This is a genomic window from Streptomyces noursei ATCC 11455, from assembly GCF_001704275.1.
Taxonomy (GTDB): domain Bacteria; phylum Actinomycetota; class Actinomycetes; order Streptomycetales; family Streptomycetaceae; genus Streptomyces; species Streptomyces noursei.
Genome location: NZ_CP011533.1, coordinates 6036298 through 6496520, shown reverse-complemented (window position 1 = coordinate 6496520; position 460223 = coordinate 6036298). Strand labels below are relative to the sequence as shown.

The 460223-nt window shown below is 72.4% G+C and carries 388 protein-coding genes, 10 tRNA genes, 4 pseudogenes and 1 riboswitch (1 of these 403 running past the window's edge); of the genes and pseudogenes, 180 read left to right on the top strand and 222 right to left on the bottom strand.

Annotated features, from left to right (window positions below; genetic code table 11):
* Nucleotides 1-35: 35 nt before the first annotated feature.
* Nucleotides 36-950, bottom strand: a complete 915-nt coding sequence (gene chsH3, locus SNOUR_RS27570) for an enoyl-CoA hydratase ChsH3 (RefSeq protein ID WP_067352153.1) — start codon at nucleotides 948-950, stop codon at nucleotides 36-38.
* Nucleotides 951-1332: 382 nt separating this feature from the next.
* Here chsH3 and SNOUR_RS48505 point away from each other — a divergent pair, with 382 nt between their 5' ends.
* The 3 genes from SNOUR_RS48505 (at nucleotide 1333) to SNOUR_RS27560 (ending at nucleotide 3759) form a co-directional block, all read left to right on the top strand.
* Nucleotides 1333-1785 carry a hypothetical protein gene (locus SNOUR_RS48505; protein ID WP_312633921.1) on the top strand — a complete coding sequence of 151 codons (453 nt, stop codon included), beginning with the start codon at nucleotides 1333-1335 and terminating at the stop codon, nucleotides 1783-1785.
* A gap of 91 nt (nucleotides 1786-1876) precedes the next feature.
* A complete protein-coding gene (locus tag SNOUR_RS27565; RefSeq protein WP_067352150.1) occupies nucleotides 1877-3157 on the top strand; it encodes a sensor histidine kinase in 1281 nt (426 codons plus the stop codon).
* Nucleotides 3154-3759, top strand: a complete 606-nt coding sequence (locus tag SNOUR_RS27560) for a response regulator transcription factor (RefSeq protein WP_039637015.1) — start codon at nucleotides 3154-3156, stop codon at nucleotides 3757-3759. The genes SNOUR_RS27565 and SNOUR_RS27560 overlap by 4 nt, the downstream gene beginning before the upstream one ends.
* 44 nt (nucleotides 3760-3803) lie before the next feature.
* On the opposite strand, the gene SNOUR_RS27555 is transcribed toward SNOUR_RS27560, so the two are convergent.
* The 3 genes from SNOUR_RS27555 to SNOUR_RS27545 all read right to left on the bottom strand — a co-directional run bounded on the left by SNOUR_RS27555 (nucleotide 3804) and on the right by SNOUR_RS27545 (nucleotide 8901).
* The gene (locus SNOUR_RS27555) at nucleotides 3804-5249 is read right to left on the bottom strand and encodes an MFS transporter (protein WP_174717902.1); all 1446 of its coding nucleotides are present in this window, start codon (nucleotides 5247-5249) and stop codon (nucleotides 3804-3806) included.
* A gap of 211 nt (nucleotides 5250-5460) precedes the next feature.
* Complete coding sequence (locus SNOUR_RS27550) at nucleotides 5461-6651, bottom strand: lipid-transfer protein (protein WP_067352148.1); 1191 nt, start codon at nucleotides 6649-6651, stop codon at nucleotides 5461-5463.
* A gap of 39 nt (nucleotides 6652-6690) precedes the next feature.
* On the bottom strand, nucleotides 6691-8901 hold the full coding sequence (locus SNOUR_RS27545) for an acyl-CoA dehydrogenase family protein (RefSeq protein ID WP_067352145.1): 2211 nt from the start codon (nucleotides 8899-8901) through the stop codon (nucleotides 6691-6693).
* 744 nt (nucleotides 8902-9645) lie between these two features.
* Here SNOUR_RS27545 and SNOUR_RS27540 point away from each other — a divergent pair.
* From SNOUR_RS27540 to SNOUR_RS27525, 4 genes are all read left to right on the top strand, one after another.
* Nucleotides 9646-10305, top strand: a complete 660-nt coding sequence (locus SNOUR_RS27540) for a class I SAM-dependent methyltransferase (RefSeq protein WP_067352143.1) — start codon at nucleotides 9646-9648, stop codon at nucleotides 10303-10305.
* A 19-nt stretch (nucleotides 10306-10324) separates the two neighbouring features.
* Nucleotides 10325-11236 (top strand): N-acetylmuramoyl-L-alanine amidase, encoded by a 912-nt coding sequence (locus SNOUR_RS27535; protein WP_067352141.1) that lies wholly within the window; start codon nucleotides 10325-10327, stop codon nucleotides 11234-11236.
* Nucleotides 11237-11424: 188 nt separating this feature from the next.
* Nucleotides 11425-12231, top strand: a complete 807-nt coding sequence (locus SNOUR_RS27530; protein ID WP_067352139.1) for a DUF5336 domain-containing protein — start codon at nucleotides 11425-11427, stop codon at nucleotides 12229-12231.
* 171 nt (nucleotides 12232-12402) lie between these two features.
* The gene (locus SNOUR_RS27525; RefSeq protein ID WP_067352136.1) at nucleotides 12403-13413 is read left to right on the top strand and encodes an LLM class F420-dependent oxidoreductase; all 1011 of its coding nucleotides are present in this window, start codon (nucleotides 12403-12405) and stop codon (nucleotides 13411-13413) included.
* Between the two features lie 334 nt (nucleotides 13414-13747).
* Here the strand turns inward: SNOUR_RS27525 and SNOUR_RS27520 are convergent, their stop codons facing one another.
* Nucleotides 13748-14551 (bottom strand): maleylpyruvate isomerase family mycothiol-dependent enzyme, encoded by an 804-nt coding sequence (locus SNOUR_RS27520; protein ID WP_067352134.1) that lies wholly within the window; start codon nucleotides 14549-14551, stop codon nucleotides 13748-13750.
* Nucleotides 14552-15140: 589 nt separating this feature from the next.
* Here SNOUR_RS27520 and SNOUR_RS48500 point away from each other — a divergent pair.
* Complete coding sequence (locus SNOUR_RS48500) at nucleotides 15141-15272, top strand: hypothetical protein (protein WP_312633913.1); 132 nt, start codon at nucleotides 15141-15143, stop codon at nucleotides 15270-15272.
* A gap of 52 nt (nucleotides 15273-15324) precedes the next feature.
* On the opposite strand, the gene SNOUR_RS27515 is transcribed toward SNOUR_RS48500, so the two are convergent.
* The 4 genes from SNOUR_RS27515 to SNOUR_RS27500 all read right to left on the bottom strand — a co-directional run bounded on the left by SNOUR_RS27515 (nucleotide 15325) and on the right by SNOUR_RS27500 (nucleotide 19385).
* A complete protein-coding gene (locus SNOUR_RS27515; RefSeq protein WP_079142920.1) occupies nucleotides 15325-15897 on the bottom strand; it encodes a hypothetical protein in 573 nt (190 codons plus the stop codon).
* Nucleotides 15898-16036: 139 nt separating this feature from the next.
* The gene (locus tag SNOUR_RS27510) at nucleotides 16037-17107 is read right to left on the bottom strand and encodes a prenyltransferase/squalene oxidase repeat-containing protein (RefSeq protein ID WP_067352131.1); all 1071 of its coding nucleotides are present in this window, start codon (nucleotides 17105-17107) and stop codon (nucleotides 16037-16039) included.
* Nucleotides 17104-17946, bottom strand: a complete 843-nt coding sequence (locus SNOUR_RS27505) for a class I SAM-dependent methyltransferase (protein WP_067352128.1) — start codon at nucleotides 17944-17946, stop codon at nucleotides 17104-17106. The genes SNOUR_RS27510 and SNOUR_RS27505 overlap by 4 nt, the downstream gene beginning before the upstream one ends.
* Before the next feature lie 77 nt (nucleotides 17947-18023).
* Nucleotides 18024-19385: a glycosyltransferase family 4 protein gene (locus tag SNOUR_RS27500; RefSeq protein ID WP_067352125.1), complete on the bottom strand. Its 1362-nt coding sequence runs from the start codon at nucleotides 19383-19385 to the stop codon at nucleotides 18024-18026.
* Between the two features lie 240 nt (nucleotides 19386-19625).
* Between SNOUR_RS27500 and SNOUR_RS27495 the strand changes: the two genes are divergently transcribed.
* Nucleotides 19626-20318, top strand: a complete 693-nt coding sequence (locus SNOUR_RS27495; protein WP_067352123.1) for a TetR family transcriptional regulator — start codon at nucleotides 19626-19628, stop codon at nucleotides 20316-20318.
* 506 nt (nucleotides 20319-20824) lie between these two features.
* Here SNOUR_RS27495 and SNOUR_RS43385 read toward each other — a convergent pair.
* Entirely contained in the window at nucleotides 20825-21151 is a 327-nt protein-coding gene (locus SNOUR_RS43385; protein ID WP_079142918.1) for a hypothetical protein, read from the bottom strand.
* A gap of 191 nt (nucleotides 21152-21342) precedes the next feature.
* Between SNOUR_RS43385 and SNOUR_RS46405 the strand changes: the two genes are divergently transcribed.
* Entirely contained in the window at nucleotides 21343-22605 is a 1263-nt protein-coding gene (locus SNOUR_RS46405) for a helix-turn-helix domain-containing protein (protein WP_159425929.1), read from the top strand.
* A 106-nt stretch (nucleotides 22606-22711) separates the two neighbouring features.
* Here SNOUR_RS46405 and SNOUR_RS27485 read toward each other — a convergent pair whose 3' ends face one another.
* Both SNOUR_RS27485 and SNOUR_RS27480 read right to left on the bottom strand, forming a co-directional pair.
* Nucleotides 22712-22945 carry a ferredoxin gene (locus SNOUR_RS27485; protein ID WP_067352113.1) on the bottom strand — a complete coding sequence of 78 codons (234 nt, stop codon included), beginning with the start codon at nucleotides 22943-22945 and terminating at the stop codon, nucleotides 22712-22714.
* Nucleotides 22945-24396, bottom strand: coding sequence for an aldehyde dehydrogenase (locus tag SNOUR_RS27480; protein ID WP_067352110.1), 1452 nt, complete (start codon nucleotides 24394-24396; stop codon nucleotides 22945-22947). Before SNOUR_RS27480 ends, SNOUR_RS27485 begins: the two co-directional genes overlap by 1 nt.
* 219 nt (nucleotides 24397-24615) lie before the next feature.
* Here SNOUR_RS27480 and SNOUR_RS27475 point away from each other — a divergent pair, with 219 nt between their 5' ends.
* The 6 genes from SNOUR_RS27475 (at nucleotide 24616) to SNOUR_RS27450 (ending at nucleotide 31975) form a co-directional block, all read left to right on the top strand.
* A complete protein-coding gene (locus SNOUR_RS27475; RefSeq protein ID WP_067352108.1) occupies nucleotides 24616-25683 on the top strand; it encodes a Strvi_7410 family MBL fold metallo-hydrolase in 1068 nt (355 codons plus the stop codon).
* Nucleotides 25684-26144: 461 nt separating this feature from the next.
* A complete protein-coding gene (locus tag SNOUR_RS27470) occupies nucleotides 26145-27494 on the top strand; it encodes an SCO2321 family membrane protein (RefSeq protein ID WP_079143565.1) in 1350 nt (449 codons plus the stop codon).
* Nucleotides 27491-28189, top strand: coding sequence for an SCO2322 family protein (locus tag SNOUR_RS44780; RefSeq protein WP_067352106.1), 699 nt, complete (start codon nucleotides 27491-27493; stop codon nucleotides 28187-28189). Before SNOUR_RS27470 ends, SNOUR_RS44780 begins: the two co-directional genes overlap by 4 nt.
* Nucleotides 28186-29415 (top strand): energy-coupling factor transporter transmembrane component T, encoded by a 1230-nt coding sequence (locus SNOUR_RS27460; protein ID WP_099055861.1) that lies wholly within the window; start codon nucleotides 28186-28188, stop codon nucleotides 29413-29415. The genes SNOUR_RS44780 and SNOUR_RS27460 overlap by 4 nt, the downstream gene beginning before the upstream one ends.
* Nucleotides 29412-31040: an ABC transporter ATP-binding protein gene (locus SNOUR_RS27455; RefSeq protein ID WP_067352099.1), complete on the top strand. Its 1629-nt coding sequence runs from the start codon at nucleotides 29412-29414 to the stop codon at nucleotides 31038-31040. The genes SNOUR_RS27460 and SNOUR_RS27455 overlap by 4 nt, the downstream gene beginning before the upstream one ends.
* Nucleotides 31037-31975, top strand: coding sequence for an ECF transporter S component (locus tag SNOUR_RS27450; protein WP_067352095.1), 939 nt, complete (start codon nucleotides 31037-31039; stop codon nucleotides 31973-31975). Before SNOUR_RS27455 ends, SNOUR_RS27450 begins: the two co-directional genes overlap by 4 nt.
* Nucleotides 31976-32006: 31 nt before the next feature.
* On the opposite strand, the gene SNOUR_RS27445 is transcribed toward SNOUR_RS27450, so the two are convergent.
* Together SNOUR_RS27445 and SNOUR_RS27440 are read right to left on the bottom strand one after the other, a co-directional pair.
* Nucleotides 32007-33293, bottom strand: a complete 1287-nt coding sequence (locus tag SNOUR_RS27445; protein WP_067358858.1) for a hypothetical protein — start codon at nucleotides 33291-33293, stop codon at nucleotides 32007-32009.
* 178 nt (nucleotides 33294-33471) lie between these two features.
* Complete coding sequence (locus SNOUR_RS27440) at nucleotides 33472-34641, bottom strand: steroid 3-ketoacyl-CoA thiolase (RefSeq protein ID WP_067352091.1); 1170 nt, start codon at nucleotides 34639-34641, stop codon at nucleotides 33472-33474.
* Nucleotides 34642-34920: 279 nt separating this feature from the next.
* On the opposite strand from SNOUR_RS27440, the gene SNOUR_RS27435 reads away from it, so the two are divergent.
* Nucleotides 34921-36153, top strand: coding sequence for a cytochrome P450 (locus SNOUR_RS27435; protein WP_067352088.1), 1233 nt, complete (start codon nucleotides 34921-34923; stop codon nucleotides 36151-36153).
* Here the strand turns inward: SNOUR_RS27435 and SNOUR_RS27430 are convergent.
* Nucleotides 36125-36499: a hypothetical protein gene (locus tag SNOUR_RS27430; protein ID WP_067352085.1), complete on the bottom strand. Its 375-nt coding sequence runs from the start codon at nucleotides 36497-36499 to the stop codon at nucleotides 36125-36127. The two genes, SNOUR_RS27435 and SNOUR_RS27430, sit on opposite strands and share 29 nt — an antisense overlap.
* 10 nt (nucleotides 36500-36509) lie before the next feature.
* Nucleotides 36510-38183 carry an aa3-type cytochrome oxidase subunit I gene (gene ctaD / locus SNOUR_RS27425; RefSeq protein ID WP_067352082.1) on the bottom strand — a complete coding sequence of 558 codons (1674 nt, stop codon included), beginning with the start codon at nucleotides 38181-38183 and terminating at the stop codon, nucleotides 36510-36512.
* A gap of 127 nt (nucleotides 38184-38310) precedes the next feature.
* Here ctaD and SNOUR_RS27420 point away from each other — a divergent pair, with 127 nt between their 5' ends.
* The 4 genes from SNOUR_RS27420 to SNOUR_RS27405 all read left to right on the top strand — a co-directional run bounded on the left by SNOUR_RS27420 (nucleotide 38311) and on the right by SNOUR_RS27405 (nucleotide 43169).
* Entirely contained in the window at nucleotides 38311-38850 is a 540-nt protein-coding gene (locus SNOUR_RS27420; RefSeq protein ID WP_067352080.1) for an RNA polymerase sigma factor, read from the top strand.
* Entirely contained in the window at nucleotides 38843-39877 is a 1035-nt protein-coding gene (locus tag SNOUR_RS27415; RefSeq protein WP_067352077.1) for a CU044_5270 family protein, read from the top strand. The genes SNOUR_RS27420 and SNOUR_RS27415 overlap by 8 nt, the downstream gene beginning before the upstream one ends.
* Before the next feature lie 493 nt (nucleotides 39878-40370).
* Nucleotides 40371-41852: a glycine betaine/L-proline transporter ProP gene (proP, locus tag SNOUR_RS27410; protein WP_174717901.1), complete on the top strand. Its 1482-nt coding sequence runs from the start codon at nucleotides 40371-40373 to the stop codon at nucleotides 41850-41852.
* A gap of 177 nt (nucleotides 41853-42029) precedes the next feature.
* Nucleotides 42030-43169, top strand: a complete 1140-nt coding sequence (locus SNOUR_RS27405; protein WP_067352074.1) for a DUF2330 domain-containing protein — start codon at nucleotides 42030-42032, stop codon at nucleotides 43167-43169.
* Between the two features lie 9 nt (nucleotides 43170-43178).
* On the opposite strand, the gene SNOUR_RS27400 is transcribed toward SNOUR_RS27405, so the two are convergent.
* From SNOUR_RS27400 to SNOUR_RS27385, 3 genes are all read right to left on the bottom strand, one after another.
* A complete protein-coding gene (locus SNOUR_RS27400) occupies nucleotides 43179-44102 on the bottom strand; it encodes an MBL fold metallo-hydrolase (protein ID WP_067352071.1) in 924 nt (307 codons plus the stop codon).
* 769 nt (nucleotides 44103-44871) lie between these two features.
* Nucleotides 44872-44943: transfer RNA gene (locus SNOUR_RS27390), tRNA-Gly, on the bottom strand.
* Between the two features lie 169 nt (nucleotides 44944-45112).
* Nucleotides 45113-45550, bottom strand: coding sequence for a MerR family transcriptional regulator (locus SNOUR_RS27385; RefSeq protein WP_067352067.1), 438 nt, complete (start codon nucleotides 45548-45550; stop codon nucleotides 45113-45115).
* A gap of 49 nt (nucleotides 45551-45599) precedes the next feature.
* Between SNOUR_RS27385 and SNOUR_RS27380 the strand changes: the two genes are divergently transcribed.
* From SNOUR_RS27380 to SNOUR_RS27370, 3 genes are all read left to right on the top strand, one after another.
* Nucleotides 45600-46484 (top strand): NAD(P)-dependent oxidoreductase, encoded by an 885-nt coding sequence (locus SNOUR_RS27380; RefSeq protein ID WP_067352064.1) that lies wholly within the window; start codon nucleotides 45600-45602, stop codon nucleotides 46482-46484.
* 246 nt (nucleotides 46485-46730) lie between these two features.
* Nucleotides 46731-47060 carry an antibiotic biosynthesis monooxygenase family protein gene (locus SNOUR_RS27375; protein WP_312633895.1) on the top strand — a complete coding sequence of 110 codons (330 nt, stop codon included), beginning with the start codon at nucleotides 46731-46733 and terminating at the stop codon, nucleotides 47058-47060.
* 127 nt (nucleotides 47061-47187) lie between these two features.
* Nucleotides 47188-47763, top strand: coding sequence for a GNAT family N-acetyltransferase (locus tag SNOUR_RS27370; RefSeq protein WP_067352062.1), 576 nt, complete (start codon nucleotides 47188-47190; stop codon nucleotides 47761-47763).
* On the opposite strand, the gene SNOUR_RS27365 is transcribed toward SNOUR_RS27370, so the two are convergent.
* Nucleotides 47753-49846 (bottom strand): MDR family MFS transporter, encoded by a 2094-nt coding sequence (locus SNOUR_RS27365; protein ID WP_067352059.1) that lies wholly within the window; start codon nucleotides 49844-49846, stop codon nucleotides 47753-47755. The two genes, SNOUR_RS27370 and SNOUR_RS27365, sit on opposite strands and share 11 nt — an antisense overlap.
* A 687-nt stretch (nucleotides 49847-50533) precedes the next feature.
* On the opposite strand from SNOUR_RS27365, the gene SNOUR_RS27360 reads away from it, so the two are divergent.
* From SNOUR_RS27360 to SNOUR_RS27335, 6 genes are all read left to right on the top strand, one after another.
* Entirely contained in the window at nucleotides 50534-51262 is a 729-nt protein-coding gene (locus SNOUR_RS27360; protein WP_079142916.1) for a peptidoglycan-binding protein, read from the top strand.
* Between the two features lie 314 nt (nucleotides 51263-51576).
* Complete coding sequence (locus SNOUR_RS27355) at nucleotides 51577-52239, top strand: HAD-IA family hydrolase (protein WP_067352057.1); 663 nt, start codon at nucleotides 51577-51579, stop codon at nucleotides 52237-52239.
* Nucleotides 52240-52580: 341 nt separating this feature from the next.
* A complete protein-coding gene (locus SNOUR_RS27350) occupies nucleotides 52581-53225 on the top strand; it encodes an HNH endonuclease family protein (RefSeq protein ID WP_067352054.1) in 645 nt (214 codons plus the stop codon).
* A 277-nt stretch (nucleotides 53226-53502) separates the two neighbouring features.
* Nucleotides 53503-55431, top strand: a complete 1929-nt coding sequence (locus tag SNOUR_RS27345) for an FAD/NAD(P)-binding protein (protein WP_067352052.1) — start codon at nucleotides 53503-53505, stop codon at nucleotides 55429-55431.
* 123 nt (nucleotides 55432-55554) lie between these two features.
* The gene (locus SNOUR_RS27340) at nucleotides 55555-56019 is read left to right on the top strand and encodes a DoxX family protein (RefSeq protein ID WP_067352049.1); all 465 of its coding nucleotides are present in this window, start codon (nucleotides 55555-55557) and stop codon (nucleotides 56017-56019) included.
* Between the two features lie 151 nt (nucleotides 56020-56170).
* The gene (locus tag SNOUR_RS27335) at nucleotides 56171-56809 is read left to right on the top strand and encodes a DedA family protein (RefSeq protein WP_067352047.1); all 639 of its coding nucleotides are present in this window, start codon (nucleotides 56171-56173) and stop codon (nucleotides 56807-56809) included.
* Nucleotides 56810-56825: 16 nt separating this feature from the next.
* Here the strand turns inward: SNOUR_RS27335 and SNOUR_RS27330 are convergent, their stop codons facing one another.
* Entirely contained in the window at nucleotides 56826-57779 is a 954-nt protein-coding gene (locus tag SNOUR_RS27330) for a universal stress protein (protein WP_067352044.1), read from the bottom strand.
* Nucleotides 57780-58037: 258 nt separating this feature from the next.
* Between SNOUR_RS27330 and SNOUR_RS27325 the strand changes: the two genes are divergently transcribed.
* Nucleotides 58038-59201 (top strand): methyltransferase, encoded by a 1164-nt coding sequence (locus SNOUR_RS27325; RefSeq protein WP_067352042.1) that lies wholly within the window; start codon nucleotides 58038-58040, stop codon nucleotides 59199-59201.
* Between the two features lie 183 nt (nucleotides 59202-59384).
* On the opposite strand, the gene SNOUR_RS27320 is transcribed toward SNOUR_RS27325, so the two are convergent.
* Nucleotides 59385-59969: a TetR/AcrR family transcriptional regulator gene (locus SNOUR_RS27320; RefSeq protein WP_167739072.1), complete on the bottom strand. Its 585-nt coding sequence runs from the start codon at nucleotides 59967-59969 to the stop codon at nucleotides 59385-59387.
* A gap of 106 nt (nucleotides 59970-60075) precedes the next feature.
* Between SNOUR_RS27320 and SNOUR_RS27315 the strand changes: the two genes are divergently transcribed.
* From SNOUR_RS27315 to nicT, 4 genes are all read left to right on the top strand, one after another.
* Nucleotides 60076-60732, top strand: a complete 657-nt coding sequence (locus SNOUR_RS27315) for a nucleoside/nucleotide kinase family protein (protein ID WP_067352037.1) — start codon at nucleotides 60076-60078, stop codon at nucleotides 60730-60732.
* A gap of 125 nt (nucleotides 60733-60857) precedes the next feature.
* Nucleotides 60858-61553, top strand: a complete 696-nt coding sequence (locus SNOUR_RS27310) for a MarR family winged helix-turn-helix transcriptional regulator (protein ID WP_079142915.1) — start codon at nucleotides 60858-60860, stop codon at nucleotides 61551-61553.
* Nucleotides 61550-62401, top strand: coding sequence for an alpha/beta fold hydrolase (locus SNOUR_RS27305; RefSeq protein ID WP_067352034.1), 852 nt, complete (start codon nucleotides 61550-61552; stop codon nucleotides 62399-62401). Before SNOUR_RS27310 ends, SNOUR_RS27305 begins: the two co-directional genes overlap by 4 nt.
* 68 nt (nucleotides 62402-62469) lie before the next feature.
* A riboswitch (cobalamin riboswitch) is annotated at nucleotides 62470-62683 on the top strand.
* Nucleotides 62684-62714: 31 nt separating this feature from the next.
* Entirely contained in the window at nucleotides 62715-63929 is a 1215-nt protein-coding gene (gene nicT / locus SNOUR_RS27300) for a Nickel transporter NicT (protein ID WP_312633878.1), read from the top strand.
* A 111-nt stretch (nucleotides 63930-64040) separates the two neighbouring features.
* Here nicT and SNOUR_RS27295 read toward each other — a convergent pair whose 3' ends face one another.
* The gene (locus SNOUR_RS27295) at nucleotides 64041-64541 is read right to left on the bottom strand and encodes a VOC family protein (RefSeq protein WP_067352032.1); all 501 of its coding nucleotides are present in this window, start codon (nucleotides 64539-64541) and stop codon (nucleotides 64041-64043) included.
* Between the two features lie 232 nt (nucleotides 64542-64773).
* On the opposite strand from SNOUR_RS27295, the gene SNOUR_RS27290 reads away from it, so the two are divergent.
* The 3 genes from SNOUR_RS27290 (at nucleotide 64774) to SNOUR_RS46400 (ending at nucleotide 66890) form a co-directional block, all read left to right on the top strand.
* Nucleotides 64774-65205: a GNAT family N-acetyltransferase gene (locus SNOUR_RS27290; protein ID WP_067352029.1), complete on the top strand. Its 432-nt coding sequence runs from the start codon at nucleotides 64774-64776 to the stop codon at nucleotides 65203-65205.
* On the top strand, nucleotides 65202-66251 hold the full coding sequence (locus SNOUR_RS27285) for a D-alanine--D-alanine ligase family protein (protein ID WP_079142914.1): 1050 nt from the start codon (nucleotides 65202-65204) through the stop codon (nucleotides 66249-66251). The genes SNOUR_RS27290 and SNOUR_RS27285 overlap by 4 nt, the downstream gene beginning before the upstream one ends.
* Before the next feature lie 462 nt (nucleotides 66252-66713).
* A complete protein-coding gene (locus tag SNOUR_RS46400) occupies nucleotides 66714-66890 on the top strand; it encodes a hypothetical protein (protein WP_159425928.1) in 177 nt (58 codons plus the stop codon).
* A gap of 678 nt (nucleotides 66891-67568) precedes the next feature.
* On the opposite strand, the gene SNOUR_RS43380 is transcribed toward SNOUR_RS46400, so the two are convergent.
* The 4 genes from SNOUR_RS43380 to SNOUR_RS27265 form a co-directional block, all read right to left on the bottom strand.
* A complete protein-coding gene (locus tag SNOUR_RS43380; protein ID WP_079142913.1) occupies nucleotides 67569-69242 on the bottom strand; it encodes a caspase, EACC1-associated type in 1674 nt (557 codons plus the stop codon).
* Complete coding sequence (locus tag SNOUR_RS49285; RefSeq protein WP_376738550.1) at nucleotides 69239-69604, bottom strand: effector-associated constant component EACC1; 366 nt, start codon at nucleotides 69602-69604, stop codon at nucleotides 69239-69241. Before SNOUR_RS49285 ends, SNOUR_RS43380 begins: the two co-directional genes overlap by 4 nt.
* A 450-nt stretch (nucleotides 69605-70054) precedes the next feature.
* Nucleotides 70055-70872, bottom strand: a protein-coding gene (locus tag SNOUR_RS43370) for an IS5 family transposase (RefSeq protein WP_162494992.1) whose coding sequence is annotated in 2 segments (ribosomal slippage) — nucleotides 70055-70521 and nucleotides 70521-70872 — 819 coding nt in all. Because the reading frame shifts where the segments join, the coding sequence is not laid out codon by codon here.
* Nucleotides 70873-71064: 192 nt separating this feature from the next.
* Nucleotides 71065-71136 (bottom strand) — tRNA-Val (locus SNOUR_RS27265).
* Between the two features lie 186 nt (nucleotides 71137-71322).
* Between SNOUR_RS27265 and SNOUR_RS27260 the strand changes: the two genes are divergently transcribed.
* The 6 genes from SNOUR_RS27260 (at nucleotide 71323) to SNOUR_RS43365 (ending at nucleotide 77407) form a co-directional block, all read left to right on the top strand.
* Nucleotides 71323-72732 (top strand): hypothetical protein, encoded by a 1410-nt coding sequence (locus SNOUR_RS27260; protein ID WP_067352024.1) that lies wholly within the window; start codon nucleotides 71323-71325, stop codon nucleotides 72730-72732.
* A 224-nt stretch (nucleotides 72733-72956) separates the two neighbouring features.
* Entirely contained in the window at nucleotides 72957-73757 is an 801-nt protein-coding gene (locus SNOUR_RS27255; protein ID WP_079142911.1) for a DUF4383 domain-containing protein, read from the top strand.
* A 217-nt stretch (nucleotides 73758-73974) separates the two neighbouring features.
* Nucleotides 73975-74679, top strand: coding sequence for a FadR/GntR family transcriptional regulator (locus tag SNOUR_RS27250; RefSeq protein ID WP_067352019.1), 705 nt, complete (start codon nucleotides 73975-73977; stop codon nucleotides 74677-74679).
* Nucleotides 74680-74806: 127 nt separating this feature from the next.
* On the top strand, nucleotides 74807-75967 hold the full coding sequence (gene dgoD / locus SNOUR_RS27245) for a galactonate dehydratase (RefSeq protein WP_067352017.1): 1161 nt from the start codon (nucleotides 74807-74809) through the stop codon (nucleotides 75965-75967).
* 179 nt (nucleotides 75968-76146) lie between these two features.
* Nucleotides 76147-77070, top strand: a complete 924-nt coding sequence (locus SNOUR_RS27240; RefSeq protein ID WP_067358845.1) for a sugar kinase — start codon at nucleotides 76147-76149, stop codon at nucleotides 77068-77070.
* Between the two features lie 82 nt (nucleotides 77071-77152).
* Entirely contained in the window at nucleotides 77153-77407 is a 255-nt protein-coding gene (locus SNOUR_RS43365) for an FmdB family zinc ribbon protein (RefSeq protein WP_079142909.1), read from the top strand.
* A gap of 36 nt (nucleotides 77408-77443) precedes the next feature.
* Here SNOUR_RS43365 and SNOUR_RS27235 read toward each other — a convergent pair whose 3' ends face one another.
* The 4 genes from SNOUR_RS27235 to SNOUR_RS27220 all read right to left on the bottom strand — a co-directional run bounded on the left by SNOUR_RS27235 (nucleotide 77444) and on the right by SNOUR_RS27220 (nucleotide 82784).
* Entirely contained in the window at nucleotides 77444-78103 is a 660-nt protein-coding gene (locus SNOUR_RS27235) for an O-methyltransferase (RefSeq protein WP_067352015.1), read from the bottom strand.
* Between the two features lie 49 nt (nucleotides 78104-78152).
* Nucleotides 78153-79028: an HAD family hydrolase gene (locus SNOUR_RS27230; protein WP_312633866.1), complete on the bottom strand. Its 876-nt coding sequence runs from the start codon at nucleotides 79026-79028 to the stop codon at nucleotides 78153-78155.
* Nucleotides 79028-81541 (bottom strand): phosphoribosyltransferase, encoded by a 2514-nt coding sequence (locus SNOUR_RS27225; protein ID WP_067358842.1) that lies wholly within the window; start codon nucleotides 81539-81541, stop codon nucleotides 79028-79030. Before SNOUR_RS27225 ends, SNOUR_RS27230 begins: the two co-directional genes overlap by 1 nt.
* Before the next feature lie 70 nt (nucleotides 81542-81611).
* A complete protein-coding gene (locus tag SNOUR_RS27220; RefSeq protein ID WP_067352010.1) occupies nucleotides 81612-82784 on the bottom strand; it encodes an HpcH/HpaI aldolase/citrate lyase family protein in 1173 nt (390 codons plus the stop codon).
* A gap of 207 nt (nucleotides 82785-82991) precedes the next feature.
* Here SNOUR_RS27220 and SNOUR_RS27215 point away from each other — a divergent pair, with 207 nt between their 5' ends.
* Nucleotides 82992-84155, top strand: coding sequence for a TerD family protein (locus SNOUR_RS27215; RefSeq protein ID WP_067352008.1), 1164 nt, complete (start codon nucleotides 82992-82994; stop codon nucleotides 84153-84155).
* A 34-nt stretch (nucleotides 84156-84189) separates the two neighbouring features.
* Here the strand turns inward: SNOUR_RS27215 and SNOUR_RS27210 are convergent, their stop codons facing one another.
* The 6 genes from SNOUR_RS27210 to SNOUR_RS27185 all read right to left on the bottom strand — a co-directional run bounded on the left by SNOUR_RS27210 (nucleotide 84190) and on the right by SNOUR_RS27185 (nucleotide 88846).
* A complete protein-coding gene (locus tag SNOUR_RS27210; protein ID WP_067358841.1) occupies nucleotides 84190-84927 on the bottom strand; it encodes a TerD family protein in 738 nt (245 codons plus the stop codon).
* Nucleotides 84928-85027: 100 nt separating this feature from the next.
* Entirely contained in the window at nucleotides 85028-86179 is a 1152-nt protein-coding gene (locus SNOUR_RS27205) for a DUF475 domain-containing protein (protein ID WP_067352005.1), read from the bottom strand.
* Between the two features lie 208 nt (nucleotides 86180-86387).
* Nucleotides 86388-86963: a TerD family protein gene (locus SNOUR_RS27200; protein WP_067352003.1), complete on the bottom strand. Its 576-nt coding sequence runs from the start codon at nucleotides 86961-86963 to the stop codon at nucleotides 86388-86390.
* 115 nt (nucleotides 86964-87078) lie between these two features.
* Nucleotides 87079-87654 carry a TerD family protein gene (locus tag SNOUR_RS27195; RefSeq protein ID WP_039636901.1) on the bottom strand — a complete coding sequence of 192 codons (576 nt, stop codon included), beginning with the start codon at nucleotides 87652-87654 and terminating at the stop codon, nucleotides 87079-87081.
* A 161-nt stretch (nucleotides 87655-87815) separates the two neighbouring features.
* The gene (locus SNOUR_RS27190) at nucleotides 87816-88274 is read right to left on the bottom strand and encodes a peroxiredoxin (protein ID WP_067352000.1); all 459 of its coding nucleotides are present in this window, start codon (nucleotides 88272-88274) and stop codon (nucleotides 87816-87818) included.
* A gap of 149 nt (nucleotides 88275-88423) precedes the next feature.
* Nucleotides 88424-88846, bottom strand: coding sequence for a DUF3052 domain-containing protein (locus SNOUR_RS27185; protein ID WP_067351997.1), 423 nt, complete (start codon nucleotides 88844-88846; stop codon nucleotides 88424-88426).
* A gap of 517 nt (nucleotides 88847-89363) precedes the next feature.
* Between SNOUR_RS27185 and aceE the strand changes: the two genes are divergently transcribed.
* Entirely contained in the window at nucleotides 89364-92111 is a 2748-nt protein-coding gene (gene aceE, locus SNOUR_RS27180) for a pyruvate dehydrogenase (acetyl-transferring), homodimeric type (RefSeq protein ID WP_067351995.1), read from the top strand.
* Between the two features lie 98 nt (nucleotides 92112-92209).
* Here the strand turns inward: aceE and SNOUR_RS27175 are convergent, their stop codons facing one another.
* Nucleotides 92210-92632, bottom strand: a complete 423-nt coding sequence (locus SNOUR_RS27175) for a peptidase inhibitor family I36 protein (RefSeq protein WP_067351993.1) — start codon at nucleotides 92630-92632, stop codon at nucleotides 92210-92212.
* 567 nt (nucleotides 92633-93199) lie between these two features.
* A complete protein-coding gene (locus tag SNOUR_RS27170) occupies nucleotides 93200-94801 on the bottom strand; it encodes an MFS transporter (RefSeq protein ID WP_067351990.1) in 1602 nt (533 codons plus the stop codon).
* 115 nt (nucleotides 94802-94916) lie between these two features.
* Between SNOUR_RS27170 and SNOUR_RS27165 the strand changes: the two genes are divergently transcribed.
* The 7 genes from SNOUR_RS27165 to SNOUR_RS27135 all read left to right on the top strand — a co-directional run bounded on the left by SNOUR_RS27165 (nucleotide 94917) and on the right by SNOUR_RS27135 (nucleotide 103070).
* Nucleotides 94917-95615: a TetR family transcriptional regulator gene (locus SNOUR_RS27165; protein ID WP_067351987.1), complete on the top strand. Its 699-nt coding sequence runs from the start codon at nucleotides 94917-94919 to the stop codon at nucleotides 95613-95615.
* Between the two features lie 172 nt (nucleotides 95616-95787).
* The gene (locus SNOUR_RS27160) at nucleotides 95788-97002 is read left to right on the top strand and encodes an alpha/beta hydrolase (RefSeq protein ID WP_067351984.1); all 1215 of its coding nucleotides are present in this window, start codon (nucleotides 95788-95790) and stop codon (nucleotides 97000-97002) included.
* A gap of 200 nt (nucleotides 97003-97202) precedes the next feature.
* Nucleotides 97203-98081 (top strand): DUF4429 domain-containing protein, encoded by an 879-nt coding sequence (locus SNOUR_RS27155; RefSeq protein ID WP_067351982.1) that lies wholly within the window; start codon nucleotides 97203-97205, stop codon nucleotides 98079-98081.
* 143 nt (nucleotides 98082-98224) lie between these two features.
* A complete protein-coding gene (locus SNOUR_RS27150; RefSeq protein ID WP_067351981.1) occupies nucleotides 98225-99640 on the top strand; it encodes a sensor histidine kinase in 1416 nt (471 codons plus the stop codon).
* On the top strand, nucleotides 99637-100317 hold the full coding sequence (locus tag SNOUR_RS27145) for a response regulator (protein ID WP_067351978.1): 681 nt from the start codon (nucleotides 99637-99639) through the stop codon (nucleotides 100315-100317). The genes SNOUR_RS27150 and SNOUR_RS27145 overlap by 4 nt, the downstream gene beginning before the upstream one ends.
* Nucleotides 100318-100535: 218 nt before the next feature.
* Nucleotides 100536-101702: an alpha/beta hydrolase gene (locus SNOUR_RS27140; RefSeq protein ID WP_067351977.1), complete on the top strand. Its 1167-nt coding sequence runs from the start codon at nucleotides 100536-100538 to the stop codon at nucleotides 101700-101702.
* Between the two features lie 45 nt (nucleotides 101703-101747).
* Entirely contained in the window at nucleotides 101748-103070 is a 1323-nt protein-coding gene (locus SNOUR_RS27135; RefSeq protein ID WP_312633856.1) for an acyltransferase family protein, read from the top strand.
* A 78-nt stretch (nucleotides 103071-103148) separates the two neighbouring features.
* Here the strand turns inward: SNOUR_RS27135 and SNOUR_RS27130 are convergent, their stop codons facing one another.
* Together SNOUR_RS27130 and SNOUR_RS27125 are read right to left on the bottom strand one after the other, a co-directional pair.
* On the bottom strand, nucleotides 103149-104171 hold the full coding sequence (locus tag SNOUR_RS27130; protein ID WP_067351974.1) for an aldo/keto reductase: 1023 nt from the start codon (nucleotides 104169-104171) through the stop codon (nucleotides 103149-103151).
* A gap of 5 nt (nucleotides 104172-104176) precedes the next feature.
* Entirely contained in the window at nucleotides 104177-104692 is a 516-nt protein-coding gene (locus tag SNOUR_RS27125; RefSeq protein WP_067351972.1) for a MerR family transcriptional regulator, read from the bottom strand.
* A gap of 186 nt (nucleotides 104693-104878) precedes the next feature.
* Here SNOUR_RS27125 and SNOUR_RS27120 point away from each other — a divergent pair, with 186 nt between their 5' ends.
* Nucleotides 104879-105700 carry a serine hydrolase domain-containing protein gene (locus tag SNOUR_RS27120; RefSeq protein ID WP_067351970.1) on the top strand — a complete coding sequence of 274 codons (822 nt, stop codon included), beginning with the start codon at nucleotides 104879-104881 and terminating at the stop codon, nucleotides 105698-105700.
* A 43-nt stretch (nucleotides 105701-105743) separates the two neighbouring features.
* Here SNOUR_RS27120 and SNOUR_RS27115 read toward each other — a convergent pair whose 3' ends face one another.
* A complete protein-coding gene (locus SNOUR_RS27115) occupies nucleotides 105744-106415 on the bottom strand; it encodes a pirin family protein (protein WP_174717900.1) in 672 nt (223 codons plus the stop codon).
* A 58-nt stretch (nucleotides 106416-106473) separates the two neighbouring features.
* On the opposite strand from SNOUR_RS27115, the gene SNOUR_RS27110 reads away from it, so the two are divergent.
* From SNOUR_RS27110 to SNOUR_RS27090, 5 genes are all read left to right on the top strand, one after another.
* Nucleotides 106474-107658 (top strand): PucR family transcriptional regulator, encoded by a 1185-nt coding sequence (locus tag SNOUR_RS27110; RefSeq protein WP_067351966.1) that lies wholly within the window; start codon nucleotides 106474-106476, stop codon nucleotides 107656-107658.
* A gap of 88 nt (nucleotides 107659-107746) precedes the next feature.
* Nucleotides 107747-108703, top strand: a complete 957-nt coding sequence (locus SNOUR_RS27105; RefSeq protein WP_067351964.1) for an ACP S-malonyltransferase — start codon at nucleotides 107747-107749, stop codon at nucleotides 108701-108703.
* A gap of 12 nt (nucleotides 108704-108715) precedes the next feature.
* Nucleotides 108716-109762 (top strand): ketoacyl-ACP synthase III, encoded by a 1047-nt coding sequence (locus SNOUR_RS27100; RefSeq protein ID WP_067351961.1) that lies wholly within the window; start codon nucleotides 108716-108718, stop codon nucleotides 109760-109762.
* Nucleotides 109763-109871: 109 nt separating this feature from the next.
* Entirely contained in the window at nucleotides 109872-110120 is a 249-nt protein-coding gene (locus SNOUR_RS27095; protein ID WP_067351959.1) for an acyl carrier protein, read from the top strand.
* 76 nt (nucleotides 110121-110196) lie between these two features.
* Complete coding sequence (locus SNOUR_RS27090; RefSeq protein WP_067351957.1) at nucleotides 110197-111483, top strand: beta-ketoacyl-[acyl-carrier-protein] synthase family protein; 1287 nt, start codon at nucleotides 110197-110199, stop codon at nucleotides 111481-111483.
* A gap of 99 nt (nucleotides 111484-111582) precedes the next feature.
* Here SNOUR_RS27090 and SNOUR_RS27085 read toward each other — a convergent pair whose 3' ends face one another.
* Nucleotides 111583-112473, bottom strand: a complete 891-nt coding sequence (locus tag SNOUR_RS27085) for an NAD(P)-dependent oxidoreductase (protein ID WP_067351954.1) — start codon at nucleotides 112471-112473, stop codon at nucleotides 111583-111585.
* Between the two features lie 99 nt (nucleotides 112474-112572).
* The gene (locus SNOUR_RS27080; RefSeq protein ID WP_018088059.1) at nucleotides 112573-113067 is read right to left on the bottom strand and encodes a DUF3145 domain-containing protein; all 495 of its coding nucleotides are present in this window, start codon (nucleotides 113065-113067) and stop codon (nucleotides 112573-112575) included.
* 325 nt (nucleotides 113068-113392) lie between these two features.
* On the opposite strand from SNOUR_RS27080, the gene SNOUR_RS27075 reads away from it, so the two are divergent.
* A complete protein-coding gene (locus SNOUR_RS27075) occupies nucleotides 113393-114331 on the top strand; it encodes an SGNH/GDSL hydrolase family protein (RefSeq protein WP_079142907.1) in 939 nt (312 codons plus the stop codon).
* Between the two features lie 199 nt (nucleotides 114332-114530).
* Entirely contained in the window at nucleotides 114531-115232 is a 702-nt protein-coding gene (locus tag SNOUR_RS27070) for a DUF4097 family beta strand repeat-containing protein (protein WP_067351952.1), read from the top strand.
* On the opposite strand, the gene SNOUR_RS27065 is transcribed toward SNOUR_RS27070, so the two are convergent.
* Nucleotides 115219-117774, bottom strand: coding sequence for a beta-glucosidase family protein (locus SNOUR_RS27065; RefSeq protein ID WP_079142906.1), 2556 nt, complete (start codon nucleotides 117772-117774; stop codon nucleotides 115219-115221). The two genes, SNOUR_RS27070 and SNOUR_RS27065, sit on opposite strands and share 14 nt — an antisense overlap.
* Before the next feature lie 259 nt (nucleotides 117775-118033).
* Here SNOUR_RS27065 and SNOUR_RS27060 point away from each other — a divergent pair, with 259 nt between their 5' ends.
* Both SNOUR_RS27060 and SNOUR_RS43360 read left to right on the top strand, forming a co-directional pair.
* Entirely contained in the window at nucleotides 118034-118597 is a 564-nt protein-coding gene (locus tag SNOUR_RS27060; protein ID WP_079143557.1) for a TetR/AcrR family transcriptional regulator, read from the top strand.
* 105 nt (nucleotides 118598-118702) lie between these two features.
* Nucleotides 118703-120109, top strand: coding sequence for a nitrilase-related carbon-nitrogen hydrolase (locus SNOUR_RS43360; RefSeq protein ID WP_079142905.1), 1407 nt, complete (start codon nucleotides 118703-118705; stop codon nucleotides 120107-120109).
* 176 nt (nucleotides 120110-120285) lie between these two features.
* On the opposite strand, the gene rbsK is transcribed toward SNOUR_RS43360, so the two are convergent.
* From rbsK to SNOUR_RS27015, 7 genes and pseudogenes are all read right to left on the bottom strand, one after another.
* Nucleotides 120286-121197, bottom strand: a complete 912-nt coding sequence (gene rbsK / locus SNOUR_RS27050) for a ribokinase (protein WP_067351948.1) — start codon at nucleotides 121195-121197, stop codon at nucleotides 120286-120288.
* Between the two features lie 131 nt (nucleotides 121198-121328).
* Nucleotides 121329-123250: pseudogene (locus SNOUR_RS48490) on the bottom strand (ABC transporter permease/substrate-binding protein).
* Nucleotides 123240-124877: a sugar ABC transporter ATP-binding protein gene (locus tag SNOUR_RS27035; protein WP_067351940.1), complete on the bottom strand. Its 1638-nt coding sequence runs from the start codon at nucleotides 124875-124877 to the stop codon at nucleotides 123240-123242. Before SNOUR_RS27035 ends, SNOUR_RS48490 begins: the two are co-directional and overlap by 11 nt.
* Nucleotides 124878-125019: 142 nt before the next feature.
* On the bottom strand, nucleotides 125020-126021 hold the full coding sequence (locus tag SNOUR_RS27030) for a LacI family DNA-binding transcriptional regulator (RefSeq protein WP_067351938.1): 1002 nt from the start codon (nucleotides 126019-126021) through the stop codon (nucleotides 125020-125022).
* Nucleotides 126022-126274: 253 nt separating this feature from the next.
* Nucleotides 126275-126703 (bottom strand): organic hydroperoxide resistance protein, encoded by a 429-nt coding sequence (locus SNOUR_RS27025; protein ID WP_039636830.1) that lies wholly within the window; start codon nucleotides 126701-126703, stop codon nucleotides 126275-126277.
* A gap of 98 nt (nucleotides 126704-126801) precedes the next feature.
* A pseudogene (locus SNOUR_RS27020) lies at nucleotides 126802-127265 on the bottom strand (ankyrin repeat domain-containing protein).
* A gap of 156 nt (nucleotides 127266-127421) precedes the next feature.
* A complete protein-coding gene (locus SNOUR_RS27015; RefSeq protein WP_067351935.1) occupies nucleotides 127422-128444 on the bottom strand; it encodes an NADP-dependent oxidoreductase in 1023 nt (340 codons plus the stop codon).
* A gap of 88 nt (nucleotides 128445-128532) precedes the next feature.
* On the opposite strand from SNOUR_RS27015, the gene SNOUR_RS27010 reads away from it, so the two are divergent.
* Nucleotides 128533-129021 (top strand): MarR family winged helix-turn-helix transcriptional regulator, encoded by a 489-nt coding sequence (locus SNOUR_RS27010; RefSeq protein WP_067351932.1) that lies wholly within the window; start codon nucleotides 128533-128535, stop codon nucleotides 129019-129021.
* Between the two features lie 160 nt (nucleotides 129022-129181).
* Nucleotides 129182-129805: a mycothiol-dependent nitroreductase Rv2466c family protein gene (locus tag SNOUR_RS27005; RefSeq protein ID WP_067351929.1), complete on the top strand. Its 624-nt coding sequence runs from the start codon at nucleotides 129182-129184 to the stop codon at nucleotides 129803-129805.
* Between the two features lie 2 nt (nucleotides 129806-129807).
* Here SNOUR_RS27005 and SNOUR_RS27000 read toward each other — a convergent pair whose 3' ends face one another.
* Nucleotides 129808-131424 (bottom strand): MFS transporter, encoded by a 1617-nt coding sequence (locus SNOUR_RS27000; protein WP_067351928.1) that lies wholly within the window; start codon nucleotides 131422-131424, stop codon nucleotides 129808-129810.
* 179 nt (nucleotides 131425-131603) lie between these two features.
* On the opposite strand from SNOUR_RS27000, the gene SNOUR_RS26995 reads away from it, so the two are divergent.
* Entirely contained in the window at nucleotides 131604-132599 is a 996-nt protein-coding gene (locus SNOUR_RS26995; RefSeq protein ID WP_067351925.1) for a TetR/AcrR family transcriptional regulator, read from the top strand.
* Between the two features lie 291 nt (nucleotides 132600-132890).
* Here the strand turns inward: SNOUR_RS26995 and SNOUR_RS26990 are convergent, their stop codons facing one another.
* Together SNOUR_RS26990 and SNOUR_RS47255 are read right to left on the bottom strand one after the other, a co-directional pair.
* Nucleotides 132891-134195 carry a PucR family transcriptional regulator gene (locus SNOUR_RS26990; RefSeq protein WP_067351923.1) on the bottom strand — a complete coding sequence of 435 codons (1305 nt, stop codon included), beginning with the start codon at nucleotides 134193-134195 and terminating at the stop codon, nucleotides 132891-132893.
* Between the two features lie 11 nt (nucleotides 134196-134206).
* A complete protein-coding gene (locus tag SNOUR_RS47255) occupies nucleotides 134207-134353 on the bottom strand; it encodes a hypothetical protein (protein WP_167739071.1) in 147 nt (48 codons plus the stop codon).
* A gap of 329 nt (nucleotides 134354-134682) precedes the next feature.
* Here SNOUR_RS47255 and pgfA point away from each other — a divergent pair, with 329 nt between their 5' ends.
* The 11 genes and pseudogenes from pgfA to SNOUR_RS26935 all read left to right on the top strand — a co-directional run bounded on the left by pgfA (nucleotide 134683) and on the right by SNOUR_RS26935 (nucleotide 149686).
* Entirely contained in the window at nucleotides 134683-135705 is a 1023-nt protein-coding gene (pgfA, locus tag SNOUR_RS26985; RefSeq protein ID WP_079142904.1) for a cell envelope lipid trafficking protein PgfA, read from the top strand.
* Nucleotides 135706-135951: 246 nt separating this feature from the next.
* Nucleotides 135952-137133: a glycosyltransferase family 4 protein gene (locus tag SNOUR_RS26980; protein ID WP_067351920.1), complete on the top strand. Its 1182-nt coding sequence runs from the start codon at nucleotides 135952-135954 to the stop codon at nucleotides 137131-137133.
* A gap of 7 nt (nucleotides 137134-137140) precedes the next feature.
* Nucleotides 137141-137866, top strand: coding sequence for a class I SAM-dependent methyltransferase (locus tag SNOUR_RS26975; RefSeq protein ID WP_067351919.1), 726 nt, complete (start codon nucleotides 137141-137143; stop codon nucleotides 137864-137866).
* On the top strand, nucleotides 137863-142299 hold the full coding sequence (locus SNOUR_RS26970) for an alpha-(1->3)-arabinofuranosyltransferase domain-containing protein (RefSeq protein ID WP_079142903.1): 4437 nt from the start codon (nucleotides 137863-137865) through the stop codon (nucleotides 142297-142299). The genes SNOUR_RS26975 and SNOUR_RS26970 overlap by 4 nt, the downstream gene beginning before the upstream one ends.
* Complete coding sequence (locus tag SNOUR_RS26965; protein WP_376738549.1) at nucleotides 142296-144032, top strand: condensation protein; 1737 nt, start codon at nucleotides 142296-142298, stop codon at nucleotides 144030-144032. The genes SNOUR_RS26970 and SNOUR_RS26965 overlap by 4 nt, the downstream gene beginning before the upstream one ends.
* Nucleotides 144029-144808, top strand: coding sequence for a class I SAM-dependent methyltransferase (locus SNOUR_RS26960; RefSeq protein WP_079142902.1), 780 nt, complete (start codon nucleotides 144029-144031; stop codon nucleotides 144806-144808). Before SNOUR_RS26965 ends, SNOUR_RS26960 begins: the two co-directional genes overlap by 4 nt.
* A 318-nt stretch (nucleotides 144809-145126) precedes the next feature.
* Nucleotides 145127-146251, top strand: coding sequence for a DMT family transporter (locus tag SNOUR_RS26955; RefSeq protein ID WP_067351914.1), 1125 nt, complete (start codon nucleotides 145127-145129; stop codon nucleotides 146249-146251).
* Nucleotides 146252-146350: 99 nt separating this feature from the next.
* Nucleotides 146351-146545: pseudogene (locus tag SNOUR_RS26950) on the top strand (Trm112 family protein); the annotation flags it as partial.
* Nucleotides 146546-146748: 203 nt separating this feature from the next.
* A complete protein-coding gene (locus tag SNOUR_RS26945; protein WP_067358830.1) occupies nucleotides 146749-147606 on the top strand; it encodes an FkbM family methyltransferase in 858 nt (285 codons plus the stop codon).
* Entirely contained in the window at nucleotides 147590-148204 is a 615-nt protein-coding gene (locus SNOUR_RS26940) for a hypothetical protein (protein WP_067351911.1), read from the top strand. Before SNOUR_RS26945 ends, SNOUR_RS26940 begins: the two co-directional genes overlap by 17 nt.
* A gap of 450 nt (nucleotides 148205-148654) precedes the next feature.
* Nucleotides 148655-149686 carry a rod shape-determining protein gene (locus SNOUR_RS26935; RefSeq protein ID WP_039636803.1) on the top strand — a complete coding sequence of 344 codons (1032 nt, stop codon included), beginning with the start codon at nucleotides 148655-148657 and terminating at the stop codon, nucleotides 149684-149686.
* Nucleotides 149687-149846: 160 nt separating this feature from the next.
* Here SNOUR_RS26935 and SNOUR_RS26930 read toward each other — a convergent pair whose 3' ends face one another.
* Both SNOUR_RS26930 and trxA read right to left on the bottom strand, forming a co-directional pair.
* Nucleotides 149847-150443, bottom strand: coding sequence for a histidine phosphatase family protein (locus SNOUR_RS26930; protein WP_067351910.1), 597 nt, complete (start codon nucleotides 150441-150443; stop codon nucleotides 149847-149849).
* Nucleotides 150444-150465: 22 nt separating this feature from the next.
* The gene (gene trxA, locus SNOUR_RS26925; protein WP_067351907.1) at nucleotides 150466-150870 is read right to left on the bottom strand and encodes a thioredoxin; all 405 of its coding nucleotides are present in this window, start codon (nucleotides 150868-150870) and stop codon (nucleotides 150466-150468) included.
* 547 nt (nucleotides 150871-151417) lie between these two features.
* On the opposite strand from trxA, the gene SNOUR_RS26920 reads away from it, so the two are divergent.
* The 6 genes from SNOUR_RS26920 to SNOUR_RS26895 all read left to right on the top strand — a co-directional run bounded on the left by SNOUR_RS26920 (nucleotide 151418) and on the right by SNOUR_RS26895 (nucleotide 158479).
* Complete coding sequence (locus SNOUR_RS26920; RefSeq protein WP_067351904.1) at nucleotides 151418-152209, top strand: oxygen-binding di-iron domain-containing protein; 792 nt, start codon at nucleotides 151418-151420, stop codon at nucleotides 152207-152209.
* 167 nt (nucleotides 152210-152376) lie between these two features.
* Nucleotides 152377-153252 carry a glycosyltransferase family 2 protein gene (locus tag SNOUR_RS26915; RefSeq protein WP_067351901.1) on the top strand — a complete coding sequence of 292 codons (876 nt, stop codon included), beginning with the start codon at nucleotides 152377-152379 and terminating at the stop codon, nucleotides 153250-153252.
* 180 nt (nucleotides 153253-153432) lie between these two features.
* Nucleotides 153433-155124, top strand: coding sequence for a nucleic acid/nucleotide deaminase domain-containing protein (locus SNOUR_RS47610; protein WP_067351897.1), 1692 nt, complete (start codon nucleotides 153433-153435; stop codon nucleotides 155122-155124).
* Nucleotides 155125-155192: 68 nt separating this feature from the next.
* Nucleotides 155193-155822: an SUKH-4 family immunity protein gene (locus SNOUR_RS26905; protein ID WP_067351894.1), complete on the top strand. Its 630-nt coding sequence runs from the start codon at nucleotides 155193-155195 to the stop codon at nucleotides 155820-155822.
* 12 nt (nucleotides 155823-155834) lie between these two features.
* Complete coding sequence (locus SNOUR_RS26900; protein ID WP_067351891.1) at nucleotides 155835-156665, top strand: nucleic acid/nucleotide deaminase domain-containing protein; 831 nt, start codon at nucleotides 155835-155837, stop codon at nucleotides 156663-156665.
* A gap of 23 nt (nucleotides 156666-156688) precedes the next feature.
* Nucleotides 156689-158479: a WD40 repeat domain-containing protein gene (locus SNOUR_RS26895; protein ID WP_067351888.1), complete on the top strand. Its 1791-nt coding sequence runs from the start codon at nucleotides 156689-156691 to the stop codon at nucleotides 158477-158479.
* A 370-nt stretch (nucleotides 158480-158849) separates the two neighbouring features.
* On the opposite strand, the gene SNOUR_RS26890 is transcribed toward SNOUR_RS26895, so the two are convergent.
* From SNOUR_RS26890 to SNOUR_RS26880, 3 genes are all read right to left on the bottom strand, one after another.
* Nucleotides 158850-158926: transfer RNA gene (locus SNOUR_RS26890), tRNA-Ile, on the bottom strand.
* A 179-nt stretch (nucleotides 158927-159105) separates the two neighbouring features.
* A tRNA-Asn gene (locus SNOUR_RS26885) sits at nucleotides 159106-159178 on the bottom strand.
* 5 nt (nucleotides 159179-159183) lie between these two features.
* Nucleotides 159184-159256 (bottom strand) — tRNA-Asn (locus tag SNOUR_RS26880).
* Nucleotides 159257-159471: 215 nt separating this feature from the next.
* Here SNOUR_RS26880 and SNOUR_RS26875 point away from each other — a divergent pair.
* Together SNOUR_RS26875 and SNOUR_RS26870 are read left to right on the top strand one after the other, a co-directional pair.
* The gene (locus SNOUR_RS26875; protein WP_039636661.1) at nucleotides 159472-159771 is read left to right on the top strand and encodes a hypothetical protein; all 300 of its coding nucleotides are present in this window, start codon (nucleotides 159472-159474) and stop codon (nucleotides 159769-159771) included.
* Nucleotides 159772-159838: 67 nt separating this feature from the next.
* Nucleotides 159839-161308 carry an FGGY family carbohydrate kinase gene (locus tag SNOUR_RS26870; protein WP_067351885.1) on the top strand — a complete coding sequence of 490 codons (1470 nt, stop codon included), beginning with the start codon at nucleotides 159839-159841 and terminating at the stop codon, nucleotides 161306-161308.
* A gap of 22 nt (nucleotides 161309-161330) precedes the next feature.
* Here SNOUR_RS26870 and SNOUR_RS26865 read toward each other — a convergent pair whose 3' ends face one another.
* From SNOUR_RS26865 to SNOUR_RS26840, 6 genes are all read right to left on the bottom strand, one after another.
* The gene (locus SNOUR_RS26865; protein ID WP_312633827.1) at nucleotides 161331-162530 is read right to left on the bottom strand and encodes an RNA polymerase sigma factor; all 1200 of its coding nucleotides are present in this window, start codon (nucleotides 162528-162530) and stop codon (nucleotides 161331-161333) included.
* Nucleotides 162531-162842: 312 nt separating this feature from the next.
* The gene (gene dnaG, locus SNOUR_RS26860; protein WP_067351883.1) at nucleotides 162843-164759 is read right to left on the bottom strand and encodes a DNA primase; all 1917 of its coding nucleotides are present in this window, start codon (nucleotides 164757-164759) and stop codon (nucleotides 162843-162845) included.
* Nucleotides 164760-164834: 75 nt separating this feature from the next.
* On the bottom strand, nucleotides 164835-165869 hold the full coding sequence (locus SNOUR_RS26855) for a pyridoxal-phosphate dependent enzyme (RefSeq protein WP_067351881.1): 1035 nt from the start codon (nucleotides 165867-165869) through the stop codon (nucleotides 164835-164837).
* A gap of 9 nt (nucleotides 165870-165878) precedes the next feature.
* Nucleotides 165879-167141, bottom strand: a complete 1263-nt coding sequence (locus SNOUR_RS26850; protein WP_067351879.1) for an NAD(P)/FAD-dependent oxidoreductase — start codon at nucleotides 167139-167141, stop codon at nucleotides 165879-165881.
* A 209-nt stretch (nucleotides 167142-167350) separates the two neighbouring features.
* The gene (locus SNOUR_RS26845) at nucleotides 167351-168685 is read right to left on the bottom strand and encodes a deoxyguanosinetriphosphate triphosphohydrolase (protein ID WP_067351876.1); all 1335 of its coding nucleotides are present in this window, start codon (nucleotides 168683-168685) and stop codon (nucleotides 167351-167353) included.
* Between the two features lie 137 nt (nucleotides 168686-168822).
* Nucleotides 168823-169890, bottom strand: coding sequence for a sirohydrochlorin chelatase (locus tag SNOUR_RS26840; RefSeq protein ID WP_079142901.1), 1068 nt, complete (start codon nucleotides 169888-169890; stop codon nucleotides 168823-168825).
* Between the two features lie 161 nt (nucleotides 169891-170051).
* On the opposite strand from SNOUR_RS26840, the gene SNOUR_RS26835 reads away from it, so the two are divergent.
* Nucleotides 170052-172304 carry a molybdopterin oxidoreductase family protein gene (locus SNOUR_RS26835; protein WP_067351875.1) on the top strand — a complete coding sequence of 751 codons (2253 nt, stop codon included), beginning with the start codon at nucleotides 170052-170054 and terminating at the stop codon, nucleotides 172302-172304.
* A gap of 19 nt (nucleotides 172305-172323) precedes the next feature.
* Here the strand turns inward: SNOUR_RS26835 and SNOUR_RS26830 are convergent, their stop codons facing one another.
* The 3 genes from SNOUR_RS26830 to SNOUR_RS46395 all read right to left on the bottom strand — a co-directional run bounded on the left by SNOUR_RS26830 (nucleotide 172324) and on the right by SNOUR_RS46395 (nucleotide 174031).
* A complete protein-coding gene (locus SNOUR_RS26830; protein WP_067351872.1) occupies nucleotides 172324-173334 on the bottom strand; it encodes an adenosine deaminase in 1011 nt (336 codons plus the stop codon).
* A gap of 107 nt (nucleotides 173335-173441) precedes the next feature.
* The gene (locus tag SNOUR_RS26825; RefSeq protein ID WP_067351871.1) at nucleotides 173442-173897 is read right to left on the bottom strand and encodes a gamma-glutamylcyclotransferase family protein; all 456 of its coding nucleotides are present in this window, start codon (nucleotides 173895-173897) and stop codon (nucleotides 173442-173444) included.
* Nucleotides 173894-174031, bottom strand: coding sequence for a hypothetical protein (locus SNOUR_RS46395; RefSeq protein ID WP_159425927.1), 138 nt, complete (start codon nucleotides 174029-174031; stop codon nucleotides 173894-173896). Before SNOUR_RS46395 ends, SNOUR_RS26825 begins: the two co-directional genes overlap by 4 nt.
* Nucleotides 174032-174147: 116 nt before the next feature.
* Between SNOUR_RS46395 and SNOUR_RS26820 the strand changes: the two genes are divergently transcribed.
* On the top strand, nucleotides 174148-174840 hold the full coding sequence (locus SNOUR_RS26820; protein ID WP_067351869.1) for a SanA/YdcF family protein: 693 nt from the start codon (nucleotides 174148-174150) through the stop codon (nucleotides 174838-174840).
* A 38-nt stretch (nucleotides 174841-174878) separates the two neighbouring features.
* On the opposite strand, the gene SNOUR_RS26815 is transcribed toward SNOUR_RS26820, so the two are convergent.
* Together SNOUR_RS26815 and cutA are read right to left on the bottom strand one after the other, a co-directional pair.
* On the bottom strand, nucleotides 174879-175820 hold the full coding sequence (locus tag SNOUR_RS26815; protein WP_099055726.1) for a trypsin-like serine peptidase: 942 nt from the start codon (nucleotides 175818-175820) through the stop codon (nucleotides 174879-174881).
* 208 nt (nucleotides 175821-176028) lie between these two features.
* A complete protein-coding gene (cutA, locus tag SNOUR_RS26810) occupies nucleotides 176029-176403 on the bottom strand; it encodes a divalent-cation tolerance protein CutA (RefSeq protein WP_174717899.1) in 375 nt (124 codons plus the stop codon).
* Between the two features lie 314 nt (nucleotides 176404-176717).
* Between cutA and SNOUR_RS26805 the strand changes: the two genes are divergently transcribed.
* From SNOUR_RS26805 to SNOUR_RS26795, 3 genes are all read left to right on the top strand, one after another.
* Entirely contained in the window at nucleotides 176718-177083 is a 366-nt protein-coding gene (locus SNOUR_RS26805; protein ID WP_067351867.1) for a cupin domain-containing protein, read from the top strand.
* A gap of 262 nt (nucleotides 177084-177345) precedes the next feature.
* Nucleotides 177346-178143 carry a class I SAM-dependent methyltransferase gene (locus tag SNOUR_RS26800; RefSeq protein WP_067351865.1) on the top strand — a complete coding sequence of 266 codons (798 nt, stop codon included), beginning with the start codon at nucleotides 177346-177348 and terminating at the stop codon, nucleotides 178141-178143.
* A 286-nt stretch (nucleotides 178144-178429) separates the two neighbouring features.
* Nucleotides 178430-179620 (top strand): IS110 family RNA-guided transposase, encoded by a 1191-nt coding sequence (locus SNOUR_RS26795; RefSeq protein WP_067343972.1) that lies wholly within the window; start codon nucleotides 178430-178432, stop codon nucleotides 179618-179620.
* Here the strand turns inward: SNOUR_RS26795 and SNOUR_RS26790 are convergent.
* On the bottom strand, nucleotides 179608-180417 hold the full coding sequence (locus tag SNOUR_RS26790) for a sulfite exporter TauE/SafE family protein (RefSeq protein WP_067351862.1): 810 nt from the start codon (nucleotides 180415-180417) through the stop codon (nucleotides 179608-179610). The two genes, SNOUR_RS26795 and SNOUR_RS26790, sit on opposite strands and share 13 nt — an antisense overlap.
* 105 nt (nucleotides 180418-180522) lie before the next feature.
* Between SNOUR_RS26790 and SNOUR_RS26785 the strand changes: the two genes are divergently transcribed.
* A complete protein-coding gene (locus SNOUR_RS26785) occupies nucleotides 180523-181557 on the top strand; it encodes an aldo/keto reductase (RefSeq protein ID WP_079142900.1) in 1035 nt (344 codons plus the stop codon).
* A 56-nt stretch (nucleotides 181558-181613) separates the two neighbouring features.
* On the top strand, nucleotides 181614-181925 hold the full coding sequence (locus SNOUR_RS26780; protein WP_312633817.1) for an SUKH-4 family immunity protein: 312 nt from the start codon (nucleotides 181614-181616) through the stop codon (nucleotides 181923-181925).
* 56 nt (nucleotides 181926-181981) lie between these two features.
* Here SNOUR_RS26780 and SNOUR_RS26775 read toward each other — a convergent pair whose 3' ends face one another.
* Nucleotides 181982-182284, bottom strand: a complete 303-nt coding sequence (locus SNOUR_RS26775) for a hypothetical protein (RefSeq protein ID WP_067358825.1) — start codon at nucleotides 182282-182284, stop codon at nucleotides 181982-181984.
* Between the two features lie 212 nt (nucleotides 182285-182496).
* On the opposite strand from SNOUR_RS26775, the gene SNOUR_RS26770 reads away from it, so the two are divergent.
* From SNOUR_RS26770 to SNOUR_RS26755, 4 genes are all read left to right on the top strand, one after another.
* Entirely contained in the window at nucleotides 182497-183327 is an 831-nt protein-coding gene (locus tag SNOUR_RS26770; protein ID WP_067351857.1) for a helix-turn-helix domain-containing protein, read from the top strand.
* Nucleotides 183324-183545, top strand: coding sequence for a DUF397 domain-containing protein (locus SNOUR_RS26765; protein ID WP_067351855.1), 222 nt, complete (start codon nucleotides 183324-183326; stop codon nucleotides 183543-183545). The genes SNOUR_RS26770 and SNOUR_RS26765 overlap by 4 nt, the downstream gene beginning before the upstream one ends.
* A 23-nt stretch (nucleotides 183546-183568) precedes the next feature.
* A complete protein-coding gene (locus tag SNOUR_RS26760) occupies nucleotides 183569-184759 on the top strand; it encodes a M20 metallopeptidase family protein (RefSeq protein WP_067351852.1) in 1191 nt (396 codons plus the stop codon).
* Between the two features lie 238 nt (nucleotides 184760-184997).
* Nucleotides 184998-185717 (top strand): hypothetical protein, encoded by a 720-nt coding sequence (locus SNOUR_RS26755; RefSeq protein WP_067351850.1) that lies wholly within the window; start codon nucleotides 184998-185000, stop codon nucleotides 185715-185717.
* A gap of 105 nt (nucleotides 185718-185822) precedes the next feature.
* Here SNOUR_RS26755 and SNOUR_RS26750 read toward each other — a convergent pair whose 3' ends face one another.
* Genes SNOUR_RS26750 through SNOUR_RS26740 form a run of 3 tightly spaced genes read right to left on the bottom strand, consistent with a single transcriptional unit; the run spans nucleotide 185823 to nucleotide 187955 of the window.
* Complete coding sequence (locus SNOUR_RS26750; protein ID WP_067351847.1) at nucleotides 185823-186314, bottom strand: hypothetical protein; 492 nt, start codon at nucleotides 186312-186314, stop codon at nucleotides 185823-185825.
* Nucleotides 186315-186354: 40 nt separating this feature from the next.
* On the bottom strand, nucleotides 186355-187620 hold the full coding sequence (locus SNOUR_RS26745) for a putative T7SS-secreted protein (protein ID WP_067351845.1): 1266 nt from the start codon (nucleotides 187618-187620) through the stop codon (nucleotides 186355-186357).
* A gap of 17 nt (nucleotides 187621-187637) precedes the next feature.
* Nucleotides 187638-187955, bottom strand: coding sequence for a hypothetical protein (locus tag SNOUR_RS26740; RefSeq protein ID WP_067351843.1), 318 nt, complete (start codon nucleotides 187953-187955; stop codon nucleotides 187638-187640).
* A gap of 366 nt (nucleotides 187956-188321) precedes the next feature.
* Between SNOUR_RS26740 and SNOUR_RS26735 the strand changes: the two genes are divergently transcribed.
* A complete protein-coding gene (locus SNOUR_RS26735; RefSeq protein WP_067351840.1) occupies nucleotides 188322-190307 on the top strand; it encodes a glycoside hydrolase in 1986 nt (661 codons plus the stop codon).
* A 36-nt stretch (nucleotides 190308-190343) separates the two neighbouring features.
* On the opposite strand, the gene SNOUR_RS26730 is transcribed toward SNOUR_RS26735, so the two are convergent.
* Both SNOUR_RS26730 and SNOUR_RS26725 read right to left on the bottom strand, forming a co-directional pair.
* A complete protein-coding gene (locus SNOUR_RS26730) occupies nucleotides 190344-191009 on the bottom strand; it encodes a response regulator transcription factor (RefSeq protein ID WP_067351838.1) in 666 nt (221 codons plus the stop codon).
* A 35-nt stretch (nucleotides 191010-191044) separates the two neighbouring features.
* Nucleotides 191045-192418 (bottom strand): sensor histidine kinase, encoded by a 1374-nt coding sequence (locus SNOUR_RS26725; RefSeq protein ID WP_079142899.1) that lies wholly within the window; start codon nucleotides 192416-192418, stop codon nucleotides 191045-191047.
* A gap of 217 nt (nucleotides 192419-192635) precedes the next feature.
* On the opposite strand from SNOUR_RS26725, the gene SNOUR_RS26720 reads away from it, so the two are divergent.
* The 5 genes from SNOUR_RS26720 (at nucleotide 192636) to SNOUR_RS26700 (ending at nucleotide 199918) form a co-directional block, all read left to right on the top strand.
* Entirely contained in the window at nucleotides 192636-193868 is a 1233-nt protein-coding gene (locus tag SNOUR_RS26720) for an NAD(P)/FAD-dependent oxidoreductase (protein ID WP_067358822.1), read from the top strand.
* Nucleotides 193868-196498: a nitrite reductase large subunit NirB gene (gene nirB, locus SNOUR_RS26715; protein WP_067351836.1), complete on the top strand. Its 2631-nt coding sequence runs from the start codon at nucleotides 193868-193870 to the stop codon at nucleotides 196496-196498. Before SNOUR_RS26720 ends, nirB begins: the two co-directional genes overlap by 1 nt.
* Nucleotides 196495-196851 carry a nitrite reductase small subunit NirD gene (gene nirD, locus SNOUR_RS26710; protein ID WP_067351833.1) on the top strand — a complete coding sequence of 119 codons (357 nt, stop codon included), beginning with the start codon at nucleotides 196495-196497 and terminating at the stop codon, nucleotides 196849-196851. The genes nirB and nirD overlap by 4 nt, the downstream gene beginning before the upstream one ends.
* Nucleotides 196852-196891: 40 nt before the next feature.
* Nucleotides 196892-197830, top strand: coding sequence for an oxidoreductase (locus SNOUR_RS26705; RefSeq protein ID WP_067351830.1), 939 nt, complete (start codon nucleotides 196892-196894; stop codon nucleotides 197828-197830).
* A 201-nt stretch (nucleotides 197831-198031) separates the two neighbouring features.
* Nucleotides 198032-199918, top strand: coding sequence for an APC family permease (locus tag SNOUR_RS26700; RefSeq protein ID WP_067351828.1), 1887 nt, complete (start codon nucleotides 198032-198034; stop codon nucleotides 199916-199918).
* A 241-nt stretch (nucleotides 199919-200159) separates the two neighbouring features.
* On the opposite strand, the gene SNOUR_RS26695 is transcribed toward SNOUR_RS26700, so the two are convergent.
* Entirely contained in the window at nucleotides 200160-200735 is a 576-nt protein-coding gene (locus SNOUR_RS26695; protein ID WP_312633809.1) for a hypothetical protein, read from the bottom strand.
* Between the two features lie 304 nt (nucleotides 200736-201039).
* Here SNOUR_RS26695 and SNOUR_RS26690 point away from each other — a divergent pair, with 304 nt between their 5' ends.
* From SNOUR_RS26690 to SNOUR_RS26675, 4 genes are all read left to right on the top strand, one after another.
* Entirely contained in the window at nucleotides 201040-202287 is a 1248-nt protein-coding gene (locus tag SNOUR_RS26690; RefSeq protein WP_174717898.1) for an ABC transporter substrate-binding protein, read from the top strand.
* Entirely contained in the window at nucleotides 202284-203207 is a 924-nt protein-coding gene (locus SNOUR_RS26685; RefSeq protein ID WP_067351826.1) for a carbohydrate ABC transporter permease, read from the top strand. Before SNOUR_RS26690 ends, SNOUR_RS26685 begins: the two co-directional genes overlap by 4 nt.
* A gap of 6 nt (nucleotides 203208-203213) precedes the next feature.
* A complete protein-coding gene (locus SNOUR_RS26680; protein WP_067351822.1) occupies nucleotides 203214-204050 on the top strand; it encodes a carbohydrate ABC transporter permease in 837 nt (278 codons plus the stop codon).
* 302 nt (nucleotides 204051-204352) lie between these two features.
* Entirely contained in the window at nucleotides 204353-205300 is a 948-nt protein-coding gene (locus tag SNOUR_RS26675) for a TauD/TfdA dioxygenase family protein (RefSeq protein ID WP_067351820.1), read from the top strand.
* 23 nt (nucleotides 205301-205323) lie between these two features.
* Here SNOUR_RS26675 and SNOUR_RS26670 read toward each other — a convergent pair whose 3' ends face one another.
* The 9 genes from SNOUR_RS26670 to SNOUR_RS26630 form a co-directional block, all read right to left on the bottom strand.
* The gene (locus SNOUR_RS26670; RefSeq protein WP_067351818.1) at nucleotides 205324-206163 is read right to left on the bottom strand and encodes an ArsR/SmtB family transcription factor; all 840 of its coding nucleotides are present in this window, start codon (nucleotides 206161-206163) and stop codon (nucleotides 205324-205326) included.
* Between the two features lie 494 nt (nucleotides 206164-206657).
* Nucleotides 206658-208223 carry an MFS transporter gene (locus SNOUR_RS26660; RefSeq protein WP_159425926.1) on the bottom strand — a complete coding sequence of 522 codons (1566 nt, stop codon included), beginning with the start codon at nucleotides 208221-208223 and terminating at the stop codon, nucleotides 206658-206660.
* Between the two features lie 89 nt (nucleotides 208224-208312).
* Nucleotides 208313-209080 carry an SDR family NAD(P)-dependent oxidoreductase gene (locus tag SNOUR_RS26655; protein ID WP_067351813.1) on the bottom strand — a complete coding sequence of 256 codons (768 nt, stop codon included), beginning with the start codon at nucleotides 209078-209080 and terminating at the stop codon, nucleotides 208313-208315.
* A 111-nt stretch (nucleotides 209081-209191) separates the two neighbouring features.
* On the bottom strand, nucleotides 209192-210079 hold the full coding sequence (locus tag SNOUR_RS26650) for a helix-turn-helix transcriptional regulator (RefSeq protein WP_067351811.1): 888 nt from the start codon (nucleotides 210077-210079) through the stop codon (nucleotides 209192-209194).
* Nucleotides 210080-210217: 138 nt separating this feature from the next.
* On the bottom strand, nucleotides 210218-210430 hold the full coding sequence (locus tag SNOUR_RS26645; protein WP_067351809.1) for a tyrosine-type recombinase/integrase: 213 nt from the start codon (nucleotides 210428-210430) through the stop codon (nucleotides 210218-210220).
* Nucleotides 210431-210590: 160 nt separating this feature from the next.
* The gene (locus SNOUR_RS26640) at nucleotides 210591-211700 is read right to left on the bottom strand and encodes a radical SAM protein (RefSeq protein ID WP_067351806.1); all 1110 of its coding nucleotides are present in this window, start codon (nucleotides 211698-211700) and stop codon (nucleotides 210591-210593) included.
* 55 nt (nucleotides 211701-211755) lie between these two features.
* Complete coding sequence (locus tag SNOUR_RS26635) at nucleotides 211756-212292, bottom strand: class IV adenylate cyclase (RefSeq protein WP_067351803.1); 537 nt, start codon at nucleotides 212290-212292, stop codon at nucleotides 211756-211758.
* Between the two features lie 274 nt (nucleotides 212293-212566).
* The gene (locus tag SNOUR_RS46390) at nucleotides 212567-212803 is read right to left on the bottom strand and encodes a hypothetical protein (RefSeq protein ID WP_159425925.1); all 237 of its coding nucleotides are present in this window, start codon (nucleotides 212801-212803) and stop codon (nucleotides 212567-212569) included.
* A gap of 56 nt (nucleotides 212804-212859) precedes the next feature.
* Nucleotides 212860-213168, bottom strand: coding sequence for a hypothetical protein (locus SNOUR_RS26630; RefSeq protein WP_159425924.1), 309 nt, complete (start codon nucleotides 213166-213168; stop codon nucleotides 212860-212862).
* 167 nt (nucleotides 213169-213335) lie between these two features.
* Between SNOUR_RS26630 and SNOUR_RS26625 the strand changes: the two genes are divergently transcribed.
* Together SNOUR_RS26625 and SNOUR_RS26620 are read left to right on the top strand one after the other, a co-directional pair.
* A complete protein-coding gene (locus tag SNOUR_RS26625) occupies nucleotides 213336-214598 on the top strand; it encodes an NsdA family TPR-like regulatory protein (RefSeq protein ID WP_067351797.1) in 1263 nt (420 codons plus the stop codon).
* Nucleotides 214599-214608: 10 nt separating this feature from the next.
* The gene (locus SNOUR_RS26620) at nucleotides 214609-215175 is read left to right on the top strand and encodes a GNAT family N-acetyltransferase (RefSeq protein WP_067351794.1); all 567 of its coding nucleotides are present in this window, start codon (nucleotides 214609-214611) and stop codon (nucleotides 215173-215175) included.
* Nucleotides 215176-215383: 208 nt separating this feature from the next.
* Here SNOUR_RS26620 and ppdK read toward each other — a convergent pair whose 3' ends face one another.
* The 3 genes from ppdK to SNOUR_RS26605 form a co-directional block, all read right to left on the bottom strand.
* Nucleotides 215384-218119 (bottom strand): pyruvate, phosphate dikinase, encoded by a 2736-nt coding sequence (gene ppdK, locus SNOUR_RS26615; RefSeq protein WP_079142895.1) that lies wholly within the window; start codon nucleotides 218117-218119, stop codon nucleotides 215384-215386.
* Nucleotides 218120-218809: 690 nt separating this feature from the next.
* Nucleotides 218810-219031 carry a hypothetical protein gene (locus SNOUR_RS46385; protein ID WP_067351789.1) on the bottom strand — a complete coding sequence of 74 codons (222 nt, stop codon included), beginning with the start codon at nucleotides 219029-219031 and terminating at the stop codon, nucleotides 218810-218812.
* Between the two features lie 271 nt (nucleotides 219032-219302).
* The gene (locus SNOUR_RS26605) at nucleotides 219303-220775 is read right to left on the bottom strand and encodes an MFS transporter (RefSeq protein ID WP_376738594.1); all 1473 of its coding nucleotides are present in this window, start codon (nucleotides 220773-220775) and stop codon (nucleotides 219303-219305) included.
* Between the two features lie 102 nt (nucleotides 220776-220877).
* Here SNOUR_RS26605 and SNOUR_RS26600 point away from each other — a divergent pair, with 102 nt between their 5' ends.
* Entirely contained in the window at nucleotides 220878-221900 is a 1023-nt protein-coding gene (locus tag SNOUR_RS26600; protein ID WP_312633797.1) for a helix-turn-helix transcriptional regulator, read from the top strand.
* Here SNOUR_RS26600 and dusB read toward each other — a convergent pair.
* Nucleotides 221846-222982: a tRNA dihydrouridine synthase DusB gene (gene dusB / locus SNOUR_RS26595; RefSeq protein ID WP_067351786.1), complete on the bottom strand. Its 1137-nt coding sequence runs from the start codon at nucleotides 222980-222982 to the stop codon at nucleotides 221846-221848. The genes SNOUR_RS26600 and dusB overlap by 55 nt on opposite strands.
* Nucleotides 222983-223047: 65 nt before the next feature.
* Here dusB and SNOUR_RS26590 point away from each other — a divergent pair, with 65 nt between their 5' ends.
* Complete coding sequence (locus SNOUR_RS26590; protein WP_067351782.1) at nucleotides 223048-224505, top strand: MFS transporter; 1458 nt, start codon at nucleotides 223048-223050, stop codon at nucleotides 224503-224505.
* A gap of 12 nt (nucleotides 224506-224517) precedes the next feature.
* Here SNOUR_RS26590 and SNOUR_RS26585 read toward each other — a convergent pair whose 3' ends face one another.
* Nucleotides 224518-225447, bottom strand: a complete 930-nt coding sequence (locus SNOUR_RS26585; protein ID WP_079142894.1) for a helix-turn-helix transcriptional regulator — start codon at nucleotides 225445-225447, stop codon at nucleotides 224518-224520.
* 100 nt (nucleotides 225448-225547) lie between these two features.
* On the opposite strand from SNOUR_RS26585, the gene SNOUR_RS26580 reads away from it, so the two are divergent.
* From SNOUR_RS26580 to SNOUR_RS26570, 3 genes are all read left to right on the top strand, one after another.
* Nucleotides 225548-227011 carry an MFS transporter gene (locus SNOUR_RS26580; protein ID WP_099055725.1) on the top strand — a complete coding sequence of 488 codons (1464 nt, stop codon included), beginning with the start codon at nucleotides 225548-225550 and terminating at the stop codon, nucleotides 227009-227011.
* A gap of 167 nt (nucleotides 227012-227178) precedes the next feature.
* Entirely contained in the window at nucleotides 227179-228189 is a 1011-nt protein-coding gene (locus tag SNOUR_RS26575) for an aldo/keto reductase (RefSeq protein ID WP_067351780.1), read from the top strand.
* A 695-nt stretch (nucleotides 228190-228884) separates the two neighbouring features.
* Nucleotides 228885-229466 (top strand): TetR/AcrR family transcriptional regulator, encoded by a 582-nt coding sequence (locus SNOUR_RS26570; protein WP_067351778.1) that lies wholly within the window; start codon nucleotides 228885-228887, stop codon nucleotides 229464-229466.
* Nucleotides 229467-229619: 153 nt separating this feature from the next.
* Here the strand turns inward: SNOUR_RS26570 and SNOUR_RS26565 are convergent, their stop codons facing one another.
* Nucleotides 229620-231002, bottom strand: coding sequence for a glycine--tRNA ligase (locus SNOUR_RS26565; RefSeq protein ID WP_039636567.1), 1383 nt, complete (start codon nucleotides 231000-231002; stop codon nucleotides 229620-229622).
* A 221-nt stretch (nucleotides 231003-231223) separates the two neighbouring features.
* On the opposite strand from SNOUR_RS26565, the gene SNOUR_RS26560 reads away from it, so the two are divergent.
* The 4 genes from SNOUR_RS26560 (at nucleotide 231224) to SNOUR_RS26545 (ending at nucleotide 234642) form a co-directional block, all read left to right on the top strand.
* Nucleotides 231224-232186 carry a metal ABC transporter substrate-binding protein gene (locus SNOUR_RS26560; protein ID WP_067351776.1) on the top strand — a complete coding sequence of 321 codons (963 nt, stop codon included), beginning with the start codon at nucleotides 231224-231226 and terminating at the stop codon, nucleotides 232184-232186.
* 94 nt (nucleotides 232187-232280) lie between these two features.
* Nucleotides 232281-233096, top strand: a complete 816-nt coding sequence (locus SNOUR_RS26555; RefSeq protein WP_067358811.1) for a metal ABC transporter ATP-binding protein — start codon at nucleotides 232281-232283, stop codon at nucleotides 233094-233096.
* Between the two features lie 12 nt (nucleotides 233097-233108).
* The gene (locus SNOUR_RS26550) at nucleotides 233109-233993 is read left to right on the top strand and encodes a metal ABC transporter permease (protein ID WP_067351774.1); all 885 of its coding nucleotides are present in this window, start codon (nucleotides 233109-233111) and stop codon (nucleotides 233991-233993) included.
* Nucleotides 233994-234192: 199 nt separating this feature from the next.
* Nucleotides 234193-234642 carry a Fur family transcriptional regulator gene (locus tag SNOUR_RS26545; RefSeq protein ID WP_067351772.1) on the top strand — a complete coding sequence of 150 codons (450 nt, stop codon included), beginning with the start codon at nucleotides 234193-234195 and terminating at the stop codon, nucleotides 234640-234642.
* Between the two features lie 90 nt (nucleotides 234643-234732).
* Here SNOUR_RS26545 and SNOUR_RS26540 read toward each other — a convergent pair whose 3' ends face one another.
* The 4 genes from SNOUR_RS26540 to SNOUR_RS26525 form a co-directional block, all read right to left on the bottom strand.
* Complete coding sequence (locus SNOUR_RS26540; protein WP_067351770.1) at nucleotides 234733-235551, bottom strand: isoprenyl transferase; 819 nt, start codon at nucleotides 235549-235551, stop codon at nucleotides 234733-234735.
* A gap of 77 nt (nucleotides 235552-235628) precedes the next feature.
* Complete coding sequence (gene recO / locus SNOUR_RS26535; protein WP_067351767.1) at nucleotides 235629-236375, bottom strand: DNA repair protein RecO; 747 nt, start codon at nucleotides 236373-236375, stop codon at nucleotides 235629-235631.
* A gap of 67 nt (nucleotides 236376-236442) precedes the next feature.
* Entirely contained in the window at nucleotides 236443-236661 is a 219-nt protein-coding gene (locus SNOUR_RS26530; RefSeq protein ID WP_067358809.1) for a hypothetical protein, read from the bottom strand.
* 8 nt (nucleotides 236662-236669) lie between these two features.
* Nucleotides 236670-236864: a hypothetical protein gene (locus SNOUR_RS26525; protein ID WP_067351764.1), complete on the bottom strand. Its 195-nt coding sequence runs from the start codon at nucleotides 236862-236864 to the stop codon at nucleotides 236670-236672.
* 119 nt (nucleotides 236865-236983) lie between these two features.
* Here SNOUR_RS26525 and SNOUR_RS26520 point away from each other — a divergent pair, with 119 nt between their 5' ends.
* The 8 genes from SNOUR_RS26520 (at nucleotide 236984) to SNOUR_RS26485 (ending at nucleotide 243812) form a co-directional block, all read left to right on the top strand.
* Complete coding sequence (locus SNOUR_RS26520; RefSeq protein WP_067351762.1) at nucleotides 236984-237817, top strand: helix-turn-helix domain-containing protein; 834 nt, start codon at nucleotides 236984-236986, stop codon at nucleotides 237815-237817.
* Nucleotides 237799-238068: a DUF397 domain-containing protein gene (locus tag SNOUR_RS26515; protein WP_067351759.1), complete on the top strand. Its 270-nt coding sequence runs from the start codon at nucleotides 237799-237801 to the stop codon at nucleotides 238066-238068. The genes SNOUR_RS26520 and SNOUR_RS26515 overlap by 19 nt, the downstream gene beginning before the upstream one ends.
* Before the next feature lie 254 nt (nucleotides 238069-238322).
* A complete protein-coding gene (locus tag SNOUR_RS26510; protein WP_067351756.1) occupies nucleotides 238323-239849 on the top strand; it encodes an ATP-binding protein in 1527 nt (508 codons plus the stop codon).
* Complete coding sequence (locus SNOUR_RS26505; protein WP_067351754.1) at nucleotides 239846-240274, top strand: roadblock/LC7 domain-containing protein; 429 nt, start codon at nucleotides 239846-239848, stop codon at nucleotides 240272-240274. Before SNOUR_RS26510 ends, SNOUR_RS26505 begins: the two co-directional genes overlap by 4 nt.
* On the top strand, nucleotides 240271-240633 hold the full coding sequence (locus SNOUR_RS26500) for a DUF742 domain-containing protein (protein ID WP_039636542.1): 363 nt from the start codon (nucleotides 240271-240273) through the stop codon (nucleotides 240631-240633). Before SNOUR_RS26505 ends, SNOUR_RS26500 begins: the two co-directional genes overlap by 4 nt.
* 22 nt (nucleotides 240634-240655) lie before the next feature.
* Nucleotides 240656-241234, top strand: coding sequence for a GTP-binding protein (locus SNOUR_RS26495; RefSeq protein WP_079142893.1), 579 nt, complete (start codon nucleotides 240656-240658; stop codon nucleotides 241232-241234).
* Nucleotides 241231-242664 carry a cytochrome P450 gene (locus SNOUR_RS26490; protein ID WP_067351748.1) on the top strand — a complete coding sequence of 478 codons (1434 nt, stop codon included), beginning with the start codon at nucleotides 241231-241233 and terminating at the stop codon, nucleotides 242662-242664. The genes SNOUR_RS26495 and SNOUR_RS26490 overlap by 4 nt, the downstream gene beginning before the upstream one ends.
* A complete protein-coding gene (locus SNOUR_RS26485) occupies nucleotides 242586-243812 on the top strand; it encodes a cytochrome P450 family protein (RefSeq protein WP_067351745.1) in 1227 nt (408 codons plus the stop codon). The genes SNOUR_RS26490 and SNOUR_RS26485 overlap by 79 nt, the downstream gene beginning before the upstream one ends.
* Nucleotides 243813-243996: 184 nt before the next feature.
* Here the strand turns inward: SNOUR_RS26485 and SNOUR_RS26480 are convergent, their stop codons facing one another.
* Nucleotides 243997-244716, bottom strand: a complete 720-nt coding sequence (locus SNOUR_RS26480) for a TerB family tellurite resistance protein (RefSeq protein ID WP_067351742.1) — start codon at nucleotides 244714-244716, stop codon at nucleotides 243997-243999.
* A gap of 272 nt (nucleotides 244717-244988) precedes the next feature.
* On the bottom strand, nucleotides 244989-246746 hold the full coding sequence (gene leuA, locus SNOUR_RS26475) for a 2-isopropylmalate synthase (RefSeq protein WP_067351739.1): 1758 nt from the start codon (nucleotides 246744-246746) through the stop codon (nucleotides 244989-244991).
* Nucleotides 246747-247050: 304 nt separating this feature from the next.
* Here leuA and SNOUR_RS26470 point away from each other — a divergent pair, with 304 nt between their 5' ends.
* The 3 genes from SNOUR_RS26470 (at nucleotide 247051) to SNOUR_RS26460 (ending at nucleotide 250008) form a co-directional block, all read left to right on the top strand.
* Nucleotides 247051-248130, top strand: coding sequence for a M4 family metallopeptidase (locus SNOUR_RS26470; protein WP_312633779.1), 1080 nt, complete (start codon nucleotides 247051-247053; stop codon nucleotides 248128-248130).
* 67 nt (nucleotides 248131-248197) lie between these two features.
* Nucleotides 248198-248464, top strand: coding sequence for a protealysin inhibitor emfourin (locus SNOUR_RS26465; RefSeq protein WP_067351734.1), 267 nt, complete (start codon nucleotides 248198-248200; stop codon nucleotides 248462-248464).
* A 134-nt stretch (nucleotides 248465-248598) separates the two neighbouring features.
* The gene (locus SNOUR_RS26460) at nucleotides 248599-250008 is read left to right on the top strand and encodes a GH1 family beta-glucosidase (RefSeq protein ID WP_067351731.1); all 1410 of its coding nucleotides are present in this window, start codon (nucleotides 248599-248601) and stop codon (nucleotides 250006-250008) included.
* 597 nt (nucleotides 250009-250605) lie between these two features.
* Here the strand turns inward: SNOUR_RS26460 and era are convergent.
* The 6 genes from era to SNOUR_RS26430 form a co-directional block, all read right to left on the bottom strand.
* The gene (gene era / locus SNOUR_RS26455) at nucleotides 250606-251544 is read right to left on the bottom strand and encodes a GTPase Era (protein WP_067358807.1); all 939 of its coding nucleotides are present in this window, start codon (nucleotides 251542-251544) and stop codon (nucleotides 250606-250608) included.
* A 107-nt stretch (nucleotides 251545-251651) separates the two neighbouring features.
* Complete coding sequence (locus SNOUR_RS26450) at nucleotides 251652-252014, bottom strand: cytidine deaminase-like protein (RefSeq protein ID WP_067358805.1); 363 nt, start codon at nucleotides 252012-252014, stop codon at nucleotides 251652-251654.
* A 749-nt stretch (nucleotides 252015-252763) separates the two neighbouring features.
* Entirely contained in the window at nucleotides 252764-254083 is a 1320-nt protein-coding gene (locus SNOUR_RS26445) for a hemolysin family protein (RefSeq protein ID WP_067358803.1), read from the bottom strand.
* A gap of 11 nt (nucleotides 254084-254094) precedes the next feature.
* Complete coding sequence (gene ybeY / locus SNOUR_RS26440) at nucleotides 254095-254592, bottom strand: rRNA maturation RNase YbeY (RefSeq protein ID WP_067351728.1); 498 nt, start codon at nucleotides 254590-254592, stop codon at nucleotides 254095-254097.
* A 39-nt stretch (nucleotides 254593-254631) separates the two neighbouring features.
* On the bottom strand, nucleotides 254632-255633 hold the full coding sequence (locus tag SNOUR_RS26435; RefSeq protein ID WP_067351726.1) for a PhoH family protein: 1002 nt from the start codon (nucleotides 255631-255633) through the stop codon (nucleotides 254632-254634).
* A 196-nt stretch (nucleotides 255634-255829) separates the two neighbouring features.
* Nucleotides 255830-257023 carry a carbohydrate kinase family protein gene (locus SNOUR_RS26430; protein WP_067351723.1) on the bottom strand — a complete coding sequence of 398 codons (1194 nt, stop codon included), beginning with the start codon at nucleotides 257021-257023 and terminating at the stop codon, nucleotides 255830-255832.
* 67 nt (nucleotides 257024-257090) lie between these two features.
* Here SNOUR_RS26430 and SNOUR_RS26425 point away from each other — a divergent pair, with 67 nt between their 5' ends.
* A complete protein-coding gene (locus SNOUR_RS26425; RefSeq protein ID WP_067351721.1) occupies nucleotides 257091-258440 on the top strand; it encodes a family 4 glycosyl hydrolase in 1350 nt (449 codons plus the stop codon).
* A 114-nt stretch (nucleotides 258441-258554) separates the two neighbouring features.
* Here the strand turns inward: SNOUR_RS26425 and SNOUR_RS26420 are convergent, their stop codons facing one another.
* The 3 genes from SNOUR_RS26420 to SNOUR_RS26410 form a co-directional block, all read right to left on the bottom strand.
* A complete protein-coding gene (locus SNOUR_RS26420) occupies nucleotides 258555-259184 on the bottom strand; it encodes an MBL fold metallo-hydrolase (RefSeq protein ID WP_067351718.1) in 630 nt (209 codons plus the stop codon).
* A complete protein-coding gene (locus SNOUR_RS26415; protein ID WP_067351716.1) occupies nucleotides 259184-260269 on the bottom strand; it encodes an S-(hydroxymethyl)mycothiol dehydrogenase in 1086 nt (361 codons plus the stop codon). The genes SNOUR_RS26420 and SNOUR_RS26415 overlap by 1 nt, the downstream gene beginning before the upstream one ends.
* A gap of 120 nt (nucleotides 260270-260389) precedes the next feature.
* Nucleotides 260390-261697, bottom strand: a complete 1308-nt coding sequence (locus SNOUR_RS26410) for an enolase C-terminal domain-like protein (RefSeq protein WP_067351714.1) — start codon at nucleotides 261695-261697, stop codon at nucleotides 260390-260392.
* A 215-nt stretch (nucleotides 261698-261912) separates the two neighbouring features.
* Between SNOUR_RS26410 and SNOUR_RS26405 the strand changes: the two genes are divergently transcribed.
* Nucleotides 261913-262707 (top strand): HAD family acid phosphatase, encoded by a 795-nt coding sequence (locus SNOUR_RS26405; RefSeq protein ID WP_039636511.1) that lies wholly within the window; start codon nucleotides 261913-261915, stop codon nucleotides 262705-262707.
* A gap of 41 nt (nucleotides 262708-262748) precedes the next feature.
* Here the strand turns inward: SNOUR_RS26405 and SNOUR_RS26400 are convergent, their stop codons facing one another.
* Nucleotides 262749-263654, bottom strand: coding sequence for a ribonuclease Z (locus SNOUR_RS26400; RefSeq protein ID WP_067351711.1), 906 nt, complete (start codon nucleotides 263652-263654; stop codon nucleotides 262749-262751).
* A gap of 6 nt (nucleotides 263655-263660) precedes the next feature.
* Nucleotides 263661-264020: a histidine triad nucleotide-binding protein gene (locus SNOUR_RS26395; protein WP_039636506.1), complete on the bottom strand. Its 360-nt coding sequence runs from the start codon at nucleotides 264018-264020 to the stop codon at nucleotides 263661-263663.
* Between the two features lie 212 nt (nucleotides 264021-264232).
* Here SNOUR_RS26395 and SNOUR_RS26390 point away from each other — a divergent pair, with 212 nt between their 5' ends.
* On the top strand, nucleotides 264233-264664 hold the full coding sequence (locus tag SNOUR_RS26390) for an OsmC family protein (protein WP_067351708.1): 432 nt from the start codon (nucleotides 264233-264235) through the stop codon (nucleotides 264662-264664).
* 128 nt (nucleotides 264665-264792) lie between these two features.
* Here SNOUR_RS26390 and SNOUR_RS26385 read toward each other — a convergent pair whose 3' ends face one another.
* The 4 genes from SNOUR_RS26385 to hrcA form a co-directional block, all read right to left on the bottom strand.
* On the bottom strand, nucleotides 264793-265536 hold the full coding sequence (locus tag SNOUR_RS26385) for a 16S rRNA (uracil(1498)-N(3))-methyltransferase (RefSeq protein WP_067351706.1): 744 nt from the start codon (nucleotides 265534-265536) through the stop codon (nucleotides 264793-264795).
* Entirely contained in the window at nucleotides 265533-266633 is a 1101-nt protein-coding gene (locus SNOUR_RS26380; protein WP_067351703.1) for a nitronate monooxygenase, read from the bottom strand. Before SNOUR_RS26380 ends, SNOUR_RS26385 begins: the two co-directional genes overlap by 4 nt.
* A 144-nt stretch (nucleotides 266634-266777) precedes the next feature.
* The gene (dnaJ, locus tag SNOUR_RS26375; RefSeq protein ID WP_067351700.1) at nucleotides 266778-267914 is read right to left on the bottom strand and encodes a molecular chaperone DnaJ; all 1137 of its coding nucleotides are present in this window, start codon (nucleotides 267912-267914) and stop codon (nucleotides 266778-266780) included.
* A complete protein-coding gene (hrcA, locus tag SNOUR_RS26370) occupies nucleotides 267915-268931 on the bottom strand; it encodes a heat-inducible transcriptional repressor HrcA (RefSeq protein ID WP_067351697.1) in 1017 nt (338 codons plus the stop codon).
* Nucleotides 268932-269344: 413 nt separating this feature from the next.
* On the opposite strand from hrcA, the gene SNOUR_RS26365 reads away from it, so the two are divergent.
* The 3 genes from SNOUR_RS26365 to SNOUR_RS26355 all read left to right on the top strand — a co-directional run bounded on the left by SNOUR_RS26365 (nucleotide 269345) and on the right by SNOUR_RS26355 (nucleotide 271374).
* Nucleotides 269345-270079, top strand: a complete 735-nt coding sequence (locus SNOUR_RS26365) for an MBL fold metallo-hydrolase (RefSeq protein WP_067351694.1) — start codon at nucleotides 269345-269347, stop codon at nucleotides 270077-270079.
* 81 nt (nucleotides 270080-270160) lie between these two features.
* Entirely contained in the window at nucleotides 270161-271003 is an 843-nt protein-coding gene (locus tag SNOUR_RS26360) for a DUF3097 domain-containing protein (RefSeq protein WP_067351691.1), read from the top strand.
* A 95-nt stretch (nucleotides 271004-271098) separates the two neighbouring features.
* Nucleotides 271099-271374: a DUF1876 domain-containing protein gene (locus SNOUR_RS26355; RefSeq protein ID WP_067351688.1), complete on the top strand. Its 276-nt coding sequence runs from the start codon at nucleotides 271099-271101 to the stop codon at nucleotides 271372-271374.
* 80 nt (nucleotides 271375-271454) lie between these two features.
* Here the strand turns inward: SNOUR_RS26355 and hemW are convergent, their stop codons facing one another.
* From hemW to lepA, 4 genes are all read right to left on the bottom strand, one after another.
* Nucleotides 271455-272687 (bottom strand): radical SAM family heme chaperone HemW, encoded by a 1233-nt coding sequence (gene hemW, locus SNOUR_RS26350; protein ID WP_067358801.1) that lies wholly within the window; start codon nucleotides 272685-272687, stop codon nucleotides 271455-271457.
* Between the two features lie 215 nt (nucleotides 272688-272902).
* The gene (locus SNOUR_RS26345; RefSeq protein WP_067351685.1) at nucleotides 272903-275029 is read right to left on the bottom strand and encodes a SpoIIE family protein phosphatase; all 2127 of its coding nucleotides are present in this window, start codon (nucleotides 275027-275029) and stop codon (nucleotides 272903-272905) included.
* Between the two features lie 276 nt (nucleotides 275030-275305).
* Nucleotides 275306-277195 (bottom strand): AMP-dependent synthetase/ligase, encoded by a 1890-nt coding sequence (locus SNOUR_RS26340; protein ID WP_067351683.1) that lies wholly within the window; start codon nucleotides 277193-277195, stop codon nucleotides 275306-275308.
* Between the two features lie 304 nt (nucleotides 277196-277499).
* Complete coding sequence (gene lepA, locus SNOUR_RS26335; protein ID WP_079142892.1) at nucleotides 277500-279374, bottom strand: translation elongation factor 4; 1875 nt, start codon at nucleotides 279372-279374, stop codon at nucleotides 277500-277502.
* Between the two features lie 338 nt (nucleotides 279375-279712).
* On the opposite strand from lepA, the gene rpsT reads away from it, so the two are divergent.
* Nucleotides 279713-279979 carry a 30S ribosomal protein S20 gene (rpsT, locus tag SNOUR_RS26330; RefSeq protein WP_039636481.1) on the top strand — a complete coding sequence of 89 codons (267 nt, stop codon included), beginning with the start codon at nucleotides 279713-279715 and terminating at the stop codon, nucleotides 279977-279979.
* A gap of 363 nt (nucleotides 279980-280342) precedes the next feature.
* Nucleotides 280343-281341 (top strand): hypothetical protein, encoded by a 999-nt coding sequence (locus SNOUR_RS26325; protein ID WP_312633757.1) that lies wholly within the window; start codon nucleotides 280343-280345, stop codon nucleotides 281339-281341.
* A gap of 125 nt (nucleotides 281342-281466) precedes the next feature.
* On the opposite strand, the gene holA is transcribed toward SNOUR_RS26325, so the two are convergent.
* Nucleotides 281467-282450: a DNA polymerase III subunit delta gene (gene holA, locus SNOUR_RS26320; RefSeq protein WP_067358797.1), complete on the bottom strand. Its 984-nt coding sequence runs from the start codon at nucleotides 282448-282450 to the stop codon at nucleotides 281467-281469.
* A 269-nt stretch (nucleotides 282451-282719) separates the two neighbouring features.
* Here holA and SNOUR_RS26315 point away from each other — a divergent pair, with 269 nt between their 5' ends.
* Nucleotides 282720-282974, top strand: coding sequence for a hypothetical protein (locus SNOUR_RS26315; RefSeq protein WP_067358795.1), 255 nt, complete (start codon nucleotides 282720-282722; stop codon nucleotides 282972-282974).
* A gap of 81 nt (nucleotides 282975-283055) precedes the next feature.
* Here the strand turns inward: SNOUR_RS26315 and SNOUR_RS26310 are convergent, their stop codons facing one another.
* The 8 genes from SNOUR_RS26310 to SNOUR_RS26275 form a co-directional block, all read right to left on the bottom strand.
* Nucleotides 283056-283829: an arylamine N-acetyltransferase family protein gene (locus SNOUR_RS26310; RefSeq protein WP_067351678.1), complete on the bottom strand. Its 774-nt coding sequence runs from the start codon at nucleotides 283827-283829 to the stop codon at nucleotides 283056-283058.
* Nucleotides 283830-283857: 28 nt separating this feature from the next.
* Nucleotides 283858-286851, bottom strand: a complete 2994-nt coding sequence (locus SNOUR_RS26305) for a ComEC/Rec2 family competence protein (RefSeq protein ID WP_079142889.1) — start codon at nucleotides 286849-286851, stop codon at nucleotides 283858-283860.
* Nucleotides 286848-287576, bottom strand: coding sequence for a ComEA family DNA-binding protein (locus SNOUR_RS48485; RefSeq protein WP_312633754.1), 729 nt, complete (start codon nucleotides 287574-287576; stop codon nucleotides 286848-286850). Before SNOUR_RS48485 ends, SNOUR_RS26305 begins: the two co-directional genes overlap by 4 nt.
* 679 nt (nucleotides 287577-288255) lie before the next feature.
* Nucleotides 288256-289101, bottom strand: coding sequence for a DegV family protein (locus SNOUR_RS26295; protein WP_067351675.1), 846 nt, complete (start codon nucleotides 289099-289101; stop codon nucleotides 288256-288258).
* Between the two features lie 242 nt (nucleotides 289102-289343).
* Nucleotides 289344-290123, bottom strand: coding sequence for a hypothetical protein (locus tag SNOUR_RS26290; protein WP_067351673.1), 780 nt, complete (start codon nucleotides 290121-290123; stop codon nucleotides 289344-289346).
* Between the two features lie 273 nt (nucleotides 290124-290396).
* Nucleotides 290397-293294: a leucine--tRNA ligase gene (locus SNOUR_RS26285; RefSeq protein ID WP_067351670.1), complete on the bottom strand. Its 2898-nt coding sequence runs from the start codon at nucleotides 293292-293294 to the stop codon at nucleotides 290397-290399.
* Nucleotides 293295-293616: 322 nt separating this feature from the next.
* Entirely contained in the window at nucleotides 293617-295575 is a 1959-nt protein-coding gene (locus tag SNOUR_RS26280; RefSeq protein ID WP_067351668.1) for a S53 family peptidase, read from the bottom strand.
* A 346-nt stretch (nucleotides 295576-295921) separates the two neighbouring features.
* Nucleotides 295922-295994: transfer RNA gene (locus tag SNOUR_RS26275), tRNA-Ala, on the bottom strand.
* Nucleotides 295995-296210: 216 nt separating this feature from the next.
* Here SNOUR_RS26275 and SNOUR_RS26270 point away from each other — a divergent pair.
* Nucleotides 296211-297548 carry a glycosyltransferase 87 family protein gene (locus tag SNOUR_RS26270; RefSeq protein ID WP_067351665.1) on the top strand — a complete coding sequence of 446 codons (1338 nt, stop codon included), beginning with the start codon at nucleotides 296211-296213 and terminating at the stop codon, nucleotides 297546-297548.
* 336 nt (nucleotides 297549-297884) lie between these two features.
* On the opposite strand, the gene SNOUR_RS26265 is transcribed toward SNOUR_RS26270, so the two are convergent.
* The 8 genes from SNOUR_RS26265 to SNOUR_RS47235 form a co-directional block, all read right to left on the bottom strand.
* Nucleotides 297885-298118, bottom strand: a complete 234-nt coding sequence (locus SNOUR_RS26265; protein WP_018538025.1) for a hypothetical protein — start codon at nucleotides 298116-298118, stop codon at nucleotides 297885-297887.
* Nucleotides 298119-299112: 994 nt separating this feature from the next.
* Nucleotides 299113-299185 (bottom strand) — tRNA-Ala (locus tag SNOUR_RS26260).
* A gap of 114 nt (nucleotides 299186-299299) precedes the next feature.
* Complete coding sequence (locus SNOUR_RS26255) at nucleotides 299300-299953, bottom strand: histidine phosphatase family protein (RefSeq protein WP_067358792.1); 654 nt, start codon at nucleotides 299951-299953, stop codon at nucleotides 299300-299302.
* The gene (gene rsfS / locus SNOUR_RS26250; protein ID WP_039636466.1) at nucleotides 299950-300384 is read right to left on the bottom strand and encodes a ribosome silencing factor; all 435 of its coding nucleotides are present in this window, start codon (nucleotides 300382-300384) and stop codon (nucleotides 299950-299952) included. Before rsfS ends, SNOUR_RS26255 begins: the two co-directional genes overlap by 4 nt.
* 208 nt (nucleotides 300385-300592) lie before the next feature.
* The gene (locus SNOUR_RS26245) at nucleotides 300593-302425 is read right to left on the bottom strand and encodes an LCP family protein (RefSeq protein WP_067351663.1); all 1833 of its coding nucleotides are present in this window, start codon (nucleotides 302423-302425) and stop codon (nucleotides 300593-300595) included.
* A gap of 24 nt (nucleotides 302426-302449) precedes the next feature.
* Nucleotides 302450-303061 (bottom strand): nicotinate-nucleotide adenylyltransferase, encoded by a 612-nt coding sequence (gene nadD, locus SNOUR_RS26240; RefSeq protein ID WP_067351660.1) that lies wholly within the window; start codon nucleotides 303059-303061, stop codon nucleotides 302450-302452.
* 52 nt (nucleotides 303062-303113) lie between these two features.
* Nucleotides 303114-303275, bottom strand: a complete 162-nt coding sequence (locus tag SNOUR_RS47240; RefSeq protein WP_039636459.1) for a hypothetical protein — start codon at nucleotides 303273-303275, stop codon at nucleotides 303114-303116.
* A gap of 132 nt (nucleotides 303276-303407) precedes the next feature.
* Nucleotides 303408-303557: a hypothetical protein gene (locus SNOUR_RS47235; RefSeq protein ID WP_167739070.1), complete on the bottom strand. Its 150-nt coding sequence runs from the start codon at nucleotides 303555-303557 to the stop codon at nucleotides 303408-303410.
* A 130-nt stretch (nucleotides 303558-303687) separates the two neighbouring features.
* On the opposite strand from SNOUR_RS47235, the gene SNOUR_RS26235 reads away from it, so the two are divergent.
* A complete protein-coding gene (locus tag SNOUR_RS26235) occupies nucleotides 303688-304782 on the top strand; it encodes a M48 family metallopeptidase (protein WP_067351657.1) in 1095 nt (364 codons plus the stop codon).
* On the opposite strand, the gene SNOUR_RS26230 is transcribed toward SNOUR_RS26235, so the two are convergent.
* The 5 genes from SNOUR_RS26230 to proB all read right to left on the bottom strand — a co-directional run bounded on the left by SNOUR_RS26230 (nucleotide 304745) and on the right by proB (nucleotide 309907).
* On the bottom strand, nucleotides 304745-305869 hold the full coding sequence (locus tag SNOUR_RS26230) for an SCO2583 family membrane protein (protein ID WP_067351655.1): 1125 nt from the start codon (nucleotides 305867-305869) through the stop codon (nucleotides 304745-304747). The two genes, SNOUR_RS26235 and SNOUR_RS26230, sit on opposite strands and share 38 nt — an antisense overlap.
* Nucleotides 305870-305928: 59 nt before the next feature.
* Nucleotides 305929-306567, bottom strand: a complete 639-nt coding sequence (locus SNOUR_RS26225) for an SCO2584 family spore wall biosynthesis protein (protein WP_067351652.1) — start codon at nucleotides 306565-306567, stop codon at nucleotides 305929-305931.
* Nucleotides 306568-306653: 86 nt separating this feature from the next.
* Nucleotides 306654-307922 (bottom strand): glutamate-5-semialdehyde dehydrogenase, encoded by a 1269-nt coding sequence (locus SNOUR_RS26220; RefSeq protein WP_067351649.1) that lies wholly within the window; start codon nucleotides 307920-307922, stop codon nucleotides 306654-306656.
* 138 nt (nucleotides 307923-308060) lie between these two features.
* Nucleotides 308061-308549: a DUF8830 family protein gene (locus tag SNOUR_RS26215; protein WP_067351646.1), complete on the bottom strand. Its 489-nt coding sequence runs from the start codon at nucleotides 308547-308549 to the stop codon at nucleotides 308061-308063.
* Between the two features lie 233 nt (nucleotides 308550-308782).
* A complete protein-coding gene (gene proB / locus SNOUR_RS26210; protein WP_258017839.1) occupies nucleotides 308783-309907 on the bottom strand; it encodes a glutamate 5-kinase in 1125 nt (374 codons plus the stop codon).
* A gap of 387 nt (nucleotides 309908-310294) precedes the next feature.
* On the opposite strand from proB, the gene SNOUR_RS26205 reads away from it, so the two are divergent.
* Entirely contained in the window at nucleotides 310295-312382 is a 2088-nt protein-coding gene (locus SNOUR_RS26205) for a hypothetical protein (protein ID WP_067351643.1), read from the top strand.
* A gap of 125 nt (nucleotides 312383-312507) precedes the next feature.
* Here SNOUR_RS26205 and obgE read toward each other — a convergent pair whose 3' ends face one another.
* The 7 genes from obgE to SNOUR_RS26170 form a co-directional block, all read right to left on the bottom strand.
* Nucleotides 312508-313944 carry a GTPase ObgE gene (gene obgE, locus SNOUR_RS26200; protein WP_067351641.1) on the bottom strand — a complete coding sequence of 479 codons (1437 nt, stop codon included), beginning with the start codon at nucleotides 313942-313944 and terminating at the stop codon, nucleotides 312508-312510.
* A gap of 181 nt (nucleotides 313945-314125) precedes the next feature.
* The gene (gene rpmA / locus SNOUR_RS26195) at nucleotides 314126-314383 is read right to left on the bottom strand and encodes a 50S ribosomal protein L27 (RefSeq protein ID WP_039636444.1); all 258 of its coding nucleotides are present in this window, start codon (nucleotides 314381-314383) and stop codon (nucleotides 314126-314128) included.
* Nucleotides 314384-314397: 14 nt separating this feature from the next.
* Complete coding sequence (gene rplU / locus SNOUR_RS26190) at nucleotides 314398-314718, bottom strand: 50S ribosomal protein L21 (RefSeq protein WP_067351638.1); 321 nt, start codon at nucleotides 314716-314718, stop codon at nucleotides 314398-314400.
* Between the two features lie 299 nt (nucleotides 314719-315017).
* The gene (locus tag SNOUR_RS26185; protein ID WP_067351635.1) at nucleotides 315018-318797 is read right to left on the bottom strand and encodes an Rne/Rng family ribonuclease; all 3780 of its coding nucleotides are present in this window, start codon (nucleotides 318795-318797) and stop codon (nucleotides 315018-315020) included.
* A 215-nt stretch (nucleotides 318798-319012) separates the two neighbouring features.
* Entirely contained in the window at nucleotides 319013-319816 is an 804-nt protein-coding gene (locus SNOUR_RS26180) for a TIGR03936 family radical SAM-associated protein (RefSeq protein ID WP_067351632.1), read from the bottom strand.
* 407 nt (nucleotides 319817-320223) lie between these two features.
* Entirely contained in the window at nucleotides 320224-322146 is a 1923-nt protein-coding gene (locus SNOUR_RS26175; protein ID WP_067351629.1) for a TIGR03960 family B12-binding radical SAM protein, read from the bottom strand.
* A 127-nt stretch (nucleotides 322147-322273) separates the two neighbouring features.
* The gene (locus tag SNOUR_RS26170) at nucleotides 322274-323872 is read right to left on the bottom strand and encodes a CYTH and CHAD domain-containing protein (protein WP_067351627.1); all 1599 of its coding nucleotides are present in this window, start codon (nucleotides 323870-323872) and stop codon (nucleotides 322274-322276) included.
* 154 nt (nucleotides 323873-324026) lie between these two features.
* Between SNOUR_RS26170 and SNOUR_RS26165 the strand changes: the two genes are divergently transcribed.
* Nucleotides 324027-324530, top strand: coding sequence for an ATP-binding protein (locus SNOUR_RS26165; RefSeq protein ID WP_067351625.1), 504 nt, complete (start codon nucleotides 324027-324029; stop codon nucleotides 324528-324530).
* A gap of 21 nt (nucleotides 324531-324551) precedes the next feature.
* Here the strand turns inward: SNOUR_RS26165 and SNOUR_RS26160 are convergent, their stop codons facing one another.
* The 9 genes from SNOUR_RS26160 to SNOUR_RS26120 form a co-directional block, all read right to left on the bottom strand.
* Nucleotides 324552-325766, bottom strand: a complete 1215-nt coding sequence (locus SNOUR_RS26160; protein ID WP_067351622.1) for an FtsW/RodA/SpoVE family cell cycle protein — start codon at nucleotides 325764-325766, stop codon at nucleotides 324552-324554.
* Nucleotides 325763-327904, bottom strand: a complete 2142-nt coding sequence (mrdA, locus tag SNOUR_RS26155) for a penicillin-binding protein 2 (RefSeq protein WP_067351620.1) — start codon at nucleotides 327902-327904, stop codon at nucleotides 325763-325765. Before mrdA ends, SNOUR_RS26160 begins: the two co-directional genes overlap by 4 nt.
* Nucleotides 327901-328641: a rod shape-determining protein MreD gene (gene mreD / locus SNOUR_RS26150; RefSeq protein ID WP_067351617.1), complete on the bottom strand. Its 741-nt coding sequence runs from the start codon at nucleotides 328639-328641 to the stop codon at nucleotides 327901-327903. Before mreD ends, mrdA begins: the two co-directional genes overlap by 4 nt.
* A gap of 3 nt (nucleotides 328642-328644) precedes the next feature.
* On the bottom strand, nucleotides 328645-329574 hold the full coding sequence (gene mreC / locus SNOUR_RS26145) for a rod shape-determining protein MreC (protein WP_039636424.1): 930 nt from the start codon (nucleotides 329572-329574) through the stop codon (nucleotides 328645-328647).
* 238 nt (nucleotides 329575-329812) lie between these two features.
* Entirely contained in the window at nucleotides 329813-330832 is a 1020-nt protein-coding gene (locus tag SNOUR_RS26140) for a rod shape-determining protein (RefSeq protein ID WP_003985182.1), read from the bottom strand.
* A gap of 297 nt (nucleotides 330833-331129) precedes the next feature.
* The gene (gene ndk, locus SNOUR_RS26135; RefSeq protein WP_067351614.1) at nucleotides 331130-331543 is read right to left on the bottom strand and encodes a nucleoside-diphosphate kinase; all 414 of its coding nucleotides are present in this window, start codon (nucleotides 331541-331543) and stop codon (nucleotides 331130-331132) included.
* A gap of 310 nt (nucleotides 331544-331853) precedes the next feature.
* Nucleotides 331854-332198, bottom strand: coding sequence for a DUF4233 domain-containing protein (locus SNOUR_RS26130; RefSeq protein WP_067351611.1), 345 nt, complete (start codon nucleotides 332196-332198; stop codon nucleotides 331854-331856).
* A gap of 2 nt (nucleotides 332199-332200) precedes the next feature.
* Entirely contained in the window at nucleotides 332201-333727 is a 1527-nt protein-coding gene (gene folC, locus SNOUR_RS26125; protein WP_067351609.1) for a bifunctional tetrahydrofolate synthase/dihydrofolate synthase, read from the bottom strand.
* A gap of 90 nt (nucleotides 333728-333817) precedes the next feature.
* Nucleotides 333818-335266 carry a peptidoglycan D,D-transpeptidase FtsI family protein gene (locus SNOUR_RS26120; RefSeq protein WP_067351606.1) on the bottom strand — a complete coding sequence of 483 codons (1449 nt, stop codon included), beginning with the start codon at nucleotides 335264-335266 and terminating at the stop codon, nucleotides 333818-333820.
* 277 nt (nucleotides 335267-335543) lie between these two features.
* On the opposite strand from SNOUR_RS26120, the gene SNOUR_RS26115 reads away from it, so the two are divergent.
* Nucleotides 335544-336755 (top strand): hypothetical protein, encoded by a 1212-nt coding sequence (locus SNOUR_RS26115; protein WP_067351603.1) that lies wholly within the window; start codon nucleotides 335544-335546, stop codon nucleotides 336753-336755.
* Here the strand turns inward: SNOUR_RS26115 and SNOUR_RS26110 are convergent.
* Nucleotides 336721-339366 (bottom strand): valine--tRNA ligase, encoded by a 2646-nt coding sequence (locus SNOUR_RS26110; RefSeq protein WP_067351601.1) that lies wholly within the window; start codon nucleotides 339364-339366, stop codon nucleotides 336721-336723. The two genes, SNOUR_RS26115 and SNOUR_RS26110, sit on opposite strands and share 35 nt — an antisense overlap.
* A 170-nt stretch (nucleotides 339367-339536) precedes the next feature.
* Here SNOUR_RS26110 and SNOUR_RS26105 point away from each other — a divergent pair, with 170 nt between their 5' ends.
* Nucleotides 339537-340511 carry a hypothetical protein gene (locus tag SNOUR_RS26105; protein WP_067351598.1) on the top strand — a complete coding sequence of 325 codons (975 nt, stop codon included), beginning with the start codon at nucleotides 339537-339539 and terminating at the stop codon, nucleotides 340509-340511.
* Between the two features lie 79 nt (nucleotides 340512-340590).
* Here SNOUR_RS26105 and clpX read toward each other — a convergent pair whose 3' ends face one another.
* From clpX to SNOUR_RS26080, 5 genes are all read right to left on the bottom strand, one after another.
* The gene (gene clpX / locus SNOUR_RS26100; RefSeq protein ID WP_016574019.1) at nucleotides 340591-341874 is read right to left on the bottom strand and encodes an ATP-dependent Clp protease ATP-binding subunit ClpX; all 1284 of its coding nucleotides are present in this window, start codon (nucleotides 341872-341874) and stop codon (nucleotides 340591-340593) included.
* Nucleotides 341875-342035: 161 nt separating this feature from the next.
* On the bottom strand, nucleotides 342036-342710 hold the full coding sequence (locus SNOUR_RS26095; RefSeq protein ID WP_067351595.1) for an ATP-dependent Clp protease proteolytic subunit: 675 nt from the start codon (nucleotides 342708-342710) through the stop codon (nucleotides 342036-342038).
* A gap of 65 nt (nucleotides 342711-342775) precedes the next feature.
* A complete protein-coding gene (locus SNOUR_RS26090; RefSeq protein ID WP_174717975.1) occupies nucleotides 342776-343378 on the bottom strand; it encodes an ATP-dependent Clp protease proteolytic subunit in 603 nt (200 codons plus the stop codon).
* A 298-nt stretch (nucleotides 343379-343676) separates the two neighbouring features.
* The gene (gene tig / locus SNOUR_RS26085; RefSeq protein WP_067351591.1) at nucleotides 343677-345074 is read right to left on the bottom strand and encodes a trigger factor; all 1398 of its coding nucleotides are present in this window, start codon (nucleotides 345072-345074) and stop codon (nucleotides 343677-343679) included.
* Nucleotides 345075-345274: 200 nt separating this feature from the next.
* A tRNA-Pro gene (locus tag SNOUR_RS26080) sits at nucleotides 345275-345351 on the bottom strand.
* Nucleotides 345352-345486: 135 nt separating this feature from the next.
* Between SNOUR_RS26080 and SNOUR_RS26075 the strand changes: the two genes are divergently transcribed.
* Nucleotides 345487-345557 (top strand) — tRNA-Gly (locus SNOUR_RS26075).
* 756 nt (nucleotides 345558-346313) lie between these two features.
* On the top strand, nucleotides 346314-346694 hold the full coding sequence (locus tag SNOUR_RS26070) for an arsenate reductase family protein (RefSeq protein WP_067351588.1): 381 nt from the start codon (nucleotides 346314-346316) through the stop codon (nucleotides 346692-346694).
* A 40-nt stretch (nucleotides 346695-346734) separates the two neighbouring features.
* Here the strand turns inward: SNOUR_RS26070 and SNOUR_RS26065 are convergent, their stop codons facing one another.
* A complete protein-coding gene (locus SNOUR_RS26065; RefSeq protein ID WP_067351586.1) occupies nucleotides 346735-346929 on the bottom strand; it encodes a hypothetical protein in 195 nt (64 codons plus the stop codon).
* A gap of 383 nt (nucleotides 346930-347312) precedes the next feature.
* On the opposite strand from SNOUR_RS26065, the gene SNOUR_RS26060 reads away from it, so the two are divergent.
* Complete coding sequence (locus tag SNOUR_RS26060) at nucleotides 347313-348515, top strand: cation:proton antiporter (RefSeq protein ID WP_067351583.1); 1203 nt, start codon at nucleotides 347313-347315, stop codon at nucleotides 348513-348515.
* Here the strand turns inward: SNOUR_RS26060 and SNOUR_RS26055 are convergent.
* Nucleotides 348499-349605, bottom strand: a complete 1107-nt coding sequence (locus SNOUR_RS26055) for a PP2C family protein-serine/threonine phosphatase (protein WP_229921387.1) — start codon at nucleotides 349603-349605, stop codon at nucleotides 348499-348501. The genes SNOUR_RS26060 and SNOUR_RS26055 overlap by 17 nt on opposite strands.
* 166 nt (nucleotides 349606-349771) lie before the next feature.
* Between SNOUR_RS26055 and SNOUR_RS26050 the strand changes: the two genes are divergently transcribed.
* Nucleotides 349772-351001 carry a GNAT family N-acetyltransferase gene (locus SNOUR_RS26050; protein WP_067351578.1) on the top strand — a complete coding sequence of 410 codons (1230 nt, stop codon included), beginning with the start codon at nucleotides 349772-349774 and terminating at the stop codon, nucleotides 350999-351001.
* A gap of 28 nt (nucleotides 351002-351029) precedes the next feature.
* On the opposite strand, the gene SNOUR_RS26045 is transcribed toward SNOUR_RS26050, so the two are convergent.
* A complete protein-coding gene (locus SNOUR_RS26045; protein ID WP_067351576.1) occupies nucleotides 351030-351851 on the bottom strand; it encodes an Fpg/Nei family DNA glycosylase in 822 nt (273 codons plus the stop codon).
* 154 nt (nucleotides 351852-352005) lie between these two features.
* Complete coding sequence (locus SNOUR_RS26040; protein WP_067351574.1) at nucleotides 352006-352494, bottom strand: ribose-5-phosphate isomerase; 489 nt, start codon at nucleotides 352492-352494, stop codon at nucleotides 352006-352008.
* A 186-nt stretch (nucleotides 352495-352680) separates the two neighbouring features.
* On the opposite strand from SNOUR_RS26040, the gene SNOUR_RS26035 reads away from it, so the two are divergent.
* On the top strand, nucleotides 352681-354147 hold the full coding sequence (locus tag SNOUR_RS26035) for an amino acid permease (RefSeq protein WP_067351571.1): 1467 nt from the start codon (nucleotides 352681-352683) through the stop codon (nucleotides 354145-354147).
* Between the two features lie 78 nt (nucleotides 354148-354225).
* Here the strand turns inward: SNOUR_RS26035 and SNOUR_RS26030 are convergent, their stop codons facing one another.
* Complete coding sequence (locus SNOUR_RS26030) at nucleotides 354226-354825, bottom strand: biotin transporter BioY (protein ID WP_067351569.1); 600 nt, start codon at nucleotides 354823-354825, stop codon at nucleotides 354226-354228.
* Nucleotides 354826-355165: 340 nt separating this feature from the next.
* Here SNOUR_RS26030 and SNOUR_RS26025 point away from each other — a divergent pair, with 340 nt between their 5' ends.
* The 3 genes from SNOUR_RS26025 to SNOUR_RS26015 all read left to right on the top strand — a co-directional run bounded on the left by SNOUR_RS26025 (nucleotide 355166) and on the right by SNOUR_RS26015 (nucleotide 359116).
* Nucleotides 355166-356575, top strand: a complete 1410-nt coding sequence (locus tag SNOUR_RS26025; protein ID WP_067351567.1) for an amino acid permease — start codon at nucleotides 355166-355168, stop codon at nucleotides 356573-356575.
* Between the two features lie 287 nt (nucleotides 356576-356862).
* The gene (locus tag SNOUR_RS26020; RefSeq protein ID WP_067351564.1) at nucleotides 356863-358284 is read left to right on the top strand and encodes an amino acid permease; all 1422 of its coding nucleotides are present in this window, start codon (nucleotides 356863-356865) and stop codon (nucleotides 358282-358284) included.
* A gap of 190 nt (nucleotides 358285-358474) precedes the next feature.
* Nucleotides 358475-359116, top strand: coding sequence for a superoxide dismutase (locus tag SNOUR_RS26015; RefSeq protein WP_067351561.1), 642 nt, complete (start codon nucleotides 358475-358477; stop codon nucleotides 359114-359116).
* Nucleotides 359117-359245: 129 nt separating this feature from the next.
* Here SNOUR_RS26015 and SNOUR_RS26010 read toward each other — a convergent pair whose 3' ends face one another.
* Nucleotides 359246-359941, bottom strand: coding sequence for a DsbA family protein (locus SNOUR_RS26010; RefSeq protein WP_067351559.1), 696 nt, complete (start codon nucleotides 359939-359941; stop codon nucleotides 359246-359248).
* Between the two features lie 114 nt (nucleotides 359942-360055).
* Between SNOUR_RS26010 and pepN (SNOUR_RS26005) the strand changes: the two genes are divergently transcribed.
* From pepN (SNOUR_RS26005) to SNOUR_RS25995, 3 genes are all read left to right on the top strand, one after another.
* Entirely contained in the window at nucleotides 360056-362692 is a 2637-nt protein-coding gene (pepN, locus tag SNOUR_RS26005) for an aminopeptidase N (RefSeq protein ID WP_067351556.1), read from the top strand.
* 124 nt (nucleotides 362693-362816) lie between these two features.
* Entirely contained in the window at nucleotides 362817-363842 is a 1026-nt protein-coding gene (locus tag SNOUR_RS26000; RefSeq protein ID WP_067351553.1) for a hypothetical protein, read from the top strand.
* A 200-nt stretch (nucleotides 363843-364042) separates the two neighbouring features.
* The gene (locus tag SNOUR_RS25995; protein WP_067351551.1) at nucleotides 364043-365074 is read left to right on the top strand and encodes an aspartate-semialdehyde dehydrogenase; all 1032 of its coding nucleotides are present in this window, start codon (nucleotides 364043-364045) and stop codon (nucleotides 365072-365074) included.
* Between the two features lie 87 nt (nucleotides 365075-365161).
* Here SNOUR_RS25995 and SNOUR_RS25990 read toward each other — a convergent pair whose 3' ends face one another.
* Nucleotides 365162-365683, bottom strand: a complete 522-nt coding sequence (locus SNOUR_RS25990) for a DUF1203 domain-containing protein (protein ID WP_067351548.1) — start codon at nucleotides 365681-365683, stop codon at nucleotides 365162-365164.
* A gap of 122 nt (nucleotides 365684-365805) precedes the next feature.
* Between SNOUR_RS25990 and pepN (SNOUR_RS25985) the strand changes: the two genes are divergently transcribed.
* Nucleotides 365806-368385 (top strand): aminopeptidase N, encoded by a 2580-nt coding sequence (pepN, locus tag SNOUR_RS25985; RefSeq protein ID WP_067351546.1) that lies wholly within the window; start codon nucleotides 365806-365808, stop codon nucleotides 368383-368385.
* Nucleotides 368386-368633: 248 nt separating this feature from the next.
* Here pepN (SNOUR_RS25985) and alc read toward each other — a convergent pair whose 3' ends face one another.
* The 7 genes from alc to SNOUR_RS25950 all read right to left on the bottom strand — a co-directional run bounded on the left by alc (nucleotide 368634) and on the right by SNOUR_RS25950 (nucleotide 376215).
* A complete protein-coding gene (gene alc, locus SNOUR_RS25980) occupies nucleotides 368634-369779 on the bottom strand; it encodes an allantoicase (protein WP_067351544.1) in 1146 nt (381 codons plus the stop codon).
* A 96-nt stretch (nucleotides 369780-369875) separates the two neighbouring features.
* A complete protein-coding gene (locus SNOUR_RS25975) occupies nucleotides 369876-370850 on the bottom strand; it encodes a LysR family transcriptional regulator (RefSeq protein WP_067351541.1) in 975 nt (324 codons plus the stop codon).
* Nucleotides 370851-370885: 35 nt separating this feature from the next.
* Entirely contained in the window at nucleotides 370886-371824 is a 939-nt protein-coding gene (locus SNOUR_RS25970; protein WP_312633713.1) for a DMT family transporter, read from the bottom strand.
* Between the two features lie 124 nt (nucleotides 371825-371948).
* Nucleotides 371949-372923, bottom strand: coding sequence for an acyl-ACP desaturase (locus tag SNOUR_RS25965; protein ID WP_067351537.1), 975 nt, complete (start codon nucleotides 372921-372923; stop codon nucleotides 371949-371951).
* A gap of 315 nt (nucleotides 372924-373238) precedes the next feature.
* Entirely contained in the window at nucleotides 373239-373487 is a 249-nt protein-coding gene (locus SNOUR_RS25960; protein WP_067358787.1) for a hypothetical protein, read from the bottom strand.
* Between the two features lie 289 nt (nucleotides 373488-373776).
* Nucleotides 373777-375948 carry a 4-alpha-glucanotransferase gene (gene malQ / locus SNOUR_RS25955; RefSeq protein WP_067351535.1) on the bottom strand — a complete coding sequence of 724 codons (2172 nt, stop codon included), beginning with the start codon at nucleotides 375946-375948 and terminating at the stop codon, nucleotides 373777-373779.
* A gap of 6 nt (nucleotides 375949-375954) precedes the next feature.
* Nucleotides 375955-376215 carry a hypothetical protein gene (locus tag SNOUR_RS25950; RefSeq protein ID WP_067351532.1) on the bottom strand — a complete coding sequence of 87 codons (261 nt, stop codon included), beginning with the start codon at nucleotides 376213-376215 and terminating at the stop codon, nucleotides 375955-375957.
* A 569-nt stretch (nucleotides 376216-376784) separates the two neighbouring features.
* On the opposite strand from SNOUR_RS25950, the gene SNOUR_RS25945 reads away from it, so the two are divergent.
* A complete protein-coding gene (locus tag SNOUR_RS25945) occupies nucleotides 376785-379745 on the top strand; it encodes a beta-N-acetylglucosaminidase domain-containing protein (protein WP_067351530.1) in 2961 nt (986 codons plus the stop codon).
* 88 nt (nucleotides 379746-379833) lie between these two features.
* On the opposite strand, the gene SNOUR_RS25940 is transcribed toward SNOUR_RS25945, so the two are convergent.
* Complete coding sequence (locus SNOUR_RS25940) at nucleotides 379834-380370, bottom strand: HNH endonuclease (protein WP_006605595.1); 537 nt, start codon at nucleotides 380368-380370, stop codon at nucleotides 379834-379836.
* A gap of 290 nt (nucleotides 380371-380660) precedes the next feature.
* On the opposite strand from SNOUR_RS25940, the gene SNOUR_RS25935 reads away from it, so the two are divergent.
* The 8 genes from SNOUR_RS25935 (at nucleotide 380661) to SNOUR_RS25900 (ending at nucleotide 389348) form a co-directional block, all read left to right on the top strand.
* The gene (locus SNOUR_RS25935; RefSeq protein ID WP_067351528.1) at nucleotides 380661-381749 is read left to right on the top strand and encodes a mechanosensitive ion channel family protein; all 1089 of its coding nucleotides are present in this window, start codon (nucleotides 380661-380663) and stop codon (nucleotides 381747-381749) included.
* 144 nt (nucleotides 381750-381893) lie between these two features.
* Nucleotides 381894-382232, top strand: a complete 339-nt coding sequence (locus tag SNOUR_RS25930) for a hypothetical protein (protein WP_067351525.1) — start codon at nucleotides 381894-381896, stop codon at nucleotides 382230-382232.
* A 344-nt stretch (nucleotides 382233-382576) separates the two neighbouring features.
* The gene (locus SNOUR_RS25925; protein ID WP_067358785.1) at nucleotides 382577-383713 is read left to right on the top strand and encodes an ROK family transcriptional regulator; all 1137 of its coding nucleotides are present in this window, start codon (nucleotides 382577-382579) and stop codon (nucleotides 383711-383713) included.
* A 69-nt stretch (nucleotides 383714-383782) separates the two neighbouring features.
* Nucleotides 383783-385159, top strand: coding sequence for an ABC transporter substrate-binding protein (locus SNOUR_RS25920; RefSeq protein ID WP_079142886.1), 1377 nt, complete (start codon nucleotides 383783-383785; stop codon nucleotides 385157-385159).
* A gap of 11 nt (nucleotides 385160-385170) precedes the next feature.
* Nucleotides 385171-386127 carry a carbohydrate ABC transporter permease gene (locus SNOUR_RS25915; protein ID WP_067351523.1) on the top strand — a complete coding sequence of 319 codons (957 nt, stop codon included), beginning with the start codon at nucleotides 385171-385173 and terminating at the stop codon, nucleotides 386125-386127.
* Between the two features lie 26 nt (nucleotides 386128-386153).
* Nucleotides 386154-387059 carry a carbohydrate ABC transporter permease gene (locus SNOUR_RS25910; RefSeq protein WP_067358782.1) on the top strand — a complete coding sequence of 302 codons (906 nt, stop codon included), beginning with the start codon at nucleotides 386154-386156 and terminating at the stop codon, nucleotides 387057-387059.
* A 46-nt stretch (nucleotides 387060-387105) separates the two neighbouring features.
* The gene (locus tag SNOUR_RS25905) at nucleotides 387106-388365 is read left to right on the top strand and encodes a 6-phospho-beta-glucosidase (protein WP_067358780.1); all 1260 of its coding nucleotides are present in this window, start codon (nucleotides 387106-387108) and stop codon (nucleotides 388363-388365) included.
* A complete protein-coding gene (locus SNOUR_RS25900) occupies nucleotides 388356-389348 on the top strand; it encodes an N-acetylglucosamine kinase (protein WP_067351520.1) in 993 nt (330 codons plus the stop codon). Before SNOUR_RS25905 ends, SNOUR_RS25900 begins: the two co-directional genes overlap by 10 nt.
* 17 nt (nucleotides 389349-389365) lie before the next feature.
* Here the strand turns inward: SNOUR_RS25900 and SNOUR_RS25895 are convergent, their stop codons facing one another.
* Complete coding sequence (locus tag SNOUR_RS25895; RefSeq protein ID WP_067351519.1) at nucleotides 389366-389671, bottom strand: hypothetical protein; 306 nt, start codon at nucleotides 389669-389671, stop codon at nucleotides 389366-389368.
* Nucleotides 389672-389923: 252 nt separating this feature from the next.
* On the bottom strand, nucleotides 389924-390616 hold the full coding sequence (locus SNOUR_RS25890; RefSeq protein WP_067351516.1) for a FadR/GntR family transcriptional regulator: 693 nt from the start codon (nucleotides 390614-390616) through the stop codon (nucleotides 389924-389926).
* Between the two features lie 371 nt (nucleotides 390617-390987).
* On the opposite strand from SNOUR_RS25890, the gene SNOUR_RS25885 reads away from it, so the two are divergent.
* The 11 genes from SNOUR_RS25885 to SNOUR_RS25830 all read left to right on the top strand — a co-directional run bounded on the left by SNOUR_RS25885 (nucleotide 390988) and on the right by SNOUR_RS25830 (nucleotide 409583).
* Complete coding sequence (locus SNOUR_RS25885; RefSeq protein WP_079142885.1) at nucleotides 390988-392436, top strand: GlnX family signal transduction membrane protein; 1449 nt, start codon at nucleotides 390988-390990, stop codon at nucleotides 392434-392436.
* A 14-nt stretch (nucleotides 392437-392450) separates the two neighbouring features.
* Nucleotides 392451-393458 carry a glutamate ABC transporter substrate-binding protein gene (locus SNOUR_RS25880; RefSeq protein WP_067351514.1) on the top strand — a complete coding sequence of 336 codons (1008 nt, stop codon included), beginning with the start codon at nucleotides 392451-392453 and terminating at the stop codon, nucleotides 393456-393458.
* Between the two features lie 149 nt (nucleotides 393459-393607).
* Complete coding sequence (locus tag SNOUR_RS25875; protein ID WP_067351512.1) at nucleotides 393608-394912, top strand: hypothetical protein; 1305 nt, start codon at nucleotides 393608-393610, stop codon at nucleotides 394910-394912.
* Nucleotides 394909-397521 carry a serine/threonine-protein kinase gene (locus SNOUR_RS25865; RefSeq protein ID WP_079142884.1) on the top strand — a complete coding sequence of 871 codons (2613 nt, stop codon included), beginning with the start codon at nucleotides 394909-394911 and terminating at the stop codon, nucleotides 397519-397521. The genes SNOUR_RS25875 and SNOUR_RS25865 overlap by 4 nt, the downstream gene beginning before the upstream one ends.
* 1 nt (nucleotide 397522) lies before the next feature.
* On the top strand, nucleotides 397523-398899 hold the full coding sequence (locus SNOUR_RS25860; protein ID WP_067351504.1) for a PP2C family protein-serine/threonine phosphatase: 1377 nt from the start codon (nucleotides 397523-397525) through the stop codon (nucleotides 398897-398899).
* A gap of 123 nt (nucleotides 398900-399022) precedes the next feature.
* Complete coding sequence (locus SNOUR_RS25855) at nucleotides 399023-399877, top strand: hypothetical protein (RefSeq protein WP_067351502.1); 855 nt, start codon at nucleotides 399023-399025, stop codon at nucleotides 399875-399877.
* Between the two features lie 44 nt (nucleotides 399878-399921).
* Complete coding sequence (locus tag SNOUR_RS25850; protein ID WP_067351499.1) at nucleotides 399922-401487, top strand: FHA domain-containing protein; 1566 nt, start codon at nucleotides 399922-399924, stop codon at nucleotides 401485-401487.
* A 122-nt stretch (nucleotides 401488-401609) separates the two neighbouring features.
* Nucleotides 401610-402014 carry a globin gene (locus SNOUR_RS25845; RefSeq protein ID WP_067351498.1) on the top strand — a complete coding sequence of 135 codons (405 nt, stop codon included), beginning with the start codon at nucleotides 401610-401612 and terminating at the stop codon, nucleotides 402012-402014.
* A 197-nt stretch (nucleotides 402015-402211) separates the two neighbouring features.
* A complete protein-coding gene (locus SNOUR_RS25840) occupies nucleotides 402212-405631 on the top strand; it encodes an ABC transporter permease (RefSeq protein WP_067351495.1) in 3420 nt (1139 codons plus the stop codon).
* A 24-nt stretch (nucleotides 405632-405655) separates the two neighbouring features.
* On the top strand, nucleotides 405656-408421 hold the full coding sequence (locus SNOUR_RS25835) for an FtsX-like permease family protein (protein ID WP_067351492.1): 2766 nt from the start codon (nucleotides 405656-405658) through the stop codon (nucleotides 408419-408421).
* 100 nt (nucleotides 408422-408521) lie between these two features.
* Entirely contained in the window at nucleotides 408522-409583 is a 1062-nt protein-coding gene (locus SNOUR_RS25830) for an ABC transporter ATP-binding protein (RefSeq protein ID WP_079142883.1), read from the top strand.
* Between the two features lie 40 nt (nucleotides 409584-409623).
* On the opposite strand, the gene SNOUR_RS25825 is transcribed toward SNOUR_RS25830, so the two are convergent.
* The 7 genes from SNOUR_RS25825 to SNOUR_RS25795 form a co-directional block, all read right to left on the bottom strand.
* Entirely contained in the window at nucleotides 409624-410499 is an 876-nt protein-coding gene (locus SNOUR_RS25825) for a DUF8010 domain-containing protein (protein WP_067351490.1), read from the bottom strand.
* A complete protein-coding gene (locus SNOUR_RS25820) occupies nucleotides 410496-410930 on the bottom strand; it encodes an acyl-CoA thioesterase (protein WP_067351487.1) in 435 nt (144 codons plus the stop codon). Before SNOUR_RS25820 ends, SNOUR_RS25825 begins: the two co-directional genes overlap by 4 nt.
* Before the next feature lie 5 nt (nucleotides 410931-410935).
* Nucleotides 410936-412600, bottom strand: a complete 1665-nt coding sequence (ettA, locus tag SNOUR_RS25815; RefSeq protein WP_067351485.1) for an energy-dependent translational throttle protein EttA — start codon at nucleotides 412598-412600, stop codon at nucleotides 410936-410938.
* 287 nt (nucleotides 412601-412887) lie between these two features.
* The gene (locus SNOUR_RS25810; RefSeq protein ID WP_067351482.1) at nucleotides 412888-414291 is read right to left on the bottom strand and encodes a Cys-Gln thioester bond-forming surface protein; all 1404 of its coding nucleotides are present in this window, start codon (nucleotides 414289-414291) and stop codon (nucleotides 412888-412890) included.
* Between the two features lie 232 nt (nucleotides 414292-414523).
* Nucleotides 414524-415069, bottom strand: a complete 546-nt coding sequence (locus SNOUR_RS25805; RefSeq protein WP_067351477.1) for a single-stranded DNA-binding protein — start codon at nucleotides 415067-415069, stop codon at nucleotides 414524-414526.
* Nucleotides 415070-415582: 513 nt separating this feature from the next.
* Nucleotides 415583-417433 carry a GTPase gene (locus tag SNOUR_RS25800; RefSeq protein ID WP_167739069.1) on the bottom strand — a complete coding sequence of 617 codons (1851 nt, stop codon included), beginning with the start codon at nucleotides 417431-417433 and terminating at the stop codon, nucleotides 415583-415585.
* A gap of 386 nt (nucleotides 417434-417819) precedes the next feature.
* Complete coding sequence (locus tag SNOUR_RS25795; RefSeq protein WP_312636061.1) at nucleotides 417820-419601, bottom strand: dynamin family protein; 1782 nt, start codon at nucleotides 419599-419601, stop codon at nucleotides 417820-417822.
* A 311-nt stretch (nucleotides 419602-419912) separates the two neighbouring features.
* Between SNOUR_RS25795 and SNOUR_RS25790 the strand changes: the two genes are divergently transcribed.
* Nucleotides 419913-419988 (top strand) — tRNA-Arg (locus SNOUR_RS25790).
* 182 nt (nucleotides 419989-420170) lie between these two features.
* Here the strand turns inward: SNOUR_RS25790 and SNOUR_RS25785 are convergent.
* From SNOUR_RS25785 to SNOUR_RS25695, 19 genes are all read right to left on the bottom strand, one after another.
* Nucleotides 420171-421361 carry an HNH endonuclease gene (locus SNOUR_RS25785; protein WP_312633685.1) on the bottom strand — a complete coding sequence of 397 codons (1191 nt, stop codon included), beginning with the start codon at nucleotides 421359-421361 and terminating at the stop codon, nucleotides 420171-420173.
* Nucleotides 421362-421455: 94 nt separating this feature from the next.
* Nucleotides 421456-422838, bottom strand: a complete 1383-nt coding sequence (locus SNOUR_RS25780; RefSeq protein WP_067351471.1) for a tyrosine-type recombinase/integrase — start codon at nucleotides 422836-422838, stop codon at nucleotides 421456-421458.
* A complete protein-coding gene (locus tag SNOUR_RS25775; protein ID WP_067351468.1) occupies nucleotides 422838-423041 on the bottom strand; it encodes a helix-turn-helix transcriptional regulator in 204 nt (67 codons plus the stop codon). The genes SNOUR_RS25780 and SNOUR_RS25775 overlap by 1 nt, the downstream gene beginning before the upstream one ends.
* Nucleotides 423042-423393: 352 nt before the next feature.
* Nucleotides 423394-425376, bottom strand: coding sequence for a YfjI family protein (locus SNOUR_RS25770; RefSeq protein WP_079142882.1), 1983 nt, complete (start codon nucleotides 425374-425376; stop codon nucleotides 423394-423396).
* 86 nt (nucleotides 425377-425462) lie between these two features.
* On the bottom strand, nucleotides 425463-425780 hold the full coding sequence (locus SNOUR_RS25765) for a hypothetical protein (protein WP_099055724.1): 318 nt from the start codon (nucleotides 425778-425780) through the stop codon (nucleotides 425463-425465).
* On the bottom strand, nucleotides 425777-426388 hold the full coding sequence (locus SNOUR_RS25760) for a hypothetical protein (RefSeq protein ID WP_067351465.1): 612 nt from the start codon (nucleotides 426386-426388) through the stop codon (nucleotides 425777-425779). The genes SNOUR_RS25765 and SNOUR_RS25760 overlap by 4 nt, the downstream gene beginning before the upstream one ends.
* 9 nt (nucleotides 426389-426397) lie before the next feature.
* On the bottom strand, nucleotides 426398-426586 hold the full coding sequence (locus SNOUR_RS25755) for a hypothetical protein (RefSeq protein ID WP_067358767.1): 189 nt from the start codon (nucleotides 426584-426586) through the stop codon (nucleotides 426398-426400).
* A 47-nt stretch (nucleotides 426587-426633) separates the two neighbouring features.
* On the bottom strand, nucleotides 426634-426885 hold the full coding sequence (locus tag SNOUR_RS25750) for a hypothetical protein (protein ID WP_067351462.1): 252 nt from the start codon (nucleotides 426883-426885) through the stop codon (nucleotides 426634-426636).
* A gap of 140 nt (nucleotides 426886-427025) precedes the next feature.
* Nucleotides 427026-429287 (bottom strand): FtsK/SpoIIIE domain-containing protein, encoded by a 2262-nt coding sequence (locus tag SNOUR_RS25745; RefSeq protein ID WP_067351459.1) that lies wholly within the window; start codon nucleotides 429285-429287, stop codon nucleotides 427026-427028.
* A 76-nt stretch (nucleotides 429288-429363) separates the two neighbouring features.
* The gene (locus tag SNOUR_RS25740) at nucleotides 429364-429699 is read right to left on the bottom strand and encodes a hypothetical protein (protein ID WP_067351455.1); all 336 of its coding nucleotides are present in this window, start codon (nucleotides 429697-429699) and stop codon (nucleotides 429364-429366) included.
* The gene (locus SNOUR_RS25735) at nucleotides 429696-430772 is read right to left on the bottom strand and encodes a DUF2637 domain-containing protein (protein WP_067358765.1); all 1077 of its coding nucleotides are present in this window, start codon (nucleotides 430770-430772) and stop codon (nucleotides 429696-429698) included. Before SNOUR_RS25735 ends, SNOUR_RS25740 begins: the two co-directional genes overlap by 4 nt.
* 14 nt (nucleotides 430773-430786) lie before the next feature.
* Nucleotides 430787-431449, bottom strand: a complete 663-nt coding sequence (locus SNOUR_RS25730; RefSeq protein ID WP_067351452.1) for a GGDEF domain-containing protein — start codon at nucleotides 431447-431449, stop codon at nucleotides 430787-430789.
* A 4-nt stretch (nucleotides 431450-431453) separates the two neighbouring features.
* Nucleotides 431454-431771, bottom strand: a complete 318-nt coding sequence (locus SNOUR_RS25725) for a hypothetical protein (protein ID WP_067351449.1) — start codon at nucleotides 431769-431771, stop codon at nucleotides 431454-431456.
* Complete coding sequence (locus SNOUR_RS25720; RefSeq protein ID WP_067351447.1) at nucleotides 431759-432373, bottom strand: hypothetical protein; 615 nt, start codon at nucleotides 432371-432373, stop codon at nucleotides 431759-431761. Before SNOUR_RS25720 ends, SNOUR_RS25725 begins: the two co-directional genes overlap by 13 nt.
* Nucleotides 432370-432696: a hypothetical protein gene (locus tag SNOUR_RS25715; RefSeq protein WP_312633679.1), complete on the bottom strand. Its 327-nt coding sequence runs from the start codon at nucleotides 432694-432696 to the stop codon at nucleotides 432370-432372. The genes SNOUR_RS25720 and SNOUR_RS25715 overlap by 4 nt, the downstream gene beginning before the upstream one ends.
* A 19-nt stretch (nucleotides 432697-432715) precedes the next feature.
* Nucleotides 432716-433234, bottom strand: coding sequence for a GNAT family N-acetyltransferase (locus SNOUR_RS25710; protein WP_067351445.1), 519 nt, complete (start codon nucleotides 433232-433234; stop codon nucleotides 432716-432718).
* Nucleotides 433231-434487 (bottom strand): IS256 family transposase, encoded by a 1257-nt coding sequence (locus tag SNOUR_RS25705; RefSeq protein ID WP_079142881.1) that lies wholly within the window; start codon nucleotides 434485-434487, stop codon nucleotides 433231-433233. The genes SNOUR_RS25710 and SNOUR_RS25705 overlap by 4 nt, the downstream gene beginning before the upstream one ends.
* A gap of 216 nt (nucleotides 434488-434703) precedes the next feature.
* Complete coding sequence (locus SNOUR_RS25700) at nucleotides 434704-434886, bottom strand: hypothetical protein (RefSeq protein ID WP_067351439.1); 183 nt, start codon at nucleotides 434884-434886, stop codon at nucleotides 434704-434706.
* Between the two features lie 136 nt (nucleotides 434887-435022).
* Nucleotides 435023-435202: a hypothetical protein gene (locus tag SNOUR_RS25695; protein WP_067351436.1), complete on the bottom strand. Its 180-nt coding sequence runs from the start codon at nucleotides 435200-435202 to the stop codon at nucleotides 435023-435025.
* Between the two features lie 452 nt (nucleotides 435203-435654).
* Here SNOUR_RS25695 and SNOUR_RS25690 point away from each other — a divergent pair.
* Nucleotides 435655-436424: pseudogene (locus SNOUR_RS25690) on the top strand (helix-turn-helix domain-containing protein).
* A complete protein-coding gene (locus SNOUR_RS25685; protein ID WP_067351433.1) occupies nucleotides 436421-436894 on the top strand; it encodes an NUDIX hydrolase in 474 nt (157 codons plus the stop codon). Before SNOUR_RS25690 ends, SNOUR_RS25685 begins: the two are co-directional and overlap by 4 nt.
* Here the strand turns inward: SNOUR_RS25685 and SNOUR_RS25680 are convergent.
* The 4 genes from SNOUR_RS25680 to SNOUR_RS43345 form a co-directional block, all read right to left on the bottom strand.
* Entirely contained in the window at nucleotides 436882-437451 is a 570-nt protein-coding gene (locus SNOUR_RS25680; protein WP_067351430.1) for an HD domain-containing protein, read from the bottom strand. The two genes, SNOUR_RS25685 and SNOUR_RS25680, sit on opposite strands and share 13 nt — an antisense overlap.
* Nucleotides 437452-437461: 10 nt before the next feature.
* Complete coding sequence (locus tag SNOUR_RS25675) at nucleotides 437462-437908, bottom strand: GntR family transcriptional regulator (RefSeq protein ID WP_067351427.1); 447 nt, start codon at nucleotides 437906-437908, stop codon at nucleotides 437462-437464.
* Between the two features lie 217 nt (nucleotides 437909-438125).
* A complete protein-coding gene (locus tag SNOUR_RS46380; protein ID WP_159425923.1) occupies nucleotides 438126-439259 on the bottom strand; it encodes a TRM11 family methyltransferase in 1134 nt (377 codons plus the stop codon).
* A gap of 38 nt (nucleotides 439260-439297) precedes the next feature.
* Nucleotides 439298-441895: an ATP-binding protein gene (locus tag SNOUR_RS43345; RefSeq protein ID WP_159425922.1), complete on the bottom strand. Its 2598-nt coding sequence runs from the start codon at nucleotides 441893-441895 to the stop codon at nucleotides 439298-439300.
* Between the two features lie 1217 nt (nucleotides 441896-443112).
* On the opposite strand from SNOUR_RS43345, the gene SNOUR_RS25665 reads away from it, so the two are divergent.
* On the top strand, nucleotides 443113-444324 hold the full coding sequence (locus SNOUR_RS25665) for a sensor histidine kinase (RefSeq protein ID WP_067351422.1): 1212 nt from the start codon (nucleotides 443113-443115) through the stop codon (nucleotides 444322-444324).
* Here the strand turns inward: SNOUR_RS25665 and SNOUR_RS25660 are convergent.
* From SNOUR_RS25660 to SNOUR_RS25615, 10 genes are all read right to left on the bottom strand, one after another.
* Nucleotides 444279-445043 (bottom strand): class I SAM-dependent methyltransferase, encoded by a 765-nt coding sequence (locus tag SNOUR_RS25660; protein ID WP_067351419.1) that lies wholly within the window; start codon nucleotides 445041-445043, stop codon nucleotides 444279-444281. The genes SNOUR_RS25665 and SNOUR_RS25660 overlap by 46 nt on opposite strands.
* 68 nt (nucleotides 445044-445111) lie before the next feature.
* A complete protein-coding gene (locus SNOUR_RS25655) occupies nucleotides 445112-445789 on the bottom strand; it encodes a response regulator (RefSeq protein ID WP_067351416.1) in 678 nt (225 codons plus the stop codon).
* A gap of 134 nt (nucleotides 445790-445923) precedes the next feature.
* Nucleotides 445924-446325 (bottom strand): hypothetical protein, encoded by a 402-nt coding sequence (locus SNOUR_RS46375; protein WP_159425921.1) that lies wholly within the window; start codon nucleotides 446323-446325, stop codon nucleotides 445924-445926.
* An 11-nt stretch (nucleotides 446326-446336) separates the two neighbouring features.
* On the bottom strand, nucleotides 446337-447371 hold the full coding sequence (locus SNOUR_RS25645) for an LLM class flavin-dependent oxidoreductase (RefSeq protein WP_099055722.1): 1035 nt from the start codon (nucleotides 447369-447371) through the stop codon (nucleotides 446337-446339).
* A 23-nt stretch (nucleotides 447372-447394) separates the two neighbouring features.
* Nucleotides 447395-449242 carry an ABC transporter ATP-binding protein gene (locus SNOUR_RS25640; protein WP_067351407.1) on the bottom strand — a complete coding sequence of 616 codons (1848 nt, stop codon included), beginning with the start codon at nucleotides 449240-449242 and terminating at the stop codon, nucleotides 447395-447397.
* The gene (locus SNOUR_RS25635; protein WP_312633665.1) at nucleotides 449235-452438 is read right to left on the bottom strand and encodes a lantibiotic dehydratase; all 3204 of its coding nucleotides are present in this window, start codon (nucleotides 452436-452438) and stop codon (nucleotides 449235-449237) included. Before SNOUR_RS25635 ends, SNOUR_RS25640 begins: the two co-directional genes overlap by 8 nt.
* Nucleotides 452435-453688: a lanthionine synthetase LanC family protein gene (locus SNOUR_RS25630; protein WP_067351404.1), complete on the bottom strand. Its 1254-nt coding sequence runs from the start codon at nucleotides 453686-453688 to the stop codon at nucleotides 452435-452437. The genes SNOUR_RS25635 and SNOUR_RS25630 overlap by 4 nt, the downstream gene beginning before the upstream one ends.
* An 89-nt stretch (nucleotides 453689-453777) precedes the next feature.
* Complete coding sequence (locus tag SNOUR_RS46370) at nucleotides 453778-453960, bottom strand: hypothetical protein (RefSeq protein WP_067351401.1); 183 nt, start codon at nucleotides 453958-453960, stop codon at nucleotides 453778-453780.
* A 191-nt stretch (nucleotides 453961-454151) separates the two neighbouring features.
* Complete coding sequence (locus tag SNOUR_RS25620) at nucleotides 454152-454712, bottom strand: LURP-one-related family protein (protein WP_312633661.1); 561 nt, start codon at nucleotides 454710-454712, stop codon at nucleotides 454152-454154.
* 235 nt (nucleotides 454713-454947) lie between these two features.
* Nucleotides 454948-456339, bottom strand: coding sequence for an FAD-dependent monooxygenase (locus SNOUR_RS25615; RefSeq protein WP_079142876.1), 1392 nt, complete (start codon nucleotides 456337-456339; stop codon nucleotides 454948-454950).
* Between the two features lie 99 nt (nucleotides 456340-456438).
* On the opposite strand from SNOUR_RS25615, the gene SNOUR_RS25610 reads away from it, so the two are divergent.
* Complete coding sequence (locus SNOUR_RS25610) at nucleotides 456439-457188, top strand: TetR/AcrR family transcriptional regulator (RefSeq protein WP_312633659.1); 750 nt, start codon at nucleotides 456439-456441, stop codon at nucleotides 457186-457188.
* Nucleotides 457189-457233: 45 nt separating this feature from the next.
* Here SNOUR_RS25610 and SNOUR_RS25605 read toward each other — a convergent pair whose 3' ends face one another.
* Complete coding sequence (locus tag SNOUR_RS25605) at nucleotides 457234-458409, bottom strand: rod shape-determining protein (protein ID WP_067351393.1); 1176 nt, start codon at nucleotides 458407-458409, stop codon at nucleotides 457234-457236.
* Between the two features lie 163 nt (nucleotides 458410-458572).
* Nucleotides 458573-460223 carry the 3' portion of an FUSC family protein gene (locus SNOUR_RS25600; protein ID WP_067351390.1) on the bottom strand. 416 nt of this gene lie beyond the right edge of the window, so the window shows 1651 of its 2067 coding nt (coding positions 417-2067); its start codon lies beyond the right edge, outside the window; the stop codon is at nucleotides 458573-458575.

Below are 460223 nucleotides of genomic sequence, written 5' to 3'. Positions count from 1 at the left end.
CGTCGGGGCTGTCGCGGCCTGACGGCCGCTCGCCTTCAAGCGCCGGACGGGCCTGTCGTGCCGTGCTCGACCACCGTGTCCGCCAGTACCGGCGCGTCGTCCCGCTCGGCCGCGGTGACCGAGACCCGGATGCGACCGCCCGCGCCCGCCTCCGCCGGCTCCCGCCACATGCGGATCCGCAGCGTCTCCCCCGGGAACACCACCCCCGCGAACCGTGTGGTGTACGACCGCACCCGGGAGACGTCCCCGTCCAGCGCGGTGTCCACCACCGCCTTGAGCGTCACGCCGTACGAGCACAGGCCGTGCAGGATCGGCCGGTCGAACCCGGCGAGCGCGGCGAACTCGGGGTCGGCGTGCAGCGGGTTCCAGTCGCCGGAGAGGCGGTACAGCAGCGCCTGGTCCGCGCGGACCAGGCGTTCGGTGGTCAGGTCGGGTGCCCGGTCGGGCAGTTCGCCGCGGACCGAGGGGCCCCGCTCGCCGCCGAAGCCGCCCTCGCCGCGGACGAAGATCCGGGTGTCGCAGGTCCACAACGGCCCGTCGTCGTCGGCCACTTCGGAGCGCAGCACGATCACGGCCGCCTTGCCCTTGTCGTAGACGGCCGGGACGGTGGAGGTCTGGGTGGCGCGGCCGTTCACGGGGAGGGCGCGGTGCACGGTGACGGTCTGCCCGCCGTGCAGGACGGCCGCCAGGTCGACGTCGATGCCGGGCGCGGAGAGTCCGCCGGCCAGCGCCATGCCGCCGCCGGCGACGGTGGCGAAGCTGGGGAGCACGTGCAGCGCGCTCTCCAGGGTGTAGCGGAGTTCGTCGGGGTCGGTGGCGGCGTGCGGCCGCTCCGGGGTGGCCGCACCGGCGCCGATGCCGAGGTGGTAGAGCTGGACGTCCTTGTGGTCCCAGGCGAGTTCGGTGGTCCGCGGCTCGGCGGAGGTGGCCTTGGCGGCGTCGATGGGCATGGGGCTGCTTGCTCCTTCACCACGGCGTGAGACCCCGGCCCGGCCGTCCGCACCGTCGGCCGCGCCGGGGTCGTATCGGGTCGGCGGGCCCGCGCTCCTCGGCGCACTCCGCCGGCACCCGGCGCACTGCACTTCTAGAACGCGTTCTAGCCGATGGCAGTCATGTATAGCCGATACGGGCGAGACCCGGAAGACCCCTGACGGCATGTCAGATGACGGTGGCCGCCGCCCGCCCACGACCTCGTCCGGCCGCGCCCCGCCCCGCCTTTCGGCCCCCGACCGCACCGTTCGGCCCACCGACCCATGACATTTGTCAGGGCCCTTCCCCCACATTCGCATCTGCCGCCGCGACGGCGACTCTCCGTAACGTCTGAGGCAGTGGGTGACGAGGTCGCCCCACCCGTACGGCGCGGACCTCTCGCGGCCGGACGGCACCGACCACCGGCGCGCGGAGCTGCGTCGGCACCACGGGGAGGCAGATGTGACAGGGACGGCGAGCAGGGTGCGGGGGCCCGGCGCGGCACCGGCCGCGGGCCGGGCGGGCGCCGCGGTGGCGTTCACCGGCGTCACCCGGAGCTACGGCGCGGTGCGGGCCGTGGACGGGCTGGAGGGACCGCGGCCGGATCGCGGCCGACGGCAGCGGGGCGGGGATCAAGCGACGGGCCGGCAGCGCACGGGTCTCCTTCGACCTCGCCGGCGCGCGGACCGAAGCGCTGGCCGGACTGCCCAGGGCGGCGCACCGGGACCGACCACGGTGGCGATACCGGCCGCCTGGCTGGCACTCTTCGGCGGTTACGCGGTGTACGCCTACCGCCGGGCCGCGCGGACGCTGTGACGAGCGGCACGAGCGGCACGAGCGGCGGCGGGGCGGCGGATGCCGTCGGCGCCACGAGCAGGGGAGAGCACGGTATGAGGCGAGGAACGACATGATGCGGACAGGACGACGGCGGGAGCGGGACGGCGCGCCCGACTGCGGGCCGGAACAGCGGCCGGGCCCGGCGTCGAAGCGGCCGGACGAGCGCGAGCCCAGGGGCCCCGGCCGGGGCGCCTTCCTGCCCTGGCTGCTGATGGGACTGGGCGCGTTCTCCAACATCATCCAGGGCAGGTCCGGCAACCCCTGGCTGGCCGGCGCCGGGCTCCTCGCCTTCAACTCCCTCTATCTCACCGTCGTCTTCGCCGCCTTCAGCCCCCGGCTGCGCGACACCCGCTACCCGGTCTACGCCCTGGCCGCGCTGACCGCCGTCACCGTCGCCATCGCGCTCGGCTTCGGCGGCAACTGGTTCCTGTTCTTCCCCCTGCTGTCGCTGGCCTCCGGCACGGTGCGGGCGCTGCGCGGCAAGCCGCTCGCGATCTGGCTGATCACGCTCAGCGGATCGGCCGGCATCCTGTCCGGCTGGTCGGACGCGGGCGCCGCGGGCGCGTTCGGCATCGGCTACGGCACGTTCCTGTCCGGGATGGTGACGTCCACCGTCCTCAGCCTCTTCGACACCGTCCAGGAACTGCGCGCCACCCGCCAGGAACTGGCCCGCAGCGCGGTGGAGAAGGAGCGGCTGCGGTTCTCCCGCGACCTGCACGACCTGCTGGGCCACACCCTGTCCGTGGTGGTGGTCAAGGCCGAGGCGGTCCGCCGGCTGGCGCCGCGCGACCTCGAAGCGGCGCTGGCCCAGGCCGCCGACATCGAGGCGGTGGGCCGGCAGGCGCTGACCGAGGTGCGCGAGGCGGTCACCGGCTACCGCCAGGGCAGCCTGGCGACCGAACTGGACCGGGCCCGTTCGGCGTTGGACGGCGCCGGGATCGAGCCGGTGGTGCGGCAGTCCGGGCCGCCGCTGCCGCCGCAGGCTGCGGCGCTGCTGGGCTGGGTGGTCCGCGAGGGCGTCACCAACGCCGTCCGGCACAGCGGCGCCACCCGCTGCGAGATCACGGTGCACGCGGACGACGACCGGGTGCGGTTGACGATCACGGACGACGGCCGCGCTCCCGTAAGCTCCGGTGCGTCCTCCGCGGACGAGGCCGCCGGGGCCCTCGCACCGCCCGACGCCACCACCGGGCCGGTGGGCGGCACGGGCCTGAAGGGGCTGACCGAGCGGCTGGCCGCGGCGGGCGGCACACTGCGCAGCGGCCCCGACGGGCCGCGCGGCTTCCGCGTCACCGCCGAACTCCCGGTGGGCGCGGGCGATCTGGCGGATACGGAGGAACTGTCCAGGTGATCAGGCTGCTGCTGGCCGAGGACCAGCGGATGATGATGGGCGCGCTGGCGCTGCTGCTCGGCCTCGAGGACGACATGGAGGTGGTGGCGCAGGTCCCGGCGGGCGACCAGATCGTCGCGTCCGCGCTGGAGACCCGCCCGGACGTCGCGCTCCTGGACATCGAACTCCCCGGGCGCAGCGGCCTGGACGCCGCCGCCGACCTGCGCGACGCGCTGCCCTCGTGCAAGGTGCTGATTGTGACCACGTTCGGGCGGCCCGGCTATCTGCGCCGCGCCATGGAGGCCGGGGCGTCCGGCTTCCTGGTGAAGGACGGGCCGGTGGAGGACCTGGCGGCGGCGATCCGCCGGGTGCTGGCCGGTGAGCGGGTGATCGACCCCGGCCTGGCCGCCGCGGCCCTGAGCGCCGGCCCCAACCCGCTGACCCCGCGCGAGCGCGATGTCCTCACCGCCGCCGTGGACGGCGCGACGGTCTCCGACATCGCCGCCAAGTTGCACCTTTCGCAGGCCACGGTCCGCAACTACCTCTCGGCCGCCATCGGCAAGACCGGCGCCCGCAACCGCATCGAGGCGGTACGGGCGGCCCGGCGCAACGGCTGGCTGTAGCGCGGGACCGGCGGGGCGCCCCGGCCGCGGCCGGGGCGCCCCGCTCAGCCGTGCGCGGTGTCGCTGCGCCGCCGCGGCAGCGCGAGGAGCATCAGCGCGATGCTGCCGGCCAGCACCGCCGCGCCGACCAGGAAGGCCGTGCCGTAGCCGCTCGCCAGCGCCGCGCGGCCGGAGCCCGAGGCGATCCGGGAGGCCGCGACGGTGGAGAGCACCGACAGGCCCAGCGCGCCGCCCATCTGCCGCGAGGTGTTGATCAGGCCGGAGACCAGCCCCTGGTCGTCCGGGTCGGCACCGGAGGTGGCGATGGCGGCGATCGGCGTCGCGGTCAGCCCGGCGCCCAGCGCCATCAGCACGCCCGGGCCGAGGATCGACCCGAGATACGTCCCGTCGACCGCCATCGTGCTCTGCCACGCCATCCCGGCCAGCGAGAGCACCGCCCCGCCGACCGCCAGCGTCTTGGCGCCGAGCCGGTGCATCAGCCGGGGCGCGGTCTTCGACCCCAGCACGATGCACAGCGAGTGCGGGATGAAGGAGAGACCGGCCTGCAGCGGCGTGTAGGACAGGACGTTCTGCGTGTAGAGGGACAGGAAGTACCACATGGAGAACATCGCGGCGCCGGACAGCACCATCGCCGCGTTGGCCGAGGAGACCGACCGCAGCCGGAACAGCCCCAGCGGCATCAACGGCGCCTTGGTACGCGCCTCGACGGCGACGAAGACCGCGACCACCACCAGCCCCGCGACCAGCGGCAGCAGCGCCGAAGCCGACCCCCAGCCGTGCGTCTCGGTCTGCACGATGCCGTACGCCACCAGGCCGAGCCCGCCGGTGACCAGCAGCGCACCGGGCACGTCCAGCCGCCGCGCGGCGCCCTGCCGGCTCTCGGTGAGCCACAGCGCGGCACCGGCCAACACCAGCGCGCCCACCGGGACGTTGATCAGCAGCACCCACCGCCACGACAGGTACTCGGTCAGCACCCCGCCGACCAGGCCGCCCACCGCGCCACCGCCCGCGCCGACCGCCGTCCACGTCGCGATGGCCCGCGTACGGGCCGGGCCGGCCGGGAACGACGTGGTCAGGATGGTGAGGGTGGCCGGGGAGAGCACCGCGGCCCCCACGCCCTGGATGGTGCGGGCGGCGATCAGCTGCCAGGGCTCCCGGGCGACCCCGCCGGCCGCGCTCGCGATGGTGAACAGCGCCAGCCCGACGAGGAAGATCCGCTTGCGGCCGAAGATGTCGGCGGCCCGGCCACCGAGCAGCATGAAGCCCGCGAAGGTGATCACGTAGGCGTTGACGATCCACTGCAGGCCCAGCTCGGACAGGCCCAGCCCGGAACGCATGGCGGGCAGTGCCACGTTCACGACGGAGACGTCCAGCACGACCAGGAACTGTCCGGCGCAGACCAGCAGCATCACCAGCCAGGCCGGCGCGGCCCTCCGGCGCACGGACGCGGACAGCGTGGAGGAGGTGGCTATCGGGGGCATGCGGACCATGCTCGCACCCGACGCTCGCCTCCCGCATCGGGATATCGGTGCATTCGCCGGCCGCTCGGGCCTAGGGCCGGAGGCGTAGGGCCGGGGCGGGCGGGGCGGGCGGGCCTTAGGGGGCGGGGGCGGGGGTCCCCTAGGGGTCGGGTGGGCCCCCGGGGAACCAACTACCCGCCTACGGGCGGTGGTTAACGCGCGATGCCGCCCCTCACCGTCGTCACGTGCGCAGCAGGGTCACCACCGCCGCGCCGCCCAGGCCGATGTTGTGGGCGAGGCCGACGCGGGCGCCGGGGACCTGGCGCTCGCCGGCCGTGCCACGCAGCTGCCAGACCAGCTCGGCCGCCTGGGCCAGCCCGGTCGCGCCCAGCGGATGCCCCTTGGAGATCAGCCCGCCGGACGGGTTGACCACCCAGCGCCCGCCGTAGGTCGTGGCACCGTCGGCGACCAGCTTCCCCGACTCGCCCTCCGCGCACATACCCAGCGCCTCGTAGGTCAGCAGCTCGTTGATCGAGAAGCAGTCGTGCAGCTCGATCACGTCGACGTCCTCGATGCCCAGACCGCTGGCCTCGTAGGCGCGGCGGGCCGCGGCCCGGCTCATCGGCGCGCCCACCACGTCGATGCAGGAGCCGGCGGCGAAGCTCTCCTCGGTGTCCGTGGTCATGGCCTGCCCGGCGATCTCCACCGCGCGCTCCGCCAGCCCGTGCGCGCGGACGAAGCGCTCCGAGACGACCACCGCCGCCGCGGCGCCGTCGGAGGTCGGCGAGCACTGGAGCTTGGTGAGCGGGCGGTGCACGGTGCGGGCGGCGAGGATCTCCTCGACGGTGTACACGTCCCGGAACTGGGCGTACGGGTTGTGCGCGGAGTGCCGGTGATTCTTGGCGCCGACCATGGCCAGCTGCTCGGCGGTCGTCCCGTGGCGCGCCATGTGTTCGCGGGCCGCGTTGCCGAAGATCTGTGCGGTGGGCGGGGTCATCTCGAAGCCGTGGGCCGCGGCCATCACCCCGTAGTGCCGGGCGACCGGCGAGGACGAGAAGTCACCCTCCGCGCCGGCGCCCAGCGCGCCGCGCTTCATCTTCTCGAAGCCCAGCGCCAGGACGCAGTCGTTGAGGCCCGAAGCGACGAACTGACGGGCCATCATCAGCGCGGTGGACCCGGTGGCGCAGTTGTTGTTGACGTTGTAGACGGGGACGCCGGTGAGTCCCAGTTCGTAGACGGCGCGCTGGCCGGCCGTGGACGCCTGGTAGCAGTAGCCGACCGGCACCTGCTCGACCACGTCGTAGCCGATGCCGGCGTCGGCGAGCGCCGCGCCGCCCGCCTCCTTCGCCATGTCCCAGTACTGCCAGTCGCGGGTCTCCGGTTTCTCGAACCGGGTCATCCCGACGCCGATGATGTACGCCGTGCCGGCCATGCGGATCCTCCTGGGCCAGATGACGGATACGGATGCAGGTCAGATGAGGGGGCGGGGTTCGGGGTCGCGGGGCAGGCCGAGGAGGCGTTCCGCGACGACGTTGAGCTGCACCTGGGTCGTGCCGCCGGCGATGGTCAGGCAGCGCGACATGAGGAAGCCGTGCAGCGCGGGGGCGCCGGGGCCCTCGCGGACCGCGCCGGCCGGGCCGAGGACTTCCAGGGCCAGCTCTGCGACCTTCTGCTGGTGGGCGGTCTGCACCAGCTTGCGGATGCTGGCGCCGGCGCCCGGCTCCAGGCCCGACACCCGCTGGAGCGTGGTGCGCAGTCCGATGCAGCCGAGCGCGTGCGCCTCGGCGACCAGCGCCCCGACCCGGGCGCGGACCGCGCCGTCCAGTTCGGCGGTGCGGGCGACGAGCGCCTCCAGGCCGGTGTCGAAGGCCATCTGGTCGGCCATGTGGACGCGTTCGTTGCCGAGGGTGGTGCGGGCGACCCGCCAGCCGTCGTCGACCGCGCCGACCACCGCGTCCGCCGGCAGCAGCACGTCGTCGAAGTAGACCTCGTTGAAGAGGGCGTCGCCGGTGATCTCCCTCAGAGGCCGGACGTCGATGCCGGGTGTCGACATGTCGATGACGAAGAAGGTCAGGCCGCGGTGCTTGGGCGCGTCCGGGTCGGTGCGGGCGAGCAGGATGCCGTGGTCGGCGGTCCGCGCCGCCGAGGTCCACACCTTCTGGCCGTTGATCCGCCAGCCGCCGTCCGCGGTCCGCTCCGCGCGGGTGCGCAGCGACGCCAGGTCCGAACCGGCCTCCGGCTCGGAGAAGAGCTGGCACCACAGCAGGTCGCCGCGGAGCGTCGGCGGCAGGTACCGCTCCTGTTGGGCGGCCGTGCCGTGCGCGAGGAGCGCGGGCACCACCCAGGTGGCGATACCCAGTTCACCGATCCGGACGCCGGCGGCGGCCATCTCCTGCTGGATGGCGAGCTGTTCGACCGGGCCCGCGCCCAGTCCGTACGGGGCGGGCAGATGCGGTGCGGCGTATCCGGTGGGGGCCAGGGCGCGGCGGGCGGCGGGTTCCGCGGCGGAGCCGCCGAGGTGGCGCGTCCGGTCGCGCACCGGGGCGAGGGCGGCGCGCGCCCGGTCCCGGAACTCCTCGGCTTCGGCGGGGAGTTCCAGCCGCAGTGCGCGGCGGGCGCCGTCCGCGGCATACCGGGCGGCGCGCAGCCGGTGGGCGTCGCCGCCGCCGAGCAGCTGGCGGGCGGTGATGGCACGGCGCAGGTGGAGATGGGCGTCGTGCTCCCAGGTGAAGCCGATGCCGCCGAGGATCTGGATGCAGTCCTTGGCGCAGCCGACGGCGGCGTCCAGGGCGGCCGCGGTGGCCAGCGCGGCGACCAGACCGCGCACCTCGGGCGGTGCGCCGTCGGCCCGGGCCGCGTCCCAGACCAGGGCACGGGCCTGCTCGCAGCGGACGAGCATCTCGGCGCAGAGGTGCTTGACCCCCTGGAACTGGCCGATCGGGCGACCGAACTGCTCGCGGACGGCGGCGTGTTCGGCGGCGGTGCGCAGCGCCCAGGCGGCGGTTCCGCAGCCTTCCGCGGCGAGCAGCACCCCGGCGAGGTCCCGGACCAGCGCGCCGTCGAGCGTCAGCCGCCGGTCGGCGGACACCGTCGCCCCGTCCGCGCGGACCTCGGCGGTCGGCCTGGTCGGGTCGGCGCTGTCGTGGACGCGGACGGCGAGGTCGGCGGCGTCCACCGCCAGCCACACCGTCCCGGTCGCGGCCTCCGCGGCCAGCACGATCAGGTCGGCGTCGCCGCCGGCCAGGACGGGCGGCGCGGTGCCGTCGAGGAGGTGGCCGTCGGCTCCTTCGACCGCGGTGAGGGAGCCGCTGCCGAGGGCGACGGCGGCGATCCGCTCGCCGGTGGCCAGCGCCCGGACGAGGTGCCGGGGCGCGCCGCCGCGGTGCAGCAGTGCGGCGGCGAGAACGGTGGGCAGGTAGGGGCCGGGCAGCGCGGCGCGGCCGAACTCCTCCAGGACGACGGCGAGGTCGAGCAGATCGCCGCCGCCCCCGCCGTCGGCCTCCGGGAGGTGGAGGCCGAGGAGCCCCTGTGCGGCGAGCCCGTCCCAGTGGGCGGGGCGGCCGGTCCGTGCGGGCGGGGCGTCGAGCAGCTTGCGCACGTCTTCGGGCGGTACGGCGCGTGCGGCCCAGCCACGCGCCGCCTCCGCGAGGTCACGATGGTCCTGCGTGATTCCGATCCCCATGGCGGGCAGAGTAGAACACGTTTCAATCTGACGGAAGGTCAGCCGAGCGGTGGGTGCCGGGCCGCAGCGGCGCGGCGTGACGCGGCACAGGCGCGCCACCGCCCCGGCGCGGCGCCCCCGACGGCCGACGGGAATCGACCGCCTCCGGCACGGACCGGAAACGCACGGCGAATTCGTGCGGCCCGCTCGCCATTCCCCGCGCCCGCTCCGCACGGCGGTTTATCCGCGCGCCTTTATCCCGCACCGTTTCGGGACGCCGCCGGCTTTCCTTCCCGATCCGGTCCCGCCACCCGTGCCGATGCGCGTTCCGGTGTGCGTTCCGGTGCGTGTTCCGGTGCGTGTTCCGGTGTGCGTTCCTTCCGTTCCGCGGACGCCGGAATGCACGGAATTCACGGATGCCGGGAACCGCCGTCCGCTATTGGGAACGGACGACCGCGGAAGCGGCGGGGACAGGAGAAGGCCCCCGGCGGGCGCCCCGGACACACCGGCACCCGGGAACCGGCAAACCGGAAGCCGGAACCGCCGGGCCGGACCCCAGAACCCAGAACCCAGAACCCAGAACCGGGAACCCGGAACCGGGAACCGGGAACCGGGAACCGGGAACCGGGAACCGGGAACCGGGAAAACGAACCCCCGTTCCGATATCGCACCCGCCGTACGGCACGATCCCTACGGCACGATCCGCACGGCCCGATGCGCGCGGCCCGTTCCCCGTACACACCCCGTCCCACCAGGAGGAAGCCCATGACCGCTCCCACGGCCCCGACCGCCCCCCGGCCGGAGATCCTCGTCGCGTTCGAGGCGGCGAAGGGCTTCATGCCGGTGGACGAGGGGCTCGCCCTGTACGCGGCGGCCGGCGAGGCGGCGGCGCTGGGGCTGCCGCTGGTGGAGATCGGCAGCTACTGCGGCCGTTCCACGCTGCTGCTGGCCGAGGCGGCGCGCGCCGCCGGCGTGATGGCCGTCACCGTGGACCACCACCGGGGCAGCGAGGAGCAGCAGCCGGGCTGGGAGTACCACGATCCGGAGGTGGTCGATCCGGTCGTCGGCCGGATGGACACCCTGCCCGCCTTCCGCCGCACCCTGCACGCCGCGGGCCTGGAGGACCGGGTGATCGCCCTGGTGGGCCGTTCGCCGCAGATCGCGGCCCTGTGGCAGGCGCCGGCCGGCCTGGTCTTCATCGACGGCGGCCACACCGACGAGCACGCCACCGCGGACTACGAGGGCTGGGCCCCGCGGGTCGCGGAGGGCGGGCTGCTGGTGATCCACGACGTCTTCCCGGATCCGGCGGACGGCGGCCAGGCCCCGTACCGCATCTACCGCCGGGCCCTGGAGTCCGGCGCGTTCACCGAGGTTTCCGTCCACCGTTCGCTGCGCGTCCTGCGGCGCACGGGGGCCAAAATCTGAGGCGGCTACCATCGCGCAGGTGTCGAACGGCAGCGCTTTCCCCCCGACCCGCCGCTCACGCGGCCCCCTGCTGATCGTGTTGGCGGTGGTGGTGGCCGTCGGGGTCGGCGGCTGGCTGCTCTGGCGGCCACCGGGCGGCGGCCTCTTCCCCGCCGGCGGCGCGGCCTCCGGGTCGCCGTCCGCGGACGGCGACGGGGCCGGCGACGACGCCCCCACGGCGGGTGCCGACCACCCGACCCCGGCCCCGGCCGGCGGTCCGCGCCTCAAGGGCAGGACCGTGCTCCTGGACCCCGGCCACAACCCGCGCAACCGGGACCACACCCGGGAGATCGCCCGGCCCGTCGACATCGGCAACGACCGCAAGGAGTGCGACACCACCGGCACCGCCACCGACGACGGCTACGCCGAGGCGGAGTTCACGCTGGACGTGGCCCGGCGGGCCCGGGCGCTGCTCCGGGCGGAGGGCGCCCGGGTCGTCCTCACCCAGGACGGCGACCGGCCGTACGGGCCGTGCGTGGACGGGCGGGCGGCGGCGGGGAACGCGGCGCACGCCGACGCCGCGGTCTCCGTGCACGCCGACGGCTCGGTCGCCGGCAACCGCGGCTTCCACGTCATCCTCCCGGCGCGGGTCACCGCCGGCGCGGCCGACACCTCACGGATCGTGGGGCCGTCGCGGGAGCTGGGCGAGCGGCTGGCCGACCGGTTCGCGGCGGTTACCGGAAGTGCACGTTCCAATTACGTCGGCCACGGGACCGGGCTCGACGTCCGCTCCGATCTCGGCGGGCTCAACCTCTCCACGGTGCCGAAGGTGTTCATCGAGTGCGGCAATATGCGCGATCCGAAGGACGCCGCGCAATTGACCGACGCACAGTGGCGGGAGAAAGCGGCCCGGGGGATCACGGAGGGCATTACGGACTTCTTGACGCGCTGAACACACTCCCGACCAGCCGAACGGACTTCCGGCCGAGGGCCCTACCGATACCCGGGGCGGCCCACAGGATTCGACGATAGGTTCCCTTTACGATGGGGGACCATCGCCGTGCCTCGCACCGCGCCAGCGACAGCGTCGACGCCCTCACGAAGTCGACCAGGAACACGAAACCGACAAAGGACCTTTACGTGAACATCCGCTCCCTCAGTCGAGGCGACGGCGTGGTGATCGGAGCAGCGGTGCTGCTGTTGATCGCCTCGTTCCTCAGTCTCTACGCGTACGGCGACACGAACGCCTGGCAATCGCTGCACCTGCTGATGAGCGTCTACCTGGCCGGCGTCATCGCCGCCGGCCTGATCGTCACGGCGCGGGCGCTGCCGCAGCCCCGGAAGGTCGCCGGGCTGGAGCTCGGGCAGTTCGGAGTGGCGCTGTCCGTGTTCGCCGCCTGGACCGCGTTCTGGGCGATCATCGACAGCCACGGCGCGGGCGCCGGCCTGATCCTCGGCCTGATCGCCGCGCTGGTCCAGGCGGCCGCCGCGGTGGCCACCCCGCTCGTCCCGGCGCTGAAGGTCGCCCTGGTCGGCGCGCCCCGCCCGCAGGTCCCCGGCCCGTACGGCAACGCCGGCGCCACCCAGGGCTACGGCTACCCGGGCGCCCAGCAGCAGGGCGGCTACGGCTACCCCGGCGGGCAGCAGCAGTCCGGCCAGAGCTACGGCGGCCAGCAGGCCCCGGCCGGGGACTCCGGCGCCACGGCCGGCGGCGCGGCGGGTGCCACCCCGGCGGCCGGCGGCCCGGCGGACTTCGCCCCGTTCTGGTTCGCGGTGCCGGTGGCCCGCCCGCTCTACAGCGAGGAGGGCTCGCCGTCGCCGATCGCCGAACTGGCGCCCGGCACCTGGTACCTCGCGGTGGAGCAGCGCGGCGCGGCGCTGATCGCGCAGACCCAGGACGGTCGGCGCGGCATCCTCCAGGACACCACCGGCATCCAGCGCGGCTGACGCAGCCGGCACCCCGCGGTCCTGTCGCGGCCTTAAGGGCCGGCCCGGCCCCTCGCCCTCCGGCGGGGGGCCGTTGCCATGTCCGCGACGGCGCCGTACAGTGCGGCGGACCAGCGAACTGACGCATCGTCACCTACGGGCGGGCAACCGGACGTCGGAGAGAGGCGGGTCATGCGACTCGGTCTGGCACTCGGCTACTGGGGCCGCGGCCCCGACCCCCGGCACCTCGAACTCGCCCGCGAGGCCGAGCGGCTGGGCTACGACTCGGTGTGGACCGCGGAGGCGTGGGGCTCCGACGCGTTCACCGCCCTCACCTGGATCGCCGCGCACACCTCCCGGATCAAACTGGGCACCGGCATCGCCCAGATGGCCGCCCGCACCCCCACCGCCACCGCGATGCACGCGCTCACCCTCGACCACCTCTCCGGCGGGCGGATGCTGCTGGGGCTGGGACTGTCCGGGCCGCAGGTCGTCGAGGGCTGGTACGGGCGGCCGTTCCCCAAGAGCCCGCTGACCGCCACCCGGGAATACGTGGACGTCATCCGCCAAGTGCTGCGCCGGCAGGGCCCGGTGGCGTCGGACGGCACCTTCCACCCCCACCCCTACCAGGGCCCGGACGGCACCGGCCTCGGCAAACCGCTGAAGCCCATCACCCACCCCCTACGGGCCGACCTGCCGGTCCTGTTGGGCGCGGAGGGACCGCGGAACATCGCCCAGACCACCGAGATCGCGGACGGCTGGCTGCCGCTGTACTGGTCGCCCACCCGCACCGAGGTCTACACGAAGTCGCTGGCGGGCGCCCCGGACGGCTTCCTGATCGCCCCCATGGCGCGCGCCATGGTCTGCGACGACATCGCCGAGGGGCTGCTGCCGGTCAAGGCGATGCTCGGCTTCTACATCGGCGGGATGGGACACGCGGCCAAGAACTTCCACGCGGACCTGATGGCGCGGATGGGGTTCGAGGAGGAGGCCCGGCGGGTCCAGCGGCTCTTCCTCGAAGGCCGCCGGGACGAGGCGGTGCTGGCCGTGCCGGACGCCTTCGCCGACGAGATCTCGCTGGTCGGCCCGCGGGAACGGATCGCGGAACGGCTGGAGTTGTGGCGCGCGGGGCCGGTCACCGACCTGCTGGTGACCGCCCCCGACCCGCGGACGCTGCGGGTGCTGGCGGAACTGAGCGCCTAGGGCGCTTCTGATGGATCTCCGTGGAAGAAGGAGCGGCGCCTGGTGCGTGCGATCGCAAGGCGCCGGGATGTCTTCATAGCGGAGCTATGGGGACATCCCGGCAACGCCGCATGGGGGTCCCCCGCGCCCTTTAGGCGTGGGGGAGTGCGTGCCAGGCGCCGCGACGCCGCGGAGATCCATCAGAAGCGCCCTAGGGGCGGGCCGCTTCCCACGTCGTCGGCGTTCCCGCCGTGGGGGTTCGCCTGGTGCGCCTGCGGCGCGGGGCCGCTGCGCGGGGCTGTTGGGTGCGGTGACGGGCCGGAGGGGTTGGGGCCGACATCGGTGGGGCGGTGGTTCAGGAGAAGGAGGCGTAGGTCAGCCAGCGGTCGAACAGGGGGCGGTCGCCCAGCACCTCGATGCGGTCGTCGTCGAGGGAACGCCGGCGGTAGAGGGCCAGCAGCAGGTCGGTGAGCGGGCCGCGGAGGGCGACCGCGGCCTTCTCGTGGGCGCGGCGGTGGGTGAGCCGCTCGCCCGTCAGGTCCAGCACCCACTCGGCGTGCAGGGCGGGCGGGGCGTCGGTGGCGTGCAGGTGGAGCGTCCGGCCGGGTCCGAACAGGCCCTCGGCGCGGTCCGCCCAGCGCTCCGCCGCCGTCGGCAGCGCGCACAGTTCCAGCCACTCGTCCAGGCAGTCGGCGGCGACCTCCGGCGGGACCTCGTAGGCGGCGCCGGAGGTGAGCGCGGCGTCGGCGCGGTGGATCACCGTCTCGTGGACCATCCGGCGGGCCCAGAACCCGGCCCGGTGGTCCGACGCCCAGGACCAGACGGCGGTGTCCGGGCCGGCCTCGCGGAGCGCCGCCACGGTGCGCTCGGCGCCCTCCGCCAGCCAGGCGTCGAGCGCCTCGGGGGTGTCGTCGTCCGGCCCGCCGGCGCCCGGGATCGTCGTCGGGTCGATCACGTCGGTGGCGCGGGTGGCGACCAGCTCACCGGCCCAGCGGTGCGCGCCGCCGACGTGCCGGGCGAGGTCGGCCAGGGTCCAGTCGGGACAGGTCGGCACGGTCGCGGAGAGATCGGCGTGGCGGACGGATGCCCGGAACTTCGCTGTCTCCGCGAGCAGTTGGGCGCAGTATTCCTCGTGGGTGAGGGAGCCTTGGAGCGACATACGCCGCACAGTAGTGCGCCGTCGCCCGGTTCCACCCCCTATTTGCGGGGGGACCGTGAACATGGAGACCCTAAAGTGGGCCGACGGGGGGGTGGGGCCGAGGTGGGGGCCGGAGCGACGAGGAACAGCGTGAGCGGCGGGGTGTTCCTCGACACGGTGATCCAGGGCCGGCACGTCACCGTCCAACTGCCCGCGCCGGTCGTGCCCGCGCTCTCCGGGCTCCCCTCCCCGTCCGCCACGTTCACCGGACGCGACGGTGAACTGCGCACCGTTCTGGCGTCGCTCGCCCCGGACGGCGTCGGCCCGGGAGCGGTCCCGGTCGCCTCGATCTCCGGTCTGGCCGGGGTCGGCAAGACGGAACTCGCGGTGCACGCCGCGGCGACGGCACGCGCGCGGGGCTGGTTCCCCGGCGGGGTCCTCTTCGCGGAGCTGCACGGCTACGACGAGGCGCGGCGGGTGACCCCCGACACGGCGCTGGGGCGTCTGCTGCGCTCACTGGGCGTGCGGGACGAGCACGTCCCGGCGGACGAGGCCGAGCGGGCCCGTCTGTATGTGTCGGTGCTCGCGGCCTTCGCCGAACAGGGGCGGCGTGTCCTGGTGGTGCTGGACGACCTCCCGGGTCGGCGACCGCCCGGACGACGCGTTGCGGGTCGTGGAACTGTGCGGCCGGCTGCCGCTGGCCGGCTTCCGCACCGCCCGCCGGTCCGCCGTCCTCGGCTGACCTCCCCCCGTCACACCTGCCCCACCCAGGAGTTCCACCGTCGGCACCCCCGTCAGCCGCCCAGTTGGGACGTCGTGGGCACCTGGTCCTTCACCTCGGCGCCGTTCTTCTTCCCGACGTCCTTGACGTTGTTGATGACGTTCTGGAACTGGTCGACGTCGGCGGTGCCGGCCTCGCCCTTGCGGAGCTTGGTGCCGAGGTTCTTCAGCGATTCGATGCCGCTGTTGAGCGGGGCCAGCGCCTTGGAGAGCGTCGGGTCGCCCTCGGCGTTGCGCACCGCGGCCTTGAGCCGGTTGTAGGTGAAGACCCCGGCCAGGCCCGCCTTGACCAGCGCGGTCTTGCGGTGCTTGGCGCCCTTGTTGAAGCCCCCGGCCTTGTACGGCTTGATGATCCACTGGTAGGTGGCGCCGGCCGCCAGCCCGGCGTTGGTCACGAAGCGGGTCTTGGCGAACTTCTGCTTCTCCAGCGAGCTGGTGGGGCTGGGGGAGCCGCCGGCCTCGCCCTCGTTCTTCTTCGAACCGCCGCAGGCGACGGCGCCCAGGGTCAGGGCGCAGGCCAACAGCAGCGCGACGACGCCCCTGCGCAGGGCGGCGCGGTCTCGGACGGGGGGCTGCGGAACGGTCACGGCGCGCCTCCGGCGGGCTCGGATCGGCTGGGGAACATCGTCCGCAGCCTGACCCGCCCGCCGGAGGGCCGCCACCGGGCAACGGCCAGATGGGGGTGGCCCGTACGCCGGGCCGGTGGGCGGATGTCCCCGGGGGCGACTACCGGCAGCAGTCCGGCGCCAGCCCGGTCGGCAGCCGCTCGCCGCCGAAGACCGAGGTGGTGGCCTCGTCACCGCCGAGCGCGGCCACCGCCAGCAGCACCGAACCGGCGGTCCACGACGTCAGCTCCCGCGGCCAGACCGTCTTGTCCTCGAAGACGTAGCCGGTCCAGTACATGCCGTTGTCGGCGCGCAGGTGCTGGATCCACTTGAGGATCGTCACGGCCCGGTCGGACTCCCCCATCGCCCACAGCGCCAGCGCCAGTTCCGCGCTCTCGCCGCCGGTGACCCAGGGGTTGGGCACCACGCAGCGCACGCCCAGACCGGGGACGACGAAGCGGTCCCAGTCCGCGTCGATCCGCTCCTGGGCCGCCGCGCCGCGCACCGCGCCGCCCAGCACCGGGTAGTACCAGTCCATGGAGTAGCGGGACTTGTCGAGGAACCGCTCGGGGTGGTGGCGTATCGCGTGGCCGAGGCGGCCGACGGCCAGTTCCCAGTCGGGCTGCGGCTCCTCGCGCTGCTCGGCCATCGCCAGGGCGCAGCGCAGCGCCTGGTAGACGGAGGACGAGCCGGTCAGCAGGGCGTCGCGGACGGGCGTGCCGTCGTCCTCCCGTTTCCAGCCGATCTCGCCGCCGGGCTGCTGGAGTTCCAGGACGAACTCGATCGCCGCGTGGACCGCCGGCCACATCCGGTCCAGGAAGGTCTCGTCCCCGGTGGACAGGTAGTGGTGCCAGGCCCCGACCGCCAGGTACGCGCAGAAGTTAGTCTCCCGGCCGCGGTCGGTGGGGGCGTTCGGGTCGCCGTCGGCGTAGGCGGCGTACCAGGAACCGTCCGGGTTCTGGTGCCGGACCAGCCAGTCGTAGGCGGCCTCGGCGCGCTCGTGCTCGCCGGCCGCGTCCAGTGCCATGGCGGCCTCGGTGTGGTCCCACGGGTCGAGGTGGTGGCCGCGGAACCACGGGATGGCGCCGTCCGTGCGCTGGGTCGCCAGGATGCCCTCGACCGTGCGGGCGGCCTGTTCGGCGGTGAGCACCCCCGGCAGGACGAGCCGTTCGGTGCGCCCGGGACTCGTCACTTGGCGGCCCCGCGGGCGGTGGCGGGCTTGGCGGCGGTCTTGGTCGCGGTGCGGGTGCGCTTGGCGGCCGGCTTGGCGGCGGCCGTCGTCTCCGGCGCGGTCTCCGTCTCCGCCTCCGCCTCGGGCAGGTGCGGCTTGGTGGCGTAGGCGACGAAGCTCTTGCCGATGAGCGGGTTGAGGGCCTGTTCGGCGAGGCGGGTGGCCAGCGGCTTCTTCATGATGTCCCAGACCAGCAGCTTGTGGTACGCCTTCACCGGCAGCGCCTGGTCGTTGTCCACGCCGAAGGCGCACTTCAGCCACCAGTAGGGGCTGTGCAGCCCGTGCGCGTGGTGGGTGCCGTACGGCTCCAGGCCGGCTTCCCGCATCTTGCCCAGGAGTTCGTCGCCGCGGTAGATGCGGATGTGGCCGCCCTCGACCTCGTGGTAGGCGTCGCTGAGCGCCCAGCAGACCTTCTCCGGGCCGTAGCGCGGGACGGTGACCGCGATCCGGCCGCCGGGGCGCAGCACCCGGACCATCTCGGCGAGCACGCCCTTGTCGTCCGGGATGTGCTCCATCACCTCGGAGATGATCACGACGTCGAAGCTCGCGTCGGGGAACGGCAGCGCCAGTGCGTCGCCCTCCATGGCCACCGCGGAGGCGCCCGCCGGGGCCTCGCCGGCCTCCTTCATCGCGGCGAACCACTTGGCGACCTCGCGGATCTCCTCGCCGTTCCGGTCCAGGGCGACGACCTGCGCGCCGCGCCGGTAACACTCGAAGGCGTGCCGGCCGGCGCCACAGCCCAGGTCGAGTACGCGGTCGCCGGGAGCGAGCGGGAATCGGGAAAAGTCGACGGTCAGCACGGCGTTTACGCTTTCGTCCGGCGGTCAGGGGCGGGGTGAGGTGCGGCGTGGGCGGTGGGAGGGCGGCATGGTGGGGGTCACCGGCGGCCGGCGACCGGCGAAGCGGCGGACCGACCCGCCTGGCGGGCGATGGCCTCGCGGTAGCGCTCGGCGGTGCCGATGGCGGCCTGCCGCCAGGTGAAGCGGGCCAGCACCCGCTCCCGGCCGGCCGCGCCCAGCCGGCGGCGGAGCGCCTGGTCGCCCAGCAGCCGGAGCAGGCCGGTGGCGAGCGCCCCGGCGTCGCCCGGCGGCACCGCGAGGCAGGTCTCGCCGTCCGGTCCGGCGACTTCGGGGATGGCGCCGCCGGTGGTGGCCAGCAGCGGTGTGCCGGTGGCCATCGCCTCGGCCGCGGGCAGCGAGAAGCCTTCGTAGAGGGAGGGCACACAGGCGATCTGGGCGCCGCGCACCAGGTCGACGAGTTCGGCGTCGCTGATGCCCTTGACGAACTCGATGGCGTCGGACAGTCCGAGGCGTTCGATGGCGGCGGCGACCGGCCCGTCGTCGGCCCGCTTGCCGACCACGACCAGGTGGGCGTCGGGGTTCTCGGTGCGCACCTTGGCCAGCGCCTCGACGAGGTGGATCAGCCCCTTGAGGGGGACGTCCGCGCTGGAGGTGGTGACGATCCGGCCGGGCACCTCCGGGACGGACGGGTCCGGCGAGAAGAGGTCGGTGTCGGCGCCGATGTGCACGACATGGATCCGGTCGGTCCGTACGCCGAGGTCGTCGACGATCTCCTGGCGGGAGGAGCCGGAGACGGTGAGCACCGACGGCAGCCGGCGGGCCACCCGCTTCTGCATGCGGGTGAAGCCGTACCAGCGGCGAACCGAGGCGCGGCGCTTCCAGTCCTGCGCGGCGGCCAGGTCCAGTCGCCGGTCGACGGTGATGGGGTGGTGGATCGTGGTGACCAGCGGGGCGCCGAGCGCGGTCGGGCCGCCGAGCAGGCCGTAGCCGAGGGTCTGGTTGTCGTGGACGACGTCGAACTGTCCGCGGCGGGCGGCCAGATGGCGCCGGGCGCGCAGGGAGAAGGTCAGCGGTTCGGGGAAGCCGCCGGTCCACATCGTGGCGACTTCGAGGCCGTCGATCCAGTCGCGGAACTCGTCGCGCCCGGGGGTGCGGAACGGGTCGGGCTGGCGGTAGAGGTCGAGGCTGGGCAGTTCGGTCAGCGTCACGCCCTCGTCCAGGACGGGGTAGGGCTGGGCGCCGATCACCTCGACGGTGTGGCCGAGGCGGGCCAGTTCGCGGGAGAGGTGGCGGACGTAGACGCCCTGACCGCCGCAGAACGGGTTCCCCTTGTACGTGAGCATGGCGATCCGCAGGGGACGCTCGGGGTCCGTCGGGGCGGAGGCCGAGGGGGTCTCCGCCGGGCGGGGCGCGGCTGCCTGGACGGCCTCTGCGGTCACGCACGGCCCCCTTCTCACTGGACTTTCGCCGGAGCGTAACCGCTGGCGGTAATCTAGAACAAGTTTCAGAACTGAAAAGCTACTGATCAGTTCACCGAGTTTCGAATCTACCGGCCGGGAACGGAGCGAAAAGAGCCGCACCAGGTGATTCGCACCACGACAGGACCCCTGCCATGCTGTGCCGATCACACACCACCGGCACTCACCGCATCGCGGACGGAAAGCCACGGAATGGGACACATGACTACGGAATCCAAGGCGGCCGGGCCGGCGCTTCCGGCGAGTCCTCCCCTGACCGAGCGTCAGGAGGCCCGGCGCCGCCGCATCCTGCACACCAGCGCCAAGCTGGCCAGCCGCGGCGGCTTCGACGCCGTCCAGATGCGCGAGGTGGCCGAATGCTCCGGAGTCGCGCTCGGCACCCTCTACCGCTACTTCCCGTCCAAGGTGCACCTGCTCGTCGCCACCATGCAGGACCAGCTCCAGCACATGCACGAGACGCTGCGCAAGCGCCCCCCGTCGGAGGAGGACCCCGGCGCCCGGGTCGCCCAGACGCTGATGCGGGCCTTCCGCGCCCTGCAGCGCGAACCGCACCTGGCCGACGCGATGGTGCGCGCGCTGACCTTCGCCGACCGGTCCGTCAGCCCCGAGGTGGACACCGTCTCCCGCCTGACCACCGCGATCATCCTCGACGCCATGGCCCCGCCCCTCGCCCACGCCCCTTCGAAGGGGCCGGCGCGCCCCTCCGCCCCGCCCACCCCCGAACAGCTCTCCGCGGTCCGGGTCATCGAGCACACCTGGCACTCGGCGCTGATCACCTGGCTGTCCGGACGCGCCTCGATCGCCCAGGTGAAGATCGACATCGAAACCGTCTGCCGCCTGATCGACCTGACGACCCCGGACCGGACGCAGGACCGCCGCCCTCCCTCCACATAACCTCCCCCGCACCCGGGCAATCGACCCACAAGGGGCCCTCCGGCCCCCTACGGGTCCGGAGTCACCGCACGTCTACCGTGGGTCGGTCCGGTTCACCATCGGGGGACGCCTGCCGCTTCGGCGAACGCTCACCGAAGCGGAGTCTGCCGGGCTACTCCTCAGGCGTCACCTGCCGCCCCCTCTCACGGCACAGGGCACACGGCTCCTTACACGGGGGCACCGGATCACCGGGAAGCACGAAGATGACACCTTCGCCCGTCGCCACCAACGGCGGCCTCTGCTCCTGCGGCCTCAACTCGGCCCGCTCGGTCATGACTTCGCCTTCCGCTGGTGCGGGTGGCGGCGCAGCTCTACGTTGCAGTCGCTCACCCACGACAGATTCCCGACGGCCCGAGCGCCCTCTCTCTGCCTGGCAAGCGCCAGGCGGACGTCACACCCGGCAACCGGCTCAGGTTCCGGCGCCGGAAGCGGGTCCGGCAGGTGAACGGGGCGGCACCTGCGGGGCATCAGCTCACCGCCTCCGCACCGTGAATCCAGCGCGGCCCGGCGTCGATGCCGTGCACCGCGAGCCACAGTGCCCGCCGCCCGCGCCGCAACGGTCGTTCCCGTCGGCGCCACTCCTCGTGCGTGAGGACGTACGGGCGGATCAGGGGTGCGTCCTCGCCGCGCAGCAGCGTCCACTCGGGCCGCCGGACCGACGCGCGAGGTGGTACAGGGATCGGGGCGCCCTCACGCCTCGCAGCGGACGGCGCGCCTGCCGCACGGTGGCAGCCCCGGGCGGGCAACTGCGCCCTCATCAGCAGTTCACACAGCCACGCGCCATGTTTGCGCATGTCGTCAACCTCCAGCGGTTGGCAGCCATGCCCCGGGCCGTCGCCACGGTCGCAGGGGCCTTCTGCGCCGCCCACCCTTCCGCCGTGGCCGTGCGATCGTAAGTCGGCCATGGGTCACCCATCATGGGTGTGTGCGTGGTGCCGGGAAGTAGCATGAGCGATAACCATCATTCGGCTACCGGGAGTTGGCCATGAAGCCATCAACTGCGCTCCCCTCAGAGGTACTAGCCCGGAGTGATGTCCGGGAATCCATTGAGGCACATGACTTTGGCCGGCTCTTTCACCTCGTTCGAAAATGGGCCGGGATCAGCTACAACCGAATCGGGGAAGCATGCGATATCAAGTCTTCCCGCATCAGCGAGCTCGCGCGGGGCGAGGGTTCGATTACCACACTAACGAAAATCGAAAAGATAGCCGATGCCCTTCGCATCCCAGGCTGCATGCTGAGACTCGCATCCAGGCCATGGGAGTCGATGACGAGAATCGCTGATGCGCATACCGACCACGCCGCACCGCGACGGGTCTCCATTTCGGATGAAGCGCAGGGCGATGAATACGTGGAGGCGATTCGCGAAACCTCGCAACGGCTGATCGCTCTTGACAATGAACTCAACGGGTTACCGATTGCAGACATGGCGGCGCGCTCGTTTAAAGCAGTGTATCGCCGCCTCGGCTGCGGTGACCCCGAACCGAGGTGCGAGCGAGATATTCAGGCTGCGGCCGCAGAACTTGCGGAGGTCGCCGGATGGGCCCTGTTCGACGCGGAGAAATACGAGGCTGCACGACGATTCAATCAAGAGGCCCTATTTCTAGCGCGAATGTCTGGGGATCGGGCTATTGAACTCCTGATTCTGCAGAACATGAGTATGCAGTCCGGGTGGCAAGGGCGATCACGGGAAGAGGCGGCTATCGCCCGGTCGGTTCTTGACCAGCGGAACCTGTCGCCACGCGTTGAAGCGATCTTCAGGATGCGCGAAGCCAGGGGCCTATTCACTTCAGGTCGAACGACCGAGGCCATGAAGACATTCGACCGGGCGCGTTCCCTTCTCCAAGATGGCGCGAGAAGCAGCGACCCTTTCTGGGCCTGGTGGATCAGCACCGATGAAATCAACGGGCATCTGGCTCTCGTACTCCAAAACTCGGGCGACTGGAGATCCGCCATCCCGCTGCTCCAGGAAAACCTGTACAGTCAACGTCGCCCACGGGTCGGCTACCAGGGAATCTATTCCGCGCGCCTCCTCGCCTCCTTCCTGAAGGAGAAGGCGTGGCTGGAAGCGGGCGAATTGCTGGAGTCCATCATTCCGACTGTTTCTGAAATTGGTTCGATGCGCACGTTGAATCTGTTGAGGGGAACTGTCGCGTTCGGGGAAGGGTTGGCTGACGTTCCTGAGAGTCTTCAGGATGTCCTCCACGGAGTGAGTCAGGCCATGCAAGAGGATCCGTACACGCTGTGAGCGCAGGAACCAGCTGAGCCCGTCGCCCGAACATGACACCTGCGACGGCTGCGTTCTCCAGCGTGGGCCCGCAAGGGGCCCACGCGCCCCCTACGGGACCCGCCGCTCACTCCTCCGGTGGGAACACCGCCTCCCCGGTCTCCAGCGCGGTGATCGTGATCGCCTCCACCGGGCACCCCTCGGCCGCCGCCAGTACCCCGTCCGCGGCCTCGGTCTCCGGCTCCACGGGGTGCGACTGTCGCGCCGCGTCCAGCCGGAACCGCTCCGGCGCGGTCCCCGCGCACAGCCCCGACCCGATGCAGACGCCCCGGTCCACCGCCACCCGCCAGCGCTCCGTCATCAGGCACCCGCCGGCAGGTGGATCATCTTGTGCTCCAGGTACTCGCCGAACCCCTCGGGCCCGAACTCCCGCCCGATGCCGGAGTTCTTGTAGCCGCCGAACGGCCCGAGCATGTCGATGCTGAAGGTGTTCACCGAGTACGTCCCGGTCCGCACCCGTCGCGCGATGTCGATGCCGCGCTCGACGTCCGCCGTCCACACCGACCCCGACAGCCCGTACTCCGAGTCGTCGGCGATCCGCACCGCCTCCTCCTCGTCCCCGTACGGCAGCAGGCAGATCACCGGCCCGAAGATCTCCTCCCGCGCGATCCGCATCCCGTTGTCGACCCCGCCGAAGAGCGTCGGCTCGACGTACCAGCCGGTCGACCGCCCCTTCGGCCGGCCGCCGCCGGTCAGCACCTCGGCGCCTTCCTTCTGCCCCAACGCGATGTAGTCCAGCGAGCGCTGCTGCTGGCGACGGGCGACCAGCGGCCCGACCTCCGTGGCCGGATCCAGCGGGTCGCCGACGGTCAACGCGCCCGCCGCCGCGGCGAACCGCTCGGCGATCTCGTCGTAACGGCTGCGCGGGGCGAGGATCCGGGTCTGCGCCACGCACGCCTGCCCGTTGATCATCCAGGCGAACGGCACGATCCCGGCGACCGCCGCGTCCAGATCCGCGTCCGGCAGGATCACCGCCGCCGACTTGCCGCCCAACTCCAGCGTCACCCGCGTGAGGTTGCGGGCCGCCACCTCCATGACCCGCTTGCCGGCCGCCACCGACCCGGTGAACGACACCTTGTCCACGCCCGGGTGCCCGACCAGGTACTCGCTGACCTCCCGGTCGGCCGGCAGGATCGACAGCACCCCCTCCGGCAGCCCCGCCTCCGTCACGATCTCCGCGAGCAGATAGGCGTCCAGCGGGGTCTCCGGCGAGACCTTCAGCACCACCGAGCACCCGGCCAGCAGCGCCGGCGCGAGCTTGGCGGCGGCGGTGAACTGCGGGACGTTCCACGGCACGACGGCCGCGACCACCCCCACCGGCTCCCGCCGCACCAGCAGCGGCCCCAGCACCCCGGCCCGCCGCTCCTCGAACGGGAACTCCCGCGCCACCGTGAGCGCCGCGTCCCACGCCATCATCGCGGCCAGCGACTGCACCATCACGCCCGAGGTGACCGGCGTCCCGTTCTGCGCGCCGATGACCCGCGCGAACTCCTCGCTGCGCACCGCGAACGCGTCCTTGATCCGGCTCACCACCGCGATCCGCTCGTCCAACGGGGCGTTCGCCCACACCCCCGACTCGAAGGACGCCCGGGCGGCGGCCACCGCCCGGTCCACATCGGCCCGCGCGGCGTGCGGCACCCGCCCGATGACCTGCTCGCTGTGCGGCGAGACGACCTCAATCGTTTCCGAGCCGGCCGGGTCGACCAACTCACCGCCTATATAGAGCTTTCCGTGCTCGACGAGGTCGCTCACAGCTGCCGCCTCCCGACGGTCTCGACGGATTGCGCTCCGGACGGCAGATTTCTGACACTCCATCAGAATCGCCATCAGAACTGATACCAGTTCCCTCCCACGGAGTCCACGCCCCCTACTCGAATCCCAACTCCCCGTCCACCGCGAGCCGTTCCCCTGGCACTGAAACTCGTTCTAGTTATAGTTGAGGCGACAACGGCGCAGGAGGGGGCGGGACCCATGGCACCGCAGGTGATCGACCACAAGGGCGGGGTGTGGAGCATCGCCGTCCCCATCCCGGACAACCCGCTCGGCCACACCCTCGTCCACCTCCTGGAGACCGACCGCGGCCCGGTCCTCGTCGACACCGGCTGGGACGACCCGGACTCCTGGGACACCCTCACCGCCGGCATCACCGCCTGCGGCTTCACCCCGGCCGACGTCCACGGCGTGGTGATCACCCACCACCACCCCGACCATCACGGGCTCTCCGCCGCGGTGCGGGAGACCTCCGGCGCCTGGATCGCCATGCACGCCGCCGACGCCGCGATGGTCCGGCGCGCCCGCGCGGCACGGCCCGGCCAGTGGCTCGACTACCTGCTGGTCAAACTCACCGCGGCCGGGGCACCGGAGGACCACCTGGAGCCGCTCCGGGCCGCCCGCGCCGGCCGACGCGGGCGGAAGGCGCCCGCCCGACGGGCCGCGCTGCCCGACCGCGGGATCGAGCCCGGCGCCCTCCTCGACCTCCCCGGCCGTCGCGTCCGCGCCATCTGGACACCGGGCCACACGCCCGGCCACGTCTGCCTCCACCTGGAGGAGGCGCACCCCGCCCACCAGGACGCCCGACCCGCCACCTTCGGCCGGCTCTTCTCCGGCGACCACCTGCTCCCCGGCATCACCCCGCACATCGGCCTGTACGAGGACCCCGACGACGTCGCCCCCGACCTGCACGACCGGGGCGACCCGCTCGGCGACTACCTCGACTCCCTCGAACGCATCGCCCGCCTGGCACCGGCCGAGGTGCTGCCGGCCCACCAGCACGCCTTCCCGGACGCCGCCGGCCGCGTCCGCGAGCTGATCGCCCACCACGAGGACCGACTCAGCGACCTCCGCACCCTGCTCCGCGAACCGCTCACCGCCTGGCAGCTCGCCGCCGCCATGCAGTGGAACCGCCCCTGGGACCAGATCCCCGCCGCCTCCCGCAACATCGCCGTCTCCGAGGCCGAGGCCCACCTCCGCCACCTGGTCAAACGCGGCCACGCGGAGCCGGTCCCCGGCTCGCACCCCGTCCGTTACGTGGCGGTATAGCCGGGATTCCCGTAACGGCCCTGTGGTCCCACCCGCCGGGAGAGGCCGCACAGGCCCGCTCCCGACCCCATCGCGGGAAGCCGGCGAAGCGCCGGCGATAAGGTGTGCGGGACAATTTCATCCGTACCCGATCGGGGAAAGCCGGTGTAAATCCGGCGCTGACCCTCCCCCAGGCCCTCGGCTTCGTTCGAGCCCGGGGCCCCCTTTCCGTGAGCACGGCCACCCGCACACCACGGCCGGACGAGCCGGAGCACCCGATGGGGCACGACCAAGGCTCCCGCCACCGGATCCACCGCCCCCGCGGCCGGCCGGTGCGCGGCACCGTCGAGGTATGCGGAGCTGAGCCCGGTGCCACCGCGCCGCACGCCGCACGGGCGGCGCGGCCGGTCGCCCGAGCGCGGCTCGGCTTCGTACCCCGCCGCGAACCGACCGACCCGAGAGGCACCCACCCGATGGCCCGCATGGCCCCCACGGCTCCCCTGACCCCCGCGCCGCAGCCGCAGCCGCACTCCGCCGCTCCCCGGGCGCGCCGCGCCGCCAGGACGCTGGCCGCCGTGGCGACCGCCGCCGTACTGGCCGGCGCCGCGGCCCCCGCCGCGTACGCCGACGGCCCGGCGGCCCCGACGCAACCGAAGCAGCAGAAGCTGCCGAAGGGGCTGTACGGCACCACGGACCCGCAGTACGACGGCGTGTGGCGGCAGTCGCTGGCGCTGCTGGCGCAGCACACGGTCGGGGTGCGCCCGGCGGCGACCGCGGTGGACTGGCTGGCGGGGCAGCAGTGCGCCGACGGCGCGTTCGCGGCGTACCGGGCCGACCCGGGCAAGGGATGCGACGCCCACACGATGCGGGACACCAACCAGACGGCCGCCGCGATCCAGGCACTGGCCGCGCTCGGCGGGCACGGCGACGCGGTGCAGAAGGCCGTGACGTGGCTGAAGTCCGTCCAGCACGCGGACGGCGGCTGGAGCTCGATGCCCGCGGGGCCGGGCGGCGAGGCGAGCGACGCCAACTCCACGGCCGTGGTGATCGGGGCGCTCGCCGCGACGGGCGCGAAGCCGGAGTCGGTGACGGCGAAGGGCGGCAAGTCGCCGTACGACGCGCTGCTGGGCTTCCGGCTGGGGTGCGACGCGAAGGAGGCGGAGCGCGGGGCGTTCACCTTCCAGCTGAAGAACCCGGCGCCGAACGCCGACGCGACCGCGGCCGCGGTCACCGGCGCGCTGGGCAAGGGCTTCGTCGTGGCACCGGCGGGCAAGGACGCCGACCGGCCGAACACGGCCCCGGACTGTGCGAAGGGCGAGGTGCGGGGTTCCGGCGCGGAGGCCCGGACGGCGGCCGCGGACGCCGGCGCCGGCTGGCTCGTCGGGCAGTTGGACGCCAACGGCCAGCACCTGCGGTCCGCGATGCCGGGCGCCGAGCAGCAGCCGGACGTCGGCAACACCGCGGACACGGTGGTCGCACTGGCCGCCGGTGGGCACGGTGCGGACGCCCGGAAGCCGCTGGCGTGGCTGGAGAAGAACGCCGCGGGCTGGGCGAAGCAGAGCGGCCCGGCCGCGTACGCCCAGTTGGTCTTCGCCGCGCACGCCACCGGCACCGACCCGCGGGCCTTCGGCGGCACCGACCTGGTGGCCGCGCTGAACGCCACCGGGCCCGAGCCGGCCGGCAGCGGTGCGCCGTCCGCGCAGAAGGACGCCGCGGACGGGAAGGACGACGGCGGCATCGGGATGTGGTGGGTGATCGGCGTCGGGCTCGCCTTCGGTGCCGGCATCGGCTTCCTGATCAGCGGTCGCAACAAGAACAAGAACGCGCTGTGAGGGTGCTGCGGCAGGGGCGGACCCGGCGGGTCGCCGGGCCGCTGCTGCTGGCGGGGGTGGTGGCCGGTCTGGGTGCCGGGCCCGCGCAGGCGCAGGAGTACCGGTACTGGTCGTTCTGGGACGGCAGGCCGGCCACGGCCGGCGGCGCGGGCGCCTCGTGGGGGTACGCCACGGAGGGGCCCGGCACCGCGCGGCCGGCGGACGGCGGCGTCGTCGGGTTCCGCTTCACGGTGAGCACGGACTCCGCGAAGGCGGCCGGTCCGCGCACCGCCCCGGACTTCGCCGCGCTCTGCGAGCGGACACCGACCAAGCCCGGCAGCAAGCGGGTCGGCGTGGTGATCGACTTCGGTACTGCGGCGGACGCGCCGCCCGACGAGCGTCCGCCGGCGGGCCGGACGGCCTGTGCGCAGGTGCCGACGGACGCCTCGGCGGGCGAGGCGCTGGCCGCGGTCGCCAAGCCGCTGCGGTACGACGCCAATGCGCTGCTGTGCGGGATCGCCGGCTATCCGCGGTCGGGCTGTGCGGAGCAGGTGGACGGCGGCGGGACGGCGGCGGCGAAGCCGACGCCCGGTGCCACCGGCGCCGCGGGCGGGGACGACGGCGGTGGGCCGTCGGCCGGGCTGATCGGCGGGATCGCCGCCGTGGTGGTGCTGGGCGCGGCCGGCGCGTGGCAGGCGCGCCGGCGGCGCGGATGAGCGCCCCGCACGCCACCCGCAGTACCGCGTTGCACGCCGGCGCCTGGTGGGTGTGGGCGCTCGGTCTGGCGACCGCGGCGTCCCGGACCACCAATCCGCTGCTGCTGGGGCTGTTGATCGGGGTGGCCGGCTATGTCGTGGCGGTGCGCCGGACGGATGCGCCGTGGGCGCGGTCGTACGGCGCGTTCGTCCGGCTCGGTCTGCTGGTGCTGGCCATCCGGTTGGTCTTCGCGTTCGTGCTGGGCTCGCCGATCCCGGGTACCCACACCCTGGTGACGCTGCCCGAACTCCCGCTGCCCGACTGGGCGAAGGGGGTCCGGGTGGGCGGCCGGGTCACCGCGGAGGGGATGCTCTTCGCGCTGTACGACGGGCTGAAGCTGGCCACCCTGCTGATCTGTGTGGGGGCCGCGAACGCGCTGGCCAATCCGGCCCGGTTGCTGAAGTCGCTGCCCGGCGCGCTGTACGAGGCGGGGGTGGCGGTGGTGGTCGCGATGACGTTCGCGCCGCATCTGGTGGCGGACGTGCAGCGGCTGCGGGCGGCCCGTCGGCTGCGCGGCCGTCCGGACCGCGGGGCGAAGGCGCTGCTGCAGGTCGGGCTGCCGGTGTTGGAGGGCGCGTTGGAGCGGTCGGTGGCGCTGGCCGCGGCCATGGACGCCCGCGGCTACGGGCGGACCGCTCAGGTGCCGCCCGCCGTGCGGCGGTTGACGTCGGTGTTGACCCTGGGCGGGCTGCTCGGGGTGTGCGCGGGTACGTACGGGCTGTTGGGCGACTCCGGGGGCGGCTACGGGCTGCCGCTGCTGGCGGTCGGTCTGGGGGCGGCGATGGCCGGACTGTGGCTGGGGGGCCGCCGATCGGTCCGGACCCGCTACCGGCCGGAGCCGTGGGGAGTGCGGGCCTGGTTGGTGTCGGGGTCGGGGGTCGCGGTCGCGGCGTTGATGATCGCGGCGAACGGCTACGCGCCGGAGGCTCTGCATCCGCCGGCGGTGCCGCTGACGGCGCCGGTGCTGCCGCTGTGGCCGGCGTTGTCGCTGTTGGTGGGGCTGGTGCCGGCGGTGGTGGCGCCGGTGCCCGCGCGGGCCGGGGGCGGCGCGGGGGCCGGCCGGTCCGCCCGGTCGTCCTCCCCCACCCGGTCCGCCTCGTCCGCCTCGTCTGCTTCGTCTGCTTCGTCTGCTTCGTCCGCCCGTCCCTCCGCTTCCGATCCGTTCACGAAGGAGCCCACCCAGTGATCCGCTTCGAGCAGGTCTCGGTCACCTATGCGGACGCCGTCGAGCCGGCCGTCCAGGGGGTCGACCTGACCGTGCCCGAGGGGGAGTTGTGCCTCCTCGTCGGCCCGTCCGGGGTCGGCAAGTCGACCCTGCTGAACGCGGTGTGCGGGCTGGTGCCGCACTTCACCGGCGGCACCCTGCACGGCCGGGTGACCGTCGACGGGCGGGACACCCGCACCCATCCGCCGCGTGAACTGGCCGATGTGGTCGGCACGGTGGGCCAGGACCCGTTGGCGCACTTCGTCACCGACACCGTCGAGGACGAGTTGGCCTACGGCATGGAGTCGCTGGGGCTGGCCCCGGACGTGATGCGCCGCCGGGTCGAGGAGACCTTGGACCTGCTGGGCCTGGCCGACCTGCGGGACCGGGCGATCGGCACGCTGTCGGGCGGGCAGATGCAGCGGGTGGCGATCGGCTCGGTGCTGACCGCCCACCCCAAGGTGCTGGTGCTGGACGAGCCGACGTCGGCGCTGGACCCGGCGGCCGCGGAGGAGGTGCTGGCGGTGCTGCAGCGGCTGGTCCACGACCTGGGGACGACGGTGCTGATGGCCGAGCACCGTCTGGAGCGGGTGGTGCAGTACGCGGACCAGGTGATCCTGCTGCCGGGGCCGGGCGCGGCCCCGGTGATGGGTGAGCCGGCCGGCATGATGGCCGCTTCCCCGGTCCGGCCGCCGGTGGTCGAGCTGGGTCGGCTGGCCGGCTGGTCGCCGTTGCCGCTGTCGGTGCGCGACGCCCGTCGGAAGGCGGCCCCGCTGCGGGAACGGTTGTCGGCGGCGGCCGCGCCGTCGCCCGGCCCGGCGGCGGCGCCGGCGGCGGACACGGAGCCGGTCGCCACGGTCGCGGGGCTGGGCGTCCACCGGGACCGGACGCCGGTCCTGCACGGGGTCGGGCTGACCGTCCGGCCGGGCGAGACGGTCGCGCTGATGGGCCGCAACGGGGCGGGCAAGTCCACGTTGCTGCGGGCGTTGGTGGGGATGCACCAGCCGTCGGCGGGGTCGGTGCGGGTCGGTGGTGCCGTTCCGCACCGGACCCGGCCGCGGGATCTGCTGCGCCGGGTCGGGCTGGTGCCGCAGGAGCCGCGGGACCTGCTGTCCGCGGACACCGTGGACGCGGAGTGTGCCGCGGCGGACCGGGACGCGGGCGCGCCCGCCGGGACGTGCCGGGAGGTGGTGGCGCGTCTGCTGCCGGGGGTGCGGGGTGCGGCGCATCCGCGGGACCTGTCCGAGGGGCAGCGGCTGGCGCTGGCGCTGGCGGTGGTGCTGACCGCCCGGCCGCCGTTGCTGCTGCTGGACGAACCCACCCGGGGCCTGGACTACGCGGCCAAGGCGCGGCTGGTCGAGGTGGTGCGCGGGCTGGCCGCCGAGGGACAGGCGTGCGTGTTGGCCACGCACGACGTGGAGCTGGCCGCCGAACTGGCGCACCGGGTGGTGATCCTGGCGGACGGGGAGGTCGTCGCGGACGGCCCGACCGAGGACGTGGTGGTCTCCTCCCCCGCGTTCGCCCCGCAGGTCGCCAAGGTGCTGGCGCCGCTGCCGTGGCTGACCGTCGGGCAGGTCGCCCGCTCCCTGGAAGGGGCCTCGGCGTGACGGCTTCGGCCCCGCGGGTGCGGGCGGTGCGGCTGGGCCCGCGGGCGGTGGCCGCGCTGTGCCTGGTGTCGGCGGTCGGTGTGGTGGCGTTCGGCTGGCCGTTGTTGGCCGGTCCTGGTTCCGGGTTGGCGCATTCGCAGGACGCTCCGTGGTTGTTCGCCGCGCTGCTGCCGCTGTTGCTCGCGGTGGTGGTGGCGACCATCTCGGACACGCCCTCGGCGCCGGCCGCGGGGACCCGCGGTCTGGACGCCAAGGCGATCGCGATGCTCGGGGTGCTGGCCGCGGCGGGGGCCGCGCTGCGCCCGCTCGGCGCGGGGACCGCGGGCATCGAGCCGATGTTCTTCCTGATGGTGTTGTCGGGGCGGGTGTTGGGCCCCGGCTTCGGTTTCGTGCTGGGGTCGGTGGCGATGTTCGCCTCGGCGCTGCTGACCGGCGGGGTCGGGCCGTGGATGCCGTTCCAGATGTTGTCGATGGGATGGGTGTCGATGGGGGCGGGGCTGCTGCCGGGCGCCCTGGAGACCCCTGCCGGGCATGGGGGTACCCCCGCTCGGACGAAGTGGGGAGTGGGAGCGGGGTCGCGAGCGCGGGGGCTGCGCGGCCGCCGCGAGTTGGTGCTGCTGGCCGGGTACGGGGCGGTGGCGTCGGTGGGCTACGGATTGGTGATGAACCTCCAGGGCTGGCCGTACATCGGGGGGCTGGCGTCGGGCGTGTCGTTCGTGCCGGGTGATCCGCTCTCCGCCAACCTGACGCGCTTCCTGGCGTACTGCCTGGCCACGTCGCTGGGGTGGGACCTGCCGCGGGCGGTGGTCACCGTCGTGCTCACCCTGACGCTGGGCGGCGCGGTGTTGAAGGCGTTGCGTCGGGCGACCCGGCGGGCGGCGTTCGAGGCGCCGGTGACGTTCGCGGACGAGGCCGGGCGGCCGGGCGGGTCCTGACGGCCCCGGGCGGCGGCCCGGCCGGGGCGCGTCAGCCGAGCGCGGGCAGGGTGCGGGATATCTCGGGCTGCGAACGCCGGAACGAGGTGCTGTGGTCGGCGTCGGCGCCCTGGTCGACGACCCGGGGCGCGGCGCCGTGGCCGCGCAGGTCCCGGGCGCAGGTGCGGGTGTTGGCCAGGGGGACGTCGCGGTCGCCGGTGGCGGTGTAGAGGGTGATGCGGACGCCCGGGGCGGGCCGCCAGTCGCAGGTGCGGTCGTTGACCCGGAGGGCGTCGCGCAGGGCGCCGGTGGGGTGGTGGAGCTTGTCGAGCCAGGCGTCGGTCAGCAGGTCCTCGATGCGGTCGGGCAGCTTGCCGGCGATGTCCCCGGCGGGGTGGTCGCCGTCGAAGAGGGCCTCGACGCGGTCGGCGTAGGGGGCGCGGAACACCTGCGCCGGGTGGTCGTAGAGCGGGTGCAGACGGTTCTGGGCGGTGAGGAAGAAGGCCAGGTAGAAGACGGCGGAGCGGGGGCCGACGCGGCCGTCGAACATGCCGGGGAGTTCGCTGCCGAGGAGGTCGTAGGGGCCCGCGACGGGTGCCAGCGTGCCGAGCCGGAAGCCGGGGGCGGCGCCGTCGGTGAGCGCGCGGCCCAGCGCCATGGCGACCTGGCCGCCCTGGGAGAAGCCGGTGACGGACACCGTGCGGCCGAGGTGCGCGCCGAGCCCGGGGGCGGCGGTGCGCGCGGCCCGGAGCAGGTCGAGGGAGGCCGTCGTGGCGGACCGGGCGTCCATGTACGGGTGGCGGCCGGGGCCGGTGCCGAGGCCGAGGTAGTCGGGGGCGAGGGCGGCCCGGCCGGCCGCGGCGTACACCGCCGTCGCCGTGCGGTCGGGGCCGTCGGCGACCGAGGGGGCGTAGCCGCGGTAGGCGAGGGTGCCATGGGCGTGGACCACCGGGGGCAGGGGGCGGCGGCCGGTGCCGAGGGGGAGGACGAGCAGGCCGGAGGCGGTGGTGGGGCGGCCGTCGGGGGTGCGGGTGCGGTAGGTGAGGCGGTGGAGGGTGACGTCGTGCCGGACCGTGCCGGCGTCCAGGCCGGCCTGTCGTGCCTGGGCGATGAGGGTGGCGCGGTCGCGGGTGCCGAGGGGCGTGACGGAGAGCAGGGTGCCGCGTGCGTCGGGGGTCGGCCCGGTGGTGTCGGCGGCGGGGTGCCGTGCGGTGGCCGCCGCCGGGTGCGCGGCGGTCGGCGGGGCCGCCAGGGCGGGGGCGGCGGGGAGCGCCGCCAGCAGCACGGCGGCGCCGGCCGCGGCGAGGCGGAGTGCGGGGCGTGAGGTGGGTCGCTTCATGGGCATGACGCTACGGGGATCCGGCCGGCCGCGACATGAGGGTTTGCCCCCAACTCCCCTGGGGTTTCCCTCAGTTTGAGCATCGAGGGCCGGCCGGGGCGCCCGACCGCCCCCCGGTGCCCGACCCCCGGCACCCGCCAGGTCGTGTCCGTCCGCGACGCCCCGCCCGCCCCGGTCCCTACAGCCGCTGGATGATCGTCGCGGTGGCCAGCGCCCCGCCCGCGCACATCGTGATCAGGGCGAACTCCTTGTCGCGGCGCTCCAGTTCGTGCAGGGCGGTGGTCAGCAGGCGGGCGCCGGTGGCGCCGACGGGGTGACCGAGGGCGATGGCGCCGCCGTTGACGTTGACCTTCTCCAGATCCTGGTCGAAGACCCGGGCCCAAGAGAGCACGACGGAGGCGAACGCCTCGTTGATCTCGACCAGGTCGATGTCCTTGAGGGACATGCCGGCCTTGCCGAGTACGGCCCGGGTGGCGTCGATCGGCCCGTCGAGGTGGAAGTGCGGGTCGGAGCCGACGAGCGCCTGGGCGACGATGCGGGCCCGGGGCCTGAGCTTGAGGGCGCGCGCCATCCGTTTGGACGCCCACAGCAGCGCGGCGGCGCCGTCGGAGATCTGCGAGGAGTTGCCGGCGGTGTGGACCGCGGTGGGCATCACCGACTTGAGCCGGCCCAGCGCCTCCATGCTGGTGTCCCGCAGCCCCTCGTCGCGGTCGACCAGTCGCCACATCCCCTGGCCGGCGGCCTGCTCGTCCTCGGTGGTGGGGACCTGGACGGCGAAGGTCTCCCGCTTGAAGCGTTCCTCGGCCCAGGCGGCGGCGGCCCGTTCCTGGGAGAGCAGGCCGAGCGCGTCGACGTTCTCGCGGGTCAGGCCGCGGTGGCGGGCGATCCGTTCGGCGGCCTCGAACTGGTTGGGGAGGTCCACGTTCCACTCGTCGGGCCAGGGCTTGCCGGGGCCGTGCTTGGAGCCGCTGCCGAGCGGGACGCGGGACATCGCCTCGACGCCGCAGCCGATGCCGATGTCGATCACGCCGCCGGCGATCATGTTGGCGACCATGTGGTTGGCCTGTTGGGAGGAGCCGCACTGGCAGTCCACGGTGGTGGCGGCGGTCTCGTAGGGCAGGCCCATGGCGAGCCAGGCGTTGCGGGCGGGGTTCATGGACTGTTCGCCGGCGTGGGTGACGGTGCCGCCGACGATCTGTTCGACGCAGTCGGGCTGGATGCCCGTACGGGCGAGGAGTTCGCGGTACGTCTCGCCCAGGAGGTAGGCGGGGTGGAGGTTGGCGAGCGCGCCCTGGCGCTTGCCGATCGGGGTGCGTACGGCTTCGACGATGACGGGTTCCGCGGCCATGACTCAACTCGTCCTCTCCTCGCGTCCGCGGACGTCCCGGCGCCCACGGAGGGAAGAACTAGTACGCGTTCTAGTTCTGCGCACAGTCTTATGAGCCGTCCGGTGCGGCGCAAGAGGGCTGCAGGCCCTTGTGCGCAAGAGGTGTTGCCGTGACCCTTGCCACTTGGAGAGCTCGTCACTACCTTCACCGCGACCTGCATCTGATGGCCCGTCAGACACCCGATGGTGGGACGCCGGTGCCGTCAGGGCGTCCCACGCCAGCTGGACCAGGAGTCGCCGATGCACTGCCCCGCGCTGCCCGAAGGGTTCGACTTCACCGACCCCGACGTCTACCAGTCCCGGGTCCCGCTCCCGGAGTTCGCACGGCTGCGCCGGACCGCGCCGGTGTGGTGGAACGCCCAGCCGCACGGCATCGCCGGCTTCGACGACGACGGCTACTGGGTCGTCACCCGCCACCAGGACGTCAAGGAGGTCTCCACCAGGCCGGAGGTCTTCTCGGCCAATCTGAACACCTCGATCATCCGGTTCAACCAGGGCATCTCCCGCGACCAGATCGAGGTCCAGAAGCTGATCATGCTGAACATGGACCCGCCGGAGCACACCCGGGTCCGCCAGATCGTGCAGCGCGGCTTCACCCCGCGGGCCATCCGCGCCCTGGAGGACGCCCTGCGCCGGCGGGCCGAGCGGATCGTCGAGGAGGCCCGGGACAGGGGCTCCGGCGACTTCGTCACCGACATCGCCTGCGAGCTGCCCCTCCAGGCGATCGCCGAACTCATCGGCGTCCCGCAGGAGGACCGGGCCCGGATCTTCGACTGGTCGAACAAGATGATCGCCTACGACGACCCGGAACTGGCCATCACCGAGGAAGTCGGCGCCAACGCGGCGGTGGAGCTGATCTCGTACGCGATGAACCTCGCCGCGGCCCGCAAGGAGTGCCCGGCCAAGGACATCGTCAGCCGGCTGGTGGCCGCCGAGCACGAAGGGAACCTCGGCTCCGACGAGTTCGGGTTCTTCGTGCTGCTGCTGGCGGTGGCCGGCAACGAGACCACCCGCAACGCCATCACCCACGGCATGCACGCCTTCCTCACCCACCCCGACCAGTGGGAGCTCTACAAGCGCGAGCGCCCGGGGACCGCGGCCGAGGAGATCGTGCGGTGGGCGACCCCGGTGGTCTCCTTCCAGCGCACCGCCACCCAGGACACCGAACTGGGCGGCGCACACATCAAGAAGGGCCAACGGGTCGGGATCTTCTACTCCTCCGCCAACCACGACCCTTCGGTCTTCGACCGCCCCGAGGTCTTCGACATCACCCGCGATCCCAACCCCCACCTGGGCTTCGGCGGTGGCGGCCCGCACTTCTGCCTCGGCAAGTCGCTGGCCGTGCTGGAGATCGACCTGATCTTCAACGCCATCGCGGACGCCGTGCCCGGGATCCATCTGGCCGGCGACCCGCGGCGGCTGCGCTCCGCCTGGCTCAACGGGGTCAAGGAACTCCGGGTGCACTACCGCTGAGGGAGAGCACCGCCAGGGTGAGCACCTCCAGGGCGCCGACACCCAGCAGCGCGGCCACCATGCGGCGGCGCAGCGTGCGGTAGACGCCCTCGTACTCGGCCCGCAGCGACGCGCTGCGGGCCGCGACGCGCTCCAGATAGGAGCGGGAGACCTCGCGCCGCTCCCGGCAGTAGTGCCGGAGGACGTCCTCCCGTTGGGAGTCGGTGAGCCAGGGCAGCCGGGCGCAGAATTCCTCCGCCTGGCCGCGGGCCCGCTCCCGCTCCGCCTCCCACAGCAGATAGCCCTCGATGTCGTTGATCGCCTCCGCCATCCGAAGGTCCTCTCCCCCGCCGGTCCGCTCGGTCATGGGCCTTCCCTCAGTGCTCGATCGCGGCCGCGATGTCGGGGTGGTGCAGGTCGAACGCCGGGGATTCGGTGCGAATGCGCGGCAAGGACGTGAAGTTGTGCCGCGGCGGCGGACAGGACGTCGCCCACTCCAGCGAACGGCCCCAGCCCCACGGGTCGTCCACGCCGACCTTCTGGCCGTACTTGGCGGTCTTCCAGACGTTGTAGAGGAACGGCAGGATCGACATGCCCAGCAGGAACGAGAAAATGGACGAGACGGTGTTCAGCGTGGTGAAGCCGTCGGCGGCGAGATAGTCGGGAATGCGGCGCATCATCCCCTCGGCGCCCAGCCAGTGCTGGACCAGGAACGTGCCGTGGAAGCCGACGAACAGCGTCCAGAAGGTGATCTTTCCCAGCCGCTCGTCGAGCACCTTGCCGGTGAACTTCGGCCACCAGAAGTGGAAGCCGGCGAACATCGCGAAGACGACCGTACCGAAGACCACGTAGTGGAAGTGGGCCACCACGAAGTACGAGTCGGAGATGTGGAAGTCCGTCGGCGGCGACGCCAGGATGACGCCGGTCAGACCACCGAAGACGAAGGTGATCAGGAAGCCGATCGCCCAGAGCATCGGCGTCTCGAAGGACAGCGAGCCCTTCCACATCGTGCCGATCCAGTTGAAGAACTTCACACCGGTCGGAACGGCGATCAGGAACGTCATGAAGGAGAAGAACGGCAACAGCACGCCGCCCGTCACATACATGTGGTGGGCCCACACCGTCACCGAAAGACCGGCAATGGAAACCGTCGCGGCGATCAGACCGATGTAACCGAACATCGGCTTCCGGGAGAAGACCGGAATGACCTCGGAAATGATGCCGAAGAACGGCAGGGCGATGATGTACACCTCCGGATGCCCGAAGAACCAGAAGAGGTGTTGCCAGAGCAGTGCGCCACCATTGGCGGCGTCGAAGACATGCGCACCGAATTTACGGTCCGCCTCCAGGGCGAACAGCGCGGCGGCCAGCACCGGGAAGGCGAGCAGGACCAGCACACCGGTCAGCAGCACGTTCCAGGTGAAGATCGGCATCCGGAACATCGTCATGCCAGGGGCACGCATGCAGATGATGGTGGTGATGAAGTTGACCGAACCGAGGATCGTACCGAAGCCGGAGAAGGCCAGACCCATGATCCACATGTCCGCGCCGGCACCCGGCGAATGCACGGCGTCGGACAGCGGCACATATCCGAACCAACCGAAGTCCGCCGCCCCTTGAGGGGTCAGGAAACCGCCCACCGCGATCAGCGAGCCGAAGAGGTAGAGCCAGTAGGCGAACATGTTCAGCCGCGGGAACGCCACGTCGGGCGCGCCGATCTGCAGCGGCATGATCCAGTTCGCGAAACCGGCGAACAGCGGCGTCGCGAACATCAGCAGCATGATCGTGCCGTGCATCGTGAACGCCTGGTTGAACTGCTCGTTCGACATCAACTGATGGCCGGGCCGGGCCAGTTCGGCGCGCATCAGCAGCGCCAGCAGTCCACCGACGCAGAAGAAGCCGAAGGCGGTCACCAGATAGAGCGTGCCGATGGTCTTGTGGTCGGTGGTCGTCAGCCACTTCACCGGGTTCCGCGGCACGGCGGGCCGCGCCACGGCGGCCCGCCGCGCGGTGGGCCCGGCCGCCGGGGAGGACGTTGCGGGGAGCTTCATGCCCCGTAGGTGTCCGCCTTCCCGCGCATCGTCACGGGTGACGGGTGCGAAACGGCCCACCGGGAGGGTGGGATGTGTCACGCGGGAGGGGTGTGACGATCGGGGCGATGCCGGACACAGGGGTTTCATGAGCACGGACGACGCCTTCGCCGAGGCATATCGCGCGCACTACTGGGCGGTCAGCCGCTTCGTGGCGCGGCGGTTGGACGCCCCGGCCCACGAGGTCGAGGAGGTGGTGGCGGACGTCTTCTCCATAGCGTGGCGGCGGCGCGCCGAGCTCCCCGACGCGCCGCTGCCCTGGCTGTACGGGGTGGCCCGGAACTGCCTGGCCAACACGGTGCGCGGGCTCGGCCGCTACCGGCGGCTGCTGCACCGGCTCGGCAACCACGAGGCGGCGCACGGCCGGCAGACCGTTGCGAGCCCGGACGCCGAGCGGCCCGGCTCCTGGGTGCACGAGGCGCTGGACCGGCTGCCCGCCGGCGACCAGGAGGTGCTGCGGCTGACCGCCTGGGAGGAACTGACCGTCGAGGAGCTGGCGGTGGTCCTCGGCTGCGGCCGGAGCGCGGCGGCCATGCGGCTGCACCGGGCCCGGCGCCGGCTGCGCGCGGAGATCGACCGTACCCGGACCACTGTGTCCGTTCGAGGAGGAGGCGACGGCCATGCGTGACGAACTGGAGCTGCTGCGGGCGGCCAACCCGGTGCCCGCCGACGACGGCCGCTGGCGGGACCGCCCGTTGGACGCCACCGCGCAGCGCGCCCTCAACCGCCTGCTGCACAGCACCCGCACCCGGCGGGCCCGCCGCCGTCTGGTGCTGCGCGCCGAGGCGGCCGTGCTGGCCCTGGTCGCGGTGCTCGCCTTCACCCTGACCGACGCCGGCAGCAGCCCGGCCGTCGCGGCGCCGTCCGCGCTCGTCCCGCACGCCGGCCGCCCCGTACCCTCGCTGGACGGGCTGGCCCGCGTCGCGGAGGCCCTGGCCCGCGCGGCCGGCCCCCAGGACGGACCGCGCCGCGGCAGCCACCTGCAGAGCTGGAGCCTGTCCATGGGGACCGGCCCGGACACGGCGTCCCCGGTGACCGTCCCCGAGGAGCGCATCACCCGGTGGAACGCCGACGGCAGCGGCTCCGAACTGGTCGTGGCCACCGACCCGCAGCACCCGGGCCGCCCGGTCATCCACGACGACGACGGCCGCTGGCGGACCGTCAGCGACGGGAAGGTGCTGCACCGCGCGACCTATCCGGCGGGGTCGGGCGCGCGGCACGACGGGCTCGCCGCCCGGACGAAGCCGCCCACCGACCCCACGGCGCTGCGGGCGCTGCTCGCCTCCCTCTACGGCGCGGCGGACGGTGCCGGCAAGGACGCCGGCGCGGCGGCCGTCCCGCAACTGCTGATGGCGCTCTCCTCGTTCCGGCAGGAGTGGACGCCGGGGCCGCGGGAGACGGCGGCGATCGTACGGATGCTGGCGGACACCAAGGGCCTGCGGCCGGTCGGCGCGGTCACCGACCGACTGGGCCGGCGCGGGCAGGCGTTCGTGCACGACGGGCCCGACGGCGCGATGGACGCCACCCGCCAGATGGTGATCCTCGATCCGCGCACCGGCCAACTCCTCGGCACGGAGATCACCTTCACCAGGGACCTGCCCGACTTCCGGATCACCGCGGGCGAGGTGATGTCGTATGAGGCGTGGATGCCGTGAGACGTCCACCGGGAGGCGCCGGCCACGCGGCGCGTGCGGCGGGGCGGCCGCGCCCGCCCGGTGACCGCCCGAGTGGCGGGGCCCGGTCCCATGGCCGATCCTGGAGGGACGCGACGATCCTTCGGCGCGGTGGTGCGGGTGCACCGCCGCGCCGTTTCCGTATACCGCGCCCCGGACTCCGGCCCGCCCCTCCCCCTCTGCCCTTTCCGTGTGCGAACGAACACGCCCCGAATCCACTCCCCCGCGTGACGCGGGCCACAAGAAACCCCTCGGTTGCGGTCGATCCCCGCGAGATGGATCACAAACAAGGGCCGGGAGAAAAAGTTCGCGGATGCATGTTTGCCCAGCGAGGAGAGGGTAGGCGGACGACTGTGCAGTCACTTGCACACTGTCCGTGATGACCCGGTCTGCCCGTATGGTCGTCCTTTGCCCCGTCGCGCCACGGCGGGGCAGGTCCTTGTAGTCGTCCCAGAGAGCGCAGGCGAGCGAACACGTGCCGACGCAGTCCCCCCTCGCACCCGGGTCCCGTACGGGCGACGGCGGAATCGCCGGCGCCGCCACCGGGCCGCAGCAGACGGCCCCCCGGCCGCAGACACCGGGCGAGGTGACGGTCGTCGACCCCGCGATGGTCAAGCGCGCGGTATCGGCGGCCGCCCTCGGCAACGCGATGGAGTGGTTCGACTTCGGCGTCTACAGCTACATCGCGGTCACCCTCGGCCATGTCTTCTTCCCGTCCGGGAACCCGACCGCGCAGCTGCTCTCGACCTTCGGCGCGTTCGCCGCGGCCTTCCTGGTCCGCCCGCTCGGCGGCATGTTCTTCGGCCCGCTCGGCGACCGCATCGGCCGCCAGAAGGTCCTCGCCATCACCATGATCATGATGGCCGTGGGCACCTTCGCCATCGGCCTGATCCCGTCGTACGCCTCGATCGGCGTCGGCGCGCCCATCCTGCTGCTGGCCGCCCGCCTGGTGCAAGGCTTCTCCACCGGCGGCGAGTACGGCGGCGCCTCCACCTTCATCGCCGAGTACGCGCCCGACAAGAAGCGCGGATTCCTCGGCAGCTGGCTGGAGTTCGGCACCCTCGCCGGCTACGTCGGCGGCGCCGGCCTGGTCACGCTGATGACCGCGCTGCTGTCCACCGAGGACCTCCACTCCTGGGGCTGGCGGATCCCGTTCCTGATCGCCGGTCCGATGGGCATCATCGGCCTCTACCTGCGGATGCGGCTCGAAGAGACCCCGGCCTTCGCCCAGTTGGAGAAGGAGGCGCACGCCAAGGAGAAGGAGCGCCGCGCGGCCGAGAAGCGGATCGGCATCCGCGAGATGGTCTTCGGTCAGTGGCGGGCGATGCTGCTGTGCATCGGCCTGGTCCTGGTCTTCAACGTCACCGACTACATGCTGCTGTCGTACATGCCGAGTTACCTCACCTCGGAGCTCAAGTACGACGAGACGCACGGGCTGTTGGTCGTGCTCGGCGTGATGGTCGTGATGATGGGCGTGCAGCCGTTCGCGGGCAAGCTGTCCGACCGGTTCGGTCGCCGCCCGGTCATCGGCGCCGGCTGCGTGGGCTTCCTGGTCCTGTCCGTCCCCGCACTGCTGCTGATCCGGCAGGGCTCGCTGATCGCCATCGCCCTGGGCATGGGCGCGCTCGGCCTGCTGCTGGTGTGCTTCACCGCGGCGATGCCCTCCGCACTGCCCGCGCTCTTCCCGACCAAGGTGCGCTACGGCTCGCTGTCGATCGGCTTCAACATCTCGGTGTCGCTCTTCGGCGGCACGACGCCGCTGGTGGTCACCGCCCTGATCGGCGCGACCGGCAACAAGATGATGCCCGCCTACTACATGATGGCGGCGGCCGTGATCGGCGGCATCGCGGTGCTGCTGATGTCGGAGAGCGCCCGCAAGCCGCTGCCCGGCTCCCCGCCGGCGGTGGAGACCGAGGCCGAGGCCCGGCAGCTCCGCGCGGCGGCCGCGGCGCGCTGACCCGCCCCGCACCCGCACCACGACCCGCGCACGGCCGGTCGTCGGACCTTAACCAAGGGCCCGGCGGCCGGCCGTCGCCGTACCGAATGGCGGTACAAGGGGAACCGGTGACACCGCTCGCCCCGTCTGTGACCCTGGCGATCGCGGGGATCGCCGGGCACGGAACGGGGGACCACCATGCGGGTGGCGGCAGACGCGACGACGGGGACGGCGGCCGCGGCCGGGCGGCGACGGGCGCTGTGCGTCGTCCTGCTCCTCCTGGCGGTACAGCTGGTCTGGCTCGCCCGCCCCGCCTACGCCTGTGGCTGCGGGGCGATGGTGCACGGCCCGAACACCACGATCGGGGTGCACCACGAGACGTCGGTGGTGCGCTGGGACGGCGCCACCGAGCAGATCTCCATGAGCCTGTCGGTCCACGGCACCGCCCCGGACGCCGCCTGGATCATGCCCGTCCCGCACCGCGCCACCGTGCGACTGGGCGATCCCGAACTCGCCGACGAGCTGAGCCGGATCACCGAGCCGGTCACCGAATACCGGCACTACTTCTGGCCGCGCGCCGGCGACTGGCCCTTCAAGTCGGACTTCGGCGGCGCCGGCGACGCGGCCGCCCCGCCCGCCGACTCGTCGGTCGGCGTCGTCGGCCGTGAGCGGCTGGGCCCCTTCGACGTCGCCCGGCTGACCGCCACCGACCCCGACGCGCTGCGCGGCTGGCTCGCCGCCAACGGCTTCAAGCTCCCGCCCGCGCTGGCCACCGCCCTCCGCCCCTATGTGGACCGGCGCTGGGAATACGTGGCGGTCCGGCTCGCCCCCGCCGACCACGGCACCCGCCTCACCGGCACCCTCGACCCGCTCCTTCTCTCCTTCGCCTCCGACCACCCCGTCTACCCCATGCGGCTCTCCCGCCTCGCCACCACCCCGCAGGAGCTGAGCCTCTACCTCCTGGCACCCCACCGGATGGCGCCGCGCAGCGCCATCGGCGGGGCACCTCCGCACGTCGTCTACGCGGGCCGGATCCATCCACAGGACGCCGTCCGCGCCTTCGCCGGCCCCGCCCCGACCTTCCTCACCGCGCTCGACCAGAGCTTCCCCCAGCCCCAACGCATCGACGACGACCACGAGTTCCGCCGTACGGCCGCGGACACCCCGTACCACCGGGTGCGCTACGCCTACTCCCTCCTCCAGGTGGGCGGCATCCCCCTCTGGATCCCCACCGTGGGCGGCGGCACCCTGCTCCTCCTCATGGCCGCCGCGGCCCTGACCGCCGGCCGACGCCGGCCGACGGCCACCCCGGCACCGCCGCCCGCGCCCCCGGTGTGAGCCGCGCGACTACGCCAGGTCCGCCATCCCCCTGACGAGTTCCAGGACCTCCAGGGGCTCCAGGGCGCCGGCGTCGGCGTAGGCGCCCGCGGTCGCCGTGAAGAGCCGCTCGGGGTGGGCCAGGCCCCCGGCGAACTCGGCATGGACGCGGGCTGCCGCCTCGTCGAGCGACAGGCCGCCCTTCGCATGGGCGGTGGCCGCCTCCTGCACCCGCGTCAGACCGTCCCGGAACGCGATCACCTCACCACGCTCCATGAGCGCGCCGTGCCCGGGGACGAACACCTCGGCGCCGGTGGCCAGCAGCGTGTCGACGGACTGCACGCACGCCGCCAGCGACCCCGACCAGACGATCATGTGGCCGCCCTGGAACAGGGCGTCGCCGGCGAAGACGATCCCGTCGCCCGGGACCCACAGCGCGACGTCCCCGGCGCTGTGCCCCGGCCCGAGGTCGATGAGTTCCACCGTGACGTCGCCCACCCGCCTCTCCTCCCGCCCGGTGAAGGTGCGCGTGGGCCCGACCACGGTGATGCCGGAGAAGTCGAAGTCCCCGAAGTGCCGCGCGGCGTAGCGGCTCGTGCTGTCCGTGCCCCGCGCGCGAGAGAGCTGGGTGAGCTGCTCGGGGGTGATCTCATGGCACAGATGCTCCGCGGAGGCCGCGGACGTGATGATCTCGCGCCCGGGGAGCAACTGGTTCCCCCACGTGTGGTCCCCGTTCTGGTGCGAGACGACCACCGTCTCGATCCGGGAGCCGGACGTCGCCCGATCGATCTCCCGCAGCATGGTGCGGGTGGCGTCCAACGTGAACTGCGTGTCGAACAACAGCGCGACACCCTGCGACGACACCACGCCGGCGTTGCTGACCCCCCAGTTCGTGGAGTCCCGTACCCATGCCCAGGTGGTGGCGGAAAGCGAACGGAGTGCAGCGTTCATCATCAAGGTTCTTTCTCCTACGCAAGGTGGTCCACCTCGTACGCTGCCACAGCCCCCCACCGAACGGCCCACCGTCCCCACCCGGAAACGACACCCCGCCCACGCCACCGGACGGATCCCCGCGCACTACGGGGCCCGCGTAGGACCGGACTGCGGCTTCCCGGGAGGCTCCGGGTCGGCCACCCTGAACTTCGCCACGAAGGCGGCCAGGACGTCAGCGGTGAGGTGCCAGGCCATCGCATCTCCAAGCGCCGCTCGCATCGTCTGGCACTGGAACAGCCCAGCTGAACGCCCTGAGTTGTCGTGATCTGGCATCGCGACGGCGATTCGGACCATGAGCCACGCGGCCCAGATCGTCACCGACGACATGCCGTTTCCGGTGGACTCGGTTACACAAAAAGCCGCCTGTCGTGGCGTGCTTGACGTTCAAGAGTCCCCGATGCGGCACGAAACATCCGCCCCGGCACCCGTCCACCTGCCATTTCGTCCATGCCCTATCCAGAAAGTCAAAGTTTGGCCGACGGTTTTGTACACATACGGTGCGTGACGGAGTCCCCTTAGCGAGTGCTGTACTGATTCCATGACTCCGAAAACGAGCGCCACGACAAGACAGCGTCCACAGTTCGAACTCCGCTGGGGAGGGCTGCACTTAACCATCCAGCGCCTGCCGGTGTGGCTGATCACCTTGGTCACCACGGCTACCGGAACAGGGGCCGCCTGGTGGACCAGTCGTTAGACGACAGAACCAGGCTCGACAGTCCTTGCAGGCCGGCGACCCCGGCCGGAGTCGAACCGGCAACCACCCGACCGGCAGTCGGGCGCTCTCCCACTGAGCTACGGGGCCAAGCGCTCAACTCCCGCGCGTCACCCCGGAAGACACCGGGGCGCGCGGGAGGACCCGGGCGGACGCGGCGCTCACGCCTCCACGTCGGACACTGGAGTCCGTGGCGTGGGACCCGCCTTCATCTGCACGAGCCTGGCGCCTTCACGGTGTTGGGCGTCCCGGGTACTGATCAAATGAGTGGAGAACGCTCCCGACCTGGGACGATGGAAACGGGCTCCGGATCAGCATCATCAAAGGGCGGATGGCTCTCACTGCCCGTTCGCCCGGCCGCATCGATGTAGTCGACAAGAGCGTCGCGGGATCGAGCAAGGCGTTCCATCTGCTCGTCCAGTCGCTGCAGCCGTGACCGCATCGCAGCGAGCCACTCGGGACACCCGGGCAGCTGCGGGGCCTCTCCGACCGCACAGGGCAGCACGTACGCGATGTCCTCGGAGGACAGACCGGCACCCAGCAGATGCCGGATCTGCCTGACCCGCAGCACGGCGCGCTCGTCGTATTCGCGGTAGCCGTTCGCGCCGCGGTCCGCCTCCAGCAGGCCCTGGGCCTCGTAGTAGCGCAATTGATGGGTGTTGACGCCCGTCCGGCGCCCCAGTTCCCCGATCCGCATCAAAACCTCGCTTGACCTTCACACCGGTATCAACGTTGACGATGCCACCATGAACAACACAACCGAAACACCCGTGACCATCATCGGCCTTGGACGGATGGGCCAGGCACTCGCCAGCGCGTTCCTCGAAGCCGGGCACCCCACCACCGTATGGAACCGTACGGCCTCCAAGGCCGACCAGTTGGTGGCCGACGGTGCCCTGCTGGCGCCAACGGTGGGCGACGCACTCAAGGCGGGTTCCCTGACGATCGTCTGCGTCACCGACTACCAGGCCATGCACGCTCTGCTCGGAGCGGACGACATCGAGCTGGACGGCATGACGTTGGTGAACCTGACCTCGGGTGACTCGGCCCAGGCCCGGGAGGCCGCCCAATGGGCCGAGCAGCGCGGCGCCCGTTACCTGGACGGCGCCATCATGGCGATCCCGCTGGCGATCGGGACCGCTGAGGCGGTGATTCTGCACAGCGGGCCGCAGGCGGACTTCGAGGCACACAAGACAACACTCGACGCGCTCGGCACCGTCACCTACCTTGGTGCGGATCACGGGCTGGCGTCCCTGTACGACGTGGCGGGGCTGGCCATGATGTGGAGCGTCCTGAACGCTTGGCTCCAGGGCGCGGCCCTGCTCAGGACGGCCGGTGTGGACGCCGCGACGTATGCGCCGTTCGCGCAGCGGATGGCCACCGGGGTGGCCGAATGGCTGCCGGGGCATGCCGAACAGATCGACCGTGGCTCCTTCCCTGCCGAGGTGGCGTCCTTGGAAACCCACGTCCGGGCGATGGCTCACCTGATCGAGGAGAGCGAGGCGGTGGGTGTCAATGCCGAACTGCCGAAGTTGATCAAGGAGATGGCCGACCGCGCGATCGCCGCCGGACACGGCGGGGAGCAGTATCCCGTGCTGATCGAAGAGTTCGGCAAACCCCGCGACAACTGATCGATCCCGACACCGGGATCTCCCGCGCTCCACGTTCGGATCCCAGCCCGAGCGGCCCACGTCCGCGAAGCTTCCCGCCGGCTCCCGGCCCTTCGCCCTGATCAGCGCCTCGCGCTTCTCCCGCTGAGCCTCGGGGCTGGCCCGGGAATCGTCCTCACGACGCTTTGACCGTCCGATGTAGGAGACTGCACGCACTTGGTCCAGATGACGACGCCAGTCAGGCGTCCGGTTCGTGAGAGGTGTCATGTGCCCAGCGTGGTAAAGATCAATGTGCTGACCGTGCCGGCCGAGCAGCGCGAGGTGTTGGAGAAGCGCTTCGCGTCGCGCGCCGGAACGGTTGATTCGTCGGACGGCTTCGAGTGGTTCGAGCTGCTGCGCCCCGTGGAAGGGACCGACCAGTACCTCGTCTACACCCGGTGGCGTGACGAGGAGTCGTTCCAGGCGTGGATGGAGGGGCCGATGAAGGCCGCGCACCAGCACGGCGGCGAGGGCGGCGAGCGGCCGAAGCCGGCCGCCAGCGGGTCGACGCTGTGGTCCTTCGAGGTCGTGCAGCAGGCCGCGCCCAAGCAGGGCTGACCGCGTCGGCGCACGGCAGGGGTCCCGTCCGTATGCGGCGGGGCCCTTTGCGTGGGGCGGCGGGGTCCGGGTGGGTGAGCGGAAAAGCGGTTGCCCGCGGGGTCGGTGTCGTCGTGACAATGCCGGCATGAGCGATACCACCGCCCCGCCCTGGACGATCACCGCCGAGTCGGTCGACACGCCGGTCGCGCGGGCCCTGTTCCGCGAGTACTACACCGAGGTCGCCGACCGTTATTTCGCGCTGTACGAGGGGCGCCGCGCGAGGCCGGAGGAGATCGACCAGGGCGTGGCCGAGCACCGGGGTGCGGAGCTGATGCCGCCGCGCGGGGTGCTGCTGGTGGCCCGGCACGGCGGCGAGCCGGCCGGTTGCGCCGGGGTCCGGCTGTTGGACGTCCGGACCGCCGAGCTGAAGCAGGTGTTCGTCCGGCCCGGCGCGCGCGGTCTGGGCGTCGCGAGCGGGTTGTTGGCGGCCGCGGAGGCCGCGGCGGTGCGGCTGGGCGCGGAACGGATCCGGCTGGACACCCGGCTGGACCTGACGGAGGCCCTCGCCCTCTACCGGCGGCGCGGTTACGTCGAGATCGCCCCCTACCACTCGGACAGCCCCTACGCGGAGATCTTCTTCGAGAAGCGACTGGCGGGGCCGCGGCGGGCGGGAGCCGGCGACGGGCGACCCAACGGGGCCCGGCCTACGGTCACTTGGTGAGGTCCGGCGGCCGCGACGAGCGCGGCGTGGTGTGGGTCGGGGTGCGCGGCACCGGCGGCCGGGCGTCGCCGTTGTGCGGTTCCTCCTCGTCCGAGCCGCACAGCTCCGCCGTCAGCTCCTGGACGAGTTCGGTCAGGTCGGTGGGCCGGTCCTTGGTCCACCAGTCGCCCAGCAGCTCCGCCAGCGACTCCTGGCGGGCCGCCGAGAGTTGTTCCGCGGCCTCCTTCCCGCGGTCGGTGAGCAGCAGCATCAGCCCCTCGCGGGCGGCCAGGCCGCGCTCCTCGATCTGCCGGACGCCCTCGGCGACCACGCCGAGCGGCACCCGGCTGCGCTCCGCGAGCAGCGCGGGTTCCACCGAGCCGTAGCGGTGGGTGCGCAACACCAGCCAGCTCGCGGCCGGTTTGAGGTCCAGGCCGGCGCGCGCGGTGATCCGCTGGTAGATGTCCTTGCGGCCCTCCATGCTGCCGAGTTTGGACAGCGCGCGGGCGACCTCCTCGCGGGAGGACCGCTCGACGGGGTTGGAGCAGAGGACCTCGCTGGTGTCGGGGGCGGTGACGCTGCCGCGCAGCGGCTCCTCGCGGAGGAACCAGGCCAGGGCGAAGGCGACGAGGACGACCGGGACGGCGTAGAGGAAGACGTCGGTGATGGAGGAGGAGTAGGCGCCGAGGACGCCGGCGGCCTGCGAGGGCGGCAGTTGGGCGATCGTCCGCGGGTCCTGGGCGACCTTCGCCGGGGAGATGCCGGGCGGCAGCGACGCGCCGGCGAGGACGTCGGCGATCCGCGGGCCGAGCCGGTTCGCGAAGATCGTGCCGAAGACGGAGACGCCGAACGAGGCGCCGATGGAACGGAAGAAGGTGGCGCCCGACGTGGCCACCCCGAGGTCCCGGTAGGGGACGGCGTTCTGCACGATGAGCACCAGGACCTGCATGACCAGGCCGAGCCCGAAGCCGAACACGAAGAAGTAGGTGCTCATCAGGGCGACGCCGCTGGACGGGTCGAGCTGGTGCAGGAGCAGCAGGCCGAGGGCGACCACGGCGGTGCCGGCGATCGGGAAGACCTTGTAGCGGCCGGTGCGGGAGACGATCTGCCCGGAGGCGGTCGAGGAGAGCAGCATGCCGAACACCATCGGCAGCATGTGCACGCCGGACATGGTCGGCGAGACCCGCTGGACGACCTGGAGGAACGTCGGCAGGTACGTCATCGAGCCGAACATCGCGAAGCCGATGACGAAGCCGATGACCGAGCAGAGGGTGAAGGTGCGCGAGGTGAACAGGCGCAGCGGGATGACCGGTTCCGCGGCCCGGCGCTCGACGAGGACGAAGGCGACGAGCAGCACGACGCCGAGTCCGGCGAGCAGGGCGGTCTGCCAGGAGGCCCACGGGTAGCTGACGCCGCCGAGCGAGGTCATCAGGACCAGACAGGTGGCGACCGCGGCGATCAGCGCGGTGCCCAGGTAGTCGATGCGGTGCGGGGTGCGGTGGACCGGTATGTGCAGCACGGCGGCGATGACGGCGAGCGCGACGGCGCCGATGGGGAGGTTGATGTAGAAGACCCAGCGCCAGCTGAGGTGGTCCACGAACAGCCCGCCGAGCAGCGGCCCCAGGACGCTGGCGCCACCGAACACGGCTCCGAACAGCCCCTGGTACTTGCCGCGTTCGCGGGGCGGCACGATGTCCCCGACGATCGCCATCGACAGCACGATCAGGCCGCCGCCGCCCAGGCCCTGGAGCGCCCGGAAGCCGATCAGCTCGCCCATGTTCCGCGCGAGACCGCAGAGCACCGAGCCGATCAGGAAGATCACGATGGCGGCCTGGAACAGCTTCTTGCGGCCGTACTGGTCGCCGAGCTTGCCCCACAGGGGCGTCGCCGCCGTGGACGCCAACAGATAGGCGGTCACCACCCAGGAGAGGTGGTTGAGGCCGCCGAGGTCGCTGACGATGGTGGGCAGCGCGGTGGCGACGATGGTCTGGTCGAGTGCCGCGATGAGCAGGCCGAGCAGCAGCGCGCCGATCGCGACCAGGACCGTCCGCCGGGACCGGTCCTCGCCGGGAAGAACGGCAGGAGCGCCGGTGTGCTGCGCCATGAGCGTCGTCTCCCTCGTGTCCGGCACGTACGTGCTCGCGTCCGGCACGTACGCGCGTCGCCGGCCGTCCGTGCGGGTGCCGTGCGGCGGGCCGTACAGCTGTCCGCGGTGACCTCGGGCCTTCCCTCCATCGTGGGCGGTCGCGCCCGATCCGGCCCGCCGAGCGGGCCTGGCCACACCGGGGGCGGGTGGGAGACGTGGGGCGGATCTCGTGGAGCGCCTGCGGGGACGGCGGGCGCTCTGCATAATCGGCTGCCGGTTCGCGCCTCCAGAGAGGGGACCTTCGTGACGGCAGCACCCACCTGCCCGCACTGCTTCGCCCCGGTACGCGGGGACGGCCGGCCGACCTGCCTGTGCGCGGCGGCCGAGGCGGAGGACTTTGATCCGCTGCGCTTACGGCCGTACGTCGCCCTGCCGGACCGGGTCGCCGGGCCGGACGAGGGCGGGGAGGGGGGCACCGCTCCTTGCGCGGGCCCCGGCGCGGGCCCCGATCCCGGCCCCGGCGGCGAGCAGGACCGGCTGGGCTCGCTGGACTCGCTGGACTCGCTGGAGGACTTACCGGGCGTGGACGCCGCGGTCCACAGATTCTCCCGTCCCGCCGGACCGACATCCAGGACCTTCCATACGTCCGGTCCCCTTTCCGGTCCCTTATCCGATCCCTTATCGGGTCCCTTATCGGGTCCCTTGATGGAGGGCGAGACGTCCGCCTCGTTCCCGGAGGGCGCGACGTCCGGCCCGTTCCCGGGGGACGCGGCATCCGGCCCGTTCCCGGAGGACACGGCGTCCGGCCCGTTGCCGCGGGTCGCGGCGTCCGACGGGAGCGGCCCTCCCGCGGGGCGCCGCCGGACCCGGTCCGCCCTCCTGACCGCCGCCGGCACCGCCGTGACCGCCGTGACCGCCGCGGCGATCGTGGTCGGCACGGGGCTGCTCCCGGACGGCGACCGCGACCGTGCGGCGCCCCCGGACCGCGGCACCAGCGCCCCCACCACGGCCGTCCCCACCACCGCCGCCCCCGCCAGCCCCACGCCGACCCCCGTCCGCCCCTCCCCCGCCACCTCGCGCTCCAGGGCGCCCGGCACCCTCCCCCACCCCTCCCGGTCACCGGCCCCTCCCCTGCCGCCCCCGGTACGGGCGTCCGGCAGCGTCGCTGTCCCCTCGGCCGACGCCTCCCCCAGTACGGCCCCCACCGGGCCGATCGTGCTCCGCGAAGGCTCCAGCGGTCCGGAGGTGCTGGAGCTCCAGGGGCGACTGCGGCAGTTGGCGATCTATACGGGGGCGGTGGACGGCCAGTACGGCGCGGAAGTACGGGACGCGGTGGCGCGCTACCAGCGGACCTACGGGGTGCACGACGACCCCGACGGCGTCTACGGGGCCGCGACCCGGGCGTCCCTGGAGGCGCGCACCCAGCAGCCGTGAGCCCGCCGCCTCCGCAGATGCACCACGCACCGGTGGCGGGTGCGCCACGCACCGCCGGCAGGCGCGCCACGGGCGGTCGCGGGTGCACCGCGGGGCGACATGGTCGGACATGTCAGCCCGAGCGTGACGAATGCCATGCCGATCCGAGGGGTCCGTCGGTTGTCGCCGCCCGCCCCCGTTTTGTATCGTGAAAAAACAAAGTGGTTCCGCCCGCACTCCCTGACCGGCGGGCGGGACCGCTTGTGTACTCCTTGTGCACTCCCCTCACGTCCTGGCAGTCCCGCTGCCGGCCCACCGCGCCCAGGAGCCCGCCGATGACGGCCACCACCACGCTCATAGCCCGCGCCCTGCTGCTGGACATGGACAGCACCATCGTGAACTCCGAGGCCGTCGTGGAGCGCTGCTGGCGGCGCTGGGCGGCCGAGCAGGGGCTGCCGGCGGTGGACGTCCTCGAGGTCGTCCACGGGCGACAGGGCTGGGCCACCATGGCGGCGCTGCTGCCGGACCGCCCGATGGAGCAGAACCTGGCGGACAACCGCCGGATGCTGGAGCAGGAGACCGCCGACGTCGAGGGCGTGGTCCCGGTACCCGGCGCGCCCGCGTTCATGGCCGCCCTCGCCCGACTCCCGCACGCCCTGGTGACCTCGGCCGACATCGCGCTGGCCGAGGCCCGCATGGGGGCGGCCGGGCTGCCCATGCCGGACGTGCGGATCACCGCGGAGAGCGTGAGCGCCAGCAAGCCGGACCCCGAGGGCTTCCTCAAGGGCGCCGCCGAGCTGGGCTTCGCCCCCGAGGACTGCCTGGTCTTCGAGGACTCCGAGGCGGGCATCGAGGCCGGCCGGGCCGCCGGCATGCGGGTCGTGGGGGTCGGCGACCGCGCCGCCCGGTTCGCACCCACCGCCCACGTCCGCGACCTCACGCAGATCCGCGTCGAGGGCCTGGTGGACGGCGGGATCGCCGTCCGGATCACGGCCTGAACGGCCCGAACGGCCCGAACGACTCAGGCAGCCCGAACGACTTGAGCAGCCCGCACAGCCCGACCCCCGGGGCCCGTCCGACCGACCGCGGTCGAACGGGCCCCACCCTTTTCCCTGCGGGCGCCGAACCGTACCGGCCCGCATGAGCAGCTATGTGACGCACCATCACCAGCCGTTCCCCATACGACCGTTGGCGCCCCATCTCCAGGGGCGCCACCACCCCCTTGAAGTGACGCGAGCATGCCGCCGCACTGTTACCCGGTGCCCATGTGCCGGCAACCCCACGAACCCACCATGGGCCCGACCGCACGCCGACTTCCCCCCACTTCAAGGGAGTTCCGATGGCACTGGGCTACGCGCGTCGCGTGTCCCTCGTCGCGGCCACGGCCGCCGCCCTGACCAGCACGCTCGTCCTGAGCGGCCAGACCGCCGAGGCCGCCCCGCCCGCACCGCCCGGCGCGGCCACCGCGCGGACGTACCTGGCGCAGATCAAGGAGCAGCCCGAGGGTCCGCAGGACGGCTACAGCCGCGCCAAGTTCCCGCACTGGATCGACCAGGGCCACAACTGCAACACCCGCGAGGTGGTGCTCAAGCGCGACGGCAGGAACGTCCAGCAGGACGGCGACTGCGCCGCGGTGAGCGGCACCTGGGTCTCCGCCTACGACGGGGCGACCTGGACCCAGGCGTCCGATCTGGACATCGACCACGTCGTCCCGCTGTCCGAGGCGTGGAAGTCCGGTGCCGCGCAGTGGACCACCGCGCGCCGCCAGGCGTTCGCCAACGACCTGACGCATTCTCAACTGATCGCCGTCACGGACAACGTCAACCAGGCCAAGGGCGACAAGGACCCGGCGGAGTGGCTGCCGCCGAAGGCGTCGTACCACTGCGAGTACGCCCGGATGTGGGTGTGGGTGAAGCACGCCTACGGGCTGACCGCGGACAGGGCGGAGAAGGCCGCGCTGAAGAAGATCCTCGACGGCTGCTGAGGTCCGGGCCGGACGGGCGGACCCACCCTCGGGGCGTGACCGATATGGGCAGATTCCCTGCCGTATGCGGCTGTTGCCGGTGAAAGCCGGGTGCGGTGTGGTTCGCCGCCACCGACACCCCGCCCACCTGCGAATTCCGCGGAATCTTTGCCCACCCGGGTGCCGCACCGGCGCCTCGGGCGGTGATGATGGGGCGCACATTTGCCGTCGTCCGCCCCATGATGGCCGGCGCGCCCTCCCGCGCGCCGGCCGTCCGCCGCCCCAGGGAGAGCAGCTCTTGGCCGCCGCCCACCCCGTCGACCGCTCCACCCGCCCCGCCGCCCGTCTCGCCGTCGTCGGCGCGGGACCGCGCGGGACGAGCGTCCTGGAGCGGATCTGCGCCTCGGCCGCCGGGCTGGCGCCGGGTACCCGGCTGACCGTGTACGTCATCGACCCCGCGCCGCCCGGCGCCGGCCGGGTGTGGCGCCCCGATCAGCCCGCCGACCTGCTCATGAACACCGTGGCGTCGCAGGTCACCCTGTTCACCGACGACAGCGTGGAGTGCGCGGGCCCGATCCGCACCGGGCCGAGCCTCCACGACTGGGCGGGCCGCGACGTCGGACCGGACGACTATCCGGGGCGCGCGCTGTACGGCCGCTATCTGGAGTGGGTGTTCCGGCGCACGGTGCGGACCGCGCCGGAGGCGGTGACCGTGGTGACGCACCGGGCCCGCGCGGTGCGGCTGACGCAGGCCCCCGACGGCACCCAGGAGCTCGCCCTCGACGACGGCCGGACGCTGACCGGCCTGGGCGCGGTGGTCCTGGCCCAGGGCCATCTGCCGACCCTCCCGGACGCCGGACAGCGGGAGTTGGCCGGCTACGCCGCCGCCCACGGGCTGCACTACCTGCCGCCCGCCAATCCGGCCGACCTCACCGCCGAGCTGGCCGCGCTGCCCGCGGGCCGGCCGGTCCTGCTGCGCGGCCTCGGCCTGAACTTCTTCGACCACCTGGCGCTGCTGACCGCCGGCCGCGGCGGCCGCTTCGTCCCCGGCCCCGACGGCGCCCTGACGTACCGGCCGTCGGGCCTCGAGCCCCGGCTGTACGCGGGCTCCCGGCGCGGTATCCCATACCAGGCGCGGGGCGACAACGCCAAGGGCCCGCACGGCCGCCATCTGCCGCTGCTGCTCACCCCGGACGTGATCGCGGCGTTCCGCAAGCGGGCGGACTCCGGGGATCCGCCGGACTTCCTGGCCGAGGTGTGGCCGCTGGTCGCCAAGGAGGTGGAGGCGGTCTACTACGAGGCACTGTTGGCGCGCCGGGCCGCCGCCCCGGGCGGCCCGTCCGGCGTGGAGCGGGAACGCTTCCGGGAACGCTTCCTGGCCAGCGCGCACCGCAGTCCGCAGGAGGCCGCGAGCCTCGACGCCGTCGGCCTGGCGCCCGCCGACCGCTGGGACTGGGACGCCGTCGCCCACCCGTATCCGGACCTGCCGTTCGCCGACCGGGCGGCGTTCCGCGCCTGGCTGCTGGACCATCTGCGGGCGGACGTCGCACACGCCCGGCTGGGCAACGTGGCCGGCCCGGTGAAGGCGGCCCTGGACGTGCTGCGGGACCTGCGGAACGAGCTGCGGCAGATCGTCGACCACGGCGGGCTGGCGGGCGCCTCCCGCCGCGACCACCTGGACCGCTGGTACACCCCGCTGAACGCGTTCCTGTCGATCGGGCCGCCGCGCCGCCGGACGGCGGAGATGGCGGCGCTCGTCGAGGCCGGCGTGCTGGAGGTGGTCGGCCCCCGTATGGAGGTCCGGACGGGGGCCGGGGACGGGGCGGCGCCCGGTTTCACGGCGCACTCCCCGGCCGTCCCGGGGTCGGGGATCACCGCGGAGGCCCTGATAGAGGCCCGACTCCCGGAACCGGACCTGCGGCGCACCGGGGACGCGCTGTTGGCCCGGCTCCTGGAGGACGGCGGCTGCCGGCCGCACACCGTGGACGGATACGAGACCGGCGGCCTGGACGTGACGCCGAGTCCGTACCACGTCATCGAGGCGGACGGCCGACCGCATCCGCGGCGGTTCGCGGTGGGGGTGCCGACGGAAGGGGTGCACTGGGTGACAGCGGCGGGGGCCCGCCCAGGGGTGGGGTCGATCACATTGGCCGACACGGACGCGGTGGCGCGGGCGGCACTGCGTGCCGTGGGGGCCATGCCGCACCCCATTGGTTCGGACCAATAGCCCCCCTATTCCCAGAATGTTGAACTTGCAAGTACTAGTTAGGGGGGCCTAATCTACAAGACTCCGGTGGGCGCGCCCGTCCCCCGCGCCCGCTCGTCCCCCCAAGACCTAGGAGTCACCGCAATGTCCGCTCCCCTGAACTCCCTCACCCAGCGCAACACCCCGCACGTCCTGGCGCTGTTCCGCGTCGTCGTCGGCCTGCTCTTCGCCTGCCACGGGGCGTCCTCGCTGTTCGGCATCCTCGGTGGCGCGATGGGCACCGGCCACACCGTCCCGACCGGCACCTGGCCCGGCTGGTACGCCGCGGTCATACAGCTGGCCGGTGGCGTCCTGGTGCTGCTGGGCCTGGGCACCCGCGCGGCGGCGTTCGTCAGCTCCGGCTCGATGGCCTACGCCTACTTCTCGATGCACCAGCCCAACGCGCTGTGGCCGATCCAGAACGGCGGCGAGGCGGCCGCCCTGTTCTGCTGGGCCTTCCTGCTGATCGTCTTCACCGGCCCCGGCTCCTGGGCGCTGGACCGGCTCTTCTTCGGCGGCGCGGAGCGCGCGCAGGCGCCCACCGTCGAGCGCGCGCCGAGCACCGTCTGACGCACGGCAGCAACGAGCGACCACGGGCCGGGGCGGGCGCAACCGCCCCGGCCCGTGGTGTCTTTTCGGCCAGGCGTACGCTGTATGGCCGTAGTGCCGCCCCTGCCGCGCCGAGCGACGTCGCGGCGGGGTCCGGACCGGGAGCAAGACGTTGGTGGAGAGCCTGGGGTCGCTGAGCGGCACCCCGTGGGTGTATGTGATCGTCGGCCTCTCGGTCGTCCTCGACGTCTTCGTCCCGATCCTGCCGAGCGGCATCCTGGTGATCACCGCGGCCACCACGGCCGCCGGATCCGGCCCCACCGCCGACGTCGCCGCCACCGTCCACAGCGGGAACCAGCTGGCCGAAATGGCCTCCCTGGTGCTCTGCGCCGCCACCGCGTCCGTCCTCGGCGACCTGGTCGCCTACCGGCTGGCCTGGCGCGGCGGGGACCGCTTCGACCGGGCCATCGGCCGCTCCCGGCGACTGACCGCGGCCCAGCAGCGGCTGGGCGCGGCACTCACCCGGGGCGGCGGCGGCATCGTCGTCCTGGCCCGCTTCGCGCCCGCCGGACGCTCCGTGGTCAGCCTGGGCGCCGGCGTGGCCCACCGGGCGGCCCGCGAGTTCCTCCCCTGGTCGGCGCTGGCCGGCCTGGTGTGGGCCGCGTACAGCGTCAGCCTGGGCTACTTCGGCGGGCACTGGCTCGGCGCGTCCTGGGTGAGCACCGCCCTCTCCGTCCTCGCGCTGTTCGTCGCCGGCTCGGTGGCCGTCTACCTCGTCCGGCGTCCGGAACGGGAGACCGCCGCGCGCTGACCGGGAACCGCCCGCGTCACTCCCCGGCCGCGCCCTCGGAACCGTTGCCCTCGGCCCCGCCGCTCCCGGCGGGGCCGTTCTCGTCCCGGGTCTCCGGCACCACGGCGATCGGGCAGATCGCGTGCAGCAGGACCGCGTGCGCCACCGAGCCCAGCCGCGGCCCGATCGGCAGCCGGCGCCGGTGCCGCGCCACCACGACCAGGTCGCTGCCGCCGGATGCCGCCACCAACTGCCCGGCGGCGTCCCCGGCGCGCAGCTGCACCGCCACCTCCACCCCCGGATACCGGACGCGGTACGGCGCGAGCGCGTCCACCAACTGGAGGCCGAGCGCGTCCTCGTACTCCTGCTGCGTGGACTCGTAGACCGCCGCGTACTCGAAGGCCGGCGGCAGCAGCATCGGCCAGGCGTAGCCGGAGACGACCTGGAGGCGGGCGCCGCGCCGGGCGGCCTCGGCGAAGGCGAAGCCGATCGCGGCGGGCTCGTCGGAGGACGCGTCCACGCCCAGCGTCACCTGTCGGACGGCCGGCGGCACCAGCTCGCCGTCCGGGCCCCGCTCGGCGCCGGCACGGTCCGGGCGCGGCACCACCACGACCGGGCAGGCGGACCGGGCGGCGCAGGCCAGGCCGTTGGAGCCGAGCAGCAGGCTGGCGAACCCGCCCCGGCCGCGCGACCCCAGGACGAGCAGCTGGCCCTCGGCGCCGAGCGCCGGCAGCTCGGTGTCGGCCAGCCCGCTCAGCCCGCGGAACGCCACCTCCGGCAGCTCCGCGAGGAAGGGCCGGCCCCGGAGGTCGGCCAGCACCGGGTCGCCGCCCTGCTCGCCGGCCGCGGCGCGCTCGGCGGTGGCGTACGGCCAGACGTGCACCACCTGGAGCGGCGCCGACCGCCCCCGGGCCGCGCCCGCCGCCCAGCGCAACGCCCGCTCGCTGTCCGGCGATCCGTCCACGCCGACGATGACCGGCAAGGTGCCCATACACGCCTCCACCCATGAGTCCGTACACGCTTGCGCATACGACCGTTTTGCCCCGATGCATCGCCACGTGTTCAGATCCAGTGCGAATTAACCGCACTGGACAGCTTTTGGTCGACTCCCTCCATCCTGTCGCGGAGCCGGTGGCGGAGACAGGGACAAAGGTCCCGCCCCGGGCACGGAGTAGAGTCGAACGTCCCCACCTCCCCCCCTCCCGCCCCGGAGGCGCGGGTCCGAACCACTGACGCGAGGCACACTGCGGTGAACCACCCCCCGGTCGTCGAATGGACCGAGGACGAGCAGGTCCGTACCGCCCGTTGGCATTCCGAGAACGGCGCCCGGCCACCCCGCCGGATCGTCGTCGCGGACGACCGCACCCGGGCCGACGAGGCGTACCGACTCGCCTGCGAGGGCACCGCGCTCCTGTGGCGCGGCGACTTCCACAACGCCCGCCAGCTGTTGACCGCGCTGGCCCGCAGGGTGGACCGCCGCCCGCGCAAGGCGCCGCCCGCCGACGTCACCCAGGCGTTCCACCTGCACCGCGCCGCCCAGAACCAGCGCGCCCGGATCCTCGGCATGCTGCTGATCCCGCTGGACGCGGACCTGGCCGTCCCGTTGCCGCGCGCCCCCGACGTCCGCGAGGCATGCGCCCGGGCATACGGTCCGCCGGAGGGGGCGGAGCCGCCCGCCGGCGCCTCCGGGGACACCGCCACCCTGATCTCCCTACGGGAGCTGCTCGGCGTGATCGGCGCCGACGAATGGCGCCGCAAGGGCGTACAGATCCCGGCCCTGGGCGGCGACCGGATCCATCCGCACTACGGCGTCTTCTCCCCGGCCCGCGGCGAGTACGTCGACCTGGTCGCCGAGGCCCCGCTGCCCGGCCGCGACCTGGCGTTCGACATCGGTACCGGCACCGGCGTCCTGGCATCGGTGCTGGCCCGTCGCGGCGTGCGGCAGATCGTGGCCACCGACCAGGACCCGCGCGCCCTGGCCTGCGCCCGCGAGAACACCGCGCGACTGGGCGTCGCCGACCGGGTGGAGATCGTCGCGGCCGACCTGTTCCCGGCCGGCCGCGCCCCGCTCGTCGTCTGCAACCCCCCGTGGGTGCCCGCCAAGCCGACCTCTCCCGTGGAGCACGCGGTCTACGACCCCGGCAACCGGATGCTGCACGGCTTCCTGACCGGTCTGGCCGACCATCTGACCCCGGGCGGCGAGGGCTGGCTCATCCTCTCCGACCTGGCCGAACACCTCGGCCTGCGGTCACGCGCCGAACTCCTCGACGCCTTCGCCCGGGGCGGCCTCACCGTCCTCGACCGGCTCGACATCGCCCCCCGGCACCCACGCGCCCAGGACACCTCCGACCCGCTCCACGTGGCCCGCGCCGCGGAGGTCACGTCCCTGTGGCGGCTGGGCACGGCGGACTGAACGAGGACGGGGCGGCCGGGCGTACCCCACGGGCGGCCGACGGAAAGTATCGGAAGCACACCGCCCGGGGCGCCCCGTGCCGGGCCTCCCCTGCCGCCCCGTCGCCCCGTTTTCTCGTCGCCCCGTTTTCTCGTTCTTCTCGCCTTCTCGAACGGGCCCCACGGTCGTCTCCTCGAACAGGCCCTACGGCCGCAGCCCGGCGCAGACGGTGCGCACATAGCGGTGCCAGTCACCGGCGCCGTTGCGGATCACCGCGGCCAGTCCGCACACCGCCATCACCACGTCCTCCACCTCGGCGTCCGCCCGGACCGACCCCTCCTCCTTGCCGCGGGCGAGGAGTTGGGCGGCGACCCCCTCGGCGCGCTCCCGGCCCTCGCCGGCCGGTTCGGTGGAGCCGAACGCCGCCTCGATCGCCGCGGAGAGCCCGCGCTCGGCGTCGAGCACCTCCCCGATGTGCGTGAGATAGGCGGCCAGCCCCTCGGCGGCGGTCGGGCACGCCAGGCAGCGGCTGCGCCCGAACTCCACGATCTCCGCCTGCCGTTGCTCCCCCACGGCGGCGATCAGCGCGGCCCGATTGGGGAAGTGCCGGTAGACCGTCCCGATCCCGACGCCCGCGGCACGTGCGATCTCGGGCATCTGTGCCTCGTCGCCGTGCGCCCGCAGCATCTCCCGTGCGGCGTCCAGCACCCGGCCGCGATTGCGCTCGGCGTCGGCGCGCGGCCGGCGCTGCGGGGCAGGAGAGCTGGCGGAGGCGGCGGTACGGGGCACACCGCCGATGCTACTGGCCGCACACCGGGCGGAATCGGACGACGTCCGGCGGGCCGGGCCGGTTGCCCGGCGCCGACCCCGCCCCATCAGGCACGATGGACCCATCATGAACCTCGACGACCTCGCGGCCCGGGCCCGCCGGCTCGCCGCTTCCGCGACGCCCGGCCGGCGCCGGCTGCTCGGCATCGCCGGGCCTCCGGGCGCCGGCAAGTCCACCCTCGCCGCCTGGCTGGCGGCGGAGCTGACCGGCCAGGCGGCGCTCGTCCCGATGGACGGCTTCCACCTCGCCGAGACGGAGTTGCGCCGCCTGGGCCGCACGGACCGCAAGGGGGCGCCGGACACCTTCGACCCGGCCGGTTACGCGGCCCTGCTGTCCCGCCTGCGCTCCCCCGAACCCGGCACACCCGTCTACGCCCCCGCGTTCGACCGCCGCATCGAGGAGCCGGTCGCCGGCAGCATCCCGGTGGCCCCGCACATCCCGCTCGTCATCACCGAGGGCAACTACCTCCTGCTGCACTCCGACCCCTGGGCGCGGATCCGCGAACTGCTCGACGAGGTCTGGTTCATGGAACTGGACGGCCAGGAGCGGGTGCGGCGGCTGATCGCCCGCCACGAGCGGTTCGGCCGCCTGCGCATCGACGCCGAGGATTTCGTCCGCACCTCCGACGAGGCCAACGCCCGCCTCGTGGCGGCCACCCGCCCCCGGGCCGACCTCGTCGTGACCTTCACCGAGGACGAGGCCCCGCCCCGGACGGACGACTGACCCGCCCGGACCCCACCGCCGCCGGTCCCGACGCGACCCCAACTCGGCTCCGCGCCGCACCCCTTCTCCTCGGCCGGGTATCAACACCCCTTCCAAAATGACATCATGGATGTCATCATGACAGCATGAGTGTCATCGAGGGGGATGCCGGCCATGGCGCCGGCCAGGGCATCGGCGCGGATTCCGATGCCGTCGACACCCGACGGACCGCCGACCCGCCGGCGGCGACCGAGGAGCTGTTGCACGACGTCATCCGGCGGCTGTGGCCGCTGCACCGGACGATCGTGCGCGCCGTGGAGCGGGAACTGGAAGGCACCGGCATGACCGCCGGCGAGCACGCCCTGCTCGACGCACTGCGCACCCACGGGCCGCGCACCGTCCCGCAGTTGGCGCGCTCCCTGGGCCTGGACCGACAGCCGGTGCAGCGCTGGGTGAACCACGCGGCGGATCTGGGCCTGGTCGTGACGGCCCCCAATCCCGCGCACCGCCGCTCGTCGCTGATCCGGCTCACCGACGAGGGCACCGAGGTGATGCGCGGGATACAGGACGCCGAGGCGGCGGAACTCCGCCGCGGGCTGGCCGACCTGTCGCCCGGGGAGGTCCGCACGGCGCTGCGGGTCCTGGATCGGCTCGGCGAGGAATTCCGGCACTTGGCGGACGGCTCGCGCGTTCCCCCGGAGGAAAGCGGCAATCCCGAAATGCCGGACGCCGCCGACCAGGAGGACGCACAGGCCGCGATACCGCCCGCACACGGGCACCGACCGCCGGCGCCCGCCCGACCAGCCGACCGCCCGACGCAGACAGAAGGCCCCGCAGCATGACCCACGACTTCCAGGCATGGTCCGAGATCGACAACGGCACCGTGCCGATCGCCGACGACGGCGAGCTGTTCTACGAGACGGCCGGCTCGGGACCTGCGGTGGTGCTGCTGCACGGCGGCATGCTCGACCAGCACATGTGGGACGAGCAGTTCTCCTGGCTGGTCAACTCCGGCCTGCGGGTGGTCCGTTACGACTCCCGCGGCCACGGCCTCTCCTCCACGGTGACGGGCGACTGGGCCAACCACGACGACCTGGCGGCCCTGCTGGACGCGCTCGACATACCGCGCGCCGTCCTCGTCGGCCTCTCGCACGGCTCCCGGGTCGCGCTGGACACCGCGCTCGCCCACCCGGACCGGGTCTCGGCCCTCTTCCTCGCCGCCCCCGGGGTCAGCGGTCGCCCCTTCACCGACCCCTTCGTCCTGGAGCACATCCGGGGGCAGGTCGCCGCGATCGGTGCACCGGACGGCGCGGAGCGCTATGTGGAGCACTTCCTCCGGATGTGGGTGGACGGGCCGTACCGCGCGCCGTCCGCCGTGCACCCCGGCTTCCGGGAGCGGATGCGTGCCTCCGCGAGCGCCAATGTCGAGGTGCACGCCGACGGTGTGGGCGCCGGCATGCCCCTGGAGGTCGGCGCCGCGGACCGCCTGGCCGAGATCAAGGTGCCGACCACCGTCCTCGACGGCGACCTCGACTCCACCGACATATCCGCCAACGCCCACGCCATAGCGCTACAGGTCCCCGGCGCCCGCCGCATCCGCGTCCCCGCCGCGGGCCATATGGTGAACCTGGAGAACACCCCGCTCTTCGACCAGGAATTGCACGCCTTCCTGTCGTCCCTGGCCCTCTGAGACGGCCCGTCCCGCCCCGGGCGAGGGCCCGGGGCGCCACCGGGCCGGCCCGCTGCCCTCGGCGCCCGCTAGAGTGACCGGGCCGTGGTGATCGGGAAGACCGGTGCAGGACCTTGTGTCCCAGGCCGGCGCGGCCCTCGCCACTGTGATCGGGGAGTTTCCACCCCTCTCCGTACGCGCCCGGTGCGCGTACGGCGCCACTGACCGCAGCCTGCGGCCGGGAAGGCGGGGCGGACGCGTGCACCCGTAAGCCAGGAGACCGGCCACGGCATCTCACGAACTGATCCACGAGGTGCTGGAGCGTGATGGCCGAATGGCCCTGTCCACGAATACCCCGGGAAATTCCCCCTCCCCCCGCGACGCGTCCCTCGGCGGCATATCCGGATCCACCGGTTCCTTCCGCTGGCAGCGTCGGGACACCGTCCGCACGGCCGGGCTGATGACCGTGATCGCCGTGCTGCACATCGTCGCCTTCGGCGTGCTGTTCCTGCTGGTCGTGCCGGGCCACTACACGGTCGGCAGCCAGGTGTTCGGTGCCGGCCTCGGCATCACCGCGTACACCCTGGGCATGCGGCACGCCTTCGACGCCGACCACATCGCGGCGATCGACAACACCACCCGCAAGCTGATGGCCGACGGCAAACGGCCGGTCTCGGTGGGCTTCTGGTTCGCCCTCGGCCACTCCAGCGTGGTCGTCGTGATGGCCGCGCTGGTGGCGGGCGGCGCCCAGCTCGCCGGCACGCTGATGAACGACAACTCCCGTACACACCAGGTGCTCGGCCTCGTCGGCACGACCGTCTCCGGCACCTTCCTCTACCTCATCGCCGCCCTCAACCTCATCGCCCTGGTCGGCATCCTGAAGGTCTTCCGGGCGATGCGGGCGGGCGCGTACGACGAGCAGGAGCTGGAGCGGCACCTGGATTCCCGGGGCTTCATGAACCGGATCCTGGGCCGTCTCACCAAGTCCATCAGCCGGCCCGGCCAGATGTTCCCGCTCGGTTTCCTCTTCGGCCTCGGCTTCGACACCGCGACCGAGGTGACGCTGATGGTGATGGCGGGCAGCGGTGCCGCGGCGGGCCTGCCCTGGTACGCGATCCTGTGCCTGCCGCTGCTGTTCGCCGCCGGGATGAGCCTGTTCGACACCCTGGACGGCACGTTCATGAACTTCGCCTACCAGTGGGCGTTCTCCAACCCGGTGCGCAAGGTCTACTACAACCTCACCATCACGGGCCTGTCGATCGCGGTCGCGTTCCTCATCGGCACCATCGAGCTGGTGACCGTCCTGCACGACAAGTTCGGGCTGGACGACCCGCTGACGGCCGGGATCTCCTCCCTCGACCTGGACAACGTGGGCTTCATCATCGTCGGCCTGTTCGTCGTGGTGTGGGCCGCGGCGCTGGCGTACTGGCGCCTGGGCGGCGTCGAGAAGCGCTGGACCGCCCGCACGGCGAACGCCCGGCCCGCCGACGACACCGTCCCGGCACCCCGCACCGGGGACACCGACACCCCGTCCCCCGACACCCCCTGAGCACCACCGCCCGTGGGATGCGGCCTCCCCCTCCCCCTTAACAAGGGACGGAGGGAAAGGCCGCACTCCACGGGCAGCACGCACACCGACAGCGCTCGTCCGCGCGACGCCTCAGGTGGCCGAGCCGGCCGCCGCTCCGGTCAGCAGGTCCGGGCCCCAGCGCTCCAGCGCCGCCGCCAGGTCGAGCGGCCGCAGCCGGTCCGCCACCTCCGCCCCCGGCCAGTCCTCCCGCGGCACCCGCCACATCACCTCGAACTCGTTGCCGTCCGGGTCCCGCGCGTAGAGCGACTTGGAGACCAGGTGGTCGCTGGTCCCCACCAGCGCGCCCCGCTCCCGCAGCCGTTCCGCGATCACCGAGAGATCGCCCAGCGTCCCGACCTCCCAGGCCAGGTGGTACAGCCCGATCCGGCCGCCCTCCGGCCCGGGCGCGTCCGGCCCCACCGCGAACAGCCCCAGATCGTGGTCGTTGTGCGAATCGGGCGCGCTCAGAAAGGCCGCCCGCCCCGGAATCTCCACGTCGACCGTGAATCCCAGCACCTCGGTGTAGAACGCCACCGACCGCGCCACCTCACGGATGTACAGCACCGCGTGATTGAGCCGCCGTACGGACATCGATCCTCCATTCCTTACCTCAACTCGTCCCCCGCCGTGTGTCTGCCGGTGCGCACGCAATTTACTTGAAACTTCAAGTCACCAGTCACGATACACCCCTCCCCTGGACCACCAAAGCCCCCCATTCACCACCAAACGACAGCCTCCCGACACTCACCCCACCCCAAAGCCATCACTTTTGTTTTCCAAGCACCTACTTGGAAAACAAAAGCAACATCACTACGATCCCACCATGACCACAACCAGGGAAGATGGATACGAACTGTCCACGGACCCGGACCGGCTCGACGTCGACCTGGTCCACCACTGGCTCTCCACGGACGCGTTCTGGGCGCTCGGCCGCAGCCGGGAGACCGTCGAACAGGCCGCCCGCGCCTCCGTCAACTTCGCCGTCCACACCCCCGACGGCTCCCAGGTCGCCTACGCCCGGGTCGTCACCGACCGGGCGACCTTCGCCTGGCTGTGCGACGTCTACGTCGCACCCGAGCACCGCGGCAGGGGTCTCGGCACATGGCTGGCCGGCGCCGTGCGCGACCACCTCGCCCCCTACCGGCTCAAGCGCGTACTGCTCACCACGTCGGACGCCCACGAGATCTACGCCCGGGCCGGCTTCGTCCCCTTCCCCACCCCCGAAAACCTGATGATCCTGGACCCGGCGGCATGAACGACCCGGGCAAGCGCGTGGTGGTCCTGTGCGGCGGAGAGAGCGCGGAACGCGACGTCTCCCACGCCTCGGGCCGGTCGGTGGCCCGAGCCCTGCTGGAGCGCGGACACGAGGTGACACTGATCGACCCGGCCGCCGCCGTGCCGGTCGTGGCCGGACCGCTGCGCCCCGGCGACGACGTCAAGGAGTGCGCGGTCGGCACGACTCCGCCGCCGCGCGCGGACCGGCCACGATTGCGGCGGCGGATGCACGCGGCGCTGACCGGCGGCCCGGTCCTGGAGCTGCTGCGGGACGCGGAGCTGGTCTTCCTCGCGCTGCATGGCGGCTGGGGCGAGGACGGCCACGTCCAGGCGCTGCTGGAGATGGCGGGCCTGCGGTTCACCGGTGCCGACAGCGCCGCGTGCGCGGCGGCCTGGCACAAACACCGGGCCCGGGCGGTGCTGGCCGCCGCGGGCCTGCCGGTGACCGAGGGAGCGCTGTGGCGCCCCGGGACCGACGAGGTGCCACCGGACGTGCGGCGCCTGCTGGCCCACGGCCCGGTGGTGACCAAGCCGGTCGCGGACGGCTCCAGCGTCTCCGTCCACCGGGTCGAGTCGCTCCCCCACCTGGCGCAAGTCGCCGCCGACGTACCCGCCGACGAGGAGCTCCTGGTGGAACCGTTCCTCCCGGGGCGGGAGTTCACCGTGGCCGTCGTCGGAAGCCGACCGCTCCCCGTGGTCGAGATCGAGCTGACGACTCCGTTGTTCGACTACGCGGCCAAGTACCAACCGGGCGGCGCCAGCGAGATCTGCCCGGCCCGGGTACCGGCCGACTTCGCCCACCGCCTACAGGAGATGGCCCTCCGCGCCCACCAGGCCCTCGGCTTCGGCGCGCACGCCTACTCGCGCACCGACTTCCGCTGCGACGCCCACGGCGAACCCCACTGCATCGAAGTCAACGCCCTCCCCGGCCTGACGCCGACCAGCCTCCTCCCCCTCGCAGCAACCGGCGCCGCCTGGACCTACCCCGACCTGATCCACCAGCTCATGTACCTCACACAATCCTGAACCCCACCCCCGCGCCCCCTCCCCACCCCTGCCCCTGCCCCTGCCCCTGCCCCTGCCCCTGCCCCTGCCCCGACGACCGTCACCAGCACCGAGATTCACCAACCCGCCATCCTTCAACCGACGTTGAGACCGGCCGACGACGTCCACTAACAGGGCCCGCCGCACTCCACAACGGGACCGGACCGCCGCGCAAGACACCCGCACCGCACACGCCCGGGCGTTCCCGGACAACCGGACAAGGCGCCGGCCGGCGCCGGCCCGAGTCGCCTGCCCGGCTGCGCCCCGGGGTTCGGCTGCCCACCGGTCCGGACGAGCAGGGCTGATGCCGCCCTGGCCGCAAACGGCCCGCAGCGCCGGCGCAGCGTTGGAGTGACATGGCCGCCCGCCTGAGGTGGTTCGGGCGATGAGGGGAAGGATGGCGAAAGATTCTGCCGATGAATGCCTTGACGAGCGGAGGTCCCCATGAAGCGCCTGCCCGCGCTCGCTACCGCGGTAGCGGCCTCAGTACTGATCATCCTCGGAGCCGGCACCGCCAGCGCCGACGGGAAGCCCGACAACGGATCCACCCGGATCGGAACCGCCCCGATCACCGAAGGTCTGCAAAAAATCGTGAGCGGCTCGTTCCTTCTGGACATGTGAGCCCCTCAGGGACAGGTCCATAGAGCCATCACCCCGCGCCCAGCCGGGCGCGACGCCCCCGTGCATGCCCGCCCAAGGGCGAGGACGGGGGCGCAGTCGTTTGCGGTACCACGGCGTTCCGTAAACCACGGCCGGACGGATCCCCACACCTCGCCCGCGGGGCCGGTCCGATGCGACCAAGGGGATCCCTGCCGCTCGGCCTGCCGATGCCCTCCGAGGGCATGTGGGCCCACAACCGACTCCGCCAACCGGCTCCGACCAACCGACTCCGGCCAACCGGCTCCGGCCAACCGGCTCCGATCATGGAAACGGCCCCTCACTCAGTGGAGTGGGGGGCCGCTGACCTCATGGTTTATCCGTGTGGGCACAGACGGATTTGAACCGCCGACATCTGCTTTGCAAGTCTGGGGGGTGGCCTCCAGGACATTTGCGGTGGTCACACCACGGGCCGTCTTCTCCGGCCCTCAACGCAGTCTCTGCACTGCCATCCACCCCCGTTGACCGTGACTGACCGCCCGATCTGGCACGCGTCGAACACCGCTTCAGGAGTGCGCGCCAGTGCCCACTGTCAGACCGCGCGGAGCCGTCTGTTTGACGTCGGCCCTTGTGCCGGACTCCATCGAGATGTGCTGACATCCAGCACCGTTGACGTCGAGTGTGGGCATCCGTCTCGCTGCGTCACTCCACATCACTCCACCGGTTACGGTGCTGCTTCACACACTCCAGGTCGATGGTGTGCTGAGGGTGCGTATTCAGAACGCCCACCTCCTCGCCGGCCCGGATGACGTTGAGATCGTCATTAAGGACGATGGCACCGGCATCCAACATCACATGACAGTTTGGGCAGAGGCAGAGCACATTGCCAGCTGTGTCCGGACCGTTGTGCGGACTTTCCAGAGCCTGAAGGTGTGCGCCTTCGCTGTAACTCCCGCCAGGCACTTCGATACGCACACTGCAGATCTGGCATCGGTTATCGTGCAATTCCTTGACCTGGCGATGCGTGGCATTGCTATGAACGATTCGCTGCACAGTGGCAGCAACTCGTTCGGACTGATCGATGCCTCTCGATTTTTTTCGCGCGGTTACGCGCTCAATCTTGGACTCCATCAAATCGCCAAGGACGCCCTGTTGTTTCATCTCCGGGAGCGGAGTGCCCTCGCACGCTTCTAGCCGAAACTGCCAAATCAAGAAACCATCGAGGCTGGTCTTGCTGCCGTAGCTGGTCACGCGGTAGAGGCCATCGTACCGATAGCCCTTACTGGGCGCATAGGGTGAGGCGCTCTGCCAGCCGCGGATAACCCGGACTGGAAACCCTTCGAGGTAACTGGTCACCAGGGCCGCGTTGCCGGAGTCGTCCAGGGATTGATCTCTGATCTGGTTCCCGGCCTGATCTTGTCCGCCGTGACCGGTGTAGATGATGACATCACCATGGTCCTCGTCATCTTTGTAGCCACCGGAGAGGACGATGGACTCGGCGCCGGTCTTTCTGGTTCCACAGATTCCGGCCTGTAGCGGGCGATGCACCCCCGCATCGTGTGCCTGACGCCGCGTGCTGAATCGGTGCCCGGCCTGAATATTAATCAGAGGTGCGTCGACTTGGCGGCTCTTGGTCAGCATCAGGCTTCCCGCGGCATTGATTGCGCGACGCTGAGGGCGAGGAAGTCCACGCTCAAGGAGGCGAAGATCCACCTCCCGGAAGACCTCATCCAACGTGAGCGATACTTTGTACTCTTCGTCCTTGAACGATTCGTTGTACTCTTCGCTGCGCAGCGCCCTTAACAGGGCATCAGTGAAGGCTGTGTATTTCGCGCCCGCCGGCGCGTAGGAGGTGCCATTCGCCGGCGCCGAGGTCATCGTGTAGGTGCCAGCGATGTCGATCTGCCCGGATATCACTCCGTTGGGACCCGACATCGCCTCGACCGCGCGACCTGAAAAACAGCAATCCAAAACGAGTACCCGAATTACTGCCGGGCTGGCCGCGATCTCCTCCCGGAGGAAATCGAAGGGGAGCGCCGTCCAGCGCAATTGATCGGGCTTCGTGGAGGACAAGGAGAGGTACAGTCTGCCGCGCTCATCGACCAGCCCATGCCCGCTGTAATACACAAAGAGCACGTCCGTGGCTTCCGAGTTTCGTGCGAGGGCTTGGCCGATCTCTGACGTCGCTGCGGGATCCTTGAGAAGGGTGCAGCGCTCAGCAGCGAGGGATCCGGTTGTTGAGCTGGTGAGCGCCGCATGAAGGCCCTCTAGGTTGTTTGAAACGGCCGGCATGGAGGGCAACCCACCCGCCTCCGAGAACGTGCTGGCACCGATCAACACAGCTCGCGAACGGGCCGGGTCGGGGAAACGGGTCACGCCCCTTCCTCCGCCCGAAGTATTCGCTCTATGTCTCTCGCTAGCGCTTGGGCGTCGACCCGCTTGGCATCGACTTCAACGCTCCGCCCATCACGTGCAGTTACTGTCAACTTGACATCCGAACGACGCTGCGAGATCCATGCGGTCAATGAGCTCGTCAACGCCACTCCGATCCCGCCGGAGCCAAGAACTACTGTGAGCGCATCGACTAGCCCGCCCATCTCGTCGGCGCCAACTGGCGCGTGTTCCAGCCGGACCCGCCCGCGCAAGGCATCGTCCCACTGCAACCAAGCCAGCAGGGAGCGCAGTTCGTCAGCTCCGTTGTCAGTACGGATCCACAGCTGTTGAGAGTCTGGATTCACCACAGACGTATCTTGCCGGGTATGGATTGAACGCGCATCAACTTGCACATAGGGCGTCCGAAATGCGCAGCGCTGATGACTCTAGGTTGTTAAGCGCATGCGAGCCGTATTTCCGGGGGGGCTCGGCAGGTCTAGGGAGCTTCGGCGCCCGCTGAGGCTGGTCGCTTGCAGAGCTTCCCCGCCGACTACCCGTGGGCAGGCAACAACATCGCCCTACAGATTGGCAACGCCATGCCTCCGCTGCTGGCCGTGCACGTCCTCGCGGCAGCCCTCGGACGACCCAACCACCCGAAGACACCGCGATCGCCTCGGACCTACGTCTGCAGACGCGCTCCGGCAGCGACCATCTCCTTACCTTCAGCCAGCGGCACGCACCGCGTGACGGACTCCCGAGGCAGCTCACACTTGATGACGCCATGGACCCAACGCCGTGAGGCTCCCTTAGAGGTCCTAACAAAGGCGTCGGACATGTCTGTAGGTGATGAGACATGTGGCGAGCCCGAGGAAGGCTTCATGGATGTCGTCCCGTCGCTCCCACCGGATGCGCAGGCGACGGAAGCCGTGCAGCCAGGCGATCGTTCGTTCGACGACATACCGGAAGATGCCCAGGCCGGAGCCGTGTGGCTCGCCTCGTCTCGCGATCACGGGACGGATTCCGCGCTGCCACAGCAGGCGCCGGTACTTGTCGTGGTCGTAGCCGCGGTCGGCGAACAGCGCGTCGGGCCGGTGCCGGGGCCGGCCGACAACCCCGGCGACGGCGGGGATCTTGTCGAGCAGGGGCAGGAGCTGGGTGACGTCGTTGCGGTTGCCGCCAGTCAGCGACACCGCGAGCGGGATGCCCTGGGCATCGGTGACGACGTGGTGCTTACTGCCCGGCCGTGCGCGATCGACCGGGCTGGGACCGCTTTTGGGCCCCTGCGGGCCGCCCGCACATGGGAGGAGTCGATCACCGCCCGCGACCAGTCCAGCTTCTTCGCCGACCGCAGCTTCTTCAACAGCAGCACATGCAGCTGATCCCACACCCCGGCCTCGTTCCACGCGGCCAGCCGCCGCCAGCAGGTCATACCCGAACCGAAGCCCAGCTCCTGCGGCAGGAACTCCCACTGGATGCCGGTGTGCAGCACGAAAAGGATCCCGCACAACGCCTGCCGGTCCGGCACCCTCGGCCGCCCCTCGACCAGCTTCGGCCCCGGCTTGGGCAGCAACGGCTCGATCAGGGCCCACAGTTCATCCGACACGATCCACGGCCGCGACTGACGTTTACCCACGACCAGACCAACGACCGGATAGACCAACAGTCACATGATCAACCACTTCTGTTAGGACCTCTTAGGGGAACTCTCACCCTGCTCATGGCTATCGATTAGGTGTAGTGGCCCGTCCGCGGCGGAAGACGACCAAGGCCCAGGAGCCCGATTCCACATCGGGTGACCTGGGCCTTTGTATTTCTACGCAAGAAGTGGGCACAGACGGATTTGAACCGCCGACATCTGCTTTGTAAGAGCAGCGCTCTACCGCTGAGCTATGCGCCCTGGCCGAGCCGACAGACTACCTTGCCCTGGGGTCGGGACCGCAAACCCGGGCCAGGGGGCGGGCGAGCGTGCGGCGGGTGGTCGCCGGGCAGGGTGGGGCGGGCGTGAACTCACCGGTCGGGATGTTCGTTGGGCCGGGTGGGAGAATGTCAGCCGGTCCTGGGGCGATCCGATCGGGAGAGGGATGTGACGGCGACACACATGCAGCCGCAGCCGCGGCCGTCCGGGCAGGGGAGCCGTCGTCGCACCCGCGGTGGCCGGTTCGGCCGAGCGGTGCGGGAGACGGTGGGGCTCGTCCTGGTGCCGTTGCCGCTGCTGGTGGCGGTGGCGCCGATGGCGTTCGCCGGGGGCGGCACCCGGCGCTGGTTCGGGCGCGGGGAGAGCCAGCGGGCCGATGCCCAGGCCGCGAAGGACGCCGCCGCGGCGGCGTTCTACGAGCTCGACACCGCCCATCGCGACCTGCGGATCTCGGTGGAGACGATCACCGCCGTCGACGACTCCCAGCGGGCCCGGCAGGCCGCGGTGGAGTACGAGAGCTTCGGGCAGCGGATCGACCAGGTCAGCCAGGGGTACATCACCGCCGTCGACTCGCATGATCTTGACCGGGACGACATCGACGGCGCCGCGCTCGCGCGGGCGCGGGCCGATCTGACCCGGGCGCGGGAGGAGCTGGAGCGGGTCCGCGGGGAGCTGGACTGGTTCGCACAGAGCCTCGCACCGCTGCTGGAGAACGCCGAGACCCAGCTGGCACGGGTGGCCCCGGCCGTGGAGCAGGCCCGGCAGGCGCTGCTGGCGGCGAGCAACGGGCTGGACGCGGTCCGGGCGCAGGGCCTGCGGGCGGACGACCTCGCGGCCCGGCTGGCGGCGCTCGGCCCGGAGCTGACCCGGCTGAACCAAGGGGCCGCGCAGCACGGCGTACCGGACACGATCCGGCGCGCGGAGGAGGTGCAGCGGCAGGCCGGGGCGATCCGGTCGGAGGCCGAGCGGCTGCCGGCGACGGCCGCGGAGATCGACAAGCGGCTGGTGTCGCTGCGCACCCGCGCGGAGGCGATCACCACCCGCGCCCAGCAGGTCGCCCCCGTCCTCAGCGAGTTGCGGCGGCGCTACAGCGCGGCGTGCTGGCAGGACCTCCAGAAGGTGCCGGAGCAGGCGGTGGACTCCGTCGAGCAGGCCCGGACGGCGCTGCAGGAGGCCGGGCAGGCCCGCGCGGAGCAGCGCTGGGCGGACGCCACCAGCCGGCTGGCGACCGTACGGGCGCTGCTCAACACCACCGACGAGGCGGTGTCGGCGGCCGGCGACCGGCTGCGGCGGCTGGACGCGGTGGCGGCCGACCGGCAGCAGGAGGTCGAGCGGACCCGCTTCGCGCTCCGGGACGCGCAGCGGCTGGCGATGGCCGGGCGCAGCACGCCCGACCCCCGGCACGCCGGGCCGCTGGACGAGGCGGTGGCGCGGTTGGACCGCGCGGTCGCGGGCCTGGAGGGGCGGCATCCGGACTGGTGGCACTTCCTGACCGAGACCGAGGCGGTACGGGAGACGGCGGCGCGGGTGGTGCAGGAGATCCGCGACCAGCGGGGCGGGGCGACGAGCGGCCGCTGAGGCCGGCGGTCTGCGGACTACGGGTTGCCGACTGCGGACTGCGGTCTCCGGAGGCCACCGGTCCGTCGCCGGGCCGCCGCCCGGCCCCTGTCCAGGGCCTTCGCCTTCCTTCTCCCCTCCCCTCCCCTCTCGTTCCGCAATGGCATGAAATGTCCCCTTGGCGGATGCTGGAGTCCTGGAGTGAGTACGGCCCAGGCTGCTCATCTGCGCGAAGGAGGCCGGACATGGCTGCTACCGGTGCAACCGACCACGTGCTGCACGGGCCCGCTAACCCCCTCCGCCGGTTCAAGCGGCGGCGCACCCAGTTCAACGAGCATCTGCCCGTGGACCACCGGCTGAGCCGGGTCTACCGCGCCGGTGCGGGACTGATGGGGCTGGTGCTGGTCGCGTTCGGCATCCTCGGCCTGACCCATCACATCGGGTTCTTCGACACCGGCGGCTCGACCGTGGCGGGGCTGAACACCAACGGCTCGCTCAGCGTACTCTCGATCGTCGTCGGCGCGATCCTCATCGCCGGCATGGTGATCGGCGGGAACTTCGCCTCCACCCTGAACATCGTGCTCGGCGGGCTCTTCCTGCTGAGCGGGTTCGTGAACCTGGCGCTGCTGCAGACCGACGCCAACTTCCTCGCCTTCAAGATCCAGAATGTTCTGTTCAGCTTCGTGGTGGGAGTGCTCCTGCTGGTGTTCGGGATGTACGGGCGGGTCAGCGGCGGACTGTCGCACGACAACCCCTACTGGCGCGCCCGGCACCCGGAGGAAGCCGAACGCTTCGAGCGCGGCGAGCTGCACCCGGTGTCCGGGATGACGGCCGGCCGGCAGTCGGCGCGGGTGCGGATGCAGGGCGCCTGGCACGGCGGGACCGGCTCGCTCGGCCCGGGCACCAGCCGCACCGGCCCGCACCCCCGGCACGCCGCCGCCCGCGTCGAGAAGGGCCCGGGCGCGCTCACCGCGGACACCGGGACGGAGAAGAAGGGCGCGGGCCCCGGCGGCGCGCCCCCGGCCGGCAGCGCCGAGGAGCTGTGAGCCGAGGCGCTGTGAGCCGAGGAGCTGTGAGGGGACGACGGGAACGGAACGGCAAGCAGTGGTGAGTCGGACGGCGGGATTTCAGGGCGCACCGAGGCGGGGTCGAGTGCTCGGTACGCCCTGACGGCTGTGGGGCGGGCCGACCGGCGACCGACGGGAGCACCGACCGGCACGCGGAGTACGGGTTCCCGGGAGTACCGGGCATGTGGGAGCGACCATGGGGCAGTTGGGCAATCCGGCGTCGCAGGCGGGGCACGGGCCGCACGGAGCGGCCGTCGAGGCGCTCGCCAAGCGGATCTTCGAGGGCAGCTACGGCGAGGGCGACGTCCTGGCCCTGCCGGAGGTGATGGCGGAGCTGGACGTCAGCCAGACCGTGCTGCGCGAGGCGGTGAAGGTGCTGACCACCAAGGGCCTGCTCGCCACCCGCCAGAACCACGGCACCTATGTGCGGCCCCGGGAGGAGTGGAACCTCCTCGACTCCGACGTGCTGCGCTGGAAGCTGGCGGCCGGCGCCTCGTCCGACTTCTTCGCCGACATGCTCGAACTCCGCCGGTCCATCGAGCCCGCGGCGGCCGCCCTGGCCGCCGAGCGCCGTACCGACGACGACCTGGACGCCCTGAACGCCGCGTTGACCGCGATGTCGGCGACCGAGGAGGATCCCGTGCTGCTCGTGCGCGCCGACGCCTCCTTCCACACCGCGATGCTGCTCGCCTCCAACAACCGCTTCTACGCGCAGATGCACCGGGTGATCGTGCCCGTGATCATCCAGCGCGGCCGGCAGGTGTACGCCTCCGGCGACGCCTTCGAGCATCCGTACGGCGTCCATGCGGCGGTGGCCGAGGCCGTCCGGGACCGGGACCTGGACGGGGCGTACATGGCGATGCTGGAGCTGCTCGACAAGTCGGCGCGCGAGCATCCGTAGCGCGGGACCGGGGCAAGGGCGGTCGGCGAGGGGCCGGGGACGCCGGGCGAGGGTAGAGGCGAGTCGTAGGGAGGGGCGGGCGCCTCTCCTCGACGGACACCCGCGACGGAAGGACGGTCCCCGCGCCATGGCCGGATCCCCGGAGATCACCCGCATCGAGACCTTCCTCGCCCCGCCGCGCTGGCTGTTCGTCCGGGTGGAGACCGACGACGGCGTCGTGGGCTGGGGCGAGCCGGTGGTCGAGGGGCGGGCCGAGCCGGTCCGGGCGGCCGTGGCGGTGCTGGCGGAACACCTCCTCGGGCAGGATCCGGCGCGCATCGAGGACCACTGGCAGGTGATGACCAAGGGGGGCTTCTACCGGGGCGGCCCGGTGCTCTCCTCCGCCGTCGCCGGCCTGGACCAGGCGCTGTGGGACATCAAGGGGAAGCGCTGCGGGCTCCCCGTCCACCAGTTGCTGGGCGGGCCGGTGCGCGATCGGGTGCGGGCCTATGCCTGGGTCGGTGGCGACGAGCCGGCGGAGATCCGGGACGCACTGGCCGCGCAGATCGAGGCAGGCTTCACCGCCGTGAAGATGAACGGCTGCGGGCGGATGTCCCCGCTGGCGACCCGGGCGGAGGTGCGCGCCTGCCTGCGGCGCGCCGAGACCGCCCGTGAAGTCCTCGGCGACGAGCGGGACTTCGCCCTCGATTTCCATGGCCGCGTCTCCCCCTCCAATGCCCGCAGGCTGCTGCCGTTGCTGGCGGAGTACGCGCCGCTGTTCGCCGAGGAGCCCGTCCTCCCCGAGCAGGCGGAGGCCCTCCCCGGCCTCGTCGCCGCGTCCGGCGTTCCGCTCGCACTCGGTGAACGTCTCTACACCCGCCGTGAGTTCCTGGCTCCGCTCCAGGCCGGGGTCGCGGTGGTGCAACCCGACGTCTCGCACGCCGGCGGGATCTCCGAACTGCGCCGGATCGCCGCCCTGGCGGAGACCTACGGGGCCCATCTCGCCCCGCACTGCCCGCTCGGCCCGGTCGCCCTCGCCGCCAGCCTCCAAGTGGCGTTCACCACCCCGAACTTCCTCATCCAGGAGCAGTCCCTGGGCATCCACTACCACCGGGGCGCCGAGCTGCTGGACTACGTCGTGGACTCCGCGCCGTTCCGCTTCGACCGCGGCGCGCTGCTGCGGACCGACCGGCCGGGGCTCGGGGTGGAGGTGGACGAGGCGGCCGTCCGGGCGGCGGACGCGGCGGGCGGCCACACCTGGCGGAACCCGGTCTGGCGGCACGAGGACGGCGCGTTCGCCGAATGGTGACGGGCGCCCGGACGGCGGCGATACGGGGCGACGCCGTCCGTCGGCGCGCCGCGTGGCAGGGTGGCGCCGACGCACCGTTCGCACGCCCCAGGGGAGGACACGTGGACGCCACCGCACAGGACGGCACCGGGACACCGGACGGGCCCGCCGGACCCGACGTGCTCACCTTCGGGGAGACCATGGTGGCGCTGCGCGGCGACGGCCCTTTGAAGCTCGGCGGCACCCTGCGGGTCTCGGTCGCCGGCGCGGAGAGCAACGTCGCGATCGGCCTGGCCCGGCTCGGCCATCGCGTGCACTGGACCGGTGCGGTCGGCGCGGACGAGGCGGGGGAACTGGTGCTGCGGACGCTGCGGGCCGAGGGCGTCGAGGTGTCCGGCGCCACCCGGGACGACACGGCGCCGACCGGTCTGCTGCTCTTCGAGCCGCGGCTGCCGGAGGTCACCCGGGTGCACTACTACCGCACCGGCTCGGCCGGTTCCCGGCCCGCACCGGCCGCCGTGGAGCGGGTCTTCGCCACCGCACCGCCGCGGGTGCTGCACCTGACCGGCATCACCCCGGCGCTGGGCCCCGCGGCACGCGCGATGGCCGGGCACGCCCTCCGACTGGCCCGCCGGCACTCCACGCTGGTCTGCCTGGACGTCAATTTCCGGGCCCGGCTGTGGACCGCGGACGAGGCCGCCGAGGTGCTGCGCGGCTGGCTGCCCTCCGTGGACGTGCTGATCGCCTCCGGCGACGAGCTGCCGCTGTGTCTGCCGGGGCCGGCCGGCGACCCCGCCGAGGACGCCGCCCGGCTGCTGGCCCTGGGCGTCCGCGAGGTGGTGCTGACGCACGGCGCGGACGGCGCGACGGCGTTCACCGGCGCGGACGGCCCGCACCACCAACCCGCCGTCCCCGTCCGGGCGGTGGACCCGGTGGGCGCCGGCGACGCCTTCGTGGCGGGGTACCTCTCGGCGCTGCTGGACGGCGCGGACCTCGCCGGGCGGCTGGCGCGGGCGGCCACCACCGGCGCGTTCGCCGCCGCCTCCCGGGGCGACTGGGAAGGCGCGCCGACCCGCGCGGAGCTGTCCCTGCTGGGCGCGCCGCCGGGCACCGTGGTGCGCTGACCGCGGGCGCGGCGGGGCCCGGCCGGCGGCCCGGACCCGACGGGCGCCCCCGCGCCGCGGCCGTGCCCCGTAATCTGTGGCCATGCCCCGTTACGAATACCGCTGCCGCCCCTGTGGGACCACCTTCGAGCTGAACCGGCCGATGGCCGAGTCGTCCGCCCCGGCCGCCTGCCCGGAGGGCCACCAGGACACCGTGAAGCTGCTCTCCACCGTCGCCGTGATGGGGTCTCCCCTGGTCGAGCGAAGCCGAGCCCTTGGGGAAGGGACCGCGGCCGCGCCGGCCGCCCCGCGCGCAGGAGGCGGCGGAGGCTGCTGCGGGGGCGGCTGCTGCGGCTGACCGCGGCCTTGCCGACCCTGACCCGTCGGACAGGCCCTAGCGTTTGCGGGCCAGCGTCACCCCGTCGGCCACGGTGAGCAGCACGGCCTCCATGCGCGTGTCCGCCAGGACGTGGTCGTTGAACTCCCGGATCGCCAGGGCCGATCCGGTGGCCGCGGGGTCGACGACCGCGCCGTGGAACAGGACGTTGTCCGCGACCAGCAGGCCGCCGGGCCGCAGCCGCAGCACCAGCTCCTCCCAGTACGCGATGTAGCCGCTCTTGTCGGCGTCGAGGTAGACCAGGTCGATGTGCGGCTCGGCCGGCATCGCCCGGAGGGTCTCCAGCGCGGGCGCGATCCGCAGCCGGATCCGGTCCGCGACGCCGGCCTTCGCCCAGGCGTCCCGGCCGTGGGCGGTCCACTCCTCGGAGACGTCGCAGGCGGTCAGCGTCCCGCCTTCGGGCAGCGCCCGGGCCATGGCCAGGGTCGCGAAGCCGGTGAACGTGCCCACCTCGACGACGTGCCGGGCCCCGGTCAGACGGACCAGGAAGGCCAGCAGCGACGCCTGTTCGGGTGCCGACAGCATCCCGGCCGCCTCGGGGAACCGCTCGCGGGTGAGGTCGGCGAGGTCCTGCAGTACGGGGTCCAGCGGTGGGTTGTGCGCCAACACGTAGTCGTACAGCTCCGGGGTGATCGGTGCGCTCTTGGGCTCTGCCATGGGCTCTCCTCCCAGTCGCGGGCAGCCTATTGCGGGCACCCGCGGGGTGTCACCAGGCTCGCCCCGGGGCCGTGACGCCGTCCAGGAAGGCGCGGGCGATCATCTCGCCGGCGGCCACTCCCCGTTCGTCGAGCGCGGTGACGTGCGGGGCCCGCCAGCCGGTGTCGGCCAGTTCGCCGTGGCCCGGGCGCCAGCCGCGGTCCGCGGCCAGCAGCAGGTCGGTGTCGAGCAGCGAGTCGCCGGCCGCGAGGATCCCGGTGGCGCCGGTGCGGCGGGCCACCTCGGCCACCGCGGCGCTCTTGGTGAGCGGCCGGGGAACGGCGTAGATCTTGCGGCCCTGGAGGGACACCGTCCAGCCGCGCGGTTCGGCCCAGGCGGCCAGGTCCTTCACCCAGGTCTCCGGGAGCAGGGACCGTTCCACGACGAGGTAGGCGAAGAGGTCCTCGGCGGTCCGCTCGCTGCGCAGCCAGGCCGGGTCAGCGGTGCGGACCAGGTGCGCGCGGATCTCGTCGAGCGGCGCGCACTGGGCGGCGAGCCGGGCGGCGACGGTGCGCTGCCAGTCCGGGTCGGACTCGCCCCGGACGAGCAGATGGCCGCCGTTGGCGCAGACCGCGAACTCCGGCGGCGGGCCGGGGAGGTGGATGCGCCGGTACTGCTCGCGGGTGCGGGTGGTGGCCGGTACGAAGGTGGTGCGCCGGGCCAGTTCGGTGAGCAGCGCGGCGGCCGTCTCGGTCAGGTAGGAGAGCGGCCGACCCTCGTAGAGCTCGACGCACAGCAGCCGGGGGGCCGCGGCGTCGGGGCCGGTGAGGTACAGCGCGGCGGCCGAGTAGATCAGGGTGCGGTCGAGGTCGCTGGCGACCAAAAGAGGGGCAGCGCGCAGCGCTTCCGGGGAAGGGTGGTGGTGGGCGAGGGGCCGGCCGGTCATCAGCAGGCCACCGCCTTGCCGTCGGCGCCGGTGGCCCCGCGGGTGAACCGGGGGTGGATCAATCCGACGCAGGTGTACGGGAGTTCGTCGACCTCCTCGACGGGCACGCCGCGCTGTTCGGCCAGCAGGCGGACGTGGTCGAGGTCGCTGCCGGCGCCGCGCCGGGCGAGGATCCGCCAGGGCACCCGGCGCAGCAGGACCCGGGTGGTCTCGCCGACGCCGGGCTTGACGAGGTTGATGTCGTGGATGCCGTACTCCTGACTGATCCGCTCGACGGCCGCCCAGCCCGCCCAGGTCGGGGTGCGGTCGGCGGCGGCCAGTTTCCGCACGTCGTCGGCGACCGCGTCAGCGACCTCGGTGAAGCGGGCGGCGACGGTGTCCAGGAACTCCGCCGACAGGTCGGCGCCGGCCAGTTCGCGGTAGAACTTGGCGCCGTGGAAGTCGTCCGGTCCGACCAGGTCGGCGCGGAGGACGGTGCGCGAGACCAGCCCGGAGACGGTGGAGTTCAGGCAGGCGGACGGGATGAGGAAGTCGTCCCGGGTGCCGTAGGTCGTCACGCAGCCGCCGGGGTCGGCGAGCACCGCGATCCGCGGGTCGAAGCCGGGACGCCCGGCGGAGCCGGGATACGCCGTGGAGCCGGGATACTCGGTGAAGTCGGCCAGCGCGCCGGCGAGTTCGCGGGTGATCGCGCCCTTGCCCGTCCAGCCGTCCACGAACACCACGTCCGCCGGGTCGTGGTGGGCGGCCAGCCAGCGCAGGGCGGTGGTGTCGATGCCCCGGCCGCGGACGATGGAGACGGCGTAGTGCGGCAGGTCCAGGCCGCGGGTGTGCGCGGCCCAGCGGCGCATCAGGATGCCGACGGGGGTGCCGGCCCGGGCCAGTGAGACCAGGACCGGGCGGGGGCCCCGCTCGGCGAGGACGGTCTCGGTGACCGTCCCGACGGCGCGGGCGATCCGGCCGGCGGAGGCGTCCAGCGCGGCGTGGAACAGCTCCTGGTACTCCTCGCTGGGCTGGTACTCGACCGGCAGCGACTCGGCGTAGTGGGCGCCGCCGCGCTGGATCGCCTCCTCGCGCTCCTCGGTGGGAGCCTCCAACGTGACGTCGGACAGGTCCTGGAGCAGCCAGCCGACCTCCTCGGGGGCGTAGGAGGAGAACGCCGGGCCGCGCAGCGGGCCTGGGAGCGAGTCGCGCAGCGGGCCGGGGAGCGCGCCGCGCGGGGTGTGGGCGGGGACGACGGCCAGCAGCAGCCGGTCGGTGTGGCCGGCGAGCCGGTCCAGGAGGCCGCCGGGGGCGTGCAGTTCGGGCCGGTCGCCGGCGGAGTCGACGACCGCGACGACGGCGTCGAAGCGGCGCCGCGGGTCGCCGCCGGGGGCGACGTTGTAGGCGTAGCGCTCCCCCGGGCCGTCCGCCGGGCGGTCGTGGGCGGGGAACGCCAGCCGGGTGCGGATGGCGTAGCCGGGGTCGTCCACGGCGAGCACCGGCGAGCGGGTGGTGGTCGAGAAGCGGACGGTCGCGCCGGTCCCGCCGACGTGCGCGTCCAGGGCTCCGGCCAGGCGCAGCGGGGCGTACATCAGCTCCTCGTTGCCGAGGACGAGGATGCGGCGGGCGGTGCCGAGGTGCCCGGCGAGCCGCTCGGCCATGGCGGGCAGATGCTCCTCCAGGAGCGCGCGGTGGGCCGGGGTGAAGCCGTGCCGTCCGCCGTCGGGCAGTCCGGCGGGCCAGCCGAGGTCGACGCGCACCGCCTGCGGGGGCGCGGCCGCGTCGCTCCCGGGGAGCGCGGACGGTGCCTCGTGGGCGGCGACCAGTTCCCGGCCGCGCTCCAGGACGTCGTCGGGCAGGTGGACGCCGCCGGCGGCCAGCGCGACCAGGTCCACGCGGGCGCCCAGTTCGGCGGCGAACTCCGCCAGTCGTGCGCGGTCGGCGGCGGAGCGCATGTCCACCAGGGCGACGACGACGTACCGCGTCCGCGGATAGCGGGCGTGCAGCGCCCGGATGGTGTTCAGCACCGTCCGCCCGGTGGAGAACTCGTCGTCGACGAGGACCAGGGGGCCGTCGCCGGCGAGCAGGGTGCGGTCCTCGGGGAGCAGCAGGTGCGAGGTGGCGTGGCTGTGCTCCTCCTCGAAGCCGGCGGCGTGCGGGACGCCCGGGACCGGGCGGCGGGTGGAGTGCAGGTACGGCGCGAGCGCCAGCCCGTCGGCGACCGAGTGGCCCAGCCCGGTCGCGGTCTCGGCGTAGCCGAGGACGACGGCGCGGGCGGCGTCGGCGTCGCCGAGCAGCGCGCGCACCCGACGGCCCAGCCCGACGCCGGCGCCGTGCACCACGTCCGGGCGCTGCGGTACGTGCTTGCCGAGCACGTTGGAGACCAGCAGGTGGGCGCGCCTGGGGTTGCGCCGCAGCGCCAGCCCGAGCAGCTCCGGCAGCTCGTCCCCGCCGCTCAGCGCGACTCCGAGCCGTCCGGCGACCCACTCTCCCGTCCACACCACGTGCTGCGTCTCCTCCGTCGTTGCGTCCATGCCGTCGTTCATGTCGTCGCTCTTGCCTGTCGTGCTCGCTGTCGTGCTCGGCGCTGGTCCCACGGGGTGTTCAGGCCGGTTGGAGGCTCGCGGTGAGCAGTTCCACGAAGCCGATGTCCTCGCGGGCCACGCCGAACACCTCGGCGCGCAGCAGCGTCCGCTCGGCCCAGGCGCGGTGCGGCTTCACCTCGTTCATCTTGTTGGTGTACGAGGAGCGCAGCACCCCGCCGTCGCCGCGCTCCGGCCGCAGGATGTCGGTGGCGTCGCTGTACTCCTCGTGGCTGACGACCGACAGGGCGTGCACCGGGGCGACGTGCGAGGGGTGGATGCAGGTCTTGCCCGTCAGGCCGTTGGCGCGGTCCAGTTCGATCTCGCGCAGCAGGCCGTCCATGGCGTGCTCGATCAGGCTGGTGCGGAGCTCCTCGGCCGACCCCAGGAACGGGCTGCGTCGCAGCTGCGGCTTGAACATCCGCTCGTGCAGCCGGAAGTACTCCCACACCGGGCCGGTGACCGTGAAGCCGGTGCCGTCCGCGCGGCCGAGGACGTTCACCACGTCGGCGATCACGGAGGCGACGATCTGGACGTCGTAGGCCGTCATGTCGGGGGCCCGGCGCAGGCCGTAGGCGGAGCAGAAGTCGGTGACGCCCAGGCGCAGGGCGAGCACCCGGTCGCGGTAGCCGCCGACGGTGCGGGCGATGCCCTGCAGCGTCGCGGCGCGGCTCTCCAGATGGAGCAGCTGCGGGGACTCCAGGACCGGCATCGCGAACAGCCGCCGCCCGCAGGCGGATTCGGCGGCGGCCAGCGCCTCCAGGAAGGGCACGCCGCGCTCGGCGGTGAACTTGGGAAGTACGAATCCGGACAGCCTGCGCACGGCCGGCCCCAGGCGGCCCACCAGGTCCGGGATCTGGGCCGGTTCGCGGACGCGGATGAAGAGCAGCGGCAGATCCTCGCCACGGTCGGCGGCCTCGTCGAGCAGGGCGAACTGCCGGACGAGGTTCTCCTCGCCGGCCGCCACGTCGCCATCACCTATGGAGTCTTCGAGGCAGAGCACCATGGACGTGACGCCGAGGGCGACCTGCTTGCGGATGTCGGCGGCGAGCCGGGGGCGGGTGGCGGGGCTGTAGAGCGTGGCACCGAGGGCGGCCGCGAGCGTACGGGCCGAGGAGTCGGCGGTGAACTCCACCGGCTCCTTATGGAACAGCGTCTTCCGAACATCGGGCGGAAGATGCCCAAAGTGCCGCATACGACTCCCCGTATTGAAGCGGGACCCGGGCACCCCCGCCGTGTCCCGCTGTCTGGATCCAGCCGGTAATCGTACGTGCGCGGGGGTGTCGAAAGTTCCCGCCGGGACGAAAATCTCGCCATCCTCGGGTGGCGGCCGGGTGTCCGGGAAGCACCGTGCCCGGCCCCCACGTTGTGACCGTCAGCAGAGGGAAGGCAGGATTGCCGCATGACGCACGCGATGCTGAAGGGGTCGAACGTCCCCCTCGACGCCACGGCCGTCCGGGCCGTTCTGCGCTGGACGCCGGGCGCCGGCGTCCCCGATGTCGACGCCTCGGCCCTGCTGGTGGGACCGGACGGACGCGTGCGCTCCGACGAGGACTTCATCTTCTACAACCAGCCGCGGCACCCCAGCGGCCTGGTCCGGCACCTGCCCAAGACCCACCGGGCCGACGCGCTGACCGACACCATCGAGGCGGAGCTGACGGCGCTCGACCCCTCGGTGGCGCGGGTGGTGCTCGCCGCCTCCTCGGACGGCGGCCCGTTCGCCGGCGTGCCGGACCTGCGGGTGCTGCTGTACGACGCGGCGGCGCCGGACGGCGAGCCGCTGGCGGTCTTCGACGTGGCGCCCGAGACGGGCGAGGAGACCGCACTGATCTGCGGGGAGCTGTACCGCCGCGGCGACAGCTGGAAGTTCCGGGCACTCGGCCAGGGCTACGAGAGCGGACTGGTCGGCCTGGCCACGGAGTTCGGCATCTCGGTGGACGAGAACGACGCGTCCGGCGCCGACCCGGCCACGGACGCGCCCGAGGCCCCCGGGCCGGTCACCACGGAGCCGCCCGCCGCCCGCCCCCCGTCCGCGGACTCCCCGTCCCCAGAGGCGTCCGCCGCGGACCCGCAGGGCGAGGCCCCCACCGCCGCCGTGGCGCGCCCCGTGGACGGCGCCCCGCCCGTCGCCGCGCCGGGCCCCGCACCGTCCGGCCCGGTTTCCCCGCCGCCCGGCGCCTGGCCCGAGGAGGCGACCGCGCCGCCCGTCGGCGGCCCGCACGCGGATCCGGCGGCGGTCACCCAGCACGTACCGGACCGGATGCCGGAGCCCTTCTCCGCCGCCCCGCTGCCGCCCGCGCCCACCGGCGGCTACGGCTACCCGGCCAACGTCCCGCCCCCGCCGGCCCAGCCCCCGGCCCAGCCCGCCTACGGCTACCCGGGCCCGCCGCCGCAGCAGCCGCTCTACCCGCAGCAACCGCCCGCCTACGGCTATCCCCAGCAGGCGCCGCAGCCCGCCCCGACGTATGGATACCAAGTACCGCAGCAACCGCCGCAGCCGCAGCCGTTCGTGCCCGATCCGTCGTTCGTCCTGCCGCCCCAGGGGCCGCAGTTCCAGCGCCGCTGACGCACCGACGGAAGCGGCCGGGTCCGCCGGGTCCTCAGACCTTCGACTTGTAGCCCCGGCCCCACTGGAGCCCCCAGCCGTAGAGCCGGTCGAGCTCGGCCTGGAAGCCGTAGACGTACTTCACCTCGCGGCGCACCGACAGGCCGTCCTTGCCGTTCTCCAGCATGAAGACGGCGCAGGAGCGGGCCTGCGGCGCCCGCTCGTCCAGCTTGAGCTCCACCCGCGGGCCGGTGCTCGGGTAGAGCGTGATCACCGCGTGCGTGCGGTCGAACGCCGGGGTCCCGTCGTAGATGTAGACGAAGATCAGCAGCCGCTTGATCTCGTCGCGGTGGTCGAGGTTGATGTACAGCGTCTCGCCGGAGCCGGAGCCGAACCGGTCGTCGCCGCTGAGCTTGACGAACGGCGGGGCGTTGAGGTCGCCGAGGAAGTCGCCCAGCGGCTGCACCACGCCCTTGCTGCCGTCCTGGAGCTCGTACATGCAGGCCAGGTCCAGGTCCACGTTGACCACGGCCGGGCCCTGGGCCTGCACGATCTCCGGTTTGAACAGCCTGCTCGGGTTCCGCAGCAGGCTCGCGGAACGCTGCCCGCCCCGCTCGCCGAAGTCCGAGGTCCGCATCTGCCAGCTCAGATTGACCCGCAGATGGCCGTTGGCCGCCCCCTGCTTCGTCAGCGAGACGACCGGGTTCCGCTTCGTCAGCTCGACGACGTACGACGCGCCACCGCCGTCGAACTTCGGCGCGTTGCCACGCCACAAGTTCCCCAGGAACGACACCTTGCCCACCCCATAGTTCGGTCCAGGACCACCTACGGGGCGGCCGGTGGGTGTCTCCCCATGGCCGCCCCGCAGAAAGCGTTCCTCAATCAGAGGCCCGTCACACTCCGGATGTCACTTCCGACTGTGCCGACGACTCCGCGCCCGGCTTGCCCTCGCGCCGGTTGCGCAGCACCGACGAGCCGAAGGAGAGCGCGATCAGGACCACGCCGATCAGGCCGGTGATGACCTCGCTGATCTCGTAGCGGATCGTGACGAGCAGGATGACGCCCAGCGCGCCGATGGCGTAGTGCGCGCCGTGCTCCAGGTAGACGTAGTCGTCGAGGGTGCCCTTGCGGACCAGGAAGACGGTCAGCGAGCGGATGTACATCGCGCCGATGCCCAGACCCAGGGCCATCTCGAAGATGTCGTTGGTGATGGCGAACGCGCCGATGACGCCGTCGAAGGAGAACGAGGCGTCGATGACCTCCAGGTAGAGGAACATGAAGAACGCGGCCTTGCCGGCCAGGCCCACCGCGGCGCCGGTCCCGTTGCCCTTCTTCTCCGCCGCGGCCGGCTTGGCGCCGTCCTCGGCCACCTCGCCGTCGGCCTCGTCCTCGTCCTCCAGCCGGCCCTCGAAGTAGCCGGAGATCCCGCCGACGACGAGGTAGGTGATCAGGCCCGCGATGCCGGAGAGCAGGACCGTGACGGTCTTGTCGCCGCCGCCGTGCGCGACGTGCGGCGCCAACGTGACGGCGCTCACCAGCAGGACGACCAGGGCGACGATGACGGAGAGGGTGTCGAGCTTGCCGATCCGGGCGAGCGGCTTCTCGATCCACGACAGCCACTTGTAGTCGCGGTCCTCGAAGATGAAGTCGAGGAAGATCATCAACAGGAAGACGCCGCCGAAGGCCGCGATGGCCGGGTGGGCGCTGGTGACCAGTTCCTCGTAGTGCGCCTTGTCGTTGACGGCGAGTTGGACCGCCTCGATCGGCCCCATCTTCGCGGTGATCGCGACGATGACGACCGGGAAGACCAGCCGCATGCCGAACACCGCGATGAGGATGCCGACGGTGAGGAAGATCTTCTGCCAGAAGGCGTTCATCTTGCGCAGGATGCCCGCGTTGATGACCGCGTTGTCGAAGGAGAGCGAGATCTCCAGGATGGACAGGATCCCGACGATCGCGAGCCCCTGCCACCCCCAGAGGACGCCGGCCAGGCCGAGGCCGACCACCGTGACGGCGAACGACCAGCCAAAGGTTTTCAGGAGCACTGCCTACCCAATCCTTCTGTGTGGGTCCCCCCGCGCCAGTGCGGGGCGCTTTGCGAAACGTTGACCCGAAGTGTAGAGCGCGAAGTTTGCGGACGGGGCGGTCGGCCCCTGCCCGGCCGGAGAGCCGCAGGTCGGAGCCCAGGTCAGCTGAGGCACGCGCCCCACGGAGCGCGCGGCGCGGCGGCGGACCGCGCCGCGCGCACGGCGCTCACGAGACGTCGACCCCGAAGTCCAGGGCGATCCCGCGCAGTCCGGAGGCGTACCCCTGGCCGACCGCGCGGAACTTCCACTCGCCGTTGCGGCGGTAGACCTCGCCGAAGATCATCGCGGTTTCTCCGGCGGCGTCCTCGCTGAGGTCGTAGCGGGCGAGTTCGCTGCCGTCGGCCTGGTCGACGATGCGGATGAAGGCGTTGCCGACCTGGCCGAAGCTCTGGCCGCGCAGATCGGCCTCGTGGATCGAGACCGGGAAGACGATGGCCTCCACCTGCTCGGGGACCTGGGTGAGGTCGACCAGGATCGTCTCGTCGTCGCCCTCCCCCTCGCCGGTGAGGTTGTCACCGGTGTGCTCGACGGAGCCCTCGGGACTCTTGAGGTTGTTGTAGAAGACGAAGTACTCGTCCCCCAGCACCCGGCCCGACCGGCACAGCAGCGCGCTGGCGTCGAGGTCGAACGGCGCTCCCGTGGTGGACCGCGCGTCCCAGCCGAGGCCGACCGTGATCCGGGTGAGATGCGGGGCGGCCTTGGACAGGGAGACGTTGCCCCCCTTGGCGAGTGTGACGCCCATGGTGTTCGTTTCCTCCCCGGTGTCGGTACGGGGCGCGGCTCACGCCCCGAAACGCGTCCGGCGCCGCACTCCCCGGGCAGGGGCGTACGGCGCCGGACGCGGTTGCGCCGTGCGGTCAGACGTTGACGCCGAAGTCCTGCGCAATGCCGCGCAGGCCCGAGGCGTAGCCCTGACCGATGGCGCGGAACTTCCACTCCGCGCCGTTGCGGTACAGCTCACCGAAGACCATGGCGGTCTCGGTCGAGGCGTCCTCGCTCAGGTCGTAGCGCGCCAGCTCCTTGCCGTCGGCCTGGTTGACCACGCGGATGTAGGCGTTGCGGACCTGGCCGAAGCTCTGCTGGCGGGTCTCGGCGTCGTAGATCGACACCGGGAACACGATCTTGCTGACGTCGGCGGGGACACCGGCGAGGTTCACCTTGATGGCCTCGTCGTCGCCCTCGCCCTCACCGGTGGTGTTGTCACCGGTGTGCTCGACCGAACCGCACGGGCTCTTGAGGTTGTTGAAGAACACGAAGTTCTGGTCGTTGGCGACCTTGCCCTGGTCATTCGTCAGCAGGGCGCTGGCGTCCAGGTCGAAGTCCGTACCGGTGGTGGTACGCGCGTCCCAGCCCAGACCGACGAGAACGGCGGTCAGATTGGGGGCTTCCTTCGTCAGCGAGACGTTGCCGCCCTTGCTGAGGCTGACTCCCACGAGTCCTCCCGTAGATTCGAGGGGTACGTCAAGATGTGCGCCCCCATCGTGCATGGCATCGGATCAACGATTTGATCCTAGTGACCGGTTCCCGCCGAATGCAGAAATCGCACATGGATCTTGACGGATGTCCGGCGCCGCGCCCTGCGTGACGAAAGGACTCAGAGGGTTTCGAGGGCCTTGACGTAGTCGTTGAGGTCGCGTGCGTCGGGCAGGCCGTTGACGACCGTCCAGCGCACCACGCCCTCCTTGTCGATGACGAAGGTGCCGCGGACCGCGCAGCCCTTCTCCTCGTCGAAGACGCCGTAGGCGGTGGACGCCGCGCCGTGCGGCCAGAAGTCCGACAGCAGCGGGTACTCCAGGCCCTCCTGCTCGGCGAAGATCCGCAGCGAGAACGGCGAGTCGTTGGAGACCGCCAGCAGCTGCACGTCGTCGTTGACGAACTTCGGCAGCTCGTCGCGGAGCGCGCACAGCTCACCGGTGCACACGCCGGTGAAGGCGAAGGGGTAGAAGAGCAGGACGACGTTCTTCTCGCCGCGGAAGTCGGAGAGCTTCACCAGCTCGCCGTGCTGGTTCTTCAGCTCGAAATCCGGAGCCTTGGTGCCGACCTCGATCGCCATGGGACTTCCTTCCCGCGTCACTCTCAACTGGACGCGACCACCCTACGCGCCCGCCTATACGGCCGGTGCACCGCGCCTGAACTGCGCCGAGCCCCTTCCGGAACGCTTCCGGAAGGGGCTCGGCGAGGACGTCGGGTGACGCGGCAGGGTCAGCGCTTGGGCGAGACCAGCCGGCTGCCCGTCCAGTCCTTGCCCGCGTTGATGCTCCGGGTCTGGGACAGGCCCGCGGTCTGCGCCGCGTCGTTGATGTCGCTCGGCTCGATGTAGCCGTCACGCCCCGTCTTGGGCGTCAGCAGCCAGATCATGCCGCCCTCTTCGAGCAGGCCGATGGCGTCCACCAGCGCGTCCGTGAGATCGCCATCGTCGTCCCGGAACCACAGGAGGACGACGTCGGCGACATCGTCGTAATCCTCGTCCACAAGGTCCTGGCCGATGACGGACTCAATGCCTTCGCGGAGCTCCTGCTCGACGTCGTCGTCGTAGCCGATCTCCTGGACCACCTGTCCGGGCTCGAACCCCAGCTTGGTGGCAGGGTTGGTCCGCTCCTCCGCGTGGTCCGCGGTCGCGCTCACGGATTGCCTCCTGTCATGTTTCGGAAAATACTCGGGGACCCCGCGCGTGCGCGGAGCATTGGGCGTAGTCCACACGTGCCGGGCGGATCGCGCAAGTACCCGGCGATCGAGACCGCCGAAACGGTGACGATCGACGGGCCCACCGTCGCGGCCCGACCCTCACCAGGACACCATGAAGTGATACGCACCACAGCATTGTGCCGGGTATATGGGGTACGCGGAAAGGAATGGCCCCCGCGCAGGGTATCGGAGCATCCGCGCTCCCCCACCGGCCGCTGCGCGGCCGCACGCCGGGGCGTTTCGAGATGGGCGTATGGTTGCGATTTGGCCGACCACACGAATCGGCCCTCTCAGCGCCCTCTCCCAGCGGGTGGTTACCCATCGGTAGAGGTGACGTATCCCAGTGGCTCGGTACACGATGGAAGACGGCGCGACACAAGGCCCAGACAACATTCGTTCCCGTGCGCAGCGGCAGCAGCAGGCGCAGCACGACACGAACCGAACACGAAGGAACAGCGTGGCTTCCGGATCCGATCGAAACCCGATCATCATTGGCGGCCTTCCCAGCCAGGTCCCGGACTTCGATCCCGAAGAGACCCAGGAATGGCTCGACTCGCTCGACGCGGCCGTCGACGAGCGAGGCCGGGAACGCGCCCGCTACCTCATGCTCCGGCTGATCGAACGCGCCCGCGAACGGCGTGTGGCCGTGCCCGAGATGCGGAGCACGGACTACGTCAACACCATCGCGACCAAGGACGAGCCGTTCTTCCCGGGCAACGAGGAGATCGAGCGCAAGGTCCTCAACGCGACCCGGTGGAACGCCGCCGTCATGGTCTCGCGCGCCCAGCGCCCGGGCATCGGCGTCGGCGGCCACATCGCCACCTTCGCCTCCTCCGCCTCGCTGTACGACGTGGGCTTCAACCACTTCTTCCGCGGCAAGGACGAGGGCGACGGCGGCGACCAGGTCTTCTTCCAGGGCCACGCCTCCCCCGGCATCTACGCCCGCGCCTACCTGCTGGACCGCCTCAGCGAGGCCCAGCTGGACGCCTTCCGCCAGGAGAAGTCCAAGGCACCCAACGGCCTCTCCAGCTACCCGCACCCGCGGCTGATGCCGGACTTCTGGGAGTTCCCGACCGTCTCGATGGGCCTCGGCCCGCTCGGCGCGATCTACCAGGCCCGGATGAACCGCTACATGGAGGCCCGCGGCATCGCCGACACCTCCAAGTCGCATGTCTGGGCGTTCCTCGGCGACGGCGAGATGGACGAGCCCGAGTCGCTCGGCCAGCTGTCCATCGCCGCCCGCGAGGGCCTGGACAACCTGACCTTCGTCGTCAACTGCAACCTCCAGCGGCTGGACGGCCCGGTCCGCGGCAACGGCAAGATCATGCAGGAGCTGGAGTCGCAGTTCCGAGGCGCCGGCTGGAACGTCATCAAGCTGGTGTGGGACCGCAGCTGGGACCCGCTGCTGGCGCAGGACCGCGACGGGATCCTGGTCAACAAGCTCAACACCACCCCCGACGGCCAGTTCCAGACCTACGCCACCGAGACCGGCGCGTACATCCGCCAGCACTTCTTCGGTGACGACCACCGACTGCGCGCGATGGTCGAGAACATGACCGACGACCAGATCCTGCACCTGGGTCGCGGCGGCCACGACCACCGGAAGATCTACGCGGCGTACGCGGCGGCCAAGGCCCACAAGGGCCAGCCGACCGTGATCCTGGCGCAGACCGTCAAGGGCTGGACCCTCGGCCCGAACTTCGAGGGCCGCAACGCCACGCACCAGATGAAGAAGCTGACGGTCGAGGACCTCAAGCGCTTCCGCGACCGGCTGCACCTGCCGATCCCGGACAAGGACCTGGAGGACGGCCTGCCGCCGTACTACCACCCGGGTGAGAAGTCCGAAGAGATCCAGTACATGCACGACCGCCGCAAGGGGCTGGGCGGCTACGTGCCGACCCGTGTCGTGCGCGCCAAGCCGCTGGCGCTGCCCGGCGACAAGGCGTACGCCACCGCCAAGAAGGGCTCCGGGACGCAGAAGATCGCCACGACCATGGCGTTCGTCCGCATCCTGAAGGACCTGATGCGGGACAAGGAGATCGGCAAGCGCTTCGTGCCGATCGCGCCGGACGAGTACCGCACCTTCGGCATGGACGCGTTCTTCCCGTCGGCCAAGATCTACAACCCGCTGGGCCAGAGCTACGAGTCGGTGGACCGCGAACTCCTGCTGGCCTACAAGGAGTCGCCGACCGGCCAGATGCTGCACGACGGCATCACCGAGGCGGGCTGCACCGCGTCGCTGATCGCGGCCGGCTCCGCGTACGCCACCCACGGCGAGCCGCTGATCCCGGTCTACGTCTTCTACTCGATGTTCGGGTTCCAGCGGACCGGCGACCAGTTCTGGCAGATGGCCGACCAGCTCTCGCGCGGCTTCGTGCTCGGTGCGACCGCCGGCCGCACCACCCTGACCGGTGAGGGTCTGCAGCACGCCGACGGCCACTCCCAGCTGCTGGCCTCGACCAACCCGGCCTGTGTCGCCTACGACCCGGCCTACGGCTACGAGATCGCGCACATCGTCAAGGACGGTCTGCGGCGGATGTACGGCGAGACCGCCGACGGCCGGCCGGGCGAGGACGTCTTCTACTACCTGACCGTCTACAACGAGCCGATCGTGCACCCGGCCGAGCCGGAGGACGTCGACGTCGAGGGCATCCTCAAGGGTCTGCACCGGATCAAGCCGGGCGGGAAGGGCGAGCACGCGGCCCAGATCCTCGCCTCGGGCGTCGCGGTGCCGTGGGCCCTGGAGGCCCAGCAGATCCTCGCGGACGAGTGGAACGTCAAGGCCGACGTGTGGTCGGCGACGTCCTGGAACGAGCTGCGCCGCGAGGCGGTGGAGGTCGAGGAGCACAACCTGCTCCACCCGGAGGAGGAGCAGCGCGTCCCGTACGTGACGCAGAAGCTCCAGGGCGCCGAGGGCCCGACGCTCGCGGTCTCGGACTGGATGCGTTCCGTCCCGGACCAGATCGCGCGCTGGGTGCCGGGCACCTACCAGTCGCTGGGCGCCGACGGCTTCGGCTTCGCGGACACCCGCGGCGCCGCCCGCCGCTTCTTCCACATCGACACCCAGTCGATCGTGCTCGGCGTGCTCACCGAGCTGGCCAAGGAGGGCAAGGTCGACCGCTCGCTGCTCAAGCAGGCCATCGACCGCTACCAGCTCCTGGACGTGTCGGCCGCCGACGCGGGTGAGGCCGGCGGCGACGCCTGACCTTCCCGCGGCCGTCCGCCGCACCCTCTCCCCCGCGCCCCCCGACCGGCGAAGCCCGCCGGTCGGGGGGCGCGGTGCGTCCGCCGCGGACGACCGGCTCAGTGCTCCCACAGCTTGAACGCCCTTACCTGGTAGGGGGATCGGGGCACCCAACTGCCGCCGCCCGGGTAGGTGTCGAACTCGCCGGTCTCGGCGCAGACGGCGCTCTGGTAGGTGGTGACCGGGCGGCCGGTGCGATTGGCCAGCGAGGCGGCGGTCATCCCCTTGGGGAGGGTCACGCAGCTCTCGATGTCGGTGCCGGACAGCTCGTAGGTCTGCCGCCGGCCGCCGAACTCCGTGCCCGGCCAGAGGCACAGTTGACCGGCCGCGCAGTTGCCTGCGGCGGTCCGGGCGTGGCCGCCGCCGGCCCCGTGGGCGGTCGGGGCGCCCAGGGCGGACGGCGTGAGCAGGGCCGCGGCCAGTGCAGCGAGGCCGGTGACGAGCGCGGTGCTGCGGAACGTGCGGGACGCGTGGATGCGCATAGGAGTCTCTCCCCCGTGTCGTGGCCGTGGCGGGCCGCGCGGTCTCGGCGCGGGCCACGGCGGTGGCGTCCGCTGCGGGCGGGGTGCCCGCGGCGGGTTCGGGATCGAGCGTGCGGCGGAGCGGGGGCGTCCGCCAAGGCCGTGGCGGCTCCTCCACCCGGATCAGGTATGGGGATGACCCGTCGGGGGTGAATCGGCGGGCCGCGAAGCGGAGTTGACGCGTCGCGGGCGGCCGGGACGGAGTGCGGAAACCGTTCCTCGCGGGCGCGGCAAGGAAGTCGAGCGGGCCGCTCGCCCAGGAGGCGGGGACGGGGGGCGGTGGTTCCCGGCTGGCTTCATCCGGATGAGGGATACGCCGTGCGGACCGGTGGCCAACTGCCGTCTGGAGTACGGCGATTGCCGGCGGACGCGGGAGGAGAGCGGCGGGTTGACGCGGGGGGGGGGTGGGGGCCGGGCCCGTGTTCGCCCCCGTACGCGCGACGGCGCGCGGCCGACCGAGGGGTGTCTCGGCCGGCCGCGCGCCGTGGGGCGGACCGGGTGACGCCGCGGGCGTCGGTACGACGACGGTCAGATGTGGCCGACGCCGGCGCCAGCCTCGGCGTTCTCGCCGCGCTTGGTGAAGAGCGCGACGGCGGCGGCGAGCACCGCCACCCCGCAGGCGACCGTGAAGGCCAGGCCCATGCCGGAGACGAAGGTGTCGTGGGCGACCGCGGTGATCTTCTCGGCGTACGGCTTCGGGGTGCCCTTCGGCACCGGCGCGAGGCCCGCCGAGACGGCGTCGGACGCCATGGAGAGCTGCTCGGGCCGCAGCGGCGGGAGGCCGGCGCCCTGCCACTTGCCCGGAAGGTCATGGTCGACGCGGGACGCCATCACCGCGCCGAGCACGGCGGTACCGAGGCTGCCGCCGACCTGCATCGCGGCCTGCTGGAGACCGCCGGCGACGCCGGAGAGCTCCAGCGGGGCGTTGCCCACGATGACCTCGGTGGCGCCGACCATGACGGGCGCGAGGCCCAGGCCGAGCAGGGCGAACCAGACGGACATCGGGCCGGTGGTGGTGCCGGCGTCCAGCCCGGACATGCCGTACATCGCGACGGCGGTGACGACCATGCCACCGACCAGCGGGATGCGCGGGCCGAACCTGGTGATCAGCGCGCCGGCGAGCGGCGAGCCGACGATCATCATGCCGGTCAGCGGGAGGAGGTGCAGTCCGCTGTCGACGGGGGACATGCCGTGGACGTTCTGGAGGTAGAACGTCACGAAGAACAGGCCGCCCATGAAGGCGAAGGCCATCAGGACCATCAGGATCGTGCCCGCGGTCAGCGGCACGGAGCGGAACATCCGCAGCGGGATGAGCGGCTCGCGCACCCGGCTCTCCAGGACCGCGAAGAGCCCGAAGAGGACGACCGAGCCGATCAGGAAGCCCCAGGTCGTCATGGAGCCCCAGCCCCACTCCGTCGCCTTGATCAGCGGCCAGATCAGGCAGAACATCGCGCCGGACAGCAGCACGATGCCGGGGATGTCGAAGGAGCGGGGGGCGTTCTCCGCGCGGTGGTCCTTGAGGATCACCAGGCCGAGGACCAGGGCCAGCGCGCCGACCGGCACGTTGATGAAGAAGACGGACTGCCAGCTGACGTGCTCGACCAGCAGTCCGCCGACTATCGGGCCGCCGGCGGTGGAGGCACCGATGACCATGCCCCAGACGCCGAGGGCCATGTTCAGCTTCTCGGCGGGGAACGTGGCGCGCAGCAGGCCCAGCGCGGCGGGCATCAGCAGCGCGCCGAACAGCCCCTGCAGCACGCGGAAGACGATGACCAGCGCGACCTGGCCGGAGAACCCGATGGCGGCGGAGGCGACGGCGAAGCCGGTGATGCCGATCAGGAAGGTCTGGCGGTGGCCGAAGCGGTCACCGAGCTTGCCGGCCGTGATCAGCGAGACGGCCAGGGCGAGCATGTAGCCGTTGGTGATCCACTGCACGTCGGCGAGCGACGCGTCCAGATCCTGCTTGATGGCCGGGTTGGCGATGGCGACGATCGTGCTGTCGAGCGCCACCATCATCACGCCGATGGCGACGGAGAACAGCGTCAACCAGGGATGGCCCCGCAGCCCCTTGCGAGGCTCCGGTACGGGAAGTTCCGGTGCGACGTGGGCAACCGGGGTCTGAGAGCTCATGATTCGAGGCTAATGTCAGCTACTGACAGTTGACAAAGTAATTCATGAGTCGGTAACTGTCATTTAGCTCACAGGTATCCTGAGCAGCGAGAATTCCACGGAAAGGCGGCGCAGGATGGCGGACCCGACGCCGCAGACGACTCCCCCCGGCGGGCTGCGCGAACGCAAGAAGCAGCGCACCCGCGACGCCCTGATCCGCGCGGCGCTGGAGCTGTTCACGGAGCAGGGCTACGAGGCCACGACGATCGACGAGATCGCCGAGGCCGTGGACGTCTCGCAGCGCACCTTCTTCCGGTACTTCAGCAACAAGCAGGAAGTGACCTTCGCCGTCCAGGACATGGTCGAGGCGCGCTTCCTGGAGGAGCTTCGGGCCCGGCCGGCGGACGAGCCGCCGCTGCCCGCCCTGCGCGGCGCGGTACTGACCGCCTGGGACGAGATCGGCAACGCCATCGCGTCGGTGATCCCGGTGGATCTGTACATGCGCACGTTCCAGATGATCGAGTCGACTCCGGCGCTGGTCGCCGCGCATCTGCGGCGCTTCACCGAACTGGAGGAGCAGATCGCCCAGTTGATCGCCCGGCGGGAGGGGCTGGACGTGGACGTCGACCCGCGCCCGAGGGTGCTGGTCGCGGCGTTCGGCGGCGTGATGCGGGTGGCCGGGAAGGTGTGGGGCGAGGGCCACGACTGCAGCGTGGCGGCGATCCGCGAGGTGACCCAGTCCTATCTGGACCACATCGGACCGGCGATCGAGACCGACTGGCGGGGGAAGGGGACCCCTCGCGCCGGGCATGAACACGCCCACGACCAGGCGTAACACCCCCCGTCCGGTGCGTGATCGGTTCACGCCTCAATGAGATCGGGCCTGCACAACCGAGCATCGAACAACGATGCAATGTGTCCGTTTTGACACAAATACCCTGCACGAAACGTGAGATGGCTCACGGGGGCCCACGGGCACCCTCCCGCGTCTCCTAGGGTGGCCCGCGGTGACTTCTTTCCCGGGCCTCGGTCCCTCCTCCGGTTTCCTGCAGTCCACAGTCTGGCGTGCCGCGCTCGCCCTGCTGGTGGTGTTCGTGATGCTCGCCATCACGGGCTGGACGGCCATCAGAAGCACCAAGGAGGACGCCAACCCCCTGGCCACCGCGAAGAACGCCTGGCGGCACGCCACGTTCCACGGACGGCCGCTGCCCGACCCCGACGCCGCACCGGCTACCGTCCGCGCCTTCTTCGCCTCCCTCGACCGGGCCGAGCGCGCGCAGCTGGCGCACCGCTACCCGCTGGTCGTCGGCAACATGGGCGGCGCCCCCGTCACGCTCCGGTACCGCGCCAACCAGATGGCGATCGACGACGCCCGCGTGATCGAGAAGCGACGCATGGACGACCACCGGCTCACGCCCGTCGGCCGCCAGGAGGCGAGCCGGCTGATGCACCGCCTCGAATCCCTGATGAGCCCGGGCCGCCAGATCCTGGCGTTCGACCCGGCGGGCGACGGCCGGGCCGCGGAGGTCTTCGGCGACCTCGCCACCGCCGACCGGGTCTCCGTGGTGGTGCCCGGCGTGGACACCAACCTCTCGACCTTCGAGCGCACCGCCAAGGCGACGGCCGCCCCCGTGGGCATGGCGAAGTCCCTGTACGAAGCCGAGCGGGCGGCCCGCCCCGGCGCCCGTACGGCGGTGATCGCCTGGGCCGACTACACCACGCCGTCCGGACTGGGCGTCGAGGCGGCCACCGGGCAGCTCGCCCGGGCCGGGGCCGTCCGCCTGCGCTCCCTGGTGGACGCGCTGCCGTCCACCGACTCCGTCTCGCTGTTCTGCCACAGCTACGGGTCCGTGGTGTGCGGGGTCGCGGCCCGGGACCTCCCCGACGACGTCACCGACATCGCGGTGGCCGGCAGCCCCGGCATGCGGGCCGGAAACCTGTCGGGCCTGGGCACGCACGCCCGGGTCTGGGCGATGCGGGACGCCGACGACTGGATCCAGGACGTGCCGTACCTGGAGGTCGGCGGGCTCGGCCACGGTGCCGACCCGGTCGATCCGTCGTTCGGCGCCCGGATCCTCTCCGCCCAGGGCGCGGCCGGCCACGCCGGCTACTTCGCGCCCGGCACCCAGAGCCTGCACAACTTCGCCCTGGTCGGGGTGGGCGACCTCGGGTCGGTGGACTGCGCCGCCAGCGACCCCCGCTGCAGCGCGGACCTGGCCTGACGGCCGGCCGCGCCACCGCCGGCGCCCGCGGGTACGGCCCGGCGCCCGGGGACGGGCCGTACCCGCGGGAACCGCACCCGCGCCGGGTGACGTGAACAGGGCAAGGGTGACGACCGGGCGACCGGGAGCCCTTTTGACACGCGTAGCGCCGGTGTCCGGAAGGGGGACGGGCGGGCAACCACCCGCATACGATGAGCCGCATGGGTGATGTGCTAGTCGGTTTTCACGCCGCCTGGGAGTTCGACTCGGACTCCGTACTCATCCGCTTCGAACGGGGGATCCGCAGGCCGAGGCTGTTCCAGGCGCTCGGCGAGCGACGCATTCCGTACGAGGCGCTGAGATCCGTCGAGGTCTCCGCGGGCAGGCGCGGCACGGTGGTGCTGCGCGCCGTGCCGCGGCAGGGTGCCGACCCCCTGATGGAGGCGGCGAACGGACAGCTCAGGGAGGACGCCGACCCCTACCGGCTGGTACTGCCGGCCGACCGCGAGACGCTGGCCTCGTACTACGCCGACGAGCTGCGCGCGGCGCTGGGCCCCGCCGCCGAGGAACCGGCCGAGCGGCACCTGGTGGCCGCGCCCCCGCCCCCGCTGCACTTCAAGGCGTACGACGGCAAGGCGTCCTTCGACGGCCGGTCGGTGGTCTTCCGCTGGTTCTGGACGGGCGCGTCGTCGGCGAAGTGGAAGAGCGGCGACCAGACCTTCGCGATCGGCGAGCTGGCCGGGGTGGAGTGGCGATCGCCGGAGATCCTCAACGGCTATCTGCGGCTGCTGGAGCGGGACGCCCCCGAGCGGCCTTCGGGCGAGGCGGACCAGGACCCGACCGCGGTGGTCTTCGGGCTCGGCTACGGGCCGGTCCACGAGTCCCTGCCGTTCGCGGCCTCCGTCCTCCAGGCCGTGCGGGCCGCCGAGCCCGCGCCGGACGGGCCGGAGCGGGCACCGGTGCGGCGCGCCGGCAGCACCGGCCGGGACCCGGCCGACATCGCCGACCGGATCCGGCACCTCGGCGAGCTGCACGAGGCGGGACTGCTGACGGACGTCGAATTCAGCACGAAGAAGGCGGAGTTGCTGGCGGAGCTGTGAGCGGCGGGTGCTCCCCCGGCGGCCGGCCCGCGGCACCGACGCACCGACGCACCGACGCCGGGCGTCATACCGTGGTACGGGGCCGAAGCCCGCACCACGGTATGACGCCCGGCCGCGTGCGGTCCGCTTACATTGATCCCGCGATGTCCAAACGATCTCTCTCCCCCGAAGACGGGCCGACCGGCGGCGACGGGCGCCGGCCGACCCGCGAGTCCGCGCTGCGCGTCGCCCGCCGGGTGGCCGGGGCCGCGCGGCCCGCGCTGCGGGTGCTCGCCACCGAACTCGGCACCCCGAACCGCCCCGGCACCCCGCTGTTCGGCAGCGTCCAGCGCCGCTGGGTGCGCAACCTGCCGTACGCGGTGGCGTTCCTGTTCGCGGTGTCCCTGCTGCCGTCGGGGGTCAATGTCCTCCACAACGACTACGGCATGGCCGGCAGCCTCGCCGGCGCGCTGGCGACCGCGCAGAGCGTCCCGCTGCTGCTCGCGGTGACCCGGCCGCTGCAGGCGTGGTGGGTGATGTTCGGGGCGGACGTCGTGTGCGCGGGGGTGCTGACCGGCGTCGACGGTGTCGCGGGCCGCCCGTGGCCCTGGCCGCCCACGGTGATCGTCGGCTATCTCGCGCTGATGCTGGCGCTGTCGGTGCGCGAGCGGCGGCGCACCCTGATCGCGGTCTGGCTCACGACCGGGGTGACGGGGATCCTCTTCGAGGCGGTCGCGCCCGACCGCAGCGAGAGCTCCTGGGTGCTGATGTTCGTGCTGTCCGGCGTGGTGCTGCTGCTCGGCGCCGCCCTGCGGGAACGAGGCGACGCCCAGCGGAAGTTGCTGGAACAGGAGACCATCAGCGAAGCCGAGCGGGCCCGCCGCACCCTGCTGGAGGAGCGCGCCCGCATCGCCCGCGAGCTGCACGACGTCGTCGCCCACCACATGTCGGTGATCACGGTCCAGGCCGACAGCGCCCCGTACCGCATCAGCGGGATACCCCGGGAGGCCCAGGAGGAGTTCGGGGCGATCGCGGCGAGCGCCCGCGAGTCGCTGGCCGAGATGCGCCGTCTGCTCGGGGTGCTGCGCAGCGAGGAGACCGAGCGGCAGGACGCCCCGGAGAAGGCCCCGCAGCCCGGGATCGGCCAGCTGCCGAAGCTGGTCGAGGCGACCGTACGGGCCGGTGTGCCGGTCGAGTTGGTGCTGCCCGAGGAGCCGGTGGCGCTCGAACCGGCGGTGGACCTGTCGGCGTACCGCATCGTCCAGGAGGCGCTGGCCAACGTGGTGCGGCACGCTCCGGGCGCATCGACGCGGGTGTCGGTGACGGTGACCGCCGACCGCGCGCGGCTGACGGTGCTGGTGGTCAACGAGCCGCCGGCCCCGCCGGTGTCCGCGCCGCTGGAGACCAGCGGCACCGGGCACGGCCTGGTGGGAATGCGGGAGCGGGTGCGCCTGGTGGATGGCACGCTGGACACCGGCCCGCTGCCCGACGGCGGCTTCCGGGTCGCCGCCCAACTCCCGCTCTCCGCACCGCGCACCCCGCCCGACCCCCTCTCCACGAAGGACTCCGACGCCCCATGACGACCCGCGTGATCATCGTCGACGACCAGGCCATGGTGCGGGCGGGTTTCGCCGCGCTGCTCGCCGCGCAGAGCGACATCGACGTGGTGGGCGACGCTGCGGACGGCGCCGAGGGCGTCCGGCTGAGCCGGCAGGTGCACCCCGACGTGGTGCTGATGGACGTCCGGATGCCGGAGATGGACGGGCTGGAGGCGGCGCGTCAGCTGCTCCACCCGCCGATCGGGGTCACCCACCGCCCGAAGGTGCTGATGCTGACCACCTTCGACGTCGACGACTACGTCTACGAGGCGCTGCGGGCGGGCGCGTCCGGTTTCCTGCTCAAGGACGCGCCGCCGGCCGACCTGATCTCCGCGGTCCGGGTGGTGGCGGCCGGGGAAGCGCTGCTCGCGCCGTCGGTGACCCGCCGGCTGATCGCCGACTTCGCCCGCCAGCGGCCGGCGCCCCGTACGGACCGCACCGCGCTGCGGCTCAACGGCCTCACCCCGCGCGAGACGGAGGTGCTGGAGCTGATCGCCCGCGGTCTGTCCAATCAGGAGATCGCCGAGCGGCTGATCCTCGCCGAGCAGACCGTGAAGACCCATATCGGCCGGGTGCTGGCCAAGTTGGAGCTGCGCGACCGCGCCCAGGCGGTGATCTTCGCCTATGAGTCGGGGCTGGTCTCACCCGGCGAGCGGTGAGCGGATACCGCCGTTTCGGGTTGTCCCCACCCGGTCTTCGGGGTAGCCCCACCCTCCCTGAGGGGGCAACCCCCGGCTCCTCCTCCCGGGGTACGACCGCCGGTCGGGACCCCCTACCCCGGTATCACCCGGGAGTTGGCTCCGCGGTGTGACGCCGCGTCACGCACCGGCTTTCTACCTTTCCCTCCGCCACACCGCTGGAAGAGGGAGAGACCACCATGACCGTGCTGCGGAACGCCGCCCGACGCGGCAAGCGGACGCTCGCCGCCGCCGTCCTCGCGCTGGCCGTCGTCGCGGGGACCGGCGGCTGGGCGGCCGGTTCCGCGCAGACCGCGGTCACCGGCCCGGCCCCCGGCGCCGCCGCCTGGCGCGCCGACCACGCGCTCGGGGTGCGCCTGCCGGATCCGGCGAGCGCCTCCCCCGCCGACGTCGCCCGGTTCTTCGCCGGCCTGACCGACGCCCAGCGGCAGGCGCTCGCCGCCCGGCACCCGCTGACCGTCGGCAACCTCGACGGCGCACCGGTCGCCCTGCGGTACGAGGCCAACGCCCGCGCCCTGCGCGCGGAACGGGACCGCGAGCTGGCCCGCGCCACCGACCCGGCGGGCACCCTCCAGGACCACCGGCAGGCCAGGAAGACGGCCGAGCGCTACACCGCGCTGCTCGCGCCCGGCCGCCGGATCCTCGCCTTCGACCCGCGCGGACGCGGCCAAGTGGCGGAAGTACACGGCGACTTGGCGACCGCGCAGCGCGTCGCGGTGATCGTGCCGGGCTCGGACATCGACCTGACCACGTTCGACCGCGCCACCGACCCGTACGGCACGCCGACCGGGATGGCCGCCTCGCTGCGCCGGCAGATGGCCGCCGAGGCGCCCGGCATCCGGACGGCGGTGATCGCCTGGGTCGGGTACACCACCCCGGTCGGCCTCGGCCCGGACGCCGTCACCGGCCGGCTCGCCGAGGCCGGCGCGCCCCGGCTGACCCGCTTCCTCGCCGGCCTGGCCGCCACCGGGACCCCCGCCCCGGCCGTGCTGTGCCACAGCTACGGGTCGGTGGTCTGCGGACTCGCCGTCCCGCACACCGGCCGCGGCCAGCTCGCCGACCTCGTCGTCTTCGGCTCCCCCGGGATGCGCCGGGACAGCACCGCGGAGCTGCACACCACGGCCCGGGTCTGGGCGGCGCGGGACGCCTCGGACTGGATCGGCGACGTCCCGAACGTCGAGCTGTTCGGCCTGGGGCACGGCACTGACCCCACCGATCCGGCGTTCGGCGCCCGCCGGGTGCCCGCCGAGCGCGCCCAGGGCCACACCGGCTACCTCGCCCCCGGCACCGACTCCCTCCGCAACTTCGCCGCGATCACGCTGGGGCGCTACGCCGACGTGCGCTAGGTCGTGTCGTCACCTTCCCGTCGTCGCCCGAAGGACCTCTCTCACATGACCGTCAAGAACCACCCCACCCGCACCGGTCCCACCGCCACCGCGCACCGGCCGCCCGCCGGACGGGCCGCCGGCCCCACTGCCCCGGTCCGCGCCCTCCGCGCCGTCCGTGCCAGGGCCGGCGCCGCCGTGCGCGCCGTCGACGCCCGCACCCCGGCCGACCGCGACCGGGCCATCGACGGACTGCGCGCCCTCGCCCTGCTCGCCGTCCCCACCGGGCACTGGCTGCTCGGCGGCTTCACCCGGGACGCCGACGGCGCGCTGCACAACGCCAGCCCGCTGACCGCGCTCGGCTTCCTCGCCCCGGCGAGCTGGCTGCTGCAGATGCTCGGCATCTTCTTCCTGGTGGGCGGCCACGCCTCGGTGCTGTCCCTGCGGCGGACCGCCGCGCGGGGCGGCTCGACCACCCGGTGGCTGGGCGGCCGGATCGCCCGCCTGGGCCGCCCGGTGCTGGGCGTGACCGCCGTCTGGGCCACGCTGATCCCGCTGCTGCACGGTCTGGGCGTGCCCACCGCGACGCTGCGCACGGGGGCGACGCTGGTCATCCAACCGCTGTGGTTCGTCGGCATCTACGCGGTGGTCACCGCGCTCACCCCGTACTGCACCGCCGCCGCGCGGCGCCTGGGCCTGTGGAGCGCGGCGCCGCTGCTGGCGTCGGTCGCCGCCGTGGACTTCCTGCGCTACGGGCCGTTCGCCGCGGCCATGCCGTCCTGGCTGAGCCTGCTCAACCTGCTGCCCGGCTGGCTGTTCGCCTACCAACTCGGCGTCTGCTGGGGCGAACGGCGGCTCGGCCGGCGCGCCGCCTGGGGCCTGCTGCTGGGCGGCACCGCGCTGTTCGCCGCGCTGCTGGTGTTCTTCCACTACCCGGCGAGCATGGTGGGCGTCCCCGGCCAGGACCGCACCAACTCCCATCCGCCGTCGCTGCTGGTCCTGGCGCTGGCCGCGGCCCAGTCCGGGGCGGCGGTGCTGCTCCGGGACAGGCTGGCCGGGCTGCTGCGGCGGCCCGCCCTGTGGTCGCCGGTGGTCGTGATCAACCTGTCCGCGATGACGATCCTGTGCTGGCACCAGACGGCGATGTTCGCGGCGGCCGTGCCGGCGTCCTTCGCGGGCGCCGTACCGGGTCTGACCACCGCGCCGGACGCGGTCGCCTGGATCCCGGAGCGGCTGGCCTGGATGCCGGTCCTCGCCGTCCTGCTGGTCCTCATCGGGGCGGTCACCCGCCGCTTCGAGGCGCCCTGGGCGGGCGTCGGGCGGACCCTGCGGACGAGTGCCGCGGTGCTGGCGGCGGCCTTCGCGGCCTTCGCGCTGGGCTATGCGTAGCCGGTGCGGGCACCGGGGCGCCACGGCGGGTGGACGACACCTGCCCCGGCGCCCCGCGGCGCCTCCGCCGGCCGGCGGCTACTCCCGCCCGGCCGAGGTGAACCGCATGTCGGCGTAGCGGTCGCCGGCCACCTTGCCCGCGATCGGCTCCAGCAGCGCCAGTTCCTCCGCGGCCAGCCGGATCCGGGTCGCGCCGACGTTCTCCTCGACCCGGCCGCGCCTGCGGGTGCCGGGGATCGGGACGACCGCCAGCCCGCGCGCGTCGGCCTGCTGCTGCACCCAGGCGAGCGCGATCTGGCCGAGCGTCGCGCCGTGCGCGTCGGCGACCGTGCGGACCGGCTCCAGGAGGGCCGCGTTGGCCGCCGCGTTGTCGCCGGTGAAGCGGGGCTGCTGGCGGCGGAAGTCGTCGGCGGCCAGCTCCGTGTCGGCGTGGACGAAGGAGCCGGTCAGGAAGCCGCGACCGAGCGGCGAGTACGGGACGAGGGCGACGCCGAGTTCGGCGGCGACCGGGACCACGCCCGACTCGAAGTCACGGCTGAAGAGCGACCACTCGGACTGGACCGCGGCGATCGGATGCACGGCCTGGGCGGCGCGGAGCTCGGAACCGGTCACCTCGCTCAGGCCCAGGTACTTCACCTTGCCCTCGGCGACCAGCTCGGCCATCGCGCCGACCGTCTCCTCGATGGGGACGTCCACGGCGCGGCGGTGCATGTAGTAGAGGTCGATCTGCTCGACGCCGAGGCGCCGGAGGCTGGCCTCGACGGCCTGGCGGATGTAGGGGCGGTCGTTGCGGATGACGCGCCTGGTGGGGTCCTTCGGGTCCTGGCCCAGCGCGAACTTGGTGGCCAGGACGACCTCGTCGCGGTGCGCCTGGACGAAGGGGGCGATGAACTTCTCGTTCTCCCCGTCGCCGTAGACGTCGGCGGTGTCGTAGAGCGTGATGCCCAGTTCCAGGGCGCGCTCCAGGGTGGCCCGCGCCTCACCGACGTCCTCGGTGGGGCCGTAGGCCCAGCTCATCCCCATGCAGCCCAGGCCCTGGACCCCGACCAGCGGGCCGCCGGTGCCCAGCTGGACGGTGCCGATCTTCGTGTCGTTCGCCATGGAATTCAGCACCTCTCGGACGCCCGTCGGGCGTCGGCGTAGATATCGATCTTGTAGTCGAGAACGGCCAGCGTGCTCTGCAGGTCGGCGATCCGCTGCCGCACGTCCTCGCGGTGCCGGGTGAGCAGTTCCTCACGCTCGGGGAAGGTGCTCTCGCCCTCCCGCACCAACTCCGCGTACCGGACCATGTCCGCCACCGGCATGCCGGTCAGCCGCAGCCTGGAGACCAGGTCCAGCCAGTCCAGATCGCGGTTGGTGAAGCGCCGCTGACCGGTGTGCGTCCGGTCCACGTGCGGCATCAGGCCGATCCGCTCGTACCAGCGCAGGGTGTGGGCGCTGAGGCCGGTGTGCTCGGCCACCTCGCTGATCGTGTACCGGTCCTGGCCGGCCGGCCGCGGGTGGGGGGCGCGCGGGGTCGCGCAGCCCGCGGGCGTGGCCGGCCGCGGCCGGGTGCGCACCACCCTCGGCAGTCCCTCCACGACCGTGCCGCCGGTCACCGTTTCGCTCTGCGTCACCGTCATGCCGTGTCTTCCCCCACTCGCTTCCCGGGCACGCGCCCGGGATGTCATCGCGCCGCCGGTCGTTCCGCCGGGCGCCTGCCGACTTCCTCAACGCTAGAGAGTTGGAGTGCACTCCAAGCAAGCACCGGCCGCGGGCGGTCTTGACCGGAATTTGAAGGCCCAGGGACACCCCGTAGGCTCGGGGCCATGCAGAGCCTGGGGATGATCGAGAACTGGCCGGTGCCCACCGCCGCGGCCGCCGTCGTACGCGCCGACGGCTCGGTCGCCGGATCGTACGGCCCGCTGGAGCACCGCTTCCCGCTGGCGTCCGTCACCAAGCCGCTGGCCGCCTACGCCGCGCTGGTCGCCATCGAGGAGGGCGCCGTCGAGCTGGACGAGCCGGCCGGCCCGGAGGGGTCGACGGTCCGTCATCTGCTCGCCCACACCTCGGGCCTGGCGTTCGACGAGGCGCGCCCGATGGCCGCCCCGGGCACCCGCCGGATCTACTCCAACGCCGGCTTCGAGGTGCTCGGCGACCACCTCGCCAAGGCCACCGACATCCCGTTCCCGCAGTATCTGCACGAGGCGGTGCTGGCCCCGCTGGGGATGACGTCGACCGAGCTGGCCGGCTCGCCGGCCAAGGACGGCGTCTCCACCGTCGCGGACCTGATCCGCTTCGCGGCCGAACTCCAGGCGCCGCGGCTGCTGGCGTCGCAGACCCTCGCCGAGGCGACGCGGGTGGTCTTCCCGGGCCTGGCCGGGGTGCTGCCGGGCTACGGCCACCAGAAGCCCAACGACTGGGGGCTGGGCTTCGAGATCCGAGACGGCAAGGCGCCGCACTGGACGGGCGCGGCCTCCTCGCCGGGCACGTTCGGTCACTTCGGGCAGTCCGGGACGTTCCTGTGGGTGGACCCGGCGGTCGGGGCGGCCTGTGTCGCGCTGACCGACCGGGACTTCGGCCCGTGGGCCGTCGAGGCGTGGCCGGTGCTGACCGACGCGGTCCTGGCCGAGCTGGCCGGGCGGCGCTGAGTCCCGGCTGCCGACCACCGGTGCCCGGAGCCGGCGCGCGGGCTCACCCGTACACCGGCTCCGTCCCCATCTCCCACACCAGGCACTCGGCCCCCTCCGGCGCCACCAGCTCCAGCCCGTGCTCCTCACCGATCCGCGCCGCGTCCCCGGCCACCAGGTGCTCGGCCCCCAGCCGCACCTCGCCCCGTACGACATGGACGTAGACCCGCGCGGCATCCGGGACGGCGGTGCGCCCGCCCGCCCCGAGGCGGCACACCCGCAGCGCGGCGCCGGCCCGCGGCAGACGGTGCGGCACACCGTCGGCGATCTCCCGCACCACCTCGTACTCCGGCTCGCCACCGGGGGCGAGCGGCGTCAGCCACATCTGGACGAAGCGCAGCGGTGCCGTGCCGTCGTTGCGCTCGACGTGCCGGACGCCGCCGGCGGAGCTGAGCCGCGCCAGGTCACCGGGGCGTACGGTCGTGGCATGCCCGGTCGAATCGCGGTGGGTCAACTCGCCCTCGACGACCCAGGTGACGATCTCGGTGTCCCGGTGGGGGTGCTCGTCGAACCCGGCGCCGGGCACCAGGCGCTCCTCGTTGCAGGCGACCAGCGCGCCGAAGCGCAGGTTGTCCGGGTCGAAGTGGGGCCCGAAGGAGAACGCGTGCCGCGACTCGATCCCGGCGTCCGCGTCGCCGCCCCGATAGCGTTCCTCGCCCCTGCGCACCTGAATCATCGGGCCACCGTAGCCCCACCGCTCCACCCCCTCATCCCGATAGGGCAGGCTTGGTCCCGTGTCTGAACCCGCATCGCGCGACGCGCACCCGCACTCCGCGACCCTCCGGCGGCTGGAGAACTCCTCCGGCAAGCTGGCCGCCGCGGCGATCTCCCGCATGGACGCCACGCTGCCGTGGTACCGCGCGATGCCTCCGGAGAACCGTTCCTGGATCGGCCTGGTGGCGCAGGCCGGCATCGCCGCGTTCACCGAGTGGTTCCGGCACCCGGAGACACCGCAGGCGATCAGCACCGACGTCTTCGGTACGGCGCCGCGCGAGCTGACCCGGGCGATCACCCTGCGGCAGACGGTGGAGATGGTCCGCACCACGATCGAGGTGATGGAGTCCGCGATCGACGACGTCGCGGCACCGGGCGACGAGTCCGTGCTGCGCGAGGCGCTCCTGGTCTACGCCCGGGAGATCGCCTTCGCCACCGCCCAGGTCTACGCGCAGGCCGCCGAGGCGCGCGGCGCCTGGGACGCCCGCCTGGAGTCCCTGGTGGTCAACGCGGTGCTCTCGGGGGAGGCCGACGAGGGCGCGGTCTCCCGGGCCGCGGCCCTCGGCTGGAACGCGCCGGAGCATGTGTGCGTGGTGCTGGGCACCGCCCCGGACGGCGACAGCGAGCTGACCGTCGAGGCGATCCGGCGGGCCGCCCGGCACGCCAAGCTCCAGGTGCTGACCGGCGTGCTGGGCAGCCGGCTGGTGGTGATCGCGGGCGGTTCGGACAATCCGCTCAAGGCCGCCAAGGCGCTGATCGGGCCGTTCGCCGCCGGTCCCGTGGTGGCCGGCCCGGTCGTCTCCGACCTGCTCGCCGCGACCCGCTCGGCGCAGGCCGCGGCGGCCGGCCTGCGGGCCTGCGCGGCCTGGCCGGACGCCCCCCGGCCGGTGCTCGCGGACGACCTGCTGCCGGAGCGCGCGATGGCCTCGGACCCGGTCGCGCGGGAGCAGCTGGTGGAGGAGATCTACAGACCGCTCGAAGAAGCGGGGTCGGCGCTACTGGAGACGCTGAGCGTCTATCTGGAGCAGGCGAGCAGTCTGGAGGGCGCCGCCCGGATGCTGTTCGTCCACCCCAACACCGTGCGCTATCGGCTCCGTCGTGTGACGGACGTCACCGGCTGGTCACCGTCCGATGTGCGCTCCGCATTCACGCTGCGTATCGCCCTGATTCTGGGGCGTCTCGCTGGCGGCGAGGCGCAACCCTAGACTTTGTCGAACACCAACAATTCCCCCGATGGTTCTTCGTCCCTGTCCCCACGGGCGGGCGGGACCTCCCACAAGAGAGAGTGTGAGGGTGCTCGTACTCGTCGCTCCCGGCCAAGGCGCTCAGACGCCCGGCTTCCTGATCCCCTGGCTCGACCTCCCCGAAGTCGAGGACCGGCTCCGCGAATGGTCCGAGGCCATCGACTTGGACCTCGTCCACTACGGCACCAAGGCAACCGAAGACGAGATCCGCGACACCGCGGTGGCGCAGCCCCTGCTGGTGGCGTCGGCCCTGATCTCCGCGCGGCAGCTGTTCCCGACGCCCGAGGCGCTCGCCGGACAGGTCGGCGCGGCGGCCGGCCACAGCGTCGGTGAGCTCGCCGCCGCGGCCCTGACCGGCACCCTCACGGACGCCGAGGCGATGGCCCTGGTGCGCCGTCGCGGGCTGGCGATGGCCGAGGCCGCCGCCGTCACCGAGACCGGTATGGCCGCGCTGCTGGGCGGCGCCGAGGACGTCGTCCTGCCGCACCTGGAGAAGCTCGGCCTGACCCCGGCGAACGTGAACGGCGCCGGGCAGATCGTCGCCGCGGGCACCGCCGAGCAGATCGCCGCGCTGGTCGCCGATAAGCCGGAGGGCACCCGACGGGTCGTGCCGCTGAAGGTGGCCGGCGCGTTCCATACTCACCACATGGCACCTGCCGTCTCGGCCCTGGAAGCCGCGGTCACCGAGCTGTCCCCGGCCGACCCGCGCACCCGTTACGTCTCCAACAGGGACGGCCAGGTGGTCACTTCCGGCCAGGGCCTGGTGCGGCGGATGGTCGGCCAGGTGGCCAACCCCGTGCGCTGGGACCTGTGCATGGAGACCTTCAAGGAGCTCGGGGTCACCGCGCTCGTCGAGGCCGCGCCCGGCGGCACCCTCACGGGTCTGGCCAAGCGCGCCCTGCCCGGGGTGAAGACGCTCGCCCTGAAGACGCCCGACGACCTCGACGCGGCCCGTGAGCTGATCGCCACCGCAGCGGACGCCGCCCCCGCAGCATCGGCCGAATAGGAGTCGTAGCGCATGACCTCGAAGATCAAGCCCTCCAAGGGCGCCCCGTACGCGCGGATCATGGGCGTCGGCGGCTACCGCCCGACCCGTGTCGTGCCCAACGAGGAGATCCTCAAGCACATCGACTCGTCCGACGAGTGGATCCGCTCCCGGTCGGGCATCGCCACGCGCCACTGGGCGGGCCCGGACGAGAGCGTGGCGACCATGGCGGTCGAGGCGTCCGGCAAGGCCATCGCCGACGCCGGGATCGCGCCCGAGCAGATCGGCGCGGTGGTCGTCTCCACCGTCTCGCACTTCAAGCAGACCCCGGCCATCGCGACCGAGATCGCGCACCTCGTCGGCGCGGGCAAGCCGGCCGCGTTCGACATCTCCGCGGGGTGCGCCGGCTTCGGCTACGGACTGACCCTGGCCAAGGGAATGGTCGTCGAGGGCTCGGCGGAGTACGTCCTGGTGATCGGCGTCGAGCGGCTCTCGGACCTGACGGACCTTGAGGACCGCGCGACGGCCTTCCTGTTCGGCGACGGCGCCGGCGCGGTCATCGTCGGCCCGGCCAAGGAGCCGGCGATCGGCCCGACGGTGTGGGGCTCGGAGGGCGACAAGTCCGAGACCATCAAGCAGACCCTCTCCTGGGACGTGTACCGCACCACCCCGAAGCCCGGCGGCGACGGGCCCGAGGAGCGTCCCACGCCCGAGGCGATCCGCTACCCCGCGATCACCCAGGAGGGCCAGGCGGTCTTCCGGTGGGCGGTGTTCGAGATGGCGAAGGTCGCCCAGCAGGCGCTGGACGCGGCCGGAGTCAGCCCGGACGACCTGGACGTCTTCATTCCGCACCAGGCCAACATGCGGATCATCGACTCGATGGTGAAGACTCTGAAGCTGCCGGAGAGCGTCACGGTCGCCCGTGACGTGGAGACCACCGGCAACACCTCGGCCGCCTCGATTCCGCTCGCCATGGAGCGGCTGTTGGCGACCGGGCAGGCCAAGAGCGGGGACACCGCGCTGGTCATCGGCTTCGGGGCGGGTCTCGTGTACGCCGCGACGGTCGTTACTCTCCCCTAGGCAAGATCTGCGCAGTCCGGCACCGAGCACGACGTGCCGGCCACTGCGCGGGCCTTCACCGCTTCACTGTCAGATCAAGCAGTTTCCCGCTATACGAAGGAGCGCCATCATGGCCGCCACGAAGGAAGAGATCGTCGACGGTCTCGCTGAGATCGTCAACGAGATCGCCGGTATCCCCACCGAGGACGTCAAGGTGGACAAGTCCTTCACCGACGACCTGGACGTCGACTCGCTGTCCATGGTCGAGGTCGTCGTCGCCGCCGAAGAGCGCTTCGACGTGAAGATCCCGGACGACGACGTCAAGAACCTCAAGACCGTCGGCGACGCGACCGACTACATCCTCAAGCACCAGTCCTGATCTGGCGCAGCGCATGTCGCCACCCCGCGGTGGCGCCGTCGATTCAGACACCTCTACCCGTGGAGTAAGAATTCCCGTGAACGCGACCAATCGCACCGTGGTCGTCACCGGTATCGGCGCAACCACACCGCTGGGTGGCGACAGCGCTTCGACCTGGGAGGGCATGCTCGCCGGCCGGTCCGGCGTAAGCCCCCTGGAGCAGGAATGGGCAGCCGACCTGCCGGTCAAGATCGCCGCGCAGGCGGCGGTGGACCCCGGCGAGATCCTGCCCCGTCCGCAGGCCCGCCGACTGGACCGCTCGGCGCAGTTCGCGCTGATCGCGGCCCGTGAGGCATGGGCGGACGCCGGCTTCACGGCCAAGGCCGGCGAGCCGGACACCGCCGCCGGGCCGGCGGGTTCGGTCAACCCCGACCGCCTGGGCACCGTCATCGCCTCCGGCATCGGCGGCGTGACCACGCTCCTGGGCCAGTACGACGTCCTTCGCGAGAAGGGCGTCCGGCGGGTCTCCCCGCACACCGTCCCGATGCTGATGCCCAACGGCCCGTCGGCCAACGTCGGCCTGGACGTCAACGCCCGCGCCGGTGTGCACACCCCGGTGAGCGCCTGCGCCTCCGGCTCCGAGGCCATCGGCTACGCCATCGAGATGATCCGTACGGGCCGCGCCGACATCGTCGTCGCGGGCGGCACGGAGGCGGCCATCCACCCGCTGCCGATCGCCGCGTTCGGCAACATGATGGCGATGTCGAAGAACAACGAGGACCCGCAGGGCGCCTCCCGTCCGTTCGACACCGAGCGCAACGGCTTCGTCCTCGGTGAGGGCGCCGGCGTGATCGTCCTGGAGTCGGCCGAGCACGCCGCCAAGCGCGGCGCGCGGGTCTACGCCGAGGCGGTCGGCCAGGGCATCTCCGCCGACAGCCACGACATCGTGCAGCCGGAGCCGTCCGGCAACGGCATCGCGCACGCGCTGCAGAACCTCCTCGACAACAGCGACCTCGACCCGTCCGAGATCGTGCACGTCAACGCGCACGCCACCTCGACACCGCAGGGCGACCTGGCGGAGCTGAAGGCGCTGCACAAGGTCTTCGGCGACGACGTGCGGCACATGGCGGTCTCCGCCACCAAGTCGATGACCGGCCACCTCCTGGGCGGCGCGGGCGGCGTGGAGACGGTCGCCACCATCCTGGCGCTGTACCACCGGACGGCCCCGCCGACCATCAACGTCGAGAACCTCGACCCCGAGGTGGAAGCGGACATCGTCCGCGACGAGACCCGCGCACTGCCGGCCGAGGGCCGGATCGCGGCGCTGAACGACTCGTTCGGCTTCGGCGGCCACAACGTGGTCCTCGCCTTCCGCACGATCTGAGGCACCGCCGGCGGCCGACGGCCGCCGCGCAGCAGTCACCACGAGGGCCCGCCCGGTCAGGACGACCGGGCGGGCCCTCGTGCTGCCGCCGACGGCCGGTCAGTCGTCGAAACTGGCGAAGTACGCCGCCGCGCCGTCCTCGCCGCCGTGGCCCTGCTTCTCGGCGCGGCGGAACCGCTCCCCGGCGGCGGCCGCCAGGTCCGTGTGGACGCCGGCCGCCTCGGCGGCCTCGGTGATCAGCCGGATGTCCTTGCGCGCCGCGGAGACCGTGAAGCTGGGCGCGAGGTCACCGGTCAGGATCAGCTCCGACTTCATCCGCAGATACGGCATGTCGAGCGAGCCGCCGGCGACCGCGTCCAGGAATTCCCGCGGGTCGACGCCCAGCCCCTTGGCGAGCCCCAGGGTTTCACCGGTACCGCTGATGACGGTCATCACCCAGCTGTTGACGACGAGTTTGAGTCGACTGGCGGCCCCGCCCGCGGCGTCGTCACCGACCCACTGGGTGCGGCCGCCGACGATGTCGAAATACCGCCCGGCGCGTTCGCGCAGGTCCGGGTCCCCGGCGGCGAGGACGATCAACTTCCCTTTCTCGGCGGGCTCCTTGGTGCCCAGTACGGGGGCGTCCACGATCCGCAGGTCCCGTTCGGCGGCGAAGCGGACGAGCGGTTCGAGTGCCTCGGGCCCGACGGTGCTCATCTGGAGCCAGAGGGCACCGGGCGCGAGGTCGGGGGCTGCCCGGCGCATGGCGTCGAGGACGGCGGAGCCGTCGAGCAGCATGGTGAGGACCGCGTCGGCGCCGTCCACCGCCTCGCCCGGGGTGTCGGTGACCCGGACCCCGTCGGCGGCCAACGGCTCGGCCTTGGCGCGGGTGCGGTTCCAGGCCCGGACGTCCAGCCCGGCGCGGGCGAGGTTGCGGGCCATCGCCGTGCCCATGATCCCGGTGCCGAGTACGGCGACCGAAGGGGTGTCAGAGGTGTTGTTGTCGGCCATGGCGGCACGCTAAGGCTTGGAGTGGACTCCAAGTCAAGCGTGCGCCGTGTGTCGCACGACGGACCCCGCACAAGGCTCCGTGCGGGCGCGTGCGGGGCCTCAGACGACCTGGTGGAGCCAGCGGACGGGGGCGCCCTCGCCGGCGTACCGGAAGGGCTCCAGCTCGTCGTCCCAGGGCTTGCCGAGCAGCTTGGCGACCTCGGCGGCGAGTTCGGTCTCACCGCGCGCGGAGCGGGCGACGGCGGCGCGCAGCCGGTCCTCGGGGATGAGGATGTCGCCGTGGATGCCGGTGACGGCGTGGAAGATGCCCAGGTCCGGGGTGGAGCTGTAGCGCTCGCCCTCGGCGGTGGAGCAGGGCTCGGCGGTCACCTCGAAGCGGAGCAGGTGCCAGCCGCGCAGCGCGGAGGCGAGCTTGGAGGCGGTGCCGGCCTCGCCCTGCCAGGAGAACTCCGCTCTCCAGGTGCCGGGCGACGCCGGCTGGCGGATCCAGTCGAGGTTGACGCGCACCCCGAGGACGCCCGCCACCGCCCATTCGACGTGCGGGCACAGCGCTCGTGGAGCGGAGTGGACGTACAGGACTCCACGTGTCGTCACCGGGACCTCCCGTGCGGATCGAGGTTCGCCTTCCCCAGCGGCCTCGTGCCCGTTCCGGTCGCGGCCGGGACAGCTGTCGACATTCTGCCCCAGTGATCACTTCGGCACCAGCATGCGAGGTGACCTACAGTAAACACCACTAGGCGGAATTTGCCGCAAAAGGGACAGGAAATGACGTGTTGTAATTTGTCTGTGCCGACTGCACATGCCACTTCGGGTCACCGCCCGGCAGGCACGGGGCCAAGCTACCGCGCGGCGCCGGACCGGAAGTGACGTACCGTCGGTACCCGAAGAGATATCACTCGCACGCCGGAGGGGACAGGGGATGACGACGATCGATCGGCCCGTTCGCCCTCGGCGTCACCGCCTCGCGGCCCGCGCCGCCGTGGCCCTCGCCACCACTTCGGCGCTGCTGGCCACCGTCACCGCCTGTGGTGCCGACTCCACCCCGCACGGCCGCGGCGCCGCCAAACCCACCGCGAAGCCCACCCCCGCCTGGCGGACGGACCCCGCCTCGATCGCGGCGCTCGGCGACTCCATCACCGTCGGCTTCGACGCCTGCACGGTGCTCTCCGACTGCCCCGAGGTCTCCTGGTCCACCGGTACCAGCCCCAAGGTCGACAGCCTGGCCCACCGGCTGCTGAAGAAGAACCCGGCCGCGCACAGCTGGAACTACGCCCGGACCGGCGCCCTGATGAGCGACCTGCCGCAGCAGATCACCGCTGCGGCGGCCCGCAGGCCGGAGTTGGTCACGGTCTTGATCGGCGCCAACGACGCCTGCCGCAGCGACGTGGGGGCGATGACCTCCGCGGCGGACTTCCGGGCCGGCTTCGAGCGGTCCATGAAGACCCTGCGGCACAGCCTGCCGCGCACCCAGGTGTACGTCGCGGCGGTGCCGGACCTGCTGCGACTGTGGTCCGAGGGGCGCAAGAACCCGCTCGGGAAACAGGTCTGGAAGCTGGGCATCTGCGGATCGATGCTGCGGGACCCGGACGACCTGACGAAGCCGGCACAGGACCGGCGGGCGCTGGTACGGGACCGGGTGATGGCGTACAACAAGGCGTTGGCGGAGGTCTGCACCAAGGACACGCTGTGCCGCTTCGACCGCTCCGTCTTCGACTACCGCTTCACCGGGCAGCAGTTGAGCACCTGGGACTGGTTCCATCCGGGGCTGCACGGCCAGCAGCAGTTGGCGGAGCTGGCGTTCCGGACGATCACGCGCAAGGAAAACCCCCTGAAGGGTGAGGCGGCTTCCGGCAGCTGAGGCGACCGGGTCCCGGATGCGACGTCAGGGAACCCCCTAAGGGCACGGCGGTGCGGGTCATACCGTGCGGGGACCTGGAAGGTCATACCGTGCGGCGACGTCCGCGGGCCGAGGGGCGGGGATGATGATGACCAAGCGGTTCGGCCGGGTACGGCCGTTCCGTACCGCACCGTCACCACTTCCTCGGGGGAATCTCGCCATGGCCCGTCTCCGTGCCGCCCATCTCGTCCTGCCCTGCGTGGCATTGACCCTGCTGACGACCGGCTGCTCCCTGGTCTGGACCGGCTCGCTCAAGTCCGCCCAGCAGACGTACGGCGTCGACGGCACGATCAGCGCGCTCTCGGCCACGACCCACGGCGGCGACATCGAGATCGTTCCGGTGGAGGCCGGCGTCCCGGTCAAGGTGACGGAGAAGTACAAGTACGACGAGGCCAAGCCGCAGACCACACACACCGTCAAGAACGGTCGGCTGACGCTGGACTCCGAGGACTGCCCCTCGGGCCGCCACTGCGAGGTGGGCTACCGCGTCCTGCTGCCGCGCAACGCCTCGGTGGACCTGCACACCAGCGGCGGCGACGTCACCGTCCGCGGCGCCTCCGGCGGGATCACCGCGGAAACCAGCGGCGGCGACATCACCATCGAGGACACCAAGACCCGTACGGCGAAGGTGAAGACCAGCGGCGGCGACGTGGAGATGTCGCTCGGCGCGGTGCCCGACGAGGTGTCCGGCCGGACCAGCGGGGGCAACGTCACGATCCGGGTGCCCAAGGGCACCTACGCCGTCGACGCGGGCACCAGCGGCGGCAGCCGCAAGGTGTCCGTCACGACGGACGAGGGCTCGGCCCACAAAATATCCGCGCAGTCGAGCGGCGGTGACGTCTCGGTGCTCAGCCAGCAGTGATCCGCGCGGTCAGCCGGATGTCGGCGCTGCTGTGGGCCGCCTCGACGGAGTAGGTGCCCGGGATCCGGCGCCAGCCGCCGTCCGGTTCCGACCAGACCTCGAAGGCGCGCCCCGGCAGCGGGATCTCGATCTCCGCGCTCTCGCCGGGGCCCGCCTCGACGGTGCCGAAGCCCACCAGCCAGTGGGCCGGGCGCTCCGGTGCGCCGGAGGTGTCACCGGCCGGCGCGAGGTAGATCTGGACGACCTCGCGTCCGGGGCGGTCGCCGGCGTTGCGCAGCCGGACCCGTACGGAGTCGGGGGTGGTGTCCAGCGACTCGTACTCCCAGCGGGTGTAGCCGAGGCCGTGGCCGAAGGGGTACGCGGGGGCGGTGGTGCCGCGCTGCCAGGCGCGGTAGCCGATGAACACCCCCTCCGTGTAGGGGAGCGCGCCGTCGGTGGGCGTGACGGTGGTGACCGGGGCGTCGGCGAGGCGCGCCGGCCAGGTGGTGGGGAGCCGGCCGCCCGGTTCGTGGTCGCCGAGCAGGACGTCGGCCAGCGCGGTCCCGGCCTCCTGGCCGGGGAACCAGCTCAGCAGCACCGCGGGGACCTCATCACGCCAGGGCAGTTCCACCGGGGAACCGGAGTTGACCACCACGACGGTACGGGAGTTGGCGGCGGCGACCCGGGCGACCAGTTCGTCCTGCCGGCCCGGCAGCCGAAGGTCGGTGCGGTCGAACCCCTCCGATTCGACCTCCTCGGTGGTCGCGACGACGACGATCGCGGCATCCGCGCCGGTCGCCGCGCGGACCGCCTCCGCGATCTCGGCGTCCCCGTCGAGCTGCGGCTCCAGGTGGCCGAGGACGAAGTTCAGGGCGTCCAGGCCCCCGCCCAGGCCGAGGCTGTGCGGGACGAACCGCAGGGTGAGCGCGAGTTCCTGATCGGCGGCCAGTTCGGTGGTGACCCGGTGCTCGGGGGGATTCAGGAATGCCTCGAAGGGGTCGGTGCCTTCCGGCGCGGCACCGTCGCCGTCGAAGAGGACGCTCTCCCCGAGGGTCAGCCGGAGCCGTCCGGCGCCGACCAGCGCCAGGGTGTGCGGGCCGGTGATCCGCGGGACGAAGCTGCCGGTGAGTTCGACGGCGTGCAGTTCCTGGCGGGTCACGCCGTCGGGGAAGCTGTCGAGCACCTGGACCTTGCCGTCGAACTGCGGTGTCTCGGCGAGCAGTCGGCCGTCGGCGGCGAGGTAGCGGGCGCGCAGGGTGAAACCGTCGCGGGCGTGCGGGGTGCGGGTGCGCGGGTCGGCGCCGGTCGCGAAGACGACCTCGACGTCGTCGGGGAGCGCGGCGCGCAGACCCGCGAGCGGCGAGACGATCCGCGCGGGGAAGACGGTGGCGGAACCGCCGCCCAGCACCCGGGCGTCGCGGGCGGCCGCGCCGATGACGGCGACCCGGCGCAGCGCGGCGGGGTCGAGCGGCAGGACCGGGAGCGCGCCGTCGGCGGGCGCCTCGCCCACCGGCTCGTTGCGCAGCAGGACGACGGCGCGGCGGGCCAGCTCGCGGGCGACGGCCCGGCCGTCGATGCGCCGGGGAGCGTCGGCCGGGGCGGCGGGCGGCACCCCGTCCAGACAGCCGGTCCGGGCGGCCAGCAGCAGCACCCGGCGGACCGCGGTGTCCACCTCCGACTCGGCGATCTCCCCCGCGCGCACGGCCGCCGCCAGCGGTGCGCCGAAGACCGTGCGGGGCCCCGGCATCGCCACGTCCAGTCCACCGCGCAGGGCCCGGACGGTGTTCCGGGCCGCGGTCCAGTCGGAGACGTTGCAGCCGTCGAAGCCCCATGCGCCGCGCAGGACTTCGGTGACGAGGTGGTGGTGTTCGGTCATCGTCGAGCCGTTGACCTGGTTGTAGGCGGTCATGATCCCCCAGGGGCGGGCCTGGGTGACGATGTGCTCGAAGGGCGCGAGATAGAGCTCGTGCAGCGGGCGCGGCGCGATGCGGTTGTCGACCGTGAAGCGGTCGGTCTCGGCGTCGTTGCCGACGAAGTGCTTGACGGTGGTGCCGACGCCGCCCTCCTGTACACCCCGTACATAGCCCGCGCCGATCACGCCGGTCAGGAGCGGGTCCTCGGAGTAGCACTCGAAGTGCCGGCCGCCCAGCGGCGAACGGTGCAGGTTGACGGTCGGCGCCAGCAGGACGTGCACGCCCTTGCGGCGGGCCTCCTGGGCGAGCAACCGGCCGGCCCGGCGGGCCAGTTCGGGGTCCCAGGTGGCGGCCAGGGCGGTGGGGCTGGGCAGCGCCACGGACGGATCCGCCGCGCTCCAGTGCCGACCCCGGACGCCGATCGGCCCGTCCGACATCACCAGCGACCGCAGTCCGATCGCGGGCACCGCCGGCAGGCTCCACATGTCCTGCCCCGAGAGCAGCCGGACCTTGGTGTCCAGGTCGAGCGCGCCGAGCGCCCGCTCCACCGCATCGGTGTAGTCGTGGGAGGCCGCTGCGGTGCCGGCCTTCGCGCCGGGGGCGGTACGGGGGCCGGGCTCGGCGGGGCGGGCGTGCGGCTGATCGGTCATGTGCGGCGCTCCCTCGTGTGGACGTGCGGACCCCCGGGCCGAATTCTCACCCTCATACCGGACGGAAGGTAGGTATCGTTGCCTCTCCGTTATCCACCTTCGCCGATGGCGCGTCGGGGGCTCCGGCGGAGCGGGCCAGGAGGGTTACGCTCGGCCGGTGAGTGCGGAAGAGCGGAGCGCGGCCCGGGGTTCCCGGCGGGCCGGCGGCGGCCGGGAGGCGCAGCGCACGGGGCGACGGGCGGTGATTCTGGAGGCCGCCATGGAGCTCATCGCCGAGCGCGGCTACCGCCGGACCTCACTCGCCGCCGTCGCCGAGCGGGCCGGGCTGACGCAGCAGGGACTGCTGCACCACTTCCCGACGAAGGAACTGCTGCTGATCGGCGTGCTGGAGGCGCGTGACCGCTGGGACGCCGCCGCGGCGGCCTCCGGCTCCTGGCGCACCGGCACCCTCGCCCAGCTCGTCGAGTACAACGCCACCCGCCCCGGCATCGTCCAGGCGTACACCGTGCTCTCTGCCGACAGTGTCACCGAGGACCACCCCGCGCGCGACTTCTTCGAGGCCCGCTTCCGCGCCGTGCGCGAGGCGCTGGCCGCCGCGCTGCGGGCCGAGTTCGGCGATGCCCTGCCCGGCGGCCTGACCCCGGAGCGGGCGGCCCCGCTCCTGGTCGCGGTGATGGACGGGCTCCAACTGCAGTGGCTGCTGGACCCCGGACAGGTGGACATGCCCGCGTCGTTCCGCGACTTCCTGGCCCTGCTCGGAAGCGGGGCGGCGGGGGAAGCGGAGTCGGGCCCGGGGGCGGGCGAAGGGGACCGTGAGGAGTAGGGCGCGGCGCCCGGGCCGGCGCTGCGCGGGGCGTCGGGAGCCGGCGGGGCGGGAGTTGTCCACAGGCCGGCACGGGCCGGCTGCGGGAGCGGGCATCATGAGGCAATGATCATTGCTGCCGCACAATTCCCCTCCGTACCGGGCGATATCGCCGGCAACGCCGCGCGGATGGCCGGGCTGGTCACCGAGGCCGCCGAGCGCGGCGCCGGGCTGGTGGTCTTCGCCGAGCTGGCACTGACCCACTACGACCTCGCCGTGATAGCCGCCGATCCGGCGGGGCTCTCCGTGCTGCCGGACGACCCCCGGCTGACGCCGATACGGGAGGCGTGCCGCGCGACCGGCGTCGCCGCGGTGGTCAACGGCCCCGGGCGCGGCACCGGGGACGACGCGCGGCCCACCATCGCCAGCTTCGTGTACGGACCCGACGGCGACCTGCTCACCCGCTACGACAAGCGGCACCTGTTCGAGACGGAGAACGCCGTGTTCGCGCCGGGCAGCGCGCACGGCCGGTTCTCCCTCGGCGGGATCCGCTTCGCGCTCGCCACCTGCTTCGACAATTCCTTCCCCGAGGTGCCGAAGCAGGCCGCGGCGGACGGCTGCCGGGTGTATCTGTCCAGCGCCTTCCACGGCGACGCCGAACGGGTGGCGCGGTACGGCGAGTTGGCCCGCGCGCACGGGCTGCACGTCCTGCTGGCCAACGGCATCGGGGTCGGCAGCCCCGGCCCGGCCGCCGGGCTCAGCGGCTGCTGGCTGCCGTCCGGCGAACCGGTGGCGACGGCGTCCGCCGGGCCGGACGGGGCCGGTGCCGAGCTGGCGCTGAGCGACGTCCGGGACGCGATCACGCTGATGGCCGACCCCGCGGTGGCCGCGGTGCCGGTCCGGGAGTGCGGGGAGCCGCTGGTGGACGTGCGCACCGCGGCGCCCGGTCTGCTGGCGGACGGGAGCACGGCCACGGACGGGGCGGGCCCGGACGGCGCATCGACCCATCTGCGGGAAGGGGTGCTGCGGCGGCTGCTGGCCGCACAGGAGGCGCTGCCAGCGGGGTTGCGGCTCCGATTCGTGGAGGGGTACCGCCCGCCGGCCCTCCAGCGCCGCTACTTCACGCGGTACGGGGACGAACTGCGCGCCGCCCACCCCGACTGGGACGACGCCCGGGTCCACCGCGCCGCCAGCCGCTTCGTGTCCCCGCCGGAGATCGCCCCGCACAGCGCCGGCGGTGCGGTGGACCTCACGCTGGTCACCGCGGACGGCGGAAATGTCGACATGGGGACACCGCTCGACGCGTCCCCGGAGGAGAGCGGCGGCGCCTGCTACACCTCCGCGCCGGACCTGACGCCCGAGGCCCGCGCCCACCGCCGGATCCTGTCCGCCGCGCTGCGCGGGGCGGGCCTGGTCAACTACCCGACCGAGTGGTGGCACTGGTCCTACGGCGACCGCTACTGGGCGCTGGCGACCGGCGCCGAGCACGCGCCGTACGGGCCCCGGGAGCTCGCCGCGGGGGCCGAGCGGTGAGCTGCGGACGGGGCCGACCGGGCAGGGCGGCGCGGCGGGCAACTGCCGTACCGCGCCGTCCGGTTGGCTCCGTCCACTCCCGCTGGGCCGGTGCGGTCCCGCGGCCGGCGCGGCAGCCCGGCCCGCTCGGACCGTGCGGACCGCGCGGACCGTTCGGATCGTTTGTGCTCCGCCGGTTACGGCAGCTGCGGCAGCTGTGCCAGTTCCTCGGCGGTGGGGTACGACGGCTGGGCGCCCGGCTTGGTGACGGCCGCGGCGCCGACGCGTACCGCGAAGCGGGCCGCCTCGGGGAGGGTGGCGCCGCCCGCCAGTCGGGTGGCCAGGGCGCCGGTGAAGGCGTCGCCGGCGCCGGTGGTGTCCACCGCCTCGACCCGCACGCCCGGCACGGCCGTCGTCCCGGAGTCGTCCAGCACCAGCGCGCCGTCGCCGCCGAGCGTCACCACGACCGAGCGGGCGCCCCGCTCGCGCAGCGCCGCCGCCCAGTCGGCGGGGCTGCCGTCGGCGCGGCCGGACAGCGCTCGGGCCTCGTGCTCGTTGACCACCAGCGGGTCGGCCACGGCCAGCAGTTCACGGTCGAGGTCCTCGGGCGCCGGGGAGGGGTTGAGGACGACACGGGTGCCGGCCTCCTCGGCCGCGGCCGCGGCCGCCCGCACGGTCTCCAGCGGAATCTCCAACTGGAGGGAGACCACCGCGGAGGCCGCGATGACGCCCTTGGCGGCGGCCACGTCGTCCGGGGTGAGGGCGGCGTTGGCGCCCGGCGAGACGACGATGCTGTTGTCGCCGTCCGGGTCGACGATGATCATCGCGGTGCCGGTGCGGGCGTGCTCGTCCACGATGACGGGCGCGACGTCGGTTCCCGCCGAACGCTGGGCGGCCAGCAGCAGCTCGCCGTAGGCGTCGCCGCCGACCCGGGCCAGCAGGGCGGTGCGCCCGCCGAGCCGGGCCGCCGCGGCGGCCTGGTTGGCGCCCTTGCCGCCGGCCGACTCCATCAGGTCCGTGCCGAGCACGGTCTCCCCCGCGCCGGGCCGCCGGGCCACCCGCACGGTCAGGTCCGCGTTGGCCGAGCCGACCACCAGGACGTCGTACATGCGCCGTTCCTCTTCTCTGTCCGGGCGTCGTTCTCTCGTGTCCATACGCCGCGTTGCCTTCTCTTCCTGCTTGTCGCCGCCCGGCGGGCACCGGTGGCGGTGGTCCGCCCCGGTGCCGCCCGGCGGTGCCGTCAGCCGCCGAACGCGGCGGCGTTGGCCGCCGTCACCAGCACCACCGGCACCTTGACCGTCCGCGGCAGTTTCTCTCCGCGGGCCGCCTTCAGCGCCCATTCCACGGCCTGCTTGCCGAGCAGTTCGGGTTGCTGGGCGACGGTGGCGGTGAGGGTGCCGGCGCGGACGGCCCGGACCCCGTCCGGGGTCCCGTCGAACGCCACCACCTTCACGTCCTTGCCGGAGCGGGCGCCCAGCGCCTTGGAGGCGCCGAGTGCCATCTCGTCGTTGGCGGCGAACACCCCGGCGATGTCGCGGTGCGCCTGGAGCATATTGGACATCACGTCCATGCCCTTGGTCCGGTCGAAGTCGGCGGGCTGCCGGGCGACGACCTCGATGCCGGGGTATCGTCTGATGCCCTCCTCGAAGCCCCGGCCGCGTTCGCGGGCGGCGGAGGTGCCGGGCTGGCCTTCGAGGAAGGCCACCTTGCCCTTGCCGCCGAGCGCCTCGGCGAGGGTCCTGGCGGCGAGCCGGCCGCCGGCGACGTTGTCGGAGGCGATGGTCGAGCCGACCTGTCCGCCGTTGACGCCGCGGTCGATGGAGATCACCGGCACCTTGGCCCGGTTGGCGACGCCGACGGCGGGGACGGCGGCGTCGGCGTCCACCGGGTTGATGATGGCCGCCTTCACCTGCTGGCTGGTGAAGGTCTCCATCTGGTTGATCTGCTGCATGGGGTCGTTCTGCGCGTCGGTGATGTTGATGTGCAGCCCGCGGGCGTCCGCCTCGGCCTGCGCGCCCTTCTTGATACCGACGAAGAACGGGTTGTTCATCGTGGACAGGGCCAGACCGAGGTCGGTGTTGCCCCCGCGGTCGCAGCCGGTCAGGGCGAGGGCGCCGACCGCGAGGGCCGCGCCGAGCAGTGCCGTGCGCCGCCTCATCGCGTGCTCCTGCGCCGCAGGGTGTCCAGGAGGACGGCGAGCGCGATCACCAGACCGGTGGCGACCTGCTGCCAGAAGGCCGAGACGCTCAGCAGGTTGAGGCCGTTGCGCAGCACGGCGAGGATCAGCGCGCCGATCAGCGTGCCGGACGCCTTGCCGGAGCCGCCGGAGAGGCTGGCCCCGCCAATGACGACGGCGGCGATGGCGTCGAGTTCGTAGCCACTGGCGGCCTGCGGCTGCGCGGAGGTGAGCCGGGCCGCCAGCACGATGCCGGCGACGGCGGCGAACAGCCCGGACAGCGCGTAGATCACGAGCTTGCGGCGCTTGACGTCGATGCCGGAGAGGCGGGCCGCCTCCTCGTTGCCGCCGATCGCGAACATCGCGCGGCCGGAGTACGTTCGGGCCAGGATCAGCGCGGCGATCAGCCCCATCGCGATCATGACGAGGACGGGGACCGGCAGCCAGTCGCCCAGGGTGTCGCCGAGCCCGTTGACCGCGTCGGGGAAGGGGATCGGCGAGCCACCGGAGATGACCAGGGCCAGGCCGCGGCCGACGGACAGCATCGCCAGGGTGGCGATGAAGGCCGGCAGCCGTCCGTAGGCGACCAGGGCGCCGGAGAGCAGGCCGGCGAGCGCGCCGACCGCGAGGCCCAGCGGCACCGCGAGCCAGACCGGCAGTCCCTGATCGGTGGCGGCCCACGCGACGACGGTGGCCGAGAGTGCGGCGACCGAGCCGACGGACAGATCGATGCCGGCCGAGACGATCACGAAGGTGACGCCGAAGGCCAGGATCGCGGTGACCGACGCCTGGACGCCGACATTGAGGAGGTTCTGGCCGTTGAGGAAGTCCCGGGAGAGCACGGCCATCACCGCGACCAGGGCGATCAGGCCGCCGAGCGGGCCGTTGCGCAGCACGGCCCGGGAGAACCACGGCCCGAAGCCGTCCGGGGCGGTGTCCCCGCCCGCCGCCCGTGGGGCGGCTGCCGTCTTCACCTCAGCGGACATCGGAGCCCTCCATCGCGCTCTCGTCGGTGTGCGTGCCGTCGGAGGCGGCGTGCGGGGACCGCAGCGCCAGCTCCATCACGGCGTCCTGGGTGGCCTGCCCGGCCGGCAGTTCGCCGGTCAGCCGGCCCTGTGCCATCACCAGCACCCGGTCGCTCATGCCGAGCACCTCGGGCAGATCGCTGGAGATCATCAGCACCCCGCAGCCGGCGGCCGTCAGCTCGTTGACGAGCTGGTAGATCTCGACCTTGGCGCCGACGTCGATGCCGCGCGTCGGTTCGTCCAGGATCAGCAGCCGGGTCTTCGCCAGCAGCCACTTGCCGATGACGATCTTCTGCTGGTTGCCGCCGGAGAGGGTGCGGGCGTGCTGCCCCAGACCGCTCATCCGGACCTTCAACCGCCCGGCGACGTCGGCCGCTTCGCGCCGCTGGCCGCGCCGGTCGACCAGCCCGCCGCGGGTGTCCCGGTCGAGCCGGGCCAGCGTCAGGTTGTCCTGGAGCGAGGCGTCCAGGACCAGGCCCTGGCCCTTGCGGTCCTCGGGCACCAGCCCCAGCCCGGCCCGCATCGCGGCCCGGACGTCGCCGCTGGCCAGCCGCTCGCCGGCCACCTCGACGGTGCCGGCGTCGTAGCGGTCCACGCCGAAGACCGCCCGGGCGACCTCGGTGCGGCCGGCGCCGACCAGTCCGGCCAGGCCCACCACCTCGCCGGCCCGGACGTCGAAGTCGATGCCCTCGAAGACCGGCCGGGCCGCGCCGCCGCCGGTGCCCTTGGCGCCGTGCCGGGTCAGGCCCCGTACGCGCAGCAGCGGCGCGCCCGGCTCGTCGGGGCGGCGGCGGGGGTACTGCTCGGCGATGTCCCGGCCGACCATCAGCCGGATCAGCGCGTCCTCGCCGGTGCCGGCGGGCACCTCGTCGACCGAGCGGCCGTCGCGCAGCACGGTGACCCGGTCGCCGAGGGCGCCGATCTCGTCGAGGTGGTGGGTGATGAAGATGATGCCGACGCCGGCTTCGCGCAGTTCGCGGACGATGCCGAAGAGGGTCTCCACCTCTTCGGAGGTGAGCACCGCGGTCGGCTCGTCCATGATCAGCACGCGGGCGTCCAGGCTGAGCGCCTTGGCGATCTCCACCATCTGGAGCCGGGCGATGCCGAGTTCGGCGACCGGGGTGTTCGGGGAGACGTCGAGGCGCACCCGGCGCAGCAGGTCGGCGGCGCGGGCGCGCATGGTCTTCCGGTCGATCAGGCCGAGCGCGGTACGAGGTTGGCGGCCCAGGAAGATGTTCTCGGCGACGGTCAGCCCGGGGACGAGGTTGAACTCCTGGTAGATGGTGGCGATGCCGAGCCGTTCGGCGTCCTGCGCGGAGCGGATCTGCACCTCGCGGAGCCCGTCGGGCGCACCGGCCGGGCCGCCGCGGACGAGGATGCGGCCGGCGTCCGGGCGGTGGGCGCCGGAGAGCATCTTGATCAGGGTGCTCTTGCCCGCGCCGTTCTCGCCGAGCAGCACGTGCACCTCGCCGGCGCGCAGGCTCAGATCGACGCCGTCCAGCGCACGGACGCCGGGGAACGCCTTGGTCACCCCCTCGACGCGCAGCAGTTCGCGGCCGTCCGGTACGTCGTCGTTGACGCCGGTCATGCGCTGCCCCTCTCTCCTCGGTGTCTTCCTCGGCTGGCGGGTGGTCTGCGGGCGGTGCGCCCGCGCCGGGTCCCGACGGGCGGGCCGGGCGGGGCGGATCGGGCCGGTCCGGGCGCGGGGCCGGTGCGGCGGGCGGGTGCGGTCAGCGGGCCGGCGCCTCGCCGCAGGAGCGGCGCGGCACCAACCGGGCGGGCAGCAGCACGGATGCGGCGGGGCGGCCCTCGATCCGCTCCAGCAGGGTCCGCACGGCGGCCCGCCCGAGGTCGCGGGTGGGCTGGGAGATGGCGGTCAGCGGCGGGTCGGTGTGCGCGAACCACGGCACGTCGTCGTAGACCACCAGCGCCATGTCGTCGGGGACCCGCAGGCCGCGGGCGCGGAGTTCGTCCATCGCGCCGAGCGCCATCAGGTTGTCGGTGGCCAGCACGGCGTCCGGCGGTTCGGGGAGGTCCAGGAAGTCGCTCATCATCCGGCGTCCGCCGCTGGGTTGGAGGTCGGGGGTGGCGCCGACCCGCTCGTCGGGGAGCGCGATGCCGTGGTCGGCAAGGGCGTCGCGGAAGAGTTCCAGGCGTTCGTCGCCGGTGGGGGTGCCGGCCGGGGCGACGATGATCGCGGGGCGGCGGCGGCCGAGCGCGGCGAGGTGGGCGGCGAGGTCGGTGAGCGCGGCCCGGCCGTCGGCGCGGACGCAGGGCGCGTCGATGCCGGGGACGGCGCGGTCCAGCAGGACGAGCGGGGTGCCGGAGGCGACGACCTCGCGGAGCATCGCCGAGCCGGTGCCGGCCGAGCTGACCACCAGGCCGTCGATCCGGCGGTCGAGCAGGGTGCGGATGTAGTCGTCCTGCTGGGCGGGGCGTTCGCCGGCGTTGCCGATGACGAGGCTGTAGCCGAGGCCGCGGGCGGCGTCCTCGACGGCGTCGGCCAGCTCGGTGAAGAACGGGTTGGTGAGGTCGCTGATCACCAGGCCGAGCGCGCCGGTCCGGGCGGTGCGCAGGGCGCGGGCGACGCTGTTGGGGCGGTAGCCCAGTTCCCGTACGGCGGCGAGGACCCGTTCGCGGGTCTCGGCGACCGGGCTGTTGCCGTTGAGGACCCGGGAGACGGTGGCGACGGAGACCCCCGCCCGCTCCGCCACATCCTTGATGTTCGCCATGGCTCCGTTGCCACCCTGCCTCGTGTAATCGATTACGTGTGCCGCGCGAGGGCTACGAAATCGATTACACGGGTGATGCGTCAAGGCTCTGCGCAAGAATGTTGCCTGCGTCACAGCGGGCGCCGGGCTGGACCGCTGCCGGTGGCGGGGGAACGGCGGAGGGCCGCACCCCGGGTGGGATGCGGCCCTCGGTTGCCCGGTGCCGGGCGCGGCCCGTCAGGCCGCCCCGGTTCCTCCGGCCGCGTCGGCCGGGTCAGGCGACGGTCAGCGTGACCTCGATGTTGCCGCGGGTGGCGTGGGAGTACGGGCACACCTGGTGCGCCTTCTCCACGAGCTCCTTGGCGGTGGCCGCGTCGACGGTGGGGATCGACGCGATGATCTCGACCGCGAGGCCGAAGGCGCCGTCCGGGGTCTTGCCGATGCCGACCTTGGCGGTCACCCGGGAGCCGGTGACGTCGGCGTTCTCCCGACGGGCGACGACGCTGAGCGCGCCCTGGAAGCAGGCGCTGTAACCCGCCGCGAAGAGCTGCTCCGGGTTGGTGCCGGCGCCGCTGCCGCCCTGCTCCTTGGGCGGGTTGACGACGACGTCGAGCTTGCCGTCGTCGCTGGCGACGCGGCCGTCGCGGCCGTTCTCGGCGGTGGCGACGGCGGTGTAGACGACGTCGACGGTCTGGATGGACATACCGAATCCTCCTGTGGTTCGCCGCGACTCGCGCCCACGCATCGCGACGGCTTGCCGCCGAGCCTAACGGGCCGGGGCACCAGGGCGGGAGGCGAGTCTCACACTGCGGAGACCTCCGTCGCGGCGACCGGGCCGGACGGAGCCCGGGTGGGAACGGCGCCGGCCGCCCGGAGCAGGGCGGCCGTTTCCGGGTGCGGACCGGCCGGCGCCCGGTCCAGCGGTGCGAGGCCCGTGCCGTGGTCCTCGCGGAGCCGGGGATCGGCGCCGTGCGCGAGGAGTTCGCGCACCGCCGCCGTACGACCCCCGCAGGACGCGGCGCACAGCGGCGTGCCCTCGCTGCCGTGTCCGCTCTCGGCGTCGGGCGGCGCACCCGCCGCCGGCAGCACGCGGACGGTGTCGGCGGCACCGTGCACGGACGCCGCGTACAGCGGGGTGGTGCCGTCGGCGTCGGCCACCGCCGGATCGGCTCCGGCCCGCAGCGGCGCCGCCACCGGGCGGCCCCCCGCAACGCCGCTGCCGCGACAAGGCGGTTGGCGAGCTTCTTGCGCTGCCGGTTGTTCATGGGCGCGACACCACGGCCACGGGCCGGTGGGCGGGCGCCCGTGGGGGCGGGGCGGCCCACCGGGCACCGAGCCGAGGCCCGGTGCCCGGGGTCCGGGGTCCGGCCGCGGACGCGCCGGCCGGCCACCCCGCTCCCCCCCCCCCCGCGGTCCGGGCCTCAGTCCGCCAGGCTCACGATCATCTTCCCGGTGTTGGCGCCGCGGAGCATGCCGAGGAACGCCTCGACGCCGTTCTCGATGCCGGAGACCTTGGTCTCGGAGTACTTCAGCTCACCGGAACGGATCCAGCCGGAGACCTCCTCGACGAACTGCGGCTGGAGCGCCTGGTGGTCGCTCACCAGCAGGCCCTCCAGCCGGAGGCGCTTGCCGATCACCAGGGCCAGATTGCGCGGGGCGGGGCTCGGCTCGGTGGCGTTGTACATCGAGATCATGCCGCAAATGGCCGCCCGGCCATGGACGTTGAGCGTGCTGATGGCGGCTTCGAGGTGGTCGCCGCCGACGTTGTCGAAGTAGACGTCGATGCCGTCGGGGGCGGCGGCCTTGAGCTGCTCGGTGACGTCGCCGTTCTTGTAGTTGAAGGCGGCGTCGAAGCCGTACTCCTCGGTGAGCAGGCGGACCTTCTCGTCGGAGCCGGCGGAGCCGATGACCCGGGAGGCGCCCTTGAGGCGGGCGATCTGCCCGACCTGGCTGCCCACCGCACCGGCCGCGCCGGAGACGAAGACGGCGTCGCCCTCCTTGAACTCGGCGACCGCCAGCAGGCCCGCGTACGCGGTCAGGCCCGGCATGCCGAGGACGCCGAGGTAGGCGGTGAGCGGGGCGAGCGAGGCGTCCACCTTCGCGACCCGGTCGGCGCCGAGGACGGCGTGCGAGCGCCAGCCGAGGCCGTGCAGGACGTGGTCGCCGACGGCGAAGCCCTCGGCACGCGAGGCGAGGATCTCGCCGACCGCGCCGCCGTCCATCGGCTGGTCCAGCTGGAAGGGCGGGACGTAGGACTTCACGTCGTTCATCCGGCCGCGCATGTACGGGTCGACGGAGAAGTGGAGGTTCTTGACGAGGATCTGGCCGTCGGCGAGCTCGGGCAGCGCGGCCTCGCGCAGCGCGAAGTCGTCGGGGGTGGGCCAGCCCTCCGGGCGGGCGACGAGGTGCCATTCGCGACTGGTCGTCGGCAGCGGTGCGGACATGAGCGTGAACCTCCAAATGCTTCAGTTACTGAAACAATAATGCACCTGAATATTTCATACTGTCAAGCAATTGGGTATCCTGGTGTGTATGACAGCGCGCCCAGACCCTCTGACCGTCGAGGTGGTCGACCTCATCGGCACCGTCGTCGCCCGCTACCACGAGGAGTACGAGCGCGCCGCGGCCGAGCACTCCCTCACGGGTGCCCAGGCCCGGCTGCTGCGCCTGCTGGCGATGGAGCCGATGCCGATGCGCAAGCTCGCGCAGTGCCTGAAGTGCGAGCCGTCCAACGTCACCGGCATCGTGGACCGCCTGGAGTCCCGCGGCCTGGTGGAGCGCCGCCCCGACCCGACCGACCGCCGGGTCAAGCTGGCCGTCCCCACCGACGAGGGCCGAGCGACGGCCGACCGGCTGCGCACGTCGCTGGACTTCGCCCGCCAGCCGCTCGGCCGGTTGACGGTCGCCGAGCGCACCCTGCTCAAGCAGCTGCTCCAGCGGATGCTGGGCGTCGAACCGGAAGTGCCGGAGGCGCCCGGGACGGGTCGGGAAGCCGGGGAGCGCCGCCGAAGCGAGGGGTGAGGAGCCGTCCCGGGTCGAGGGGCGGGCGGGGCCGGGGAACGGCGCCTGCGGAGTGCGCGCGGCACCGGCCGGCGCCCGCGGCGGATGACCGAATTGGCCCAGGCACAGCGCGGCCGAGTGTCCCAGATGGACGGGCCGGTGACGCCTTAACCTGGACCGCATGACGCACCAGAACCCCAGCCGCCCCACCGTCGACTTCTACTTCGACCCCATCTGCCCGTTCGCCTGGATCACCTCCCGCTGGATCCTGGAGGTGGAGAGCCTCCGGGACATCGACCTGCGGTTCCGGGTGATGAGCCTGTCCGTGCTCAACGAGGGCCGCGAGGACCTCCCCGAGAAGTACCGCGAACTGCTGGACGCCGGCTGGGGCCCGGTGCGGGTGTGCATCGCCGCCGCCCAGGAGCACGGGGAAGAGGTGCTGCGCGACCTGTACACCGCGCTCGGCACCCGGATCCACAAGGAGGGCCGGGAGGACACCGCGGCCGTCATCGAGGAGGCGCTCGCCGAGGTCGGGCTGCCCACCGAGCTGGCCCGCGCCGCCGAGCAGGACACCTACGACGACGCGCTGCGCAAGAGCCACCACGAGGGCATGGACCCGGTCGGCGAGGACGTCGGCACGCCCACGATCCACATCGACGGGGTGGCGTTCTTCGGCCCCGTCCTGATGGCGATCCCCCGGGGCGAGGACGCGGTGCGGATCTTCGACGGGGTCCGCCTGCTCGCCGGCTACGACCGGTTCTTCGAGCTCAAGCGGACCCGTACCGGGGAATTCGACTTCAGCTGACGTCAGTTGACGGCGGCGGGTGCGGCGGCCCGGTGGGTGCCGTCCGCCGCCGTACCCGTCTCCCCGCCCTCGTCCGTCGGCGTGCGCAGACCGCGCAGCAGCACCACCGCCAGGACCGCGGCCGCGGCCATCACGCCCGCGGCGCACAGGGCGGCGGCGTGCAGCCCGTGCATGAAGGCGTCCCGGGCGGCGGACACCAGGGCATGGCCGACCCGGTCCGGGAGGTGGGCGGCGACCTCCAGGGCGCCGGCCAGGGTCTCGTGTGCCGCGTCGGCGGCCCCCTTCGGGAGGCCGGCGGGCAGCGCGCCCTCGATGTCGTCGCCGTAGACCGCGCTCCCGATGGTGCCGAGGATCGCCATGCCCAGGGCGCCGCCCAGTTCGGTGCCCGACTCCAGGACCGCCGAGGCGGAACCGGCGCGCTCGGGCGGGGCGGCGCCGAGGGCCAGTTCGTTGCCGAGCGACATCACCGCCACCAGACCGCTGGCGTAGACCGCGGCGCCGCCCAGGACGAACCACAGCGGCGAGGACGCCTCCAGCCGGGACAGCCAGAGGAAGCCGCCGGCCGCGAGGACGAAGCCGGCGGCGACCAGGTAGGCGCGGTCCAGGCGCCGGGCGAGCGCGGCGGACAGCGGCGCGATCGCGCCGACGGCGAGGGACGGCACCATGTGCCACAGCGCGGCCCGCAACGGGCTCATGCCCCGTATGGTCTGGAGGTACTGGGTCAAGAACACGGCACAGCCGACGACCGTGAACATCGCCAGCAGGTTCATCAGGACCGAGCCGCTGAACCCACGGTGCCGCAGGAGCTCCAGGTCGAGCATCGGATGGCGGGCGGTGCGCTGCCGCAGGACGAAGGCCGCGGCCGCCAGCACGCCGACGACCAGGGCGGCGACCGGCAGCACGGCCACGCCGTTCCGGGCGATCTCCTTGACGCCGTAGACGACCGGCAGCATCGCCGCCAGGGAGAGCACCGACCCCAGGAGGTCGAAGCGGCCGGCGGCGGGGTTCTTGAACTCCGGGAGCAGCAGCGGGCCGCAGATCAGCAGCAGTGCCATCGCGGGGGTGTTGACCAGGAAGACCGAGCCCCACCAGAAGTGCTCCAGCAGCGCCCCGCTGAGCACCGGGCCGATGGCGATGCCGCCGGTCACCGCCGCCGACCAGATGGCGACGGCCTTGCCGCGCTGCCGCTCGTCGGGGAAGAGGTTGCGGATCATGGCGAGGGTGGACGGCATCAGGGTGGCGCCGCCGACGCCGAGCAACGCCCGTGCGGCGATGAGCATTTCGGCACTCTGCGCGTATGCGGCCAGGCAGGAGGCGAGGCCGAAGAGCACGGCGCCGGTCAGCAGCAGCCGGCGGCGGCCGATGCGGTCGCCGAGCGCACCCATGGTGATCAGCAGGCCGGCGAGGACGAAGCCGTAGACGTCGAGGATCCACAGCTGTTGGACGGCGCTGGGCTCCAGTTGGGCCGACAGGAACGGCACGGCGAAATAGAGGACCGAGACGTCCATCGAGACGAGCAGACAGGGCAGCAGGAGGACGACCAGGGCGATCCACTCCCGGCGGCCCGCCTTCGGCACGGGCGCACCCGGCACCGTGGAGGTATACGCAGTAAACGACATGGCGGACAGCGTAGGCACCCGGGGTTTACGACACAAACACCTTGCGGCACTTGGGGATTGGGGTTCGTCACACTAGTGCACCTCGGTGAGGACGAGGGTGCCCGCGGCGCCGCTGCTACGCTCGACGGCGCGGAAAACCCGGGGAGAACCCCTCGGTGCACTAGTACGGAGGTCGTCGCGTGAACCAGTCCGCACCACCGCCCTACCGACAGATCGCGGACGCCGTCCGGGCCCGCGTCGACGCCGGCGAACTGGCCCCCGGCGACCGGGTGCCGTCGACCCGGCGGATCACCCAGGAGTGGGGCGTGGCGATGGCGACCGCCACCAAGGCGCTCGCCGCGCTGCGCCAGGAGGGCGTCGTCCGGGTCGTACCGGGAGTGGGGACGGTGGTCGCCGCACGGGGCAACCAGGGCAGCGCTCCTGACGGCCGGTCATCCGGGACGGAGGCGGCCCCCGGGGGCGCGTCGCGGGGACGGTCCGCGCGGGAGGGCGACGGGGCGCTGACGCGCGAGCGGATCGTCCGGGCCGGGATCGAGGTCGCCGACGGAGAGGGACTGCGGGCCCTTTCCATGCGCCGGGTGGCGGCGGAGTTCGGGGTCTCCTCGATGGCGCTCTACCGCCATGTCGGCGGCAAGGACGAGCTGGTGATGCAGATGGCGGACGCCGCGTTCGCCGAGGTGCGACTGCCGGAACCGGCGCCGACCGGCTGGCGGGACCGGATGGAGGCGGGCGCCCGGCTCCAGTGGGCGCTCTACCGGCGGCACCCCTGGCTCGCCCAGTATCTGTCGATCAGCCGGCCGCAGCCGATGCCGCGGGCGATGGCGGTCATCGAGTGGACCATGGCGCGGGTCGAGGGGATGGACCCGACGACGCTGCTGCACATGTCGGTGACGCTGCTGAACCACGTGCGCGCCACCGCCGCGGTGTTCGAGGACGACCTGGAGGCCGAGCAGCACACCGGGATGGACCGGGACCAGTGGATGGCCGCCATGGAACCGGCCTACGAGCGCATCCTGCGATCCGGTGGGTATCCGATGTACGCGGGGGTGGACGGGCTGGAATCGGACGCGGTGACCCTGGACACCCTCTTCGAGTTCGGGCTCGCGCGGCTGCTGGACGGGATGGGGCTGCTGGTGGAGGGGCGGCGGGGGGAGGGCGGGGGGCCTAGGGGGTGACCTAGGGGGTGGGCGAACACATCCCGTAGGGGATGCGGACGCCCCCTTCGGGGCCACAACGCGGCGCGGTGGGGAGGTATTCCGGCGGGACGCGGCGGAGAAGTACGCCGACGGAACACGGCCGCAAGGCGCTCCGACGGCACGCGGCCGGGGCATTCCGACGGAGCGCAGCCGGGAGGTGCGCCGGCGGAGCGCAGCCGGGGCATTCCCACGGAATGCAGCCGGGAGGTGCACCGGCGGGGCGCGGCGCGGCGGGAAGGTACGCCGGCAGTCCCCCGCCCCGGTCCGCCGTCAGCCGAGTTTTCCGCGTAACCGCTGGGCGCGCAGGACCAGTTCGAGTTCAAAGCGGCGGTCGGGGTCCTCGACGTCGTCGCCCCACAGTTCGCGGATCTGGCGGAGGCGGTAGCGGACGGTCTGCGGGTGGACGCCGAGGCGGGCGGCGATCTCGGGGGCACCGCCGCGGGTCTCCAGCCAGGCGAGCAGGGTCTCGGCGAGCCGCCGGCCATGGGAGGGGCCGCAGTGCTCCAGCGGGGCGAGGCGGCGGCGGGTGAGGTCCTCGATCAGTTCACCGGGCGGCAGCAGCACCAGCGCCTCGGTGTGCTCGGTGCATCGCAGCAGCTCACCGGCGGGCAGCAGTCCGCGCTCCATCAGGTCGACCGCGGAGGCCGCCCAGCGCAGCGACTTCCCGGCGTCCAGCAGCGGCACGGCGGGCCCGATGGCGCCCGACCAGCCTGCCGCGGCGCGGGAGAGCAGTTCGCTGCGGCCGGGGGCGTCCGGGTCCGGCACCACCAGGCGGGGCCGTTCGCACTCCATGTCGAGCAGGATGCCGTCCGCCACCGCGGGCGCCACCGCCTCCCGGTCCGGGCGCAACAGCACCGCCACCGCGACCCGTTCGGGCAGCGGCCAGCCGACCAACCGGGCCCGTTCGGCGAGCAGCGGACGGGGATCCCCCGGTTCCGTCGCGGGGGCGGGGAGGGGCGGGTCGCCGGGATCCGGGACGCTCGGCAGGGCGCCGTCCCGGTGGCGGCGACGGCCGTCCCGGGTCGCCGGATCCGGGTCCGCGAACAGCTGGTCCATCAGGCGGCGCTGCATCCGCAGCCGCTCGCCGGCCTGACGGGCCGCGGCCTCCGCGTAGCCGCGGACGGACTCGGCGACCAGCCCGTCGAGGTACTCGAAGCCGGACTCGGCCAGTTCGTACATCGCGGGGGCGGGGATGGCGACCTCCTGGCCGATCTCCGCCAGTCGCCGCCAGGCCAGGCGCACGCCCAGCCGGTAGATCGCCTGGAGGACGTCCAGGCTGCGGCCCTGGATCACCTCGCCGCGGCCGAACTCCTGGAAGACGCGCGGGTGGACGTGCGGCCGGTCCAGGCCGGCGGTGAGGTGCCCGACGAACTGCTCCAGGGACTGCCGGATGCCGACCAGGGCCCGCGGCTCCCCCGACCCGTCGGGGATCAAAGGGAGTTGGGGGTACTCCCGGCGGATCTCCCGGAAGATCTCCTGCGCCAGCGCGGGCACTTCCTCCAGCGCCAGGGCGGCGAACCGGTGCACCTGATAGGGCGGCACCTCCCGCCACGCAGAGCGGACCGCGGTCACCACTGCGGCGGCCCTTACGCGCCGGGCCGGCCGAAGGTCACCAGCGGTACGTTCGGCTGCTCGGGCGTGGCCTCCAGGGCGGCGACGATGCCCAGTGCGGCGCCCACGGCCAGGGCGGCGGCGGCCAGGGCGGTCAGCGCGGCGGCGAGCGTGCGGTGCATGGCGCGGCGATCCCTTCGTCGGCAGCCGGTACCGGGAGAGCGGCGCGAGCGGTACCGGGAGAGCGGAACAGAGGAGCACGTCGGCAGGCGTACGGCCGCGGGGCGGACGGCCCTGCGGCCCCGCGGCCCGCAGGGCCCAACGGCTCGGGAGACCGGCGGCGGTGCCGCGTTCCCACCGCGCGGCGCCGCTTCGGTCGTGGTGCCTGCCGAGTGTGGAAGGGCATTGACGCGCTGTCAAGGGTTCGCTTACGTTCCCGGCCCATGGCGCCGCGTCGCGGCGCCGCACGTGCACCAGGGCGTGTTCCCCCACCGCTTCCAGGAGTGCTCGTATGCGTCAATCCAGATATCCCGGCTCTTCCGCCGCCGACTCCGATTCCCCCTCTCCCTCCCCCGTACCCCGCACCGCCTCGCCGCTCTCCCTGGCGCTCCTCGGCGCCGGCGTGTTCCTGCTGGTGCTGGCCCCGCTGCTGATCTGGTACGTGACGCCGCGGGCCGCGGTCACCCCCGTCGACGTGGACGTCACCACGGTCTTCACCGGCACCGGCAGCTACTTCGACACCGACGCGCTGACCACCCGGGACGGGCAGCGGATCACCATCACCCGGCACGTGCTGGGCGACGTCGCGGCCAGCGAGCAGAGCGGGCGGGCGGTCTGGGACGTGTCCACGGCGGTCGACACCCCGCGGACGCTGCCCCTTAAGGACCCGCGCAGGGCGTTCCAGTGGACCACCGGCCGCTGGGTCACCGACCGGCGCAGCAACGCCCCGGTGCACTGCTGCGGGGAGAGTCCCACCCGCTTCGACGGGGACGCCTACCTGAAGTTCCCTTTCTCGGTGGAGAAGAAGACCTACCGCTGGTGGGACGACACCCTCGGCGCGGCCGTCCCGCTCCGCTTCGCCGGCACCACGCAACTGCGGGGGATCACCGGCTACCGCTTCACCGGGACCGTGCCGGCCACCCGGACCGGCACCCGGCAGGTCCCCGGGCGGCTGGTCGGCCGCCCGGGGCAGGGCCAGATCCAGGCCGAGGAGTGGTACGCCAACACCGGGATCGAGCTGGTCGTCGAGGAGCGCACCGGGCGGATCGTCGACGCGTCGATCTCGCCGGTCAAGACGCTGCGGGCACCCGGCGCCCGGCGGGACGCGGTCGTGCTGCTGCGGGCCCGGAACCTGGCGTTCACGCCCGCCACCCGCCGGGCGCAGATCGCCCTGGCGCGGGCCGACAGCGGGAAGTTGGCCCTGGTCGGACGGACGCTGCCGACCGCCGCCGGCGCGGCCGGCGGGGTGCTCGCGGTGGCCGGCGGGGTGCTGGTGGCCCGCGGGCGGCGCGGTGGCCGATTCTCAGCGGCGTGAGGACGCAACGGGCGGGAGCGGAGCGGATTTTGTCACCCCGGTGAGTAGCCGCGGGCCCGCCCCGGCGCGAACACTGTGCCTCCCACCGGGAACACGCCCCCGCACGCCCCGTACCGACCGTCCCCCGCCCGCTCGCACACCCACCCGTCCCCGTACGTCTCCGCACGACCCGCACGACCCGCACGACTCAGCACGCAGTACGTCCCCCACCGCAGGTACCGCACCCTGAGACGAGTTGGATCGCACATGCCCCAGCATGTCCCCCCCTCCCCTCCGCTACCCGCCGCGTCCCCGGCACCGCCGGCACCCCGTGCACCGGCCGCGGCCGCCGCTCCGGCCGCCGGCGCCGCCCCGCTCCCCCGCCGGATCGTGTTCCTGGCCCGCCGCGACCTGGGCAACCCCGCCGCCGGCGGCTCCGAACTGCTGGTGGACCGGATCGCCGACGGGCTCACCGCCCACGGCCACCAGGTCACCCTGCTGTGCGGCGGACCGGCCTCCGACCGCGGCTACCGGGTCGTCTCGGCGGGCGGCGACGCCGGCCACTTCCTGCGCGTCCCCCGCCAGGTGGCGCGCCGGGCCGGCGGCTGCGACCTGCTGGTCGAGGTCTGCAACGGCATGCCCTACCTCGCGCCGCTGTGGCACCGCGGCCCGACGCTGTGCCTGGTCAACCACGTCCACACCGACCTGTGGCGGATGCGCTACCCGGCGCCCGCCGCCCGGCTCGGCCGCCGCCTGGAGCGCTGGGCGCTGGCCGGCACCCACCGCGGCAACCTGATGGTCGCGGTGTCCGACTCGACCGCCGCCGCCCTTCAGGAACTCGGCGTCGCGCCCGACCGGATCCGGCTCGTCCACAACGGCGTGGAGGAACCCGGTCCGCTCGTCCCCGAGGCCCCCGAGCCGCTGTTCCTGGCCATGGGCCGGCTCGTCGAGTACAAGCGGATCGATCTGCTGCTGCGGCTGTGGGAACGGGTCCGTCCGGTCACCGGCGGCCGGCTGGTGATCGTCGGCGACGGCCCGGAGCGCGCCCGGCTGACCGCGCTGGCCGGCCCCGGCGTCACCTTCACCGGCCGGATCTCCGAACAACGCAAACACCAACTGCTTTGCTCGGCCTGGCTGTTGCTGCACCCCTCCCTCGTCGAGGGCTGGGGCCTGGTGGTGATGGAGGCCGCCGCGCGCCGCACCCCCACCATCGGCTTCGACGTCCCCGGCCTGCGGGACTCCGTCGAGGACGGCACCACCGGACTGCTGGCTCGCGGCGAGAGCGCCTTCGCCGCGCACTGGTGCACCCTGGGCCTGAGCGCCCGCCGGCGGCACGCGCTGGGCGCCGCGGCGGCCGACCGCGCCGCCCGCTTCAGATGGAGCCGGACCGTCCGCAGCTTCCGGGCGGTCGCCGCGGAGGCGTACCTGCGGCCGCTCCCCGGGCGGTGACCGCCCCGTGCGCGACCCCTCGCTGCGCAGGTCCCTGGCCCTCTTCCGGGCCTTCCTGAACGAACCGACCGACCCCGAACACTGCTACCGGCTGCTCGCCCGGGACGCCGCCGACCAGGTCGAACGCCATATCCCGCTGCACGGCGCGGTGGTCGCCGACGTCGGCGGCGGCAGCGGCCACTTCACCGAGGAGTTCCGCCGCCGCGGCGCCCACGGCTACCTCTTCGAACCCGACCCCGCCGAACTCACCGCCCGCGGCCGGACCCCCGACGGCGCGGTGCTCGCCGACGGCTACCTGCTGCCGCTCGCCGACGGCACCGCCGACGTCTGCTTCTCCTCCAACGTCCTGGAGCACGTCGCCGACCCGCAGACCTTCCTCAGCGAACTGGTGCGGGTCACCCGCCCCGGCGGCCTGATCTACGTGGCGTTCACCAACTGGCTCTCCCCCTGGGGCGGCCACGAGACCGCCCCCTGGCACTACCTCGGCGCCGAACGGGCCCGCCGCCGCTACCACCGGCGCACCGGCCGCCCCGCCAAGCACACCCTGGGCGAGAACCTCTTCGCCGTGCACGTCGGCCGCACCCTGCGGCAGGTCCGGGCCCGGGACGACGTCGCGGTGGTCACCGCCCGCTCCCGCTACGCGCCGTTCCTCGCCGAGACCATCCCCCGCCTCCCCGGCGTCCGCGAGATCGCCACCTGGAACCTCCTCCTCATCCTCCGGCGGTTGCCATGACCCAGACGCTGAAGATGTCCCCGTCCCCCGGAGCGCCCGACGCCGGCGGCACCCCGGCCACCGCCCCCGCGCCACCGCCCGACACGCCCCGGCGCCGGCGCTGGCTGCTGGCGTTCTGGGCCGCCGTGCTGGTCGCGTTCCTGGCACCCTCGCCGGGGAAGATGACGTTCGAGACCAAGCTGGGGGTGGCCGCCGCCCCCGGGCGGTTCCTCGCCGACCTCGGCCACATGTGGCACGACCGGGCCGGCTTCGGCGGCCTCGCCGACCAGTACATCGGCTACGCCTTCCCCTCCCTCCCGTATTACGGCGCGGCCCACGTCGTCCACCTGCCCGTCTGGCTCGCCGAACGGCTGTGGATGTCGCTGATCGTCACCACCGCCTTCTGGGGCGCCCTGCGGCTCGCCGAACGGTTCCGCGCCGGCACCCCGCCGACCCGGCTCCTGGGCGCCGCCTGCTACGCCCTGTGGCCCGCCTTCACCCTCGTCATCGGCTCCACGTCCGCCGCCGCGCTGCCCGGCGCGGTGCTGCCCTGGGTGCTGCTGCCGCTCACCGACCCGCGACGGGGCCCCCGCACCGCGGCGACCCGTTCGGCCCTGCTGATCCCCTGCATGGGCGGCGTCAACGCGGCCTCCACCCTGGCCTCCCTGCTGCCCGCGCTGCTGTATCTGCTCTCCCGTACGGGACCGCGCCGCCGCGCCCTGCTCACCTGGTGGCTGCCGGGCGTCGCGCTGGCCACCGCCTGGTGGGCGATCCCGCTGCTCCTCCTGGGCCTGCACGGCGAGAACTTCATGCCGTTCATCGAACAGGCCGACACCACCACCGGCACCATGTCCGCCACCGAACTGCTGCGCGGCGCCGGCAACTGGGTCGGCTACCTCAACTTCGGCAAACCCTGGCTGCCCGCCGGCTGGACCCTGACCGGGAACGCCGTCGCCGTCGCCGGCTCGGCCCTGGCCGCCGCCCTGGGCCTGGCCGGCCTGGCCCGCCGCGACCTGCCCGAACGCCGCTGGCTGCTGCTCACCGTGCTGACCGTCGCCCTGATCACCCTGGCCGGCTACGGCGGCACCCTCGGCGGCCCCCTGCACGGCCCGTGGCAGGACTGGCTGAACGGCTGGCTGCGCCCGTTCCGCAACATCTACAAGTTCACCCCCGGCCTCGGACTGGCCCTCGCCCTGGGCCTGACCCACCTGCTGGCCGCCGTCCGGTGGACGGGCACCGGGCGGCGCGCCACCCGCCCGGCCGCCGCCCGCCGACTGCCCGCCGCCGTCGCCGCGCTGCTGGTCCTGCCGGCCCTCGCCCTGCCGTACCTCAACGGCAACGTCCTCCAGCCCGGCGCCTTCACCCAACTCCCCACCTACTGGCGGCAGACCGCCGACTGGCTCAAGGACCACACCCACGGCAGCCGCTCCCTGGTCGTCCCCGCCACCGCACACGGCCTGTTCACCTGGGGCTCCCCCATCGACGACCCCCTCGACGTACTCGCCCGATCCCCCTGGGCGCAGCGCGACTTCGTGCCCTTCGGGACCCCCGGCTCGCGCCGCGCCCTGGACGCCGTCGAACAGGCGCTGCTCACCGGTGCCGAGGTCCCCGGCCTGCGCGACTACCTGCACCGGGCCGGCATCCACGACGTCGTCGTCCGCAACGACCTCGACCCCGACCAGATCGGCTACGTCCCCCCGCAGACCGTCGAACGCACCCTGGAGGCGTCCGGCTACCGCAAGGCCGCCGCCTTCGGCCCGCTCACCACCGGCGGCCGGATCCCCGCCGAAGCCCCCCTCCAGGTGCAGGGCCTCTACCCGCGCCAACGCTCCGTCGAGGTCTACCGACCGCAGGGCGTCCCCGAACCGGGCCCCGTCACCGCCCCCGCCGCCGCGGACACCGCCCAGCTCAGCGGCGGGCCGGAAGCCCTCCTCCAGCTCTCCGCCGACCCCGCGCTGCGCAACCGTGCCACCGTCCTGTCCGGCGACCGCCACCCCGGCCTCGGCACCCCGCCGCTCCAGCTCACCGCCGACGGGCTGCGCCGCGCCGACACCCGCTTCGGCCTGGTCAACAGCAACACCTCGTACACCTACACCGCCGACGAGACCAACCTCCCCGGCAGCCTCCAGGACCCCGGCCGCCCACCGCGGCAGATCCTCCCGACCTCCGGCATCGACCACCAGACCACCGCGGTGCTCCGCGGCGCCGCCTCCGTCACCGCCTCCTCCAGCGGCAACTGGCTCTTCCACCTGCCGCAGTACGACCCGGTCAACGCCTTCGACGGCAACCCCGACACCGCCTGGGCGGAGGGCAGCGCCGGCAACCCCGTCGGCCAGTGGATCCGCATCGCCTTCACCAACCCCACCACCATTCCCGCGAGCCTCTCCGTCACCCCGCTGCGCGGCGACGGACTCCGCGCCGCCCCCACCGCCGTCCGCGTCCAGACCGACCGCGGCAGCGCCGACAGCACCCTCCGCCCCGACGGCTCCCGCCAGCAGATCAAGGCGCCCCCGGGCAGGGCGGCCTGGCTCCAACTCACCATCCGCGGCTCGCAGAACCCGCGCGCCGGCCTCTCCGGCGCCGGCTTCACCGAGATCTCCATCCCCGGCGTCCAGGTCACCCGGCTGCTCCAACTCCCCACCGACGCCACCCGATCCGACTCCCCCTCCCAGGTCATCTCCCTCCACCGCGGCAGCGACCCCGGCGGCCTCTCCCCCGTCTCCGCCGAGATCGGCCTGCACCGCCAGTTCAGCACCGGCCGCACCGCCCCCTACACCGTCTCCGGCACCGCGCTCGCCGTCCCCGGCACCGCCCTCGACCGGCTCCTGGACAAGGTCGCCCCCGAACAGAAGGACCGCATCACCGCCACCGCCGACTCCACCAGCTTCGGCTTCGGCCAGTCCCTCAGCCCCCGCAACCTCGTCGACGGCGACCTGACGACGGCCTGGATCGCCGGCGACAAACCCACCCTCCACCTGCGCTGGCCCGGCAAGAAGAAGATCGACCAGATCGTGCTGGCCGCCGCCGGCGGCATCTCCACCCGCCCCGAGCAGATCCAGCTCGACTCCCCCTACGGCGCGGCCACCGCCGGCGTCGACGAGAACGGCCTGGCCCGCTTCGACCCGATCACCACCGACCGCCTCGACATCACCATCAGCAAGGTCAAGGAACTCACCCTCAGCAACCCCGTCGCCGGCCAGGCCCTGCAACTCCCCGTCGGCCTCAGCGAGGTCTACATCCCCGCCCTCGACGCCTACCGCACCCCGCGCCCGGCCCCCAACAAGCGCTTCGCCCTCCCCTGCGGCCAGGGCCCGGCGCTCGCCGTCGACGGCATCCTGTACGCCAGCCGGGCCAGCGGCTCGATCCGCGACCTCACCGACCGCCGCCCCATCGACGTGCAGCTCTGCGGTCCCGCCGTCACCGACGGTCGGCTGCTGCTGCGCGCCGGCCAGCACCGCGTGGAGGCCGGCGACCAGGGCCCGTTGGCGATCACGGACGTGACATTGGGCCGAGGACCGGCGGCCGCGGCCATGTCGCCCTCGGTGAACACCCGGTCGTCCGCCGACGCCCGGTCGTCCGCCGACGCGCGCTCGTCCGCCGGACCGCGGTCCTCCACCGACGTCCGGCCTCCTGCCGACGCGCGGTCCACCGACACCCCCGACACGGCACGGACCCCCGACAGCGCACGGGCCGTCGCGGCCGAAGACTGGACCGGCGACCACCGCACCGTCACCATCGGCGCCGGCCCGGCCGCCTACCTCCAACTCCACGAGAACGCCAACGACGGCTGGCACGCCACCCTCGACGGCCGGGAACTCGCCCCGCTCCGCGTGGACGGCTGGCAACAGGCGTTCCTCGTCCCGGCCGGCGCCGGCGGCACCGTCACGCTCTCCTACGCCCCGGCCACCTCCTACGACACGGGCCTCGTCGCCGGCGCGCTGGGCATCGTCGCGCTCCTCGCCTCCGCCCTGATCCGCCGCACCCGCCCCACCCCGGGCACCCCGCCCGCCGCGCCGCCGCAACCGCCCGCCCCGTCCTGGGTCCTGGGCACGCTGGCCCTGACCGCGGTGGTGGCCCTGGCGGCCGGGCCGTACGCGCTGATCGTCGCGCCGCTGGCCCTGGTGGCCCGCCTCCGGCCGCGAGCACTGGTACCGCTGGCCGGCACCGCGATGCTCGCGGCCGGCATCACCGCCGCCGTCGGCGCGGGCCACCCCGCCGCCGACCACGAGGGCGCCTTCAGCGGGCTCGCCCAGGCCCTGGCCCTGCTGGCACTCGCGGCAGCCGTCGTCACCCTGCCGACGCCCGCACCCGACACCTCCGCCACGGCCGACGCCCCACCACCGGACGTTGTCGCCCCACCGCCCGACGCTGCCGTCCCACCACCGGACGCCGGCACGGTACCCCCGGCCACCAGCCGGCCCCCTGCCACCAGCCAGGAGGACACCTCACGATGACCGCCCTGGAACCAGCCCGACCGGTCCAACCGGTCCAACCGGCTCAACCGGCTCAACCGGCTCAACCGGCTCAAGACGACCCGCCGAGGAGTCGGGGCGTCCACCCCCGCACCACCGCACCCGCCCGTCCTCACCACCCCGCGCGCATCCCGTTCCCCCTGGTGGACGAGATCTCCCGGCACTGCCTGGAGGACGACGAACCGGAGACCGTCCACATAGAGGTGCACCTCCCCGGCCGACTCGACCACGAACGGCTGCGCACCGCGTTCCACCAAGCCCTCGCCCGCCATCCGCGCGTCCTGATGCGCCAGGTGCCGACCCGCTGGTGGCACCGCCACTACACCTGGCAGCTCACTTCGGCCCCGGACGTGGACGCGGTCGTCTTCCCGCCGCCGGGCCCCGACGCCCTCGCCCATGCCCGGGCCCGTGCGCTCACCGACTGCCCTCCCCTGGACGCCTCGCCCCCCGTCCGCCTGGAGGTCATCGAGCCCGCGCACGCCGCCCCCGTCGACGACCGTCGACCAGCGGCCCCCTCCGCCGGCACCGTGCTGCTGCTCACCCTCCACCACACCGCCCTGGACGGCCCGGCCTGCCTCCGCATCCTGGCCACCGCCGCCGAACTGTACGCCGGGTCCACAGGCCCGGCCGGGTCAACAGAACCGGCGGGCCGTACAAGCCCATCCGGGCCGGCAGATCCGCCCGAGCCGCCCACCCATCCCACCCATCCCACTCACCCCACCCATCCACCTCACCCACCTCATCCGCCCTATCCACCGCAACTGCCTGGCCGCTCCCGCCCGGGACTCCTCACCCGCCCGGCCCGCCTCGCCCCCGACCACTCCACGCCACCCACCAACCCGACGACCAGCAGCACCAGCAGCACCAGCGGCAGCGGCAACGGCAACGGCAACGGCATGCTCCTCACCGAACTCTCCGTCCCCACCCGCCCCCCACACCCCACCGGCGAACGGCCCCCCTACACCGTCAACGACCAACTCCTGGTCGCCACCTACCTGATGGCCGCCCGCTGGAACCAGCTCCACGACCGCCCCGCCGCCCCCGTCGTCATCACCATGCCCATCGACGACCGCTCGCGAGGCCCCCACATGCCCATCGGCAACGGCACCCGCCTCGCCGCCGTCCCCTTCCCGTCCACCACACCACCCCTCACGCCACACACCAGCCCGGGCGTTGCTCCCCGCACCACCTCGACCCCCACCCCCCTCACCCGTCTCCTGCACCACACATCCGCCCATACCCGGGCCCTGAAGTCGACCACTCCCCGTTCCCCGCTCGGCCTGCCCGCCGCCGTGCTGGCCTCCCTCCCCCTCCCCGTCGGGCCCCGTCGAGCCCTCACCCGTGCCCTCCGCTCCCTCGCCGCCCCCTGGACGCCCACCACCCTCCTCTCCAACATCGGCCGCGTCCCGTACCCCCTGGACTTCGGCGAAACGGGCGGCCGGGCGACCGCGGTGTGGTTCTCCGCGCCGGCCCGGATGCCCCGCGGTCTGAGCATCACCACCGCCGCCACCTGCGACGGGGACCGCATCCACCTCGCCCTCCGCTGGTCCCGCGCCCTCCTCGACGAGGCCGCCGCCACCCGCCTGCTCGACCTCTTCCGCTCCTCCCTCGCCGCCACCGCCTGGCCCCCGACCGCCGCACCCGCCACCCGGCCCCCGGGAACCGCCCCCGCGCCAGGCCCCGTCCCCCCGGCGGAAGAAGGCGGCACCCCATGACCACCACCCCCCTTCGGAGCTTCTACGAGAACCCCGCGGTGCCGGTCGCGTCCGGCGACGCCCGCAGCCGACGACAGGCCCGGCTCCTGGCGCGCGCCCTCGGCCCCGTACACGCCGGCGCGCCGCCCGCCACCGTCCTGGACATCGGCTGCGGCGACGGCACCGCGGCGGCCACCGCCGCCGACGTCCTCACAGGTCACCGCGTCATCGGCGTCGACTGGTCCCAGGACGCCCTCCGCCGCGCCGCCACCCACATCGGACACGTCGTACGCGGCGAACTCACCGACGGCGGGCTCCCGTTCGCCACCGGCTCGGCCGACGCCGTCCTCTTCAGCGAGGTCATCGAGCACCTCGTCGACCCCGACGCCGCCCTCGACGAACTCCGCCGCGTGCTACGCCCGGGCGGCCATCTGCTGCTCTCCACCCCGAACCTCGCCGCCTGGTACAACCGCGGCCTCCTGCTGGCCGGTGTCCAGCCCGTCTTCTCGGAGGTCAGCCTGCGCGCCATCCACGGCCGCCCCGGCAGCCAGGTCGTCGGCCATCTGCGCCTCTACACCGCCCGCGCGCTCCGCGCCTTCCTCACCGCCTCCGGCTTCGATGTCATCCGCATCGCCGGCGCCCCATACCACGACGTCCCCCGCCCGCTCCGCCCCTTCGACCGCGCCGCCTGCCACGCCCCCTCCCTCGCCTCCATCCTCCTGGCCCACGCCCGCCCCCACCCCACTCACCACAACCACCCCCTCCACCCCACCCACCCCGCCCGCCACACTCTGTAACGAACCCGGGAACAAAACTACACTCCGTAATCGTTGCCGAAATAGCAAGGAAGGAGGCCCCCGCAAGGCACACCCACCGGCCCCACCCCGGAACCACCACCACCCAAACCAAAGAACAACCCGAGCCACCAAAGAACAGCCACAGAACAGCCACCGAAGACCACCCGAGCCACCCCAGCCACAGGGAGCCACCAAAGACCGTCCAAGCCACCCGAGAAAGCGAGCCATCCGAGCAAGCAAGCCGGCCCGGCGCAAGCGAGCCGCCCCAGCAAGCCAGTCACCCCGGACACGCGAGTCCCCCGAGAAGGAGGTAGGCCCATGCTCTGGTGGGGCGTGGCGTCCGCACTGCTCGCCAACGTCCTCTACAGCACCGGCTTCGTCCTGGAGAAACGCGCACTCGCCACCCTCCCCGCCCTCAGCACCCACCGCCCCGCCCGCCTCATACGCCATCTCCTCAGCAGCCCCCTGTGGCTCGGCGGCTCACTCGCCCTGGCCGCGGGCTTCGCCGCCCAACTCGCCGTCTACCGCACCCTCCCCATAGCCGCCGCCCAGGGCATCTTCATCTCGGGGCTGGTCCTGCTCCTGCTCATGTCCTCTGCGCTGCTCGGCGAGCGCACCAGCGGCCGGGAGCGGCAGGGCATAGCGGCGATCCTGATGGCACTCGTACTGGTCGTCGCCTCCCTCCGGAACGACGACGCCCGGGCCATCGCCCGCACCGCCCCGCCCGCGACGCTGCTCACGATCGCCGTACCGTCCCTGGCCGCGGGACTGCTGCTGTACCGCTCGGCGGAGCTGCGCGCCCGCCGCCGCCACCGTCGGCCAACCGCCGGCGTCCCCTACGGGGTGGCCGTCGGGCTCCTCTACGGCGTCAGCTCGCTGGCCATCAAGGGCGTCTCCGGCCTGCTCGACTTCCACGACCTCCGGGCCGCCGCGTTGGCTGTCCTCCGCTCGCCCTACCCGTACCTGCTCCTCGTCACCGGGGCCGCCGGCCTGGTCCTGTCCCAGACCGCCCTGCAACGCTGCCGAGCCTCGGTGATCGTGCCCGTCTGCACCACGGTGACGTGCGTCTTCACCGTCGCCTGCGGCACCGTGGCGTTCGGCGAACCGCTGCCCGGCGACCCCCTCCGCCTGGCACTGCGCCTGGGCGGCACGACCGTGGCCCTCACGGTCCTCCTGGCGCTCCCACGCCACGAAGCACCCCCGCCGCCCCACCGCGACGCACCCACTCCGCCGCAACGCCACCCACCCGCACTTCCGCGCAGCGAGACATCCGCACCCTCCGCACCGGGAGCACCCCACAAACCCGAGCCGGCGACGACCGCGCCCCCGCCGACAGCCCCAAGGGTTGCGACTACAGCTCACCGAACCCCTCAACCACCCGTGACCACAAGCAACATGACCTACCCGACGAAGGGACTGATCAATGGCGAGGCCGAGCGATGAGCCGAGCGAAGCGATGAGCCACGCGATGAGCCACGCGCGATGCGCGATAACCAAGTCGAGCGTGGGGGAGTCGAGTGTCGAGCGTGGAGGGAGTGGATCGTGAAGCCTGACGATGCGCTGTTGAAGATTCTGGCGTGCCCGATCGACAAGGGGCCCCTGGTGCTCTTGGCCTCCGAGGAAGCGCTCTACAACCCGCGGCTGCGTCGGCGCTATCCGATCCTCGACGGGATTCCCCAGTTGCTCCCGTCCTCCGGGGAGCAGGTATCGGAAGACGAACACGAACGCGCAATACGCGAGAGCAAGGACAGGAACGAGATCGAGGGCGAGCTCGCGGACGAGATCGAGGAGGTGGGGACGACGGAGTCAGGAACGGAGGCAGGAGCGGGAACGGGAACGGGAAGGGCGCCAGGTGGAGCCGCGGGAGGAGCGGCAGGAGTCACAGAGCCCGGGCCGGAGAGGGTGGCGTCCGGGTGGGGGCCCGGGGCGGGGGCCGGGTCATGACGTTCGCGGCGCGGGTGGGGCCCTGGCTGCCGGGGCGCATGGTGTCGGCACTGGCGGCCGGGCTCTACCCACGGTTCGAACCGGAACTGGGGCGACTGCCCGACTTCTGCCCGGCAGGTGGTACGGCCGTGGACGTCGGAGGGTGGTACGGCCCATGGACCCGGCGCCTGGCACGCCGCGCGGACCGGGTCGTCACCATCGAGCCCGTCCCCCACCTGGCTCGCCTGCTCGCCTCGACCACGCCGGCGCACGTGGACGTCGTATCCGCCGCGGCCGCCGACCACGCCGGTTGCGCCACGCTCTGGCTCCCTCCGGACGGCCGCGGCGACCGCGGGGTCTCCTCACTCGTACGCCGTGAGGTGCACTCCGCCACCCTGGACGTCCCCTGCCTCCCCCTGGACGCGCTGCGCCTCACCGCCGTCACCCTCATCAAGATCGATGTGGACGGCGGCGAGCTTGCGGTACTACGCGGCGCGGCACGCACCATCGAGCGCGAACTTCCGGCCCTCTTCGTGGAGTTGGAGACCCGCATCCAACCGCTGGCGCCCGTCCTGGAGTGGACGGCCGCCCGTGGATATCGCGGCTGGGTACTGCCACACGACCGCTGGCTGCCGCTGGTCGACTTCGATCTGTCCGCCCATCAGTCCCGTACCTCCTACGTCGCCGAACACGGTCTGCTGCGCCGCTCCCTCGCCCCGCACCGCCGCTACGTCAATTCCGTGCTCTTCCTCCCCGACGGCGTCCGCCCCGGTCCCGCGCACGCCGCGGGTCCCACGCGCACCGCGCCGACTGCCGCCTCCGCACCTCCCACGGCCGTCATCCACGACCATGTCCATCATGAGCCCCGCCACTGACAATGCCCCGCCCGCCGGCTCCGGCGCCCCCTCCGACCTGCCCGGACCCCTCGCCTTCCAGCTCGTACTGCTGCGTCGAATGGCAGACCACCAGCCCGTCCTCGTCGAGAACGCCCTCCGCCAACTACGGGCCACCCGTGCCCAGATGCGCGAGGCCAACCGTCGCTGGCAGGCCCGGATGCACGGCCCACGGGCGCGCGCCGGCGTCCAGCCGTACCGTGCACTGCTCGGTACGCCGGAGGCCGTCGCCACCCGCCGCATCGGCGACCTGACCTGCGAGGCACTGACCTGGCCGATCCCCCTCTGGCCGGACCTGCGGTTCGAGGTGCTCACCGCGCCCGGGGGCGGCGTCTGGAACGCCTGGCTCGTACGCGCACCCGGCGCCCCCGGACCCGACATCCGGACGACCGCGGACCTCGCCCCCTGGTCCTGCACGGTCGACGAGGTCGCCCGCGCCTTTCCCCCGGCTCGCCCGATGGAGGGCAGCGCCCCCACCCGCTGGCGCCTGGCCTGCAGCGCCCCCGGACCGGACGGTGCACCCCAGGACGTGGTCGCGGAGTTCACCTGGGGCCTTTTCCAACGGCGAGTGGAGGGGTGAGCGAAAGCGAGAAGCAGGAGCGGGAGAGGAGAGGAGAGGAGAGGGGAAGGGAAGAGGGGCGGGAGGATCAACGAGATGAACTCGATGGCTGACCGAGGGCCCGAACTGACGCCTCGTAGAGGACCGGCCGCAACATCCGCCCCCGAAGGCTGACATGCAGTCAGACTTCCTGAACTCGACCTCGGGCTCGGGATCGGGATCGGGATCGACCTCGGGCTCGGGATCGGCCTCAGGTACTCCGACCCGCGCCTGACTACCGGTCAAGCCCCCGCCCCGCCCCTCACCCCAACGCCGCCCCTCCCCCGTCCTCGTCCCCCGAGCGGACGCGCTCAGCGGGCGGGGCCCAGTGGGGGCTCGGAGGATGGCGCACGAGCGCTCACGTGCGGGCGCTCGTGCCCAGTACCGGCCCGCCGGGGACGTTCGCACCGGCCCATCGGGGAGGAATCCACCATGACCATCAGCCTCGCCCAACTGCGCCGCTGCTCGGCCGCCGTCGACCTCGGCGCGGCCCGGACCAGGGTGTATGTCAAGAACCAGGGGCTGGTCGTCGACGAGCCGACCGTCGCCGCGGTCAACACCCGCACCGGGTCGATGCTGGCCGTGGGCGCCCAGGCCGAGGTGATGGACGGCCGCACGCCGGACTACATCCGCGTGGTCCGGCCGGTCTCCAACGGGACGGTCGTGGACATCGACCTGGCCCAGCGCCTGCTGCGCCACCTGGTCGGCGACAAGCTGCGCAAGACATGGCGGCGGCGGCCCTCGATGCGGGCCGCGGTCTGCCTCCCGTACGGCAGTGAGCCGCTGGCGCAGCGGGCCGCCGTGGAGACGCTGACCGGGTTGGGCGCCCGTCGGGTGGAGCTGGTCGACACGCTGGTCGCCGCGGCCGTCGGTTGCGGGCTCCCGGTGGAGCAGCCGGAAGCGACCATGATCGTGGTGTGCGGTGCGGGGACCACCCAGGTCGCGGTGCTCTCGCTCGGCTCGATCGTGGCCGCCGAGACCGTCCCCGTGGGCGGCAACGCCATCGACCACGCGGTGATCCAGCACCTTCGGCTGCACCACGAGCTGATGCTGCCGAACCAGTCGGTGCGTCCGCTGCACCTGATGCTGTCCGGTGACGGGGAGCTGACGCCGGGCTCCACCGAGGTGCACGGGCGGGACGTGGTCAGCGGGCTGGCCCGGTCCGTGCATGTGGACACCGAGCGGGTGCGGCGCGCCATCATCACCCCGCTGACGGCGATTCTCGACGGCATCAGTGCGGTGCTCCGCCGCTGCCCGCCGGACCTCGTGGCCGACCTCGGCGAGCGCGGCATCATGCTGGCGGGCGGCAGCGCGCTGATCCCGGGCCTGGAGCCGATGATCCACGAGGCCACGTCGATGCCGGTGCACATCGCGGACCAGCCCAGCACCTGCGCGGTGCAGGGGCTGGGCGCGATGATCGAGGGCAAGGTGCAGCCCCTGCACCTCGACCCGATGGCCCCCTGACCAGGTGGCCCCGACGGCCCGGTGACCCGACGCCCCCTGACGAGGTGACCCGATGGCCCGGTGACCCGACGGCACCACCCGACCAAGTGACCCAACGACCCAACGGCCCAACGGCCCAGTGGCCCGGTCGGCCCGATGGCCCCCAGGGGCGCCCGGCCGCCTACAGGCTCCGGGCGTTCCAGGCGATCACCGCGGGCCGGTCGTGCTCGGTGCCCAGGACGCCGACCGTGCCGGTGCCGAAGGTGAACAGGCCGCCCGAGGCAGCCGGGAGTCCCAGCCGGCGGGCGGTCAGTACGCGCAGGAAGTGCGCATGCGCCACCAGCGCCACATCGCCCTCGTCGACCTCGAGATGGGGCGCGATCAGCGCCAGTACGCGGTCGGCGCGCGCCCCGACCTCCTCGGGTGACTCTCCGGGGTGCTCGGCCGGCCCCGGCGCGACCCCGTCGTCGAAGAGGTACCAGTCGGGTCTGCTGCGGTGGATCTCGGCGGTGGTGATCCCCTCGTCCCCGCCGTAGTCCCATTCCCGCAGGTCATCGAGGATGTGCGGGGACGGGAGCCCGGCCAGTTCGGCGGTGCGCAGCGCCCGCGTCATCGGGCTGGCGTAGACCCGCGCGATCTTCCGCGCCGACAGCAGCGGCCGGAGTGCGCGGGCCTGCTCCTCGCCGTTGGCGGTGAGGGGGAGGTCGGTCCAGCTGGTGTGCCGGCCGTCGCGGCTCCACTCGGTCTCGCCGTGCCGGACCAGCAGGAGCTCGCTCATGCCGCGATCTCGCTTCGCTCGCTCACGCGCCCTGCGCCTGCTCTCCGCCGCCGTTCTGCGCCTGCTGCTCCTGGTCCTCGGCGACCGAGGCGCGGACCTCGTCCATGTCGAGGGCACGGGCCTGGCCGATGACGTCCTCCAGAGCGGCCTCGGGGAGCGCCCCGGGCTGGGCGAACACCGCGATGTTCTGCCGGACGATCATCAGGGTGGGGATGGAGCGGATGTCGAAGGCGGCGGCGAGTTCGGGCTGCTTCTCCGTGTTGACCTTGGCGAAGAGCAGGTCGCCGTGCTTCTCGGACGACCGCTCGAAGACCGGCCCGAACTGCTTGCAGGGGCCGCACCATTCGGCCCAGAAGTCGATCAGGACGAAATCGTTGCCGGAGACGATCTCGTCGAAGTTTTCCTTGGTGAGCTCCACGGTGCTCATACGCGCTTCCCTGCTTCCGGTTCGTCGAGGCTTCGGCGGGTGGACGCTTCGGCCTCCGGGGCGGCTGTGGTGTGCGGCTGGTGTCCGCTGTTCGGTCGGGTTCGGTGTTTCGGTTGGGTTCGGTGTTTCGGTTGGGTTCGGCGTGCGGCGCACCGGCGGCCTGCCGGGCGCCGGCGGACGGCCCGCCCGGTGCCCGACTCCCGTCACAGCTTCCCTCACGGCTTCCGTAACAGGACCAACCCGCACGGTATTCCGCATTTCCGCGATTCCGCGATTCCGCGATTCCGCGCACCGGACCGCCCGGCTCCCCTGCCCACATCGCGCCGTCCTAGACATGCCGTGGCCCAGATCACCCCCTACGGGAGCGGGGCGGACAGCCATGACGGTCGCCCCAACCGGCGCGGCCGTGCGGGCTGCTGTCGCACCCCGACCGGCGCGGCCGTGACGGCTGCCGTGTCGACCGTCGGCACCGCGAACCGTGTCGCGCCCCGTCTACCCGCCCGCCCTACGATGGACGGGGGGCCGCCCGGAAGGAGGCGTCGGCCCTATGGAGACACGCGTCGACGAGATCGCCGATGGGATCTACCGGATCTCCACCTACGTTCCCGACGTGGCCGCGCCGGCCGGCTTCACGTTCAACCAGTTCCTCATCGACGCGGAGGAGCCGCTGCTGTTCCACACGGGCATGCGGCATCTCTTCCCCGCGGTCTCGGAGGCGGTGGGAAGGGTGGTTCCGGTGGCGGAGCTGCGTTGGCTGGCGTTCGGACACGTGGAGGCCGACGAGTGCGGGGCGATGAACGAGTTCCTGGCCGCGGCCCCGCGCGCCGAGGTGGCCCACGGGCTCCAGGGGTGTCTGGTCTCGCTCAACGATCTCGCCGACCGGCCGCCGCGCCCGTTGGCGCACGGCGAGACGCTGGACCTGGGTGGCAAGGAGCTGCTGCGCCGCCGGGTGATGCACCTCAACACCCCGCATGTGCCGCACAATTGGGAGGCGCGGGTGCTGTTCGAGGAGACCACCGGCACGCTGCTGTGCGGTGATCTGTTCACTCATCTGGGCAACGGCCCGCCGATCACCGAACGCGACCTGGTCGGGCCGGCGCTGGACGCGGAGGAGATGTTCCGCCAGACGTCCTGTCTGACGGCGGCGGTGGAGACCATGCGTTCCCTGGCCCGGCTCTCGCCCCGGACGCTGGCCGTGATGCACGGGTCGTCGTACGACGGGGACGGCGCGGCGGCGCTGCGCGCGCTGGCCGACGGCTATCAGGAGCGGTTCGGCCCGGAGCTGGCGTTCGCCGCCCGGCCGAGTGCCCTGGCCGGCGCCAACGCCCCACAGGGCTGACCGCGTCCGCGCCGCCGAACCGGGGGCGCGGACCGCCGATCGGACCGTTCGCCGGCGCCCCGGGGCGGGTTGCGACGGGATGTCGCGGGGCCTGCGTCGTGGTGCGCGGTGGTCTGTTGCGGCGGCTAGCATCGCTGAAGAGACCGCCAAGAACGGAGTGTTCATCTGTGCGTCAGCTGCGCCTGGGCGTCGCCATCTTGACCATGGGAAACCGCCCCACCGAACTGCAGGACCTGCTGGATTCGGTGGCGAAGCAGGATCTCCCCGCGACGCACATCGTGGTCGTCGGCAACGGCTCGCCGCTGCCGACGCTGCCCGACGGCGTCACCGGTGTGTCGCTGACCGAGAACCTGGGTGTCTCCGGTGGCCGGAACGTCGCCCTGGACGAGCTGCGCAAGCTCGGCGACCTGGACCTGGTGGTCGATCTGGACGACGACGGGCTGCTGATCAGCACGGACGTCTTCAGTCGGCTCGCCGAACTCTACGCGGAGGACCCGAAGTTGGGGATCGTCAGCTTCCGCATCGCCGACGAACTGGGCCGCACCCAGCGCCGCCACGTGCCGCGTCTGCGGGTCGGCGATCCGCAGCGGGGCGGGCTGGTCACCACGTTCCTCGGCGGCGGGCACGCACTGTCCGTGCCGATGCTGGACCGGATCGGCGGCTGGCCGGACGAGTTCTTCTACGCCCATGAGGAGACCGACCTGGCCTGGCGGGCGCTGGACGACGGCTGGCGCATCCGTTACGCCCCGGAGGTCGTGCTGCAGCACCCGTACACCTCGCCGACCCGGCACGCGGTCTACCACCGGATGGTCGCCCGGAACCGCGTCTGGCTCGCGAAGCGCCATCTGCCGGCCGTGCTGGTCCCCGTCTATCTGGGGGTGTGGGCGGCGCTGACGGCCGTCCGCGGCCGCTCGGCGGCGGGCATGCGGGCCTGGGCCGCGGGCTTCGCCGAGGGGGTGCGCACCCCGTGCGGCCGACGCCGGCCGATGCGCTGGCGCACGGTGTGGCGGATGACCCGGCTGGGACGTCCGCCGGTCATCTAGGGCGCTTCTGACGCTGGCCCAGCGCCCGGTCACCGCGGAAGCGGAACGCTCCGCGGCGTCTTTGCCGCCCCCTTTAAGGAACCGTCAGCTTTCTGAAAGCGTCTTCCGGCACGAACTTTACGAACCGGTGGGGAACTGCTCGATCCGACGAGTGGGGACGGCAGTTAGGGGCGTGTTCGCGTGGGCGTGGTACTTCCGGGTTGGGCCGACGAGATACTCGACATCATCGGCGTCTCGTGGCCGAATGTGGACGAGGACGACTATCGCGCGATGGCGGACTCCTTGAGGGGATTCGCGGACGACATCGAGCACGGGGCGAACCAGGCGCATCAGGTGATCGAGAGCCTGGTGGGCACGGCGGGGGGTTCGCTGGGGGTGGCGGCCCTCAACGCCCACTGGGGCAAGGTCAACGGCAAGCACCTGAAGGGGCTCGCGGAGTGCGGGCGCATGGCGGGGACCGCCATGGACGTCGTCGCCGGCCTCGTCGAGGGCGCCAAGATCGCGGCCATCGCGCAACTCGCCATCCTGGCCGCGGAGGTGATCGCGGCCCAGGCGGCGGCGCCGTTCACCTTCGGCCTGTCCGAAGTGGGGGCGCTGGCGGGTACGCAAGCGACCCGGATCGCCGTGAAAAGGATCATCAAGGAGGTCTGCGAGCAGGTCGTCGAGCAGGTCGTCAGCGTCGCGCTGTCGCCGATCGAGGAGGCGCTCGGGGCGATGGTCGGCGACCTGGTGGTCCAGGTGGGGGCCAATGCCCTCGGGGTGCAGAAGGGCATCGACGTCGGCCATGCGGCCCAGGCCGGCAAGGAGGCCGGGAAGTCCGCGGCCGGTGCGATGCAGTTGCTCAGCGCCGGCGGGGAAGGCGGCAGCGGAGGCGGTGGGGGCGGCGGGGGCGGCGGCTTCACCTTCGATCCGGACGCCCACGACAGTGTGGTCACCGGCCTGCAGAGCGCCGGCGGCACCTTCCGCAGCGGGGCCGGCGGCAAGCTCGGGCGGGCCAAGAGCCATCACGGTCGGACCCGCGGCAAGGACGCCATCGCCAACGCCGCCGCCCCGATGATCGACAAGGCGCTGGAGGGGCTGGAGACCGGCGTCAAGCGGACGGCGGACCATCTCGACGACAAGATGGTCAACGGCGTCAAGAAGATGAAGCTGAACCATCGTGAGAACGACGAAGGTATCGCGACCGACCTCAAGAACATCGGCAAGAATTCGCACGGCAATGCGCCGATGTACAACGTCAGCGACAAGGGGAAGGTCACCCGTCTCACCACCGAAGGGCACAAGGACCTCACCGCCGAGGACCGGAAGCGGCTCAAGCCGATCGGGCTTCTGAGCGACGACCACGTCCCGCGACGGGAGGCCGGCAAATATCCGCTGCCGCCGGCGGACGAGCGCAAGCGGAAGCCCTCCCAGCAGGTTGGCTTCGGCAGTACGGACCTGTCGCAGGCCACCCAGCTGGCGCGGCACGCCAACACCGGCGCGGGCAGTAAGCAGGGAGATTACGGTCGGGTCAGCAAGGGGAAATTCTCCAGTCGGAACTACGCCGCGGCACGGTATGGCAAACGCGGCGCCGACGATGAATTCGTGCTCGTCGGCCGCAGTAAATGGCCGGGAATGCACTCCGAACGTCAGGTCGGCATCCCGTTCCTGGACTCCGGAAAATCGAAGGGCATGTCCGAGCTCTATACCGAGCGCGAGCCCTGCACCACCGGGCCCGGCACCAGGGACTGCAGCGCCTGGATGTCGCACCATCTCCCGAGCGACGTCAAGGTTTCGCACACCGTCGAGTACGGCGACACCGCGGAGTCCAAGAAGAAGGGAAACGACGAAATGGAGAAGTATCTCAACGGCATTAATCGGCGCAAGAAGTAGCGATTGACGCAGAGAAGTCGCCTCCGATAAGATCACCGGATTCCCGCACCTTACCGACAGGACAGAAGATGCCCCAGCTCACCGACCGGTCGATGATGGAGTCGGTATTCCCTCCGGAAAAACTCGTCACGCTGGAGGAAGAGAAGCTGCCGGCGGAAATCGATGTGGCCACGCGTGCGCTGCTGACCACCACGGGCCTGCCGGACGACCGGAGTTCCTTTTTCGTGCTCGACGGCGGCCTCTTCGCCGGGGAAACCCCCGACCGGTTCCGTCGGTGCGCGCAGCTCAGTCATTTCTCCGAGTACCACGACATGCCGGAGGGCTGGGCACAGTGGCTGGTGCTGGGTGAGATCCACTACGACGTGGTGGTGCTGGACCCGGTCTCCGGTGCCGTCCACGCCCTGCCGGACGGGGAGTTCACGGCCCGTCCGCTGAATCAGAGCCTGGACTCCTTCCTCTATTTCCTCTATCTCCTCGAACTGGAGCGCCCCGGCTACGACGCCACGGTGTCGGAGGACCTGCCCGACCCCGAGGCGCTGGCGGAGTCCCTCCGGGAGCGCATGCGGAACGCCGACCCGCTGCCGTTCGAAGGGGTGGAGCCCGTCTGGTCGGAGGAGGCCGACTGGGAGGCCGAGGACGCCGGGCCCGTTCCGACGTGGGACGGTGTCCTCTCAGACGTATACGAGACGGTGGGTTAGGCGGAGTCGTCCATGACAGTGCCCGAGGGTGAACTGCGGAAGTTCGGACCGGAGGCGACCGGCGATCCGTTGGCGGTCCCGGAGAGCGTCCGCCGGCTGGTGCAGGTCGCCGTCCCGTGGACGGTCGGCCCCTATTTCTCCACCTCCCCCGACGACCCCGTCGTGCTGGACGCCTATGCGGAGTCCGTCGGGACGGCGGTGGCACGCGAGGAGCAGCGGCAGTGGGCGCGCCTGGGCACCGACCGGGGCCACGAGCTCTGCGCCGCCCCCGGGGGCGAGGTGCGGGCGGTGCTGCTCGGCTACCAGGAGCCGCCCCGGTTCGTGAGCTCCTCGCCCGAGCAGTTCGCCCAGTGCCTGCTCGAACTGGACCGGGCGTTGCGCGTCATCCTCGGCACCGACCAGCCGGAGGCCGCCGCGGAGGCGTTCGCCGCGGCGGAGCGGCAGCTGCGCGCCACGGACCCGGCGGCCTTCGCCGACCGGGAGAACTGGTGGCCGCTGGTCCTCGACGACATCCGGGACACCGCCGGCACGGAGTGGTACGCGGCCTTCGAGTACGTCGGCGACGACGGCGAGAAGCAGGTGGTGACCCGCGCCGGCGGCATCGCCCTGCACCCCGAGGAGAGCCTGTGGTCCGCGCTGCGCGGCGCGGGCGTCGAGCCGTCCCAGGTGACGCGGATCCACACGGAGTTGGAGGCGTGCTTCCTGCCCGGCCACTACTGCTCGCTGTGGCTGGCCCAGATGTTCCCGGACGCCGAGTTGACCCACAACTTCCCCTACGGCGAGAGCGCCGAGTCCCGGGCAGAGGGGATCCGCCTCCTTCGCGAGGCGGCCGCCCAGCAGTGACAGCGGCAGGGGGAGAACCGCCGATGACGACCACCGCACACCCTGAGAAGGCGCCCGAGACGGCGGCCTGGCCGGCGCTGGACGACCGCCACGCGGCGGCCGGTCGGGCCCTGCTCGACTGGGCCGCCGCGGCCGACGGCGAGCGGTCGCGGCTCTGCCTGGTCCGCGGCGGCCGGACCAGCGGCAAGAGCCATCTGCTCGCCTGGTTCCTCGCCGGGGCGGGCGCCGACCGGCGGACCACCGTCCACGCCACGGTCCCCGCCGCCGGGCTCATCGCCGACTCCGTCGCCTGGGAGCTGGGCCGCCAGCTCGGCTACGGCCCGCTGCCCCCGCACCGCCTCCTGGACCGTGTCGCCGCCGACGCCCGTCCGCTGCTGCTGCTCCTGCCCGATCTGCACCTCGCCGGCCGCGGACCGGCCGACCACGCCCCGGCGGACCCCGGCACGCTCGTCGACGAGCTCCTCGTCCCGCTCCTGGGGCTCCCGCACGTGCGCGCCGTCGCCGAGACCGGCACCACCGCCCTCCTCGACGACACGGACCCCCACGTCATCGACCTCGGCGAGGCCCCCTGGCCCGACGCCGCGCCCCCGCCCGCCGCGTCCGAGGCGGCCCCGGACGCGGACGCCGCGGCCCTGCTCGCCGCCGTCCCGCGCACCGCCGACGGCAGGGCGCGGTGGGACGAGGCGCCGCCGGCCGCCCGCGAGCACGTCCTCGACGCCGTGCTCGGCACCGAGGACGGCGGCACCGCGGCGGGCTCCCTGCTCGCCGACCCCGGCTTCCTCCTCCACGGCTCCGCCACGGCCATCACCGCGGCACTCCGCGATCCGGCCACCGTCGCCCCCGCGGGCCTGCGCGCCATCTGGGACCGCGCCGCGCCCCACCTGTCCGGTTCCGCGGACGACGACCTCGCCCGCGCCGCCGTCCTGCACGCCGCGGCCCTGGCCACCAGCGCCCCCCTCACCGAATACCTGCGCCCGCTGGCCGAACGGCATCTGTGGACCGCGGTCTGGGCGCACCACGACGTCCCGGCGGCCGCCCACTGCCACCTCCCGCAACGGGACGGCTCCCTGCTCGTCGCGGACGCCCTGGGCCGGCTCCACCGCCACGACGCGGGCACCGGCGAGCGCACCGGTGTGGTGCCCACCCCCGCGGGGCTCCGCCCCTTCGGCCTCGCCGCCGCCGACCCGGAGGCGGTGCTGCTGTTCGACGGCAGCGGGCCGCTCTTCCCCCTCACCCCCGACGAGGAGGGCCCGGCCGGCACCGTACTGGGGCACATCGCCGCCCACCACGGCACCGCGGCGCTCGGCTCCGCGCCCTCCCGGCCCACCGCGCTCGGCGCCGACGGCCGGTCGACGACGGCCGTCGTCGGCGACGCCGGCGGAGCCGTCCACGTGTGGCCCCTGACCGCCTACCGGCCCCTGCCGCACTCCCACCGCCTGCACGACGTCCCCGTCACCGCCGTCACCTGCCTGCGGCTGCCCGACGACGACCTCACCCTCGTCTTCAGCGCCGCCCTCGACGGCTCGATCCGCCTGTGGGAGACCTCCGGGGAACCGATGGCGGGCCCGGTGGAGCGGCGCCCGGCCCTCGTCACGGCCCTCGCCGCCGCCGACACCCCCGCCGGCCCGCTCCTGGCCGCCGCCTGGAACGACGCCGAGCTGCACCTCTGGCACCTCACCAGCGGGACCGTCCGCACCCTGCCGCTGCTGTACCGCTGCAACGCCCTGACGCTCTCCCCCACCGGCCGTCTGACCCTCAGCGGCCCCGACGGCCTGCACACCCTGCAACTCGCCCTCGACCGCCTCTGGAACTGAGCGCACCCGCCCCACGGACGGCCCGGGGACGGCCATCGGCCCGCCCCCGGGCCTCGGTTCCCGCGCGAGGGGTCGACGAGCCGCGCAACTCCGGGCCCCCGGCGACCAGTTCCCGCACCGGCGCCGGCGGCTGCGCGCAGGACGACGCCACGCGCGATGCTTCGGGGCCCCTCGCCGGCCTTGGCGTCGCCACACACGCTTCGACCGCGCCGCGGGCTCCGCGCCCCGGTGCGGCCCCGTGTGCGTCCCTCGTACGGCCCTGTGCGGCCGTGGAGCTTTTTCGGGGCCGGAACGACGAGGGCCGCCACCCGGAGGTGGCGGCCCTGCTGCCGTGATGTGGCTGGTCAGACGCTCTTGCACTGGCCTGCCGTGGTGGGGCGGGTGGGACTCGAACCCACGGCCGACGGATTATGAGTCCGCTGCTCTAACCGGCTGAGCTACCGCCCCTCACGGCGCGTCGCGCACATTTGTGCGCGCCGTCTGCCGCAGCATAGCCGCTCATACGATCTGCTGCCCGTGCGGGCTGCCGTCCGGCGACCTTGCACGCCCAAGAGGACTTCGATCACCCCGGGTTCGGTTCCCGGACATAAGAAAAAGGACCCCTTCCGGGGTCCTCGTTCCCTCTGCTCCCCCGACTGGACTCGAACCAGTAACCCTCCGGTTAACAGCCGAATGCTCTGCCAATTGAGCTACAGGGGATTGAGCTCCCCCGACTGGACTCGAACCAGTAACCTGCCGGTTAACAGCCGGCTGCTCTGCCAATTGAGCTACAGGGGATTGCTCTGCTTGCCTCGAATGCATCGCTGTCCGGGGCTCCGGACGGCGGGCGCTCGCTGCGACACATACATTAGCGCAAGCAGGGGGGTGCTCCGCCAATCGGTATCCCCGGAGGTCGCCACGGCCGGCTCCGGGGCCGGCGGGCAGGTGCCCAGCCCGGCGTCCGGTGCCGGCCGGCACCGGACGGGATCGAGCGGCAAGGGAAAGGTGGAGCGATGCGCTACCGGCTCACGTTCATCGCGGGACTGGCGGTGGGATACGTGCTCGGCACCCGGGCCGGGCGGGAGCGGTACGAGCAGCTCCGCAAGAGTGCCCAGCGGATCGCGCAGAATCCCGCCGTCCGCAACACCGCGGAGTCGGCCGCGCTGGGCGGGCGGCAGGCCGCGTCGAAGGCGTTCGCCGCGGTGTCCGACAAGGTCGGGGACCGGCTGCCGGGCCCGGTGGCCGAGCGGGTGCGGTCGTTGCGGGAGCAGCGCGCGGCCGACGAGGACGACTGGGGCACCAGCAATACATGAGCCCGGGGTCCCGGCGGGCAAACCCTGACTCTCTCCCCATGGCGCTCATGGGGCATCATCTGGGGCCATGGGGATAGTCGCCGGGTTGGACAGTTCGTCCGAGAGCACACGGATCGTCGTCTGCGATGCGGACACGGGTGCCGTCATCAGGCAGGGGTACGCGCCGCACCCCGTCGAGAAGGGGCCCGAGGTCGATCCGCAGGCGTGGCTGATGTCGCTCGGCGAGGCCGCCGGGAACGGGCTGCTGGAGGGCGTCCAGGCGATCGGTGTGGCGGCGCAGCAGCACGGGCTGGTGGCGCTGGACGCCGACGGGAATCCGGTGCGGCCGGCGCTGGTGGGCAACGACAAGCGGGCGCAGAGCGCAGCGGCGGACCTGGTGGACGCGCTGGGCGGGCGGGCGGCCTGGGCGCAGGCCGTCGGGTCGGTGCCGCAGGCGCAGCACGCGGTGACCAAGCTGCGGTGGCTGGCGCGCACCGAGCCGGCGAACGCGGCCCGGGTCGCGGAGGTCATGACGCCGCACGACTGGCTGGCCTGGCAGTTGCTGGGCCGGCCGGCGCGGCGCACGACGGACCGGGGCGGGGCCTCGGCGACCGGCTACTGGTCGGCGGCGACCGGCACGTACCGGCCGGATCTGGTGGAGCTGGCGCTGGGGCATCAGGTGCGGCTGCCGGAGGTGCTGGGGCCGTCGGGGACGGCGGGTTTCACGCCGGAGGGGCTGCTGATCTCGGCCGGGACCGGCGAGACCATGGCCGCCGCCTTCGGGCTGGGGGTCGGGGTGGGCGACGCGGTGGTGTCGCTGGGAGCCTCGGGGTCGGTGTTCGCCATCCACGACGAGGCGCCGGCGGACCCGTCCGGGACGATCACGTCGTTCGCCGACGCGACCGGGCGGCATCTGCCGGTGGTGCACACCACCAACGCGGTGCGGGTGCTGCGCGGTACCGCGGAGATGCTGGGGACGGATCTTGCGGGGCTCTCGGAGCTGGCGCTGCAGTCGTCGCCGGGCGCGTACGGGATGGTGCTGCTGCCGTATCTGGAGGGCGAGCGGACGCCGCATCTGCCGCACACCGCGGGGTCGTTGCACGGGATGCGGCGGGAGAGCATGAAGCCGGAGCATCTGGCGCGGGCGGCCGTGGAGGGCATGCTGTGCGGGCTCGCGGACGCGCTGGACGTGCTGCGGGCCCGGGGGGTGGCGGTGCGCCGGGTGTTCCTGCTGGGGGCGGCGGCGGAGCTGGGTGCGGTACAGGTGGCCGCGCCGGGGTTGTTCGGGGCGCAGGTCGTGGTGCCGCAGCCGGCCGAGTACGCGGCGCTGGGCGCGGCGCGGCAGGCGGCGTGGGCGTGGCAGGTGGCGCACGGGACGGCCGTCCCGGCCGCCGGTGGGGACGGCGGTGCGGGGTATCCGGAGCCGCCGCGGTGGCCGGCCGCGGCGAGCCAGGTCTTCGAACCGGGCGAGGAGCTGCCGGTGTGGCAGGCCGTGCGGCAGCAGTACGCGGCGGTGCGGGACGAGGCCCATCCGGGGGCGTTCCAGCGGGAGGGGTGAGTCGCAGGCGACCGGCCCGGCCTCAGTCGAGGTAGCCGCGGAGCTGGTCGACGAAGGCGTGGTCGCGGAGTTTTCCGAGGGTCTTGGATTCGATCTGCCGGATGCGTTCGCGGGTGACGCCGAAGATCCGGCCTATCTCCTCCAGGGTGCGGGGGCGGCCGTCGGCGAGGCCGTAGCGGAGCTGGACGACCTTGCGTTCGCGTTCGCCGAGGGTGGACAGGACCGCGTCGAGGTGTTCGCGGAGCAGCAGGAACGCGGCGGATTCCACGGGTGAGGCGGCGTCGCCGTCCTCGATGAGGTCGCCGAGGGCGACGTCGTCCTCCTCGCCGACGGGGGCGTGCAGCGAGACCGGTTCCCGGGCCAGCCGCAGGACGTCGGTGACGCGTTCCGGGGTGAGGCCGAGGTGGGCGGCCACCTCATCGGGGGTGGGTTCGTAGCCGCGTTCCTGGAGCATCCTGCGCTGGACCCGGACGACGCGGTTGATCAGTTCGACGACGTGGACCGGGACGCGGATGGTGCGGGCCTGGTCGGCGAGAGCGCGGGACATCGCCTGGCGGATCCACCAGGTCGCGTAGGTGGAGAACTTGTAGCCGCGGGCGTAGTCGAACTTCTCGACGGCGCGGATCAGTCCGAGGTTGCCCTCCTGGACGAGGTCGAGCATGGTCAGGCCGCGGCCGACGTAGCGTTTGGCGACGGAGACCACCAGCCGCAGGTTGGACTCGATCAGGCGGCGTTTGGCGATCCGGCCGCGGACCACCAACGTGTCGAGGTCGTGGGCGAGTTGGGAGTCGAGGTCGGGGGTGCGGGTGAGTTTCTCCTCGGCGAAGAGGCCGGCTTCGACGCGGCGGGCCAGGTCGACTTCCTCGGCGGCGGTGAGCAGCGGGATCCGGCCGATCTCGCGGAGGTACTGGCGGAAGAGGTCGGAGGAGGGGCCGCCGGTGTCCGGGCGGGGCGCGGGGTCCGCGGTGTCTGCGGTGTCTGTGGGGTCTGCGGTGTCCGTGGGGTCTGCGGTGTCTGTCGTGTCGGTCGCGTCGGTCGGGTCCGGGGCGTCGGTCGGGTCCGGGGCGTCGGGGTGCTCCGGGGGGATCTCCGCGGCCAGAAGTTCGGCGGCGGGGGGTTCGGCCTGCTGCGGCACCGTGACCGGCACGGTCAGCAGGCCGGTATCGGGCGGGGCGGCCGGTGCGCCGCCGGCAGGTGCGGCGGGGAGGGTCCGGGTCTGCACGGGGGCGACCTCCAGGTGATCGCGGCTGGGGCGGCACGAGGACCGGGCGGAGGCGGCCGAGCCGCCGGGGCCGCCGCACGGTCACCCGCGGCGGCGCGGGGCTCACGGCCCGCACGGCGGCGCGTACGGGCGGATGTGCCGCGCTCCGGGGACTTACGGCACCGCTCCTCAGTGTGGAGTACGACACATGTCCGCCACGAGGGGCGTGCGAGCACTTTTTGAGTCCGGTCCGTGACCGAATGGCTACCCGGAGGTGGTGGAGGGGGGCGGCGGGGTTCCCGGGGCGGGTGGGGCGGTCGTACGGAGTGGGGCTCAGAGGGCGGCGGCGCCGCGTTCGCGGAGGGACTGGCCGTACTGCTGGAGGACCCAGAGTTCGTTCTGGACGGCGGCGAGTTGCTGGGGGTCGGCGCGCGGGCCCAGGCGCTGGAGGGTGCCGCGGATCTCCGTGACGCGTTGGTTGACGGCGGCGAGGCGGACGGCGACCAACTGGACGCCGGCGTACGCCTCGTCGGGGTCGCGGCGGGTGTGCAGCGGTTCCACGGCCAGCTCGGTGACCATGGCGCGGACGGTGTCGTCGGGTGCGGCGTCGCGCACCCGGGCCAGATAGTCGCCGTCGGCGGATCCGGCGGAGGCGCCGCCGGCCTCCTCGATGCACTGCCGGACGACGGCGTACGGGGGTGCGGTGAACTCGTCGGCGCCGTAGGCGTCGAAGGCCGGGGAGACCAGGTCGGGGCGCTGGAGGGCGAGCTTGAGGAGTTCGCGCTCGACGCGGTGGGCGGGGCTGCGGAGGTTGAGGGCGGGGCCGCCGGCGCCGGGCGCGGGGCGCTGCGGCTCGGCGGCGGGGGGTGCGTCGCGGCGCTGCGGGCGGCCCTGGCCGGGGGCGCCGTCGCGGCCGCGCTCGCGGGCCCAGCGGGCGAGCTGGGCGACCCGGCGGACGACGAACTGGGTGTCCAGGATGCCGAGCATGCCGGCCAGCTGGACGGCGGACTCGTGCTGGATGGCGCTGTTCTTGATGCGGGCGACGATGGGGGCGGCCTCGTCGAGGGCGGCGGCCCGGCCGACGGGGGTGTCGAGGTTGTGCCGGGAGACGACCTGGCGGAGCGCGAACTCGAAGAGCGGGGTGCGGGACTCGACGAGGTCGGCGACGGCCTGGTCGCCCTTGGCGAGCCGCAGGTCGCAGGGGTCCATGCCGCCGGGGGTGATGGCGATGGAGGTCTCGGCGGCGAACTTCTGGTCGTCCTCGAAGGCGCGCAGGGCGGCCTTCTGGCCGGCGGCGTCGCCGTCGAAGGTGAAGACCACCTCGGAGCCGGAGTTGTCCATCAGCAGCCGGCGGAGGATCTTGATGTGGCCCTCGCCGAAGGCGGTGCCGCAGGTGGCGATGGCGGTGGTGATCCCGGCGAGGTGGCAGGCCATGACGTCGGTGTAGCCCTCGACGACCACCGCGCGGCTGCTCTTGGCGATCTCCTTCTTGGCGAGGTCGATGCCGTAGAGGACCTGGGACTTGCGGTAGAGGGGGGTCTCGGGGGTGTTGAGGTACTTGGGGCCGTTGTCGTCGTCGCGGAGCTTGCGGGCGCCGAAGCCGACGACCTCGCCGGCGATGTCGCGGATGGGCCACATCAGGCGGCCGCGGAAGCGGTCGATGGGGCCGCGGCGGCCTTCCTGGGAGAGGCCGGAGAGGACCAGTTCCTTGTCGGTGAAGCCACGGCCGCGGAGGTAGCGGGTGAGGTGGTCCCAGCCGGCGGGGCTGTAGCCGACGCCGAAGTGCTGGGCGGCGTCCTGGGCGAAGCCTCGCTCGGCGAGGAACCGCCGGGCGATCTCCGCCTCGGGGCTCTCCAGCTGGTCGGTGTAGTACTGGGCGGCGGCCTTGTGGGCCTCGACGAGGCGGGTGCGCTCGCCCTGCTGGCGGCCGGGGGTGTAGCCGCCCTCCTCGTAGCGGAGGGTGATGCCGGCCTGGGCGGCGAGGCGCTCGATGGTCTCGGCGAAGGAGAGGTGGTCGATCTTCATGACGAAGTCGACGGTGTCGCCGCCCTCTTGGCAGCCGAAGCAGTGGTAGAGACCCTTGGCGGGGCTCACGTGGAAGGACGGGGACTTCTCGTCGTGGAAGGGGCACAGGCCCTTGAGGTTGCCGCCGCCGGCGTTACGGAGCTGGAGATACTCGGACACGACGGCGTCGATCGGGACCGCGTCCCGTACCGCCTTCACATCGTCATCGTTGATCCTGCCTGCCACGGGTGAATTCTACGGTGGGGGTCGGACAGTCCCCGGCGGGCGAGTCCCACCGGGGACGGGGCGGCGGTTCCGGGCTCAGCCGAGCAGTTCCCGGAAGCGGTCCACGCCGATGTTGCCGCCGGAGACGATCACGCCGGTGCGGGTCGGCCGGGAGTCCCCCGCGGGCCGTCCGGGTGCCGGCGGAGGGCCCAGGCGGCCGGCGAGCAGGGCCGCGAGGGCGCTGGCGCCGCTGGGCTCGATGACGATCTTGAGGCGTTCGAAGGCGAAGGCCATGGCGGCGCGGATCTCGTCGTCGGTGACCAGGACCACGGAGTCGACCAGGCGTCGGTTGATCGCAAAGGTCAGCTCGCCGGGGGTCTCGACGGCCTGGCCGTCGGCGATGGTGCGGGGCACGGGGACGGCGACGCGGTGGCCGGCGGCCAGGGAGCGGCGGGTGTCGTCGCCGGCCTCCGGCTCGACGCCGATCATGCGGATACCGGGGGCCAGGGCGGTCGCGGCGGTGGCGGCGCCGGCCATCAGTCCGCCGCCGCCGACGGGCACCAGGAGGACGTCGAGCGGGCCGGTCTCCTCCAGGAGCTCCAGGGCGGTGGTGCCCTGTCCGGCGATGATGTGCGGGTGGTCGTACGGGGGGACGACGGTCAGGCTGCGCTCCTCGGAGATCCGGCGGCTGATGGCCTCGCGGTCCTCGGTGTAGCGGTCGTAGGTGACGATCTCGGCGCCGTAGCCGGCGGTGGCGTCCCGTTTGGAGCGCGGCGCGTCGACGGGCATCACGATGACGGCGCGGGTGCCGCGTTCCCGGGCGGCGAGGGCGAGGGCCTGGGCGTGGTTGCCCGAGGAGTGGGCGACGACCCCACGGGCGAGCTGCTCGGGGGTGAGGTGGGAGAGGGCGTGGTAGGCGCCGCGGAACTTGAAGGCGCCGGCCCGCTGGAAGTTCTCGCACTTGAGGAACGCCCGGGTGCCGGTCCGCGCGTCGAGGGTGCGGGAGCGCAGCACGGGGGTGCGGTGGGCCACGCCGGAGAGCCGGCGGGCGGCGTCCCGGACGTCGTCGAGGGTGACGCCCGGGGTGCCGCTGCCGTCGGAGCTGGTGGGGCTCGTGTGGCCAGGGGTCATACCAGCACGTTACGGGAGCAACGAGTCCAGCGGAATGGTGGGATCGGCCAGCCGCTCGGGGGCCAACGGGACGCCGGCGCGGATGAGTTGCTGGATCTGTTCGGCGACGTCCCAGACGTTGACGTTCATGCCGGCCAGGACGCGCCCCTCGCTGAGCCAGAAGGCGATGAACTCCCGCTTGCCGACGTCGCCGCGGCAGACGACCTGGTCGTAGGAGCCGGGCGGGGCGTAGCCGGAGTACTCCATGCCGAGGTCGTACTGGTCGGAGAAGAAGTACGGGACGCGGTCGTAGCTGACGTCCTGGCCGAGCATGGCGCGGGCGGCGGCCGGGCCGCCGTTGAGGGCGTTGGCCCAGTGCTCGACGCGCAGGCGGGTGTCCAGGAGGGGATGGTCGGCGGCGGCCGCGTCGCCGGCGGCGTAGATGTACGGGTCGGAGGTGCGCAGCGCGGCGTCCACGGCGATCCCGCCGCCGTCGGCGCGGTCGACGACGTCGAGGCCGGCCTGTTCGGCGAGGGCGGTGCGGGGGGCGGCACCGATGGCGGCGAGCACGTCGTGGGCGGGGTGCTCCTCGCCGTCGTCGGTGCGGACCGAGATCACCATGCCGTCCTGGCCGACGATCTCGGTGAGGCGGGCGCCGAAGTGGAAGCGGACGCCGTGGTCGCGGTGCAGGTCGGCGAAGAGCGCGCCGAGTTCGGGCCCGAGAATGCCGTGCAGGGGGGTCGGGTCGGGCCCGACGATGGTGACCTCGGCGCCGTAGGAGCGGGCCGCGGCGGCGACTTCGAGGCCGATCCAGCCGGTGCCGGCGATGACCAGGTGGCCGTTCTCGCGGCCCAGGGAGGCCAGTACGCCGCGCAGTCGTTCGGCGTGGGCGAGGCGGCGCAGGTGGTGCACGCCGGCCAGGCCGGTGCCGGGGATGTCCAGGCGGCGGGGTTCGGCGCCGGTGGCCAGCAGCAGCTTGTCGTAGGCGATGAGGGTGCCGTCGCCCAGGCGGACGGTCCGGCCCGCGGGGTCCAGGTGGACGGCGGGCTGGCCCAGGTGGAGCTCGATCCGGGCCTGGGCGTAGAAGGCGGGTTCGTGGACGAAGACGCTGTCCCGTTCCTCCTTGCCGAGCAGGTACCCCTTGGAGAGCGGGGGGCGCTCGTAGGGGTGGTCGCGTTCGTCACAGATGAGGATGACCCGGCCGGTGAACCCTTCCCCGCGGAGCGTCTCCGCGGCCTTGGCTCCGGCCAGGCCACCCCCGACGATGACGAACGTCTGGTGCGTGTCGACCACTTGCTTCCTCCTCGTTGCGGTGCCGTACGTCCGCGTCCGCGTCCGTGAACGCCCCCGTTGGTGCCCCCCGTTGGTACCCCCGTTTCCCCTCGCTCCCTTGATGTGTTCGACGGATTTCGGGTTCCCGTGCGTTCGTGCGGGGACGAGCGTCCCGCACGGAGTGTGAGGGGGGAAGAGGGGCAGCCCCCCTAGGGTCACCCTGGGTTGCCCTAACCGTTACCAGGGGGACGTGTGAGGCGGGCGTGAAGAGTACGCGCGGAGGCGTCGGTGAGCGCGGCGATCTGGTCGATCACGGCGCGCATCCGGGCCCCGTCGTCGGGGGCCGCGTCGAACAGCGAACGGAACTGTGGATCAAGGCCGTCGGGGGCCCGGGCGAGCAGCGCCTCGGCGAGTTCGGCGATCACCACGCGCTGGTCGGCGCGGAGCGCCTCCTGGTCCGGGCGCTGTATCACGTAGCGGTCGGCGACGGCCTTGAGAACGGCGCATTCCAGGCGGGTTTCGGCCGGAACCACCAGCTCCGCCGCGTACCGCGTGAGCCGCCCGCTGCCGTGGCGGGCCCGCGTCGCGCCCTCGGCGGCCAGGCAGAAACGGCCGATGAGTTGGCTGGTGGCGTCCTTGAGGCGGGCCTGGGCGAGCGCCGAGCCGTCGTAGCCGTGCGGCCACCACACCTGCTCCAGGAGGCGGTCCAGGGCGGCGGCGAGGTCCGCCTCGTCGGCGCCGGGGGCGTAGCGCTCCGCGGCGACCGCGAAGATCTCGGCGCGTTCGGGGTCGGCGAGCAGGACGTTGGGGTCCAGGTGGCCGGCGTGGAGCCCGTCCTCGACGTCGTGCACCGAGTAGGCGACGTCGTCGGCCCAGTCCATGACCTGCGCCTCGAAACTGCGCCGGCCGGACGGGGCGCCCTGTCGGAACCACGCGAACACCGGCAGGTCGTCGGCGTAGACACCGAATTTCACGGCGGCCGGTCCGTCGGGGTGCGCGCCGCGCGGCCAGGGGTACTTGGTGGCGGCGTCCAGGGCGGCGCGGGTGAGGTTGAGGCCGACGCTGACCGGGGCGCCGTCCGGTGCGGGCACGAACCGTTTGGGTTCCAGGCGGGCCAGGAGGCGCAGCGACTGGGCGTTGCCCTCGAAGCCGCCGCAGGGCGCGGCGACCTCGTTGAGGGCCTGTTCGCCGTTGTGCCCGAAGGGCGGGTGGCCGAGGTCGTGCGCCAGGCAGGCGGCCTCGACCAGGTCCGGGTCGCAGCCGAGGGCGGCGCCCAGTTCGCGGCCCACCTGGGCGCACTCCAGGGAGTGCGTCAACCGGGTGCGGGGGCTGGCGTCCCACGCCTGGGTGGCGCTGCCGGGGGTGACGACCTGGGTCTTGCCGGCGAGCCGGCGCAGTGCGGCGGAGTGCAGGACCCGGGCGCGGTCGCGTTGGAAGGCGGTGCGCCCGGGGCGTTTGTCCGGTTCGGGGACCCAGCGTTCGGTGTCCGCCGCGGTGTAACCGGGGAGTGCCGCGTGCGGATCCTGGCCGGGGCTGGGAGGAGTTGCCCGTGTTGTGCCCGTCATACCGCGACGGTAGCCGCCCTCGGGGCCTGTCCGGTGGATCAGGGTCGGGGCAGGCCGCGACGTCCGGTGCGGTGCCTCGCGCGGCGCCGGGGCGGCCTGGGCGGGGTTCCTCCCCCGCCCTTCGGCCGCGGGAGGAGCTATCGGGACGGTGCGGCAACGCGGCGAGGCGCCGTACCGGACGCCGCGGTCCCGGCCGTGATCCGCGTCCGCCGGGCAGGCCCCGAGCTCTCCGTGCGGGATCCGGTGCGGGCGCTCAGCGCCTGGTCGTAGCGGTGCAGTACGAGGCGGGCCAGCGCCGGGTGGTCGCCCAGGGGGGCGGCGGCGGGGCCGGGGGCGAGCGCCGCGCAGCGGTCGGCGAAGCGGCCGGGGGCGGCGAAGCAGGCGGCGACGGCGATGTCGTGGGGGTGGTGACCGCGGTCGGCCAGTGCGCGGACGGCGTCGGGGACGGTCGGGGCGGCGGCAATCCGGGAGGGGCGACGCGAAGCGTCTCCGTCCGGGGCGGTGGCGGGCGACGGGTGGGCGTAGGCGGGCAGTACGGGGACGCCGCCGAGGCGGGCGGAGAGCAGGTGGGCGGTGCGGGCGGTGTCCAGGGCGGAGCGGGGGGCGCGGGAGCCGGCGGCGGCCAGGACGACGGCGGGGCGGCCGGTGTCGTGGGGGCGGGCGGGGAAGCCGGCCTCCAGGAGGCGGCCGTGCAGTGCCTCCGCCAGGAGGGCGTGCGGGCCCAGCGGGGCCGCTATCAGGCCGCTGAGGTGCGGGGCGGCGGCGAGCGCGGCGGGCAGGTCGTGGGTGACGTGGTGGCCGCGGCCGAAGAGCAGCGGCACCAGGACGACCTCGCCGATGCCTTCGTCGCGCAGCCCGGCGAGGGTGTCGGCGAGCAGCGGCCGGTCGAGTTCGATGTGGCCGAGGCGGACGGGGAGGTCGGGGCGGAGCGCGCGGATCCCGGCGAGGAGGGCCCGCACGGTGGGGGCGGCCCCGGGGTGGCGGCTGCCGTGCGCGACGGCCACGAGGGCGGGGGGTGGTGCCGCGGGGCGGCGGCGGGCGTGCAGCCGGACGGTGCGGAGCCGGTTGCTGAGTTCGGCGGCGATCTCGGCGGCGAGGCCGGCGGCGCCCACGGGTGCGCGGGGCGCGGGGTGCGGGCCGGGTACCTGCGGGGAGGTGGCGGGGCTCGGTTCCGGTGCGGGCTGGTTCGCTTTCGACGCCGTCATGGGCCGAGGCTGGCAGCCGGTCGTTGCGGTTCCGTTTCCCGCCGGGTAACTCCGTGTACCGCGGCCCTGCTGCCGGCCTCCCGGCCCGTGGGAGGACTCCGCCGCGCGCCGGAAACCGGGGGGACCCGCCGGCGTAACACGCCCGTTCCACGCTGACCGGCATGACTGCCGCCGACACCGCCACGGTCGAGACACACTGCCCCTACTGCGCCCTTCAGTGCGGCATGGGGCTGCGGCCCACCACCGGGATGGACGGTCCGGCCGTGGAGGTCGTGGAGCGCCCTGACTTCCCCGTCAACCGGGGCGCGCTGTGCGGCAAGGGGCGGACCGCGTCCGAACTGCTCGCGCCCGGGGCGCGGTTGCTCTCCCCTCTGGTACGCGACCGGGACACCGGGGAGCTGGTGCCGGCCGGTTGGGACACCGCCCTGGACCGGGTCGCGGAGGGGCTGCGGCGGGCCGGGGCGGTGTACGGGCGGGACGCGGTCGGGGTGTTCGGCGGTGGCGGGCTGACCAACGAGAAGGCGTATGCGCTGGGGAAGTTCGCCCGGGTGGTGCTGGGCACCTCGCAGATCGACTACAACGGCCGGTTCTGCATGTCGTCGGCCGCGGCGGCGCAGGGCCGCGCGTTCGGGCTGGACCGGGGGCTGCCGTTCCCGCTGGCCGATGTGGCGCGTACCGGGTGCGTGCTGCTGGTCGGCTCCAACCTGGCGGAGACCATGCCGCCGGCGCTGCGCTACCTGACCGAGCTGAAGGAGAACGGCGGTCGGCTGATCGTCGTCGATCCGCGCCGGACCCGCACCGCCGAGCAGGCCGATCTGCATCTGGCGCCGCGTCCGGGCACGGACCTGGCGCTGGCGTTGGGGCTGCTGCACCTGGTGGTCGCCGAGGGGCGGGTGGACGAGGAGTTCGTCGCCGGGCGCACCAGCGGCTGGCCGGCGGCGCGGGCCGCCGCGATGGCGCACTGGCCGGAACTGGTCGAGCGCCTCACGGGCATACCGGTGCCGCAACTCCGCGAGGCCGTGCGGATGTTCTGCGACGCGCCGTCCTCGATGGTGCTGACCGCGCGCGGCCCGGAACAGCAGGCGAAGGGCACCGACACGGTAGGGGCGTGGATCAACCTGTGCCTGGCCACCGGGCGGGCGGGCCGGGAGCTGTCCGGTTACGGCTGCCTGACCGGTCAGGGCAACGGTCAGGGCGGCCGGGAACACGGCCAGAAGGCGGACCAGTTGCCGGGCTACCGGCGGCTGGACGATCCGGCGGCCCGCCGCCACGTGGCGGCGGTGTGGGGCGTGGACCCCGATGCGCTCCCCGGGCCGGGCCGCAGCGCCTACGAGCTCCTGGACGCGCTGGGCGGGGACGTCCGGGCGCTGCTGCTGATGGGGTCCAACCCGGTGGTGTCGGCGCCGCACGCCGCCCATGTGGAGGAGCGGATCCGGGCGTTGGACTTCCTGGCGGTGGCGGACGTGGTGCTGTCCGAGACGGCGGCGCTGGCGGACGTGGTGCTGCCCGTCGCCCAGTGGGCGGAGGAGACCGGGACGACGACCAACCTGGAGGGCCGGGTGCTGCTGCGCCGCCGGGCCCTGGACCCGCCGCCCGGGGTCCGCACGGACCTGGCGGTGCTCGGCGGGCTGGCGGCGCGCCTGGGGCACCCGGTGGGCTTCCCGACCGAGCCGGCGGAGGTCTTCGAGGAGCTGCGGCGCGCGTCGGCGGGCGGTCCGGCGGACTACTCGGGCATCACCTACGCCCGACTCGCGGCGGGGGACGGGGTGTTCTGGCCGTGCCCGGCGGAACGGGCGGACGCGGCGGGGACGGCGACCACGCCGGAGGCCGCGGCGCGGGCCGGCGCGCAGGTCACGCCATCGGCCACCGCGGCGGCCGCCCCGGAGGCCGCGGCGCGGGCCGCGACGGGGGCGCAGGCGGCCTGCGGGGACCCGGTCGGACTCCCGGTCCACCCCGGCACGCCCCGGCTCTTCCTGGAGCGGTTCGCGACGCCCGACGGCCGGGCGCGGTTCGTGCCCGTCACGCACCGCCCGGCGGACGAGGAGACCGACGCCGGGTATCCGGTGGTGCTGACGACGGGGCGGGTGCTGGCCCAGTACCAGTCGGGGGCGCAGACCCGCCGGGTGGCCGCGCTGAACGCCGCCGAGCCCAGCCCCTACGTCGAGCTCCACCCGCGGCTGGCGGACCGGCTCGGCGTCGCCGACGGCGAGCCGGTCGCGGTGGTCTCCCGGCGCGGCCGGGCGGTGGCGCCGGCCCGGGTGAGCCCGGCGATCCGCCCGGACACGGTGTTCATGCCGTTCCACTGGCCGGGCGAGGGCCGTGCCAACAGCCTCACCAACCCGGCGCTCGACCCGGTGTCCCGGATGCCGGAGTTCAAGGTGTGCGCCGTACGGATCGAGCGGCTGGAGCGGTAGCGGCGTACGGGTGCGCCGGTCAGCAGGCGTCCAGTTCCTTCAGGTAGGCGGCGCGGGTCTCCTCGTCGAGGAAGGACGCCAGGAAGGAGTTGCGGGCGAGCGTCCGCAGCGTCGCGTCGTCCAGGCCGAGGGCGTCCCGCACGGCGGTGAAGTTGTCGTCGGCGTACCCGCCGAAGTAGGCCGGGTCGTCGGAGTTGACGGTGACCAGCAGCCCGGCGTCCAGCATGGCGGGCAGCGGGTGGTCGGCGAGGTCGTCGACCACCCGGAGCCGGACGTTGGACAGCGGGCAGACGGTGAGCGGGATCCGGTCGGCCACCAGGCGGGCGACCAGGCGCTCGTCCTCCATGCAGCGCACCCCGTGGTCGACCCGGTCCACGCCCAGGAGGTCCAGCGCCTCCCACACGTATGCCGCCGGGCCCTCCTCGCCCGCGTGGGCCACGCACTTGAGGCCGGCCTCCCGGGCCAGTGCGAAGACCTCCTGGAACTTCGACGGCGGGTGGCCGACCTCGGCCGAGTCCAGGCCGACGGCGGTGATCCGGTCCAGGTAGGGGCGGGCCGCCTCGAAGGTCGCCAGGGCCGACTCGGCGCTCTCGTCGCGCAGGAAGCACATGATCAGCCGGGTGGTGATGCCGTACGCCTCCGGGGCGGCGTCCAGGGCCCGGGCCAGGCCGCGGATGACCGTGCCGAGGGGGACGCCGCGGGAGGTGTGCGCCTGCGGGTCGAAGAAGATCTCGGCGTGCCGTACGCCCTGCTCCTTGGCGCGCGCCAGGTAGGCGTGCGCGAGGTCGGCGAAGTCGTCCTCGGTGCGCAGCACCTCCATCAGCGCGTAGTAGAGGTTCAGGAAGGACTGCAGGTCGCTGAAGGAGTAGGCGCGGCGGAGCTCGTCCTCGGTGGCGTAGGGCAGCGTGACGGCGTTGCGTTCGGCGAGCGTGAAGGCCAGGCCGGGCTCCAGGGTGCCCTCGATGTGGAGGTGCAGTTCGGCCTTGGGGAGGGGGCGGTGGGCGGGGGCGCTCGCGGGGGTGGAGGGCACGGGGTCACACCTGTTCTGCTGTGCTGCCGGACGGGTTCCTGCTCGGGCCGTGCGAAGCGACGTGCGCCTTACTGGACGAGTCGCCCGTACGGGACGAGTCGTCCAGGTTATCCGGGGGACCTGCGGGCGGCGCGGCCGGTCCACTCTCCGCAGGCGATCGGCGTGCCGGCGGCCCGCAGGCGGCTGGCGAGCGGTTCGGCCGCCAGGTAGACCCAGGCTCGGACGGTCCTGCCGTCCGGGCAGACCGCCTCGGTGGCCACCCGCTCGTAGAGGTTGCCGGCGCCCGCCGGGGAACCCGGGGTGTAGCCCTCCAGCCGGTCCAGCGCGGCGCGGACGGCGTCGTAGTCGGCGTCGCGGGGGCGGACCAGCGCGCCGTGCACCACCGCGTCGGCGGGCCCGGCGGTGGCGTACGGGTATCCGGGGCCCTCGTAGAGCAGCGCGCCGGCGATCCGGGCCGGTTCCTCGGCGGCGGTCCGGCCGCGCAGGGTGCGGGCGTAGTTGGCCTCGCCCGGGCGCAGCGTTCCGTAGACGAAGAACGGCAGGCGCTCGGCCTCGGTGGTCATCGCGGGCCCTCCACGGCTGGTGTGGGTGTGGTGTCGCCGACGCGGACGTCGGCGCGGGCGGTGTCGTCGACGGTGGTGTCGCCCCAGGCGGGGCGTCCCCCTGCGGCGGCATGTCCCGCTGTGACGTTGTCCACGGCGCTCCCCCACTGCAACCATGCCAGCCCACGCCACGTCGGAGCTTGCGACATCGATCACGTGAACGGTTTCCGGCGCGCCGGGCGACGGGCACCAGGGGAACGGGGGGCACGATATGCGGGGGCTGCGGGCGCGTCTCGGGTGGATACGGCGCGTGCGGCTGCCGCGGAGCCGGCGCGGGCAGCGCCGGGCGTTCCAGGTGCTCGTGGCGCTGACGGTCCTCGCGCTGCTGCCGGCGACCTGGCTGAACGCCACCGCCGGCCCGCGGGTCCGCACGGTCGCCGATGTGCCGGCCGCCCCGGTGGCGGTGGTGTTCGGCGCGGGCCTGTGGAACGGCGAACCGTCGCCGTACCTGGCCCATCGGCTGGACGCCGCCATCCGGCTCTACCAGGGCGGCCGGGTGCGCGCCGTCCTGGTCACCGGCGACAACAGCCGCCATGACTACGACGAGCCGGACGCGATGCGCGGCTATCTGGTGCGGCACGGCGTCCCGGCCCACAAGATCGTCAGCGACTATGCGGGCTTCGACACCTGGGACTCCTGCACACGCGCCCATCGGATCTTCGGGGTGGACCGGGCGGTGCTGGTCAGCCAGGGATTCCACATCCGGCGGGCGCTGGCGCTGTGCACGGCGGCCGGGATCGACGCGTACGGCGTGGGGGTCGCCGCCGACCACGACGTGACCTGGGCGTACGGCGGGGTGCGGGAGATCTTCGCGGCGGGCAAGGCGACCGCGGAGGCGGTGCTGCGGCCCGATCCGCACTTCCTCGGCCCCAAGGAGAAGGGCCTGACGGCGGCGCTCCGTTAGGGCGCCGCCACCCGGCCCTCCTCGGTGGCGCGGGGCCGCTATCCGCTCGTCCCGCTCGCCCCTTCCTGCTGGGCCTGGGTTGCGCGGTCGTAGAGGTCGAGGATCTCCTTCCCGAAGTACGGGCTGTAGGAGGTCCGGTCGCTGTGCGGGCCGCTGGGGCCGCCGCCGTTGACGCCGCCGATGACGCCGATGACCTGGCCGGTGTGGGTCTGCGGGTCGATGTTGGTGAGCCAGGGGCCGCCCGAGGTGCCGCCGTAGAACCCGTTGCACTCCATGCGGAGTTGGCGGGTGCCCGCCAGGCGCGCGGTGGTGGCGGAGCAGCGCACGGCCCGGTCCTGCGGGTCGCTGCGGACGGTGGGGTAGCCGATGACGCTCACCTGGTTGCGGTAACCGGGCGTCGCGGTCAGGACGTTGCCGCCGGTGACGTCCTCGATGTGCCGGCCGGAGTCGTCCGGGGCGACGGTGGCGAAGGCGAAGTCGAGGTCGGCACCGCTGCCGGTGGTGCCGCGGTCGGCGTAGGCGAAGCTGTCCTCGATGGCCCACACCCCGTAGGGCTGGGTGTCCACCCCCGACTGGTACTGGGGGACGAACGCGGCGCGCGCTCCCGGGTTGCAGTGCCCGGCGGTGAGGAGCAGGTTGCCGCGCGGGCTGTGCACCACACTGGCGGTGCAGTGGTGCTCGCGGGCCTCCCCGTCCACCGAGAACAGCACGCCGACGGACGGGATGCCGTCGAAGTGCTCGGCGGTCGGCGCGAGTTGGTTGGACGCGGCGGGCCGCCCGGTACCGCGCACGGGCGGGGCCGCCTCGGCCATCCGCCGCGGGGTCCAGAACGCCTTGGCGTCCTTGTTGGTCCAGGTGGCGCGGGGTTGGGACTCGTGGGTGAAGGTGGACTGGGTGCCGTGGGCACCGGGGTCGGTCTCGGCCGCGTGGCTCACCGGGGCGGTGGCGAGGCCGAAGGCCATGCCCAGGGCGATGGTCACCGCCCTGCTCCGCCGGCGCGTCCGGACGTCGGCCCGGTGCCGCCCGCGGGGCGGTCTCGGCGCATCGGCCGCGCCCGGCCCGTCAGTTGCCCGCGGCCCGTCACCTGTCCTCGACACGTCGGTCGCCCTCCGCGGATCGGCCGCCTTCAACTCGCCGGCCGCCCCCGTCACGTCGACCACCCCCGGCACGTCAGCTGTCCTCGGCACGTCAGCTCGTCTCCTCTGCGACCCAGGCGAGGTATCCGGCGCCACCGTGGGTGACCGGGGTCGCGATGATCTCCGGGGTCTCGTAGTCGTGCGCGTCGAGGAGGTACGCCTCCAGCGCCGCGTAGCGCGCGCTCGCCGTCTTGAACAGCACCTGCCACTCCTGGTTGGTCTCCACGGCGCCGTCCCAGCGGAACACCGAGGTCACCGGCGCGCTGATCTGGGCGCAGGCGGCGAGCCGGCCCTCGATGGCCCCGCGGGCCAGCCGCTCCGCCTTCTGCTCGCTGTCGGTGGTCGTCATCACGGTCAGGAACCGCGCCGGGGGCCCGTCCGGGTCGGACACGGCGGAGGGTTCGTTCAACGCGGTGGGGTCGGCCACGGTTACACAGCCTTCGCGGTCGGTGTGGGGGTGGGACTGGTGGGTCGCACGATTCGGCCTCCGGCCCGTCGATCTATCAATCTTTCGATCAAGGGATCGCCTCGCATCGTACGGACCGTGGAGATCAACTAGCGCACGGCGGGCCGCCTGTTACCGGCAAGCACCCGGACGTCCCAATTGCGTCCCGGATCCACCGGCACCGCCACGGAACGTCCCGGTTGCGCCGTGCGGGCCACGGAGAACGATGGAAGGGGAAGCCCGGCCGTCGGTCCAGGCGCGGAAGCCGGCCGGTCCGCATCCGAAAGGCGAGCGCGATGGTGAACCTCGAAACCCTCGTCCGCGACCAGCTCGACGACGCCAGGGCCTCCGCACACGGGCGCAGCGCCCATCTGTTCGTCCACGACGGGCCGCTGCGGCAGACCGTGATCGCGCTGCTCGCGGGCACCGCGCTGGACGAGCACAACACGCCGCCGGCGGCGAGCCTTCAGATCCTGCGCGGCCGGGTCCGGCTGACCGGCCAGGGCGGCGGCCAGGAGCTGGTCGCCGGCGATGTCACGGCGATCCCGCACGCGCGGCACGGCCTGCAGGCGATCGAGGACTCCGTGATGCTGTTGACGGCCGTCACGGAGGTGCCCGAGCGGGCACGGGGCGTCACGGTGGGCGCGGCGGCCCGCACCTGACGACGGCCTCCACGACGATCTCCACAGCAAGATTTCGACCCTTCACGTTTTTCCGAATGTTCCGTACCATCGATTCATGAGCAGCCTGAAGCGACCCGTTCCATCGAACCGACCGGACCCGCCGAACCGACCGGACCCGCCGAGCAGGCCGGATACACCGAACCGACCCGATCCACCGAACCGGCCTGATCCGCCGAGTCCGCAGCAGCCACCGAGTCCGCGGCGTCGGCACGACCCGCCGGCGCCCCGTGCCCGGCGCGCCGTGCAGTTGACCGGGGCGAGGGAGACCCTGCTCGCGACGCTCTACGGCCGCGCCCTCGACTGCCGCGCGCCGCGGCCGATCCTCGGCGACCGGCTGGCCGTCGACGCCGTGCGGCAGCTCGACTACGACTTCGGGAGACTGCGGGTGGGCCCCGGCGCCGCGACCGCGGTCGCCCTCCGCGCCCGGCAGTTGGACCGCTGGACGGCCCGCTTCCTCACCGACCACCCGGACGCGACGGTGCTGCACCTCGGCTGCGGCCTCGACACCCGGGTCCAGCGCCTCGCCCCCGGCCCCGGGGTGCGGTGGTTCGACGTCGACTTCCCCGAGGTCATCGACCTCAGGGCGCAGCTCTTCACCCCGCCGCCGGGATACACCGCCGTCCCCTCGTCCGTCACCGACCCGTCCTGGGTGACCGACGTCCCCGCGGACCGACCCACCCTCGTCGTGGCCGAGGGTCTGCTGATGTACCTCACCGAGCGGGACGGCACCGCGCTGCTCCGCCGGCTGATGGCGCACGCACCCGGCGGCGGGCTGGCGTTCGACTTCCTCAGCCGCTTCGCGGTCCGCGCGGCGCGCCTCAACACCGTCATCGTCATGACCGGATCGACGCTCCACTGGGGCGGCGGCCCCGCGGACATCGCCCGGCTGCACCCCGGGCTGGAGATCGTCGAGACCTTCAGCTCCCTGGAGATACCGGACATCGCCGGGATCCCCGCGCGCTATCGGACCGTGGCCCGACTCGCAGCCCTGATACCCGGCGTCCGGGAGATGTCCCGGCTCTACGACTGCCGCTTCTGAGCGCCTCGTTGCCCCGCGCTGCGGGCTGCGGGCCGCGGGCCTCCGCGCCCTCTCAGGCGGCCTTACGTTGTTGGGCGGGTTGATCGAGCCATTCGTAGGGTTGGGTCGCCCAGGGGTGCTGGGTGTGGCTATCAGGCGGCTGCCGTCCGTGGCTGAACTCGCTTCGCCGCCCGGCACCCCACGACGACCAGGCCGCTGATTGGGAAGTGCGAACGAGTCGCTGTGTAAGGCAATGCCGGCGAGGTCGTCTGTGGTACGCACTGCAACGACGACCGTCTGGAGCATGATGAGCCGGGTATGGGCCGGGATCGACAGCGGCAAGACCCACCACCATTGCGTCGTCCTGGACGCCGACGGCGCCAAGCTGCTGTCGCGCCGGGTGGCCAACGACGAGCCGGAGCTCCTCCAGCTCCTTGCAGACGTCCTCGGACTCGCGGACGACGCAACGTGGGCGGTGGACATGGCCGACGGCGGTGCCGCACTGCTGATTGCACTGCTGGTCAACCACGATCAGGAACTGCTCTACATCCCCGGCCGCGCGGTCAACCGGGCCGCCGACGGCTACCGAGGCGAAGGCAAGACCGACGCCCGCGACGCGCTCGTCATCGCCGACCAGGCCCGCGTCCGCCGTGACCTGAAGCCCATACGTCCCAGCGACGAGATCACCGCGGAGCTGAAGCTGTTCACCGCGCGCCGCACCGACCTCGCATGCGACCGTAACCGGTCGATCAACCGCTTGCGTGCCACGCTGACCAGCATGTTTCCCGCACTGGAACGCGCGCTGGATCTGACCACCAAGGGGCCGCTGGTGCTGCTGACGGGCTATCAGACCCCGCTGGCAATCCGTCGCGTGGGCCTGACCCGTCTCACCAAGTGGCTGAGCGTCCGCAACGTTCGCAATGCGGAGTCCCTGGCCACCGCTGCGGTCAGAGCCGCCGAGCGGCAGCACACCGCCGTCCCCGGCGAAGCGGCCATCGCCTCGCTGGTGGGTGCGCTGGTCGAGGAGGTGATGGCCCTCAACGAGAAGATCGCGGACGTCGACAAGCTCATCGAGGGCCGGTTTCGCCGCCACGAACTCGCCGAAGTGATCACCAGCATGCCGGGAATTGGCTCCCTGCTGGGCGCAGAATTCCTGGCCGCCGTGGGCAGCGACATGGCATCCTTCGCCACCCCGGACCGGCTGGCCGCCTTCGCCGGCCTGGCTCCCGCCCCGCACGACTCCGGGAAGTCCCACGGCAACCTGCACCGACCGCAGCAGTACCACCGCGGCCTCCAGCGGGTCTTCTACACCTCCGCGCTGATCAGCATCCGCAGCGACCCGAACTCGCGCCGCTTTTACGACCGCAAACGCGCTGAGGGGAAGCGCCACATCCAAGCCGTCCTCGCGCTTGCCCGCCGACGAGTCAACGTCTTCTGGGCTCTGATCCGTGACCGTCGGTGTTACCAAGTGATACCTCCAGTCACTCATGCGGCTTGACTTCCAGATTGGGAAGCGAGCCACTGGTCGTAGGCCAGCTTGCAGAGGAGGACGATCACGACGAGGACGAGCACCCCGCGGACGAAGCCGGTGCCCCGCTTGAGGGCCATCCTGGCGCCGACCATGCCGCCGACGAGGTTGAAGAGGCCGAGCAGCGCCCCCAGTTGCCACAGGATCGCGCCCTGGAGGGCGAACATCGTCAGGGCGCCGATGTTGGTGCAGACGTTGACGACCTTGGCGGTGGCGGACGAGGTGACCAGGTCCATGTGGAGCACCGCGGCGAGCGCGACGACGAGGAAGGCGCCGGTACCGGGGCCGATCAGGCCGTCGTAGAAGCCGATCCCCAGCCCCGCGACGAGGATCGCCGCCAGCACACGGCGCCGGGAGACCGGGCCCGACGGCGCAACGGCGGTCCCGAAGGTGGGGCGGACGAGGACGAAGACGAGCACGCCCAGCAGGACGGCCATGATCAGCGGTCGCAGCACCTGGCTGTTGATCCCGGCCGCGAAGAACGCCCCGCCCAACGAACCGGCCATCGCCGCGACACCGATGCGCAGTGCGGTGCCAACGTCGATCGGCGCCTTGCGGACGTAGGTGATGGCGGCCGCGGTGGTGCCGACCACCGCGGTCGATTTGTTGGTACCGAGGACGAACACGGTCGGCACCTGTGGAAGGCCCACCAGGAGAGCCGGGAGCAACAACAGCCCGCCGCCGCCCACCACCGCGTCGATCCATCCCGCGGCGAGAGCGGCCAGAGCGAGCAGGGCCAGCGTGAACAGCGATATGTCAGTGGGCACCAGGTGATCCTATGAAGGAGTCCCGGTGTCCGGCGGCCTGCTGTCTATGCTCCGGGCATGGATACGCAGCCGAGCCCCGACGTCCCCACGGGCCCCGAGGTGCTCATGAACTCCGAGCCGCACGGGGAGCCCACGGCGGCCGAGGGGGCCCGGGGGGCCTTCTCCCTCGGGGGGACGCCGGCCGTGGGGCGGTTGGGGTTCGGGACCGGCGGCCTGGTCGGCCCCGGGTACTGGGGGCCGCGGCACGACGGTCCGGAGCGGTCGCTGATGGTGCTGCGACGGGCCGTGGACCGCGGCGTGACGCTGATCGACACCGCCGACAACTACGGCCCGGACGTGGCCGAGGAGTTGGTGGCCCACGCCCTGCATCCGTATCCGGCCGGGCTGGTGATCGCGACGAAGGGCGGAGTCGTCCGCACCGGCCCGAACATCTGGCACCTCGCCGGCCGCCCGGAGCAGCTGCGCGCCATGTGCGAGGCGAGCCTGCGCCGGCTCAGGACGGACACCATCGACCTCTACCAGCTGCACCGACTGGACCCCGACGTCCCGATGGCGGACCAGCTGGGCGCCTTGCTGGAGCTCCAACAGGCCGGAAAGATCCGCCACATCGGCCTGGACAGCATCAGCGCAGCGGAGCTGACCCGGGCCCGGGAGCTGGCCCCGATCGCCTCCGTGCAGAACCGCTACAACCTGCTGGACCGCGCCTCCGAGGACGTACTGCGGCTCTGCGAGCGGACCGGGACGGCCTTCCTGCCGTGGTTCCCACTGGGCAACGGCACACTGACCGGCGGCGGGAACCCCGGCCACCCCGCCACCGCCACCCTGGCCCCGATCGCCGCGGCACACGGCGCGACGACCGGCCAGATCGCCCTGGCCTGGCTCCTCCACCACTCCCCCGCCCTGCTCCCGACCCCCGGCACCAGTTCCCCCGCCCACCTCGACGAGAACCTGGCGGCGGCCCGGATCACCCTCACGGCGGAGGAGTTGGCGCGACTCGACGCGCTGGGCGACGTCCCGGACGAGCCGGCTCAGCCGGCTCAGCCGGCTCAGCCGGCTCAGCCGGCTCAGCCGGACGAGCGGAACGAGCCGGATCGGTGGGGCGAGGACGGAAACCGTACGGTGGACGAGTCCGACGAGTAGCCGGCCAACGCGCCCCGACGCCCGCACACAGCATGCAACGAGGAGAGAGACCGACCGTGTCGCAGGAAAACCCGACCCCGCCGAACACCCCCGAGGAAGCCCTCGCCATCGTCCGGAGCCGCTTTGCGGAGCCCAAGCTCGCCGACGGCTCCCCGGCGCCGCTGCACGTCCACGAGTTCGACGCCGGCTACCTGGTGTACCCCTCGTACCCCGCGGCCTCCGACACGTCGGGGCAGCCGCAGCCCGCGCCGCCCGGCGGCTCGAAGATCATCGTCGTGAAGGACACCGGCGAGACGGTCACCGTGCCCAACCTGCCGACCGAATCGGCCATCGCCCTCTTCCGCAAGCAGCGCGAGGCACAGGCGTAACGGGCTTCGCGGCCACGGTTTCGACGTCGGCTTCGGCGGCGGTTCAGGCGTCGGCGTCAGGCCGGCCGTTCCGCCGGGGCGAGGGCCCGTAGGCGGGCACCGCGGCTCTTGGCGACGCGGCGGACCTCCGTCAGGGACTCGGTCAACTCCACGGTGAGGAGGTGGAGTTCGCCGGAGGTCCAGCTGCGGGCGTCGAGCAGCCGTCGGGCGTCCGCGATCAGCCCGCCGGCGAGGACGAGTTGGGCCTCCTCGATGTCGTCGGCCATACGGGACACGCGGCCGGTCCCGTCGCCGACGACGAAGCAGGGCTTGCCGTCGGGGCTCGACCACGGCAGAAGCCGCGGGATGGCGTCGGTCATGTCGTCATCCTCCAGGGATTCGGTGGCCACGCCCCCGGGCCGACGCACATCGGTTGCGGGGTTTCGCTCGCGGCGAGATGAGTACCGGGTGTAGTCATTTGGTCACCCTGGCAACGCAACGGGCAATAGAATTGGTGTGGTTGAACGGCAGAGTTCAATGTTGCGACCTGCCGTGATGCCGACGTGCGCCCACATGACGAGAGGTCATAGCGTTGGACGAGACGATCGCACCTGAACACTTGAATCCGCTCCAGCGCTTCGGCCGTGACATCAAACAGGTCCGCCTGGCGCGCAAGCTCACGCAGAAGCATCTGGCCAAGGCGACGGGCTACACCGACGGCTACGTCAGCAAGGTCGAGTCCGGGACGCTGCTGCCCAGGCCCAGTCGGAAGTTCGCCGAGGGTTGCGACAACGCCTTCGGGACCGGTGAGTTGTTCGCGGGGATGCTGCGGAGGATCGACGAGGGGGAGCATCCGTCGTGGTTCGTTCCGTACCTGAAACTGGAGCGGAAGGCGTCGCGAATCCTGGACTATTCGACAAGCCTCCCGATGGGTCTCCTCCAGACGAAGGACTACGCGCGGGCCGTCTTCCGTGCGTACTACTCCGGGGCAAGCGCCGAGACCATCGAGGACAAGGTCGCCGCGCGTCTGCGGCGTCGTGAGGTGTTCAAGCGGGACACTCCGCCGCTCCTCTGGGCCATCATGCACGAGGCATGCCTACGAACGGTCGTAGGTGACGCCGAGGTCATGTCCGGGCAACTGAAGTACCTGCTGACGGCAGCCGCGTCGCCGCGCGTGCAGCTCCAGGTCATGCCGTTCTCGGGCGGTGCTCCCGCGGCATCCACGAAGCCGTTCATTCTGCTGCACTTCACGGACTCGCCCACGGTGTTGTACACGGAGACCCGGGTAGGAGGGAGAATGCACGACTCCGAACAGACTGTCGATGCCGCCGTGGATGACTACGATCTGCTCCGAGCCCACGCGTTGGCCCCGGATCAATCACTGGCTCTGATCAAGAACCTGCTGAAGGAGTACCAGGCATGAACCACGACTTGGATCTGACCGCCGCCGAGTGGATCAAGTCGTCCTACAGCGACGCCAACGGCGGAAATTGCATCGAGTTCTCCCCTGGCCACAGCCTCACCCACGCCCTAGTCCCCCTCCGTGACAGCAAACTCCCCCACGGCCCCGTGATCACCGTCCCCGTGGCGGGGTGGTCCTCGTTCGTGGACGCGGTCAAGAATGGGGAGTTCGCCGTCTGAGGTCCGTCTGAGGAGGAGCGTCCGTGGATCTGCGTGACGATGCCCGTGCCCTGTCCGACGAGTTGGTCCGGCTGCGGCGGGCGCTGCACCGGATCCCGGAGACCGGGCTCGATCTGCCCCGGACGCAGGAGGCGGTGCTGGCCGAGTTGGACGGGCTGCCGCTGGAGGTGAGCGCGGGCGCGGGGCTGAGTTCGGTGACGGCGGTGCTGCGGGGCGCCGGGTCCGGGCCCGTGGTGCTGTTGCGCGGTGACATGGACGCGCTGCCGGTCGCCGAGCGCACCGGTCTGGACTTCGCCGCGGACAACGGGCGGATGCACGCCTGCGGCCATGATCTGCACACCAGCATGCTCACGGGGGCGGCGAAGCTGCTCTCCGCGCACCGGGACCGGCTCGCGGGCGATGTGGTGTTCATGTTCCAGCCCGGCGAGGAGGGCTTCGACGGCGCCCGGCACATGCTCGCGGAAGGGCTGCTGGAGGCGGCCGGGCGGCGGCCGGTGGCCGCGTATGCGCTGCACGTGCTGTCGGCGGGGCAGGACCGCGGGGTGTTCGGGACCCGCGGCGGGCCGATGATGTCGGCGTCCAACGTGCTGCGGGTGACGGTGCGCGGGGCGGGCGGACACGGTTCGATGCCGCACCGCGCCAAGGATCCGGTGCAGGCGGGCTGCGCGATGGTGACGGCGTTGCAGGCGTGGATCACCCGGTCGTTCGACGTCTTCGACCCGGTGATCCTGTCGGTGGGCACGTTCCACGCGGGGACGCAGCAGAACGTGATCCCGGAGACCGCGGTCTTCGAGGCGACGGTGCGGAGTTTCTCGGCCGCGGCCCAGGCCCGGGTCAAGGACGGCACGGTGGAGGTGTGTCGGGGCGTCGCGGCGGCCCACGAGGTGGCGGTGGACGCGGAGTTCGTGGAGACGTATCCGGTGACCGTGAACGATGCGGCGGAGGCGGAGTTCGCGGCGCACACGGTCCGTGAGGCGCTGGGCGAGGAGCGGTTCGCGCCGCGGCCGAATCCGCTGCCGGCGTCGGAGGACTTCTCGCGGGTGTTGAACGAGGTACCGGGTGCGCTGATGATGCTGGGGGCGCCGCCGGTCGGGGCGGATCCGGAGCGGAGCGCCAACAACCACTCGCCGCTCGCCGAGTTCGACGACACGGTGCTGGCGGACGGGGCGGCGGTGTACGCGGAGTTGGCGGTGCGGAGGTTGGCCAAGGGGTAGCGGACGCTGTCCCGCGGGCGGGTGAAGTGCCGGTATGCGTCGGCTGATGCAGCGTGGTTTCCTGCCGGCTGCACGATGATTCCGGGTCGGCCCGGATATTCCGGAAGTGCCTTTCGCGGGCGGAGGACATTGCGGTCAACATTCGGGTTCACCGTGTAGCGGGTCGAACGGGGGCGACTCGCTGGGGATCAACTCGACAATGTGCGCTGCCTGCTGGCGTACGCCATACTCGTGCGGCATGGACAACGGTGTGTGGGACGTGCTGCTTCCACTCTTCTTTTTTCTGTTCATCGCCGGTTTCTTCGGCCTTGTCGGCTGGATCTGGTGGCACGGACACAAGAGGGATGATCGGAGCGACAAACAGCTTCAGGAACTCATCCGCTTCGCGGAGCAGCGGGGGTGGAGCTATACCGCCGCCGTGCCGGGAGGAGCCGACCGTTACGCCGGCGGGCCGCCGTTTCCGCTCGAAAGCTTCAACATCCCCCTGACGGACTGCATAACCGGAGAGTTCCGGGGGCGCACCTTCTCGTGCTTCGAGTACCACGCACGCGAGATGAACACGGACGGCGCGGACACCTACCGGCACTGGGCGGTGTTCGCGGTGACCATGCCGGTGTCCGGTCCCCGCCTGATCGTCACGGGCCAGGGCAAGGTGGCCAAGTTCAACGCGCGCCTGAATGCGAAGGTGTTCGGCGGTGGTGAGGTGCTGAAGCTGGGTGATTCCGCATTCGACGAGGCGTTTCTGGTCACCGCCCACGACGAGCGGTATGCGCGGCAGGTGCTGACCGGTCAGGTGGCGCAGCTGCTGACCTCCGATCCGCGCGCCCAGAAGGCCCCTCTGCGGTTCGACGGGAACGAGCTGATCTCCTGGTATTGGGGACGGCTGCGTCCGGAGCAGATCGACGCGAAGCTGAACTATCTGTGCGACCTGCTCGACCGCCAACGGGCAGGAGCCTGACACGTCCCACGGCCCGGACGGTGCCCGTTCATGGGTGAGCCCCTCGCGATGACGGAATCGCGAGGGGCTCACCCATGAACGCCGGGGCGCCGAGGCGCACAAGGCTCAAGCCGCGGACGGGTCCGCGGGACGCAGCGAGCGGACGAAGTCCTTGAAGTCCTCCACGACCAGATCGAGCTGGGTCGGCTTGGCCGTCAGTGCGAGCTCGATCACGGCGCGTCGGGTCGGGTCGTGCACGTCCTGCATGAGCAAGTAGACCTGGCTCTGGACCAAGTCCAGGAGCCGTCCGTGCAGCGAGGTGGAAATGCGCAGCGTCTGGGCCAGCGCGGGCGCTTCCGGATTTCCCACCTCTTTGCGCTCGGCGACGCGCACCGTCGCCGCCTCGCCCAGCCGCTGGACCGACGCGTCGGCCATCGACACCAGATCCGTTTCCTCGTGCAGCTTTCCGGCGATCGTGATATTCGCGGTGAATCCGTCCCGCGACTCGGGGTGGAGTGCGATGAAAGCCACTCCGGGGGCACCCACCTCATCGGGGGGCGCCGGCTGCCAGCCCTCCGGCAGTGAAAACTCGATCTTCACCGGCAGCGTGGTCGCCATGGTGGTTCAACTCCCTAGTGTGCGGAATTCGAGGCTAGTGTCATCCGAAGGGGTTGAGCGATTTCAACCCGTCGCCGACCGCGTCGATGCCGTCACCGACCGCGTCCGCGACATCGCCGACGGTCTCCACGACCTTGTGCGGGTCGATCTCGATCTGTGCGCCGACCTTGCCGCCGACGCCGAGTCCGACACCCACCGAGCCGCCGATGACGAACTTGCCGTCCTTCATGCCGGCGTCCAGCTTGGCCTCGGCTCCGGCGCCGGCCCACGCCTCGCCGGTGATACCGGCCCCGATGCCGCCGACGTCGGCGTGCCCGCTGGCGGTCGCCTTGGCGCCCGCGAACGCCTCGGCGCCCAGGTGCGCGCCGTCCTTGCCCACGGAGGCGGTGGCTTTCCCCTCCACGCCGGCGAACGCGGAGGCGTCGCCCTTGGCCTCGAAGGCGCCGTACTCGACGCCGCCCTCCGCCGATGCCTTGGCGAGATAGGCCGAACCGCTCACGCCGGCCTGGAGTTTGCCGTCGGTGACGGACGCCCCTATCGAGCCCTCCGCGCCGAGGAGTGTGAGGCCGGCCTTTCCGGAAGCCTTGCCGCCGCCGGCGAGTTGCGTCTCCCCCTTGGCCTCGGCGTTCCACACATTGGCTTCGCCCTTCCGCTCCCAGAGTTTGGCCTCGTAGGAGCGGGGTTTCTTGGCGCCGGGGTCCTCTTCGGGGCCCGTTTCACCGAATTTTCTGTTCCTCGCCTTCTTCCAGCGCTCGCCTTCCTTCTTCTCGGTCAGCGGGCTGGATTCGTAGAGCTTCTTGAGCTCGGCGGTGGTCTTGCCGGATTCCTTCTGCTGCTCGGCGGTCTTGCCCGCGCGGACCAGCCAGTCCGGTGCGTCGGAGGCGCCGCCGGCCAGCTCCTCCAGCTTCTTCGCCGCCGACTCGCCTTCCTCCCGCACCATCTGACGGGCGTTCTGCAAAGTCGTCCGGGCCTGGGCCTCGTTGCCGCCGTCCCACAGCTCGACGGCCTCCGCCGCCTGCTGCTGCGCCCCGCTCAGCGCCGAGGCGTATCTGCTGACCGCCGAGGCCGCATCGGACATCGCGTCGGATGCGTAGAGCCAGTTCTTCTTCTCGCCGGAGAAGTTCTCCCAGAACTCGTCGCTGGCCTTCCCCGACCAGCCGGGGACACGGACCGCGCCCAGCCTGCCCCCGACGTCCTCAAAGGTGCCGGAGTGCTTCCGCAGCGCCCCCGCGACCCCTTCCAGGACCCCCACGTTCCCGGGGACGAGTTCCTTGGGGTCTTCGGTGTCACCAAGCTCCGCTGCCATGTCTCTTCCCCCCGGTCCTACCGGCCCGCGCCGTACGGATGCATGCGTCCGTCGACATAGGCGTCCGTCTGCTCGTAGTTGTGCGCGAACGTCTTGAGCTTCCCCGCCGCGTCGTCCGAGCGGTCACCGAGGACCAGATAGGCCACGTCCCACGTGTCGCAGAACTTTTCGAACTTGCCGTCGAGGATCACGTCCTCCTGTTCGGACGCCCCGAAATCCTCGTTCAGCGCCCCGAATTCGATGCCTTTGGCCGGCTCCAGACATTTCAGAATGTCCGATGCGCCACCCCTGAGCTCTTCCGGATCGGCCTGAAAGCCGTCGCCATTGATGCTCATGCCTGTGTCACTGCCCCCTGAACGCGCGTTAAGAGCGCGTAAGTTGAAACTCCGTCGGCGGACTTTATCAGCATCTGTTGCCTCGTCAGAACGCGTGGGGCGATTCGACCTCTCCGCCCGCAACTCGCCGCATAAATCCCGGCATTTATGCAGGTGGACGCATCCGACTTCATCAATTGCGCAACAGAAAGACGGTGAAAAGCAGGCGCAAAGCAGACGCAAAGTGGATTTCGCGGCCGAGGCCGACGGGCGAGTGGGCGGGCGGATGAGTGGGCAGGCCCGCGGCGCGGGGGGGGCGCGCGCGACGGGAGTCGCGTGCGCCGGGCTCTTAGGAGGTTCTTAAGCCGCCCCACTATCCACAGGGACATGACATCGAAGCTCACACGAGTATGCGCCGCCTCGTTGGCACTGACGGCCGCGTCCGTCGGGCTCTCCGGGTGCGGGAAGGCCGAGGCGGGAACCCTTGACGGCGGTCGGCTGACGCTGCCGGTCGCCGGCGGGACCGCCACCGTCGACACCGCCACGCTGGCGGTCGGCGCACGGGCCGAGGATGGCACGCCGCTGGTGCTGTCGGAGGCGGCCGGGGGCGGGCTGGGCGCGCCCGGTCCGGTGACGCGTACCGCCGACGGGGCGCGCTGGACGTATCCGGCCAAGGGCCTGACGGTGACGGCGCGTTCGGAGCGGGGGCGGCTGCGGATCGGGATCCGGGCGGACCGGGACCAGTCGGTGAGCTGGCCGGTGACCGGGACCGACCGGGCGGCGTCGTCCGTGCAGGTGCCGCGCGGGGAAGGGCTGGACATCCCGGTGCGGGACGCGTTCTGGAACTCCGGGCCGGGCGGGCTGGCCGGGAGCACGGTGGACGTGGGGGCGGATCTGTCACTGCCGCTGTGGGGGTATGCGATGGGCGGCGGGAGCGGCCCGAAGGGCGGCACCGCGCGGCACGGGGTGAGCTATCTGACGCCCACGGACATCGGGACGTCGTTGGCGTTCGCCACGAAGGGCGGAGCGCTGCGGGCGACGGCCGCGCACGACTTCGTCGGCGGGGACCGGACGCGGGACTACGAGGTGTCGTTCGCGCTGACGGACGGCGATCCGGTCGCGCCGGCGGCCGACTACCGGTCGTACCTCGCGCAGCACGGGCAGTTGAGCAGCCTGCTGGCGAAGATCGCGAAGAACCCGGAGACCGGGAAGCTGCTCGGGGCGTTCCACGCCTATCTGTGGGGCGAGGCGCGGACCGCGGCCGGGGTCGAGAAGCTGAAGAAGCTGGGCGTGGACCGGATGTGGCTCGGCTACGACTCCGGGCCGGACCCGATGAAGGCCGATGCCGTCCGGGCCGCGAAGAAGGCGGGGTACCTCGTCGGGCCGTACGACACGTTCGCCAACGGGCAGGACCCGAAGACGGCGGACAGCCCCACCTCGGCGTGGCCGGGGAGGGTCTACCCGGACTTCTGTGTGCGGAAGGCGGACGGGACGCCGCAGACCGGGTTCGGCAACCGGGGCTGCTACCTGAGCTCGCGGGCGTTCGAGAAGGCCGAGCCGGGCGAGCACTACCTCGCGGACCGCACCCGGGCGATGACCTCCAACGGGGCGAACAGCTACTTCCTGGACGTGGACGCGACCGGTGAGGTGTTCCGCGACCACGGCGCGGGCCATGAGATGACCAAGGCGGGGGACCGGGAGAACCGGCTCGCCCGGATGCGGCGGATCGCCGACCGCTTCGTCCTGGGCTCGGAGTCGGCGCAGCCGTGGGCGAACTCGGCGCTCGCCTTCGACCACGGCTCGGGCACACCGGTCGCCGACGGGCTGTGGAAGCTGGAGCGGGACAAGGAGAAGTGGGGCGGCTACTTCCCGCAGAACGCCCCGAAGAACGCCTTCCAGCCGGTGTCGCTGCCGGCGGACCTGGCCACCGCGATGTACGACCCGAAGTACCGGGTGCCGCTGTACGAGACGGCGCTGCACGAGTCACTGGTCAACGTGGAGCGGTGGGAGCTGTCATACGACAAGCTGCCGGACCAGAAGACCACCCGGGCGCTGCTGGCGATGCTGTACGACACCCCGCTGAACTTCGCGCTCAACGGGCCGTCGCTGGAGAAGGACGGCAAGGAACTCGCCGCGCTTCAGCGGTACTTCGCGCCGCTGCACCGCGCCGCCGGAACCGAGCGGATGACGTCGTTCCGGTGGCTGACCGAGGACCGGAGCGTGCAGCGGACGGTGTTCGGGGACGGGAGGCTGACCGTCACCGCGAACTTCGGCAGCACGGCGCACGACGGGCTGCCGGGCGGCTGCGTGGACGCCCGACTGCGGGGTCAGACGCAGCCGCGGCGGCTGTGCCCGGCGCAGGTCAACAGCTGATCCCCGCACGGAGATCGAGGGGCGGCGGTCCGGTCGTCAGGACGGCCGGCGGGCCACCTCCAGGTAGCGCAGGACGGCCAGGACGCGGCGGTGGCCGGCGTCCGAGGGCGGCAGGTCGAGCTTGCCGAAGAGGTTGGCGATGTGCTTCTCGACGGCCCGCTCGGTGACGGTCAGCGCGCCGGCGATGGAGCGGTTGGTGCGGCCCTGGGCCATCAGGGCCAGCACCTCCCGCTCGCGCGGGGTCAGGGCGTCCAGGGCGGTGGCGCGGCGGACCGCGCCGAACAGCTGGGTGACCACGTCCGGGTCGAGGGCGGTGCCGCCGGCGGCCACCCGGTGCAGCGCGTCGACGAACTCGCCGATGTCCACCACCCGTTCCTTGAGGAGGTAGCCGACGCCCGCGAAGCCGGCGCCGGAACCGAACAGCCGGTCCGCGTAGGCGGTCTCCACGTACTGGGAGAAGATCAGCACCCCGGTGCCGGGGTGCCGCTGCCGCAGGGTGACGGCGGCGCGCAGGCCCTCGTCGCGGTGGCCGGGCGGCAGCCGGATGTCGATCACGGCGACGTCCGGCCGGTGCTCGTCCACGGCCGCGAGCAGCGCCTCGGCGTCGGCGACCGCGGCCACCACCTTCACCTCGCGCAGCTCCAGCAGTTGGACCAGGCCCTCGCGCAGGATCGCGGAGTCCTCGGCGATGACGACACGCATGGTTCCTGCCTGTGGGGAGGGTGCGGGGCGAGGGGTCACCCGGCCGGGTGGGCCTCGTACGCGGTCGGGTACGGGAGGTGGACCACCGCCACGGTAGGCCCTCCGGGCGGGCTGTCGCAGGTCAGGGTGCCGTCCACGGTGCGGATCCGGCCGAGCAGGCCGGTCAGGCCGCTGCCCGCGCCGATCACCGCGCCGCCGCGCCCGTCGTCCCGTACGGAGAGCCGCAGGGCGCGGTCGTCGCCGCACACCTCGACGGCGGCCTCGGCGGCGCCGCTGTGCTTGACGGCGTTGGCGAGGAGTTCGGCGGCGCAGAAGTAGGCGATGGACTCCAGGGCGGGGCTGGGGCGGTGGGAGATCCGCGCGCGCAGGGCGACCGGGAGCGGGGCGTCGGCGACGAGGGTGGCCAGGGCGGTCTCCAGGCCCTCGTCGAGCGCCGGCGGGTGGATGCCGCGGACCAGGTGGCGCAGGTCGGCGATGGCGCGGGTGGCGTTGTCCTGGGCGTGGGCCACGGTCGTCAGCAGACGGTCCCGGTCGGCGTCCCGGGTGAGGAGTTCACGGATCAGGGTGAGCTGCATGCCCAGGCCGACCAGGCGGGCCTGGGTGCCGTCGTGCAGATCGCGTTCGATCCGGCGGAGGGTGGCGGCGGCGTCCTCGACGGCGTGCGCCCGGGTCTCCTCCAGGGTGCGGATCCGGGCGTCGGCGGCGCTCGGGCCGAGCAGGACGCGCAGCAGCAGCCGGTGCGGGGCGCCGGCCCACCGCACCAGCCGCGGCGCGAGCAGCACCAGCAGCGCGCCGGCCGCGACCACGGCCGTCCAGCGCGGCCAGCTGTCGAACTCGACGCCGTCGATCAGCAGCCCCACGTGGCGGACGGTGCCGTCCCGGTCGTGGACGGTGAAGTAGTTCCAGTGGCGCAGCACGGGGTGGGCCAGTGCCAGCACGCCGTAGACGTAGCCGAGGGTGGCGGCGAGCAGCGGCGGGAGGGCGGTGAACGGGGCGAGCAGCGCGGCGGCCACCGCCCGCCAGCCGGCCGGGTCGCCGAGCAACGCCCGCCGCCAGCCGAAGACGCCGGGCGCGCCGCGCCGCCCGGCCGCCTCGACCGGCTCCCCCGACAGGCTTCCTGCCAGGGCCCGTTGGAGGTCGCCGAGGGCCAGTGCGCCGCGCACGGTCAGGGCCAGCAGCCAGGGGCCGAGCGCCGTCCAGGACAGCACCGCGCCGACGCCCAGCCCGACCAGTACCAGGACGGCGCCCGGCAGCGCGAGCACCGGCGCGACCAGGGCGTGCAGCAGGGCGGCGAGGGCCCGGGGCGCGAAGGGGGCGGCCAGCGCGGCGCGGGCCCGGCGGACCGGGCGGGTGGCGGTCCGGGCGGCCGTGGCGGGCGGGGCTGCCGTGGTGCGGGCGGGGCGGGGCATGCCCCCAGCATCCCCTCACAGTGCGGCCGGCGGGCCGCTGAGGGCCGCGTTCCGCCGGGGAAACGCGGGCGATGCGGGCGGGTAACAGCGGCGACGCAGGCTGTCGGACATGACGCTGACGGGCATACCGCTCCCGGGCACCGTGCCCCGGGACACCACGCGCACCGGTCCCGCGCCGGCGCCCCCGGCGGCGCGGGTCGTGGTGGTCGGCGGCGGGATGGCCGCCGCACGGCTCGTCCACCGACTGGCCGCGGCGGCGGACGGGGCGGCGTCGCCGGCTCCCGGCCGTCCGGCCCGGCGTCCGCTCCGGGTGACCGTCCTCGCCGAGGAGCCGCACCCGCCGTACAACCGGGTGCTGCTCGCCGAGGTCCTCGCCGGCCGCTATCCGACGCCGGTGATCGCGCTGCCGGCGCCGGCCGCCGGGGTGGCCTGGCACGGCGGCGCCCGGGTGGTGCACATCGACCGGGCCGCACGGCGGGTGCGGTGCGCGGACGGGCGGGAGTTCGGCTACGACACGCTGGTGCTGGCGACCGGCGCCAATCCGGTGCTGCCGCCGCTGCGCGGCCTGTTCACGCCGGACCGCCGGCTCCCCGAGGGCGTGCACGCGTTCCGCACGATGGACGACTGCCTGGGCCTGTCCCGGGCGGTGCGGCCGGGCGTGCGGGCGGTCGTCATCGGCGGCGGGCTGCTCGGGGTCTCCGCGGCCCGTGCGCTCGCCGCGCGCGGCGCGCAGGTGGTGCTCGCCCAGCAGGCCGAGCGGCTCATGGAGCGCCAGCTCGACCCGAACGCCTCCCGGCTGGTGCTGCGGCACCTGGAGGACCTCGGCGTCGAGGTGCACACCGAGTGCCGGGTGCGGGACGTGCGGGCGGTCGGCGGCGCGGTCCGCTCGGTGGAACTGGCCGACGGGTACGCCCTGGACGCCGACCTCGTGGTGCTCGCCTGCGGCGTGCGGCCGCGCACGGGACCGGCGGCACAGGCGGGACTCGCCGTGGACAGGGGCGTCCTCGTCGACGACGCGCTGCGCACCTCGGACCCGCGCATCCGCGCCATCGGCGACTGCGCCCAGCACGACGGCACCGTCTACGGCCTCGCCGCCCCGGCCCTCGAACAGGCCGACGCCCTCGCCGGGTTCCTCGCGGGCGACGAGGGCGCCCGCTACACCGGCACCCGCTCCCTGACCCGGCTGACCCTCACCGGCCCCGGGTCCCCCTTCGACCTCGCCGCGTTCGGCGAGACCGAGGCCCGCCCCGGCGACGACGTCGTGCAACTCGCCGACGCCACCCGGGGCACCTACCGCAAGGTCGTCGTCCGCGACGACCGCCTGGTCGGCGGGGTCCTCGTCGGCGAACTCGGCACCGTCGGCGCGCTCGCCCGCGCCTGGGAGGGAGCAGAGCCGCTCCCCGACGACGGCCCCCTGCTCCATCTGCTCACCCACGACGGAGGCTCCTGATGTCCACGACCGCACCTGTCGGGGAGCGGCCCCGCCCCACGATCGTGCTCGTCGGCCACGGCATGGTCGGCCAGCGTTTCCTGGAGGCGCTCGCCGAGCGCGGCCTGACCGCCACGCACCGCGTGGTCGTCCTGTGCGAGGAGCCGCGCCCGGCCTACGACCGGGTCCAGCTCACCTCGTACTTCGCGGGCCGGACGCCCGAGGAACTCTCGCTGACCGACCGGGAGTTCCTCGCCGAGCACGGCATCGAGCTGTACGTCGGCGACGCGGCGGAGACCGTCGACCGCGCGGCGCGGACGGTCACCGCCGCGTCCGGCCGGGTCTTCGGGTACGACGCCCTGGTGCTCGCCACCGGCTCCTACCCCTTCGTGCCGCCGGTCCCCCACAAGGACGCCGAGGGCTGCTTCGTCTACCGCACGATCGAGGACCTGCTCGCGATCGAGGCGTACGCGAAGTCGCGGGCGACGACGGGTGCGGTGGTCGGCGGCGGCCTGCTCGGCCTGGAGGCCGCGGGCGCCCTGAAGGGCCTCGGGCTGCGCGCCCACATCGTGGAGTTCGCGCCCCGGCTGATGCCCGTGCAGGTCGACGACGGCGGCGGCGCCGCGCTGCTGCGCACCATCGAGGAGATGGGCCTGACCGTCCACACCGGCGTGGGCACGCAGGAGATCGTGATCGGCGCGGACGGCGCGGTCAGCGGGATGAAGCTCTCCGACGGCTCCGAACTCGCCACCGACATGGTGGTGTTCAGCGCCGGCGTCCGCCCCCGCGACCAGCTGGCCCGCGACTGCGGCCTGGCGGTCGGCGAGCGCGGCGGCATCACCGTCGACGCGCAGTGCCGCACGGTCACCGACCCGCACGTGTTCGCGATCGGCGAGTGCGCGCTGGCGGCGGACGGCCGGGTGTACGGCCTGGTGGCCCCCGGCTACGAGCAGGCGCGGACCGCCGCGGCCGCCCTCGCCGCCGACGGCACGGAGCAGTTGGCCTTCACCGGCGCCGACCTGTCCACCAAGCTGAAGCTGCTCGGCGTCGACGTCGCGTCCTTCGGCGACGCGCACGGCGCCACCGAGGACTGCCTGGACGTCGTCTACTCCGACTCCCGCGCCGGCCTGTACAAGAAACTGGTCGTCGGCCGCGACGGCACGCTGCTCGGCGGCATCCTGGTCGGCGACGCGGAGGCGTACGGCACGCTGCGGGCGCTGACGGGGTCGGTGCCCCCGGTCTCCCCCGAGTCCCTCGTCCTGCCCGCCGGCGCGGACCCGGGGGCCCAGCTCGGCCCCTCCGCCCTCCCGGACGACGCGATCGTCTGCTCCTGCCACAACGTCAGCAAGGGCACCATCCGGGGCGCGGTCACCGAGCACCGGTGCACCACCGTGCCCGAGGTGAAGAAGTGCACCAAGGCCGGCACCGGCTGCGGCAGTTGTGTGAAGGTGCTCGGCCAGCTGGTCACCGCCGAGCTGGAGGCGTCCGGCGTCGAGGTCGACAAGGGCCTGTGCGGCTGCTTCGCGCAGACCCGCGAGGAGCTGTACGAGATCGTCCTCGCCCTGCGCGTCACCTCGTACCGGGAGTTGCTGGACGGCCACGGCCGCGAGGGCGCCCGGGGCGGCGACGGCTGCGAGGTGTGCAAGCCGGCCGTCGGCTCGATCATCGCCTCCCTCGCCCCGACGATCGGCGCGAGCGGCTACGTCCTGGACGGCGAGCAGGCGGCCCTCCAGGACACCAACGACCACTTCCTCGCCAACCTCCAGAAGAACGGCTCGTACTCGGTCGTGCCGCGCATCCCCGGCGGGGAGATCGCACCCGAGAAGCTGATCGTGATCGGCGAGATCGCCCGGGACTTCGGCCTCTACACGAAGATCACCGGCGGCCAGCGGATCGACATGTTCGGCGCCCGGGTGGAGCAACTCCCGGTGATCTGGGCGCGGTTGGTGGCGGCCGGCTTCGAGTCCGGGCACGCGTACGGCAAGTCGCTGCGCACGGTGAAGTCCTGCGTGGGCCGGACCTGGTGCCGCTACGGCGTCCAGGACTCGGTCCGCATGGCGATCGACCTGGAGCTGCGCTACCGGGGGCTGCGGTCGCCGCACAAGCTCAAGTCCGCCGTCTCCGGCTGTGCCCGCGAGTGCGCGGAGGCCCGGTCCAAGGACTTCGGCGTCATCGCCACGTCCAACGGCTGGAACCTCTACGTCGGCGGCAACGGCGGCGCGACCCCGCGCCACGCGGACCTGCTCGCCCAGGACCTCTCCGACGCCGAGCTGATCCGCCTGATCGACCGCTTCCTGATGTTCTACATCCGCACCGCGGACCGGCTGGAGCGCACCTCGACCTGGCTGGAGCGGATCCCGGGCGGCCTGGACCACGTGCGGGACGTGGTGGTGCACGACGCGCTCGGCATCTGCGCGGAGCTGGAGGAGCTGATGGCGGCCCACGTCGCGCACTACCGGGACGAGTGGGCCGAGACCCTCGACGACCCCGAGAAGCTCGCCCGCTTCGTGTCCTTCGTGAACGCCCCGGACACCCCCGACCCGGTCGTCGCGTTCGTCCCCGAGCGCGACCAGATGAAGCCCGACCTGCCGCTGCTCGCCATCGGCCGCCGTCCCCTGGAAGACGCACTGGAAGGAAGCACCCCGCGATGACCACGGCACCCGAGACCACCGACCTCCAGGTCCAGCTCCGGCTGGCGGAGGGCTGGTTCACTGTCTGCGACCTGCACCGGCTGGCCCCCGGCCGCGGGGTCGCCGCCCTGCTGCCGGACGGCCGCCAGGTGGCGCTGTTCCGGGACCGGGAGGACCGGCTGTACGGCATCGACAACCGCGACCCGTTCACCGGCGCCCCGGTCCTCGCCCGGGGGCTGACCGGCACCGCCGACGGCCGCCCGTTCGTGGCGTCGCCGCTGCTCAAGCAGCGGTTCGACCTGGAGACCGGGGGCTGCCTGGACGATCCGTCGGTGTCCGTCCCGGCCTACCGGGTGCGCAAGCGGGCGGCGTGAGGCGGGCGTACGCTGGATCTCCCCTACCGAGGAGTACGGCGTGACCCGGTGGAACACCAGCCACATCCCCGACCAGACCGGCCGCGCGGTCGTCGTCACCGGCGCCAACAGCGGCCTCGGCTACGTCACCGCCCGTGAACTGGCCCGGCGCGGCGCCCGCGTGGTGCTGGCCTGCCGCAGCGCCGAGCGGGGCGGGGCCGCGCTGGCTCGGCTGCGGTCCGAAGTCCCGGCCGCCGAGGCGGAGTTCCGACCGCTGGACCTGGCCGACCTGGCGTCGGTGCGGCAGTTCGCCGACGACCTGGACGACTTCTGCGGCGACCGGCTCGACCTGCTGATCAACAACGCGGGCGTGATGGCGCTGCCGCAGCGCACCACCGCGGACGGCTTCGAGATGCAGTTCGGCACCAACCACCTGGGGCACTTCGCGCTCACCGGGATGCTGCTGCCCAAGCTCCTGGCGACGCCCGGCGCGCGGATCGTGACGGTCTCCAGCATGCTGCACGCCCTGGCCAACGTGGACCTCGACGACCTCAACAGCACCCGGTCCTACCACCGCTGGATCGCCTACGGCCGCTCCAAGAGCGCCAATCTGCTCTTCACCCACGAGCTGACCCGACGGCTGGCCGCGGCCGGCTCGCGGATCGTCGCCGCCGCCGCGCACCCCGGCTACGCGCACACCAACCTCCAGACGGCCGGGGTCCGGATGGAGGGCCGCCGGGCCGCCGAGCGCCTGGTGGAGCTGGGCAACCGCCTGATCGCCCAGCCCGCGGACGGCGGGGCGCTGGGCACGCTGTGCGCGGCCACCGCCCCGCACATGCGGTCGGACGCCTTCATCGGCCCGCGCAACGGGCTCCGCGGCGCCCCGGCCCGCTCCTTCCGCGCCCCCTGGACGCTGAAGGACGACACCGCCGCGCGCCTGTGGACGGCCTCGGAGGAGCTCACCAAGGTGCGGTACGACTTCACCGCCCCGGGGGCGTGAGCCCGGCCCCGTGGGCGCGCCCGGGGCATCCGGGGCGCGCCTGCGGGCCTGATGGGGCGCGTGATTCCGGGTGTGGCGTCAAAATCGCGTGAAGATCGCCCCGTCGCCCGCCAAGGGCGCGCCAAGGCCGCTCGCCGTCCGCCTCGACGGCCCCCACGCTGGGCTGGTCCCGCCCAGTGCCGCACGGAGGTACGACGAACCATGTCGACGGTGTCGCAGCCCGCAAACCGGCCCGAGCAGCCGCCCCCGGCGACCGCCACCGACACCGGTGCCGCCCCGGGCCCGGCCGCCGGCCCCGACCCCGCCGGTGACCGGCACCGCCTGACCGCCCTCCAGGGCCTGGCCGCCCTCTCCCTCGACGCGATGGCCTCCGTCGCGTACGGGCCGGAGTCGATCGTGCTGGTGCTGGCCGCGGCCGGCGCCTACGGCCTGGGGTTCACCCTCCCCGTCACGCTCGCCATCGCCGCGCTGCTGGCCGTCCTGGTGGCGTCCTACCGCCAGGTCATCGTCGCCTTCCCCAACGGCGGCGGCTCCTACGCGGTGGCCAAGACCCACCTCGGGCGCCGCTCGGCCCTGATCGCCGCGGCCTCCCTTGTCCTGGACTACATCCTCAACGTCGCGGTGTCCGTGACCGCCGGGGTCGCCGCCCTGACCTCCGCCTTCCCCGGCCTCTACGGCGACCGGGTGTGGATCTGCCTGGCCGTGCTGGTCGTGGTGACCGCGATCAACCTGCGCGGGATCGCCGACTCGGCGCGGGCGTTCCTGCTGCCCACCGCCGTCTTCGTCGCCTCGATCATGGCGATGATCGTGGTCGGGCTGTTCCGCGACGCACCGGCGACCACCGCCACCGCCACCGGGCACGCCTCCGTCCTCGCCCAGAACGCCACCTCCGTCGGCGTGCTGCTGCTCCTGAAGGCGTTCGCGTCCGGCTGCTCGGCGCTGACCGGCGTGGAGGCGGTCGCCAACGCCGTCCCGTCCTTCCGCGCCCCCGCCACCCGGCGCGCCCAGCGCACCGAGGTCGCGCTCGGCGCCCTGCTCGGCGTCATGCTGATCGGCCTGTCGCTGCTCATCGGCCGCTTCCACCTCCAGCCGGTCGAGGGCGTCACCGTCCTCGCCCAGCTGGCGGACGCCTCGTTCGGCCACAACTGGGCCTTCTACATCGTCCAGTTCGCCACCATGGTGCTGCTCGCGCTGGCCGCCAACACCTCCTTCGGCGGGCTGCCGGTGCTGATGGGCCTGCTGGCCCGCGACAACTACCTGCCGCACGTCTTCGGCCTGAAGGCCGACCGCCAGGTGCACCGCCACGGCGTGCTGGCGCTGGCCGCGGTCGCCGCCGCGCTGCTGGTCTTCTCCGGCGGTGACGTCAACACCCTGGTGCCGCTGTTCGCCATCGGCGTCTTCGTCGGCTTCACGCTCTGCCAGGCCGGGATGGTCCGCCACTGGCACCGGGAGCGGTCCGCCGGCTGGCTCGGCAAGGCGCTGCTCAACGGCTTCGGCGCGGTGCTCACCGCCGCCGCCGCGGTGGTCGTCACCGCCACCAAGTTCACCGAGGGCGCCTGGCTGATCGTCATCGCGCTGCCGCTGCTGGTCCTCTCCTTCGAGGCCGTGCACCGGGCGTACGGGCGGATCGGCGACCGGCTCGGCCTGGGCCGGGTGCCCGAGCCGCCGCGGCGCGCCCGCTCGCTCGTCGTCGTCCCGGTCTCGCACCTGTCCCGGCTGACCGGCGAGGCGCTCAACGCGGCGGTGTCGATGGGCGACGAGGTGATCGCCGTGACCGTCACCTACGGCGCCGAGGAGCGGCCGGGCGTCGAGGCGCTGCGCCGCGACTGGGAACTGTGGAACCCGGGCGTGGACCTGCTGGAACTGCCCTCCCCCACCCGTTCGCTGGGCCGCCCGATCGCCTCCTACGTCCGGGATCTGACGGACCGTCGCCCGGATGCCCGGGTCACCGTGCTGATCCCCGAGGCCGAGCCCGCCCACCTGTGGCAGCGGGTGCTCCAGAACCAGCGCGGCGCGGTGGTGGCGCACGCGGTGCGGCGCGATACGGATGCGGTGATCTGCCGGCTGCGGTTCCGGCTGGCGCCGTAGGTTCTCCCACGTCGTCGGCTTTCCCGCCGTGGTGTGTCTTCCGCCTTCGGCGGGGGTTCGTGGGGCGGGCGCCTGCTGTTCGGTGGGTGCCGGGTGTGGGGCCTCCGGGGTGGGTGGTTCGGACTGCTGCGCTTTACGTCCGAACCACCCACCCCTCCGGCCCCACACCCTCCCGCCGTCGTCGCGACTCCCCGCCCCGGTGGGGAGAGGTACAAGCAAGAGCACGGGGCTCTTGGGGCCGTCAGGCTCCTGGCACCCAGCCCGTCTTGGCGACTACTTCGGCGGCGATGTCCGGTACGGAACGACCATCGGTCGCCACCCGTAGCGTGTCGGCCCCCACGCGGCTGTCCAGCATCCGGGCCTTGCGGGCGCTGCTCGCCAGCTCCTGGGCCAGTTCGGAGCCGCGCTCCCGGCCGGTGAGCCGCTCGGTGGCGGTGGCGTCGGTGGCGGTGAGCAGCACCCGGACGAGCCGCACGCCGGGCCCCAGGGCCGTTTCGAAGATCCCGGCGCTCTCCGGCAGCACGCTGGCGGTGTTGGTGTACACCAGCCGACGGCAGCCGATCCGGGCGTAGTTGGCCCACACCGCGGCCAGGTTCCGGGTGACGATGCCGGCCCGCGTCGGATCGCCCTCCGGAGCCGGATGCACCTGCCCCATGAAGTCCCCGTCCATGACCGCGTGCCCGACCTCCGCGGCCCGCAGCAGGGCGGAGACCTCCCACCCGACCGTCGTCTTGCCGACCCCGGCCCGCCCCCCGATCAGCAACACCTCGGCCGCCCCGGCGCCGTCCACCACGTAGTCCCCTGCCCGTCGCTCCACCTCACCAGGGTGGCAGGCCCCACCACCCGCGGACGAACGTATTTCCGCGCCCCCACCGGCCCCATCAGCCCCCACCGGGACGGGAGCCGCCGTGACGACGGGAGGGTGCGGGGCCGGAGGGGTGGGTGTTCGGACGTGAAGCGCAGCAGTCCGAACACCCACCCCGGAGGCCCCGCGCCCGGCACCGACCACCAACAGCCGGCCCCCGCCCCCACACCTCCTCCGCCGAAGGCGGAGAACCCACCACGGCGGGAAAGCCGACAACGTGGTGCGCGGCCCCGCCAGTTGCGGCAGAGTACGCGTCATGACGGTGATCGGTAGAAGACGGCTTCTCGCCGCCATGGGCGGGCTGACGCTGGCGACGGCGTGTGGTTCCAACACCGGCCGGGGCGGCAGCGGTTCGGGCCCGGCGCTGGCGCAGTGGTACCACCAGTACGGCGAACCGGGCACCCAGCAGGCGGTGAAGCGCTACGCCGCCGCGTACAAGAAGGCGGACGTCACCGTCCAGTGGCGGCCGGGCGACTACGACCGGCAGACCGCGGCGGCGCTGCTGACCGACTCCGGGCCGGACGTCTTCGAGGTCAACGGGCCGCTGCTGGATCAGATCCAGAGCGGTCAGGTGGCCGATCTGACCGACCTCGTCGCGCCGGTCAAGGACGACTTCAACCAGGCGGTGCTGGCGCCGAAGATCTGGCAGGACAAGATCTGGGGCATCCCGCAGGCCGTCGACACCCAGCTGCTCTACTACCGCAAGAGCCTGCTGAAGGACGCCGGGGTGCAACCGCCGCAGAGCGTCGACGCGTTGGTGGACGCCGCGAAGAAGCTCACCACCGGCAAGGTCAAGGGGCTCTTCCTCGGCAACGACGGCGGGGTCGGGGTGCTCGGCGGGACGCCGCTGTTCGCCGCCGGGCTGAGCCTGATCACCGAGGACGGCAAGGCCGGTTTCGACGACCCGGCCGCCGCCCGGGTGCTGGCGAAGATCCGCCAGCTGTACGTCGACAAGTCGCTGCTGCTGGGGGCGCCCACGGACTGGTCCGACCCGGCGGCCTTCGTCCAGGGGCTGACCGCGATGCAGTGGTCGGGGCTGTGGGCGCTGCCGCAGATCGCGAAGGCGCTGGGGGACGACTTCGGGGTGCTGCCGTTCCCGAAGGACGGGGCGGGCGGGAAGCCGACGGTGCCGGTGGGGGCGTACGCCGCCGCGGTGAGCGGGCGCAGCAAACAGACCGCGGCGGCGAAGGAATTCGTCAAGTGGCTGTGGATCGACCGGACCGATTTCCAGCAGGACTTCGCACTGTCGTACGGATTCCACATCCCGGCCCGGATTTCGCTGGCGAAGAAGGCCAGGCAACTCCGGCAGGGGCCGGCCGCGGACGCCGTGCGGTTCGCCACCGAACACGGATACGCCGAGCCGCTGTTGTGGACCAGCGCGGACCGCAACGCCTATCAGGACGCGCTGAGCCGGATCATCAAGGACGGGGCGAATCCGGAGACCGAGCTGAGGGCGGTGCTGCGGAAGGTCGACGCCGAGCTCCAGCGGGTCAAGAAGAAGTGAGCGCGCGCACGGCCCGGTTGCTGGGCCCACAGCGGCGGAATCTGTGGTTCTGGGTCTTCGTCGGGCCGTTCGCGGTCGGGCTCGGGCTGTTCACCTACGTCCCGCTGCTGTGGAGCGTGTACCTCAGTTTCTTCAACGCGCACAACACGGTGAATCCGACGGAATTCGTCGGGCTGGGAAACTACACCGCGATGCTGGGCGACGACGCATTCCTCGGAAGCCTGGGCACCTTTCTCCTCTTCACGGCATTCATCGTGCCCGCCACTTTCGCCCTGTCACTGTCGCTGGCATTGATGGTGAACCGACTCCGCTTCGCCCAGGCGTTCTTCCGGTCGGTCTTCTTTCTGCCGACCGCGTGCTCCTATGTCGTGGCGTCGTTGATCTGGAAACTGTCGCTTTTCAACGGGGTGCGGTTCGGGCTGGCGAACACCGTGCTCGGCTGGTTCGGGCTGGACCAGACGGCGTGGCTGTCCACGACCAGCCCGCCGTGGTACTGGCTGGTCATCGTGACCGTGCGACTCTGGCTGCAGGCCGGCTTCTACATGATCCTCTTCCTGGCCGGTCTCCAGCGGATCTCCCCGCAGTTGTACGAGGCGGCGGCGATGGACGGGGCCCGGCCGGGCTGGCAGGTCTTCCGGCACATCACCTTCCCCCAGCTGCGGGCCACGTCGGTGGCGGTGCTGCTGCTCCTGGTGATCAACGCCTTCCAGGCGTTCGACGAGTTCTACAACCTGCTGAGCGACGCCCGCGGCTATCCGCCGTACGCCCGGCCGCCGCTGGTGTACCTGTACTACACCGCGCTCGGGCGGGACCAGAACCTCGGGCTGGGCAGCGCGGGCGCGGTGATCCTGGCCCTGATCATCGCGGTGGCGACGGTGGTCCAGGCCCGCTGGTTCGGCCTCGGCCGCAAGGAGGACTGAGCGGAGATGCACGATGCCCTGACCCGGGCCGGCCGGGCGCTGCGGGTGGTGCTGTTGGTCGCGCTGGCGCTGCTGTTCCTCGTCCCGTTCTATCTGCTGGTCCGCAACGGACTGGCGGGCGAGGCCGACATCACGGCGCCCACCTGGGCCTTTTTCCCGCGCGAACTGCACTGGTCGAACCTGACCGAGGTGTTCTCGGACCCTGACCTGCCGCTGGGCCGGGCGCTGCTCAACTCGACGCTGATCGCCGTCTCGACGACCGTGGGCACGGTGGTGCTGGCCTCGATGGCCGGCTACGGCCTGGCGCGCATCCCCTACCGTCACGCCTCGGTGGTCTTCTACGCGATCCTGGGCACGCTGATGGTCCCGGCGGCCGTGACCTTCGTCCCCAGCTTCGTCCTGGTGTCCACACTCGGCTGGATCTCGACCCTCCGCGGCCTGGTGATCCCGACGCTCTTCAGCGCCTTCGCCTGTTTTGTCTTCCGGCAGTACTTCCTCGGCTTCCCCAAGGAGTTGGAGGACGCGGCGCGGGTGGACGGCCTGGGGTACTGGCGGACGTACTGGCGGATCGTGGTGCCCAACGCGCGGCCGGTGTTCGCGGCGGTCGGCACCATCGTCTTCATCGGCGCGTGGAACTCCTTCCTGTGGCCGCTGGTGATCGGCCAGGACCAGTCGGCGTGGACGGTGCAGGTGGCGCTGTCCACGTTCACCACCGCACAGAACCTCAACCTGCATGAGCTGTTCGTCGCCGCGGGCGTCTCGATCGTCCCGCTGGTGGTGGTCTTCCTGCTGCTCCAGCGGTACATCGTGGCCGGCGTGGAGCGCAGCGGCATCGACGACTGAGCACGGCCGCCGGTCCGCGCACCATGGGCAGCGGGCCGGGGATGCGCTACGGTGCGTGCCATGTGCACGTACCCGGTCTTCCGTGAGGCGGCGCCGCGCGATCGCGGCCCTCACGGCGCGTGCGCACCCCGCGGCCTGAGCTTCCTGCGCCGCCGCGGCCGGGTGGGTTCGCCCCCGGCCGACTGTCCCGGCGTGTCCTGAAGGACCCGCGCCCCGGCGCCGTCCCGGGCATCGCCGCTCCCCTCCCGTCCACGGCCGGCGCGCAGCCGCGCGCCTCCCCGACGCCCTTCAAGGAGGCCACGTTGACCACCCGCACCGACGCCCCTTCCGCCCCCACGCCCGCACTGCGCCCCCACCGCATCCCCGCCGACGGGCTCCACGAGGGCCGGCGGATCCTGCGCCGCACCCCGGACGGCTGGCGGGACCGGCCCTACGAGCTGTTCGAGGTCGTCCCGCAGGCCGCCACCATCGGGGCCGAGATCCGGGGGCTGGATCTGTCGCGTCCGCTGTCCACGGCGCTGCGCGCGGAGCTGAACCGGGCGCTGCTGGAGTGGAAGGTGCTGTTCTTCCGCGGACAGCACCTGACCTCCGCCGCACAACGTCAATTCGCCGCCAATTGGGGGCAGTTGGAGACCAACCCGCTGCTGGCCCGGGGCGACTCGAAGGAGGTGGTGAGGTTTGACAAGGCGGCCGGAGGCGTGCCGACGTTCGAGAACGTATGGCACACGGACGTAACCTTCCGCGCGCGGCCGGCGATGGGTGCGGTGTTGCAGCTCCGCGAGGTCCCGCCGTCGGGCGGGGACACCCTGTGGGCCGACATGGCAGCGGCCTATGACAATTTGCCGCCGAAAATCCGGGCACGGATGAATAACGCGCGAGCGGTCCACGACTATCTCCCGGGGTTCTCCCGCTTCTACCCACCGGCTCAACTCGCGCGATTCCAGGCGGAGTTCCCGCCGGTGGAGCATCCGGTGGTGCGCCGGCACCCGGAGACCGGGCGGCGGATGCTGTTTGTGAACGCATCCTTCACCACCCGGATCGTGGGACTGCCGGAGGCGGAGAGCGACCGGCTGCTACGGCTGCTGTTCCAGCAGGCGCACGTACCGGAGTTCCAGGTGCGGTTCCGCTGGCGGGCCGGGGACGTCGCGTTCTGGGACAACCGCGCCACCCAGCACTACGCGGTGTTCGACTACGGCGCGCGGCGGCGGGTCGCGGAGCGGGTGGCGATCGCCGGGGACCGGCCGTACTAGCCGGCGCGCCCGCCGGCGGCATCCTAGGACGCCGTCGTCCCGTCCAGTTGGGCGCCGCCGCGCAGCAGGGCGGCGCCCAGCGGCGTCAGGGTGTGCAGCACCGCGTTGCCCTGGCGCAGGGTGGACAGCAGGCCGGCGTCCCGCAGGACGGTGGCGTGCTGGCTGGCGGAGGCCAGCGAGACGTCGACCCGGCGGGCGAGTTCGCTGGTGGTGCAGCCGACGCCGATGCCCTGCAGTATCGCCGAGCGGGTCTGGCCCACCAGGCGCCCCAGCGAGCGGGCGGCCGGGACCTGCGGGGTCAGGCGCGGGGCCGGGTGCTCGACCGGGTACACCAGGACGGGCGTCAGGTCCGGGTCGTAGAACGTGACCGGGGTGCGGCGGCAGAAGTACGAGGGCAGCAGGAGCAGCCCCCGACCGCCGAGGTACAGGTCCCGGTCGACCGGGTACTCGGCCTCCAGCACCGGCGCGCGCCAGCGCATCATCGGCGGCAGCGACGTCAGCAGCCGGTCCGCGCCGCCGTCCAGCAGAGCCCGGCCGCGGGCCGCCCGGTCGGCCTCTATGCGGCTCTGCACGCGGTGCCAGTACGGGGCGACGGCCGCGTCGTGGTACCGCTGGAGTATCCCGGCGAGCCGGCCCAGCGAGCGGGTCTCGCCGTCGGCCATGGCACGTATCCACGCGGGTAGCGGACGGCCCGCGGCGGGCGCCAGCCGGGCGAGTTCGGCGTGCAGCCGCGCGGCCGGGGTCTCGCGCAGCGCGGCGAGCGCCTCGTCCATGCCGAGCAGGCCCTCGGCGGGCGTCAGGAAATCAGGGAAATAGCCCCGACTGGGCACCAGCGGCGCCAGCAGACGCGCTTCGCCATTCAACCTTCCGCGGGTTTCCGATCGCCAACCGCCGAACGTGGAATCGTCACGCCTGTCGCGAAGCCGGTGAAAGCTTAAGACCGTCTCCCACAAGGCATCGGGGCGTGCGGCAATCCGCACGCGGGCCAGATCGAGTCCACTGAAATGGACGCGTAACACCGAACCCCCACTCTTTGGTTATCTCCGTCGGCCCCCGGCACGCCTGAGTATGCACGCCCTCACGCGCGGTCACCATGCCCTTTTGGCCAGAGTTGAAAAGGGTCGCGCGGGGCACCCCCGGGACGGAATGCTGGAGGCAATTCAACGACGGTGTGCACGGCACGGATTGCTCGATCCCGTGGGGGGTGATGGGCAAACAACCGGCCGCGCGGCGCCCCGTTGGAGGCCGCCTCCCACGCCGACTGGGAGGGCGGCAGCTCCCGAGGGGGGAGTCCGGAGAAAAGCGAGGGCGGCACCCGTGCACGGGTGCCGCCCTCGCCGCCGTACGGGGCCGGACGCTACCCCGCCCTCCCCGCCGGACGACCGCCCGCGGAGGCAACCCCGGGCTCGGTCCCGGGCTCGGTCCGGGCATCGGCCGGAACCGGCCCGGACGGCACCGCCGCAACCGGTGCCAACATCCGATGGATCACCAGCCACAACACCGCACACAGCACCGCGGCGACGCCGAGCACGAACTGCCAGGCGGTGGTGAACCCCTGGGCGGCGAACGCCGTGAAGCCGGGCCGGACGGCCGCCGGCACCGCCGCGGCCGGGCCGCTCAGGTCACCGGCGTTGACGCTGTTGGCGAGGGCCGCGGCGCCCTCCCGGTAGGCGGGGAAGCGCGGCAGCCCGTCATGCAGTTGCAGCCGGGTCAGGCCGGTCAGCGCGGCGCCGGCGGCGGCGATGGCGACCGCCTCGCTGCCCAGCCGGAGGGTGTTGAGCAGGCCGGCGGCGGTGCCGGTGGCGTCCGGTGCGACGACCGTCAGCACCGCCCCGTCGACCAGGCCGAAGTTGAGCCCCAGGCCCACCCCGAGGACGAGCAGCGGCGCGGCCAGCGCACCCACCCCGGCCCCCGGGCGCAGGACGACGGCGAGCCCGGCGACGCCCAGCGTCAGACAGGCCAGGCTGAGCGTGAACACGGCGCGCTGCGACAACCCCCGGGCGATCAGCCGGCCGGCCAGCGGCGGGGCGAGCAGCACGGGCGCGGTCATCAGCAGCAGCACCCCGCCCGCGGCCCGGCTGGTCATCCCGTCCACGACCGTCAGGTAGTTGGGCAGCAGCGGCAGCAGGATCACGAACGAGCAGGAGACCGCCACCGGGATCAGGCACAACGCCAGGAAGCGGCGGTTGCGCAGCAGCCCCAGGTCGAGCATCGGGTGCCGGCTGCGCCGTTCCACCCGGACGAACACCACCGCCAGCAGCACCGCTCCGGCCAGCATGCCCAGCACCCGCGGGCTGCCCCACCCCCACTGCGGCCCCTCCACCATGCCCAGCATCAACAGGAACAGGCCACCGACGAAGGCCGCGGTGCCCGGCACGTCGAGACCGCTCGCGTTCGCCCGGCGCGACTCCGGCATGCCGGGCACCGCGCACAGCACGACCACCATCAACACGCCGTGGGCGGCGAAGAACCAGCGCCACCCCACCGTGTCGGCGAGGGTGCCGGCGACCGTGGCGCCCAGCGCGAGGCCACCGCCGGTGGCGATGCCGACCGCGGCGAACACCCGGGTGCGGGCGGCGCCCTCGAAGGCGGTGGCCAGGATCGAGCTGCCACTGGTCAGCAGGGCGGCGGCGCCGACGCCGGCCAGCGCCCGCAGTACGTCGAGCAGCAGCACGCCCACCCCGGCGGCGCTCGCCAGCGAGGCGCCCGCGAACAGCGCCGCCCCGGCCGCGAACAGCCGGCGCCGGCCCAGGAGATCGGCCAGCGAGCCGCAGGCGAGCATGGCGCAGGCGAAGGCGAGGTTGTAGGCGTGCACCACCCACTGGAGGGTGTCCAGCGGCGCTCCGGTGTCCCGGCCGATGTGCGGCAGCGCCACCCCGGACCCGGTGACCGAGGTCGGCAGGATCACCAGCGTCAGCAGCACCGCCACCACCGTGACCGCCGGACGCGAACCCCGTCCGCCTGGTCCACCCCGTCCGCCCTGCCCGCTCGTCCGCCGTATCCCACGCCCCGTCACTTCTCCGCCCCCGTCGGCACCGCCGCGACCAGCCCACCGTCGACGACGAGGTCCTGCCCGGTGATGTACGCGGCGTCGTCGGACGCCAGGAAGGCCACCGCCGCGGCGACCTCGTCGGGGTGGCCCAGAGCGCCCAGCGGCACCTGCGCGGCGTCCCGGGCCTCGGCGTCCGGCCCGGGGTTGGCGGCGCGGTACATCTCGGTGTCGATGTAACCGGGGCTGACGGAGTTGACGCGGATGCCGGCCGGGGCGAGTTCCGCGGCGAAGGTGCGGGCCAGGTTGTGCACCGCCGCCTTGCTCGCGGCGTAGGCCGCGGCGACCGGCAGCCCGCGGTGCAGGGTCCAGGAGGCGTTGAGCACGACCGCGCCGCCGTCCCCCATCAGCGGCAACGCCTTCTGAACGGTCCGGAAGACCCCCTTCACGTTGACGTCGAACATCCGGTCTAGGTCGTCCGCGCCCAGCTGCCCGCTCGGCCCGAAGACGCCGACGCCGGCATTGGCGAAGACCGCGTTCAGCCCGCCGCGCCAGGTCTCGATACGCCGCATCAGCCGGTCCAGGTCGGCGGGTTCGGCGACGTCGGCGGGGACCGCCGCCACCCGGCCGCCGTCGGCGTCGAGGGCGCGCGCCGCCGCGTCCAGCCGCTCCGGCCGGCGGCCGGCCAGGACGACGTACGCGCCCTCCTCCAGCAGGCGGCGGGCGGTGGCCAGGCCGATGCCGGTGGCACCGCCCGTGATCAGGACGGTCTTGTTGGTGAATCGCTCCATACGGACGATCGTCGGCCGGTACGCGCCCCGCGCGCAGTGCCGGTCACACCTGGGTCTGCCACCACCACCTTCGCGGGACCGGCCGGCACGCCGGCTCCCCGCCGCGGCCCGCTACGACCGCGCCCCGGCCTCCGCGCCGACCGCCCCGCCCGTCTCCAACAGCCGGGCCAGCCGCGCGCCCGTGTCCCCGCCCGGCGCGGGCGTGTAGAGCATCAGCCGGTGCCCCGGCAGATCCGGCAGCGGCAACGTCGTGTACTCGAACACCAACTCCCCCACCGCGTCGTGCCGCAGCGCCTTCAACCCCTGGGCGGCACTGCCCACTTGGTGCTCCGCCCACAGGTCGGCGAAGGCCGGGCTGGCGGCGCACATGTCGGCGGCGAGCCGACCGAACCACGGGTCGTCGGGGTACCGCGCGGCATCCGCCCGGAACTGCCCGACGATGGCGCGCGCCGCGTCCTGCCAGTGGCACAACGACGACCGCGTCGCCGCACTCGTGAAGAAACTGACCAGGCAGTTGTGATCCCTCACGCCGTACCCGAACACGGCACGCGCGGCGTCGTTGACCGCCACGAAGTTCCAGTGCCGGTCGATCAGATACGCCGGCCGCGGCAGCCACCCGTCCACCACCCGCCGCAGCGCGTCCGGCACCACCGCCGGCCCGGTGTCCGTCCCGACGTCCACCGGCGGCGGGTTGAGCCCGGCCAGCAGGTACAGATGCGCGCGCTCGGACGGGTCCAACCGCAGCACCCGCGCGATGGCGTCCAGCACCTCGCCCGAGACGTTGATCTCGCGCCCCTGCTCCAGCCACGTGTACCAGGAGACCCCGACCCCGGCGAGCACCGCGACCTCCTCCCGCCGCAGCCCGCTGGTACGACGCCCGCCACCGGCCGGCATCCCCACCTCGGCGGGCGTCACCCGCGCCCGCCGCGACCGCAGGAACGCCCTGATCTCGGCACGCCGCCGCTGCCGTGCCTCGGTGGGAAGTCGCGAGATGTCCATCCGCCCATGCTAGGCAGCCCCCGTACCCCCACGCCCACCACAAAACCGAGGGCGGCACCTCCGCACAGGTGCCGCCCTCGTTTGGTTGACCTGCACAGACGTCGAACTGACGGGCCGCTAGGGCACTCTGGGGGCACATCACACCAGAACCGCGTCGATGATGTCCGCGGTGTCGTCCTCGTCGTCCTCCCACAGATGCACGTAGAGGTCCCACGTGATCGAGGGCTCCGCATGGCCGAGGAGCCGCTGAACCTTCTTCACTGTAGCCCCGTGCTTGATCAGCACGGAAGCGAAGAAGTGCCGTAGGTCGTGCAGCGTGGTGCCCTCGGGGACGCGGAGTGGCGACCCCACTCCTCCAGCAGTTTGTTCGCCCGCCGCACGATCCGCGCCCAGGTCTTGGCCCATGCCCCGCGCCGGACCGGAGCGTTCACCTCACTCAGGAACATCAGCCGCGCCTTACGCGTCCTCGGGTTGCGGGGGTCCGTCCGATCCTCCCGGGCATGCATCGCCGTCAGCGTGCCACCGCGGCCGGCTTGTGGAGAGCCGTGAGCCGCGCCATTTCCTCCTCCCGGAAGTCCCGGACTTCGGCACAGCGCTGGCTCATCACGAACTCGCCCAACGTCAGGCACAGGTCCATGCGTTGGATGCACACGCCGACCATGAAGGGGCCGTTCTCCGCCCGGTACATGCGCACGCCGTAGTACCCCTCCTGGCAGTCCCGGTCGTTGTTGAACCGGCACCCTGCGCAGGTGTCCGGCAGCCGAACGGGACGGATGCTCTTCGCGTACAGCGTCCGGCCGTCGGGGAGCCGGTAGCGGGTGCGCTGGTCGGACGCGCCGGCGGTGACAATGCGGCGGACCGGAACCGCCCCAAGGTTGTCCACTACCTCTTGCATGGCGGCGAGGGACGCCCCGTCGTCCTCCAGGTTGACGAGCATCCGTACGGTGACGACCCGTCCGTGTTCCTCGATGATGCGGAGCACCCGTGCCACGTGGTCATGGTCCGGGATCACGATGTTCGCCGATACCTTCACCCCGTGCCGGGAGGCGGTGTCGATCGTGGCGGCGAGAGCGTCCAGCTTCCGCGCCGCCAGCTTCGGTGAAGCGAGGCGCGGCGCCTGGACGGCGGCAAGTTCCTCGGGCGTCGTACCGAATACGGACAGGTTGATCCGGTCGAGCCCGGCCGCTGCACACTCTGGCAGAACGGCCGCTCCGTTCTCACCGTTGCTGGTAAGCCCAACCGTCAGGCCGAGCCGACGCGCGATACGGACGAGCGCCGGCAACTCCGGGTGCAGAGTGGGCTCCCCGCCCGTGAAATGAACCTCGGTTGTCGGGAGGCTGCCGCGCACTGCCGCCAGGGCCAGGGCAAAGTCCGAATCAGCCTTGATCCGCTCCGGCAGGAAGCTTGCACCGTTCGTTGCGAGGTAGATCGAGACCCGACCGGAACGACCGGGCGCGCCCGTGAACTGCCCGGCCTCGCGGCCGAGGTTGTCGGTCGTGACCGGGGTGCCTTCGTTGTGACAGAAGGTGCAGGCGAGTCCGCAGGCATCAATGATCTTGACGCGCAGGGTCCGGTCCGGCACCACCGTGACCGGTAGGTGGTTCGTGTCGATGTCGGTCATAGTCGCCTCCTGGCCGGCGGGACCTGGTGACCCCGCCGGCGCGCAGTGGAGAGGTCTAGGCGAAGCGAAGTTCGCTGATCGAATCGAGATCGATCCCGTACCGCGCGAACACCTTCGTCGTGTTCTCGCTGGTCAGGTTGGATCGGGAGAGGGAAAGGCGTTCGGCGGTCGCCCACACCTGTTCTTCGGTGTCGCCCTCGATCTCCAGGTAAGGCGGGATGCGCGGCCATGCGTCGATCTCCAGCCGCACCCCGTCCAGCAGCCAGGACGAGCGCCGGTTCTCCTGATAGCCGCGGTGCGTGAGCCCCATGAGCCCGAGCAGCGCGTGCGCGTCCTCGAACGAGCCGACCGTCGTTTCGGTCTCCCGGGTGCCGTCGATCTCGTCCGAGCTGATCGTCTTCACGCACAGGGTCACCGCGCCGCCGGAGTCCCGCAGCCGCACCCAGCGCCCGTTCACCGGGGGGACAGTGTCGTACACGTAGCGGCGCATAAGACGCTCGCCCTGGAAGCTTCCCCCGGCCGCCTTGATGCGCTCGGCCATGGCATCCGGATCGATCCCCAGCGCTTTCGCTTCGTACTCGATGGTGTGCATGTATCTCCTTTTCGTATGCTCGTGTTGTGCGTCAGAGCGTGAGCCCGCCGAGGGGCGGAACGTGTTGGAGAGGACGCCCGATTCACTGAGTTGTGTCCCGGCGGAACTGTCCGCGATCGTCGCCTTCAGCCTCATGCATGAGCGCCTTGCGCAGGGCGGCTTCCTGGCCAGTGAACCCGATCCGGCGAGCGTGGGCTTTGACAGCCTTCACGACGGGATGGGGAGGTTGCGCACGGCCGGTATGCCGGTCGTTCTGGCTCGGTGTGATGCGCCGTCAGCGCGGCATCGGCGGGACACCGGGCCCGCGGGCGACTGCGGCTGCGGACCGGTCCCGGCGAGGCACGCCCCAAGCGTCCAACTGCCTGGCCACCCAGCCGTCCCCCACGTAGTCGTACGAGCGGGCGAGAGAGGCAGCGGACTCGCCCTCGTTGTACCGGGCGATCACGTTTTCTCGATTGGCAATGAACTTGCTGCGAGCTTTGGTCAGCTCTTCTCTGGAACGACGTGGCACGGCCCCTCCTGTTCGGGTGTGACGGTAGGCGGAGATCGGAGAGCAGGACCGCCTCATCACGGCTGCCGCTGCTCCTGGAGCGGTTCCAGGGCACTGACCTCCGCGCACCACTCCAACCCACCGCCCGGCGGGCGCAGCCACACGCAGGACGGCTGCTCGTCATGGAGCGCGTACGGCTGTCCGACCCCATGGACGACTGCCTCGCACTCCTTGGCCGTGTCCAGCACGCGAGCCCCGATGAAGACCCACTTCGGCATGACCACGGGGCGCTCACCGGACGCTTCACGGCCGGCGACTCCTCCGTCGCTGTGCTCCCGTTGCAGACTCACCTTCTGCTCAACGCGTGTGGGGGTGTACCTGCTCACGCCCTGCCTCCTCGATGCCTGGCCGATGAAGCCGTGAGCCTCTAGTCCACTGCGAGTTCGGGCGTCGTCGGCGCCGCGGAGGCGGACGTTTAGGCGGACGTTTTCGTCCGCCACCACGGCCCGCTCGTTACGGTGGGAGGACCAACCGCAGCCGCAAGGGGAAGCGCATGGTGGGTATCGGTGGCAACAGGCTGGCGCAGTTACGGCAGTCCGCGGGGTACACGCAGCAGGCGTTCGTCAAAGCGTTCAGATGCGAGGCCCTACGTCTCGGCACTGATGCATCGTTGAGCGTTCGGCAGCTGCGCCGCTGGGAATGCGAGTCCCCTCCACCTCTGCCCCATCCCAGTCAACAGGCCGTCCTGGAAGCAACGTTCGGGGTCCCTCTCTATGAGATGGGGTTCGATGTTCCAGACCATCGCATGTCGGTGTCCGCGCCGATCGGCGATCCTGAAGGGGTGAATCGGAGGACGTTCGTCGCCGACGCCGGTGTGCTTGCCGCAACGGCTCTGGTATCTGCTCGGTCAGGACCTCGGATCGGCGTCGGTGACCTCGGCCGGCTGCGCGAGCGACTCGACGGTCTGTATCAGACGGACCACAGCCAGGGCAGCGTGCCGGCCATGACCAAAGCGCGCCGGATCGAGAACGAGCTCACGGGAGCGCTCAGCGCAGCTTCGTACACCAGCCGCGTCGGTCGCGAGCTACAAACGATGCTGGCCGAGCTGCACGGGCACCGAGCTTGGTACGGCTACGACGGTGGGCACATCGCCGAGGGGCGCACAGCGTGCATGGAAGCGCTGGCAACGGCCCAGCTCATCGACAACCCCCTCCTTCAAGTCTCCGTCCTGGAAACGCTCGTGCTGCTCGCCCTCAAGGCCGAACGGGCATGGGAAGCCGCGAGCGCGGTCGAGAACGCCTACCGCCTCGCCCAACGCGCCGGCGCCGAGCACACCGTGCATCTCGTGATCGCACTGCGTGCCGCCAACGTAGCCACCCATGTGGGAGACCTGTCGGGAGCGCGTCGCGCCTTGAGCCGTGCCGTCAGCCACCAGGGCCAAGTCGATGCGGACACCGAGGTACCCGACTGGGCCCAGTTCGTCGGACCATTCGAGGTGGACTACGCCACAGCGGACATGTACGTGCGGGCTGAACAACCCAAACGCGCGGTGCCCTTTCTGCGTGCCGCCGTAAGCGGTATCGGTGGCGACCTGCTCCGCAACAGCGCCTCGTACCGCGTGAAACTCGCCGGTGTACTTCTTGAAGCGGGGGAAGCCGAGGAGGCATGCGCCGAGATAACCACCGCGCTTGAGGCGAGCGGAGGCATCTCGTCGCCGCGTTTGCTGGGCAAGATCCGGAAGTTCCAGCACGCCGTCGCCGGAATCGACACGGCGGTCGCCCGCGAGTGTGGCGACCGCATCCGCGAGACCGTCTGAGGAGCACCACGTGACCCACCCCGAAGCCCTCACCGTCGTACGCCTGGACGGCCCGACCGCTGAGAAGGCCGAAGGTGACTTCACGCTCGTCTACGCCGAGGTATTCGCCGAGCCGCCCTACTGCGAGACCGAGGACGACGTCGCGGCCACCTTCCGGCGTTTCCGCTCCCAGACACGGAAACGCGCCTTCCGGGCTGCCCTGGCCCGCACACCCGACGGCACGCCCGTGGGCATGGCCTACGGCTGCCCCCTCGGGCCGAAGACGGGCTGGTGGGACTCGCTCACCGAGCCCGTGTCCGACGAGATGCGCCGCGAGGACGGCCACCGCACCTTCGGCCTGATGGAGCTGGCCGTACGCCTGCCGTGGCGCCGGTGCGGCATCGCGCGCCAGCTGCACGAATCGCTCCTTGAAGGGATCGAGGCCGAGCGCGTGGTGCTCAACGTCCATCCAGCGAGTGAGGCAGCGCGGGCGGCCTACCGATCGTGGGGCTACCGCAAGGTCGGTGATGCTCGCCCGTGGGCTGGTGCCGATCTCCACGACGTCATGGTTCTCGACGTGCCCCACCCGCCGATGTAGGTCGGCACCACACCTCACAGCACGCGCAACGGACACGCACCGGCCCGCCGCTCATCGCGACGGGGTTCCCGCACCCCACAAAACCGAGGGCGGCACCTCCGCACAGGTGCCGCCCTCGTTGGGGTGCCGGAGTGGTGGCGGGCTTTGAGGGTCGAAGGGCGCCCGCCGCCGGTTCCGGGAGATCGTGGGGCGTGGGCCCCGGGGGGGGTCAGCGGCTGTCGCTGCCCTGGGATTCGGCCGCCGCCCGGCCCGCTTCCAGCCGTGCGACCGGGATGCGGAACGGGGAGCAGGAGACGTAGTCCAGGCCGACCTCGTGGAAGAAGTGGACCGAGTCCGGGTCGCCGCCGTGCTCGCCGCAGACACCGAGCTTGAGGTCGGGGCGGGTGGCCCGACCGGCCGCCGCGGCGCTGCGGACCAGGGAGCCGACGCCGTCCTTGTCGATGGTCTCGAAGGGGCTGACGCCGAAGATGCCCTTCTCCAGGTAGGCGGTGAAGAAGCTGGCCTCCACGTCGTCCCGGGAGAAGCCCCAGACGGTCTGGGTCAGGTCGTTGGTGCCGAAGGAGAAGAAGTCCGCGGACTCGGCGATCTGACCGGCCGTGAGGGCGGCGCGGGGCAGCTCGATCATGGTGCCGAGGGTGAGCTTGAGGTTGACCCCGCGGGCCTGCTCGACCTCGGCGATGACCTGCTCGGCCTCCTCGCGGACGATCTCCAGCTCCTGGACGGTGCCGACCAGCGGGATCATGATCTCGGCCCGCGGGTCGCCCTTGGCGTTCTTGCGCTCGGCGGCGGCCTCGGCGATGGCCCGTACCTGCATGGCGAACAGGCCGGGGATGACCAGGCCGAGGCGGACGCCGCGCAGACCCAGCATCGGGTTCTGCTCGTGCAGCTTGTGCACGGCCTGGAGGAGCCGGAGGTCGTTCTCGTGCGGCTCCTGGCGGGCCTCGGCGAGCGCGACCCGGACCGAGAGGTCGGTGATGTCGGGCAGGAACTCGTGCAGCGGCGGGTCGAGCAGGCGGACCGTCACCGGCAGGCCGTCCATCGCCTCGAACAGCTCGGTGAAGTCGGCCTTCTGGAGCGGCAGCAGTTCGGCGAGGGCGGCTTCCTTGTCGGCGTCGGTGTCGGCCAGGATCAGCCGCTCGACCATCTCCCGGCGCTCACCGAGGAACATGTGCTCGGTGCGGCACAGGCCGATGCCCTGGGCGCCGAACCGGCGGGCGCGGGCGGCGTCCTCGGCGTTGTCGGCGTTGGCCCGGACGCGCAGGCGGCGGACCCGGTCCGCGTACGCCATGATCCGGTGGACGGCCTTGACCAGCTCGTCGGCGTCCTCGGCGCCGGCGTGCATCCGGCCCTCGAAGTACTCGACGACCGGGGACGGCACGACCGGGACCTCACCGGCGTAGACCTTGCCGGTGGAGCCGTCGATGGAGACGACGTCACCTTCCTCGATGACGGTGCCGTCCTTGGTGGTCAGCCTGCGGGTCTTGGTGTCGACCTCCAGCTCCTCGGCGCCGCAGACACAGGTCTTGCCCATGCCGCGGGCGACGACGGCGGCGTGCGAGGTCTTGCCGCCGCGGGAGGTGAGGATGCCCTCGGCGGCGATCATGCCGTTGAGGTCGTCGGGGTTGGTCTCGCGGCGGATCAGGATGACCTTCTCGCCGGAGCGGGACCACTTGACGGCCGTGTAGGAGTCGAAGACGGCCTTGCCGACCGCCGCGCCCGGGGAGGCGGCGATGCCGCGGCCGATCAGCTCGGACTTGGCGTCCAGGTCGAAGCGGGGGAACATCAGCTGCGCCAGCTGCCCGCCGGTGACCCGCTGGAGGGCCTCGGCCTCGTCGATCAGGCCCTGGTCGACGAGCTGGGTGGCGATCCGGAAGGCGGCACCGGCGGTGCGCTTGCCGACCCGGGTCTGCAGCATCCACAGCTTGCCGCGCTCGATGGTGAACTCGATGTCGCACAGGTCCTTGTAGTGCGTTTCGAGCGTCTCCATGATCTGCATCAGCTCGTCGTACGACGCCTTGTCGATCGACTCCAGTTCCGCGAGCGGGACCGTGTTGCGGATGCCGGCGACGACGTCCTCGCCCTGCGCGTTCTGCAGGTAGTCGCCGTAGACGCCCTGGTGGCCGCTGGCCGGGTCGCGGGTGAAGGCGACGCCGGTGCCGGAGTCGGGGCCGAGGTTGCCGAAGACCATGGAGCAGACGTTGACCGCGGTGCCGAGGTCGCCGGGGATGCGCTCCTGGCGGCGGTAGAGCTTGGCGCGGTCGGTGTTCCAGGAGTCGAAGACCGCGCGGACGGCGAGGTCCATCTGCTCGCGGGGGTCCTGCGGGAAGTCCCGGCCGGTCTCCTTGGTGACGATCTGCTTGAAGTTGTCGACCAGCGCGCGCAGGTCGGCGGCGTCCAGGTCCACGTCGACGGTGACGCCCTTGGTGTGCTTGGCGTTCTCCAGGGCCTCCTCGAAGAGCTCGCCGTCGACGCCCAGCACGGTCTTGCCGAACATCTGGATGAGGCGGCGGTAGGAGTCCCACGCGAAACGCTCGTCGCCGGCCTGCGTGGCGAGGCCGGAAACCGACGCATCGGAGAGGCCGATGTTGAGGACGGTGTCCATCATGCCGGGCATGGAGAACTTCGCCCCGGAACGCACCGATACCAGCAGGGGGTCGTCGGCCTGACCGAGCTTCTTGCTCATACGCCGCTCAAGGGCGTCGAGGTGCTCGGAGACCTCGGCACGCAGTGCCGCGGGCTCGCTGCCGCTCTCCAGGTAGACCTTGCAGGCTTCGGTGGTGATCGTGAAGCCGGGCGGGACGGGAAGCCCCAGGTTGGTCATCTCCGCAAGGTTGGCGCCCTTGCCGCCGAGGAGGTCCTTGAGGTCCTTGTTGCCCTCGGTGAAGTCGTAGACGAACTTCACGGAAGAAGACTGGCTTACGTGGGGATCTTGTGTTTCCGGCACGGGTCTGACTCCTCGCCGACGGGCTGCCCTGACGGCGAGGAACATACCCAGATCGAAGGCGTATGGGTACGTCCACTTGGTCGACATGTGTGCGTAACCGGGCGTCAGCCAGCAGATCGAAAGTGATCAAGCATTTCGACCATCGTTTACTACCTGAACGCATCACTGCGCACCGCAGTCGAACGGGCAAAGATTGCTACCAACCGCTACGTTTCACTTGATGGATTGAACGGATGGAGGGTGGCACCGGGTGCCACATTTGCGAGAGGTGGAGCCCGCCCGCTGGTGCTCATCTGAGCGCAACCCCTATCAGGGGTGGCGAGAATCACGCGCTCATGTGTGAGGCGATCCCATCATTTGGACCCGTCGCGGCGATGTGATCAAGGAACGCGTCGACCGGAACGCGGGCCCGTTCGCGCACGGCGGGCAGCGCGGCGCGCTATTCGGCCACCCGCCGCTCCGGGTCGGCGCCGGCCCGGACCGGCAACACGGGACCGACCCCCTCGAACCAGGCCCGCAGCACCTCCGACGTCGGTCCCGGGTGGAACCGCACGCCCGACGACCGGCCACGGACGTGGGGGTACCTCCCGCTGGAGCGGAGTCGGGAGCGGGGGAACCCGCGAGCCGACCTCGCTACAGGCCGGCTCCCGGGCACCGGCGCAGCCGCCGGCGGCTCCCCTGGAGCGGGAATCACGGCCCGGGCCGCACCAGTTCGGGCGCGTCGCCGGCCATCCGGCTCCGGCCCAGCTCGAAGCGGTGCCGGCTCCCCGTCCCGCCCGACGCTTCGGCCGGCGCCCGCCCGCCGAAGCGGACACCCGGCACCGGGACACCGGCGGCGTGGGCGGTGCGCGGCAGCGCCGGTTCCGCCTCGGTCCCGCCTCGATCCGGGCGGTGCGGCGGGCCACCGACCACGGCGCACCGGGCGTCAGTTCAGGCCATAGTTCGCCGCCGGCGGGAACGCCACCTCGACGTCCGCGGTCGTATACCGCGCGGCCGGCCGACCGGCGGCTCGCCGTGCCGACAGCCCCGCTCGACCGGCCGCTCACCGACGTGGCCGACGCCGGACATGTGGTCGTGCCCGACGACCGCGGCGCGCACGGCCGTCACTTCCCGCCCGTGGCACGGGACTGACGGCCCGTCGTGGGCACAGCCGGCTTCCTCTCCCCCGTGCGCATGCCGCCGCTCAGCGGCCCCCGCCCGGAAGGCGCCGGCGCCGCAGCAGCGGCAGCACCGCCAGCCCGGCGAGCAGGCTGCCGACCGCCACCGGGAGCGCGATCGCATACAGGGCGCCCGCCGAGGCCGCCGCCCGGCCACCGGGGCCCGCCGCCCCGGTCAGGAAGACGCTGCCGTAGCCGGCGACGCCGATCACCTGGGCCAGCTGCGGGACGGTGGTCAGCACCCCGCTGGCGTCGGCGGCGTCGGCCGGGGCGATCCCGGACAGCGCCAGGGTCAGCAGCGGGCTGGTGGTGAAGCCCATGCCCAGCCCCCAGAGCAGTTGGAGCAACAGCACGACCGGGCCGCCGGTACCGCCGCCGCGCAGGGCCGCGCCGAGGCCGAGATAGCCGACCGCGGCCAGGGCGCAGGCCGCGGCGATCATCGGCAGGTGCCACCGGGCGGGCAGCCGCTGCCAGGTCAGGCCGCCCGCCGCCACGCCCACCGCCAACGGGGCGAAGGTCAGCCCGGCGCGCACCGCGGACTCCCCCAGCCCCGTCTGGAGGTGCTGGGAGAGGGAGAACAGGAAGCCCGCGTAGCCGGCCATGCAGAAGAACAGGGCCGCCGCGCCGTGGACCAGGTCCGGCGAGCGCAGCACCCGGCCGGGCACCAGCGGTGTGCCCCCGCGCCGGGCCACCGCCCGCTCGACCAGGACGAACAGCCCGGCCGCCGGGACCACCGCGGCCAGGCACACCCCGGCCCACCGCGGCCAGTGCTGCTCGCGCCCCAGCACCAGCGGCACCACCAGCAACAGCAGCGTGCCGGTCAGCGTCACCAGCCCCGGCAGGTCCAGCCCCGTGGCCGTCCGGGCCGCCTCGCGCGGCAGCAGTCGCGCCGCGGCGGCCAGCAGCGCCGCCCCGACCGGCACGTTGATCAGGAAGACCGGGCGCCAGCCGGTGCCGAACAGGTCCGCGCTGACCAGGAGCCCGCCGGCGACCTGCCCGACCACCACGGCCGCCGCGATCGCCGTCGCATACAGGCTCAACGCCCGGGCCCTGGCCCGCCCTTCGAAGGTGAGCTGGATCAGGCTGTATATCTGCGGCACCATCAGCCCGGCGCCGAGCCCCTGCACCACCCGGGCACCGATCAGCGCCGCCGCCCCCGGCGCCAGCCCGCACGCGGCCGAGGCGAGGGTGAAGACGGCCAGGCCCAGCAGGAAGACGGTCCGGAAGCCGTGCCGGGCGCCGAGCCGGGCGCCGGTGATCAGCAGCGTCGCGTACGCCATGGTGTAGCCGGAGACGATCAGTTGGAGTGCGGAGCCGGTGGTGCGCAGCTCGCGGTGGATGGCCGGGGTCGCGACATTGACGACGGTGGCGTCCAGCAGCGCCATGAAGACCGCGCCGAGAACGACGACGAGAATTCCGGCCCCGCGGTGCGGCGCCGTCGGCGCATCCCGCGGGGCGTCGGCAATTCGCTTGCCGGGGGCGTGTGTTGTTCCGTTCATGACGGCGATCATCAGCGGCGGTGGATGCCGGTACCAGGACGCGGTGATCCTGGTACCGGTGGTATCTGGCACGCGTCCACGGGCGTCCTCGATGATGGTGCGATGTCCGCGCCGCCCACCGCCCGCTCCGCCGTCACCGCCGTCACCGCCGCCGACCGGCGCGGTGAACTCGCCGCGTTCCTCCGGCTCCGCCGGGAACGCCTCGCCCCCCAGGACGTGGGGCTGCCCGTCGGCCCGCGCCGCCGCACCCCGGGGCTGCGCCGCGAGGAGGTCGCCGAGCGCGCGGGCGTCGGGGTGGCCTGGTACACGTGGCTGGAGCAGGGCCGCTCGATCAACCCCAGCGTGCAGGTGCTGGACGCGATCGCCCGGGCGCTGCTGCTCGACCCGGCGGAGCGCGCGCATCTGCACCGGCTCGCGGCCGTCCCCGGTGCCGCCTCCGCCGCGCCCGCACCCGTCGACCCGCCGCCCGGCGAGGGGACGCTCCAGACGATCCTCGACGCGCTGAACCCGCTGCCGGCGGGTCTGGTCGACGCCCGGTACGACGTCCTCGCCTTCAACGACGCCTATGCCGCGCTCGATCCGCGGATAGCGCTGCTGCCGCCGTCGGAACGGAACGTGCTGTGGCGGCTGTTCACCGCGGACGAGGAATCCCAGCCGCTGGTGGACTGGGAGCGCGAGGTGTCCACCATGCTGGGGCACCTGCGGAACGAGTTCGGCCGCCGGCTCCAGGACCCGTGGTGGCAGGCGTATGTCCACCGGCTCCGTACGGCCTCCCCGCGGTTCGCGGAGATGTGGGCGCGCCATGACGTCGCCGCGCCGGCCGCGCACCGCAAGACGTTCCGGACCGCCGACGGCCGCCGGGTGGCGATCGTCGCGACCGGCTTCACCCGCGCCGAGGCGCCGGACGCCAAGCTGTGGATCTACACGCCGGCGGACCCGGACGCGGCGCGGGTGCTCGGTGAACTGCTGGCCCGCTACCGGGAGGTCGGGGCGGCCGGCCTGCTCGCCGGGGCGGCGGACCGGGCGCACACAGAGGCCCGACCCTCCGCTCAGCGGACGGCCGGCCCCGGTCAGCCGCCGGAGGTGTCCAGCTCGGCGTCCTCGCCGACGCCGGCGCAGTCGTAGGGGTCGCGCAGCCAGCCGTCGGGGAGCACCACGCGGTTGTTGCCGGACGTCCGGCCGCGCGGGCCGTCGGCGCCGGCCGGCCAGGGCTGGTCCAGGTCGAGCTCGTGCAGCCCCGCCGCCAACTCGGCCAGCGACGAGCTGATCGCCAGCCGCTTGCGCATCTCGGAGCCGACCGCGAAGCCCTTGAGGTACCAGGCGACGTGCTTGCGGAAGTCGATCACCCCGCGGGCCTCGTCGCCCAACCACTCGCCGAGCAGGGTGGCGTGCCGCACCATGACGTCCGCGACCTCCCGCAGACCGGGGGCCTTGGGGGCGCCGGTGCCCTCGAAGGCGGCCACCAGGTCGCCGAAGAGCCAGGGACGGCCCAGGCAGCCGCGGCCGACCACGACACCGTCGCAGCCGGTCTGCCGCATCATCCGCACCGCGTCCTGCGCCGACCAGATGTCGCCGTTGCCGAGCACCGGGATCTCCGGGACGTGCTCCTTCAGGCGGGCGATGGCGTCCCAGTCGGCGGTGCCGCCGTAGTGCTGGGCGGTGGTGCGGCCGTGCAGGGCGATGGCGGTGACGCCCTCCTCGACGGCGATCCGGCCGGCGTCGAGAAAGGTCAGGTGGTCGTCGTCGATGCCCTTGCGCATCTTCATCGTCACCGGCAGCGCGCCGGCGCCGGTGACCGCCTCCCGCAGGATGGCGCGCAGCAGGGGCCGCTTGTACGGGAGGGCGGAGCCGCCGCCCTTGCGCGTGACCTTGGGGACCGGGCAGCCGAAGTTGAGGTCGATGTGGTCGGCCAGGTCCTCTTCGACGATCATGCGGACGGCCTTGCCGACGGTGACCGGGTCGACGCCGTACAGCTGGATCGACCGCGGACGCTCGCTGGCGTCGAAGTGGATCAGCTGCATGGTCTTCTCGTTGCGTTCGACCAGCGCCCGGGTGGTGATCATCTCGCTGACGAAGAGCCCTTTGCCCCCGCTGAACTCCCGGCACAGCGTCCGGAACGGGGCGTTGGTGATCCCGGCCATGGGGGCCAGGACCACGGGGGGCTGCACCGTGTGCGGGCCGATCTGCAGCGAAGTCATGGCTCCCATTGTCCCGCACCTGACCGGTCCCCCCGCCATGGGCCGCCGCGCCAGGATCGTTGTAGCGTTCAACCATGACCGACCTCAGCCGCCGGCGGCGTCTGTTCGTCCTGGCGATCTGCTGCATGAGCCTGCTGATCGTCAGTCTCGACAACACCGTCCTCAACGTCGCCCTGCCGTCGATGCAGCACGAGCTGGGCGCCTCGGTCTCCGGGATGCAGTGGACGATCGACGCCTACACCCTGGTGCTGGCCTCGCTCCTGATGCTCGCCGGCTCGACCGCGGACCGCCTGGGCCGCCGACGGGTCTTCATGGCCGGGCTGGTGGTCTTCGCGCTCGGCTCGCTGCTGTGCAGCCTGGCGCCCGACCTGGGGTGGCTGGTGGCCTTCCGGATGGTGCAGGCGGTCGGCGGCTCGATGCTGACCCCGGTCGCCATGTCGATCATCACCAACACCTTCACCGACCCCCGGGAGCGGGCCCGCGCCATCGGGGTCTGGGGCGGCGTGGTCGGCATCAGCATGGCCGCCGGGCCGGTGATCGGCGGGCTGCTGGTGCAGAGCGTCGGCTGGCGCTCGATCTTCTGGATCAACGTCCCGATAGGCGCCCTGGCCCTCCTGCTCACCTTCCGCTACGTGCCCGAGTCCCGCGCCCCCCGGCCGCGCCGGGTCGATCCGGTGGGCCAGCTGCTGGTGGCCGTGCTGCTCGGCTCGCTGACGTTCGCGATCATCGAGGCCCCGGACGCCGGCTGGACCTCGGCGCAGATCCTGGTGTTCGCGGGAGTGTCACTGGTCTCCCTGCTCACCCTGGTCGCCTACGAGCGGCGGCGCCGGGAACCGCTGATCGACCTGCGGTTCTTCCACAGCGCGCCGTTCGCCGGGGCGACCGTGATAGCGGTCTGCGCGTTCGCCGCGCTCGGCGGCTTCCTGTTCGTCAACACCCTCTACCTGCAGAACATCCGCGGCCTGTCCGCACTGAACGCCGGTCTCTACATGCTGCCGATGGCCGGGATGACGCTGATCTTCGCGCCGCTGTCCGGGCGGCTGGTCGGCAGCCGCGGCCCCCGGCTCCCGCTGCTGCTGGCCGGCTGCGCCATGGCGGCCAGCGGCATCCTGTTCGCGGCCTTCCACACCGAGACGGCCCCCACCCTGCTCTTCACCGGGTACGTCCTGTTCGGCATCGGATTCGGCCTGGTCAACGCCCCGATCACCAATACCGCGGTGTCCGGTATGCCGCGCACCCAGGCGGGCGTCGCGGCGGCGGTGGCCTCCACCAGCCGGCAGGTCGGGCAGTCGCTGGGCGTCGCGGTGATCGGCGCCGTACTGGCGGGCGGGGCCCACGCCGGCGCCACCCGCCCGGAGTTCCTGGCCGCCGCCCACCCCGCCTGGTGGATCATCGTCGGCTGCGGCTCGGCCATCCTCCTCCTCGGCGCCCTGACCACCGGCAGCCGAGCCCGCGCCACCGCCCGGCGCACCGCCGCCCTCTTCGAGGACGAGACGGCCCCCGACCTCAGCCGGGCCAGCACGGGCTCGTGACCCAGGGCGGTTCTACAGCACCAGCGAGTGGGCCAGCTTCTCCAGCTCCGTCAGACGCTCCCGGGACGCCTCGTCCACCGGCGTGTACGTCAGCACCTTCGAGCCGAGGGACGGCCCCAGCCACATGTTGGTGCTGGTCAGCTGGAGGATGCCGACGACCGGGTGCCGGAAGACCTTGACCGCGCCGGTCTGCCGCTCGACCTCGTGCTGAGCCCACAGCGCACGGAACTCCGGCGACGCCTCGGTCAGCCGGGCCACCAGCGCCTTCCAGCCCGGCTCCGCGATGTGCTCGGCCATCGCGGCGCGGAACTTGGCGGTCATCGTGCGGACCGTGGCCTCCCGGTCGACCAAGCTCGCCCGCCATCCGGGGTGGGTGAACGCCAGCCACATGCAGTTGCGGTCCTCGTCCGGCAACGCGTCCAGGTCGCACAGCAACTGCCCGTAGGTGCTGTTGTAGGCGAGGATGTCGAACCGGCTGTTCTGGACGACGGCCGGGTACGGCGCGAGCTGGTCCAGGATCTCCCGCAGCGCCCGGGGGACGCCGGCGCACTCCTTGCCCGGCAGCGGATCGACCGCCCCGGCCAACGCGAAGAGGTGGCTGCGCTCGGCGTGGTCCAACATCAGGGCGCGGGCGACGGCGTCCAGCACCTGTGGCGAGACGTGGATGTCCCGGCCCTGTTCGAGCCAGGTGTACCAGGTGACGCCGACGGCGCCGAGCTGCGCGACCTCCTCGCGGCGCAGCCCCGGGGTGCGGCGGCGGGTACCGCGCGGCAGCCCGACCTGCTCGGGGGTGATCCGCTCGCGCCGGCTGCGCAGGAAGGCCGCCAACTCCGCCCGCCGGACCGAGTCGTGGGCCCGGCGCCCGGCGCGATCCGCCGGTTCCGTCCCCGCCTCGCCCCTCGTCCCCGTCGCCCCGGCCGCCTCGCGCGCATCCACCGTCATGCGTCCAGCGTGCCGCAGCCCGCAGCCGGTTGCCAGGTAGCGCTCATACCAGGATAAGAACACTCTGGTACCCGGCTGAGCGGGACGGGATTCTCGTACCGTGAGTGAAACACCCCTGGCATCCGCCGCCCCCGCCACCCCGTCCACCACCCCGGCGACGGCCCGGCCCCGCCCGGCGACCACCCCGCTGCTGACCCCGCTCGGCCTGCTGACCGTCCTGTTGGGCGCGGCCCTCCCCTTGATCGACTTCTTTATCGTCAACGTCGCCCTACCGACCATCGACCGCGATCTGCACGCCGGCCCCGCGATGTTGGAGATGGTCGTGGCCGGCTACGGCGTCGCCTATGCCACACTGCTGGTCCTGGGCGGCCGGCTCGGCGACATGGTCGGCCGGCGCCGCCTGTTCCTGTGGGGGCTGGCCACCTTCGGCCTGACCTCGCTCGCCTGCGGACTGGCCCCGGACGCCTGGTCGCTGGTGGCCGCCCGGGTCGCCCAGGGCGCGGCGGCCGCACTGCTGCTGCCGCAGGTGCTCGCCACCATCCAGGCCACGACCTCCGGCAAGCGGCGCGCCAAGGCCGTCAGCCTGTACGGCGGTACGGCCGGGGTCTCCAGCGCCGTCGGCCAGGTGCTCGGCGGGCTGCTGGTCTCTGTGGACCTGGCGGGCAGCGGCTGGCGCGCGGTGTTCCTGGTGAACGTCCCGATCGCCGCCGTGGCCTGGCTGCTCGCGGCCCGCACCGTGCCCGAGACCCGCTCGCCGCACCCCAGCCGGGTGGACGCTCCCGGCACCGCGCTGCTCGCCCTCGCCCTGATCAGCCTGCTGCTGCCGCTGACCGAGGGCCGCGCCGCCGGCTGGCCGTTGTGGTCCTGGCTGCTGCTGGCCGTCTTCCCGTTCGCCGCCGTGGCGTTCGTGGCCGTGGAGCGCCGCGCGGAACGCACCGGCAGCACGCCGCTGGTCCCGCCCTCGCTGTTCCACATCCGCTCCGTCCGCAGCGGCCTGACCATGATCGTCCCGTTCTCGGTGGGCTTCGGCGGCTTCATGTTCGTGGTGGCGGTGGCCCTGCAGAGCGGACTGCGCTACGGGCCGCTGGCCGCGGGCGTCTCGCTGGCCCCGCTCTGCGTCGCGTTCTTCCTCGCCTCGCTGGCCGGGCCCCGGCTGGTGCAGCGCTTCGGGCGCAAGGTGGTGATCGCCGGCTCGCTGATCCAGGGCGTCGGACTCGCGATCCTGGCGCTGACCGTCCACGCGGACTGGCCCGGCATCCCGGTCGCCGCGCTCGCGCCGAGCATGACGGTGCTGGGCATCGGCCAGGGGCTGGTGCTGCCGGTGCTGCTGCGGATCGTGCTGAGCGAGCTGCCGGTGGCGCAGGCCGGGGTCGGTGGCGGCGTGATGGTCACCACCCAGCAGTCGGGCCTGGCGCTGGGCGTGGCGACGCTCGGCACGCTCTTCCTCGCCCTGCTCCCCTCCGCCGGCATCCGCGACGCGTTCCTCGCCGCCCTGTTGACCCAGCTGGCGATCGTCGTGGGCACCACCCTGCTCGGCCTCCGTCTCCCCCGCACCATGCGCTGACCTGCGGCGGGGTACGGGACGCCCCCACCGCAGGCACCACCCTTCACCCTCACGACTGACAAATATTGAAATCTGTCACTCCACATGTCATGGTTGATGCACGGCACGACGGGCCACCCGCCCGTCGACGCCCCTTTCCTCCTCCCTATGCACCCCAGGAGCACGCCGTGCAGACCCGCACCCTCGGCACCACCGGCCCGCAGACCTCCGCCCTCGGCCTCGGCTGCATGGGCATGTCCGCCCTCTACGGCGACGCCGACCGCGCCGAATCCCTCGCCACCGTCCACGCCGCCCTCGAAGCCGACGTCACCCTCCTCGACACCGGCGACTTCTACGGCATGGGCCACAACGAACTGCTCATCAACGAAGCGCTTCGCACGGCCCCCGCCGCCGCCCGCGAAAAGGCCCTGATCAGCGTGAAGTTCGGCGCCCTGCGCACCGTCGAGGGCGGCTTCAGCGGCTACGACGGCCGCCCCGCCGCGGTGAAGAACTTCGCCGCGTACTCCCTCCAGCGGCTGGGCACCGACCACATCGACATCTACCGCATCGCCCGCGTCGACCCCGACGTCCCGATCGAGGAGACCATCGGCGCCATCGCCGAACTCGTCGAGGCCGGCCACGTCCGACACATCGGCCTCTCCGAGGTCGGCGCGGAGACGCTGCGCCGGGCCGCCGCCGTCGCCCCGATCTCCGACCTCCAGATCGAGTACTCCCTGCTCTCCCGCGGCATCGAGGACGCGATCCTGCCCACCGCCCGCGAACTGGGCATCGGCATCACCGCGTACGGAGTCCTCTCCCGCGGCCTGATCAGCGGCCACTTCGCCCGCGACCGCAAGCTCGCCGCCAACGACTTCCGCGGGATGTCCCCGCGCTTCCAGGGCGAGAACCTCGACCGCAACCTCGACCTGGTCGACGCCCTCCGCAAGATCGCCGACGAGAAGGGCACCACCGTCGCCCAGACCGCCATCGCCTGGGTCCTCTCCCGCGGCGAGGACATCGTCCCCCTGGTCGGCGCCCGCCGCCGCGACCGCCTCACCGAGGCCCTCGGCGCCCTGGACGTCACCCTGACCCCCACCGACCTCACCGCCATCGAACAGGCCGTCCCCGCCGGCGCCGCCGCGGGCGACCGCTACCCGAGGTCGCAGATGGCCCACTTGGACAGCGAACGCGAACGCTAAGCGCTGAGCTTTACTTCCCACGTTGTCGGCGATCGCGCCGTGGGGGTTCGCCTGTTGCGCCCGCGGCGCCGGGCCCGCCTGGCGGCGGGGTCTTGCGGTTTCCGCTGCGCGGGGCCGGGCCCGCCTGACGGCGGGTTCTTCCGATATCCGCTGCGCGGGGCGGTTCCGCTGCGCGGGGCGGTTGGGTGCGGTGACGGGCCGGAGGGGGTGGTGTGCAGGACTGCTGCGCTTTACGTCCTGCACACCACCCCCTCCGGCCCGTCCCCTCCCGTTGAGGGTCATGAAGACGGTGGGTGGGGGCCGACGTGAGTGGTCCGGTGACGGCCGTCAGCACACTCCACCAACGCACCACCGGCAGGGACCCACCAAGGCGCACCCCTACGGTCCGGAATCCACCCATCAACGGGAGGGGACGGGTCTGTGGGGTGGGGGATGTGCGGACGTAAAGCGCAGCAGTCCGCACATCCCCCACCCCACAGACCCGGCACCGCACCCGACCAGCCCCGCGCAGCGGAACCGCCCCGCGCAGCGGAACCGCCCCGCGCAGCGGATCGGCACCCCGCCGTCAGGCGGGCACGGCGGACACCGCACCACCCCGCCGTCAGGCGGACCCGGCGGACACCGCACCCCAGAACGGGAACCGGTACCGTCCATTAGGTACGTGCACCGTTCAAGAGAAAGGTCGACCCGACCCCATGCCCCCCGAGACGTTGACGCCCGAGCGGATCCTCGAAGCTACCGAGGAGGTGCTGCGCCGGTACGGCCCGGCCAAGGCCACGGTCGTCGATGTCGCGCGGGCGTTGGGCGTCAGTCACGGCAGCGTGTACCGGCACTTCCGTACGAAGGCGGCGCTGCGGGAGGCGGTCACGGCGCGCTGGCTGGATCGCACGAGCGAGCAGCTGGCGACCATCGTCGACGACGAGGGGGCCGCCGAGGGTCGGCTGGGCCGCTGGCTCGCCACGCTCTTCGAGGCCAAGCGGCACAAGGCCGGTGACGATCCCGAACTCTTCGCCACGTACATGACGTTGATCGGCGAGAGCGGTGGCGTGGTCGATCGGCACGTCAGTGATCTGGAGTCGCAGCTGACGAAGATCATCGAGGCGGGCGTCGGGGAGGGCACCTTCCACGCACCGTCCCCCGCCACCACCGCGCACGCCGTTTTCGCCGCCACCGGACGATTCCACGACCCGTGCTACGCCGCCGAGTGGTCCCGTCCGGAGATCACCGCCGACTTCGAGGCGGTCCGCGACCTCGTCCTGCGCGGGCTGCGCGGCTAGGGCCAGGCCGGGAAGGCGACGGAGCGCCGGTCCGTCCCGCGAGAAAACGCCACGCCGGCCGGTCCCCAACTCCTCGGGGACCGGCCGGCGTTCATGTTGTCGCGACGGGCGGCCGCGCGGCCGCCGTCGTCGGCGCTCCCGCCGTCAGGCGGTTCAGCAGCCGAGCAGACGCGCGCCCAGGTAGGACTGGATCTGGTCCAGGCTGACACGCTCCTGCTTCATGGTGTCGCGCTCGCGCACCGTGACCGCGTTGTCGTCGAGGGTGTCGAAGTCGACGGTGACGCAGAACGGGGTGCCGATCTCGTCCTGGCGGCGGTAGCGGCGGCCGATGGCGCCCGCGTCGTCGAACTCGATGTTCCAGAACTTGCGGAGGTCCGTGGCCAGCCCCTTGGCCTTCGGGGAGAGCTGCGGGTTGCGGGAGAGCGGCAGGACCGCGACCTTCACCGGGGACAGGCGCGGGTCGAGGCGCAGCACGGTGCGCTTCTCCAGCTTGCCCTTGGCGTTCGGCGCCTCGTCCTCGGTGTAGGCGTCGAGGAGGAAGGCGAGCATGGTGCGGCCGACACCGGCCGCCGGCTCGATGACGAACGGGGTGTAGCGCTCGCCGGCCTCCTGGTCGAAGTAGGAGAGGTCCTGACCGGACGCCTTCGAGTGCGCGTTGAGGTCGTAGTCGGTGCGGTTGGCGACGCCCTCGAGCTCGCCCCACTCCGAGCCGCCGAACTGGAAGCGGTACTCGATGTCGGCGGTGCGCTTGGAGTAGTGGGAGAGCTTCTCCTTGGGGTGCTCGTACCAGCGGACGTTCTCCTCGCGGAGACCGAGGTCGCGGTACCAGTTCCAGCGCTGCTCCATCCAGTACTCGTGCCACTGCTCGTCCTCGCCCGGCTTGACGAAGAACTCCATCTCCATCTGCTCGAACTCGCGGGTCCGGAAGATGAAGTTGCCCGGAGTGATCTCGTTCCGGAAGGACTTGCCCATCTGGGCGATGCCGAACGGCGGCTTCTTCCGGGAGGTCTGCTGGACCTGCGCGAAGTTCGTGAAGATGCCCTGGGCGGTCTCGGGGCGCAGGTAGGCGACGGAGGCGGTGTCCTGCGACGGGCCGAGGTGGGTGGAGAGCAGACCGGAGAACTGCTTGGGCTCGGTGAAGCCGCCCTTGTTGCCGCAGTGCGGGCAGTTGACGTCGGCGAGGCCGTTCTCGGGGAGCTTGCCGTGCTTGGCCTCGTACGCCTCCTCCAGGTGGTCGGCGCGGAAGCGCTTGTGGCAGGAGGTGCACTCGGTGAGCGGGTCGGTGAAGGTGGCGACGTGGCCGGACGCCTGCCACACCTCGGGAGCCAGGATCACCGACGAGTCGATGCCGACCACGTCCTCGCGGGAGGTGACCATGGCACGCCACCACTGGCGCTTGATGTTCTCCTTGAGCTCGACGCCGAGGGGACCGTAGTCCCAGGCAGCGCGGGAGCCGCCGTAGATCTCACTGCAGGGGTAGACGAAGCCACGGCGCTTGCTCAGGCTGACGATGGTATCGATCTTGTCGGCGGCCACGGTGCTCTCTTCAGTACGACGTCGGACAGTGGATAGGGGGCGCGCTGCGCCTCGGTGAGGTGTGGTGATCGCGAGACGGCTGGGCGAATAGTTCAGGGTAGCGGCGGGCGTACCCCCCGGACCAAATCGATTCGGGATCGGTTCCGGCCGGTTGTCGGCGCCCTGTGACCTGGCGCGCACTTTGTTGACAATCATTTCCATGTTTGTTGAAAATGACTGTCATGAACGTACGCCCTCACATATCCCGCGCGGCCGTCGCCGGAGCCGCGGTACTCGGCCTGCTGGGTCTCTCCGCCTGCTCCACCACCGCCTCCGGGCGCACCGACGACGGCAAGCTGAAGGTGGCGGCGTCGTTCTATCCGATGCAGTTCCTCGCCGAGCAGATCGGCGGGTCGCACGTCGAGGTGTCCAACCTCACCAAGCCGGGCGTGGAGCCGCACGACCTCACGCTCACCCCCAAGCAGACCGGCCAGCTCGGCGAGTCCGGCGCGATCGTCTACCTCAAGGGCCTGCAGCCCGCCGTGGACGACGCGGTCGCGCAGTCCGGGGTGCGGCACATCGCCGACGCGGCGAAGCTGACCCGCATGGAGACGCACGGTCCCGAGGTGGACGGGCACCACCACACCACCGGCGACAACCACGCGCACTCCGAGTCCGAGCCCGGCCAGGACCCGCACGTCTGGCTGGATCCGGTGAAGTTCGCCGAGGTCGCCAAGGGCGTCAACACCACGCTCGCGGAGGCCGACCCGAAGCACAGGGCCGACTACCAGAAGAACACCGACGTCCTGGTGAAGAAGCTGGACGCGCTGAACAAGGAGTTCGCGGACGGGCTGAAGAACCGCGCCTCGGACACCTTCATCACCACGCACGCCGCCTTCGGCTACCTCGCCGAGCGCTACGGCCTGGTCGAGGAGGCGATCAGCGGTCTGGACCCGGAGTCCGAGCCCAGCGCCAACCGGATCAAGGACCTGCACACCCTCGCGGAGGAGCACCACGTCTCCACCGTGTTCTTCGAGACGCTGGCCAACCCGGCCACCGCCAAGACCCTCGCCGGCGACCTGCACCTGAAGACCGATGTGCTGGATCCGCTGGAGGGGATCACCGACAAGTCCCGCGGCAAGGACTACTTCTCGGTGCAGCGCGCCAACCTCGCCGCGCTCCAGAAGGCGCTCGGCACCAAGTGACCGGCCCCGGGCCCCTCCCGCGTCCCGCGCACCCCGCGCGGTACGCCCCGCACACCAGGACGCATCGCACGACGGAGGTCGACAGATGAAGGACATGGGCCAGCCCGTCATAGCCCCGGAGGCCGGTGGCCGGCGCGCCGAGGACGGGTCGGCGGTGATCGAGCTGCGCGGGGCGACCGCGTCGCTGGGCTCCCGGCCGGTGCTGCGCGGCGTCGATCTGACCGTGCGGTCCGGCGAGGTCGTCGCGCTGCTCGGCGCCAACGGCTCGGGCAAGTCCACCGCCGTCCGCTCGGTGATCGGCCAGGTCCCGCTGACCAGCGGTGACCTCGCGCTCTTCGGGACGCCGTTCCGCCGCTTCAAGGACTGGGCGCGGGTCGGATACGTGCCGCAGCGCACCACCGCGGCCGGCGGGGTGCCGGCCACCGTCCGCGAGGTGGTCACCGCCGGCCGGCTGGCCCGGACGAAGCTCGGCCTGCTCCGCAAGGCGGACCGGGCCGCGGTGCACCACGCGCTGGAACTGGTCGGGATGGCGGACCGGGTCAAGGACTCGGTCAACGCCCTGTCGGGCGGGCAGCACCAGCGGGTGCTGATCGCCCGGGCGCTGGCCGGCGAACCGGATCTGCTGATCATGGACGAGCCGATGGCCGGCGTGGACCTGGCGAGCCAGGAGGTGCTGGCCTCGGCGCTGCGCGAACAGGTCGGCCGCGGCGCCACGGTCCTGCTGGTGCTGCACGAACTCGGCCCGCTGGAGCCGCTGATCGACCGCGCTGTGGTGCTGCGGGACGGCTGCGTCGTCCACGACGGCCCGCCGCCCGAGGCGGTCGGGCAGCACGCCCTGCCCGGCCACGACCACGTCCATCCGCACGCCGACGCCGCCGCGGAGCCGCTCCGCACCGGCCTGCTGAGCTAGGGGCCCGCCACCATGGAAATGCTCGACTTCGCCTTCATGCAGCGGGCGCTGATCGCCGCCCTGATCGTCGGGATCACCGCGCCCGCCATCGGCATCTACCTCGTCCAGCGCCGCCAGGCCCTGATGGGCGACGGCATCGGCCATGTCGCGCTGACCGGGGTCGGCCTGGGCTTCCTGCTCAACACCAGCCCGGTCTGGGTCGCCACCGCGGTCGCGGTCGTCGGTTCGGTGGTGATGGAGCTGATCCGCTGGTACGGCAAGACCCGCGGCGATCTGGCGCTGGCCATGCTGTTCTACGGCGGCATGGCAGGCGGTGTGATGCTGATGAACCTCTCGGACGCGGGCTCCAGCGCCAACCTGGGCACGTATCTGTTCGGTTCGATCACCACCGTCTCGCCGCAGGACATGACGACGATCTACGTACTGGCCGCGCTGGTGCTGGCGATCACGGTGGGGCTGCGCCGCCAGCTGTTCGCAGTCTGCCAGGACGAGGAGTTCGCCCGGGTCACCGGCCTGCCGGTGCGGCTGCTGAACCTGCTGATCGCGGTGACCGCCGCGGTCACCGTCACGGTCGCCATGCGGGTGGTCGGTCTGCTGCTGGTCAGCGCGCTGATGGTGATCCCGGTCGCGGCGGCCCAGCAGATCAGTCGCAGCTTCGCGGTGACCTTCGCGACCGCGGTGGCGATCGGTGTGGCGGTGACCCTCACCGGCACCACCGCCTCGTACTACGTCGACGTGCCGTCCGGCGCGACCATCGTGCTGTTCGCCATCGCCCTGTTCGTGGTCTTCACGGCGCTGGCCACCCCGTTGGCCAGAAGGCGGGCCGCGGCGGCCGGGAAGGGGTGCACCCTGGAAGTGCCGGCCGGCCGCACCGCCGAGGACGACGTCCGGGTGTAACGGCGTCACAGGCATCCCGTCGCACCGGCGCGCAAGATCGCGCCGGCGCGCGGGGACGGTCCTCGGGCGGTGTGGGACGGCCCGTCCGAGGGATACATAAGGGAGTAGAGGTAAGCGCCAAACAGGGCTTCCGGTCATCACCTGGCACAATGGCCAAACGCATGCGCGGGAGAAGTCCTGACGTCCTAGGGAGGCAACGGTGGCGACGAGCGCGGGATCTCCGGTCCGCGGCCGGTCGACGCGGCAGCGCACCGCGGTTTCGGCCGCACTCGACGAGGTCGACGAGTTCCGCAGCGCGCAGGAGCTCCACGACATGCTCAAGCACCGGGGCGACTCGGTCGGGTTGACCACCGTCTACCGGACGCTCCAGTCCCTCGCCGACGCCGGCGAGGTCGACGTGCTGCGCACCAGCGACGGCGAGGCCGTCTACCGCCGGTGCAACAGCGACGACCATCACCACCACCTGGTGTGCCGCGGTTGCGGCAAGGCCGTCGAGGTCGAGGGCCCGGCGGTGGAGAAGTGGGCCGAGCAGATCGCCACCGAGCACGGCTTCCGCGATGTGGCGCACACCGTCGAGATCTTCGGGACGTGCGGCGACTGCGCGTCGAAGGCGGAGGCCGAGGCGGGGGCGAGGAACAGGGGCGTCTGACGCCCCGCGAGCCGGCACGACGGGCCGCCTCCCCCGCGCGGGGAGGCGGCCCGTCCGCCGTTCGCCGACCCGCCGTCCGCGGGCCCGCGCTCAGGTCGCCTTCTCGCCCGCCTCCAGCGGCGCCGCGCCGAACCGGCGGTCCCGCTTGGCGTACTCCAGGCACGCGTCCCAGAGGTTCCGGCGGTCGAAATCAGGCCAAAGGATGTCCTGGAACACCATCTCGGCGTAGGCGCTCTGCCAGATCAGGTAGTTCGAGGTCCGCTGCTCACCGGAGGGCCGGACGAACAGATCCACATCGGGCATGTCCGGGTAGTACATGTACTTCGCCACGGTCTTTTCGTTGACCTTGGACGGGTCCAGCTTCCCGGCCCGGACGTCCGCCGCGATGGCCGCCGCGGCATCCGCGATCTCCGCCCGGCCGCCGTAATTGACGCAGAAGTACAGCGTCATCGCGTCATTGTTCTTGGTCTGTTCCTGGGCGATCTGGAGTTCCTGGACGACGGACTTCCACAATTTCGGCATCCGGCCGACCCAGCGGATACGAATACCCAGTGCGTCCATTTCGTCCCGGCGCCGCCGGATGACGTCCCGGTTGAAATTCATCAGGAAGCGGACCTCGTCCGGCGAACGCTTCCAGTTCTCGGTGGAGAAGGCATAGAGCGAGAGGTTCTTCACGCCCATTTCGATGCAGCCCTTGAGGACGTCGAGCACGACGCCCTCGCCCACCTTGTGGCCCTCCGTGCGCGGCAGCCCGCGCTCCTTGGCCCACCGCCCGTTGCCGTCCATCACGATCGCGACGTGGTTCGGGACGAGCTCGCCGGGGATCCTCGGCGGACGCGCACCCGAGGGATGCGGCTCGGGCGTCTGGTACTCACGTCGATTACGCCCCAGAATCCCGCGTACTGCCATGCGCCCCACGTCTCCTATGCAATATCGATGGACGGTGTCTTCACGGTGTCGTCGTGGCCCGGCGGTGCCGCCCCGCGCTATTTCTCCACGTAGCGCAGGGACCGCAGGCCGCGCTCCAGGTGCCAGTGCAGATACGCCGCGACGAGGCCGCTGCCCTCCCGGACATGGCGCGCCTCGCAGGCGTCCGCGGTCTCCCAGTCGCCGGTCAGCAGCGCGCTCAGGAGTCCGATGGCCTCTGAGGAGGGTACGACGCTTCCGGGCACCCGGCAGTCACCGCACACCACGCCGCCCGACCCCACCGAGAAGAACCGGTTCGGACCGGGCATTCCGCACCGCGCGCAGGCATCGAAACTTGGCGCATAGCCGTTCACCGCCAGCGAGCGCAGCAGGAACGCGTCCAGCACCAGGTGCGGCGCGTGCGCCCCGTTGGCCAGCGTCCGCAACCCGCCGACCAGCAGCAGGTACTGCTGGACGGCCGGCTCGCCCTCGTGCTCGGTGAACCGCTCGGCGGTCTCCAGCATCGCCGTCCCGGCGGTGTAGCGGGCGTAGTCGGTGACGATCGCGCCACCGTACGCGGCGATCGTCTCGCTCTGCGTGCACAGCGGCAGCCCGCGCCCGACCAGCTCCCCGCCGCGCGCGAAGAACTGCACGTCCACGTGCGAGAACGGCTCCAGCCGGGCCCCGAACTTCGACTTCGTGCGCCGCACCCCGCGCGCCACGGCCCGCACCCGGCCGTTGCCGCGGGTGAGCAGCGTGATGATCCGGTCCGCCTCGCCCAGCTTCTGGGTGCGCAGCACGATGCCGTCGTCGCGGAACAGAGTCATACCGCCATTCTCGCCCACGCCCGGCCGCGGCCCGGCCCCGCACCCCGTCGGGCCCCAGGGGCCGCCCTCAGGCCCGCTCGCCGCGACTGCGGGCGTTGGCGTAGCGGGTCTCCGCCCGGAGCCGCTCGCCGGCGGTGGCGCACCGGGTGGCCTCGGGGGCGCACTCCCACTCCCGCCCGCCCCCGACCGGCCGCAGCCGGAGGCGCGGCCCCTCCCGGCCCACCACCCGCCCGACCCGCCCGTCCCTGGTGTCCACCACGTACGCCCCGGCCCCCGGGGCCACCATCGGCGCCCTCACCGCTCCCCCAGTGCCCGCGCCAGCCGCCGGGCGGTCTCCGTATTGCAGCGCCCCAATTCCACGAGCGGGGGCATGGTGCGATGCGCGTACGAAACCGGGTCGAGGCCGAGCGACGGCAAAATGATGCCAGCTCGGGCCAAGGCTTCCCGCAATTCCGCGATCACGGTTTCCACACCGGAATGCTCTTTCACTGCCTGTCCCGCTTTCTGTGAGGGTTTTTCATCGTTCGCAGCGAAAGCGTGGGGCCCCGGAGCTAGCCTGAGCAACAGGTTCGGCTCTGCAACTGCCAGGCAGGGAAAGGGAGTAGACCATGGCCAACGCCTCACGCCAAGTACTCTGGGAGTATTGGGGAACGGAACTCAAGCGACATCGGGAGAACGCCGCCTTGACCCAGGAGATGCTGGGAGAGAAGGTGTTCGTCTCCGGCGGATACATCGGACAGTTCGAGCAGGCGATCCGCCGCCCCCAGCTGGACGTGGCGATCCGCATCGACCAGGTTCTACAAACCGACGGTTTTTTCGAGCGGACGTGGCGCAAGCTCATCGACGACCAGCGGTACGCGGATTACTTCGCGAAGGTGGTGGAACTTGAGCGACTGGCGACACAGATCTGCGAGTTCGCCCCGATGTCCGTGCCTGGGCTGCTCCAGACTGAGCCGTACATGCGGGCCGCCATGCGAGCGGCCAGCCCGTTCGCGCCGGACGAGGAGTTCGATGAGGGCGTGCAGTCGCGGCTGGATCGTGCGGTCGTCCTCAACCGCGCGGAACGCCCCAAGTATTGGGCGGTGCTGCATGAGGCCGTCCTCCAAGTTCCGGTGGGCGGACCGGCCGTCATGGCCGAGCAGTTGGAGCACATCGTGCGACTCATCCGCGAGCACAAGATCCTGATCCAGATCCTCCCGTTCGCCGCGGGCGCGTACCCGTCCATGGGCAAGATGCTGAAGCTGATGGACTTCGACGACGCCCCGCCAACTGCCTATACAGAAACGGTGTATGCGGGTTCGCTGCTGGACGATCCGGCCATAGTGAAGCGCGTACAGCAGGACTACGATTTGATCCGGGCCGCAGCGTCCTCGCCAGAGGCGTCCTTGGTCCTGATCAAATCGGCGGCGGAGGAATACCGAAAATGCGCGACTACGACCTGAGCACGGCCGAGTGGCACAAGAGCAGCTACAGCAACGGCGAAGGTGGCAGCTGCATCGAGGTCGCCCGCTGGCGTAAGAGCAGCTACAGCGGTCACAACAACGACGACTGCCTGGAGATCCGCGACGACCTCCCCGGCCTCGTCCCCGTCCGTGACAGCAAAAACCCGCACGGGCCGGCACTGGTCTTTCCGGTCGACGGGTGGTCGACATTCGTGGATGCCGTGAAGAGCGGTCGGTACAAGACGATCTGACCGCGTCTCATTCGCGCACCATCCACGTCATATCCACGGCATCTCCACAAGGCCCCGCCATCCCTCCGGATGTCGGGGCCGCATCACGTTACCGACCGGTCATCGACGACTGAATGCGACCTTCCACACTTCTCCGTCCACGCACGTCAAGGACCCTTACGGCGTGTCAGGCGGCAGGTAGCATCCGGTGATGTTCGGCGGCACGGCAGCCGTGGCGGCCGAGACATCCCCGTCCGTCCCAAACGAGGATCTCGATGACATCCATACCGCAGGCGCTGTTGTGGTGCCTCAGCGCAGGTACGGCCGCCGCCGTGGTGCTGGCGGCGCTCCTGGTCCGCGTGCGCAAGGAGCGGGCCGGCCTCAGAACCCGGCTGGCCGCCGCTGAGGAACACAACAGCGCCACGCTCCACAGCAACACGGAGCTGTCGGCCAGGCTGCGGGCCACGGAAGCCGAGATCCGGCACCTGGCCGAGGCCCGGCTGCCCGACCTGACGTTGGCGCTGGCGCATCCTCACGTGCCGGTGCGCGGTCTGCTGGACAAACGATTCGGCGGATCGCCGACCGACGAGGCACTGGCGGCCGTGCTGACGCAGGTCAGCGAGGCGATCACCAAGGAGCGCACCCGGGTCGACGCGGCGGCGCAGTCCACGCTGCGCGGCGCGACCACCACGATCCAGGCGCTGCTGTACCAGGTGCAGACCTCGTTGCAGACGATGCAGCACACCTACGACGACCCGCAGATCGCGCAGGACCTGCTCAACGCGGACTTCCTCAACGAGCAGGCGCTGCGCCGCGTCCAGGCCACCGGCGTCGTGTGCGGTGCCTGGCCGGGCCTGACCCGTGAGGACTCCTACCTCGCGGAGCTGGTGGTGGGCGCCACGTCGCGGCTGCGCGGCTACGAGCGGGTGCAGGTCAGCAACCAGCTGCGGGACCCGGTCGCGGTGGTGGCGCGGGCCGTCGAGCCGATCGCGATCACCGTCACCGAGCTGCTGGCGAACGCGCTGCACCACTCGCACCGGGAGCTGCCGGTCACCGTCACGCTCCAGCAGGGCAACCGCGGCGCCTCGGTGATCATCGACGACTACGGCGTCGGCATGCACGACGACGAGATCAAGCACGCGATGGAGCTGCTGGCGGGCGCTGACAGCATGCTGTTGACGCAGCTCGGCGATCCGCCGCGGTCCGGTTTCGCCGCCGCCGGCCAGCTGGTGCGGCAGTACGGCTTCGGGGTGCACGTGGAGCCGTCGCCGTACGGAGGCGTGCGGGCTGTGGTCTACATCCCGGGCGATCCGCTGCTGACCGTCCTGGACGAGAGCGCGCGGCCGATCTCGGTGATGGCGCCGATGCCGCACCGGGCCCCCGGCGGGCCGCGGGACCGGGTGGCGATGCCGTCCACGCTGCCGACCGGGGCGACCGCCCCGGCCACCCCCGCGGCGGCCGTGCCGACGCCGCGCCCCGCGCCGGCCGAGTCCTTCGCGGCGCCCGAGCCCTACCCGGCGCCCGCGCAGTCGGCGCCCGCGCACGCCGCGCCGGCCCCGGCGCCCGCGGAGTACGCCGCGCCGGAGCCGGAGCAGCCGCCGGCCGAGGGCGAGTTGCCGCGCCGGCGCCGTCGTCGGCCGGTGTCCGAGCAGCAGCCCGAGTCGAACCCCGACACGATCAACCTGCGCTCCCCGGAGGAGACGGGGTCCCGCTGGGCGGCGCTCCAGCGAGGCACCGAGTCCGGGCGGGCCGCAGCCCAGTCAGAACCCCCGCGCAGTCCCGAAGGGAACGCCCAGTCATGAACAGCCCCACCCGCCGCCGTGTCACCGAGGACAAGTCCTGGGTGCTGGCTCCCCTGTTGGAGCTGCCGCATGTCGTCCACGCCGCCGTCATCTCCGGCGACGGTTTCATCGAGGGTGCCTCGCCGGGCCTGTCGCGGGAGGCCGCGGAGGGCGTCGCGGCGATGATGTCGGCGCTCCAGGGCGCGGGGCGCGCGGTCACCGCGGCGTTCACCGAGAAGGACGACGCGCGGCTGCGGCAGACCGTGATCGAGTCCGACGAAGGTTTCGTCTTCGCGATTCCGGCGGGTGAGAACACCTGCCTGGCCGTCTTCGCCGACCCGGAGGTGAACATGGGCGTCGTCGCGCACCACATGCAGATCCAGGTGACGACCCTGGGCAAGAAGGTCATGAACAGCCCGGCTCGGGACCTCGGCAGCCAAGCATGACGCCGCGCCAGAGCAGCGGACGGCGCCTCGTACCGGCCTATCTGGCGACCGGCGGACGCGCCCAACCGAGCCGCAACACGTTGGACCGGCTGACCGTGCTGATCAGTGTGGACATGCCGATCACCAGCGAAGTGCGCCCCGAAGAGCACCGGATCCTGGAGCTGCTCCAGCCCGGGGCGCTGACTCTGGCCGAGGTGGCCGCCCACCTTCACCTGCCGGTGAGCGTGGTGAAGGTGCTGGTGGCCGACCTCGTCGATGCCGGGCGCCTGCACGCCCGAGTCCCCATACCCGAAGCCGAGCGATTCGACCGGCAGATCCTGGAGAGGGTTCTCGATGGACTCCGCTCTCTCAAGTCCTAGCCCCGGCGCCGGGACCGGCAACATGTACCTCAGCGGCGAGCACCAGACACTGGTGAAGCTGCTGGTCGCCGGCCCGTTCGGGGTCGGCAAGACCACGCTCATCCGCGCGCTCTCGGAAACCCCGCCGCTGCACACCGAAGAGGTGATGACGCAGAGCGGCGCGATGGTCGACGACCTCGCCGGCGTGCGGGACAAGACCACCACCACCGTCGCCATCGACTTCGGGCGGCTGACGCTGCCCGGGGACCTGGTGCTGTACCTGTTCGGCACGCCCGGGCAGAAACGGTTCCGCCCGCTGTGGCAGGACATCGCCCGCGGTGCGCTGGGCGCCCTGGTCCTCGCGGACACCCGCCGGCTGGCGGACTCGTTCGAGGTGATGGACATCGTGGAGGAGGCCGGGCTGCGCTACGCGGTCGCGGTCAACACCTTCCCCGACGCCCCGCAGTACGACGTGGAGAAGATGCGCGAGGCGCTCGACCTGCACCCGGACACCCCGTTGGTGCTGTGCGACGCCCGGGACCGGGCACAGTCCGTCGACGCACTGATCGCGCTGGTCCGACACGTCCTGGACCACACGCCCGAGGAGAACCCGAACCCGTGACTTCCCCGTACGAGCCGTACGAGCCGGGCGCCGCCCCGCAGCCGTCCTGCCCCGGGCAGGGCGTTCCCCTGCCGCCGGAGGGCGCCGTCCCGCCGCCGGGATGCCCGGCGCACGAGGGGCCGTCGCAGACCGCGGGGCACCCGGACCCGAACGTCCCGATGCGGCTGTACGGGCCGGAGTTCGCGGCCGACCCGCACGGGTTCTACACGCGGCTGCGGCAGTACGGGGCGGTGGCCCCGGTGGAGATCGCGCCCGATGTGCCCGCGCTGCTGGTGACGGACTACCGGGCGGCGCTGGAGCTGCTGAACGACGACACCACCTGGTCCAAGGACTCCCGGGCCTGGATGCAGACCGTCCCGCCGGACTCGCCGGTGATGCCGATGCTGCACTGGCGGCCGAACGTCTTCTACAGCGACGGGCCGGCGCACGTCCGCTACCGCGACGTCATCGTCGACAGCTTCAAGCTCGTCGAGCCGCACGAGCTGCGGGCCCGGGTGCACGACGCGGCGGACACCCTGATCCGGCGGTTCGGCGACCGCGGCGAGGCGGATCTGATCGCGGACTACGCGCGGCTGATCCCGCTGCTGATGTTCAACACCCTCTTCGGGCTGCCCGATTCCTACAGCGACCGGCTGATCGCGGCGATCGCGGGAATGCTGGAGGGCAATTCGCCGGAAGAGGCGCAGGCCGCCAACGAGGCGTACACGCAGTACATCATGGAGCTGGTCGGCGCGAAGAAGGCACAGCGCGGGCCGGACCTCACCTCGTGGATGATGGACCATCCCAACGAGCTGGGCGACGAGGAACTGATCCACAACATCATCCTCGTGATGGGGGCGGGCAACGAGCCGCTGGCCAACCTCATCGGCAACGCCCTCGCCCGCATGCTGTCGGACGACCGCTACTACAACACCGTCTCCGGCGGGGCACTGACCGTCCACGACGCCATCAACGAGGTGCTGTGGAACGACCCGCCGATGGCCAACTACTCCGCGCACTTCCCGGTCCGGGACGTCTTCTTCCACGGCACCTGGGTGCGCGCCGGGCAGCTGGTGATGGTGTCGTACGCGGCGGCCAACAGCCAGTTCGACACCACGGGCGCCCAGGGCCCCGGGTCGGGCAGCGGATCACACCTGGCGTGGGCGGCGGGGCCGCACGCCTGTCCGGTGAAGCGGCACGCGCTGCTGATCGCCATCACCGCGATCGAGCGGCTCACCGCCTGGCTCTCGGACATCGAACTCGCCGTCCATCCAAGTGAGTTGGAGTGGCGCAACGGGGTCTTCCACCGGGCCCTGGCCGCCCTCCCGACCCGCTTCACCCCCATCAGCCCGGACCAGGCAGGAGCCACGCCATGGCAGACCAGCGGCCCTTCGTCATCGACCCCGCCGGAACCGACGTCCACGGTGAAGCAGCCCGCCTCCGCGCACTAGGCCCCGCAGCCCGGATCGAGCTGCCCGGCGGCATCCAGGCGTGGGGCGTGACCGGTCACGCCCTGCTGAAACAGCTGCTCACCGACGACCGGATCTCCAAGAACCCGCGGGACCACTGGCCACAGTGGCAGCGCCCGGAGATCCGCGGCAGCTGGCTCCAGTCGTGGATCGGCGTGACGAACATGTTCACCGCCTACGGTCCCGACCACCGGCGGCTGCGGAAGCTGATCGCCCCGGCGTTCACCGCGCGCCGCACGGACGCGATGGTGCCGCGGGTGGAGCAGATCACCCGCGAGCTGCTGGACGGGCTGGCGGCGCGCCCCGCCGGCGAGGTGATCGACCTGCGGGAGTCCTTCAACCACCCGCTCCCCATGCAGGTGATCTGCGAGCTGTTCGGCTACCCGGAGGGTGCGCCGCGGAGCGAACTGGCCCGCGTCGTCGCCGAGATCATGGACACCACGGCCACCCCGGAGCAGGCCGCGGCGACCCAGCTGGCGGTGGCCGAGCTGCTCGGTTCGCTGGTCGCGGCCAAGCGCGCGGAGCCCGCGGACGACCTGACCAGCCTGCTGGTCGCGGCCCGGGACGACGAGGGCCAGGGGATGACCGAGCGGGAGCTGCTGGACACCCTGCTGCTGGTCATCGGCGCCGGCCACGAGACCACCGTGGATCTGCTGGGGAACGCGGTGTTCGCGCTGCTGACCCACCCCGATCAGCTGAAGCTGGTGCGGGCGGGCGGCGCGTCGTGGAACGACGTGATCGAGGAGACGCTGCGCTGGTCGCCGAGCATCGCCAGCCTGCCGCTCCGGTTCGCCGTCGAGGACGTCGAGCTGCCGCACGGCGAGGTGATCCGCAAGGGCGAGGCGCTGCTGCCGATGTACGCGGCGGCGGGTCGGGACCCCGAGCAACACGGCGCGGACGCCATCACGTTCGACGTCCGGCGGGCGGCCCAGGAGCACCTGGCGTTCGGGCACGGGGTGCACCACTGCATCGGCGCGCCGCTGGCCCGGCTGGAGGCACGGACCGCGCTGCCGGCGCTCTTCGAACGGTTCCCGGACATCCATCTGGCCGTGCCGGCCGAGGAGTTGGCGCCGGCCGGCGGCTTCATCGCGGGCGGGCTGGCGAGCCTGCCGGTGCGGCTGACGGCCTAGGGCCTGTCCGATGGGTCAGGCCCTAGGGGCTGCCGCACACGGAGCGTGAGCCGGGCAGCCCCCGGCGGCATGCGGCCCCGCCACCGGTTGCTTCCGGTGGCGGGGCCGTCCTCGTGCCGGACGACGCCTGGGGGCGGGGCGCCGCCGTGGGCCGGGGTCTTCTGCCTGGGGCGCTTCCGGCGCCCTAGCCGCGGTAGCGCGGCGAGCGGGCCGCCGCGGTCAGCAGGCGGCCGATGTCCTCCGGGCGGAGCGTCAGGGCGGCGCCGGCGGTGCTGAGCACCTCGCGTTCGGCGGGGGTGCAGGGGCCGTCGGCGAGGGCGATCCGGGCGCCCTGGAGGAGCAGCGACTCCCGCCCGGCGGGGGCGAGGTGCGGCGCCAGCGGCTCCAGCGCCTCGTGCAGCTCTATGGCCAGCGCGGTGCCGCACGGGTCGAGGCCCCGGTGCCCGCAGTGGCCGCCGGTGACGGCCTGGTACGTGCCGGTCATCCGGCCGGTGTCGGCGGCCAGCGCGGCGAGCAGGGTGAGCAGGTGGTCCTCGGTGCAGTCGGTGGAGCCGGCCGCCCGGACGGCGGCGACCGCGGTGTCGCGGACCGCGCGGGAGGCCGTACCGCCGGCCGCCAGCAGGGCCAGGGTCAGGGTGTGGACGGCGTCCCGGAGCATCGCGGAGAACCGGACGGTGGTGGGGTGGTCGAGCGCGTCCAGCCCGAAGTGGCCCTGGCAGGCGGAGCATTCGAGGATCGGGCCGGCGTCGCCGCGGGCGAGGACGGGAATGCCGAGGACGGTGAGGCGGCGCCGGCCGGTGCGGCGGAGGTAGTTGCGGTCGCCGCCGCAGTCGGGACAGAAGAACTCACCGTCGGCGACGGTCCGCCACGATGTGCGCACCCCCACCACACATACGTTGCGCATCACGTCAGCCCTCCGTCATTCCCCACAGCCTTGAGGACATGGGAGGCGCCCCCATCGGCCACTTCGCCTTTCGTTACGTGATGTTAGCCACATCAGTGACGCGTCGTCAGCACCTCGTATCGGACAACGGGCGCTCCGCTGGCCGGAATACAGGCGGGGATGCGTACGGAGTGTGTACGGGACGCGGAACGCCCGCAGGGCGGACGCGGGACGGCCCCGCCGCTCCGGGGTGCGGAGCGGCGGGGCCGTGCGCGAGGCGACGCGAGGGGGGGTCAGCGCGCCGCGCGGTTGACGGCGGAGACCACGGCCTTGAGGGAGGCGCGGGTGGTGTTGGCGTCGATGCCGATGCCCCACAGCACCTTGCCGTCGATGACGCACTCGATGTACGAGGCGGCCTGCGCGGAGGCGCCCTCGCTCATGGTGTGCTCCTGGTAGTCCAGCAGGCGGGCGTCGATGCCCAGGCCCTGCAGCGCGTGGAAGAACGCGGAGATCGGGCCGTTGCCGGAGCCCACCAGGACGGTCTCGACGCCGTCCACCTCGGCCTCGACGGTGAGGGTGTCGACGCCGTCCTTGTCGGTGGTGGTCTGCCCGGCCCTGACCTGGATACGGCCCCACGGGTTCTGCGGGTTGGGCAGGTACTCGTCCTGGAAGACCGACCAGATGGCGGCCGGGGTGACCTCGCCGCCCTCGGCGTCGGTCTTCTCCTGGATGATCCGGGAGAACTCGATCTGCATCCGGCGCGGCAGGTCCAGCTTGTGGTCGTTCTTCAGGACGTAGGCGATACCGCCCTTGCCGGACTGGGAGTTGACGCGGATGACCGCCTCGTAGGAGCGGCCCACGTCCTTCGGGTCGATCGGCAGGTACGGGACGGCCCACTCGATGTCGTCGACGGTGACGCCCTTGGCGACCGCGTCGGCCTCCATCGCGTCGAAGCCCTTCTTGATGGCGTCCTGGTGGGAGCCGGAGAAGGCGGTGTAGACCAGGTCGCCCGCGTAGGGGTGGCGCGGGTGGACCTCCATCTGGTTGCAGTACTCGCTGGTGCGACGGATCTCGTCGATCTGCGAGAAGTCGATCTGCGGGTCGACGCCCTGGGAGAAGAGGTTCATGCCCAGCGTCACCAGGTCGACGTTGCCGGTGCGCTCGCCCTGCCCGAACAGGCAGCCCTCGACGCGGTCGGCGCCGGCCATGACGGCCAGCTCGGCGGCGGCGACGGCCGTCCCGCGGTCGTTGTGCGGATGGGTGGACAGGCAGACGAACTCGCGACGCGAGAGGTTCCGCGACATCCACTCGAAGCGGTCGGCGTGCGTGCTGGGCGTCGAACGCTCCACGGTGGCCGGCAGGTTGAGGATGATCTCGCGGCCCTCCTCGGGCTGCCAGACGTCCATCACGCCCTCGCAGACCTCCAGGGCGAAGTCCAGCTCGGTGTCGGTGAAGATCTCCGGCGAGTACTGGTAACCGAAGATCGTCCCGTCGCCCAGCAGCTTCTCGGCGTACTCCACCACCAGCCGGGTGCCGTCCACCGCGATCTGCTTGACCTGCTCCCTGGAGCCGCGGAAGACGACCCGGCGGAAGGTGGGGGCGGTGGCGTTGTAGAGGTGGACGGTGGCCCGGGGGGCGCCGCGCAGCGACTCCACGGTCCGCTCGATCAGCTCCTCCCGCGCCTGCGTCAGCACGGAGATCGTCACGTCGTCGGGGATCGCGCCCTCTTCGATGATCGACCGGACGAACGCGAAGTCCGTCTCGCCGGAGGACGGGAAACCCACCTCGATCTCCTTGTAGCCCATGCGGACCAGAAGGTCGAACATCTCCCGCTTGCGGGCCGGCGACATGGGGTCGATCAGGGCCTGGTTGCCGTCGCGCAGGTCGGTGGAGAGCCAACGGGGGGCCTTGGTGATCCGCTTCTCCGGCCAGGCACGGTCCGGCAGCTGTACGGCCTCGAACGGGCGGTACTTGTGGATCGGCATGCCGGAGGGGGCTTGCGCGTGGGTGGCGTTGGTGATCGGGGTGGGGCGGCCGACTGGCTGCGACATATGCGTAGGGCTCCTCGGGGAGATCCGTATGACGGCCGACGGTCGAACGCAGCACCAGATCCCGCGGGGAGGGGGTCGGCCTACGACTACAGGCCCTCGCCGCGGCAGCTAAGAAGAAGCAGCCCGAAACGCATGATGCACAGTACGTTAGCGGAGGCGCGCAAGATCCGCAGTCGCGTATCAGTATGCGGGATCGCCCGGACGTAGCGCCGAAATTGCGACCAACCACACGTTTTCGGGAACTTCGGCCGCTGCCAGTGACAGACGCATTACGCAGTGCCACCGTTTCCCTATGAAGGAATCCGTGACCCAGACGCGCATCACACCAGCCCCCACGACGCCGGTCTTCTGCACGATCGTGCCGCCGCACATCCTCGGCAAGCTCGCCGAGTCCGACGACCCCGACTGGCACGAGCCCGCCCGCCGCACCCTGGAGCACGACGCCCTCCACCGCACCCGCCGCACCGGCCTCGCCGCCCAGGCTCGCGCCCCGCAGGAGGCCCGGGCCGCCGCCGACAAGCCCAACCGCACCGTCTACGACGCCGGCCACCAGCAGAACCTGCCCGGCACCAAGGTCCACTCCGAGTCCGACGGACCCTCCAAGGACGCCTCCGTCAACCGTGCGCACGCCGGCCTCGGCGCCACCTTCGAGCTCTACCTGAAGGTCTACGGCCGCAAGTCCATCGACGGCGCCGGCCTCCCGCTGGACGCCACCGTCCACTACGGCGAGAAGTACGACAACGCCTTCTGGGACGGCCAGCGCATGGTCTTCGGCGACGGCGACGGCCGGCTCTTCAAGGACTTCACCATCCCCGTCGACGTCATCGGCCACGAGCTGACCCACGGCGTCACCCAGTACACCGCCAACCTCGACTACCAGGCCCAGTCCGGCGCCCTGAACGAATCCATCTCCGACGTCTTCGGCTCCCTGATCAAGCAGTACGCGCTGAACCAGACCGCCGACCAGGCCGACTGGCTGATCGGTGCGGACCTGCTCGCCCCGGGCGTGCACGGACAGGCGCTGCGCTCGATGAAGGCCCCCGGCACCGCCTACGACGACCCGCAGCTCGGCAAGGACCCGCAGCCCGCCACGATGGCCGGCTACGTCCAGACCGCCGACGACAACGGCGGCGTCCACCTGAACTCCGGCATCCCCAACCACGCCTTCTACATCGTCGCCAGCGCGCTGGGCGGCAAGGCGTGGGAGCGCGCGGGCCAGATCTGGTACGACGTCCTGACCGGCGGCCACCTGGCCAAGAACGCCCAGTTCGCCGACTTCGCCAACCTCACCGTGCAGGCCGCCCAGACCCGCTACGGCGCGTCCGGCGCCGAGCACGAGGCCGTGGTCAAGGCGTGGTCCCAGGTGGGCGTGCTCGGCAAGTAGTCCGCCGCCCCGGGGAGGGAGTGGTCGCCGGCGCGACTATTCCCTCCCCTTCGGGTAGAAGCCCCCCATGCGCATCCACATCCGCCGCACCGGCGGCTTCGCCGGCATCGAGCGCCACGCCGAGATCGACACCGCCGACCGCGCCGACGCCGTCGACTGGCACACCCTCGCCGACCGCGCCATGGCCGCCGCCCACGCCGCCCCGCCCACCGGCGTCCCCGACGGCTTCCGCTACGCCCTCACCGTCGACGACCGGACCGCCTACTGCACCGACCCCCAGCTCACCGACGACCAACGCGAACTGATCACCCGCGTGCTGAAAGAGGGGGCGTAGGCGGGGCGCAGGCGGGGCGCAGGCGGGCCGGGGCCCACCACCCCCATCCCCGACACCGTCCCCAACGCCGTTCCGGACCGGGCGAGTTGCACACCCCTTGACACCGTTACCGGCGGTTACCAGGATCCCGGGACATGACACCGGAGCCCGGATCCGCGCGCCCCTCTGCCCCCGATTCCCCGCCGTCGTCCGACCGTCCCGCACCCCTCCCCCGCTTCCCCCGCGACTTCCTGTGGGGCGTGTCCACCTCCGCCGCCCAGATCGAGGGCGCGGTGGACGAGGACGGGCGCGGGCCCTCCGCCTGGGACGCGTTCGCGGCCGAGACCGGGCGGATCAAGGACGGCTCGACCCCCCGGGTGACGACCGACCACTACCACCGGTACCGCGAGGACGTGGCCCTGCTCAAGGAGCTGGGCGTCGGCGCGTACCGGTTCTCGGTGGCCTGGCCCCGGGTGGTGCCCGAGGGCCGCGGGGCGGTCAACGGCGCCGGGCTGGACTTCTACGACCGGCTGGTGGACGCGCTGCTGGAAGCCGGGATCGCGCCCGTGCCGACGCTGTTCCACTGGGACACCCCGCAGCCCCTGGAGGCGGCCGGCGGCTGGCTCGTCCGGGAGACCGCCGCACACTTCGCGGCGTACGCGGACACGGTGGCGGCCCGGCTCGGCGACCGGGTACCGCACTGGATCACCCTCAACGAACCCGCCGAACTGACCCTGCTGGGCTACGGCCTGGGCCAGCACGCACCCGGCCGGCACCTGCTCTTCGACGCACTGCCCGCCGCCCACCACCAGCTGCTCGGTCACGGCCTGGCCGTCCAGGCACTGCGCGCCCGCGGCGCCACCAGCATCGGGATCGCCAACTCGCACGGCCCGACCTGGCCGGCGTCGAACTCCCCCGCCGACACCGAAGCCGCCGACTTCTACGACCTGCTGCTCAACCGGCTCTTCGCCGAACCGATCCTGCTGGGCCGCTACCCCGACGAGGGAATCGCCGCGCTGCTCCCCGGCCCGGTCGCCGACGACCTCAAGACCATCTCCGAGCCACTGGACTGGTACGGCATCAACTACTACCAGCCGACCAGGATCGGGGCGCCGGAGGCCGACGACGGCACCACGGCCTCGGACTTCTCCGGCATCCGACTGCCCGCCGGACTGCCGTTCGCCCCACGGGAGATCGAGGGCCGACCACGGACCGGCTTCGGCTGGCCCGTCGTCCCCGAGGCACTCACCGAACTGCTGCTGACCTTCCACCAGCGGTACGGGGCGAGCCTCCCGCCCGTCATGATCACGGAGAACGGCTGCGCGTACGAGGGCATCGACGACCCCGCACGCATCGCCTTCCTGGACGCCCACCTGCGGGCCCTACGGACGGCGATGGTCGCCGGCGCCGACGTCCGCGGCTACTTCGTCTGGTCCCTGCTGGACAACTTCGAGTGGGCGGAGGGATTCCACCAGCGGTTCGGGCTGGTACACGTCGACTACACGACACTGCGGAGGACGCCGAAGACGTCCTTCCACTGGTTTCGCGACGTGGTCGTTGGTTGAGCCCGTCCGCTGCGCTTGGCCGGCTTCCCACGTTGTTGGCTGTCCCGCCGTGTCCGCCTGACGGCGGGGTGGTCCGATGTCCGCCGTGCCCGCCTGACGGCGGGGTGCCGTTCCGCTGCGCGGGGCGGTTCCGCTGCGCGGGGCTGGTCGGGTGCGGTGCCGGGTCTGTGGGGTGGGGGATGTGCGGACTGCTGCGCTTTACGTCCGCACATCCCCCACCCCACAGACCCGTCCCCTCCCGTTGATGGGTGGATTCCAGACCGTAGGGGTGCGCCTTGGTGGGTCCCTGCGGGTGTGTTGGTGGAGTGTGCTGACGGCCGTCACCGGACCACTCACGTCGGCCCCCACCCACCGTCTTCATGACCCTCAACGGGAGGGGACGGGCCGGAGGGGGTGGTGTGCAGGACGTAAAGCGCAGCAGTCCTGCACACCACCCCCGCAGGCCCGGCACCGCACCCAACAGCCCCGCGCAGCGGAACCGCCCCGCGCAGCGGCTCGGCCCCGCGCAGCGGACGAAACAACCGCCGCCAGGCGGGCCCGGCGGCGGACATCGGAAGAACCCGCCGTCAGGCGGCCCGGCGCAGCAAGGCCAACCGACTAGAAGCCCAGCTTCCTCAGCTGCTTGGGGTCGCGCTGCCAGTCCTTCGCGACCTTGACGTGCAGGTCGAGGAAGACCGGCGTGCCCAGGAGTGCCTCGATGTGCTTGCGGGACTTGGTGCCGACCTCCTTCAGGCGCTTGCCCTTGGGGCCGATGATGATGCCCTTCTGGCTGGGGCGCTCGATGTAGACGTTGGCGTGGATGTCCAGCAGCGGCTTGTCGGCGGGCCGGTCCTCGCGGGGGAGCATCTCCTCGACGACGACGGCGATGGAGTGCGGCAGCTCGTCGCGGACGCCCTCCAGCGCGGCCTCGCGGATCAGCTCGGCGACCATGACCTGCTCGGGCTCGTCGGTGAGATCGCCCTCGGGGTAGAGCGCCGGGCCTTCGGGGAGGAGCGGGACGAGGAGGTCGGCGAGGAGCGAGACCTGCTGGTCGCCGACCGCGGAGACCGGGATGATCTCGGCCCACTCGATGCCCAGTTCCTTGCCGAGCTGGTCGATGGCGATCAGCTGGGCGGCCAGCGCCTTGGAGTCGACCAGGTCGGTCTTGGTGACGATGGCCACCTTGGGGGTCTTCTTGATGTCGGCCAGTTCACCGGCGATGTAGCGGTCGCCGGGGCCGATCTTCTGGTCGGCGGGGAGGCAGAAGCCGATCACGTCGACCTCGGACCAGGTGGTGCGGACGACGTCGTTGAGCCGCTCGCCGAGGAGGGTGCGCGGCTTGTGCAGGCCCGGGGTGTCGACCAGGACCAGCTGGGCGTCGGGGCGGTGCACGATGCCGCGGACGGTGTGGCGGGTGGTCTGGGGGCGGTTGGAGGTGATCGCCACCTTCGTTCCGACCAGAGCGTTCGTCAGGGTGGACTTGCCCGCGTTGGGGCGGCCGACGAAGCAGGCGAAGCCCGCACGGTGCGGTGCGGTGGAGTCTGTACGAACGCTCATGACGCCCATTCTCCCCGATCCCCACCGCGGCTCCGACCATCCGCCGCTCCCCGGCCGCCACGGGGCGGGGGCGCACAGGGGTGCGGCGCCCCGCCCGGTGGTGCGGCTCAGGCCGACGGGCCCGCCGGGACGTTGGCGCGCAGGGTGCCGTCGGGGGCGGCGAGCAGGACGGGGGTGTCCGGGCCGCCCAGGTCGCGGACGGCCGCGCGGTCGGCGTCGGCGGCCTGCTCGGCCTCGCTGACCACGGCCGCGGCCTCCAGGGACGTGGCGCCGCTGGCGACGGCCATCGCGACGGCCGTCTGGAGGGCGCTGAGCTTGAGGGAGTCCAGGGCGACGGTGCCGGCGACGTAGGTCCGGCCGGTCTCGTCGCGGACGGCGGCGCCCTCGGGGACGCCGTTACGGGCCCGCGCCGAACGCGCGAGCGTGATGATCTTGCGGTCTTCGGGGTCCAGCGGTGCGGCTTCGGTCATACGGGCGAGCATATGTGGGGGCCGGGCCGGGGCCTACGGGGGCGGGCCCGTCGGACGTGGCGGAGGCGCGGGCCGTCCCGCTCGCCCGGTGTCGCGTCCGCGGTGCGAACGCACGATGGCTGAAGAGTCCGGTTGCCCCGCTCCCCTGTGCCGGGGCACCCGGCTCTTCAGCCAACGTCGTTTCCGGGTCTGCACCGGGCGGTGCCGCCGTGGGCATGTGCTGCCCGCGGGGCGTCGCCCGGTGCGGAGTCGTGTGTGACCACCGGGTCGCCGGTCACCGTCGTCGGTGACCGGCCCCCCTCCCGGTGCCCGTGCTCGCGATGTCCGCGGCCTGGCCGGACGTCATCGCGAATGCTGCGGTGAGTTTTCCGTCACCGCCCGGCGGCGCCTCTCGAAAGGGCCGCGCCGGGGAAATCCGCCGCGATATTCACGGCGCCCCCGGATTCCCCACCTCGGGTCTTTCCGCTCGCGGCGAGGGCACGATTCCGCCCGGGCGGTCCGCCCGCAGAGCTGCCGCGATGGTGGGCACCACCGCGGCTTTTCTTCCACGCATTTCGTTCAGCTTCCCTCTGCCACACAACACCGACCCCCTTTTCGATGCCGGTTCGAAGATCTTTCCACGGAATTGGCGAGGGAATCCAGGGCTACCGGAAATGGCTTTGAGGATATTTCCGCTGCACTGCGGATCAGTAGCCGGGTGCGGGCGGACACCCCGAAGGTCCGGTGCCGCGCGGGCAGCGGGCCGGCGGTCAGGCGCCGGGGCCGTCGCCCTTCGCGTCCGCCGCGCGGACCGGTTCGCAGAGCACCGTGACGATCTTGTTGCGGCGTCCGGCCGGCGACTCGGCGACCAGCCGCAGCGCCTTGAGGTCCGGGTCCGAGGCGTCGTCGGAGAGGTCCATCTCGGCGGTCGCACCGGCGATCGGGACCCGTCCCAGCAGCTTGGCGAGCAGCCCGCCGACCGTCTCGACGTCCTCGTCGTCCAGTTCCGCCAGGCCGTACAGCTCGCCCAGCGCGCCGATGTCCAGCCGGGCGGTGACGCGGTAGCGGCCGCCGCCGAGGTCCTGCACGGGCGGCAGTTCCCGGTCGTACTCGTCGGTGATCTCGCCGACGATCTCCTCCAGGATGTCCTCGATGGTGACGATGCCGGCGGTGCCGCCGTATTCGTCGATCACCACCGCGACGTGGTTGCGGTCCCGCTGCATCTCGCGCAGCAGATCACCGGCGTTCTTGGTGTCGGGGACGAACACCGCGGGGCGCATCGCCGTGGAGACCAGTTCGCTCTCCGCGTCCCGGCTGATGTGCACCTTGCGGGCGAGGTCCTTGAGGTAGACCACGCCGACGATGTCGTCCTCGTTCTCCCCGGTCACCGGGATCCGGGAGAAGCCGGAGCGCAGCGCGAGGGTCAGCGCCTGGCGGATGGTCTTGAACCGCTCGACGGAGATCAGGTCCGTGCGCGGCACCATCACCTCCCGGACGAGGGTGTCGCCGAGTTGGAAGACCGAGTGCACCATCCGGCGCTCCTCGTCCTCGATCAGCGACTCCTTCTCGGCCAGGTCCACCAGCGACCGCAGCTCCGCCTCGGAGGCGAACGGGCCCTTGCGGAAGCCCTTGCCGGGGGTGAGGGCGTTGCCGAGCAGGATCAGCAGCTGCGGCACCGGGCCCATCACCCGGGCCAGCGGCAGCAGGACGTACGCCGCCGCGGTGGCGGTGTTGAGCGGGTGCTGGCGGCCGATGGTGCGCGGGGAGACCCCCACGGCGACGTAGGAGACCAGCACCATCACCGCGATGGCGACGGTCAGCGCCTCCCAGGTCGTGCCGAAGGAGCGCAGGCAGGCGTAGGTGACCAGGGCGCCGGCCGCCACCTCGCAGCCGACCCGCACCAGCAGGGCGACGTTGAGGTAGCGGGTGGGGTCGGCGGCGACCGCGGCGAGCTTGGCGCTGCCGCGGCGGCCGGAGCGGACCGCCTCCTCGGCGCGGAAGCTCGTCGTGCGGGTCAGCCCGGCCTCCGCGCAGGCGGCGAGCCAGGCGACCACGACGAGCAGTACCGCGACGGCGATCAGGGTGGTCATCGCGCGTCCCGTCAGGTCACGGTCGGGGCCGGCGAGGGTCCGGTCATCCCGCGCTCGGTCCGCCAACCGTCGACGATCGCGGCCTGCAGCCCGAACATCTCGGCCTTCTCGTCGGGCTCTTCGTGGTCGTAGCCGAGCAGGTGCAGCACGCCGTGGACGGTCAGCAGCTGGAGTTCCTCGTCCATGCTGTGGGCCGTCGGGGCCTCGGCGCCCTGCTTCTCGGCGACCTCCGGGCAGAGCACGATGTCGCCGAGAAGCCCCTGCGGGGGCTCCTCCTCGTCCTTGGACGGCGGACGCAGCTCGTCCATCGGGAAGGACATGACGTCGGTCGGGCCCGGGAGGTCCATCCACTGGATGTGGAGCTGCTCCATGGCCTCGGCGTCCACGACGATGACGGACAGCTCGGAGAGCGGGTGGATCCGCATCCGGGCGAGGGCATAGCGGGCGACGTCCAGGATCGCCTGCTCGTCGATGTCCGTACCGGACTCGTTGTTGACGTCGATCGACATGGGGAAGGTGGGTCTCGCTTCTTGGTCGCGCAGCGCGGGCTACTGGCCGTTGCGGCTGTCGTACTTCTCGTAGGCGTCGACGATACGGCCGACGAGCTTGTGCCGGACCACGTCCCTGCTGGTGAGCTCGGCGAAGTGCACGTCGTCGACGCCGGTCAGGATGTCCCGGACCTGGCGCAGTCCGCTCTTCGTGCCGCCCGGCAGGTCGATCTGGGTCACGTCGCCGGTGATGACTATCTTCGAGTCGAAGCCGAGCCGGGTGAGGAACATCTTCATCTGCTCGGGATTGGTGTTCTGCGCCTCGTCGAGAATGATGAAGGCGTCGTTGAGGGTCCGACCGCGCATGTACGCCAGCGGCGCGACCTCGATCGTGCCCGCCGCCATCAGCCGCGGGATGGAGTCCGGGTCGAGCATGTCGTGCAGTGCGTCGTAGAGCGGGCGCAGATAGGGGTCGATCTTCTCGTAGAGGGTGCCGGGCAGGAAGCCCAGGCGCTCGCCGGCCTCGACCGCGGGGCGGGTCAGGATGATCCGGTTGACCTGCTTGGCCTGGAGGGCCTGGACGGCCTTGGCCATCGCCAGGTAGGTCTTGCCGGTGCCGGCCGGACCGATCCCGAAGACGATGGTGTGCTTGTCGATGGCGTCGACATAGCGCTTCTGGTTGAGGGTCTTGGGGCGGATGGTGCGGCCGCGGTTGGAGAGGATGTTCTGGGTGAGCACCTCTGCCGGGGTCTCGCTCGCTCCGTCGCCGTTCTCCGCCGCGCGCAGCATGGCGATGGAGCGTTCCACTGCGTCCTCCGTCATCGGCTGTCCGGTGCGGAGCACCAGCATCATCTCGTCGAAAAGGCGCTGGACGAGGGCGACTTCGCGGGCGTCACCGACCGCGCTGACCTCGTTGCCCCGGACGTGGATGTCGGTGGCGGGGAAGGCGTCCTCGATCACGCGCAGCAGCGAGTCGCCGGATCCCAGGACCGTCACCATCGGGTGCTTGGCCGGGACCGTGAACTGGGCGCTCGCCTGCGCTCGTGTGGGTGTCTGCGTCATGGGTAGGCCGGGTGGCCTGCTACCCCCATCCTTCGCTCATCACAGGTGCGGACCTCCGCGGAGGTGCCGGCACTGGCTCCTTGCGCTACCAGAGTACGACGGGGCACTGACAAGCCGGACGGGTTTTCCGGGGCGACCGCGGGGGGCGCCCGAGCGCGTCGCCGGGCCGGCCCGGCGGACCGTACCGCCGACGCGCTCAGGCCGGGCGGCGGAAGCCGATCGTGGGGACCGCGCGGGCCAGCGGCGCCGGTCCGGCGGGGCGCGCGGCATCCGCGCCGCCGGACGGTCCGGCGGCGCCGTCGGGCGCGGGCAGCACGGCGTCCAGGAAGCCGTACTGGCGGCGCAGCCCGGCGGCGGCCCCGGTGTCGCAGCCCCGCACCCGGCTCCACCAGGCGGCGATCTCCGTCCATCCGGGCGCGGAGAGCGAGCCGCCGAACTCCTGCACCGACAGCGCGGCGCTCAGCCCGGCGAAGGACAGCCGGTCGGCCAGCGGCCAGTCGGCGAGGGTGCCGGTGACGAAGCCGGCGACGAAGACGTCCCCGGCGCCGGTCGGGTCCAGCGCCTCCACCGCGATGGCGGGCACCTCGGCGCTCTCGCCGGTGCGGGCGTCCACCGCGTAGGCGCCCTCCGCGCCGAGCGTGACGACGGCGAGCGGGACGAGGTCGGCGAGCTTGCGGGCGGCGGCGCGCGGGCAGTCGGTGCGGGTGTAGCGCATCGCCTCCTCGGCGTTGGGCAGGAACGCCTCGCAGTGCTCCAGGTCGGCGAGGTCGGTGGGGTCCCAGCGGCCGGTGTCGTCCCAGCCGACGTCGGCGAAGATCCGGCTGCCGCGGCCGGCCGCGCAGCCCAGCCAGCCCTCCCGGCGGCCGGGGACGAGCGCGGCGACGCAGGCCCTGGTCGGCGGCGGGCAGCCGGGGGCGTGCCCGCCGTCGAAGGCGTGCTCCGGGGGCGGTGCCTCGTGGCCGTGCGAGACCATGGTCCGCTCGCCCTCGTAGGCCATGGAGACGGTCACCGGTGAGTGCCAGCCGGGGATCTTGCGGGAGAGCGCCAGGTCGATGCCCTCGCCCTGTTCCAGCGCCTCCCAGCAGTACTCGCCGTACATGTCGTCGCCGAACGCGGCGGCCAGGGAGGTGCGCAGCCCGAGCCGGGCCAGCGCGGTGGCCATGTTGGCGACGCCACCGGGGCTGGAGCCCATACCGCGGGCCCAGGACTCGGTGCCGCGGACCGGGGCGGAATCCAGGCCGGTGAAGATGATGTCGAGGAAGACGGTGCCGGTGAGATAGACATCGGTGGGCGGATCGCCGTCGCGGCGCACCGCGGCCAGCGGATCGAGCCCCGGGGGCACGGCGGCCGGCCCCGCGGGCGGTTGGACATCGCGTCGGCCACTGTTCACCGCGCTCGCCCCTCTCGTACTCAACTCGTGCCGCCAGTGTGCCTGATGCTGCGGTACGTTCCGCCTCATGAGGCTCTCCATTCTCGGTGGTGGCGGCTTCCGCGTGCCGCTGGTCTACCGCGCACTGCTGGACGACCCGGCACGCTCCGTCTCCGAGCTGACGCTGTACGACACCGACCCGCGCCGGGTCGCGGTGATCACCGACGTGCTGGCCCGGCTCGCACAGGGCCGTACCCGACCGGTACCCGTACGAGTGGCGGAAACTCTCGACGCGGCGCTGACGGGCGCCGACTTCGTGTTCTCCGCCATACGTGTCGGCGGTACCGCGGGCCGCATCCGGGACGAGCGGATCCCGCTGTCCGAGGGGGTGCTGGGCCAGGAGACGGTCGGTGCGGGCGGGGTCCTCTACGGGCTGCGCACGATCCCGGTGGCGCTGCACGTCGCCGAGCGGGTCGCGGCGCTCTCCCCGGGGGCGTGGGTCATCAACTTCACCAATCCCGCGGGGATGGTGACCGAGGCGATGGCGCAGGTGCTGGGGGACCGGGTGATCGGGATCTGCGATTCGCCGGTGGGGCTGGTGCGCCGGGCGGCGCGGGCGGTCGGCGCGGACCCGGCGGCCCTGGAGGACCCGGCGCGGTCCGGTTACGACTACGTGGGCCTCAACCACCTGGGCTGGCTGCGTTCGTTGACCCTCGACGGCACCGATGTGCTGCCGGGCCTCCTGGGCGATGCCACGGCCCTGGGCTCCTTCGAGGAGGGCCGCCTCTTCGGCCCGGAGTGGCTCGGGGTCCTCGGCGCCCTCCCCAACGAGTACCTGCACTACTACTACTTCCGCCGGGAGACCCTGCACTCCGTACGGGACACCCGGGAGACCCGCGGGGAGTTCCTGGACCGGCAGCAGGGCGGCTTCTTCGAACGGGCCGCGGCGGCCGGTGCCCCGGACGCGGTGTACGACCTGTGGGAGCGCACCCGTCTGGAGCGCGAGGAGACGTACATGGCGCACAGCCGGGAGGCGACCGGCGGCTGGCAGCGGGACAGCGACGACCTGGAGGGCGGCGGCTACGACCGGGTGGCGCTGGCGCTGATGCACGCCATCGCCGGCGATTCCGGACGGCGGCTGATCCTCAACGTCCGCAACGGGACGACGGTGCCGCAGCTGGCGCCGGACGCGATCGTGGAGACGGTCTGCGAGGTGACCGCCAAGGGGGCCCGGCCGCTGCCCTGCGCGCCGCTGCGCGCGGACCAGTTGGGGCTGATGCTCCAGATCAAGGCCGTCGAACGGGAGACGGTGGCGGCCGCCCTCTTCAAGGACCGCGGCGCGGCCCTGCGCGCGCTGGCGCTGCACCCCCTGGTGGACTCCCCCGCGGTGGCCGCCCGCATCCTGCAACGGGCGGCCACGGACTCCGGGCGGGCGTGAGGCCCCGCGGGAATTCCCCCCACCCCCGCCACGTTGTGGCCCCGTAGGGGGCGCCCGCACCCCCTACGGGATCCGTTCGCCCGCCCCCTAGGGCCCCCTGGTGCCCCTAGCCCCCTAGTGCCCCCGGGCGATCCACTCCGCCAGGTGCGGGGCCTCCTCCCCGATGGTCGTCGAGTCGCCGTGGCCGGTCCGGACCACGGTCGCCGGCGGCAGGGTCAGCAGCCGGTCGCGGATCGAGTCGACGATCGTCGGGAAGTCGGAGAAGGAGCGGCCGGTGGCCCCGGGGCCGCCTTGGAAGAGGGTGTCCCCGGTGAACACGGTGTTCAGGTCGGGGGCGTGGAGGCAGACCGCGCCGGGGGCGTGTCCGGGGGTGTGCAGCACCCTCAGGTCGGTTCCGGCGATGGTCAGCACCTGACCATCCGTCAGTTCCCCGTCGGGGGCGGTGTCCGGGTGGGTCTGCTTCCACAGCGGCAGGTCGTCGGGGTGCAGGAGGATCCGCGCCCCGGTGCGGGCGGCGAGCGCCGGCGCCGCGTCGATGTGGTCGTTGTGCGCATGGGTGCAGATGATCGCGCGCAGGGTGCGCCCGTCGAGGGCGCGGAGGATGGCGTCGGCGTCGTGGGCGGCGTCGATGACGACCGCCTCCGCACCGTCGCCGACGATCCACACGTTGTTGTCGACGTCCCAGGTGCCGCCGTCCAACGAGAACGTCCCTGAGGTGACGAGGTGGTCGACGCGGACGGACATCACAGCACCACCACCGAGCGCAGCACGTCGCCGGCGTGCATCCGGTCGAAGGCCCGCTCCACCTCGTCGATCCCGATGGTCTCGGTGACGAACGCGCCGAGGTCGATCCGGCCCTGCTGGTGGAGGTCGATCAGCATCGGGAAGTCCCGGGAGGGCAGGCAGTCGCCGTACCAGGAGGACTTCAGGGCGCCGCCGCGACCGAAGACGTCCAGGAGGGGGAGTTCCAGGGTCATCTCCGGGGTGGGCACGCCCACCAGGACGACCGTGCCGGCCAGGTCGCGGGCGTAGAACGCCTGCCGGTAGGTCTCCGGGCGGCCGACCGCGTCGATGACGACGTCCGCGCCGAAGCCGCCGGTCAGCTCGCGGACGGCCTCGACGGGGTCGGTGGTGCGGGAGTTGACGGTGTGGGTGGCCCCCATGGTGCGGGCCGTCTCCAGCTTCCGGTCGTCGATGTCCACGGCGATGATCTTCGCCGCGCCGGCCAGCCGGGCGCCGACCACCGCCGCGTCGCCGACCCCGCCGCAGCCGATGACCGCGACCGAGTCGCCGCGACCGACCCCGCCGGTGTTGATCGCGGCGCCGATCCCGGCCATCACCCCGCAGCCCAGCAGCCCCGCGACGGCCGGTGCGACGCCCGGGTCGACCTTGGTGCACTGGCCGGCGGCGACCAGCGTCTTGTCGGCGAACGCCCCGATGCCCAGCGCCGGGCTCAGTTCCGTGCCGTCCTTGAGCGTCATCTTCTGCCGGGCGTTGTGGGTGTTGAAGCAGTACTGGGGCCGCCCGCGCAGGCAGGCCCGGCAGGAGCCGCACACCGCACGCCAGTTGAGGACGACGAAGTCCCCGGGGGCGACGTCGGTGACGCCCTCGCCCACCGACTCCACCACGCCGGACGCCTCGTGGCCGAGCAGGAACGGGAAGTCGTCGTTGATGCCGCCCTGCTTGTAATGCAGGTCGGTGTGGCACACCCCGCACGCCTGCACCTTCACCACGGCCTCGCCCGGCCCCGGATCGGGCACCAGGATCGTCTCCAGCCGGACCGCCTCGTTCTTTCCCGGCGCCACGACGCCGCGCACTTCCTGTGCCATCGGTACCGCCCCTCTTCGAAGATCACGTACGGGACCACTGTGGCGCACGGCCACCGAGTCGTGCCACACCGTACGGAAAGGGACCGGCCACGGACAGGATCACGGCCGTGCCCGCCCGGGTCACCAGCGGGGCACCGCGGGGGTGGTCCAGCCGGGGTCGGCACGCCGCATCGCGGCGGCGTCGTCGCGGTCCCGGTGGCGGCCGTCGTCGGCCAGCCAGCGGCGGTGCAGGCCGGCGAGCCGGGCGCGGTCGAGGGTGACGCCGAGGCCGGGGGCGTCGCCGACGTCCAGGTGGCCGGCGCGGAAGGTCGGGCGCTCGGTGAGGACGTCTTCGGTCTGCCAGGGGTAGTGGGTGTCGCAGGCGTGGTCCAGGTCGGGGACGGTGGCCGCCACGTGGGTCATGGCGGCGAGGCTGATCCCCAGGTGGGTGTTGGAGTGCATGGCCAGGCCGAGGCCGAAGGTGCGGCAGAGCGCGGCGAGTTCCCGGGTGGCGTGCAGTCCGCCCCAGTAGTGGTGGTCGGAGAGCACGATCCGGATGGCGCCCCGGGCGACCGCCTCGGGGATCTCCTCGAAGGTGGTGACGCACATGTTGGTGGCGAGCGGGACCGGTGTACGGGCCGCGACGTGGGCCATCGCCTCGATACCGCTGACCGGGTCCTCCAGGTACTCCAGGACGTCGGCGAGTTCGTCCGCCACCTGGAGCGCGGTCCGTTCCGACCAGGCGCCGTTGGGGTCCAGCCGCAGCGGCCGACCCGGGAACGCCTCGGCCAGCGCCCGGATCGCGGCGCACTCCTGGTCGGGCGGGAAGACCCCGCCCTTGAGCTTGAACGACGTGAAGCCGTGGCGGTCGGCGAACCGGCGGGCCTGGGCGACGATGCCGGCCGGGTCGAGGGCGGCGCCCCAGTCGTCCGGCTCGCCCGGCCCGTCGGGGTGTCGCTCCCACCGGTAGAAGAGATAGGCGCTGTAGGCGACCCGGTCGCGCAGCGCGCCGCCGAGCAGGGCGTGCACGGGCAGGCCGGCGGCGTGCCCCCAGGCGTCCAGACAGGCGACCTCGAAGCCGGAGCGGACCGAGCGCCGCAGTTTGCCGGCGGTGCGGACGCCGCGCAGTCCGGCGGCACCGACGCCGTCCGGACCGGCCGGCTCCGACGGGCCGGGCATCCGATCGGCGAGCACGGCCAGGCCGTTCAGGTCCGTGACCGACCGGCCGATCAGGGCGGCGGCCAGCGGGCGGGCCAGGTCGAGGTATGCGGTGTCCCCGTAGGTCTCCCCCAGGCCGGTGGCGCCGCCCGCGGTGACCAGCTCGATGATCAGGCGTGGGGTGTACGGCTGGTGCACGCCTTGGGTGTTGAGCAGCGGGGGGTCGGCGACCAGGACCGGGGTGAGTCGGACCTCGGTGACGACCAGGTCCGCGGGGCGGGGGGCGACCATCGGCGTTCGTCTCCATATGTAGACAACATCCATGGACCGGGATGGAGGCTAGGGAGCGCGCCCACTCTCCGTCAAGAGCCGTGGCACACCGTCCAGTTGGACCCCCACACCACTCAACCCTTTACCAACCCTTTAATCTTCGCGCGTAGATACCCCCGCACCACCTCTGTTACACCTACCCGGGACCATCCCCCACGCTTCTCAAGGAGCCGCGCATGCCCCGTCCCGCCCTCTCCCGTCGTGTCCGCCTGGGCGGTGCGGTGGCCGCCGCGCTCGTCGCCGGCACCGCGGTGTTCGGCGCCGGCCAGGCCACCGCCGAGCACTCCGTGCCGCGCACCGACAAGGAGATCCCCAACCTCACCCTGGTGCAGGACAAGATCAAGGCGTACTACGGCGACACGGTGACGGCCGACGGCGAGCACTACGCCTCCCCCACCAGCAACTACGCCCGCCAGGTCCGCGGCATAGAGGCCAAGGCCCGCGCCTACCTGACCGGCGCGCTCGCCAAGAAGGGCACCGGCAAGGCCAAGCCGGCCATCGTCCTGGACATGGACGACACCACCCTGCTGACCTACAACTACGAGCTCAAGGTCGGCTTCAACTTCACGCCCAAGTCCCAGGACGAGTACCTGGAGCACACCGACATGGCCGCGGTCTTCGGGATGAACGACCTGGTCAACTGGGCCCACAAGAAGGGCGCCGAGGTCTTCTTCGTCACCGGCCGCAAGGAGGCGCAGCGCGACTGGAGCGTGCGCAACCTCAAGAACGTCGGCTACGGCGTCCCGCTGGACCGCGCCCACGTCTACCTGCGGGACAAGGAGCACCCGCCCGCCTACCTGCCGTGCGGGAAGACCTGCTCGACCATCGATTTCAAGTCGGGCACCCGCCGGCACATCGAGTCCCTCGGCTACCGCGTCGTCGCCAACTTCGGGGACCAGTACAGCGACCTGGAGGGCGGCGCGGCGGCGCGGACCTTCAAGCTGCCCAACCCGATGTACTACCTGCCATAGGCGGCGGCCCCCGGCGCCCTCCCAGGGGGCGCCGGGGCCCCTCAGCGCCTCTTGGGGAGCGGCACCCGCAGCAGGTCCGTGGCGATGGTGAGTTCGCCGCCGAAGCCCGCCGCGCGCGCCTGCCGCTCGAAGTCGGCGGGGTCGGCGTAGCGCTGCGAGAAGTGCGTGAGCACCAGATGGCGCACGCCGGCGTCGGCGGCCACCCGGGCCGCCTGTCCGGCCGTCAGGTGCCCGTGTTCCTCGGCCAGTTGGACGTCCTCGTCGAGGAACGTGGACTCGATCACCAGCATGTCCACGCCCGCCGCGAGCGCATGGACGCCGTCGCACAGCCGGGTGTCCATGACGAAGGCGAAGCTCTGGCCGGGGCGGGCCTCGCTGACCTCGTCGAGCGTGACGCCGTTCAGTTCGCCGGCCCGCTGGAGGCGGCCGACGTCCGGTCCGGCGATGCCGTGGGCGGCCAGTTTCCCGGGCAGCATCCGCCGGCCGTCCGGCTCGGTGAGGCGGTAGCCGTACGACTCGACCGGGTGCGAGAGCTTGCGCGCCGTCAGGACGTATCCCTTGGCGCGGTCCAGTTCACCGTCGGCGGAGACCGGCCGCTGGGAGATGCGGACCGTCTCCCGGTAGGCGGTGGCGTACCGCAGCCGCTCGAAGAACCGCTCGCCGCTGGCCGGGTAGTGGGCGGTCACCGGATGCGGCACCCGGTCGAGGTTGATCCGCTGGATCACCCCGGCCAGGCCCAGCGAGTGGTCGCCGTGGAAGTGGGTGATGCAGATCCGGTTGATGTCGTGGGCGGCGACCCCGGCCCGCAACATCTGACGCTGGGTGCCCTCGCCGGGGTCGAAGAGCAGCCCCTGGCCGTCCCACCGCAGCAGATAGCCGTTGTGGTTGCGGTGCCGGGTGGGGACCTGGCTGGCGGTCCCGAGGACGACCAGTTCGCGTACGGACATGGCTCGTTATCCGGGGGGCCACTGGAGGCCGCGGCCACCGAGGACGTGCAGGTGGGCGTGGAAGACCGTCTGGCCGGCGCCGGAGCCGGTGTTGAAGACGACCCGGTAGCCGGTCTCCTCGATCTGGTCGTCGGCCGCGACCTCGCGGGACTCGGACAGTATGTCGGCGATCACCTTCGGCTCGGCGGCGGCGAGCTCCGCCGCGTTCGGGTAGTGGGCCTTGGGGATCACCAGGACGTGCGTCGGAGCCTGGGGGTTGATGTCGCGGAACGCGACGGTGGTCTCGGTCTCGCGGACGATCGTCGCCGGTACCTCTCCCGCCACGATCTTGCAGAACAGGCAGTCGGCCTGCGGTTCTCCCGCCACCGGTGGACTCCTCCCGGGTCGCGCGGCATGCGCGGTACGCACCCTGCGTACGCCCTCCGGATGCTAGCCGATCGCCCCGGCACGTCCCGGGGGCGGCCCGTGGCGGCCCTCCCCGGGGGGCGGCCCCGGGGGCGGTCTCCCGGATCGCGGCCCGGCAGAGCCTAAGCTGATCTCTCAGACCGCATTGGCCCCACAAACGGGAGTTATGCACCATGGCAACCACGCGCACCGCCACCACCCACTGGGAAGGCAACCTCCTGCAGGGCAAGGGCACCGTCGCCCTGGAATCGTCCAAGATCGGCACCTACGACGTGAACTGGCCCGCCCGTGCGGAGCAGCCGGGCGGCGTGACCAGCCCCGAGGAACTGATCGCGGCGGCCCACTCCTCCTGCTACTCGATGGCCTTCTCGCACGGCCTGGCCGGCAAGGGCCACACCGTCGAGGCGCTGGACACCCGGGCCGACGTCACCTTCCAGCCCGGTGAGGGCATCACCGGCATCGTGCTGACCGTCAAGGCCCGGGTCCCCGGCCTGTCCGAGGCGGACTTCCAGGCCGCGGCCGAGGACGCCAAGAAGAACTGCCCGGTCAGCCAGGCACTGGCGGGCGTCAAGAACATCACGCTCCACGCCGAACTGCTCGGCTGACGGACCAACGGCGGCGTGCCGGCCGGCCTTTGGGGCGGCCGGCACGCCGCAACCGCCCCGTCGCCCGCCGCGGGCGCACGACGGGACGGTTGCGGACCCGACCTAGGGCCTGTCCCATCGGACAGGCCCTAGCTCCAGCGGCCGGTGCGGCCCAGCAGCAGGGCGGTCGCCGCGGTGCCGGCCGTGGACGTCCGCAGCACGGACGCGCCCAGGCGGTACGGCTTGGCGCCCGCCTCGGCGAAGGCCGCCAGCTCCTCCGGCGAGACCCCGCCCTCGGGGCCGACGACCAGCACGATCGAGCCCTCGGTGGGGAGTTCGGCGGTGGCGAGCGGGGTGCTGCCCTCCTCGTGCAGGACGGCGGCGAAGTCGGCGTCGGCGAGCAGCTGGGCGACCTGCTTGGTCGACAGCGGGTCGGCGACCCGCGGGAAGATCAGCCGGCGGGACTGCTTGCCCGCCTCGCGTGCCGTGGCACGCCACTTGGCCAGCGACTTGGCTGCCCGCTCGCCCTTCCACTGCGTGACGCAGCGCGCCGCGGACCACGGCACGATGGCGTCCACCCCGGTCTCCGTCATGGTCTCCACGGCCAACTCCCCGCGGTCGCCCTTGGGCAGCGCCTGCACCACGGTGAGGGTGGGCACCGGCGGCTCCTCGGTGCGCAGCCCGCTGACGGCGACGGTCAGTCGGTCCTTGCCCTCGACGGCGGCGACCGTGCCCTCGGCACCGGTCCCGGCGCCGTCGGTCAGCACGACCTCCTCGCCGACCCGCAGCCGCCGCACCGACACCGCGTGCCGGCCCTCGGGGCCGTCCAGGGTCAGCGTGCCCCCGGCCCGTACACCGGCGAGCGACTCCACGAGGAAGACGGGCGCGGTCACACCGCACCGCCCGGTCCGTAGCCCGCACCGCCCAGGCCCAACGAGACGCGGGCGGCGTCGAGTTCGGCGGCCAGTACCCCCACCAACTGCCCGGCGGGCATCTCCCGCGCCAGCCGATGCCCCTGCCCCGCCCAGAGGTTGAGCCCCTGCGCGTCGCCCGCCTTGGCGGCGGCCTTGCGGACCGGGGCGGTGAGGTAGTGCACGGCGGGGTAGGCGGCCGGGGCGTACGGGCCGTGCTCCCGCAGGAAACGGTTCACCAGGCCGCGGGCCGGCCGCCCGGAGAACGCCCGGGTCAACTCGGTATGCGTGAAAAGGGGGTTGGTCAGCGCCTGCTTGTGCAGCGGGTTGGCGCCGGACTCGGGGGTGGCCAGGAACGCGGTGCCCAGCTGCGCCATCGAGGCCCCGGCGGCCAGTACCGCCGCGATCTGCGCGCCGCGCATCAGCCCGCCGGCGGCGATCACCGGGATCTGCACCGTCTCCCGGACCTGGGCGAGCAGTGCCAGCAGGCCCAGCCCGGAGCCCGTCCCGTCGGCGTGCGGATCGTCCCGGTGGGTGCCCTGGTGACCGCCCGCCTCCACGCCCTGTACACACACCGCGTCCGCGCCCGACCACTGGGCGGCCTGGGCCTCGGCGGCGGTGGTGACCGTGACGACGGTGTACGTACCGACCTCGGCGAACGCGTCGAGGACCGCCCGTGAGGGGCAGCCGAAGGTGAAGGAGACCAGCGGCACCGGGTCGTCGCGCAGAATCGCGACCTTGGCGTCGTAGCCGTCGTCGGTGGGGCCGTTGACGTCGCCGAGCTCGGTCTCGTACCAGGCGGTCTCGCCGGCGAGTTGCTCGCGGTAGACCTCGACGGCGGAGGTGTCGGTGAGGGCGGGCTGCGGCATGAAGAGGTTGACGCCGAAGGGCCGGCCGGTCAGCCCTCGCAGCTGTTTGATCTCCTGGTACATCCCGTCGGCGGTTTTGTAGCCGGCGGCCAGGAAGCCGAGGCCACCGGCCTCACAGACGGCGGCGGCCAGCTCGGGTCCGGAGCCGCCGCCCGCCATCGGGGCCTGCACGATGGGGTGACGGCAGAAATCGGTGAGCGCGGTGGGCATGCCCACATCGTGTCACGCCCGGCGCCCCACCCAGAACCGGGGCGGCGGTCACCGGGAAACTCCCGGACCGCCGCCCCGGTCGAGGTGGCTCCTGCTTCGTGCCGCGCTCGCCCGGGGAACACTCCCGGGCGAGCGGCCGAACGACTACCGCCCGTTGAACGCGTCCTTCAACCGCGAGAACAGCCCCTGCTGCCCCGGCTGAAACTGGCCCTGGGGGCGCTCCTCGCCGCGCAGCTTGGCCAGTCGGCGCAGGAGTTCCTCCTGCTCCGGGTCGAGCTTGGTCGGGGTCTGCACCTCGACGTGGACGATCAGATCGCCCCGGCCGTTGCCGCGCAGGTGGGTCACGCCGCGGCCGTGCAGCGGGATCGACTGGCCGGACTGGGTGCCGGGCCGCACGTCGACCTCCTCCATCCCGTCCAGCGTCTCCAGCGGGCATTTGGTGCCCAGTGACGCCGCGGTCATCGGGATGGTGACCGTGCAGTGCAGATCGTCGCCGCGCCGCTGGAACACCGGGTGGGGCAGCTCGTGGATCTCGACGTAGAGGTCACCGGCGGGGCCGCCACCGGGACCCACCTCGCCCTCGCCGGCCAGCTGGATCCGGGTGCCGTTGTCGACACCGGCCGGGATCTTGACGGTGAGGGTGCGGCGGGAGCGGACCCGTCCGTCGCCCGCGCACTCGGGGCACGGCGTCGGCACGACCGTGCCGAAGCCCTGGCACTGGGGGCAGGGCCGGGAGGTCATGACCTGACCCAGGAAGGACCGGGTGACCTGCGAGACCTCACCGCGACCGCGGCACATGTCACAGGTCTGCGCCGAGGTGCCCGGCGCCGCGCCCTCTCCGCTGCACGTGGTGCAGACGACGGCGGTGTCGACCTGGATGTCCTTGGTGGTGCCGAACGCGGCCTCGCTGAGCTCGACATCGAGGCGGATCATGGCGTCCTGGCCGCGGCGGGTCCGCGAGCGCGGGCCGCGCTGCGAGGCCGTGCCGAAGAACGCGTCCATGATGTCGGAGAAGTTGCCGAAGCCCGCGCCGAAGCCGCCCGCGCCGCCGGCACCGCCGGACTGCGAGAGGGGGTCGCCGCCGAGGTCGTAGACCTGCTTCTTCTGCGGATCCGAGAGGACCTCGTAGGCGGCGTTGATCTCCTTGAACCGCTCTTGGGTCTTGGGGTCCGGATTCACGTCCGGGTGCAGCTCGCGCGCCAGCCGCCGGAACGCCTTCTTGATCTGGTCCTGCGAGGCGTCCCGACCGACACCGAGGACCGAGTAGTAATCCGTGGCCACTTACGACTCCGCGAGGATCTGTCCGACGTAACGTGCCACTGCGCGTACCGCTCCCATCGTTCCGGGGTAGTCCATGCGGGTCGGTCCGACCACGCCCAATTTCGCGACGGCCTCGTCGCCAGAACCGTATCCGACGGTGACGACCGAGGTGGACGTCAGGCCCTCGTGAGCATTCTCATGCCCGATGCGCACGGTCATGCCCGAGTCCTTGGCCTCCCCGAGCAGCTTGAGCATCACCACATGCTCCTCGAGGGCTTCCAGCACCGGCCGGATGGTCAGGGGGAAATCATGCCCGAAGCGCGTCAGATTGGCGGTGCCGCCGATCATGAGCCGCTCTTCGGTCTCCTCCACCAGAGTCTCCAGCAGTACCGACAGTACTGTCGAGACGGTGGCCCGGTCGTCCTGTTCGAAGGATTCCGGGAGATCCTGCACCAGCTGCGGGACGTCCGTGAAACGGCGGCCGACGATCCGGCTGTTGAGCCGGGCGCGCAGATCCGCCAGGGACGTCTCGCCGAACGGTGTCTGGCAGTCGATGAGCCGCTGCTCGACGCGGCCGGTGTCGGTGATCAGCACCAGCATCAGCCGGGCCGGGGCCAGCGCCAGGAGTTCGACGTGCCGGACCGTCGACCGCGTCAGGGACGGGTACTGCACCACCGCCACCTGCCGGGTCAGCTGCGCCAGCAGGCGCACCGTGCGGCCCACCACGTCGTCCAGGTCGACGGCGCCGTCGAGGAAGTTCTGGATCGCCCGTCGCTCGGGGACGGACAGCGGCTTGACGCCGGCGAGCTTGTCGACGAAGAGGCGGTAGCCCTTGTCCGTCGGGATCCGGCCGGCGCTGGTGTGCGGCTGGGCGATGTAGCCATCGTCCTCCAGGACCGCCATGTCGTTGCGGACGGTGGCCGGGGAGACACCCAGCTTGTGGCGCTCGGTGAGCGCCTTGGAGCCCACCGGCTCCTCCGTCCCGACATAGTCCTGGACGATGGCGCGCAGCACTTCGAGCCTGCGTTCACTGAGCATTCCGCCACCTCCAGTCGGCCGTCCCGCCGTGTCGTCTCTTCTCCTGGCACTCGCACGGGCCGAGTGCCAGACCCGGAGCCAGTGTACGGCCGGGTAGCACGGATGCGGCAAGGGCGGGCGTACCGAGGGCTTACCCACCACCGCGGAATCCGACCCCCGGGTCGCCTCTGAGAGCCCCCTGATCGCACCCCGAGGTCCCCCTGATCCCGCCCCGCCACGGCCCCGGGCCGATGCCCCGGGCGGTATCCGTACGGGACCGGCGTCCGGCCGCTCACCACCGGTTCCGGGCCACGCTACCGCGGGGGCGCCAGGCCCCTCGTCGCACTCTCGCCGCGCTCCCGTCCGATGCCCGCGGTGCGTGCCGGACGCCGGACGGCAGGCGGGAGTTCGACGACAGGGGCTAGCGTCTCGGTATGTGCACCACATGGGAAGAGGCGGGCTGGGAGCGGCTCGGCGAGGGTGTCGTCCGGCGCCGGATGCCCGGCTGGGACGAGACGATCGGCGTGATCGCCGGCTCGGAGGGCGTGTTGATCGTCGACACCGGCCCGACGCTCGGCGCCGGGGCCGAACTGCGCCGGACGGTCCGCGCGGTACTGGGCCGCGATGTGACGCATGTCGCGCTCACCCACGCGCACTTCGACCACGTCCTGGGCACCGCGGCCTTCGCGGGGGTGGAGGTGTTCGGCGCGACCGGGATGGCCGAGCTGCTGCGGCACGGCAAGGAGGAGCTGCGGGACTCCGCGGTCCGGCACGGCGTGGACCCGGACACCGCGGCGGAGGCCGCGGACCTGCTGGTCGCCCCGCACCACCACGTGCACGGGGAGCTGACCGTCCGGCTCGGGGACCGGGAGGTGCTGCTGGCCAACGTCGGCCCCGGTCACACCCCCCACGACCTGGCCGTCCTGGTGCCGGGCCGGGCCGGTGAACGGGAGATCGTGTTCTGCGGCGACCTCGTCGAGGAGTCCGGCGAGCCCCAGGCGGGCCGGGACGCCCTGCCCCGGCTCTGGCCCGCCGCGCTGGACCGGCTGCTGGCGCTGGGCGGCGAGGACGCGGTGTACGTGCCCGGCCACGGCGCGGTGGTCGACGCCCGCTTCGTACGCGCCCAGCGGGACGCCCTGGCAGCCCGCTTCGGCGCCGACTCGCCCTGATCCGCCACCCCGTCGACCGTCGCCCCGGCGCCCCGTGCACCGGGGCCCACCGCCCCGCCGATCCCCAGGAAGCAGACCCGCATGCACAGCAGGCACTACAGCCCCGACCTCACTCCCCCCTGGAAGAAGCCGAAGCCGGTGCCCGAGGTGCCGGCCGATCCCGGGCTGGTCGTCGAGGAGGTGGTGACGGGCTACTGCGGCGCGGTCCTGCGGTGCGAGAAGACCGCCGAGGGCCCGACGGTCACGCTGGAGGACCGCTTCGGCAAGCAGCGGGTGTTCCCGATGGTGCCGCGCGGTTTCCTCCTGGAGGGCAGGACCGTCACCCTCGTCCGGCCGCAGAGCCGTCCGGCGCCGAGCGGCCCGGCGCGCACCGCGTCCGGCTCGATCGCGGTCCCCGGGGCGCGCGCCCGGGTCGCCCGCGCCGGTCGCATCTACGTGGAGGGGCGGCACGACGCGGAGTTGGTGGAGCGCGTCTGGGGCGACGACCTACGGATCGAGGGCGTCGTCGTGGAGTACCTGGAGGGCGTCGACGACCTCCCGGCGATCGTCGACGCGTTCGCCCCCGGCCCGGACGCGCGCCTGGGCGTCCTGGTGGACCACCTCGTCCCCGGCTCGAAGGAGTTCCGGATCGCGGCGGCGGTGACCGGTGAGCACGCGCTGGTCGTCGGCCACCCGTACATCGACGTCTGGGAGGCGGTGAAGCCGTCCTCGGTGGGCATCCCGGCGTGGCCGCGGGTCCCCCGGGGCCAGGACTGGAAGACCGGGGTGTGCCGGGCGCTGGGCTGGCCGGAGAACACCGGTGCGGCCTGGCAGCGGATCCTGTCGCGGGTGCGGTCCTACAAGGACCTGGAGCCGGCGCTGCTGGGCCGGGTCGAGGAGCTGATCGACTTCGTGACGGCGCCGGAGGGGGCGGACGGCCGCTGAGGGCCCGCCGCGCACGGCGAGCACCCCTGGTGCACGCCGTGCGCCGGACCGGCGGTGAGCGCACTCTGGTAGCAGCGATTCCGGAGGTGACCGCCATGTTGAAGACTGCTGTCGGATGGCATGTCGAGCTGGAATTCGAGGAGGACACCCACCGCACCCGGGCCGCCGCGCTGGTACGACTGCCCGACGGGACCGAAGTGCGGTCCCATGGTTATGCCAGCCGCCACCCGGCCGACGGGAATCAGCCCCGGGTCGGCGAGGAGGTCGCGGGGGCCAGGGCCCTCAATGATCTGGCGATGCAGTTGCTGACCAAGGCGCACGACGAGATCGACTCGGCATCGGGGCGGGTGTCGCGGCCGCTGACCCACTGAAGTCCCCCGGCCGGTCGGGCCGTTGGCCGCTTGGGCCGCTGACGCCGGCCCGTCGGGAGGCACCGGCCCGTCGGGAGGCGTCAGTCCACCAGATCGCGGACCACCGCGTCCGCGAGGAGGCGACCGCGGAGCGTCAGCACGGCCCGCCCCGCCTCGTACGGGCCGGGTGCCAGGAGGCCGTCGGCCACCGCGCGGGCGGCGGCGCCGGCCCCTGTGGGGGTGAGGAGGGAGAGCGGGCAGCCGGCGGCGAGGCGGAGTTCCAGGAGGATCCGCTCGACGCGGCGGTCCTCGTCGGCGAGCAGTTCGCGGCCGGCCCCCGGGGAGCGGCCCTCGGCGAGGGCCCGAGCGTAGGCGGCGGGGTGCTTGACGTTCCACCAGCGGACGCCGCCGACGTGGCTGTGCGCGCCGGGGCCGGCGCCCCACCAGTCGGCGCCGGTCCAGTACAGCTCGTTGTGGCGGCAGCGGGCGGCCTCGGTGGTGGCCCAGTTGGAGACCTCGTACCAGGAGTAGCCGGCGGCGGTGAGGCGCTCCTCGGCGATGAGATAGCGGTCGGCGTGCACGTCGTCGTCGGTCATCGGGATCTCGCCGCGGCGGATCCGGCGGGCCAGCTGGGTGCCCTCCTCGACGATCAGGGCGTAGGCGGAGACGTGGTCCGGGCCGGCGCCGGTGGCGGCGTCGAGGGTGGCCCGCCAGTCGTCGTCGGACTCGCCGGGGGTGCCGTAGATCAGATCGAGGTTGACGTGCGCGAAGCCGGCCGCCCGGGCCTCGGCGACGCAGGCTTCGGGGCGGCCCGGGGTGTGCGTGCGGTCGAGGATCTTCAGGACGTGCTGCCGGGCGCTCTGCATGCCGAAGGAGACGCGGTTGAAGCCGGCCGCGCGCAGCTCGGCGAGGTAGCGCGGATCGACGGACTCCGGATTGGCCTCGGTGGTGATCTCGGCGTCGGGCGCCAGCCCGAACTCGTCGCGCAGCGCGGCCAGCATCCGGCCGAGGTCGGCGGCCGGCAGCAGGGTCGGGGTGCCGCCGCCGACGAAGACCGTCTCCACCGGGCGGGGGTCGTCGCCGAGCACCTTGCGGGCCAGCCGGACCTCCTCGACGAGGGTGTCGGCGTAGTTCTCGCGGGAGGCCAGGACGCCGCCGGGGCCGCGCAGCTCGCCGGCGGTGTAGGTGTTGAAGTCGCAGTAGCCGCAGCGGGTGGCGCAGTACGGCACGTGCAGATAGAAGCCGAGGGGGCGCTGGGCGGCGCCGGTCAGCGCATGGCGGGGCAGCGCCCCGTCCTCGGGCATCGGCTCACCGTCTGGCAGTGCGGAAGGCATGGGGTCCATTGTCCGTCATGCCGAGTGGTTCCGGAGCGGGGCGCCCGGAGAGCGGGCGGCGACCCCTGGGCACCCGCGGCGGCGGGCCCCGGGGTGGGGTCGGGCCCGGGGTGGCGGCAGGCCCCGGTCGGCCGGCCGGAATACCGCCCCCGCCCACCCGGTTGTGGCCCCGCAGGGGGGCCGCGCACCCCCTACGGGATCCGTTCGCCCCTCCCCTACGGGCGCCCGCCCGCCGCCTGGAGGACCATCAGCGCCAGGTCGTCGTCGGGCGGGGTGGGGCCGAAGGCGTGCACCGTGCGGCGGATGTGCTCGGCGATGGCCTCGGCGCTCCGCCCGGCCGCCGCGGCGAGCGCCGAGGCCAGCCCGTCCTCGTCGTCGAAGAGCCGCCGGCCGCAGCGCCGCTCGGTCACCCCGTCGGTGACGCACAGCAGCGTCTCCCCGGGGCAGAGGTCGAAGGACTCGCTGACGTACGACGCGTCCTCGACGACGCCGAGCAGCATCTGCGGGGCCGCCGCGACCCGGACCACGCCGTCGACGCCCAGGACCAGCGGCAGCGGGTGGCCGGCGCTGGCGAGGGTGCAGCGGGCGCCGCCGTCGCCGCCGCGGTACGGGACGATCTCGCCGTAGAGCAGGGAGAGGAAGCGGGCCTGCTCGCCCTCCTCGCGGATCTCCACCGGGGCCTCCGCGCCCGCGCCGGCCGCCGCCACCGCCGCCGCGACCGCGGCGACGGAGTCCGCGGCCTCCCGGGCCATGGTCTTGTTGAGCCGGTCCAGGACCTCGGCGACGCCGAAGCCGTCGCGGGCCAGCAGCCGCAGCACCGGCCGGGCCAGCCCGGTGACCGCGGCGGCCTCGGGCCCGCTGCCGCAGACGTCGCCGAGCGCGAAGCACCAGCGGCCGTCGCCGGCGTCGAAGAGGTCCCAGAAGTCGCCGCCGGCCCAGGCGCCCTCGCGCGGCTCGTAGACCACCGCCGACGCGACCCCGGGCACCCGCGCCCGCCCCTGGGGCAGCAGCCGGCGCTGGAGGACCCGGCTGATGCGTTCCTGGCGGCTGTAGGCGCGGGCGGTGGCCACCGCCCGGGCGGCCCGGCGGCACAGGTCCTCGGTCAGCGCGACCACCTCGCCGGGGAAGCGGCGCAGCCCGGCCCGGCCGAGCAGCAGGGTGCCGTGTCGCCGGCCGCCGGCGACCAGGGGGCAGGCCAGGGCCGCGCCGCCGGTCTCGCGGCCGGTCGGCTCGTACGGCCAGGGCCAGGGCACCGGGACCGGCCGGCTGTCGGTGCTGCCGTCGTCGCCCAGGCCCGGGGGCGCCTTCTCCAGGGAGGCCCGCAGCGAGTCGATCCGGCCCTCGGACAGGTGCCAGACCCGGGCCAGCCGCGGCACCTCGCCGTCCTCGCTGAGGCCGCGCCCCGGGGCACCGCCGTCGCCGTCGTGCAGCCATACCGCGCACCAGTCGGCGAGCCGCGGAACGATCAGCTGGCAGGCCAGCGAGGCGACCTGGTCGGCGTCCAGCTGTCCGGAGAGCAGGTCGGACGCCTCCGCGAGGAAGGACAGCGCGCCGTTGTCGACGCCGCCGCGGTCCCGTTCGGGGCGGTCCTCGGGCGGCGCGGGGCGGCGCGGCACCGGGGCGAGGAGCTCGGAGGCCCGTAGTTCGCGCCGGAACGTCCGGTCGTCGAGGACTCCGTAGGCGTCGAGGGAGCCGGCGGCATCGGGGGCGCCGGCGGCATCGGCGGTGCCGAAGGCGTCGTAGGTGCCGTAGCTGTCGTAGGCGTCATAGGTGTCGTAGGCGTCGTACGTGCCGTCGGCGGTGTCCGGCTCGGGCCAGGCGGCGTCCGGGCCACCGACCGGCAACCGGAACCACACCGTCTTCATCGCCCGCCGGTAGGTGACGCCCCAGGCTTCGGCCACCGCGCTGATCAGCCGGAGCCCGTGGCCGCCGCCTTCGTGGGCCCCGGTGTCCTCGCGGGCCCGGACCGGCTGGGTGGGGTGCCGGTCGGAGACCTCGACGACCAGGCCGGGGCGGGGCGGTTCCTCGGGAACGGCGTCCGGGGGTTCGTCGGGGTGCGGCACCGGCTCCTCGGCGGGGTCGAGCCGGCAGAGCACGTCGACGGTGGTGCCCGCGTGCACCACCGCGTTGGTCACCAACTCGCTGACCAGCAGCACCGCTTCGTCGGCCAGCCGGTCGGTGAGCCGGTCGGCGCCCGGCAGCCGGCGCGCGGTCCAGTCGGCGAAGGCGGCCCGGACGAACCGCCGCGCGGCCGCCGCGGCCCGTGGGTCGCCGGGCAGCGTGGCCCGCAGGGAGCGGGCGGCGGCCCCGGTAACGTCGTCCCGTCCGACCGAAGTTGTCATCCTCATTGAGCAACTCCCGAGCAGTTCCCCAGCGACGCCGGATGCGCCAACGCCAGAGTGACAGAACGAGCCCACGCATAAGCGGTGTGTCACGGAAGTGCGTGGTCAGAGGGGTCAATTCGGCTGACGCGGCACGGCAGTTGGCCGGCGCGCCACGGCACCCCGCAGGGCCCGCCCGGAGTGCGCCGGACCGCCGGCCGCCGGACGGGCACGAGGGTGCGGCGCGGGGGCGCCCCGGGCGCTCCCGGGGCCCGCTCCGCACCGCGCCAGGCGCCGCTACGCCTCCCGCGCGCCGGCGTACATCTCGTCGAGCAGGTCCTTGAACGCCCGCTCCACCACCGGCCGCTTGACCTTGAGGCTGGGGGTGATCTCGCCGTGCTCGATGTCCAGGTCGCGCGGCAGCAACCGGAACTTGCGGATCTGCTGCCACCGCTGGAGCCCCTCGTTGACCCGCTCCACGTAGCCGTCGATCAGCGCGCGGGCCTGGTCGGTGGCGACGACCTCGGTGTAGCTCCTGCCGCCCAGGCCGTGCTCCTCGGCCCACTTGAGGATGGTCGGTTCGTCCAGTGCGATCAGGGCGGTGCAGAAGTTCCGGTTGGCGCCGTGCACCAGCACGTTGGAGACGAACGGGCAGATCGCCTTGAACTGGCCCTCCACCTCGGCGGGCGCGATGTACTTGCCGCCGGAGGTCTTGATCAGGTCCTTCTTGCGGTCGGTGATCCGCAGATAGCCGTCCGGGGACAGCTCGCCGATGTCGCCGGTGTGGAACCAGCCGTCCTCCTCCAGGACCTCGGCGGTCTTCTCGGGCAGGCCGTGGTAGCCCTGCATGATGCCGGGGCCGCGCAGCAGGATCTCGCCGTCCTCGGCGATCCGGACCTCGGTGCCGGGCAGCGGCTTGCCGACCGTGCCGGTGCGGTACGCCTCGCCGGGGTTGACGAAGCTGGCGGCGCTGGACTCCGTCAGGCCGTAGCCCTCCAGGATGTGGATGCCGGCGCCGGCGAAGAAGTAGCCGATCTCGGGGGCGAGGGCGGCGGAGCCGGAGATCGCGGCGCGCAGCCGGCCGCCGAACGCCTCCCGCAGCTTGGCGTAGACCAGGGCGTCGGCGACCTTGTGCTTGGCGGCCAGCGCGAACGGCACCGAGGCGTTGCCGGTGTGCCGGAAGTTGTCCTGGGAGACCTTGGCGTACTCGCGGGCCACGCCGGCCGCCCACTGGAAGATCTTGTACTTGGCCGCGCCGCCCTCCCGGGCCTTGGCCACGACGCCGTTGTAGACCTTCTCGAAGATCCGCGGGACGGCCGCCATGTAGGTCGGGCGGACCACCGGCAGATTCTCGATGATCTTGTCGACCCGGCCGTCCACCGCGATCACGTGCCCGACGGAGACCTGCCCGGCGGTCAGCACCTTCCCGAAGACGTGCGCCAGCGGCAGCCAGAGGTACTGCACGTCGTCCGCGGTGACCATCCCGGTCGCCTGGATGGCGCGGGCCATGTACGCCCAGCAGTCGTGGGCCAGCCGGACGCCCTTGGGGCGGCCGGTGGTCCCCGAGGTGTAGATCAGGGTGGCCAGTTGGTCGGCGCGGAGCGCGGCGACCCGCTCCTCGACGCACTCGGGGTGCCGCTCCAGATAGGCGGTGCCGCGCTTCTCCAGCTCGGCGAGGGAGAGCACCCAGTCCTCCGGGTCGTCCTCGGCGGGCCGGGCGTCGGCCCCGTCGATGACCACGACGTGCGCCAGCTCGGGCAGCTCGGCGCGCTTCTCGCGGGCCTTGGCGAGCTGTGCGGCGTTCTCCGCGATCAGCACCCGGCTGCCGGAGTCGGCCAGGATGAACGCGGTCTCGTCGGTGTTGGTGGAGGGGTAGACGGTGGTGGTGGCGGCGCCGGAGCAGAGCACGCCGAGGTCGGCGAGGATCCACTCCACCCGGGTGTTGGCGGCCAGCGCCACCCGCTCCTCGGGGTGCACGCCCAGCGCGATCAGCCCGGCGGCCACGGCGAGCACCCGCTCGGCGGCCTGGCTCCAGGTCAGCACCCCCCAGTCGTCCGGTCCGGTGCCGGTGGAGGACGGGACCGGGTAGCGGTATGCCTCGGTATCCGGGGTGGCCGCGACCCGCTCCAGGAACAGGGTCGCCACCGAAGGCGGCCGGTTGTCGATCAGCGTGTGAGTGTCGGTCACGGCGTCCTCCGGGGCCCGCTTCGTTGCTGGTGACTCGCGAGTAACCTTGAGCAGTGATCAGAGTAGAGCGCGTGACGCCGCCGCGTAAGGGGCTGCACCCGACTGGTTCACGATGTGACCCGAGCGATAAGTGCACATGACACGTGCTTGACCGATGGGCCCCGAAACGTCGTTCGACCGGCCCCGCTGCCCCGAGGAACGCCGCCGCCCCGAGGGGCCACCGGGAAACGGCACGGGGCGCCGGCTCCCTGAGGAACCGACGCCCCGCCCCTGCGTCCCGCGCCCGCCGCGCGTCCCGCTTGCGCTACTTCTTCGCCTTGCCTTCGCCTTCGGAGTCGGAGGACAGCACCGCGATGAACGCGTCCTGCGGCACCTCCACGTTGCCGACCATCTTCATCCGCTTCTTGCCCTCCTTCTGCTTCTCCAGCAGCTTCCGCTTACGGGAGATGTCACCGCCGTAGCACTTGGCGAGGACGTCCTTGCGGATGGCGCGGACCGTCTCACGGGCGATGACCCGGCTGCCGATGGCGGCCTGGATCGGCACCTCGAAGTTCTGCCGCGGGATCAGCTCGCGCAGCTTGCCGACCAGCCGCACGCCGTACGCGTACGCCTTGTCCTTGTGGGTGATCGCGGAGAACGCGTCGACCTTGTCGCCGTGCAGCAGGATGTCGACCTTGACCAGGTCGGCGGTCTGCTCGCCGGTGGGCTCGTAGTCCAGCGAGGCGTAGCCGCGGGTCTTGGACTTGAGCTGGTCGAAGAAGTCGAAGACGACCTCCGCGAGCGGCAGGGTGTAGCGGATCTCGACCCGGTCCTCGGAGAGGTAGTCCATGCCCAGCAGCGAACCGCGCCGGGTCTGGCAGAGCTCCATGATCGCGCCGATGAACTCGCTGGGCGCCAGGATCGTGGCCCGGACGACCGGCTCGTGCACCACGTCGATCTTGCCGGTGGGGAACTCGCTGGGGTTGGTGACGGTGTGCTCGGCGCCGTCCTCCATCTCCACGCGGTAGACCACGTTGGGCGCGGTGGCGATCAGGTCGAGGCCGAACTCGCGCTCCAGGCGCTCCCGGATGACCTCCAGGTGCAGCAGGCCCAGGAAGCCGACGCGGAAGCCGAAGCCCAGGGCCGCCGAGGTCTCCGGCTCGTAGACCAGCGCGGCGTCGTTGAGCTGGAGCTTGTCCAGCGCCTCGCGCAGCTCCGGGTAGTCCGAGCCGTCGAGCGGGTACAGGCCCGAGAAGACCATCGGCTTCGGGTCCTTGTAGCCGCCCAGCGGCTCCTCGGCGCCCTTGTTGAGCTGGGTGATGGTGTCGCCGACCTTGGACTGGCGGACGTCCTTCACGCCGGTGATGAGGTAGCCCACCTCGCCGACCGAGAGGCCGTCGGCGGCGGTCATCTCCGGGGAGTTCGTACCGATCTCCAGCAGCTCGTGGGCGGCGCCGGTGGACATCATCTTGATGCGCTCGCGCTTGGAGAGCGTGCCGTCGACGACCTTCACGTAGGTCACCACGCCGCGGTACGGGTCGTAGACCGAGTCGAAGATCATCGCGCGGGCGGGGGCGTCCTTGACGCCGACCGGGGCCGGCACCTCGCGGACGACCTTGTCCAGCAGCTCGGGCACGCCGATGCCGGTCTTGGCGGAGACCTTCAGCACGTCCTCGGGCTCGCAGCCGACCAGGTTCGCCAGCTCGGCGGCGAACTTCTCGGGCTGCGCGGCCGGCAGGTCGATCTTGTTGAGGACGGGGATGATCGTGAGGTCGTTCTCCATCGCCAGGTAGAGGTTGGCGAGGGTCTGGGCCTCGATGCCCTGGGCGGCGTCGACGAGGAGGATGCAGCCCTCGCACGCGGCCAGCGAGCGGGACACCTCGTAGGTGAAGTCGACGTGGCCCGGGGTGTCGATCATGTTCAGGATGTGGGTGGTCCCACTTCCCTCTTCGCCCTCGGAGGGGCTCCAGGGCAGCCGGACCGCCTGGGACTTGATCGTGATGCCGCGCTCGCGCTCGATGTCCATGCGGTCGAGGTACTGCGCGCGCATCTGCCGCTGGTCGACGACACCGGTCAGCTGGAGCATCCGGTCGGCGAGCGTCGACTTGCCGTGGTCGATGTGCGCGATGATGCAGAAGTTACGGAGGAGCGCCGGGTCGGTACGGCTCGGCTCCGGCACGTTCGTAGGGGTCGCGGGCACGCAGGGTCCATTCAGTGAACGCGGGTAGGCGGGACTCGGTCTTGTGATGTCCCCCCATCGTCCCATGACCGGCGGCGGTGGGGCGGTTCGGGCATCGGGGACGGGCGGGGCGCCCCCGGCACGCACCGGACGGGACCCGGAGCACGGAGCGGGCGACATCCACGGAAGATCCACCGAGGATCCACGGAGGCAGGGCCGCGAGGGGCCCCGGCGCTCCCCCGCCCATGGCCCGGTTTGGGGGCGCTTCGGACCTGCTGGTAGCCTGGTCCACTGCGCTTCGTGCCCTCTCTCGTGCGCGGCGCAACTCGAAACTCCAACGAACCTGAAAAGGCTCTTTCGTGGCGAACATCAAGTCCCAGTTGAAGCGGATCAAGACCAACGAGAAGGCTCGTCAGCGCAACAAGGCTGTCAAGTCCTCCCTGAAGACCGCGATCCGTCGCACCCGCGAGGCCATCGAGGCCGGTGACCTGGAGAAGGCCACCGCCGCGCAGGCCCTGGCGGCCAAGAAGCTCGACAAGGCCGTCAGCAAGGGTGTTCTGCACAAGAACAACGCCGCCAACAAGAAGTCGGCGCTGGCCAAGAAGGTCGCCGGCCTCAAGGGCTGACCTTCTGCCCGACCGCGCCCGTCGCGGTCACCCTGTCGATCAGGGACCCAGCGGCCCCTCTCTCCGCTCCCTGTCGGTGCAGCACCGCGCCGCACACGGCCTGCGTTCGCCACGCGGGTGCGGCGCACCCGGCTCCTCCGCGGCCCCCAAGCCGCCGAGCAGCCACCCAAACTGGATACGAACGACCCCACCTGTGCCCCTTTGGGGCGGGTGGGGTCGTTCGTTTGGGTGGAGGGCGCGGCGCCCGGGGCTCCTGCCGTCCGGCGGACCTCGTCCGGGGGCCTGCCGTCCGGCAGACATCGTTCGGATTTCCGCGTGCCCCGGGCGGGTTCCGGTGCCAGGAACGTCCACTACTCTGCCGTCATGTCCAATACGGGGGACCAGAACAATCCCTTCTCCGCGCCGCAGCCTCCTCCCGGCTACGGCCCGATGCCCGCCCAGCAGAACCCCTACGCCCGGCCGATCCCGCAGGGCACGCCGCCGGGAGCACCGCCCGCGGCACCGCAGGGACCGGGCAGCTACGGCTACCCGGCGGCCGGCAGCCCCGGCATGCCGGGCGCGGCAGGCCCACCGGGTGCACCAGGTGTGCTGGGTGCGCCCGGCGTGCCGCGCGCGGCGTACGGGGCGCTGAGCGGCGGCGCCCCTGGCGGGGCGGCCCGGCGGGGCGTCTCCGGCTGGCTGTGGGCCCTCGGTGGTGCGGTGGCCGCCACCGCGATCGGAGCCTCCGTGATGTTCGCCACCGGAGCCTTCTCCTCGGCGCCCGACCCCGAACTCAAGGGCTACGCGTTCCGGGACGACCTGTGCGCCGCGACCTCCCTGACTCCCTTCGAGAACGCCCACTACAAGGCGAAGCCGAACACGGGCGACAGCACCGGCTCGGGGTCGGGGTCGGGTTCATCGGGTCCGTCGTCCCCGCCCAACCCGCAGCACAGCGGCTCGCGGATGAACTCCATGGACTCGATGTGGTGCAACATCTCCCTCACCCCGGAGACCACCGGCACCAACGACTACTCCTCGACCTGGGTCTACAACTCCGTCACCCTGCACAAGAAGGCCGACCCGGGCCCGGAATTCGCCGATACCTACCGCTCGTACGAGAAGCAGCAGACCTCGGTCTCGTACAAGGTCGAGCCCGTCAGCGGCATCGGTGACGAGGCGTACCTCGTGACCCGCAGCGACACCCCCGGCAGCAACAACAGCGCGTATGTGATCCTCGCCGTCCGCGACGGCTGGATGACGTACCAGTCGACGTGGTCCAGCTACACGCCGAGCAGCGGCAACGGGAAGCCGCCGAGCTCCGCCGAGATCGCCACGATGTTGGAATCCAGCGCGAAGGAGACCTTCAAGCGGTTGCGGGGGTGATCCGCGGTGCCCGGTCCGCGAGGTGCGGTACCCGGGCACCGGTTGCCGGTTGCTGGTTGCCGGTTGCCGGTTGCCGGTTGCCGGTTGCCGGTTGCCGGTTGCCGGTTGCCCAGCGTCTCGGCCGCCTACCGCGAGCGGGCCGCCCGCGCGATCGTCACCACGGCCTTCTCCAGGGCGTATTCGGGGTCGTCCCCGCCGCCCTTCACCCCCGCGTCGGCCTCGGCCACCGCGCGCAGCGCCGTGGCCACGCCGTCCGCCGACCAACCGCGCATCTGCTGCCGGACCCGGTCGATCTTCCAGGGTGGCATGCCCAGCTCACGGGCGAGGTCGCCGGGGCGGGCGCCACGCGGGGCGGAAGCGAGCTTGCCGATGGCCCGGACGCCCTGTGCCAGCGCACTGGTGATCATGACGGGGGCGACCCCGGTCGCGATCGCCCAGCGCAGCGCCTCCAGCGCCTCGGCGGCCCGGCCCTCGACCGCCCGGTCGGCAACGGTGAAGCTCGACGCCTCCGCCCGGCCGGTGTAGTAGCGCGCGACCACGGCGTCGTCGATCGTGCCCTCGATGTCGGCGGCCAACTGCGCGCACGCCGACGCCAGCTCGCGCAGATCGCTGCCGATGGCGTCCACCAGTGCCTGGCAGGCTTCCGGCGTCGCCGAGCGACCGGACGCCCGGAACTCACCGCGCACAAAGGCGAGCCGGTCGGCCGGCTTGGTCATCTTGGGACAGGCCACCTCGCGCGCGCCCGCCTTGCGCGCCGCGTCCAGCAGCCCCTTGCCCTTGGCGCCGCCGGCGTGCAGCAGCACCAGGGTGATCTCCTCGGCGGGCGAGCCGAGATACGCCTTGACGTCCTTGATGGTGTCCGCGGACAGGTCCTGGGAGGCACGCACCACCACGACCTTGCGCTCGGCGAAGAGCGAGGGGCTGGTCAACTCGGCGAGGGTGCCGGGCTGGAGCTGATCGGGGGTGAGGTCGCGCACATCGGTGTCCGCGTCGGCCGCCCGGGCAGCGGCCACCACCTGCTGCACCGCGCGGTCGAGCAGCAGCTCCTCCTGCCCCACCGCGATCGTGACGGGAGCGAGCGGATCGTCGTTAGCTGTCTTCCTGGCCATCGCGTCCCAGCATCCCACGCCCCACCGACAACCCCCTCCGCGCGCGGACCCGACCGCCCGCCAGGCCCCTACGTCCGCGCCCGCTCGACACGTCCGCGCCCGCTCGATCCCGAGCTGATCCCGGCCCTGATCCCACCGACCGGCGACCGGCATTCGGGGCGAGGAGCGGGGACATGGGGGCAGGGGGCGGGGCCCGTCCCGTGGTGCTCAGTCCCCAGGCGCCCCGTACCCCGGTGCCCCGCCTGGCGCCGCTGCCCGACAATGGACCGGTGAACGACACCCGCCACCAGCGCCACGTACTCGTCCTCCCCGACCGCGACGCCGCCGAGGAGGTGGCCGAGGCCCTGACCGAACGCTTCGGCGTCGCCGAGGAGCCCCAGGTCGTACGGGACGCCCTGGCCGGCGAGGACGACGCCGAGGACGCGCAGTGGCTCGTCGTCGTCGAGGACCCCGACGCCGCCTACGACGCCGCCCGCCTGGACGCCCTCGCCGCCGAATACGAAGGCTGGCGCGAGGCCGAGTAACCCCACCCCGGGCAGAGGGCCACCGAGGAACGCACCACTCCCCCGCCGCTGGGCCAGGCCCTCCCTCGCCCACTCGCCTCCTCACTCGCTCACGAGGACCGGCTCCCGTTCCAGCTCGATGCCGAAGTGGGTGCGGTACGCCGGGAGGATCTCGGCCGCGTCCAGCACGCGCTCCTCCCGGGAGCCATCGGCGTCGCTGATCACCAGCGTGCGCCCGGAGAGCGTCACCCGACCGGTCTCCGTGAGCTGCGAGCAGACCAACGACCTCCTGAACAGCGATTTCGGCGACGTACGCTGCCACCAGCAACCGGCCTCGAAGTCCCTGAGCTCACACGGGCGTTGTTCCAGGCGGTACTGCGGTTCCCCGTTCCGATAGACGTCGAGGTCGCCCTGCGGCGTCTCCGCTATTCGGAAGACGCCCCCGGGATTCTCCTGGTCCTCGGCACTGTCCAACCGCAGCGGGTGGTGGCTGTTCCGCCCGAAGCCGACGTCCACGAGCCAGGGACCGGTGGGCAGGTGCACCCGCAGCGCGAGGTGGTCGTACGGAATCCCGAGCCCATCGGGCCCGCACACCCGCGCCGACAGCAACTCGACCTCGTAGCCCAGCGTCCTGAGAAGTGCGGCGAAGGCACCGTTGAGCTCGTAGCAGAACCCACCCCGACGCGCCCCGACGATCTTGTCGAGCAGCGGCTGCTCCTCGAGCACGATCTCCTCTCCCAGGTGGATGGCGAGGTTCTCGAACGGCACGGCCCGCAGATGACTCAGCTGCAGCGCACACAACGCCTCGGCGTCGGGCGCGGCCGGCCGGACAGCGGCTATCCGGCGGAGATAGGCATCGGCGGTGACAACGTCCATGAGGTGTGCGTCCTCTCCATTCCCTCTGTCATGTCGCGTGGCTCCCCACGCGCGGCGTGGCTCTCGGCGCCGCTCTCACCCCAGCGTGCCGTACGTGTCTTCCTCTTCGTACGGATCTCCGCATACCGCACGATCCGTCCCGTGTGTCGCACGGCCGGAGGGTGCCGCCCGGCTCCCGACCGACGGCGTCGGCACCCCACCGCCCCGCGACTCCACCACACCGGCCCCGGCCCTGACCTGCGCCCCGACCCTCGCTCCGGCCGGCGCTCCGGCCTCTGCCCCGGCCTATGGGCCGAGCCGCGGGCCGACCTGTGGGCCGTGTCGCCGACCGTCTCCTGGACCGACGCCCGCCGACCACCGCGGACAGCCTGCCGGGGGTGCCGACGACCGCGATGGCGCCCTCGGTGTCGGTACGCAGCACCCGCGTGCCCCCGGCCCGCAGCGCGGCGACGGTACGAGGAGCGGGGTGCCCGTAAGGGTTTCCGGCGCCGCACGAGATGAGGGCCAGACGCGGTGTCAGCCGCCGCATCAACTCGGGGTCCTGATAGGCGGAGCCGTGGTGCGCCACCTTGAGGACGTCGACGGCGGCCAGCTCCGGGTGGGCGGCCAACAGCGCCTGTTGCGCGGGGGGTTCGAGATCACCGAGCAGCAGGACCGTCAGTCCGCCGGTCCGTACGAGCACGGCAACGCTGGCGTCGTTGGGGCCGGAGAACGCACCGTCACCGGCCGACGGCAGCCATGGGGATGCGCCCGGCCACAGCACCTCCCAGGCGAGGGGACCCAGGTGACGCCGCTCGCCCGGTGCCGCGCGGAGCACGGGAACCCCGGCCCCGGCCGCCGCCTCCCGCACGAACTTCGCCTGCTCGTAGGGCTCTTGCAACGTCGTGGTCTCGATCGCGCCGACCGAACGGCCGCGCAGCACCCCGGGCAGGCCGTCCACATGGTCGGCGTGGAAGTGCGTAAGGATCAGGAGCGGGATCCGGTGGATGCCCAGCCCGGTCAGGCAGCGGTCGATGGCACGGGGCTCGGGCCCGGTGTCCACCACCAGCGCGGTGCCGTCGCCGGCCGCCAGCACCAGCCCGTCCCCCTGCCCGACATCGCAGGCCACCACCCGCCAGTCCGGCGGCGGCCAACCGGTCAGCACGCGGGTCAGCGGCGCGGGGCGGCACACCGCAAGCACCAGGGCCAGCGCGGACAGTGCGCCCAACCAGCGGCGGCGCAGCACCCGGCGGCCGACCGCCAGCAGCGCCACTGTGGCGACGGCGAGCATCAGCCCACCCACCCAGCCCCCGGGCCAGCCGACCTCCGCGCCCGGCAGCTCCGCCCCCGTGCGGGCAACGGCGGCGATCCACTCGGCCGGCCAACCCGCGCACCACGCCAACGCCTTGGCGACCGGCAGGGCGACCGGCGCGGCGGCGAGCGCCGCGAAGCCCAGGATCGTCGCGGGTGCCACGGCCAGCTCGGCCAGCAGATTGCAGGGCACGCCGACCAGCCCCACCCGCGCCGCGAGCACCGCGACGACGGGTGCGCAGACCGCCTGGGCGGCGGCCGCGGCGGCCACCACCTCGGCGAGCCGGGGCGGCACCCGGCGGCGCTGGAGGGCCGCGCTCCAGCGGGGCGCGAGCAGCAGCAGCGCGCCGGTCGCCAGGACGGAGAGCAGGAAGCCGTAACGCCGGGCCAGCCAGGGGTCGTAGAGGACCAGCAGCAGGACGGCGGCGGCGAGCGCGGGGAGCAGCGAGCGGCGGCGGCCGGTGCCGATGGCGAGCAGGGTGATCAGACCGCAGGCGGCGGCCCGCAGCACGCTCGGGTCTGGGCGGCACACGACCACGAAGCCGAGGGCGAGCGCTCCGCCGACCAGGGCGGTACCGCGCAGCGAGAGCCCCAGACGCCGGGCCAGTCCGCGGCGTTCGGCCCGGGCGGCGAGGTGGGGTGGGCCGATCAGCAGGGCGAGCACGATGGTCAGGTTGCTGCCGGAGACGGCGAGCAGGTGCGTCAGGTCGGTGGTGCTGAAGGCGTCGTCGAGATCGGGCGGCACCCGTGACACGTCGCCGACGACGAGTCCGGGCAGCAGCGCGCGGGCATCCGGGGTCAGCCCGTCGGTCGCCCGGCGCAGCCCGGTGCGCAGGCTCCCGGCCAGCCGTTGGAGGGCGGACGGCGGCGCCACCTCGTTCGGCGAACCGTCGGCGGTGACCCGCAGTACCGCGGCCGTCCGGTCCGCCGCCTCCAGCGGCGGTGCGGCCCGCGCCACCACCCGGATCCGGGTCGACGGCAGCAACCTGCGCCACTCCGGTGACGGCGACGGCGAGGGCGACGACGACTCACCCGCAGCTTTCCCGTGCTTCGCGGCGCGCTGCTGCACGACGGCCAGCACGGGGGTACGGGCGGTGGTGACCCGCCCGTCCGGCGTCGCGATACGAACGGCCTCGGCGGTGAACACCAGCGCCGACGGCATCCTCTGCGAGCCGCGCACCTTGGGGCGGGTCAGCCGTGGATCGTCGGTCACCTCCAGCTCCACCGTGAGCCGTGCGTACCGGTGGGCCCACGTGGGCAGCGGCCCGCGCCGCACGTCCGCGGCGTGCAGCGCGGCGGACGCGGCCCCCGCCGCGGCGCAGAGCAGGACCGCCGCCAGCGCCACGAGCGCCCCTGCGGTCCGGCCGGGTGCAGCGTCGTTCCCCCGGGCGGACCGGCCGCCCTTCGACCGGGCCCGCCAGAGCGCGAGTGCGGCGAGCGCCACGGCCATGGCGCAGCCCGCCGCCACCATGCCGCCCGGTGCGCCCAGGGCAACCGCTGCCGCCGCCCACGCCGCCCCCGCGGGGCCGACGAGTCGCAGGTCGGCGGGGCCGTCCTGATGCGCGTCGGCCCTGCCGTACGACGGGTCGGCCCGGCCGTCCTGGTGCGCCTCCGCCGCACCGCCCGGCGTTCCTTCCCGGCCACCGGCCCCGACGCGCCCCGTCGACGCCCCGGCGTCCGCCGAGGTCACGGCCCCACCGGCAGGGTTCTCGTCCTCCGGAGTCGACGTCATGGCGTCACCAAGGGGCGCAGGTCGGCAAGGCGGCGCTCACCGATGCCGGCCACCTGTCGGAGCTGGTCCACCGAGGTGAACCCGCCGTGCCGGGTGCGGAATTCGATGATGTGGCGGGCCAGGACGGGCCCCACTCCGGGCAGGGCATCGAGCTGCTGCTCCGTCGCCGAACTGAGGCTCAGCGGCCCACCCGTCAGCCCAGGCGTCCCGCTCCCGGCACCGCTTCCGCCACCCGTCGCACCACCGGCCCCGGGCTGGCCGCCCGCGCCGGCGCCCTCCGCAGCGACCAGGATCTGTTCGCCGTCGGTCAGCAGCCGCGCCCGATTCAGCCCCCGGAGATCCGCCCCGCGCAACACCCCGCCCGCGGCCTGCAGCGCATCCATCACCCGGGAGCCCGCCGGCAACCGGTGCACCCCGGGTCGGTGGACCTTCCCCGCGACATCCACGACCAGCATCCGGCCCGCCCCGCCCGGTGGCCCACCCGTCGCCGGGCCGCTGGACGAGGAGTGCGCCGACGACCACGGCGGAGCCGGCGAGCGGGCTCCGGGGCCCGGCGCCGGAACCGTACGCTCGACACCCGGCGCACGCACCGGCTCCGGGCGCCCCGCCCAGAAGTGCTGGACCGCGAAGCCCACGGCCACCACGAGCACCAGGGCCAGCGCGCCCAGCGCCTTCGGGGTCGTGCCGCACCGTAACTGCACCCAGAGCGGCAGCCGTTCATGCACCGCCGACCACCAGCGTTCCTGCCGGCGGGCGCCCGGCGGGTCGTGCTCCCGGGACGGCGGCGCACGGTGCCCGTACGACGGTTTCGCCCCCGCGTCGGGCGGACGGCGACCACCACCGAGCCCTCTCGCTCCCGGACCCGTACGTCCCTCGGCGCTCCCGTCCTCCCTACCGCGGCCGCTCCCCGTACCGCCGCCCCGTGCCGCCTCGGCCCCGTGCCCCACCTGATCGGCGCCGAAGATCGCCGCGGCTCGGGCCCGCGTCCGTTCGCGTTTCCACTCCCGCACGCGGTCCCGTTCTCGCCGCCCCCAGCGCGCGGTCGGCACAGCGGAGGTCGAGGAAGCAGGGGGCGCAGGGGGCGCAGCGGGCGGGCGGGATGGTCCGGCCGGTGGCTCCGGCGCGGAAACGGACACCGCTACTGACGTCGTATCCGGCAAGGAAGCCGTTCGATAAGTGCTCATAGCCCTCGACGGTAGGCACCTCGCGCGGATCCCGCCGATCTGCGTCACATCCCGTGGATATCCGGGGAGTTGTGGATAACTCCGTCACCCGCACGGGCATCCGGAACCCGGCGTCGTCACCACCGCAACAGCCGTCACACAGAGGTCGGGCAGGTGCCGACCCCACGGCCGCCACCTGCCGCACCACGGCTCATCGCAGATCACCGTGGCTCATCGCAGTTCATCGCGGCGAGACCACGACCCCCAGCAGCCCCGGCCCGGTGTGTGCGCCGATCACCGCACCGACCTCGCTGACGTGCAGCTCGTTCAGCCCCGGCACCCGTTCCCGGAGGCGTTCGGCCAGTGCGTCCGCCCGCTCCGCCGCCGCGAGGTGGTGGACCGCGATGTCGACCTGGCCGTCCCCCGCCCGCTCCGCGGCGATCTCCTCCAGGCGCGCGATGGCCTTGGAGGCCGTACGGACCTTCTCCAGCAGTTCGATGCGCCCGTCGTCGAGTTGAAGGATCGGCTTGACCGCGAGCGCGGAGCCGAGCAGCGCCTGCGCGGCGCCGATCCGGCCACCGCGCCGCAGATAGTCGAGGGTGTCGACGTAGAAGTAGGCGGCGGTGCCCGAGGCGCGCTTCTCCGCGGCGGCCACCGCGTCGTCCACGTCCCCGCCGGCCTCCACCGCCTCCGCGGCGGCGAGGGCGCAGAACCCAAGGGCCATCGCCACCATCCCGGTGTCCACGACCCGTACCGGTACCGGGGCCTTCTTGGCCGCCAGCACCGCCGCGTCGTAGGTGCCGGAGAACTCCGACGAGAGGTGGAGGGAAACGATGCCGCTCGCCCCGGCCTCCGCGATGGCCCGATAGGTGTCCGCGAACACGGCGGGGCTCGGCCGCGAGGTGGTCACGGGCCGGCGCTTCTGGAGCGCCTGGGCGACCGATCTCGCGGAGATCTCGGTGCCCTCTTCCAGGGCCTGGTCCCCCAGGACGACGGTCAGCGGTACGGCCGTGATGTGGTGGCGTGCGACAGCCGCCCGCGGCAGGTAGGCCGTGGAATCGGTGACGATCGCGACATGGCGGGACATGACTGGGAGGTTAGTCGGGGACGCAGGCGCCCGACAGTGCGGGCCCCTCCCCAAGATTTTCCAGGTTGTACCAAGGCTCTGCCAAGTCCGCCCAGGTCACGGCCTGTCGGGAAGGGGAAAGAGTCGAAACGGAATGATCGCACAGCAGTTGGCTGATCGCATGGGCGCTGCGCGGGGACCGGGGATGCCACAGCCCGGGGGGCTTGAGGTCCCGCGCCACACGGGGGAAGGCGAACCAGCGCCTACCCTGCTGTCCCGCCACCGCCGCCCTTCCCCCAACGGGACGGCTCCCGTCGCGGGCTCTTCTCCCACGGATACGTCGGCCGGGTGCGGGGATCCTGGGCGGTGATCGCAGGCGCCTCGTCCTCCACCGGGCCCCGGGCATGCCCCTTCCCGCCCGCGCCCGGACCGGCCCCAGGTGCCCCGCCCGCGCCCGGCGCCCCCGTCTGCTCCCGCTCGTGCTCCCGGTCCACCGGGGCGTCCGTCCAGTGCCGCAAGGCCCCCGCCTCCACGTCGATCTGGTCGCTCAGGGCGGCCAGATCGTCTTCGGCGAACTTGCGGGCCCGGTCGCGGGCGGCCCAGCGCAGCGACTCGGCGGAGTGCGTGATCCGCTCCAGCCGCTCCCGGAGCTCGGGGAGGCGGTCCGCGATGCTGGCCTTGCTGGGTTCGCTCTCTAGGCGGCGGAGGTCGTCGTCCAGCTCCCGGCCGTGCGCGCTGAGGCGTTCGAAGAGCCGGACCGCCTCGTCGAGCGAGGCGTCGTCGGCGGAGCCGGACCGCAGGACCTCCTGGGTGGCCCGCATGGACGTGCGCAGCGAGAGCCGCAGTTGGGCCAGTTCGCCGACGACTCCGGGCTGGGTGAACTGCCGGGCCCGCAGGGTGGTGTCCTCGACCGTCCGTCGGGCCTGGGCGACCTTGCGGTCGACCCCGCGCTTGGCTGCCTGGACCGCCCTGACCGTGAGGAACACCCCGGCGACGACGAACAGCACGAAGAGCAACCCGAAGATGGCGACCGCGGCTTCCATGGGCACTCCCCTGAGGTGTCGGCGGCGCCGGTTCTGTGCCGGCGCCCGTACCTCCACGGTAAACGCGTCGGGCAGGCCAGGGGTTCCAAACGAACCCCCAACCTGCCCGTAGGGGAAACCACCTATACGCGCGCGGGACACCGCTCCCGTCCACCGCTCCGGCCCGCAGAAGGCCAGTTCAGAGGCGACTGCAGTGCGTTCCTGCGGTCAGGGCCGCGACCGGGTGGGGGCTGCGCGGGGCACCCCTCACCCGACCGGCCGGGTGCTGCCTGATCACGCCGGGACGATGTTCACCAGCTTCGGTGCCCGGACGATCACCTTCCGGACGCCCGCGCCGCCCAGCGCCGCGACCACCGCCGGCTCGGCCAGCGCGGCCGCCTCCAGGTCCGCGTCGGAGATCGACGGCGCGACCTCCAGGCGGGCCTTGACCTTGCCCTTGATCTGGACGACACAGGTCACCGCCTCGTCCACGACGTAGGCGGGATCGGCCACCGGGAAGTCCGCGTGGACGATCGTGTCGGTGTGGCCCAGCCTGCGCCACAGCTCCTCGGCGATGTGCGGTGCCAGCGGGGCGATCAGCAGCACCAGCTGCTCCGCGACGGTCCGCGAAACGGCGCCGCCGGCCTTGGTCAGGTGGTTGTTCAGCTCGGTGATCTTGGCGATGGCGGTGTTGAAGCGCAGGTTCGCCATGTCCTGGGTGACACCGTCGATCGCCTTGTGCAGCGCCCGCAGGGTGGCCTCGTCCGGCTCGGCGTCGACGACGGTGACCTCGCCGGTCGCCTCGTCCACCACGTTGCGCCACAGCCGCTGCAGCAGGCGGTACTGGCCGACGACGGCCCGGGTGTCCCAGGGCCGGGAGACGTCCAGCGGGCCCATCGCCATCTCGTACAGGCGCAGGGTGTCCGCGCCGTACTCGACGCAGATCTCGTCCGGCGTGACGGCGTTCTTCAGGGACTTGCCCATCTTGCCCAGCAGCCGGGAGACCTTGCCGCCCTCGTAGTAGAAGACGCCGCCGTCGTGCTCCTCGACCTCCGCCGCCGGGACGGCGATGCCGCGGGTGTCCCGGTAGACGTACGCCTGGATCATGCCCTGGTTGTACAGCTTGTGGAACGGCTCGGCGGAGGAGACGTGCCCCAGGTCGTGCAGCACCTTGGACCAGAAGCGGGCGTACAGCAGGTGCAGCACCGCGTGCTCGGCGCCGCCCACGTACAGGTCGACGCCACCGTGCGGCTGGCCCTCGCGCGGGCCCATCCAGTACTGCTCGACGGTGGGGTCGACCAGCGCGTCGCCGTTGTTCGGGTCCAGGTAGCGCAGCTCGTACCAGCACGAACCGGCCCAGTTGGGCATGGTGTTGGTCTCGCGCCGGTAGCGCCGCACCCCGCGGCCGTCGCCCAGGTCCAGCTCGACGTTGACCCAGTCCTCATTACGGGACAGCGGGGTCTCGGGCTGGGTGTCGGCGTCGTCCGGGTCGAAGGTGCGCGGCGAGTAGTCGTCGACCTCGGGCAGCTCCAGCGGCAGCATCGACTCGGGCAGCGAGTGCGCCACACCGTCCTCGTCGTAGACGATCGGGAACGGCTCGCCCCAGTAGCGCTGACGGCTGAACAGCCAGTCGCGCAGCCGGTAGTTGACGGTGCCCTCGCCGATGCCGTTGGCGGTCAGCCACTCGGTGATCTTCGCCTTGGCCTCGGTGACGCCCAGGCCGTCCAGCGAGATGGTGTCGTCGGCCGAGTTGACCAGCTTCGCTTCGTACGAGGCGAACGCGTCGTCCCAGGTGGTGGTGTCGGTGCCGCGGCCGTCGCTCGGCTCGACGACGCAGCGCATGGGCAGCTCGAAGGCGCGGGCGAAGGCGAAGTCGCGGGTGTCGTGGGCCGGGACCGCCATGATCGCGCCGGTGCCGTAGCCCATCAGGACGTAGTCGGCGATGAAGACCGGGATCCGCTCGCCGCTGACCGGGTTGGTGGCGTGCACGCCGGTGAAGACGCCGGTCTTGTCCTTGGCCTCGGCCTGCCGCTCGACGTCCGACTTGGCGGCGGCCTGCTTGCGGTAGGCGGCGACGGCCTCGGCGGGGGTGGCGTGGCCGCCGGTCCACACGTCGTGGGTGCCCTCGGGCCAGGCGTCGGGAACGATCGAGCCGGTGCCGTTGTCGGAGCCGGCGATCAGTGGGTGCTCGGGGGCCAGGACCATGTAGGTCGCGCCGAACAGGGTGTCCTGGCGGGTGGTGAAGACCGTGATCCGGTCGGAGTCGCTCACCGGGAAGTCGACGCGGGCGCCCTCGGAGCGGCCGATCCAGTTGCGCTGCTGCAGCTTGATGGCCTCGGGCCAGTCCAGCGCGTCCAGGTCGCGCAGCAGGCGGTCCGCGTAGGCCGTGATGCGCATGTTCCACTGGCGCAGCTTGGCCTTGAAGACCGGGTAGTTGCCGCGCTCGGAACGGCCCTCGGCGGTGACCTCCTCGTTGGCCAGCACCGTGCCCAGTCCGGGGCACCAGTTGACCGGGGCGTCCGAGGCGTACGCCAGGCGGTACTCGCCCAGGACGTCGGCCCGCTCGGTGCCGGACAGCTCGGCCCAGGGCCGGCCGTCGGGGGTGGGCCGGGCGCCGGCCTCGAACTGGGCGACCAGGGTGTCGATCGGCCGCGCCTTGTCGGCCTCCGGGTCGTACCAGGAGTTGAAGATCTGCAGGAAGATCCACTGGGTCCACTTGTAGTACGCCGGGTCGATCGTCTCGATCGAGCGGCGCTGGTCGTGGCCCAGGCCCAGGCGGCGCAGCTGGCGCCGCATGTTGACGATGTTGGCCTCGGTGGAGACCCGCGGGTGGGTGCCGGTCTGCACGGCGTACTGCTCGGCGGGCAGGCCGAAGGCGTCGAAGCCCAGGGTGTGCAGGACGTTGTGGCCCGTCATGCGGTGGTAGCGGGCGTAGACGTCGGTGGCGATGAAGCCCAGGGGGTGGCCGACGTGCAGTCCCGCACCCGAGGGGTAGGGGAACATGTCCATGACGAACTTCTTGGGGCGGGCAACCGCCGCGGGGTCGCCGCCCAGGTCCCCGTTCGGGTTCGGGGCCTCGTAGGTCCCCTCCGCCTCCCAGAAGTCCTGCCAGCGTGCCTCGATGTCAGCGGCCAGCGCGGCCGTATAGCGGTGCGGCGCTGCCACCTCAGCAGCGGTAGTCGTCTCGCTCATCGTCCTCAAAGCTCCATCGATCGTCTCTGCCTGCGGCTGCTGCGGACACGGTTTCTGCGGAAACAAAAATGCCCCTCACTCAGGAGGGGAAGCCGCGCCGATGCCGACCCGGGCGACCACAGCGAAGGGCCCGGTCGGGACTGATCAGCGCGGCCCGCTAAGCAGAAGGCGTACGGCACACATGGCGCCAGAGTACCGCAGGGCACACAGGGCCCGCGCCCGGGATTCGCCCCGGGCGCGGGCCCTGCCCCGTTTTCCCCGTCCCCCGCCGACGCGCCCATAGGGTCACGGGGTGGCGGAGGAGCGGGGCGGGGCCCCTGCGTCAGGGACGGTAGGAGCTCACGTATCCGGCACCCGGGCTGCCGACGCCGGTGACGTCGTCATAGCCGACGGTGGCCTGCAGGGAGCTGTCCTTGCCGAGGCTGCGCAGCGAGGTGATGGTGCCCTTGGCCGCGTCGACGCCGTTGGCGAAGTCGACCCGGACGACCGCCAGGTCGCGGCCGGCACCCAGCGGGTGGTCGGTCACGTCGTGGTAGGCGGCGGTGCCGTAGCGCTGGTAGATGGCCGGGTTGGCGAAGCCGATGGCGACGCCGTGCCGGGCCTGCTGGGCCAGCGCCTGGACGCCCGCGATCACCGGCGCGGCCAGCGAGGTGCCGCCGATGCGGTACTCGTCGTAGCCGAGCTTGCCGTTGGGCAGCGTCTGGGTCTGGCCGACCAGGAAGCCGGTGTTGGGGTCGGCGACCGCCGAAATGTCCGGAACGGTGCGCATGGCGTTGCCGCCGTTGGCCTTGGCCAGCGCGTCCGGGACGACCCCGCGCTGGTAGAAGGGCTGCGCGACGGCCTTGCTGGTGCCGCCGCCCGCGCCACCGTTGAAGGCGCCGGGGAAGTCGGTCCAGTCGTTGCCGTCCTTGGAGAGCACCGCCTTCTGGGTGCCCCAGCCGGTCTCCCACAGGTAGCCGTTGCCCTTGCCGACGGCCAGGGAGGTGCCGCCGACCGCGGTCACCCAAGCGGAGTTCGCGGGGGTGTCGACCTGCTTGGTGCCGGTGTTGGCGACCTCGTCACCGTTGTCGCCGGAGGAGAAGTAGAAGCCGATGCCCTCGACCGCGCCGCGCTGGAAGAGCTGGTCGTAGGCGGCGGCCACGTCCGGGGTCTCGTTGGCCTCGACGTCGCCCCAGGAGTTGGAGACGATGTCGGCCAGGTGCCCGTCGACGACCTTGCCGAGCGAGTCCATCAGGTCGTCGTCGTTGCAGGAGGCGGCGCCGACGTAGACGATGCCCGCGTCGGGGGCGACCGCGTGGACGGCCTCGACGTCGAGGGTCTCCTCGCCGTACCAGCCGGCCGCCTTGCAGTCGTCGATGTGCGTGTAGCCCTTCGGCAGGACCTGCGAGAGCTGACCCTTGCGGTAGCGGGGGTCGCCGTTACGGGCGGCGTAGGTGTCCGCGTCCTTGGCGATGGTCGGCGAGGCGTAGGCGTCGGTGATCGCGACGGTGACGCCCTTGCCGGTCCACTTCTTCGCCCCGTAGGCGGCGCGCAGCTGCTTGCCGGTGTAGCCCTTGATCGCGTACGGCGCCTTGCCCCCGTAGGCCGACGGCAGGCTCTCGTTGGTCCGCGACCCGTAGTACGTGGAGAACGGCCCGGAGTTGCGGAAGACGGGGGACGGCGGCGGCAGTTCGGCGGAGTGGTGCCGGGCCAGCCGGGGCGCGTTGTCCAGGCCGGTGACCGTCAGGACCGCGTCGGAGACGGACGCGGGCGCGGAGGCGGTGGCCGACGGCGCGTGGTAGGTGTGGCCGTTCTTGCGGTAGTTGTGCAGGTCGGTGGCGAAGGCCCGCTCGGCGGCTGCCGCCTCGCCGGTGACCGTGACGTAGCGGTCGGTGGTGCCGGTGACCGTCAGGCCGGACTTCTTCAGCCAGGCGGTCACCCTGGCTATCTGGTCCTGGGTGGCACCGTAGCGGGCACCCACCTGGGCCGGGCTCAGGTACTTCCCGTACGCGGCGGAGTGCGGGTCGGCGACGGCCTTGGCGTAGTCCGCGAGGCCCTTGGCGTCCCGGCCGGCCAGGTAGACCCGGGCGTTGACCGCGGTGGAACCGGCGGTGGAGCCCTGGTCGGCCTGCTCGGTGGCCCATCGCGGCTTGGTGCCCTGCAGTGCGTGCCGACCCCCGTCGTGGCCCGCGGCGTCGGCGGCCGGTGCACCGAGCGCGAGCGCTCCGGCGACCAGCGGCAGCGCCGCTGCCCAGGCCAGACCCGCGCGGGCGCGCAGTGATCTGGTGCGGCTTGCTCTCATGTAACCCCCTGCTGTGGCGATGCGGTGCGCTGCGGGGTGACGCCGCGCCGGTGCGCCGGTGCGCGACACCTCATCAGCGGTGAATGCGTCGGATGTGACGCTCACGCGATTCGCCACTCTTTCGGTGAACCGTTCATGTCAGGGTCATGCGATCACCAAGAAGAGCCCAAGGAACCACAAGGAACGGACAGAACCAGTCACGAAGAGAGCACTCAACTGGCCACATCAGACAGGCTGTTGACCGAATATCAGGGCAACCCAGGAAGATCTGCGCACCGCGAACCCGCCGCCCCGGAACGCACAACAGAGTGGGCCGCCCTTGACGGACGGCCCACTCTGTCTTCTGTGGAGCTAAGGAGAATTGAACTCCTGACCTCCTGCATGCCATGCAGGCGCTCTACCAACTGAGCTATAGCCCCAGGTCTTGTCTCCGCTGCGGTTTCCTTCCGGCTCCCCGCTGCGGCATCGCCTACATTACACGGACCCCCCGGCCTTCTGCCAAATCGCCCTCCCGTCGCCCGACCACCACCCCTGGACGAGGCCCTTCGGGCCGCGGCGCCCCCTCGGGCCCTCCGGCGGGGCCCGAGGTACTGTCGGCAGGCCGTGCCCGATTCGTCCCTGGGGAGCCGTACGCCGTGACCGCGCTGGATCCACACCGGCCCACCGAGCCTCGCGGCCCACGCCCCGGCGCGGGCGTGATCCGCCGCCACCCGGTGTGCGCGGCGGCGCTGGCCTGCCTGGTGTCCTTCACCGCCTTCTGGATCGCACAGCGGCTGGCGCACGTCTCGATGGTGGACCTGATGGTCTACCGCGCCGAGGGCGAGACCGCCCGCGCCGGCAAGGACCTCTACGACATGGTGGCCACCTCCGCACGGCTGCCCAACACCTATCCCCCCTTCGCCGCGCTGCTGTTCGTCCCGCTCACCTTCTTCGGCGTCCCGGTGATGCGCACCCTGGCCACGGCCGGGAACCTCGTCCTGCTCGTCGCCGTCGTCCACCTGTCCCTCCGCCTGGTCGGCCGGCCCCGGCGGATGCCCCCGCTCGCCGCGACACTGGCGCTCTCCGCCCTGCTGGTGTGGTGCGAGCCGGTCTGGACGACGCTGCGCTACGGCCAGATCAACCTGCTGCTCGCCGTGCTGGTGCTGTGGGACCTGACCCGTCGGGACACCAACCGCTGGGCTGGTATCGGCATCGGCATCGCGGCCGGCATCAAGCTGACCCCGGCGCTGTTCGCCGTCTTCCTCGCGCTGGCGGGCGCGGTCCACGCCATCCGACGGCTGCGCTCCGGCGCCGGCTGGCGCGCCGCCTGGAACCCCTGGCTCCGGCAGGCCGCCGTCGCCACCGGCACATTCGGCGCCACCGCCCTCCTCTCCGCGATCGTGCTACCGCGCGACTCGCATCGCTTCTGGACCGAGATCGTGTTCGCCGCCGACCGGGTCGGCGAGGTGGAGATCACCGCGAACCAGTCGCTCCGCGGCGTCCTGGCCCGCCTGCTGCACACCCACGACCCCGGCACCGCCTGGCTCGTCCTGGCCACCGTGGCGACCGCCGCCGGGCTGGCGCTGGCCGCCGCGGCACTGCTGCGCGGCGAGCGCGCCTGGGCGACCCTGACCTGCGCGGCCACCGCCCTGCTGATCAGCCCGATCTCCTGGTCGCACCACTGGGTGTGGAGCGTCCCGATGCTGATCCTGCTGGGCTCCGAGGCGCTGCGGCGCCCCGGGGCCGCGGCCCGCCGCTGGTGGGCGGTGACCGGGGTGGTGGGGCTGCTGTTCTGCTCGTTCGCACTGTGGTGGGTGCCACACCGCTGGCACCAGCACGAGGAACTGCACCAGAACGCCGGGCAGATGCTGCTCTCCGCGGTCTATCCGCTGGCCGGGCTCACGCTGCTGGCACTGACCGCGGCCCGGCTCCGTCGACCGGCCGGGGCCACCGCGATATCCGCGCCCGCGCCGGACTCCGCGTCCACGACCTAGGGTCTGCCCGATGGGTCAGGGTCCCCGCCCGATCCCTCCGGGCCGCGCCGCCCGTGGTCGTCCTCGTCGTCGTCCCCGTGATCGTCACCGTCGTCGCTCGTGCGCCGCCGACCGCCGTCATGTCCGCCCCCGTCGCGCCGCCGCCTCCGGCGTGCTGTCGCGGTCCCGCCGTCGGCCGTTCCGGCAGCGGTTCCGAGGCGTGAACGCCCCGCCGTTCCGCGGGAGTTCCGGGTTACCGGAAACGATCGAAAGTGCTCGCAATCGCCCAACACGGCTCGAAAGATGACCGCTTGGCGAGATTCGGGACCGCCCCGGTCTCACCCGGGGACCCCCAACTCAGGCCGTGGCGAAGGAATAGAACCGTTTCAGCGTGCAGTGCTCGTCGAGCAGCCGGCCGTAGATCGGCTCCCCCTCGAGCTCGCGGTAGGTCTCGATGGGGTCGCCCTTTATGACCAGGGCGCGCGCGCATTCCTCGCACCAGTACTGGTAGTCGGCGTTGACCGGTTCCATGTCGCGGACGATCGGCGTGCCGCTGCCGCACCAGTCGCACTTCCTGCTGTGGGCGCCCATCCATCAGCTCCAACTGTGGCCGCAGGCCGTACAGACGAAGGAAACACCGCCGTTGTCGCCCAGCACCTGTGCGACATGGGAGGAACCGCACGAAGGGCACTGGAAAGCCACGCCCCCGGTTGCGCACGCGGCGGGCGGGCCGAGCAGGTCGTCGACCTCCCCATGGATGCACGTGGGCATCGCGATCTCTCCTCCCCTGGCGGCGCCGTCCGATTCTGCCACGGACCGACCACCAGGTCAGGTCCGCCCACGGAGCAGCCCGGCCACCCCACCGGGCGCCGCCGCGCCGGCCGGCGCGAGAACACTCCCCCGCGGCACTCTTGACACCCCGCCCGCGTCCTCCGCCGCCCGACGATCGGGGAAGAACATCCCGAAAGGCGAGCTTGCCGACGGGACCACCCACGGCCCCAACCTCCCGACCGACAGCACCAGTCCGGGCACGCCCACGCCTCCCCCACGCCTCCCCCGCGGCGCCCTCCCCACCCGCGCCCGCCCGCAGCCCGACCCCGTCCACGACGCCCTTGTGGTGGCTGTTCGCGAGGCCCCATGTCGCGGCCCGCCCCGTGGCCATGACGGGGAGTTCCCGATGCCGGCAGCCCAACTCCGCGGCGCCCACGGGCGGCACCGCACGTCGACGGGCCCGCCGCGGAGCCCCCCGATCTCCCGGCCGGTGCGGGCCGGCGCGGAGTATGCGCGCCCGCGAGCGGCCGGCGGCTCCTCGACTGCCCGCCCGTCCACGGCCCGCCTCCGAGGACCGCGCGGAGCCGGGACGGCAGCGTGGGCGAAGGCGGGGGCGGCGGAGGCGGGAGGGCGGCGGGACCAGGCGCGAAGAGCCGTGCACCCCCGTAGGGTGACGTACCCCACAGCCCCGTAGACGGTGGGGGACTTCCGGCGTGACGTCAGGCCGCGCGCCGGTGCGACCGGGCCGCGGCATCGCATCCGGCCGCAACGCAAAGATCCCCACCTCTTGAGGAGGTGGGGATCTTCCGGGTTGTGGAGCTAAGGAGAATTGAACTCCTGACCTCCTGCATGCCATGCAGGCGCTCTACCAACTGAGCTATAGCCCCGGGTCTTGTTCCGTTCCTCCGGGGTTTCCCCCGGCGGCGCCGCGAACAAGATGAACTTTAGCCTGCGACCTGCCCAGATGTGAAATCCGGTCCGGGCGCCCCCGCTCCGGGGGCTCAGTCGTCGTCGCCGAGCACCGGCTCCGGCAGGGTGCCGGCGTTGTGCTCCAGCAGTCGCCAGCCGCGTGCGCCCTCGCCCAGCACGGACCAGCAGCAGTTCGACAGACCGCCCAGGCCCTCCCAGTGGTGGGCCTCCAGGCCGAGCAGCCGCCCGATGGTGGTGCGGATGGTGCCGCCGTGGCTGACGACGACCAGTGTGCCGTCGTCGGGCAGCTTGTCGGCGTGGTGCAGGACGACCGGGGCGGCCCGGTCGGCGACCTCGGTCTCCAGTTCGCCGCCACCGCGGCGCACCGGCTCACCGCGCTTCCACGCGGTGTACTCCTCGCCGTACCGGGCGAGGATCTCGTCGTGCGTCAGGCCCTGCCAGGCGCCCGCATAGGTCTCCCGCAGTGCGGCGTCGTGGGAGACGTCCAGTCGCGTCAGAGCGGCCAGCTCGGCCGCCGTCGCCATGGCCCGGCGCAGGTCGGACGCGATGATGGCGTCCGGCCGCAGCGCGGCCAGTAGACGGGCGGCCCGGCGGGCCTGGGCGAGACCGGTCTCGGTCAGCTCGATGTCGGTCGAGCCCTGGAAGCGGCGCTCAAGATTCCAGGCCGTCTGGCCGTGCCGCCACAGGACGACACGGCGGCCCCGACCACCTTTGCTGCCGTTCAGCGCAGGTCTCCGTCCGCGTCGCCTCCGGTGGTCCGGGCGTGCTCCGCTGCCTTGCCGCGGGTGGCCTTGGCCTCCTCGGGGAGGTCGATCTCCGGGCAGTCCTTCCACAGGCGCTCCAGGGCGTAGAACACCCGCTCCTCGCTGTGCTGGACGTGGACGACGATGTCGACGTAGTCGAGGAGCACCCAGCGGGCCTCGCGGTCGCCCTCGCGCCGGACCGGCTTGGCGCCGAGGTCCTTGTTGAGGCGTTCCTCGATCTCGTCGACGATCGCCTTGACCTGGCGGTCGCTGGGCGCGGAGGCCAGCAGGAAGGCGTCGGTGATCGAGAGGACGTCGCTGACGTCGTACGCGATGATGTCGTGCGCGAGCTTGTCGGCCGCCGCCAGGGCGGCGGCGTTGATGAGCTCGATGGAGCGGTCCGTGGCGGTCACAAGCGGCTTTCCGGGTCGGGGGGGGCCGCTCCGGCCGGGACGCAGGACGCGCGGCACAGCAGTGGCGCACCGGCAGTCCTGGGCGGCCGGATCGGCGGTCAGGTACCCCTCAAGGGTCTCACGGACCACCGACACTCCCGGCGGGGATTTCCACCCCACCGGGAGGTACCGGCATCCTGCCTGGTCAGACCCACGGTCCGCGGCCCGGTCAGCCCTTGTAGTCCTGACCCAGGACCACCGCGATGTCGGCGTTGGCGGCGACCTTCCCCTGCTGGACGGCGCTCGCCGGCAGACCCAGCGTCTTGGCGACCTCGGCGGCCTTGGCCCGCTGCGGGGCGTCCGCGTACGTCACCTGGGAGGCGGTCGCGGTGCCACCGCTGCCGCCGTCGACGAAGGTGTAGCCGCCGTTGAGCAGCGCGACCTGGGCCTTGCCGGTGGCGGCCTTGTCGCCGGTGCCGTTGCGGACCGCGACCCTGGGGGTCGCGCCCGGGTCGGTCTTCTTGACCGTGCCGCCCAGGATGTCCTTCACGACGCCTGCCGCGGTGCTCTGGCCGATCGTCCCGTCGGCCTGCACCGGCAGCACCTGGGTGTTGTACTTGTCGGTCTTCGCCAGCTCGGCCCGCTGTGCCAGCGAGGTGCCGAGCTGGGCCTCGGTGAGCGGCGGGTCGAGGATCTGGAGCAGCGCCTTCACGGTGGCGGTGGCGCCGTCCGCGTCGCTGGAGACCTTCTTCAGGGTGGCCTGCATGACCTGCCCGAACCGCTCCAGCTGCTTGGTCTGGGTGTCCCCCGGGCCCTGATAGGTGGCGTAGGCGACGGCCGCCTGCCCGTTGAGGAGCTGGCCGGCGCCCTGTTTGACCGCCGGGGCGTCGTCCTTCTTGCCACCGGGGACGGAGGTGTCGGTGTCGACGGTGATCCCGCCGACCGTCTCGACGAGGTTCTCCAGATAGGGCGTGTCCAGCCGCCAGCTGGCCTTCAGGTCGGCGCCCAGGAGGGTGTTGAGGGCCTCCCGGGTCGCGTCGGTACCGTCGTCCTTGACGGACTTGCCGAGCGTCGTGGTGGTGCCGTCGTCCTTGGTGACGATGAGGCTGTTGGGCAGGAGGAGGGTGGTGCCCTTGTGGGTGGTCTCGTTGTCCACCAGGAGGGCGGTGGAGCTGTTGCCGGTCTTGGTGTCCCGCAGGTTCACCACCAGGACGTCGCGCTTCTGCCCGCCGGCCTCGGCCGCGGCGCCGCCGGCCCCGCCGGACAGGCCCGGCAGCTTCCCCGCCCACCACAGGTAGCCGACGCCGCCGGCCACCAGGAGGGCCAGCACGACCGACAGTGCGATCAGCCGGCTGCGGCCGCGCCGCTTGGCCTCCTCGCGCCGCTCGGTGCGGCTCTCGGTGAACTTCAGCCAGTCGATGACGTCTTCGGATTCCTCGTCGGGCTCCTCGATGAACGCGAACTGCTCGGTGTGGTAGTTCTCGGCCGGCCCGCCCTTGGGGCCCGCCGCGCTCTTGCCACCGGCGGGCGCGGGCGGCTCCTCGGGGGCGGCCGACGGCGCCGCATCGGCCCGCCCCCGGGGCGTCTGCTCGTACGGCAGCTGCCCGGAGTGCGGCTGCTGCTGTCCGTAGGGGTCCTGTTCGTACGGCGGCTGCTGGGCCTGCTGCGGGATCCAGTCCGCCTGGTGGGGCTGCTGCTGGGGCTGGGCATACGGGTCGTACTGCTGCGGGTAGCCGGTCTGCTGCTGGACCTGCTGGCGGCCGTAGGCGTCGTAGTACTCCGACTGCCCCTGGTACGCCTGCGGGGCCGGCGGTGCCTGGCCGCCCTGCGCCCCGTATGCGTCATAGGGGTCGTAGGGGGACTGCGTGCCCGGCTGCCCGTAGGCGTCGTACTGCTGCTGCCCGTACGGTTGCTGCGCTTCGTACTGCTGCGGCGCCTCCTGGTGCACCGGTCGGCCGTACGCGTCGTAGGTGTAGCCCTGCCCCGGCTGCCCGTGCTGCTGGGCATACGGGTCCTGGGCATATGGGTCCTGCGGCCTGTACGGATCGTGTCGGTCGCTCACCGGTGCCCCTTTCCATCTGCCCCGTCAGCGGTCGTCGCGGTACAGCTGCTTTTTGTCGATGTAGCGCACCACACCGTCCGGTACGAGGTACCAGACCGGATCCCCCTGGGCGACGCGCGCCCGGCAGTCGGTCGAGGAGATGGCCAGCGCGGGCACCTCGACCAGGGACACCGCTCCTTCGGGCAACCCGGGGTCCGCGAGGACGTGGCCGGGCCGGGTCACCCCGATGAAGTGGGCCAATGAGACCAGTTCCGCCGCGTCGTGCCAGGTCAGGATCTGGCTGAGGGCGTCGGCGCCGGTGATGAAGAACAGATCCGCGTCACAGTGTTGTGCGCGCAGATCACGCAGCGTGTCTATGGTGTACGTCTTGCCGCCGCGGTCGATGTCGATCCGACTGACGGAGAACTGCGGGTTCGACGCGGTCGCGATGACCGTCATCAGATAGCGGTCCTCGGCCGGTGACACCATCTTGTGGCTCTTCTGCCACGGGTGCCCCGTGGGCACAAAAACGACCTCGTCGAGGTGGAACTGGCTGGCCACCTCGCTGGCGGCGACCAGGTGTCCGTGATGGATCGGGTCGAATGTGCCGCCCATCACGCCCAGCCGCCGCTTCACGGGCCCTGTGTGCTCTCCCATGCGTGCAGACCCTACTTGGCGGGACGCGGTGCCGGGGGCCGGGTCCGCGGGCTCAGCGGTCGCGGTTGAAGCGCGTGGTGATCCAGAGCAGGAGAAGCAGGATGAAAAGGGCGCTGCCGCCGGTGAGGTACGGGCTCAGGCTTTCGTGCTGGCCGCCCTTCTGCCCGGCTTCGGCGAGGGAGACCAGGGACTGTGCGGCAGAGTGCAGACTCATCGTTGGCAGGACCAATCCGGGCGGGGTTCGGACAGAATCTTCCGCCACATCGTAAGCGCCACGTCACCGCGGGCTCACGCCGACTCCGCCCGAAGGGGCCCGGCCGGCGCCCCGGCCCCTCCCGGGCCGGGATCAGTCCTCGTTGCTGTAGCCGCGCAGCAGGATCCACGCGAGCAGCGCGGCGCCGAGCACGCCGACGATGATCACGGTGCGCAGAATCCAGCCGGGGCCGCTGTCCTTGGAGGTCTCGGCGACGGCGAGCAGCAGGCTGGCGTGCGGCATGGCGGTGGCTCCCTTTTGTACGGGCCTGACGGGCATTGGTCCGCTCGCCAGCGTACGCCCGGGCATCCATTCGCCTGTCAGTGGCGTCCTCTAGGCTGAATCACACGCAGTCGAACAGGGGGAGGCCCCAATGACGGAGAGCCCAGACGGCGGCGCACAGGTACCGGGCCGGAACCGCAAGCGGTTCCCCGGTATCTCGTCGCGGTCCTACGAGCACCCGGCGGATCGCTCGGCGCTGGTCGCGCTGCGCAAACTGAGCGGGTTCGACACCGTCTTCAAGACGCTCAGCGGTCTGCTGCCGGAGCGCAGCCTGCGGCTGCTCTTCCTGTCGGACTCGGTCCGCGTCAGCGACCAGCAGTTCGCGCATCTCCACGCGATGCTCCGCGACGCCTGCTACATCCTGGACCTGGAGAAGGTCCCGCCGATGTACGTCAATCAGGACCCGCAGCCCAACGCCATGTGCATCGGCCTGGACGAGCCGATCATCGTGGTGACGACCGGTCTGGTCGAGCTGCTCGACGAGGAGGAGATGCGGGCCGTCATCGGCCACGAGGTGGGCCATGCCCTCTCGGGTCATGCGGTGTACCGCACCATCCTGCTGTTCCTGACCAACCTGGCGACCAAGGTCGCCTGGATCCCGCTCGGCAATGTCGCGGTCATGGCGATCGTGACGGCGCTGCGCGAGTGGTTCCGCAAGTCGGAGCTGTCGGCCGACCGGGCCGGCCTGCTCGTCGGGCAGGACCTCCAGGCGTCGATGCGCGGCCTGATGAAGCTGGCCGGCGGCAACCACCTGCACGAGATGAACGTCGACGCGTTCCTCAAGCAGGCCGAGGAGTACGAGTCCGGCGGCGATCTGCGCGACTCCGTGCTCAAGATCCTCAACGTCCTGCCGCGCAGTCACCCGTTCACCACGGTCCGCGCCGCCGAGCTGAAGAAGTGGGCCGAGAGCCGCGACTACCAGCGCATCATGGACGGCCACTACCCGCGCCGCGAGGAGGACAAGGACGCCTCGGTCTCCGACTCGTTCCGGGACTCCGCGGCGCACTACGCCGAGTCGGTGCGCACCAGCAAGGACCCGCTGATGGGCCTGGTGCGCGACATCGCCGGCGGCGCCGGGGACCTGGGCGGCAAGCTCCGCGACACGGTCTTCGGCTCGCGCGCCAACGGCGCCGGCGGATCCGACGGCGCTAACGGATCGGATGGCTCGGGGTCGGCTGGGAAGTAGCCGAAAGCTGGCCGCAGAGCGAGGCGTTGGTCCGGCTCCGGGCGTAGGGGTCGGTGCCGGCGGGTCGGTCCGGGCCGGCGTGCTGCCCGGCGAGCAGCGGGCGCAGCACGTCGGCCGGGTCCGAGGAGCAGTTCAGCGGGCCGGCCTGCAGGCTGCTCTGGGCGACGGTCAGGCGGTGGTCGGCGAGGTCGTCCCGGCCGATCCGGAAGTGCAGTTCGCGCCGGACGGTGACGAGCGAGGCGGCGCCCGGCGTCGGTGTGCCGGTGTGCTGCCCGGCGTCGTCCCGCGGGGCGCCGGGGGCCGGCCGGACGGCGTAGACGAAGGTGTAGTCGGCGGTGATGTCGAGGGTGTCCGCGCTCAGTTCCGTCGCGCTCAGCGTGCCGTCGACGCGGACGTCGCGGTCGGCGAGTTCGACCCGCTTCGGGTCGAAGCGGACCAGCCAACCGGTCGCCGCGTATTGGCCGTTGTCGTCGGGGTGCGCCAGACTCCGGTCGAACTGGTCGAGTTGGCCGGTGTCCAGCAGCAGCCTGACGGGGCGTACGGCGCCGCCGGTGAGGGTGGCCGGATCCACCGACGAGCGCACGAGGTAGTCCTTGGCGATGGTCATCGCGGTGACGATCTGGCCGTCGGAGAAGTGCGCACTGCGCTGGACGGCGGGGAGGTTGATGCCGGCCGCGCCGATCCGGTAGTCGGCCGCCGGGCTGTGCGAGAAGAGGTCCTCGGGGGTCGCGCCCGGCACCGTTCCGGGCGGCGCCAGCGGCACCACGGAGGACCGCAGCGGCTGGGACCGGGCCGGCTCGGGGGCCTTGTACGGGTGGCGTATGCCCATGTAGACGGCGGTGCCGAAGGCCAGCACGATCAGCAGCACCAGCAGGACCGCCTGCCGGGATCCGCCCAGCCGCAACCACGCGTGGCGGGTCTTCACCGCCGGGGCGTGATGCTCGCCCAGCCGCTCGTCGGCGGAGAACTCCTGCAGCCGCGCCGCGCGGATGAACCGCTCGTCGAAGACCACGGATCGGTACTCGTCGTCACCGCCTCCCGGGGCGCCGTCAGGCATCCCTTCAGGAGGGTCACCAGGCCCGGTCATACAACAAGGGTAGGTCTGAGCGGGCCCACGTAAACGCCGGAGGGCGCGGCAACTTCGGCTCAGTGCGTCCCGGGGCCCGCGGAGAACGACGGACGCAGTCGTTCGGCGGGGCCGGCCGTGGGCGCACCGGGGTTCGGCACCCCGGGACGGGGGGTGCCGAGGTCGTCCTGGCCGCCCCTGACCGGCGCGCCGGGGGACGGCGCGTCGACGCCGCTGGAGCTGGCCGGCGGAGCGGGGCTCTGGCCGCGGCCGGAGGCGCCCCGGTAGACGGCGCTGAAGGCCAGCGCCACCAGCCCGACACCCATCACCACGGCCAGCAACCAGGCGATGGGGCGGTGCCAGCGGACGGCGCCACGGTACGGGCGCAGGGAGCCGCCGTAGGGGCCGTACGGGCCGTCCGGGGCGTAGGCGTCGCGGTCGCCGGGGCGGTCGTCGAGCTCCCCGTGGTCGTGGTCGTAGTCGTCGTCCGGGCCGAAGCCGCCCCCCGGTCGGGCGGCCGCCTCGGCTTCCGCACGCGCCTCGGCGGCGGCCAACATCCGCTCGACCGCCGAGGGCTCGTGGACCGTCGCGGCCCGTACGAATTCCTCGTCGAAGACCACGGAAGCGAACTCCTCGTCCGCTCGTCCGTGGCTCCCGTGGTGGTGCTCGTCGGGCTCTTCGCCGTCCGGGAACGGCGTGCCCCCCGCGTCGTCCGGCACCCGTCCAGGGTAGCCCCGGCCGGCCCGTTTGGGCAGGGAGAAGAGCGGCCGGATACCGGGCGGAACGGGGCGCTCCGCGCGGGGCGTCAGCGGGTGTGGCCGTCGCCGGTGACGATGTACTTCGTGGACGTCAGCTCCGGCAGGCCCATGGGGCCGCGGGCGTGCAGCTTCTGCGTGGAGATGCCGATCTCGGCGCCGAAACCGAACTGGCCGCCGTCGGTGAAGCGGGTCGAGGCGTTGACCGCGACCGTCGTGGAATCCACCAACTGGGTGAAGCGGCGGGCGGCGGCCTGCGAGCCGGTGACGATGGCCTCGGTGTGGCCGGAGGTCCAGCGCCGGATGTGCGCCACCGCCGCGTCCAGGTCGGGCACCACGGCGGCCGCGATGTCGTACGAGAGGTACTCGGTCGCCCAGTCCTCGTCGGTCGCCGGGGCGACCAGGCCGGGGCCGGCCTGCTGCCAGGCGGCGTCGCCGTGCACCACCACGCCGGCCTGGGTCAGCGCCTCCAGGGCGCGCGGCAGGAACTTCTCGGCGATGCCGGCGTGCACCAGCACCGTCTCGGCGGCGTTGCACACACTGGGACGCTGGGCCTTGGAGTTGACCAGGATGCCGATCGCCATGTCGAGGTCGGCGGCCTCGTCGACGTACACGTGGCAGTTGCCGGTGCCGGTCTCGATCACCGGGACGGTGGACTCCTCGACGACCGTGCGGATCAGGGCGGCGCCGCCGCGCGGGATCAGCACGTCGACCAGGCCGCGGGCGCGCATCAGCTCGCGCACCGAGTCACGGCTCTCGCCGGGGACCAACTGGACGGCGTCGGCCGGCAGCCCGGCGCTCTCCACGGCGCCGCGCAGGACCTCCACCAGGGCGCTGTTGGAGGCGTACGCGGAGGACGAGCCGCGCAGCAGGACGGCGTTGCCGGACTTGAGGCAGAGGGCGGCGGCGTCCACGGTGACGTTGGGCCGGGCCTCGTAGATGATCCCGATCACGCCGAGCGGGACCCGGACCTGGCGCAGGTCGAGGCCGTTGGGCAGGGTCGAGCCGCGCACCACCTCGCCGACCGGGTCGGGCAGCGCGACGACCTTGCGGACGTCGTCGGCGATGGCCGCGATCCGCTCGGGGGTGAGGGTGAGCCGGTCCACGATGGACTCGGCGGTGCCGGCGGCCCGGGCCTTCTCGATGTCCTGGGCGTTGGCCGCCACCAGCGCGTCGGTCTGTGCCACCAGGGCGTCGGCGATGGCGAGCAGCGCCCCGTCGCGGGCCGTGCGCGGCAGCGGGGCCAGGACGGCGGCCGCCTCCTTGGCACGGCGGGCGGTGTCGAGGACGGGTGAGGACTGGGATGCGCTGCTGGTCATGGCCGCAGCCTAGCGCCGCGCCGGGCGGCGACCACGACGGATTCCACAGAGCGGGACGCCGGTCACACCGGCGGCCGGGCCTGTGGACGCTCCCGCGGACCGCGCCCTGACCCGTCGGACACGGCCCGGGAGGACGGCCTAGTAGGGGTGCACCCCGACCGGCGAGGCCGGTGGTGGCCCGTAGCCCTCCGCGACGCGCTGGTGGTACGTCTCCCGGTCGATGACCTCCAGGCCGACGATCTCCCAGGGCGGCAGTTTGGCCGTCGAGCGGTGCTCGCCCCACAGTCGGAGCGCGACCGCCGCCGCGTCGTGCAGGTCCCGGGCCTCCTCCCAGTAGCGGATCTCGGCGTGGTCGTTGGCGTAGCGGCTGGTCAGCAGGAAGGGGTGGTCGTGAGCGAGCTGTTCGAGCGCCCGGCGGACCTCCTTCAGCGGGGCCTCGGCACCGGAGACGCTGAGGGTGACGTGCCACAGCCGGGACACCTCCCTGCGCTCGCCCTCCCGCGCCCGCGGTGCCGTCCGGTCCCGCTCCGCCCGCCGGTCGTCCGCCGGTCGTCCGGTGCTCCCGACGCTGGTCAGTGTGCGCTCCGCCGTCCCTCGGGCCGGAGCCCCTGGGCGCCCTCGTGTCACCGGCGGCCTCCTGTGATGCGAATCGCTCCGCCCCCTGGGGTGCGGAGCCGAATGGTGCGGTCGTCCTTCGGCGTGAAGCGCTCGCGCGCTGCGGGCGCCGCTCCCGCGGCGCCCCCGCAACAAAGTTGACCAGCCCGCGGCCGCTCGCGGGGCCGTTTTGCCGAAGGTCCCCGGTGAAAGGCTGATGAAGGCCGCTCCCGTGGTGACCCTCCCGACGGTCCCCTGCAACCGGGTCAGTGGTGGAGCAGCACCAGGTCGTCGCGGTGCACGACCTCGCGCTCATACGCCGGTCCCAGCTCGCGGGCCAGATCCCGGGTCGAACGACCAATCAATCGGGGGATTTCTCGGGCGTCGAAGTTGACGAGCCCCCGGGCGACCGCGTGACCGCCCGCGTCCCGCAGCTCGACCGGGTCCCCGGCGGAGAACTCGCCCTCGACGGCGGAGATCCCGGCGGGCAGCAGCGAGGAGTTCCGCTCGACGACGGCCCGCACCGCGCCGTCGTCCAGCACCAGGGCGCCCTGCGGCGTGGAGGCGTGCGCGAGCCACAGCAGCCGGTCGGCGGAGCGACGGCCGGTGCGCAGGAAGTGGGTGCCGGTGGTGGCGCCGGCCAGCGCGTCGGCGGCGTGCACGGCGGAGGTGAGCACGACCGGGATGCCGGCCGCGGCCGCGATCCGGGCCGCCTCCACCTTGGTGACCATGCCGCCGGTCCCGACGCCGGACTTCCCGGCGCTCCCGATGGAGATGCCCGTCAGGTCCTCGGGCCCGCTGACCACCTCTATCCGCGAGGTGCCGGGGGTGGCCGGATCACCGTCGTAGAGGCCGTCCACGTCGGAGAGGAGGACCAGCAGGTCGGCGCGGACGAGGTGGGCGACGAGGGCGGCCAGCCGGTCATTGTCGCCGAAGCGGATCTCGTCGGTGGCGACGGTGTCGTTCTCGTTGACGATCGGCACCGCGCCCATGGCCAGCAGCTGGTCGAGGGTGCGGCAGGCGTTGCGGTAGTGGGCCCGGCGGCTGGTGTCGTCGGAGGTGAGCAGCACCTGGCCGACCCGGCGGCCGTAGCGGGCGAAGGAGGCGGTGTAGCGGGCGACCAGCAGGCCCTGGCCGACGCTGGCGGCGGCCTGCTGGCGGGCGAGGTCCCCGGGTCGGCGCTCCAGCCCCAGGGGGGCGAGGCCGGCGGCGATGGCCCCGGAGGAGACCAGCACGATCTCCTTGTCCTGGTGCTTGGCCAGGACGTCCACCAGGGCGTCGACCCGGTCCGCGTCCAGTCCCCCGGTGGCCGTGGTCAGCGAGGACGAGCCGACCTTCACCACGATCCGGCGGGCGTCTTCCACGTCCTGCCTGTGCCCTGCCACCTGCATACCCCTGTGTTCGCCCGTGCTCGTCCGTGTTCGGCTGTGCCAGCCGATGCATTTAGCCGTACGGAATCCGTACAGCGGCAATCTACGGCAGCACCCCCTGCGGACGCCTCGCCATATCGCCTGGCGGACGCCCCCGCGGACACCGGGATCCGTGAATTCCGAGTCAGGCCTGAAAAAACTAAGACGGATGTCGGCACTCGAAGGTTGCGTTCGATTGGTCCGTTTCGCGGTGAAGAGAGCCACATCAGATTGGCACCAAGGCCAACGAGGTCATACGGTCGGGTGTCCATCGGTCCCGTTTCGTCGCCTTGGCGGCGTTGCAGCGCGGGACCCGGCCGCCGTCCCCGGCCTCCCCCATGACCTTTCTGCTGCCAGGAGCCCTCTCCCGTGCCTTCCGCCGGAATCGCCCCCAGACGAGCCGTCCAGCTCGCGGCGCTCTTCGCGATGATGGTCGCGTTCACCGCCCAGCTGATCGGCGCGCTGCTGCCCGTCATTCCGCTGTTCATCGCAGCGTCAGTGGTCAACCTGGGGCTTGACCTGGTCCTCCAGCACCAGCAGCCGGCCCTGCTCGCCCTGCTCGGCCGGATCCGCTTCGACGTGACGGTGCGTCAGCTGCTGCGGGACATACTGATGTTGGTCGGCCTGCTGCACATCGACGGCATCAACCCCCTGGAGGAGCAGGCCCCTCTCACCATCACCCTGCTCGCCTTCTACGGCACCCACTTCGTGTGCCAGGCGGTCGCGGTCCTGGTCCGCCGCTCCCGGAGCCTGCCGTTCGTCACCCGCAACATCGACGCGAGCGCGCTGGGACTCGCCGACGCCCCGCCGCGGCTCCTCTACCGCCAGACGGGCCGGCGGCTGCTGCGCTTCTCGGTGCCCACCACGACCGGAATGATGATCACTGCGGTCACCGGCAACGTCTTCTGGGGCGGCATCGGCATCGGCGTCGCCCTGCTGCTCTCGGCCGGCGGCACCCTCTACTTGAGCAGCTGGCTGCTGCCCGGAAAACAGGTCGTCGGCGAGCAGCGCGCCCTGGCCTGGCTGGACAACTGGCTGGCCGCCTACCGGCCGACGGTCGGCATGTACTTCTCCGGCGGCGTCACCTCCGCCTACCAGGCCAACATGTGGCTCGACACCCTGGCCGGGCTGGACGGCAAGCCGATCATCATCCTCCGCGAGCGGTTCATGGTGCAGAAGATCGAGGCCACCGACATCCCGATCGTCTGCATCCCCAAGGTCGCCCACCTCATGCGGCTGGAGCACTCCACCCTCAAGGCACTGCTGCACCCGGCGAACTCCGGCAAGACCTCGCAGATCCTGCGGATCCCCTCCATCAAGCACGCCTTCATCAACCACGGCGAGAGCGACAAGCTCTCCTCCTGCAACCCCTACGCCAAGGCGTACGACGAGGTGTGGGTGGCCGGCCCGGCGGCCCGGGACCGCTACCAGCTCGCCGACATCGGCATCGAGGACAAGGACGTCGTGGAGGTCGGCCGCCCCCAACTGACGCCGATCCGGCCCTACGAGGGCGCCCCGATCGGCCGGTACACCACCGTGCTCTACGCCCCCACCTGGGAGGGCTGGGACGGCAATCCGGGCAACACCTCGGTGATCCTGGCCGGCGAGAACCTCGTCCGCGCGCTGCTCGCCGACCCCTCGGTCCGGCTGCTCTACAAGCCGCACCCGATGACCGGTTCGGTGGACCTGCGGGCGGGCGCCGCCGACATCCGCATCCAGGCCATGATCGCGGCGGCCAACGCCCGGCGCGGCGGCGCGCTGCCCGGCCCGGAGGCCGCCGCCGAACTGGCCCGTCGCACCGCCGAGTTGGACCGGCTGACCACCGCCGACTTCCGCAAGAGCGCCGACGAACTGGAGCGGATGCGGCTGCAGGGCACCCCCGAGGAGGGCCACGCGGCCGCCGTCGCGGCCGCGGTCGCCGCCTGGGAGGAGGCGTACTGGGGTGCCTTCCCGGAGTGGGAGCACCGCGTCATCACCACCGTGCGCCCCGGCATCTTCGCCTGCTTCAACGAGGCGGACCTGCTGATCAGCGACGTCTCCAGCGTGGTCTCCGACTACCTGACCAGCGAGAAGCCGTACGCCGTCGCCAACACCTCCGGGATGGCCGAGGACGACTTCCGCGCGCAGTTCCCGACCGTGCGGGCGGCCACCATCCTCACGCCCGACGGCTCCGGGGTGCCCGCGCTGCTGGAATCGGTCCGCGACCCGGAGCGGGACGTCCTGGCCGCGGCCCGCGCCGAGCTCAAGGAACATCTGCTCGGGCCGTCCGACCCGCCCTCGACGGTCCGCTTCAACGAGGCCGCGGTGGAGCTGTGCGCCCGGGCCGACGAGCGGCGCCGGCGGATGGAGAACCGGCTGTCCGGGATCCCCGTCCAGCGCTCGCAGCAGGCCGCGACCGGAGCCGGGACGGCCCGGCCCGGCTCCGGTGGCGCCTCGGACTCCCCCGCCGCCGTCTAACCCGCGGCGGGCCTTCCACGGCCCCCTGGACCGCACGCAGGCCCCGGAAAGAGTGCTTCTTCCCGGGGCCCGCGTGCGGTGTGCGGCTCCGACCCGTCGGGCCGGGGCGCGCCTGCGGAAACGACCTAGAAAGGCGAGAAGCCGTCGTACTCGCCCTGCGCCTCGTCGCGCGCCGCGTCGCGGTCGCGGCGGCGCTGGGAGGCCGGGCGCGGGGCCTCGAACCGGTGGTCCTCGCCACGGCGGCCGAGCATCTCGGCGCCGGCCGACACCGTCGGCTCCCAGTCGAAGACCACCGCGTTGTCCTCGGGGCCGATCGCCACGCCGTCCATGGCGCGGGCACCCGCCTTGAGGAGCGCGTCCTCCACACCGAGGCGGTTGAGCCGGTCGGCGAGGTAGCCGACGGCCTCGTCGTTGTTGAAGTCGGTCTGGCGGACCCAGCGTTCGGGCTTCTCGCCGCGGACGCGGAAGAAGCCCTCGCCCTCCTGCGTGACCGTGAAGCCCGCGTCGTCGACCGCCTTGGGGCGGATCACGATCCGGGTGGCCTCCTGGACCGGCTTGGCGGCGCGCGCGGTGGCGACGATCTCCGCCAGCGCGTAGGACAGCTCCTTGAGGCCCTGGCGGGCGACCGCGGAGACCTCGAAGACGCGGTAGCCGCGCGCCTCCAGGTCCGGGCGGATCATGTCGGCGAGGTCCTTGCCGTCCGGGATGTCGATCTTGTTCAGCACGACCACCCGCGGCCGGTCACCGAGGCCGCCGTACTGGCCCAGCTCCTCCTCGATGGCGTCGAGGTCGGAGACCGGGTCGCGGTCCGACTCCAGCGTGGCGGTGTCCAGGACGTGGACCAGCACCTCGCAGCGCTCGACGTGCCGCAGGAACTCCAGGCCCAGGCCCTTGCCCTGGCTGGCGCCGGGGATCAGGCCGGGGACGTCGGCGATGGTGTAGACCGTCTCACCGGCGGTCACCACGCCGAGGTTGGGCACCAGCGTCGTGAAGGGGTAGTCGGCGATCTTCGGCTTGGCGGCCGAGAGGACCGAGATCAGCGAGGACTTGCCGGCGCTCGGGTAGCCGACCAGCGCGACGTCCGCGACGGTCTTCAGCTCCAGCACGATGTCCCGGCCCTCGCCGGGCTCACCGAGCAGCGCGAAGCCGGGGGCCTTGCGGCGGGCCGAGGACAGCGCGGCGTTGCCCAGGCCGCCCCGACCGCCCTGGCCGGCCACGAACCGCGTGCCCTGGCCCACCATGTCGGCCAGCACCTCGCCGTTCCCGTCGAGGACGACCGTGCCGTCGGGCACCGGCAGGATCAGGTCCGTGCCGTTCTTGCCCTCACGGTTGTCGCCCGCGCCCGGCTGGCCGTTGGTGGCCTTGCGGTGCGGGTGGTGGTGGTAGTCGAGGAGCGTGGTGACGTCCTGGTCGACGACCAGGATCACATCACCGCCGCGGCCGCCGTTGCCGCCGTCGGGGCCGCCGAGCGGCTTGAACTTCTCCCGGTGTACGGAGGCGCAGCCGTGGCCTCCGTTACCCGCGGCGACGTGCAGCTCGACGCGGTCCACGAAGGTGGTCATGGTGGGGATGCCTCCAGATCAGCGGGGTTGTTGTGCGTGACCGTGCCGGTGATGCCGTGCGCACGGCGGGTGTGTCTTGTTCTTGTTCATAACGCGCAAGGGCGGACCGGTCTTCCCGCATGACGCGGGAAGAGGCGGTCCGCCCCTGACGTGCTGTCGACGTGTGTCGTCTCCGGCCGAATTACTCGGCGATCGGGACGATGTTCACGACCTTGCGGCCGCGGAAGGTGCCGAACTGCACCGCACCGGGCTGCAGGGCGAACAGGGTGTCGTCGCCACCGCGGCCGACGCCCGTGCCCGGGTGGAAGTGGGTGCCACGCTGGCGGACCAGGATCTCACCGGCGAGGACGGCCTGACCGCCGAAGCGCTTCACGCCGAGCCGCTGAGCATTGGAATCGCGACCGTTCCGAGTGGACGATGCGCCCTTCTTGTGTGCCATGTCTCCTCAGTCCCTTACTTCGCCGGAGCGTCGATGCCGGTGATCTTCAGCGCCGTGTGGAGCTGGCGGTGGCCGATCCGCTTCTTGTAACCGGTCTTGTTCTTGTACTTCTGGATCCGGATCTTGTCGCCCTTGTGGTGGTCGACGACCTCGGCCTGGACCTTCACGCCGGCCAGGACCCACGGGTCGCTGGTGACCGCGTCACCATCGACGACCAGCAGCGTGGAGAGCTCGACGGTGTCCCCGACGTTGCTGGTGGAAATGCGGTCAACTTCGATGACGTCGCCAACAGCAACCTTCTGCTGGCGTCCGCCGGTGCGCACGATCGCGTACACGCGGAACTCTCTCTCGCTAGGTTTCGATCCTCTGATGCCAGCTACTCTCACGGGCTCAGGGACGTCCCGTGGAATCCGACCCGTGGATGACGGGTGGGACGAGCGGCCTCCCTCGGCAGGGCCGAGAGGTGTGTGCTCAGAAGGGGTGGTGTCACACAGACACCGACGGTCAAGGTTACGGGGCCTCGGCCAGGGGGTCAAACCGGCCCCGGACCGCCTCGCGACGGTCCGGGGCCGGGCACTGCTCAGTCCTCCGCGGCGGAAGCCCCCGGCGCAAGCGCCGGCTCCACTGGAGCGGCTTACGCCGCGCCCTCCGCCGACGCGGTCTTCTTGGCCGCCGCCTTCTTCGTCGTCGTCTTCTTCGTGGTGGTCTTCTTGGCCGCGGCCTTCTTGGCGGTGGTCTTCTTCGCCGCCGTCTTCTTGGCGGTGGTCTTCTTCGCCGCCGCCTTCTTGGCCGTGGTCTTCTTCGCCGCCGCCTTCTTCACGGTCTTCTTCGCCGCGGGCGCCGGCTCGGCGGCCTCGGCGACCTCCGCCGCCTCGACGGGCTGCTCGGGGGTCTCGGCGACCACCTCGGGCGTCGGCTCGGCGACCGGGGCGCTGATCACGATCGTCCCCGCGGCCTCACCCACCACGGCCTCCGGCGAACCGGCCGGAGCGGACGCCCGACGGGTGGCCCGACGACGCGGACGGGACGGCGCGGGCTCCGCGGCGGCAGCGGGCTCCGCCGCCGGCACCTCGGCGACCGGCTCCGGAGCGGGCTCCGGCTCGGCGGCCGGCAGCACGATCGCGGCGGCCTCCTCGGCGGCCTTGGGCGCACCCGCCGGCGCCGACACCTTCCGGCTCACCCGGCGACGGCCACGGCCTCGCCCGGTGGCGGCGGCCTCGGCCTCCGCGGCGCTGCCGAACCACTCGTCGGTGCCGTCCACCGTCGGCTGCAGCTGCGCCTCGGTCACCGCGACCGGCTCCAGCTCCGGCAGCGCCTCCTCCGCCGGGGCGGCCTCCGCGACGACCTCGACGGGCTGCTCCGGCTGGGCGCCGTTCGCCCCGGCCTTGCCCTTCTTCTTGCGCTTGCCACCGACCGACGGCTGGTCGACGTGGACGATCACGCCGCGGCCGTTGCAGTGCACGCACTGCTCGGAGAAGGACTCCAGCAGGCCCTGGCCGACCCGCTTGCGGGTCATCTGGACCAGGCCGAGCGAGGTGACCTCGGCCACCTGGTGCTTGGTGCGGTCCCGGCCCAGGCACTCCAGCAGGCGCCGCAGCACCAGGTCCCGGTTGGACTCCAGGACCATGTCGATGAAGTCGATGACGACGATGCCGCCCAGGTCGCGCAGCCGCAGCTGGCGCACGATCTCCTCGGCCGCCTCCAGGTTGTTCCGGGTGACGGTCTCCTCGAGGTTGCCGCCCTGACCCGTGAACTTCCCGGTGTTGACGTCGATCACGACCATGGCTTCGGTCTTGTCGATCACCAGCGAACCGCCGCTGGGCAGCCAGACCTTGCGGTCCAGCGCCTTCATCAGCTGCTCGTCGATCCGGTACGTCGCGAAGACGTCGACCTCGGAGGTCCACCGCTGGAGCCGGTCCACGAGGTCCGGCGCCACGTGCGACACATAGCCCTGGATGGTCTGCCAGGCGTCGTCACCGCTGACGATGACCTTGGAGAAGTCCTCGTTGAAGATGTCGCGGACGACCCGGACGGTCATGTCCGGCTCGCCGTAGAGCAGGCTCGGCGAGCCGGTGGAGGCCGCCTTCGCCTTCTTCTGGATCTCTTCCCACTGGGCCTGCAGCCGCTCGACGTCCCGGCGCAGCTCGTCCTCGCTCGCACCCTCCGCGGCGGTGCGCACGATGACGCCCGCGTCCTCGGGGACGATCTTCTTGAGGATCTGCTTCAGCCGGGCCCGCTCGGTGTCCGGGAGCTTGCGGCTGATACCGGTCATCGAGCCCTCGGGCACGTAGACCAGGTAGCGGCCGGGCAGCGAGACCTGGCTGGTCAGCCGGGCGCCCTTGTGACCGATCGGGTCCTTGGTGACCTGCACCAGGACGGACTGGCCGGACTTCAGCGCGGCCTCGATGCGGCGCGGCCCGTTGGCCATGCCCAGCGCCTCGAAGTTGACCTCGCCGGCGTACAGCACGGCGTTGCGGCCCTTGCCGATGTCGACGAAGGCGGCCTCCATCGACGGCAGAACGTTCTGGACCTTGCCCAGGTAGACGTTGCCGACGTACGAGGTGGCCTGCTCCTTGTTGACGAAGTGCTCCACGAGCACGTTGTCCTCAAGGACGCCGATCTGGGTGCGCTCGCCGCTCTGGCGGACCACCATCACCCGCTCGACGGCCTCCCGGCGCGCCAGGAACTCCGCCTCGGTGATGATCGGCACCCGGCGGCGGCCCTGCTCGCGCCCCTCGCGGCGGCGCTGCTTCTTGGCTTCCAGGCGCGTCGAGCCCTTGATGGACTGGACCTCGTCGGCGCCGGTGCCCTCGTCCTTCTTGCGGGGCTCACGGACCTTGACGACGGTGCGCTCCGGGTCGTCGGCGTGCGTGCTCTCGCCCTCGGCGGGCTCACCGCTGCGCCGGCGGCGACGCCGACGACGACGGCTGCTGCTGGTGCTGGCAGTGCCCTCCGCCTGCTCCTCGGCAGTCAGCTCCTCGCCCTCGGCGACCTCCTCGTCCTCCTCGGCGCCCGGCTCCTCGGCCGCGCCGCCCTCGGCGGGCTGCTCCTCCGCGCCCTCGGCCAGGTCACCGCGGCGACGACGACGGCCGCCACGACGGCGACGGCGCGAGGGACGCTCGCCCTCCTCGGCCTCGGCGTGCTCCTCCTCGGCCTCCTCGACCTCCTCGACCTCGGCGACCTCGGCGACCTCCTCGGCAGCGGGCGCCGCGGCGGGGCCGGTGCTCGCACCGGCGGACGGCTCCTCGGCCGGCGCGGCGGCCATCGGCTCGGCCTCGGCGGGCTCGCCGCGACGACGGCGACGGCGACGCGAGGCACCCGCCGGCGCCTCCTCGGGCGCCTCCACGGGCGACTCCGCCTCCTGGCGGGCGGCGGCGTGCTCGGCGGCGGCGCTCTCGGGCGTCTGGAACATCGGCTCGGCGAAGACCGGGGCCTGGAAGACGGCCGTCGGCGGCCGCTGCGCCCGGCGGCGACCGCGCGCCGGCGCCTCGGTCGAAGGCTCCTCCTCGGTGCGGGCCGCGGGCGCGGCAGCGCGCGCGGCGTCAGCCGCTCCGGTGGAGCCGGTGCTTGCAGCGGAGGGCGCGGCGGCCTCCGTGGGCCGCTCGGCACGGCGACGCGACCGGCGACGCGGGGCCTCGGCGGCCTCCTCGGCGGCGGGCGCCTCGACGACCGGCTCCGAGGTGGCGGCCGGAGCCGTCGCCTTACGGGTGGCACGACGACGCGCACGCGCCGGACGCGCCTCCTCCTCGACAGCGGCGGCCGGAGCCTCTTCCGCTTCCTCCTCCTCGGCGGCCTCCTCGGCAGCGGGCGCCTCGACGACCGGCTCCGGGGTGGCGGCCGGAGCGGTCGCCTTACGGGTGGCGCGGCGACGCGCACGCGCCGGACGCGCTTCCTCCTCGACAGCGGCGGCCGGAGTCTCCTCGACGGCAGCGGCGGGCGCCTCGGCGGCGGGGCTCTCCTCGACGACCGACTCCGAGGTGGCGGCCGGAGCCGTCGCCTTACGGGTGGCGCGGCGACGCGCACGCGCCGGACGCGCTTCCTCCTCGACAGCGGCGGCCGGAGCCTCCTCGACGGCAGCGGCGGGCGCCTCGGCGGATTCGGGCGCGGGCCCGGCGGGCGAGGTCGCCTTGCGGGTCGCCCGGCGGCGCGGGCGGGCCGGCCGCTCCTCGTCGGCGGCGGGCTGCGCGGCGGCGGGTGCGGTGTCGGTCGCTCCGGCGGAGGTCCCGCTCGACGCCGGCGGGGCGTCGGTCACGACCGCGGCCTTCTCGGCGGCGGCAGCGGCCGGAGGGCCGGCCGGCCGGGAGGCCGCGCGGCGCCGGCGGCGCGGCGGCAGCGTGTCGCTGGGCGAATTGTTGTTGTCACCCTCACGGTCCGCGGACCGCGTGGATTCAGTGGGCTCAATAGATTCGAGCATGCGGGCGGTTCTCCCGTCACGCTCCCGGGCGCCGCGCCTGATTCCGGTCGCGGTCCGCGCGCTGGGCGCGGTTCCGCTGTCCGGGGCGCGGGCGCCGCACGGGAGCTGTCGTCTCGCTCGCCGGGCCCGTGGACCGGGCCGGCGAAAGTCTCCTGGTCAGTGCGTCCGCCGGACCGGGGTGGCACCCTGGTTGATCGGCGACGCGACGACGCGTCCTACGCAGTGCCGTCCCCGGAAGTGGCCGGGGAGGCCCCGCCCTGCACCGTCGCGGTACTCAGCTCAGCGGCCGTGGATGGAGCGGCCGTGGCAGCGTCGCGGTCGGGCGCCAGCGGGTCGGTCACCGTGCCGGTCTCCTCATCGAGCAGCCCCTGCGCCAGCCTGGTCACCGCTGCGGGGACCGGCGGCGCCAGGTCGGCCGTAACCCGGAGGCCGGACAGGACGTCGTCGGGTCGAACGGCAGGTGTCAGATGCCGAACAACCAGCCGCAGTATCGCACAGGCATTGCCGTCGGGCCTATCGCCCGGGACCGGGACGGTCTCCAGGTGCGCGACCGCACCCCGGGCGTCGAAGCTCCGCATGCCGTTCTTGGTGCGGCGCTCGACCTGCACCTCGTCGGCGGCGAGGAACGCCTCGACGGCGCGCCCGGCCTCCTCGGCGGCGACCCCGTCGAGCCGGATCTCCCACACCGACGCCTGCAGCCGATCGGCGAGACCGCTGGTGTGCGCCTCCACCGCGTCGGTCACGTCGAGGCCGTCGGGCAGGGACGCGTCGAGCAGAGCGCGGACGGTCTCCGGCTCGCGGCGCTCGGTGAGCTGGATCTCCAGGTACTCGGCCTCACTGCCGGTACCGGTCGGCGCCGCGTTGGCGTACGACACCTTGGGGTGCGGGGTGAAGCCCGCCGAATAGGCCATGGGGACCTCGGCGCGGCGCAGCGCCCGCTCGAAAGCGCGCTGGAAGTCGCGGTGGCTGGTGAACCGGAGGCGGCCGCGCTTGGTGTAGCGCAGTCGGATGCGCTGCACCGCCGGTGCGGGCGGCGGGCCTTCGGGCTGTCGCTTGCCCAGTGTTACTTCTCCTTGGTGTCAGGGCGCGGCTGGTGCCGCCCCGTCCGGGCCACCCCCGCGTGGCGGGGACACGTCGTGCCCGGACGTCTTTACCTAGAGTACGTGCCACGCCCGCGGCCGGTTCCCGCCGGGGCGCCCGGTGGCCTCCCGGCGGCCTCGCCACCCGGTGAAATCCATTCGGACGGGTGGGCCGGCGACGGCCCGGACACCACCCGCACGCGGAGGTCCGATACCGAAGCTTCTCCGCTCGGCGGACCCGGAAAACCCCGCCGCGCTCCCCGATCGCCCGGCACGTACGGCTCCGGCCCGGCCCCGCACGACGGCGGGACCGGGCCGGAGGCGCACACCGCGGCGCGCGGCGACGGCTACTTGACGACGGTCAGCGGCAGCAGCTTCTTGCCCGTCGGGCCGATCTGGATGTGGGTGTCCATCTGCGGGCAGACGCCGCAGTCGAAGCACGGGGTCCAGCGGCAGTCCTCGACCTCGGTCTCGTCGAGGGCGTCTTGCCAGTCCTCCCAGAGCCAGTCCTTGTCGAGGCCGGAGTCGAGGTGGTCCCAGGGCAGGACCTCCTCGTAGGTGCGCTCGCGGGTGGTGTACCAGTCGACGTCCACACCGAAGTCGGGCAGCGTCTTCTCGGCGCACTCCATCCAGCGGTCGTAGGAGAAGTGCTCGCGCCAGCCGTCGAAGCGGCCGCCGTCGTCGTACACCGCGCGGATGACCGCGCCGATCCGGCGGTCGCCGCGGGAGAGCAGGCCCTCGACGATGCCGGGCTTGCCGTCGTGGTAGCGGAAGCCGATGGAGCGGCCGTACTTCTTGTCGCCGCGGATCTTGTCGCGGAGCTTGGCCAGGCGGGCGTCGGTCTCCTCGGCGGAGAGCTGCGGGGCCCACTGGAAGGGGGTGTGCGGCTTGGGGACGAAACCGCCGATGGAGACGGTGCAGCGGATGTCGTTGGACTTGGAGACCTCGCGGCCCTTGGCGATGACCTTGGTCGCCATGTCCGCGATCTGCAGGACGTCGTCGTCGGTCTCGGTCGGCAGACCGCACATGAAGTAGAGCTTCACCTGGCGCCAGCCGTTGCCGTAGGCGGTGGCGACGGTCCGGATCAGGTCCTCTTCGGAGACCATCTTGTTGATGACCTTGCGGATCCGCTCGCTGCCGCCCTCGGGGGCGAAGGTCAGACCGGAGCGACGGCCGTTGCGGGTCAGCTCGTTGGCGAGATCGATGTTGAAGGCGTCGACCCGGGTCGACGGCAGCGACAGACCGATCTTGTCTTCCTCGTACCGGTCGGCGAGGCCCTTGGCCACGTCGCCGATCTCGGTGTGGTCCGCGGAGGACAGCGACAGCAGGCCGACCTCCTCGAATCCCGTGGCCTTCAGGCCCTTGTCCACCATCTCGCCGATGCCGGTGATGCTTCGCTCCCGTACGGGGCGCGTGATCATGCCGGCCTGGCAGAAACGGCAGCCGCGGGTGCAGCCACGGAAGATCTCGACCGACATCCGCTCGTGGACGGTCTCGGCCAGGGGGACGAGCGGCTGCTTGGGGTAGGGCCACTCGTCGAGGTCCATGACGGTGTGCTTGGAGACCCGCCACGGGACGCCGGAGCGGTTCGGCACGACACGCGCGATACGGCCGTCGCCGAGGTACTCGACGTCGTAGAACTTGGGGACGTAGACGTTGCCGGTCCTGGCGAGGCGGAAGAGCAACTCGTCGCGGCCGCCGGGGCGGCCCTCGGCCTTCCACTCCCGGATGATCCTGGTGATGTCCAGGACCGCCTGCTCGCCGTCGCCGATGACCGCGCAGTCGAGGAAGTCGGCGATCGGCTCGGGGTTGAACGCGGCGTGGCCGCCGGCCAGGACCACCGGGTGGTCCTCGGTGCGGTCCTTGGCCTCCAGCGGGATGCCCGCGAGGTCCAGGGCGGTGAGCATGTTGGTGTAGCCGAGCTCGGTGGAGAAGCTCAGGCCGAACACGTCGAAGTCGCCGACGGGCCGGTGGCTGTCCACGGTGAACTGGGGCACCTCGTGCTCGCGCATCAGCGCTTCGAGGTCCGGCCAGACGCTGTAGGTGCGCTCGGCGAGGACGCCGTCCTGCTCGTTGAGGACCTCGTAGAGGATCATGACGCCCTGGTTGGGCAGCCCGACCTCGTAGGCGTCGGGGTACATGAGTGCCCAGCGGACGTCGCACTCCGCCCATTCCTTGACGGTGGAGTTCAGCTCACCACCGACGTACTGGATGGGCTTCTGCACGTGCGGGAGCAGAGCTTCGAGCTGCGGGAAAACCGACTCGGACATCTCGAACCTTCGTGGACGGACAAGGGGGCGACTCACAAGCGTAACCCGCTCGGAGTCACCCCTCGGCACGGAGATCTCGCGGTCGGCGCTCCGGCCTGCGCCGTCGAGCGGGCGGCGCGGGCCCCGCTCAGGCCCGCAGCGCCGCCCGGTACCGGGGACGGGAGACCTTCGCCCACAGAGCGGGCAGTTCCCGTTCGCCGCGGGCCGCCAGGGCCTCCTCCCGGCCGTAGAGCAGGCCGAAGGTGAATCCGCTCTCGCCGGCCCGGCGGGCCTGGGTCGCCAGCTCGCGCAGCGCGGCGCGCGCGACCACGCTGTCCTGGTGGTCGCCGAGCAGCTGCTGCACCTGCTTGGTGCGCCGGACGAACGCGCGGGCCGGGCGTCCGAGCGCCGGGCTGGCCGCCTCGGCCGCGTACCGGATGCGCTTGGCGGCCTTGCGGGCGCTGTGCAGCGCCTCGTCGCGGGCCGGGCCGGCGGGGGTGTCCAGGGCGACCTCGATGCGGTGGGCCAGCCGCCGGTAGTCCCTGAGGACGGCGCCGGCGACGACGGGGGGCGCGGGACGGGCGGCGGGGCGGCGCAGCGGCGGGGCGCCGAGCAGGGCGTGCAGGTTCTCCAGGAGGGCGAGGTAGCGCGGGCCGTCGAGGGCGGCGAGCAGCCGTTCGCGGGCCCCTGCTCGGTGCCGGGCCGACCAGCTGCGCAGCCGGGCCGACACCGGTCCCAGCCGCAGCGTGCGGGGCACCTCGGCCAGGGCCGCGGAGAGCCGGTCGGCGAGCACCTCCTGGTCCCGACCAGCCCCCAACTCCGTTGCCAGCCACTTGAGTTCGACGCCCAGCGGGTCGGTGGCGGCCCGGTCGAGGACCTTGGCGTACGAGCGGAAGGCGCTGCGCAGCCGGCGGGTGGCGACCCGCATCTGGTGCACCGCGTCGGGCAGGTCGCGCCGGACCGCCGGGTCCAGCTCGACGATCGCCCGCACCTGGGCACGGACGTAGCGGAGCACGACGTCGCCGGCGGTGCGGCGGGGGCGGTCGGCGTCCGCGGCGGCGGGGCGCGCGGCGCCCTCCCGCGCGGCCTCCGGCGAGGTCTCCGCCAGGGCGCGGGCCAGTTTCGACGGGGCGGCGGAGGGGCGCGCGCCGGCCCCGGTCAGCACCCGCTCGACCTCGTCCAGCAGCTTCTGCCCCGCGCCGCGCCCGCTCCCGGGGGCCAGCTCGACCTCGATCTCCCGCCAGCGGGCCGTGCGCGCCGCCCCTTCCGGGTGCAGCCGACGGGCCCGTACGTCGTCCACCGCGACCTCGGCGAGCGGACGGCCGGCGGCATCTTCGAGGTCGTGGACCGTGCGCCGGGTCCGCAGCCGGACGAGGGGGATCAGCGGGGCGTCGCGGGTCCGGGAGCGGACCAGCGCGGTCAGCTCGCGGGGCGGGGCGTCGGAGAGCGGGGCGCGGATCTCGTCGCGCACCGCGCCGGTGACCTCGGGGAGCGCGACCGGGAGTTTGAGGTGCCAGCCCGCGTCGGTGCCGCCGGTGCGCCGGCGCAGGGTGATGCCGTCCGCGGCGAGGCGCTGGTCCGCGGTGTCGTAGTAGACGGCGTCCAGGGCCCGGGTGCCGCGCTCCGTCACGGTCGCGACCCGGCCGGCGCGGGTCAGGTCGGGCAGGTGGTCGGCGTCGATCCGGGTGGCCGCGCCCGTCTCGGCCATCTCGTATTTCCGCTCGATCTCCCGCACGGTGTCGGCCATGCATCGAATCTAGTCAGCCACCACGACCCCGACCAGCCGTCCGACACCGGTCCGCGCCCGGAACGGGTGGCATCGCCGACACACGGTGTCTTACGGTGTGTGACAGGACGCCCACACAGCGTGGTAACCGTCTCGATCGACACCGGGAGAAACCGTGCACCCCGACACCGCAGCCCTCGCCCGGCCGCCCCTCCGCGTCGCGGCCGGAGCGCGCCCGTACCTGCTCACCGCGGCGAGCCGGCCCAGCGTCCCGAAGACCGCCCGCGACTTCGTCCGGGCCCTGCTGCGGCACGGCCCGCTCGCCGCCCTCCGGGACACCGCCGTCCTGCTCACCTCGGAGGCGGTCACCAGGGCCCATCTGCGCACCCCCGGCTCCGCGGACATCCTGCTGCGGGTGCTGACCGCGGCGCACGGCCTGCGGATCAGCGTGCACGACGAGGGCGCGGCGGTGATCCCCGCGCCGTCCTCCGAGGGCCTCCGACGGTCCCCCGGCCCCGACCTCGCTCGACCGGGAGGAGCCCCCTGGGTGCCCGGCGACCGGGACCCCGCGCACGGGCTGCTGCTGATCAGCCGGCTCGCCGACGACTGGGGGACGACCCCGTTCGAGGGGCCGCCGCACACCACGTCCCTGTGGTTCGAACTGCGCACCGGACGCTGACCCCGCGGCGGTGCCGCGCGGTCAACGGGACGCGGAGACCGGGCGCTGGACGCGGATCGACTGCAGCAGACCGATGGCGATCCACACCGCGAACATCGAGGTGCCGCCGTAGGAGACGAACGGCAGCGGCAGACCGGTGACGGGCATGATGCCCAGGGTCATCCCGATGTTCTCGAACGCCTGGAAGGCGAACCACGCGATGATACCGGCGGCCACGATCGTGCCGTAGAGCTCGCCGGTCTCGCGGGCGATCCGGCAGGCGCGCCACAGCACCACGCCGAGCAGGAGGATGATCAGGCCCGCGCCGAGGAAGCCGAGTTCCTCGCCGGCGACGGTGAAGATGAAGTCGGTCTGCTGCTCGGGGACGAACTGGCCGGTGGTCTGGCTGCCGTGGAAGAGGCCGGAGCCGGTCAACCCGCCACCGCCGATGGCGATCCGGGCCTGGTTGGTGTTGTAGCCGACGCCGGCCGGGTCCAGGCTCGGGTTGGCGAACGCGGCGAACCGGGCGATCTGGTACGCGTCCAGCAGCCCGAGCTGCCAGATGGCCACGCAGCCGACGACACCGGTGCCGAGCAGGCCCAGGATCCAGCGGTTGGAGCAGCCGCTGGCGAGCAGCACGCCGAGGATGATGGCGCCGAGCACCATCACCGAGCCGAGGTCGGGCATCAGGAGGATCACGCCCACCGGGATGGCGGCCAGCCCCAGGGCCTGGACGACGGTGCGGTGGTCGGGGTGCGGGCGGTCGCCGGCGTCGACCCGGGCCGCCAGGATCATCGCCATGCCCAGGGTGATGGTGATCTTGGTGAACTCGGCGGGCTGGAGCGAGAAGCCGCCGGGGATCGCGAGCCACGAACGGGAGCCGTTGATGGTGGCGCCCAGCGGCGTCAGCACCAGCACCGCCAGCAGCACCGAGGCGCCGAACAGCACCGGGACGGCGCCGCGCAGGGTGCGGTGGCCCAGCCAGATGGTGCCGCCGGCCAGCGCGATGCCGATGGAGGTGTTCAGCAGGTGGTGGACGAAGAAGAAGTACTCGTCGCCCTTGTTGAGTTCGGTGCGGTTGCGGGTCGCCGAGAAGACCAGGATCGATCCCATCAGGGACAGCACCAGGCAGGACAGCAGCAGTATCCAGTCCAGTCTGCGCACCACGGAGTCACGCGCCGTCAGCCGGCCCCAGACGCCTTGGTCCGGGGCGTAGCGGCGGACGGAGAAGGTCCGGGAGAAGAGCGGCGTGGTCACTGCTGGGGGCTCCCGGAGGGGGACGGCGACGGGTCGGCCGGCGGCTTGATGGGCGGCGAGAGGATGGTGCCGTCGCTCTCGATCTTGGGCAGCTTGCTCTCCGGCCTGGGGAGCAGCGCGGCCTTGTCGTCGATCTCGCCCTTGTCGTTGACGCCGTAGAGCGCGTTGTAGATGTTGCGGACGGCCGGGCCGGAGGCGCCGGAGCCGGTACCACCCTGGGAGATGGTCATCACGATCGCGTAGTCCTTGGTGTACGTCGCGAACCACGAGGTGGTCTGCTTGCCGTAGACCTCGGCGGTACCGGTCTTGGCGTGCATCGGGATCTTGTCCTGCGGCCAGCCCTGGAAGCGCCAGGCGGCGGTGCCCCGCTCGGTGACGCCCTGGAGCGCGGCGTCGATCTGCCGGAGGGTCTGCGGGGTGTCCGGCAGATGGCCGTGCGACTTCGGCCGGATCGTCTGCACCGACTTGCCGTCGGGGCTGACGATGGCCTTGCCGACGGTGGGGTTGTAGAGGGTGCCGCCGTTGGAGAGCGCCGCGTAGATCGTCGCCATCTGGATCGGGGTGACGAGGGTGTCGCCCTGGCCGATGGCGTAGTTGATCGAGTCGTAGGCGTGCAGCTTCATGCCTTCGAGGCAGTTCTCCCGGGCGAGCTTGGAGACGTAGTCATTGGCGTCCTTGGGGTGCGCGCACCAGCTGTCCTTGTTGGCCTTCCAGAAGGCGGTCTTCCACTGGCGGTCGGGGACCCGGCCCTTGACCTCGTTGGGGAGGTCGACGCCGGTCTCCTTGCCGAGGCCGAACTGGTGGGCGGTCTTGTAGAACCAGTCGCGGGGGTCCTGGACGGGCTTGTCGCCGCCGTCCTTCTTCCACTCCTCGTGGCCGAGCCGGTAGAAGACGGTGTCGCAGGAGACCTCCAGCGCCCGCCCCAGGCTGATGTCGCCCTGCGACTCGCCCTCGAAGTTCCGGAAGACCTGGCCGCCGATGCTGTACGAGCTGGTGCAGGGGTAGTGGCCGTCGAAGGGGTAGCCGGCGTTGACCGCGGCCGAGGTCGAGATGACCTTGAAGATCGAGCCGGGGGCGGCCTGTCCCTGGATGGCGCGGTTGAGCAGCGGGTAGTTGGAGTCCTTGCCGGTCAGCTTGGCGTAGTCCTTGCCGGAGATCCCGCCGACCCAGGCGTTGGGGTCGTAGGTGGGGTTGGAGGCCATCGCCACCACCCGGCCGGTCTTCGCCTCCAGGACGACCACGGCACCCGAGTCGGCCTTGTAGTTGGTGCCGGTGTTCCGGTCCACCTGGGTGCGGGCGTCCTTCATGGCCTTGTCGAGCTGCTGTTCCGCTATGGCCTGGACGCGGGCGTCGATGCTGGTGACCAGGGTCGAACCGGCCTGGCCCTTGTCGCTGTTGGCCTGCCCGATGACCCGGCCGAGGTTGTCGACCTCGTAGCGGGTGACGGCGGCCTTGCCGCGCAGGAAGGTGTCGTACTGCCGCTCCAGACCGGACCGGCCGACCTGGTCCGAGCGCAGCAGCGGCGAGGCGCCGTTCTTGGCCCGCTGGATCTCCTCGTCGGTGACCGGCGAGAGGTAGCCGAGGACCTGGGCGGTGTTGGACTTGCCGAGCGCCGGGTAGCGGCGGACGGCGGTGGGCTGGGCGCTGATGCCGGGGAAGTCCTCGGAGCGCTCGCGGATCTGCAGGGCCTGCTGGGTGGTGGCCTTGTCGGTGATCGGGATCGGCTGGAAGGGCGAGCCGTTCCAGCAGGGCTGCGGGGTCTTGGAGTCGCAGAGCCGGACCTTGTTGCGGATCTCCTGCGCGGGCATGCCCAGCACCTTGGCCAGCCGGGCGAGCACGGCCTTGCCGTCGTCCTTCATCTTCAGCAGGTCGGTGCGGCTGGCGGAGACCACGAGCCGGGTCTGGTTGTCGGCCAGCGGCACGCCGCGGGCGTCGAGGATGGAGCCGCGGGTGGCGGGCTCGATGACCTGCTGGACGTGGTTGGACCTGGCCTTGGCCGCGTACTCCTGGCCGTTGCGGATCTGGAGATACCACAGCCGGCCGCCGAGCGTCGCCAGCAGTGAGAAGACCAGGATCTGGATGGCGACCAGCCGGATGGTGACGCGGGAGGTCTTCCCCGTCTCCGGAATGTTGCTCACAGGCGCTTGACCCCCTTGATGCCCTTGACCCCCTTGGTGCGTCCGCCACGGGCCGGCTTGGGAACCCGGCCGGTGCGGATCGCCTTCATCGCGTTGCGGCTGGCTTTGAGGCCGGTGCCGGTCGTGAGCCAGCCCCCGGTCCACGTACCGACCCCACCGGAGCGGCCGTCGCCGCGCCCCCAGCCGTGCCGACCGAGGCCGCCGGCGGTGCCGCCGGCGTCGGTGGCCAGCGGATCGTGCTCCGTCCTGCGCGCCAGCGCCATCACCAGCGGAACGGTGAAGGGGGCGAGCAACAGGTCGTAGAGCGTGGCGCTGAGCAGCAGCCCGACCAGGCCGACGTGTCGGGCGGCGGTGTCGCCGACCAGGGAGCCGACCCCGGCGTACATCAGCGTCGAGCCGATGGCCGCGCCGATCACGACCACCAGCGGCAGGGTCGCCGAGCGGTGCTGGCCGTTGTCCGGCTTGGTCAGGCCCGCGACGTAGCCGATGACGCACAGGACCAGGGCGTAGCGGCCGATGGCGTGGTCGGCGGGCGGGGCGAGGTCGGCCAGCAGCCCGGCGCCGAAGCCGATGAGCGAGCCGCCGACATGGCCGTAGACCAGGGCCAGGCCGACCACGACCAGCAGCAGCAGATCCGGTACGGCGCCCGGCAGTTGGAGTCTAGCGAGGATGCTGACCTGGATGATCAGGGCGACCACCACCAGCGGGGTGGCGAGCAGGATCCGGTTGATGCGCATCGGTCAGCTCCTGGGTGAAGCGCTCTCGGAGGGGGTGGCCGTGACGGTGACCGTCGGCGTCGGCCTGGGCTTGACCGGGGGCGGTAGGACGGTGTCCCGCGGGTCCTTGCGGGGCGGCTGGACGACGACGCCGACGACGTCGAGCGACGAGAAGGAAACGAACGGCCGGACCTGGAGGGTGCGGGTCAGATCGCCGTTGAGCGGCTCGACCTTGGTGACCGTGCCGACCGGCACCCCGGGCACGAACGGCTTGTCCTTGCTGGAGCCGAAGGTGACCAGCCGGTCGCCCTTCTTGACGTCGGCCCGGCCGTTGAGCAGCTCGACGCGGAGCGAGCGGACGCCCTGGCCGTTGGCGAAACCGATCTCGTTGGTCTTCTCCATCCGGGTGCCGACGGTGAACTCCGGGTCGGCGGCGAGCAGCACGGTGGAGGTGTGCGGGGTGACGGTGGTGATCCGACCGACCAGCCCGTCGCCGTTGAGGACGGTCATGTCGCGGGCGATGCCGTCGCTGCTGCCGGCGTCGATGGTGACGGTCCAGGAGAAGCCCTGCGCGGACCCGATGGCGATGACCTCGGCGCCCTTGATCGCGTACTGGCCGGTGGCCGCGGTCTTGAGGATCTTGTCGAGTTCGGCGGCGCGGTTGCGGTTGCGGTCCGGGGAGCCGAGCTTGAGCTTCAGTGCGGCGTTCTGGTGTTCCAGCTCGCTGATGCGGTTGTGCCGGTCGCCGGAGTCGCGTACCGCGCTGACGGCGTTGCCGACCGGGTTGACGACGCGGGCCACGCCGCGCTCCACCGGGCCGAAGGCGGAGGCGGCGGCTTGCCGGGCACCGTCGAGCGGGGACTGTTCGCCGCCTCGGATATCGACCGTGATCAGCGCGAACGCGATCGCGACCAGCAGCACCAGCAGCAGCCGGCTCTCTCGTGTGTCCCTCACGTGCGGCGGCCGTGTCCTTCCTCGTAGGACCGGCCGGCTGCGGGCCCCGCCGGTCTCGTTCGGGGGTTGAGCATTGTGCCTTGCTGTGACGGCGCGGTGGTGAAGCGTCAGTGCACCGTGTCTGTGGGGGCGTTGCGTATGGGCCGACGATCCGCCGGACGGAGCGGCCGTTTCTCTATGCTGCCCGGCCCGCGCGAACGTCGTGTGACGTCCGCGCGACGGGCCGGGACCTGGTGGGTCAGCGGCGCGGCTGGGAGTCCAGGACCTGCTGGAGCGCCTCGAACTCCTCGACGCACTTGCCGGAACCGAGCGCGACGGAGTCGAGCGGGTCCTCGGCGATGTGGATGGGCATGCCCGTCTCACGGCGCAGCCGCTCGTCGAGGCCGCGCAGCAGTGCACCGCCACCCGTCAGAACGATGCCGCGGTCCATCACGTCACCGGAAAGCTCCGGCGGGCACTTGTCGAGGGTCGTCTTGACCGCGTCGACGATGGAGTTGACCGGCTCTTCGATGGCCTTGCGGACCTCGGCGGCCGAGATGACGACGGTCTTCGGCAGGCCGGAGACCAGGTCGCGGCCGCGGATCTCGGTGTGCTCGTCCTGCTCCAGGTCGTACGCCGAACCGATGGTGATCTTGATGGACTCGGCGGTGCGCTCGCCCAGCAGGAGGCTGTACTCCTTCTTGATGTGCTGGATGATCGCGTTGTCCAGTTCGTCGCCGGCGACCCGGATGGACTGGGCGGTGACGATGCCGCCGAGCGAGATGACCGCGACCTCGGTGGTGCCGCCGCCGATGTCCACGACCATGTTGCCGGTGGCCTCGTGGACGGGCAGGCCCGAGCCGATCGCGGCGGCCATCGGCTCCTCGATGATGTGCACCTGGCGGGCACCGGCCTGGGTGGACGCCTCGATGACCGCGCGGCGCTCAACTCCCGTGATACCGGAGGGAACGCAGACCACGACCCGCGGACGGGCCAGATAGCGCCGCTTGTGGATCTTGAGGATGAAGTAGCGGAGCATCCGCTCGGTGATCTCGAAGTCCGCGATCACACCGTCCTTCAGGGGCCGTACGGCGACGATGTTGCCGGGGGTCCGGCCGATCATCTTCTTCGCCTCGGCGCCGACCGCGAGGATGCCGCCGGTGTTGGTGTTGATGGCCACGACCGACGGTTCGTTGAGGACGATGCCCCGGCCCCTGACGTACACCAGCGTGTTGGCGGTCCCGAGGTCGACAGCCATGTCACGGCCGATGAACGACATGTTGTTCCCCATGAGGATACGTCTGGCCTTCCCAACTGGAGCGAATGCTTACTTTGAGGTCGGCAGGAGGTGATGCGCTGTGAGGCGCGGAAGCCCCCATCGTAGTTCGTAGTGTTACCCACTCGAACACGGCGGGAGGCCGTTCCGCCATTGTCAGCCGTACACGCACCCGCCCCCCTTAATGGTGACGTCGTGTCGCGGGAACGCGTTCCCCCGCTCGCGGCGAATACACCGAGGGGCGACCGATGATTTCACCGGTCGCCCCTGGTCACAAGGGGGTTGGCCGTTGACTTCGGATCAAGAAATCCCGGGGAAGAAAATCTTGATCTCGCGCTCGGCGGACTCTTCGGAATCCGAGGCGTGGATGAGATTTTCTCGGGTGATCGTTCCGAAGTCCCCACGAATGGACCCACTCGGCGCGGCAATCGGGTCAGTGGGACCGGCCAGCGCGCGGACACCCTCGATGACCCGCTCGCCCTCGACGACCAGCGAGACGACCGGCCCGGAGGACATGAAGTCCACCAGCGGCTCGTAGAAGGGCTTGCCGACGTGCTCGGCGTAGTGCTGCTCCAGCACCCCGCGGTCGAGGGTGCGCAGTTCCAGCGCGGTGATCGTCCAGTTGGCCTTGCGCTCGATGCGACGGATGATCTCGCCGACCAGGCCGCGCTTGACGGCGTCGGGCTTGAGGAGGACGAGGGTGCGCTGGCTCACGAAGGGACTCCCTGTATCTGAACGACGGTCAGCGGTGCCAGGCTATCGCCTGGGTACGGGGCGTACGCTGCCGGCTTCCCTACCGTGGGAGTTCGCCGCGTTGCGCCTGCGGCGGGGCCGCCTCGTGCGTTGCCGGGTGCGGCGCCGTTTCGCCTGGCGGCGGGCGGTGCCGCTGCGCGGGGCTGTTCGGCAGCGGTGCCGGGGCTGCGGGGCAGGGGTGAGCCGGACGTAAAGCGCAGCAGTCCGGCTCACCCCTGCCCCGCAGCCCCGTCCCCTTCCGTCGTGGGTGGGGAAAAGCAGGTCCGTGGGCTCAGGTCGTGGGTGCGGACTCGGCCGCGAACCGTGCCTTCGCCTCGTCCACCTTGCGGCCGAAGTGGACCGAGGTCCACCACAGGGCGGCGAAGACCGCGCCGAGGAAGAACATCGTGGGCACGACCAGGCCGCTGGCGATCAGCGCGATCTGCAGCGCCCAGCCGAGCTGTACCCCGCCGGGGCGGGTCAGCATCCCGCACAGCAGCAGGCTCAGCAGCATCGCGATGCCGCTGACGATCCAGATGGTGGCCCGGGAGATGTCGGTGAGCTGCATCGCGACCAGACCGGCGAAGCCGATCACGAAGAACTCCCCTATCAGGGTGCTGGCACACAGCGTGCGCATGGTCAGTTCCCTCCCAGGAGCAGCCGGGCCTCGCCGACCGTGATCACCGAGCCGGTCACCAGCACACCGGCGCCGGAGAACTCGCCCTCCTCCTCGGCGAGGGTGATCGCCGCCTCCAGGGCGTCGTCCAGCCGCGGCTCGACCTGGACCCGCTCGGCGCCGAAGATCTCCACGGCGATGGCGGCCAGCTCGTCCGGATCCATCGCACGCTGGCTGGAATTCCGCGTCACCACGACCTCGGCGAAGATCGGCTCGAACGCCTCCAGGAAGCCCCGGACGTCCTTGTCGTCGCTGGCGCCGACGACGCCGATCAGCCGGCTGAAGCCGAACGCCTCGCTGACCGTCTCGGCCGCCGCCCGGGCACCGCCCGGATTGTGCGCGGCGTCCAGCACGACGGTGGGGCTGCGCCGGACCACCTCCATCCGGCCGGGCGAGCTGACCGCGGCGAACGCGGAGCGGACGGTGTCGATGTCGAGGGTGCGGGCGTGGTCGGAGCCGACGCCGAAGAACGCCTCGACGGCGGCGAGCGCGACCGCGGCGTTGTGCGCCTGGTGGGCGCCGTGCAGCGGGAGGAAGACCTCCGGATACTCGCCGCCGAGCCCGCGCAGGGTCAGCATCTGGCCGCCGACCGCCACCTCGCGGGAGAGCACCCCGAACTCCATGCCCTCGCGGGCGACCGTGGCGTCCACCTCGACCGCGCGCTTGAGCATCACCGCGGCGGCGTCCACCGGCTGCTGGGCCAGTACGACCGTCGCGTCCTTCTTGATGATCCCGGACTTCTCGCCGGCGATCTGCTCGGGCGTCTCGCCCAGCCGGTCGGTGTGGTCCAGCGAGATGGGGGTGATCACGGCGACGTCGCCGTCGATGACGTTGGTCGCGTCCCAGGTGCCGCCCATGCCGACCTCGACGACCGCGACGTCCACCGGGGCGTCGGCGAACGCGGCGAACGCCATCGCGGTCAGCACCTCGAAGAAGGAGAGGCGGTAATCCTGCTGCCCGTCGACCATCTCCACGTACGGCGCGATGTCGCGGTAGGTCTCGATGAAGCGCTCGGCGGAGATCGGGCTGCCGTCCAGGCTGATCCGCTCGGTGACGGACTGGACGTGCGGGCTGGTGTAGCGGCCGGTGCGCAGCTCGAAGGCGCCGAGCAGGGCCTCGATCATGCGGGCGGTGCTGGTCTTGCCGTTGGTCCCCGTGATGTGGATGGAGGGGTAGGCGCGCTGCGGCGAGCCCAGGACGTCCAGCAGCGCGGCGATGCGCTCGATCGACGGGTCGAGTTTGGTCTCGCCCCAGCGGCCGCCCAGCTCCTCCTCGACGGCGCGCAGCGCGCGGTCGATCTCCGGGTCGGCGGGGCGGGCCGGGACCTGCTCCCCCTGCGGCGGCCCGGCCTGCGCGCGCAGGGTCCGGCTGCCGGCCTCGATCACGGCGAGATCGGGGTCGCGTTGCGTCTCGGCCTCGACCATCTCGTCGAAGGCTTCGGTCGGGTCGGGAGTCGGGTCGGGATCGTCGTTCTGGGGGCGCTCGCTCACGACGACAAGTCTACGAGGCACCACCGACAACGGGCCTGCGCCGCCCCCGCGCCGCTCACCGCCCGGCCCGCGCCCGGATCGCCGCCCCGGTCAGGACAGCGCCGCCTGCATCATCGCCTTGGCGATCGGGGCGGCCAGGCCGTTGCCGGAGACCTCGTTGCGGGCCGCGTGCCCGTCCTCGACCATGACGGCGACCGCGACCTGGTGGCCCTTGCCGTCGTCCGCGTACGAGACGAACCAGGCGTAGGGGGTGCCGCTGTTGTCGACGCCGTGCTGGGCGGTGCCGGTCTTGCCGCCGACGGTCACCCCGTCGATCTTCGCGTTGGACCCGGTGCCCTTGTCCACCACCGTCTGCATCGCCGAGCGCAGCTGGGCGGCGGTCCGGCTCGACATCGCCGTGCGGTAGGTCCTGGGGTCGTTCTGCTGGACGGTGTTGCCGCCGCCGTCGGTGAGCTTGTCGACCATCTGCGGGGCCTTCAGGTCGCCCCCGTTGGCGATCGCCGAGGCGACCATCGCCATCTGGAGCGGGGTGGCCTGGTCGTCGAACTGGCCGATGCCGGAGAGCGCGGTCTGCGCCTGGTCCATGTCCTTGGGGTAGACGCTCTTGGTGGCGCGCACCGGGACGTCCATCTTGGCGTCGTTGAAGCCGAACTTCTCGGCCTGCGCCCGCACCTTGTCCTTGCCCAGGTCGACGGCCATCTTCGCGAAGACGGTGTTGCAGGAGTACTGGAGCGCGGTGCGGATGGTGGCGTTCTTGCAGGGCGCCGAGGCGCTCTCGTTGGTCAGCTGGGTGCGGGTGTTGGGGAGGGTGTACGGGTCGGGGCTGTCGGTGGGCTGGTCCACCGAGGAGTACAGGCCGTTCTCCAGCGCGGCGGCCGCGACCACCAGCTTGAAGGTGGAGCCGGGCGGCAGCGGCTGGCGCAGCGCGCGGTTGAGGTTCGGCTGGCCGGCGTCGTTCGTCAGGGACTGCCACGCCTTCTGGTCGGCGGTGGAGGAGCCGGCGAACTTCCCCGGGTCGTACGACGGGGTGCTGACCATGCCCAGGACCCGCCCGGTCGCCGGGTCCAGCGCGATGGCCGCGCCGGTCTTTTCGCCGAGCGCCTCGTAACCGGCCTTCTGCACCTTGGCGTCGATGGTGGTGGCCACGTCGCCGCCCTTGGGGCGCTCGTGCAGCAGGGTGTCGGCGGGGTTCTGGAGCCGGCTGTCGGCGCCGCCGAGCAGTTCGCCGTAGAGGCTCTCCAGCTGGGTGCTGCCGAAGATCTGCGAGGAGAAGCCGGTGACCGGGGCGTAGAGCGCGCCGTCCTTGTAGGTCCGCTTGTACTTGAGCGAGGAGGAGGTGGCGGCGGAGCCGGTGATCGGCTGGCCGTCGACGAGGATGTTGCCCAGCGGCGCGGAGTACTTGGCGATGTTCACCCGGGGGTTGTGCGGGTCCTCCCGGTAGTCGCTGGCCTTGGCGCCCTGGATCCAGGTGGCCCAGACCATCAGCACCAGGACCAGCGCGAGGCAGAATGCCGAGACCCGTCGCAGGGGTTTGTTCATGGGCGCGGCTCCTCGGGGCTGGGGACGGGCACCGGACATGCGTTTCCGCCGAACTCCGGCATTCCGGTCCACGGTGCCTCGCCTTCATGAGAGCGTCATGAGAACCGCGTACCACCAGGATGTGAGCGATCGGACCGTCGGACGGGACAACCTTTCCGCCGCTCGATGCCCTCTTGCACGGCGGGGTCTGGAACGGCCACGGACCGTGTGGCCACGGTGTACGTGAAAAGTGCGGGAAAGCAGGAGCTGAAGAGGCGTGCCGGCAATCAGTCAGCGGATGCATTTGGTGTTGCTCACCGGGTGGACCGTGCTGTGGTTCTTGATCGTGGAGCCGCACGGCGGCTTCTCCTGGCACTACCTGCGCACCGGCGGCGAGCTGATATACCAGGGCAGCTCCGGCGACGGCACCGGCGGCCTCAACCTCTACGCGCACCACCCCGAGCTCCAGATGGGGCCGATCAGCTTCCTGACGGCCGGGCTGTTCAACCCGTTCCCCGAGGCCACCGGCCAGTTCCTCGCCGCGGCCCTGATGTCCGCGCTGGGCCTGGTGATCCTGGTGCTGGCCGGCCGCAGCGCCGCCCACCACTTCCTGGGCACCGGCACCAACCACCAGCGGCTGCGGCAGCGGGTGCTGATCGCCGGGCTGGCCTTCATCCCCATGTGGATCGAGGTCGCGGTCCGCTTCGGGCACCTCGACGACGTCCTGGCGCTGTTCTTCACCGCCCTCGCGGTCCGCGCCGTCACCCGCGGCAACGCCGCCCTGACCGGTGTCTTCCTGGCGCTGGCGATGGACTCCAAGCCGACCGCGCTGGCCTTCGTCCCGCTGCTGCTGGCGCTCCCCCGGGACAAGTGGCTCAAGGCCGGCCTGTGGTGCGCCGGACTGGTCGCCGTCGCCTGGTTGCCGTTCTTCCTCGGCGACGCCCAGTCCTTCGCCGCCGCCAAGTTCGCCATCCCCAACCAGCCGGCGTCCGCGCTGCGCTGGCTGGGCGCCGACGACCCCGAGACGCCCGGCTGGGTCCGTCCCGCGCAGTTCGCCCTCGGGCTGGTGCTGGGCGGGCTCGCGGTCTGGCGGGGCCGCTGGGCGGCGGTGGTGCTGCTGGGCGCCAACGCCCGGATCGTGCTGGACCCCAGCGTCTACACGTACTACACCGCCTCGGTGCTGCTCGGCACCCTGCTGTGGGACGTCATCGGGCAGCGCCGCCTGGTGCCCTGGTGGAGCTGGCTGGCGCTGCTCATCCTCTACGGCAGCGTCTTCGCCGTCCCGGACGACTCCGCGCGGGGCCTGATCCGGCTGGCGTTCGTGGCGGCCTCCACGGCGTACGTGCTGCTGTGGCCGGTCCGGGAGCGGGGCGACCGCGGCGGGCGGCGGGGACGCCGCAGGCCCCCCGCCCATACGGACGAGGGGCCTGCGGAGGAGGTCACGGGCCCCGGCGGGTGGCCGGGGCCGGGGCCGACTACGCCGTGGGCAGGGCCGCCAGCTGCGCGGTGATCCGCTCGATGTCGGCCTCGGCGGCCGCCTTGCGGGTCCGGATCTTCTCCTTGACCTGCTCGGGGGCCTTGGCGAGGAACGCCTCGTTGCCGAGCTTGGCGGTGGTCTGGGCCAGCTCCTTCTCGGCCACCGCCAGGTCCTTCGCGAGCCGCTTGCGCTCCGCCTCGACGTCGATCGCACCGGACAGGTCCAGGGCGACGGTGGCGCCGGCGACCGGCAGGGACGCGGTGGCGGTGAAGTCCTCGCCGGCCGGCTGAAGGCGCAGCAGCGACCGCATCGCGGCCTCGTGCGACGCCAGCGCCGTACCGGTCAGGTCCAGCCGCGCGGGGACCTTCTGGCCCGGCTGCAGGCCCTGGTCGGAGCGGAACCGGCGGACCTCGGTGACGACCTGCTGGACGGTCTCGATCTCCCGCTCGGCCGCCGCGTCCCGGAAGCCGCCCGGGGCGTCCGCCCCAGGAACGACCACAGCCCGCGGCCACTCGGCGATGACCACCGACTCGCCGCCGGTCAGGGTCGTCCACAGCGTCTCGGTGACGAACGGCACGACCGGGTGCAGCAGCCGCAGGGTGACGTCCAGGACCTCGCCCAGCACGCGGCGGGAGGCGTCGGCGGCCGGGCCGCCCGCCATGAACGTCGTCTTGGACAGCTCCACGTACCAGTCGAAGACCTCGTCCCAGGCGAAGTGGAAGAGGGTGTCCGACAGCTTGGCGAACTGGTAGTCGTCGTAGTACGCGTCGACCTCGGCGACGACCGAGTTGAGCCGGGAGAGGATCCACCGGTCGGTCGCCGACAGCTGCTCGGCGGGCGGCAGTTCGCCCTCGACCGTCGCGCCGTTCATCAGCGCGAAGCGGGTGGCGTTCCAGATCTTGTTGGCGAAGTTGCGGGAGCCCTGCACCCAGTCCTCGCCGATCGGGACGTCGACGCCGGGGTTGGCACCGCGGGCGAGCGTGAACCGCACCGCGTCCGACCCGTAGGTGTCCATCCAGTCCAGCGGGTTGACCGCGTTCCCGAAGGACTTGGACATCTTCTTGCCGAACTGGTCGCGGACCATGCCGTGCAGCGCGATGGTGTGGAACGGCGGGGTGCCGTCCATCGCGTACAGCCCGAACATCATCATCCGGGCGACCCAGAAGAAGAGGATGTCGTAGCCGGTGACCAGGACGGAGTTCGGGTAGAACTTCGTCACGCTCGGGGTCTGCTCGGGCCAGCCCAGCGTGGAGAACGGCCACAGACCGGACGAGAACCAGGTGTCGAGGACGTCGGTGTCCTGGTGCCACCCCTCGCCGGTGGGCGCCTCCTCGTCGGGTCCGACGCAGACGACCTCGCCGTTCGGCCCGTACCAGACCGGGATGCGGTGGCCCCACCACAGCTGCCGCGAGATGCACCAGTCGTGGAGGTTGTCGACCCAGCCGAAGTACCGGGACTCCATCTCCTTGGGGTGGATCGCGACCTTGCCGTCGCGGACCGCGTCACCGGCGGCCTTCGCCAGCGGGCCGACCTTGACCCACCACTGCATCGACAGCCGCGGCTCGATGGTGGTCTTGCAGCGCGAGCAGTGCCCGACGGAGTGGGTGTACGGGCGCTTCTCGGCGACGATCCGGCCCTCGGCGCGCAGCGCGCCGACGATCGCCGACCGGGCCTCGAAGCGGTCCAGCCCCTGGAACGGTCCGTGCGCGGTGATCACGCCGCGCTCGTCGAGGACGGCCAGGTTGGCCAGGCCGTGCCGCCGGCCGATCTCGAAGTCGTTCGGGTCGTGCGCCGGCGTGACCTTGACCGCACCGGTGCCGAACTCCGGGTCGACGTGCTCGTCCGCGACGACCGGGATCCGCCGGCCCGTCAGCGGCAGCTCGATCTCGGTACCCACGAGGTGGGCGTACCGCTCGTCCTCGGGGTGGACCGCTACGGCGGTGTCGCCCAGCATCGTCTCGGCGCGGGTGGTGGCGACGACGATCGAGGCGTCCCCCTCCCCGTACCGGATCGAGACCAGCTCGCCGTCGTCGTCCTGGTACTCCACCTCGATGTCGGAGATGGCGGTCAGACAGCGCGGGCACCAGTTGATGATGCGCTCGGCGCGGTAGATCAGCTCGTCGTCGTAGAGCCGCTTGAAGATCGTCTGGACGGCCTTGGAGAGGCCCTCGTCCATGGTGAAGCGCTCACGGGACCAGGCGACGCCGTCGCCCAGCCGCCGCATCTGCCCGGAGATCTGACCGCCGGACTCGTCCTTCCACTGCCAGACGCGCTCGACGAACGCCTCGCGCCCCAGGTCGTGCCGCGACGCGCCCTCCTTGGCGAGTTCACGCTCGACCACGTTCTGGGTAGCGATACCGGCGTGGTCCATGCCCGGCTGCCAGAGCGTCTCGTATCCCTGCATCCGCTTGCGGCGGGTGAGCGCGTCGATGAGCGTGTGCTCGAAGGCGTGCCCCAGGTGCAGGGAGCCGGTGACGTTCGGCGGGGGGATGACGACGGTGTACGGCGGCTTGTCGCTCTTCTCGTCCGCCTCGAAGTAGCCCCGCTCTACCCAGCGCTCGTACAGCGGCCCCTCTACATCGGCCGGCGTGTACTGAGTCGGCAGTTCGGGGACGCTGTGCTGCTGCTGAGTGTTCTCGGTCACGACCGACAGTGTACGGGCGCCCGTGTAGCGGCTTCGAATCGGTTTCGCCCCCGGGGCCACGGCTGTCAGCGGCGTCGTACAGGATGTCGGCAGCGCATAAACATCACGCCGACGCCCGGACGCCCCGCGCAGCACTCCGGCGTCACCGCAGTCACGAGGGGATCCGCTCCATGAGCTACAACCAGCCGCCTCCGGGCCCGTACGGTCAGCAGCCCCAGCAGCCCGGCCCGTACGGACAGCCGCAGCCGCCCGCCCCGCAGCCCGGCTACGGCTACCCGCAGCAGGGCGGCCAGGTGCCTCCTCAGCAGGGCTACGGATACCCGCAGCAGGCCCCCCAGCAGTTCCCCCAGCAGGCGCCCCAACAGTTCCCGCAGCAGCAGCCCTACGGCCAGCCCGCGCAGCCCAACTACGGCCAGCAGGCACCCTACGGCGGCCAGCAGACCCCCTACGGGATGATCCCCCAGGAGCCGGAGTCCGGCGGCGGCAACGGCAAGAAGATCGGCCTGATCATCGGCGCGGTCGCGGTGGTCGCGGCGATCGGCGTCGGCGCGTACTTCGTCTTCGGCTCGGGCGGCCAGGTCAAGCCGTACACGATCGCGCTGCCGGACAGCTTGCTGAGCGGGCAGTTCCAGAAGGTCCAGAAGCCCGGCAGCGCCGGCGGCGGCGTCGAGGACTTCTCCAATGACAAGGAAGCCAAGGCTCTCGGCATCACCAACAGCAAGGGCGTCCAGGGCAATTACAAGGACCAGAGCGGACTGGCGATGCAAGTCGTCGGCATCTACGGGAACGTCGGCGACCCTCAGGGCACCGTGACCCAGATGTTCGCCAAGATCGACGACAACGTGAAGAAGTCCGCCCGCAACGCCAAGATCGAGGACGTCACGCCGATCACCGAGTTCTCACCCAACGATTTCGACGGCGCGATCATGAAGTGCCGGACGCAGCGGGTCACCGTCTCCGAGGGCGGAGTGACCGTGCCGGTCACCGCCTCCACCTGCATCTGGGGCGACAACAGCGCCATCGGTGTCGTGCAGCAGATGGCCGCGCCCAACCCCAATGGCGGCGGCTCCGCCACCACCCCCAGCGCCGAGCAACTCGCGGACAAGACCGCCAAGGTCCGCAACGAGGTCCGCAAGGAGAAGTGACGCGCACCCGCGTACCAGAACCGCCCGGCAGCAACTGCGCTGCCGGGCGGTTCTGTTGAAGGGGGGAGGCGCGGAGGCGTTACGCGCTCTTCTCCTGGGGTTCGCCCGAGTCGCCGCGGGTGCGGGGGACGAGGGTCGGGTTGACGTTGGAGTGGACCACGTCGGCGGTGATGACGACGCGGGCGACGTCCTTGCGGGACGGGATCTCGTACATCACCGCCTGGAGGACCTCCTCCATGATCGCGCGCAGGCCGCGGGCGCCGGTGCCGCGGAGGATGGCCTGGTCGGCGATGGCCTCCAGGGCCGGGCGGTCGAAGTCCAGCTCCACGCCGTCGAGTTCGAAGAGCCGCTGGTACTGCTTGACCAGGGCGTTGCGCGGCTCGACGAGGATCTGGAGCAGCGCCTCGCGGTCGAGGTTGTGGACCGAGGTGAGGACGGGGAGGCGGCCGATGAACTCCGGGATCATCCCGAACTTCACCAGGTCCTCCGGCATCACGTCCTGGAGCTGGTCCTTGGACTCGATCTCGCGCTTGGAGCGGATCGTGGCGCCGAAGCCGATGCCCTTGGCGCCGGACCGGGCCTCGATGATCTTCTCCAGACCGGCGAAGGCACCGCCGACGATGAACAGCACGTTGGTGGTGTCGATCTGGATGAATTCCTGGTGCGGGTGCTTGCGGCCGCCCTGCGGCGGGACCGAGGCCGTGGTGCCCTCCAGGATCTTCAGCAGCGCCTGCTGGACGCCCTCGCCGGAGACGTCCCGGGTGATCGACGGATTTTCGCTCTTCCGGGCGACCTTGTCGATCTCGTCGATGTAGATGATGCCGGTCTCGGCCTTCTTGATGTCGAAGTCCGCGGCCTGGATCAGCTTCAGGAGGATGTTCTCGACGTCCTCGCCGACATAGCCGGCCTCGGTCAGCGCCGTGGCATCGGCGAAGGCGAAGGGGACGTTGAGCATCCGGGCGAGGGTCTGCGCGAGCAGCGTCTTGCCCGAGCCGGTGGGGCCGAGCAGCAGGATGTTGGACTTGGCCAGCTCGATGCCCTCGTCGCCGCGGCCCGGGCCGTTCTCGCCCGCCTGGACGCGCTTGTAGTGGTTGTACACGGCCACCGAGAGCGCCTTCTTGGCGGGCTCCTGGCCGACGACGTAGCCGTTGAGGAACTCGTAGATCTCGCGGGGCTTGGGGAGTTCTTCCCAGCGCACCTCGGAGGTCTCGGCGAGCTCTTCCTCGATGATCTCGTTGCAGAGATCGATGCACTCGTCGCAGATGTACACACCAGGTCCCGCGATGAGCTTCTTCACCTGCTTCTGGCTCTTTCCGCAGAACGAGCACTTGAGCAGGTCGCCGCCGTCACCGATGCGTGCCACGAGGTGAATCCCCTTCGCCTGGGATCCGCATTGTTCCGCGGACCCGGGAGCTTGCCTATCGACGGTACCTTGCCGGGCCCCCCGTACGGGCCCCCCTTGGACCGACTCGGTTCACTCGGTCCAAGGGGGCAACACTCCGGCGCATTTCGCGAAGATCGCGATCAGACCGAGACGGAGGTCTTCCGCGTCGAGACGATCTGGTCGACCAGACCGTACGCCAGGGACTCCTCGGCGGTCAGGATCTTGTCGCGCTCGATGTCCTCGCGGATCTTCTCGATCGGCGTGGACGAGTGCTTGGCCAGCATCTCCTCCAGCTGCGTGCGCATCCGCTGGATCTCGCGGGCGGCGATCTCCAGGTCGGAGACCTGGCCGCGACCGGTCTCGCTGAAGGGCTGGTGGATCAGGACCCGGGCGTTGGGCAGCGCCATGCGCTTGCCCGGGGTGCCGGCCGCCAGCAGCACGGCCGCGGCGGAGGCCGCCTGGCCCATGCAGACCGTCTGGATGTCGGGCTTGACGAACTGCATGGTGTCGTAGATCGCCGTCAGCGCCGTGAACGAGCCGCCGGGGCTGTTGATGTAGACCGAGATGTCGCGGTCCGGGTCCATCGACTCCAGGCACAGCAGCTGCGCCATGACGTCGTTGGCGGAGGCGTCATCGATCTGCACCCCGAGGAAGATCACCCGCTCCTCGAAGAGCTTCGCGTACGGGTCGTACTCGCGCACGCCCTGCGAGGTGCGCTCGACGAAGCGCGGGACGATATAGCGGGACTCGGCGGCCATGCCGGAGAACTCGGCCTGAGGGCGCTCGTAGAGGCCGCTTCCGGGGAAGTTGATCATCTGGAGGTTCACCGTCCTGGTGGCGAAATGGGGCTGGGGGTCGACTGCGGGACATGGGCCGGGGCTCAGGCCCCGGTGCCGCCCCCGCCCGGAACGCCGGCAGCGGAGGGCATGACGTCGTCGATGAGGCCGTACGCCTTGGCCTCCTCGGCACTGAACCAGCGGTCACGGTCGGCGTCCTTGGTCCACTGCTCCAGCGTCTGGCCGGTGTGCATGGCGGAGAGCTCACCCAGGCGCTTCTTCGTGCGCAGCAGCTGCTCGGCGTGGATCTTGATGTCCGAGGCCGAACCCGCCAGGCCGGCGGAGGGCTGGTGGATCAGGATCTCCGCGTTCGGCAGCGCGAAGCGCTTGCCCGGGGTGCCGGCGCTCAGCAGGAACTGGCCCATCGAAGCGGCGAGGCCCATCGCGATGGTGACCACGTCGTTCTTGATGTACTGCATGGTGTCGTAGATCGCCATGCCGGCCGTGACCGAGCCGCCCGGGGAGTTGATGTAGAGGAAGATGTCCTTTTCCGGGTCAGCGGCGAGGAGCAACAGCTGCGCCGTGATCTTGTTGGCGATGTCGTCGTCGACCGGCTGGCCGAGGAAGATGATCCGCTCGCCGAGCAGCCGGTTGTAGACCTGGTCGCCGAGGCCACCGGAGGTCGGCTCAGCGGCGGCGGAAGGCATCGGGATCGTCACGTGTCCACCTGCTCGTTGTCGGACGGCTCGCGACCGTCTCAGCGTCGTCTTCTGGGCGCGGGGACCTGCGCCGTGTGGTGCGTCCGGCGCGTTCGGAAACTCCCCTGCCCTCGTATCTACGGACCCTAACGCGCAGGTCGGACAACGCCATCCCGCAGCGAGAACTGTTCGCTGTGAGCGCAGGCTCACGGACCGGGATGACGTACGGGCCCGAACACGCTCACGTGCGTGTTCGGGCCCGTACTCACAGCTCGAAGAGCCCGGGGAACCCCCGGACGGCCGGGGCTCAGCCCTCGGTCTTCGGGGCCTCCTCGGCCTTCGCGTCGGTGCCCTCGGCCTCGGCGACGACGGCCTCGGCGGCCTCCGCCTCCTCCTCGTCCTCCAGGTCGACGACCTCACCGTTGGTGTCCTTGACCGTGGCGGCCTCGACGACCACCGCGAGGGCCTTGCCGCGGGCGACCTCGCCCACCAGCATCGGCACCTGGCCACCCTCGACGACCGCCTGGGCGAACTGGTCGGGGCTCATGCCGGAGGACTGCGCACGCCGCATGAGGTGCTCGGTGAGCTCCTCCTGGCTGACGTTGAGCTTCTCCTTGTTGACCAGCTCGTCGAGGACGAACTGGGTCTTGATGCCCTTCTCGGCCTGCTGCTTGGTCTCGGCGTCGAACTCTTCCTCGGTCTTGCCCTGGATCTCCAGGTACTTCGCGAGGTCGAGGCCCATCTGGCCGAGCTGGTGGTGCTCGAGGTTGTGCTTGCGGGTGCGGATCTCGTCCTCGAGGAGCTTCTCGGGGATCGGGACCTCGATCAGGCCGAGCAGCGCCTCCAGGACCTTCTCCTGGGCCTGGGTGGCCTGGTCGAACTTCTTCATCCGCTCCAGGCGCTTGCGGCTGTCCGCCTTGAGCTCGTCGAGGGTGTCGAACTCGCTGGCCAGCTGCGCGAAGTCGTCGTCCAGCTCGGGCAGTTCGCGGGCCTTGACCTCGGTGACGTCGACCTTGACCTCGGCCTCCTTGCCCTGGGCGGAGCCGCCCTTGAGCTCGGAGGTGAAGGTGGCGCTGCCGCCGGCCTCCAGGCCCTTGACGGCCTCGTCGATGCCGTCGAGGAGCTCACCGGAGCCGATGGTGTAGCTGACGCCGTTGGCGATGCCGTCGGCCAGCACCTCGCCGTCGACCTTGGCCTCCAGGTCCACGGTCACCACGTCGCCGTCCTGGGCGGCGCGCTCGACCGGGCTGGTCGAGGCGAAGCGCTCACGCAGCTGCTCCACGGACTTCTCGACGTCCTCGTCCGACACCTCGACGGCGTCGACCTCGACCTCGATGCCGGAGAAGTCCGGGATCTCCAGCTCGGGGCGGATGTCCACCTCGGCGGTGAAGGCCAGCAGCTCGTTGTCCTTGAGCTCGGTGATGTCCACCTCGGGCTGGCCGAGGACGTTCAGCTCGGCCTCGTTGACCGCGTTGGTGTAGAACTTCGGGAGCGCGTCGTTGACGGCCTCCTCCAGCACGGCGCCACGACCGAACCGCTGGTCGATGACGCGGGCCGGGATCTTGCCCTTGCGGAAGCCCTTCACCGTGACCTGCTGGTTGATCTTCTTGTACGCCGCGTCGAGGCTGTCCTTGAGCTCCTCGAAGGGCACCTCGACAGTGAGCCGAACCCGGGTCGGGTTCAGGGTCTCCACGGCGCTCTTCACGGTTCGGTCTCCTTGGGCTGACTTGGGGTTTTGCCTGAGATCCGCCGGCGTCCGGCATGTCCCGGCCCGGCCGATCGCGCCCGGTACAGAGACATACGGGCACGCAGCTTGCATAGTAACCGCAAGGAGGAGGGCACCCACAACGCGATCTTGAACGGTCGCTTATGCCCGCTTTGCGTCACGCGGACGGGTACCTGAAATGGTCGGGGTGGCCGGATTCGAACCGACGACCTTCCGCTCCCAAAGCGGACGCGCTACCAAGCTGCGCCACACCCCGTCGGTGCGACACGTAGGGTACATGGCCGGGGACGGTGTGGCTGCCCGTTGTTCGAGAGCGCGATGCAGTGTGCGCGGCACGGCCTTCACCCGCTACGATGCTCTGCGTGCCGAGGTCCCACCGACCGTGGCGCTCGCGGGCGTAGCTCAATGGTAGAGCCCCAGTCTTCCAAACTGGCTACGCGGGTTCGATTCCCGTCGCCCGCTCCGAAAACGGCCCGGGGCCGGATCGCGGACTTTCCCGATCCGGCCCCGGGTCGCTTTTTTCGCCGGGCGGGGCGAGGCCCGTCGCCCTCCCCGCCGCATTTCCTGTCCGGTCCTGTCCCGCGAATTCCGGGTTCTCGGCAATTCCGCGTTCTGCGCAACTCCGGTTCTCCGCAACTCCGGTGACCGTGCGCCATGGTGGCCCCCTTCGCGCACCGGGGGAATATCGGGTCGGCCTTGTACGGTCGCGTCGGCGCTCAGGTCGCCCCCGTGGTCGCGGTCGGGCCCGCGCCCGTCGCCCGCGCGCGCCCGGAGCGGGGCTTCGCCGTACATCCCGCGCCGCGGCACCGCACCGCGCGCCGGAGGAAGGCACGGAGGCGGCCATCGCCATCGTTTGCGGCGTTCCGCACGACCGGGGTCCACCGGATATCGCGCTGCCGGAGAGCGATGGGGAGCGGGCCGGGCCGGATGCGGTGAAGGAAATTCGCGTGGTGCATTTCCGGGAGATCGTGCGCCGGTGCGGATTCGCTTTCGAGGGCCGCCGGATACCGTTTCGACGAGGGAACCGGGCCGCGGGAAGCGACTCCGGCTCCACCGGTCGGATCGGGGCAACGCCCATAGGCGCTCGCGCAGTTCGACCCCTGGGGCCGGCGCGGGGCACCACGGGTGGACGGCGGGCGGCGCCGGCCCGCCGGGGCCCGCTTTTCCCTGTGCCGGCAGGACATCTGCGCGAGGTGCGCGGTTGGCTAGGGTGCAGCCATGGAGATCTGGATCAACCCCGCCTGTTCCAAGTGCCGTTCCGCCGTGTCCCTCCTCGACGCGGAGGGTGCGGAGTACACCGTGCGGCGCTATCTCGAAGAGCCGCCGAGCACCCAGGAGCTGCGGGAGGTGCTGGAGCGGCTGACGCTGGAGCCGTGGGACATCACCCGCACCCAGGAGGCCGAGGCGAAGGAGCTCGGCCTCAAGGACTGGGGGCGTACGGCGGACGACCGCGAGCGGTGGATCGAGGCGCTGGCGGCGCACCCGCGGCTGATCCAGCGCCCGATCATCACCGCCGACGACGGATCGGCGCTGGTGGGGCGCAGCGAGGATGCCGTGCGTGACGCGCTGGCGCGGACCGGGGGTGGACGGACCCCCTGACGTCCGGCCCGCGAAGCGTGAACCGTTCGGGGCGCGTGCCCTAGAACGAGATGTGGTTGATCGTGTTCGCGATGGAGTTCAGGAACCTGTTGATCGACGGCGCCATGCCGGTCGAGGCGAGGAAGAAGCCGAAGAGTATGGCGACGAACGCCGGCCCGGCCTTGATCGCCTTCTGTCTGATCAGTACGACGAGGATGATCCCCAGCATCAGGACAACTGACAGCGAAAGAGCCACAACTGATCACACCCTCGGTCGGAACGCCTCACCGGCCCTGGGGCATGCCGCGCACACCCCCGGCACCCATCGTGCCATCAACTCCCTGCCCATCGCAGGCGGGTGACGAATCATCGGCCAACGCTTTGCTCGTTCCCGATCGTTCATTCCGCGTCGCTTCCGGTCGGCCCGGCGGACCCTCGCACCCCGCCGGACCGGCCCGCAAAAGCCCCGCACCTCCGCACAACGGGCCCTTCGTTAATGATTTGGTAATCTAAGTATTGACCACTTCTTGACACTGCCTTGACCTGGTGTGCGATCCGGTACGTGCCTGGGCTCACATCGGCGGCGCGTTGACGACCAGGAGGAACGGGCCCATCGGACACGCAGACACCCTGATCGCCATGGGCGGCGCCTTTCTCGCCGCCGCCGTCCTCGCCCGCCTCGGCGGCCGCATCGGACTCCCCACCATCCCCCTGTTCATCCTGGCCGGAATCCTGCTCGGCCCGCACACCCCCGGCATCGTGCTGGTCGCCGACCCGCACGACCTGGAGATGCTCTCGCTGCTCGGTCTGGTGCTGCTGCTCTTCTACCTGGGCCTGGAATTCCACGTCGACGACCTCAAGGCGGGCGGCCGTCGGATGGCGCTGGCCGGCGGCACCTATCTGACGCTGAACGTGGGCGCCGGGCTCGGCTTCGGCTTCGCGCTCGGCTGGGGGACCTCCGAGGCGCTGGTGCTCGCCGGGGTGCTCGGCATCTCCTCGTCCGCGATCGTCACCAAGGTCCTGGTCGACACCGGGCGGCTGGGCAATCCGGAGACCAAGCCGATCCTCGGCATCATCGTCGTCGAGGACATCTTCCTGGCCCTGTATCTGGCCGCGTTGCAGCCGGTGCTCTCCGGGGCCGACTCGCTGGCCGCGGCGGCGCCGGCGGCCGGGAAGGCGTTCGGCTTCCTGCTGCTGCTCGCCGCGGCGGCCCGCTGGGGCACACGACTGGTCGGGCGGCTGATCGCCACCAAGGACAGCGAACTGCTGGTGATCTCCTTCCTGGGCGCCGCCGTGCTGGTCGCCGGGGTCTCCGAGTGGTTCGGGGTCGCGGACGCCATCGGCGCGTTCATGGTGGGGCTGATGCTCGGCGGGACGAGTTCGGGGCCGCGGATCCGCAAGCTGGTGCATCCGCTGCGGGACGCGTTCGGGGCGATCTTCTTCTTCGCGTTCGGGCTCTCCATCGACCCCGGCGACCTGCCGTCCGTCGTGTGGCCGGTGCTGATCGCGGTGGCGCTGACCCTGCTGATGAACGTGCTCGCGGGGCTGGCCGCGGCCCGGATCCACGGCTTCGGTGCCGGGCCGGCCGCGAACATCGCCACCGCGCTGCTGGCCCGCGGCGAGTTCGCGCTGATCCTGGCCACGATGGCGGCGGGCGCCGGACTCGACGAGCGGCTGGCCCCGTTCATCGCCGGCTATGTGCTGATCCTGGCCGTGCTGGGCCCGTTGGCGGCCGGGCGCTCCGGGCTCCTGGCCCGGGTGCTGCCGGGCGGTGGTGCGGGGCGGGGCGCGCCGCCGGGGACCGTCCCGGAGGCCGAGCCGGCGGTCAGCCGTCCCGGGTGATCAGCAGCAGCGCCCGGTCGTCGTTGACGTCCTTGGCGACGGCCTCGATCAGATGCCAGGCGGCGCCGGCGAAGCCGCTGTGCACATAGCGCTCGGCCTCGCCGGTCAGCCGGTCCATGCCCTCGGCGATGTCGCGGTCGGCGGCCTCCACCAGGCCGTCGGTGAACAGCATCAGCACGTCGCCGGGGCGCAGCGTCCCCTTGACCGGGTCGAACTGGGCGCCGTCGTAGACCCCGAGCAGCGGGCCCTCCCCCGTCTTCTCCTCCCAGCGGCCGGTGCCCGCGCTGAGTTGGAGGCCGGGGAGGTGGCCCGCGGAGAACAGCTCGTAGTCGCCGGACTCCAGGTCGAGGACGAGGTGGACGGAGGTGGCGAAGCCCTCGTCCCAGTCCTGGCGCAGCAGATAGCCGTTGGCGGCCGTGAGGAAGCCGTGCGGCGGCAGTGAGCCGAGCAGGCCGCCGAAGGCGCCGGACAGCAGCAGGGCCCGGGACGCCGCGTCCATGCCCTTGCCGGAGACGTCGGTGAGCACGACCTCCAGGATGTTGCCGCCCTGGGTGCGGGAGGCGACCACGAAGTCGCCGGAGAAGGACTGGCCGCCGGCCGGGCGGAGCGCCATCTCGTGGTGCCAGCCCTTGGGGAGCTTGGGCAGCGTGCTCTGCACCCGGATCCGTTCGCGCAGGTCGAAGAGCATGGTGCCGCCGCGCCGCCAGGGCACGCCGACCCGGCTGCGGAACTGCGCGACCAGCAGCCCGGAGAGCCCGACCGCGGCGACGACCAGGACCGTGCCCGGGGTGATCCGGTCCCGCCCCTGGTCGTACGGGCCGAACAGCGCCGCCTCGACGATCAGCGCGGCGGCGGAGGCGGCGTACAGGACCAGGAGGTTGGCCGGTCGCAGCAGCAGTCCGCCGGCGATGATCGGGAGGACCAGCGCGGTCGGCGCGATCCACTCCGGGTGCCAGAGGGTGCCGCCGGCGATGGCCGGGACGGCGACGAGGAGGGCGGCCAGCGCGACCCAGTCGGAGCCGTCGCCGCGGAAGTAGTCGACGCCGGCCTTGCGCATGCCGATGCGGGTCCGGTGCAGCCGTTTGTGCATCCGGGCCCTCAGGCTTTCCGCTCCCGCGCCGCGTGTCATTGTTCTGGGACCTTATCCACCCGTTCGGCGGCGCGTCGATTCGCCGCACGTCACCCCGGGGAATTGCCGGGAATTCGCGTTCGAAATGCGGTCGCGCGGCCGGAGGGCGGGCTGCTAGGGATGCCTCATGACGACAGAGTTGCAGCCGTTGCGGGATGCCGACTGGGATGCCTGGTACGACAAGCTGGACGTGGCGTTCGGCGGGGTCCCGGAGGGGCCGGAGAGGCGTGCGTGGTGGCGTGCCGTCACCGAGATCGAGCGGGCTTTCGCGGTCCGGGACGGCGGCGAGATCGTCGGCACCGGCGGATCGTTCTCGTTCGGACTAACCGTGCCGGGCGGCGCGGAGCTGCCCGTGGCCGGGGTCACGCTGATCAGCGTGCAGCCCACCCACCGGCGGCGCGGGGTGCTGCGCTCGATGATGCGCCACCAGCTGACGGACGTCCACGCGCGCGGCGAGGCGCTGGCGGTGCTGACCGCAACGGAGCCGGCGATCTACGGGCGGTTCGGGTACGGCCCGGCCACCCAGGGGATGTCGATGACCGTGGACACGGTGCGGCTGGCCGCCCCGGACCTGCCGGGCGTGGCCGACGTCCGACTGCGGCTGGTGGACCCGGCGGCCGCGGTGGCCGCGTGCGAGCGGGTCTACGCGCAACTGGTGCCGACCCGGCCGGGGATGCTGGCGCGCCGCCCCCACTGGGAGCGGCTGCCGGTGCTCGACCCGGAGAGCGAGCGGAACGGGGCCGGCCAACTCCAGTGCGTGCTGGCCGAGGTGGACGGCGAGGTGCGGGGGTACGCGCGGTATGCCGTCAAGCCCGATTGGGACCACGCCGGGCCGCGCGGGTCGGTGCTGGTGCGCCACGTCGACGCGCTGGACCCGGTGGCCTACGCCGCGCTGTGGCGCTATCTGTTCGGGATCGACCTGACCGCGTCGGTGGTGGCGCGCGGCCGGCCGGTGGACGACCCGCTGCTGCACCTGGTGGCGGACCAGCGGCGCTGTGAGATCAGGGTGCAGGAGCAGCTGTTCGCCCGGCCGGTGGACGTCGGGGCGGCGCTGGCGGCCCGGACGTACCGGCGGCCGGTGGACGTGGTGCTGGAGGTCGCGGACGACCTCTGCCCGTGGAACGCGGGACGCTGGCGGCTGTCCGGCGACGAGCGTGGGGCGGTGTGCGAGCGGACCACCGACCCGGCCGAACTCGCATTGTCGGTACGGGAGTTGGGCTCGGCCTATCTGGGCGGGTGCACGCTGTCGGCGCTGGCCGGGGCCGGCCGGGTGCGGGAGCTGCGGCCGGGGGCGCTGGCGGCGGCGTCGCAGGCGTTCGGGTCCGACCTGGCGCCGTGGCTGCCGCACGGGTTCTGACCGGTTGCGGCCGGGCCCGCCGGTGCCCTCAGGGGCGGGCGGCGGCGGGCTGGCACACGGGGCACCAGAAGAGGTTGCGGGCGGCCAGGCCGGCGGTGCGGATCTCGCTGCCGCAGATGTGGCAGGCGGCGCCGGTGCGGCGGTAGACGTAGACCTCGCCGCCGTGGTCGTCGACCCGGGGCGGGCGGCCCATGGCCTCCGGGGTGTGCTCGGGGCGGACGGTGTCGATCCGGTTGTTCTTCACGCCCTCCCGCATCAGGTCCACCAGGTCGGCCCAGACCGCGTCCCACTGGTCGCGGCGCAGGTCGCGGCCGGGGAGGTAGGGGTCGATGCCGTGCCGGAAGAGGACCTCGGCGCGATAGACGTTGCCGACGCCGGCGATCACCTTCTGGTCGAGCAGCAGCGCCGCGACGGTGGTGCGGCTGCGGGAGATCCGTCGCCAGGCGCCGGTGCCGTCGTCGTCCGGCCGCAGCGGGTCGGGGCCCAGCCGGTCGTGTATCGCCTGCTTCTCGGCGTCGGTGATCAGCGAGCAGGCGGTGGGGCCGCGCAGGTCGGCGTGGTGGCCGGCGCCGACCAGCCGCAGCCGGACGGTGTCGGTGGGCGGCGGGGGCGGAGTGGCGCCGAAGCCGAGCTTGCCGAAGAGGCCGAGGTGGATGTGGACCCAGCGGTCCAGGCCGAAGCCGAGGAAGAGGTGTTTGCCGTGCGCCTCGGCACTCTCCATGACCTGGCCGTCGATGAGCGCCGCGCCCTCGGCGAACTTGCCCTGCGGGCTGCTGGCCCGGACCGGGGCGCCCTCGAAGCGGTCCCGGTGGTCCAGCGCGAGGCGGTGGATGGTGTGCCCCTCGGGCATCGGGCGTCCTCCAGTGGGCGCGCCCGCTCCCCCTGGGCACGGGGCAGCGGGCGGCGCGGCGTCAGCCGCTCCGGTGATTGGGGCCTCCCCTGCTCCAGCGGATTCGAGAGCTTGGGGAACGGTGCTCGCATCGGAGGGCGGCGGCGGTGCCGGGTCAGTCCTGCTGCGGGTGGTGGGCCGGGATCGGGGGGAGCTCGCCGGTGGTCTCGTAGCGGGAGAGCATCTCGATGCGGCGGGTGTGCCGTTCCTCACCCGAGTACGGGGTGGTGAGGAAGACCTCGACGAAGCGGGTGGCCTCGTCCTCGGTGTGCATCCGGCCGCCGACGGAGATGACGTTGGCGTTGTTGTGCTCGCGGCCGAGCTTGGCGGTCTCCTCGCTCCACGCCAGCGCGGCGCGGACGCCCTTGACCTTGTTGGCGGCAATCTGCTCGCCGTTGCCGGAGCCGCCGATCACGATGCCCAGGCTGTCCGGGTCGGCGGCGGTCTTCTCCGCGGCACGCAGGCAGAACGGCGGGTAGTCGTCCTGGGCGTCGTAGATGTGGGGGCCGCAGTCGACGGGCTCGTGGCCATGGGCCTTGAGCCAGTCCACGAGGTGGTTCTTGAGGTCGAAGCCGGCATGGTCGGAGCCGATGTACACGCGCATGGCATGAGTGTGGCATGCCGTTCTCGGGGTAGAGGCCACCGGGGCGCGGCCCGTCCTGTCGCCGTGGCCCGGCGCTTCAGGCAACTCGCCAGTAACGACACGATCCGGATTCGACTCTTCCAAACGGTCGTTAACAACGTTCTAATGCCTGGGTTCGACACCGAGAACCACCGAAGGACGGTGCACATGGGCGCGCACCCGCCTACCCCTCACGCGGTCCCCGCTGCCGGTGAACCCGGCAACGGCTCCGCGAACCGGCCGCCCGAAGGGCTCCAGGCCGGCCTCAAGAACCGCCATCTGTCCATGATCGCCATCGGCGGGGTCATCGGCGCCGGCCTGTTCGTCGGATCCGGAGCCGGCATCAACGCCGCCGGCCCGGGGATCCTCCTCTCGTACGCGCTGACCGGTCTGCTGGTCGTGCTGGTGATGCGGATGCTGGGCGAGATGGCCGCGGCCTCCCCCACCTCCGGTTCGTTCTCCGCGTACGCGGACCGGGCGCTCGGCCGCTGGGCGGGCTTCACCATCGGCTGGCTGTACTGGTTCTTCTGGTCGGTGGTGCTGGCGGTCGAGGCGACCGCCGCGGCGTCGATCCTGACCGGCTGGATACCGGCGGTGCCCCAGTGGGCCTGGGCGCTGCTGGTGATGATCGTGCTGACCGGCACCAACCTGGTGTCGGTGGGCTCGTTCGGCGAGTTCGAGTTCTGGTTCGCCGGGATCAAGGTCGTGGCGATCGTGATCTTCATCGTGGTCGGCGCGCTGGCGATCTTCGGGCTGCCGCCGGGGCACGACGCGGTGGGCACCGCGAACCTGATCGGACACGGCGGCTTCCTGCCGAAGGGACCGGGCGCGATCCTCTCCGGGATGCTGCTGGTGGTCTTCTCCTTCATGGGCAGCGAGATCGTCACGCTGGCGGCGAGCGAGTCGCCGAACCCGGTGGTCGCCGTCCGCAAGGCCGTCAACAGCGTGATCTGGCGGATCGCGCTGTTCTACATCGGGTCGATCGCGGTGATCGTGACGCTGCTGCCGTGGGACTCCCCGGAGGTGGCCAAGAGCCCGTACGTGGCGGTGCTGAAGTCGCTGCACATCCCGTACGTGGACGTGGTGATGGACGTGGTCGTGCTGACCGCGGTGCTGTCCTGTCTGAACTCCGGGCTCTACACGGCGTCCCGGATGGCGTTCTCGCTCGGTGAGCGCGGCGACGCGCCGAAGTCGTTCGCGACGGTCAACAAGGGCGGCGTCCCGGCGGTGGCGATCTGGGCGTCGGTGGCCTTCGGGTTCATCGCGACGATCTTCAGCTACACCTCGAAGGACACCATCTTCCAGTTCCTGCTGAACTCCTCGGGCGCGGTGGCGCTCTTCGTCTGGCTGGTGATCTGCGTCTCGCAGCTGCGGATGCGCCGGACCATCGAGCGGGAGACGCCGGAGCGGCTGACGGTGCGGATGTGGCTGTACCCGTGGCTGACCTACGCCACCATCGCGCTGATCGTCTTCGTCGTGGGCTACATGTTCTACGACAAGAACGGCCGGGAGCAGATGGTGCTGTCGGTGGTGGCGGCCGTGGTGGTGCTGGTGGCCGGGCTGGTGCTGCAGAAGCGGCGGCCCCGTGAGGCGCCGGAGCCGGCGGCGGCCGCGAAGGCGCCGGAGAACGTCTAGCCGTCCCGGGCGCACGGCGCGCACGACGGGGCCCGCACCCTCGGTGGGTGCGGGCCCCGTCGGCGTTCTCTTAGGCGCTCAGCCGCGGCGGCCGGCCAGCTTCCAGGCGGTGGGCAGCGCGCCCACGGCCAGGGCGATCTTGAGGGCGTCGCCGATCAGGAACGGCACCATGCCGACGGCGACCGCCCGGTCGAGGGACATCCCCGTGCTGAGCGCGAGGTAGGGGACGCCGATCGCGTAGATGACGGCGTTGCCGGCGAACATCGTGGCGGCGGTGCGGAGCATCCCGCGGTCGCCGCCGCGGCGGGCCAGCGCGCCCACGGCGGTGGCGGCGAGCAGCATGCCGAGGACGTAGCCGAAGGTGGCGCCGCCGGCGCCGGCGGCGCCGCCGGCGAACCACGGCACGCCGGCCATGCCCGCCAGGGCGTAGAGCGCCAGCGAGGCCAGCCCGCGGCGGGCGCCGAGCGAGGCGCCGACGAGGAGGGCGGCGAAGGTCTGGCCGGTGACCGGGACCGGGGAGCCGGGGACCGGGAGCGCGATCTGGGCCGCGATGCCGGTGATCACGGCGCCGCCGGCGACCAGCGCGGCGTCGCGGACGCGGGCGCGGGTGGCGGTGGCGGCCGGCAGCAGGTCGGCGAGGACCGCTCCAGGACGGAGGGTGGGGGCGACTGTGCTCATCAGGGGACTCCGCTGGTGTGTGGCGGATCCGGGGGTGGATCCGGCGGGACGTGATGACGTTAGTTCAGGGGGACGGCGGCGATCATCGTGTGTCGGTGACAAAGCCGTGCCGGCCCGCTTGGGGAGTTCCGGACAACCGCCACCCTGCCCGAGTCCGCCGGGCCGTGGGGCGTCTTCGCAGGTCACGTGATGCTCGTCACGGACCGGACGGCCGCATGGGGCCGGTTTTGTGCTAGTCGGGGCCGGCCGGGGACACTGGGACGGCTCCGTGGTGACCTGTGGAGTTCCCCCAAACCGGGCGGCGATCCCGCCCTTGCGCCCCTTGCGAGAGTACGAGCCCATGCACGACGCACTGCCGCCCCTGGCCGAGAAGGTCGAGAAAGAGCCGTTGGCAGGGGGGCTCAAGCAGCGCCATCTGACGATGCTGGGGCTGGGCGGGGTGATCGGTGCGGGGCTGTTCGTCGGCTCCGGGGCGGGCATCGCGGTGGCCGGGCCGGGGATCGTGCTGTCCTATCTGATCGCCGGTGCGCTGGCGATGCTGGTCATGCGGATGCTCGGGGAGATGTCGGCGGCGATGCCGGCCTCCGGGGCGTTCTCGGTGCACGCCGAGCGGGCGCTGGGACGGTGGGCCGGCTTCAGCGTGGGGTGGCTGTACTGGTTCCTGCTCGTGGTGGTGCTGGCGGTGGAGGCCACCGGGGCGGCGCGGATCGCACACGGCTGGGCGCCGGCGGTGCCGCAGTGGGGCTGGGTGCTGATCTTCATGGTCGTCTTCACCGTCGCGAATCTGGCCGCGGTGAAGAACTTCGGCGAGTTCGAGTTCTGGTTCGCCGCCCTGAAGGTCACCGCGATCGTGCTGTTCCTGGCGCTGACGCTGCTGGCGGTCTTCGGGGTGCTGCCCGCCGCGTCGACCTACTCGGGCCAGCCGGTCGGGCTGACCAACCTCACCGGGCACGGCGGGTTCCTGCCGCACGGCTGGTCCGGGGTGGTCTCGGGGGTGCTGGCCGTGGTGTTCGCGTTCGGCGGCCTGGAGGTGGTCACCATCGCGGCGGCCGAGTCGGACGACCCGGCGCGGGCGGTGGGCCGGGCGGTGCGCAGCGCGGTGTGGCGGATCCTCTTCTTCTACGTGGGCTCGATGCTGGTCATCGTCACCGTGCTGCCCTGGTCGTCGATGCAGCCGGGCAAGAGCCCGTATGTGATGGTGCTGGACCACATCGGGGTGCCGGGCGCCGGGCAGATCATGAACATCGTGGTGTTCGTGGCGCTGCTGTCGGCGCTGAACGCCAATCTCTACGGTTCGTCGCGGATGGTGTTCTCGCTGGCCGAGCGCGGCGAGGCGCCGCGCGGGCTGCTGAAGGTGTCGGGCGGGGGCGTGCCGCGCCGGGCGGTGCTGGCCTCGGTGGCGTTCGGCTTCGTCTCGGTGCTGCTCAATCTCAAGTGGCCGGATTCGGTCTTCCTCTACTTGCTCAACGCCGTCGGTGCGGTGCTGCTGTTCGTCTGGGGGTTGATCGCCGTCTCCCAGCTGCGGCTGCGGCCCCGGATCGAACGGGAGGCGCCGGAGCGGCTGATCCTGCGGATGTGGGCGTTCCCCTATCTGACGTGGCTGGCGCTGGCGGCGATGGGCGCGGTGATCGTGCTGATGCTGACCGATGCCACGGCCCGGCCGCAGCTGCTGTGGTCGGCCGGTGCGACCGCGTTGGTGCTGGTGGTGGCCGGTGCGCGGGAGCTGAGGGCGCGTCGGGCGCGGGCCTGAGGAGCACCGTCGTGCAGCGGTGCGACCGGGGCCGCCGGGGCAACTCCCGGGCGCGCCGGCCGCATTGAGACGTACCTCACATCTCGTCGCATTCGACGATCTATCAGGCACGCTCGGTCACGATCGCGTCTGAATACCGAACAATCGCTGCACGACTGTTGCCCTGAGCGGACAGCGACGCTCAGACTGAGCCAGCTTTGCCGAGGACCCCGGAGTTGAGCCGTCCGCGGCCCCGGGAGACCGCACCATCGCCCCGCCCGCATCTCACCTACTGGGACAGGTACGACATGAATCGGACACCCTCGTCCGCTGCGTCCGCCGGTGCGCGGCCCGCCGCGGCCTCGGGCGCCGGCCAGGACGGCGGCGCGCTGTCACACGGCCTCAAGCAACGCCATCTCTCGATGATCGCCCTCGGCGGGGTGATCGGCGCGGGGCTGTTCGTCGGTTCCCGCGAGGGCATCGCCGCGGCCGGCCCGTCGATCGTGCTGGCCTATGCCGTCTCCGGTGCGCTGGTCATGCTGATCATGCGGATGCTCGGCGAGATGTCCGCGGCCCGGCCGTCCTCCGGCTCCTTCTCGGTGCACGCCGAGCGGTCCATCGGCTCCTGGGCCGGCTTCACCGTGGGCTGGATGTTCACCGCGCTGCTGTGCGTGGCGGTGGCGGCCGAGGCACTGGGCGCCGCGGACGTGCTGCACCAGTGGTTCCCCTCCACCGAGCCGTGGATGTGGGTACTGCTGATCATGATCGTCTTCACCGCGACCAACCTGACCGCGGTCGGCAACTTCGGTGAGTTCGAGTTCTGGTTCGCCGCCCTGAAGGTCGCCGCGATCGCCCTGTTCCTGATCCTGGGCGTGCTGGCCATCTTCGGCCTGCTGCCCGGCACCTCGGCGCCCGGCACCGCGCACCTGACCGGCGACGGCGGCTTCCTGCCCAAGGGCGTGGACGGCCTGATGGTCGGTCTGCTGGCGTCGGTGTTCGCGTACGGCGGCCTGGAGACGGTGACCATCGCGGCGGCCGAGTCCAAGGACCCGGCCCGTGGCGTGGCCCGCGCGGTGCGCACCGCGATGTGGCGGATCGCGCTGTTCTACGTCGGCTCGATGGCGATCATCGTCACCGTCATCCCCTGGAGCGCGCCGTCGATCGCCAAGAGCGGCCCGTACGTGGCGGTGCTGGACTACCTCAAGATCCCGGCGGCCGGCCAGATCATGAACGTGGTCATCCTGGTCGCCCTGCTCTCCGCGGTGAACGCCAACATCTACGGCTCCTCGCGGATGGCCTACTCGCTGATCGCCCGCGGCCAGGGCCCGGCCGTCCTGGGCAAGGTGAGCGGCGGGGTGCCGCGCCGGACGGTGCTGCTGTGCGCCGCGTTCGGGTTCCTCGCGGTGCTCTTCAGCTTCTGGTGGCCGACCACCGTCTTCCAGTGGCTGCTGAACATGGTCGGCGCCGCGGTCCTGGTGGTCTGGGGCTTCATCGCCGTCGCGCAGCTGCGCACCCGGCGGCAGTTGGAGCGCGAGGCGCCCGAGAAGCTGATCGTGAAGATGTGGGCCTTCCCGTACCTCACGTGGGTGGCGCTGGCCGGGATCGCCGCGGTGCTGGTGCTGATGCTGCGCGACGACAACCAGCGGATCCAGCTGCTGTTCACCGGCGGCTTCGGCGTGGTGCTGACGATCGTCGCGCTCGTCCGGCAGCGGGCGCTGAGCCGGCAGTGACGCCGTAGCCGGGCCGACCGGCCCTCCTGTTCCCGAGGCGGGGCGGGACCTCCTTCCGAGGTCCCGCCCCGCCTCCTTCTTTGGGACCAGGACGCCCGCCGCACCGGGCCCGTGATCACTGCTGCTGGTAGCGTGCTCTTGCACATTGATTGCAACTACGGCGTTTACGCAGCTTGGAGGCGGGGTCGGCATGGCGACCTACACACTTCCGGAACTCCCCTACGACTACTCGGCGCTGGCCCCGGTCATCAGCCCGGAGATCATCGAGCTGCACCACGACAAGCACCACGCGGCGTACGTCAAGGGCGCCAACGACACCCTTGAGCAGCTCGCCGAGGCGCGCGACAAGGACCAGTGGGGCAACATCAACGGCCTGGAGAAGAACCTCGCGTTCCACCTCTCCGGCCACATCCTGCACAGCATCTACTGGCACAACATGACCGGCGACGGCGGCGGCGAGCCGCTGGAGGCGGACGGCGTGGGTGAGCTGGCCGACGCCATCGCCGAGAGCTTCGGCTCGTTCGCCAAGTTCAAGGCGCAGCTGTCCAAGGCGTCGGCCACCACCCAGGGCTCCGGCTGGGGCGTGCTGGCCTACGAGCCGGTGACCGGCCGCCTCATCGTCGAGCAGATCTACGACCACCAGGGCAACGTCGGCCAGGGCTCGGTGCCGATCCTGGTCTTCGACGCCTGGGAGCACGCCTTCTACCTCCAGTACAAGAACCAGAAGGTGGACTTCATCGAGGCCATGTGGAAGGTCGTGAACTGGCAGGACGTGGCCAAGCGGTACACGGCCGCCAAGCAGCGCGCGAACAACCTCCTGCTGGCGCCGTAACAGCGTTACAGGCGTCCTGCCTCGTGATCGTCTTCTCACCCTTCACATGGCAGGCGGAAAAGAGCGAAGCCCCGCGAGGACGTGACTCGCGGGGCTTCGTGCGTACGGGGCGGGGCGGCGGCCCGACGCTCAGTCGAAGGACGGCGCCTGCGTGCGGGTCCGCTTGATCTCGAAGAAGCCGGGGACGGACGCGACCATCAGCGTGCCGTCCCACAGCTTGGCGGCCTGCTCGCCCTTGGGAGCGGGCGTGACGACCGGCCCGAAGAAGGCGACCTTCCCGCCCGTCACCCGGCCTCCGCCCCCGGAAGAGCTCGCTTCGCTCGCACTGTCGTATTCCGGCCCGGGAACCGCGATCACCGGGGTGCCGACCTCCTGGCCGACCAGGTCGATGCCCTCCTTGTGGGAGGCGCGCAACTCGGCGTCGTAGGTGTCCTTGTCGGCGTAGTCGATCAGGTCGGCGGGCAGGCCGGCGTCGGCCAGGGCGGCCGCGACGGCCTCCCGGGTGACGCCCTCACCGGCGTTGTGGAAGCGGGTGCCGAGCGCGGTGTAGAGCCTGCCGACGACCTCGTCGCCGTGCAGCTGCTGGGCGGCGGTCACCACCCGGACCGGGCCCCACGCCTTGCCGCCCGGGCGCATGTTCTCCGCGTACTGCGCGGGCAGTTCGTCGAGTTTGTTCTCGTTCAGCACGGCCAGGCTCATCACGTGCCAGCGCACCTGGACCGGGCGGACCTTCTCCACCTCCAGCATCCAACGGGAGGTCAGCCACGCCCAGGGGCACAGCGGGTCGAACCAGAAGTCGGCTGGGGTCTTCACGGGCTCGGACACGGGGTCTCCTCCTGAGAGCTTCGACGGCGTCGTTCCGTGCACGCTTCAACCGACGGCATGCGTGCCATGATTCCCCGTGTTCGATATCCGAGACGAGGGCGAGGGAGGCACACGGTGCCAGGTGAGAATCTGTCCCGGGAAGAGGCACGTGAGCGGGGCCGACTGCTGACGGTCGACGGTTACGACGTGGCGCTGGACGTCCGCTCAGCGGTCGCCGAGGGCGCGGACGCGGCCACCTTCCGCTCCCAGACGACGATCCGCTTCCGGTGCGCCGAACCCGGCGCGACGAGCTTCGCGGACCTCCTGGCGCCCTCGGTCGGCGCGGTCACCCTCAACGGCCGCGCGCTGGACCCGGCCGAGGTCTTCGACGGCACCCGGATCGCGCTGGCCGACCTGGCCGCCGAGAACACCCTCGTCGTCGACGCGCAGTGCGCCTACAGCCGCACCGGCGAGGGCCTGCACCGCTTCGTCGACCCCGAGGACGGCGAGGTCTACCTCTACACCCAGTACGAGCCCGCCGACTCCCGCCGGGTCTTCGCCAACTTCGAACAGCCCGACCTGAAGGCCCCGTTCACCTTCGAGGTCACCGCGCCCGAGGGCTGGCTGGTGCTCAGCAACGGCGCCCAGGAGGGCCCGGTCGAAGCGGAGCGCGAAGCGCTTCCGCTGAAGGGCGGTGGTGGGCGACGGGCGGGCGGCCGGCACCGCTTCGCCACCACCCAGCCGATCTCGACGTACATCACCGCCGTGGTCGCCGGGCCGTACCACTACGTCACCGACACCTACCGCCGCGCCTTCGAGGACGGCAGCGAGCTGGAGATCCCGCTCGGCGCGCTGTGCCGCAAGGGGCTGGCCCGGCACTTCGACGCGGACGACATCTTCACCGTCACCAAGCAGGGCCTGGACTTCTTCCACGACCACTTCGACTTCCCCTACCCGTTCGGGAAGTACGACCAGGCGTTCGTGCCGGAGTACAACCTCGGCGCGATGGAGAACCCCGGCTGCGTCACCTTCCGCGAGGAGTTCATCTTCCGCGGCAAGGTCACCGAGGCGTCCTACGAGCGCCGGGCCAACGTCATCCTGCACGAGATGGCGCACATGTGGTTCGGCGACCTGGTCACCATGCACTGGTGGGACGACCTGTGGCTCAAGGAGTCCTACGCCGACTTCATGGGCAGCTTCGCGCAGGTCGGCGCGACCCGCTTCACGGACGGCTGGATCACCTTCGCCAACCGCCGCAAGTCCTGGGCGTACCGGGCCGACCAGCTGCCCTCCACCCACCCGATCACCGCCGACATCCGCGACCTGGAGGACGCCAAGCTCAACTTCGACGGCATCACCTACGCCAAGGGCGCCAGCGTCCTCAAGCAGCTGGTGGCGTACGTCGGCCAGGACGCGTTCCTGGAGGGCGCCCGGCGCTACTTCAAGCGGCACGCCTACGGCAACACCCGGCTCGCGGACCTGCTGGCGGTGCTGGAGGAGACCTCCGGGCGGGACCTGGCTTCCTGGTCGCGCGCCTGGCTGGAGACGGCCGGCGTCAACTCCCTGTCCCCGCAGGTCACTTACGACGCCCAGGACCGGATCACCGAGCTGAGCATCCTCCAGGAGGCGTCGCCCGAACAGCCCGAGCTGCGCCCGCACCGGGTCGCGGTGGGCCTGTACCGCCGTCTCGACGCGGACTCCGCGCTGGTCCGCTACGCCCGCGCCGAGGTGGACGTGGCCGGGCCGCGGACGGCCGTCCCGGAGCTGGCCGGCGTCGAGCGGCCGGAGCTGATCCTGGTCAACGACGAGGACCTGACGTACTGCAAGACCCGCTTCGACGAGGGATCGCTGGCCACCCTGCGGGCCCGGCTCGGCGATCTGACCGACCCCCTGGCGCGGGCGCTGTGCTGGGCCGCGGTGTGGGGGCTGACCCGGGACGGGCTGATGCCGGCCCGTGACTTCCTGGCGCTGGTGCGGCGGTTCGCCGGCGCGGAGACCGTCGTCGGGGTGCTCCAGTCGGTGCTCGGCCAGGCGGAGGCGGCGCTGGAGCACTACGTGGCGCCGGAGTACCGCGAGCGGGCCGCCCGCGAGCTGGCCGAGGGTGCGCTGCGCGAGCTGCGGCTGGCCGAACCGGGCAGCGGCCACCAGCTGAGCTGGGCCCGGCACTTCGCCGCGGTGGCCACCACCGCGGCCGACCTCCAGCTGCTCCAGGGGCTGCTGAACGGCACCGCGAAGATCGACGGACTGGCCGTGGACCAGGAGCTGCGCTGGGCGTTCCTGGTGCCGCTGGCCACGCACGGGGTCGCCGACGAGGCGGCGATCGGCGCCGAACTGGCCCGCGACGACACCGCGTCCGGCAAGCGGCACCAGGTCCGCTGCCTGGCCGCCCGCCCCGCCGCCGAGGTCAAGGCGGCGGCCTGGGCCGACGTGGTGGAGTCCGACGCGCTCTCCAACGCCCTGGTGGAGGCGACCCTCAGCGGCTTCGCGCAGCCCTCGCAACGGGAGCTGCTGACGCCGTACGCACCGCGCTACTTCACCGTGATCGAGCAGATCTGGCGGGAGCGCTCCATCGAGATCGGGATGTCGGTGGTGCGCGGGCTGTTCCCGTCCTGGCAGGTGGACCGGGCCACGCTGGACGCCGCGGACGCCTGGCTGGCCCAGCGCCCCGAGGCGGCGCCCGCGCTGCGGCGCCTGGTGCTGGAGGAGCGGGACGACCTGGGGCGGGCGCTGCGCGCACAGGCTTGTGACGAGGCGGCCGGACCCAGGCCGTAACCCGGGTCTCGACCAGCCTTAATCGGCCGTCGAACGCCCGTACTTGAGGGCAGTATTGTCCCGCTTGTGACACAGGCGGGTAACAGCGGTTAGGGGGCGGAGCGGGGCCGGGAATCTGCCGGGCATGAACCACGACACCCCGCTCTCCCCGCTCCCCCTCCACCACCTCGCCGACGGCCGCTGCCCGGTGCTGACGACCCAGCAGCTCCGGGAGCACGGCGTGCCGCCGGTCGAGATCGCCGAGCGCTGCCGGCCGGGCGGCCCCTGGCAGCAACTGCTGCCCGGCGTCCACCTGCTGCACCAGGGGCCGCCCACCAGCGAGGAGCGGCTGCACGCCGCGCTGCTCTACGCCCGGCACCGCGGCCCGTCCGTGCCCGCCCAGCCCCGGGCCGCCGAGACCACCCGGGAACCGATGATCACCGGCCTGGCCGCACTCGCCCTGCACGGCTTCGCCGCCGCTCCCCCGCTGCTCTCCCTGGACCGCATCGAGGTCCTGGTGGCGCGCACCCGGCGGCTGCGCTCGGCCGGTTTCGCGGGGATCGTCCGGGGCGCGGACCTGCCGACCCCGCAGGAGGTCACCGGCGTGCCCACCGCCCCCGTCCCGCGGGCGCTGGCGGACGCGGTGGCCGGGCTCACCGACGGTGTCACGGTCCGCCGGCTGCTGACCGAGGCGGTGCGCGGCGGGCACTGCGAGGCCGCCGCGGTGGTCCGCGAGCTGAGCCGGGCCCGGCTGCTGACCCGGCCGCACGTGGTGGACGCGGTGGACGCCCTGATGGCCGAGGGCCGGGCGCTGGCCGAGCAGCGGCTCTACGAGACGGTGCGCGCCTACGGGCTGCCCGACCCGCTGTGGAACGTCGATCTGCGCCTGCCGGGCGGCCCGTACCTGGGCGGGGTGGACGCATACTGGCCCGAGTACGGGGTGGCCGTGGCGATCGAGACCCGCACCCCGCGCCCGTCCGAATGCAACCGCGCCGACGCGCCCCGCGACGAGCTCCGGGAGCGCCTGGAGCGGCTCGGCATCACCCTCGTCCGCTGCCGGCCGCGCACCCTGCGGGAGGCCCCGGAGCAGCAGGCGACGGTGGTCCGGACGGCGCTGATGGCGGCGGTGGACCGGGAGCCCACCGCGTACGTCGTCGTGCTCCCGCACTGACCGCGGCCGCCGCCCGGAGAGTGACCGACAGCGACCGTCGGACACGTTCCGTGGGCAACCTCGCGGCCCGCTCCTCCATCTATTGGAATGGATTGGACAAGGCGACGGGTCTCACACACATGATGGGAGCGCCACTGAGCAGGTGTTCCAGCAGACACCCGGAGCCGGCCCAGCGGGCCCGGTCAGAAAGAAGGAGTCCCATGAGGATCGGAATCGTCGGAGCGACCGGACAGGTCGGCGGCGTGATGCGGCGCATTCTCGCCGAGCGCAACTTCCCGGTCGAGCAGCTGCGGCTGTTCGCTTCGGCCCGGTCCGCCGGACGGACGCTGCCCTGGCAGGACACCGAGATCACGGTCGAGGACGCCGCCACCGCGGACTACTCCGGTCTGGACATCGTGCTCTTCTCGGCCGGCGGCGCCACCTCCAGGGCGCTGGCGGAGAAGGTCGCCGACGCCGGCCCGGTCGTGATCGACAACTCCTCGGCCTGGCGCCGCGACCCGCAGGTCCCGCTGGTCGTCGCCGAGGTCAACCCGCAGGCCATCGCCGACCGGCCCAAGGGCATCATCGCCAACCCGAACTGCACCACCATGGCCGCCATGCCGGTGCTGCGCCCGCTGCACGAGGAGGCCGAGCTGGTCTCCCTGGTCGTCGCCACCTACCAGGCGGTGTCCGGCAGCGGTCTGGCCGGCGTCGCCGAGCTGGACGGGCAGACCCGCAAGGTCGTCGAGCAGGACGCCACCAAGCTGACGCACGACGGCGCGGCGGTGGAGTTCCCCGCCCCCGAGAACTACGTCCGCCCGATCGCCTTCAACGTCCTGCCGATGGCCGGCTCGATCGTCGACGACGGACTGAACGAGACCGACGAGGAGCAGAAGCTCCGCCACGAGAGCCGCAAGATCCTGGACATCCCGGAGCTGAAGGTGTCCGGCACCTGCGTCCGCGTCCCGGTCTTCACCGGCCACTCCCTCCAGGTCAACGCCCGCTTCGCGCGCCCCCTCTCCCCCGAGCGCGCCCAGGAGCTGCTGGCCGCCGCCCCCGGCGTGGCGCTCTCCGACGTCCCCACCCCGCTCCAGGCCGCCGGCCAGGACGCCTCCTTCGTGGGCCGGATCCGCCGCGACGAGACCGCCGACAACGGCCTCGCGCTGTTCGTCTCCAACGACAACCTCCGCAAGGGCGCGGCGCTCAACGCCGTCCAGATCGCCGAGCTGGTCGCCGCCGAGCTGCGCGGCTGACCCGCCCCGCACCCGACGCACCACGGCCGGTGCCGGTACGGACCCCCGTACCGGCACCGGCCGTCGGCGTACTCGCCCCCACCCCCGTCAGGGGCGACGCACCTCGTACAGGAAACAGCCGTACTCCAGCGCCCGGACGTGCACCAGGGCCACCGCCGGATCGGCGAACGCCTCGTCGAAGGCCGCCTCGAAGCCGCCCGCGGCGTCCTCGGGGATCTCGAAGTACCGCCCGCCGACGATCCGGCCCCGGCCGTCGTAGCGCCGCAGCGTCCGCAACGCCCCGGCGCGGGCGTGCGGGTGGCCGGTGGCCGCCGGGTCCGGTCCCGGGCACTCCTCGGCATGGATGAAGACCGGTCCCTGCTCGTCGTAGGCCCCCGGCGCGGCCCCCGTCTCCGCCGCCCAGCGGCGCAGCGGCGCGTACGAGACCAGGGCCACCCGCTCGCCCTCCTCGATGGCCCGCAGGCAGCAGCGCAGCGGACTGCCCACGCAGGCCAGCGGCACCCCGTCGGTGCGGGCGGTGTACGGCTCCATCGGCCGGCCGGCGTCGTCGGTGGCGCGCAGCTCCTTCAGAGCGGTGGCCGGAATCGCAAGTGCTGGGTACCTGTCCATGCGAGCAGCCTCGGCGAACCGCGGTCGGGGCGCTGGCGGTATCCGGACGTCGTCCTGCGCGCGGCGGTGCCGTGGAAGGATGGCCGGACGAGGCGATGACGACTTGTGAAGGAGAGGGACGGGTGCCTGGTACGAATCTGACCCGGGAAGAGGCCCAGGAGCGGGCGCGTCTGCTGACCGTGGACGCGTACGACATCGAGCTGGACCTGAGCGGGGCGCAGGGTGGAGGCACGTTCCGGTCGGTGACGACGGTGCGGTTCGACGCCGTCGACGACGGCGCGGCGTCGTTCATCGACCTGGTGGCGCCGACCGTGCACGAGGTGCTGCTCAACGGCACGGCGCTCGATGCGGCGGCGGTGTTCCAGGACTCGCGGATCGCGCTGCCCGGGCTGCGGGCGGGCCGCAACGAGCTGACGGTCGTCGCCGACTGCGCGTACACCAACAGCGGTGAGGGGCTGCACCGGTTCGTCGACCCGGTGGACCAGCAGGTCTACCTCTACACGCAGTTCGAGGTGCCGGACGCCCGGCGGGTGTTCGCCAGCTTCGAGCAGCCGGACCTGAAGGCCACGTTCCGGTTCACCGTGACGGCGCCGCAGGGCTGGACGGTGATCTCGAACTCGCCGACGCCTCAGCCGGCGCCGGCCGACAACGTCTGGCGGTTCGCGCCCACGCCGCGGATCTCCACCTACATCACCGCGCTGATCGCCGGCCCGTACCACAGCGTGCACAGCACCTGGGAGGGCGCCGACGGGCGGTCGGTGCCGCTGGGGATCTACTGCCGGCCGTCGCTGGCCGAGCACCTGGACGCGGAGGAGATCTTCGCGGTCACCCGGCAGGGCTTCGACTGGTTCGAGGAGAAGTTCGACTACCCGTACCCGTTCGCCAAGTACGACCAGCTCTTCGTGCCGGAGTTCAACGCCGGCGCGATGGAGAACGCCGGCGCGGTCACCATCCGCGACCAGTACGTCTTCCGCTCGAAGGTGACGGACGCGGCCTACGAGGTGCGCGCCGAGACGATTCTGCACGAGCTGGCGCACATGTGGTTCGGCGACCTGGTCACCATGGAGTGGTGGAACGACCTGTGGCTGAACGAGTCGTTCGCCACCTACACCTCCATCGCCTGCCAGGCGTACGCGCCGGGCAGCAAGTGGCCGCACTCCTGGACCACGTTCGCCAACTCCATGAAGACCTGGGCCTACCGGCAGGACCAACTGCCGTCCACCCACCCGATCATGGCGGAGATCCGGGACCTCGACGACGTCCTGGTCAACTTCGACGGCATCACCTACGCCAAGGGCGCCAGCGTCCTCAAGCAGCTGGTGGCCTACGTCGGCATGGACGAGTTCTTCCAGGGCGTCCAGGCGTACTTCAAGGCGCACGCCTACGGCAACACCCGGCTGACCGACCTGCTCGGGGCGCTGGAGAAGACCAGCGGCCGGGACCTGAAGACCTGGTCGAAGAAGTGGCTGGAGACGGCCGGCATCAACATCCTGCGGCCGGAGATCGAGGTCGCCGCCGACGGCACCGTCACCGCCTTCGCGGTGCGGCAGGAGGCGCCGGCGCTGCCGGCCGGGGCGACCGGCGAGCCGGTGCTGCGCCCGCACCGGATCGCGATCGGCTACTACGACCTCCAGGACGGCAAGCTGGTCCGCACCGGCGGGGTCGAGCTGGACGTGGACGGCGAGCGCACCGAGGTGCCGTTCCCCGAGGGCTTCCGCCGGCCGGACGTGATCCTGCTCAACGACGGCGACCTGTCGTACGCCAAGGTGCGGCTGGACGAGCAGTCGCTGAAGGTCGTCACCGAGCACCTCGGGGACTTCACCGAGTCGCTGCCGCGGGCCCTGTCGTGGGCCTCGTCCTGGGACATGACCCGGGACGCCGAACTCCCCACCCGTGACTACCTGTCGCTGGCGCTCTCCGGCATCGGCAAGGAGTCCGACATCGGCGTCGTCCAGTCGCTGCACCGCCAGGTGAAGCTGGCGCAGGACCTGTACGCGGCACCGGAGCGGCGCGCGGCGGGCCTGGCCGCCTGGACCGAGGCGGCGCTGGCCCACCTGCGGGCCGCCGAGCCGGGCAGCGACCACCAGCTGGCGTGGGCCCGGGCGTTCGCCGCTTCGGCCCGCACCGACGAGCAGCTGGACCTGCTCCAGGGCCTGCTGGACGGCACGCAGGAGATCCCCGGTCTGGCCGTGGACACCGAGCTGCGCTGGGCGCTGCTGGAGCGGCTGGCGGCCACCGGCCGGGCCGACGAGCCGGAGATCGCCGCCGAGTTGAAGCGGGACGCGACCTCGGCGGGCGAGCGGCACGCGGTGACGGCGCGCGCCGCGCGGCCCACCGCGGCGGCCAAGGCCGAGGCATGGGCCTCGGTCGTGGAGTCCGACGCGCTCCCCAACGCCGTGCAGGAGGCCGTCATCGGCGGCTTCATCCAGCCCGACCAGCAGGAGCTGCTGGCGCCCTACACCGCGAAGTACTTCGAGGTGATCAAGGACGTCTGGGACAACCGCAGCCACGAGATGGCCCAGCAGATCGTGGTGGGGCTGTACCCGGCCCTCCAGGTCTCCCAGGAGACCCTGGACGCCACCGACGCCTGGCTGGCGCAGGCCGACCCGAGCCCGGCCCTGCGCCGCCTGGTGACGGAGTCCCGGGCCGGCGTCGAGCGGGCGCTGAAGGCCCGCGCGGCGGACGCGGCCGCCGGGGCCTGACCGGCCGGCGGCAACACGAGGGGCGTGCCCCGGAACCCGCTCGGTTCCGGGGCACGCCCCTTTTTCCGCTGTTGCGGGCTGCCGGATCGCAGGGGGCCGGCACCCGTGGTGGAGTCGCCCGGCGGACGGGCGTCAGGAGCGTGGCCGTCCGCCGGGCGGGTCGAGGGTCCCCGCTCGTCGACCTCGTGACGTGTGCGGGGGCCGCCGGGCCCCGTCCCCCTCCCACGGGGCCCGGCGGGGCGTGCGGCTCAGCCGCTCAGCTCGTCGAAGCGGCGGACCAGTTCGGCCCGGCCGGCGTCGGTGAGGTCGCCGTGCACCCGCATCCGGGCCAGGCCGCCGTCGGGGTAGACGTCCAGGCGGACGTGGGTGGCGGTCACCCGGCGGGGCAGCACGAAGCGGTGCGGGGTGTCGGGCTGGAGCTTGGTCCTGGGCAGGATCTCGAACCACGCGGACGCGTCGTCCGGGTTCCCGTCGCAGCCCGAAAGCCGGGCCCAGCCGGCCGAGTTGCCCTTGAGGTAGGCGGTGTCGATCTCGACGGCCCGGATCTCGCCCTGCGCGGCGAGCCTGAACCGCACCCAGTCGTTGGTGCCCCGGACCCGGCGGCGGCGGTTCTCCCAGCCGTCGTCCATCTTGCGCGAGAGGTCGGGCTGGATGATCTGGGTGGGCGAGGAGTAGAAGCGGTCGGAGGCGTCCTCGACGGTGCCGCCGTGCATCACCGAGGCCAGGTCCAGGGTGCCCAGCACGTCCAGCCACTCCGGGTCGGGGACCACCTCGCCGTAGACCCGGAGGCGGGCTATGCCGCCGTCGGGGTGCTGCTTGAGGCGGAGGTGGGTGAAGCGGCGCTCGGCGGTGACCTCGAAGCCGTTGGCGGCGTGGCCGCGTACGGGCGTGCGGGGGACGAGCTCCTCCCACTTCACGTCGTCGGCGAGCAGGTCCTCGGGGCCGGGGCTGCCGGGCAGCGCGGTGGCCTCGACGGTGACCTGCTGCGGGTAGTTGCCGCGGAAGTGGGCGGTGTCGACGATGACGCCGCGGATCACGCCGGGGGCGGCGAGGCGGATCAGCGCCCAGTCGTGCTCGTCCTCGGCGGGGAAGGGGTGGTCGCCGTCGGCGCCGCGCCGGCGCCGGGTCTCCCAGCCGTCCATGATCTTGCCCTTGTGGCCGAAGTGCTCGGGGTCGAAGACCGCCGGGGTCGGCTTCAGCAGGTTCTCCCGCTCGGCGAAGAACTCGTCGTTGGCGGCGATCACACCGGCACCGAAGCGGCGGTCGGCCAGGTCGACGAGCGAGGTGAAGGAGAAGTCACCGCCGCGGTAGTCGGCGTACGGGTCGCCGCCGGCGTACGGCTGGGCGTCGTTGGCGTGCGGATCGGTGGAATCGGCGGCCGGGGTGACGGACATGCGTTTCCCTTCTGCTCCTGCGGACGGTGCTGGGGACCGATCCACCGTCGCAGCGCACCACCCGACAGGTCCATCGAAAGTTCGTGAGGAATATCTTCAGTCGGACTGAAAGGTCGCCGGTCCGCCGTCGCCTCCGGCCCGGCCCACGGTGGCCTGGCGGGCGGCGGCCTGGCGGAGCGCGGCCAGCACCCGGGCCAGGCCCGGCGCGCCCTCGGAGCCGCGCCGGGCGGCGGCGACCACATGGCGGCGCGGCTGGTCGGCGTGGAGCACCCGCAGCGCGACCCCGCTGCCGTGCCCGGGGGCCCGCAGACCGCCCGCCATCGCCATCCGCGGCACCAGCGCCACCCCCATCCCGGCCGCGACCATCGCCCAGATCGCGCTCCAGTCGGCGGCCGCGTGCGCCTGCTCGGGGACGAACCCGGCGTTCTCGCACGCGGTGGTGGTGATCTGCGACCACGGGCCGCTGCTGCCGAAGATCCACGGCTCGCCGGCCAGGTCGGCCAGCCGCAACCCCGGCTCGGCGGCGAGCGGATGACCGGCCGGCAGCGCCACGTCCAACGGGTCGGCGAGCAGCGAGACCCGGCTGAACTTCGGGTCGCGCGGGGTGGGCGCGTGCGCCGCCAGCGACAGCGCCAGATCGACGCTGCCCTCGGCCAGCAGCTCGTAGGCCGCCTCCGCCTCGGCCTCCCGCACGGCCACGGCCAGGCCCGGGTGGGTGCGGCGCAGCTCCTGGACGGCGGGGACCACCAGCGCCGGGATGGCGGTGGAGAAGGCGCCGACCCGCACCGTGCCGGCCTCGCCCTGGAGATAGCCCAGGAGGTCCGCGTCGGCCCGCTCCAGCTGCGCGAAGACCGCCTCGGCGTGCCGCAGCACCAGGTGGGCGGCGCCGGTCAGCCGGACCCGCCGGCCGTGCGCCTCCAGCAGCGTCACCCCGAGGGACTTGGCGAGCCCCGTCAGCTGCTGCGAAACCGCCGAGGGCGTCATGTGCAGCGCCTCGGCGGTCGCGGTGACCGTGCCCAGGTCCTGGAGGGTGCGCAGGATCCGCAGCTTCTTGATGTCCCAGTCGGCCATGCGGGCAGCGTACGCACCCGGCTCGGCCGGTCCGCTCACCGTGGGGTGCCCGCCGCCCCCAGGGCCACCCCGGCGACGATCAGCGCCATGCTGAGCACCTGCACCGCGCCGATCCCCTCGCCCAGTACGGCCAGCGAGAGCAGCGCCACGCACACCGGCTGGAGGTAGTAGACGGCCCCGGCGCGGGCGGCGCCCACCAGGGCGATCGCCTTGTTCCAGGTGAAGTAGGCGACGGCGGAGGAGCACACCCCGATGTAGAGCAGCGGTCCGACCGTCCCCGCGGTGAGCGGGAAACCGCCCTCCGCGGCGAGGCTGACGGCGTAGGCGGGCACCAGCATCGCGGCGCCCAACGCGAACGTCATGAACAGGAACGCGCGTCCGCCGATCCCCTCGGGGCGGCGGCGCAGCAGCGCGCTGTACCCGGCGAAGGTGGCGGTGGCCGCCAGCATCCACAGGTCGCCGACGGCGAAGTCCAGGTGCAGCACCGCGGTCGGCGAGCCCTTGCCGACCAGGGTGAGCACGCCCAACAGCGCGATCACCATGCCCGCGACGCGGCGGGCGCCCAGCGGCTCGCGCCCGCCGCGTCGGGCGCCGACCAGGTCGAACAGGGCGATCATCATCGGCGAAGCCGCCGCGATCACGGCCATGTTGGTGGCCGAGGTGGTCTTCCCGGCCGTGTAGATCAGGGTGTTGAAGAGGGTGACGCCCAACAGGGCCGCCAGCGCCAGGAATCCGAGGTGCCGGCGGATCACCGGCCACTCCCTGCGGACCTGCCCCCAGGCGAACGGGGCGACCGCCAGCAGCGCGACGATCCAGCGCCAGAACGCGGTCTGGACGGGCGGCACGGCCCCGTGCAGGGCGCGGGCGATGACGAAGTTGCCGGACCACACGACGGTCGCCGCCAGGGCCAGGGCCAGCCCCACGGCCTGGGTGGACGGTGTGCGGTGGCTGCGGACCCGCTCCAGGACTGCCACGGTTTCCTCTCCCTCGATGGTGGATACGGATCCACCGTGGCAGCCCCTCATACATCAGGTCCATCGAATACTTCGGACATGTTCTTTCAGTGGAACTGAAAGGAGACCGGAAAGGTCGGGCGTCTCAGCCCCGGGCCGCCCGCCGGGCCAGGATCGCGGCCTGCCGCTCGTCGAAGCGGCGCGCCTGCCCGTCCAGGCCGTCCAGGAACGCCCCCAGCTCGTCCTGGGCGGCGAGCCCCTCCGGCCCCAGCCCGCCGCGCTCCAGCACCTTCAGGTAGCGCAGCACCGGCTGGAGCACGTCGTCGTGGTGGATCCGCAGGTTGTAGATGCCACCGAGGGCCATCTGGACGGCGGCCCGCTCGAAGCCGGGCATGCCGTGGCCGGGCATCCGGAAGCCGGTGACCACGTCCCGCACGGCGCACATCGTGCGGTCGGGGGCCAGCTCGAAGGCCGCACCGAGGAGGTTGCGGTAGAAGACCATGTGGAGGTTCTCGTCGGTGGCGATCCGGGCCAGCATCTGGTCGCACACCGGGTCGCCGGAGTGCCGGCCGGTGTTGCGGTGCGAGATCCGGGTGGCCAACTCCTGGAAGGCGACGTACGCCACCGAGTGCAGCATGCTGTGCGCGTTGTCGGACTCGAAGCCGGCGGACATGTGGGCCATCCGGAACCGCTCCAGCTCGACCGGGTCCACGGCGCGGCTGGTGAGCAGGTAGTCGCGCATCACGATGCCGTGCCGGCCCTCCTCCGCGGTCCAGCGGTGCACCCAGGTGCCCCAGGCGCCGTCCCGGCCGAAGAGGCTGGCGATCTCGTGGTGGTAGCTGGGGAGGTTGTCCTCGGTGAGGAGGTTGACCACCAGCGCCGTCCGGCCGATGGAGGTGACCTTGGACTGGTCGGGCGCCCAGGGCTCGCCGTCCAGCACCCCGTCGAAGTTCCGCCCGTCGCTCCACGGCACGTACTCGTGCGGCATCCACTCCTTGGCGGCCTTCAGGTGCCGGTTGAGCTCCTTCTCGACGACCTCCTCCAGGGCGTACAGCAGTCGGGTGTCGGTCCAGGCGGCCTGGCCGCGCGCTCCGTCGAGGCGGTCGGGGGCGATGGTCACGGGGGCACTCCTGGGGACGACGGACCTACGGATCCGTAGGTTTGACTTACGGCCCCGTAGGTTACGCCATCGTAGGTACGCGTCGGTTAAGTACCTTCCCAAGGGCGCCCCCAGGCGCAGCCAAGGAAGATCCACAGGGGGAGCTCTTGAGGGAATTGCCCGGAAAGGCGCGTAACTACCGCTCTGTAGCTGTTTTTTTCGGGTGCGCGTGCGCGCCCACGCAAAAGGGGCGCCCCTCGGTCCGGGAAGAACCGAGGGGCGCCCCTGTGAAGGCGTCATGGGCGCGGGCGGGCGGCCCGCGCAGGGCTGTGCGGGTCAGCCCTTGGACTTGGCCTGCTTGCGGGACTTGTCGGTCGCCATGACCAGTCCGGCGATGACCAGGAAGAGCACGATGGGCGCGGCGACGTAGAGGCCGAGCGTCTGGATCACGCTCAGGCCGGGACCCGGGTCGTCACCGTCGTCGCGGGTGAGCGCAAACGCGGGGGACGACATCAGCAGCATCAGCGCGGTGCCGGCGGTGATGGTTCCGGCGCGCAGGGCGGTGTTCTTGACCTTGTTGCTCACCCGTTCAACGTAGCGGACGGCGGTCCGCCCCGCGCGTCCGGGGTGGGGCAAGCGGCATACCGGCAGGCCGGACGGCCCGGCGGTGGGCACCTGGGTCGGGGCGACGCCGTCACCGGCGGCACCTCCGGGGGCCTCCCCGGCCGGGCGCTCCTGCGGGACCTCCCCCGGCCGGTCGCGCCCCGGCCGGCCCGACCGGGAGCGCCGCAGGCACCGGAAGGGCCCGTCCCCGTGGCGGTCGGCCGGCACGGGCCGCCGAGCGCGGTCGGCGGGTGCGCGCCGCGGGGCGCGGTCAGCGGTCGAGGGGCGCCAACTCCCGCATCAGCGCGTGGAGTCGGGGCGAGGCGGCGAGCTCTTCGAGGGTGTGCGGGCGGCCGTCGGGGCCGGCGATGGGCAGGCGCCAGTTGGGGTACTCGTCCCAGGTGCCGGGGAGGTTCTGCGGCCGGCGGTCGCCCACCGCGTCGGGGAGCCAGACGCCGATCATCCGCGCCGGGGTGCGCAGCAGGAAGCGGTGCACGGCCTTGACCACCGCCTCCTCGTCGCCGGCGCCCTCGGGCAGCAGGCCGTGGTGGGACAACGCGCCCAGCCATGCCCTCAGTTCGTGGCCGGCCCGGGAGCGCTCGCGCTCCGGCGGCCCGGCGAGCAGGCCGAGGCGGGCCCGCAGCGCGACGTCCGCGCCGGTGAGCCGGGCGGCGGTGGGCGGCAGGTCGTGGGTGGTGACGGTGGCCAGGCAGCCGGCGCGCCACTCGTCGGGGGCGAGGATGCGGGCCTCGGTGGCGGCGCCCTCCGGGGCCCGGGCCTCCTTGCCGGCCCCGGCGTCCCCGTCGGCCCCGGCCTCCCCCTCGGCCCCGGCGCCGTTGCCGTAGTCCCGTTCGAACCACAGGACGGAGGTGCCCAGGACGCCGCGGTCGGCCAGGGTCTCCCGCACGCCCGGTTCGACCGTGCCGAGGTCCTCGCCGATCACGGCGGCGCCGGCGCGACGGGCCTCCAGGGCCAGCACCGAGAGCATCGCCTCGCCGTCGTAGCGGACGTACGCGCCCTCGGTCGGCGGTCGGCCTTCGGGGACCCACCACAGCCGGAACAGGCCCATCACATGGTCGATGCGCAGCGCGCCGGCGTGCCGGAGCAGGCCGCGCAGCAGGGCGCGGTAGGGGGCGTAACCGGCGGCGGCCAGGGCGTCCGGGCGCCAGGGCGGCAGCCCCCAGTCCTGGCCGCGGGAGTTGAAGGCGTCCGGTGGCGCCCCGATGGACATCCCGGCGGCGAAGGCGTCCTGCTGGGCCCAGGTGTCGGCGCCGGAGGGGTGGACGCCGACGGCGAGGTCGTGGACGAGCCCGACGGCCATGCCGGCGTCGCGGGCGGCCCGCTGGGCGGCGGCCAGTTGCTCGTCGGTGAACCAGGCGAGCCGGGAGTGGAAGTCGATGCGGTCCAGCAGCCGGTGGCGGATCCGGGCAGTCTCCGGTGAGCGGGGGTCGCGCAGGCCGGCCGGCCAGCCGCGCCAGTCGGGGCCGTGCCGCTCGGCGAGCGCGCACCAGGTGGCGTGGTCGTCCAGGGCCTGGCCCTGTGCGGCGAGGAAGTCGCAGTACGCGGCGCGCCGTCCGGGGCCGAGCGGGACGGCGCACAGGAGTTCCAGGGCCTGGCGCTTGAGGGCCCAGACCGCGTCCCGGTCGATGAGTCCGCCGCGTTCGAGGACGTCGTCGCGCAGCGCGCCGGCGCGGGCGGCCAGTTCGTCGGCCCGCCGGCGGTCGGGGCCGGTCAGGTGGGCGTACTCGGGGATCTGCTCGATCCGCAGGTGGACGGGGTCGGGGAAGCGGCGCGAGGAGGGGCGGTAGGGGGAGGGGTCGGTGGGCGCGCCGGGTACCGCCGCGTGCAGGGGGTTGAGCTGGACGAAGCCGGTGCCCAGGGTGCGCCCGGACCAGGCGGCGAGGTCGGCGAGGTCGCCGAGGTCGCCCATGCCCCAGGAGTGACGGGAGAGCAGGGAGTAGAGCTGGACGAGGAAGCCGTGGTTGCGGCCGGGCGGGGCGGGCACGGTGTCGGGGGCGACGACTAGGTGGGCGCGGGCGGTGCGGCCGTCGGGGGCGTCGGCGCGGAGGTCGTGGACGCCGAGCGGGAGCGCGGCGAGCGCCGCGGGGTCCTGGGTGCCGGTGTGCGGGGTGCCGTCCCGTACTTCCGCGCCGATGAGCGCGCCGTCCTCGGTGCGGACGCTCAGGACGGTGTCCTCGGGGAGGTCCGGCAGCCGCGGTGGGCGGCCGGCGCGGGCGGTGACGGTGGGTGGCAGGAGGGCCCGGCCGGTGGTCTCGTCGTGGGCGGCCAGGGCCGCGCGGACGGCCTGGGGGGTCGAGGCGTCGACGCCCAGTGCGGCGAGCACGGCAACGACGGTGTCGTCGGTGATGTGGAGCGTACGGCCCGGTGCGGGTTCGTAGGACGTGGCGATGCCGTGGAGCCGGGCGAGTCGGGCGCGGCTCATGGCTGCTCAGACCTCCATCGACTCCGTGCCCAGACCGGTGGCGGTCGGTTCGCTGGTCAGCGGGAGTTCGGCGGCGATGGGGACCTCGCTGGTGAGCGGGGCGCTGTCGGCGAGCGGGGGCTCGCTGACCAGCGGCGGCTCGGTGAAGCTGTACGAGCCGGAGCCCTCCAGGCCGGAGTCGGGGCCGGACACCCCGTCGAAGAGTCCGGGCTCGCCGCCGGGTTTGACCGACAGGGCGTCGAGGAGCAACTGAGCGGATGCGGCCACGAGGGCCTCCCGTTCGTCGGTAGTGGGACACGTCTGCCCTACCCAGTCGACGCGACGGCAGACGTCTTCACCCAGCAAACGTGACTCACGTCACAGTACGACGCCGACCGGCGATTTCGCGGCGGGGAGCGCCGTGCGGCGCACAGAACGCCGGACGACGGCCCCCGGGAACGCAATTCCTGCGGAACGAGACGTGCCATGGCCTGGTCGCACATGGGAAGAAAGCGGGCGATCCGGTGGCCGCCCGGGAACCACCCCGAGGCCCGGTTGACACCCTCACCGCGACAATGGTGGGCTCACCGCCGAAGGTCTGTCCGAACAGGGCCGAAGGGTGGCGACACCCCCGGTCCCGCGCCACGCGCACCACGACCACCAGGCCCGCACCGCGGCACCCGTCCACAGGTCGGGCCCCTGGCGCGCGAGCGGTGCCGCGACGGCCGGACGGCGGGACACAGGGGGAACCGGCACAAGCCGGTGAGCACGAGATACGGGGACGAGGAGCGACCGTGCGAGTCCGGGGCGTATGGGGCGGCAGAGCCGGTACGGGCAGGGGCAGCAGCCGGGCGCGGGTGGCCGGGACCACCGCGCTGGCCGCCGCCGTCATAGGGGGGCTGCTCGGCGGCGTCCCGGCGGCCCAGGCGGCGCCTGTCGGGCCCGCCGCCGGCACCCCCGACCAGCCCGGCCGGCCCACCGACACCGGCGCCCTGCCGGCGGTCTGGCCGCGCCCCCAGTCGATGCGGCAGCTCGGTGCGGCGGTCCCGCTCGGCCCGACGGCGACGCTGGTGGCCCCGCCGGGCACCGACCCGTACGCCCTCGACGTGCTGCGCGGACTGCTGCGGGACGCCGGGGTGCGCACCGTGCGGCAGGCCGCGCCCGGCGACCGGCTGCCCGCGGACGGGCCGGTGCTGCTGGTCGGCGGGGCGCCCGCCGAGGACACCCTGCGCACCCTGCGGGTGCCGGCCCGCGGCGACCTGCCGTCCGGGGGCTACCGCCTCGCCGTGGGACAGGTCGCCGGCCGGGACACCGTCGCGCTGGACGGCGTCGGCCCGGACGGCCTCTTCCACGCCGCGCAGACCCTGCGCCAGCTGGTCACCGACGGCCCCGACGGCACGCGGCAGCTGGCCTCGGTGACCGTCCGGGACTGGCCGGCCACCGGCGTCCGCGGCACCACCGAGGGCTTCTACGGGCAGCCGTGGAGCCGGGCGCAGCGGCTGGCCCAGCTGGACTTCATGGGCCGCACCAAGCAGAACCAGTACCTCTACGCCCCCGGGGACGACCCCTACCGGCAGGCCCGGTGGCGCGACCCGTACCCGGCCGAGCAGCGCGCCGACTTCCGGGCGCTGGCCGAGCGGGCCCGCGCCAACCACGTCACGCTCGGCTGGGCGGTGGCGCCCGGAGCGGCGATGTGCCTGTCCTCGGAGGACGACCTGCGGGCGCTGCGCCGCAAGGTGGACGCGATGTGGGCGCTGGGGGTGCGCTCCTTCCAGCTCCAGTTCCAGGACGTCAGCTACAGCGAGTGGCACTGCGCCGCGGACGAGGAGACGTTCGGGACCGGGCCGCAGGCTGCCGCCAAGGCCCAGGCCGGGGTCGCCAACGCGCTGGCCCGGCACCTCGCCGAGCGGCACCCCGACGCGGCCCCGCTGTCCCTGATGCCGACCGAGTTCTACCAGGACGGCACGACCGCCTACCGCAGCGCGCTGGCGTCGGCGCTCAACGACCGCGTGGAGGTGGCCTGGACGGGCGTCGGGGTGGTCCCGCGGACCATCACCGGCGGCGAACTGTCCGCCGCCCGCGAGGCGTTCGGCCACCCCCTGGTCACCATGGACAACTACCCGGTCAACGACTACGCCCAGGACCGGATCTTCCTCGGCCCGTACACCGGTCGCGAACCGGCCGTCGCCACCGGCTCGGCGGCGCTGCTCGCCAACGCCATGGAGCAGCCGCTGGCGTCCCGGATCCCGCTGTTCACCGCCGCCGACTACGCCTGGAACCCGCGCGACTACCGGCCCGCGCAGTCCTGGGAGGCGGCCATCGACGACCTGGCCGGCGGCGACCCCAAGGCCCGCACGGCGCTCCGCGCGCTGGCCGGGAACGCCGCGTCGTCCCTGCTCGACCGCGAGGAGTCGGGCTACCTCCAGCCGCTCATCGACCGGTTCTGGAAGGCCCGTGCGGCGGCCGTCGACACCGGCCGGCCCGGGGACGACCCGGGGTTCGCCAAGGCCGCGACGGCGCTGCGGGCCGCCTTCCGCACCATGAGCGGCACGCCCCGGGACCTGGCATCCGACCTGCGGGCCGAAGTCGGGCCGTGGGCCGAACAGTTGAGCCGCTTCGGGGACGCCGGGGCGCAGGCCGTGGACACCCTGGTGGCGCAGGCCCGGGACGACGGCGACGCCGCCTGGGCGGCGCAGCGCACGGTGCTGCGGCTGCGGACGGAGATCGGCCGGAGTCCGGTGACGGTCGGCAAGGGCGTCCTGGCGCCGTTCCTGGAGCGGGCGATGACCGAGGCGGACGCCTGGACGGGGGCCCGCGGCGGCGCCCCGGCACCGGACCGCGGCGACGGCCGCACCGCGCTGACCGTCCCCTTCCCCCGCGTACGGCCGCTGGCCGCGGTGAGCGCGCTCACCGAGCCGGGGCCGGCGGCCGGCGCGGTCTCCCTGGAGGCACACGTGCCGGGGGCCGGCTGGCAGCGCCTGGGGCCGCTGTCCGCGACCGGCTGGACGGAGGCCCGCACGGCCGGGTTGCGCGCCGACGCGGTCCGGCTGACCTGGAGCGGCGACACCCCGGCGCCGAACGTGCACGCGCTCACCCCGTGGTTCGACGACACCCCGCGGGCCGGACTCGAACTCTCCCGCGCCGAGGGCGACGCCCAGACCGGCGGCCCGTTCGCGGTGCAGGCCCGGGTCTCCTCCCGCCGCCCCGGCGACGTGCACGGCCCGCTGACGGTCACCGCGCCCAAGGGCTTCACCGTCCACGCGCCGCGGGAGCTGACCGCGCCCCGGGGCGGCACCGCGCTGGTCCCGCTCACCGTGGACGTCCCCAAGGACGCCGCGTCCGGGACGTACCAGGTCACCGTCGCCTTCGCCGGGCAGGAGCAGCGGCTGACCCTCCGGGTCTTCCCGGCCACCGGAGGGCCCGATCTGGCGCGCGGCGCGCAGACCAGCTCCTCCGGCGACGAGACGGACGACTTCCCGGCGTCCGCGGCCACCGACGGCGATCCGAGGACCCGCTGGTCCTCCCCCGCCGAGGACGACTCCTGGCTCCAGTTCGCCCTGCCCGGCCCGACCCGGCTGGGTCTGGTCGTCCTGCACTGGCAGGACGCCTACGCCGCCGCGTACCGCATCCAGGTCTCCGCCGACGGCCGCACCTGGCGCACCGCGGCCACCGTCCGCGACGGCAAGGGCGGCCGGGAGGCGGTGCGGATGGACGCCAAGGACGCCCGCTACGTCCGCATCCAGGGCGACAAGCGGGCGACGCGGTTCGGGTACTCGCTGTGGGGCGTCGAGGCGTACGCGGTGACGGACACCCCCTAGGTCATGTCCGAGCCGGCCCGGTGGGGCGGGGCCGCGAAGCGCCCCCGCCCCGCCGGAACCGCCGGCTCACCGACGCAAAAGCCCGGATCTACGCCGATACGGCATCGATCCGGGCCAAGGCGTCATCCGCGCCGTACGGCTGCAAGTAGGGCAGCCAGCGCGGGTCCCTATGCCCCGTGCCGATGATGCGCCAGGCAAGTCCTGACGGCGGGGCGGGCTGATGGCGCAGCCGCCAGCCGATCTCGGCGACATGGCGGTCGGCCTTGACGTGGTTGCAGCGCCGGCACGCGGCGACGACGTTCTCCCAGGTGTGCTGGCCGCCGCGGCTGCGCGGGATGACGTGGTCGACGCTGGTTGCGACGCCACCGCAATACATACAACGCCCGCCGTCCCGGGCGAACAGCGCCCGTCGGGTCAGCGGGACGGGGCCCCGAAAGGGCACTCTCACAAACCGCTTCAAGCGGACCACGCTCGGAGCCGGTATGACATGGGTCGCGCTGTGCATCAGGGCGCCGGATTCCTCAAGGCTGACGGCCTTCTCATTGAGGACGAGGATGAGCGCGCGGCGGAGCGGTACGACGCCGAGCGGCTCGTACGACGCATTGAGGACCAGGACATGCGGCACGGGTGCCTCCTTGTACGCCGGCGGCGCGTGGCTCGCGCCGGGACGATCTCCCCACAGTGTCCCCCGGTGCCTGGTCGGCGCGCCACCATGACCAGGTAACGGGCCGGAGGTGTTTTCCACCACAGCGTCGCGGATCCGTCCAGATCCGGCTCATTCCGGCCTTCCCGGACCCTCCAAGATCGAACACAGGGGCGGTCCGCCCGCGTTGCCCCGTTAGTGTGGTAGGTCTGCCCGGCTTTCTCGGGTCCCTGAGCGGGCCGGGCCTGCTGTCCCTCACGGAAGGTTCCGCTGTGTACTGGTCCGCCCCGCCGGCCGCCGCCGCGCCGCTGCGCACCGCCGCGTCCGGTTCAACCGGTCCTACCTCCCTCGACGAGGCCACCCAGAAGGCGACCAACGCCGCCGGCTGGATACAGGCGAACTGGGGGACGTGGCTCACGTCCGCCCTGCAGATCATCCTGATCATCGTGATCGCGGTGGTCCTGCGCCACGTGATACGCCGCACCATCACCAAGCTCATCGAGCGGATGAACCGCACCGCGGCCGCGGCCCAGCACACCGCGCTGGGCGGGCTGCTGGTCAACGCCGAGCGCCGGCGGCAGCGCTCGGAGGCGATCGGCTCGGTGCTGCGCAGTGTCGCCTCGTTCGTGATCATGGGTACGGCCGCACTGACCGTGCTCTCGGTGCTCCAGATCAATCTGGCGCCGCTGCTGGCCAGCGCGGGTGTGGCCGGTGTCGCGATCGGTTTCGGCGCACGCAACCTCGTCACCGACTTCCTCTCCGGCGTCTTCATGATCCTGGAGGACCAGTACGGCGTCGGCGACGAGATCGACGCGGGTGTGGCCACCGGTACGGTCATCGAGGTCGGGCTGCGGGTCACCAAGCTGCGCGGCGCCAACGGTGCGATCTGGTACATACGCAACGGCGAGGTCAAGCGGATCGGCAACCTCAGCCAGGGCTGGTCGACCGCGAGCGTCGACGTCCTGGTCGCCGCGAACCAGGACCTGGAGCGGGCCCGCACGGTGATCACCGACGCCGGCGAGGCGATGTCCAAGGCCGAGCCGTGGAACGAGCAACTGTGGGAGCCGGTGGAGGTGCTGGGCCTGAGCGAGGTCTCGGTGGACACCGTCACGGTCAGCGTCTCGGCCAAGACCATGCCGGGCAAGGCGGCGGGCGTCGAGCGCGAGCTGCGCTGGCGCATCAAGCACGCGCTGGACGCGGCCGGCATCCACCTGGCGCCGCGCCCGGTCACCGAGGAGGAAGAGGCGGCGACGGCCGACCCGTCCTCCGTGGTCGCCGCCCCGTCGGCGTTCGGCAACCCGACGTCGCCGCAGTCCCAGGCGACGACGCCGATCGCACCGCCGCAGCTGGGCAAGCAGTAGTCCCCGCGCCCGACGGCGGGGACACCAGGACAGAGGGGCATGTGACCCAGATCACACGCCCCTCTGTCATACGTACCGCGGTCCCGCTTCGTGTCCGGGGTGTCGGCATCGACCGACACCCACGACGGAGAAGGAGACTTCACCATGAAGATCCGCAATCGCATGGCCACGGGGGCCGTCGCTTCGGTTCTGATGCTCGGCGGCGCGGCGGCCCTGACCGCCGCGGCCCCCGCCTCCGCCACGGCGCGGCCGCAGATCAAGAACGACCTCAGCTGCACCACCACCACCGACGGCCGCCGGGGCACCGCGGACTGCACCAACAACACCAACCGCACCATCGCCTTCCGGGTCACCGTGGTCTGCGGCTGGTGGCCCGACCAGACGGGCCCGTGGCGGACCCTCAACCCGGGCGCCCGGGACCACTCCGAGGCCACCTGCGACGGCGGCACCGGCGTCGGCAGCGTCAACTGGGAAGAGGGCTGAGGTCGCGATGACCGGGGCCTGAGGCCCCGACCCGAGGGGCCCGCCCCGGCACGCACGGGGGATACGGGGACACGGGGGACACGGGGGATCACGAGGGGCGCACCGGCCGACCGCCGGGCGCCCCTCTCTCCGTGCCGCACCACACCCGCCCCGCCCACGACACGGCGAATCCCTCGTCCGAACCATTGACGCGCGCCCGACGCGCGGCCTAACTTCCTTGCCAGCAATTGGAAGGTTTCCTAACAGACACCTTCGGGACAGCTTCCGCACGGAATACGGGGTGGGCAACAGCCATGGCCGCAGCAGGACAGGGAACGCCGGGCACACCGAGGGTGCTGCGGGCCATGAACGACCGGGCCGCGCTGGACCTGCTGGTGTCCCAAGGCCCCCTGACGCGCACACAGATCGGCGAACTGACGGGGCTGTCGAAGCCCACCGCCTCCCAGCTGCTCGCCCGACTGACCGCGGCGGGACTGGTCCGCACGACCGGCAACGTCACCGGCCGCCCCGGACCCAGCGCCCAGCTCTACGAGGTCGACCCGGCCGCCGCATACGTCGCCGCGCTGGCCGTGGACCAGCTGGGCATCACCGCCGCCGTCGCCGACATCACCGGACAGGTGCTCGGCCAGGCCCGGGTGGACACCGACGCGGTCCCCGGCGACACCACCGACCTCACGGCCCGGCTGGTGGAGAAGGCCGTGGACGGGGCACTGGCCGAGGCCGGGCTGGAGCGCGGACAGCTGCACCGCGCGGTGATCGGCACCCCCGGCGCGCTGGACCCGCGGACCGGCCTGCTGCGCTACGCGCCCCACCTGCCCGGCTGGCAGTCGCGGGCACTGCGCGAAGAACTGGCCGAGGTCCTCGGCGTCCCCCTCGTCATCGAGAACGACGTGAACCTGGCCGCGGTGGCCGAGCAACACGACGGCGCCGCCCAGGACTTCGACGACTTCGTCCTGGTGTGGGTCGACGAAGGCGTGGGCGCCGCGATCGTGCTGGACGGCCGGCTGCTGCGCGGGGCCACCGGCGGCGCGGGCGAGATCGGCTACATGCCACTGCCCGGCGCCCCGCTGGCCCGCGACGGCGAGCGCAGCGCCGCCCGGCCGGACGCGGGCGGCGGCTTCCAGCGGCTGGTCGGCTCCCCCAGCGTCGTCGCACTCGCCCACGAACACGGCGCGCCGGAGGTCCGCACCGTCGCCGAGGCGCTGGCCCGGGACGACGTGCGGGCCGAGGTGGCGCGGCGGCTGGCGACCGGCCTGGCCGCGGTGGTCGCGGTGGTCGATCCCCGTCTGGTGGTGCTCTCCGGCGAGGTGCCGCAGGCCGGCGGGCAGGCGCTGCGGGACCTGGTCGAGGAGGAGTTCACCGGGCTCGCGCTGCCCCGTCCGGAAATCCGCATCAGCGACATCGAGGGCAACCCCATCCTCACCGGCGCGCTGCGCACGGCGCTCGCCGAGGCCCGGGACGCGGTCTTCGACACCGCGTGAGCCCTCCGCCGGCACGGCCGGGGAGCCTCGTCCGGGCTCCCCGGGAACCCCCGACGTAAGGAAGTCCGCATGCCGCTCTCGCGCCCGGGTGTCCGACCACGTCCCCGTCCCCGCCGCCGTGCGCGGATCGGCCTGCCGCTGGCCCTGGCCGTCGCCGGACTCTGCGCCGCGGGCTGCGCCAACCCCGGCGTCGGCAGCGACCGCGACGACCCCACACGACCGGTCACCCTCACCTTCTGGCACGGCTGGTCCGACCCCGGCGAGGTCAAGGCCATCGACGACAGCATCGCGCGCTTCGAGAAGCGCCACCCCAACATCACGGTGAAGACGGTCGGCAACGTCACCGACACCACCATGAACCAGGCGCTGCGGGCCGGCGGCGACGACGCCCCCGACGTGGTGTCGTCCTTCACCACCAACAACGTGGGGCAGTACTGCTCGTCCGGCATGTGGGCGGACCTCGACCCCTTCCTGAAGAAGAGCGGCGTGGCGAAGGAAAAGGTCTTCCCGAAAACCCTGCTCTCCTACACGCAGTACCGCGGCCGGCAGTGCGCACTGCCGCTGCTCGCCGACACCTACGGGCTGTACTACAACAAGGACGCCTTCGAGCAGGCCGGCATCACCCGGCCACCGCGCACCATGTCGGAGCTGAAAAGGGACGCCGCCAAACTCACCCGACGCACCCAGGACGGCGGATATCGGCAGGTCGGCTTCATGCCCAACTTCCGCCTCTACCAGAACAGTCCGGACCGGCTCTTCGCCCAGTGGGGACCCACCTACTTCGACCGGAACGGAAAATCCCAGCTGGCCAAGGACCCGTCCACCCGGGATTTCCTCACCACCCAGCGGGAAATCATCGACGCCCAGGGCGGATACGGCCCGATGGAGAAGTTCCGCACCACCTTCGGCGACGAGATGTCCGCGCAGAACGCCTTTCTGCGGCAGAAGGTGGCCATGCACATGGACGGGGAATGGCGCGGCCTGATGCTCAAGGAGGCGAAGGCACCGTTCGCCTGGGGCGTCGCGCCGATGCCGGTGCCCGACGACCAGGCCGACAGCTACGGCCGGGGCTACCTCACCGGCACCATCGCCGGAATCGCCCACAGCAGCCGGCACCAGAACGCAGCCTGGGAACTGGTGAAGTTCCTGACCGTGGACACCGACCAGGTCGTCGCCTTCGCCAACGCCATCCACAACGTCCCCTCCACGAAAGCCGCACTCACCTCCCCGGAACTGGACGCCGATCCGAACTTCCGCACCTTCCTCGGCATCGCCGCGAATCCGCACAGCACCGCGCTGCCCCCGTCCAACAACGGTGACATGTACGTCACTTCGCTCCAGGACTTCTCCTATATGGCGGAGGCCGGAAAGGTGCCCGACCTCGACGCGGGGCTGCGCGACCTCGACGCACGGATAGACGCCGACACCCTCCAGTCCGAGAACTGACGGAGCCCGCCATGGCAGCCCCCTCCTCCCCCGCCCCGGCGCTGCGGCGCAAACACCTCCGCGAACGCCTGCGCATCCTGGGATTCCTCTCCCCCTGGCTCGTCGGGTTCTCGGTCTTCTTCGGCTACCCGCTGATCGCCACCGGCTATTTCTCCTTCATGCACTACAACCAGATCGAGCAACCCGCTTTCGTGGGCCTGCGGAACTGGAGATACGTACTGACCCAGATGCCGCTGTTCGGGCCGGCGCTGTGGAACACGCTCTGGCTGGTCGTGGTGATGGTGGCGCTGCGGGTGGTCTTCGGACTGGGCATCGGCCTGCTCGTCACCAAGGTCAAATCCGGGGCCGGCTTCTTCCGCACCGCGTTCTACCTGCCGTACCTGGCCCCGCCGGTGGCCGCCACCGTCGCCTTCGTCTTCCTGCTCAACCCGGCCACCGGCCCGGTCAACGAGATCCTCGGGGCGCTCGGCGTCCCGGGCCCGGAGTGGTTCAACGACCCGTCCTGGGCCAAGCCGTCGCTGGTCCTGTTGTCCCTGTGGGGCATCGGCGACCTGATGGTGATCTTCATGGCGGCGCTGCTGGACGTCCCGAGGGAGCAGTACGAGGCCGCCGAGCTGGACGGCGCCGGCGCCTGGGGGAAGTTCCGCTATGTGACCTGGCCGTCGATCACCCCGATCGTGCTGTTCGCGGTGGTCACCGGCGTCGTGCAGACCATGCAGTACTACACCCAGGCGCTGGTCGCCGGGAAACTCGCCTCCGGGGTCTCCGTCGGCCCCGGCAGCGTCATCCAGCCCGGCTACCCGGACCACTCCACCCTGACCGTGCCGCAGCTCATCTACTCGCTGGGCTTCCAGAACTTCAACACCGGCGCGGCCTGCGCCCTGTCCCTGGTGCTGTTCGCCATCGCCATGGCCGTCACCACCCTGCTGATGCGCAAGCGCGCCGGCCTGCTCCCGGCGGAGGACTGACCGCCATGACGGAGGACCGATCCGACGTGACCACCACGACGTTCCCCCGGCGCCCGGCCCGGGCCCGCACCCCCGGCACCGCCGGCACCCCGGCCGCCCGCGCCCGCCGCACGCGCCTGCTGCACTGGATCGCCGTGCACGCGGTGGCGGTCGCCGCCGCCCTCTTCTTCCTCCTCCCCTTCGTCTTCGTCTTCCTGACCTCCGTCATGACCGACGACCAGGCGATGAGCGGCGAACTGTGGCCGCACGAGTGGAACTGGTCCAACTACACCGCCGTGTTCACCACCCCCGGCTTCCTCGGCTGGTGGCGGAACTCCCTGCTCTACGCGGGCCTGGGCACCCTCTTCACGGTCTGCTCGGCGATCCCGGTCGCCTACGCGCTGGCCCGCTTCCGCTTCCGCGGTCGCCGCACGGCGATGCTCCTGGTGATCTCCACGATGATGCTGCCGCCCCAGGTCGTCGTCATCCCGATGTACCTGGTGTGGGCGCAGCAACTGCATCTGACCGGTTCGATCTGGCCGCTGGTCGTCCCGATGGCGTTCGGCGACGCCTACTCCATCTTCCTGCTCCGGCAGTTCCTCCTGACGATCCCGCCGGAATACGTGGAATCCGCGAAGGTGGACGGCTGCGGCGAACTGCGCACCCTGCTGCGGATCGTCGTCCCGATGGCCCGCCCCGGCATCGCCGCCATCGCCCTCTTCCAGTTCTTCTACTGCTGGAACGACTACTTCGGGCCGCAGATCTACACCGCGCAGAACCCGGCCGCCTGGACGCTGTCCTACGGCCTGGAGTCCTTCAAGAGCGCGCACAGCGTCAACTGGAACCTCACCATGGCCGCAACGATGCTGGTCATGGCCCCCGTCATCGTCGTCTTCTTCTTCGCGCAGAAAGCCTTCGTCGAAGGCGTCACACTCACCGGAGTGAAGGGCTGAAACGGACATGCTGCCAACTTCCGGGGAACGCTCCCCGCACCCCCGCATCAAGATCGCAGTGGTCGGCGGCGGCTCGACCTACACCCCCGAACTCATCGACGGCTTCGCGCGGTTGCGGGACGCCCTGCCGGTCGCCGAACTCGTCCTGATCGACCCGGCCGCCGAACGGCTGGAGCTGATCGGCGCGCTGGCCCGCCGGATCTTCGCCCGGCAGGGCCACCCGGGCCGGATCACCTGGACCGCCGATCTCGACGCCGGACTCGACGGCGCCGACGCCGTCCTCCTGCAGCTCCGGGTCGGCGGGCAGGCCGCCCGCAACCAGGACGAGACCTGGCCGCTGGAGTGCGGCTGCGTCGGCCAGGAGACCACCGGCGCGGGCGGCCTGGCCAAGGCACTGCGCACCGTCCCGGTCGTCCTGGGCATCGCCGAACGGATCCGCCGCCGCTGCCCCGACGCCTGGATCGTGGACTTCACCAACCCGGTCGGCATCGTCACCCGGGCCCTGCTCTCCCACGGGCACAAGGCCGTCGGGCTGTGCAACGTGGCCATCGGCTTCCAGCGGAAGTTCGCGAAGCTGCTCGGGGTGGCCCCCGAACGCGTCGAGCTGGAGCACATCGGCCTCAACCATCTCACCTGGGAGCGCGCCGTCCGCGTCGACGGCACGGACGTCCTGCCCACGCTCCTGGCCCGGCACGGCGACGCGCTCGCCGACGACGTCCGCATGCCCCGCGCGCTCCTCGACCACCTGGGCGTCGTGCCCTCCTACTACCTGCGGTACTACTACCAACACGACGCGGTGGTGAAGGAGCTGCGCACCAAGCCCTCCCGCGCCGCGGAGGTCGCCGCCATCGAACGTCAGCTCCTCGACCTCTACGCCGACCCCGACCTGGCCGAGAAGCCCGAACTCCTCTCCCGCCGCGGCGGCGCCTACTACTCCGAGGCGGCGGTGGCCCTGACCTCGTCCCTGCTGGGCGGCGGAACGGCCGGCGACGTCCAGATCGTCAACACCCTCAACCACGGCACGCTGCCGTTCCTGCCGGACGACGCGGTGATCGAGGTACCGGCGGCGGTGGACTCCCGGGGGGCCTCCCCCCTCCCCCTCCGCCCCCTCGCCCCCCTGTTCGCCGGGCTCGTCGCCAATGTCACGGCCTACGAGCACCTGGCCCTGGAAGCCGCCCTCAAGGGCGGCCGTGACCGGGTCTTCTCCGCGCTCCTCGCGCACCCCCTCATCGGCCAGATCGACTACGCGGACCGGCTCGCCGACGAGCTGATCGCACACAACCGGGAGCACCTCACGTGGGCCTGACCGGCACGGCGCTCGCCATCGACGCGGGCAACAGCAAGACCGACGTGGCCCTGGTGGCCACGGACGGCAGGGTCCTCGGCCGGGCCCGCGGCGGCGGCTTCCAGCCGCCCGTGGTGGGCACCGCCCGCGCCGTGGACGTGCTGGCGCCCCTGATCGCCGCGGCCCGGGCCCAGGCCGGACCGGACGACGACGGCCCGGTCGGCCATCTCTCCGCCTTCCTCGCCAACGCCGACCTCCCCGTCGAAGTGACCCGCCTGACCGCCGAGATCGCCGCCCGCGGCTGGGCGGAGACCGTCTCCGTCCGCAACGACACCTTCGCCCTGCTCCGCGCCGGACTCCCCGACCGCGGCGAGCAGTTGGGCGTCGCAGTGGTCTGCGGCGCCGGTATCAACTGCGTCGGCGTCGGCCACGACGGGGCCACCGCCCGCTTCCCGTCCGTCGGCCGGCTCTCCGGTGACTGGGGCGGCGGAGACTTCCTCGCCTCCGAGGCCCTGTGGCACGCGGCCCGCGCCGAGGACGGCCGGGGCGCCCCGACCGCACTCGCCCGCGCGCTACCGGCCCACTTCGGCCTGGCCACCATGCTGGAGCTCATCGAGGCCCTCCACCTGCACCGGATCCCCGACGTCCGCCGGCACGAACTGGCCCCGCTGCTCTTCGACGTGGCGGCGGGCGGCGACGCCGTGGCCCGCTCCGTCGTGGCCCGCCAGGCGGAGGAGATCGCCGTGATGGCCTCCGTGGCCCTGCAACGCCTCGACCTGCACTCCGAACCGACCCCGGTGATCCTCGGCGGCAGCGTCCTCGCCGCCCGGCACCCCCTCCTCCACGATCACGTCGTCCGCCTCCTCGCCGAACGCGCCCCCAAGGCCGTCCCCCACGTCATCACCGCACCCCCCGTCCTCGGCGCGGCCCTGGACGCCCTGGACCGGACGACGCCGGCACCGCCCCAACGCGCCTACGAACGCCTGCGGGAGGAGTGGGCGTAGGATCCCGGCCCTGCCGATCACCCCACCTGCACGCAGTCGCCCCGGCAGGTCTCGGTGCGTTCGCCAGGGGCCAGGATGAGGTCGGCCGGGGGCGGGGAGTGATCGCTTTCCGTGATGACGGTGATGGGGTGGTCGGTGTCGTTGACGATGGGGGTTGGGGTGCCGTCGGCGGCGTGGAAGAGCGGATAGGTGCCGGTCGGGTTGATGTAGGTCGTACTGCCGATGGTGAGGAATCCGCTGGCCGTGGCGGGCTGGGCGGGGGTGGCCGAGGTCCTGGTGGCGGCCTTGGCGAGGGGGGTCAGGAGTCGGTTGATGCGACGCATGGGGTGCCTCCGTTGCTTCGGAGGTTGGCGGGAGGGCCAACCTTTCGTCACTCAGCGTAGTCGGAGGAGGGTGGGGTCGTCAGCGGCGCGCGGGAGTGAAACAGGGGGCGCCAGGGGCGAGTTGCGCGCCCCTCGGCGGTGGCGCGTTCGGCGGCCCGCCGTCCGACCGCGCGTGCGGCAGCAGGCGCCCGCCTCGCCGCTCCCCGCCGCCGACCGACCGCCGACTACCGACCGCCGACCGCCGACCGCCGATCAATCGTCGAGCGGCAGTGCCAGGTCGCGGACGTGACCCGCGAGGAGGAGCACCGCGGCGTCGACGGCAGCCTGCGGGTCCTGGGCGCGGATGGCGTCGGTGAGGCGGGAGTGCGGGTCGGTGGGGGCGGCGTCGGCGGTGTCCAGGCAGGCGGCGCGGCGGAGTTCCTCGCGCAGGGCGGCGCTGAGCGAACGGTAGATGTCGGCCAGCACGGGGTTGGCGCTGGCCTCGGCGACGAGGATGTGGAACTCGGCGTCGGCCGCGGTGAACGCCTCGCTGTCGTGGGCCGCCAGGGCGGCCTTGCGGCGGCCCAGCGCGGCCTCGATGCCGGCGAGCTGCGCGTCGGTGCGGTACTTGGCGGCCTGGCGGGCGGCGACCACGTCCAGTCCCTGGCGGACCTGGGTGACGTGGCTCAGCTCGGCACGTTCCAGACGGCGGCGGAGGGCGACCGCGCTGTCGTCGTCGGAGATCACGAACGTGCCGTCGCCCTGGCGGGGTTCGAGGAGGCCGGAGTGGACGAGCGAGCGGACGGCCTCGCGGACCGAGGCGCGGCTGACGCCGAGGGTCTCGGACAGGGCGCTCTCGGGTGGGATGCGGCTGCCCACCGGCCAGATGCCGTTGACGATCTGGCCGCGGATCTCGTCGGTCGCGGACTCCACGAGCGACACCCGGCCCTTGCGGACGGTCTGCACTCGATCACTCCCTTGCCTCGGCGGGACGGACGTCCTGGGCCCGTCTTGGGCCGTCGCGGGCGGCGGCCGGCGGCGGAGCGTCCGATCCCGGTCGCCTGATGTCCGGCGACTGCTCGTAAGGGTAATGCGGGGCGACCGCCCTCCGCCCGGCCCGGAGGGTCGATGCCGGGCGGGCGGGGAACCAGGGCGGCGGGCGGCTCCCAACGGGGGCCGTGGGCGCCCCGCGAGATGTTTGGCGTTCCGAACAAGATCGGGTCAAGTCCGGTGTGCTGGTCGGGCGGCACGGACATACTGACGCCCGTGCGCCCCGTGCCGGTGGGCGCCGGGCGCGGAGCAGGCCCGCAGTCAGCGACCCAGGGGGTGGTTCGTCGGTGTCATCGCTATCGTCCGCATCGTCCGCGACGTCGGTTTCCCCGGAGCCGTCCGCCCGGCCCGGGTCGGCCGGCGGCCCCGCCGCGCGCCGGCGCACCGCGTGGGCCGAGGGCCTGGACCAGCTGCGGGCCGCCGCCACCACCGAGCCGGGGCGGCTGCGCGCGATCGGGGCGGTGCTGGCGCTGCTGGTCGTGGTGTTCGGGGCGACCGCGGTCTGGCAGGTGACGGACCGGTCGCGGGCCGCCGACGACGTGGTGCTGCGCAGCCAGCCGCTGACCGCGGACGCGGCGAGCATCTACCGGTCGCTGGCGGACGCCGACACCACCGCCGCCGGCGGGTTCCTGGCGGGCGGCACGGAGTCCGCCGCGACCCGTGAGCGGTACGAGGCGGATCTCGCGATGGCGTCCCGCCTGCTGGTCAGGGCGGCGGCGAACGCGCGGGTGCCGGGCGCGGAGGGCGGTGCGGCGGATCGGGCCGGGACCCAGATCGCCCGGCTGAACGCCCTGCTGCCGCGGTACACGGGCCTGGTCGAGACGGCCCGGACGAACAACCGGCAGGGGCTGCCACTGGGCGGCGCCTATCTGCGGTACGCGAACGGGCAGATGCGGACGGAACTCCTCCCGGCGGCCCAGGCGTTGTACGACGCGGAGCGGCAGCGGCTGACCGCCGACCACGAGCGGGCCACGGCGTGGCCGTGGTTCGCGCTGGCCGCCGGGGTGCTCGCGATCGGGGCGCTGGGGTGGGCGCAGCGCCGGCACTACCGGCGCACCCACCGGGTGTTCAACCGCGGTCTGCTGGCGGCGACGGTGGCGTCGATGGCGGTGCTGCTGTGGCTGCTGGCGGCGCACACGGTGGCGCGGGCCGGGCTGTCCGACGCGTATGCGCACGGCGCCCGGTCGTTGCAGGTGCTCAATACGGCGCGGATCGACGCGCTGCGGGCGCGCGCCGACGAGAATCTGACGCTGGTGGCGCGCGGAGCGGTTTTGACGGCGGACCAGAAGGACTTCTACGAGGTCGATTTCCAGGCGAAGATGGGGCATCTGGCCGGCGCGGGCGGCCGGGGATCGGCGGATGTGTCCGGGGAGTTGGGGAAGGCGCTGGCACTGGCGGGCGACGAGGCGGGGCGCAAACCGGTGCGGGACACGCTGGCGGCCGTCGGGCAGTGGCGGGCGCGGCACGCCGACGCGCGGTCGGCGGACGACAGGGGGGACTACGACCGGGCGCTGGCGAAGGTGATCGGCGGGGACGGTTCGACGGGCGCGTCGTTCGACCGGGTCGACACCGGGCTGGGGCGGGCGCTGGTCCACGAGCAGGCGCGGTTCCGGTCGGCCGCGGACGGCGGGCGGGCGGCGTTCGGCCTGCTGGCGGTGGGCGCGGCGGTGTTGGCGGTGCTGGCCGCCACGGCGGCGGTGCTGGGCATCGGGCGCAGGCTGTCGGAGTATCGGTGAGGGGGTCAGGGGAGATGGGGACGCGCGGGCGGGGGCTGCGGAATCTGCGGGCGGTCCTGGCGCCGGTGGCGGCGGGCATGGCCGTGATGGCGGCGACCGCGACGGTGCTGGTGCCCGCGCTGGGCCACGGCGTGCGCCCGGAGGCCCCGGGTCCGGTGGCGACGCACCGGGCGTACGGGCCGGGCACCGCGCCCGCGTCGCCGGCCGCGGCGCGGTGCACGCCGGCCAGCGCGGCGGAGAGCCTGCGGCCGTCGCCGGCCGACGGGCCCGCGGTGGAGCGGATCAAGCAGAAGGGCCAACTGGTCGTCGGGGTGGACCAGAACACCTATCGGTGGGGGTACCGCGACCGGGACACCGGCCGGTTGGAGGGTTTCGACATCGACCTGGCGCGGGCGATCGCCACGGACATCCTGGGGCCGGACGCCAAGGTCGTCTTCCAGGCGGTGCCGACCAATCAGCGGATCCCCGCGGTCCGGCAGCGCACGGTGGACATGGTGGTGCGGACGATGACGATCAACTGCGCGCGCAAGGAGCAGGTGGCGTTCTCCACGGCGTACTTCCAGGCGGGGCAGCAGGTGCTGGCCCCGAAGCGGTCGACGATCACGGCGTTCGACGACTCGTTGCGGGGCAAGCGGGTGTGCACCGCGGCCGGTTCGACGGGCGAGACGGAGCTGGCGCGGCGCAGCCACGGCGCGCGGGTGCTGACCGCGCCGAATCAGCTGGACTGTCTGGTGCGGCTCCAGTTGGGCGAGGCGGACGCGGTGGTCACCGACAGTGCGCTGGCGGCGGCGCAGGCGGCGCAGGACCCGACGGTGGAGTTGAAGGGCGCGCCGTTCACCGACGAGTCGTACGGCGTGGCGATGAACAAGGACGATCCGGATCTGGTGCGCCGGGTCAACAAGGTCCTGGACGACTACCGCAGCGGCGGGGAGGACAGCCCGTGGATGCGGGCGTACCGGAAGTGGTTGCAGGCCGATCTGCCCGGTATATCGGGGCCGCCGGAGCCGCAGTACGGCGACTGAGGGTGGTCCGGCGGCGCTCGGCGGCCCCACCGGGCGCCGGATGGGGTCACTATGGAGGGGCTGCAGCGGGGGTAGGGAGCCGGAGGGGCGGCGAGCGAGGCCACGCGCACCAACCGCGGTGCACGGTACGCGTATTGGAGAGGTGATCGATGGGGGTCCCTGGACCCTTCCCCGGCTCGGCGGGGAGGCCCGATGCCCCGGTGCTGGACCGGGAGGAGGTGGACCGCGCGCTGGCGCGGCTCGGCGCCGAGTACGAGGCGATCGAGACGTCGCTGCTCGCGTTGCAGGACCACGCCGGCCGTCGGCTCCTGGAGGGCGCCGACCTGTCGGGCGTCACCAAGGAGCGCTGGGCCGAGACGGAGCGGTCCCTTGCGGTGCTGTGGGCGTTGTTCGACGCCTATACGGAGGTGCTGACGGCCGCGCGGGAGCTGCGGGGGCGGCGGCGCTGGCCGTCCGCGGAGGATCTGGCGGAGCTGTCGGCGCTGTTGCGCGACGGTGCGGTGACGGTGCCGGCCGCGGCGGGCGACGGGCTGAGAGCCGGCGCGAGGATCGGCCTGGAGGAGTTGGTCGGCCGGTTGAACGGGCTGTACGCGCGGTCGTTGGACGTCATCGTGGCGGCGGACGCGGTGTGGTCGGCGCTGCCGGCCCGGATAGACCTGCTGGCGGAGGAGTTGCAGCGGACGCGGTCGTTGGCGCATTCGGTGGGGGTGCGTCCGGGCGAGCATCCGGCGGGTGACGATCTGGAGCGGATCACCGAGGAGCTGGCGCGGTTGCGGGCGCGGGTGATCGCGGATCCGCTGGCGTTCTGGGTGTCGTCGGGGGCGGGGAGCGCGGCGCCGGGCGGGGGCCGTCCGGACACCGCCCGTTACGACCGGGCGGCGCGTGCGTTGGAGGACATCCGGCGTGAGGTGGCGGCGGTGCTGGACGTCCGGCAGGACGCGGAGCGGCGGTTGATGCTGCTGCGTGACGTGCTGTCGCGGGCGGACCGTACGTTGACCGAGGCGCGGCAGGCGCGCGGGGAGGTGCTGGCGAAGATCGCCGCGTCGGAGGTGCCGGCGGTCAGTGGCCCGTCGACGGTGCTGCACGAGCAGTTGGCGGCGGCCGCCGAGTACCGCCGGCGGGCGCAGTGGCACCGGTTGTCGCCACTGCTGGACAGTCTGGAGGAGCGGGCGGAGGACGAACTCCAGCGGGCCCGGGAGTCGTTGACGGCGGTGACCGCGCCGCTGGCGGTGCGGGCCGAGCTGCGCGGCCGGCTGGACGCGTACCGGGCGCGGTTGGCGCGGCACGGTCTGGCGGGGGATCCGCTGCTGATGGAGCGGTACGACGTCGCGCGGCGGATGTTGTGGAGCGCGCCGTGCGATCTGCGGGCGGCGGAGCAGGCGGTGTGGCGCTATCAGGAGGCGGCGGCGGAGGCTGTGGTTCCGGAGCCGCGGGACGGCAGGGGGGAGCCGTGACGGAGCGCGACGGGGGGCGGTGCCAGCGTCGGGAGTGCGCCGGGCGCTATGAGGACGTCGGCGACGGGGAGCTGTACTGCGACGTGTGCGGGCTGGCGCCGGTGGTGTCCGCCGAGGGGCTGCTGTCGGCGACCGCGACGGTGCTGACGCAGCGGGTGGAGGCCGGTGGGGCGACGGTCGCCGCGCCGCCGCCGAGCGGTGCCCGCGGGCGGCGGACGGTCGGGACGCATGTCCCCGCGCAGCGGCCGGGTGGCCGGGCCGGGAGCGGGTCGGCCGACCGGACGCCGGTGGTGGTGCGCGGCAGCGGGCGGGGCAGTGGCCGCCCGGCCTCGGGGTCGGGCGGTGGTTCCGGGGCGTCGCGGGGGCGGTTGGGCGCCGGGCTGGTGGCGGTGGAGCAGGTGCCGCGGCGCGATCCGCGGGCGGCGGTGCTGGCGCATCCGGAGGTGCCGGAGCGGAAGCGGTTCTGCAGCCGGGGCGAGTGCGGGGCGCCGGTGGGGCGGGGCCGGGACGGCCGGCCGGGCACGGCGGAGGGCTTCTGCACCAAGTGCGGCCATCCGTACAGCTTCGTACCGAAGTTGCGGTCCGGGGAGCTGGTGCACGGCCAGTACGAGGTCGTGGGGTGTCTGGCCCACGGCGGGCTGGGCTGGATCTATCTGGCGCGGGACCGGGCGGTCGACGACCGGTGGGTGGTGCTCAAGGGCCTGCTGGACACCGGTGACGAGGAGGCGCTGGCGGCGGCGGTGTCCGAGCGGCGGTTCCTCGCCGCGATCGAGCACCCCAACATCGTGCGGATCTACAACTTCGTGGAGCATCTGGACCGCGCGACGGGCAGCCGGGACGGCTACATCGTCATGGAGTACGTGGACGGCATCTCCCTGAAGGACCTCGCCAACGAGCGGCGCACGTCGCAGGGGCGCCGCGATCCGATGCCGGTGGAGCAGGCGTGCGCGTACGGCATCGAGGCGCTGGAGGCGCTCGGCCATCTGCACGGCCGGCAGTTGCTCTACTGCGACTTCAAGGTCGACAACGCCCTCCAGCAGCACGACCGGCTCAAGCTGATCGACCTGGGCGCGGTGCGGCGGGCGGACGACCACGAGAGCCCCATCTACGGCACGATCGGCTATCAGGCGCCCGAGGTCGGCGAGGTGGGCCCGTCGGTCGCCTCCGACCTGTACACCGTCGCCCGCACCCTCGCCGTCCTCACCTTCGACTTCCAGGGCTACACCAATGTCTTCGCGGACTCCCTGCCGGACCCGGACCACATCGAGGTGTTTCGCGCGCACGAGTCCTTCTACCGGCTGCTGGTGCGGGCCACCGATCCGGATCCGGGACGGCGTTTCGGTTCCGCGGAGGAGATGGCCGAGCAGCTGACGGGGGTGCTGCGGGAGGTGGTGGCGCTGCGGACGGGCGAGCCGCGGCCGGCGCTGTCCACCTTGTTCGGGCCGGAGCTGCGGGTGGTGGGCACGGAGCCGGTGCCGCCGCCGGCCGGCGACAGTTCGCTGCTGGGCGGCCGGCGGCCCGGTCGGCGGCGCGCCGAACGGGTCGCGGAGGAGCCGGCGCGGCTGGGCGGCGGCCCGGAGCTGCGGCCCCTGGACGTGGCCGGGGCGGCGCTGGCGCTGCCGGTGCCGCGGACGGATCCGGACGACCCCCATGCCGGTTTCCTGGCGGGTCTGCACGCCGCGACCCCGGCGGAGCTGCTGGCCGCGCTGCGGGCGGCGCCCACCGACTCGCCGGAGGTCCGGCTGCGGACCCTGCGCGCCCAACTGGAACTGGGCGGGGACGCGCTGGCCTTCGAGGGCGACGGGCCGGGTTCCCCGGCAGGGTGGGCCGAGGGCCCGTGGGGCGCCGACGGGAAACACGACGTGGACGGGGTCGGGGCCGGGTCCGGGTCCGGGGACTGGCGGGTGGTGTGGCACCGGGGGCTGGCGGCACTGGCGACCGGCGACCGGGAGGGCGCCGCGCTGGCCTTCGACGCGGTCTACGACGCCTTCCCGGGCGAGCCGGCGCCGAAGCTGGCGCTGGGCATCAGCGCCGAGTTGCTGGGGCAGTTGGACAACGCGGCGGAGTACTACCGCCTCGTATGGGCGACAGACCGGAGCTATGTGAGTGCCGCGTTCGGGCTGGCCCGGGTGCGGCTGGCGGCCGGTGACCGGGCGGGTGCGGTGGCGGCCCTGGAGTCCGTCCCGGAGGCGTCCATCCACTACACGGCGGCGCGGATCGCGGCGGTCCGGGCCCGGCTGCGGCAGCGCTCGCCCCGGGAGCCGCTGCTGCCGGATCTGCGGGCCGCGGCCCAACAGGTCGAGGCGCTGGCCGACTTCGGTCTGGACGACCGGCGTCGGGAAGTCCTCGCCACCGAAGTACTGGGCAGTGCCCTGGACTGGGTACTCTCCGGGAGCCACGGCGACGGGCCCGGGGCCGGTGCCCCGGGTGACGGGGCGCCGGACGGTGCCGCCGGGCCGGCGCTCCTCGGCAGTCCGCTGGACGAGCGCGGGCTGCGGTTCGGGCTGGAGCGGTCGTACCGTCTGTTGGCGCGGCTGGCGCAGCGTGGCGAGGAAAGGATCGAGCTGGTGGAGCGGGCCAACCGCTTCCGCCCCAGGACATGGGTGTGACATGGGTGTGACTGGGCCGTCCCGCTGCCGGAGCTGCGGTGAGCCGCTCGACGCGGGGGACAACTACTGCGGGCGGTGCGGCGCCGATCCCCTGACGTCGGGCGGTTTCGGCGTGCCGGCGGGATACGGGGCACCGCCGGCGGCGGCGTTCGCGGCGGGACCGGCGGCGCAGGTGGGTCCGCCGCCGCCCGACCCCACGACCCGCCTCCCGATCGGGGACGCGACGGCGCCGACCGCGCCCGCTGCCGGCGGCCGGCCCGCCGACCCGCGGGTGGTCGGCTACGAGGCGGTCGCCGACGCCGCCGCCGGCACCGGGCCGCGGGCCGAAGCGGAGGTTTCACCGACGGCCCGGGAAGAGGCCCTGGCGGGAGCCGAAGCGGAGCCGGCGGCGGACACCGCGACGGACGCCGCCACGGCGGACGCGCCGGCGCCCGGAGAGGCCGCCGAGCCATCAAACGGAACGGCCGAAGACGGGGCCGCCGAGTCGGGTTCGGCGACCGTAGCGGGGGAAACCGGAACCGCTCCGGAGGACCCGCCCGAGCGCCAACGCGACCACCTGGAGCGGGAGTTGCCGGGCGTCGCGGCGGTCAGCGACCGCGGCCACCGGCACCACCGCAACGAGGACTTCTTCGCGCTGGGCGACACCGTGCTGACGGACGGCGCGCCCGCGGTGATCGCGGTGGTCTGCGACGGGGTCTCCTCGGCGACCCGCCCGGACGACGCCTCCAAGGCCGCCGCCGAAAGGGCCACCGGGGCGCTGCGGATGGCGCTGCCGCGCGGCACGCACCCGCAGCAGGCCATGCACGACGCGGTGCTGGCGGCCTCGGCGGCGGTCGACGCGCTGGCCGTCGACCCCTCGATAGCGCACGACGAGTTCCGCCAGCAGAACGCCCCGGCCTGCACGATCGTCGGCGCGCTGGTCGGCGGCGGGCTGCTGACCATCGGCTGGGTCGGCGACAGCCGGGCGTACTGGATCCCCGACGACCGCACCGCACCGCCGGTCCGGCTCACCGAGGACGACTCCTGGGCCGCCCAGATGGTCGCCAACAACCTCATGACGGAGGCCGAGGCCAACGCCGACGAGCGGGCGCACGCCATCACCGGCTGGCTCGGCGCCGACGCGTACGAGGTCGAACCGCACGTCGCGGCGTTCCGGCCGGACGGGCCGGGGACGGTGGTGGTGTGCACCGACGGGCTGTGGAACTACGCCGAGACGGCCGGGTCGATGGCCGCGGTGCTGCCCCTGGACGCGCCGGTCCGGCCGCTGAACGCCGCGCGGGTGCTGGTCGACCACGCCCTGGACGGCGGCGGGCACGACAACGTAACGGTCGCGGTGGTGCGGTTCCCCACGCCCGGGGAAGGGGCAGGATCGGCCTAGGGTCCGCCCGAACCCGGGCCCGTCGGACGGGCCCTGGGGTCTGTCCATGAAGTCCCGTCGTTCGCCCGGGGGGGGCGAGCCCGGCCGGCGGCCGGCGGCAGCCGCAAGGAGCGGACGTAACCCATGGCCAACTTCGCCAAGTCGCGGGTGCCGCACTTCACCGCCGAGGTGCACCACAACCCCTGCCTCCCCGAGGGCGGGCAGGCGTTGCACGCCGTCGTCACGGTCACCGCGACCGGCGGCGGTTCGACCGGTGGGCGCCCGGTGCCGCGACCGGAGGCGGCGGTCTCGGGGGTGGCGGGGCCGGAGCACGGGCCGGCCGACGCCCTCGAGCCGGACGCCGGGGTCGTACTGCGGGTGCGGACCCCGCTGGGCGCCGAGGTGGGGTTCCTGCGGCAAGTGGCGCCCGCCCCCGAGGACCTGACCGGCCGGCGCAGGGCGTCGGGGCCGCGCTCGGGCGACTACCCGACCGGTCCCTGGGGCGACGAGTCCCGCGACTACCACCTCTTCCTGCGTGTCCCGGACCCCGGGCTCGGCCGGGAGATGCTGGCCGCCCGGCTCTCCGTGCTGCTGCCCGCACCGGACGGCGCCGCGCCGCGGGTCGTGGCGCAGGGTCTGGTCCGGGCCGTGTGGACGGACGATCCGGCCGCCGCGGTACGGATCGATCCACAGGTGGCGCACCACACAGGTCGGTCCGAACTGGCGCAAGTCATCCAGCGGGGACTGGATGCGGCCAAGTGGGGAGATGCCACCCGCGCCGTGCGCGAACTGCGCCGTGCGGCGCGGCTGGCCGGCGGCCCCGGGAGCGAGGACACTGCGAAACTCCTTGCGAAGGTGGTGGGCGACGTCGATACCGCGACCGGTACTGTGCGACAGGCGGCGAAGGCGCCCGAGGTCGAACGGGAGAGCTCCCGGACGGCGCCGGACACCCACTCATCGCCCGCAGAAACCGCAATGAACGAGCACGATCACCACTGATCAGTACCACCCGGAAGAAACGGTACGGAGGGGGAAGAACCGACATGCCGACCTGCCCGAGCGGCCACCAGTCGGCGGCCGAAGACTGGTGCGAGGTGTGCGGCCAGCGCATGGCGGGTGCCGTTCCCCCGCCACCCTCTCTGCCCGCCGGATTCCTCAACGCGCCGCCGCCCGCCGAGCCGACCGGTCCCGCGGGTCCGCCGCCCGGCATGCCCGGTCCGCCGCCGGCGGGCCAGCCCGGTCCGCCCCCCGGCATGCCCGCCCCCGGCCCGCCGCCCGGCTTCGGCGGCCCCGCCGCGCCCGCACCCGGCCCCCGTATGCAGGGCGGCCAGGAGGGCTACGGCTTCCCGCCGCCCGCGCCCGGCCCCGGTGGTCCCGGTGCGCCCGCCCCCGGCCCGGCCGGCCAGCCGCCGCAGGGCGGTTACGGCTTCCCCCCGCCGGCACCCGGCCCCGGCGCCCCCATGGCCGGCCCCGGCACCCCGCCGCAGGGCACCCCGCCGCCCGTCGCCCCGGCTCCGGCGCCCGGCCCCGAGCAGTCCACGGAGTTCTGCCCGCAGTGCCGCACGCCGCGCGAGGGCATGGCGCCGTTCTGCGCGGAGTGCCAGTACAACTTCCTCACCCACTCGCCGGCGTCGTTCGCCCCGCCGCCCGGTGCGCCCGCGCCCGGCCCCGGCGGCCAGCCGCCGCAGGGCGGCTACGGCTTCCCCCCGCCGGCACCCGGCCCCGGCGCCCCCGCGCCCGGCCCCGGTCTCCAGGGCGGCCAGGGCGGTTACGGCTTCCCACCGCCGCAGGCCCCGCCGCCGCAGCAGCAGCCGGGCCCGCCGCCCGGGGCGCCCGTCCCCGGCGGCTTCCCGGGCCAGCCCGGTCCGCCGCCCGGCATGCCCGCCCCCGGCCCGGCCGGCCAGCCCGGTCCGCCGCCGCCCCCGCAACAGGGCGCCGACGACTGGACGTTGACCCCGCCGAACCAGCCGCACGCGGCGCACGCCGCCCCGCCGATGGCGCCCCCGCAGCCCGGACCCGGCCCGCAGGCCCCGTTCGAGCAGCCGGCGCCGTACGAGCAGCAGCCGCCCGCGCCGTACGAGCAGCAGCAGCCGGCCCCGTTCCCGCCGCAGCAGCAGCCCCAGCCGGGACCCGACGGCCAGTGGGGCGGCGCCCCCGGCCCGGCTCCGATGGCGCCGCCACAGGGCCCGCCGCCGGTGATCGGCGACGGCTGGGTGGTGGCCATCGCGCCGGACCGCGAGTACTTCATGGCGATGATGAGCCGCAGCGGCCCGGAGGCCGCGGGGCTCAACCTGCCCTCGTACTCCCCCGAGCAGGTGCTGCCGCTCGCGGGCGGCCAGGTCTCGGTGGGTCGCCGCCGGAACAGCACCGGTGAGTCCCCGGACGTCGACCTGGGCCGGACCCCGGAGGACCCGGGCGTCTCGCACCAGCACGCCCTGCTCGTCCAGCAGCAGGACGGCAGCTGGGCGGTGGTGGACCAGAACTCCACCAACGGCACGACGGTCAACCTCGCCGAGGAGCCGATCCAGCCGTACGTCCCGGTGCCGCTCCACGAGGGCGACCGGGTGCACGTCGGCGCCTGGACGACGCTGACCATCCGCCGCGGCTGACCACACGACGCCGACCCGCCAACTCCGGGGCGCGATCGACCGATCACGCCCCGGAGTCGCGTGTGGGCGCCGGACGTCCTAAGTCCCCGGTCCTCGGTCGGGGCGTCTGCCACCATGGACCGGTGAACAACATTCCGCACGGCACGCTTCAGGAGCAGACCTTCTACGAGCAGGTCGGCGGCGAGGACACCTTCCGCCGCCTGGTGCGCCGCTTCTACGAGGGGGTCGCCGAGGACCCGCTGCTGCGGCCGATGTACCCGGAGGAGGATCTGGGACCGGCCGAGGAGCGCCTCGTCCTGTTCCTCATGCAGTACTGGGGCGGCCCCCGCACCTACAGCGAGAACCGCGGCCACCCCCGGCTGCGGATGCGGCACGCCCCGTTCACCGTCGACCGGGCCGCGCACGACGCCTGGCTGCGGCACATGCGGGACGCCGTGGACTCCCTCGGGCTGGCCGAGGACCACCGGACGCAGTTGTGGAACTACCTCACGTACGCGGCGGCGTCGATGATCAACACCGCCGGGTGAGAGAACGGTCACACCGGCCGGAATCCCCGCGTCCCTGTCACGATCCGGTCAAGACCACCCGCGAACCGCCCACCCGGCACCCCGCCCTCTGAGAACATCCACAACATCCGATCACCCATTCGGATACGTCGCGTTTTCGGGCGTCGAGAGCCGCCGGTGCACCCCTGCCGGGGGCCCGAGCCGCTCCGGGGGGATCCGTGTCCGGCTTCATCGTGCTGCGGGTACGCGCACACCGCGCGCTGCTGGCCGCCGCCCTGCTCTCGGTGCTGCTGACCGCCACCGTGCTGGCCACCCTCTCCGCCTTCTCCGACGCGGTCGGCGACGCCGGGCTGCGAGCGGCCCTGCGGACAACTCCCCGAGCCGCCGACTCCGTTCGAGCAGGGGAGACCCCGAGTGCGCCCGCCGCCGCCCTCCAGGTCAAGGCCCAACTCCCGGCCTCCGGGCGGCAGTCCGCCGACCGGGCGGTCGAACGGGGCGCCCGGCGCGCCTTCGCCGGACTGCCGTTCACCGTCCGCACCCTGGCCCGCTCCGGCCCGTACGCGCTGCCCCGCACCCACCGGCCGACGGGCGCCGCCGAGCGGACCGCGGACGCGACGGACGGCGACGAGCCCGACCTCACCCACCTCGCGCTCCTCGACCGCGACCGGGTCGAGCTCACCGCCGGCCGCTGGCCCGGTGCGGCGGCGCACGGCCGGGTCCCGGTGGCGCTGCCGGAGACCGCCGCCACCGGGCTCGGTCTCCGTCCCGGCCGCCGCCTCACCCTCGACAACCGGTTGTCCGGCCCCACCCACCTCGCCATCGAGGTCACCGGCGTCTACCGCCCCAAGGACCGCACCGACCCGTACTGGAAGCTCGACGAGCTCGGCGGGCGCGGGGTGCGCGCCCTCGGCTTCACCACGTACGGGCCGCTGCTCACCGGGCCGGGGGCGTTCGGGACCGGCGGGCCGCTGACGCAGGACTCGGTGGCCTGGCTGGCCACCGCCGACTTCCGCACCCTGACCGCGGACCGGCTGCCCGCGCTGGCCGCCGCCGCGCGGTCCGCCGTCCGGGCACTGACCGCCGACCCGGCGTTCCACGGCCGGGCCACCGCCGGCACCGAACTCCCGGACGCGCTGGGGACGTTACGGCGGTCACTGCTGGTGAACCGGTCCACCGTGCTGATCGTCGCGCTCCAGCTCCTGCTGCTGGCCGGGTACGCGCTGCTGCTGGTGGGGCAGCTGCTGAGCGCCGAGCGGACCGACGAGCGGATCGTGCTGCGCGCCCGCGGCGCCTCCCGGCGGCGGCTCGCCGGACTGGCCCTGGCCGAGGCGCTGTTGCTGGCGCTGCCGGCCGCGGTCGCCGCCCCGCTGCTGGCCGGCCCGCTGCTGCGACTGCTGGCGGGCGGTGGCGAACTGCCCCTGGAAGCCGCCCGCACCGCCGCCACCTGGCTGACCGGTGCGCTGGTGGCGTTGGGCTGCGCCGTCGCGGTGGCCGCGCCGGCCGTGCTGCGGTCCGGCGCGGACGACCCGGCCGTACAGGGGCGGAGCCGGCCCCGCGCACTCCGGGCCGGCGCCGACCTGGCGCCCCTGGTGGTCGCCGGGGTGGCGTACTGGCAGCTGTGGCGGCGGACCGGCGACGGCGGCGGGGTGCTGACCGAGGACGGCGACGGCACGCTGGGCATCGACCCAGTGCTGGTGGCCGCGCCGGCGCTGGCCCTGCTCGCCGGCACGGTGCTGACGCTGCGCCTGCTGCCGCCGGTCGCCGGGCTCGCCGAACGGGCCGCGGCCCGCGGCCGGGGACTGGCCGCGGCACTGGCCGGCTGGCAGCTCAGCCGCCGCCGGCTGCACGGCACCGGGCCGGTGCTGCTGCTGGTGCTGGCCACCGCGCTGGGCATGCTGGCGATCGGGCAGCGCGCCTCGTGGGACCGCTCGCAGGACGACCAGGCGGACTTCCGGGCGGCCGGCCCGGTGCGCGTACTGGACGGTCGGACACCGCAGTTGGGGCAGGGCGACGGCTATGCGGCCGTCCCCGGGGTGGCCGCGGCGCTGCCCGTCGGGTACTCCGCCCTGGACCTGCCGGACGGCCGTGCCGGTTCGCTGCTGGCCCTGGACACCCGCCGGGCGGTGGGGGCGCTGCGGGTCCGCGGCGACCTGCTGGGCGGCCCCGCCGACGGGCCGGCCGCCCGCCGCGCCTCGGCGGACCTGCTGCGGGCGGCGGCGCCCCCGGCCGGCACCCCGCCGGGCATCGACATCCCCGCGGACACTGCACGGTTGCACCTCACCCTCACCCTGACCTCGCTGCGGACCCTGCCAGCTCCCCCGCACCCCCCGCCCGACGGCAGCGGCCCCCGCCCCGCCGGACCGGACACCGGCCCCGTCCCCGCCACCGTCTCCGTCCTCGTCACCGACGCACACGGCAGCCCGCACACCCTCCCGCTCGGCACCTTCCCGGCCGACGGCCATCCGCACACCGGCACCGCCGACCTCGCCGCGGCGGCCGGCGCCCCGCCGGTCCGGCCGACCGGACCGCTGCGGCTGACCGGCCTCCTCCTCGTCGTGGACCAGCCGCCGGTCCCGCACCGCCAACGGCTCACCGTGGACGCCGCGCGGGCGGTCACCACCGACGGCACCGCGCACCGCCTCACCGCCCCGCGGGGCCTGGCCTGGACGGGCCGGATCACCGACCGGAGCGCCTCCGCCGGCACCCCCGGCGGCCCCCGGGCCGGCCGCGCCGAGGTGCCCGACGGCGGGCTGCTGGCGCAGACCTACGACAGCGGCGCCCGCCAGGACGAGTGGACCGCCGCGGTCACCACGGTGCGGATCACCGCCGCGCACCCCGCGCGCCCGCCGCTGGCGGCCGTCGCCACCGACGCGTTCCTGCGCGCCGGCGGCTCCCGGGTCGGCGCGGTCGTCGACGTCACCGTCAACGGGCAGGCGCTGAAGGCCAGGATCGTCCGGGCCGTGCGCGCGCTGCCGGGTCCGGCGGACGAACCGGTCGGCTCCGGCGGGCTGCTGGTCGACTTCGGCGCGGTCAACGAGGCGCTGTCCGATCTGGGCGCCGGCCCGCTGGACGCCGCCGAGTGGTGGCTGCGCCCCCGGCCCGGCGCCACCGCGACGGTGGTCGCGGCGCTGCGGGCCCGCCCCGACCTCGAACCCGGCCAGGTGCTGGTCCGCGACGAGATCGCCCGGGAGCTGCACGACGACCCGCTGGGCCGCGGCCCGCGGACCGCGCTGGCCGCCGCGGCGGCGGTCGCGGTGGCACTGGCGGCGACCGGTTTCGCGGTCGGCGCGGCCGGCTCGGTCCGCGAACGGGCCCGGGAGTTCGCCGTCCTGCGGGCCCTGGGCGCGCCCCGTCCGCAACTGGCCCGGATGATCGCCGCCGAGCAGGGCGTCCTGATCGTGCTGGCGCTGGCCGTCGGCACGGCCCTGGGGACGGTGCTGACGCGGGCGGTGGTCCCCCTGGTGGTGCTGACCCAGCAGGCGGGCCGCCCGGTGCCGCCGGTGCTGGTGGCGCTGCCGGCCGGCCAGGTCGGCGGGCTGCTCGCGGCGGTGGCGGCGGTCCCGCTGCTGGTCGTCGCGGCCGTCGGGCTGCGCCGCGGCGACCCGGTACGGGCCCTGCGCGGCCAGGGGGAGCGCTGAGATGACCGAGCAGGCGGGGGTGCGATGACGACACCGAAGGCACGCACGACGCCCGGCGGGCTGCCGGCCCGGCTGCGCGCCGCCCTCCCCTCGGCTCCCCGTCCGCTGCGGGCGGGGGAGTCGCCGACGGCCGTGCTGGCGCTGGGCGCGCTGATACTGGTCACCGCGTTCCTCGCGGCGGCCTTCCCGCGCGGCGTGGACGCCTACGAGACCCGGGGCGTCCGGGCGGCACTGGGCGACGTCCGCCCCGACCAGCGGATGGTGGAGATCACCGCGAGCCGCCACGACACCGCCCCCGCCCACTACGCCCCGGACACGCTGACACACCAGGACGCGGCGATCCGGGGCCGGTTGACCGCCGCCGCGCCCTTGCGGCTCTCCCCCGCCGACGCGGTCCGCGGCGTCCGCACCACCACCCCGCTGACCTCCGCCGACCCCGGCCTGCCCCGCCCCGACGGCGTCGATCCCGCCTTCTCCCTGTACGCGGTCGCCGACCTGGCCCGGCACGCCACCGTCACCCGGGGCCGCCTCCCGCGCCCCGCACCGGTCGGCTCGTCCGCCCGGGAAGCGGCGGTCACCGTCGCCACCGCCCGCGCCCTCCACCTGCACCCGGGGGGCCGACTCCGCCTCGGCGGGCTGACGTTGCGGATCTCCGGGCTCCTCGCCCCGCACGCACCCGAGGGGCCGTACTGGGCGCTCGACCCGCTCCTGGCGAACGCCGCCCTGAGCACCGGCGGCACCCCGCCGACGAAGCGGTGGCGCGCCGCGCTGCTGCTCGCCCCGGAGGACGGGCCGGCGCTGCTGTCCACCGCGGGGGAGCCGGAGCGGTTCTGGCGCTACCCGGTGGACACCAGCACGCTGACCGCCGGTCAGGCCCCCCTGCTCCAGGACCGGGTGCGGTCCCTCCAACACGGCCCCGGGCTGGTCCGGCTGCGCGCGGTGGTGGGCTCCGGCGGGCTGGCGGACAGCGCGCTGGACGGCCTGTTGGACGGTTTCGGGCGGTCCCGGGACGCGGTCGCGCCGGTCGTCGCGGTGGCCGCGTGCGGCATCGGCACCGTCGCAGGCGTCGTCGTCCTCATGACCGGCGCCCTGGCGGCCGCCCGCCGCCACCGCGAACTGGCGCTGCTGCGGGCCCGGGGCGCCTCGCTGCCCGGACTGTTCGGCCGGCTGACGGCGGAGACCGCCGCGGTGGCGCTGCCCGGCGCCGCCGTCGGCTGCGCCCTCGCCGTCCTCCTCGTCCCCGGTGAACGCCTCCTGCCGTCCCTGCTCGCCGCGGCCGGCGTGGGACTGCTCGGCACCCTCGCGCTGCCCCTGCGGGCCGCCGCCGCACACCGCACGACCCGCCCCGCGGTCCGCGCGGACCTGGTCGGCGGCCGGCCCTCCCGACGCCGCACGATCGCCGAACTCACCGTGCTGGCCCTGTCGGTGGCCGCCGTCCTGGCCCTGCGCCGCCGCGGCACCGGCTCCGGCGGCGTGGACGCCCTGGTCAGCGCGGCCCCCGTGCTGGTCGCGGTGATCGCGGCGCTGCTGCTGATGCGGCTGTACCCGCTGCCGCTGCGGCTGGCGGCCCGGCCCGCCGCCCGCGCCCGGGGACTGTCCGGCTTCCTGGCCCTGGCCCGGGCCGGCCGCGCCCCCGCCGCCGGACTGCCGCTGCTCGCCCTCCTCGTGGCGCTGACCACCGCGTCGTTCGGCGGTTCGGTGCTCGCCGGGGTCGCCGACGCCCGCGACCGCGCGGCGCTGACCGCGGTCGGCGCGGACGCCCGCCTCACCGCCGCCGCGCCGCTCCCCGCGCGCCTGTTGTCGTCCCTGGCCACCGTCCCTGGCGTCCGGGACGCCGTCCCGCTGCGCCTGAGCACCCAACCCGCCGACGACAACGGCCCGCCCCTCTACCTCGTCATCGCCGACGCCGACGCCTACGCCCGGCTCGCCCGCGCCACCGGCCTGGGCGCCTTCGACGCCACCGCGCTGGCCGACCCCGGCGGCGACGAGCCCCTCCCGGCCCTCGTCTCCCCCGGCGTCCGCACCCGTTTCGGCAACGCCCCGATGGTGCTGCAACCGGAGTTCGGCCAACTCGTCGTCCGCCCGGCCGTGGTACGCCGGGACACGCCCGCCCAGCCCGGCGGCGACTTCGTCGTGGTCGACGCCCGCAGCGTGGCCCGGCTCCACCCCGACACCTACGCCGACCCCGCCACCGCCCCCTCCCTCGTCCTCCTCGCCGGCCACTCCCTCGATGTCACCGCCCTCCGCGCCACCCTCCGGGCCCACACCCCCGCCTCCCTCCCCACCCGCCTCACCCTGCGCACCACCACCCGTGCGCTGCTCGCCGACTCCCCCCTCCAGCAAGGCGCGGAACGCCTCTACACCGCGAGCGTCGCCGCCGGCGCCGGCTTCGCGCTGCTGGCGCTGTTCCTGTCCCTCCTCCAGACCGCCCCGGAACGCGCCCGCCTGCTCACCGGCCTCCGCGCCCTCGGCCTCCCCCCGTCCCAGGGCCGCCGGCTGCTCGTCCTCGAAGCCCTCCCCCAGGCCCTGCTCGCCGCCCTCGGCGGCACCCTCACCGGCGCCGCAACCCTCCGCCTGCTCGGCCCCGGCACCGACCTCACCCCGCTCGCCCTCCCCCTCGCCTCAGGTCCCACCCCCACCACTCCCGTCCACCTCCAGCCCGACCCGGCCTCCCTCCTGCTCCCCTCGGCCGCCCTCCTCGTCCTGGCCCTCGCCACGTCCCTCCTCCAGGCCCACGCCGGCCGACGCCGCACCACGACGGCCGAGTCGAGGACGGGAGAGGCGGGGTGAGGCGGAGTGCGGCGGCACCGGGCGGGACGGCGCGGGACGGACCAGCCGCCACGAGGACACGCCCCCGCACGCCCTCACCCACGCCCCGGAGACCCGCCCCATGACACCCCGCCCCGACGCCACACCACCGCCGACGCCCGCACGCCCCTCACCCTCACCCCCGGCCGCTCCGCCCTCCCTCACCGACCTGGAGCGCCGCGCCGCCACCCGCCACGCCCGTCCCGCCTACGGGCACGACGCGCTGATCGCCTGCGACCGCCTGGTGCGTGTCTTCACCACCGACGGCGTAGAGGTCCAGGCCCTCCAGGGGCTCGATCTCCTGGTCTCCGAGGGTGAGTTGATGGCGTTGGTGGGCGCTTCCGGAAGCGGCAAGTCCACTCTGATGAACATCCTGGCCGGGCTCGACGTCCCGACCGCCGGCGCGGCCCGCGTCGCCGGCCGCGACCTGCTCGCGATGGACGCCCGTACCCGCCTGGACTACCGCCGCAACGTCGTCGGCTTCGTCTGGCAGCAGACCGCCCGCAATCTGCTCCCCTACCTCACGGCCCTGCAGAACATCGCCCTGCCGATGCAGCTGCGCGGCGGGCGCCGCCGGTCCGAACGCACCCGGGCGGCCGAGGAGTTGCTGTCGCTCCTCTCCCTCGCCCACTGCCGCGACCGGCGCCCGCACCAGCTCTCCGGCGGCGAGGCCCAACGCACCGCGATCGCCGTCGCGTTGGCCAATACCCCGGCCGTCCTGCTCGCCGACGAGCCGACCGGTGAACTGGACTCGCACACCGCGGAGCAGGTCTTCGCCGCGTTCCGCACCGCCAACGAGGAGCTGGGCACCACGATCGTGATCGTCACCCACGACCAGAAGGTGGCCGACGAGGTCCGCCGCACGGTGGCCATCCGCGACGGACGCACCTCCACCGAGGTCCTGCGCCGCACGGAAATCGATGCCGCGACCGGCCGGGAATCCGTCGTGGCCCGCGAATACGCCACCCTCGACCGCGCCGGCCGCCTCCAGCTCCCCGCCGACTACACCGCCCCGTTGGGCATGCGGGACCGCGTCCTGCTCCAACGGGAACCCGACCACATCGCCGTCTGGCCCGACGCCCCCGCCGACACCCCAGCCGAACCCCCCGACGAGGACACCGCCGAGAACCCCGCCGAGGCATAGCGGGCACGGGTCGCAGCGGCCCGCGCCGGCCCGGTCGCGATCAGACCGGCGTGACCGTCAGCCCCGACAGCCCGGTCGCCCCCGCCGGCCCGGCCACCCGTACGGCGATCGACCCGTACGGCGTGCTCAGCCGCAGCCAGCCGCCGGCGGCCAGCAGCGCCAGGGCCGGACCCGGCGCCTCCGCACCGGCCACCCCGGCCGTCCCGGCCGTCCCGGGAGCCGCGCCGACACCGGCCCCGGCACCCGCGCCGGAACCCACCCCCGCACTCGCGGAGGCCGCCATCGCCCCGGCCCGCGCCCCGCGCAGGAACCCGAGCGCCTGCGCGGCATGCACCGCCCGCAACGGCAGCTCCGTGTCGCCCAGCGTCCGCGACCAGATCTCCCGGCCGATCCGGTCCCGCTCGGGCCGGGTGCGCCGCTGCGGCGGCAACTCCTCGTCCCGGGCGCGGAATTCGGCGACCGCGGCGGACACCGCACGCGTCAACGCCTCCGGGGAGGGCAGCCCGGGGACCCGCGTCCAGCCGCCCCGCGGCGGCAGCACCCCGGCCCATGGCGGGCCGGTGACCGCGGCGGGCACGGTGACGCTGCCCGCCGCCTCGTGAACGCCTTCGAGGAGTTCCCCGGCGGAGACGGTCACGTCTAGGCCGGAACCGCCCGTGCGACCCCGCCCCGACGCCCCGGCACCGGACTCGCCGCCGGCGTCGGCGTCGGCGACTTCGGCGACCACGGCATCGGCCGCCAACCGCGCCGTCCGGATCGCCAGCACCTCGAAGGACGGCGGGCGGCCGAAGACGGCCAGCACCCCGCCGCCCGCCTGGAGCCGCACCGCGGCCCCGCGGTCGTAGTGGATCAGCCGGGCGAGGAAGGCGGCGAGATCCGCTGCCTCCCCGGCGTCGGCCAGCCGCAGCACCGTCATGCGCCGACGGCCCCTTCCTGATGCGCGGCGTCGTCCAGGTACTCCTTGAGGATCGCCTTCTCCTCCGCCGTGAGGCGGCGCGGCCGCCCCGCGGCGAAGTCGAACGGCACGACCACGGTCGAGGCCCGCAGGTAGACCGTGTCCTCGTCCTTGACCTCGTACCCCACCGTCATCGACGCGGCACTGATCTTCCGCACCCACAGCTCGACGGTCACCGGCTCGGGCCGGTGCACCAGCTGCCGCAGGTAGTCGATCTCGTGCCGGGCGACGACCGAGCCGCCCTTGAACGACGGACTGCCGCCCCCCGGCGCCAGCCGGCGCATGAAGTCGATCCGCGCCTCTTCGAGGTAGCGGACGAACACCGCGTTGTTGACATGGCCGAACGCGTCCATGTCCGACCAGCGCAGGGGGCAGGAGTAGAGGTGTCGCACGACGGTCAGCCCCGGGTCAGCTTCTTGTACGTCGCACGGTGCGGACGCGCCGCGTCGGCGCCGAGGCGCTCGATCTTGTTCTTCTCGTACGACTCGAAGTTGCCCTCGAACCAGAACCACTTGGAGTTGCCCTCGTACGCCAGGATGTGCGTGGCGACGCGGTCCAGGAACCAGCGGTCGTGGGAGACGACCACGGCGCAGCCGGGGAACTCCAGCAGCGCGTTCTCCAGGGAGGACAGCGTCTCGACGTCGAGGTCGTTGGTCGGCTCGTCGAGGAGCAGCAGGTTGCCGCCCTGCTTGAGGGTGAGCGCCAGGTTGAGGCGGTTGCGCTCACCACCGGAGAGCACCCCGGCCGGCTTCTGCTGGTCCGGGCCCTTGAAGCCGAACGCGGAGACGTAGGCCCGCGAGGGCATCTCGACGTGACCGACGTTGATGTAGTCGAGCTCGTCGGAGACCACGGCCCACAGGGTCTTCTTGGGGTCGATGTTCTCGCGGCTCTGGTCGACGTAGGAGATCTTGACGGTCTCGCCGACCTTGATGTCGCCGGAGTCCGGGGTCTCCAGGCCCTGGATCATCTTGAACAGTGTGGTCTTGCCGGCGCCGTTCGGGCCGATGATGCCGACGATGCCGTTGCGCGGCAGGGTGAAGCTGAGGTCGTCGATGAGGACCTTCTCGCCGAACGCCTTGTTGAGGTTGTCGACCTCGACGACGACGTTGCCCAGACGCGGGCCCGGCGGGATCTGGATCTCCTCGAAGTCCAGCTTCCGCATCCGGTCGGCCTCGGCCGCCATCTCCTCGTAACGCGCCAGACGGGCCTTGGACTTGGCCTGCCGCCCCTTGGCGTTGGAGCGGACCCACTCCAGCTCTTCCTTCAGGCGCTTGGCGCGCTTGGCGTCCTTCTGGCCCTCGACCTTCAGACGGGTCTGCTTGGTCTCCAGGTACTTGGAGTAGTTGCCCTCGTAGCCGTGGAGGCGGCCGCGGTCGACCTCGCAGATCCAGCCGGCGACGTTGTCGAGGAAGTACCGGTCGTGGGTGACGGCGACGACGGTGCCGGGGTACTTCGCCAGGTGCTGCTCCAGCCACTGCACCGACTCGGCGTCGAGGTGGTTGGTGGGCTCGTCGAGGAGCAGCAGGTCGGGGGCTTCCAGCAGCAGCTTGCACAGCGCGACGCGGCGGCGCTCACCACCGGAGAGGTTGGTGACCGGCCAGTCGCCGGGGGGGCAGCCGAGGGCGTCCATGGCCTGCTCGAGCTGGGTGTCGAGGTCCCAGGCGTTCGCGTGGTCCAGGTCCTCCTGGAGCTTGCCCATCTCCTCCATCAGCGCGTCGGAGTAGTCGGTCGCCATCAGCTCGGCGACCTCGTTGAAGCGCTTGAGCTTGTCCATGACCTCGCGGGCGCCGTCCTGGACGTTCTCCAGGACCGTCTTGGACTCGTCCAGCGGCGGCTCCTGGAGGAGCATGCCGACCGTGTAGCCCGGCGAGAGGAAGGCGTCACCGTTCGACGGCTGCTCAAGACCGGCCATGATCTTCAGCACCGTGGACTTACCGGCGCCGTTGGGACCCACGACACCGATCTTCGCGCCCGGCAGGAAGCTCAGCGTCACGTCATCGAGGATGACCTTGTCGCCGTGCGCCTTACGCGCCTTGCGCATCGTGTAGATGTACTCAGCCAAGAGAAACCGTCCGGCAGTTTGGATCTATCAGGTGGTCTGGGTGGCTCCGCCGCCTGGGCCATGGTGCGGCGCGGCCGCTGGAGGGCAGATACACCCCATCTTGCCGTACGTCCATCCCCGGACGGAAACGGGTTCCGAAGAACGGACGGCGAAGGCCCCGGAGCGAGGTGTCCGCTCCGGGGCCTTCGGCTTGCGCGTCCGGTGACCATCCGCTCACGGTGCGCCGACGGCCCGCTCACCGGTGGTCATGAGGACTGTGCTGCGAGTGTGACGGCTGGCCGTCCCGCTTACGCGGCCTGTCCGGTCTTCTTCTTGCGCAGGAAGAACACCGCCGCGCCGCCGATCACGACGAGGCCGAGCGCGACGCCCGCGATCACCGGGGTGGCGCTGCTGGAACCGGTCTCGGCGAGGTCGGTGCCGTGCCCGCCGGTGGTGCTACCGCCGGTGGTGCCACCGGTCGAGGGCGAGCTGGGGTGCGGCGAGGGCTGGCCGCCGTTGCCCGCGGTCTTGCAGTCCAGGACGCCGGAGAAGGTCTTCTTGAAGCCGCCCGCACCGGTGATCGTGATCTGGTACGGGTGGTCCTCGGCGACCGGAACGGTCACGGTCTTGGACGCGCCCGGCGCGACCTCGTAGTCCTTGCCGGAGAGCTGGAAGCGGAACGCCTCATCGCCCTTGTTGCTCGCGGTGACGTCCACGCCGCCCTTGGAGCAGTTCTTCTCCGCGGTGATCGCCGGGATCGCGCCCTGCTTCTTCCAGGAGACGGTGGCGGCCGCGGAGACCGTGGACTCGCTGGAGCCGGCCAGGATCTGGGTCTGGCTCTTGGCGTGCTCACCGATGCCGGTGAAGGCCCGACCGACCGGGACCTTGGTCGCGGCCTGCGCGGTCAGCGAGGTGTTGCCGTCCGCGGCCCCCTTGGGGACGTCGAAGAACAGCTGGGTGCCGTCGGCGGCGCTGGTGACCGGCTTGCCGTCCTTGCCCACGATCTTCACGCCGGCCGGCACGTCCGCCGCCGGGGCGATGGTGACGCTGTCGGCGTTGGTGTGCACGGTGACCGGGCCGATCTTGCTGCCGGACTTGCCGGAGACCGCGGGCGGGTCCAGGGTCAGCGACGCCTTGGGCTCCGCGACGCTCTGCGCGCTCTTCTCCAGGTAGTCGGCGAGCTTCTCGGCGGCCGGGTCGACCGCGTCCACCTTGGCGTGGTCGGAGAAGCGCCAGATCGCGACCTGGGTACCGGCCGCGGCGGTCTTCTCGGACAGCTGCCCGGCACCGGCCTTGGCGGAGAGCGCGGCCAGGTCGTTCACCTGCGGGTAGGAGCTCTGCAGGATCCAGCGGATCTTGCCGGCGTCCGGGTTGTCGTGCAGCGACGAGGCGCTCCAGGGCACTTCCTGGTAGCGGGCCTGCTGCTGCGTCGGGTTGTGGATGTCGATGCAGTACGTCTGCAGCGTGCCACCGTTGTCCACCGACATCTCGAAGAGGCCGGCGCCGACGCGCTGGTCCCCTCCGTTGCCGTGCACCACGGCCTGGTCGAAGGTCTTCAGACCGCCGAGGGTGGCGGTAGCGCCCCCGTGCGACGCGGCCGGGTCATCCGCCACGGCGGTGCCCGCGGTGGCTATCGTGCCCGCCGCGATCAGGCCCGAGGCCACGACCGCGGCGGCAAGGCGGGCTGCGCCCCGCCCCTTCATCGAAAGCATGATTTCCCCTCTGGGCGAAGCGGTCGGCTGGAGAGGTCGCCTCGCCGGAAAGATCCCAAGAACTCAACGGCCGAACTGGTCAGCCTGGTCAGCCCCCGTGAGTACTCGTCGGATCCTATGGAGCGGACGCATCAGGGTCCCCGGTAATGGCGTTCCACAAGCGATCCGAATCGCAATCGTTACCGAATACGCTCACCTCCAGCTAACATTATCGACAAATCGCTGGCCGTTTTCAGGGCACAGATGCCTTCTGGGGCGAATTGCCGTCCGGACTCGTCCGCCCCACCGGAACGACCGTCCGCCGTTCCGCCACCGCCCCCATTACCACAGTCGTACCCGATTCAACTTCCCCCAACGTCCCCCCTTCCGCGTCCGGTTGAGTCCCCTCTCCCGCTTTCCTCGGCGCCCTTGCCGTCCGACGGAATGCGGACGTCCCGCGGGCGAGATCGTGCCCGATCGCAAGGGCGTCGACCTCCGCCGCGAACCACCGCTGACCGCCCTTCTCCGGTGGCTGCTCCCCTTCTCGCAGCCGCAATCTCCCCTGAACGACGAGGGGTTCGCCGACCGCCACCGAAGCGGCGACATTGTCCGCGAGCGCCCGCCACGACCGAACGGTGTAGAAACTCGTCTCCCCGTCGGTCCAACACTCCCGGGCCTTGTCCCACCGCCGCGAGGTCGCCGCCATCCGGAACCGCGCCACCGACACCCCCGCCGCGGTCTCCCGGTGCTCCACCGCCGTGGCCACGTTCCCCACCAGCGTCACCATCGTGTCGCTCATGAATGCCTCCCCCGTCCCCTTCTTTATGACGTCACTTCAGTACGCCGCTTCAGTACGTCGCGTCAGCACGTCGCTTCACTAAGTAACTCCGGAACGCCGCTTCGACCCGTCACTTCAACACGTCGCTTCAACACGTCGCTTCGGCCTGTCACTTCGGCCCATCCTGTTTGCCGCGTCTTGTTTGCCGCGTCTTGCTCGGTGCGTCTTGCTCGGTGCGTCTTGCTCGGTGCGCGCCCCTCGGCAGGTGTTCCTCTTCCTCGCCTTCCTCGCCTTCCTTGTGTTCCTCGTCTTCCTTGTGTTCCTTACGTATTGCCGTCGGCCCGTGACGCTTTGCGGCATCGAGCCGCGGCCGTTCCGCGCCGCGCTTCGCTGAACCCATGCTGCACGGACGCGGCGCCGGCCGCCGGAGGCTGTGGACGGCCGGCCGCCTGTGGACAACTCCGTCACCCGCGAGGGGCCGGGCGGCGCCCCGTCCGCCGCCCGGCCCCGCTCCTCACCTCACCCGCCGGGCCGTCAGACGCCCGAAGCCACCGCGTAGCGCTCGCGCACCTCGCGGTACCGCAGCAGTTCGGCGGCGACCGGCTCCAGCACCCGCGCCCGCCCGCACCCGGCCGCGGCCCCGCGCAGCCGGCGCTCGGCCTCCTGCCCGTACCGCCGGGCCGGACCGCGGGCCACCATCCCGCTCAGCCAGGTCAGCGCCGGGCCGCCCACCGACCCCACGACCGCGGGCAGCAGCCCGGACAGCCACTCCGTCGGGTCCACCACGCCCGTCACGGCGCCCACCAGCCACAACACGCCGACCACCTGCAACACGAACAGCAATCCCTGCAGCGCGGCCGCCACCGTCCACCACCGCGGCTTGGCGTCCGGCCCGAGCCGCAACGTCTCCTCGGCCTCGGCGGCCACCGCGTCCAGCGCCTCCGGCAGCCCCTCGGCGCCCCGCACCGCCGCCTCCCGCACCGCCTGCGCCCATGGCGTCGGCAGCCCCTGTGCGGCCTCGCCCGCCACGGTCCGGACCGCCTGCTCCACCACCGGCCGCGCCGCCGCCCGCCCGTCCTCGCCCCGCACGGAGCCCACGGACACGGAGCGCGCGGGCACCGGGCCGACGGACGGCCCCCCGGAACCGGAACCTCCGGAACCGGTACCGCCGGAAGCAGCACGTCCGGTTCCCGTGCGCGGCGCGCCGATCCGGACCTCGCCCGTGCCGTGGCCGCTCCCGTCCGCCATCCGCGCCGCGCCGCGCCGCCGCGCCCTTCGGTCCTTCCGCCGACACCGCAGCCGCGACCATGGGGAACCGCACGCCCGCTCCGCATGCCGCAGCCAATCGCGTTCCGCCGCCCGTCCGGTGGCCACCGCCCCCACCGCCTCGGCGAGCCGGTCGTCGAACTCCTCCCGGGCCCGTTCGGTCAGCCCCACCCGGCTGTCCGCGACGTACGCCGAGCGCAGGCGGTCCGCCGCGGTGTCCACGTCCGCCGTCAACCTGCGGTCCGCCGCACCCCGTTCCGCGACGAACTGCCCCAGCGCCTCCCGCAGTTCCGCCACGCCCTCGCCGGTCGCCGCGGAGAGCGCCATGACCGCCGCGCCCGGTTCCCCGTGCTCGCCCAGCGCCAGCCCGTCCTCGTCCAGCAGCCGACGCAGGTCGTCCACCACCTGGTCGGCGGCGTCGCCGGGCAGCCGGTCCACCTGGTTGAGCACCACGAACGTGACCTCGGCATAGCCCGCCAACGGCCTCAGATACCGCTCGTGGAGCACCGCGTCCGCGTATTTCTCCGGGTCCACCACCCAGATGACCGCGTCCACCAACCCCAGTAGCCGGTCGACCTGTTCGCGGTTCCTGGTGGCCGCGGAGTCGTGGTCGGGGAGGTCGAGCAGGACCAGCCCGGCCAGTTCGGGGCTGCCCTGTGCGGGGGTGTGCCGACGGTGCACCGGCACCCCGAGGCGGCGCAGCAGCCCCTCCGCGCCCGGTCGGCCGCCCGACCAGACGCAGGCCACCGGCTCACCGGTCGTCGGTCGGCGCGCCCCGACCTCCGAACGCGACGCCCCCGCCAGGGCGTTGAACAGCGAGGACTTCCCGCTCCCGGTCGCGCCCGCGAGGGCGACGACGGTGTGCTCACCGGACAGCCGGTACCGCTCGTCGGCGGACTCCAGCACTCGTCCCGCCTCGTCCAGCGCCATCTCGTCCAACCGGCTGCGGGACAGCGCGATCAGCTCCCGCAGTGCCTCCAACCGGGGCCGCAGCCCCTCCTCGGCGGCCCGCCGCGCCCCACCGGGCACCCACTTGTACCCGGGCCCGCAGTCCGCGAGCCCGTCTTCAAGGCCCGCGTCGCCACCGCCCCCGGTGCCGTGTCCGACCCCGCCGTCCATCCTTTCCCCGTCGACCGCCGCCCGTTCTCCCCTCCCCTGGCCCGCACGCCCACGGGCCGACGTCCCACCCATGCCCCGCGCTCCACGCACCCCGGCAGATCCAACAGACACACTGCTCCCACTGCCCACGGCCACCTCCCCAAGCGCACCCGCATCCACGTCCACATCCGCATCCACCGCGCACAACGGCAGACCGTCCGGACCAGTGGCGGCGCCCGCGGCCCGCGCGCCACTCCGCTGCGCCCCGCCCCGCACCCTCCGCGCGATCACCCCGTCATCCCAGGCACCCTCGATCCCGGCACCCTCGATCCCGGAATCGTCGTCCCACACCACCCCCTCCCCGCCCTCGTCGATCCCCGTCCCGGCCCGTTGCTCCCCGGACTCCGTCACCCCGTCACCGCCTCTCTCCCGCACCGGTCCGCCGTCGCGCGCCCGCGCTCCCGTTCGGTCCGCCGCTCCGTCTCCCACGCCTCCACCGGCCGCCTCCGACGCTGCTCGCGCTGCACCACCGACAGCGCGGCGATCAGTTCGGCCTGCTGGTCCGGCGGCACCGTCAGCCGGTCCAACGGGGCCAGCCGGCGCTCCCGTTCACCGTCGAGGGCGTGCTCCAGATACCTGGTCAGCAACCTGGCGCCCTGGTCGCACAGCCGCAGCGCGCTCTGCGCCCCCAAGAGGTCGGCGAGGTTCTCGCCCGCCGTACGGGCCCGGCGCCCGCCCAGCAGCGCGGTGGCCAGCAACGCCGTCGGTCGCTCCCCGTCCACCGGGTCGTTCCGTTCACCGGCCGACCCACCACGCGCCTCCCGGGTCTCCTCTTCCGCGAGTTCCTCCAGGCAGCGCCGCCAGCGCCGGACGATCACACCGATCCGGCCGGCGGCGCCCGCGGCACCGTCCGCCGCGGCCGGTGCCATCTCGGCCGCCGCGGGATCCCGCCGCCAGGCGCCCGCGGCCCGCTCGTCGGCCCCCTCGACCGCGCAGACCAGCAACGCGGTGAGCCCTCGGGTCAGCGCGTCCAGCAGTTCGTCGGCGCGCCCGCCGGGCCCGTGCGCCTGCCAGTGGGCGCGGGCGTCGCCGGCCAGGACCTCACCGGCCGCGACCTCGCGCCGCACCCGCTCGGCGGCCTCCTCGTACGCCTCCTCGACGCGGCCAGCCAGCCGCAGCGCCGCGGCGTGCTGCGCGGCGGCGGCCCCGGCCAGCGCGGGCATCCGGCTACGCAGCGAGGCGATCGCGCCGGTGGCGGTCCGGTCCGCGGCGGCACTACGGGCGGCGGGGTCCAGGGCGTGGCGTTCGAGCCAGTCGCGCAGGCCGGCGACCGCGGTGGCGGGGAGCAGTCCGCGGCCCCCGCCCGCGGACTCGGGCAGCTCGGGAATGGTGAAGCGGGGTACGTGGCCGAGCCCGGCGCGCTGCAGGAGCTCCGCGTACCGTGCGGAGATCTCGGCAGCGATCTGGTGCGGCACCCGGTCCAGCACGGTGACCAGCGTGACGTCGTATTCCTTCGCGGTGCGCAGCAGGTGCCAGGGCACCGCGTCGGCGTACCGGGCGGCCGTGGTGACCAGCACCCAGACGTCGGCCGCGCAGATCAACTCGGCGGCCAGTTCGCGGTTGCCGGCCACCAGCGAGTCGATGTCCGGGGCGTCCAGCAGCGCCAGGCCGCTGGGCAGCGCGGGGTCCGTCTCGATCCGCACGGTCGGCGTCCCCGGCTCCCCCGCCACCCGCCCACGCCCCCCGCCGAGGCCCTTCTCCACCTCCTCCCCTCTCCCCCCTCCGTCGTCCCGCTCGCCGCCCTCGCCACCGTCCTGCTCGGGCACCCACACCCGGGTGAGCCCCGGCAGCACCCGCTGCCCGGCGAACCAGCCGTGGTCGTCGGGGTGGCAGACCAGCACCGGCGTACGCGTCGTGGGCCGCAGCACCCCGGCCTCCGAGACTCGTCGCCCCACCAGCGAATTGACCAGGGTGGACTTGCCTGCCCCCGTGGAGCCTCCGACGACCGCGAGAAGAGGGGCCTTAGGGGCGCGCAGGCGGGGCATCACATAGTCATCCAGCTGGGAGAGCAGCTCCGCCCGGTCGCGCCGGGCGCGAGCGGCGCCCCCGAGCGGCAGGGGGAATCGTGCGGCGTCGACACGGTCGCGCAGAACGGACAGTGCGTCGATCAGCCGGGGTCCTACGTCCAAGGTCGCCACATGTGAAGAATGCCCAATTTCGTTAGCTTTTTGAAGCGTATAGACCCTTGCGTGCGCCGCAAGGGTCCCCAGGGGGCGAGATAGGACCCAAATGGGATTTTCGTAACATCCAAGACGCAGGCATAACGAGTGCACAACACCCGCCGCGCGAGACGTCAAAAGCCGTGCAGGATTCGTACCTGCCTGCGATTATCGGGATCGCTTCACCGAACCTCCACAACGTGCCACGGAGGTGAAGCAACCGGGACGAGGCACCCGGGCCTCTATCCTGGTCCGCGGTCGTGATCCACGCCGACCACCCGGCCCCCGTAGCTCAGTGGATAGAGCAGGTGCCTTCTAAGCACTTGGCCGCAGGTTCGAGTCCTGCCGGGGGCGCCAGACCAGACCCTCCTTCGGGAGGGTCTTTTTGCTGGTCAGAGCACATGTGGCCACGCGCAGAAAAGCGCCGGACCCTCCCCGCGGATCGCGGGGAGGGTCCGGCGCTGTCCGGCTGTCACCGGGTTTTGGCGGGTCGCTGCGGTGAATACGCGGGGAAGTTCTCCGGGGGCCGGCAGGGGCGCCTAGCGATCGGCTGACGCTTCCCCTTCTCGGCCCGTGCAGCGCAGCCACTCGTTGTAGCGCCACCTGAGGGCGTCGGGGTGCGGTAGACGTTCCAGCGTCAGCTTCGGATGCACGATCCCCATGTCCTTCAGCTTGGGCCCACCGGGGCGTGCCTCTGCGGTCAGAGTGTCAGGGTTGATCGCGAACAGATGGGCATCGAATGCCCGGTGGAGCGCCGCGTTCATGGGCAGGCCGTTACGAGCGTCGGAGGTACCGCCGTCGGCGTCGCCCCGGAGGTGAGCTGCCTCAACCATCTGCGGCACCGCGATCCCCGAGAGGGCACAACGTGGGCCGTACCTCTGGAACACTTCGAGCTTGAACCGCGCTTGGTCCGGCCGGGCAACCACGTTCCCCTTCCGCCGGCGACGCCTATTTCCCTCAAGCTCGAACGGTTGCTCCTCTGAGCGATCGTGATCAAGGAGCTGGACAGGTGCAGCTTCCCCGAACTTGACCAGGAAGAGACTGCTCTCGTCCTCCCACCCCTCCACCCATGCAAGCTTCACGCCGCGACGGTCACCATGCTCCGTGATCACAAACACCGGGAGTCGAAGCGTGGCTGCCGCCTTCGTGGCGTTGACTTCGCCCAGGTCGCGTCCTGGTTGCCGGGTGACCGGGTAGTGGTAGAGCACGCCGTGCTCGTCCAGGTCATCGGGATAGTGCTGCCCGGTGTGCTTGAGCCCGATCGTCACGCCGTCGGGGTGTATCCGACGGGTGCGGGTCTTATCCGTCCAGATGCCCCGGAAATTGCCGTACGCACCCACCGTACGAACTGCGTCCGCGGTGACGAGACCTGAGCTGTCTCGGCGTGCGAGCAGGTTCTCCCACACCGCCAGACGCCATTGTCGCTCCGCGCCCACAGTCTCCGAGTGGCTGTTGAGCACCGCGAACCCCATGGCACGAAGCACGGGGTTCGCGCCCGCCTCACCGCCATCGAATTGGCCGTTCGACAGGGGGCCGTGACCCGGATGCTCGTAGCCGTAAGCGGCACCTGCGACCGCCTTAGCGTCGTAGAGCCGACCAGCGTGGCTAAGGTAATACTGCGTCGAAGGCCCGAACCCGTACCGGTCCCGAAACGTCTTCCCTCCCAAGCTGTCGTACTCAGCGAGGGCCCTTTCCACTGCTATCGCACTGGTCAGGTCCTTGATTCTCACGGCCCACCCCTAGGTCTCGTCTGTTGACGCGAGACTAGACAACGGCACTGACACCGGTACTGCGCCGGGCAACCGCCCAGCGCAGTACCTAGGTTCAGCCGGCAATCTCTGGGAGATCCCTGCGGGCCAGAATGCGCTGTTTGAGGTCCTGAAGCTGCCCGGAGATACACCGGGCGTAGACAGCCAGCAGCACCGGGACGCTGTTGCCCGCCCACTCGGCCACCTGAGCCGGCGGGACCCCGTCGTTGAGCCAGTTGGTCAGACAGGTGTGCCGTAGGTCGTACACCCGCTTGCCGAGCGGCGACGCAAACTCCTCTGGGGAGAGCGCTTCCGCGCGGGCTGTTCGCCATGCCCGGCGGATGACCGAACCGGCGAGCACACCGCCCTTCTCGCCCTGAAACACCGGGTTACCTGGCGTCAGATTCTCCGCCTTGATGTGCTCGCGCAGGATCCGCGTCAGTGACGGGTGCCCCGGTACGACGCGAGTGTCATCCGAGGCTCGTCCCATCAGCCCACGCTCTTCGCGGATCGCGCCGGTGTCCGTCCAGTTCTTCCCGACCTCCGGTTTAGCCGTGTGGAACAACAGCTCACACCACTGGTCTTCGGCGTCTTCGTCGGGCAGACGGATGTCCGCAACGTCCATCGCCACAACCTCCTCCGGGCGCGGCCCCGCGTAATACATAGTGGCGAAGAACGCGTGCAGCCGCTTGCCCCCACGGGGGCGCCTGCGCACCCATCCCAGCAGGCGAGCTGCCTGCTCCGGATTGAGGAGAGATCTCTTGTCCACCGCAGAAGAGGTCTTGGGCGCGGCACCTCGGCCTTTTGGCAGGGGGTTCGCTCGCAGGATCCGGTGCTTGACGGCGTACTCCATGGCCACGTTCAGAATCCGCCGGTTGCGCTTGACGGAGCTTGCCGCGGCTCCCGTGCCGTCCAACTTCGATCCGACGGCCCGAAGTACCTCTTCGACCTTCGAGGGATCTTCCCAGGCGGCCATACTCAGGGTGTTCCGCTCCACCCACTTGAGGATGGTGGCCATCTCGGGTGGAGCGTCTTCCCTGCGCCGCGTGTTGTACGCGAATTCCCGGAGTGCCGTGCGCACTTCCACTGGCCGGAACGCGGTCGGCGGTGTGCGCAGCAGAGCGATGGTGGTCGCCATGAGCGCCTTGGCTGTGGTCTTACGGTTGTTTCCGCCGGTCCGTTGCCATTGAGCATCTGCGAACTGGATCGCGAAGTTGTACCAGTTCACCGCGGTAGCACCGGACTTGTGTGAGACCGGGCGCCCCGTGGTGAGGCTGAATGCTTCGCCACGGCGCGTGGCGCTGACAAGCTCGGAGCGGAAGGCATCTGCGAGTGCCTTCGTGCTGAAAGGTGCTCGCCACTCCTTGCCATCCAGCTCCCAGCGAACGGTATGGGTGGTCTTGCGCTGCCCCCGATAGACCGACGTCTTCCAGATCTTGATGCTGTACGTAGTGTCCATCAGCCGCAGTCCTCCCGGCCGTCGAGCCAGTGCTCGTAGTCGCTGCGGCGGATCCGAAGGTCACCATTGGGCAGTTTGATGCAGCGCGGAGCCCGCCTCTTCGCGCGCCAGTCGTAGAACGTGGAGCGTGAGATCTTCAGGTCCTTGCAGATCTCGGTGAGCGTGAGCTTCTCGTCCCGCGGGCGGGGTATGGCCGTGGTCATGCGTGACGCTCCCCTCTGGGCGCGGGGGTGGACGGGGGCAGGGGGCCCGCCGCAGAAACCGCAGAATCCGCAAAAATAGGCGGACAGGCGGTCTGACCTGCGGCGATTGGGGTGAGGGGCTGGCTGCCGCAAAAATCGCGGGAATCTCCGCAAAAATCAGCGGCGGGCGTGGTGGCCGGGGCGGGCCGCAGGGGTGGCCGGCTGGCCGCGTTGATTTTTGCGGCACTTTCGCAGATTTTTGCGGCGGACGGGGCGGTCTGCCGTTTGCCCTGGTCAGCCGGGGTGCGGCGGTATTTTTGCGGATTCTGCGGTTTCTGCGGCGGGGGTTCCGTGGGCGTGTGGGTGGGGTGGGTCATGCCTTGGCCTCGCGGAGCTGGGGGTGGAGGAGGTAGCGGGGGGCCGGGGGCCGGCCGCGCTTGCCCGTGCGGGGCGGGGTGGCGATGCGCAGGTAGCCGTGCTCTTCCAGCAGGACGGTGACGGGCTCCAGGTCTGCGACGGAGGGGAATTCGGAGCGGGAGAGCTTGGCGAACAGGTCGCGTCGGCTGATGCTCTCCCAGCCGTTGTCCTCGAGGACGGCCAGGAGGGTGCGGGCGCGGGCGAGGGTGGTGTCGGCGCCCATGAGGTCGAAGACCGTGAGCGCGTGGGTGGCGAAGTATTCGCCGATCTCGATGGCGGCGTTCATGGTCTCGCCGGTGATCGGCTGGGTGTAGCCGTTGTCGAGGTGCTGGGCGAGGTGGAGGAGGCCGGCGGTGCGGGCGGTGGCGCCGACCAGCTTGCTGGCCCATTTGGTGATGTGGCCGAGCCGTCCGCCGCGGGGGCGGAGTTGGGGTTCGATGTGCTGGTCGTAGGCGCTCAGAGCCTGGTCCGCCTCGGGCGTGAGCCGCAGGACGGCGGGGTCGGTCCACTCGGCCAGGGACAAGGTGAGTGCGGTGATGGTGCTGTCGTAGCGTTCGGCGACGTGGTCGGGGACGGGGTCGGGGTTGGCCTTGCGGTAGCCGACGAGGGATTCGGGCAGCGAGTACAGGAAGCGCGCCAGCAGGCCGCGGCCGTCGAAGCCGCGGTTGTGGCCGATGTCCGCCAGGACGTCGGGCTGGACGGCCAGGCCCATGGTCAGGGCTGGTTCGTCGATGTTCTCTTCCCGGGTGCGGCGGTCCACGCGCAGCCAGTCGCCGGCGTGGCCTTTGAGGAAGACCTCCATGTTGGGGGTGCCGGAGTAGCGGCCGGCGATGATGTCGAAGATGCCGCCCTCGGCGGACATCACCGACAGCCGTCCGCCCTGCTCGCTCATGAGGGTGGTGACGGTCTCGGGGGTGGAGTCGTCGGCCAGCAGCCGGGGTTTCACGGGGACGTTGAGGCTGTCTGCGGCTTGGGCCAGGGCGATGGCCTCGGCGGTCAGTCCGTCGCGTTCGGGGCCCTCGGCCTTGGCGGCCTGGGCGGCGGCCTTGTCGGCTGCCTCGCGGGCCATCTTGGCGGTCACCTCTGCCTCGGCGATACGGCCGGCCGCCTGGGAGGCGAGCAGCTTCTCGGCGGCGCGCAGCGGGGCGGTCATGGCCGAGAAGACGGCGGACTTGCGGTTGCCCGGGGGCAGGGCGACGACGGTGAACAGGTTGGTCGGCTCACGCCAGCGTCCGCGCAACTGGACGATGACGCGTCCGCCGGCGGTGGTGGCGAGCACGGCCAGCGCCAGAGTCCCGGCCAGATCGGGCGGGGTCTGGGTCTCCTCGGCCAGTCCCTCCACGAACTCCCGGAGCCAGGCGGGCAGTGCCCGGGTGGGGAACGCAGGGGGCTTGGGCTGGTGGTTGAGCGGGATCGGCTCCGCCCACGCCGTGGGCAGGGTTTCGGCGCCGAGGGCCAGGGCCTCGCGCAGGTCCTCGGCGGTGGTGTCCGGGGAGAGGCCGGCCTGGACGATGCGGGTGCCTGCCTCGATGCTGCGGCGGCGCCGGGCCAGGTCGTGCACGATCTCGGCGTAGTACCCAGCGTTGGCGGCCGTCGGAACGGCATCGAGGAGGGTGTGGAGGTAGGTGCGTCCGCCGACGCGGTGGAGGTCTCCGACCTGTTCGAGGTGGTGCCCGAGGGTGATCGGGTCGGCGCGCTGGCCCTGGCCGTGCAGGTGGAGGATGGCGCGGTGGATGGTCTCGTGGGCCGGTCGGTAGTGGTCGGCGGGGTCCATGACCGCGCCGACTTCGGCGATGACGTCGGGGGCGAGCATGAGGGCGCCGACGACGGCCTGTTCGGCGTCCACGTCGTTGGGCGGGATGCGGGTGGCGTGGTCGCCGGGACGGTCGCGCATCGGCAGCACCGAGGCGTGCTGGGCGGGCACGGGCTCAGATGTCATGCTGGGGGTTCTCCTGTTTCTTCGAAGGGACAAGAGAGCCGGGGCGGTCGCGGTCTTGTGGTGAGAGGCGACCGCCCCGGGCGTATCTAGAACGGCGGTTCGTCGCTGAAGGCCGGGTCGTGGCCGAGGCGCCGCTGGCGGAGCCAGGCCGGGCACTTGGGCAGCCACAGGTAGGCCAGCGGCGGGAACGGCGCGCAGTGGCAGTCGCCGTAGTCCGGCTCTTCCTGGCCGGGGCTACCGCACATCACCTCGCCCGTGCCCTCGCAGTCGAGGCAGTTCGGGTCGGGTGTGCGGTGCAGGGCGAGGATGGGTCGGGGACCGATCGGGCGGCCGTGGCGGGTGGCTACCCAGCCGCCCCAGTAGCGGATTGTCAGGCGCTTGCGTGCCAACACGCGGGAGATCAACGGTCCTCCTTGATGACGTCGATGACGGGCAGTTCGGGGAGCCCGGCTCGGGTGAGCTGGATGGGGTCGAAGCCGGGCAGGGAGGCACGGGCGGTGAGGGCTGCAGCGAGGGCTTCGGCGTAGGCGGCGCCCTCGCGGGCCACCTCGATCTGTGCGCCGGCCCGCAGTGCTTCGACGCGCTCTACGTGGGCGTGCTCCTCGCGCCGTGCGGCGGAGTGCCGCTCGTGAGCAAGGGACTCGCGACGGTCGGTGCGCCAGTGCCGTGCCGCCAGGACGTAGGACACGGTGGTGGCCAGGGCCCACAGCAGGAGTGGCAGGGACCAGCCGTCGGCGTATCCGGCGACTCCGGCCAGGGCGAGGGCGCCGGAGGTGGCGAACGCGGTACCGGCAATGACTCCGTCCCCGGCGCGGCCCACGGACGCCAGGGCGCCGGCCACGGCCGCGCCCAGGGACAGCGCGGTCATCAGCACGGCGTTGCCGACGGAGTGTTCGGCGCCGTTGGCGTTCCAGATGCGGGCCAGGATCAGCACGGTGGAAGTGGCCAAGGCCGGCGCCGATTTCGGGGCGGCTTCGGCGAGCCAGTGCCGGGAGGTGAGCGGTTCGTTCACGACCGCCTCCTACAGATTCCGCACGGCGTCGAGGACTGCGTGGGTGAGCTGGTTGATGGGGCCGGAGGCGCCGGTGGAGGCGAGGAAGAAGCCGAACATGATGGCGATGAAGGCGGAGCCCCAGCCGAGGGTCTTGGAGCGCAGCAGGAAGAACAGAACCAGGCCGAACAGGGCGACCAGGGAGACCAGGGAGACCAGGGAGACGGTAATGGCCACTTCGGGCCTCCTTGGAGTGGTGGTGTGGGTCAGCGGGTGCCGTCGCGGTGGAGGCGCGCGGCGACGTTGAACAGGTGGCGGCCCACCCGGATGCGCTTGCGGTCGCCGTGGCAGCGGCGGCAGGTCTTGCCGGGCCGGAGCCGTCCGCGGCGGTCGGTCTTGAGCGCGTAGCCGAAGCCGCGGCACTTGCGGCAGTTGCCGAACGGCGAGATCACACACAGACCCGCGTAACAGAGTGTGACTATGAGCGGGAAGGCGATAGCGAGGGCGGTGGGGCTCATGAGCGGGCCTCCGGGGCGGTTTTCGAGGGTTTCCGCAGGTGGGCCGCTATGCGCTAGCAGCCTGATCAGATGCCATGTGGCGGTCTATCGGGGCCGCTATCGATAGCAGGCTGTGGCGCTATCGATAGCGGCCCGGACGGTCAGCCCGCGTCCCGCTTTCGGTTACGCTCTGCAATCGCATCGGCGACGGCCTGGCGCTCGATGCCGCGCTGGTTGACGAACTTGCCGTCGACGCGGCGGCCGACCTGCCCGGCCTTGATCCCATAGGGCTTGAGCGCCGCGGTCAGGTGGGCAGTCTTCTCCTCACCGGTCATCTGCCCCCACTCGCCGTAGCGTTCGGGCCGCAGTTCGGCCAGCCGGTCGATGACCGTCTCGTTCCACACCTTCGCCTCGCCGGCGGGGATGACGGCCAGCACGTCCGTCAGCAGCGTGTCGGGCGCCTTCTCCGGCTTCGTCGTGGCCGGGTCGGGCAGAGTGCCGGCCGCCTCGCGGGCGGCATGGGCGCGCTCGCACAGCTTCTCGGCGGCGGCGTTGTCGATGTAGTACGAGCGCACGATCTGCGGGTTGGGCCCGGCCCCGACCAGGTAGCCGATGCCCAGGTCAGCGGCAGTGAACGCGGTGGCACGGATGCCGTTTTTGTACATCGAGGTGCCCAGCACCATGTCGTTCTCCGGCTGGCCCATGACCTGCAGGCAGAACCGGATGCCGACGTTGGCACTGATGGCCTTGGGCAGCGAGTCGGCGTCCGGGCGCTGTGTGCCCAGCAGCAGGATCACGCCCAGGGCCCGGCCGCGCTTGATGATGGCGGTGGCCAGCTCGGCGGCCTTCTCGCCGAGCCGTTCATGGGTGAAGACCTCCTGACATTCGTCGATGCTCATGACCAGCGGGTGCAGGCCCAACGACTTCTTCGCGGCCAGGGCCGGCGTGACCTTGTTCTCCGGGCAGATGTCCTTGGGCAAGCCGTTGATCACGCGGGCCCGGCGGTCCAGCTCGCCGTAGACGTACTCCAGCGCCTCCACGCAGCCCTCCACCGTGGCGTCATCGCCAGGGCCGGAGCCGTAGGTGTGGGAGATCGGCTGGAAGGCGGAGAAGTCGCCGGTGCCCTTGAACTCCCAGGTGTGCAGCTCGGCGGTGGGGTCCATGGCTGCGGCCAGCAGCAGGATGCGCAGCGCGAAGGTCTTGCCGCGGCCGGGCATCGCGCCGACCAGGAAGTTGGCGTACATCAGGTCGAAGTCGACCGCCCGGCCGCGCGGGTCGGTGCCGTACGGCACGGGCTTGAACAGCGAGGCGGTCCCGGACTTCAGCAGCGGCCAGGCCGGCTGCGGGGCCTTGGCCATATCCTGATCGCCCACCCACAGCATCAGGCGCCCGGTGTGCTCGCCGGGCACCGGCTCGGGCCACACACAGCCCAACGGCTTGCGCAGGCCGGACGCCAGACGCTCGCGGCGGTCGAGGATGTCAGAGACCGTCACGCCGTAAGGCAGGTCCACATCAGCGCGCCAGCCCTTCCCGTCGCGCTGGATGGGGGCTTTGAACTCCAATGCCTTGCCTTTGGCGGCGTTTTTGTTGATCTCTGCGATGCCCAGAGCGGTGAACGCGCGTACGACGATGTCGCTGGTCAGCCGCTCGACGCTCGGCAGGTCTACGGCCCGGGTGATGATCGGCGCATCGGCTTCCTGCCCGGCGTATCCCAGCGCCATCAGCACCGCCCCGACCGAGACGGCCTGAAGCCAGCCCGGGGCCAGCACGTACAGCGCCAGCGCGCCGCCCAGTCCGATCAGCGCGGCCAGCACGGCAACCAGCGTGCGCAGCCGGACGCGGCCGTCCCGCTGCCGGGAGAGCTTGAGGTACTCGGCCGCGTCCTCGCGGCGAACCGCCGCCAGCCGGACAGGCTCGCCCTCCTTGTCGGCAACCCACCGCATCGTCTCGCCCAGGAAGCAGGCCGTGCCGCGCGGCGCGTGCAGGGCCAGGCGCCCGGCATAGACCGGTGCGCGGAGCCCGTGGTAGGCGCAGTTGTGACCGTAATGGCCGGCCACCCATCCAACGGCGGTCTTCAGCTCAGCCATCGACCGCAGCCAGACCGGCAGCACGGGATGCCGTTTGGCGGCCCGCAGACGGTCGAAGTAGCCAGGACCGGCCGGGGCTGGACCGTCCACCAGCACCACCGCCTCGGAGTCGACCGATCCCGTGGCCGATGCGTCAGGCGCCTGGGCGGGGACCGGGTCGGCCAACTCGGCATTGGCCTCGTGGGACTCGGGGCCGGCCGAACGGTCACCCGACTCGCTGCGGGCCGACCTGGCCTTGTCGAGGTCGACTACCTCAGCACCCGCGTCGGTGCCGTCCTCGGCGGCCAGGTCTGCTTCGAGTTGCTCGAAGAAGTCGTACTCGTCGTCGTGATTCACTGACGATTCCTTCCGGGTTCGGGAGGGTGGCGGGGCCCGGCCGCGGTCTTGGTCGGTTGTGACCGGGCCCCGTCGACTACAGGTCGAACAGTCCGCCCTGATCCGTGGTCGGGATGGACGTCTGCTGCTTCGCGATCCGCCGGGCGGCGGCGAGGCAGTTGGGGCACCAGGCGCGCAGCTCCCCGGCGGGGAGAGCCACAGCCTGGAGGTTGGTGGTTGTCGGGTCGGCCGGAGCGGCGATCAGCCGTACGGGGCCGCCGTGCTTGCCGACGTAGCCGCCGTGCTCGCGCGGGCAGCGCCCCTCGGACTGGGCGTGCGGCTGTCCGCACTCTCCGGTGCACTGGCAACGCCAGCAGGCGGCACCCATGACGGTGCGGAACAGTGCAGCTGCGACGATCGGTTCGGACCTCATGCGGCCACCTCTTCGGCCGCAGTGGTGTCTGACTCGGTGGTCTTGAGTTCCTGGTAGCGGGCGTTCACCCAACCCACCGACCAGCCCGTCAGCTCGGCGGTCTGGCGGACCGAACGACCGGCCTCGAACCCCAGCCGCACGGCCTCCAGAGCCGCCTCCTCGGGGAACTTCTCCGGCTCGCTCTTGCTGTTCACCGACCGTGGCGCGGACCGTTCACGGTGGGCGCGTTGGGGAGCTTTCGAGCGTTCACGGGCCTGACGCTCGCGGTGTTCACGAACGGCTCGGGCCTGCTGTTCACGGGCCTGGCGCTCCGCGTGCTCGGCAGCCTGGCGGGCCTCCTGTTCACGACGTTCGCGCTCGGCCCGTTCCTGCTCTTCCCGGCGTACGCGCTCACGTTCCTCACGCTCTTCGCGCAGACGCCGGTCCTCACGGTCCAGACGCTCACGCTCCATGCGTTCGGCGTGTTCGCGGGCTTCCCGGCGCTCTTCCGCTTCCCGTTCGAGGCGTTCACGCTCCAGCCGCTCAGCCTGTTCACGGGCCTCGCGTTCGGAGCGTTCACGGGCGGCGCGCTGCTGTTCACGCTCCTCCCGCGCACGCTGTTCACGGGCCTCCCGATCGCGGCGTTCACGCTCGGCCTGCTCTTGGCGTTCACGGTCGATGCGGGCCAGGGCGCCTGTGATCGCGCGCCGATAGGCGAGACCGGCTTCAGCGGTGACGATGAGCAGGAGCGGAGCGACGCAGTGAACGGCCACCCCGACCAGATCACCGCCCAGGGCGGAATCGCCGACGTTCAGGCCGATGGTCATCAGCCCTGTCATCCAGCGCAGCACGGCCGGCCACCGGCCACCGCTTCCGCCCAGTCGGGCCACGGTGGAGTCCAAGCGCACGACGATCACGACGGCGGCGTCCACCACGATCGGCAGGATCGGCGCCGTCCACCCCCACCCGTCGGGGGTGACCCACTGAACGAGCGGGGTGACGGTCAGCACGGAGAACACCACCGCGCCGAAAGTGATGGCCCAGGTGCCGACGGACAGAGTGCGCTCGGCCGCCCGGATCTGCGCCGGGCTCATGGTCGCGAAGCGCATCAGCCGCCCGCCTCTGTCCTGCCGGCGGTGCCGAGGCGGCCGGCGCGGCGGCCGTTGACGGTGGGCAGGGCTGGGGTGATGCCGTGGGCAATACGCCAGCCACCGCCGTTCTCCTTGGCCTCATACATGGCCTCATCGGCCCGCCGCATCCAGGTGGACAGGTCCGCACAGCCGCGCGGGGCAACGACCGCGCCGATGGAAGCGCCCAACGGCACCTGGCGACCGGCGACAGTGACCGGCTCGCACAGCTGCGCGTGCAGGTACCAGAGGTGGATTTCCAGGGCCCGAAGCCCCTCCGGCTGGCCTGCGGGCGGGCGGCGGATCACGGCGGCGAACTCATCACCACCCATCCGTCCGGCTGGCCCATAGTCCTGAGCCCACAGCGCCAGGCGCTCGCCCGCGGCACGGATCGCCGCATCCCCGGCCGCGTGGCCGAAGGTGTCGTTCAGCGCCTTCAGACCGTCCAGGTCGATGACCACGACCGCCGTGGTTCCCTGGCGCAGCAGGCGACTTGCCCGAGGCTCGAAGCCGTCCCGCCGCAGCAGACCCGTGAGCGGATCACGGCGGGCCGCCTCGATGCGGCGGTGCAGCCGGAGCGTGTGCAGGGACCAGCCGGCCGCAAGCGGACCAGCCGCGGCAAGAGCCGTCAACGTGGCGTTCATACCCTCACCTCGCCTCGGTGTTCCGATGGGTGCCGCTGTAGGCAGTGAGGCGCAGGCAGACACCGGCGTAGTCGGTCTCCGCGCGCAGCACCCTGGTCCGCCCAGCGCTCTGCTCCGCGTACGACACCGCGTCAGGACGGACGCCGAGAGCCGCGCGCCACTCCTCGAACGCGCCGAAGTCGTCGTGGCTGATGAGCTCCAGCATCTTCGGAAAGAGCGTGGACACCTCGACGTTCATGGCCGGCAGGCCGGGGAAGTCCGCGGCCAGCAACCGCAGCAGTTGAAGAGGTGCAACCAGGTCGCTCATCGTCAGGGCCCCCATGCCACCTCCCCCTCCACCACGGCCGACGCCTGGGCCAGCCCGGTCAGGGCGGAGATCTCGTCGCCGGTCAGACGGTCGCGGGCGTCCATGGCGTGCGCCACGGCGCAGATCTCAGGCCACAGGTGGGTGACCTTGCGGCGGGCCATCCCCCGCACCATCGCCCAGGACCGGCCGCCCGCGGGGACGTGATCGCGACCGAGGCGGAACCCGGACTGCGCCAGGACGTCCACGGCATGCTCGCGGTCGTGGTCCGCCGTGCAGGTAGCAGCCCGGTCCGGGGTCCACAGGCCGTAGGTCAGCAGGTGGTGGACGTGGGCGAGCTCGCCGGCCGCGGCCTGGGCGGCGAACTGCCACGGGCAGGGGTTAAGCACCTGGAAGGTGGTGGTGCCGGTGACCGAGACCCCGGCAGCCTCATTGGTCCAGGCGATGACTTCGGTGGTCTCGACGTGCATGCCGTAAGCCATGGCCAGCACCGCGTGCCCGGCCTCGCGGAAGGCCAGGCCCAACCGCGTCTGCTCGTAGGTCAGGTCGGTCTCGAAGCGTGCGCGGGGCTTGCCGGTGTGGTCGGCGAGCAGTTCGGGAGCGGGGGCGGTGGTCCTCATGCCGCCTCTCCCTTCCGCGCGGGGCGTCCGCTGCGGCGAGTGGGCCGCAGCGGCGCGGCGGCGGTAAGGGCGTCGGCGTACAGGACGTCCCAAGCGGCGATCTCGTCGCCGCGTTCGCCCTGCTCCCGCAGGTCCGCCAGCACGCCGGCGGCGGCATCCAGGCGGGCCGCGCGCTCCTGGGCCGTCTCGGGCTCGAAGGGGCCGAGAAACGGCTCACGGTCCAGGCCCAGGGGGCTCTCCTCGAAGCCGAATGCGAGTTCCTCGAACTCGTCACTGCTCAGCACCTGTTGGTGGCCGATGTACGTACGCAGAGTAATAGTCAAGACCTGTGGATCGGTGAAGTTATCGGCTGATGCTCCGGTGCCATCGGATCTCGCCTTCGTGCCATTCGTCGGTGGGTGTGAGCCCGGCGGCAGTGGCGACGGCAGCGGATGCCCGATGTTCGGGGTGGATGTGGGCGATGACGGTGTGCACCGGCTGCCGGCTGAGCCAGTCGACGAGCCCTTGGGCTGCTTCGGTGGCGATGCCCCTTCCCTGCCACGGGGTCCCCACCACCCAGGCGATCTCGGCGATGGGGCCGTGGCCGGAGGGGCTGACCGTCGCCTGGACTGTGCCCGTCAGGCAGGACTCGTCACGGAGCCGGATCACCCAGTTCAGCCAGGACACGGCCGGATCGGGAGAGCCTGCCGTCATGCGCTGGTAGCGCGAGCGCAGGGCTTGCGGGGCGTCCGGCGTGCCGCCGATGAAGGTGTGGAGGGCCGGGTCGGACAGCACCGCGGCCATCTCCTCGGCGTGCTCGACGTGCAGTGGCAGCAGGTCGAGCCTGCTGGTGTTGATGGGCTGGGCCGCGAGGGTACTCATGCTGCGACCACCACGGGGCGTTCGACGAGCTGGCCGCGTTCGAAGCGGGCACCTGTCCGGACGAGGGCGACGAGGTGGGGTGCGTTCACGGCCCGCCACCGTTGCTGGGCGGACTCGACGAGTTTGAAGACCATGGCCAGGGCGGCGGTGCGGGAGCCGGCGCCACGGGTGACCGTGGTCCGCAGCCGGACGGTGGAGAAGGTCGACTCAATGGGGTTCGTGGTCCGCAGATGGATCCAGTGCTCGGCCGGGAAGCCGTAAAACGCCAGCAGTTGCTCCTGGTCGTCGGTGATCTTCTTGACCGCCTTGGGGAACTTCGCGCCATAGAGCTGGGCGAACGTCTTGATCGCCACCTCGGCGTGGTCGCGATCCTCCGCGTTGTAGATGTCCTGGATCGCCCTCTTCGCGCCCGGCTGCGCGGACTTCGGCATGGAGTCGAGGACGTTGGCCGTTTTGTGAACCCAACACCTCTGCTCGTGGGTTTCGGGGAACACCTCCGCCAGGGCCTTCCAGAAGCCTAGGGCGCCGTCGCCGACCGCGAGGACCGGGGCGCGCATGCCCCGGCGGGCGCAGTCCCGCAGCAGGTCAGCCCATGACTCGCCGGATTCTCGGTAGCCGTCCTTGAGGGCGACGAGCTCCTTGGAGCCGTCGGCGCGAACCCCGATGAGCACCAGGACGCACGCCTTGGCCTCCTCCAGACGGACGTTGAGGTGGATGCCGTCGGCCCACACGTAGACGTAGTCGACCTCCGACAGGTCGCGGTCCATGAAGGCGGCGTGGTCGGACTGCCACTGCGTCGTCAGCCGGGTAACCGTCGCCGCCGACAGCCCGGCAGAGGAGCCGAGGAACTGCTCCAGGGCGGGCACGAAGTCGCCAGAGGACAGGCCGTGCAAGTAGAGCAGGGGCAGCACCTCGCTGATCTTCGGCGACTTGCGGCACCACGGCGGCAGGATCGCGGACGAGAACCGCCTGCGCTCGCCGGTCTGTTCGTCGACGCGCTTGTCGTTCACCCGCGGCGCCTTCACCTCGACCACGCCCGCAGCGGTGGTGACCTGCCGGGGTTGGTGATAGCCGTTGCGGACCACCAGGCGGCGCCCCCTGGCGTCGCGCTCATCAGTCAACTCGGCTATGTAGGCGTTGACTTCGGCCTCCAGTGCGGCGGCCAGCATCCGCCGTGCGCCTTCCCGAACAACCTCATCCAACAGCGAACTGCCGCTTGGCGTGGTTCCGTCCTCGTTGACTACGGTAAGCACCGGCGTGCCTTCCCGACCGACGCGGCAACGTCGGCCTTGCTCGATGACCTATCGATCGATCCATCGGGAAGGTACGCCTCCTTCCGTCAGGAGTGATCCACAGGTATTGAGCATTGCTCACGTACGCATCGGTTGCTCCTGTGTCGAAGGGACGGAGAGGAACCGGGGCGGTCGCGGTCTTGTGGTGAGAGGCGACCGCCCCGGCGGACTGCGGTGTTACTTGCGGCCGCGCCAGGCGCCGGCCGCGGCGTTGCCGTGGGAGCGGGCGTGCCCCGACTGCTCACGGGCCGCCGCCCGGTTCCCCGGGCTGTTGTGGCTGCGGTAGTCCTCGCGGGCCGCAGCATGCAGCTGCTCGACCTCGCTGGACTGGGCGTCGCTGCGGGAGCGGAATATGCTCACCCTCGATCCTTTCTGGGATCGCAGGGCGCGCCCGATAGCTGCCAGGCGGAGGGCGTGCCCTGCTGCGTGACGGGCCTTGGAGCCTCTGGACGACTCCCCTCACCGCCCGTTCGGGACGGGCGGATCGGGCAACGCGTCAGCGGCGATACCAGGGCACGCGCTTCTCGGTCTCCAGCACCCGGGCGTTCAGCTCCCGGTAGGTGCCAGTCTCCTCGCGGATCCCGGCCCGCTCCTCCTGGCGCTGGTTGTTGTGCAGCGCGCGCTTCGCCGCCTTGTGGTCGGCGATCGCCTGCGGGTCGGTCTTGCGTCCGAACATGTCTGCTCCTCGATCCGGAGATGGAGCCCAGCGCTCCCCACCACCCCCGACGGCGAACCGCCAGGGGCGTCTGGGCAACACGGGGTTGCGAGGTGCAGGCGCGGCTCTTCCCGGCCGCGCGGCCGCCTTTTCGACTCGGGGAGGCGGGGCCCACCTATGCAGTTGTCAACGCACGGGCGCTTCCGTCGAGCCGCTTCACGGCCCTCAGGGCGACACGGAACAGCAACACCCGCACCACCGAAGCGATGCATGTATTACTTGTCTCTCACCGTGGCAGATCGGTTCACCGCCGTCAACCCGTGGGGTCTTCGATGCCTGAACCGCCGCCCTCGATCAGCGACATGACCAGGTTCCCGCCGGACTGGCGGACGTTGGACTCCGTACGTGTACGACTTGAGCCCAACTCGCTAGAGTCAAAGTCGTCCCAAGACGTCCCGCGACGGGGAGGACGAGTGGCGAACGAGCGACTGCGTGGCGCCATCGTGGAGAGCGGCCTGACGCTGGACCAGGTGGCGGCACGGCTCGGGGTGTCCCCAAGACCGTCGATCGCTGGATCACGGACTCAAAGCGCAAGCCGTACCGGCGATTTCAGTACGCGCTGGCGTCAATGCTCCGGCTGGAAGTCTCCTATCTGTGGCCGGACGAACGGACCGCGGAAGAGGTCACCGCCTCAAGCGACTCCGAGCTGGTCAAGCTGTACCCGCACCGCAACGTGGTGCCGCAAGACGCATGGACCAAGCTCTACGCCAACGCCACTACACACTTCGACGTCCTGGTGTATTCCGGCTTCTGGCTCACGGAGGACCCGCGGTTTCACCGCCTCGTGCGTGAGAAGTCGGCCGCCGGCGTCCCGGTGCGCTTCATGCTCGGCGACCCCCGTAGCCCGGCCGTCGCGGTCCGGGGTGACGACGAGGGCATTGGCCCGTCCATGGCCGCGAAAATCCGCAACGCCCTTACGAACTACGCCCCTCTCTTCCGCCTTCCAGGAGTGGAGTTCAGGCTGCACGGAACGACGCTGTACAACTCGATCTACCGCGCCGACAACGAGCTCTTGGCGAACGGTCATGTCTACGGCGTAGGCGCCTACCTCGCACCGGTCTTACATCTTCAACGGGTCCCCGGCGGCGAACTGTTCGACACCTACGCGGAGAGCGTGGAACGGGTATGGGAAGGCGCCCGGCCCATCGACTCCCCCACCGACTATGAAGGCGGAGCGACATGAGCCGTATCGACTACTTCCGTGATCCGAATGCACCCAAGGCCAACTCCGTTGTGCCGTCCGTAACCGCGGTAGTCCGCAATGACCACGGGGACATCCTGCTCATCCACAAGACCGACAACGACCTGTGGGCCCTTCCCGGCGGGGGCCACGACGTGGGCGAGAGCATCACGCAGACGGTGGCGCGAGAGGTGGAAGAGGAGACCGGGATTTCCGTGGAGGTGGAGGACATCGTCGGCCTCTACACGGACCCCGAGCACGTCATGGCGTACGACGATGGCGAGGTACGGCAGCAGTTCTCCATTTGCTTCCACGCCCGGCCGATCGCCGGCACTCTGCGCACCAGCTCGGAATCGAAAGAGGTCCGCTGGGTCTCCCCAACGGACCTCGATTCCCTGGACATTCACCCGTCCATGCAGCTCCGGATTACGCACGGCCTGGACGCCACGCGCACCGCTCCCTACCTCGGCTGACCGGGTACCTCGGCAGCGCTGAGACGCTCCTCGACCCGCTGCACGGCGGCGTGAATCTCGGGTGCGGCCCACTGGATGAAACGGCCGACGATCGTATCTGGCCCGTATCGTTCGACAATCTCCGAGACCCGAGCACGGGACGACGTGCAGCCGCCATCGGGGGTCGTCGTCATGTCGCAGAACAGAAGCGCGTCCACCAGCTCCGGCCGCTCCAGCTCGAACTCGGTCTCCAGCTCTTCGCGGAGCCCACGCTCCTCAGCCTCAAGCAGGGCACACGAGTGGTGCGCCACGAGCCGGACCACCCGGTCATCCACGCCTTCCTGATCGCGCAGGAAACGAGCCCCGTCGAGCGGATGAAAGCCGGTGGACGCGATACTCGGCGAGTAGCCGATGTCGTGCAGGACGGCCGCGGCCTCCATGAGAGCAGCGTCGCCGTCGAGGATCGGCCCAAGCGAACGGGCCCGCTCAGCCACTCCGAGGGAGTGGGCCCAGCGGCGCGGCAGCGGCTCGGACAGCAGCGATTCGGCGAGGCTGTAGGCCCGCTTGGTGAGATCCATGACACCCAGGCTACGGGTGACTTCGGCCGGCCGGGAGGGCGCGCACCTGCCGCCGGCGGTTGGCGCCCATCGCGACCAACCCTCGCCCCTCCAACTGCGCGATCGCGGAGCGCACCGCCGTACGAGAGACCCCGAACCGCTCGCACAGTTCCTTCTCGGAGGGGAAGGCGTCGCCCACCTGGACCCCGTCCGCCCGGAGAAGATCCACGACCTTGTCCACGAGCGGCCGGCGGTCCCCTGTCCCGGCCACGTACCACCCTGCGCCCTGGACGGACTCGATCACGCCGTCGGCCTTCAGCGCCTTGAGCGCCCGCCCGATCGTGCTACGCCCGACGCCGTAAGTGCGCATCAGCTCAGCCTCGGAAGGCAGCGCCTCGCTGATCTTGCCCTTCTCGATCTTCTGTCGCAGAGACTCCGAGATCTGCAAGTACGTACCTCGCGGACTGGCTTGCGGCACTGGGCCTCCCTCATTCGGCATGGTGCGTCGTTAGATTTTGGTGCGCCAAGGCAAGCTTCGCACGCCCCAGAAGTCCGCTATCTAACAACCTTGCCCGGCTGAACGCGCCCCTACCGCTCCCCACTCAGGCCCAGCCGGCACCGGTACCAGTACAACACTCTCAGCAATCAACTGCCTGATGTTAAAGAGGGGTTCACGACGACTGAGGAAGTCGGCTTCAGACACGCTCGAAGGTCAAAATAACTTCCTCCTTCATCCTTCCATCAAGAGCCCCAGTCGATTCCTTTGGCGGCGGTAGATAACGCCGACTTTCAGGCAGCGGGCGAGATAGTCGGCCAGTTTGCGAAAGGCCACTCCGACTGGCCACCCGCAGGAGAATTTCCTCAATCGAGATGTCCACGCCATTCATACGGGCATTTGCCAAGACAAGGGATACCGGGCCACCAGCCTTAACGACTCTAGCAACCTCAGACATCACCTGATCCATATCGCGAACATAACGTCCGATGATTCGACGACTTCGCTCTGGGAGATCTCCAGAATATGAGGCTTGAACAACTTGCTCAAGGTCGGGGTTAACGTGCAGTCCAGCTTCTGAACCAATATTTCCAGAGCGCAAGCGGCGCAAGTACGCGATGGAATAGCCCATCCAGACCAGACTCATCCGATGACCTCGCAGGTAATCGATAGCGATGAGATACGGCGGGCTGGTCATAACCGCATCCACCGAGGCAGCCCTGAACGGCAACCTCCGCGCATCAGCGCGCACTATCGTCGGTGAAGCAAGACCACCCGTCGAGTCGCTTTCCTCACGAGTGGAGGCCACTCGTTTCACGACAGCGAGGGCTGAGGACTCGAACTTTTCGATAGGATCAAAAGAGGCCGCGTCTCGCACTCTATGCGGACGCGAATGCGATACATCCCGCGCGCGAGAGGCACCGGCATCCTTCGCAATGATCAGACGAGAAAATGCGCACCATAGAGGTGCCACTAGATGGCGAGGGCTGCGGTCTATCGAAGATGCCAAAGCGGCTAGGCTCATCCGCGCGTCCGCGTCGAACCAAAAGTCAATAAATTTCGACGTCTCAGGATCAACGATAATGTCAACCCCTCGGGCATCCCGCGCTCTCTGCACAACAGCGGCCGCCTCGGCCACGAACTCATCGAGTTCGTAGTTGTTCGCAAGGGTGTGTGCGATCACAAGAGCCAAGGGATCCGTGTCGCAGCCGAACGCTTTGTGACCAGATCGGGCCGCAGTAAGCGGAAAAGTCCCGGATCCCATCATGGGATCCAAGACAACCGCTTTTCCTGTGAGGTGAGATACCTTGGCTGCCGCCAACTCCGGAGCCATTCGGGCAGGAAAGGGATGCACAGCCGGCCGAGTAACGATCATTTTTCATCTCCATCTCGCTGCCTCGGTACAGGCACAGCGCTCCTATAGGCATCGCTCATACGGTGCGGGTACTCTCCCAGCGTCTGCGTGAGTTCACCCAGGAGTCCCTGCGGGGTCGCGTTAAGCGCAACCAACTGCCCATCGAAGTACATGGTTACCGGCGCCAGGGCAGCCAGACCTCTTACGATCGCAGTCACTTCGTCGCGGTCAAGGTCAATCCCTCTACGCTCGTACACGGCAGTCATGATGGTATCGACTGTAACTGGTGTACGACGCTCTGAATACTGCACAAGAAGGTCGATCACTTCTGTGACAGGGGGCGCCTCAGGTGGTTCCTGTTCATCGATCTTATTGACGAAATCTCTCACCGCATCGGGAGTATGCAGATAGAACATTTCCCTTAGCTTTAGGGGCGATAGCCTGCGCAGAGGGAAAAGCTCAACCAACCGAGCGAGGTCCTCCACCGTGATAGGCGTAATCCCGTCGTTCCTACAGATGTCACCAATGAGGGCCTTCTCATCGCCATCACCTTGGAAACCAGGAGCAACGAGCAAAGTGTAGCTTGGGGCTATCTCCAACTTGAACTGTCCGGCGGCCCTCTCACGGTGGACCCGCAGGACAGAGGTGCGAGCGGTACCTGCCTGAATCCGCGGCGTCTTGCCTGACGGCTGTTTGCTATCCGGATCCAGCATTCGCCGAGCGTCAGAACCACTCGACTTCGCATCGTAGGTCAGAGCGTAGCTCTCGCTCTTCCCACCATTACGACGCCCCAGACGAACCGTAGCGATTCCGTCAGGAGTCCCACCCCCGCCTACCCGCTGGACGTGGTACCCCATGATGGAGAGTGCGTCCGCAACCGCATCCTCCAGAAGTTTCTCATCGTTACTGGCTTCGCGAAGATTCTTCGCAACAACCGGAGCAGTCCGGGGGTGGTAACTAACAAGATCCCGGAGAAATGCGTCACGCCGTTTCATGATGCGATTGACAGTAACCGCATCGATGCTCTCGTCCAGCATATAAGCCTGAGTCAGCAACTCCGTCAAACCGAGTAACTGAAGAGCTTCCTGCGTTCCCTTGTTGTCAATATAGTTGCTGATGAAGGGATGCGCTTGATTGATTACTGCAGCCCGCCGCCGAGGATCATAAGAGATCAGCCGCCCATCTTCGCTGGAGGGCTCAACGAGGATCTGTTCAAGCACCTCGTGCCGCTCGTCTTGATCAAACACCTCACCAGGGAGCGCATTCTCGTCGGGCTTAATACCCAAAGAGTCACGTACGGCAGCGTCACCCTGCGCTGCTCTACGCAGCATCCTCCTGAGAGGTCCTTGCGTAAGCCCCGGGGGTGGGTTTGAGATGCGCCCCTGCTGGGTTAGCACAGGAAGACGATCTTTTTCATCGAGAGCCGATAGCATGGATCGAGCCCTGTTGAATACCGCGAGCATGTATTCTTTTAGCTCTCGAACCTCAGGCGAGTCTCGAATGCTTTCACGCGGGCTTGCGACTAGCTCATCGAGGTCATCCGCGTTAATAACCATATTGAACCGTGTCAGCGTCCCATGCCTGAGCTCTGGGCCCACATTGAATGTGGGATCATCAAGGTTAATTAAGCGATTTCGAACCCGAACAAAGAATCCGTGGCTGCGACCCAACTTCTCACTATTCCCTTTCTGTAGAGAATCCGAGAACAACTGGGCCTGCCCCCAGACCTTTCCAGCCAGAGGGAGTGTGTACGCCGGCACTTCGCCGCCATCAACCTTGGAACTACCGGCCTTACCAATCCTCCTCTCAGGAGGCAGAGATTCCTCCGACTCACCGACGGTGAACCGCCAGATTACCTCTCCTTGCGCCTTAGACGCCTCAATGGAATCACCATTGTAGTAAAGGTTGAAAGAGGGATTAAGTGGGATGGCGCTAGACAAAACCCACTTCAACCTCCCCTGCTGGATACCCTGGGCCGGCTTCTTGAGCCGCGTCATCACGGCGGCAGTCCAGTTCTCGGGACCAGCCCCGTCGTCGGGAAACAGGACTTCCAAAACCGTCTTCATGCGGACGCCATAATCATGCAAGTTTGAAAGTAGCGCCTCTTTTGCCTCGTCCTGTGTCAGCTCCACTACTTCAAGGTTCAAGGTGTGGGGCTCACTCATGTCCCCCTGAACCATCTGATAATCCATAGTAACGGCGCGATATACACCGTCCTTAAGGACGAGGTACGTTAGCTCTTCAGCTAGAACGTAAGTCGCGAGTTTGCCGATGCCGAACTTGCCGATCGGCTCCCGTTTCCTCTGTCGCCCCTCCTCGCGCTTCCGCGACTTCCCGATTCGCCACAGATCCTGTAACCCTTGAACATCCATGGACTCGCCATCGTCAATCACTAAGATCGACGCATGCGGGGCAGACAGGTCACTCGGCATGTACACCCAAACGTGTTCGGCTCCAGCGTCATACGAGTTCGATACGAGCTCTTCGAAGGTTTTGTTGGGAGAGCTGTACAAGCCTTCAGAAAATCGCTCAATAATGGCCAGTGAGATTCTTACTGGCACGAGATCCGTTGCTTCACGTGCGGCAGCCACGAAGGGAGCAGGGCTGATACTCACGGCCTGCACCTCGCCGAAGGCCAGCTGCTCCGCCTCGCCGCTCACGAAGTCTGACATGCCCTTTCGATCCCCCCACCTGCTGCGCCACGGATACCTGGACTTCACTGATTGTCTCTGCTCAGCGCCTCACAGTCTATGAGGCGTCAGCTGTTCGAGGCGGTAAATCCGCTGTTCAGCAGGTCAGTTGGGTGCGTGCCATGTCTGTCATGGGTCACCGATGCCAGCTCCGCTGTCAGCGACCGTCCACGGTGGCTTGAGTCCAGCACCCGGGCCCAGGGCACCCTTCGAGTGATCGTTCGGCCGGCCACCAGGGCCGCAAGCCCTCTCGGTAGAGTGCAGTCGTCGAAGACAACTTTCTCTGTGCTCACCGCCGCGAATTGCTGTCATAAGGCAGCTTCCTGTCGAATGTGTGTCGAAGCGGTCGCGGCGGCAGGCGCCTATCGAGAGAAACCCCAGGTCAGAGCGACCTGGACAGGACACGGAGCAGGTGCCTTCTAAGCACTTGGCCGCAGGTTCGAGTCCTGCCGGGGGCGCCAGACCAGACCCTCCTTCGGGAGGGTCTTTTTGCTGGTCAGAGGGGTGTGGTGTGGCGCGCTGAGGTCTCGGGGGGGGTGGGTTGTGGCCTCAGGGGTGCTGTTCTTGTCGCGTACGCTTCGCGCTCGCGGGAAGCGTAGGTCCGGGCGTGCAGGAGGCTGTCGCATCGGGGGGCTGCCTGCTGGCCGCAGGTTTGAGTCCTGCGTGGGGCGCACCCGGAGTGGAAGGGTTCGGTTCGTTTCCACAGGTCTGGGCCTGGCAGGCGGCTGGGCCGGGCAAGGGTCTGGTTCGGGCGGGGCCCTGGGGCTTCGTGGCTGGGTGTGGCTGTTCGGTTGTGGTCGGGGCGGGTAAGGCCGAAATCTGGGGGATTTTCGCAATCTTCTAGAATGCGGGGTGGAAGATTCTCGGGGTTTCCCGGGACCGTCCCGGCTCTTCAGTCGGCCGCGGGCATGGGCATGGGCAGGGGCATCGCAACCGAGAATCCGTGGATCCGGATGTCTTTGGCCCGTGAAATCGGGGGAGCAGCGATGAGCACTACCGGGCGCGGATTCTTCTCGCGGGGCAGAGCCTTGTTTCGGGGCAGAGCTTTGTTTCCGGGCGGATCCTGGTTCCGGGGCAGGGGCTGGTTCCGGGGCAGGGGCTGGTTCCGGAGTGGGGCGTTCTTCCGGTTTCGTGGTGAGGGGGTGGGCGGGGAGGGGGGTTCCCGCCGTGCTGCGTTCGCTGTCGACGGGGTGGTCGTCGCGGCGGCCACCGCGGAGTTGCTGACTCTCTACGATGCGCTCGACGGGCTCTCGGCGCTCGTGTGCCCGCCGTCGCTGTTCGCGTTGGTGCTGCGCCGCCGCTTCCCGGTGACCGTGCTGTTCGCCACCTTGCCGTCCATGGCCACCGGCCACCTGTGGCTGGCTCCCATGATCGCCATGTTCACGGTGGCGTCCAGGACCGCCCGCCGTGCCGTCGTCGGCGTCGCGACGGCCGCGCTGTTCGCGGCGACCATGTGGTCCGGTTACGACCTCGACGGCGGGGCGGTGGACTGGAGCCACCATCTGTTCGTGGTCGAGGTGGCTCTCATGTTCAGCGTCGGCCCCGCCGGGCTCGGGCTGCTCTTTCGCACCCGCTCCGAGCTGCGGGCCCGGCTCGCGGACCTGATCGCCTCCCAGGCGCACGGCCGCCGTCTGGAAGCCGAGCGGGCCGTGGCGGAGGAGCGCACCCGTATGGCCCGCGAGATGCACGACAGCGTTTCGTACCACCTGGGCATCATCGCCGCGCAGTCCGGCGCCCTGTGGGCGACCGCCCCCGACGACACCGTCCGGCGGGATGCCGAGACCATACGCCGCCGCAGCGCCGACGCCATGGCGGAGCTGCGGGAGATCGTCGGCGTTCTACGGCACGGGCCGAGCCGGGCGGACGGGACGGACGCCCGGCTCCGCAACGTGCCGACCCTGGTGGAGGAAGCCCGCCTGGACGCGACGCTCGACTGTGGTGCTCTGGAGGCCCACACCATCGCCCCCTCCGTGGAACGAGCCGCCTACCGAACGGTTCAGGAGGCGCTCACCAACGTCCGCAAGCACGCTCCCGGTGCCCCGGTCGCCGCCTCCGTACGCCCCTCGGCCGGGGGCGACGCGCTCGTCGTCGAGGTCCGTAACCAGCCGGCACCCCGGACGCCTCCGCCGGTCGCCCCCGTGCTCGACGTGCCCGCGAGCGGCTACGGCCTCGCCGGGTTGAGGGAACGCGTCACTCTCGTCGGCGGCGTGTTCCGGGCGGAGGCCACTGCGGACGGCGGGTTCGTGGTGCGCGCCGAGTTGCCGCTCGGGCCTGCCGCTCCCCCCGCGTCGGGGCCGGCGCCGGGCGATCAGCCCGCGACCGCCGCCCAGGGCGAGTCGGGGTCCCGCTCGTAGACCGACACGTGTCGCAGGCTGGCGGAGGTGTACGGGGTGCCGCACCAGTCCTCCGTGCGCTCGACGAGCCGTAGCCCGGACAGTTCGGCCAGCAGATCGATCTCGAAGGGGAAGGCGTAGCGCAGTACGTGCTCACGGGTGGCCGGGGCTCCGCCGTCGATGATGGTGTGCGTCGAGAGCATGAGCTGTTGCGAGCGGTCCACGGCGAGCGTGTCCAGCATGACGGCCTGCTCGTCGAGGTGGCGCATCGAGAAGTCCGGCTTCTCCAGGTGGTGGTACGGCGCCGGGTCGAACGCCTCCAGGACGAACCGGCCCTCGGGCGCGAGCTGTTCGCGGACCCGTCGCAGGGTGCCGAGCTGCTGTTCCTTCGTGATCGCGACGAAGAAGGTGTTCAGCAGGAGGGTCACGGTGTCGAAGACACCGCCGGTGCCTTCTTCGGTGAAGTCACCGAACTGGGTGGTCACCGCGGTCCGCGGGTGCTGCTTGTGCAGCTCGTCCAGCATGGCCTCGGAGCCGTCGATGCCGTGCACCCGGAAGCCGCGCTCCGCGAGCGGAACCGCGATCCGGCCGGTGCCGACGCCCAGTTCCAGGATGCTCCCGTCGGGCGGCGTGCGGCCGGCCACGAACTCGACCGCCTGGGCGGTGTCGTGGTCGATCGGGTACATGCGGTCGTAGACGCTCGCCAGTTTCCGGTCGTAGAGCGCGTTGCCGAGGGCCATGGTGGTTCAACTCCAAACGGCGGGGTGAGGGGATGGGTTCGGGGGCCGGCCCGCCGCCGTTCGGGCGTTCAGCGGGTCTCGGCCAGGGCCGACGGACGCAGGTGGCCTTCCGTGGCGGCGCGGTGTGCCGCCACGGCGGCCTGGACGCGATTGGCCAGCCCCAGTTTCGTCAGGATCGAGCTGACGTGCTCCTTCGCCGTCGAGGCGCTCAGCAGCAGTCGGCGCCCGATGTCCGCGTTGGTCAGGCCCTCCCCCAGCAGTTCGAGCACCTGCAGCTCCCGCTCGGTGAGCGTGTCCAGGCGCGGGTCCCGCTCGCCGTGGCGCGGACCGGCGCCGAGGTAGCCGTCGACGACGATGCGTGCCGCGGCCGGGGAGAGCACGGTTCCGCCCGCTGCCAACACCCGGACGGCGTCGGCGAGTTCCTGCGGTGTCGCGTCCTTCAGCAGGAAGCCTGCCGCACCTGAGCGCAGCGCGGCCGCGATGTCCTCGTCCCGCAGGAACGTCGTGAGGACGGCGACCGCGGGCGGGTCCTGGTGGGCCCGGATCCATTCGAGGGCGGTGAGTCCGTCGACCTCCGGCATGCGCAGGTCGAGCAGGACCACGTCGGGCCGGTGCGCCGCCACGGCTTCGCGGACCTCCCGCCCGTCGCAGGCGACCGGCACTTCGATGTCCGCTTCGCTCTCCAGAATGCGCTGCATGCACGACCGCAGCAGAATTTCATCGTCGACGATCATCACCCGGATCATCCACGCCCCCCGTCAGAGCATCCCTAATCGGTCAAACCTCGTTCAAGGTACCAACAGACAAGGGATTCGAGAGCGCGGGGGCCGGAAAGGCAGCGCGATGGAAATCGTTTTCGACGTGTTTTCGCGAAAGCGGGTCAGACGGGCTCGGAGAGGTGCTCCGTGATGAGCTCCACCAGTTTCGCGTCCCAGGTGGAGACGAGCAGTTCGATCTTCTTCGCGGAGCCGCCCTCGGCCGTCACGGTGCAGTCCAGGGCCGTTCCGAAGCGCCCGCCGCCGGTCGCCGTGGCGGCCGGACCGGAAAGCGCCAGTGCTCTTGGGCCGGGCCCGTCCAGGACGACCCCGGACGAGCTGACCACGATTCTCCCGCGATGCATGGCGGGGCCCTGTGCCCGAATGCGGAACCGGCAGCGCAGCGTGATCCTTTCACCGCGCCGAAAAGCAGCGATGCGACGCGCTGAACGTGCCCTGTCAAGACTCTTGCCGCCTATCCAGAACACCGTGTCCATCAGAGAAAACAGGACGAATTCCAGAAGCATGTGATTGCCCCTCAACTCAACTCGGGATGGCTGCTCGTAAAAAACCCGGGGCCCTCGTCGGCCCGGCGCACGGCCCGGTCCTGCATCGCCCCCACGATGGCCCGCACGTCGGCCAGCGCGGCGTCGGGCCCTTCGGTCAGCAGGACCCCCGCACAGCTCAGCGCGATCTCCGTGGCCCCCGCCTCACCGTAGCCGGTGAGCTGGTCCGCCAGCTCGTCAGGGGTGCCGTAGGCGAAGACCCCGCTGTCGACCAGCACGCCGGCCCCGGCCCACGGGTCGGCCGCGTCCACGCCGAGGCCCGCCGAGCGGAGCATCGCCGCGTAGTGCTCACCGCCCAGGTGCAGCTCGTGCGCCGCGAACGCGAGCCGGCGCGGGTCCCGGCCGGGCTTGCGCACCGCGCACGGCACGATCTGCGTCACCCCGGGGACCGCCCTGTCCCGGGAGGCGGCGCCGCGCGCGAGCGCGGGCACGATCCGGTCCCTGAGGTGGGCGGCCGGCGTCAGCAGGGTGATCGCCACGTCGGCGACCTGGCCCGCCGTGTACGCCATGCGCGGCCGCAGCACGCCGACGCCGAGCGAGACGGGAGGGTGGGGGACCTGGGGAAGTCCCTCGTCCACGCGCACATAGCGCCCCTGGAAGTCCACCAACTCGCCGTCCAGGAGCCGTCGCACGACGGTCAGGTACTCGGCGACGGCGGTGCGCGGACTTGCGTACGGTGCGCCGCGCAGCGCCGTCACGAACGCCGGGTCGCCGGTGCTGTAGCCGGCGACGACGTCGGCGCCGGTCAGCAGGGCCAGCGACCTGGCCTGTATCGCCGCGTCCAGCGGGTGGCGCAGAGCAGTCAGGGCCACGCTGGTGCCGACCGGCACGCGGATGCCGCGCCCGGCGAGGTGCGCGAAGGCATGGTGGGTGTCGACCAGCACCGACTGCCCCATGTAGAGCCGCTCCAGGGACAGCTCCCGGACGACTTCGCCGAAGGCGGTGAGGTGGTCCAGGTCGTACGCCATGAGCGGGTACATGAGGGACAGCGGGGGTGTTCGGGTCATGGGTGCTTCCTGTGCGGCGGCGGTCATGCGGAGGTTCCCGGCAGGTAGGCGTCGGCCTGGAGCCGAAAGAGGTGGGCGTAGGTCCCGCCGCGTGCGAGCAGTTCCTCGTGGGTCCCCTCTTCGATGAGCGAACCGCCCTCCACGACCAGGATCTTGTCGGCGATGCGGACGGTGGAGAACCGGTGGGAGATCACCAGGGACGTCGCCCGGGAGCAGATCGTGCGCAGCCGGCCGAAGATGTCGGCCTCGGCCTCGGCGTCGATCGCGGCGGTCGGCTCGTCGAGGATCGCGATCGGCGCGTCCCGCAGGAAGGCCCGCGCCAGGGCGATCTTCTGCCACTGGCCGCCGGACAGCTGGTGGCCGCCCTCGAAGTGCCGTCCCAGTGTGGTGTCGTAGGTGTCCGCGAGGCGGTCGATGAACTCGGCGGCGCCGCTGGACCCGGCCGCTGCGCGCAGGCGGGCGTCGTCGTCGAGGTGTTCGAGGCGGCCGAAGCCGATGTTGTGCCGGACGGGCATCTCGTAGCGGATGAAGTCCTGGAAGACGACCCCGATGTTCCGCTGGAGGTCGTCGGTGTCGTACTCCTCGAGAGGCACGCCGTCGACGAGGATGCGGCCGCTGGTCGGCTCGTAGAGGCGGGAGAGCAGTTTGACGATGGTGCTCTTGCCCGCGCCGTTCGCGCCGACGATCGCGCAGCAGGTGTCGGCGGGGATGAAGCAACTGAACCGGTCGAGGGCGGTGGTCGTGGTGCCGGGGTACCGGAAGGTGACGTCCTGGAACTCGATGCCGTGCGTCAGGCGCCGCGGGAAGGGCCGGGTGCCGCCCGTGATGCGCCCGTCGGGCAGCGTCAGATAGTCGAAGAGGTTCCCCGTGAACAGCGTGTTCTGGTACAGGGTGGCCACGCCGAGCAGCAGCCCGGTGGCCGCCGCGTGCACCGCGCCCAGCGCCTGCAGGTACCCGGCGAGCTCGCCGATCCGGCCGTTGTCCGCGGTGGATCTGAGGGCGAAGACCAGCGCGCCCGCCGAGCAGCCCACGCTGACCAGGCCGAGCGTCGCCGACCAGCCGTGCCGGCGGCGTGCCAGCGCCCGGTCGACGCGGAAGAACTCCTGCACGAGGGACCGGTAGCGGCCTACGAGATGGGGGCCGAGTTGATACAGCTTCACCTCCTTGTAGGAGGAGTCCGTCGTCGTCAGGTCCTGGTAGTAGAAGGCGCGGCGCCGGTCCTGCGCACGGTGGTACTCGATCGCGTAGCCCTGCTTGCTGAACACCACGTGCGCGGCGAGCGCGGGCAGCGGCGCCAGCAGGATGGCCAGGGCGATCCAGACGTTCCAGGAGAACAGCACCCAGCTGACCATCACCAGTGATGCCAGCGCGGTGAGCGTGCGCATCATCTCCTCGAACACCTCGAAGGCCGTGCCGCTGCCGCTCTCCCGCAGCGCGCGCTGCAGTCGGTCGTACGCCTCGGGGTCCTCGTAGGCGCTGAGGTCCATGCGGGTGCCCTTGACCATGACCCGCTCACCGATCTTGGCCGTGAACTCCAACTGGAGCAGGGAGTTCAGGTACTGCGAGAGCGACGTCAGGATGTGCTCCGCCACCGAGACCGCGACGAGGCCGGCGGCGGCGAAGGTGAGCCGGTCCATGGCGTCCGGCACCCGCGTGAGGGCGTCGACGACGGCCTGCACGGCCCTGGCGGTCAGCCAGATCCCGGTGGCCGGCACGGCGGCGGTGAGTGCCGTGGCCACGGCGAGCGCGGAGACCCTCAGGGGGCTGAGTCCCCAGAACGTGCGCAGGACGAGCCACCAGTAGCGCAGGTCCCGGGAGAGGCGCCGGTGCTCCTCGGGCACGGTCTGGCCGCTGGCTTCCTGATCAGTCACGGGGCCTCCCCCGCAGGCAGTTCAGGACGTGCCCCCAGACCAGGTAGCAGCGGTCCTCGGCGGGGCGGTCCATGGGCAGCAGCCGGTTCACCTGCATGTGCGCGAGGCTGGCCAGGACGGCGTCCCGGGTGCCCCACAGCGTTCCGGCCGCCTCCGCGTCCGCGACGGCCCGCGAGGCCCGGCGGACGGCGTCGACCTGGCCGGCGAGAACCGGGGCGAGGCGCTCGTGGTGGGCGCGGCCCCCGAGGTGCGGGCGGCGGTCCCAGGGGGCGAGCAGCTCGCACAGATAGTCGCGGTCCTTCTTGTACCGCTCGCGGGCCTCCCTGTCCTCGGCGGGCCGGGGCATGGCGGCGAGACGCTCGCGGACGTCGAGACCCCACTGGGCGTACAGCGCGTCGACGGCGGCCAGGGTGACCGCTTCGGCCGTGAGTCCGGGCTCCTTGTCCCAGAGGAGACCGAGCAGTTGGGCGGAGACGGCGCTGTTCGCCGCGAAGAACTCCTCGATGTGGTCGTACACGGCGGGACCGCCGTACCGGCTCACCTCGGGGTGGTACGTGGCGACCTCCAGGCGCTCGGCGATCCCCCGCCGGACGAGGGAGCGCCCCCAGTCCAGGAGCGGTTCCAGGGCGGACGTGCCGCCGGCCGGTGTCCGGGTCCTGATGCGCAGGTGCGCGTCGGGGTCGGCGTACCGGATGTAGAACCACCGGTCGACGTCGGCGCCTGCGTCCCGTATCTCCCCGACGAGTCCGGCCAGTTCGACCGCGGCGATCTCGTCGTGCAGGTCACGGGCGGCGTACAGCTTGAGGTACGACCACTCGGAGCCGGGCAGATGGCTGGGGTGGGCGGCGGGACGGGCCTTGCGCCGTATCGCCTCCGCCGCTGCCTCGCGGGCCGGAGCCGTGTCCGGTGGCGGCGCGGCCTCGGTGCCGTCGGGCGCGGCCAGGAGCGGGATGACGACCTCGGCCAGGTGCCCGCGTCCGGCGCTGTCGCGTAGCCAGGTCCTGTCGGGATCCGGCAGCGCCTCCTGGAGCGTGACCCGCTCGTCGGCCGCCCGCAGATCGGTCAACAGCTCGTCCGCGCAGGCCGGGTGGTCGAGGTCCAGGAGCAGCCGGTTGTCGTCGTCGGCCAGGTAGACGTGGCGGGGAACGCCCCAGGTGCGGCGCCACTCCGCCAACTCCGCGGCGGTGCGAGGTACGGGGACGGGAGCGGTGTCCAGCGGGGCCCGCGCGCCGGTCGGGTACAGGTTCCACTCGGCGGCCCGTACCACGACCCGGCCCCGCACGACGCGCGGCAGGTACGGGGCGCCCTCGACCGGGCCCCAGGTGAAGCCGGTGGGGATCGCATACCTGGCCCGCGAGACCTCCAGCAGGAACCGGCACACGTTGGGCGCGCCGAGCGGGCTGAGCATGTGGTTCTGGACGACGACCAGTTCGCGCCCGAGCCGTGCCGAGTAGAGCCGCAGGCCGTCGTCGGTCGCGCCGACGTGGATGTCGGAGAGGTCGATGATCCGGTCCGGGGCGGCGGAGGGTGCGACGTTGACCGGGATCTCGTAGCCGTGGACGGCGGGCCGGATCGCCACGTTGGCGCCGCGCCCGTTGCCGGGCAGGTACGCCAGCTCGGCGACGACGACGTCGGGCTCCAGGGCTTCCCGGGCACGGGCGTAGGAGCGGAGGCGTTCGGCGGCGGGCCCGAGGAGGTGGAAGAACCGTCCGAAGGTGCGTCCGCCCTCGCCGAGACCGTCGCTGTTGAGGACGGCACGCCAGTCGCCGTCGTCGATCGCGCGGGCACTGGACGCGGCGATCTGGACGTATGCGTCGACGCCGGGGCACCCGCGCCGGGTGTCGCCCTCGTCCGCGGGGACGAGCCTGCGCAGCACCTCGTCGCTCAGCTCGACCTCGTCGGCTCCGCTCCGCCACGCCTGGGAGGCCAGGGCGACCAGGGCCCGCGCGGTCCGCGGGTCTCCTTCGCCGCCGGTCTGGTGCATGACCATGGCGCGGGGTGGATCGAGGTAGCTGTTGGGGGCGTCGAGGCCGCGCTCGGCGCTGAGGAGTTCGAGGACGGGGACGAGGGCGTCGCTTCCGTACCGCTCCATGAACGCCTCGTGATACGGCGCGAGGTGGTCGTATCCGCCGGGCGCCGCCCGGCCCAGCCGGGCCAGGCAGCCGACGGCCTCGGCGACCTCGTCGGCGACCTGGCGGTTGATGGCCGTATCGGCGAGGCCGAGGGCGGAGTCGACCTGGAAGGGCTGGTGTCGGTACTCGGGGACGAGGGTGCGTTGGGCCAGGCGCAGCCTGTCGAGCGCGCCGGTATCGTCGTGGACGGCGGTCCGGGTCATGTCGACGACCTCGCGCAGTCCGGCCACGGCGGGGTGCTCCACCCCGGCGGCGGTGAGCCGGGCCAGGACGTACGCCTCCGGGCAGGGATCCGTGACGGGCGGCCGCAGGTCGGTGACGAGCAGCCCGAGGCCGACCAGTTCGGCGACGAACGCGGAGATCCGCTCGTGCCCGACGGCCGGGAACCGGTCGGTCAGTTCGGCGACCACCTCGGCGTACGGGACGGGCGCGGCGGCCGGGGCGAGGCGCCGGACATGGCTGAGCGGACTGGTGTGCCGTACCCGCACCGATCGCCGGTCGGCGTTGCCGTGCACATCCGAGGAAGGCAGGACGAGCCGGTCGCCCACCCGGTGCGCCATGGCGTTCATGGACACGCTGAGCCGTTCGAGCACCTCCGGGGCACCCTCCAGGTCCTTCACCAGAGCGAGCAGCCATCCCATGTCGGCCCGCACCCGGGCGGACACGAGGGGGGTCTCGCCGAGCCGGGCGGTGGTGGTCTCACCGAAGGAGCCGAGTGCGACGCCGGAGAAGGCCCCGAAGGGGGTGGGGCGGGTGCTCATGCGGGTGAGGTAGCGCAGGGCCCGGGAGTGGACGCGCCGCGTCTCCTTGCCGCTCGCGCGTCCCTGTGCGGCCTCGACCTTGGCCAGCCCGTCGAGCAGTCCGCTGCCGGCGGCGACGAGCCCGTGGCGTACGCGGGGGTTGTCCGCCATGGCGCGCAACCGGGCGCGGGTGCGGGTGAGGTCGCGGTCGGCGAGCGTCTCCCGCCAGACCTCGACCGGCAGGGCAGGTGCCCGCAGAAGAGGGAAGTCGAGGGCTTCGTACCGCGGCATGGTGCGTGTCAGGTCCTTGTCGATTGCGTTCACCGGAGAAAGAGCACCCGCCACCAACTGGGCCTGCGGCCGGTGGCCGTGGCACGGAGGGCCAGGGCGACACCGGCCGCGCCGGTGAGGAGCCCGGGATTGTCGACGACGTGCCCGGTGGTCTCGCGGTCGCGGTACACCAGGGCCCGCTCGGGCTCGGCGGCGTCGAGCAGCTCCGTCACGAGCCGGGCGAGTCCCCGCGCGGCGCCCTCGCTGCCCCGCGCGGCGAACTCGTGGGCGAGCGCGACGCATCCGGCGAGGCCGTGGCACACGGTGGGCGAACGCGGCACGTCCCCGGCGGCGACCCGGTCGAGCAGCCCGTCCAGCGCGGCGAACGCCCGTGCTTCCAGGGCCCGGTCGCCGGTCGCGTCGGCTACGGTGAGCAGCCCGGCGGCCACTCCCCCGGTCCCGTGGCACCAGGCGGGCACGGCTTCGTCTCCGTCGTCGAGGTGCGGGTCCACGGGGACGGATCGCGGCCACCGGAGCTGTCGGCCTCCGCGGCTGCCGACCTCCAGCAGCCACGCCACCAGCCGGTCGAGGACGAGGCGTTGCCCGGGCAGCCGGTGACCGTGCCGCCAGGCCGTGGCCAGGGCGGCGGCGATACCCGCAGCGCCGTGGGACATTCCGGTGTCGAGCCGTCCCTCGACGGCCCATCGCTGATCGGCACCGACCCACATCAGGTACCGCAGGCACCGTTGAAGCGCCTGCTCGACGAGCGGGGTCGTGGGGCGGACGTGACACAGGTGGGCGAGGACGCCCGCGCACCCGTAGACCAGGTCGTAGTGGTGAGCGGCGACGGCACCGGGCCGGCGGGGCAGCTCCATGGCCAGGACCTGCCGGGACAGCTGTTCGTCCAGTGCGGCGAGGCTGGGCAGAAAACGGGGCTCGTCGGCCGCGACCTCGCGCAGCACGAAGGCGAGGCCGGCCGTGCCGTCGAAGAGCCCCGGGTGCGTGAGCGCTTCCTCTTGCGTGGCGGCGAAGGCGGCGCGCACGAAGGAGAAGGCCCGGTCGCGCGACCACTCCCCTTCCGCGCCGCGCTCCGCGGTACGGGCGGCGTGGAGGTGGAGGAGCGCCAGCCCGGCATGCCCCTCGCTGAGGGAAGCGCCGTTCCAGAAGGACAGATCACTCTGCCCGGCGGCGCGTGCGGCGTGCGCATCGGCGCCGGCGGGGCTGTCGAGTCGTTCCCGGATCACGCTCGCGACGGCGTTCGCGCGGGCGGCGAGTTCGGGCGGCAGGAGGGGGCTGGGGTGCATGTGTGGGGCTCTACAGGCTCTTCGGAGGGGGTCCTCCGTTTCCTTCCGGAGGACCCCACCGTGGTGATCGGACGCGATCGGCAGCGCGGTCAGCACTTGCCGTTCGTGCGGACGGCGGCGCAGGCGGCCGTCATCTTGATCGTCTGCCGGATGGTCTGCTTGACGGCCCACTTGCTGGCGACGCGCGAGGCGACGCTGGCAACCGGGGACAGCGACGTCTGAGCCGGGTCGGCGGAAACGATCACGCGAGCGTCGAGGTTGAACTCGTCCATGATTTACAGCACCTTTCATTCCATAAAACCAACCGCCCACCGAGGAAACGAGGAAGGGATTCCACAGGAGTTCCCGAGGCGGTCAGAGAATGAACTTAATGAGGCCGAGGACGCTCTTGAACCCGCCGACCGTCCCCTTCTTCCCCCACCATGTGGCGGGACGGTCCGCCCGGCTGTCCGGTGCCCGACCGTCAGCGCCCCTGCAGGGCGTCCAGCCCAACTGCCATGCAGAGCGCGAGTGTCCGGTCCAACCCCGGATCCTGGATACGGACGACGTACCGGTCCCGGATCCCCCACTTCCGCTCGACCGCCAGGACGGGCCGCCCGTCCCGGACGAAGTCGAAGTGGTAGACGAACGGCACGGGCGGCAAAGTGACGAGCGGCACGACCAGATCGACGACGTCCCACGCGCGTCGCGCAAGCGCCACGCCGACCCGCCGCTCCTTGCCCACGGCGGCGGCCTCCTTCCCCTGCGTCAGATGCCAGGTGGACCGCAGAAAAGACGCCTTGAAGTCCTTGCGGAAGCTGCCGACGAGATCCCCACCGGGCCCTGTCACGTCGTACGTGGCCCCGAGGTCGATCACCTCCCGCGCCTTGAATCCGCCGAGTTCCCGGGAACGGTCCTCATCGGTCCACAAGGTCAGCTGCTCCTGCAACGCGAACCGCTTCTGCTCCGCGAAGGCGATGACCTCACCGCTTTCCGGAAGCGTGAACACATACCGGTTCACGAGCGGGGCTATCTTCTGCGTCATGAGAATGTCGTCGGGCTGCCACATGCAGGAACCGTAAGCACCGACAGAACGCACGCTCGTGCATCTCAAGGTGGAGCGGCACCCCGCCGACCGGAGGGGTGCGGAGGGCCGAGTGGCCACCTGCCCCTCCCGAATTCCCTCATGGATCCGGCCTTTCATAAAGGACCCCCATTCCACAGGGCCCACATTCCTCTGAAGAGGACGCCCAGAGCTCCGGGGAGTACGGCCGCGCCGGTCAGGGTGTCGCGTTCCGGACCGACCCGGTGTCGTGGTGGACGAGCGAGGGGTAGTCGTCGAGGGAGATGTCGGCGGAGATGTCGTGGCCCTCCTGGAGCATGGCCGTGAGGGCGTCCGGGTCGTTGAGCGCGGAGTTGCGGGCCGCTATCGCCTCCTGGGTGAGGGGGGCCAGGAACGCACCGGTTCCGCGGCCGCCTTCCTGACAGCGCGAGACATACGGCCGCAGCTTCTGCTCGTAGCGGGCGAAGGCTCGGCGGTGGTCGCCGGCCGCGAGGGCCAGTTCGCCGGCGAGGACATAGGCGCCGACGATCGCCGAGCCCGTGCCCATCCCGCCGACGGTGGCGCCATAGGCGGCGTCGCCGAGGAGCGCTATCCGACCCCGTGACCACGTCGGTGCGTCGACGCGGCTTATGGCGTCGAAATAGAGGTCGTCGGCATCCCGGACGGTCCCGACGAGTTCCGCGGTGCGCCAGCCCGCTCCCTCGTACGCCCGGACGAGGGCCGTGCGCTGGGCCCGGGGGTCGCGGCGGTCGTGGTCCAGTCGCTCGGAGGCGAAGACGCAGAACGCCTCGCCCGCGTAGGAGGGGTCGGCGGCGCGGCGGGGCACGCGGCCGACCGTCACCAGTCGGCCGGGCTCGTTGTAACCGACGGCGTGGGCGGCAAGGTCCGGTGCCGCGCCGTGCGGGAGATCCCAGCCGGCGACGTAGTAGCCGAGGTGGCTGACGAAGTCCTCTTCGGGGCCGAAGGCGAGCCGGCGCACCGTGGAGTGCAGGCCGTCGGCGCCGATGACCAGGTCGAAGGTGCGGGGCGGGGCGTGCTCGAAGGTGACGTGGACGCCGTCGGCGGTTTCGGTGAGAGAGGTGAGGGAGTCGCCGAAGAGGTAGGCGGTGCCGGCGACGGCGGCAGGGGTGGCGGTGTCGTCGTGAGGGGTGGGAGTGGGGCGGCTGTGGTCGTAGAGGATGCGGGAGAGTTCCGAGCGGAGGATCTCCACGTCGCCGCCGGCGAACTCGGGTGGGAGGGCCGCCACATGATTCCCCCCGGCGTCGATGAAGGTCATCGAACCACCGCCGGTGCGGCGCCGCCTGATCTCCTCCAGGACGCCCATCTTCCGCAGTACCGCCAGGTGCGCCGCACCGCGGAAGTCGACCGCGAAGCCGCCGCCGCGGAGGGCCGGCGCCGACTCGACCACGGTGGGGCGGTAGCCATAGCGGGCGAGCCAGTGGGCGAGGGCCGGGCCGGCGATGCTGGCGCCGGAGATGAGGACCGTTCGCCCCCGCGCGGCGGAGGTCGGCGTCGGTTCACACCTCTCGTGCGCCCCGTACCTCCCCCGCGCCTCATGTGCCTTGTCCGTTGCCTTGTCCGTGTGGTGCGGCGTCGTTTCGCGCGTCATCGGACGCTCCCCCCTGTGTCTGCGTGGTGTGGCGACACAACAACTGTATCCCCCGGACACAGATCTGTATACCCCCGGACACAGTTTTAGGATGCGGAGGTGGCTGGAGACGAGAAGAGCAGTGTGTTCGGGGATCAGGCGGGCAGCGTGGAGCTGCTGTGGGGCGGGCGCGAGCGGCCGAGCCGGGGCCCCAAGCCGGCGCTGAGCCTGGAGCGGATCACGCGGACGGCCATCGGCCTCGCCGACACCGGCGGGCTCGGCGCGGTCTCCATGCAACGGGTCGCGGCGGAGCTGGACTTCACGAAGATGTCCCTGTACCGGTACGTGCCCGGCAAGGCGGAGCTGGTCGCCCTGATGATCGACACGGCGATGGGCGAACCGCCGGAGCCGGCGGGCGCCGCGGCCGGCGACTGGCGGGGCGCGCTGCGGGACTGGGCGCAGCGGCTCGCGGCGGTCTTCGCCCAGCATCCATGGCTGCTGAGCGCCCTCGTCGGGCCGCGGGTCATGGGCCCCAACGAACTCGGCTGGACGGAGCGCGCACTGGCGGCGCTCGCGGGCGCCGGGCTGACCGGCGGCGAGCAACTGGACGCCGTGCTGGTGGTGAGCGGGCACGTCCGGTCCATCGCGCAGGTGTCGGCGTCGACGGGGGTGGGCGGCGCCCCCGCGAAGGAGCCGGAGGCGGTGCTGAGCGCCGCGCTGAACGAGCTGCTCGTCGGGCGGTCCGAGCGGTTCCCCGCGCTGAGCGCCGCGCTGGCGGGCGCCGCCCGGGGCGAATCCCGGGACCAGGCTTGGGAGTTCGGGCTGGAGCGGATCCTGGACGGGCTGGAGGCGTACGCAGCACGGGCGTGAGGCCCGCCCGCCCTGCGTACGCCCCGCGGGGCCCTCGTCGTAGTCCTACATCCCCAGCCGCACGGACTTCCGCGGCCCTTCCTTGGCGCCGGTCAGGAGGCCGTGGAGGGTGGCGAACTCGTCGACGCACTTGGCGGTGCCGTTGACCACGCAGTCCAGCGGGGCGTCGGCGACCACGACCGGGACGCCCATCTCCTCGCGGAGGCGACGGTCCAGCCCCCGGAGCAGGGCGCCGCCGCCGGTGAGGGCGATGCCGCGCTCGATGATGTCGCCGGAGAGCTCCGGCGGGCAGTCGTCCAGGGTGTTGTGGACGGCGCGGACGATGGCCTCGACGGGTTCGGCGAGGGCGGTGCGGATCTCTTCCGCGGTGATCTCCTGGAGGCGCGGGAGGCCGCTGAGGTGGTCCCGCCCGCGGACGGTGTAGGAGTGGGGGGAGGGGCGCGCCGAGCTGTCCGCGGGCGACTCGGCGTCGGTCTCGCCGTCGGACGCGGGGTCGGATACGGAGTCGGACGCGGTGCCCACGGCGAGGCGGGTGGGGAGCGGGCGGTCGTCGTCCGGGGTCCAGACCGCCGAGCCGATGGCGATCTTGATGTCCTCGGCGGTGCGCTCGCCGATGGCCAGGCCGTGCTCCTTCTTGATGTACGTGGAGATGGCGGCGTCCATCGCGTCGCCGGCGACCCGCACGGACTGGGCGGTGACCAGGCCGCCCATGGAGACCACGGCGACCTCGGTGGTGCCGCCGCCGATGTCGACGACCATGCAGCCGACCGGTTCGGCCACCGGGAGGCCCGCGCCGATCGCGGCGGCCATCGGCTCCTCGATCAGGTGCACCTCGCGGGCGCCGGCGCCCCGTGCGGAGTCGATGACGGCGCGCCGTTCGACCCCGGTGATGCCGGAGGGGACGCAGATGACGACCCGGGGGCGGGAGAAGCGGCGGCTGGGCAGGGCCTTCTTCATCAGGGCGCGCAGCATCTGCTCGGCCGCGTCGAAGTCGGCGATGACGCCCTCCCGGAGGGGGCGCATCGCGGTGATCCCGGAGGGCGTGCGGCCGATGGTGCGTTTGGCCTCCGAACCGACGGCGACGACGTCGCCGGCGGCGTTGACGGCGACCACGGAGGGCTCGTTCAGCACCACGCCTTTGCCGCGCGCGTAGACGAGGGTGTTGGCGGTGCCGAGGTCGATGCCTATGTCGTACGTACCGGACGAAGTGCTGGACGCCATGGGGAGTTCGCTTGCTCTCTCTCGGGAGGACAGTGCGCCGCGGCGAGCGTCATTGACGCACCAATGACGCTAATTGCGGGCAATTATCTAGACTACTGGGGGTGCGGAATGGTTCCTGCGGGGGCGGATGCGCCCGGATGCGGAAGCGGTCGGGGGCGGGTCGTCAGGGGTCGGGGGGCAGTGCCTCGGCGAGGTCGTCGAGGGCGTCCAGGAGCAGTTCGGTGGCGCGGACGGCGACTCCCTCGTGCTCGTCCTCGGCGCTCCACCGCTCCCAGGCGGCGTGCGGCTCGCCCCAGTCCATCGCCTCGCCGTCGCGGACGGCCCGGGCGGCGCGGTCCAGGGCGGGGCGGAGGGCGGCGGCGAACGCGGCGGCGCCGGGCGAGGGCCGGGCGTCCCGGTCGGGCGGGTGCGCCTCCAGGATCATCGTGACCCGGCCCATGGTGGCGAGCGCGGCACTGGCGGCGTGCGCCCCGCCGAGCGGGAGGCCGCGGTGCCGGACCGGCTCCTTCTCGGCGCGGGCCTCGGTCGCCTCCCAGGCGGCGCGCGCCGCGCGGGCGTCCAGCAGGGCCTCGCGGACCTGCCGGGGCCGGCGCTCGGCGGGCCGGGCGTAGCCGTCGACGACGGCGAGCGCGTAACGGCCGTTGGTGGCCAGCCAGTCGGCGAGCCGGTCGCGGAGCCGGGGCGTCTCCCAGGCGGGGAACAGCGCGTAGGACAGCATCGCGAGGACCCCGCCGATGAGGGTGAGCACGAGGCGTTCCTGGACGGTCTGTTCCCAGCCGGCGCCGACGATGCCGAGCAGGAAGACGACATAGGCCGCGATGCAGGCCGAGGTGACGGAGAAGCCGGTGCGCATCAGCAGGTACATCAGGAAGACGCAGAGCAGGGCGAGGGCGGCGCTGACGGAGGCGCCGGGGTGGGCCAGCGCCATCAGGGCACCGGCCAGGGTCACGCCGACGACGGTGCCGGCGAAGCGGGCGACGCCGCGGGAGTAGGTCTGGGCGAAGTCGGGGCGCATCACCATGACGGAGGCGAGCGGGGCCCAGTAGCCGTGGCCGAAGTGGAGGGCGGCGCCGAGCAGGTAGCCGGCGACGGCGACCGCGGCGACGCGGAGCGCGTGCCGCAGTACGTGCGAGGACCAGCGGGCCTCGCGGCGCAGGGCGCGCAGGGCGACCGGGACGAGCCGGGGGACGCTGGGGCGCAGCAGGTGGCCGCGTTCGGCTTCGGTGGTGGGGCGGGTGGCCTCGACGGGCTCGTCGGTGAGTTCGACGGCGTCGGCGAGGAGGGAGATCAGGCGGTAGGCGGTGCGCCGGGCGGGGCCGCGGAGCATCGGGCCGCTGGCCGGGACTTCGAGGGCGGCCATCGCCTCCGGTGGCAGCCGGACCGGGCTGGCGTGCCGTACGGCGTGCGCGACGGCGTCCAGGACGGTGGCGGCGGCGCCCAGGAGTTCACGGGCGCGGTCGCGTTCGGGCCCCTCCAGGGGGGCGCCGACGACCGGGTCGGCCAGTGAGGCGAGGACCGGGCGGACGCGTTCGGCGAGGCCGCGCGGGCCGTGCAGCTGTACGGGGCGGCGGCGGGCCTGGCGGGGTGTCACGGTGGCGGCGGCCCGGGCGTCCATCAGGGGCGCGGGGTCGAACGGGGCGACCGGGTCGTGCCGCAGCCGGCGGGCGTAGTCGGCCTCGGCGGCCAGCGCGTCGGCGAGGGTGTCGCGCTGGATGCCCCAGGGGCGCACCGGGAAGAGGACGATGAGGGCGGCCTGGACGAGGCCGCCGCAGGCGATCAGCGCGGCGTGTTCGAGGGCGCCCAGGACGGACGTC

What these genes read in the sequence shown, in the direction of transcription:
- SNOUR_RS27230 (WP_312633866.1), bottom strand. Translation starts at nt 79,028, where the DNA reads ATGACCGGCCGGCCCCTCGCCCACCACCACCCTTCCCCGGAAGCGCTG.
- SNOUR_RS46370 (WP_067351401.1), bottom strand. Translation starts at nt 453,960, where the DNA reads ATGGACGAGTTCAACCTCGACGCTCGCGTGATCGTTTCCGCCGACCCG.
- SNOUR_RS26775 (WP_067358825.1), bottom strand. Translation starts at nt 182,284, where the DNA reads ATGACCGACGCCATCCCGCGGCTTCTGCCGTGGTCGAGCCCCGACGGC.
- SNOUR_RS25975 (WP_067351541.1), bottom strand. Translation starts at nt 370,850, where the DNA reads ATGGCCGACTGGGACATCAAGAAGCTGCGGATCCTGCGCACCCTCCAG.
- SNOUR_RS27565 (WP_067352150.1), top strand. Translation starts at nt 1,877, where the DNA reads ATGATGCGGACAGGACGACGGCGGGAGCGGGACGGCGCGCCCGACTGC.
- SNOUR_RS26485 (WP_067351745.1), top strand. Translation starts at nt 242,586, where the DNA reads ATGGCAGACCAGCGGCCCTTCGTCATCGACCCCGCCGGAACCGACGTC.
- SNOUR_RS27525 (WP_067352136.1), top strand. Translation starts at nt 12,403, where the DNA reads ATGCGACTCGGTCTGGCACTCGGCTACTGGGGCCGCGGCCCCGACCCC.
- SNOUR_RS27430 (WP_067352085.1), bottom strand. Translation starts at nt 36,499, where the DNA reads ATGACCGAGCGGACCGGCGGGGGAGAGGACCTTCGGATGGCGGAGGCG.
- SNOUR_RS26415 (WP_067351716.1), bottom strand. Translation starts at nt 260,269, where the DNA reads ATGGCACAGGAAGTGCGCGGCGTCGTGGCGCCGGGAAAGAACGAGGCG.
- SNOUR_RS27355 (WP_067352057.1), top strand. Translation starts at nt 51,577, where the DNA reads ATGACGGCCACCACCACGCTCATAGCCCGCGCCCTGCTGCTGGACATG.
- SNOUR_RS27010 (WP_067351932.1), top strand. Translation starts at nt 128,533, where the DNA reads ATGACAGCGCGCCCAGACCCTCTGACCGTCGAGGTGGTCGACCTCATC.
- SNOUR_RS27360 (WP_079142916.1), top strand. Translation starts at nt 50,534, where the DNA reads ATGGAGGGCGAGACGTCCGCCTCGTTCCCGGAGGGCGCGACGTCCGGC.
- SNOUR_RS26895 (WP_067351888.1), top strand. Translation starts at nt 156,689, where the DNA reads ATGACGACCACCGCACACCCTGAGAAGGCGCCCGAGACGGCGGCCTGG.
- SNOUR_RS27385 (WP_067352067.1), bottom strand. Translation starts at nt 45,550, where the DNA reads ATGCGGATCGGGGAACTGGGGCGCCGGACGGGCGTCAACACCCATCAA.
- SNOUR_RS27215 (WP_067352008.1), top strand. Translation starts at nt 82,992, where the DNA reads ATGACGCACGCGATGCTGAAGGGGTCGAACGTCCCCCTCGACGCCACG.
- SNOUR_RS25655 (WP_067351416.1), bottom strand. Translation starts at nt 445,789, where the DNA reads ATGATCCGGGTGATGATCGTCGACGATGAAATTCTGCTGCGGTCGTGC.
- SNOUR_RS26690 (WP_174717898.1), top strand. Translation starts at nt 201,040, where the DNA reads ATGACGGTGATCGGTAGAAGACGGCTTCTCGCCGCCATGGGCGGGCTG.
- SNOUR_RS26900 (WP_067351891.1), top strand. Translation starts at nt 155,835, where the DNA reads ATGACAGTGCCCGAGGGTGAACTGCGGAAGTTCGGACCGGAGGCGACC.
- SNOUR_RS25620 (WP_312633661.1), bottom strand. Translation starts at nt 454,712, where the DNA reads ATGACGCAGAAGATAGCCCCGCTCGTGAACCGGTATGTGTTCACGCTT.
- SNOUR_RS26930 (WP_067351910.1), bottom strand. Translation starts at nt 150,443, where the DNA reads ATGAGCGAGCTCCTGCTGGTCCGGCACGGCGAGACCGAGTGGAGCCGC.
- SNOUR_RS26435 (WP_067351726.1), bottom strand. Translation starts at nt 255,633, where the DNA reads ATGACGCAGACACCCACACGAGCGCAGGCGAGCGCCCAGTTCACGGTC.
- SNOUR_RS27415 (WP_067352077.1), top strand. Translation starts at nt 38,843, where the DNA reads ATGCGTGACGAACTGGAGCTGCTGCGGGCGGCCAACCCGGTGCCCGCC.
- SNOUR_RS27135 (WP_312633856.1), top strand. Translation starts at nt 101,748, where the DNA reads ATGACCGTCAAGAACCACCCCACCCGCACCGGTCCCACCGCCACCGCG.
- SNOUR_RS26855 (WP_067351881.1), bottom strand. Translation starts at nt 165,869, where the DNA reads ATGACCCCTGGCCACACGAGCCCCACCAGCTCCGACGGCAGCGGCACC.
- SNOUR_RS26465 (WP_067351734.1), top strand. Translation starts at nt 248,198, where the DNA reads ATGCGCATCCACATCCGCCGCACCGGCGGCTTCGCCGGCATCGAGCGC.
- SNOUR_RS25740 (WP_067351455.1), bottom strand. Translation starts at nt 429,699, where the DNA reads ATGAGGTCCGAACCGATCGTCGCAGCTGCACTGTTCCGCACCGTCATG.
- SNOUR_RS27155 (WP_067351982.1), top strand. Translation starts at nt 97,203, where the DNA reads ATGGGTGATGTGCTAGTCGGTTTTCACGCCGCCTGGGAGTTCGACTCG.
- nirD (WP_067351833.1), top strand. Translation starts at nt 196,495, where the DNA reads ATGACCACGGCACCCGAGACCACCGACCTCCAGGTCCAGCTCCGGCTG.
- SNOUR_RS26905 (WP_067351894.1), top strand. Translation starts at nt 155,193, where the DNA reads ATGCCCCAGCTCACCGACCGGTCGATGATGGAGTCGGTATTCCCTCCG.
- SNOUR_RS26560 (WP_067351776.1), top strand. Translation starts at nt 231,224, where the DNA reads ATGAACGTACGCCCTCACATATCCCGCGCGGCCGTCGCCGGAGCCGCG.
- SNOUR_RS25895 (WP_067351519.1), bottom strand. Translation starts at nt 389,671, where the DNA reads ATGCGTCGCATCAACCGACTCCTGACCCCCCTCGCCAAGGCCGCCACC.
- SNOUR_RS26480 (WP_067351742.1), bottom strand. Translation starts at nt 244,716, where the DNA reads ATGCGCAACGTATGTGTGGTGGGGGTGCGCACATCGTGGCGGACCGTC.
- SNOUR_RS27220 (WP_067352010.1), bottom strand. Translation starts at nt 82,784, where the DNA reads ATGCGGCACTTTGGGCATCTTCCGCCCGATGTTCGGAAGACGCTGTTC.
- SNOUR_RS27125 (WP_067351972.1), bottom strand. Translation starts at nt 104,692, where the DNA reads ATGACGGTGACGCAGAGCGAAACGGTGACCGGCGGCACGGTCGTGGAG.
- SNOUR_RS46400 (WP_159425928.1), top strand. Translation starts at nt 66,714, where the DNA reads ATGAAGCGCCTGCCCGCGCTCGCTACCGCGGTAGCGGCCTCAGTACTG.
- SNOUR_RS26700 (WP_067351828.1), top strand. Translation starts at nt 198,032, where the DNA reads ATGTCGACGGTGTCGCAGCCCGCAAACCGGCCCGAGCAGCCGCCCCCG.
- SNOUR_RS26980 (WP_067351920.1), top strand. Translation starts at nt 135,952, where the DNA reads ATGCCCCAGCATGTCCCCCCCTCCCCTCCGCTACCCGCCGCGTCCCCG.
- SNOUR_RS27000 (WP_067351928.1), bottom strand. Translation starts at nt 131,424, where the DNA reads ATGTCGTTTACTGCGTATACCTCCACGGTGCCGGGTGCGCCCGTGCCG.
- SNOUR_RS25880 (WP_067351514.1), top strand. Translation starts at nt 392,451, where the DNA reads ATGGGGACGCGCGGGCGGGGGCTGCGGAATCTGCGGGCGGTCCTGGCG.
- SNOUR_RS26425 (WP_067351721.1), top strand. Translation starts at nt 257,091, where the DNA reads ATGAGGCTCTCCATTCTCGGTGGTGGCGGCTTCCGCGTGCCGCTGGTC.
- SNOUR_RS26625 (WP_067351797.1), top strand. Translation starts at nt 213,336, where the DNA reads ATGGTGGGTATCGGTGGCAACAGGCTGGCGCAGTTACGGCAGTCCGCG.
- SNOUR_RS47255 (WP_167739071.1), bottom strand. Translation starts at nt 134,353, where the DNA reads ATGCACCGCACGCTCGCCGCCGCGCTGACCGCCCTGGCCGCCGCCGCC.
- SNOUR_RS27440 (WP_067352091.1), bottom strand. Translation starts at nt 34,641, where the DNA reads ATGGCCGCGGAACCCGTCATCGTCGAAGCCGTACGCACCCCGATCGGC.
- SNOUR_RS26020 (WP_067351564.1), top strand. Translation starts at nt 356,863, where the DNA reads ATGAATCGGACACCCTCGTCCGCTGCGTCCGCCGGTGCGCGGCCCGCC.
- SNOUR_RS25660 (WP_067351419.1), bottom strand. Translation starts at nt 445,043, where the DNA reads ATGGCCCTCGGCAACGCGCTCTACGACCGGAAACTGGCGAGCGTCTAC.
- SNOUR_RS27165 (WP_067351987.1), top strand. Translation starts at nt 94,917, where the DNA reads ATGGCGGACCCGACGCCGCAGACGACTCCCCCCGGCGGGCTGCGCGAA.
- SNOUR_RS25875 (WP_067351512.1), top strand. Translation starts at nt 393,608, where the DNA reads ATGGGGGTCCCTGGACCCTTCCCCGGCTCGGCGGGGAGGCCCGATGCC.
- SNOUR_RS25750 (WP_067351462.1), bottom strand. Translation starts at nt 426,885, where the DNA reads ATGAGCCCCACCGCCCTCGCTATCGCCTTCCCGCTCATAGTCACACTC.
- rbsK (WP_067351948.1), bottom strand. Translation starts at nt 121,197, where the DNA reads ATGTACGACGTCCTGGTGGTCGGCTCGGCCAACGCGGACCTGACCGTG.
- SNOUR_RS27075 (WP_079142907.1), top strand. Translation starts at nt 113,393, where the DNA reads ATGACGACGATCGATCGGCCCGTTCGCCCTCGGCGTCACCGCCTCGCG.
- SNOUR_RS25615 (WP_079142876.1), bottom strand. Translation starts at nt 456,339, where the DNA reads ATGACGCGCGAAACGACGCCGCACCACACGGACAAGGCAACGGACAAG.
- SNOUR_RS25605 (WP_067351393.1), bottom strand. Translation starts at nt 458,409, where the DNA reads ATGGCGTCCAGCACTTCGTCCGGTACGTACGACATAGGCATCGACCTC.
- mreD (WP_067351617.1), bottom strand. Translation starts at nt 328,641, where the DNA reads ATGCGCATCAACCGGATCCTGCTCGCCACCCCGCTGGTGGTGGTCGCC.
- SNOUR_RS26460 (WP_067351731.1), top strand. Translation starts at nt 248,599, where the DNA reads ATGACACCGGAGCCCGGATCCGCGCGCCCCTCTGCCCCCGATTCCCCG.
- SNOUR_RS26025 (WP_067351567.1), top strand. Translation starts at nt 355,166, where the DNA reads ATGCACGACGCACTGCCGCCCCTGGCCGAGAAGGTCGAGAAAGAGCCG.
- SNOUR_RS26290 (WP_067351673.1), bottom strand. Translation starts at nt 290,123, where the DNA reads ATGGAAGCCGCGGTCGCCATCTTCGGGTTGCTCTTCGTGCTGTTCGTC.
- SNOUR_RS26325 (WP_312633757.1), top strand. Translation starts at nt 280,343, where the DNA reads ATGTCCAATACGGGGGACCAGAACAATCCCTTCTCCGCGCCGCAGCCT.
- SNOUR_RS27460 (WP_099055861.1), top strand. Translation starts at nt 28,186, where the DNA reads ATGAGCGCCCCGCACGCCACCCGCAGTACCGCGTTGCACGCCGGCGCC.
- SNOUR_RS27140 (WP_067351977.1), top strand. Translation starts at nt 100,536, where the DNA reads ATGACCGTGCTGCGGAACGCCGCCCGACGCGGCAAGCGGACGCTCGCC.
- SNOUR_RS27330 (WP_067352044.1), bottom strand. Translation starts at nt 57,779, where the DNA reads ATGGGCACCTTGCCGGTCATCGTCGGCGTGGACGGATCGCCGGACAGC.
- ybeY (WP_067351728.1), bottom strand. Translation starts at nt 254,592, where the DNA reads ATGTCGATCGACGTCAACAACGAGTCCGGTACGGACATCGACGAGCAG.
- SNOUR_RS26725 (WP_079142899.1), bottom strand. Translation starts at nt 192,418, where the DNA reads ATGCCCCGCCCCGCCCGCACCACGGCAGCCCCGCCCGCCACGGCCGCC.
- SNOUR_RS26870 (WP_067351885.1), top strand. Translation starts at nt 159,839, where the DNA reads ATGGGGATAGTCGCCGGGTTGGACAGTTCGTCCGAGAGCACACGGATC.
- SNOUR_RS25645 (WP_099055722.1), bottom strand. Translation starts at nt 447,371, where the DNA reads ATGACCCGAACACCCCCGCTGTCCCTCATGTACCCGCTCATGGCGTAC.
- SNOUR_RS26280 (WP_067351668.1), bottom strand. Translation starts at nt 295,575, where the DNA reads ATGAGAGCAAGCCGCACCAGATCACTGCGCGCCCGCGCGGGTCTGGCC.
- era (WP_067358807.1), bottom strand. Translation starts at nt 251,544, where the DNA reads ATGAGCGTTCGTACAGACTCCACCGCACCGCACCGTGCGGGCTTCGCC.
- SNOUR_RS26585 (WP_079142894.1), bottom strand. Translation starts at nt 225,447, where the DNA reads ATGACGGTGGATGCGCGCGAGGCGGCCGGGGCGACGGGGACGAGGGGC.
- SNOUR_RS26935 (WP_039636803.1), top strand. Translation starts at nt 148,655, where the DNA reads ATGACCATCAGCCTCGCCCAACTGCGCCGCTGCTCGGCCGCCGTCGAC.
- SNOUR_RS26235 (WP_067351657.1), top strand. Translation starts at nt 303,688, where the DNA reads ATGACGGAGAGCCCAGACGGCGGCGCACAGGTACCGGGCCGGAACCGC.
- SNOUR_RS27310 (WP_079142915.1), top strand. Translation starts at nt 60,858, where the DNA reads ATGAGTGTCATCGAGGGGGATGCCGGCCATGGCGCCGGCCAGGGCATC.
- SNOUR_RS26295 (WP_067351675.1), bottom strand. Translation starts at nt 289,101, where the DNA reads ATGTCCCGCCATGTCGCGATCGTCACCGATTCCACGGCCTACCTGCCG.
- SNOUR_RS26600 (WP_312633797.1), top strand. Translation starts at nt 220,878, where the DNA reads ATGTCCGCGCCGCCCACCGCCCGCTCCGCCGTCACCGCCGTCACCGCC.
- SNOUR_RS26355 (WP_067351688.1), top strand. Translation starts at nt 271,099, where the DNA reads ATGTTGAAGACTGCTGTCGGATGGCATGTCGAGCTGGAATTCGAGGAG.
- SNOUR_RS26875 (WP_039636661.1), top strand. Translation starts at nt 159,472, where the DNA reads ATGCGCTACCGGCTCACGTTCATCGCGGGACTGGCGGTGGGATACGTG.
- SNOUR_RS26015 (WP_067351561.1), top strand. Translation starts at nt 358,475, where the DNA reads ATGGCGACCTACACACTTCCGGAACTCCCCTACGACTACTCGGCGCTG.
- SNOUR_RS26820 (WP_067351869.1), top strand. Translation starts at nt 174,148, where the DNA reads ATGCGGGGGCTGCGGGCGCGTCTCGGGTGGATACGGCGCGTGCGGCTG.
- SNOUR_RS26755 (WP_067351850.1), top strand. Translation starts at nt 184,998, where the DNA reads ATGGACAACGGTGTGTGGGACGTGCTGCTTCCACTCTTCTTTTTTCTG.
- SNOUR_RS26450 (WP_067358805.1), bottom strand. Translation starts at nt 252,014, where the DNA reads ATGACCGAAGCCGCACCGCTGGACCCCGAAGACCGCAAGATCATCACG.
- obgE (WP_067351641.1), bottom strand. Translation starts at nt 313,944, where the DNA reads ATGACCACCTTCGTGGACCGCGTCGAGCTGCACGTCGCCGCGGGTAAC.
- SNOUR_RS26175 (WP_067351629.1), bottom strand. Translation starts at nt 322,146, where the DNA reads ATGTCCGAGTCGGTTTTCCCGCAGCTCGAAGCTCTGCTCCCGCACGTG.
- SNOUR_RS25920 (WP_079142886.1), top strand. Translation starts at nt 383,783, where the DNA reads ATGCCGCTCTCGCGCCCGGGTGTCCGACCACGTCCCCGTCCCCGCCGC.
- SNOUR_RS43365 (WP_079142909.1), top strand. Translation starts at nt 77,153, where the DNA reads ATGCCCCGTTACGAATACCGCTGCCGCCCCTGTGGGACCACCTTCGAG.
- SNOUR_RS26510 (WP_067351756.1), top strand. Translation starts at nt 238,323, where the DNA reads ATGACATCCATACCGCAGGCGCTGTTGTGGTGCCTCAGCGCAGGTACG.
- SNOUR_RS26835 (WP_067351875.1), top strand. Translation starts at nt 170,052, where the DNA reads ATGACTGCCGCCGACACCGCCACGGTCGAGACACACTGCCCCTACTGC.
- SNOUR_RS26825 (WP_067351871.1), bottom strand. Translation starts at nt 173,897, where the DNA reads ATGACCACCGAGGCCGAGCGCCTGCCGTTCTTCGTCTACGGAACGCTG.
- SNOUR_RS26030 (WP_067351569.1), bottom strand. Translation starts at nt 354,825, where the DNA reads ATGAGCACAGTCGCCCCCACCCTCCGTCCTGGAGCGGTCCTCGCCGAC.
- SNOUR_RS25825 (WP_067351490.1), bottom strand. Translation starts at nt 410,499, where the DNA reads ATGACGGTGCTGCGGCTGGCCGACGCCGGGGAGGCAGCGGATCTCGCC.
- SNOUR_RS27295 (WP_067352032.1), bottom strand. Translation starts at nt 64,541, where the DNA reads ATGTCCGTACGGCGGCTCAATCACGCGGTGCTGTACATCCGTGAGGTG.
- SNOUR_RS26920 (WP_067351904.1), top strand. Translation starts at nt 151,418, where the DNA reads ATGGAGACACGCGTCGACGAGATCGCCGATGGGATCTACCGGATCTCC.
- SNOUR_RS47240 (WP_039636459.1), bottom strand. Translation starts at nt 303,275, where the DNA reads ATGAGTCTGCACTCTGCCGCACAGTCCCTGGTCTCCCTCGCCGAAGCC.
- SNOUR_RS26795 (WP_067343972.1), top strand. Translation starts at nt 178,430, where the DNA reads ATGAGCCGGGTATGGGCCGGGATCGACAGCGGCAAGACCCACCACCAT.
- SNOUR_RS26040 (WP_067351574.1), bottom strand. Translation starts at nt 352,494, where the DNA reads ATGCGCGTGTACATCGGCTCCGACCATGCCGGCTTCGACCTCAAGAAC.
- SNOUR_RS26650 (WP_067351811.1), bottom strand. Translation starts at nt 210,079, where the DNA reads ATGGACATCTCGCGACTTCCCACCGAGGCACGGCAGCGGCGGCGTGCC.
- SNOUR_RS25710 (WP_067351445.1), bottom strand. Translation starts at nt 433,234, where the DNA reads ATGAGTACCCTCGCGGCCCAGCCCATCAACACCAGCAGGCTCGACCTG.
- SNOUR_RS26605 (WP_376738594.1), bottom strand. Translation starts at nt 220,775, where the DNA reads ATGAACGGAACAACACACGCCCCCGGCAAGCGAATTGCCGACGCCCCG.
- SNOUR_RS27095 (WP_067351959.1), top strand. Translation starts at nt 109,872, where the DNA reads ATGGCCGCCACGAAGGAAGAGATCGTCGACGGTCTCGCTGAGATCGTC.
- SNOUR_RS26400 (WP_067351711.1), bottom strand. Translation starts at nt 263,654, where the DNA reads ATGTCCGTACGCGAACTGGTCGTCCTCGGGACCGCCAGCCAGGTCCCC.
- SNOUR_RS27240 (WP_067358845.1), top strand. Translation starts at nt 76,147, where the DNA reads ATGGTGGCGCTGCGCGGCGACGGCCCTTTGAAGCTCGGCGGCACCCTG.
- SNOUR_RS26405 (WP_039636511.1), top strand. Translation starts at nt 261,913, where the DNA reads ATGCCCCGTCCCGCCCTCTCCCGTCGTGTCCGCCTGGGCGGTGCGGTG.
- SNOUR_RS26035 (WP_067351571.1), top strand. Translation starts at nt 352,681, where the DNA reads ATGGGCGCGCACCCGCCTACCCCTCACGCGGTCCCCGCTGCCGGTGAA.
- SNOUR_RS47235 (WP_167739070.1), bottom strand. Translation starts at nt 303,557, where the DNA reads ATGCCGCACGCCAGCCTGCTGCTCGCCGTCGCCGAGACCTCCAAGGAC.
- SNOUR_RS26655 (WP_067351813.1), bottom strand. Translation starts at nt 209,080, where the DNA reads ATGGAGCGATTCACCAACAAGACCGTCCTGATCACGGGCGGTGCCACC.
- SNOUR_RS26000 (WP_067351553.1), top strand. Translation starts at nt 362,817, where the DNA reads ATGAACCACGACACCCCGCTCTCCCCGCTCCCCCTCCACCACCTCGCC.
- trxA (WP_067351907.1), bottom strand. Translation starts at nt 150,870, where the DNA reads ATGAGCACCGTGGAGCTCACCAAGGAAAACTTCGACGAGATCGTCTCC.
- SNOUR_RS26970 (WP_079142903.1), top strand. Translation starts at nt 137,863, where the DNA reads ATGACCCAGACGCTGAAGATGTCCCCGTCCCCCGGAGCGCCCGACGCC.
- SNOUR_RS26500 (WP_039636542.1), top strand. Translation starts at nt 240,271, where the DNA reads ATGACGCCGCGCCAGAGCAGCGGACGGCGCCTCGTACCGGCCTATCTG.
- SNOUR_RS25685 (WP_067351433.1), top strand. Translation starts at nt 436,421, where the DNA reads ATGAGCCGTATCGACTACTTCCGTGATCCGAATGCACCCAAGGCCAAC.
- SNOUR_RS26635 (WP_067351803.1), bottom strand. Translation starts at nt 212,292, where the DNA reads ATGCACACCATCGAGTACGAAGCGAAAGCGCTGGGGATCGATCCGGAT.
- SNOUR_RS27035 (WP_067351940.1), bottom strand. Translation starts at nt 124,877, where the DNA reads ATGACCGGCGTCAACGACGACGTACCGGACGGCCGCGAACTGCTGCGC.
- SNOUR_RS27005 (WP_067351929.1), top strand. Translation starts at nt 129,182, where the DNA reads ATGACGCACCAGAACCCCAGCCGCCCCACCGTCGACTTCTACTTCGAC.
- SNOUR_RS46405 (WP_159425929.1), top strand. Translation starts at nt 21,343, where the DNA reads ATGAAGCCATCAACTGCGCTCCCCTCAGAGGTACTAGCCCGGAGTGAT.
- SNOUR_RS25860 (WP_067351504.1), top strand. Translation starts at nt 397,523, where the DNA reads ATGGGTGTGACTGGGCCGTCCCGCTGCCGGAGCTGCGGTGAGCCGCTC.
- recO (WP_067351767.1), bottom strand. Translation starts at nt 236,375, where the DNA reads ATGACTCTGTTCCGCGACGACGGCATCGTGCTGCGCACCCAGAAGCTG.
- SNOUR_RS26805 (WP_067351867.1), top strand. Translation starts at nt 176,718, where the DNA reads ATGGTGAACCTCGAAACCCTCGTCCGCGACCAGCTCGACGACGCCAGG.
- SNOUR_RS27475 (WP_067352108.1), top strand. Translation starts at nt 24,616, where the DNA reads ATGGCACCGCAGGTGATCGACCACAAGGGCGGGGTGTGGAGCATCGCC.
- SNOUR_RS25725 (WP_067351449.1), bottom strand. Translation starts at nt 431,771, where the DNA reads ATGGGGGCCCTGACGATGAGCGACCTGGTTGCACCTCTTCAACTGCTG.
- alc (WP_067351544.1), bottom strand. Translation starts at nt 369,779, where the DNA reads ATGTCCGTCACCCCGGCCGCCGATTCCACCGATCCGCACGCCAACGAC.
- SNOUR_RS25695 (WP_067351436.1), bottom strand. Translation starts at nt 435,202, where the DNA reads ATGTTCGGACGCAAGACCGACCCGCAGGCGATCGCCGACCACAAGGCG.
- SNOUR_RS43385 (WP_079142918.1), bottom strand. Translation starts at nt 21,151, where the DNA reads ATGCGCAAACATGGCGCGTGGCTGTGTGAACTGCTGATGAGGGCGCAG.
- SNOUR_RS27405 (WP_067352074.1), top strand. Translation starts at nt 42,030, where the DNA reads ATGCGGGTGGCGGCAGACGCGACGACGGGGACGGCGGCCGCGGCCGGG.
- SNOUR_RS26105 (WP_067351598.1), top strand. Translation starts at nt 339,537, where the DNA reads ATGAGCTACAACCAGCCGCCTCCGGGCCCGTACGGTCAGCAGCCCCAG.
- SNOUR_RS27145 (WP_067351978.1), top strand. Translation starts at nt 99,637, where the DNA reads ATGACGACCCGCGTGATCATCGTCGACGACCAGGCCATGGTGCGGGCG.
- SNOUR_RS26390 (WP_067351708.1), top strand. Translation starts at nt 264,233, where the DNA reads ATGGCAACCACGCGCACCGCCACCACCCACTGGGAAGGCAACCTCCTG.
- SNOUR_RS27365 (WP_067352059.1), bottom strand. Translation starts at nt 49,846, where the DNA reads ATGGCGCAGCACACCGGCGCTCCTGCCGTTCTTCCCGGCGAGGACCGG.
- ctaD (WP_067352082.1), bottom strand. Translation starts at nt 38,183, where the DNA reads ATGAAGCTCCCCGCAACGTCCTCCCCGGCGGCCGGGCCCACCGCGCGG.
- SNOUR_RS27340 (WP_067352049.1), top strand. Translation starts at nt 55,555, where the DNA reads ATGTCCGCTCCCCTGAACTCCCTCACCCAGCGCAACACCCCGCACGTC.
- SNOUR_RS26170 (WP_067351627.1), bottom strand. Translation starts at nt 323,872, where the DNA reads ATGGCCGACACCGTGCGGGAGATCGAGCGGAAATACGAGATGGCCGAG.
- dusB (WP_067351786.1), bottom strand. Translation starts at nt 222,982, where the DNA reads ATGGGAGCCATGACTTCGCTGCAGATCGGCCCGCACACGGTGCAGCCC.
- nirB (WP_067351836.1), top strand. Translation starts at nt 193,868, where the DNA reads ATGTCCACGACCGCACCTGTCGGGGAGCGGCCCCGCCCCACGATCGTG.
- SNOUR_RS27025 (WP_039636830.1), bottom strand. Translation starts at nt 126,703, where the DNA reads ATGTCCATCCAGACCGTCGACGTCGTCTACACCGCCGTCGCCACCGCC.
- SNOUR_RS26845 (WP_067351876.1), bottom strand. Translation starts at nt 168,685, where the DNA reads ATGACGGGCACAACACGGGCAACTCCTCCCAGCCCCGGCCAGGATCCG.
- leuA (WP_067351739.1), bottom strand. Translation starts at nt 246,746, where the DNA reads ATGTCGCAGCCAGTCGGCCGCCCCACCCCGATCACCAACGCCACCCAC.
- SNOUR_RS25930 (WP_067351525.1), top strand. Translation starts at nt 381,894, where the DNA reads ATGAAGATCCGCAATCGCATGGCCACGGGGGCCGTCGCTTCGGTTCTG.
- SNOUR_RS27250 (WP_067352019.1), top strand. Translation starts at nt 73,975, where the DNA reads ATGGGGCAGTTGGGCAATCCGGCGTCGCAGGCGGGGCACGGGCCGCAC.
- SNOUR_RS26045 (WP_067351576.1), bottom strand. Translation starts at nt 351,851, where the DNA reads ATGCCCGAGGGGCACACCATCCACCGCCTCGCGCTGGACCACCGGGAC.
- dgoD (WP_067352017.1), top strand. Translation starts at nt 74,807, where the DNA reads ATGGCCGGATCCCCGGAGATCACCCGCATCGAGACCTTCCTCGCCCCG.
- SNOUR_RS27420 (WP_067352080.1), top strand. Translation starts at nt 38,311, where the DNA reads ATGAGCACGGACGACGCCTTCGCCGAGGCATATCGCGCGCACTACTGG.
- SNOUR_RS27485 (WP_067352113.1), bottom strand. Translation starts at nt 22,945, where the DNA reads ATGACGGAGCGCTGGCGGGTGGCGGTGGACCGGGGCGTCTGCATCGGG.
- SNOUR_RS26495 (WP_079142893.1), top strand. Translation starts at nt 240,656, where the DNA reads ATGTACCTCAGCGGCGAGCACCAGACACTGGTGAAGCTGCTGGTCGCC.
- SNOUR_RS26140 (WP_003985182.1), bottom strand. Translation starts at nt 330,832, where the DNA reads ATGTCGTTCATCGGCCGTGACATGGCTGTCGACCTCGGGACCGCCAAC.
- SNOUR_RS26745 (WP_067351845.1), bottom strand. Translation starts at nt 187,620, where the DNA reads ATGGCAGCGGAGCTTGGTGACACCGAAGACCCCAAGGAACTCGTCCCC.
- SNOUR_RS25770 (WP_079142882.1), bottom strand. Translation starts at nt 425,376, where the DNA reads ATGACATCTGAGCCCGTGCCCGCCCAGCACGCCTCGGTGCTGCCGATG.
- SNOUR_RS27190 (WP_067352000.1), bottom strand. Translation starts at nt 88,274, where the DNA reads ATGGCGATCGAGGTCGGCACCAAGGCTCCGGATTTCGAGCTGAAGAAC.
- SNOUR_RS25630 (WP_067351404.1), bottom strand. Translation starts at nt 453,688, where the DNA reads ATGCACCCCAGCCCCCTCCTGCCGCCCGAACTCGCCGCCCGCGCGAAC.
- SNOUR_RS25800 (WP_167739069.1), bottom strand. Translation starts at nt 417,433, where the DNA reads ATGGACGGCGGGGTCGGACACGGCACCGGGGGCGGTGGCGACGCGGGC.
- SNOUR_RS27540 (WP_067352143.1), top strand. Translation starts at nt 9,646, where the DNA reads ATGACCGCTCCCACGGCCCCGACCGCCCCCCGGCCGGAGATCCTCGTC.
- SNOUR_RS26285 (WP_067351670.1), bottom strand. Translation starts at nt 293,294, where the DNA reads ATGAGCGAGACGACTACCGCTGCTGAGGTGGCAGCGCCGCACCGCTAT.
- SNOUR_RS27085 (WP_067351954.1), bottom strand. Translation starts at nt 112,473, where the DNA reads ATGGCCGACAACAACACCTCTGACACCCCTTCGGTCGCCGTACTCGGC.
- SNOUR_RS25835 (WP_067351492.1), top strand. Translation starts at nt 405,656, where the DNA reads ATGACGACACCGAAGGCACGCACGACGCCCGGCGGGCTGCCGGCCCGG.
- SNOUR_RS27305 (WP_067352034.1), top strand. Translation starts at nt 61,550, where the DNA reads ATGACCCACGACTTCCAGGCATGGTCCGAGATCGACAACGGCACCGTG.
- SNOUR_RS26230 (WP_067351655.1), bottom strand. Translation starts at nt 305,869, where the DNA reads ATGACCGGGCCTGGTGACCCTCCTGAAGGGATGCCTGACGGCGCCCCG.
- holA (WP_067358797.1), bottom strand. Translation starts at nt 282,450, where the DNA reads ATGGCCAGGAAGACAGCTAACGACGATCCGCTCGCTCCCGTCACGATC.
- SNOUR_RS26220 (WP_067351649.1), bottom strand. Translation starts at nt 307,922, where the DNA reads ATGACCAGCAGCGCATCCCAGTCCTCACCCGTCCTCGACACCGCCCGC.
- SNOUR_RS26130 (WP_067351611.1), bottom strand. Translation starts at nt 332,198, where the DNA reads ATGCGCACGCTGTGTGCCAGCACCCTGATAGGGGAGTTCTTCGTGATC.
- SNOUR_RS27200 (WP_067352003.1), bottom strand. Translation starts at nt 86,963, where the DNA reads ATGGGCGTCACACTCGCCAAGGGGGGCAACGTCTCCCTGTCCAAGGCC.
- SNOUR_RS26540 (WP_067351770.1), bottom strand. Translation starts at nt 235,551, where the DNA reads ATGGCAGTACGCGGGATTCTGGGGCGTAATCGACGTGAGTACCAGACG.
- SNOUR_RS26785 (WP_079142900.1), top strand. Translation starts at nt 180,523, where the DNA reads ATGAACTCCGAGCCGCACGGGGAGCCCACGGCGGCCGAGGGGGCCCGG.
- SNOUR_RS46380 (WP_159425923.1), bottom strand. Translation starts at nt 439,259, where the DNA reads ATGGCTCCGGAGTTGGCGGCAGCCAAGGTATCTCACCTCACAGGAAAA.
- SNOUR_RS26960 (WP_079142902.1), top strand. Translation starts at nt 144,029, where the DNA reads ATGACCACCACCCCCCTTCGGAGCTTCTACGAGAACCCCGCGGTGCCG.
- SNOUR_RS27520 (WP_067352134.1), bottom strand. Translation starts at nt 14,551, where the DNA reads ATGTCGCTCCAAGGCTCCCTCACCCACGAGGAATACTGCGCCCAACTG.
- SNOUR_RS26505 (WP_067351754.1), top strand. Translation starts at nt 239,846, where the DNA reads ATGAACAGCCCCACCCGCCGCCGTGTCACCGAGGACAAGTCCTGGGTG.
- SNOUR_RS26735 (WP_067351840.1), top strand. Translation starts at nt 188,322, where the DNA reads ATGACATCGAAGCTCACACGAGTATGCGCCGCCTCGTTGGCACTGACG.
- proB (WP_258017839.1), bottom strand. Translation starts at nt 309,907, where the DNA reads ATGCAGGTGGCAGGGCACAGGCAGGACGTGGAAGACGCCCGCCGGATC.
- SNOUR_RS27015 (WP_067351935.1), bottom strand. Translation starts at nt 128,444, where the DNA reads ATGTCCGCACCGCTGCCGACGACCAGTCGCGAATGGCACCTCGTCGCC.
- SNOUR_RS27550 (WP_067352148.1), bottom strand. Translation starts at nt 6,651, where the DNA reads ATGGCCGGCACGGCGTACATCATCGGCGTCGGGATGACCCGGTTCGAG.
- SNOUR_RS26410 (WP_067351714.1), bottom strand. Translation starts at nt 261,697, where the DNA reads ATGGTCGCCCCCCGCCCCGCGGACCTGGTCGTCACCGAGGTCCGACTC.
- SNOUR_RS26310 (WP_067351678.1), bottom strand. Translation starts at nt 283,829, where the DNA reads ATGGACGTTGTCACCGCCGATGCCTATCTCCGCCGGATAGCCGCTGTC.
- SNOUR_RS26070 (WP_067351588.1), top strand. Translation starts at nt 346,314, where the DNA reads ATGGAGATCTGGATCAACCCCGCCTGTTCCAAGTGCCGTTCCGCCGTG.
- pgfA (WP_079142904.1), top strand. Translation starts at nt 134,683, where the DNA reads ATGCGTCAATCCAGATATCCCGGCTCTTCCGCCGCCGACTCCGATTCC.
- SNOUR_RS25990 (WP_067351548.1), bottom strand. Translation starts at nt 365,683, where the DNA reads ATGGACAGGTACCCAGCACTTGCGATTCCGGCCACCGCTCTGAAGGAG.
- SNOUR_RS26055 (WP_229921387.1), bottom strand. Translation starts at nt 349,605, where the DNA reads ATGCACAAACGGCTGCACCGGACCCGCATCGGCATGCGCAAGGCCGGC.
- hemW (WP_067358801.1), bottom strand. Translation starts at nt 272,687, where the DNA reads ATGCCTTCCGCACTGCCAGACGGTGAGCCGATGCCCGAGGACGGGGCG.
- SNOUR_RS26115 (WP_067351603.1), top strand. Translation starts at nt 335,544, where the DNA reads ATGCATTTGGTGTTGCTCACCGGGTGGACCGTGCTGTGGTTCTTGATC.
- nadD (WP_067351660.1), bottom strand. Translation starts at nt 303,061, where the DNA reads ATGGGAGAGCACACAGGGCCCGTGAAGCGGCGGCTGGGCGTGATGGGC.
- SNOUR_RS27175 (WP_067351993.1), bottom strand. Translation starts at nt 92,632, where the DNA reads ATGCGCATCCACGCGTCCCGCACGTTCCGCAGCACCGCGCTCGTCACC.
- SNOUR_RS26360 (WP_067351691.1), top strand. Translation starts at nt 270,161, where the DNA reads ATGCACAGCAGGCACTACAGCCCCGACCTCACTCCCCCCTGGAAGAAG.
- SNOUR_RS46375 (WP_159425921.1), bottom strand. Translation starts at nt 446,325, where the DNA reads ATGCTTCTGGAATTCGTCCTGTTTTCTCTGATGGACACGGTGTTCTGG.
- SNOUR_RS26365 (WP_067351694.1), top strand. Translation starts at nt 269,345, where the DNA reads ATGTGCACCACATGGGAAGAGGCGGGCTGGGAGCGGCTCGGCGAGGGT.
- SNOUR_RS26640 (WP_067351806.1), bottom strand. Translation starts at nt 211,700, where the DNA reads ATGACCGACATCGACACGAACCACCTACCGGTCACGGTGGTGCCGGAC.
- SNOUR_RS26515 (WP_067351759.1), top strand. Translation starts at nt 237,799, where the DNA reads ATGCGCGACTACGACCTGAGCACGGCCGAGTGGCACAAGAGCAGCTAC.
- SNOUR_RS27285 (WP_079142914.1), top strand. Translation starts at nt 65,202, where the DNA reads ATGAACGACCCGGGCAAGCGCGTGGTGGTCCTGTGCGGCGGAGAGAGC.
- SNOUR_RS27445 (WP_067358858.1), bottom strand. Translation starts at nt 33,293, where the DNA reads ATGAAGCGACCCACCTCACGCCCCGCACTCCGCCTCGCCGCGGCCGGC.
- SNOUR_RS26840 (WP_079142901.1), bottom strand. Translation starts at nt 169,890, where the DNA reads ATGACGGCGTCGAAAGCGAACCAGCCCGCACCGGAACCGAGCCCCGCC.
- SNOUR_RS26530 (WP_067358809.1), bottom strand. Translation starts at nt 236,661, where the DNA reads ATGGTGGCCCCGGGGGCCGGGGCGTACGTGGTGGACACCAGGGACGGG.
- SNOUR_RS27290 (WP_067352029.1), top strand. Translation starts at nt 64,774, where the DNA reads ATGACCACAACCAGGGAAGATGGATACGAACTGTCCACGGACCCGGAC.
- rpmA (WP_039636444.1), bottom strand. Translation starts at nt 314,383, where the DNA reads ATGGCACACAAGAAGGGCGCATCGTCCACTCGGAACGGTCGCGATTCC.
- SNOUR_RS25805 (WP_067351477.1), bottom strand. Translation starts at nt 415,069, where the DNA reads ATGAGCGACACGATGGTGACGCTGGTGGGGAACGTGGCCACGGCGGTG.
- SNOUR_RS25735 (WP_067358765.1), bottom strand. Translation starts at nt 430,772, where the DNA reads ATGAGCCCGGCGCAGATCCGGGCGGCCGAGCGCACTCTGTCCGTCGGC.
- SNOUR_RS27030 (WP_067351938.1), bottom strand. Translation starts at nt 126,021, where the DNA reads ATGGCGAACATCAAGGATGTGGCGGAGCGGGCGGGGGTCTCCGTCGCC.
- nicT (WP_312633878.1), top strand. Translation starts at nt 62,715, where the DNA reads ATGGCCCTGTCCACGAATACCCCGGGAAATTCCCCCTCCCCCCGCGAC.
- SNOUR_RS25925 (WP_067358785.1), top strand. Translation starts at nt 382,577, where the DNA reads ATGAACGACCGGGCCGCGCTGGACCTGCTGGTGTCCCAAGGCCCCCTG.
- SNOUR_RS43360 (WP_079142905.1), top strand. Translation starts at nt 118,703, where the DNA reads ATGATCATTGCTGCCGCACAATTCCCCTCCGTACCGGGCGATATCGCC.
- SNOUR_RS25855 (WP_067351502.1), top strand. Translation starts at nt 399,023, where the DNA reads ATGGCCAACTTCGCCAAGTCGCGGGTGCCGCACTTCACCGCCGAGGTG.
- SNOUR_RS26380 (WP_067351703.1), bottom strand. Translation starts at nt 266,633, where the DNA reads ATGCCCACCGCGCTCACCGATTTCTGCCGTCACCCCATCGTGCAGGCC.
- SNOUR_RS26680 (WP_067351822.1), top strand. Translation starts at nt 203,214, where the DNA reads ATGCACGATGCCCTGACCCGGGCCGGCCGGGCGCTGCGGGTGGTGCTG.
- SNOUR_RS26940 (WP_067351911.1), top strand. Translation starts at nt 147,590, where the DNA reads ATGAGCCCCGCCACTGACAATGCCCCGCCCGCCGGCTCCGGCGCCCCC.
- hrcA (WP_067351697.1), bottom strand. Translation starts at nt 268,931, where the DNA reads ATGCTCAGTGAACGCAGGCTCGAAGTGCTGCGCGCCATCGTCCAGGAC.
- SNOUR_RS25680 (WP_067351430.1), bottom strand. Translation starts at nt 437,451, where the DNA reads ATGGATCTCACCAAGCGGGCCTACAGCCTCGCCGAATCGCTGCTGTCC.
- SNOUR_RS25995 (WP_067351551.1), top strand. Translation starts at nt 364,043, where the DNA reads ATGAGGATCGGAATCGTCGGAGCGACCGGACAGGTCGGCGGCGTGATG.
- SNOUR_RS27120 (WP_067351970.1), top strand. Translation starts at nt 104,879, where the DNA reads ATGCAGAGCCTGGGGATGATCGAGAACTGGCCGGTGCCCACCGCCGCG.
- SNOUR_RS26265 (WP_018538025.1), bottom strand. Translation starts at nt 298,118, where the DNA reads ATGGGCGCCCACAGCAGGAAGTGCGACTGGTGCGGCAGCGGCACGCCG.
- SNOUR_RS26090 (WP_174717975.1), bottom strand. Translation starts at nt 343,378, where the DNA reads ATGCCTTCCGCCGCCGCTGAGCCGACCTCCGGTGGCCTCGGCGACCAG.
- SNOUR_RS26590 (WP_067351782.1), top strand. Translation starts at nt 223,048, where the DNA reads ATGACCGACCTCAGCCGCCGGCGGCGTCTGTTCGTCCTGGCGATCTGC.
- SNOUR_RS27315 (WP_067352037.1), top strand. Translation starts at nt 60,076, where the DNA reads ATGAACCTCGACGACCTCGCGGCCCGGGCCCGCCGGCTCGCCGCTTCC.
- SNOUR_RS26520 (WP_067351762.1), top strand. Translation starts at nt 236,984, where the DNA reads ATGGCCAACGCCTCACGCCAAGTACTCTGGGAGTATTGGGGAACGGAA.
- SNOUR_RS26185 (WP_067351635.1), bottom strand. Translation starts at nt 318,797, where the DNA reads ATGCTCGAATCTATTGAGCCCACTGAATCCACGCGGTCCGCGGACCGT.
- SNOUR_RS26945 (WP_067358830.1), top strand. Translation starts at nt 146,749, where the DNA reads ATGACGTTCGCGGCGCGGGTGGGGCCCTGGCTGCCGGGGCGCATGGTG.
- SNOUR_RS25775 (WP_067351468.1), bottom strand. Translation starts at nt 423,041, where the DNA reads ATGACCACGGCCATACCCCGCCCGCGGGACGAGAAGCTCACGCTCACC.
- SNOUR_RS27400 (WP_067352071.1), bottom strand. Translation starts at nt 44,102, where the DNA reads ATGATGAACGCTGCACTCCGTTCGCTTTCCGCCACCACCTGGGCATGG.
- SNOUR_RS26050 (WP_067351578.1), top strand. Translation starts at nt 349,772, where the DNA reads ATGACGACAGAGTTGCAGCCGTTGCGGGATGCCGACTGGGATGCCTGG.
- malQ (WP_067351535.1), bottom strand. Translation starts at nt 375,948, where the DNA reads ATGAGCCGCGCCCGACTCGCCCGGCTCCACGGCATCGCCACGTCCTAC.
- SNOUR_RS25915 (WP_067351523.1), top strand. Translation starts at nt 385,171, where the DNA reads ATGGCAGCCCCCTCCTCCCCCGCCCCGGCGCTGCGGCGCAAACACCTC.
- SNOUR_RS26120 (WP_067351606.1), bottom strand. Translation starts at nt 335,266, where the DNA reads ATGAACAAACCCCTGCGACGGGTCTCGGCATTCTGCCTCGCGCTGGTC.
- SNOUR_RS26420 (WP_067351718.1), bottom strand. Translation starts at nt 259,184, where the DNA reads ATGTCCGTCCGCGTCGACCACCTCGTCACCTCAGGGACGTTCTCGTTG.
- SNOUR_RS27545 (WP_067352145.1), bottom strand. Translation starts at nt 8,901, where the DNA reads ATGGGGATCGGAATCACGCAGGACCATCGTGACCTCGCGGAGGCGGCG.
- SNOUR_RS26570 (WP_067351778.1), top strand. Translation starts at nt 228,885, where the DNA reads ATGCCCCCCGAGACGTTGACGCCCGAGCGGATCCTCGAAGCTACCGAG.
- SNOUR_RS26345 (WP_067351685.1), bottom strand. Translation starts at nt 275,029, where the DNA reads ATGACAACTTCGGTCGGACGGGACGACGTTACCGGGGCCGCCGCCCGC.
- SNOUR_RS27100 (WP_067351961.1), top strand. Translation starts at nt 108,716, where the DNA reads ATGACCTCGAAGATCAAGCCCTCCAAGGGCGCCCCGTACGCGCGGATC.
- SNOUR_RS26740 (WP_067351843.1), bottom strand. Translation starts at nt 187,955, where the DNA reads ATGAGCATCAATGGCGACGGCTTTCAGGCCGATCCGGAAGAGCTCAGG.
- SNOUR_RS26730 (WP_067351838.1), bottom strand. Translation starts at nt 191,009, where the DNA reads ATGCGTGTCGTCATCGCCGAGGACTCCGCGATCCTGCGCGAGGGCCTG.
- SNOUR_RS27150 (WP_067351981.1), top strand. Translation starts at nt 98,225, where the DNA reads ATGTCCAAACGATCTCTCTCCCCCGAAGACGGGCCGACCGGCGGCGAC.
- SNOUR_RS26095 (WP_067351595.1), bottom strand. Translation starts at nt 342,710, where the DNA reads ATGATCAACTTCCCCGGAAGCGGCCTCTACGAGCGCCCTCAGGCCGAG.
- SNOUR_RS25730 (WP_067351452.1), bottom strand. Translation starts at nt 431,449, where the DNA reads ATGAACGCCACGTTGACGGCTCTTGCCGCGGCTGGTCCGCTTGCGGCC.
- SNOUR_RS25780 (WP_067351471.1), bottom strand. Translation starts at nt 422,838, where the DNA reads ATGGACACTACGTACAGCATCAAGATCTGGAAGACGTCGGTCTATCGG.
- SNOUR_RS27555 (WP_174717902.1), bottom strand. Translation starts at nt 5,249, where the DNA reads ATGGTCCGCATGCCCCCGATAGCCACCTCCTCCACGCTGTCCGCGTCC.
- SNOUR_RS26965 (WP_376738549.1), top strand. Translation starts at nt 142,296, where the DNA reads ATGACCGCCCTGGAACCAGCCCGACCGGTCCAACCGGTCCAACCGGCT.
- SNOUR_RS27130 (WP_067351974.1), bottom strand. Translation starts at nt 104,171, where the DNA reads ATGGCGAACGACACGAAGATCGGCACCGTCCAGCTGGGCACCGGCGGC.
- SNOUR_RS27060 (WP_079143557.1), top strand. Translation starts at nt 118,034, where the DNA reads ATGGAGCTCATCGCCGAGCGCGGCTACCGCCGGACCTCACTCGCCGCC.
- SNOUR_RS26955 (WP_067351914.1), top strand. Translation starts at nt 145,127, where the DNA reads ATGCTCTGGTGGGGCGTGGCGTCCGCACTGCTCGCCAACGTCCTCTAC.
- SNOUR_RS27235 (WP_067352015.1), bottom strand. Translation starts at nt 78,103, where the DNA reads ATGGCAGAGCCCAAGAGCGCACCGATCACCCCGGAGCTGTACGACTAC.
- SNOUR_RS26765 (WP_067351855.1), top strand. Translation starts at nt 183,324, where the DNA reads ATGAACCACGACTTGGATCTGACCGCCGCCGAGTGGATCAAGTCGTCC.
- SNOUR_RS27370 (WP_067352062.1), top strand. Translation starts at nt 47,188, where the DNA reads ATGAGCGATACCACCGCCCCGCCCTGGACGATCACCGCCGAGTCGGTC.
- SNOUR_RS25830 (WP_079142883.1), top strand. Translation starts at nt 408,522, where the DNA reads ATGACACCCCGCCCCGACGCCACACCACCGCCGACGCCCGCACGCCCC.
- SNOUR_RS27495 (WP_067352123.1), top strand. Translation starts at nt 19,626, where the DNA reads ATGACTACGGAATCCAAGGCGGCCGGGCCGGCGCTTCCGGCGAGTCCT.
- SNOUR_RS27170 (WP_067351990.1), bottom strand. Translation starts at nt 94,801, where the DNA reads ATGAGCTCTCAGACCCCGGTTGCCCACGTCGCACCGGAACTTCCCGTA.
- SNOUR_RS25810 (WP_067351482.1), bottom strand. Translation starts at nt 414,291, where the DNA reads ATGCTTTCGATGAAGGGGCGGGGCGCAGCCCGCCTTGCCGCCGCGGTC.
- SNOUR_RS26305 (WP_079142889.1), bottom strand. Translation starts at nt 286,851, where the DNA reads ATGACGTCGACTCCGGAGGACGAGAACCCTGCCGGTGGGGCCGTGACC.
- SNOUR_RS26720 (WP_067358822.1), top strand. Translation starts at nt 192,636, where the DNA reads ATGGCCGCCGCACGGCTCGTCCACCGACTGGCCGCGGCGGCGGACGGG.
- SNOUR_RS27435 (WP_067352088.1), top strand. Translation starts at nt 34,921, where the DNA reads ATGCACTGCCCCGCGCTGCCCGAAGGGTTCGACTTCACCGACCCCGAC.
- SNOUR_RS27380 (WP_067352064.1), top strand. Translation starts at nt 45,600, where the DNA reads ATGAACAACACAACCGAAACACCCGTGACCATCATCGGCCTTGGACGG.
- SNOUR_RS26750 (WP_067351847.1), bottom strand. Translation starts at nt 186,314, where the DNA reads ATGGCGACCACGCTGCCGGTGAAGATCGAGTTTTCACTGCCGGAGGGC.
- SNOUR_RS26550 (WP_067351774.1), top strand. Translation starts at nt 233,109, where the DNA reads ATGGAAATGCTCGACTTCGCCTTCATGCAGCGGGCGCTGATCGCCGCC.
- SNOUR_RS26555 (WP_067358811.1), top strand. Translation starts at nt 232,281, where the DNA reads ATGGGCCAGCCCGTCATAGCCCCGGAGGCCGGTGGCCGGCGCGCCGAG.
- SNOUR_RS27065 (WP_079142906.1), bottom strand. Translation starts at nt 117,774, where the DNA reads ATGACCGATCAGCCGCACGCCCGCCCCGCCGAGCCCGGCCCCCGTACC.
- SNOUR_RS25720 (WP_067351447.1), bottom strand. Translation starts at nt 432,373, where the DNA reads ATGAGGACCACCGCCCCCGCTCCCGAACTGCTCGCCGACCACACCGGC.
- SNOUR_RS27070 (WP_067351952.1), top strand. Translation starts at nt 114,531, where the DNA reads ATGGCCCGTCTCCGTGCCGCCCATCTCGTCCTGCCCTGCGTGGCATTG.
- SNOUR_RS26445 (WP_067358803.1), bottom strand. Translation starts at nt 254,083, where the DNA reads ATGACCACCCTGATCGCCGTCGCGGTACTGCTCGTCGTGGTCGCCTGG.
- SNOUR_RS25850 (WP_067351499.1), top strand. Translation starts at nt 399,922, where the DNA reads ATGCCGACCTGCCCGAGCGGCCACCAGTCGGCGGCCGAAGACTGGTGC.
- chsH3 (WP_067352153.1), bottom strand. Translation starts at nt 950, where the DNA reads ATGCCCATCGACGCCGCCAAGGCCACCTCCGCCGAGCCGCGGACCACC.
- SNOUR_RS27225 (WP_067358842.1), bottom strand. Translation starts at nt 81,541, where the DNA reads ATGGACGCAACGACGGAGGAGACGCAGCACGTGGTGTGGACGGGAGAG.
- SNOUR_RS27115 (WP_174717900.1), bottom strand. Translation starts at nt 106,415, where the DNA reads ATGATTCAGGTGCGCAGGGGCGAGGAACGCTATCGGGGCGGCGACGCG.
- SNOUR_RS27255 (WP_079142911.1), top strand. Translation starts at nt 72,957, where the DNA reads ATGGCTGCTACCGGTGCAACCGACCACGTGCTGCACGGGCCCGCTAAC.
- SNOUR_RS26060 (WP_067351583.1), top strand. Translation starts at nt 347,313, where the DNA reads ATGGGCGGCGCCTTTCTCGCCGCCGCCGTCCTCGCCCGCCTCGGCGGC.
- SNOUR_RS27470 (WP_079143565.1), top strand. Translation starts at nt 26,145, where the DNA reads ATGGCCCCCACGGCTCCCCTGACCCCCGCGCCGCAGCCGCAGCCGCAC.
- SNOUR_RS27350 (WP_067352054.1), top strand. Translation starts at nt 52,581, where the DNA reads ATGGCACTGGGCTACGCGCGTCGCGTGTCCCTCGTCGCGGCCACGGCC.